The organism is Pseudoxanthomonas sp. F37 (assembly GCF_022965755.1).
Classification (GTDB): Bacteria; Pseudomonadota; Gammaproteobacteria; order Xanthomonadales; family Xanthomonadaceae; genus Pseudoxanthomonas_A.
Genome location: NZ_CP095187.1, coordinates 2,669,144 through 3,114,881, shown reverse-complemented (window position 1 = coordinate 3,114,881; position 445,738 = coordinate 2,669,144). Strand labels below are relative to the sequence as shown.

Annotated in this window: 424 protein-coding genes, 6 tRNA genes and 7 pseudogenes (2 of these 437 cut by a window edge); 283 read left to right on the top strand and 154 right to left on the bottom strand. The window is 68.9% G+C overall.

Annotation, left to right across the window (positions count from 1 at the left end; genetic code table 11):
• Window positions 1–186, top strand: the 3' portion of a protein-coding gene (locus tag MUU77_RS14720) for a bifunctional diguanylate cyclase/phosphodiesterase (RefSeq protein WP_245088380.1). It extends 2,082 nt beyond the left edge of the window; 186 of the gene's 2,268 nt are visible here — the last part of the coding sequence; the start codon falls outside the window, past its left edge; it ends in the stop codon at window positions 184–186.
• A 9-nt stretch (window positions 187–195) separates the two neighbouring features.
• Here MUU77_RS14720 and ybaL read toward each other — a convergent pair whose 3' ends face one another.
• Together ybaL and MUU77_RS14710 are read right to left on the bottom strand one after the other, a co-directional pair.
• Window positions 196–1,884 carry a YbaL family putative K(+) efflux transporter gene (ybaL, locus tag MUU77_RS14715; RefSeq protein ID WP_245088378.1) on the bottom strand — a complete coding sequence of 563 codons (1,689 nt, stop codon included), beginning with the start codon at window positions 1,882–1,884 and terminating at the stop codon, window positions 196–198.
• 159 nt (window positions 1,885–2,043) lie between these two features.
• Window positions 2,044–4,434 carry a TonB-dependent receptor gene (locus MUU77_RS14710; protein ID WP_245088376.1) on the bottom strand — a complete coding sequence of 797 codons (2,391 nt, stop codon included), beginning with the start codon at window positions 4,432–4,434 and terminating at the stop codon, window positions 2,044–2,046.
• Between the two features lie 201 nt (window positions 4,435–4,635).
• Between MUU77_RS14710 and MUU77_RS14705 the strand changes: the two genes are divergently transcribed.
• A complete protein-coding gene (locus MUU77_RS14705; protein WP_245088373.1) occupies window positions 4,636–6,489 on the top strand; it encodes an ABC-F family ATP-binding cassette domain-containing protein in 1,854 nt (617 codons plus the stop codon).
• 225 nt (window positions 6,490–6,714) lie between these two features.
• Here the strand turns inward: MUU77_RS14705 and MUU77_RS14700 are convergent, their stop codons facing one another.
• Entirely contained in the window at window positions 6,715–7,593 is an 879-nt protein-coding gene (locus tag MUU77_RS14700) for a LysR family transcriptional regulator (protein WP_245088370.1), read from the bottom strand.
• 87 nt (window positions 7,594–7,680) lie between these two features.
• Between MUU77_RS14700 and bla the strand changes: the two genes are divergently transcribed.
• The 4 genes from bla to MUU77_RS14680 all read left to right on the top strand — a co-directional run bounded on the left by bla (window position 7,681) and on the right by MUU77_RS14680 (window position 12,162).
• Window positions 7,681–8,577, top strand: a complete 897-nt coding sequence (gene bla, locus MUU77_RS14695) for a class A beta-lactamase (protein ID WP_345779054.1) — start codon at window positions 7,681–7,683, stop codon at window positions 8,575–8,577.
• 80 nt (window positions 8,578–8,657) lie between these two features.
• The gene (locus tag MUU77_RS14690; RefSeq protein WP_245088367.1) at window positions 8,658–8,981 is read left to right on the top strand and encodes a zinc ribbon domain-containing protein; all 324 of its coding nucleotides are present in this window, start codon (window positions 8,658–8,660) and stop codon (window positions 8,979–8,981) included.
• 117 nt (window positions 8,982–9,098) lie between these two features.
• Window positions 9,099–11,534 (top strand): hypothetical protein, encoded by a 2,436-nt coding sequence (locus MUU77_RS14685; RefSeq protein WP_245088364.1) that lies wholly within the window; start codon window positions 9,099–9,101, stop codon window positions 11,532–11,534.
• A gap of 31 nt (window positions 11,535–11,565) precedes the next feature.
• Window positions 11,566–12,162 carry a hypothetical protein gene (locus MUU77_RS14680; protein ID WP_245088361.1) on the top strand — a complete coding sequence of 199 codons (597 nt, stop codon included), beginning with the start codon at window positions 11,566–11,568 and terminating at the stop codon, window positions 12,160–12,162.
• A gap of 15 nt (window positions 12,163–12,177) precedes the next feature.
• On the opposite strand, the gene MUU77_RS14675 is transcribed toward MUU77_RS14680, so the two are convergent.
• Window positions 12,178–13,080 carry a DUF3011 domain-containing protein gene (locus MUU77_RS14675; RefSeq protein ID WP_245088359.1) on the bottom strand — a complete coding sequence of 301 codons (903 nt, stop codon included), beginning with the start codon at window positions 13,078–13,080 and terminating at the stop codon, window positions 12,178–12,180.
• A gap of 164 nt (window positions 13,081–13,244) precedes the next feature.
• Between MUU77_RS14675 and aspS the strand changes: the two genes are divergently transcribed.
• The 3 genes from aspS to MUU77_RS14660 all read left to right on the top strand — a co-directional run bounded on the left by aspS (window position 13,245) and on the right by MUU77_RS14660 (window position 15,944).
• Window positions 13,245–14,993, top strand: coding sequence for an aspartate--tRNA ligase (gene aspS, locus MUU77_RS14670; RefSeq protein WP_245088357.1), 1,749 nt, complete (start codon window positions 13,245–13,247; stop codon window positions 14,991–14,993).
• Between the two features lie 130 nt (window positions 14,994–15,123).
• Window positions 15,124–15,423, top strand: coding sequence for a DNA primase (locus MUU77_RS14665; RefSeq protein ID WP_245088355.1), 300 nt, complete (start codon window positions 15,124–15,126; stop codon window positions 15,421–15,423).
• Between the two features lie 35 nt (window positions 15,424–15,458).
• Window positions 15,459–15,944 (top strand): GNAT family N-acetyltransferase, encoded by a 486-nt coding sequence (locus MUU77_RS14660; RefSeq protein WP_245094528.1) that lies wholly within the window; start codon window positions 15,459–15,461, stop codon window positions 15,942–15,944.
• Window positions 15,945–16,350: 406 nt separating this feature from the next.
• On the opposite strand, the gene MUU77_RS14655 is transcribed toward MUU77_RS14660, so the two are convergent.
• Together MUU77_RS14655 and MUU77_RS14650 are read right to left on the bottom strand one after the other, a co-directional pair.
• Window positions 16,351–17,292 (bottom strand): alpha/beta hydrolase, encoded by a 942-nt coding sequence (locus tag MUU77_RS14655; RefSeq protein WP_245088353.1) that lies wholly within the window; start codon window positions 17,290–17,292, stop codon window positions 16,351–16,353.
• A gap of 36 nt (window positions 17,293–17,328) precedes the next feature.
• A complete protein-coding gene (locus tag MUU77_RS14650) occupies window positions 17,329–17,760 on the bottom strand; it encodes an organic hydroperoxide resistance protein (protein ID WP_245088351.1) in 432 nt (143 codons plus the stop codon).
• A 122-nt stretch (window positions 17,761–17,882) separates the two neighbouring features.
• Between MUU77_RS14650 and MUU77_RS14645 the strand changes: the two genes are divergently transcribed.
• From MUU77_RS14645 to MUU77_RS14545, 21 genes are all read left to right on the top strand, one after another.
• Window positions 17,883–18,710: an AraC family transcriptional regulator gene (locus tag MUU77_RS14645; protein ID WP_245088348.1), complete on the top strand. Its 828-nt coding sequence runs from the start codon at window positions 17,883–17,885 to the stop codon at window positions 18,708–18,710.
• Window positions 18,711–18,752: 42 nt separating this feature from the next.
• Complete coding sequence (locus MUU77_RS14640; protein ID WP_245088345.1) at window positions 18,753–19,391, top strand: alpha/beta fold hydrolase; 639 nt, start codon at window positions 18,753–18,755, stop codon at window positions 19,389–19,391.
• A 56-nt stretch (window positions 19,392–19,447) separates the two neighbouring features.
• Window positions 19,448–20,179: a YebC/PmpR family DNA-binding transcriptional regulator gene (locus tag MUU77_RS14635; protein WP_245088342.1), complete on the top strand. Its 732-nt coding sequence runs from the start codon at window positions 19,448–19,450 to the stop codon at window positions 20,177–20,179.
• A gap of 105 nt (window positions 20,180–20,284) precedes the next feature.
• Entirely contained in the window at window positions 20,285–20,806 is a 522-nt protein-coding gene (gene ruvC, locus MUU77_RS14630) for a crossover junction endodeoxyribonuclease RuvC (RefSeq protein WP_245088339.1), read from the top strand.
• A 139-nt stretch (window positions 20,807–20,945) separates the two neighbouring features.
• Window positions 20,946–21,533: a Holliday junction branch migration protein RuvA gene (gene ruvA / locus MUU77_RS14625; protein ID WP_245088336.1), complete on the top strand. Its 588-nt coding sequence runs from the start codon at window positions 20,946–20,948 to the stop codon at window positions 21,531–21,533.
• Window positions 21,534–21,641: 108 nt separating this feature from the next.
• Window positions 21,642–23,501, top strand: a complete 1,860-nt coding sequence (locus MUU77_RS14620) for a potassium transporter Kup (protein WP_245094526.1) — start codon at window positions 21,642–21,644, stop codon at window positions 23,499–23,501.
• An 86-nt stretch (window positions 23,502–23,587) separates the two neighbouring features.
• On the top strand, window positions 23,588–24,628 hold the full coding sequence (ruvB, locus tag MUU77_RS14615) for a Holliday junction branch migration DNA helicase RuvB (RefSeq protein ID WP_245088334.1): 1,041 nt from the start codon (window positions 23,588–23,590) through the stop codon (window positions 24,626–24,628).
• Between the two features lie 51 nt (window positions 24,629–24,679).
• Window positions 24,680–25,135, top strand: a complete 456-nt coding sequence (gene ybgC, locus MUU77_RS14610) for a tol-pal system-associated acyl-CoA thioesterase (protein WP_245088332.1) — start codon at window positions 24,680–24,682, stop codon at window positions 25,133–25,135.
• Window positions 25,136–25,173: 38 nt separating this feature from the next.
• Window positions 25,174–25,947 (top strand): protein TolQ, encoded by a 774-nt coding sequence (gene tolQ, locus MUU77_RS14605; RefSeq protein ID WP_245088330.1) that lies wholly within the window; start codon window positions 25,174–25,176, stop codon window positions 25,945–25,947.
• A gap of 12 nt (window positions 25,948–25,959) precedes the next feature.
• Window positions 25,960–26,403 (top strand): ExbD/TolR family protein, encoded by a 444-nt coding sequence (locus MUU77_RS14600; protein WP_245088328.1) that lies wholly within the window; start codon window positions 25,960–25,962, stop codon window positions 26,401–26,403.
• The gene (gene tolA, locus MUU77_RS14595) at window positions 26,393–27,436 is read left to right on the top strand and encodes a cell envelope integrity protein TolA (protein WP_245088326.1); all 1,044 of its coding nucleotides are present in this window, start codon (window positions 26,393–26,395) and stop codon (window positions 27,434–27,436) included. Before MUU77_RS14600 ends, tolA begins: the two co-directional genes overlap by 11 nt.
• A gap of 103 nt (window positions 27,437–27,539) precedes the next feature.
• A complete protein-coding gene (tolB, locus tag MUU77_RS14590) occupies window positions 27,540–28,859 on the top strand; it encodes a Tol-Pal system beta propeller repeat protein TolB (RefSeq protein WP_245088324.1) in 1,320 nt (439 codons plus the stop codon).
• Between the two features lie 56 nt (window positions 28,860–28,915).
• Window positions 28,916–29,431: a peptidoglycan-associated lipoprotein Pal gene (gene pal / locus MUU77_RS14585; protein ID WP_245088321.1), complete on the top strand. Its 516-nt coding sequence runs from the start codon at window positions 28,916–28,918 to the stop codon at window positions 29,429–29,431.
• A gap of 15 nt (window positions 29,432–29,446) precedes the next feature.
• A complete protein-coding gene (gene ybgF, locus MUU77_RS14580; protein WP_245088318.1) occupies window positions 29,447–30,277 on the top strand; it encodes a tol-pal system protein YbgF in 831 nt (276 codons plus the stop codon).
• Between the two features lie 61 nt (window positions 30,278–30,338).
• The gene (gene queE, locus MUU77_RS14575) at window positions 30,339–31,022 is read left to right on the top strand and encodes a 7-carboxy-7-deazaguanine synthase QueE (protein ID WP_245088315.1); all 684 of its coding nucleotides are present in this window, start codon (window positions 30,339–30,341) and stop codon (window positions 31,020–31,022) included.
• A gap of 113 nt (window positions 31,023–31,135) precedes the next feature.
• The gene (gene queC / locus MUU77_RS14570; RefSeq protein WP_245088313.1) at window positions 31,136–31,801 is read left to right on the top strand and encodes a 7-cyano-7-deazaguanine synthase QueC; all 666 of its coding nucleotides are present in this window, start codon (window positions 31,136–31,138) and stop codon (window positions 31,799–31,801) included.
• Between the two features lie 73 nt (window positions 31,802–31,874).
• Window positions 31,875–31,950: transfer RNA gene (locus MUU77_RS14565), tRNA-Lys, on the top strand.
• Between the two features lie 64 nt (window positions 31,951–32,014).
• Entirely contained in the window at window positions 32,015–33,127 is a 1,113-nt protein-coding gene (locus MUU77_RS14560) for a PLP-dependent cysteine synthase family protein (RefSeq protein ID WP_245088311.1), read from the top strand.
• Between the two features lie 23 nt (window positions 33,128–33,150).
• Entirely contained in the window at window positions 33,151–35,178 is a 2,028-nt protein-coding gene (locus MUU77_RS14555; protein ID WP_245088308.1) for a M3 family metallopeptidase, read from the top strand.
• Window positions 35,179–35,290: 112 nt separating this feature from the next.
• Window positions 35,291–37,471, top strand: coding sequence for a glycoside hydrolase family 3 N-terminal domain-containing protein (locus MUU77_RS14550; protein WP_245088306.1), 2,181 nt, complete (start codon window positions 35,291–35,293; stop codon window positions 37,469–37,471).
• A gap of 6 nt (window positions 37,472–37,477) precedes the next feature.
• Window positions 37,478–38,650 (top strand): MFS transporter, encoded by a 1,173-nt coding sequence (locus tag MUU77_RS14545; protein ID WP_245088304.1) that lies wholly within the window; start codon window positions 37,478–37,480, stop codon window positions 38,648–38,650.
• 7 nt (window positions 38,651–38,657) lie between these two features.
• Here the strand turns inward: MUU77_RS14545 and MUU77_RS14540 are convergent, their stop codons facing one another.
• From MUU77_RS14540 to MUU77_RS14530, 3 genes are all read right to left on the bottom strand, one after another.
• Window positions 38,658–39,110, bottom strand: coding sequence for a hypothetical protein (locus tag MUU77_RS14540; protein WP_245088302.1), 453 nt, complete (start codon window positions 39,108–39,110; stop codon window positions 38,658–38,660).
• Window positions 39,111–39,209: 99 nt separating this feature from the next.
• A complete protein-coding gene (gene recQ, locus MUU77_RS14535; protein ID WP_245088300.1) occupies window positions 39,210–41,003 on the bottom strand; it encodes a DNA helicase RecQ in 1,794 nt (597 codons plus the stop codon).
• Between the two features lie 1,141 nt (window positions 41,004–42,144).
• Window positions 42,145–42,699, bottom strand: a complete 555-nt coding sequence (locus MUU77_RS14530; protein WP_245088298.1) for a Dps family protein — start codon at window positions 42,697–42,699, stop codon at window positions 42,145–42,147.
• Between the two features lie 89 nt (window positions 42,700–42,788).
• Here MUU77_RS14530 and hrpA point away from each other — a divergent pair, with 89 nt between their 5' ends.
• Window positions 42,789–46,892 carry an ATP-dependent RNA helicase HrpA gene (gene hrpA / locus MUU77_RS14525; RefSeq protein WP_245088296.1) on the top strand — a complete coding sequence of 1,368 codons (4,104 nt, stop codon included), beginning with the start codon at window positions 42,789–42,791 and terminating at the stop codon, window positions 46,890–46,892.
• A gap of 7 nt (window positions 46,893–46,899) precedes the next feature.
• On the opposite strand, the gene MUU77_RS14520 is transcribed toward hrpA, so the two are convergent.
• Window positions 46,900–47,448, bottom strand: coding sequence for a hypothetical protein (locus MUU77_RS14520; RefSeq protein WP_245088294.1), 549 nt, complete (start codon window positions 47,446–47,448; stop codon window positions 46,900–46,902).
• Window positions 47,449–47,519: 71 nt separating this feature from the next.
• Between MUU77_RS14520 and MUU77_RS14515 the strand changes: the two genes are divergently transcribed.
• Together MUU77_RS14515 and MUU77_RS14510 are read left to right on the top strand one after the other, a co-directional pair.
• A complete protein-coding gene (locus tag MUU77_RS14515) occupies window positions 47,520–49,670 on the top strand; it encodes a bifunctional (p)ppGpp synthetase/guanosine-3',5'-bis(diphosphate) 3'-pyrophosphohydrolase (protein WP_245088292.1) in 2,151 nt (716 codons plus the stop codon).
• 161 nt (window positions 49,671–49,831) lie between these two features.
• On the top strand, window positions 49,832–51,274 hold the full coding sequence (locus tag MUU77_RS14510; protein ID WP_345779080.1) for a hypothetical protein: 1,443 nt from the start codon (window positions 49,832–49,834) through the stop codon (window positions 51,272–51,274).
• On the opposite strand, the gene MUU77_RS14505 is transcribed toward MUU77_RS14510, so the two are convergent.
• Window positions 51,271–53,367, bottom strand: a complete 2,097-nt coding sequence (locus MUU77_RS14505; protein ID WP_245088288.1) for a glycosyltransferase — start codon at window positions 53,365–53,367, stop codon at window positions 51,271–51,273. The two genes, MUU77_RS14510 and MUU77_RS14505, sit on opposite strands and share 4 nt — an antisense overlap.
• 95 nt (window positions 53,368–53,462) lie before the next feature.
• Between MUU77_RS14505 and mrcB the strand changes: the two genes are divergently transcribed.
• The 4 genes from mrcB to tsaB all read left to right on the top strand — a co-directional run bounded on the left by mrcB (window position 53,463) and on the right by tsaB (window position 59,354).
• Window positions 53,463–55,880: a penicillin-binding protein 1B gene (gene mrcB, locus MUU77_RS14500; RefSeq protein ID WP_245088286.1), complete on the top strand. Its 2,418-nt coding sequence runs from the start codon at window positions 53,463–53,465 to the stop codon at window positions 55,878–55,880.
• A gap of 2 nt (window positions 55,881–55,882) precedes the next feature.
• Window positions 55,883–56,464 (top strand): hypothetical protein, encoded by a 582-nt coding sequence (locus MUU77_RS14495; RefSeq protein ID WP_245088284.1) that lies wholly within the window; start codon window positions 55,883–55,885, stop codon window positions 56,462–56,464.
• 64 nt (window positions 56,465–56,528) lie between these two features.
• Window positions 56,529–58,571, top strand: coding sequence for an ATP-dependent DNA helicase (locus tag MUU77_RS14490; protein ID WP_245088282.1), 2,043 nt, complete (start codon window positions 56,529–56,531; stop codon window positions 58,569–58,571).
• A 42-nt stretch (window positions 58,572–58,613) separates the two neighbouring features.
• The gene (gene tsaB / locus MUU77_RS14485; protein WP_245088280.1) at window positions 58,614–59,354 is read left to right on the top strand and encodes a tRNA (adenosine(37)-N6)-threonylcarbamoyltransferase complex dimerization subunit type 1 TsaB; all 741 of its coding nucleotides are present in this window, start codon (window positions 58,614–58,616) and stop codon (window positions 59,352–59,354) included.
• A gap of 9 nt (window positions 59,355–59,363) precedes the next feature.
• On the opposite strand, the gene MUU77_RS14480 is transcribed toward tsaB, so the two are convergent.
• Both MUU77_RS14480 and gshB read right to left on the bottom strand, forming a co-directional pair.
• Window positions 59,364–60,239, bottom strand: a complete 876-nt coding sequence (locus tag MUU77_RS14480) for an energy transducer TonB (RefSeq protein WP_245088278.1) — start codon at window positions 60,237–60,239, stop codon at window positions 59,364–59,366.
• 1 nt (window position 60,240) lies between these two features.
• Window positions 60,241–61,185: a glutathione synthase gene (gshB, locus tag MUU77_RS14475; RefSeq protein ID WP_245088276.1), complete on the bottom strand. Its 945-nt coding sequence runs from the start codon at window positions 61,183–61,185 to the stop codon at window positions 60,241–60,243.
• 242 nt (window positions 61,186–61,427) lie between these two features.
• Here gshB and pilG point away from each other — a divergent pair, with 242 nt between their 5' ends.
• The 6 genes from pilG to MUU77_RS14445 all read left to right on the top strand — a co-directional run bounded on the left by pilG (window position 61,428) and on the right by MUU77_RS14445 (window position 72,357).
• Complete coding sequence (gene pilG / locus MUU77_RS14470; protein ID WP_162110591.1) at window positions 61,428–61,829, top strand: twitching motility response regulator PilG; 402 nt, start codon at window positions 61,428–61,430, stop codon at window positions 61,827–61,829.
• 53 nt (window positions 61,830–61,882) lie between these two features.
• Window positions 61,883–62,413, top strand: a complete 531-nt coding sequence (locus tag MUU77_RS14465) for a chemotaxis protein CheW (protein ID WP_245094523.1) — start codon at window positions 61,883–61,885, stop codon at window positions 62,411–62,413.
• 33 nt (window positions 62,414–62,446) lie between these two features.
• Window positions 62,447–64,483, top strand: a complete 2,037-nt coding sequence (locus tag MUU77_RS14460) for a methyl-accepting chemotaxis protein (RefSeq protein ID WP_245088274.1) — start codon at window positions 62,447–62,449, stop codon at window positions 64,481–64,483.
• A gap of 90 nt (window positions 64,484–64,573) precedes the next feature.
• Window positions 64,574–70,651 carry an Hpt domain-containing protein gene (locus MUU77_RS14455; protein ID WP_245088272.1) on the top strand — a complete coding sequence of 2,026 codons (6,078 nt, stop codon included), beginning with the start codon at window positions 64,574–64,576 and terminating at the stop codon, window positions 70,649–70,651.
• Window positions 70,638–71,876 carry a chemotaxis protein CheB gene (locus tag MUU77_RS14450; protein WP_245088270.1) on the top strand — a complete coding sequence of 413 codons (1,239 nt, stop codon included), beginning with the start codon at window positions 70,638–70,640 and terminating at the stop codon, window positions 71,874–71,876. The genes MUU77_RS14455 and MUU77_RS14450 overlap by 14 nt, the downstream gene beginning before the upstream one ends.
• Before the next feature lie 10 nt (window positions 71,877–71,886).
• Window positions 71,887–72,357 (top strand): chemotaxis protein CheW, encoded by a 471-nt coding sequence (locus MUU77_RS14445; protein ID WP_245088269.1) that lies wholly within the window; start codon window positions 71,887–71,889, stop codon window positions 72,355–72,357.
• 209 nt (window positions 72,358–72,566) lie between these two features.
• Here MUU77_RS14445 and MUU77_RS14440 read toward each other — a convergent pair whose 3' ends face one another.
• Together MUU77_RS14440 and bioA are read right to left on the bottom strand one after the other, a co-directional pair.
• Complete coding sequence (locus MUU77_RS14440) at window positions 72,567–73,298, bottom strand: 16S rRNA (uracil(1498)-N(3))-methyltransferase (RefSeq protein ID WP_245088266.1); 732 nt, start codon at window positions 73,296–73,298, stop codon at window positions 72,567–72,569.
• Window positions 73,289–74,662: an adenosylmethionine--8-amino-7-oxononanoate transaminase gene (bioA, locus tag MUU77_RS14435; protein ID WP_245094520.1), complete on the bottom strand. Its 1,374-nt coding sequence runs from the start codon at window positions 74,660–74,662 to the stop codon at window positions 73,289–73,291. Before bioA ends, MUU77_RS14440 begins: the two co-directional genes overlap by 10 nt.
• A 101-nt stretch (window positions 74,663–74,763) precedes the next feature.
• Between bioA and nudE the strand changes: the two genes are divergently transcribed.
• The 5 genes from nudE (at window position 74,764) to MUU77_RS14410 (ending at window position 77,693) form a co-directional block, all read left to right on the top strand.
• Entirely contained in the window at window positions 74,764–75,312 is a 549-nt protein-coding gene (nudE, locus tag MUU77_RS14430; protein WP_185895344.1) for an ADP compounds hydrolase NudE, read from the top strand.
• Window positions 75,309–76,145: a 3'(2'),5'-bisphosphate nucleotidase CysQ gene (gene cysQ, locus MUU77_RS14425; protein ID WP_245088263.1), complete on the top strand. Its 837-nt coding sequence runs from the start codon at window positions 75,309–75,311 to the stop codon at window positions 76,143–76,145. The genes nudE and cysQ overlap by 4 nt, the downstream gene beginning before the upstream one ends.
• Window positions 76,129–76,965: a nucleoside triphosphate pyrophosphohydrolase gene (mazG, locus tag MUU77_RS14420; RefSeq protein ID WP_245088260.1), complete on the top strand. Its 837-nt coding sequence runs from the start codon at window positions 76,129–76,131 to the stop codon at window positions 76,963–76,965. The genes cysQ and mazG overlap by 17 nt, the downstream gene beginning before the upstream one ends.
• An 85-nt stretch (window positions 76,966–77,050) precedes the next feature.
• Window positions 77,051–77,374 carry a YnfA family protein gene (locus tag MUU77_RS14415; protein WP_245088258.1) on the top strand — a complete coding sequence of 108 codons (324 nt, stop codon included), beginning with the start codon at window positions 77,051–77,053 and terminating at the stop codon, window positions 77,372–77,374.
• A gap of 16 nt (window positions 77,375–77,390) precedes the next feature.
• Window positions 77,391–77,693, top strand: coding sequence for a DUF962 domain-containing protein (locus MUU77_RS14410; protein ID WP_245088255.1), 303 nt, complete (start codon window positions 77,391–77,393; stop codon window positions 77,691–77,693).
• A 90-nt stretch (window positions 77,694–77,783) separates the two neighbouring features.
• Here the strand turns inward: MUU77_RS14410 and MUU77_RS14405 are convergent, their stop codons facing one another.
• Window positions 77,784–78,122, bottom strand: coding sequence for a DMT family protein (locus MUU77_RS14405; protein ID WP_245088252.1), 339 nt, complete (start codon window positions 78,120–78,122; stop codon window positions 77,784–77,786).
• A gap of 128 nt (window positions 78,123–78,250) precedes the next feature.
• Between MUU77_RS14405 and MUU77_RS14400 the strand changes: the two genes are divergently transcribed.
• The 9 genes from MUU77_RS14400 to MUU77_RS14360 all read left to right on the top strand — a co-directional run bounded on the left by MUU77_RS14400 (window position 78,251) and on the right by MUU77_RS14360 (window position 87,623).
• Window positions 78,251–78,952 (top strand): response regulator transcription factor, encoded by a 702-nt coding sequence (locus tag MUU77_RS14400; RefSeq protein ID WP_056879702.1) that lies wholly within the window; start codon window positions 78,251–78,253, stop codon window positions 78,950–78,952.
• 49 nt (window positions 78,953–79,001) lie between these two features.
• Window positions 79,002–80,273, top strand: a complete 1,272-nt coding sequence (locus MUU77_RS14395) for a HAMP domain-containing sensor histidine kinase (RefSeq protein WP_245088249.1) — start codon at window positions 79,002–79,004, stop codon at window positions 80,271–80,273.
• A gap of 95 nt (window positions 80,274–80,368) precedes the next feature.
• Entirely contained in the window at window positions 80,369–81,895 is a 1,527-nt protein-coding gene (locus tag MUU77_RS14390; RefSeq protein ID WP_245088245.1) for an efflux RND transporter periplasmic adaptor subunit, read from the top strand.
• Window positions 81,896–81,897: 2 nt separating this feature from the next.
• Complete coding sequence (locus MUU77_RS14385; protein WP_245088242.1) at window positions 81,898–82,644, top strand: ABC transporter ATP-binding protein; 747 nt, start codon at window positions 81,898–81,900, stop codon at window positions 82,642–82,644.
• Window positions 82,645–82,741: 97 nt separating this feature from the next.
• Window positions 82,742–83,983, top strand: coding sequence for an ABC transporter permease (locus tag MUU77_RS14380; RefSeq protein WP_245088239.1), 1,242 nt, complete (start codon window positions 82,742–82,744; stop codon window positions 83,981–83,983).
• Window positions 83,984–84,029: 46 nt separating this feature from the next.
• Window positions 84,030–84,986 carry an isoaspartyl peptidase/L-asparaginase gene (locus tag MUU77_RS14375; protein ID WP_245088236.1) on the top strand — a complete coding sequence of 319 codons (957 nt, stop codon included), beginning with the start codon at window positions 84,030–84,032 and terminating at the stop codon, window positions 84,984–84,986.
• A 27-nt stretch (window positions 84,987–85,013) separates the two neighbouring features.
• The gene (locus tag MUU77_RS14370) at window positions 85,014–85,673 is read left to right on the top strand and encodes a sigma-70 family RNA polymerase sigma factor (RefSeq protein ID WP_245088232.1); all 660 of its coding nucleotides are present in this window, start codon (window positions 85,014–85,016) and stop codon (window positions 85,671–85,673) included.
• Window positions 85,670–86,047, top strand: a complete 378-nt coding sequence (locus tag MUU77_RS14365) for a VOC family protein (RefSeq protein ID WP_245088229.1) — start codon at window positions 85,670–85,672, stop codon at window positions 86,045–86,047. Before MUU77_RS14370 ends, MUU77_RS14365 begins: the two co-directional genes overlap by 4 nt.
• 205 nt (window positions 86,048–86,252) lie before the next feature.
• Window positions 86,253–87,623, top strand: a complete 1,371-nt coding sequence (locus tag MUU77_RS14360; protein WP_245088226.1) for a S8 family peptidase — start codon at window positions 86,253–86,255, stop codon at window positions 87,621–87,623.
• Window positions 87,624–87,682: 59 nt separating this feature from the next.
• Here the strand turns inward: MUU77_RS14360 and MUU77_RS14355 are convergent, their stop codons facing one another.
• Window positions 87,683–88,375, bottom strand: a complete 693-nt coding sequence (locus tag MUU77_RS14355; RefSeq protein ID WP_245094517.1) for an SGNH/GDSL hydrolase family protein — start codon at window positions 88,373–88,375, stop codon at window positions 87,683–87,685.
• A gap of 215 nt (window positions 88,376–88,590) precedes the next feature.
• Here MUU77_RS14355 and MUU77_RS14350 point away from each other — a divergent pair, with 215 nt between their 5' ends.
• The 8 genes from MUU77_RS14350 to MUU77_RS14315 all read left to right on the top strand — a co-directional run bounded on the left by MUU77_RS14350 (window position 88,591) and on the right by MUU77_RS14315 (window position 94,214).
• On the top strand, window positions 88,591–88,971 hold the full coding sequence (locus MUU77_RS14350) for a diacylglycerol kinase (protein WP_245088222.1): 381 nt from the start codon (window positions 88,591–88,593) through the stop codon (window positions 88,969–88,971).
• A 29-nt stretch (window positions 88,972–89,000) separates the two neighbouring features.
• Complete coding sequence (locus MUU77_RS14345; protein WP_245088219.1) at window positions 89,001–89,735, top strand: TerC family protein; 735 nt, start codon at window positions 89,001–89,003, stop codon at window positions 89,733–89,735.
• A gap of 155 nt (window positions 89,736–89,890) precedes the next feature.
• The gene (locus tag MUU77_RS14340) at window positions 89,891–90,532 is read left to right on the top strand and encodes a LemA family protein (protein ID WP_245088217.1); all 642 of its coding nucleotides are present in this window, start codon (window positions 89,891–89,893) and stop codon (window positions 90,530–90,532) included.
• An 18-nt stretch (window positions 90,533–90,550) separates the two neighbouring features.
• On the top strand, window positions 90,551–91,441 hold the full coding sequence (locus MUU77_RS14335; protein WP_245088214.1) for a TPM domain-containing protein: 891 nt from the start codon (window positions 90,551–90,553) through the stop codon (window positions 91,439–91,441).
• Window positions 91,441–91,932, top strand: a complete 492-nt coding sequence (locus tag MUU77_RS14330) for a TPM domain-containing protein (protein WP_245088212.1) — start codon at window positions 91,441–91,443, stop codon at window positions 91,930–91,932. The genes MUU77_RS14335 and MUU77_RS14330 overlap by 1 nt, the downstream gene beginning before the upstream one ends.
• A gap of 81 nt (window positions 91,933–92,013) precedes the next feature.
• A complete protein-coding gene (gene lgt / locus MUU77_RS14325) occupies window positions 92,014–92,892 on the top strand; it encodes a prolipoprotein diacylglyceryl transferase (protein ID WP_245088209.1) in 879 nt (292 codons plus the stop codon).
• 29 nt (window positions 92,893–92,921) lie between these two features.
• A complete protein-coding gene (locus MUU77_RS14320) occupies window positions 92,922–93,716 on the top strand; it encodes a thymidylate synthase (protein WP_245088206.1) in 795 nt (264 codons plus the stop codon).
• Window positions 93,717–93,719: 3 nt separating this feature from the next.
• Window positions 93,720–94,214, top strand: a complete 495-nt coding sequence (locus MUU77_RS14315; protein WP_245088203.1) for a dihydrofolate reductase — start codon at window positions 93,720–93,722, stop codon at window positions 94,212–94,214.
• Between the two features lie 283 nt (window positions 94,215–94,497).
• On the opposite strand, the gene MUU77_RS14310 is transcribed toward MUU77_RS14315, so the two are convergent.
• The 9 genes and pseudogenes from MUU77_RS14310 to MUU77_RS14270 all read right to left on the bottom strand — a co-directional run bounded on the left by MUU77_RS14310 (window position 94,498) and on the right by MUU77_RS14270 (window position 103,942).
• Complete coding sequence (locus tag MUU77_RS14310; protein WP_245088200.1) at window positions 94,498–95,352, bottom strand: symmetrical bis(5'-nucleosyl)-tetraphosphatase; 855 nt, start codon at window positions 95,350–95,352, stop codon at window positions 94,498–94,500.
• A gap of 13 nt (window positions 95,353–95,365) precedes the next feature.
• A complete protein-coding gene (gene apaG / locus MUU77_RS14305; RefSeq protein ID WP_245088196.1) occupies window positions 95,366–95,746 on the bottom strand; it encodes a Co2+/Mg2+ efflux protein ApaG in 381 nt (126 codons plus the stop codon).
• A gap of 54 nt (window positions 95,747–95,800) precedes the next feature.
• Window positions 95,801–96,586 carry a 16S rRNA (adenine(1518)-N(6)/adenine(1519)-N(6))-dimethyltransferase RsmA gene (rsmA, locus tag MUU77_RS14300; RefSeq protein WP_245088193.1) on the bottom strand — a complete coding sequence of 262 codons (786 nt, stop codon included), beginning with the start codon at window positions 96,584–96,586 and terminating at the stop codon, window positions 95,801–95,803.
• 77 nt (window positions 96,587–96,663) lie between these two features.
• Entirely contained in the window at window positions 96,664–97,650 is a 987-nt protein-coding gene (gene pdxA, locus MUU77_RS14295) for a 4-hydroxythreonine-4-phosphate dehydrogenase PdxA (protein ID WP_245088190.1), read from the bottom strand.
• Window positions 97,651–97,669: 19 nt separating this feature from the next.
• Window positions 97,670–98,980 (bottom strand): annotated as a pseudogene (locus tag MUU77_RS14290) (peptidylprolyl isomerase); the annotation flags it as partial.
• Window positions 98,977–101,445, bottom strand: a complete 2,469-nt coding sequence (lptD, locus tag MUU77_RS14285; protein ID WP_245088185.1) for an LPS assembly protein LptD — start codon at window positions 101,443–101,445, stop codon at window positions 98,977–98,979. The pseudogene MUU77_RS14290 and the gene lptD, both read right to left, overlap by 4 nt.
• 126 nt (window positions 101,446–101,571) lie before the next feature.
• Window positions 101,572–102,480, bottom strand: a complete 909-nt coding sequence (locus MUU77_RS14280) for a histone deacetylase family protein (RefSeq protein ID WP_245088182.1) — start codon at window positions 102,478–102,480, stop codon at window positions 101,572–101,574.
• 285 nt (window positions 102,481–102,765) lie between these two features.
• A complete protein-coding gene (locus tag MUU77_RS14275) occupies window positions 102,766–103,323 on the bottom strand; it encodes a cob(I)yrinic acid a,c-diamide adenosyltransferase (RefSeq protein ID WP_245088179.1) in 558 nt (185 codons plus the stop codon).
• A 16-nt stretch (window positions 103,324–103,339) separates the two neighbouring features.
• The gene (locus MUU77_RS14270) at window positions 103,340–103,942 is read right to left on the bottom strand and encodes a hypothetical protein (RefSeq protein ID WP_245088176.1); all 603 of its coding nucleotides are present in this window, start codon (window positions 103,940–103,942) and stop codon (window positions 103,340–103,342) included.
• A gap of 83 nt (window positions 103,943–104,025) precedes the next feature.
• On the opposite strand from MUU77_RS14270, the gene ubiH reads away from it, so the two are divergent.
• From ubiH to MUU77_RS14255, 3 genes are read left to right on the top strand one after another with little or no spacing between them, the layout of a single operon-like run.
• Window positions 104,026–105,234, top strand: coding sequence for a 2-octaprenyl-6-methoxyphenyl hydroxylase (gene ubiH, locus MUU77_RS14265; RefSeq protein ID WP_245088173.1), 1,209 nt, complete (start codon window positions 104,026–104,028; stop codon window positions 105,232–105,234).
• Window positions 105,231–106,418, top strand: a complete 1,188-nt coding sequence (locus MUU77_RS14260; RefSeq protein ID WP_245088170.1) for a UbiH/UbiF family hydroxylase — start codon at window positions 105,231–105,233, stop codon at window positions 106,416–106,418. The genes ubiH and MUU77_RS14260 overlap by 4 nt, the downstream gene beginning before the upstream one ends.
• A 55-nt stretch (window positions 106,419–106,473) precedes the next feature.
• Entirely contained in the window at window positions 106,474–107,601 is a 1,128-nt protein-coding gene (locus tag MUU77_RS14255; RefSeq protein ID WP_245088166.1) for a Gfo/Idh/MocA family oxidoreductase, read from the top strand.
• Window positions 107,602–107,607: 6 nt separating this feature from the next.
• On the opposite strand, the gene MUU77_RS14250 is transcribed toward MUU77_RS14255, so the two are convergent.
• The gene (locus MUU77_RS14250; protein ID WP_245088163.1) at window positions 107,608–108,330 is read right to left on the bottom strand and encodes a hypothetical protein; all 723 of its coding nucleotides are present in this window, start codon (window positions 108,328–108,330) and stop codon (window positions 107,608–107,610) included.
• Window positions 108,331–108,477: 147 nt separating this feature from the next.
• Here MUU77_RS14250 and MUU77_RS14245 point away from each other — a divergent pair, with 147 nt between their 5' ends.
• Window positions 108,478–109,251, top strand: coding sequence for an SGNH/GDSL hydrolase family protein (locus tag MUU77_RS14245; RefSeq protein WP_245088160.1), 774 nt, complete (start codon window positions 108,478–108,480; stop codon window positions 109,249–109,251).
• Window positions 109,252–109,263: 12 nt separating this feature from the next.
• On the opposite strand, the gene MUU77_RS14240 is transcribed toward MUU77_RS14245, so the two are convergent.
• The 5 genes from MUU77_RS14240 to MUU77_RS14220 all read right to left on the bottom strand — a co-directional run bounded on the left by MUU77_RS14240 (window position 109,264) and on the right by MUU77_RS14220 (window position 114,193).
• Window positions 109,264–110,130, bottom strand: a complete 867-nt coding sequence (locus MUU77_RS14240) for an SMP-30/gluconolactonase/LRE family protein (RefSeq protein ID WP_245094514.1) — start codon at window positions 110,128–110,130, stop codon at window positions 109,264–109,266.
• Between the two features lie 107 nt (window positions 110,131–110,237).
• Complete coding sequence (gene rlmM / locus MUU77_RS14235; RefSeq protein ID WP_245088157.1) at window positions 110,238–111,290, bottom strand: 23S rRNA (cytidine(2498)-2'-O)-methyltransferase RlmM; 1,053 nt, start codon at window positions 111,288–111,290, stop codon at window positions 110,238–110,240.
• A gap of 89 nt (window positions 111,291–111,379) precedes the next feature.
• On the bottom strand, window positions 111,380–111,940 hold the full coding sequence (locus tag MUU77_RS14230; protein ID WP_245088154.1) for a nucleoside deaminase: 561 nt from the start codon (window positions 111,938–111,940) through the stop codon (window positions 111,380–111,382).
• Window positions 111,940–112,359, bottom strand: a complete 420-nt coding sequence (locus MUU77_RS14225; RefSeq protein ID WP_245088151.1) for a hypothetical protein — start codon at window positions 112,357–112,359, stop codon at window positions 111,940–111,942. Before MUU77_RS14225 ends, MUU77_RS14230 begins: the two co-directional genes overlap by 1 nt.
• 76 nt (window positions 112,360–112,435) lie before the next feature.
• Window positions 112,436–114,193, bottom strand: coding sequence for a glutamine--tRNA ligase/YqeY domain fusion protein (locus tag MUU77_RS14220; protein ID WP_245088148.1), 1,758 nt, complete (start codon window positions 114,191–114,193; stop codon window positions 112,436–112,438).
• Between the two features lie 93 nt (window positions 114,194–114,286).
• On the opposite strand from MUU77_RS14220, the gene MUU77_RS14215 reads away from it, so the two are divergent.
• Genes MUU77_RS14215 through msrA form a run of 3 tightly spaced genes read left to right on the top strand, consistent with a single transcriptional unit; the run spans window position 114,287 to window position 115,944 of the window.
• Window positions 114,287–114,961, top strand: a complete 675-nt coding sequence (locus tag MUU77_RS14215) for a glutathione S-transferase (protein WP_245088145.1) — start codon at window positions 114,287–114,289, stop codon at window positions 114,959–114,961.
• A gap of 32 nt (window positions 114,962–114,993) precedes the next feature.
• Window positions 114,994–115,263, top strand: coding sequence for a DUF2007 domain-containing protein (locus MUU77_RS14210; RefSeq protein ID WP_245088142.1), 270 nt, complete (start codon window positions 114,994–114,996; stop codon window positions 115,261–115,263).
• A 30-nt stretch (window positions 115,264–115,293) separates the two neighbouring features.
• On the top strand, window positions 115,294–115,944 hold the full coding sequence (gene msrA / locus MUU77_RS14205; RefSeq protein WP_245088139.1) for a peptide-methionine (S)-S-oxide reductase MsrA: 651 nt from the start codon (window positions 115,294–115,296) through the stop codon (window positions 115,942–115,944).
• Window positions 115,945–115,962: 18 nt separating this feature from the next.
• On the opposite strand, the gene MUU77_RS14200 is transcribed toward msrA, so the two are convergent.
• The 7 genes from MUU77_RS14200 to ahpC all read right to left on the bottom strand — a co-directional run bounded on the left by MUU77_RS14200 (window position 115,963) and on the right by ahpC (window position 122,429).
• Window positions 115,963–116,352, bottom strand: coding sequence for a hypothetical protein (locus tag MUU77_RS14200; protein WP_245088137.1), 390 nt, complete (start codon window positions 116,350–116,352; stop codon window positions 115,963–115,965).
• 1 nt (window position 116,353) lies between these two features.
• The gene (locus tag MUU77_RS14195; RefSeq protein WP_245088134.1) at window positions 116,354–117,325 is read right to left on the bottom strand and encodes a CapA family protein; all 972 of its coding nucleotides are present in this window, start codon (window positions 117,323–117,325) and stop codon (window positions 116,354–116,356) included.
• A gap of 65 nt (window positions 117,326–117,390) precedes the next feature.
• Window positions 117,391–118,356 (bottom strand): transaldolase, encoded by a 966-nt coding sequence (locus MUU77_RS14190; RefSeq protein WP_245088131.1) that lies wholly within the window; start codon window positions 118,354–118,356, stop codon window positions 117,391–117,393.
• A gap of 112 nt (window positions 118,357–118,468) precedes the next feature.
• A complete protein-coding gene (gene rnk / locus MUU77_RS14185) occupies window positions 118,469–118,909 on the bottom strand; it encodes a nucleoside diphosphate kinase regulator (RefSeq protein ID WP_245088129.1) in 441 nt (146 codons plus the stop codon).
• A gap of 123 nt (window positions 118,910–119,032) precedes the next feature.
• Entirely contained in the window at window positions 119,033–119,989 is a 957-nt protein-coding gene (gene oxyR, locus MUU77_RS14180) for a DNA-binding transcriptional regulator OxyR (RefSeq protein WP_245088126.1), read from the bottom strand.
• A 56-nt stretch (window positions 119,990–120,045) separates the two neighbouring features.
• Window positions 120,046–121,632, bottom strand: coding sequence for an alkyl hydroperoxide reductase subunit F (ahpF, locus tag MUU77_RS14175; protein WP_245088123.1), 1,587 nt, complete (start codon window positions 121,630–121,632; stop codon window positions 120,046–120,048).
• Window positions 121,633–121,865: 233 nt separating this feature from the next.
• Window positions 121,866–122,429, bottom strand: coding sequence for an alkyl hydroperoxide reductase subunit C (gene ahpC / locus MUU77_RS14170; protein ID WP_245088120.1), 564 nt, complete (start codon window positions 122,427–122,429; stop codon window positions 121,866–121,868).
• A gap of 385 nt (window positions 122,430–122,814) precedes the next feature.
• On the opposite strand from ahpC, the gene prmC reads away from it, so the two are divergent.
• Genes prmC through MUU77_RS14155 form a run of 3 tightly spaced genes read left to right on the top strand, consistent with a single transcriptional unit; the run spans window position 122,815 to window position 124,855 of the window.
• A complete protein-coding gene (gene prmC, locus MUU77_RS14165) occupies window positions 122,815–123,687 on the top strand; it encodes a peptide chain release factor N(5)-glutamine methyltransferase (RefSeq protein WP_245088118.1) in 873 nt (290 codons plus the stop codon).
• Between the two features lie 30 nt (window positions 123,688–123,717).
• The gene (pip, locus tag MUU77_RS14160) at window positions 123,718–124,659 is read left to right on the top strand and encodes a prolyl aminopeptidase (protein ID WP_245088115.1); all 942 of its coding nucleotides are present in this window, start codon (window positions 123,718–123,720) and stop codon (window positions 124,657–124,659) included.
• A gap of 22 nt (window positions 124,660–124,681) precedes the next feature.
• Entirely contained in the window at window positions 124,682–124,855 is a 174-nt protein-coding gene (locus MUU77_RS14155) for a hypothetical protein (protein ID WP_245088112.1), read from the top strand.
• Window positions 124,856–124,862: 7 nt separating this feature from the next.
• Here the strand turns inward: MUU77_RS14155 and MUU77_RS14150 are convergent, their stop codons facing one another.
• The 4 genes from MUU77_RS14150 to MUU77_RS14135 all read right to left on the bottom strand — a co-directional run bounded on the left by MUU77_RS14150 (window position 124,863) and on the right by MUU77_RS14135 (window position 127,931).
• Window positions 124,863–125,294 (bottom strand): hypothetical protein, encoded by a 432-nt coding sequence (locus tag MUU77_RS14150; RefSeq protein WP_245088109.1) that lies wholly within the window; start codon window positions 125,292–125,294, stop codon window positions 124,863–124,865.
• A gap of 535 nt (window positions 125,295–125,829) precedes the next feature.
• Window positions 125,830–126,396 carry an NUDIX hydrolase gene (locus MUU77_RS14145; protein WP_245088106.1) on the bottom strand — a complete coding sequence of 189 codons (567 nt, stop codon included), beginning with the start codon at window positions 126,394–126,396 and terminating at the stop codon, window positions 125,830–125,832.
• A gap of 40 nt (window positions 126,397–126,436) precedes the next feature.
• Window positions 126,437–127,282, bottom strand: a complete 846-nt coding sequence (locus MUU77_RS14140; RefSeq protein WP_245094511.1) for a 5'-3' exonuclease H3TH domain-containing protein — start codon at window positions 127,280–127,282, stop codon at window positions 126,437–126,439.
• A gap of 67 nt (window positions 127,283–127,349) precedes the next feature.
• Window positions 127,350–127,931 carry a nitroreductase gene (locus MUU77_RS14135; protein ID WP_245088103.1) on the bottom strand — a complete coding sequence of 194 codons (582 nt, stop codon included), beginning with the start codon at window positions 127,929–127,931 and terminating at the stop codon, window positions 127,350–127,352.
• Between the two features lie 154 nt (window positions 127,932–128,085).
• On the opposite strand from MUU77_RS14135, the gene MUU77_RS14130 reads away from it, so the two are divergent.
• Together MUU77_RS14130 and MUU77_RS14125 are read left to right on the top strand one after the other, a co-directional pair.
• On the top strand, window positions 128,086–130,377 hold the full coding sequence (locus MUU77_RS14130) for a DUF1631 domain-containing protein (RefSeq protein ID WP_245088100.1): 2,292 nt from the start codon (window positions 128,086–128,088) through the stop codon (window positions 130,375–130,377).
• Between the two features lie 76 nt (window positions 130,378–130,453).
• Entirely contained in the window at window positions 130,454–131,560 is a 1,107-nt protein-coding gene (locus MUU77_RS14125; protein WP_245088097.1) for an NAD(P) transhydrogenase subunit alpha, read from the top strand.
• Window positions 131,561–131,576: 16 nt separating this feature from the next.
• Here the strand turns inward: MUU77_RS14125 and MUU77_RS14120 are convergent, their stop codons facing one another.
• The 3 genes from MUU77_RS14120 to MUU77_RS14110 are packed head-to-tail and all read right to left on the bottom strand — an operon-like array spanning window position 131,577 to window position 132,943.
• Window positions 131,577–132,020, bottom strand: a complete 444-nt coding sequence (locus MUU77_RS14120) for a DUF3106 domain-containing protein (protein ID WP_245088094.1) — start codon at window positions 132,018–132,020, stop codon at window positions 131,577–131,579.
• A 3-nt stretch (window positions 132,021–132,023) separates the two neighbouring features.
• The gene (locus MUU77_RS14115) at window positions 132,024–132,413 is read right to left on the bottom strand and encodes a hypothetical protein (RefSeq protein ID WP_245088091.1); all 390 of its coding nucleotides are present in this window, start codon (window positions 132,411–132,413) and stop codon (window positions 132,024–132,026) included.
• Window positions 132,410–132,943, bottom strand: a complete 534-nt coding sequence (locus MUU77_RS14110) for an RNA polymerase sigma factor (protein WP_245094508.1) — start codon at window positions 132,941–132,943, stop codon at window positions 132,410–132,412. The genes MUU77_RS14115 and MUU77_RS14110 overlap by 4 nt, the downstream gene beginning before the upstream one ends.
• Before the next feature lie 285 nt (window positions 132,944–133,228).
• Here MUU77_RS14110 and MUU77_RS14105 point away from each other — a divergent pair, with 285 nt between their 5' ends.
• Genes MUU77_RS14105 through MUU77_RS14095 form a run of 3 tightly spaced genes read left to right on the top strand, consistent with a single transcriptional unit; the run spans window position 133,229 to window position 135,413 of the window.
• The gene (locus MUU77_RS14105; RefSeq protein ID WP_245088089.1) at window positions 133,229–133,525 is read left to right on the top strand and encodes an NAD(P) transhydrogenase subunit alpha; all 297 of its coding nucleotides are present in this window, start codon (window positions 133,229–133,231) and stop codon (window positions 133,523–133,525) included.
• A 5-nt stretch (window positions 133,526–133,530) separates the two neighbouring features.
• Window positions 133,531–134,028, top strand: coding sequence for a hypothetical protein (locus tag MUU77_RS14100; protein ID WP_245088085.1), 498 nt, complete (start codon window positions 133,531–133,533; stop codon window positions 134,026–134,028).
• Window positions 134,025–135,413: an NAD(P)(+) transhydrogenase (Re/Si-specific) subunit beta gene (locus MUU77_RS14095; RefSeq protein ID WP_245088081.1), complete on the top strand. Its 1,389-nt coding sequence runs from the start codon at window positions 134,025–134,027 to the stop codon at window positions 135,411–135,413. The genes MUU77_RS14100 and MUU77_RS14095 overlap by 4 nt, the downstream gene beginning before the upstream one ends.
• Before the next feature lie 28 nt (window positions 135,414–135,441).
• Here the strand turns inward: MUU77_RS14095 and MUU77_RS14090 are convergent, their stop codons facing one another.
• Both MUU77_RS14090 and MUU77_RS14085 read right to left on the bottom strand, forming a co-directional pair.
• Window positions 135,442–136,332, bottom strand: coding sequence for an AraC family transcriptional regulator (locus MUU77_RS14090; protein ID WP_245088078.1), 891 nt, complete (start codon window positions 136,330–136,332; stop codon window positions 135,442–135,444).
• A gap of 383 nt (window positions 136,333–136,715) precedes the next feature.
• Window positions 136,716–139,652 carry a TonB-dependent receptor gene (locus MUU77_RS14085; RefSeq protein WP_245088075.1) on the bottom strand — a complete coding sequence of 979 codons (2,937 nt, stop codon included), beginning with the start codon at window positions 139,650–139,652 and terminating at the stop codon, window positions 136,716–136,718.
• A gap of 248 nt (window positions 139,653–139,900) precedes the next feature.
• Here MUU77_RS14085 and MUU77_RS14080 point away from each other — a divergent pair, with 248 nt between their 5' ends.
• Window positions 139,901–140,686 carry a DUF1223 domain-containing protein gene (locus MUU77_RS14080; protein ID WP_245088072.1) on the top strand — a complete coding sequence of 262 codons (786 nt, stop codon included), beginning with the start codon at window positions 139,901–139,903 and terminating at the stop codon, window positions 140,684–140,686.
• 24 nt (window positions 140,687–140,710) lie between these two features.
• Here the strand turns inward: MUU77_RS14080 and MUU77_RS14075 are convergent, their stop codons facing one another.
• Both MUU77_RS14075 and MUU77_RS14070 read right to left on the bottom strand, forming a co-directional pair.
• A complete protein-coding gene (locus MUU77_RS14075; protein WP_245088068.1) occupies window positions 140,711–141,199 on the bottom strand; it encodes a hypothetical protein in 489 nt (162 codons plus the stop codon).
• 104 nt (window positions 141,200–141,303) lie between these two features.
• Window positions 141,304–141,792, bottom strand: a complete 489-nt coding sequence (locus tag MUU77_RS14070; protein ID WP_245088065.1) for a hypothetical protein — start codon at window positions 141,790–141,792, stop codon at window positions 141,304–141,306.
• Window positions 141,793–141,903: 111 nt separating this feature from the next.
• Between MUU77_RS14070 and MUU77_RS14065 the strand changes: the two genes are divergently transcribed.
• A complete protein-coding gene (locus MUU77_RS14065) occupies window positions 141,904–143,346 on the top strand; it encodes a PLP-dependent aminotransferase family protein (protein ID WP_245088061.1) in 1,443 nt (480 codons plus the stop codon).
• A 4-nt stretch (window positions 143,347–143,350) separates the two neighbouring features.
• Here MUU77_RS14065 and MUU77_RS14060 read toward each other — a convergent pair whose 3' ends face one another.
• On the bottom strand, window positions 143,351–143,764 hold the full coding sequence (locus MUU77_RS14060) for a hypothetical protein (protein ID WP_245088057.1): 414 nt from the start codon (window positions 143,762–143,764) through the stop codon (window positions 143,351–143,353).
• 109 nt (window positions 143,765–143,873) lie between these two features.
• Here MUU77_RS14060 and sufT point away from each other — a divergent pair, with 109 nt between their 5' ends.
• The 11 genes from sufT to MUU77_RS14005 all read left to right on the top strand — a co-directional run bounded on the left by sufT (window position 143,874) and on the right by MUU77_RS14005 (window position 158,605).
• The gene (gene sufT, locus MUU77_RS14055) at window positions 143,874–144,425 is read left to right on the top strand and encodes a putative Fe-S cluster assembly protein SufT (RefSeq protein WP_185895399.1); all 552 of its coding nucleotides are present in this window, start codon (window positions 143,874–143,876) and stop codon (window positions 144,423–144,425) included.
• Window positions 144,426–144,476: 51 nt separating this feature from the next.
• Window positions 144,477–145,574, top strand: coding sequence for a branched-chain amino acid aminotransferase (locus MUU77_RS14050; protein ID WP_245094505.1), 1,098 nt, complete (start codon window positions 144,477–144,479; stop codon window positions 145,572–145,574).
• A 376-nt stretch (window positions 145,575–145,950) separates the two neighbouring features.
• A complete protein-coding gene (locus MUU77_RS14045; protein ID WP_245088054.1) occupies window positions 145,951–147,744 on the top strand; it encodes a S8 family serine peptidase in 1,794 nt (597 codons plus the stop codon).
• Window positions 147,745–147,998: 254 nt separating this feature from the next.
• Window positions 147,999–149,021, top strand: a complete 1,023-nt coding sequence (locus tag MUU77_RS14040; protein ID WP_245088051.1) for a hypothetical protein — start codon at window positions 147,999–148,001, stop codon at window positions 149,019–149,021.
• Window positions 149,022–149,038: 17 nt separating this feature from the next.
• Window positions 149,039–150,406: a hypothetical protein gene (locus MUU77_RS14035; RefSeq protein WP_245088048.1), complete on the top strand. Its 1,368-nt coding sequence runs from the start codon at window positions 149,039–149,041 to the stop codon at window positions 150,404–150,406.
• A gap of 51 nt (window positions 150,407–150,457) precedes the next feature.
• Complete coding sequence (locus MUU77_RS14030; RefSeq protein WP_245088045.1) at window positions 150,458–151,021, top strand: hypothetical protein; 564 nt, start codon at window positions 150,458–150,460, stop codon at window positions 151,019–151,021.
• Between the two features lie 290 nt (window positions 151,022–151,311).
• Complete coding sequence (locus MUU77_RS14025; RefSeq protein WP_245088042.1) at window positions 151,312–152,079, top strand: alpha/beta hydrolase; 768 nt, start codon at window positions 151,312–151,314, stop codon at window positions 152,077–152,079.
• Between the two features lie 175 nt (window positions 152,080–152,254).
• Window positions 152,255–152,470, top strand: a complete 216-nt coding sequence (locus tag MUU77_RS14020; RefSeq protein ID WP_245088039.1) for a DUF4287 domain-containing protein — start codon at window positions 152,255–152,257, stop codon at window positions 152,468–152,470.
• Between the two features lie 222 nt (window positions 152,471–152,692).
• A complete protein-coding gene (locus MUU77_RS14015) occupies window positions 152,693–156,229 on the top strand; it encodes an ATP-binding protein (protein ID WP_245088036.1) in 3,537 nt (1,178 codons plus the stop codon).
• Entirely contained in the window at window positions 156,222–157,466 is a 1,245-nt protein-coding gene (locus MUU77_RS14010; RefSeq protein WP_245088034.1) for an EAL domain-containing response regulator, read from the top strand. The genes MUU77_RS14015 and MUU77_RS14010 overlap by 8 nt, the downstream gene beginning before the upstream one ends.
• A gap of 11 nt (window positions 157,467–157,477) precedes the next feature.
• Complete coding sequence (locus MUU77_RS14005; RefSeq protein WP_245088032.1) at window positions 157,478–158,605, top strand: response regulator; 1,128 nt, start codon at window positions 157,478–157,480, stop codon at window positions 158,603–158,605.
• A gap of 481 nt (window positions 158,606–159,086) precedes the next feature.
• Here MUU77_RS14005 and MUU77_RS14000 read toward each other — a convergent pair whose 3' ends face one another.
• The gene (locus MUU77_RS14000; RefSeq protein ID WP_245088030.1) at window positions 159,087–159,710 is read right to left on the bottom strand and encodes a hypothetical protein; all 624 of its coding nucleotides are present in this window, start codon (window positions 159,708–159,710) and stop codon (window positions 159,087–159,089) included.
• 542 nt (window positions 159,711–160,252) lie between these two features.
• Between MUU77_RS14000 and MUU77_RS13995 the strand changes: the two genes are divergently transcribed.
• The 5 genes from MUU77_RS13995 to MUU77_RS13975 all read left to right on the top strand — a co-directional run bounded on the left by MUU77_RS13995 (window position 160,253) and on the right by MUU77_RS13975 (window position 165,134).
• Window positions 160,253–160,837 carry a phytanoyl-CoA dioxygenase family protein gene (locus tag MUU77_RS13995; protein ID WP_245088028.1) on the top strand — a complete coding sequence of 195 codons (585 nt, stop codon included), beginning with the start codon at window positions 160,253–160,255 and terminating at the stop codon, window positions 160,835–160,837.
• Window positions 160,838–161,154: 317 nt separating this feature from the next.
• Window positions 161,155–162,033: a TIM barrel protein gene (locus MUU77_RS13990; protein ID WP_245088026.1), complete on the top strand. Its 879-nt coding sequence runs from the start codon at window positions 161,155–161,157 to the stop codon at window positions 162,031–162,033.
• Between the two features lie 25 nt (window positions 162,034–162,058).
• A complete protein-coding gene (locus MUU77_RS13985; RefSeq protein ID WP_245088024.1) occupies window positions 162,059–163,744 on the top strand; it encodes a GMC family oxidoreductase in 1,686 nt (561 codons plus the stop codon).
• Entirely contained in the window at window positions 163,744–164,319 is a 576-nt protein-coding gene (locus MUU77_RS13980) for a gluconate 2-dehydrogenase subunit 3 family protein (RefSeq protein ID WP_245088022.1), read from the top strand. The genes MUU77_RS13985 and MUU77_RS13980 overlap by 1 nt, the downstream gene beginning before the upstream one ends.
• 56 nt (window positions 164,320–164,375) lie before the next feature.
• Complete coding sequence (locus tag MUU77_RS13975; RefSeq protein WP_245088020.1) at window positions 164,376–165,134, top strand: DUF1080 domain-containing protein; 759 nt, start codon at window positions 164,376–164,378, stop codon at window positions 165,132–165,134.
• A gap of 29 nt (window positions 165,135–165,163) precedes the next feature.
• On the opposite strand, the gene MUU77_RS13970 is transcribed toward MUU77_RS13975, so the two are convergent.
• The 5 genes from MUU77_RS13970 to MUU77_RS13950 all read right to left on the bottom strand — a co-directional run bounded on the left by MUU77_RS13970 (window position 165,164) and on the right by MUU77_RS13950 (window position 169,848).
• On the bottom strand, window positions 165,164–165,433 hold the full coding sequence (locus MUU77_RS13970) for a cytochrome c (protein WP_245094502.1): 270 nt from the start codon (window positions 165,431–165,433) through the stop codon (window positions 165,164–165,166).
• A gap of 56 nt (window positions 165,434–165,489) precedes the next feature.
• On the bottom strand, window positions 165,490–166,344 hold the full coding sequence (locus tag MUU77_RS13965; protein ID WP_245088018.1) for a sugar phosphate isomerase/epimerase: 855 nt from the start codon (window positions 166,342–166,344) through the stop codon (window positions 165,490–165,492).
• 61 nt (window positions 166,345–166,405) lie between these two features.
• Window positions 166,406–167,530, bottom strand: coding sequence for a Gfo/Idh/MocA family oxidoreductase (locus tag MUU77_RS13960; protein ID WP_245088016.1), 1,125 nt, complete (start codon window positions 167,528–167,530; stop codon window positions 166,406–166,408).
• 11 nt (window positions 167,531–167,541) lie between these two features.
• Window positions 167,542–168,768, bottom strand: a complete 1,227-nt coding sequence (locus MUU77_RS13955; protein ID WP_245088013.1) for a nucleoside permease — start codon at window positions 168,766–168,768, stop codon at window positions 167,542–167,544.
• A gap of 27 nt (window positions 168,769–168,795) precedes the next feature.
• Window positions 168,796–169,848: a sugar phosphate isomerase/epimerase family protein gene (locus tag MUU77_RS13950; RefSeq protein ID WP_245088010.1), complete on the bottom strand. Its 1,053-nt coding sequence runs from the start codon at window positions 169,846–169,848 to the stop codon at window positions 168,796–168,798.
• A 92-nt stretch (window positions 169,849–169,940) separates the two neighbouring features.
• On the opposite strand from MUU77_RS13950, the gene MUU77_RS13945 reads away from it, so the two are divergent.
• The 3 genes from MUU77_RS13945 to MUU77_RS13935 all read left to right on the top strand — a co-directional run bounded on the left by MUU77_RS13945 (window position 169,941) and on the right by MUU77_RS13935 (window position 172,754).
• Window positions 169,941–170,948: a LacI family DNA-binding transcriptional regulator gene (locus MUU77_RS13945; RefSeq protein ID WP_245088007.1), complete on the top strand. Its 1,008-nt coding sequence runs from the start codon at window positions 169,941–169,943 to the stop codon at window positions 170,946–170,948.
• A gap of 543 nt (window positions 170,949–171,491) precedes the next feature.
• Window positions 171,492–172,181: a hypothetical protein gene (locus MUU77_RS13940; protein ID WP_245088004.1), complete on the top strand. Its 690-nt coding sequence runs from the start codon at window positions 171,492–171,494 to the stop codon at window positions 172,179–172,181.
• Window positions 172,182–172,388: 207 nt separating this feature from the next.
• Complete coding sequence (locus MUU77_RS13935) at window positions 172,389–172,754, top strand: GNAT family N-acetyltransferase (protein WP_245088001.1); 366 nt, start codon at window positions 172,389–172,391, stop codon at window positions 172,752–172,754.
• 128 nt (window positions 172,755–172,882) lie between these two features.
• Here MUU77_RS13935 and MUU77_RS13930 read toward each other — a convergent pair whose 3' ends face one another.
• The 3 genes from MUU77_RS13930 to wrbA form a co-directional block, all read right to left on the bottom strand.
• Window positions 172,883–173,368, bottom strand: coding sequence for an asparaginase domain-containing protein (locus MUU77_RS13930; protein ID WP_192201835.1), 486 nt, complete (start codon window positions 173,366–173,368; stop codon window positions 172,883–172,885).
• An 86-nt stretch (window positions 173,369–173,454) separates the two neighbouring features.
• Complete coding sequence (locus MUU77_RS13925) at window positions 173,455–173,787, bottom strand: DUF2069 domain-containing protein (RefSeq protein WP_245087998.1); 333 nt, start codon at window positions 173,785–173,787, stop codon at window positions 173,455–173,457.
• Window positions 173,787–174,383 carry an NAD(P)H:quinone oxidoreductase gene (gene wrbA, locus MUU77_RS13920; protein ID WP_245087995.1) on the bottom strand — a complete coding sequence of 199 codons (597 nt, stop codon included), beginning with the start codon at window positions 174,381–174,383 and terminating at the stop codon, window positions 173,787–173,789. Before wrbA ends, MUU77_RS13925 begins: the two co-directional genes overlap by 1 nt.
• Window positions 174,384–174,459: 76 nt before the next feature.
• Here wrbA and MUU77_RS13915 point away from each other — a divergent pair, with 76 nt between their 5' ends.
• Genes MUU77_RS13915 through MUU77_RS13905 form a run of 3 tightly spaced genes read left to right on the top strand, consistent with a single transcriptional unit; the run spans window position 174,460 to window position 176,572 of the window.
• Complete coding sequence (locus tag MUU77_RS13915) at window positions 174,460–175,737, top strand: YihY family inner membrane protein (RefSeq protein ID WP_245087992.1); 1,278 nt, start codon at window positions 174,460–174,462, stop codon at window positions 175,735–175,737.
• Window positions 175,734–176,306, top strand: coding sequence for a TlpA disulfide reductase family protein (locus MUU77_RS13910; protein ID WP_245087989.1), 573 nt, complete (start codon window positions 175,734–175,736; stop codon window positions 176,304–176,306). Before MUU77_RS13915 ends, MUU77_RS13910 begins: the two co-directional genes overlap by 4 nt.
• Entirely contained in the window at window positions 176,306–176,572 is a 267-nt protein-coding gene (locus tag MUU77_RS13905) for an acylphosphatase (RefSeq protein ID WP_245087986.1), read from the top strand. Before MUU77_RS13910 ends, MUU77_RS13905 begins: the two co-directional genes overlap by 1 nt.
• Window positions 176,573–176,576: 4 nt before the next feature.
• Here MUU77_RS13905 and MUU77_RS13900 read toward each other — a convergent pair whose 3' ends face one another.
• The 7 genes from MUU77_RS13900 to hemA are packed head-to-tail and all read right to left on the bottom strand — an operon-like array spanning window position 176,577 to window position 181,479.
• Window positions 176,577–176,975 carry a hypothetical protein gene (locus tag MUU77_RS13900; RefSeq protein ID WP_245087983.1) on the bottom strand — a complete coding sequence of 133 codons (399 nt, stop codon included), beginning with the start codon at window positions 176,973–176,975 and terminating at the stop codon, window positions 176,577–176,579.
• A 2-nt stretch (window positions 176,976–176,977) separates the two neighbouring features.
• Window positions 176,978–177,757 carry a polyphosphate kinase 2 gene (ppk2, locus tag MUU77_RS13895; RefSeq protein WP_245087981.1) on the bottom strand — a complete coding sequence of 260 codons (780 nt, stop codon included), beginning with the start codon at window positions 177,755–177,757 and terminating at the stop codon, window positions 176,978–176,980.
• Window positions 177,758–177,785: 28 nt separating this feature from the next.
• Window positions 177,786–178,124 carry a helix-turn-helix domain-containing protein gene (locus MUU77_RS13890; protein WP_245087978.1) on the bottom strand — a complete coding sequence of 113 codons (339 nt, stop codon included), beginning with the start codon at window positions 178,122–178,124 and terminating at the stop codon, window positions 177,786–177,788.
• A 17-nt stretch (window positions 178,125–178,141) separates the two neighbouring features.
• Window positions 178,142–178,660, bottom strand: a complete 519-nt coding sequence (moaB, locus tag MUU77_RS13885; protein ID WP_245087975.1) for a molybdenum cofactor biosynthesis protein B — start codon at window positions 178,658–178,660, stop codon at window positions 178,142–178,144.
• Between the two features lie 26 nt (window positions 178,661–178,686).
• On the bottom strand, window positions 178,687–179,139 hold the full coding sequence (locus MUU77_RS13880) for a GNAT family N-acetyltransferase (protein ID WP_245087972.1): 453 nt from the start codon (window positions 179,137–179,139) through the stop codon (window positions 178,687–178,689).
• Window positions 179,136–180,221 carry a peptide chain release factor 1 gene (prfA, locus tag MUU77_RS13875; protein WP_245087969.1) on the bottom strand — a complete coding sequence of 362 codons (1,086 nt, stop codon included), beginning with the start codon at window positions 180,219–180,221 and terminating at the stop codon, window positions 179,136–179,138. Before prfA ends, MUU77_RS13880 begins: the two co-directional genes overlap by 4 nt.
• Window positions 180,199–181,479 (bottom strand): glutamyl-tRNA reductase, encoded by a 1,281-nt coding sequence (gene hemA / locus MUU77_RS13870; RefSeq protein ID WP_245087965.1) that lies wholly within the window; start codon window positions 181,477–181,479, stop codon window positions 180,199–180,201. The genes prfA and hemA overlap by 23 nt, the downstream gene beginning before the upstream one ends.
• A gap of 66 nt (window positions 181,480–181,545) precedes the next feature.
• Between hemA and MUU77_RS13865 the strand changes: the two genes are divergently transcribed.
• The 54 genes from MUU77_RS13865 to MUU77_RS13600 all read left to right on the top strand — a co-directional run bounded on the left by MUU77_RS13865 (window position 181,546) and on the right by MUU77_RS13600 (window position 224,256).
• Window positions 181,546–183,237: a hypothetical protein gene (locus MUU77_RS13865; RefSeq protein ID WP_245087962.1), complete on the top strand. Its 1,692-nt coding sequence runs from the start codon at window positions 181,546–181,548 to the stop codon at window positions 183,235–183,237.
• Window positions 183,234–183,884, top strand: a complete 651-nt coding sequence (lolB, locus tag MUU77_RS13860) for a lipoprotein insertase outer membrane protein LolB (RefSeq protein ID WP_245087959.1) — start codon at window positions 183,234–183,236, stop codon at window positions 183,882–183,884. Before MUU77_RS13865 ends, lolB begins: the two co-directional genes overlap by 4 nt.
• Window positions 183,885–183,886: 2 nt before the next feature.
• Entirely contained in the window at window positions 183,887–184,771 is an 885-nt protein-coding gene (gene ispE / locus MUU77_RS13855) for a 4-(cytidine 5'-diphospho)-2-C-methyl-D-erythritol kinase (RefSeq protein ID WP_245094500.1), read from the top strand.
• A tRNA-Gln gene (locus MUU77_RS13850) sits at window positions 184,770–184,845 on the top strand. The genes ispE and MUU77_RS13850 overlap by 2 nt, the downstream gene beginning before the upstream one ends.
• 32 nt (window positions 184,846–184,877) lie before the next feature.
• Entirely contained in the window at window positions 184,878–185,837 is a 960-nt protein-coding gene (locus MUU77_RS13845) for a ribose-phosphate diphosphokinase (protein ID WP_055940747.1), read from the top strand.
• 112 nt (window positions 185,838–185,949) lie between these two features.
• Window positions 185,950–186,603, top strand: coding sequence for a 50S ribosomal protein L25/general stress protein Ctc (locus tag MUU77_RS13840; protein WP_245087956.1), 654 nt, complete (start codon window positions 185,950–185,952; stop codon window positions 186,601–186,603).
• 50 nt (window positions 186,604–186,653) lie between these two features.
• Window positions 186,654–187,235 (top strand): aminoacyl-tRNA hydrolase, encoded by a 582-nt coding sequence (gene pth / locus MUU77_RS13835; protein WP_245087953.1) that lies wholly within the window; start codon window positions 186,654–186,656, stop codon window positions 187,233–187,235.
• 75 nt (window positions 187,236–187,310) lie between these two features.
• Entirely contained in the window at window positions 187,311–188,402 is a 1,092-nt protein-coding gene (gene ychF, locus MUU77_RS13830) for a redox-regulated ATPase YchF (protein WP_245087950.1), read from the top strand.
• Window positions 188,403–188,511: 109 nt separating this feature from the next.
• Window positions 188,512–188,597: transfer RNA gene (locus tag MUU77_RS13825), tRNA-Tyr, on the top strand.
• A 39-nt stretch (window positions 188,598–188,636) separates the two neighbouring features.
• Window positions 188,637–188,710 (top strand) — tRNA-Gly (locus MUU77_RS13820).
• A gap of 54 nt (window positions 188,711–188,764) precedes the next feature.
• Window positions 188,765–188,840, top strand: a tRNA-Thr gene (locus MUU77_RS13815).
• Between the two features lie 35 nt (window positions 188,841–188,875).
• Window positions 188,876–190,066 (top strand): elongation factor Tu, encoded by a 1,191-nt coding sequence (gene tuf, locus MUU77_RS13810; protein ID WP_162109794.1) that lies wholly within the window; start codon window positions 188,876–188,878, stop codon window positions 190,064–190,066.
• A 101-nt stretch (window positions 190,067–190,167) separates the two neighbouring features.
• Window positions 190,168–190,243 (top strand) — tRNA-Trp (locus MUU77_RS13805).
• A 62-nt stretch (window positions 190,244–190,305) separates the two neighbouring features.
• Window positions 190,306–190,695, top strand: a complete 390-nt coding sequence (gene secE / locus MUU77_RS13800) for a preprotein translocase subunit SecE (RefSeq protein ID WP_185895428.1) — start codon at window positions 190,306–190,308, stop codon at window positions 190,693–190,695.
• Window positions 190,696–190,708: 13 nt separating this feature from the next.
• Window positions 190,709–191,266 carry a transcription termination/antitermination protein NusG gene (gene nusG / locus MUU77_RS13795; protein ID WP_142126302.1) on the top strand — a complete coding sequence of 186 codons (558 nt, stop codon included), beginning with the start codon at window positions 190,709–190,711 and terminating at the stop codon, window positions 191,264–191,266.
• A 196-nt stretch (window positions 191,267–191,462) separates the two neighbouring features.
• Entirely contained in the window at window positions 191,463–191,891 is a 429-nt protein-coding gene (gene rplK, locus MUU77_RS13790; protein WP_055945202.1) for a 50S ribosomal protein L11, read from the top strand.
• 3 nt (window positions 191,892–191,894) lie between these two features.
• Window positions 191,895–192,593: a 50S ribosomal protein L1 gene (gene rplA / locus MUU77_RS13785; protein ID WP_245087947.1), complete on the top strand. Its 699-nt coding sequence runs from the start codon at window positions 191,895–191,897 to the stop codon at window positions 192,591–192,593.
• Between the two features lie 426 nt (window positions 192,594–193,019).
• Window positions 193,020–193,556, top strand: a complete 537-nt coding sequence (rplJ, locus tag MUU77_RS13780; protein ID WP_245087944.1) for a 50S ribosomal protein L10 — start codon at window positions 193,020–193,022, stop codon at window positions 193,554–193,556.
• A gap of 60 nt (window positions 193,557–193,616) precedes the next feature.
• On the top strand, window positions 193,617–193,988 hold the full coding sequence (gene rplL / locus MUU77_RS13775; protein ID WP_245087940.1) for a 50S ribosomal protein L7/L12: 372 nt from the start codon (window positions 193,617–193,619) through the stop codon (window positions 193,986–193,988).
• Between the two features lie 315 nt (window positions 193,989–194,303).
• Complete coding sequence (gene rpoB / locus MUU77_RS13770) at window positions 194,304–198,455, top strand: DNA-directed RNA polymerase subunit beta (protein ID WP_245087937.1); 4,152 nt, start codon at window positions 194,304–194,306, stop codon at window positions 198,453–198,455.
• 135 nt (window positions 198,456–198,590) lie between these two features.
• Window positions 198,591–202,820, top strand: a complete 4,230-nt coding sequence (gene rpoC / locus MUU77_RS13765) for a DNA-directed RNA polymerase subunit beta' (RefSeq protein ID WP_245087934.1) — start codon at window positions 198,591–198,593, stop codon at window positions 202,818–202,820.
• A gap of 235 nt (window positions 202,821–203,055) precedes the next feature.
• Window positions 203,056–203,430 carry a 30S ribosomal protein S12 gene (rpsL, locus tag MUU77_RS13760; protein ID WP_055945224.1) on the top strand — a complete coding sequence of 125 codons (375 nt, stop codon included), beginning with the start codon at window positions 203,056–203,058 and terminating at the stop codon, window positions 203,428–203,430.
• Between the two features lie 13 nt (window positions 203,431–203,443).
• Window positions 203,444–203,911 (top strand): 30S ribosomal protein S7, encoded by a 468-nt coding sequence (gene rpsG / locus MUU77_RS13755; RefSeq protein ID WP_056879074.1) that lies wholly within the window; start codon window positions 203,444–203,446, stop codon window positions 203,909–203,911.
• Between the two features lie 176 nt (window positions 203,912–204,087).
• Window positions 204,088–206,178 (top strand): elongation factor G, encoded by a 2,091-nt coding sequence (fusA, locus tag MUU77_RS13750; protein WP_245087931.1) that lies wholly within the window; start codon window positions 204,088–204,090, stop codon window positions 206,176–206,178.
• A gap of 100 nt (window positions 206,179–206,278) precedes the next feature.
• A complete protein-coding gene (gene tuf, locus MUU77_RS13745) occupies window positions 206,279–207,469 on the top strand; it encodes an elongation factor Tu (protein WP_162109794.1) in 1,191 nt (396 codons plus the stop codon).
• A gap of 521 nt (window positions 207,470–207,990) precedes the next feature.
• Window positions 207,991–208,302, top strand: a complete 312-nt coding sequence (gene rpsJ / locus MUU77_RS13740; RefSeq protein ID WP_162109793.1) for a 30S ribosomal protein S10 — start codon at window positions 207,991–207,993, stop codon at window positions 208,300–208,302.
• Between the two features lie 11 nt (window positions 208,303–208,313).
• Window positions 208,314–208,967 carry a 50S ribosomal protein L3 gene (rplC, locus tag MUU77_RS13735; RefSeq protein WP_245087928.1) on the top strand — a complete coding sequence of 218 codons (654 nt, stop codon included), beginning with the start codon at window positions 208,314–208,316 and terminating at the stop codon, window positions 208,965–208,967.
• A gap of 11 nt (window positions 208,968–208,978) precedes the next feature.
• A complete protein-coding gene (gene rplD / locus MUU77_RS13730; RefSeq protein ID WP_245087925.1) occupies window positions 208,979–209,584 on the top strand; it encodes a 50S ribosomal protein L4 in 606 nt (201 codons plus the stop codon).
• Window positions 209,581–209,880, top strand: coding sequence for a 50S ribosomal protein L23 (gene rplW, locus MUU77_RS13725; RefSeq protein WP_055941273.1), 300 nt, complete (start codon window positions 209,581–209,583; stop codon window positions 209,878–209,880). Before rplD ends, rplW begins: the two co-directional genes overlap by 4 nt.
• An 11-nt stretch (window positions 209,881–209,891) precedes the next feature.
• Window positions 209,892–210,719 (top strand): 50S ribosomal protein L2, encoded by an 828-nt coding sequence (gene rplB, locus MUU77_RS13720; RefSeq protein ID WP_192310112.1) that lies wholly within the window; start codon window positions 209,892–209,894, stop codon window positions 210,717–210,719.
• A 6-nt stretch (window positions 210,720–210,725) separates the two neighbouring features.
• Window positions 210,726–211,001, top strand: a complete 276-nt coding sequence (rpsS, locus tag MUU77_RS13715; RefSeq protein ID WP_245087922.1) for a 30S ribosomal protein S19 — start codon at window positions 210,726–210,728, stop codon at window positions 210,999–211,001.
• A 12-nt stretch (window positions 211,002–211,013) separates the two neighbouring features.
• Window positions 211,014–211,349 (top strand): 50S ribosomal protein L22, encoded by a 336-nt coding sequence (gene rplV / locus MUU77_RS13710; RefSeq protein ID WP_055943295.1) that lies wholly within the window; start codon window positions 211,014–211,016, stop codon window positions 211,347–211,349.
• 2 nt (window positions 211,350–211,351) lie between these two features.
• Window positions 211,352–212,071, top strand: coding sequence for a 30S ribosomal protein S3 (gene rpsC, locus MUU77_RS13705; RefSeq protein ID WP_056878821.1), 720 nt, complete (start codon window positions 211,352–211,354; stop codon window positions 212,069–212,071).
• A gap of 6 nt (window positions 212,072–212,077) precedes the next feature.
• Window positions 212,078–212,491 (top strand): 50S ribosomal protein L16, encoded by a 414-nt coding sequence (gene rplP, locus MUU77_RS13700; protein ID WP_056878822.1) that lies wholly within the window; start codon window positions 212,078–212,080, stop codon window positions 212,489–212,491.
• Window positions 212,491–212,676 carry a 50S ribosomal protein L29 gene (rpmC, locus tag MUU77_RS13695; RefSeq protein WP_055941284.1) on the top strand — a complete coding sequence of 62 codons (186 nt, stop codon included), beginning with the start codon at window positions 212,491–212,493 and terminating at the stop codon, window positions 212,674–212,676. Before rplP ends, rpmC begins: the two co-directional genes overlap by 1 nt.
• Before the next feature lie 12 nt (window positions 212,677–212,688).
• The gene (gene rpsQ / locus MUU77_RS13690; RefSeq protein ID WP_056878823.1) at window positions 212,689–212,955 is read left to right on the top strand and encodes a 30S ribosomal protein S17; all 267 of its coding nucleotides are present in this window, start codon (window positions 212,689–212,691) and stop codon (window positions 212,953–212,955) included.
• Between the two features lie 15 nt (window positions 212,956–212,970).
• Window positions 212,971–213,339 carry a 50S ribosomal protein L14 gene (gene rplN / locus MUU77_RS13685; protein ID WP_013535986.1) on the top strand — a complete coding sequence of 123 codons (369 nt, stop codon included), beginning with the start codon at window positions 212,971–212,973 and terminating at the stop codon, window positions 213,337–213,339.
• A gap of 15 nt (window positions 213,340–213,354) precedes the next feature.
• Entirely contained in the window at window positions 213,355–213,672 is a 318-nt protein-coding gene (gene rplX, locus MUU77_RS13680; RefSeq protein WP_162109788.1) for a 50S ribosomal protein L24, read from the top strand.
• Between the two features lie 11 nt (window positions 213,673–213,683).
• Window positions 213,684–214,226, top strand: coding sequence for a 50S ribosomal protein L5 (gene rplE, locus MUU77_RS13675; protein WP_055941290.1), 543 nt, complete (start codon window positions 213,684–213,686; stop codon window positions 214,224–214,226).
• A 20-nt stretch (window positions 214,227–214,246) separates the two neighbouring features.
• Complete coding sequence (gene rpsN / locus MUU77_RS13670) at window positions 214,247–214,552, top strand: 30S ribosomal protein S14 (RefSeq protein ID WP_245087919.1); 306 nt, start codon at window positions 214,247–214,249, stop codon at window positions 214,550–214,552.
• Between the two features lie 203 nt (window positions 214,553–214,755).
• Window positions 214,756–215,154, top strand: a complete 399-nt coding sequence (gene rpsH, locus MUU77_RS13665; protein ID WP_162109785.1) for a 30S ribosomal protein S8 — start codon at window positions 214,756–214,758, stop codon at window positions 215,152–215,154.
• Between the two features lie 17 nt (window positions 215,155–215,171).
• Window positions 215,172–215,699 carry a 50S ribosomal protein L6 gene (gene rplF, locus MUU77_RS13660; RefSeq protein WP_245087916.1) on the top strand — a complete coding sequence of 176 codons (528 nt, stop codon included), beginning with the start codon at window positions 215,172–215,174 and terminating at the stop codon, window positions 215,697–215,699.
• A 29-nt stretch (window positions 215,700–215,728) separates the two neighbouring features.
• The gene (gene rplR / locus MUU77_RS13655; RefSeq protein ID WP_245087913.1) at window positions 215,729–216,085 is read left to right on the top strand and encodes a 50S ribosomal protein L18; all 357 of its coding nucleotides are present in this window, start codon (window positions 215,729–215,731) and stop codon (window positions 216,083–216,085) included.
• A gap of 156 nt (window positions 216,086–216,241) precedes the next feature.
• A complete protein-coding gene (gene rpsE, locus MUU77_RS13650; RefSeq protein WP_055941300.1) occupies window positions 216,242–216,784 on the top strand; it encodes a 30S ribosomal protein S5 in 543 nt (180 codons plus the stop codon).
• Window positions 216,777–216,968, top strand: a complete 192-nt coding sequence (gene rpmD / locus MUU77_RS13645; RefSeq protein ID WP_055941302.1) for a 50S ribosomal protein L30 — start codon at window positions 216,777–216,779, stop codon at window positions 216,966–216,968. The genes rpsE and rpmD overlap by 8 nt, the downstream gene beginning before the upstream one ends.
• Entirely contained in the window at window positions 216,968–217,411 is a 444-nt protein-coding gene (gene rplO / locus MUU77_RS13640) for a 50S ribosomal protein L15 (protein ID WP_082563251.1), read from the top strand. The genes rpmD and rplO overlap by 1 nt, the downstream gene beginning before the upstream one ends.
• Before the next feature lie 7 nt (window positions 217,412–217,418).
• Window positions 217,419–218,780, top strand: a complete 1,362-nt coding sequence (secY, locus tag MUU77_RS13635; protein WP_245087910.1) for a preprotein translocase subunit SecY — start codon at window positions 217,419–217,421, stop codon at window positions 218,778–218,780.
• A gap of 343 nt (window positions 218,781–219,123) precedes the next feature.
• On the top strand, window positions 219,124–219,480 hold the full coding sequence (rpsM, locus tag MUU77_RS13630; RefSeq protein ID WP_055943298.1) for a 30S ribosomal protein S13: 357 nt from the start codon (window positions 219,124–219,126) through the stop codon (window positions 219,478–219,480).
• 12 nt (window positions 219,481–219,492) lie between these two features.
• Window positions 219,493–219,885, top strand: a complete 393-nt coding sequence (gene rpsK / locus MUU77_RS13625) for a 30S ribosomal protein S11 (RefSeq protein WP_055941307.1) — start codon at window positions 219,493–219,495, stop codon at window positions 219,883–219,885.
• Window positions 219,886–219,899: 14 nt separating this feature from the next.
• Entirely contained in the window at window positions 219,900–220,529 is a 630-nt protein-coding gene (gene rpsD / locus MUU77_RS13620; protein ID WP_055941309.1) for a 30S ribosomal protein S4, read from the top strand.
• Window positions 220,530–220,579: 50 nt separating this feature from the next.
• Entirely contained in the window at window positions 220,580–221,578 is a 999-nt protein-coding gene (gene rpoA / locus MUU77_RS13615; protein ID WP_185895436.1) for a DNA-directed RNA polymerase subunit alpha, read from the top strand.
• 193 nt (window positions 221,579–221,771) lie between these two features.
• Window positions 221,772–222,146: a 50S ribosomal protein L17 gene (rplQ, locus tag MUU77_RS13610; protein ID WP_245087907.1), complete on the top strand. Its 375-nt coding sequence runs from the start codon at window positions 221,772–221,774 to the stop codon at window positions 222,144–222,146.
• A 148-nt stretch (window positions 222,147–222,294) separates the two neighbouring features.
• Window positions 222,295–222,810: a disulfide bond formation protein B gene (locus tag MUU77_RS13605; RefSeq protein ID WP_245087904.1), complete on the top strand. Its 516-nt coding sequence runs from the start codon at window positions 222,295–222,297 to the stop codon at window positions 222,808–222,810.
• Window positions 222,811–222,861: 51 nt separating this feature from the next.
• Window positions 222,862–224,256 (top strand): 3-deoxy-7-phosphoheptulonate synthase class II, encoded by a 1,395-nt coding sequence (locus MUU77_RS13600; RefSeq protein WP_245087901.1) that lies wholly within the window; start codon window positions 222,862–222,864, stop codon window positions 224,254–224,256.
• A gap of 18 nt (window positions 224,257–224,274) precedes the next feature.
• On the opposite strand, the gene MUU77_RS13595 is transcribed toward MUU77_RS13600, so the two are convergent.
• From MUU77_RS13595 to typA, 4 genes are all read right to left on the bottom strand, one after another.
• Window positions 224,275–227,670, bottom strand: coding sequence for an EAL domain-containing protein (locus MUU77_RS13595; protein ID WP_245087898.1), 3,396 nt, complete (start codon window positions 227,668–227,670; stop codon window positions 224,275–224,277).
• A gap of 222 nt (window positions 227,671–227,892) precedes the next feature.
• Window positions 227,893–229,494, bottom strand: coding sequence for an amidase (locus MUU77_RS13590; RefSeq protein ID WP_245087895.1), 1,602 nt, complete (start codon window positions 229,492–229,494; stop codon window positions 227,893–227,895).
• A gap of 51 nt (window positions 229,495–229,545) precedes the next feature.
• Window positions 229,546–230,016 (bottom strand): DUF2127 domain-containing protein, encoded by a 471-nt coding sequence (locus tag MUU77_RS13585; RefSeq protein WP_245087892.1) that lies wholly within the window; start codon window positions 230,014–230,016, stop codon window positions 229,546–229,548.
• A gap of 14 nt (window positions 230,017–230,030) precedes the next feature.
• Window positions 230,031–231,860 (bottom strand): translational GTPase TypA, encoded by a 1,830-nt coding sequence (gene typA, locus MUU77_RS13580; protein ID WP_245087889.1) that lies wholly within the window; start codon window positions 231,858–231,860, stop codon window positions 230,031–230,033.
• Between the two features lie 382 nt (window positions 231,861–232,242).
• On the opposite strand from typA, the gene MUU77_RS13575 reads away from it, so the two are divergent.
• The 4 genes from MUU77_RS13575 (at window position 232,243) to prpE (ending at window position 237,197) form a co-directional block, all read left to right on the top strand.
• Window positions 232,243–232,740: a peptidylprolyl isomerase gene (locus tag MUU77_RS13575; RefSeq protein WP_245087886.1), complete on the top strand. Its 498-nt coding sequence runs from the start codon at window positions 232,243–232,245 to the stop codon at window positions 232,738–232,740.
• A 139-nt stretch (window positions 232,741–232,879) separates the two neighbouring features.
• Window positions 232,880–234,082 carry a pyridoxal phosphate-dependent aminotransferase gene (locus MUU77_RS13570; protein WP_245087883.1) on the top strand — a complete coding sequence of 401 codons (1,203 nt, stop codon included), beginning with the start codon at window positions 232,880–232,882 and terminating at the stop codon, window positions 234,080–234,082.
• A 78-nt stretch (window positions 234,083–234,160) separates the two neighbouring features.
• Window positions 234,161–235,147: a malate dehydrogenase gene (locus tag MUU77_RS13565; protein WP_245087879.1), complete on the top strand. Its 987-nt coding sequence runs from the start codon at window positions 234,161–234,163 to the stop codon at window positions 235,145–235,147.
• Between the two features lie 148 nt (window positions 235,148–235,295).
• Window positions 235,296–237,197, top strand: a complete 1,902-nt coding sequence (gene prpE / locus MUU77_RS13560) for a propionate--CoA ligase (protein ID WP_245087876.1) — start codon at window positions 235,296–235,298, stop codon at window positions 237,195–237,197.
• A 3-nt stretch (window positions 237,198–237,200) separates the two neighbouring features.
• Here the strand turns inward: prpE and MUU77_RS13555 are convergent, their stop codons facing one another.
• Window positions 237,201–238,598 carry a M14 family zinc carboxypeptidase gene (locus tag MUU77_RS13555; RefSeq protein ID WP_245087874.1) on the bottom strand — a complete coding sequence of 466 codons (1,398 nt, stop codon included), beginning with the start codon at window positions 238,596–238,598 and terminating at the stop codon, window positions 237,201–237,203.
• Window positions 238,599–238,669: 71 nt separating this feature from the next.
• Window positions 238,670–239,887, bottom strand: coding sequence for a citrate synthase family protein (locus MUU77_RS13550; RefSeq protein ID WP_245087871.1), 1,218 nt, complete (start codon window positions 239,885–239,887; stop codon window positions 238,670–238,672).
• Window positions 239,888–240,032: 145 nt separating this feature from the next.
• Here MUU77_RS13550 and prpB point away from each other — a divergent pair, with 145 nt between their 5' ends.
• The 3 genes from prpB to MUU77_RS13535 all read left to right on the top strand — a co-directional run bounded on the left by prpB (window position 240,033) and on the right by MUU77_RS13535 (window position 242,869).
• Window positions 240,033–240,917 carry a methylisocitrate lyase gene (gene prpB, locus MUU77_RS13545; RefSeq protein WP_245087868.1) on the top strand — a complete coding sequence of 295 codons (885 nt, stop codon included), beginning with the start codon at window positions 240,033–240,035 and terminating at the stop codon, window positions 240,915–240,917.
• Window positions 240,918–240,932: 15 nt separating this feature from the next.
• Window positions 240,933–242,087, top strand: a complete 1,155-nt coding sequence (prpC, locus tag MUU77_RS13540; RefSeq protein ID WP_245087865.1) for a 2-methylcitrate synthase — start codon at window positions 240,933–240,935, stop codon at window positions 242,085–242,087.
• A gap of 284 nt (window positions 242,088–242,371) precedes the next feature.
• Entirely contained in the window at window positions 242,372–242,869 is a 498-nt protein-coding gene (locus tag MUU77_RS13535) for a hypothetical protein (protein WP_245087862.1), read from the top strand.
• 16 nt (window positions 242,870–242,885) lie between these two features.
• On the opposite strand, the gene MUU77_RS13530 is transcribed toward MUU77_RS13535, so the two are convergent.
• The 10 genes from MUU77_RS13530 to MUU77_RS13485 form a co-directional block, all read right to left on the bottom strand.
• Window positions 242,886–243,497 (bottom strand): glutathione binding-like protein, encoded by a 612-nt coding sequence (locus MUU77_RS13530; protein WP_245087859.1) that lies wholly within the window; start codon window positions 243,495–243,497, stop codon window positions 242,886–242,888.
• A gap of 229 nt (window positions 243,498–243,726) precedes the next feature.
• On the bottom strand, window positions 243,727–244,182 hold the full coding sequence (locus tag MUU77_RS13525) for a cell wall hydrolase (RefSeq protein ID WP_245087856.1): 456 nt from the start codon (window positions 244,180–244,182) through the stop codon (window positions 243,727–243,729).
• 465 nt (window positions 244,183–244,647) lie between these two features.
• Complete coding sequence (locus MUU77_RS13520; RefSeq protein WP_245087853.1) at window positions 244,648–246,684, bottom strand: NADPH-dependent 2,4-dienoyl-CoA reductase; 2,037 nt, start codon at window positions 246,682–246,684, stop codon at window positions 244,648–244,650.
• Window positions 246,681–247,274 (bottom strand): hypothetical protein, encoded by a 594-nt coding sequence (locus tag MUU77_RS13515; protein ID WP_245087850.1) that lies wholly within the window; start codon window positions 247,272–247,274, stop codon window positions 246,681–246,683. Before MUU77_RS13515 ends, MUU77_RS13520 begins: the two co-directional genes overlap by 4 nt.
• Window positions 247,271–250,699 carry an SbcC/MukB-like Walker B domain-containing protein gene (locus tag MUU77_RS13510; protein WP_245087847.1) on the bottom strand — a complete coding sequence of 1,143 codons (3,429 nt, stop codon included), beginning with the start codon at window positions 250,697–250,699 and terminating at the stop codon, window positions 247,271–247,273. The genes MUU77_RS13515 and MUU77_RS13510 overlap by 4 nt, the downstream gene beginning before the upstream one ends.
• Window positions 250,686–251,327, bottom strand: coding sequence for a DUF4194 domain-containing protein (locus MUU77_RS13505; RefSeq protein ID WP_245087844.1), 642 nt, complete (start codon window positions 251,325–251,327; stop codon window positions 250,686–250,688). The genes MUU77_RS13510 and MUU77_RS13505 overlap by 14 nt, the downstream gene beginning before the upstream one ends.
• On the bottom strand, window positions 251,324–252,769 hold the full coding sequence (locus MUU77_RS13500; RefSeq protein WP_245087841.1) for a Wadjet anti-phage system protein JetA family protein: 1,446 nt from the start codon (window positions 252,767–252,769) through the stop codon (window positions 251,324–251,326). Before MUU77_RS13500 ends, MUU77_RS13505 begins: the two co-directional genes overlap by 4 nt.
• Before the next feature lie 200 nt (window positions 252,770–252,969).
• Window positions 252,970–253,986 (bottom strand): zinc-binding alcohol dehydrogenase family protein, encoded by a 1,017-nt coding sequence (locus MUU77_RS13495; protein ID WP_245087838.1) that lies wholly within the window; start codon window positions 253,984–253,986, stop codon window positions 252,970–252,972.
• The gene (locus tag MUU77_RS13490; RefSeq protein WP_245087835.1) at window positions 253,983–255,047 is read right to left on the bottom strand and encodes an aldo/keto reductase; all 1,065 of its coding nucleotides are present in this window, start codon (window positions 255,045–255,047) and stop codon (window positions 253,983–253,985) included. The genes MUU77_RS13495 and MUU77_RS13490 overlap by 4 nt, the downstream gene beginning before the upstream one ends.
• A 28-nt stretch (window positions 255,048–255,075) precedes the next feature.
• Window positions 255,076–256,296: an MFS transporter gene (locus MUU77_RS13485; protein WP_245087832.1), complete on the bottom strand. Its 1,221-nt coding sequence runs from the start codon at window positions 256,294–256,296 to the stop codon at window positions 255,076–255,078.
• A gap of 98 nt (window positions 256,297–256,394) precedes the next feature.
• On the opposite strand from MUU77_RS13485, the gene MUU77_RS13480 reads away from it, so the two are divergent.
• Complete coding sequence (locus tag MUU77_RS13480) at window positions 256,395–257,315, top strand: LysR family transcriptional regulator (protein ID WP_245087829.1); 921 nt, start codon at window positions 256,395–256,397, stop codon at window positions 257,313–257,315.
• On the opposite strand, the gene MUU77_RS13475 is transcribed toward MUU77_RS13480, so the two are convergent.
• Window positions 257,316–258,059, bottom strand: coding sequence for a class III extradiol ring-cleavage dioxygenase (locus MUU77_RS13475; protein WP_245087827.1), 744 nt, complete (start codon window positions 258,057–258,059; stop codon window positions 257,316–257,318).
• 367 nt (window positions 258,060–258,426) lie between these two features.
• On the opposite strand from MUU77_RS13475, the gene MUU77_RS13470 reads away from it, so the two are divergent.
• The 4 genes and pseudogenes from MUU77_RS13470 to MUU77_RS13455 all read left to right on the top strand — a co-directional run bounded on the left by MUU77_RS13470 (window position 258,427) and on the right by MUU77_RS13455 (window position 261,434).
• Window positions 258,427–259,527 (top strand): OmpA family protein, encoded by a 1,101-nt coding sequence (locus MUU77_RS13470; RefSeq protein WP_245087824.1) that lies wholly within the window; start codon window positions 258,427–258,429, stop codon window positions 259,525–259,527.
• 187 nt (window positions 259,528–259,714) lie between these two features.
• A pseudogene (locus MUU77_RS13465) lies at window positions 259,715–260,219 on the top strand (hypothetical protein).
• Between the two features lie 46 nt (window positions 260,220–260,265).
• On the top strand, window positions 260,266–261,069 hold the full coding sequence (locus MUU77_RS13460; protein WP_245087821.1) for a pseudouridine synthase: 804 nt from the start codon (window positions 260,266–260,268) through the stop codon (window positions 261,067–261,069).
• A gap of 74 nt (window positions 261,070–261,143) precedes the next feature.
• Window positions 261,144–261,434: a hypothetical protein gene (locus MUU77_RS13455; RefSeq protein ID WP_245094709.1), complete on the top strand. Its 291-nt coding sequence runs from the start codon at window positions 261,144–261,146 to the stop codon at window positions 261,432–261,434.
• A gap of 21 nt (window positions 261,435–261,455) precedes the next feature.
• On the opposite strand, the gene kbl is transcribed toward MUU77_RS13455, so the two are convergent.
• Window positions 261,456–262,655 carry a glycine C-acetyltransferase gene (kbl, locus tag MUU77_RS13450; protein WP_245087818.1) on the bottom strand — a complete coding sequence of 400 codons (1,200 nt, stop codon included), beginning with the start codon at window positions 262,653–262,655 and terminating at the stop codon, window positions 261,456–261,458.
• A 183-nt stretch (window positions 262,656–262,838) separates the two neighbouring features.
• Here kbl and MUU77_RS13445 point away from each other — a divergent pair, with 183 nt between their 5' ends.
• From MUU77_RS13445 to MUU77_RS13425, 5 genes are all read left to right on the top strand, one after another.
• Window positions 262,839–263,855: a sulfate ABC transporter substrate-binding protein gene (locus MUU77_RS13445; protein ID WP_245087815.1), complete on the top strand. Its 1,017-nt coding sequence runs from the start codon at window positions 262,839–262,841 to the stop codon at window positions 263,853–263,855.
• A 2-nt stretch (window positions 263,856–263,857) separates the two neighbouring features.
• Window positions 263,858–264,721, top strand: coding sequence for a sulfate ABC transporter permease subunit CysT (gene cysT / locus MUU77_RS13440; RefSeq protein WP_245087812.1), 864 nt, complete (start codon window positions 263,858–263,860; stop codon window positions 264,719–264,721).
• A 1-nt stretch (window position 264,722) separates the two neighbouring features.
• Window positions 264,723–265,685, top strand: a complete 963-nt coding sequence (gene cysW, locus MUU77_RS13435; RefSeq protein ID WP_245087809.1) for a sulfate ABC transporter permease subunit CysW — start codon at window positions 264,723–264,725, stop codon at window positions 265,683–265,685.
• Between the two features lie 9 nt (window positions 265,686–265,694).
• Window positions 265,695–266,753: a sulfate ABC transporter ATP-binding protein gene (locus MUU77_RS13430; protein ID WP_245087806.1), complete on the top strand. Its 1,059-nt coding sequence runs from the start codon at window positions 265,695–265,697 to the stop codon at window positions 266,751–266,753.
• Between the two features lie 189 nt (window positions 266,754–266,942).
• Entirely contained in the window at window positions 266,943–267,689 is a 747-nt protein-coding gene (locus tag MUU77_RS13425) for a TorF family putative porin (RefSeq protein ID WP_245087804.1), read from the top strand.
• 76 nt (window positions 267,690–267,765) lie between these two features.
• Here MUU77_RS13425 and tdh read toward each other — a convergent pair whose 3' ends face one another.
• Window positions 267,766–268,800: an L-threonine 3-dehydrogenase gene (gene tdh, locus MUU77_RS13420; protein WP_245087801.1), complete on the bottom strand. Its 1,035-nt coding sequence runs from the start codon at window positions 268,798–268,800 to the stop codon at window positions 267,766–267,768.
• A gap of 180 nt (window positions 268,801–268,980) precedes the next feature.
• On the opposite strand from tdh, the gene MUU77_RS13415 reads away from it, so the two are divergent.
• The 7 genes from MUU77_RS13415 (at window position 268,981) to MUU77_RS13385 (ending at window position 277,243) form a co-directional block, all read left to right on the top strand.
• Window positions 268,981–271,149 (top strand): S46 family peptidase, encoded by a 2,169-nt coding sequence (locus MUU77_RS13415; protein ID WP_245087798.1) that lies wholly within the window; start codon window positions 268,981–268,983, stop codon window positions 271,147–271,149.
• Window positions 271,150–271,281: 132 nt separating this feature from the next.
• The gene (locus MUU77_RS13410; RefSeq protein WP_245087795.1) at window positions 271,282–271,926 is read left to right on the top strand and encodes a histidine phosphatase family protein; all 645 of its coding nucleotides are present in this window, start codon (window positions 271,282–271,284) and stop codon (window positions 271,924–271,926) included.
• A 17-nt stretch (window positions 271,927–271,943) separates the two neighbouring features.
• Window positions 271,944–273,215, top strand: a complete 1,272-nt coding sequence (folC, locus tag MUU77_RS13405) for a bifunctional tetrahydrofolate synthase/dihydrofolate synthase (protein ID WP_245087793.1) — start codon at window positions 271,944–271,946, stop codon at window positions 273,213–273,215.
• Between the two features lie 67 nt (window positions 273,216–273,282).
• Window positions 273,283–274,281, top strand: a complete 999-nt coding sequence (locus MUU77_RS13400) for an SPOR domain-containing protein (RefSeq protein WP_245087791.1) — start codon at window positions 273,283–273,285, stop codon at window positions 274,279–274,281.
• Window positions 274,282–274,318: 37 nt separating this feature from the next.
• On the top strand, window positions 274,319–274,927 hold the full coding sequence (locus MUU77_RS13395; RefSeq protein WP_245087789.1) for a CvpA family protein: 609 nt from the start codon (window positions 274,319–274,321) through the stop codon (window positions 274,925–274,927).
• Window positions 274,928–274,933: 6 nt separating this feature from the next.
• A complete protein-coding gene (gene purF, locus MUU77_RS13390; RefSeq protein WP_245087787.1) occupies window positions 274,934–276,403 on the top strand; it encodes an amidophosphoribosyltransferase in 1,470 nt (489 codons plus the stop codon).
• A 15-nt stretch (window positions 276,404–276,418) separates the two neighbouring features.
• Entirely contained in the window at window positions 276,419–277,243 is an 825-nt protein-coding gene (locus MUU77_RS13385; RefSeq protein WP_245087785.1) for a ferritin-like domain-containing protein, read from the top strand.
• A gap of 601 nt (window positions 277,244–277,844) precedes the next feature.
• On the opposite strand, the gene lpxH is transcribed toward MUU77_RS13385, so the two are convergent.
• Entirely contained in the window at window positions 277,845–278,585 is a 741-nt protein-coding gene (lpxH, locus tag MUU77_RS13380; RefSeq protein ID WP_245087783.1) for a UDP-2,3-diacylglucosamine diphosphatase, read from the bottom strand.
• A gap of 155 nt (window positions 278,586–278,740) precedes the next feature.
• Between lpxH and gltX the strand changes: the two genes are divergently transcribed.
• Complete coding sequence (gene gltX, locus MUU77_RS13375) at window positions 278,741–280,147, top strand: glutamate--tRNA ligase (protein ID WP_245094497.1); 1,407 nt, start codon at window positions 278,741–278,743, stop codon at window positions 280,145–280,147.
• Between the two features lie 13 nt (window positions 280,148–280,160).
• Complete coding sequence (locus MUU77_RS13370; protein ID WP_055941408.1) at window positions 280,161–280,649, top strand: Fur family transcriptional regulator; 489 nt, start codon at window positions 280,161–280,163, stop codon at window positions 280,647–280,649.
• Window positions 280,650–280,830: 181 nt separating this feature from the next.
• Here the strand turns inward: MUU77_RS13370 and MUU77_RS13365 are convergent, their stop codons facing one another.
• The 3 genes from MUU77_RS13365 to MUU77_RS13355 all read right to left on the bottom strand — a co-directional run bounded on the left by MUU77_RS13365 (window position 280,831) and on the right by MUU77_RS13355 (window position 284,793).
• Entirely contained in the window at window positions 280,831–282,063 is a 1,233-nt protein-coding gene (locus MUU77_RS13365; RefSeq protein ID WP_245087781.1) for an MFS transporter, read from the bottom strand.
• On the bottom strand, window positions 282,060–282,515 hold the full coding sequence (locus tag MUU77_RS13360; RefSeq protein ID WP_245087779.1) for a helix-turn-helix domain-containing protein: 456 nt from the start codon (window positions 282,513–282,515) through the stop codon (window positions 282,060–282,062). Before MUU77_RS13360 ends, MUU77_RS13365 begins: the two co-directional genes overlap by 4 nt.
• A 112-nt stretch (window positions 282,516–282,627) precedes the next feature.
• Entirely contained in the window at window positions 282,628–284,793 is a 2,166-nt protein-coding gene (locus MUU77_RS13355; protein ID WP_245087777.1) for a TonB-dependent receptor, read from the bottom strand.
• A 91-nt stretch (window positions 284,794–284,884) separates the two neighbouring features.
• Here MUU77_RS13355 and MUU77_RS13350 point away from each other — a divergent pair, with 91 nt between their 5' ends.
• Both MUU77_RS13350 and MUU77_RS13345 read left to right on the top strand, forming a co-directional pair.
• Window positions 284,885–285,292, top strand: coding sequence for a MerC domain-containing protein (locus MUU77_RS13350; RefSeq protein WP_245087775.1), 408 nt, complete (start codon window positions 284,885–284,887; stop codon window positions 285,290–285,292).
• A gap of 142 nt (window positions 285,293–285,434) precedes the next feature.
• On the top strand, window positions 285,435–285,611 hold the full coding sequence (locus MUU77_RS13345; RefSeq protein ID WP_185895485.1) for a 30S ribosomal protein THX: 177 nt from the start codon (window positions 285,435–285,437) through the stop codon (window positions 285,609–285,611).
• Between the two features lie 65 nt (window positions 285,612–285,676).
• Here MUU77_RS13345 and hutI read toward each other — a convergent pair whose 3' ends face one another.
• Window positions 285,677–286,903 (bottom strand): imidazolonepropionase, encoded by a 1,227-nt coding sequence (gene hutI, locus MUU77_RS13340; protein WP_245087773.1) that lies wholly within the window; start codon window positions 286,901–286,903, stop codon window positions 285,677–285,679.
• Window position 286,904: 1 nt separating this feature from the next.
• Window positions 286,905–287,096 carry a hypothetical protein gene (locus tag MUU77_RS13335; RefSeq protein ID WP_245087770.1) on the bottom strand — a complete coding sequence of 64 codons (192 nt, stop codon included), beginning with the start codon at window positions 287,094–287,096 and terminating at the stop codon, window positions 286,905–286,907.
• 83 nt (window positions 287,097–287,179) lie between these two features.
• Between MUU77_RS13335 and MUU77_RS13330 the strand changes: the two genes are divergently transcribed.
• The 4 genes from MUU77_RS13330 (at window position 287,180) to MUU77_RS13315 (ending at window position 292,184) form a co-directional block, all read left to right on the top strand.
• Entirely contained in the window at window positions 287,180–288,436 is a 1,257-nt protein-coding gene (locus MUU77_RS13330) for a formimidoylglutamate deiminase (protein ID WP_245087767.1), read from the top strand.
• A 126-nt stretch (window positions 288,437–288,562) separates the two neighbouring features.
• A complete protein-coding gene (locus tag MUU77_RS13325) occupies window positions 288,563–290,206 on the top strand; it encodes a serine hydrolase (RefSeq protein ID WP_245087764.1) in 1,644 nt (547 codons plus the stop codon).
• Window positions 290,207–290,208: 2 nt separating this feature from the next.
• The gene (locus MUU77_RS13320; RefSeq protein ID WP_245087761.1) at window positions 290,209–291,426 is read left to right on the top strand and encodes a histidine kinase; all 1,218 of its coding nucleotides are present in this window, start codon (window positions 290,209–290,211) and stop codon (window positions 291,424–291,426) included.
• Window positions 291,423–292,184: a LytTR family DNA-binding domain-containing protein gene (locus tag MUU77_RS13315; protein ID WP_245087758.1), complete on the top strand. Its 762-nt coding sequence runs from the start codon at window positions 291,423–291,425 to the stop codon at window positions 292,182–292,184. The genes MUU77_RS13320 and MUU77_RS13315 overlap by 4 nt, the downstream gene beginning before the upstream one ends.
• Window positions 292,185–292,190: 6 nt before the next feature.
• Here MUU77_RS13315 and MUU77_RS13310 read toward each other — a convergent pair whose 3' ends face one another.
• The 3 genes from MUU77_RS13310 to MUU77_RS13300 all read right to left on the bottom strand — a co-directional run bounded on the left by MUU77_RS13310 (window position 292,191) and on the right by MUU77_RS13300 (window position 295,582).
• A complete protein-coding gene (locus MUU77_RS13310; protein WP_280640375.1) occupies window positions 292,191–292,700 on the bottom strand; it encodes a methylated-DNA--[protein]-cysteine S-methyltransferase in 510 nt (169 codons plus the stop codon).
• An 82-nt stretch (window positions 292,701–292,782) separates the two neighbouring features.
• Window positions 292,783–294,282, bottom strand: a complete 1,500-nt coding sequence (locus tag MUU77_RS13305; RefSeq protein WP_245087755.1) for a DNA-3-methyladenine glycosylase 2 — start codon at window positions 294,280–294,282, stop codon at window positions 292,783–292,785.
• Window positions 294,283–294,331: 49 nt separating this feature from the next.
• On the bottom strand, window positions 294,332–295,582 hold the full coding sequence (locus MUU77_RS13300) for an ectonucleotide pyrophosphatase/phosphodiesterase (protein WP_245087752.1): 1,251 nt from the start codon (window positions 295,580–295,582) through the stop codon (window positions 294,332–294,334).
• A gap of 119 nt (window positions 295,583–295,701) precedes the next feature.
• Here MUU77_RS13300 and MUU77_RS13295 point away from each other — a divergent pair, with 119 nt between their 5' ends.
• From MUU77_RS13295 to MUU77_RS13285, 3 genes are all read left to right on the top strand, one after another.
• Complete coding sequence (locus tag MUU77_RS13295; protein ID WP_245087749.1) at window positions 295,702–296,037, top strand: hypothetical protein; 336 nt, start codon at window positions 295,702–295,704, stop codon at window positions 296,035–296,037.
• A 20-nt stretch (window positions 296,038–296,057) separates the two neighbouring features.
• On the top strand, window positions 296,058–296,564 hold the full coding sequence (locus tag MUU77_RS13290; protein WP_245087746.1) for a DUF4440 domain-containing protein: 507 nt from the start codon (window positions 296,058–296,060) through the stop codon (window positions 296,562–296,564).
• Window positions 296,565–296,650: 86 nt separating this feature from the next.
• Window positions 296,651–296,983 carry a hypothetical protein gene (locus tag MUU77_RS13285; RefSeq protein ID WP_245087743.1) on the top strand — a complete coding sequence of 111 codons (333 nt, stop codon included), beginning with the start codon at window positions 296,651–296,653 and terminating at the stop codon, window positions 296,981–296,983.
• A gap of 42 nt (window positions 296,984–297,025) precedes the next feature.
• Here the strand turns inward: MUU77_RS13285 and MUU77_RS13280 are convergent.
• Window positions 297,026–297,759: pseudogene (locus MUU77_RS13280) on the bottom strand (ThuA domain-containing protein).
• Between the two features lie 107 nt (window positions 297,760–297,866).
• Between MUU77_RS13280 and hutU the strand changes: the two are divergent.
• The 6 genes from hutU (at window position 297,867) to MUU77_RS13250 (ending at window position 307,784) form a co-directional block, all read left to right on the top strand.
• The gene (gene hutU / locus MUU77_RS13275) at window positions 297,867–299,534 is read left to right on the top strand and encodes a urocanate hydratase (RefSeq protein WP_245087740.1); all 1,668 of its coding nucleotides are present in this window, start codon (window positions 297,867–297,869) and stop codon (window positions 299,532–299,534) included.
• A 173-nt stretch (window positions 299,535–299,707) separates the two neighbouring features.
• Window positions 299,708–300,307 carry a sigma-70 family RNA polymerase sigma factor gene (locus tag MUU77_RS13270; RefSeq protein ID WP_245087737.1) on the top strand — a complete coding sequence of 200 codons (600 nt, stop codon included), beginning with the start codon at window positions 299,708–299,710 and terminating at the stop codon, window positions 300,305–300,307.
• Entirely contained in the window at window positions 300,276–301,286 is a 1,011-nt protein-coding gene (locus MUU77_RS13265; protein ID WP_245087734.1) for a FecR domain-containing protein, read from the top strand. Before MUU77_RS13270 ends, MUU77_RS13265 begins: the two co-directional genes overlap by 32 nt.
• A gap of 91 nt (window positions 301,287–301,377) precedes the next feature.
• Complete coding sequence (locus tag MUU77_RS13260; protein ID WP_245087731.1) at window positions 301,378–304,755, top strand: TonB-dependent receptor; 3,378 nt, start codon at window positions 301,378–301,380, stop codon at window positions 304,753–304,755.
• Window positions 304,756–304,857: 102 nt separating this feature from the next.
• Window positions 304,858–306,447 carry an alkaline phosphatase D family protein gene (locus MUU77_RS13255; protein WP_245087728.1) on the top strand — a complete coding sequence of 530 codons (1,590 nt, stop codon included), beginning with the start codon at window positions 304,858–304,860 and terminating at the stop codon, window positions 306,445–306,447.
• Window positions 306,448–306,557: 110 nt separating this feature from the next.
• On the top strand, window positions 306,558–307,784 hold the full coding sequence (locus MUU77_RS13250) for a hypothetical protein (protein ID WP_245087725.1): 1,227 nt from the start codon (window positions 306,558–306,560) through the stop codon (window positions 307,782–307,784).
• A gap of 87 nt (window positions 307,785–307,871) precedes the next feature.
• Here MUU77_RS13250 and MUU77_RS13245 read toward each other — a convergent pair whose 3' ends face one another.
• From MUU77_RS13245 to MUU77_RS13205, 9 genes are all read right to left on the bottom strand, one after another.
• Window positions 307,872–309,464, bottom strand: a complete 1,593-nt coding sequence (locus MUU77_RS13245; RefSeq protein WP_245087722.1) for an EAL domain-containing protein — start codon at window positions 309,462–309,464, stop codon at window positions 307,872–307,874.
• Window positions 309,465–309,661: 197 nt separating this feature from the next.
• Window positions 309,662–310,198, bottom strand: coding sequence for a lipocalin family protein (locus MUU77_RS13240; protein ID WP_245087719.1), 537 nt, complete (start codon window positions 310,196–310,198; stop codon window positions 309,662–309,664).
• 1 nt (window position 310,199) lies between these two features.
• A complete protein-coding gene (locus MUU77_RS13235) occupies window positions 310,200–311,282 on the bottom strand; it encodes a cyclopropane-fatty-acyl-phospholipid synthase family protein (protein ID WP_245087717.1) in 1,083 nt (360 codons plus the stop codon).
• Entirely contained in the window at window positions 311,279–312,076 is a 798-nt protein-coding gene (locus MUU77_RS13230) for a DUF1295 domain-containing protein (RefSeq protein WP_245087714.1), read from the bottom strand. The genes MUU77_RS13235 and MUU77_RS13230 overlap by 4 nt, the downstream gene beginning before the upstream one ends.
• Window positions 312,073–313,323 carry a cyclopropane-fatty-acyl-phospholipid synthase family protein gene (locus MUU77_RS13225; RefSeq protein ID WP_245087711.1) on the bottom strand — a complete coding sequence of 417 codons (1,251 nt, stop codon included), beginning with the start codon at window positions 313,321–313,323 and terminating at the stop codon, window positions 312,073–312,075. Before MUU77_RS13225 ends, MUU77_RS13230 begins: the two co-directional genes overlap by 4 nt.
• Entirely contained in the window at window positions 313,320–314,096 is a 777-nt protein-coding gene (locus MUU77_RS13220; RefSeq protein ID WP_245087708.1) for a DUF1365 domain-containing protein, read from the bottom strand. Before MUU77_RS13220 ends, MUU77_RS13225 begins: the two co-directional genes overlap by 4 nt.
• On the bottom strand, window positions 314,093–315,376 hold the full coding sequence (locus tag MUU77_RS13215; protein ID WP_245087705.1) for an FAD-dependent oxidoreductase: 1,284 nt from the start codon (window positions 315,374–315,376) through the stop codon (window positions 314,093–314,095). The genes MUU77_RS13220 and MUU77_RS13215 overlap by 4 nt, the downstream gene beginning before the upstream one ends.
• A gap of 2 nt (window positions 315,377–315,378) precedes the next feature.
• Window positions 315,379–316,329, bottom strand: coding sequence for an acyl-CoA desaturase (locus MUU77_RS13210; RefSeq protein WP_245094492.1), 951 nt, complete (start codon window positions 316,327–316,329; stop codon window positions 315,379–315,381).
• 67 nt (window positions 316,330–316,396) lie between these two features.
• Complete coding sequence (locus MUU77_RS13205) at window positions 316,397–317,176, bottom strand: hypothetical protein (RefSeq protein WP_245087701.1); 780 nt, start codon at window positions 317,174–317,176, stop codon at window positions 316,397–316,399.
• A 243-nt stretch (window positions 317,177–317,419) separates the two neighbouring features.
• Here MUU77_RS13205 and MUU77_RS13200 point away from each other — a divergent pair, with 243 nt between their 5' ends.
• Both MUU77_RS13200 and MUU77_RS13195 read left to right on the top strand, forming a co-directional pair.
• A complete protein-coding gene (locus MUU77_RS13200) occupies window positions 317,420–317,944 on the top strand; it encodes a sigma-70 family RNA polymerase sigma factor (protein ID WP_245094488.1) in 525 nt (174 codons plus the stop codon).
• Entirely contained in the window at window positions 317,941–318,609 is a 669-nt protein-coding gene (locus MUU77_RS13195) for a ChrR family anti-sigma-E factor (RefSeq protein WP_245087698.1), read from the top strand. The genes MUU77_RS13200 and MUU77_RS13195 overlap by 4 nt, the downstream gene beginning before the upstream one ends.
• Before the next feature lie 14 nt (window positions 318,610–318,623).
• Here MUU77_RS13195 and MUU77_RS13190 read toward each other — a convergent pair whose 3' ends face one another.
• Window positions 318,624–319,214 (bottom strand): PH domain-containing protein, encoded by a 591-nt coding sequence (locus tag MUU77_RS13190; protein ID WP_245087695.1) that lies wholly within the window; start codon window positions 319,212–319,214, stop codon window positions 318,624–318,626.
• 354 nt (window positions 319,215–319,568) lie between these two features.
• Between MUU77_RS13190 and MUU77_RS13185 the strand changes: the two genes are divergently transcribed.
• The 3 genes and pseudogenes from MUU77_RS13185 to MUU77_RS13175 form a co-directional block, all read left to right on the top strand.
• Entirely contained in the window at window positions 319,569–320,327 is a 759-nt protein-coding gene (locus tag MUU77_RS13185) for a hypothetical protein (RefSeq protein WP_245087692.1), read from the top strand.
• A gap of 139 nt (window positions 320,328–320,466) precedes the next feature.
• Entirely contained in the window at window positions 320,467–321,717 is a 1,251-nt protein-coding gene (locus MUU77_RS13180; RefSeq protein WP_245087689.1) for a putative DNA modification/repair radical SAM protein, read from the top strand.
• Window positions 321,718–321,725: 8 nt separating this feature from the next.
• Window positions 321,726–322,523: pseudogene (locus MUU77_RS13175) on the top strand (TIGR03915 family putative DNA repair protein); the annotation flags it as partial.
• 73 nt (window positions 322,524–322,596) lie between these two features.
• On the opposite strand, the gene MUU77_RS13170 reads toward MUU77_RS13175, so the two are convergent.
• The 5 genes from MUU77_RS13170 to MUU77_RS13150 form a co-directional block, all read right to left on the bottom strand.
• Window positions 322,597–325,188: a TonB-dependent receptor gene (locus tag MUU77_RS13170; RefSeq protein WP_245087686.1), complete on the bottom strand. Its 2,592-nt coding sequence runs from the start codon at window positions 325,186–325,188 to the stop codon at window positions 322,597–322,599.
• 326 nt (window positions 325,189–325,514) lie between these two features.
• Window positions 325,515–325,916, bottom strand: coding sequence for a GFA family protein (locus tag MUU77_RS13165; protein ID WP_245087683.1), 402 nt, complete (start codon window positions 325,914–325,916; stop codon window positions 325,515–325,517).
• A gap of 182 nt (window positions 325,917–326,098) precedes the next feature.
• On the bottom strand, window positions 326,099–326,305 hold the full coding sequence (locus MUU77_RS13160; RefSeq protein WP_245087681.1) for a hypothetical protein: 207 nt from the start codon (window positions 326,303–326,305) through the stop codon (window positions 326,099–326,101).
• Window positions 326,306–326,366: 61 nt separating this feature from the next.
• Window positions 326,367–327,191 (bottom strand): p-hydroxycinnamoyl CoA hydratase/lyase, encoded by an 825-nt coding sequence (locus MUU77_RS13155; RefSeq protein ID WP_305852514.1) that lies wholly within the window; start codon window positions 327,189–327,191, stop codon window positions 326,367–326,369.
• A gap of 40 nt (window positions 327,192–327,231) precedes the next feature.
• Window positions 327,232–328,818 (bottom strand): AMP-binding protein, encoded by a 1,587-nt coding sequence (locus MUU77_RS13150; protein ID WP_245087675.1) that lies wholly within the window; start codon window positions 328,816–328,818, stop codon window positions 327,232–327,234.
• A 300-nt stretch (window positions 328,819–329,118) separates the two neighbouring features.
• Here MUU77_RS13150 and MUU77_RS13145 point away from each other — a divergent pair, with 300 nt between their 5' ends.
• Entirely contained in the window at window positions 329,119–329,919 is an 801-nt protein-coding gene (locus MUU77_RS13145; RefSeq protein WP_245087673.1) for a MarR family winged helix-turn-helix transcriptional regulator, read from the top strand.
• Window positions 329,920–330,120: 201 nt separating this feature from the next.
• Here the strand turns inward: MUU77_RS13145 and MUU77_RS13140 are convergent, their stop codons facing one another.
• Both MUU77_RS13140 and MUU77_RS13135 read right to left on the bottom strand, forming a co-directional pair.
• Window positions 330,121–330,510, bottom strand: coding sequence for a DUF1428 domain-containing protein (locus MUU77_RS13140; protein ID WP_245094470.1), 390 nt, complete (start codon window positions 330,508–330,510; stop codon window positions 330,121–330,123).
• Window positions 330,496–330,858 (bottom strand): annotated as a pseudogene (locus MUU77_RS13135) (DUF1428 domain-containing protein); the annotation flags it as partial. The gene MUU77_RS13140 and the pseudogene MUU77_RS13135, both read right to left, overlap by 15 nt.
• A 140-nt stretch (window positions 330,859–330,998) precedes the next feature.
• Here MUU77_RS13135 and MUU77_RS13130 point away from each other — a divergent pair.
• Window positions 330,999–331,730: a hypothetical protein gene (locus MUU77_RS13130; protein WP_245087670.1), complete on the top strand. Its 732-nt coding sequence runs from the start codon at window positions 330,999–331,001 to the stop codon at window positions 331,728–331,730.
• Here MUU77_RS13130 and MUU77_RS13125 read toward each other — a convergent pair.
• A complete protein-coding gene (locus tag MUU77_RS13125) occupies window positions 331,727–332,830 on the bottom strand; it encodes a DUF1615 domain-containing protein (protein WP_245087668.1) in 1,104 nt (367 codons plus the stop codon). The genes MUU77_RS13130 and MUU77_RS13125 overlap by 4 nt on opposite strands.
• An 81-nt stretch (window positions 332,831–332,911) precedes the next feature.
• Between MUU77_RS13125 and MUU77_RS13120 the strand changes: the two genes are divergently transcribed.
• Window positions 332,912–333,586, top strand: a complete 675-nt coding sequence (locus MUU77_RS13120; RefSeq protein ID WP_245087665.1) for a GNAT family N-acetyltransferase — start codon at window positions 332,912–332,914, stop codon at window positions 333,584–333,586.
• A gap of 4 nt (window positions 333,587–333,590) precedes the next feature.
• Here the strand turns inward: MUU77_RS13120 and MUU77_RS13115 are convergent, their stop codons facing one another.
• Entirely contained in the window at window positions 333,591–334,628 is a 1,038-nt protein-coding gene (locus MUU77_RS13115; RefSeq protein ID WP_245087662.1) for a helix-turn-helix domain-containing protein, read from the bottom strand.
• A 100-nt stretch (window positions 334,629–334,728) separates the two neighbouring features.
• Between MUU77_RS13115 and MUU77_RS13110 the strand changes: the two genes are divergently transcribed.
• Window positions 334,729–335,487, top strand: coding sequence for a sterol desaturase family protein (locus tag MUU77_RS13110; protein ID WP_245087660.1), 759 nt, complete (start codon window positions 334,729–334,731; stop codon window positions 335,485–335,487).
• 67 nt (window positions 335,488–335,554) lie between these two features.
• Window positions 335,555–335,944: an STAS/SEC14 domain-containing protein gene (locus tag MUU77_RS13105; RefSeq protein ID WP_245087657.1), complete on the top strand. Its 390-nt coding sequence runs from the start codon at window positions 335,555–335,557 to the stop codon at window positions 335,942–335,944.
• A 196-nt stretch (window positions 335,945–336,140) separates the two neighbouring features.
• Here the strand turns inward: MUU77_RS13105 and MUU77_RS13100 are convergent, their stop codons facing one another.
• From MUU77_RS13100 to MUU77_RS13070, 7 genes are all read right to left on the bottom strand, one after another.
• A complete protein-coding gene (locus MUU77_RS13100; protein WP_245087653.1) occupies window positions 336,141–336,692 on the bottom strand; it encodes a redoxin domain-containing protein in 552 nt (183 codons plus the stop codon).
• Between the two features lie 61 nt (window positions 336,693–336,753).
• A complete protein-coding gene (locus MUU77_RS13095; RefSeq protein WP_245087650.1) occupies window positions 336,754–337,497 on the bottom strand; it encodes a hypothetical protein in 744 nt (247 codons plus the stop codon).
• Between the two features lie 90 nt (window positions 337,498–337,587).
• Complete coding sequence (locus tag MUU77_RS13090; protein ID WP_245087647.1) at window positions 337,588–338,232, bottom strand: MarR family winged helix-turn-helix transcriptional regulator; 645 nt, start codon at window positions 338,230–338,232, stop codon at window positions 337,588–337,590.
• A 72-nt stretch (window positions 338,233–338,304) separates the two neighbouring features.
• Window positions 338,305–338,838 (bottom strand): hypothetical protein, encoded by a 534-nt coding sequence (locus MUU77_RS13085; protein ID WP_245087643.1) that lies wholly within the window; start codon window positions 338,836–338,838, stop codon window positions 338,305–338,307.
• A gap of 20 nt (window positions 338,839–338,858) precedes the next feature.
• Window positions 338,859–339,365, bottom strand: a complete 507-nt coding sequence (locus MUU77_RS13080) for a hypothetical protein (protein ID WP_245087640.1) — start codon at window positions 339,363–339,365, stop codon at window positions 338,859–338,861.
• Between the two features lie 10 nt (window positions 339,366–339,375).
• Entirely contained in the window at window positions 339,376–340,461 is a 1,086-nt protein-coding gene (locus MUU77_RS13075; RefSeq protein WP_245087638.1) for a hypothetical protein, read from the bottom strand.
• A gap of 139 nt (window positions 340,462–340,600) precedes the next feature.
• Window positions 340,601–341,014 (bottom strand): DoxX family protein, encoded by a 414-nt coding sequence (locus MUU77_RS13070; protein WP_245087636.1) that lies wholly within the window; start codon window positions 341,012–341,014, stop codon window positions 340,601–340,603.
• A gap of 111 nt (window positions 341,015–341,125) precedes the next feature.
• On the opposite strand from MUU77_RS13070, the gene MUU77_RS13065 reads away from it, so the two are divergent.
• The 3 genes from MUU77_RS13065 to MUU77_RS13055 all read left to right on the top strand — a co-directional run bounded on the left by MUU77_RS13065 (window position 341,126) and on the right by MUU77_RS13055 (window position 344,663).
• Complete coding sequence (locus tag MUU77_RS13065) at window positions 341,126–342,016, top strand: LysR family transcriptional regulator (RefSeq protein ID WP_245087632.1); 891 nt, start codon at window positions 341,126–341,128, stop codon at window positions 342,014–342,016.
• A 113-nt stretch (window positions 342,017–342,129) separates the two neighbouring features.
• A complete protein-coding gene (locus MUU77_RS13060) occupies window positions 342,130–343,527 on the top strand; it encodes a DUF1800 domain-containing protein (RefSeq protein WP_245087629.1) in 1,398 nt (465 codons plus the stop codon).
• A 2-nt stretch (window positions 343,528–343,529) separates the two neighbouring features.
• On the top strand, window positions 343,530–344,663 hold the full coding sequence (locus MUU77_RS13055) for a DUF1501 domain-containing protein (protein WP_245087626.1): 1,134 nt from the start codon (window positions 343,530–343,532) through the stop codon (window positions 344,661–344,663).
• A gap of 15 nt (window positions 344,664–344,678) precedes the next feature.
• Here the strand turns inward: MUU77_RS13055 and MUU77_RS13050 are convergent, their stop codons facing one another.
• Together MUU77_RS13050 and MUU77_RS13045 are read right to left on the bottom strand one after the other, a co-directional pair.
• Entirely contained in the window at window positions 344,679–347,855 is a 3,177-nt protein-coding gene (locus tag MUU77_RS13050; RefSeq protein WP_245087623.1) for a GGDEF domain-containing phosphodiesterase, read from the bottom strand.
• A 168-nt stretch (window positions 347,856–348,023) separates the two neighbouring features.
• A complete protein-coding gene (locus MUU77_RS13045; RefSeq protein WP_245094467.1) occupies window positions 348,024–348,980 on the bottom strand; it encodes an alpha/beta hydrolase in 957 nt (318 codons plus the stop codon).
• A 214-nt stretch (window positions 348,981–349,194) separates the two neighbouring features.
• Here MUU77_RS13045 and MUU77_RS13040 point away from each other — a divergent pair, with 214 nt between their 5' ends.
• Together MUU77_RS13040 and MUU77_RS13035 are read left to right on the top strand one after the other, a co-directional pair.
• Window positions 349,195–349,584 (top strand): MAPEG family protein, encoded by a 390-nt coding sequence (locus MUU77_RS13040; protein WP_245087620.1) that lies wholly within the window; start codon window positions 349,195–349,197, stop codon window positions 349,582–349,584.
• Between the two features lie 184 nt (window positions 349,585–349,768).
• Complete coding sequence (locus MUU77_RS13035) at window positions 349,769–350,842, top strand: hypothetical protein (RefSeq protein ID WP_245094464.1); 1,074 nt, start codon at window positions 349,769–349,771, stop codon at window positions 350,840–350,842.
• A gap of 206 nt (window positions 350,843–351,048) precedes the next feature.
• Here the strand turns inward: MUU77_RS13035 and MUU77_RS13030 are convergent, their stop codons facing one another.
• The 3 genes from MUU77_RS13030 to MUU77_RS13020 are packed head-to-tail and all read right to left on the bottom strand — an operon-like array spanning window position 351,049 to window position 352,472.
• On the bottom strand, window positions 351,049–351,273 hold the full coding sequence (locus MUU77_RS13030; protein WP_245087617.1) for an RNA-binding S4 domain-containing protein: 225 nt from the start codon (window positions 351,271–351,273) through the stop codon (window positions 351,049–351,051).
• A 25-nt stretch (window positions 351,274–351,298) separates the two neighbouring features.
• Window positions 351,299–351,943 carry a hypothetical protein gene (locus MUU77_RS13025; RefSeq protein WP_245087615.1) on the bottom strand — a complete coding sequence of 215 codons (645 nt, stop codon included), beginning with the start codon at window positions 351,941–351,943 and terminating at the stop codon, window positions 351,299–351,301.
• Between the two features lie 25 nt (window positions 351,944–351,968).
• Window positions 351,969–352,472, bottom strand: coding sequence for a sigma-70 family RNA polymerase sigma factor (locus tag MUU77_RS13020; protein ID WP_245087612.1), 504 nt, complete (start codon window positions 352,470–352,472; stop codon window positions 351,969–351,971).
• A gap of 189 nt (window positions 352,473–352,661) precedes the next feature.
• Here MUU77_RS13020 and MUU77_RS13015 point away from each other — a divergent pair, with 189 nt between their 5' ends.
• The 6 genes from MUU77_RS13015 (at window position 352,662) to MUU77_RS12990 (ending at window position 361,326) form a co-directional block, all read left to right on the top strand.
• A complete protein-coding gene (locus MUU77_RS13015; RefSeq protein ID WP_245087609.1) occupies window positions 352,662–354,572 on the top strand; it encodes a DEAD/DEAH box helicase in 1,911 nt (636 codons plus the stop codon).
• 134 nt (window positions 354,573–354,706) lie between these two features.
• Entirely contained in the window at window positions 354,707–356,329 is a 1,623-nt protein-coding gene (locus MUU77_RS13010) for a GGDEF domain-containing protein (protein WP_245087606.1), read from the top strand.
• Window positions 356,330–356,447: 118 nt separating this feature from the next.
• The gene (locus MUU77_RS13005) at window positions 356,448–358,865 is read left to right on the top strand and encodes an EAL domain-containing protein (RefSeq protein ID WP_245087603.1); all 2,418 of its coding nucleotides are present in this window, start codon (window positions 356,448–356,450) and stop codon (window positions 358,863–358,865) included.
• A 64-nt stretch (window positions 358,866–358,929) separates the two neighbouring features.
• Entirely contained in the window at window positions 358,930–359,649 is a 720-nt protein-coding gene (locus MUU77_RS13000; protein ID WP_245087600.1) for a pseudouridine synthase, read from the top strand.
• Between the two features lie 90 nt (window positions 359,650–359,739).
• Window positions 359,740–360,810, top strand: coding sequence for a sensor domain-containing diguanylate cyclase (locus tag MUU77_RS12995; protein ID WP_245087597.1), 1,071 nt, complete (start codon window positions 359,740–359,742; stop codon window positions 360,808–360,810).
• A 93-nt stretch (window positions 360,811–360,903) separates the two neighbouring features.
• Complete coding sequence (locus MUU77_RS12990) at window positions 360,904–361,326, top strand: universal stress protein (RefSeq protein ID WP_245087594.1); 423 nt, start codon at window positions 360,904–360,906, stop codon at window positions 361,324–361,326.
• A 10-nt stretch (window positions 361,327–361,336) separates the two neighbouring features.
• Here the strand turns inward: MUU77_RS12990 and MUU77_RS12985 are convergent, their stop codons facing one another.
• Together MUU77_RS12985 and MUU77_RS12980 are read right to left on the bottom strand one after the other, a co-directional pair.
• Window positions 361,337–362,404 (bottom strand): DUF1176 domain-containing protein, encoded by a 1,068-nt coding sequence (locus MUU77_RS12985; RefSeq protein ID WP_245087592.1) that lies wholly within the window; start codon window positions 362,402–362,404, stop codon window positions 361,337–361,339.
• A complete protein-coding gene (locus tag MUU77_RS12980) occupies window positions 362,401–363,348 on the bottom strand; it encodes a DMT family transporter (RefSeq protein ID WP_245087589.1) in 948 nt (315 codons plus the stop codon). Before MUU77_RS12980 ends, MUU77_RS12985 begins: the two co-directional genes overlap by 4 nt.
• Window positions 363,349–363,449: 101 nt before the next feature.
• Between MUU77_RS12980 and MUU77_RS12975 the strand changes: the two genes are divergently transcribed.
• Together MUU77_RS12975 and MUU77_RS12970 are read left to right on the top strand one after the other, a co-directional pair.
• Window positions 363,450–364,094: a Pr6Pr family membrane protein gene (locus tag MUU77_RS12975; RefSeq protein WP_245087587.1), complete on the top strand. Its 645-nt coding sequence runs from the start codon at window positions 363,450–363,452 to the stop codon at window positions 364,092–364,094.
• Between the two features lie 202 nt (window positions 364,095–364,296).
• Window positions 364,297–365,601, top strand: a complete 1,305-nt coding sequence (locus MUU77_RS12970; RefSeq protein WP_245087584.1) for an MFS transporter — start codon at window positions 364,297–364,299, stop codon at window positions 365,599–365,601.
• A gap of 148 nt (window positions 365,602–365,749) precedes the next feature.
• Here the strand turns inward: MUU77_RS12970 and MUU77_RS12965 are convergent, their stop codons facing one another.
• Window positions 365,750–366,568 (bottom strand): DUF72 domain-containing protein, encoded by an 819-nt coding sequence (locus MUU77_RS12965; RefSeq protein WP_245087581.1) that lies wholly within the window; start codon window positions 366,566–366,568, stop codon window positions 365,750–365,752.
• Window positions 366,569–366,638: 70 nt separating this feature from the next.
• On the opposite strand from MUU77_RS12965, the gene rraA reads away from it, so the two are divergent.
• Window positions 366,639–367,115 carry a ribonuclease E activity regulator RraA gene (gene rraA / locus MUU77_RS12960; RefSeq protein ID WP_245087578.1) on the top strand — a complete coding sequence of 159 codons (477 nt, stop codon included), beginning with the start codon at window positions 366,639–366,641 and terminating at the stop codon, window positions 367,113–367,115.
• Between the two features lie 534 nt (window positions 367,116–367,649).
• On the opposite strand, the gene MUU77_RS12955 is transcribed toward rraA, so the two are convergent.
• On the bottom strand, window positions 367,650–369,461 hold the full coding sequence (locus tag MUU77_RS12955; RefSeq protein ID WP_245087575.1) for a DUF885 domain-containing protein: 1,812 nt from the start codon (window positions 369,459–369,461) through the stop codon (window positions 367,650–367,652).
• Window positions 369,462–369,572: 111 nt separating this feature from the next.
• Between MUU77_RS12955 and MUU77_RS12950 the strand changes: the two genes are divergently transcribed.
• Complete coding sequence (locus MUU77_RS12950) at window positions 369,573–369,923, top strand: GFA family protein (protein ID WP_245087572.1); 351 nt, start codon at window positions 369,573–369,575, stop codon at window positions 369,921–369,923.
• A 90-nt stretch (window positions 369,924–370,013) separates the two neighbouring features.
• Window positions 370,014–370,898: a DUF2785 domain-containing protein gene (locus tag MUU77_RS12945; protein ID WP_245087569.1), complete on the top strand. Its 885-nt coding sequence runs from the start codon at window positions 370,014–370,016 to the stop codon at window positions 370,896–370,898.
• A gap of 16 nt (window positions 370,899–370,914) precedes the next feature.
• Here the strand turns inward: MUU77_RS12945 and MUU77_RS12940 are convergent, their stop codons facing one another.
• Window positions 370,915–371,850 (bottom strand): LysR substrate-binding domain-containing protein, encoded by a 936-nt coding sequence (locus MUU77_RS12940; RefSeq protein WP_245087565.1) that lies wholly within the window; start codon window positions 371,848–371,850, stop codon window positions 370,915–370,917.
• Between the two features lie 106 nt (window positions 371,851–371,956).
• Here MUU77_RS12940 and MUU77_RS12935 point away from each other — a divergent pair, with 106 nt between their 5' ends.
• Window positions 371,957–372,853, top strand: a complete 897-nt coding sequence (locus MUU77_RS12935; RefSeq protein ID WP_245087562.1) for a DMT family transporter — start codon at window positions 371,957–371,959, stop codon at window positions 372,851–372,853.
• Between the two features lie 7 nt (window positions 372,854–372,860).
• Here the strand turns inward: MUU77_RS12935 and MUU77_RS12930 are convergent, their stop codons facing one another.
• From MUU77_RS12930 to MUU77_RS12915, 4 genes are all read right to left on the bottom strand, one after another.
• Window positions 372,861–374,258: a DUF2867 domain-containing protein gene (locus MUU77_RS12930; RefSeq protein WP_245087560.1), complete on the bottom strand. Its 1,398-nt coding sequence runs from the start codon at window positions 374,256–374,258 to the stop codon at window positions 372,861–372,863.
• Window positions 374,259–374,274: 16 nt separating this feature from the next.
• Window positions 374,275–374,604, bottom strand: coding sequence for a metalloregulator ArsR/SmtB family transcription factor (locus tag MUU77_RS12925; protein ID WP_093296658.1), 330 nt, complete (start codon window positions 374,602–374,604; stop codon window positions 374,275–374,277).
• Between the two features lie 90 nt (window positions 374,605–374,694).
• The gene (locus MUU77_RS12920; RefSeq protein ID WP_245094461.1) at window positions 374,695–375,480 is read right to left on the bottom strand and encodes a peptidylprolyl isomerase; all 786 of its coding nucleotides are present in this window, start codon (window positions 375,478–375,480) and stop codon (window positions 374,695–374,697) included.
• Between the two features lie 173 nt (window positions 375,481–375,653).
• Window positions 375,654–376,964, bottom strand: coding sequence for an MFS transporter (locus tag MUU77_RS12915; protein ID WP_245087557.1), 1,311 nt, complete (start codon window positions 376,962–376,964; stop codon window positions 375,654–375,656).
• A gap of 149 nt (window positions 376,965–377,113) precedes the next feature.
• Here MUU77_RS12915 and cyoA point away from each other — a divergent pair, with 149 nt between their 5' ends.
• From cyoA to MUU77_RS12860, 11 genes are all read left to right on the top strand, one after another.
• Complete coding sequence (gene cyoA / locus MUU77_RS12910) at window positions 377,114–378,184, top strand: ubiquinol oxidase subunit II (RefSeq protein WP_245094458.1); 1,071 nt, start codon at window positions 377,114–377,116, stop codon at window positions 378,182–378,184.
• 78 nt (window positions 378,185–378,262) lie between these two features.
• On the top strand, window positions 378,263–380,236 hold the full coding sequence (gene cyoB, locus MUU77_RS12905; protein WP_245094455.1) for a cytochrome o ubiquinol oxidase subunit I: 1,974 nt from the start codon (window positions 378,263–378,265) through the stop codon (window positions 380,234–380,236).
• Window positions 380,229–380,861 carry a cytochrome o ubiquinol oxidase subunit III gene (cyoC, locus tag MUU77_RS12900; protein ID WP_245087554.1) on the top strand — a complete coding sequence of 211 codons (633 nt, stop codon included), beginning with the start codon at window positions 380,229–380,231 and terminating at the stop codon, window positions 380,859–380,861. Before cyoB ends, cyoC begins: the two co-directional genes overlap by 8 nt.
• Window positions 380,861–381,265, top strand: a complete 405-nt coding sequence (cyoD, locus tag MUU77_RS12895; RefSeq protein ID WP_245087551.1) for a cytochrome o ubiquinol oxidase subunit IV — start codon at window positions 380,861–380,863, stop codon at window positions 381,263–381,265. The genes cyoC and cyoD overlap by 1 nt, the downstream gene beginning before the upstream one ends.
• 62 nt (window positions 381,266–381,327) lie before the next feature.
• A complete protein-coding gene (locus MUU77_RS12890; RefSeq protein ID WP_245087548.1) occupies window positions 381,328–382,062 on the top strand; it encodes an SURF1 family protein in 735 nt (244 codons plus the stop codon).
• A complete protein-coding gene (locus MUU77_RS12885; protein ID WP_245087545.1) occupies window positions 382,043–383,389 on the top strand; it encodes an ATP-binding protein in 1,347 nt (448 codons plus the stop codon). The genes MUU77_RS12890 and MUU77_RS12885 overlap by 20 nt, the downstream gene beginning before the upstream one ends.
• Window positions 383,373–383,915, top strand: a complete 543-nt coding sequence (locus MUU77_RS12880; protein WP_245087542.1) for a response regulator transcription factor — start codon at window positions 383,373–383,375, stop codon at window positions 383,913–383,915. The genes MUU77_RS12885 and MUU77_RS12880 overlap by 17 nt, the downstream gene beginning before the upstream one ends.
• Before the next feature lie 230 nt (window positions 383,916–384,145).
• Window positions 384,146–384,736: a hypothetical protein gene (locus MUU77_RS12875; protein ID WP_245087539.1), complete on the top strand. Its 591-nt coding sequence runs from the start codon at window positions 384,146–384,148 to the stop codon at window positions 384,734–384,736.
• An 80-nt stretch (window positions 384,737–384,816) separates the two neighbouring features.
• The gene (locus MUU77_RS12870) at window positions 384,817–385,344 is read left to right on the top strand and encodes a DUF2878 domain-containing protein (protein WP_245087536.1); all 528 of its coding nucleotides are present in this window, start codon (window positions 384,817–384,819) and stop codon (window positions 385,342–385,344) included.
• Window positions 385,345–385,490: 146 nt separating this feature from the next.
• Entirely contained in the window at window positions 385,491–385,856 is a 366-nt protein-coding gene (locus tag MUU77_RS12865; protein ID WP_162109843.1) for a PadR family transcriptional regulator, read from the top strand.
• Complete coding sequence (locus tag MUU77_RS12860) at window positions 385,853–386,773, top strand: sensor domain-containing protein (RefSeq protein WP_245087533.1); 921 nt, start codon at window positions 385,853–385,855, stop codon at window positions 386,771–386,773. Before MUU77_RS12865 ends, MUU77_RS12860 begins: the two co-directional genes overlap by 4 nt.
• Before the next feature lie 136 nt (window positions 386,774–386,909).
• Here MUU77_RS12860 and phaZ read toward each other — a convergent pair whose 3' ends face one another.
• Window positions 386,910–388,157: a polyhydroxyalkanoate depolymerase gene (gene phaZ, locus MUU77_RS12855; RefSeq protein ID WP_245087530.1), complete on the bottom strand. Its 1,248-nt coding sequence runs from the start codon at window positions 388,155–388,157 to the stop codon at window positions 386,910–386,912.
• Between the two features lie 80 nt (window positions 388,158–388,237).
• Entirely contained in the window at window positions 388,238–388,846 is a 609-nt protein-coding gene (locus MUU77_RS12850; RefSeq protein WP_245087527.1) for a class I SAM-dependent methyltransferase, read from the bottom strand.
• A gap of 285 nt (window positions 388,847–389,131) precedes the next feature.
• On the opposite strand from MUU77_RS12850, the gene MUU77_RS12845 reads away from it, so the two are divergent.
• Window positions 389,132–389,500, top strand: a complete 369-nt coding sequence (locus MUU77_RS12845; RefSeq protein WP_245094452.1) for a CopD family protein — start codon at window positions 389,132–389,134, stop codon at window positions 389,498–389,500.
• Window positions 389,501–389,683: 183 nt separating this feature from the next.
• Here the strand turns inward: MUU77_RS12845 and MUU77_RS12840 are convergent, their stop codons facing one another.
• Window positions 389,684–390,067: a helix-turn-helix transcriptional regulator gene (locus MUU77_RS12840; protein WP_245087524.1), complete on the bottom strand. Its 384-nt coding sequence runs from the start codon at window positions 390,065–390,067 to the stop codon at window positions 389,684–389,686.
• Between the two features lie 578 nt (window positions 390,068–390,645).
• Here MUU77_RS12840 and MUU77_RS12835 point away from each other — a divergent pair.
• The gene (locus MUU77_RS12835) at window positions 390,646–392,694 is read left to right on the top strand and encodes a peptidase domain-containing ABC transporter (protein ID WP_245094450.1); all 2,049 of its coding nucleotides are present in this window, start codon (window positions 390,646–390,648) and stop codon (window positions 392,692–392,694) included.
• 100 nt (window positions 392,695–392,794) lie between these two features.
• Here MUU77_RS12835 and MUU77_RS12830 read toward each other — a convergent pair whose 3' ends face one another.
• Window positions 392,795–394,489 (bottom strand): alkaline phosphatase, encoded by a 1,695-nt coding sequence (locus tag MUU77_RS12830; protein WP_245087521.1) that lies wholly within the window; start codon window positions 394,487–394,489, stop codon window positions 392,795–392,797.
• A 138-nt stretch (window positions 394,490–394,627) separates the two neighbouring features.
• On the opposite strand from MUU77_RS12830, the gene MUU77_RS12825 reads away from it, so the two are divergent.
• The gene (locus tag MUU77_RS12825) at window positions 394,628–395,905 is read left to right on the top strand and encodes a dicarboxylate/amino acid:cation symporter (RefSeq protein ID WP_245087518.1); all 1,278 of its coding nucleotides are present in this window, start codon (window positions 394,628–394,630) and stop codon (window positions 395,903–395,905) included.
• On the top strand, window positions 395,902–396,339 hold the full coding sequence (locus MUU77_RS12820) for a GNAT family N-acetyltransferase (protein ID WP_245087515.1): 438 nt from the start codon (window positions 395,902–395,904) through the stop codon (window positions 396,337–396,339). Before MUU77_RS12825 ends, MUU77_RS12820 begins: the two co-directional genes overlap by 4 nt.
• Here the strand turns inward: MUU77_RS12820 and MUU77_RS12815 are convergent.
• The 3 genes from MUU77_RS12815 to MUU77_RS12805 all read right to left on the bottom strand — a co-directional run bounded on the left by MUU77_RS12815 (window position 396,336) and on the right by MUU77_RS12805 (window position 398,767).
• On the bottom strand, window positions 396,336–397,205 hold the full coding sequence (locus MUU77_RS12815) for a bile acid:sodium symporter family protein (protein WP_245087513.1): 870 nt from the start codon (window positions 397,203–397,205) through the stop codon (window positions 396,336–396,338). The genes MUU77_RS12820 and MUU77_RS12815 overlap by 4 nt on opposite strands.
• Before the next feature lie 169 nt (window positions 397,206–397,374).
• Complete coding sequence (locus tag MUU77_RS12810) at window positions 397,375–398,109, bottom strand: C40 family peptidase (protein WP_245094447.1); 735 nt, start codon at window positions 398,107–398,109, stop codon at window positions 397,375–397,377.
• Window positions 398,110–398,275: 166 nt separating this feature from the next.
• The gene (locus MUU77_RS12805) at window positions 398,276–398,767 is read right to left on the bottom strand and encodes a C40 family peptidase (RefSeq protein WP_245087510.1); all 492 of its coding nucleotides are present in this window, start codon (window positions 398,765–398,767) and stop codon (window positions 398,276–398,278) included.
• 146 nt (window positions 398,768–398,913) lie between these two features.
• On the opposite strand from MUU77_RS12805, the gene MUU77_RS12800 reads away from it, so the two are divergent.
• From MUU77_RS12800 to MUU77_RS12775, 6 genes are all read left to right on the top strand, one after another.
• Window positions 398,914–399,393, top strand: coding sequence for a peptidylprolyl isomerase (locus MUU77_RS12800; RefSeq protein WP_245087507.1), 480 nt, complete (start codon window positions 398,914–398,916; stop codon window positions 399,391–399,393).
• 110 nt (window positions 399,394–399,503) lie between these two features.
• Window positions 399,504–400,751 (top strand): DUF418 domain-containing protein, encoded by a 1,248-nt coding sequence (locus MUU77_RS12795; RefSeq protein ID WP_245087505.1) that lies wholly within the window; start codon window positions 399,504–399,506, stop codon window positions 400,749–400,751.
• A gap of 19 nt (window positions 400,752–400,770) precedes the next feature.
• The gene (locus MUU77_RS12790; protein WP_245087502.1) at window positions 400,771–402,021 is read left to right on the top strand and encodes an FAD-dependent oxidoreductase; all 1,251 of its coding nucleotides are present in this window, start codon (window positions 400,771–400,773) and stop codon (window positions 402,019–402,021) included.
• Window positions 402,018–403,373 (top strand): glutathione-disulfide reductase, encoded by a 1,356-nt coding sequence (gorA, locus tag MUU77_RS12785; protein WP_245087500.1) that lies wholly within the window; start codon window positions 402,018–402,020, stop codon window positions 403,371–403,373. Before MUU77_RS12790 ends, gorA begins: the two co-directional genes overlap by 4 nt.
• 33 nt (window positions 403,374–403,406) lie before the next feature.
• The gene (gene hutG, locus MUU77_RS12780) at window positions 403,407–404,183 is read left to right on the top strand and encodes an N-formylglutamate deformylase (protein ID WP_245087497.1); all 777 of its coding nucleotides are present in this window, start codon (window positions 403,407–403,409) and stop codon (window positions 404,181–404,183) included.
• A gap of 100 nt (window positions 404,184–404,283) precedes the next feature.
• Window positions 404,284–405,177 (top strand): DMT family transporter, encoded by an 894-nt coding sequence (locus MUU77_RS12775; RefSeq protein ID WP_245094443.1) that lies wholly within the window; start codon window positions 404,284–404,286, stop codon window positions 405,175–405,177.
• Window positions 405,178–405,187: 10 nt separating this feature from the next.
• Here MUU77_RS12775 and MUU77_RS12770 read toward each other — a convergent pair whose 3' ends face one another.
• Together MUU77_RS12770 and parE are read right to left on the bottom strand one after the other, a co-directional pair.
• Window positions 405,188–406,330, bottom strand: coding sequence for a carboxylate-amine ligase (locus MUU77_RS12770; RefSeq protein WP_245087494.1), 1,143 nt, complete (start codon window positions 406,328–406,330; stop codon window positions 405,188–405,190).
• Window positions 406,331–406,411: 81 nt separating this feature from the next.
• Window positions 406,412–408,301, bottom strand: a complete 1,890-nt coding sequence (gene parE, locus MUU77_RS12765; protein ID WP_245087491.1) for a DNA topoisomerase IV subunit B — start codon at window positions 408,299–408,301, stop codon at window positions 406,412–406,414.
• Between the two features lie 302 nt (window positions 408,302–408,603).
• Here parE and MUU77_RS12760 point away from each other — a divergent pair, with 302 nt between their 5' ends.
• From MUU77_RS12760 to MUU77_RS12720, 9 genes are all read left to right on the top strand, one after another.
• Window positions 408,604–408,858, top strand: coding sequence for a hypothetical protein (locus MUU77_RS12760; protein ID WP_245087488.1), 255 nt, complete (start codon window positions 408,604–408,606; stop codon window positions 408,856–408,858).
• A 138-nt stretch (window positions 408,859–408,996) separates the two neighbouring features.
• Window positions 408,997–410,658: a CTP synthase gene (locus MUU77_RS12755; RefSeq protein ID WP_245087485.1), complete on the top strand. Its 1,662-nt coding sequence runs from the start codon at window positions 408,997–408,999 to the stop codon at window positions 410,656–410,658.
• A 103-nt stretch (window positions 410,659–410,761) separates the two neighbouring features.
• The gene (gene kdsA / locus MUU77_RS12750) at window positions 410,762–411,595 is read left to right on the top strand and encodes a 3-deoxy-8-phosphooctulonate synthase (RefSeq protein ID WP_245087483.1); all 834 of its coding nucleotides are present in this window, start codon (window positions 410,762–410,764) and stop codon (window positions 411,593–411,595) included.
• Between the two features lie 17 nt (window positions 411,596–411,612).
• The gene (eno, locus tag MUU77_RS12745; protein ID WP_245087480.1) at window positions 411,613–412,896 is read left to right on the top strand and encodes a phosphopyruvate hydratase; all 1,284 of its coding nucleotides are present in this window, start codon (window positions 411,613–411,615) and stop codon (window positions 412,894–412,896) included.
• 3 nt (window positions 412,897–412,899) lie between these two features.
• A complete protein-coding gene (gene ftsB / locus MUU77_RS12740; RefSeq protein ID WP_245087477.1) occupies window positions 412,900–413,244 on the top strand; it encodes a cell division protein FtsB in 345 nt (114 codons plus the stop codon).
• Window positions 413,241–413,936, top strand: coding sequence for a 2-C-methyl-D-erythritol 4-phosphate cytidylyltransferase (gene ispD / locus MUU77_RS12735; RefSeq protein ID WP_245094440.1), 696 nt, complete (start codon window positions 413,241–413,243; stop codon window positions 413,934–413,936). The genes ftsB and ispD overlap by 4 nt, the downstream gene beginning before the upstream one ends.
• Window positions 413,937–413,953: 17 nt before the next feature.
• A complete protein-coding gene (ispF, locus tag MUU77_RS12730; RefSeq protein WP_245087474.1) occupies window positions 413,954–414,445 on the top strand; it encodes a 2-C-methyl-D-erythritol 2,4-cyclodiphosphate synthase in 492 nt (163 codons plus the stop codon).
• On the top strand, window positions 414,442–415,503 hold the full coding sequence (gene truD / locus MUU77_RS12725; protein WP_245087471.1) for a tRNA pseudouridine(13) synthase TruD: 1,062 nt from the start codon (window positions 414,442–414,444) through the stop codon (window positions 415,501–415,503). Before ispF ends, truD begins: the two co-directional genes overlap by 4 nt.
• Window positions 415,504–415,604: 101 nt before the next feature.
• Window positions 415,605–415,835, top strand: a complete 231-nt coding sequence (locus MUU77_RS12720; RefSeq protein WP_245087468.1) for a hypothetical protein — start codon at window positions 415,605–415,607, stop codon at window positions 415,833–415,835.
• A gap of 7 nt (window positions 415,836–415,842) precedes the next feature.
• Here the strand turns inward: MUU77_RS12720 and MUU77_RS12715 are convergent, their stop codons facing one another.
• A complete protein-coding gene (locus MUU77_RS12715) occupies window positions 415,843–416,388 on the bottom strand; it encodes a Smr/MutS family protein (protein WP_245087465.1) in 546 nt (181 codons plus the stop codon).
• A gap of 89 nt (window positions 416,389–416,477) precedes the next feature.
• Between MUU77_RS12715 and surE the strand changes: the two genes are divergently transcribed.
• The 5 genes from surE to MUU77_RS12690 are packed head-to-tail and all read left to right on the top strand — an operon-like array spanning window position 416,478 to window position 420,269.
• Window positions 416,478–417,257: a 5'/3'-nucleotidase SurE gene (gene surE, locus MUU77_RS12710; protein ID WP_245087463.1), complete on the top strand. Its 780-nt coding sequence runs from the start codon at window positions 416,478–416,480 to the stop codon at window positions 417,255–417,257.
• Entirely contained in the window at window positions 417,254–417,931 is a 678-nt protein-coding gene (locus tag MUU77_RS12705; protein ID WP_245087460.1) for a protein-L-isoaspartate(D-aspartate) O-methyltransferase, read from the top strand. Before surE ends, MUU77_RS12705 begins: the two co-directional genes overlap by 4 nt.
• 4 nt (window positions 417,932–417,935) lie before the next feature.
• Window positions 417,936–418,589 carry an exopolysaccharide biosynthesis protein gene (locus MUU77_RS12700; protein ID WP_245087457.1) on the top strand — a complete coding sequence of 218 codons (654 nt, stop codon included), beginning with the start codon at window positions 417,936–417,938 and terminating at the stop codon, window positions 418,587–418,589.
• Between the two features lie 31 nt (window positions 418,590–418,620).
• Window positions 418,621–419,409 (top strand): peptidoglycan DD-metalloendopeptidase family protein, encoded by a 789-nt coding sequence (locus MUU77_RS12695; protein ID WP_245087454.1) that lies wholly within the window; start codon window positions 418,621–418,623, stop codon window positions 419,407–419,409.
• On the top strand, window positions 419,406–420,269 hold the full coding sequence (locus MUU77_RS12690; protein ID WP_245087451.1) for an endonuclease/exonuclease/phosphatase family protein: 864 nt from the start codon (window positions 419,406–419,408) through the stop codon (window positions 420,267–420,269). Before MUU77_RS12695 ends, MUU77_RS12690 begins: the two co-directional genes overlap by 4 nt.
• Before the next feature lie 34 nt (window positions 420,270–420,303).
• Here the strand turns inward: MUU77_RS12690 and MUU77_RS12685 are convergent, their stop codons facing one another.
• Window positions 420,304–420,681 carry an Mth938-like domain-containing protein gene (locus MUU77_RS12685; protein WP_245087448.1) on the bottom strand — a complete coding sequence of 126 codons (378 nt, stop codon included), beginning with the start codon at window positions 420,679–420,681 and terminating at the stop codon, window positions 420,304–420,306.
• Window positions 420,682–420,703: 22 nt separating this feature from the next.
• Window positions 420,704–421,009, bottom strand: a complete 306-nt coding sequence (yhbY, locus tag MUU77_RS12680) for a ribosome assembly RNA-binding protein YhbY (protein ID WP_245087445.1) — start codon at window positions 421,007–421,009, stop codon at window positions 420,704–420,706.
• 101 nt (window positions 421,010–421,110) lie between these two features.
• On the opposite strand from yhbY, the gene rlmE reads away from it, so the two are divergent.
• From rlmE to MUU77_RS12635, 9 genes are all read left to right on the top strand, one after another.
• Window positions 421,111–421,743 (top strand): 23S rRNA (uridine(2552)-2'-O)-methyltransferase RlmE, encoded by a 633-nt coding sequence (gene rlmE / locus MUU77_RS12675; RefSeq protein WP_185895593.1) that lies wholly within the window; start codon window positions 421,111–421,113, stop codon window positions 421,741–421,743.
• 49 nt (window positions 421,744–421,792) lie between these two features.
• Window positions 421,793–423,721 (top strand): ATP-dependent zinc metalloprotease FtsH, encoded by a 1,929-nt coding sequence (gene ftsH / locus MUU77_RS12670; protein ID WP_185895594.1) that lies wholly within the window; start codon window positions 421,793–421,795, stop codon window positions 423,719–423,721.
• 63 nt (window positions 423,722–423,784) lie between these two features.
• Complete coding sequence (folP, locus tag MUU77_RS12665; protein WP_245087442.1) at window positions 423,785–424,684, top strand: dihydropteroate synthase; 900 nt, start codon at window positions 423,785–423,787, stop codon at window positions 424,682–424,684.
• Between the two features lie 53 nt (window positions 424,685–424,737).
• Window positions 424,738–425,694: a tRNA (adenosine(37)-N6)-dimethylallyltransferase MiaA gene (miaA, locus tag MUU77_RS12660; protein ID WP_245087437.1), complete on the top strand. Its 957-nt coding sequence runs from the start codon at window positions 424,738–424,740 to the stop codon at window positions 425,692–425,694.
• Between the two features lie 166 nt (window positions 425,695–425,860).
• Complete coding sequence (gene hfq / locus MUU77_RS12655) at window positions 425,861–426,139, top strand: RNA chaperone Hfq (RefSeq protein ID WP_245087434.1); 279 nt, start codon at window positions 425,861–425,863, stop codon at window positions 426,137–426,139.
• A gap of 34 nt (window positions 426,140–426,173) precedes the next feature.
• Complete coding sequence (gene hflX, locus MUU77_RS12650; protein ID WP_245087429.1) at window positions 426,174–427,514, top strand: ribosome rescue GTPase HflX; 1,341 nt, start codon at window positions 426,174–426,176, stop codon at window positions 427,512–427,514.
• A 223-nt stretch (window positions 427,515–427,737) separates the two neighbouring features.
• Entirely contained in the window at window positions 427,738–428,850 is a 1,113-nt protein-coding gene (gene hflK / locus MUU77_RS12645; protein ID WP_245087426.1) for an FtsH protease activity modulator HflK, read from the top strand.
• The gene (gene hflC / locus MUU77_RS12640) at window positions 428,847–429,710 is read left to right on the top strand and encodes a protease modulator HflC (RefSeq protein ID WP_245087422.1); all 864 of its coding nucleotides are present in this window, start codon (window positions 428,847–428,849) and stop codon (window positions 429,708–429,710) included. The genes hflK and hflC overlap by 4 nt, the downstream gene beginning before the upstream one ends.
• Window positions 429,711–429,802: 92 nt before the next feature.
• Window positions 429,803–429,988, top strand: a complete 186-nt coding sequence (locus MUU77_RS12635; RefSeq protein WP_245087419.1) for a DUF2065 family protein — start codon at window positions 429,803–429,805, stop codon at window positions 429,986–429,988.
• Window positions 429,989–430,286: 298 nt separating this feature from the next.
• Here the strand turns inward: MUU77_RS12635 and MUU77_RS12630 are convergent.
• Window positions 430,287–430,610, bottom strand: a pseudogene (locus tag MUU77_RS12630) (DUF559 domain-containing protein); the annotation flags it as partial.
• A gap of 465 nt (window positions 430,611–431,075) precedes the next feature.
• On the opposite strand from MUU77_RS12630, the gene MUU77_RS12625 reads away from it, so the two are divergent.
• The 6 genes and pseudogenes from MUU77_RS12625 to MUU77_RS12600 all read left to right on the top strand — a co-directional run bounded on the left by MUU77_RS12625 (window position 431,076) and on the right by MUU77_RS12600 (window position 435,549).
• Entirely contained in the window at window positions 431,076–432,368 is a 1,293-nt protein-coding gene (locus MUU77_RS12625) for an adenylosuccinate synthase (protein ID WP_245087416.1), read from the top strand.
• Between the two features lie 175 nt (window positions 432,369–432,543).
• Window positions 432,544–432,864, top strand: coding sequence for a hypothetical protein (locus tag MUU77_RS12620; protein WP_245087413.1), 321 nt, complete (start codon window positions 432,544–432,546; stop codon window positions 432,862–432,864).
• 222 nt (window positions 432,865–433,086) lie between these two features.
• The gene (locus MUU77_RS12615; protein WP_245087410.1) at window positions 433,087–433,392 is read left to right on the top strand and encodes a hypothetical protein; all 306 of its coding nucleotides are present in this window, start codon (window positions 433,087–433,089) and stop codon (window positions 433,390–433,392) included.
• A 400-nt stretch (window positions 433,393–433,792) separates the two neighbouring features.
• Window positions 433,793–434,191, top strand: a pseudogene (locus tag MUU77_RS12610) (PAS domain-containing protein); the annotation flags it as partial.
• A 33-nt stretch (window positions 434,192–434,224) separates the two neighbouring features.
• The gene (locus MUU77_RS12605; RefSeq protein WP_245094437.1) at window positions 434,225–435,187 is read left to right on the top strand and encodes an HWE histidine kinase domain-containing protein; all 963 of its coding nucleotides are present in this window, start codon (window positions 434,225–434,227) and stop codon (window positions 435,185–435,187) included.
• Window positions 435,184–435,549, top strand: a complete 366-nt coding sequence (locus MUU77_RS12600; RefSeq protein ID WP_245087407.1) for a response regulator — start codon at window positions 435,184–435,186, stop codon at window positions 435,547–435,549. Before MUU77_RS12605 ends, MUU77_RS12600 begins: the two co-directional genes overlap by 4 nt.
• 20 nt (window positions 435,550–435,569) lie before the next feature.
• Here MUU77_RS12600 and MUU77_RS12595 read toward each other — a convergent pair whose 3' ends face one another.
• Window positions 435,570–435,791 (bottom strand): hypothetical protein, encoded by a 222-nt coding sequence (locus MUU77_RS12595; RefSeq protein ID WP_245087404.1) that lies wholly within the window; start codon window positions 435,789–435,791, stop codon window positions 435,570–435,572.
• A gap of 174 nt (window positions 435,792–435,965) precedes the next feature.
• On the opposite strand from MUU77_RS12595, the gene MUU77_RS12590 reads away from it, so the two are divergent.
• The 4 genes from MUU77_RS12590 to MUU77_RS12575 all read left to right on the top strand — a co-directional run bounded on the left by MUU77_RS12590 (window position 435,966) and on the right by MUU77_RS12575 (window position 437,876).
• Window positions 435,966–436,151 carry a hypothetical protein gene (locus MUU77_RS12590; protein WP_245087401.1) on the top strand — a complete coding sequence of 62 codons (186 nt, stop codon included), beginning with the start codon at window positions 435,966–435,968 and terminating at the stop codon, window positions 436,149–436,151.
• Between the two features lie 9 nt (window positions 436,152–436,160).
• Window positions 436,161–436,355, top strand: a complete 195-nt coding sequence (locus MUU77_RS12585) for a hypothetical protein (RefSeq protein ID WP_245087399.1) — start codon at window positions 436,161–436,163, stop codon at window positions 436,353–436,355.
• 32 nt (window positions 436,356–436,387) lie between these two features.
• On the top strand, window positions 436,388–436,672 hold the full coding sequence (locus MUU77_RS12580; RefSeq protein ID WP_245087397.1) for a hypothetical protein: 285 nt from the start codon (window positions 436,388–436,390) through the stop codon (window positions 436,670–436,672).
• A 76-nt stretch (window positions 436,673–436,748) separates the two neighbouring features.
• On the top strand, window positions 436,749–437,876 hold the full coding sequence (locus tag MUU77_RS12575; RefSeq protein ID WP_245094435.1) for a HAMP domain-containing sensor histidine kinase: 1,128 nt from the start codon (window positions 436,749–436,751) through the stop codon (window positions 437,874–437,876).
• Between the two features lie 86 nt (window positions 437,877–437,962).
• On the opposite strand, the gene MUU77_RS12570 is transcribed toward MUU77_RS12575, so the two are convergent.
• Entirely contained in the window at window positions 437,963–438,322 is a 360-nt protein-coding gene (locus MUU77_RS12570; protein WP_245087394.1) for a glycine zipper 2TM domain-containing protein, read from the bottom strand.
• A 211-nt stretch (window positions 438,323–438,533) separates the two neighbouring features.
• Between MUU77_RS12570 and MUU77_RS12565 the strand changes: the two genes are divergently transcribed.
• The 3 genes from MUU77_RS12565 (at window position 438,534) to MUU77_RS12555 (ending at window position 439,704) form a co-directional block, all read left to right on the top strand.
• Window positions 438,534–439,025: a pyridoxamine 5'-phosphate oxidase family protein gene (locus tag MUU77_RS12565; RefSeq protein WP_245087391.1), complete on the top strand. Its 492-nt coding sequence runs from the start codon at window positions 438,534–438,536 to the stop codon at window positions 439,023–439,025.
• Window positions 439,026–439,183: 158 nt separating this feature from the next.
• Window positions 439,184–439,492 carry a hypothetical protein gene (locus MUU77_RS12560; protein WP_245087388.1) on the top strand — a complete coding sequence of 103 codons (309 nt, stop codon included), beginning with the start codon at window positions 439,184–439,186 and terminating at the stop codon, window positions 439,490–439,492.
• Window positions 439,489–439,704 (top strand): hypothetical protein, encoded by a 216-nt coding sequence (locus MUU77_RS12555; RefSeq protein ID WP_245087386.1) that lies wholly within the window; start codon window positions 439,489–439,491, stop codon window positions 439,702–439,704. The genes MUU77_RS12560 and MUU77_RS12555 overlap by 4 nt, the downstream gene beginning before the upstream one ends.
• Before the next feature lie 688 nt (window positions 439,705–440,392).
• Here MUU77_RS12555 and MUU77_RS12550 read toward each other — a convergent pair.
• The 3 genes from MUU77_RS12550 to MUU77_RS12540 form a co-directional block, all read right to left on the bottom strand.
• Entirely contained in the window at window positions 440,393–441,787 is a 1,395-nt protein-coding gene (locus MUU77_RS12550; RefSeq protein WP_245087383.1) for a hypothetical protein, read from the bottom strand.
• A gap of 96 nt (window positions 441,788–441,883) precedes the next feature.
• Window positions 441,884–444,928 carry a TonB-dependent receptor gene (locus tag MUU77_RS12545; RefSeq protein WP_245087380.1) on the bottom strand — a complete coding sequence of 1,015 codons (3,045 nt, stop codon included), beginning with the start codon at window positions 444,926–444,928 and terminating at the stop codon, window positions 441,884–441,886.
• A gap of 124 nt (window positions 444,929–445,052) precedes the next feature.
• Window positions 445,053–445,738, bottom strand: the 3' portion of a protein-coding gene (locus MUU77_RS12540; protein ID WP_245087377.1) for a FecR domain-containing protein. It continues 340 nt past the right edge of the window; the window shows 686 of its 1,026 coding nt (coding positions 341–1,026); its start codon lies beyond the right edge, outside the window; its stop codon occupies window positions 445,053–445,055.

Below are 445,738 nucleotides of genomic sequence, written 5' to 3'. Positions count from 1 at the left end.
TCGGTGGCGGTGGCCAAGGCGTTCGGCGCGGCGACCGTCGCCGAGTTCGTCGAGGACGAAGACACCGAATTCTGCCTGCGCCGCCTGGGCGTGCAGCGCGTGCAGGGCTACCTGTACGGCGCGCCCCGGCCGCTGGCCGAGGTGCTGGCCGACACCGTGGCCGAAGCCGCGGCCTCGGGCCGCTGATCCGCCGGGTCAGCCCGCGGCGCGCTGTGGGCGGTAGGGCGGGGTGGACATCACCATCTCCGCCAGCGAGAACGCCAGTTCGCGCTCGGCCAGCACCGCGCCGTCCGCGCCGTGTTCCAGCAGGTGTTTGACCTCGCCTTCGCTGTGCGCACGCGCCAGCAGGGTCAGCGCGGGATTGATCGCGCGCAGCTTGGCCAGTGCTTCGCCGGCCTCCAGCGGTTGCGGGATGGCCAGCACGGCGATCTTCGCGCGCTCGGGATGCGCTTCGGCCAGCACCCGGTCGGCGGCCGCGCTGCCGCGTATGGCGGGGATGCCGGCGTCGTGCGCGCGCGCCACATGGTCGCCGTTGTCGTCGATGACGATCAGCGGCACGCCGCGGTCGCGCAGCACGCGCGCCAGTTCGCTGCCCACCCGGCCGTAGCCGATGATGATGGCGTGGCCGGTCACGTCCAGCGAAGGGCCCGGCGGCACTTCGGGTTGGTCGGGTACGGGCGCGAGCGCCTCCTGCCGCGTCTGCCAGCGATCCAGCCAGGAGAACAGGAACGGATTGGCGATGATCGACAGCAGCGAGCCGGCCAGGATCAGGTCGCGGCCGTCCGGCGGCAGGATCTTCAGCGACACGCCCAGCGCGGCCAGGATGAAGGAGAACTCGCCGATCTGCGCCAGGCTGACCGAGATGGTCAGGGCGGTGCTGGCGGGGTGCTTGAACGCACGCACGATGAAGAACGCCGCCAGCGACTTGCCCACCACGATGATGCCGAACGTGGCCAGTACCTGCCACGGATGCGCAATCAGGATGGCCGGATTGAACAGCATGCCCACCGAGACGAAGAACAGCACCGCGAAGGCGTCGCGCAACGGCAGTGAATCGTTGGCGGCCTTGTGGCTGAGTTCCGACTCGTTGAGCAGCATGCCGGCGAAGAACGCGCCCAGGGCGAAGGACACGCCGAACAGCGTGGCCGAGCCGAACGCGACGCCCAGCGCGATCGCCAGTACCGACAGGGTGAACAGCTCGCGCGAGCCGGTGGCGGCGATCTTCTCCAGCGTCCACGGGATCGCCCGGCGGCCCACCAGCAGCATGAAGGCCACGAACGCCCCCAGTTTGACCAGCGTCCAGGCGATGGCCACGGCAAAGGTGCCGAAGCTGGCCGGCTTTTCGCCCGACGCTCCGCCGAAGGTGTCGGCCAGCACCGGCAGCATCACCAGTGCCAGCACCATGGCGATGTCCTCCACGATCAGCCAGCCCACCGCGATGCGGCCACGCCGGGTTTCCAGCAGGCGCCGGTCTTCCATGGCGCGCAGCAGCACCACGGTGCTGGCCACCGACAGCGCCAGGCCGAACACGAAGCCGTTGAGCGGCGTCCAGCCCATGCCCCAGGCCAGCGCCCAGCCCAGGCCGGTGGCGACCGCGATCTGCGCGATGGCGCCGGGGATCGCGATCGCCTTGACTTCCAGCAGGTCCTGCAGCGAGAAGTGCAGGCCCACGCCGAACATCAGCAGCATCACGCCCAGTTCGGACAACTGGTTGGCCAGTTCCTGGTCGGCCACGAAGCCGGGCGTGAACGGGCCGACGAAGATGCCGGCGAGCAGGTAACCGACCAGCGGCGACAGGCGCAGCCTGTGCGCGAGCGCGCCCAGCACGAAGGCCAGGGCCAGCCCTACCGCGATAATGTTGATCAGGTCGGTGTCATGGTGCATCGAACGGCGCGGTTCCTCGGCGTGATCGGTCGAGTGTCGCCCATGCGGCGACCATGCCGCAAACCGGCACGGGGGCGCAGGAGGCCGTCGATGGCGCCGCGCAAACGGAAACGCCCCGCGTGGGGCGGGGCGTTCCGTCGTACCGGTGAGGCTTTCGGATTACCAGGAATAGGCAACGCGGCCGTACGCATAGGCGCCATTGAACCCGAACGGACTCTGCGACGGATACGGCAGCTGGCCCGAGGTCGAGGTGGCGTAGATGCTTTCGTCCGGGTACTCGTCCAGCACGTTGTCGCCACCCAGGGTGAACTCCCAACCGCCGGTCTTGTAGCTGAAGGCCAGGTCGAACAGCCACTTCGGGTCGAAGGTCTGGTCCAGGGCCGGGTTCGAATTGCGGATGGTGAACTCGCCGTAGCGCGTGGCGGTGGCGCTGACGCTGAAACCGCCCTTGGTCCAGATGCTGTTGAGGAAGAACTTGTCGCGGGGCGAGCCCACCTCGAACCGGCCCAGTTCAACGCGGCCGAAGCGCAGCGCGGTGGGGTCGATGGCTTCGAGCGCCGCCGGGTTTTCCGCCACGCGATCGATCGAGGTCTTGTTGTAGTTGTAGCCGGTGGTGAAGTCCAGCGTGCTCGCCGCCAGCGCCCATTTGTAGGTTCCGACGATATCGACGCCCTTGGTGGTGGTGTCCAGCGCGTTGGTGAAGTAGCGGCCGCCGGCCACGTCCGGGAACCCGTTGTCGTTGAGCCAGGTGCGCACGGCCGTGCTGGTGAGGTTCTCCGACAACGTGATGCGGTCCTTCACCTTGATCTGGTACGCATCGATGGTGACGTACAGGTTCTCGACCGGCGTCAGTACCAGGCCCAGGCTCAGGTTGTCGGATTTCTCGGCCTTCAGCGGCTCCGCGCCGAGCGCGATGCCGGCCGGGTTGGTCACCCGGAAGGTCACCAGGTCGAACGGAACGCCGCCGATGAAGTTGGTCGAGGTGGTCTGGTAGTACTGCTGCTGCAGCGACGGCGCGTGGAAGCCGGTGGAGGCGGTCGCGCGCAGCGCCACCGCGTCATTGAAGGCGTAACGCCCGGTCAGCTTGCCGGTGGTGGTGTCGCCGAAGTCGCTGTAGTCCTCGTAGCGCACGGCTACGCCCGCCGACAGCTTCTCGGTGATGTCGCCTTCCAGGCCTGCATACAGCGAGATGTTGTTGCGGTCGAAGCTGCCGCTGTCGCTGGGGCGGAATCCGGGAAATACCTGCGCACCGGAGGGTGCGGGCGCGCCACCGATCAACACGCCGCCGTTGATGTAGGAGCCGGGTTCGCCGGCGCCGATGGTGAACTTCTCGCCGCGCCATTCCGCGCCGTAGGACAGGGTGACCGGATAGGCCAGGCCCCAGTCCAGCTGCTTGTTGAAATCGAAGTTGAGCACGTGCTGCTTGAACTCCAGCGCGCCGGCATAGAACTCGGTGGGCGAGGTCGGGCCCAGGCTGCGGTTGAGCGTGTTCTGGATGTCGAACTCCAGCTCGTTGCTGCCGTAGGTATAGCTGATGTCGATGTTGGTGCCGCCCTCGGTATAGGTCTTCAGGCCGCTGGAGACGCTTACGTCGGTGGAGGTGTTGAAGATCTGGGGCAGGAAGCCGTCCGGATAGATCGACGGGATGTTGCGCGAGTCGCCGGCGGGGCGGAAGAAGCCGTTCGAGAGCGTCTCGCGCTTGGTGTACAGGCCATAGGAATAGAAGGTCAGGTAGTCGGTGACGTCGACCTCGCCGTTGTAGAGGAACGAAGCGTTGTCGACCTCGGGATCGCCGTAGCGCTGCACCACCTTGCCGCCCGGAGCGCTGGTGGCCGTCACGGTGCCGAGGAAGGGACGGGCGCGGTCGGTCTGGTCCTGGTGGCCGGCCTGTGCGGCGAAATGCACCTTGCCGCTGCTGCCCAGCTTGAAGCCGGCATCGGCCTGCGCCTGGTACTGGCGGCCGTCGCCGGCGCTGTAGCCGCCGCCGGTCACGCTGACGCTGCCGCCGCTGTCGGCGCTCTTCAGCACGATGTTGATCACGCCGGCGATGGCGTCCGAGCCGTACTGCGCGGAAGCGCCGTCGCGCAGGACTTCCACGCGCTCGATGGCGGAGATCGGAATGGAGTTGAGGTCTACCGGCGAGGAGCTGCGCCCCTGGCTGCCGTTGACGTTGACCAGCGCGCCCGGGTGGTAGCGCTTGCCGTTCACCAGCACCAGCGTGTGGTCCGGTGCGAGGCCGCGCAGCTGCGCAGGACGCATCGCGTCGGTGCCGTCGTTGATCGCCGCGCGCGGAAAGTTCAGCGAAGGCACGGCGCGCGAGAGGGCGGTGGCCAGTTCCACCGTGCCCGTGGATTCGAGGACGTCGGGCGTGATGACGTCGATCGGTGCGGTGGATTCGGCCACCGTGCGGTCCGCTACGCGGGTGCCGGTGACGATCAGGGTGTCGAGGGTCTGTGCCTCGGAAGACGGGCTGGTCTCCTGCGCCTGGGCGATGGGCGCGGCGAGCGCCAGGGCAACGGCGAAGGCGAGTGGCGAGAGCTTGCGGGTCATGGTGGCTCCAACGGGGTGGAAGGACGGCGCAGCGGGTCGATGGTGGCAGGAAAGTTGCCGCTGAAATCACTTTTGTGCGTTGCACCAATGCCTTTGTTACCGCCCCGTTACATGGATGTCAATGGATTCTTAACAGCCGTGTGGCGGCCTGCTACCGATAAACTACGCGGCCGCTTCCCCCAAATCCCCGTAGGTTGTTTCTTGATCGCCCTTCGTAATTTCGCGCTCCGCCGTGGTGAGCGCCTGCTGCTGTCCAACGTCGACCTCACCCTGCATGCGGGTTACCGCGTCGGCGTGGTGGGTCGCAACGGTGCGGGCAAGTCCAGCCTGTTCGCCGCCGTGCAGGGCGAGCTGGAGGCCGACAAGGGCGATCTGGACCTGCCGGGCAAGGTCCGCATCGCCAGCGTGGCGCAGGAAACCCCCTCGCTGCCGGACCCGGCCCTGTCGTTCGTGCTGGGGGGCGACACCGAAGTCGCCGCCGTCCTGCAGGCCGAAGCCCAGGCCAGCGCGCGGGAAGACTGGGAAGCGGTCGCCAATGCCCACCAGAAGATGGCCGAGATCGGCGCGTACGACGCCGAGGCGCGCGCGGGCAAGCTGCTGCATGGCCTGGGTTTCCCGGCGGACACGCATTCGCGGCCGGTTTCGTCGTTCTCGGGCGGCTGGCGCGTGCGCCTGAACCTGGCGCGCGCCCTGATGATGCCCAGCGACCTGCTGCTGCTGGACGAGCCGACCAACCACCTGGACATGGACGCGGTGCTCTGGCTGGAGCAGTGGCTGCTGAAGTATCCGGGCACGCTGCTGCTGATCTCGCACGACCGCGAGTTCCTCGACAACGTCGCCACCCACACCCTGCACCTGCACGGCGGCGGCGCCAAGCTGTATACCGGCGGCTACACCGATTTCGAGCGCCAGCGCGCCGAGCAGCTGCGCCAGCAGCAGATCGCCCACGAGAAGGAGCAGGCCGAGCGCGCGCACCTGCAGAGCTTCATCGACCGCTTCAAGGCCAAGGCCTCGAAGGCGGCGCAGGCACAGAGCCGCATGAAGCGCCTGGCCAAATTGGCCGGCACCGAGGCGGTACGCGCCGAGCGCGAATTCCGCATCGAGTTCGCCGAGCCGGCCAAGCTGCCCTTCTCGCTGATCCGCTTGAACCATGTCCAAGCCGGTTACGGCGGCGACGCGGTGATCCTGCACGATGTGGGCTTCGGCCTGGAGGCGGGTCAGCGCATCGGCCTGCTCGGCCCCAACGGCGCCGGCAAGACCACGCTGGTGAAGACGCTGGTGGGCGAACTGCCGACGATGGCCGGCGACCGCATGGCGCACCCGGACCTGCGCATCGGTTACTTCGCCCAGCACACCGTGGAGTCGCTGCACGAAGGCCAGTCGCCCATGGACCACTTCCGCGACATCTCGCCCGATGCCAGCAACCAGTCGTTCCGCGATTTCCTGGGCAAGTGGAATTTCCCCGGCGACCGCGCGTTCGAGCCGGTGGATGGCTTCTCCGGCGGCGAGCGCGCGCGCCTGGCGCTGGCGCTGATCGCCTGGCAGCAGCCCAACGTGCTGCTGCTGGACGAACCCACCAACCACCTCGACCTGGAAATGCGCGAGGCACTGGCAGAAGCACTCAGCGATTTCGACGGCGCCATCGTGATGGTGTCGCACGACCGCCACCTGATCGGCCTGGTCTGCGACACGTTCTGGCGCGTGGCCGACGGCGTGGTCGAGCCCTTCGCCGGCGACCTGGACGAGTACGCGGCCTGGTTGCGTACGCGCGCCTCTGCGCAGGGCAGCAAGCCGCTGCGCAGCGAACCGGCGCCCGCGCCCAAGCCTGCGCCCGCGCCCGCGAAGAAGGTCAATCCGGTCAAGCTGGCGGCCGCCGAGGCCCGGGTCGCCGAACTGGAGGGCAAGCTGGTCGACGTGGATGCGCGCCTGGCCGAACCGAAGACGTACGCCGACGCCGACCTGGCCGCTCGCCTGGGCCGAGAGCGGGAAGACCTGCAGCAGCAGCTGGCCAAGGCCGAGGAAGCCTGGTCGGCGCTGTACGACGAGGCGTCCTGATCCCTGGAGCGTTCGTCGGGGACAGGGCCCCGCCAATTCCGAAGCCATGCGCACAGGCGTCATGCCGACCCGTTCAACGGTCATCGTTGCACCCGATGGGCAACGCCCCAAGGCCGGCGCCGCGTCGATGCGGATTCGAACACGCGCCCCGCGCCCAAGGGGGGCGCCGGGCCTGCGAAAGCGAGCCGGTCCGCCGGCTCCTTGGCTGGACCGCCGCGGGTATCGTTACAGGAGTGCCTGTCCCTGCAGCCACGCCGCCACGCGCCGCATGGCATCGGATTCCTTGCGTGACCGCAGGCGGGTCAACCAGTAGCGCCCCAGTTCCAGCGTGGTGGCAAAAGGCTGCAGCAGGCCACCGCTGCCCAGTTCGTGCCCGAACATGTCCAGCGGCAGCAGTGCCACGCCCGCGCCGCCTGCTGCGGCGCTGGCCAATGTGATCGAGGAATCGAATACCGGTCCGCGTGCTTCCACCCCCGCGGCCTCGGCGGCGGCCAGCCAGCGCGGCCACTCATCGTTGCGGTACGAGCGCAGCAGGCATGCCCTTGCCAGGTCGCGCGGATGTTCCAGCACCGGCGCCAGCGCCGGGGCACAGACGGCGGAAAACCGGGCCGCCCGCAAGGGGATCCGGGCCTGCCCCGGCCAGTCGCCTTCGCCAAAGCGGATCGCCAGGTCCAAGCCCTCGCCCGCAAGATCGACCAGATTGTTGTGGGTGGAGATGCGCAGTTCGATGTCGGGATGGGCCGCAGAGAAGGCCGGCAGGCGCGGCAGCAGCCAGCCGGTGGCGAACGTCCCCACCACGCCCATCGTCACCACCTGGCGGCTGTGTCCCCCTGCGAACCGGTCCATCGCCAGACCGATGCGCTCGAACGCCTCGTTGATCTGCGGCCACAGCGCCGTGCCCTCCTCGGTCAACGCCACCCCCCGCGGCAACCGCTGGAACAGGGTCACACCCAGACGGGTTTCCAATGCCTTGATCTGGTGGCTCAGCGCGGCCTGGCTGACGCACAACTCGTCCGCTGCCCGCGTCAGATTCTGGTGCCGGGCGGCGGCTTCGAACGCGCGCAGTGCGTTCAGCGGCAAACGGGGCCTGGGTGGGGGAGACATGAGATTCCTTGATGCTTGTGATCCAACTATCGCGCTGGTGACGTCCTGGGCGAGCGGAAACAATAAGGTTTTCTCAAGGAGAGCACGATGATCATGAGGCGGCAGTTCCTGCAGTGGGCTGGAGTAGGGTTGGCTGCGGGCCTGGTCCCGGGCTACTCAAGGGCGTGGGCTGCCGGGGCGCCGGAACCGGCGGAGGCGGGACCGGACTGGGCGATGCTGGAGCGCGCCAGCGGGGGACGGCTGGGCGTGTGCCTGATCGACAGCGGCAGCGGCCGACGCTGGGGGCACCGTCAGGAAGAACGTTTCCCGATGTGCAGTACCTTCAAGTTCCTGCTTGTCGCCGCGGTGCTCCAGCAGGTCGACCAGGGGCGGATGGCCCTGACGCAAAGGGTACCCATCCGTCAGGAGGACATGATTGCGCACGCCCCCGTGACCGAGAAATACGTCGGTCGCGGCTTGAACGTCGGGGAGTTGTGCAGGGCGACCATGATCTGGAGCGACAATCCCGCAGCCAATCTGCTGCTGCCGTTGGTGGGCGATCCAGCCGGTCTGACGGCCTTCCTGCGCGCGACCGGCGACAGCGTCACCCGCAGCGACCGGAACGAGCCGACCTTGAACCTGTTCAGCCCCGACGACCCGCGCGACACGACGACGCCCGCAGCGATGGCCGTCAACCTGCAGCGCCTGGTGCTGGGCACGGTGCTGTCGCCCGCCTCGCGACGAATTCTGGCCCGCTGGCTCATCGACAACCGCACGGGGGGCCACCGCCTGCGCGCCGGCCTGCCCTCCGGGTGGACCGTGGGCGACAAGACGGGCAGCAACGGCACCGACACCACCAACGACATCGCCGTGATCTGGCCCGGCCATGGCCGGGCGCCCTTCCTGCTGGCCAGCTATCTCCAGGGCGCTTCGGTGGACGCCGCGGCCCGCGACGACACGCTGCGGCAGGTCGCGGTACTGGCGGCCGGGCCGATGGCGCGGTGAACGCGCCGTGGCCGTGCAAGCGGTTGAAACGGCGGCCCGTGCCCCCAGAATACGGGCTCCGCGTCAGTCCCGTATCCGCCATGCCCATCTACGCCTTCGAATGCACCCAGTGCGGCCACCATTTCGACCGTCTGCAGAAGCTGTCCGACCCCGACCCCGACACCTGCCCGTCCTGCGGGCAGTCCACGGTGAAGCGGCAGATCACGGCGCCGGCGTTCCGCCTGGCCGGCAGCGGCTGGTACGAGACCGACTTCAAGAAGGATGGCGACAAGAAGCGCAACCTGGCCGATGGCGGCGAGGGTGCCAAGCCCTCCGCAGAGGCCAAGCCCGCCGACTCGGCACCGGCGAAGAGCGAAAGCGCGCCGGCGAAGGTGGACGCCAAGCCGGCACCGTCGGCGTCCTGACCTCGGCGGCTACTCGGCCGCACTCGACGGCCGCACCGCCTGCACGGTAGCCTTTCCGCACGGCCCGCCGGGGCACACGCGCTTCGCGTGTCAGGGCCGTCCAATCAGGAGGGGGCGATGTCGAAGGCAGGGATGGCCATTCTGGCCGCGTGGGTCGTGGGCGCCATGGCGGCCGTGGCGGGTATTGCCGCCATGTCGATACCGGTGCTGCAGAGCGCAGGGCAGGCCGCTCCGCCCGCAGGCGCACTGCCCGTGCGCGGGTCCCAGCCGCTGGTGCCCCCGGCAAAACTGCGCCTGTCCGGTGAAGTGACGCCGCTGGCGGCCGGTGATGTCCTCCAGTCGGTGGAAGTACGTGTCGGCACCGAGTTGATTCCGGTCAGCGTGCAGGGCCGGTACTTCGAGGCCACGCTGTTCCTGACGGATACCGCTCGCATGGCATCCATCGAGGTGCGCTCCACCAAGGGGCGCCAGGCCAGCCTGCTGGGGAGCGTTTCGCGTCTGGCCGCGCTGGGCGGCGGCGATGGCCGGCTGGACGTGCAGGAACATGCCGCCCTGCGGGTTTCGGCCTTTACGACCGCACTCATGCGGCACATCGAATACGCACTGGGAAGGCGGCCGACCACGGACGCGGAGCTGGACCAGACCACCCGTGCCGTTGCACACGATGGGCTGAGCGCGCTTTCCTATGCGCTGAGCAGGATCGCCGCCGGCGAGTTGCCGATGCCTGCGGGATACCAGGACGGATACGCGTTCAGTGCGGATCGCAACGCCTTCAAGGCTTGGCCGCACCTGCCCGAATATCAGGTCTGGTCCGGATACCTGTTCGAACAGGCGTCCGGCTCCCGTGTCGCCAATGTCTCGGAACTGCCTGCGCGCATGCTGATGTTGGGTGGCCTCTCGGTCACCGAGTATCCGAGCTATTCCGGAGCCACGCGCTTGCTGGAGCGCCTTCCCGATGGATCTGTGAATTTCCATGAGGATCAACCGCTGGCCACGCCCAACTACGCGATCAGGGTGGACGAGAGTGGCCAGGTCGTTTTGACCCCCAGGACCGCGGTGGTGCGCCTTTACGAACGCACATCGCCCGATAACGACGTCATGCAGCGCACCTCGCAGGGCCATGTCCTGCGGCGCCTGGCGATCGCGGGTGGCATCAGTGTGTGGGCACTCAGGTCTGACTGGCTCGAGGTCGCAGCGTCTTCGCCCCAGTCGCCCCCGGTATCTGTTACGGAATATCGTGTGCTATCGGCCACCGATCTCGATGCCTGGAAGCGGGCCGACGCGTGGAGATTCACCAGCCTGCAGTTCTCGCTGCCATGGCTGTGCATCGAGCCAGGCCAGATGCTGGCCGGTCGCTTGGCGGTTTGCGGGTATCCCTTGCACAGGTTCGACTTTGAGGGCCTGGGTTTTACGTTCGAGCACGACATGCCGCTGAGTGCTGACGGGGAGCCCATGGTGCCGACGCGTTCGACCCAGTTCGATGTCTCAATCCAGAACCCGAGTCTCCTGACCATCGACAACGGACAGACCGAGACGCAGTTCTGGCGCCTGCAATCGGGAACGGTGGGCAGGGCCGTAGTGCCATCGGTCTTCCTTTCGCGTTCCCTGCAGGGGGACACGCAGGGTGAGACCCTGGTGGGGCTGACGCCGTCATTCATGTACCAGTTCGAAGGCGAGTCGCCTTCGATCATCCAGCCGCTGGGGAACTGGCGTAACGGTTACCAGAAGGCCCAGCCGCCGTCCTACGTGGGGCTGGATGTTTCGGTCACGCTCTCGCGCCTCGCCGACGGCAACAGTGCGTATTCCGTCCAGGGCGACAACGGCAACAGCCTGGAGAATCATCGCTGGAGCATGACGGGATTCGGTATCTACAACATCCGCGCGAGCGCACGGTACCCGGATGGTTCCAGTCGCCAGGTGGAGGCCTGCACATCGTCGGTCATTGCTGCGGGCGCGACCGCGTGCAACGCGCTGGTTCGATATTTCCGTCCCATCACGCTGGCGCGCGGGAGCTACTACGGAGTCGAGGAACGCTATCGGGTCAGCTATCCCGACCCTGACGCACCGGACGGACAACAGAACCGGTTTGCCATCGTCAGGGACTACTCGCGGTTGGGCTTCGAGACCTGCGAGAGCTCCGAGTGCGCATCGGTCTTTCCCAAGATCGCGTCGCAGGCCCCCGCCGTGCCCGGGCCGGGCGTGCAGGTATTCCCACAGCGGGGCACGCGGCTGGGAGACCGGCAACGTGCGGCTGTCCGCTGGATTCCGTGGCTCACGCCGCTCCGCAGCACGTCGATCGAGGAGGAGGAACGCGATGAAAGCTGTCCGTCCTGCGATCGACCGCGTGCCGATCTGTGGGCCGTCGTCCGCGGCGCGACAGCTCCCGTGCCCGACCCTGAAGACAGCAAGGATGCGGACTTGACGCACGACATTCCCGAGTTGGGTGGGGGCGGGAATGCCTCCCCAGGCACCGGGGCCGGCGAACCTGCGCCGGCCGAAGCCGGCACCTCCGTTGGCCTCACCTCGGCCCCGCCTAAAAGCGCTACGAAGTAAGGTGTATCCCGTCCACCAGAAGGGGGTCGCCATGAAGAAGCGCGTCATCGCGTTGGCCACGTTGTGCGTCGCCGGGTGCGCCACGCCACCAGCCTCGCCTGCAGATAGGTTCCTCGCTGCGCTGGCGACCCATTGCGGCAAGGCCTACGCCGGCCGCATCACGGCCAATCAGCCCGCACCGGCCACGCCCGATCCGTTCGAGGGCAAGACGCTGGTCATGCACGTGCGCGGCTGCGACGACCCGGCGCGCGAGATCCGCATTCCCTTCCATGTGGGCGACGACCGCTCGCGTACCTGGGTGCTGACACGCACCGGTACGGGCCTGCGCCTGAAGCACGACCATCGCCATGAAGACGGCAGCCCGGACGCGGTGACCCTGTACGGCGGCGACACGGTGGAAGCCGGCACCGCGCAGCGGCAGGCGTTTCCCGTCGATGCCGGATCGGTGGCGATGTTCAAGCGGGAAGGGCTGAACGCTTCGCTCGACAACACCTGGGCCATGGAACGGGTGCCGGGCAAGACCTTCGTCTACGAACTGAGCCGGCCGAACGGCCGATTGTTCCGGGTGGAATTCGACCTCACCGCGCCGGTGGAACCGCCGCCGGCGCCGTGGGGCGTCGACGATTGAGCCGGTAAGGGTCGCTCAGCGCGGTCCGAAGCGGCCCCGGCAGCCGCGGTCCACCCAGATCTGGTTGCCCGCGTAGCCCCAGCTGTAGCCTTCGCGGCAACTGGTGTTGGACAGCTGTTGCAACAGGATCGGCCGGCCCTGGCGCGGGTCGTAGGCGCAGCTGTGGCGGCGGTTGTTCTCGCTGCTGCAGGTGACCGAGTAGTGGCTGGAGCCGCCGCCACCGCCGCCGATGCGGGGGGCGAATTCGGCGCGGCAGCCGTTGCCGACATACACCTGGCCCCGCTGCGACTGCCAGCTCTGGCCCTCGACGCAGGCGGCGCGGGAGAGCTGCCGGGTCAGGCGCGAATGGCCACTCCACGGTGTGCGGCAGGTACGGCCGCGGCCGTCGGTGCTTTCACAGCGGATCGTCCCGGTGGATCCGCCGGCAGCGGCGAACTCGCCCCGGCACCCCTTCCACACCGTGATCAGGCCGTCCTGCGAGCTCCAGGTCGTGCCCTCTTCGCAGCGGCTGTTGGAGAGCTGCCGCACCAGCCGCGACGGTCCGCGCCACGGCGGCGTGCAGCGCCGGGCGTCACCGCTCTTGCTCTCGCACAGGATGGTTTGTCCAGGGGCCGGAGGGTTCGGGTTCCAGCCGCCGCTGTTGCCGCCCAGCGACTGGGCGATGTCCTGCTTGATACGGCTGAAGGTCCAGTTGGAGCGGTTGACCTGGTCCAGGTAGAACCGCAACTGGTCGTCCGGGATGCGGCGCCCGCGGGACTGTTCGGAATACTCCAGGCTGATGACCCGGGTCTGGTCCTGCACCGAGAGCGTGCGCAGGTTTTCCGGCGCATAGGCCTTGGACGTGATCTGGGCGGAGGCGCTGCCGGCCGCCAAGGCCAGCAACAGTACGAAAACGGACTGCAACAACGGCTTCTTCATGGCGGCACCCTCCTGGAGAGGCGCCAGCATACGCCCGGCCAGTTAAGGCTGTGCAGGGGCGGATCACGGGCCGGAGGGCGGGGGACCGGGTAAACTAGCGGGCTTGACCGGCCCGTCATGGCTGCGGGATGTCCCGGCCCCGGTCCGAACCCAGTGGAGCCCCCATGCGTACCCATTTCTGCGGCCTCGTCGACGAGGCCTTGATCGGCCAGACCGTGACCCTGTGCGGCTGGACCGATGTCGCCCGCAACCTCGGCGGCGTGTGCTTCATCGATCTGCGCGACCACGAAGGCATCGTGCAGGTGACGGTGGATCCGTCCCAGGCCGAGGTGTTCAAGGTCGCCGCGTCGCTGGGCTACGAGGACGTGCTGCAGGTCGAAGGCGTGGTGCGTGCGCGCGAGGCCGTCAACGCCAGGATCCGCACCGGCCAGGTGGAGGTGATCGCCACCCGGATCACCGTGCTCAACAAGGCCGAGCCGTTGCCGTTCCACCACCACGAGAAACCGGGCGAGGACATCCGCCTGAAATACCGCTACCTGGACCTGCGCAGCCCCGACATGCAGCGCAAGCAGCGCACCCGCATCCGCCTGGTGCAGGCGCTGCGCCGCTGGCTGGACGCGCGCGGCTTCCAGGACATCGAGACGCCCATCCTCACCAAGGCCACGCCGGAAGGCGCGCGCGACTTCCTGGTGCCGGCGCGCATGCACCCGGGCGAGTTCTATGCGCTGCCGCAGTCGCCGCAGCTGTTCAAGCAGATCCTGATGGTGGCCGGCTTCGACCGCTACTACCAGATCGCGCGCTGCTTCCGCGATGAGGCCCTGCGTGCCGACCGCCAGCTGGAATTCACCCAGCTCGACATGGAATTCGCCTTCGTGCGCGAGCGCGACGTGCAGGACACCGTCGAAGGCATGATCCGCGACATCTTCGCCGAAGTGATGGATGTGCAGCTGGATGCCCAGTTCCCGCGCATGACCTGGGCCGAGGCGATGCGCCGCTACGGCTCGGACAAGCCGGACCTGCGCATCGACCTGGAACTGGTGGACGTGGCCGAGCTGGTGAAGTCCAGCGAGTTCGGCGTGTTCACCGCCGCCGCCAGCGACCCGGACGGCCGCGTGGCCGCACTGCGCATTCCCGGTGGCGCGTCGCTGAGCCGCAAGCAGATCGACGAGTACGCCGCGCATGCCGCCAAGTACGGCGCCAAGGGCCTGGCCTACATCAAGATCGACGAGGCCGGCGAGATCTCATCGCCGATCCGGAAGTTCTTCGCCGACGAGGCCTTCGCGGCACTGCTCAAGCACGTCGGCGCCGGCAACGGCGACATCGTGTTCTTCGGCGCGGGCGGCTACAACAAGGTCAGCGACTTCATGGGCGCGCTGCGGCTGAAGGCCGGCAAGGACTTCGGCCTGGTGCAGGACGGCTGGAAGCCGCTGTGGGTCACCGACTTCCCGATGTTCGAATGGGACGAGGAAGCGCAGCGCTATGTCGCGCTCCATCATCCCTTCACCGCGCCGGCGGTCGACGACATCGCCGACCTGCGCGCCAACGCGAAGACGGCGGTGTCGCGCGGCTACGACATGGTGCTGAACGGCAATGAGATCGGCGGCGGTTCGATCCGCATCCATCGCCCGGAAATGCAGAGCGCGGTATTCGAACTGCTCGGCATCGGCGCGGAAGAGGCCGAAGCGAAGTTCGGCTTCCTGCTGGATGCGCTGCGCTTCGGCGCGCCCCCGCACGGCGGCATCGCCTTCGGCATCGACCGCATCGCGGCGCTGATGGCCGGCACAGAGTCGATCCGCGACGTCATTCCGTTCCCCAAGACCACCACTGCGCAGTGCCTGATGACCGGCGCGCCGTCGCCCATTCCGGATGAGCAACTGGCGGAAGTGCATATCCAGGTTCGACCGCGGACTTGACCGCTTAGCGGTCAAGCCCCCGTCATTTCGCCTGGGCGAAATGACGGGCCCCGCGCCGTTGCATGCCACAACCCCGCGGCTGACGCCGCGCCCCCTTGACTCAAGGGGGCTTGACATCAAGAGAGCCAAGATGACGGAAGTTGCTTTTTCGCTGGAGTGGGAACGCCTGGGCAATGAGGGCGCCGATGCGGCGCTGGTGACCGAGCGCGCGCGCGTGTTCGGCGGCTGGCTGGTGCGCGTGGGCACGACGCCGGCGGCGATGGCGGTGACGTTCGTGCCGGACGGCCAGGGCCGCTGGGACGGCGAGGACTTCGGCGAAGACGATTACGAAGAAGACGAAGAAGAATACGAAGAGGACGAGGAAGAGGACGAGGATTCCGACGAGGAAGACGAGTCGGAGGAAGGCGACGAGGAAGACGAGGACGCCTGAGCGTGCGGATCCGTCGCGCCACCGTCGATGACGCCATGGTCCTGTCCGACCTGGCGGCGCGCACGTTCACCGAGACCTTCGGCCATCTGTATCCGGCCGAGGATCTGGCGGCGTTCCTCGCCGATGCTTACGACGTGGAAAAGCAGCGGACGATCCTGGCGCATCCGGACTACGCGGTGTGGCTGCTGGAGGACGAGGGCGTGGCCGTGGGTCATGCCGCGGCCGGGCCCTGCGGGTTGCCGCATCCGCAGGTGCGGGCGGGCGATGGCGAGCTGAAGCGCTTGTACGTGCTGGCCTCGCACCAGAACGGCGGATGGGGCGGGAAGTTGTTCGCCGAGGTCGAGCGGTGGTTGTTGCGGGACGGGCCGCGGACGCTGTGGATCGGGGTATGGTCGGAGAATTTCGGCGCGCAGCGGTTCTATCAGCGGCAGGGCTTCGTGCGGGTGGGGGAGTACAAGTTTCCGGTGGGAAAGACGCTGGATGATGAATTCATCCTGCGCCGGGAAGCTTCCTCCGGTTGATCGGTAGGCGCTTCCGCTGGCGGGGCAGATCAAACACCCGTTGGCCCCTGTAGGAGCGCCCCATGGGCGCGATGCTTTCCGGCCAGCCACCTGAAGAGCATCGCGGGCATGGCCCGCTCCTACAACCCATGGGCCCTGTAGGAGCGCCCCATGGGCGCGATGCTTTTCGGCCAGCCACCTGAAGAGCATCGCGGGCATGACCCGCTCCTACAACCCACAACCCATGGGCTTCTGTAGGAGCGCCCCATGGGCGCGATGCTTTCCGGCCAGACACCTCAAAGGCATCGCGGGCATGGCCCGCCCCCACAACCCATGGGCTTCTGTAGGAGCGCCCCTTGGGCGCGATGCGTTCCGGCCAGACACCTGAAGCGCATCGCGGGCATGGCCCGCTCCTACGGCGTGGGGGTTACTTCTGCAGGAAGGTCAGCAGGTCCTGGTTGACGCGGTCCTTGTGGGTGTCCGTCAGGCCGTGCGGTGCGCCGGGGTAGACGATCAGCTGGGCGCCCTTGATCAGGCGGGCCGAAGCCTTGCCGGAGGCGTCGATGGGGACGATCTGGTCGTCGTCGCCGTGGATCACCAGGGTGGGGACGTCGAACTTCTTCAGGTCGGCGCGGAAGTCGGTGGCCGAGAACGCGGCGATAGAGTCGTAGGTGTTCTTGTGGCCGGCCTGCATGCCCTGCGCCCACCAACTGTCGATCAGGCCCTGCGAGACCCTGGCGCCCGGGCGGTTGAAGCCGTAGAACGGGCCCGATGCGATGTCCAGGTAGAGCTGCGAGCGGTTGTCCAGCGATCCCTTGCGGATGCCGTCGAACACTTCGACCGGCAGGCCGCCCGGGTTGTCGGCGGTCTTCAGCATCAGCGGCGGGACGGCGCTGATCAGCACGGCTTTCTTCACCCGGCCGGTGCCGTGGCGGCCGATGTAGCGCGCCACTTCACCGCCACCGGTGGAGAAGCCCACCAGGGTGGCGTCCTTCAGGTCCAGCGTGTTGATCACCGTGGCCAGGTCGTCGGCGTAGTGGTCCATGTCGTTGCCATCCCACGGCTGGCTGGAGCGGCCGTGGCCGCGGCGGTCATGGGCGACCACGCGGTAGCCCTTGGAGGCCAGGAAGATCATCTGCGACTCCCAGCTGTCCGAGGACAGCGGCCAGCCGTGGCTGAAGGTGACGACCGGGCCATCCTTCGGGCCCCAGTCCTTGTAGTACAGCTGCACGCCGTCGGCGGTGGTGATGTAGCTGGCGGTGCGCTCGACGGCGACCGGGACCGTGGCGGGCGCGGGCTGCGCGGCGAAGCTGGCCTGGGTGGCGACGGCCAGTACGGTGGCGGCGAGGGTACGGGCAAGCATGTTCATGGCATGGATTCCTGTGGCGGGGGTGAGGAAGAGGGATCAGTCGGCGGCGATCTGCAGCGTCACGTCGATGTTGCCGCGCGTGGCGTTGGAGTACGGGCAGACGATGTGGGCGGCGTCGACCAGGGCCTGCAACTGCTCGCGGGCGACGCCGGGGGCGGCGATGGTCAGTTCGGCCTGGATGCCGAAGCCGGTGGGGATCTGGCCGATGCCGACCTTGCCGGTGACGGTGGTGGAGGCGGGCAGGGCGACTTTCTGCTTGCCGGCGACGAACTTCAGCGCACCCAGGAAGCAGGCCGAGTAGCCGGCCGCGAACAGCTGTTCCGGGTTGGTGCCGTCGCCGCCGGCACCGCCCAGCTCGCGCGGGGTGGACAGCTTCACGTCCAGCACGCCGTCGGACGAGGTGGCCTGGCCTTCGCGGCCGCCCGTGGCGGTGGCGGTGGCGCTGTAGAGGATCTTTTCGATGGACATGGCGGTATTCCTTGGAGAGGGGGTGGTCCGGGGCGGGTGGCCATCCGGTGAGGTGTACTTTGCGCGCCCTGCCAGTACGCAAGGTGATGTAGAATCCTGAAAACTTGATCAGGAGTGTTTTCATGGTCGACCGGCTCGCCGTCCTGCTGGACCGCTTCTCCGTGAGCGCCCAGGTGTTCCATGCCGGCGCCCTGTGCGGCATCAACACCCTTGAAGCCGAAGCCGGCGCTGGCCAGTTGCACCTGATCCAGCGCGGGCCGCTGGAGGTGTTCCATGGCGCCACGTCGCTGCGCATCGACGAGCCCAGCCTGCTGCTCTACCCGCGTCCGTTGACGCACCGTTTCGCCAGCGACGAAGTGCGCGGGGCCGACATGGCCTGCGCCACCCTGCGCTTCGAGGGCGGGGTGCAGAATCCGATCTGCGCCGCACTGCCGGATGTGGTTTGCCTGCCGCTGGCCGGCCTGCATGGCGCGCAGGACGTGCTGGCCCTGCTGTTCGAGGAGGCTTTCACCCAGCGCTGCGGACGCACGGCGCTGGTGAACCGCCTGTTCGAGGTGGTGATGATCCAGGTGCTGCGTCAGCTGATGGAAACCGGCGAAGTGAAGGGCGGCATGCTGGCCGGGCTTTCCCATCCGCGCTTGCGCAATGCGATCGTCGCCATGCACGAGGCGCCGGCGAAGGACTGGACGCTGGAGGAACTCGCGCGCGTGGCCGGGATGTCGCGGACGGTGTTCGCCTCGACATTCCGCCAGGCCCTGGGCCGCACGCCCGGCCAGTACCTGCAGGGCTGGCGTGTGGGCCTGGCGCAGCAGGCGCTGCGCCACGGCAAGCCGCTCAAGGTGGTCGCATCGGATGTGGGCTACGGCAGCGAGGCCGCGCTGTCGCGCGCCTTCAAGGCGCACAGCGGGCTGTCGCCGCGGGAATGGAAGCGCGCGCATGCGGCGCACTGACCGGACTGGCGGCCTGCGCGGGCTTCCACCACACTCCCGGCCATGACGGCGCTGCCCCCTTCGACACCCCGCGTGCTGCTGGTGCATGGCATCTGGAATGCGAAGTCCTGGCTCACGCCGCTGGCGCGGCGGCTGCGGCATGAAGGCTTCGATGTGGAAACGTTCGGCTACCCCAGCATCCTCGGCGGGCCGGAGCCGGCCATCACCGCGCTGATCGCGCGGCTGGAGGGCGGGCCCCCGGTCCACCTGGTGGGGCACAGCCTGGGCGGGCTGATCGGACTGGAAGCCCTGCGTCGCGCGCCGGGCCTGCCGGTGCAGCGGATGGTCTGCCTGGGCTCGCCGCTGTGCGGCAGCGGCGCGGCGCGCGACCTGGGACGGCGGGCATGGACCGCGCCCCTGCTGGGTCGCAGCGGCACCCTGCTGCAGGCCGGCTGTCCTCCCTGGGAGGGTACGGTGCCGGTGGGGATGGTGGCGGGCAACGTGGCGCGGGGCCTGGGCCGGCTGATCACCCGCTTCCACGGCCAATCCGATGGCACGGTCGCGCTGGAAGAAACCCGCCTGCCGGGGCTGGCCGCGCACTGCGTGGTGCCGGCCAGCCACACCGGACTGGTGTTCTCCACCCATGCGGCACGCCAGGCGGCGCATTTCCTGCGCGAGGGCCGCTTCGACGGCGGGCCGTGACGTCGGTGGAGGGCGCGTATAATCCGCGCCCTTGTCAGAGCACTCCGGAAGTCACCATGGGTAGAGGCCCGTCCATCGAAGCCCGCAAGAACGCCACCGACGCCAAGCGCGGCAAGATCTTCACCAAGATCATCCGCGAGATCGGCGTGGCGGCCCGCGCCGGCGGCGGCGACCCCGCCAACAACCCGCGGCTGCGGGTGGCGGTGGACAAGGGACTGGCGGCGAACATGTCCAAGGACGTGATCGAGCGCGCCATCAAGAAGGCGACCGGCGAACTGGAAGGCGTGGTCTACGAGGAAGTGCGCTACGAAGGCTATGCGCCCGGCGGCGTGGCCGTGATCGTCGACTGCCTGACCGACAACCGCGTGCGCACCGTGGCCGACGTGCGCCATGCCTTCAGCAAGTGCGGCGGCAACATGGGCACCGAAGGCTCGGTGGCCTTCATGTTCAAGCGCCTGGGCGTGCTGAGCTATGCGCCGGGCGCGGACGAAGAAAGGATCACCGAAGCCGCCATCGAAGCCGGCGCCGACGACATCGTGGCGTACCCCGACGACGGCTCGATCGACGTGGTCACCGCGCCGGAGGCCTTCCAGGCCGTCAAGGACGCGATGGAATCCGCCGGCCTGAAGCCGGACCACGCCGAAATCACCTTCCGCGCCGACAACGACATCAGCGTGCAGGGCGACACCGCGCTGCAGGTGAAGAAGCTGCTGGACATGCTGGAAGACCTGGACGATGTCCAGGACGTCTATTCCAACGCCGACCTGGGCGCGGATGTGTATGCCTGAGCGGCGGGAATCGGGAGTCGTGGGTCGGGAATGGTGGAAACGCTGTTTCCGAGTCGTGTCCGACGCACCGGCCATTCCCCATTCCCCATTTCCCATTCCCGCGGCATGACCCGCATCCTCGGCATCGACCCCGGCTCCCAGCGCACCGGCGTCGGCATCATCGATGTCGATGCGGCGGGCAAGGTGAGCCATGTCCATCATGCGCCGCTGGTGCTGCTGGGTGCGGAGGATTTCCCGCAGCGGCTGCGCGTGCTGCTCGATGGCCTGACCGCCGTCATCGCCACCTGGCAGCCGGACGAGGTCGCCATCGAGAAGGTGTTCATGGCGCGCAATCCCGATTCGGCCCTCAAGCTGGGGCAGGCGCGCGGCGCCGCCATCAGTGCGGTGGTGCTGCGCGACCTGCCCGTGCACGAGTACGCGGCCAAGGAAGTGAAGCTGGCCGTCGTCGGCCGCGGCAGCGCCGAGAAGAACCAGATCCAGCACATGGTCGGCATCATGCTCAACCTGCACGGCAGGCTGCAGGCCGATGCCGCCGATGCGCTGGCCGTGGCCATCACCCACGCGCACGTGCGCGCCACGGCCAAGCGTCTGGGCGTGAGTTCGCACCTGGCCTGGAGCAGGAAATGATGGCGGCCGGGAATCGGGAATGGGGCATGGGGCATGGGAAAAGCGCTGAGCCCTTTCCTGTCCCGGTGAGCGGTGGGCCTTCGGCGCCGCTCGATTCTCCCTTCTCCGTTCCCCATTCCCGCGCCCGGAGGGCAATGCAATGATCGGACGTCTTCGCGGCATCCTGGCGTACAAGTCGCCCCCGTGGCTGGTGATCGACGTGGGCGGCGTGGGCTATGAGCTGGAAGCCCCGATGAGCACGCACTACGACCTGCCCGACGTCGGCCGCGAAGTGCTGCTGTTCACCCACTATGCGCAGAAGGAGGACAGCGTGGCGCTGTACGGCTTCCTGCGCGAGGGCGAGCGCCGCCTGTTCCGCGACGTGCAGAAGGTCAGCGGCATCGGCGCGAAGATCGCGCTGGCCGTGCTGTCCGGCGCCAGCGTGGACGAGTTCGCGCGCATGGTGCAGGCCGGCGACATCGCCGCGCTGACGCGCATTCCCGGCATCGGCAAGAAGACCGCAGAGCGGATGGTGGTGGAGCTGCGCGACCGCGCGGCCGACCTGATCGGCACCGGCGTGGGCGGCATCAGCGCCTTGCCGGCCGACCCGCAGTCCGAGGCGACCATCGCGCTGCAGCAGCTGGGCTACAAGCCGGCCGAAGCCACCCGCATGGCGCGCGATGCGACCGCGCCCGGCGACGATGCCGCGACGATCATCCGCAAGGCGCTGCAGTCGGCGCTGCGCTGACCGCCGCCTAGAGCACCCCTTCACTTCCACAGCGCTACCCTTCCGGCCGCCATGTCCACCCCCTCATCTCCCCACGACGCCGGGCAACACGGCCATTCGAAGGCCGGCATGGTCGCCCTGGTGGCGGGCGCCGTCGGCGTGGTGTTCGGCGACATCGGCACCAGTCCGCTGTACACCATCAAGGAAATGTTCCACCCCCACTTCGGCCTGACGCCGGACGCGGACACGGTGCGCGGGCTGCTGTCGCTGGGCTTCTGGTCGCTGCTGCTGGTGGTGACGTTGAAGTACGTCATCGTCATCATGCGCGCCGACAACGACGGCGAGGGCGGCATCATGGCGCTGACCGCGCTGGCGCAGCGCAGCCTGACCAAGGGCTCGCGCCTGAGCTATACGGTGGGCATCCTCGGCATCTTCGGCGCGGCCCTGTTCTTCGGCGACGGCATGATCACGCCGCCCATCACCGTGCTGGGCGCGGTGGAGGGCCTGGAGGTGGTGTCGCCGGTCTTCACCCGATGGGTGGTGCCGATCAGCCTGGTGATCCTGACCGGCCTGTTCGCGTTCCAGCGCTTCGGCACCGCGAAGGTGGGCAAGGCGTTCGGCCCGGTGATGATCACCTGGTTCATCGTGCTGGCCGGCTTCGGCACCTACAACATCGCCCAGAACCCGTCGGTGCTGGCGGCGCTGAATCCGTTCTGGGCTTGGCACTTCTTCGTCACCCACGACTGGCACGCGGTGCTGATCCTGGGTGCGGTGGTGCTGACCGTCACCGGCGGCGAGGCGCTGTACGCCGACATGGGCCACTTCGGCAAGAAGCCCATCCGCTGGGGCTGGTTCGGTTTCGTGCTGCCGGCGCTGGTGCTGAACTACTACGGCCAGGGCGCCGTGCTGCTGCGCCATCCCGAGGCGGTGGCCAACCCGTTCTACATGTCCATCCCGGACTGGGCGCAGATCCCGATGCTGGTGCTGGCCACCACGGCGGCGGCGGTGGCCTCGCAGGCCGTCATCACCGGCGCGTTCTCGGTGACCCGCCAGGCCATCCAGCTGGGTTACCTGCCGCGCCTGCACATCAAGTACACCTCCAAGGACACGATCGGCCAGATCTACGTGCCGTCGGTCAATCTGATGCTGTACCTGGCGGTGGTGGTGCTGGTGCTGAGCTTCCAGAGCTCGGGCGCGCTGGCCACGGCCTACGGCCTGTCGGTCACCGGCACCATGCTGATCGACACCCTGTTGCTGGCGATCGTCGCGTACACGCGCTGGCCCGATTCCCGCCGCTGGGTGTTGCCGCTGTGCGGCGTGTTCCTGGTGATCGACCTGGCCTTCCTGTTCGCCAACGGGGCCAAGCTGGTCACCGGTATCGGCGCGTGGGTGCCGCTGTTCATCGGCATCACCGCCTTCACCATGATGCGGACCTGGCGCCGCGGCCGCGAACTGCTGCATGGCGAGGTGCAGAAGGACGGCATCCGCCTGGATACCTTTCTGCCCGGGCTGATGCTGGCGCCGCCGGCGCGGGTGCCCGGCACCGCGATCTTCCTGACCGCCGACAAGGGCGTGGTACCGCACGCGCTGCTGCACAACCTCAAGCACAACAAGGTGCTGCACGAGCGCAACGTGTTCCTGACGGTGGAAACGCTGACGGTACCGTACGCGCCGAAGAAGAAGCGGCTGAAGATCGAGCCCATCGGCGACGACTTCTACCGGGTGGTGATCAGCTACGGCTTCGCCGAGACGCCGGACGTGCCGCAGGCGCTGATGGGCTCCTGCGACCAGGGCGGCGTGTACTTCGATCCGATGGAAACCACGTACTTCGCCAGCCGCGAGACGGTGGTGGCGCGCCGGCAGGGCGGCATGCCGTTCTGGCGCGACAAGCTGTTCGCGGCCATGCACCGCAACGCCGCGCCCGCGACGGGCTTTTTCCGCATCCCGGGCAACCGCCTGGTCGAACTGGGCGCGCAGGTCGAGATCTAGCGGTGAGTCTGGAGGAGCGGGAAGGGGGAGGGCGCTCCTGCCCACGTCCCGCTCCTCTCCGCTCACTCCTGCTCTACCATAGCGGCATGACCGCCGACCGCATCATCGATTCCTCCGCCACCCGCGAAGACGACGCCATCGAGGCCAGCATCCGGCCCAAACGGCTGGACGAGTACCTGGGCCAGAAGCCGGTGCGCGAGCAGCTGGACATCTACATCCAGGCGGCGAAAGGGCGGGGCGAGGCGCTGGACCATGTGCTGATCTTCGGGCCGCCGGGCCTGGGCAAGACCACCTTGAGCCACGTGATCGCCAACGAGCTGGGCGTGAACCTGCGCGTCACCTCCGGCCCGGTGATCGAAAAGGCCGGCGACCTGGCCGCGCTGCTGACCAACCTGCAGCCGCACGACGTGCTGTTCGTCGACGAGATCCACCGCCTCTCGCCGGTGGTCGAGGAGGTGCTGTATCCGGCGATGGAGGACTTCCAGATCGACATCATGATCGGCGAGGGGCCCGCGGCCCGTTCGATCAAGCTGGACCTGCCGCCGTTCACGCTGATCGGCGCCACCACCCGCGCCGGCCTGCTGACCGCGCCGCTGCGCGACCGTTTCGGCATCGTGCAGCGGCTCGAATTCTATTCGCCCGAGGAACTCACCCGCATCGTGCAGCGTTCGGCGCGCATCCTGGGCATGGACTGCGTGCCGGAGGGCGCCGCCGAGGTCGCGCGCCGCGCGCGCGGCACGCCGCGCATCGCCAACCGCCTGCTGCGGCGCGTGCGCGACTACGCGCAGGTCAAGGCCAGCGGCCACATCGACGTGGACGTGGCGCGCGCGGCCATGCAGATGCTGAAGGTCGACCCCGAGGGCTTCGACGAACTCGACCGCCGCATGCTGCGCACCATCATCGACAGCTTCGATGGCGGACCGGTGGGCGTGGAATCGCTCGCCGCCGCCCTCAGCGAGGAGCGCGGCACGCTGGAGGACGTCATCGAGCCCTACCTGATCCAGCAGGGGTTCCTGATCCGCACCGCCCGCGGCCGCATGGCCACCCGCAAGGCCTACCTGCACCTGGGGCTGACGCCGAAGGGCAGGGTGCCGGACGCGAGCGACGCGCCGGGCGAACTCTTCTGAGCGCCACTGGTTTCAGGTTGGTATGCACCATGCCGTGCGGGAGCGCATGCTTTGACGACTGATTCGAAGACGATCGCCGTGGATGCGGCTCCGTTCATCTTTCCGACACGCGTCTATTGGGAAGATACCGACGCCGGTGGCGTGGTGTACCACGCGCAGTACGTCGCTTTCCTGGAGCGGACCCGCACCGAGTGGTTGCGGGCCCGCGGCTACGCCCAGGAGCAGCTGCGCCAGACCCACGACCTGGTGTTCGCCGTCCGCGCGATGCGCCTGGATTTCCTGCGCCCCGCCCGGCTGGACGATCTGCTGCAGGTCAGCGCGCGTATCCACCAGTGCAAGCGGGCCAGCGTGGTGTTCGCCCAGACCATCGAGCGCGGCGGTGAGGTGTTGCTCACCGCCGAGGTCAAGGTCGCGGCGCTCAGCGCGTCCGGCTTCAGACCCGTTGCGCTGCCCGAGACGTTGTACCAGGAGTTCCGCCGGCTCGAGACCCCGGGCCCCCCGCTTTAACCGACACGCAAGACAATACGAGAATCGAGGAACGACGGATGATCGCAACGCTGCTGGCCTTCCAGGACACCGTGGTGGAGGCGCTGCCGCCGGAAACCGCCGCCGCCGCCGCCCAGGCCACGGCCGAGACCGTGCACAGCGGGATCAACTACATCGACCTGATGCTCAAGGCCAGCCTGCCGGTGAAGCTGATCGTGCTGCTGCTGCTGGCCGGCTCGCTGATCAGCTGGGTGATCATCTTCCGCAAGGCGCGGGTGTTCAAGACCGCCAACCGCGACGCCGACGAGTTCGAGGGCCGGTTCTGGTCCGGCGCCGAACTGCACAAGCTCTATGCCGGCGCCGCCGACCGCAACCGCGTGGTCACCGGGCTTGAAGCGATCTTCGAAGCGGGCTTCCGCGAGTTCACCCGCCTGCGCGACAAGCGCGGCCTGGACGGACGCGCGCAGCTGGAAGGCGCCCAGCGCGCGATGCGGGTGACCTACACGCGTGAGGTCGATCAGCTGGAACGCAACCTGGAGCTGCTCGCCAACATCGGCTCGACCGCGCCGTACGTGGGCCTGGTGGGCACCGTGTTCGGCATCATGGTCACCATGCACGACATGCTCAACAGCGGCGAGCAGGCCGGCATCGCCTCCGTGGCGCCCGGCATTTCCGAAGCGCTGTTCGCCACCGCGATCGGCCTGTTCGTGGCCATCCCGGCGGTGTGGGCCTACAACCGCTTCACCACCCGCGTCGAGCGCCTGTCGGTGCGTTACGAGAGCTTCGCCGAAGAATTCAGTTCCATCCTGCAGCGCCAGAGCTCGGGCGAGTAAGCGGAGCCCACCATGGCCGGAAGCATCTTCCATCGCAAGCGCCGCAAGCTGAAGTCCGAGATCAACGTCGTGCCCTACATCGACGTGATGCTGGTGCTGCTGATCATCTTCATGGTCACCGCGCCGCTGCTGACGCTCAGCGTGGACGTCAAGCTGCCGTCGTCGAATGCGAAGGCGGTCGAAACGCGCAACGAACCCATCATCGTCATCACCTATCCCGATGGCCGCTTCGGCCTGAAGCTGCCCGAGGCCAAGCAGCCGGAGGTGCTGGACGCGGCCGCGCTGGAAGCCAAGGTCGCCGCGATCCGGGGCGAGCAGGGCAACGAGCTGCGCATCATGGTGGCCGCGGAAGGCTCGGCGCCGTACCAGAAGGTGCTGGATGCGATGGACGTGCTCCGTCGCGCCAAGGTCAGCAACGTCAGCCTGATGACCAACGCGGGTGGCAATGCACGCTGACGTCGCCCCGCGCCATCCGGCCCAAGGCGACGAGGGGCTGGGCAGGGCGGTCGCCTGGGCGGTCGGCCTGCACCTGCTGCTGGCCGTGCTGTTGATCGTGTCGCCGCTGCTGACCTGGGACCGCGACCGCCTCAATGCGGCCGGTGCGCCCACGATGGAGGCTACGCTGGACGCGTCGGCCGCCGACCAGCGCGCGGTCGAGCGCGCACTGGACTTCACGCCCGCGCCGCTGCCGGAGCCCGTGGATGAGCCCGCGCCCGAGGACACCGTGCCGCCGCCGCAGCCGATTCCCGAGCCGGCCCCGCAGGATGCGCCGGTCGAGCGCCAGGCCCAGGCGCAGGAACGCATTCCCGTCCCCGACACCACCGAGCAGGACGAAGCGCGGCTGGAGGCGATCTCGCAGGAAAAGGCCCGCCAGGAGCAGGAAGCCAAGCGCCGCCAGGAACAGATCGACCTGACCGAGCGCAAGCGCCAGGAGCAGGCCGAGCAGCAGCGCCGCCTGGCCGCGCAGCAGGAAGAGGACCGGCAGAAACGCATCGCCGCCGAGGCGCAGCAGAAAGCCGAGGCCGAGCGGCAGAAGAAGCTCGAGGACATCCGCCGGCAACGCGCCCAGGCGGCACGCGAGGCGCAGCTGGCCGAGCAGAAGCTGCGCCAGCTGGCCGATGCGCGCGCCCGCCAGGCGGCTGCGTCGGCCAACCAGTCGCAGTACGGCCAGCCCGCGGCCCCGGCCGGCAATGGCGGTACCGACGCGGACCTGCGGGGGCGCTACGCGGCGGCCATCCAGGAAGCGGTATTGAGGCAGTGGACCCGCCCGGAGTCGGTGCCGGTCGGCACGCGCTGCCGGGTGTTGATCACCCAACTGCCGGGCGGCGAGGTGATGAGCGCGAAGGTCCAGCCCGGCTGCGCGATGGACGCCGCCGGCCAGGACTCGGTGGAGCGCGCCGTGCTGAAGGCCCAGCCGCTGCCCTACCGGGGCTACGAATCGGTGTTCGCGCGCACCCTGACGTTGAACTTCGAGGCACGGGACCGCTGACTTCACGCGGCGTTTCCGCGATCTTCGTTCACAATTGTTAAAACATTCACGCGGAGGCTGGTATCCCTGTGCCGCCCCGCCCAACCGCAGAGTTGCCGTGCCCATGATCAAACCGCTGCGCTGGTTCGCCCTCGTCCTCTTCACGCTCCTGCCCGCGCTGGCCTCCGCCCAGCAGCAAGGCCTGGAAATCGACATCATCGGCGGCAACGCCTCCGCCCTGCCCATCACCGTGGTGCCCATGCCCTACCAGGGCACGGCCGCCGCGCCGGCCACCGACGTATCGGCGGTGGTGCGTGCGGACCTGGAGCGCTCCGGGGCGTTCCGGACACTGCCCGTGGCCAGCATCACCGAGCGTCCGACCCGGGGCGGTGAGATCCAGTACCCGACCTGGCGGGCCCTGCGCCAGGACTACCTGGTGGTCGGTCGCGTGGCCGATGCCGGCGACGGCAGCTACCGGGTGGAGTACGAACTGTTCGACGTGGCCAAGCAGGAGCGCATGCTCGGCCTGGCGATGACCGCGCGCGCCAGCGCCATGCGCGACGTGGCCCACCAGATGGCCGACGCCATCTACGAAAAGATCCTCGGCGTGCGCGGCGCGTTCTGGACCCGCATCGCCTATGTGACCGCGGCCGGCACCGGCAAGGCCACGCGCTATGCGCTGATGGTGGCCGATTCGGACGGCTACAACCCGCAGACCGTGGTGCGCTCGGCCGAGCCGCTGCTGTCGCCGTCGTGGAGTCCGGATGGCCGCAAGCTGGCCTATGTCAGCTTCGAAAGCGGCAACTCGGCCATCTATATCCAGGACATCTCCACCGGTGCGCGCGAGAAGGTGGCGGGCTTCCGTGGGATAAACGGTTCCCCCGCGTTCTCGCCGGACGGACGCCAACTGGCGTTGACCCTGTCGCGCAGCGGCAATCCCGAGATCTACGTGATGGACCTGGGCAGCCGCTCGCTGCGCCAGCTGACCAACGCCTCCGCCATCGACACCGAGCCGGTATGGAGCGCGGACGGCGGCACGATCTACTTCACTTCCGACCGCGGTGGCCGCCCGCAGATCTACCGCGTTCCGGCCGCTGGCGGCAGCGCCAGTCGTGTCAGCTTCGAAGGAAGCTACAACGCCACTCCGAAGGTGTCCTTTGATGGGAAGAAAATCGTGATGGTCCAGGGTGCGGGCAACAACTACCGCATCGCCCTGATGGACAGCAGCCTGGGCGGCGCGCGCTGGTCGTCGCTGTCGCCGGGTTCGCTGGACGAATCCCCAAGCTTCGCTCCCAATGCCAGCATGGTGCTGTATGCCGCGCGCGAGGGCGGGCGGGGCGTGCTGTACGCCGTCTCGGCCGATGCGCGCGTACGCCAGCGTCTGGTGGTGGCGAATGCCGACGTGCGCGAACCGGCGTGGTCGCCCTACCGGGCCGCACGTTAAGTTTATGTCTACAATGTAAGCCCCGATCCCCCGTTCCCATGACGCAAGGAATGACCATGAACAACACCACCCGTGTGCTGATGCTGTCCCTGATGTCCGTGGCCGTGCTGGCCGGCTGCAAGAAGGCCGTCAAGCCCGAAGCCCCGGCCGATACCACGACCACCGCGCCCACCACCCCGACCACGCCGACCACGTCGGGCGTGTACGGCCCGAACGACCTGGACACCGACGCCTGCCTGCGCCAGCGCGTGGTGTACTTCGACCTGGACCAGGACGCCCTGAAGCCGGAGTTCCAGGCCATCATGGGTTGCCACGCCAAGTACCTGCGCGACCGTCCGTCCTCGCGCATCACGCTGGAAGGCCATGCAGACGAGCGCGGCAGCCGCGCTTACAACCAGGGTCTGGGCGAGCGCCGCGGCAATGCCGTCAATTCGGCCCTGCAGGCGGCCGGTGGTTCGGCCGGCCAGCTGACCGTGGTCAGCTACGGCGAAGAGCGCCCGGTGTGCACCCAGTCCGACGAGTCCTGCTGGTCGCAGAACCGTCGCGTCGAGATCGTCTACACGGCGAAGTAAGCCGTCGTCGTCACGATGATCGCGAAGAAGTACATGCTGGTTCTCGCGGCGGCCCTGGTGGCCGCCGCTCCCGCCCACGCCCAGCGCGTCAGCCTGGCCGACCGCGTCGCGGCGCTGGAAGCCAAGGCCAACAATCCCCAGCAGAACCTCGACCTGCTCAATCGCATCACCCAGCAGGAAACGGAACTGCGCGAGCTGCGGGCCCAGCTGGAACAGCTGCAGAACGAGAACGAGCAGCTCAAGCAGCGCAACCGCGACCAGTACCTGGACCTGGACGGCCGCCTCAACCGCCTGGAAGGCGGTGCCGCGCCGGTCACTCCCGCGCCTGCCGCGACGCCTCCGCTGAGCGGCGCCCCCGCATCCGGGCCGGCCACCGCGCCGGCTCCCGCCGTGGCGGCTGCCGGCACCGAGCGCCCGCCCAGCGTGCATGGCGACATGGGCGCGATGTCCGCGGCCGGCGACGAGCGTGCCGCTTACAACGTCGCCTTCGACAAGCTCAAGGCCGGTGATTACGCCGACGCCGCGCAGCTGTTCACCAGCTTCCTGCAGCTGTACCCGTCGGGCGTTTACGCGCCGAACGCGCTGTACTGGCTGGGCGAGAGCTACTACGTCACCCAGAATTACGCGCTGGCGGCGGACCAGTTCCGCGCCCTGCTGGCCCAATACCCCACGCACGACAAGGCCGCCGGGGCCCTGCTGAAACTGGGTCTGTGCGACTACGGTCTGGGCCGGCTGCCCGAAGCCGAGCGCACGCTGGCCGACGTCGTCGCCAAGTACCCCGGTACCGACGTCGCCCGCACGGCCGACGATCGCCTGCGCGCGATCCAGCTGGGCCGCCTGCGCTGAGCCCGCTGCGGCCGGCGCCCACGCGGGCTGCCGGGCCTGCAGGGCGTATCATGCGCACCCGATGAACGACGCCGCCCGCCCCAGCGAGATCGTCCAGTCCCCGCTGGAACGCCTCAAGATCACCGAAATCTTCCTTTCCCTGCAGGGGGAGGCGAATGCGGTCGGCTGGCCGACGGTGTTCGTGCGCCTGACCGGCTGCCCCCTGCGCTGCCAGTACTGCGACACCGCCTATGCCTTCCACGGCGGGCAATGGCGGGAAATCGACGACATCGTGGCCGAAGTCGCGCGCCAGGGCGTGCGGCATGTCTGCGTGACCGGCGGCGAACCGCTGTCGCAGAAGCGCTGTCTTTCGTTGCTGCAGAAGCTGTGCGATGCGGGCTTCGACGTGTCGCTGGAAACCTCGGGCGCCATCGACATCGCCGGCGTGGATCCGCGCGTCTCGCGCGTGGTCGACCTGAAGACGCCCGGCTCGCAGGAGATGGCCCGCAACCGGCTGGAGAACATCCCGCTGCTCACCGCGCGCGACCAGGTGAAATTCGTCCTGTGCGGCCGCGGGGATTACGAATGGGCGCGCGCCATGGTGGCCGAGCACCGGCTGGCCGAGCGCTGCGACGTGCTGTTCTCGCCCAGCAAGAGCGAACTCGATCCGCGCGACCTGGCGGACTGGATCGTCGCCGACCGCCTGCCGGTGCGCTTCCAGATGCAGTTGCACAAGCTGCTGTGGAACGATGAGCCGGGGCGTTGAGGCCGTGATGGGTCATTGGTGATTCGTGATTCGGCAGGTCGGTCCTCAACGGCCCGGCGTCGAATCACGAATCACGAATCACGAATCACCCATCACCCATCACGATTACCCGCATGAAAAACGCCGTCGTCCTACTTTCCGGTGGCATGGACTCCGCCGTCGTCGTCGCCATCGCCCGTGCGCAGGGCTTCGCCGTGCACGCGCTCAGCGTGCGCTACGGCCAGCGCCACACTTCCGAACTTGACGCGGCCGCGCGGGTGGCGCAGTCGCTGGGCGCCGTGGCGCACAAGACCGTGCACGTGGACCTGCGCAGCATCGGCGGCTCGGCGCTGACCGACGACATCGACGTGCCCGAGGCCGGCGGCCCCGGCATCCCGGTGACCTACGTGCCCGCGCGCAACACCATCATGCTGTCGGTCGCGCTGGGCTGGGCCGAGGTGCTGGGCGCCAGCGACATCTTCTGCGGCGTCAACGCGGTGGACTACTCGGGGTATCCGGATTGCCGGCCCGAGTTCATCGAGGCGTTCGAGAAGCTCGCCAACCTCGCCACCAAGGCGGGGGTGGAGGGGGCCGGCCTGCGCATCCACGCGCCGCTGCTGCGCCTGAGCAAGGCCGACATCGTGCGCGAAGGGGTGCGCCTGGGCGTCGATTTCGCGCAGACCGTGTCCTGCTACCAGGCCGACGACCAGGGCCGCGCCTGCGGGCACTGCGACGCCTGCCGCCTGCGTGCCGCCGGCTTCGCCGACGCGGGCGTGCCGGACCCCACGCACTACGCGTGAACCGGACGGTTTCGCCCCCTCGCGGACGATGCGCTAGAATGCGCATCCCGGTGCAAGGCCGGGATGCGTTCCCGGGCCGTTAGCTCAGTCGGTAGAGCAGAAGACTTTTAATCTTTTGGTCGAAGGTTCGAATCCTTCACGGCCCACCACGCACATCCCGCCGCCGCGCCATCACCGCGCCGCTTTCGCATCGGCGCACGCAAAGGGGGCGGCGTGACCACGGCAGCACGTGACTGGACGGCGCAGGCGATCCAGCGCATCGAAGCGGACTTCAACCGGTCCGCCGATACCCACCTCATCCCGCTGCCGCTGCCCGGCTTTCCCGGCATCGACGTCTACCTCAAGGACGAATCCAGCCATCCCACCGGCAGCCTGAAGCACCGCCTGGCGCGCTCGCTGTTCCTGTACGCGCTGTCGAACGGATGGCTGCGCGAGGGCGCGCCGGTGATCGAAGCCTCCAGCGGCTCCACCGCCGTGTCCGAAGCCTACTTCGCACGCCTGCTGGGTCTGCCGTTCATCGCCGTCATGCCGTCCTCGACCTCGCCGGACAAGATCGCGGCGATCCAGTTCCAGGGCGGCCGCTGCCACCTGGTCGAGGACCCGGGCGCGATCAATGCCGTGTCGCGGCAACTGGCCTGCGAGACGGGCGGCCATTTCCTGGACCAGTTCACCTACGCCGAACGCGCCACCGACTGGCGGGCGAACAACAACATCGCCGAATCCATCTTCAAGCAGATGGAAGCCGAGCCGCATCCCGTCCCGGCATGGATCGTGTGCAGCCCGGGCACCGGCGGCACCAGCGCCACCCTGGGGCGCTATGTCCGCTACCGCCGGCACCCCACGCGCGTGCTGTGCGCGGATCCGGAGCATTCGGTGTTCTTCGACCAGTACCGGGGTGCCTGCACCGGCTGCGAGGACACGGCGCTGACCTGCGCCCGCGGGTCCGGCATCGAGGGGATCGGGCGCCCGCATTGCGAGCCCAGTTTCATCCCCGCCTGCATCGACGCGATGGTGAAGGTCCCGGATGCGCTCAGCCTGGCCGCCATGCGCCACGTCGGCACCGTGCTGGGCCGGCGCGTCGGCGGCTCCACCGGTACCAACTTCGTCGGCGTGCTGGCCGCTGCCGAGCGCATGCGGGCCGCGGGCCGGTCCGGTTCCATCGTCAGCATCCTGTGCGACAGCGGTGAACGCTACGCGCACAGCTACTACAACCGGGACTGGTATCTGGAGCGCGGCATCCCCATCGTGGAAAGCGACGATGCCGTCGCGAGCGCCGTCGCCGGACGCGGCCTGCCGCCTTTGGCGCAGGCCGACTGGCCCCACTGAATCCCCTTGCACCAGGTGTCCCCATGACCAACCCCCTGCTCGATTTTTCGGGCCTGCCGCGTTTCGACGAGATCCGTGCCGAGCACATCGCGCCGGCCATCGACCACCTGCTGGCCGGGGCGGAAGCGGCGGTCGCCGCCGCGGAGTCGGTCTCGCCGGCGACCTGGGACACCTTCGTGGTGCCCCTTGACGACGCCACCGAACGCCTCGCCCGGGCCTGGAACCAGGTGACCCATCTGGAGGCCGTGGTGAACACGCCCGCCCTGCGCGGCGCCTACAACGCGCAGTTGCCGAAGGTGACGCGCTTCTGGAGCGCGCTGGGCCAGAACCTGGCGTTGTACCGCCAGTACCGCGCCCTGGCCGACGCGCCCGAGGCCGCGCATTACGACGACGCGCGGCGCAAGGTGCTGGAGAACGCATTGCGCGACTTCCGCCTGGGCGGCGCGGAGCTGCCGGATGCGCAGAAGGCGCGCTTCGCCGAGGTGAAGGAAGAACTCGCCGGCCTGTCGGCGAAGTTCTCCCAGAACGTGCTGGATGCCACCGACGAGTACGAATTCTGGATCAAGGACAAGCAGCACCTGGGTGGCCTGCCGGCCGACGTGGTGGCCGCCGCGCGCGCCGCCGCCAAGGCCGACGACGAGCCCGGCTGGAAGTTCACCCTGCAGATGCCGTGCTACCTGCCGGTGCAGGCCTACGCCGACGACCGCGCGCTGCGCGAGACGCTGTACCGGGCCAACGCGGTGCGCGCGTCGGAACTGGGCGGCAACGACGCGCTCGACAACTCCGCGCTGATCGACCGCATCCTGGCGCTGCGCATGGAGCTGGCCGGCATGCTCGGCTTCGAAAGCTACGCGGCCTATTCGCTGGCCACCAAGATGGCCGACACGCCCGACCAGGTGCTGCGCTTCCTGCGCGACCTGGCCGCGCGCGCGAAGCCGCATGCGCAGCGCGACCGCGCCGAACTGGAATCCTTCGCGCGCGAGCACCTGGGGCTGGACACCGTCGAAGCCTGGGACCTGGCCTATGCCAGCGAGAAGCTCAAGCAGGCGCGTTACAGCTTCTCGGCGCAGGAGGTGAAGCAGTACTTCACCGAGCCGGCGGTGCTGAAGGGCCTGTTCGGCGTGATCGGCGACCTGTACGGCCTGCGCGTGGAGCAGGACGCGGCGCCCACCTGGCATCCGGACGTGCGCTTCTACCGGCTGGTGAGCGGCGACGGCACGCTGGTCGGCCAGTTCTACCTGGACCTGTACGCGCGCGAGGGCAAGCGGGGCGGTGCGTGGATGGACGATTGCCGCAACCGGCGGGTGACGGTGCGGGGTACGCAGACACCCATCGTGTACCTGGTGTGCAATTTCGGCAAAGGCGTGGACGGCAGGCCCGCCACCCTCAGCCACAGCGACGTCACCACCCTGTTCCACGAGATGGGGCATGGCCTGCACCAGTTGCTGACGCAGGTCGGCGAGCTGGGCGTGGCCGGCATCAACGGGGTGGAATGGGATGCGGTGGAGCTGCCCAGCCAGTTCATGGAGAACTTCTGCTGGGAATGGGAGCGGGTGCAGGCGATGACGGCGCACGTGGATACGGGCGAACCGTTGCCGCGCGCGCTGTTCGACAGGATGGTCGCGGCGAAGAATTTCCAGAGCGGGATGGCGACGGTCCGGCAGATCGAATTCGGGCTGTTCGACATGCAGCTGCACAGCGGTTTCGATGCGGCCGACGACAGCGTGCTGGCGCTGCTGGAGCGGGTGCGCGCCGAAGTGGCGGTGAACGTGCCGCCGGACTGGAACCGCTTCCCGCACCAGTTCAGCCATATCTTCGCCGGTGGTTACGGGGCCGGCTACTACAGCTACAAATGGGCCGAGGTGCTCAGTGCCGACGCCTACGCGGCGTTCGAGGAGGCGCCGGGCGAGGTCGCGGCCACCGGGGCACGCTTCCGCCGGGAAATCCTGGCGCGGGGAGGCAGCCGCCCCGCGGGGGATAACTTCCGCGCTTTCCGCGGCCGGGAGCCGCGCATCGACGCCCTGCTGCGGCACTCGGGCATGGCGGGCTGAGGCGAGGGGCCAAGCAGGGCGCCGACGCCCTTCCGGTGGGGTTTGACCGTGACTGTAAACGTTTTCATAATGCCGTCTCCGTAACACCCGCGTTCCCGGGAGGATCGCTTACATGCCGCATCAGCGAAGGATCGAGAGCCTGATCGCCGACATGACGCTGGAGGAGAAGATCGGCCAGCTCGGCGCCTTTGCCGATGCCCTGCGGCCGTTCGCCTTCGAGGTCAACCCGGAGACCTTCGCCCGCGATGCCGAGCAGGTACGCGAGCAGATCCGCAGCGGCCGTGTCGGGGCGCTGTTCAACGGCGTGGGTGCGGCCGAAGGCCGCGAGGCGCAACGCATCGCGGTGGAGGAGAGCCGCCTGGGCATCCCGCTGCTGCTGGGTGCGGACGTGATCCACGGCATGCGCACGGTGTTCCCGATCCCGCTGGGCGAAGCGGCCAGTTTCGAACCCGACCTCGCCGAGCGCACCGCGCGCGCCACCGCGAAGGAGGCCACCGCGGCCGGCATCCACTGGACCTTCGCGCCGATGGTGGACATCGCGCGCGACCAGCGCTGGGGCCGTGTGGCCGAAACCTCCGGCGAGGACGTGTACCTGTCCTGCGAGTTCGCCGCCGCGCGCGTGCGCGGTTTCCAGGGCGGGGACCTGACCGCGCCCGATTCGCTGCTGACCACGCCCAAGCACTTCGCCGCCTATGGCGCCATTTCCGCCGGCCTGGACTACAACTTCGTGGACATGGCGCCGCAGACCCTGCGCGACGTGCACCTGCCGCCGTTCAAGGCCGCCCTGGACGCCGGCGCGCTGACCCTGATGAGCTCGTTCAACGACATCAACGGGGTGCCTGCTTCCGCCAACCGCGAACTGCTGACCGACATCCTGCGCGGCGAGTGGAAGTTCGAAGGCTTCGTCGTCTCCGATTACACGTCCGACCTCGAGCTGGTCGCCCACGGCTATGCGGCCGACGAGGCCGACGCGGCGCAGAAGGCGCTGTCGGCCGGCCTGGACATGAGCCTGCAGAGCGGCGTGTACGCCCACCATGTGGCCACGCTGGTGGAGCAGGGCAGGCTGTCGATGGACGAGGTCGACCAGGCGGTGCGCCGCGTGCTGCACGTGAAGGCGGCCGCCGGCCTGTTCGACGACCCCTACCGCTGCCTGGATCCCGCGCGCGAGGCGGACCGGTCGCACATCCCGGCCCACGACGCCCTGGCACGCGACTGCGCGCGCCGGTCCATCGTCCTGCTGAAGAACGAGGGCGACGTGCTGCCGTTGAAGAAGAGCGGCCAGCGCATCGCGCTGATCGGGCCGTTCGCGCAGGACACCGCCAACCTCGGCGGCTGCTGGAACATCTTCGGCGATGCTTCGCGCATGGTGGACCTGGAAACCGGCCTGCGCGCGGCGCTGGACGACCCGTCCGCGCTGGTCGTGGTGCCGGGCAGCGGCATGGAGGACGCGGTCGAGGGTGGCATCGAGGCCGCGGTGGCGGCGGCGCGCGCGGCCGACGTCGTGCTGCTGGCGCTGGGCGAGCCGCACGACTTCTCCGGCGAGGCGCAGTCGCGCACGCAGATCGTGATCCCCGCCGCACAGCAGGCATTGGCCGAGGCCGTCGCCGCGACCGGCACGCCCGTGGTCGTGGTGCTGCGCAACGGCCGCGCGCTGGCGCTGGAGGGCGCGGTCCGCCAGGCGCAGGCGCTGCTGGTCACCTGGTTCCTGGGCACGCAGACCGGCCCGGCCGTGGCCGATGTGGTGTTCGGCGACTACAACCCCTCGGCGCGGCTGCCGGTGAGCTTCCCGCAGGATGCCGGCCAGCAGCCGTACTTCTACAACCATCCCGCCACCGGCCGGCCCAATGTGCCGGGCACGCCGCGCTTCTTCCAGACGCGCTGGCGCGAAGTCGCGCATGCGGCGCTGTATCCGTTCGGCCATGGGCTTTCCTACACGCGTTTCGACTACGGCATGCCGCAGCTGGAGCGCACGCAGCTGGGCTGGGACGACACCCTGACGGTGCGCACGCGCATCACCAACAGCGGCGCACGCGATGGCGAGGAAGTCGTGCAGCTGTACGTGCGCGACCGCATCGCCAGCCGGGTGCGTCCGGTGCGCGAGCTGAAGCGGTTCCGCAAGATCGCGCTGGCTGCCGGGGAATCCCGGGATGTCGAGTTCACCCTGACGCGCGCGGACCTGGCCTTCCACGGCGTGGACAACCGGCTGGCGGCAGAACCCGGCCTGTTCGACCTGTGGGTCGCGCCTTCGGCCACGGCGGGCGAGGCGGTGGCGTTCGAACTGCTCGCGCCCTGATCCGGCATGCCGGCCCCTGAGGATGCGGCCCTGCACGGCCGCGCGGACGCGGACCGCCCCGGCGCGCGCGAGCGCATCGCCACCCGTATCGCCTTCTTCATGGCCGGCTTCGCGGTGTCGGCCTGGGCGCCGCTGATTCCGTTCGCCCGGCGCAAGCTGGCCCTCGACGATGCGCAACTCGGCCTGATGCTGCTCTGCCTGGGCATCGGTTCCGTGCTGATGATGCCGCTGGCCGGCGGACTGGCCGCGCGCTTCGGCTGCCGGCGCACGATCCTCGCCGCGGGCACGGTGATCTGCCTGTGCATGCCGGCACTGATGCTGGCACCCTCGATTCCGGTGCTGGCGGTGGCGTTGGCCGTGTTCGGCGCCAGCCTGGGCGTGCTGGACGTGGTGATGAACCTGCAGGCAGTCATCGTCGAACGCGCCAGCGGGCGCGCGATGATGTCCGGCTTCCATGGCATGTACAGCGTCGGCGGCATCGCCGGCGCCGGCGGCGTGGCGGGTGCGCTGGCCCTGGGTGCGTCGCCGCTGGTCGCGATCACCGGCACGGCGGCGCTGGCGGCACTGCTGCTGGCCACGGCGCGTGGCGGCCTGCTCGCGCAGGGCGGCGAGGGCGACCACCCGGCGTTCGCGCTGCCGCGCGGCCGTGTCCTGCTGGTGGGGGCGGTGTGTTTTGCGATGTTCCTGTCCGAAGGCGCGGTGCTGGACTGGAGTGCGGTCTTCCTGAGTACCGTACGCCATGCGGACCCCGCGACCGCGGGCCTGGGCTATGTGGCCTTCGCGGTGACGATGACGCTGGGCCGTCTGACCGGCGACCGTGTCGTGCAGGCGCTGGGCGCGTTCCGCGTGGTCGTCTGCGGCGCGCTGGTCGCCGCGTCGGGCTTCGCCCTGGTCGTCATGGCCGCCTCGCCGCTGGCCGGCCTGGCGGGCTTCGCCCTGGTCGGCGCGGGGGCGGCGAACGTGGTGCCGGTGATGTTCTCCGCGGCGGGACGGCAGCGCGACATGCCCACCCACCTGGCGGTGGCCGCCGTCACCACGATGGGGTATGCCGGCGTGTTGCTGGGGCCGGCGGCGCTGGGTTTAGTCGCCAGCCTCACCTCGCTGGCGGCGGCGCTGGGCCTGCTCGTCGTGCTGCTGGTGGCGGTGGCCTCGGTCGCGCGTCTGGCGACGCGCGACTGAACCGGGGTCAGGGTCGCGGCGCTGCGCGCATCATCGGCCCGCCGGGGTAGCCGCCATAGGGGCCGTAGGCGCCGCCGGGGCCGTCGTAACGGTCGATGTTGATGTTGAAATTGAGCGTACGCGGCTTGCCTTCGTCGTTGTACGTGGTCTTGCACAGGTTGAGGTTGGCCGCGTTGTAGGTGCTGCGGCCGTGGCCCTTGCTGTAGCCGATGCCGGTGGTGACGCTGCCGGACACGCCATCGCCGTCGTCGTCGCCGTACCAGGCGCAGGGATCGACCGGCGCATCGGTGCGCTGCCCCTTCTGCTGCGCCGGCTGGCGGTCGCCGTACCAGGTGCCGGGCGCGTCGTTGGCGTAGGCGCTGGCGTTGGGCAGGGCCAGATCCAGGGCCTCGGCATCGGACTGGGCCCAGGCGGGCGTCGCTGTCAGCAGGGTGAGCAGGGCGAACGACAACGTCTTCATGCAGGCTTCCTGGAAGCGGCGCGCCGGGCGGGCACCTGCAGGGCACGCTAACAGCCGGGAATTGAATGCCGGCTGATGCGGACGGCGACGCGGCCGAACTCAGCCGGCCGCGCCCAGGGCTTCCAGTACGCGCTCGCCGTAGCGCGCCAGCTTCGCGCCGCCGATGCCGCCCACGCGCGCCAGGTCGTCCAGCGTGGCGGGCTGCTGCTCGGCGATGGTGCGCAGCGTGCTGTCGTGGAAGATGACGTAGGCCGGGACGTTCTGTTCGCGCGCCAGCTGCGCGCGCAGGTCGCGCAGGGCCTGGAAGCGGGGCAGGTCGGCCGCCTCCACGGCCACGCCGCTGCGCGGGCTGCGCTCGCGTTCGCGCCGCTCGCGCTGTTCCTTGCGCAACTGCAGGCGTCGCTCGCCACGCAGCACGGCGCGGCTGCCCTCGGTCAGGCGCAGGCTGCCAAACTCGGCCTCCACTTCCAGCAGGCCGCAGGCCACCAGCTGCCGGAACACGCTGCGCCAGGTGGTGGCGTCCAGGTCCTTGCCGATGCCGTAGGTGGTCAGGTGGTGGTGACCGCACTGGCGGATGCGCTCGCTCTCGCTGCCGCGCAACACGTCGATCACGTGGTTCACGCCGAAGCGCTGGCCGCTGCGGTACACGCAGCTCAGGGCCTTCTGTGCGGCCTCGGTGGCATCCCAGGTTTCGGCGGGACTCAGGCAGTTGTCGCAGTTGCCGCAGTCGTGCGGATACACCTCGCCGAAACCGGCCAGCAGCACCTGCCTCCGGCACTGGGTGGATTCGCAGTAGCCGAGCAGCTGGTCCAGCTTGCGCCGTTCCAGGCGCTTGCGTTCTTCCCCCGCCTCCGACTGCTCGATCATCTGCTTCAGCAGCACCACATCGCCCAGCCCGTAGCACAGCCAGGCTTCGGCCGCCTCGCCATCGCGGCCGGCGCGGCCGGTTTCCTGGTAGTAGCCCTCCATCGACTTGGGCAGGTCCACGTGCGCCACGAAGCGCACGTCCGGCTTGTCGATGCCCATGCCGAAAGCGATCGTCGCCACCATGACGATGCCGTCCTCGCGCAGGAAACGCCGCTGGTGGTGGGCGCGCACCTCGGCATCCAGGCCGGCGTGGTAGGGCAGGGCATTGAAGCCCTGCTCGGCCAGGTAGTCGGCGAACTGCTCCACCCGCTTGCGCGAGAGGCAGTAGACGATGCCGGCCTCGCCCTTGTGCTTGCGCAGCATGTCGCGCAGCTGGTGGCGGGCGTTGTCCTTCTGCACCACGGTGTAGCGGATGTTGGGGCGGTCGAACGAGCTGACGAACTTCTGCGCGTCCACCAGGTTCAGCCGCTCGGCGATCTCGCGCTGGGTGGGCGGGTCGGCGGTGGCGGTCAGGGCGATGCGCGGCACGTCGGGCCAGCGCTCGTGCAGCAGGGCCAGTTCCAGGTACTCGCGGCGGAAATCATGGCCCCAGGCGGAGACGCAGTGGGCTTCGTCGATGGCGAACAGGGCGATGCGGCTGCGCTCCAGCAGCGACAGGAAGCGGCCGGTCAGCAGCCGCTCCGGCGCTACGTACAGCAGGTCCAGGTCGCCACGCAGCAGGGCCTGTTCGACCTGCTGGGCCTCATCCGCCGCGAGCGAGGAATTCAGGAACGCCGCGCGCACGCCCAGCTGGCGCAGGGCATCCACCTGGTCCTGCATCAGCGCGATCAGCGGGGAGACGACGATGCCGGTGCCCTCGCGCAGCAGCGCGGGCACCTGGTAGCACAGCGACTTGCCGGCGCCGGTCGGCATGAGGACCAGGGCATCGTGGCCGGCGGCGAGGTGTTCGACGATGGCCTGCTGATGGCCGCGGAAGGCGCTGTAACCGAAGACGCGCTGCAGTGTTTCGAGGGCGGGGGACGACATGGGCACAGGATACCGCGGCGGGGCCCGGCAGCCGACTTGGCTGGCGTGGGGAGCGGTGGGAAACGGGCGCGCCGCAGGGTAGGAATTCATCCAGGCTTGAGCGGGACGCGATCAAGCCCCTCTTCCTGCGGGAGAGGCGTTGGGGAGAGGTCCAACGAAGTCCGTGTGTTCGTCCTTCATGGCTGCCACCACATCCGCGATGGCGCCCGCTTTGGTGGCCTTGCGAGAGAGGTTTCTGTCTCGGACGCATGGCGCCGCTCGCCGCGGCGGGCGTCCCTTTACCAGCCATACGGCTGTTGAAAAGCACTTCTTTGCCCGTGCAAAGAAAGGAACCAAAGAAACACGCCCCAGGCGGCACGCCCTGCGCTTCGCTCCGGGTCCGCGAGCGGGCCGGGAACTACGTATGGCACATCCCTGTGCCATACGAAAACGCCGTCATCCATGACGGCGCCCTGCGGGTTTTACCCGGCCCACTCGCCGTGCCTAGATGGGGCCCCAAGGCAGGAGCAACAGCACATGCAGATCCCGGGCGCGGGCGCGTTTGCTTTTGCTCCTGGGGCCCCTTAGGTCCGGCAGTCCCGGCGGGTAAAACCCGCAGGGCGGCGCACAAGGATGTGCGCCGTTTTCGGCCGGGGCAGGATGCCCCGTCCGAAAATTCCCGTCGGGACTGCGCACCCGCCGCGCAGCGGCGGGCGGACCGCCGGGGGGTGTTTCTTTTGCTTACTTTTCTTTGCACAAGCAAAGAAAGTAGGGCCCCCGCGGCGAGCGGCGCCATGCCCGCACGCTCAAAGAACCATCCCGCGAGGCCCAAGACCGCACGGCGACAATGCGCATCCGGACACGCCGCATGCGGCGGGCGGACCGCCGGGGTGTGCTTTCTTTGCCTACTTTCTTTGCACAAGCAAAGAAAGAAGGCCCCCGCGGCCAGCGGCGCCATGCCCGCACGCTCAAAGAACCATCCCGCAAGGCCCAAGACCCCACAGCGACAATGCGCATCCGGACACGCCAAGGCCCCACTGAGCAACGGACTCCGTTGCCCCTACCCCAACCCCCCCCACGGGGAGAGGGGGCTTCAAAGGGCCCCGACAGCAAAACGCCCGGACCAGCCGGGCGTCTCGCGCTTCGCTCACTCAGGCCTCGCTTACTGCAGCAGCGAACGCAGCATCCACGCGTACTTCTCGTGCGTCTGCAGGCGCTGGGTCAGCAGGTCCTCGGTCGGCGCATCGTCGGCGTCGTCGGCGATGTCCAGCACCTTGCGCGCGGTGCGGCAGACCGCCTCGTTGCCCACCACCAGCTGGCGGACCATTTCGCGCCAGTCGGCACTGTCGGTCAGGCCCGGCTCTTCCGGGATCGAGGTCAGGTTGACGAATTCGCGGTACGAACCCGGCGCGTTGAAACCCAGCGCGCGGATGCGCTCGGCGATCTCGTCCAGCGCGGTCCACTGCTCGGTGTACTGCGTCTCGAACATCGTATGCAGCGAATTGAACATCGCGCCGGTGATGTTCCAGTGGAAGTTGTGGGTCTTCAGGTACAGCGTGTAGCTGTCGGCCAGGAACCGCGACAGGCCGTCGGCGATCTTCTTGCGCTCGCCGCTGCTGATCCCGATATCGATGTTCGGTGCCGACGGGGCCGAGGCGAGGGGGGCGCCGGCGGGCGCGGCCTTGGTCTTGGCGGGCTTGGTCTTCGGCTTGGCCATGCGGATTCTCCTGAGGGTGGGTTGAGGCGGCACAATAGGCACACTAGAACATGTGGCGTGAGAGAAAAGTTTCAACCGCTTGCCGAAGAATGAACATCCCCCGTGACCCCGCCCCCACCCGTCCCGACCGCGCCGCCCTCGAACAGGGCCGGCGCGCGCTCGACCGCGCGCTGAGCCGCGACCGCGGCCGCCTGCAGGGTCTGTGGTCGCGCTGGCAGGGCAAGCCGGCCGACGCCGGCGTGCGGCAGGCCTTCGAGCAGGCATTGAACGCGTCGATCGCCACCCGCGAGCGCCGCCTGTCGACGGTGCCGGCGGTGACGCTGGACGCGTCCCTGCCGATCGCCCGCGAAGGCGAGCGCATCATCGAGCTGATCCGCCAGCACCAGGTGGTGGTGATCGCCGGCGAGACCGGTTCGGGCAAGACCACCCAGCTGCCCAAGCTGTGCCTGGCCGCCGGGCGCGGCGTGGCCGGCATGATCGGCTGCACCCAGCCGCGCCGGATCGCCGCCCGCGCGGTGGCGCGGCGCGTGGCCGAGGAACTGAAGACCGAGCTGGGCCGTGGCGTGGGCTTCCAGGTGCGGTTCAACGACCAGGTGGGCGAGGACACCCACATCAAGTTCATGACCGATGGCATCCTGCTGGCGGAGATCGCCAGCGACCGCTGGCTGTCGGCCTACGACACGATCATCGTCGACGAAGCGCACGAGCGCAGCCTCAACATCGACTTCCTGCTGGGTTACCTGAAGCAGCTGCTGCGCAAGCGCCGCGACCTGAAGGTCATCGTCACCTCGGCCACCATCGATACCGGACGCTTCGCCCGGCATTTCGACGACGCGCCGGTGATCAGCGTGGAAGGCCGCACCTATCCGGTCGAGGTGCGCTACCGCGCGCTGGAAGGCGAGGGCGGACAGGAAGGCGACCGCACCGTCAACGACGCCATCGTCGGCGCGGTCGATGAGATCACCCGGCTGGATGCGCGCGGCGACGTGCTGGTCTTCCTGCCCGGCGAACGCGAGATCCGCGACGCGCACCAGGCGCTGGAGCGGCGCAAGTACCGCAACACCGAGGTGCTGCCGCTGTACGCGCGCCTGTCCAACCAGGACCAGGACCGCGTGTTCAATCCGGGACCGAACCGGCGCATCGTCCTGGCCACCAACGTGGCCGAGACCTCGCTGACCGTGCCGCGCATCCGCTACGTGGTCGATCCGGGCTTCGCCCGCGTCAAGCGCTACAGCCCGCGCAACAAGCTGGACCGCCTCCACATCGAACCGGTTTCGCAGGCCAGCGCCAACCAGCGCAAGGGCCGTTGCGGGCGCGTGGCCGAAGGCATCTGCTACCGCCTGTACGCCGAGGCCGATTTCCAGGCGCGACCGGAGTTCACCGACCCGGAAATCCGTCGCTCCAGCCTGGCCGGGGTGATCCTGCGCATGCTGCAGTTGGGCCTGGGCCGGATCGAGGACTTTCCGTTCCTGGAAGCGCCGGACGAGCGCGCCATCGCCGATGGCTGGCAGCAGTTGGCCGAGCTGGGCGCGATCGACGGCGAGCGCCGCCTGACCGCCATCGGCAGGCAGATGGCGCGGCTGCCGGTGGACGTGAAGCTGGCCCGTATGCTGGTGGCCGCGCAGGCCGCCGGCTGCCTGCGGCCGATGCTGGTGATCGCCTCCTTCCTGGGGATCCAGGACCCGCGCGAGCGGCCGGCGGACGCGCGCGGCGCGGCGGACACCGCGCACGCGCAGTTCGCCGATGGCCGCTCCGAGTTCGTCGGCGTCCTGCGCCTGTGGGATGCGTATCGGCAGGCCCACGAGGACCTCACCCAGTCCAGGCTGCGCGACTGGTGCGGGCGCCATTTCCTGGGCTTCCTGCGCATGCGCGAGTGGCGCGAGCTGCATCGCCAGCTGCGCCTGCTGTGCGAGGAACTGGGCTGGAAGGAAGAGGACGCCGACGCCTCGATGGCGCCGCTGCTGGACGGCAGTCGCGCGCCGCCGGTCGCGCGCGATGACGCAGCGGCCGCGAAGGCCACGCGTGGCCAGCTGCATCGTGCCGCCAGGCTGGCGCGTGAAGGCAGGACCGAAGCGGCGCCGGTGGCAGCGCGCGTGCAGCCCGAGCCGGCACCCGCCGGGGACGGCTACAGCGAGCGCGTGCGTGCCGGCGCGTACCAGACCCTGCACCGCGCGCTGATCGCCGGCCTGCCCACGCAGGTCGGCCATCGCACGGAGAAAGGCGATTTCCAGGCGCCGCGGCAACGCCGTTTCCTGCCATTCCCGGGCTCGCCGCTGTCCAAGCGGCCGCCGCCGTGGCTGCTGGTGGCCAACCTGCTGGATACCCAGAAGGTGTGGGGCATGACCCTGGCCGCGATCGAACCGGACTGGGTGATCGCCGAGCTGCCGCACCTGCTGCTGCGCAGGCACTTCGATCCGCACTGGTCGCGCGCGCAGGGGCAGGTGTTGGCCTCCGAGCAGATCAGCCTGTTCGGGCTGGTGCTGGCGCCGAAGAAGCCGGTGCACTACGGCCGTATCGCGCCGGGGGAAGCGCACGACATCTTCGTCCGGCAGGGCCTGGTCACGGGAGAGATCAACACGCGCGCCGGCTTCGTGGCCGACAATCTGAAGACGCTGGAGCAGGCCCGCGAGGAAGAAGCCAAGCTGCGCCGGGCCGGCCTGGTCGCCGATGAGGACTGGCAGGCGCGCTGGTATCTGGACCGCGTGCCGTCGGAGATCCATTCCGCGGCCGGCCTGGACGCGTGGTGGAAGGCGCTGCCGGCGGACAAGCGCCGCGCGCTGCACTGGTCGCTGACCGACCTGCTGCCCGGTGAAGGCAGCGAAGAAGACCGCTACCCGAAGTACTTCGCGCTCGGCGACGCGCGCCTGCCGCTGCACTACCGGTTCGAACCCGGCGCGGCCGACGATGGCGTGACGCTGGAGGTGCCGCTGCACCTGCTCAATGCGCTGGATCCGGCACGGCTGTCGTGGCTGGCGCCCGGCTTCGTGGCCGACAAGGCGGCCGGCCTGATCCGCAGCCTGCCCAAGGCGATGCGGCGCAACTACGTACCCGCGCCGGACTTCGGTCGCGCGTTCTTCGAGGCGTTCCCGAAGCCGACCGCCGATGATTTGCGGGGCGAACTGGCGCGTTTCCTGTCGCGGGCCACCGGCGTGGCGGTGGGTGCGATCGATTTCGATGAAACGGCGCTGGAGCCGCACCTGCGCATGAACCTGCGCCTGCGCGAGGACCCGCGCGGCGGTGACGAAGGGCGCGTGCTGGCCGAGTCGCGCGACCTGGACGCGCTGCGTGCCCGCTTCGGCGCGAAGGCCGGGCAGGCCTTCGCCGCACGCGCGGGCCGCGCGATGGCGGCGAGCGGCCTGAGGGACTTCCCGGCACAGGCCATCCCGCACGAAGTGCCGGGCGAAGCCGGCGTGCCGGCCTACCCGGCCCTGCGCGACGAGGGCGATACGGTGGCATTGCAGGTATTCGCCGACCGTGCCGAGGCCGAGGCGTCCCATCCGCACGGCGTGCGCCGCCTGCTCCGGATCGCCCTGGCCGACAAGGTGAAGCAGGCCCGCAAGCAGCTACCCGTGTCGCCCAAGACCGGCCTGCTGTACGCGGCCATCGAATCGCAGGAACGCCTGCGCGGCGACATCGTCGATGCGGCGATGAACGCCGTGCTGGCGGACGTACTGGACACGATCCGCGACCGCGCCGCGTTCGAACAGCGGCGCGAGGAGGCCGGCAGGCGCCTGTTCGGCGAAGCGATGGAAAGGCTGAAGCTGGCCGAGGCCATCCTGTCCGCCGTCGCCGACCTCAAGCCGCAGCTGGAATCGCCGCTGATGGGCTGGGCGCGCGGCAACCTGGACGACCTGCGCGCGCAGCTGGCGGCGCTGGTGCATCCCGGCTTCCTGCGCGATACGCCGGCGGATGCGCTGGCGCAGTTGCCGCGCTACGTGAAGGCGATGCGCCTGCGCGCCGAGCGCGCCGTGCGCGACCCCGCCCGCGACCAGGCCCGCATGCTGGACATCAAGCCCTTCGCCGACGCGCTGGCGCAGGCGGTGGAGGATGGCGTGGCGGAATCGCCCGGCTGGCAGGCCCTGCGCTGGGACCTGGAGGAACTGCGCGTGTCGATGTTCGCCCAGGAGCTGGGCGCGCGCGCCGGCGTGTCGCCGAAAAAGCTCGCGCAGCGCCTGCAGGCGCTGCGCGGCTGAGCGGGCGTCACTTGATGCGGCGCACCTTGGCCGGCGTGTTGTAGCCGTCGATGCGGAAGAACCAGTTGTTGAACAGGCCGGGCTTGATGGTCACGGCGGGGTTGGTCTTGCGTACGCCGCTCAGGCTGGCCGCTTCGATCTGTTCCCATACCTGCCCGTTGGCCAGCGTGTAGCGGTTGCCTTTCGCGAACCCCCTGAACTCGCCGGCCAGCGTGCTCTTGATGGGTTCGTCCGAGCCGAAATCGAAGAAGCCGCGGTTCTCCCGCTCCACCTGCTGGCGCGTATCGGCCTGCGCCTGGGCGACCGCGGTCTGGGTCTCCTGGCGGACCTGTTCCACCGCGCGCGCGGTCTCGGCGCCGACCTTGCGGGTCAGCCATGCGCTGAGTGCCGACAGCTCGGCATCGGACAGCTTGTCCAGGCCGGCGGCCCTGAATTCCTCCGCCGTCATCGAGGCGCGCAGGTCGGCGAACCGCGCGTCGGTCGACGCGTCCTGGGCCAATGCGGCCAGCGGGGCGGTCAGCAACACGAGGGATAGAAACAAGCGGCTCATCTTCATGGTTGTTCCTGCGGTCGACTGGCCGGTAGTGTAGTCATTCCGGCGGCGCTTGGCCGCGGTCCCTTTCCGCCATGGTGCCCCCCGTTCACGACATCGCCACGCTGCTGCAACGGCCCGCGCTGCAAGCGCTGCCGGAGCCGCTGCGGCATTCGCTCGCCGCCGCGTCAATGCAGGACGGCGCCGATGCCGGCATGCCCGATCCGGTGGGCGTGGCCGCGGACACGCTGGATACGCTGGCGGTCCTGTCCGCCGATGGCGACGTGATGCTGGCCGCGCTGCTGTACGCGGTGCCTGCCCTGCAGTCCGCGGTGCGGGGCGGCAAGGACACGTCCGCCGCGCTGGCCGACCTGCGCGAGGGCCAGGCGGCGGCGGCCCAGGTGTGGGCCCTGCACGCCGAGCAGGAACGCAGCGTCAACACCGAAGGCCTGCGCCGGTTGCTGCTGGCGATCGTGCGCGACCTGCGGGTGGTGACGATCCTGCTGGCCCGCCAGCTGGCGCGCATGCGCGCGGCCGGCGCGCTGCCCGAGGCCGAACGCCAGGCGCTGGCGCGGCTCACCCGCGACATCCACGCGCCGCTGGCGAACCGGCTGGGCATCTGGCAGCTGAAGTGGGAACTGGAGGACCTGGCGTTCCGCTACCTCCAGCCCCAGGTCTACAAGCAGATCGCCACCCAGCTGGACGAGAAGCGCACCGGGCGCGAGCGCTACATCGCCGCGGTGATCGCCAGCCTGCAGAAGGCCCTGGCCGAGCACGGCATCCGCGCCGAGATCAGCGGCCGGCCGAAGCACATCTACAGCATCTGGCGGAAGATGCAGCGCAAGCAGGTCGGGTTCGACGAACTCTACGACCTGCGCGCGGTGCGCATCGCGGTGGACGACGTGGCGGCGTGCTATGCGGCGCTGGGCGTGGTGCATGCGCTGTGGGTGCCCATTCCCAGCGAGTTCGACGACTACATCGCCCGGCCCAAGGCCAACGACTACCGCTCGCTGCACACCGCGGTGGTCGGCCCCGAGGGAAGGACGCTGGAAGTGCAGATCCGCACGCACGAGATGCATGCGCAGGCCGAACTGGGCGTGGCCGCGCACTGGAAGTACAAGGAAGGCAAGGGCGGCGGCGACGCGTTCGACCGCAAGATCGCCTGGATGCGCCGCCTGCTGGACGGCAGCGGCGAGGCGGCGGGCGAGGGCACGCTGGCCGGCGACCTGGACGCGGAGCTGGTGGAGGACCGCGTGTACGCGCTGACGCCCAAAGGCGAAGTGGTGGACCTGCCGCGCGGCGGCACGGTACTCGATTTCGCCTACCACGTGCACACCATGGTCGGGCACCGGACGCGCGGGGCGAAGGTCAACGGGCGCATCGTGCCGCTCAACCACGTGCTGCGCAGCGGCGATCGCGTCGAGATCCTGACCTCGAAGGAGCCCGAGCCCCGCCGCGACTGGCTGCTGCCGGCCAACGCTTTCCTCGCCAGTGGGCGCTCGCGCGACAAGGTGCGGGCGTGGTTCCACAAGCTGGACCGCGTGCGCAACCTGCAGGCCGGGCGCGAACTGCTGGAGAAGGAGCTCAAGCGGCTCGGCCTGCACCAGGCCGACCTGGCCGGCGTGGCGAAGAAGTTCCATGCCGACAGCATCGACGATCTCTACATCCAGGTGGCGCTGGGCGATGTCGGGCCGCACCAGGTCGGGCGCGCCCTGCACGAAGAGCAGCGGGCGGCCGCCGAACCCGAAGCCTCCGCGCTGCCCGTGCGGCGTCCGCCACGCAGGGTCGCCGCACCGGGCAAGTCGAAGTTCACCGTGCAGGGCGTGGGCAACCTGCTGGTTCAGCTGGCGCGCTGTTGCCAGCCGGTGCCCGGCGAGCCGATCGCGGGCTATCTGACGCGCGTGCGCGGCGTCACCGTGCACCGCGCCGACTGCGCCTCGTTCGCGCGGCTGGCCGCCGCCAGCCCGCAGCGCGTACTGCCGGTGGAGTGGGGCCAGGCCGGCGGCGGCTACGAGGTCGACGTGCAGGTCACGGCGCTGGACCGCAAATGGCTGCTGAAGGACATCACCACGCTGATCGCCCAGGAAGAAGCCAACGTGCTGGACATCAACAGCCAGGGCAACCGCGCCAGCGGTCGCGTGCATCTGCGCCTGCGCCTGAAGGTGGCCGATTTCGGCCAGCTCTCGACCCTGTTGGGCAAGCTGGATGCGCTGCCGGGCGTGGAAGACGCACGACGTTCAGGCTGAGCCGTTATCCTGCAGGCGTGACCCGCGAAGAGCGCCCCGACACAGGCCGCGATCGCCGCATCGAACCGCGCATCGACTGGACGCGCGCCATCGCGGCGGCGCGCACGCATCGCGCGCCTCCGGTGCCTGCCTGGCGGGACCGGCGGCATTGGCGCTGGGCCCTGCTCATCGCGCTGCTGCTGCTCGTGCTGCTGGTGGTGCTGCGCCGCCCGCTGGCGGATGCGTTGTGGCCCGAAACCCGGATACAGGCCCTGCTCGACCAGGCGGACAGCGCACTGGCCGGCGGGCATCTCGATGCCGCCGACGGCAGCGGTGCGCGCCAACTGTACGAAGCGGCCCAGGCGCTGGATACGGACCGCGGCGAAGCGGCCATGGGCCTGCGGCGCGTGGGCCAGCAGGCCCTGCGCCAGGCAGCCGGCGCGCTGGCGCAGGACCGGTTCGCCGAAGCGCGCGAACGCCTTGCGCTGGCGCGCGAGCTGCAGGTGCCGCGTGCCCAGGCCGATGCGCTGGACGCCCGCCTGCGCGCGCGCGAGGCCGAGCATGCCGGGCTGGACAGCGTGATGCAGGCGGCGGTGAGGGCGCACGCGGCCGGGCGCCTGGTCGGCGATCCGGCGGCCGCGCTGCCGTTGTACCAGCGCGTGTTGGCCCTGCAGCCGGCCCGGCTGGAAGCGCTGGAAGGGCGTGAGGATGCGTTGTCGGACCTGCTGCAGGAGGCAGGCCGCCATCTGCAGCGCAACCAACTGGAACCGGCGGCGTCGCTGATCGCCCAGGCACGGGTCTTCGACCCCGGGCACGTGGACCTGCCGCAGGCGCAGGCTGCGCTCGCCACTGCGCTGGAGACGCGTCGCCGCGCGGCGGCGCGCGATCTGGGGCGCGGTCGCCTGGCGGCGGCGCGGGCGGCATACGATGAGGTGCTGGCGGCCGCGCCCGGCGACGCGGCCGCTCGCCAGGGTCTGGAGCAGGTGGGCGTGGCCTACGCAGTGCGGGCCGAGCGGCATGCCGCGGATTTCCGCTTCGAGCAGGCGCGGCGCGCGCTGGTGGAGGCACGCGAGCTTGCGCCGCAGTCCGCACGCATCGCCCAAGCGGAGCAGGCCGTGGTCCGTGCGGAGCAGGCGCGTGACCGTCCCGGTGCGGCCATGCCGCCCGGCGAGCGCGCGCGCCGCGTGCAGACCTTGCTCGCGGACATGGCAAGCGCCGAAGCCCAGGGCCAGTGGCTCACGCCGCCCGGCGAAAGCGCCTACGACAAGCTGCGCGCCGCCCAGGCGCTGGCACCGGACGCGCCGGAGGTGAAGCGTGCGGCATCGCGGTTGCTGCCGGCCGTGCGCGAATGCTATGAGGCGGAACTGCGCGCGAACCGCATCCGCCGCGCCCAGGCCTGTCTGCAGGCCTGGCAGACGCTGCAGCCGCGCCAGGCCGGCCTTGCCGATGCGCGCCGAAGGTTGGCGGAGAAGTGGATCGCGGTGGGCAGCGAGCGCCTGGGCGCCGGCGACGTGGCGTTTGCGGCGCAGGCGCTGGAAGAGGCGCGCCGTCTGGATGCGGCAGTGTCCGGTCTGGACGACTTCCAGGCGCGCGTGCGGCTCGCGCAGGCACCGCAGGCGCGCTAGAAGAAGATCCGCCGGACCGTGTCGCGTGCGGCATCCATGGAAAAGTGCCTGCGGATGTTCTCGCGACCGTGCGTGGACAGGCGGTTCCAGAGCGAGGCGTCTTCGTACAGGCGCACCACCGCATCGGCGAAGGCCTCGGCGCCTTCCGCGACCAGTACGTCGTGGCCGTCCGCCAGGTGCATGCCCTCCACTGCGCACGGCGTCGCCACCACGGGCTGGCCATGCGCCATGCTCAGGTTCACCTTGCCTTTGACGCCGGCGCCGAAGCGCAGCGGCGCGACCGCCACGCGCGCCCCCTCCATGTAAGGCGCGAGGTCCGGCACGTGGCCATGCACCGTGATGCCGGGAATGTCCTGCAGCGCACGGACCTGCGCGGGAGGCTCGGCGCCGATGCAGTGGAGGCGCACCTCGGGCAGCCGCGCCCGGATGCGGGGAAAGATCTCGCGGCCGAACCAGAGCATGGCATCGGCATTCGGCGGATGGCGGAAGCCGCCCACGAACACCAGGTCCCGGCGTTGCGCGAAAGCTGCGCCGTTGCCGGCGAGTTCGTGCAGGTTGGACAGTACCTCCACGCGGGCGGTCGCCGGCAGCAGCGCGGCCAGCATGTCGCGTTCGACCGGGCTGACGACCAGCGTCGTGTCCGCCCGGCGCATCAGCGCGAGTTCGCGGTCGCGCGTCTTCCCGGCGCTGCGGCGGAGGGCGTCGTCGCCGGCGAGGTCCGCGCCGCGCTGTTCACGGAGGAAATGCAGGTCGACGGTGTCGAACACGACGCGCGCCTGCGGCGCGAAACGGCGCACCAGCGGAATCAGCTCGGCGGCCACGTAATGGCGCGACAGCAGCACCACGTCGAAGCGTGCACCGTGCGCACGCATCCACGAGGCGATGCTGCCGGCGAACGGGGCATGCCAGCTTTCGACGCCAAGCTGCCGCAGGGCCGCCGTGTCCTCCCCTGCATCGCGCAGGTCCGCCGGCAGGAACACCACATGCGCGCCTTCCGCGACCAGCAGGCGCATCAGGTTGGCCATGCGCAATGACGCCGAATCGTGCCGGGGGCGTGGCGTCTCGGTATCGACGACCAGCACCTGCCGTCGGCCGCGCGCCAGCGTCGAGGGCGAGGGCAGGGTGCCCGCTGCCGGTTGCCCGATGAGCGCCCGGGCCCACTTCCGCGCGAACAGGGCGCGGTTGCGCACCTGGTAGGCCTTGATTCCGCTGCCGGTGTCCGTGCCGGCCGTGATGCCTTCCAGGTGCACCACACGCGCCGCCGGCTGGTAGAGCACGCGAAGGCCGCGCGCGCGGACGGCGAAGGCCAGGTCGGTGTCTTCGTAGTAGGCCGGCGCATAGCGCGTGTCGAAGCCGCCGATATCGCGGAAGAGCGCGGTGGGCACGATGATTGCGGCACCCGAGCAGTAGTCGGCATCGCGCACGCTGGCGTAGCGCGGATCGTCGGGCGATTCGAAGCGTCCGTAGTTCCAGGCCGAGCCGTCGTCGAACACCACGCCGCCGGCTTCCTGCAGGCGGCCGTCCGGGTAGACCAGCTGAGCGCCCACAAGACCCGCCTCGGGCCACGCGCCGAACGTGTCCAGCAGCGCGTCGAGCCAGCCCGGCTGCGGGAACGTGTCGTTGTTGAGGAAGACCAGGTAATCGCCGCGCGCCAGCGCGGCCCCGTCGTTGCATGCGGCGATGAACCCTCCGTTGCCGGCGCGCACGTGGTAACGCAGTCCGGCGATGGATGTCATCCAGGCGTGCGTCTGGTCGCTGGATCCGTCGTCCACGACGATGATCTCGCAGGCGACCGACGGTGGATGTCCGGCCAGCGCGCGCAGGCAGCCCAGGGTATGCGCGGCCTGGTTGTAGACGGGGACGACGATGCTGACGCGGGGGGCGTCGCTGGCGGGCACCGCGAACGGGGCGAAGGGCGCCTCGGCCGGCCGGTACAGCGACGCGGGCGGCAACCGGGGGTGCCGCGTGAACTGCCGGCGCACCCGCGCCCAGGTCGCCGCCAGGCCGCGCGTGCGCAGACTGGTCAGGCCTCGACGGACCAGGCCGCGCGTGCGTTCCAGCATGAAGCGCACGTCGGCCCACGTCATCGACATTCCGTTGCAACTCCAGCTGAGCGAAAGGGGAGCGGGCCCGGCGCACCTTCGGCGGCTGCGCTAGACTCGCCCGAATTCCCATTGTCGCATCCCCTGTGGCCCGCAACGACTACGACGACGAAGCGCTGGACGAAGACGACATCGACGACGGCGACGGGCGACCGGCCTGGCGGCAACGCCTGTTCGGTTGGGCACTGGCGGCGGTGGGCCTGGGCCTGGGGTTCCTGATCCCCTACACGCTGTACCTGAACCACCAGGTCACCGAGCGTTTCGGCGAACTGCGCTGGCAGATCCCCACCCGCGTGTACGCGCGTCCCCTCCAGCTGGCGCCCGGGCTGGCGATGGATGCGCAGACGCTGAAGACCGAGCTCGACGCCGCCGCCTACCGCGACGACGGCGCCGGCCAGGCCCCGGGCACCTACGCGCGCGAAGGCGGCCGCTTCACCATCTCCAGCCGCGGCTACATCGACGTGGACGGCCGCGTGGCGCCGCGTCGCATCCAGGTGACGCTGTCCGGCGGACGCGTGGCGGGCGTGCGCGATGTCGCCCGCAAGCAGGCGTTGAAGGCCGCGCGGCTGGACCCGGCGCGCATCGCCACGCTGTATGGGCAGAAGCAGGAAGAGCGCCGCCTGGTGCGCCTGGAAGAAGTGCCGGAGCTGCTGGTCACCGGCCTGCAGGCGGTGGAGGACCGCGACTTCAAGGACCACCATGGCGTGGACCTGTCCGGCATGGTGCGTGCGGCATGGCTGCTGGTGAAATCCGGCGGCGACACCCGCCAGGGCGCCAGTACGCTGACCCAGCAGCTGGCGCGCAGCGGCCTGCTCGGCATCGGCAAGGAGCAGACGCCGACCCGCAAGTTCAACGAGATCCTGTTCGCGCTGATCCTGGAGGCGCGCTACGACAAGCGCACCATCCTGGAGGCGTACTTCAACCAGGTGTACCTGGGCCAGCGCGGCAGCCAGGCCATCCACGGCGTGGCGGCGGGGTCCGAGTTCTGGTTCGGCCGCGACCTGGACAGCCTGACCACCGAACAGGTCGCCCTGCTGATCGGCATGGTCAAGGGGCCGTCGTATTACGACCCTCGCCGCAATCCGCAACGGGCGAAGGAGCGCCGCGACTATGCACTGCTCAAGCTGCACGAAACCGGCCTGATCGACGACGCGGAGTACAAGCGCGCGCTGGCGGCCCCGCTGGGAGTGACCAAGACGCCGGGCATGGCCGCGGCCAACCGCTTCCCGGCCTACGTCGACCTGGTGCGCCGCCAGTTGGCGCGGGACTACCCCGAGAGCGCGCTGCAGGGTGCCGGGCTGACGGTGCTGACCGGCATGTCGCCCTCGGCGCAGGCCTATGCCGAAGCGTCGGTCACGCGCACCATCAAGGCGCTGGAGAACAAGCGCCGGCCGCCGCTGCAGGCCGGCATGGTGGTGACCGACGTGCACGACGGCGACGTGCTGGCCGTGGTCGGCAGCCGCAACGTGTCGGAAGTGGGTTTCAACCGCGCGGTGGAAGCGCAGCGGCCGGTGGGTTCGCTGCTCAAGCCGTTCGTCTACCTGCTGGCGCTGGCGCAGCCCGACCAGTACTCGCTGGCCTCGTGGGTCGACGATTCGCCGGTGACCGTGCAGCTGGGCAAGAACAAGCGCTGGACGCCGGCCAACGCCGACCGCCGCAGCCACGGCACCGTCCGCCTGGTCGACGCGCTGGCGCGGTCGTACAACCAGGCCACGGTGCGGGTGGGCATGAAGGTCGAACCCGACCGGCTGGCGCAGCTGATCCGCGTGCTGGCCGGCATCCAGGCCGAATCCAACCCCGCGCTGATCCTGGGGGCCACCGACCAGAGCCCGTACGCGATGGCGCAGCTGTACCAGTTCCTCGCCTCCGGCGGCGAAATCCAGCCGTTGCACGCCGTACGCGGCGTGCTCGACCCCGATGGCAGGCTGCTCAAGCGCTACGACAAGACGCCGGCACCGGCGCAGGAGGGCGATTCGATCGCCGCCAACCTGATCACGGTCGCCCTGCAGCAGGTGGTGTCCAGCGGCACCGGCCGCCAGCTGATCGGCGATGGTCTGGGGCGCCTGCAGTCGGCCGGCAAGACCGGCACCAGCAACGACGGGCGCGACAGCTGGTACGCGGGCTATACCGGCGACCATCTGGCCGTGGTGTGGATGGGCAACGACCAGAACGAGCAGACCGGACTGTACGGCGGTACCGGCGCCATGCGCGTGTGGTCGGGCCTGTTCGCGCGCCTGCCCAGCGCGCCGTTGAAGGTCTCCGGCAAGGGCCTGGACTGGCAGTGGGTGGTGGGTTCCAACAGCACCGATGCCGGCTGCCCCGGTGCGCGCCAGCTGCCCTTCGTTTCCGGCCATGCGCCGGCCTACGCGGCCTGCGTGGTCGAGCAGCCGCTGATCGAGGGCGAGGAAGCCGACAGCGGCGGCGGCTGGCGCAGCTGGTTCGGCCTGGACCGCAAGGAAGAACCCGCACCGCCCCCCGAAGAGACTCCGCCGCCACGCCCCTGATCATGAAGTTCCCCTTTCCCCTGTTCCTGCTGGCGCTGGCCGGCTGCGCGTCCTCGCCGACGCCCGAAGCCCCCGCCCCCCGCGATCCCATGACCCCCGGCCAGCGCGTGGCGGCCATCCATGCCGCCGCGGGCGACGACGACCGCGAACTGGCCGTGCAACCGCTGCGCGACCCACAGGTGGAGGACCTGCGCGAGCGCGCGCAGCAGGCGCGCGCCGCCGGCGATGCCGCCGCCGCCGGGGACGCGTTGAACCAGGCGCTGCTGCTGGTTCCCGAGGATCCGGCCGTGCTGCAGGAGCGCGCCGAAGTGGCCCTCCTGCAGGGCGATTACGCACGCGCCGAGACGCTGGCCCAGCGTGCCTTCCAGCTGGGCTCGCAGGTGGGACCGCTGTGCCGGATGCACTGGGAGACGGTGCGCCAGGTGCGCCAGCACGAGCTCGCCGTGCTGGCGCCGCTGCCCGCGCGCCACACGCCGGAAGACGCCGCCCGGCACGCCGCGCGCGCGGCCACGATGCAGGCCGCCATCGCCGAGGCGGAAAGCCGCCGCGATGCCTGCACCGTGCCGGTGATCGAGCGCATGTGAGGCGCATGCCGCGCGCGGGGCGACGCGGTACCCTTGTCGCTGCACGCCGCCTTACGTTTCCCTGATGTCCCAGCTAGCCCAGGCCAGCCGCGATGCCCTCAGCGAGGGCGGCGCGCTGGCGGAACGACTCGACGCCTTCGCGCCCCGCGACGCCCAGCAGCGCCTGACGGCGGCGATCGCCGATGCGTTCGACGCCCGCGAGGTGCTGCTGGCCGAGGCCGGCACCGGCACCGGCAAGACCTTCGCCTATCTCGTGCCCGCGCTGCTGTCGGGCCTGAAGACCATCATCTCCACCGGCACGCGGGCGCTGCAGGACCAGCTGTACCACCGCGACCTGCCGCGCGTGCGCGACGCGCTGGGCGTGGCCGGGCTGAAATCCGCGCTGCTGAAGGGCCGCAGCAATTACCTGTGCCGCTACCGCCTGAACCAGGCCAAGGGCGATCCGCAGGCGCTGCGCACCACCTTCACCAGCCGCGAACAGGTGGACCAGTTCCAGCGGATCGTCGCATGGGGAGGGCGCACCCAGTTCGGCGACATGGCCGAACTGGCGTCGCTGCCGGACGACTCGCCGCTGCTGCCGCTGGTCACCTCCACCATCGACAACTGCCTGGGCAGCGAATGCCCGTTCTGGGACGACTGTTTCGTGGTGCAGGCGCGCCAGCGCGCGCAGGCGGCCGATATCGTGGTGGTGAACCACCACCTGTTGCTGGCCGACCTGGCGCTGAAGCAGGAGGGCTTCGGCGAGATCCTGCCGGGCGCACAGGCCTTCGTGATCGACGAGGCCCACCAGTTGCCCGAACTGGCGGCGAACTTCTTCGGCGAAGGCTTCGGCATGCGGCCGTTGCAGGAACTGGCGCGCGACTGCCTGGCCGAGTGCAAGGACGTTGCGGGTGCGCTGTCGGCCCTGCAGCCGCCGGTGCGCGCGCTGGAACAGGCGCTGCGCGAGGCCCGCGCGGCGATGGAGGGCCTGCCCGCGCGGGGCACCCGCGAGCGCCTGCTGGCCAGGCCGGAGGTGGCGGCCGGCTTCGACGCCATCGATCATGCGCTTGCCGACCTGTCCGCCGCGCTGGCGCCGCTGGCGCAGGCATCGCTCGGGCTGGAGGCCTGCGCCGCGCGCGCCACCGAATTCGCCAAGCGGCTGGCGCGCTGGCATGCCTCATCGTCCGGCGCGGGGACCTTCGACGGTCAGCAGGCGCACCCCGACGACGGCGACGTGCTCTGGTACGAACTCACGCCGCGCGCGTTCCGTTGCCAGCGCACGCCACTGGACGTGTCCGGTCCACTGCGCCAGCACCGCGAGCAGTCGCGTGCGGCATGGGTGTTCACCTCGGCCACCCTCGCCGTCGGTGGCCGCTTCGACCATTTCGCCACCCGCCTGGGCCTGGACGACCCGCCGACGCTGCTCCAGCCCAGTCCGTTCGACTGGCCGCAGCAGGCGTTGTGCTACCTGCCTGCCGGCCTGCCGGACCCCAACGCGCCCAGCTTCGGCCAGGCGCTGATCGCGACCGTGCGGCCGGTGCTGGAAGCGTCGCAGGGAAGGGCGTTCCTGCTGTTCGCTTCGCATCGTGCGCTGCGCGAAGCCGCCGAGGCGCTGTGCGGCGGGCCCTGGCCGCTGTTCGTCCAGGGCGAGGCGCCGCGCGGCACCCTGTTGCAGCGGTTCCGCGAATCGGGCAACGGCGTGCTGCTGGGCGCGGCGAGTTTCCGCGAGGGCGTGGACGTGGTCGGCGAGGCGCTGAGCGTGGTGGTGGTGGACAAGCTGCCCTTCGCCGCGCCGGACGACCCGGTGTTCGAGGCGCGTCTGGAGGCGGTGCGTCGCGCCGGCGGCAATCCGTTCCGCGACGAGCAGCTGCCGCAAGCGGTGATCGCCCTGAAACAGGCGGTGGGCCGGCTGATCCGCAGCGAGACCGACCGTGGCGTGCTGGTGCTGTGCGATCCGCGGCTGACCGGCAAGCCCTATGGACGCATCTTCCTGGATTCGCTGCCGCCGTTCGCGCGCACCCAGCGGGTACAGGACGTGCAGGGATTCTTCGGCGCCACGATCAGCGAAGACGAGGTGGCCGCGAAGGCCCCGGCGGCCGACGACTGGTTCGCCGACGCCCGCTTCTGACCCGCACGGGTATCCTTGTCCGATGACTGCCTGCCGACCCGCATGAAGCTGCTCGCCTTCGAAACCGCCACCGAAGCCTGCTCCGTCGCCCTCTACACCGATGGCGAGGTGCGCGAGCGCTTCGAAATCGCACCGCGCCGCCATGCCGAGTTGGCGTTGCCATGGGCCGAACAGCTCTTGGCCGAGGCGGGTATCGCCCGTTCGCAGCTCGATGCGGTGGCGCTCAGCCGCGGGCCCGGCGCCTTCACCGGCGTCCGCCTGGCCATCGCGCTGGCGCAGGGCATCGCCCTGGCGCTGGACCGGCCGCTGTTGCCGGTCTCTACGCTGGCCGTGCTTGCGGCGCAGGTGCCGCCGCCGGCCGCGCTGGCGGGGGAGGGCGGCTGCGATATCGGCGCGCCCCACGCCATCCTTGCCGCGATCGATGCGCGGATGGGCGAGATCTACACCGGCACGTTCGTGCGCCAGGCCGATGGCCTGCAGGCCACCACGGATGAAAGCGTCGTCGCGCCGGCCGACTACCGGCTGCCCGGCGATGCCACCGGCTGGATCGGCCTGGGCACCGGCTTCGCCGCGGCCGGAGGTGCCCTGGCGACGGCGCTGCAGGCGCGCCTGGCCCGCATCGATGCGCAGGCGCTGCCGCATGCCGCCGACCTGGCGCGCCTGGCCGTGGACGCCTGGCATCGCGGGGAAGCCATCGCGCCCGAGCGGGTGGAGCCGGCCTACCTGCGCAACAACGTCGCCCTGACCCTGGAAGAACAGAAAGCCCTGCGCGCCTCGCGCTGAACCGGCCGCCTACTCGTCGCGCACTTCCCCGCCCGGCAGGAAGCGCCAGGTGCGGGTGACGTGCAGGATGTCCACGTTCTCGGACGTCTCGGGCAGGGGCGGGAACGGCGAGGCCAGCTGCACGATGCGCTGCGCGGTGGAATCCAGCAGCGGAACGCCGCTGGACTGGATGATGCGGGTCTGCTCGACGCTGCCGTCGCGACGCACCGCCACGCTGATCACCAGCGTGCCGGCCAGGCGTCTGCGGCGCGCTTCGTCGGGGTAGTTGAGGTTGCCGACGCGCTCGGCGCGGTCGACCCACGCACGCAGATAGTTGGCGTAGACGTATTCCTTGGTGCTGGCCGAGACGAACTTGCGCTTCGGGCGCTTGGCGTACAGCTCGGAACGCAGGTGGTACTCCGCGGCCAGGCGCGCCATCTCGGCATCGCGCTGGACCTTCTGCTCGCCCTGCGGCAGGTCGGGCTGGTCAGGTTGCGGACGGGCTTGGGGCGCGGGCGCGCGCGCCTCGCTGTCGCGGGTGGCGACCACGCGGCTTTCCGGCGGCGGCACCGGCGCGGTGGTCTGCGCCCGCAGCGGCTGCGGCGCCAGGCCGGTGTCGGGCTGGGGGATCCAGCCGGCCTGGCTGTCGCGCGGGCGCTTGGCCTGCTCGCTTTCGCCGCCGCCTTCCTGGTTGGCCGCGGCCAGGAAATCGGCTTCCTTCGGCGTGAGTGGCGTACTGGTCTGGCTGAGGATCACGTCCAGGGTGGGCATCACCGGTGCCGCGTCGTCCAGGGCGAAGCCCACGCCCAGCACCAGCAGGCCATGCACGATCAGCGACAGCGCCAGGGTGGCGCCGAGCCGTTCGTTGGCGCCGATCTTCGGTGGGGTGACGGGGACCGCCGACATCTCAGGCCAGTTTCTTCTCGATCGCGTCGAACAGCAGGCCGGCGATGTTCAGCCCGAACTGCGCATCGAGCTCGCGCACGCAGGTGGGGCTGGTGACGTTGACCTCGGTCAGGTAGTCGCCGATCACGTCCAGGCCGACGAACAGCATGCCGCGCCGTTTCATCTCCGGACCCACCTGGGTGGCGATCCAGCGGTCGCGCTCGCTCAGCGGCCGGCCTTCGCCGCGGCCGCCCGCGGCCAGGTTGCCGCGGAACTCGTCGCCCTGCGGGATCCGCGCCAGCGCATAGTCCACCGGTTCGCCGTCCACCAGCAGCACGCGCTTGTCGCCGTCCTTGATGCCGGGGATGAACCGCTGGGCCAGGGTCAGGCGGCCGTCGCCGACCAGGGTTTCCAGGATGACGTTGGTATTGGGGTCGCCGGCCTTCACCCGGAAGATCGAGCGCCCGCCCATGCCGTCCAGCGGCTTCAGCACCGCCTCGCCGTGCTCGGCCACGAAGGCCTTCAGCGCGGCGGGATCGCGGCTGACCAGGGTCGGGGGGCAGCACTGCGGGAACAGCAGCGCCGCCAGCTTCTCGTTGTAGTCGCGCAGGCCCTGCGGGTCGTTGACGATCAGCGCGCCGGCCTGCTGGGCGATGCCCAGCACATGGGTGTCGTACAGGTACTGGTCGTCGACCGGCGGGTCCTTGCGCATCAGCACCACCTGGCCGGGGCCGAAGGTCAGGGTGCGCGTGTCGCCGAGGGTGAACCAGCCCGCCTTGTCGTCCTTCACCGTCAGCGCCGCCACCTGGGCCTGGGCCACGCCGTCGCGCAGCGACAGCCGTCCGGGGATCACGTACTGCAGGCGGTGGCCGCGCCGCTGGGCTTCCAGCAGCATGGCGAAGGTGGTGTCCTTGGCGATCTTGATGGACCCTATGGGGTCCATGACGACGACGACATCCAATGGCATGGGGGCGGTTCTGCGGGAGACTGCGCGATGGTATCAGGGCATGCCGGCCGGCCGGGCCGACGGGCATGGAACACCCCGTTCGCGCCGTCGCCGCAAACTGAGACGCAGTTCGCACCACGCCGCCCCACGGCCCCGTCCGCCCGGGTGCGGCTTGACAGTGCGCGGCGGGATAGGGGATATAAGCAGCAACGCAGCGGGGCCGGTTCGTCTATGAAGCCACGCGCGCACGGGGAAAACAGGTAATGACGCAGAACGAAGGCCAGGCCGGTGGATTCCACGGCCTACGGGTCATGGTGATCGATGACTCGAAAACCATCCGCCGCACCGCGGAGACCCTGCTCAAGCGGGAGGGTTGCGAAGTGGTGACCGCGACGGACGGGTTCGAGGCCCTGGCCAAGATCGCGGACCAGCAGCCGCAGATCATCTTCGTGGACATCATGATGCCGCGCCTGGATGGCTACCAGACCTGTGCGCTGATCAAGAACAACCAGGTGTTCAAGTCCACGCCGGTCATCATGCTGTCGTCCAAGGACAGCCTGTTCGACAAGGCGCGCGGGCGCATCGTCGGCTCGGAGCAATACCTGACCAAGCCGTTCACGCGCGAGGAACTCCTCGACGCCATCCGCGCCCACGTCAGCACCTGAGGGGCTGGCGGCATGGCGACCATTCGCACTGAGTGCACAGGGGGCGGGCCATGATCCGCACACCGTTCGATACGCTGGCCGAATACGAGCGCCGCAGCCTGGCGCATGCCGTCGCCCAGCCCGCCCGCGAGATCGCGCAGGACCAGTACCGCGGCGTGGGTTACCGCGTGGGCAAGCGCCGGCTGATCTCCAACTTCGGGGAAGTGGTGGAAATCGTGCCGATGCCGCCGGTCACGCCGGTGCCCGGCGCGCAGCCGTGGCTGCTGGGAATCGGCAACCTGCGCGGCAACCTGTTCCCGGTGGTGGACCTGAAGCAGTTCCTGGAGGGCGAGCGCACCGTCCTGCACGAGGGCCAGCGTGTGCTGGTCATGCGCCAGGCCGGCGGCGACGTGGCCCTGACCATCGACGAACTGTACGGCCAGCGCAGCTTCCACGAATCGCAGCAGGTCGAGCCGGGCGACCTGGCCGAAGGCCGCTACGGGCATTTCATCGATCGCGCTTTCGCCAGCGACGATCAGCGGTGGGGGGTGTTTGCGCTGGGCCTGCTGGCGCGCACGCCGGAATTCCGCCAGACCGCGCTCTGAGCGCGACGACAAGAACTATCCAGGGGTTGAACGATGAGCACTGCGACGGATTCTCCTAGCGCCAGCAAGATCGGCAGTTTCGGCAACAGCTTCTGGCTGGCGTTGCTGGCGATCTCGGTGATCGTCTTCGGTGCCAACACGGGCGTGGCCACCTACCAGGGCAGCCGCCTGTCCGGCGCGAGCACCGGCGCGTCGGACATGCGCGTGCTGTCGCAGCAGCTGGCCAACCAGGGCCGCGAGGCGGTGGCCGGCAATGCCGAGGCGTTCAAGGCGTTCAAGGAAACCAAGCAGTCGGTGGAATCGACCGTGTCGGACCTGCAGAGCCGCTTCGGCAGCGAAGGCGCCATCGCCGGCCCGCTGGCCAAGCTGAGCGCCACCTGGGCGCCGCTGGGCAAGAGCGCCGACCAGATCGTCGCCTCCGAGGCCGCGGTGCTGGCACTGGCGGGCAACGCCGACCGCTTCGCCACCCAGGTGCCCAACCTGCAGGCGCAGCTCAACGAAGTGGTGCGCGCCATGTCCGCCGGCGGCGCGCCGTCCTCGCAGATCTACAGCGCGCTGCAGCAGGTGGTGCTGGCCGGCACGATGGCCCGCCGGGTGACGGAAATCCGCGCCGGCGGTGCCGGCGCCGCCACCGCCGGCGACGCGCTGGGCCGCGACGCGGTGCTGTTCGGCCAGGTGCTGGACGGCCTGCGCGACGGCAACCCCGACCTGGGCATCGCGGCGGTGCGCAATGGCGCCGCGCTCACGGCGCTGCAGAACTCGCAGACCCTGTGGACGGCGATGAAGAAGGATCTGGACGCGATCCTGGCCAGCTCGCGCAACCTGTTCGCCGCGCAGGCCGCGGCCACCGCGCTGACCAACGGCTCCGGCCAGATGCTCCAGGACAGCACCAACCTTTTCCAGGCGTTCTCGGCGTTTGGCTCGGTGCGCGACACCCGCCTGTTTCCCAATTTCTGGGTTGGCATCGCCTCGGGCATCGCCTCTCTAGCCTCCATCGTCGGCCTGCTGTGGTCGCTGTACCGCACCCGCCAGCGCGAACAGGAAGTGCGCTACCAGACGCAGGTGGAATACAACAGCCGCAACCAGCAGGCGATCATGCGGCTGCTGGACGAAATCAGCTCGCTGGGTGAAGGCGACCTGACGGTGAAGGCCTCGGTGACCGAGGACATGACCGGTGCCATCGCGGACGCCATCAACTACGCCGTGGACGAACTGCGCAACCTGGTGACCACCATCAACGACACCTCGGTGCAGGTGGCGGCGTCCACCCAGGAAACGCAGGCCACCGCGCTGCAGCTGGCCGAGGCCGCCGGCCACCAGGCCGACCAGATCACCACCGCCTCCGACCGCATCAGCGAGATCGCCACCAGCATCGACCAGGTGTCGAAGAACTCCACCGAATCGGCCGAAGTGGCGCAGCGCTCGGTGCAGATCGCCACCGAGGGCGCCGGCGTGGTGCGCGAGACCATCCGCGGCATGGACCAGATCCGCGACCAGATCCAGGAAACCTCCAAGCGCATCAAGCGCCTGGGCGAGTCCTCGCAGGAAATCGGCTCGGTGGTGGAACTGATCAACGACATTTCCGAGCAGACCAACATCCTGGCGCTCAACGCGGCCGTGCAGGCGGCCTCGGCCGGCGAAGCGGGCCGCGGTTTCGCGGTGGTGGCCGACGAAGTGCAGCGCCTGGCCGAGCGCACGTCGCTGGCGACCCGCCGCATCGAGTCGCTGGTGCAGACCATCCAGGCCGACACCAACGAAGCCGTCAGCTCGATGGAGCAGACCACCGCCGAAGTGGTGTCCGGCGCCCGCTTGGCCGAGGACGCGGGTACCGCGCTGGGCGAGATCGAACGCGTGTCGAACGATCTCAACAACCTCATCAAGAACATCTCCTCCGCCGCCCAGCAGCAGTCCACCGCGGCGTTGGACATCACCCAGACCATGGGCGTGATCCGGCAGATCACCTCGCAGACCTCGCTGGGCGCGGGCCAGACCGCCGAATCGATCGGCCACCTGGCGCAGCTGGCGTCGGACCTGCGCCGTTCGGTCGCCGACTTCAAGCTGCCGGGCTGAGGACGGGACGTACCGCATGAAATTCCTACGCCATCCCGCCCGCCCGCAGCGCGAGGCTGACGGTGCCGCCGTCGCCGCGGGAGCCCCCCGATGAGCGCGCTGCGAGAAGCCATGAGCCACGCCGTGCTCGGCTGGGTGAAGCCCGAGCTGGACGAGACCCTGCGCCTGGTGCGGCAGGAGATCGAGGCCTTCGTCGAGACGCCCGCGGACACCAGCCGCATGCGTTTCTGCGCCGGTTACCTGCACCAGGTGCAGGGCACGCTGCGCATGGTGGAGCTGTATGCCCCGGCGATGGTGGCCGAGGAACTGGAACTGCTGGCCAAGGCGTTGCAGGAAGGCGCCGCGGGGGATCGCGACGAAGCCTGCGCCACGCTGATGCGCGGCGCGGTGCTGCTGCCGGACTACCTGGAGCGCCTGCAGGAAGGCCATCGCGACATTCCCATCGTGCTGCTGCCGCTGCTCAACGAGATCCGCGCGGCGCGCGGCGCGTCGGGGCTCAACGAGAGCATGCTGTTCCCGCCGGGCACGGATGACGTCGCCGCACCCAGCGAGGCCGAGATCGACCACGCGCGCAGCAGTCTGAGCGGACGCAACCGCGAGCTGCTCGACACGGTCGGCAACGCGGTGAAGGAAGAGCTGCTGCGGGTGAAGGATGCGCTGGACCTGCACCTGCGCACCGGCAGCGATGCCGGCGAACTCGAGCCGCAGGTCGCCGAACTGGGCAACGTGGCCGACACGCTGGGCATGATGGGCCTGGGCGTGGCGCGCGACGTGGTGATGCAGCAGCGCGACACGCTGCGCGACGTCGTCGCCGGCAGCCGGCCGGCCGACGAGGGCACGCTGCTGGATGTGGCCGGCGCGCTGCTTTACGTGGATGCGTCGCTGGACGATCAGGTCGCCCGGCTGGGCAGCGCCGGCGATGCCGCGCCGGACCCGAGCACCGCCGAATCCCAGCGCACCGTCGAGGTGCTGGCGCAGGAAGCGATCATCAATTTCGCCGGTGCGCGCGAGCGCTTCGTGGCGTTCATCGAGACCAACTGGGACCACGGCGAACTGGCCGAAGTGCCGCGCCTGCTGGATGAAGTGGCCGGCGCGCTGCGCATGCTCGAACTGGGCCAGGCAGGCGACTACGTGACCGGCGTGCGCCGCTATGTCGGCAGCGAGCTGATCGGCAAGAAGCGCGTGCCCGGCGGACAGCAGCTGGACACCCTGGCCGACGCGATGGCCAGCCTGGAGTACTACCTGGAGGCGCTGCGCGAGCGGCGTCCCAATCGCGAGGACATCCTCGAGATCACCCGCGGCAGCCTGGAGGCGCTGCGCTACTGGCCGCTGCCGCCGGAGGCGCCGGCCGAGCAGGAAGCGGCTGTCATCACCGCACCGGCGGTTGCCGCGACCGAACCCCCTGCGGCACCCGCGATCGAGGCACCGGCCGCGCAGCCCGCAGAGGACACCGCGCCCGCACCGTCCTTCGGCGCGCTGAGCCTGGAGCCGCTCGATACGGCGCCCGTGCTGGGCGACGCGAATCCCTTCGATCCGGTCGGTTTCGAAGAGGCCGCTGCGGACGTCGAAGCCACGACGTTCGTGGTCGAGCTCGAAGAACAGGCGGCTGCGTCGGCGCCGGACGACGCGCCGGTCGAACCCGAGGCGCCTGCGGCGCAGGAAGAGGCCGCTGCGTTCGCCCCGGCCACACCGGTCGAGGCGGAAGAAGACGCGCTGCCGGACCTGCGCCACGAAATCGCGGCCGCGGCCGCCGCGCTGCCGGCGGCGGCGATGGTGGGGGGCTTCGATGCCGACGCCACCGACATCGACGACGAGATCCGGGAAGTCTTCCTGGAGGAATTCGACGAGGAGATCGTCAACCTCCGCCAGCTGCTGCCGGTATGGCGCAGCAACCCGGAAGACCTGGAGCGGCTGCGCCCGATCCGTCGCGTGTTCCACACGCTGAAGGGCAGCGGGCGCCTGGTCGGTGCCAAGACGCTGGGCGAGTTCAGCTGGAAGGTGGAGAACATGCTCAACCGCGTGCTGGACCGCACGCGCGAGCCCAGCCATGCCGTCGAGGCGCTGCTGGAACAGGCCTGCGATGCGCTCCCGCAGCTCAACGCCGCACTGCGCGGCCAGGGCAGCGTGACGGCCGACCTGGCCGGCCTGCAGGGCGTGGCCGACCGCCTGGCCGCCGGCGAAGACGCCTACTACAGCGCCGAAGCCCCGGTGCTGGCGGAGGACGAGGAGTTCGTCGAGCCCGCCTACGTCGCTCCGGTCGCGGAGGACGTGCCGGCCGTGTTCGAGCCGGAAACCGAAGGCACGCCGGCGTCGGTGGACGCGGTGCTGCGCGAGATCCTGGAAACCGAGGTGGACAACCACCTGGACACGGTCGACACCTGGCTGCAGAAGGCGCAGGTGGAGGCCACGCCGGTCAACGAAGAACTGCTGCGCGCCATCCATACGATGAACGGCGCCCTGGCCATGGCCGACGTGCCCGAGATCACCCACGTCACCGGCCCGGCGGAGCAGTACGTCAAGCGCCTGCTGGCCGCCGGTGAGACGCCCACGCCGGAAGGCGTGGCCGCGCTGGCCGATACCGCGCAGGCGATCCGCCGCAGCGTGGCGGCCCTGCAGGCGCCGTCGCCGCGCATCCCCGTGTTCGCCGCGCTGTCCGCGCAACTGGCGGCGCTGGGCGACAGCCTGCCCGACCTGCGCACCGGGGCGCAGATCGTCGACGACACGCGCCAGGGCACCTATGTGGGCCAGACGCCGATCACCGCGCCGGTCGGTCCCTCCGACGTGGAGCTGCTGGCCATGGACCTGTCGGCCTACCTCGATGCCGAGGCGGCCGACGTGGCGGGCGGATTGGCCAACGTGATGGACGCGGAAGGCGCCGCCGAAGTGCCGGCCGATACCGTCGCAGCGGCTCCCGCCGAGGCGGTGGAGACGGTGTCGCGGGAGGACATCCCCGCTGCCGTGCCGCAGGTGCCGTCGCCCGCCGATCAGAGCATCACCTTCTACGACATCGATTACCGCATCCTGCCGCGCACGCAGGTGCAGGACGCCGGCATCGTGGCGCCGCCGGGCGAAGCGGCGCAGCAGGACCTCGCGCCATCGGCGACCGACGAGATGGCCGCCGCCGATGCGGGCGCCGACGCCGCTGCCGATGCAGGCCTGCACGAGGTGGCGCAGACCGATCAGGCCGACGAGGCCGTCCCGCAGCCGGCGGACGAGGCGGAGCATGCCGCGGACGAAACCGGCTTCGTGGCGGACGACGAGGCCCTGCGGGTCGATGCCGATCTGCCCGCCTTCCTCGCCGGGGCCGATGCCGCACCGCGGGCCGGGAGCGCCGGCGACGGAGAGGTGGCCGACGACGCCGCTGCGCAGGACGAGGTCGGCGCAGGGGTGTCCGGAGAGGAGATCGAGACCGGGGCGGGCGAGCCCGTCATGATGGCGGAGACCCCCGACGCTGCCGTCGTCGTCGAAGTCGTCGAAGTCATCGAAGAGACCGCCATCGAAGAGACCGCCGTCGACGGCGACGCCGTCGCGGCCATCGACATGTCTTCGCCCACAGTGGAAGACGTGGCTGTAGCCGAAGCCGAAGCTGATGCCGAAGCCGAAGCCGAAGCCGAAGCCGAAGCCGAAGCACTGCCGATCGTCGACAGCATGGAGGTGGAGGACGCATCCGCCGAACCCTCCGAGCCGATCGAAGTCGTCCGGACCGCCGAAGCCGGCGAAGCGGTGGATGCATCCGCAGCGGAAACTTCCGCAGCGCAGGACGTCGAACCCGTTGCCTCCCTCGAAGCCGAGGAGTCTGCCGTGACCAGTGCGCCCGCCGACATGCCGGAGCCGGAAGAGGCCCTCGACCTGACCGGGCTGGACCTGGATCTGGTCGAGATCTTCATCGAAGAAGGCAACGACCTGCTCGACCACTCCGACGACCTGCTGGCCAGGCTGCGCGAGACGCCGGAAGACCGCGCGCTGGTGATCAGCCTGCAGCGCGACCTGCACACCCTGAAGGGTGGCGCGCGCATGGCCGGCATCCACGCCGTCGGCGACCTAGGCCATGCCATCGAGTCGATGCTGGAATCGATCGCCGGCCAGCGCACCGAGTTGGACCGCCGGGCGATCCAGCTGCTCGAGCGCGGCTTCGACACCCTGCATGCGCAGCTGGCGCGGGTCACCGCGCGTCGCGCCGTGGCCATCCCGGATGGCATGATCGCCGAGTTCAATGCGCGTGCGCGCGGCATCGAACTGCCGGCCGCGCCGGTGGCCGCGGAAGCGGCTCCCGCATCGATCGAGCTGGCGCCGCTGTCGGCCCCGATCGAGACCGAACTGGCTGCGCCCGTCGAGGAGGAGTTCTTCCCGATGGGCCAGCAGGAACAGGTGCGCGTGCGCGCCGACCTGCTGGACCGCCTGGTGAACCATGCCGGCGAGGTCGCCATCTACCGCGCGCGCCTGGAACAGCAGTTGGGTGCATTCCGCGGCGCGATGGCCGAACTGGACCGCACCAACATCCGCCTGCACGACCAGTTGCGTCGCCTGGACCTGGAAACGGAAGCGCAGATCGTGGCGCGCTACCAGCGCGAGCACGACAAGCAGGATCCGACGTTCGACCCGCTGGAACTGGACCGCTTCTCCACCCTGCAGCAGCTCAGCCGTGCGCTGGCCGAATCGGCCGCCGACATCAGCGGCCTGCAGGGCGTGCTGGACGACCTGTCGCGCCAGTACGACAGCCTGCTGCAGCAGCAGTCGCGCGTCAGTTCCGAACTGCAGGACGGCCTGATGCGGGCGCGCATGGTGCCGTTCGAAGGCATCGTGCCGCGCCTGCGCCGCGTGCTGCGCCAGGCGGCCAGCGACACGCAGAAGCAGGTGAACCTGCAGCTGTCCGGTACCCACGGCGAAATGGACCGCAACGTGCTGGAGCGCATGACCGCGCCGCTGGAGCACCTGCTGCGCAACTCCGTGGCCCATGGCCTGGAATCGCCCCAGGCGCGCCGCAAGGCCGGCAAGCCCGAGGAAGGCACCGTGCAGGTCGCGCTGCGCCGGGAAGGGTCGGAAATGGTGCTGGTCGTCTCCGACGACGGCGCCGGCCTGGACCGCCAGGCGATCCGCCGTCGCGCCGAACAGCGCGGGCTGATCCAGCCCGGCGCCGCGTTGGCCGACGCCGACCTGGACCGCCTGATCCTGGAATCCGGCTTCAGCACCTACGACCAGGTCAGCCAGCTGGCCGGCCGCGGCGTGGGCATGGACGTGGTGTACAACGAAGTGCGCCAGCTGGGCGGATCGCTGGATATCACGTCCACGCCGGGCCAGGGCGCCACCTTCACCCTGCGTCTGCCGCAGACGCTGGCGGTCACCCAGGCGGTGTTCGTGCAGATCGGCGAAACGCAGTTCGCGGTGCCGGTGGCGGCGGTCAGTGGTATCGGCCGCATCAGCCATGCCCGGTTCAATGCCGGCGCCGGCGCCTATCACTACGCCGGCGAAGACTATCCGCTGTACAACCTCGGTCATCTGGTGGGCCACGGCCCGGCCAAGGCCGAAGGCCAGGCGCAGGTGCCGCTGCTGCTGGTGCGCGCCGGCGACCTGCGTGCGGCCGTCGCCGTGGACCAGGTGCTGGGCAACCGCGAGATCGTGGTCAAGCCGGTCGGCCCGCAGATCGCCTCCATCCCGGGCATCTACGGCGCCACCATCACCGGCGATGGCAGCGTGGTGGTGATCCTGGACGCCGCCCCGCTGGTGCGCCGCCACCTGGCCCAGCCGGCCCAGCCGACCCAGCCCACGGCGGCCGTCGAACAGCGCCGCGTGCCGCTGGTGATGGTGGTGGACGATTCGCTGACCATGCGCAAGGTGACCAGCCGCGTGCTGGAGCGCCACAACTTCGAGGTCTCGGCCGCGCGCGACGGCGTGGAAGCGCTGGAGAAGCTGGAGGAGCGCGTGCCCGACCTGATGCTGCTGGACATCGAGATGCCGCGCATGGACGGCTACGAGCTGGCCACCGCGATGAAGGCCGATCCCCGCTTCAAGGACGTGCCCATCGTGATGATCACCTCGCGCACCGGCGACAAGCACCGCCAGCGCGCCTTCGACATCGGCGTGCAGCGCTACCTGGGCAAGCCGTACCAGGAGCTGGACCTGATGCGCAACGTGTACGACCTGCTGGGAATCGCCCGTGTCCGTGAGTGAAGCCAAACGCGTCGCCCTGCTGGCGCGCCCGGGCGAGGCGCGCGAGCGCCTGCGCGTGGCGCTGCACGAGGCGGGTGCCGACATCGTGCTGGAAGACGACCCCAACACCCTCGACGCCGATGCCCTGGGCGGCAGTGCGCCGCAGGTGGTGCTGGTGGCGCTGGAACCGGCCATCGAGGACAGCCTGGAGCGCTTCGACAGCGTGCTGCACGACCCCGCGGTCGCGGTCATCTTCGACGAGGCCGATCTGGCCGCCCGCCGGCAGGGCTGGGACGCGCAACGATGGGCGCGGCACCTGGCCGCCAAGCTGCACGGCCACCGCGACGTCCTGCCTCCCGGCCGTGAAGAGGACATGGTCCTGCAGCTGGAGCCCGGTCTGCCGGTGACGCCCGCGCAACTGCACGAAGCCGACGGAATCGCCCTGCACCTGGAGGAGGCGGCCGACCGGGCGCTGGAACTGCCGAGCGACGATTTCGCCTATACCGGAGGCCTGCAGGCGCGCCAGGCCGGGGAACAGGTGGTCGATGCCGACGACTGGCTGCGCACGGCCAGCCAGGAAACGGCGCCGGCCCCGTCTCCGGCCGTACCGCCGCCGCTGCCGGACGCGCCTTCGGCCCCGCCGCCGGTCCCGGCGCCCAAGTTCGACCTGTCCAGCCTGGAACTGGAACCCCTGGACGCCGGCGGTACGTCGGCGGCCGCCCGTGTGCAGGGCGCGGTACTGGTGTTCGCCGGCATCGGCGGCCCCGATGCGGTGCGCAAGCTGCTGGCCGAGCTGCCGGAGGGGTTTCCCAAGCCGGTGCTGGTGCACCTGCGCCTGGATGGTGGCCGCTACGACAACCTGGTCCGGCAGATGGAGCGCGTGGCGCACATGCCGGTGGTGCTGGCCGAGGCCGGCACGCCCGCCGAAGCGGGACACGTCTATGTGCTGCCCGGCGACGTCGTGCCGTTCGTGGATGCCGGCCAGGTGGCGTTCCGCCCCGGCGCGGTGATCCACACGATGATCCCGCAGCTTCCCCCTGCCGACAGTGCGGTATTGCTGCTCAGCGGCAGCGACAGTGCGCTGGTCGATCCGGCGGCGACGCTGGGCACGCAGGGCGCGCTGGTGCTGGGCCAGTCGCAGGAAGGCTGCTACGACCCGGCCGCGCCGCGTGCGCTGGCCGCCCGCGGCGCCGATCTCGGCACGCCCGCGCAACTGGCGCAGCGCCTGACCGACCGCTGGTTCTGAGGAACACACCATGGCCCATTCCAACGATGAGATCCGCGGCGTCCTGATCCAGGCGGGCGAGCACCGCCTGCTGCTGCCCAACGCCACCGTGGCCGAGGTGCTGACCCGCGCACCGGTCGAGCCGATCGCCGGCATGCCCGACTGGCTGCCGGGCCGGATCGACTGGCACGGCTGGCCGGTGCCGCTGGTGGCGTTCGGCCGCCTGAGCGGCAACGCGAACGAACCGGTCGCACTGAACAGCAAGATCGTGGTGCTGAAGGCGTTGAGCGGCGACAAGGACCGTCCGTACTTCGCCCTGCTCACGCCCTCGTTCCCGCGCCTGGTGTCGGTGCCGCGCGACGGCCTGCTGGCCGACGCGACCGAGGAAGCGCTCCCGGTCGGCGTGAAGGTCCGCGTGCTGCTCGGCGACGAAGCCGCCGTGCTGCCGGACCTGGAAGTGGTGGAGACGATGATCGGCGAGGCGCTGGCCCAGGCGGCCTGAGACACACCGGAACCCGCAGGAGCGGCGGATGGCCGCGATGCTTCTCGGTTCCATGGGAAGAGCATAGCGGCCATGGGCCGCTCCTACAGATGCTTTCCTGTGGGGTGGCGGCAAGCCGTAGGCGGGCTTGGTGGACCCGGCACCGCGGGCGCGGACAGATCCTGTGCTGAGTTTGTCAACCCAGCCTGCGAACGCCAGGTGCAGTCGCCCTACAGGTCGCCGAAGCGCGATTGCAGCGCGGCGATGGCGGCCAGGCCGGCGGTTTCCGTGCGCAGGATGCGCGGACCGAGGCGCAGGCCGGTGAACCCTGCCGCCGACAGCGTGTCGCGATCGCGCGGCGACCAGCCGCCCTCCGGACCGATCGCGATCACCACCGCTCCCGTCGTGACCTGCACGGTCGCCAGCGACACGTCGCCGGTGGGGTCGAGCGTCAGGCGCAACGCATCGCCGGCGATGCCGCGCGCGGCGTCGTTGAGCGGGGTCGGCGCGGACAACGCCGGCAGGCGCGCACGGCCGCTCTGTTCGCAGGCCGAGGCGATGACACTGCGCCAGTGCGCCACGCGCTTCTCCGCGCGCTCGGCATCCAGTTTCACCTCGGTGCGTTCGGCCATGACCGGGATCACGGCGGCGACGCCCAGTTCGGTCGCCTTCTGCAGGATCAGGTCCATCTTCTCGCCGCGCGCGACGCCCTGCAGCAGGGTGACCTGCAGCGGCGATTCGGTATGGACCGCGCGCGACGCCTGCAGCTCGACCACCACCTCGCGCTTGCCGATCGACGCGATGCGGCCGTCATGATCCTGGCCGTCGCCGTTGAACAGCACGCAGGCGTCGCCTTCGCGCAGCCGCAGCACGCGGGCCAGGTGGTTGGCCGTCAGTTCGGGCAGGACGACGCGCGCGCCCGCCCGCAGCGGCAGCTCCACGTAACAGCGGGTCAGGCGCATGCGGTGGCTTCCTCGATGGCGTGGCGGGTGACGTCGGCCAGATGCTGCAGGTCGTCGGTCTCCACGCAGTACGGCGGCATCCAGTACAGCACGTCGCCCAGGGGGCGCAGCACGACGCCCCGCGCCAGCGCGGCGCGGTAGGCCTTCAGGCCCACGCGTGCGGCGGCGGGGAAAGGCGTGGCCTTGTTGCCGTCCCGGGTCAGTTCGAACGCCAGCACCATGCCGGCCTGGCGCACGTCGGCCACATGGCGGTGGCTGGCCAGCGGTTCGGCCAGCGCGGCCATCGCGCGCGCGGTGACGCGGTTGCGCGCCAGGATGTCGTCGTCGCGGAAGATGGCCAGCGATGCCAGCGCGGCGGCGCAGGCCAGTGGATTGCCGGTGTAGCTGTGCGAATGCAGGAAGGCGCGTTCGCGCGAATCGTCGAGGAAACCGTCGTAGATGGACTGCGTGGCCAGTACCGCCGCCAACGGCAGGAAGCCGCCGGTCAGGCCCTTCGACAGGCACAGCAGGTCGGGCATCACGCCGCTCTGCTCGCTGGCGAACAGGGTGCCGGTACGGCCGAAACCCACCGCGATCTCGTCGGCGATCAGGAACGCGCCGCTGGCGTCGCAGAGCTCGCGCACCCGCGCCAGGTAGTCCGGATGATGCATGCGCATGCCACCGGCGCACTGCACGCGCGGCTCGACGATCACCGCGCAGATCTCGCCGGCGTGCCGGTCGAGCAGGGCGGCCAGCGCATCGGCGGCGCGCGCGGCGCATGCGGCCGGGGATTCTTCCGGCTGCGCCAGGTAGGCGTCGGGCGACGGCGCGAACAGCGCTTCGGCCAGCAGCGGCGCATACACGCGCCGGTACAGCGGGATGTCGCCCACCGCGAGCGCGCCCAGCGTTTCGCCGTGGTAGCCGTTCTCCAGCGCGACGAACCGGGTCCGGCGGTGCTCGCCGCGGTTGTGGAACCAGTGGAAGGCCATCTTCAGCGCCACTTCCACGCCGGCAGAGCCATTGTCGGCGTAGAACACCTTGGACAGCGGCGCGCGACCGGCCTGCCGCGGCGCCACCGCCAGCAGGCGCTCGGCCAGTTCCACCGCGGGCGCGTGGGTGAAGCCGGCCAGCATCACCTGTTCCAGCGCCCCCGCCTGTGCGGCGATGGCGGCGCCGATGCGCGGCTCGGCGTGGCCGAACAGGTTGGTCCACCAGCTGCTGACCGCGTCCAGGTAGCGGGTGCCGTCATGGCCCACCAGCCAGGCGCCCTCGCCGCGGGCGATCGGCACCAGCGGCAAGGTGTGCGGGTGCTCACGCATCTGGGTGCAGGGATGCCACAGCACCGACAGATCGCGGCTACGCCAGTCCTCCGCCTCTGCTAGCATTCCCACTCGATGATCCTGTTGTCGCATCCCCACATGATATCGGGCTCCGCCCCCTGCCGTCGTCGCGCCCTGCGTGCCGGGCGCGGATGCCGCGCCGCCCGATGAGCCGACTGCCGATCATCCATGGCATCACCCAGCGCACCGACGGGCCCGACCGGCATGTCGAAGAACTGGACCTGGAATTCAGCAACGGCGAGCGCCGTCGCTACCACCGGTTGCGTTCGCAGGGCCATGGCGCCGTGGTCGTGGTGCCGATGCAGGACGAGGACACGGTGCTGCTGGTGCGCGAGTACGCCGCCGGCATGCACCGCTACGAACTGGGCCTGGTGAAGGGCCGCATCGACGCGGGCGAGACGCCGGAACAGGCGGCCGACCGCGAACTGAAGGAAGAGGCCGGCTTCGGCGCGCGCCGCATCGACGTGCTCCGTGCCCTGACCCTGGCGCCCACCTACATGAGCCACCAGTCCTGGCTGGTGGTGGCAAGAGACCTGTACCCCGAGCGCCTGCCGGGGGATGAACCCGAGGAGTTGGAAGTAGTGCCCTGGAAGTTGCAAGACCTCGACCGGCTGATGCTGCGCGAGGATTTTTCGGAAGGCCGTTCGCTGGCGGCGTTGTTCATCGCCCGCGAATGGTTGAAAGAGCGGACATGAGCCGCATGACCGCCGACCTGCACGAAGCCGTCATCGTCATCGCCCGCGAAGCGGGCCAGGCCATCATGGCCGTGTACGAAGGCACCTTCGACGTGCAGCAGAAGACCGACGACAGCCCGCTGACCGCCGCCGACATGGCCGCCCACCAGGTGATCACCGACGGCCTGCGCAGGCTGACCCCGCAGTGGCCCGTCCTGTCGGAGGAAGCGGCCGACATCCCGTGGAGCGAACGCAGCCAGTGGCCGACCTACTGGCTGGTGGATCCGCTGGACGGCACCCGCGAGTTCATCAAGCGCAATGGCGAGTTCACCGTCAACATCGCGCTGATCGAGCAGAACGAACCCATCTTCGGCGTGGTGCACGCGCCGGTGAGCGGCGAAACTTGGCATGCGCGCCAGGGACGCAATGCCTACCGTCGCGTGGGAGACGTGGATACGCCGATCCGCACGCGCTCGCCCGCGACCGGTGCGCTGAAGGTCGCCGCCAGCCGTTCGCACCGCGATGCGCGCACCCAGGCCTTCCTGGATGCGATGGGCGGCATCGAGGAGGTGTCGCTGGGATCGTCGCTGAAGTTCTGCCGCATCGCCGAGGGCGCACTGGACGTCTATCCGCGTTTCGGTCCGACCAGCGAATGGGACACCGCCGCGGCGCAGTGCGTGCTGGAGGCCGCCGGTGGCGCGCTGCTGGCGCCGGATGGCCGCGCGTTCCGCTACAACCGCCGCGAGACGCTGCTCAACGGCGACTTCGTCGCGATGGGCGACATGACGCTGCCGTGGCGCACGTGGCTGGCCCGGGCGCTGGGGGATGAACATGGACATGCCCGCACCGCCTGAAGGCGGCATTGCGCGCCTGCTGGCCATCATGGCGCGCCTGCGCGCCCCCGATGGCGGTTGTCCCTGGGACCTGGAGCAGGATTTCTCGACCATCGCGCCCTACACGATCGAGGAGGCCTACGAAGTCGCCGACGCGATCGACCGTGGCGACCTGCCCGCGCTGAAGGACGAACTGGGGGACCTGCTGCTGCAGGTCGTCTTCCATGCGCGGATGGCGCAGGAGCAGGGCGCCTTCGCGTTCGCCGATGTCGTGGACGCCATCTGCGACAAGATGGTGCGCCGGCACCCGCACGTCTTCGGCCCTTCGACGGACTCGGGACAGGGGGCCTCGTTGGCCGATGCCCAGGCGCAGACGGTCAGCTGGGAAGCGATCAAGGCCGCCGAGCGCAAGGCCGCCGGCGAAGAAGACACGTCCGCGCTGGCCGGCGTGTCGCGCGGACTGCCGGAGTGGCAGCGCGCGGTGAAGCTGCAGTCGCGCGCGGCCCGCGTGGGCTTCGACTGGCCGGATACCGCGCCGGTGATCGACAAGCTGCACGAGGAGATCGACGAAGTGCGCGTCGAGCTCGCCGCCGCGCCTTCGCCCGAACGCGATGCGCGGCTGGAGGACGAGATCGGCGACCTGCTGTTCGTCGCCGCCAACCTCGCGCGTCATGCGAAGGTGGACGTGGGCGGCGCGCTGCGCCGGGCCAACCTGAAGTTCGAACGCCGCTTCCGGGCGATGGAGGCGCTCGCGGCCGCCGAGGGAACCACGATGTCCGCGCTGGGCCTGGACGCGCAGGAAGCGCTGTGGGCGCGGGTGAAGCGGGATGAAGCTCCGTAGGGCCGGGCATGCCCCGCTCCGCGGGCGCGGCGTTCGCTGTCGCCGGTGGTAGACGCAGCGGAGCGGGCTCCGCTCTACTGTGGGCATGAAGACCCTGCTGCTGTTCCTCGTCACCGCGCTGGCCGAGATCGTCGGCTGCTATCTCCCCTACCTGTGGCTGCGCAAGGGCGGCAGCGCCTGGCTGCTGCTGCCGGCCGCGGCCAGCCTGGCGCTGTTCGCATGGCTGCTGACCCTGCACCCCACGGCCTCGGGCCGGGTCTATGCGGCCTATGGCGGCGTCTACATCACCATGGCGATCTTCTGGCTGTGGGCCGTGGACGCGGTGAAGCCCACGCGCTGGGACCTGCTGGGCGCCGGCTTGTGCCTGGCCGGCATGGCGGTGATCATGTTCTCGCCACGCGCTGCCTGACCCTGTGGGAGGGGACATGAGCCGCTTCGCCGGTTTCCGCGAGTTCTATCCGTTCTATCTGGCCGAGCACAGCAACCGCACCTCGCGCCGGCTGCACTTCATCGGCAGCTGCGGCGTGCTGGCCCTGGTGACGCTGGCCGTCGTCGAACGCAATGCCTGGTGGCTGCTCGCCGCGCTGATCTGCGGCTATGGCTTCGCCTGGGTCGGCCACTTCTTCTTCGAGAAGAACCGGCCCGCCACCTTCAAGCACCCGTTCTATTCCTTCGCCGGCGACTGGGTGATGTTCAAGGACATCATTACGGGGAAGATCCGGTTCTGATCCTTTTCTCCCGTAGGAGCGCCCCATGGGCGCGATGCTCTTGGTGCCGTCCCGGAAAAGCATCGCGCCCATGGGGCGCTCCTACGGGGCTCATTCGTAGAACATCAGGAACGCCGCGCCCACGATCAGGGCGAACGCCGCGTAGTGGTTCCACTTCAGCGGCTGGCCCAGGTACCAGGTGCTGAAGCCGGCGAAGACCAGCAGGGTCAGGATCTCCTGGATCGTCTTCAGCTGGACCACCGAATAGACCGCGCTGCCTATCCGGTTGGCCGGCACCATCAGCGAGTACTCGAAGAAGGCGATGCCCCAGCTGGCCAGGATCGCCACGACCAGGGGGGCGGACTTGTACTTCAGGTGGCCGTACCAGGCGAAGGTCATGAAGACGTTGGAGGCCAGCAGCAGGCACAGGGGCAGGACGCGTTCGATCATGGCGGGGCCGTCGGGGAGGGAGGGCGAAGCCTATCCCTACTGCCGCCTGAATGCAGCGGCGGCCTTCACATGGCGTCCACCGGGCTCCGGGTAGTTTCACAAACCTGAAGCCTTTCAAGGGAGCTGTCATGCGACACAGTCAGGAAACCGCAGGTCTGGTGCTGGTGGTGGAAGACAACCGCAACATTTCCGAGATGATCGGGGAATACCTGGAAGGACGCGGGTTCGAGGTCGACTACGCCACCGACGGCCTGGACGGCTACCGCCTGGCGGTGGAGAACAGCTACGACGTGCTGGTGCTGGACCTGATGCTGCCGCGCCTGGACGGCATGGAGGTCTGCAAGCGGCTGCGCAACGAAGCGCGCAAGTCCACGCCGGTGCTGATGCTCACCGCGCGCGACACCCTGGACGACAAGCTGACCGGCCTGAGTTCCGGTGCCGACGACTACCTCACCAAGCCCTTCGCCATCCAGGAGCTGGAGGCCCGCCTGCGGGCGCTGATCCGCCGCGAGCGCCGTCAGGTGGGGGCCGAGGTGCTGAAGGTCGCCGACCTGGTGCTCGACCCGGTCAGCATGCGGGCCACCCGTGGCGGCACCGAGCTGATGCTCTCGCCCATCGGCCTTCGCCTGCTGACCATCCTGATGCGCGAATCGCCGCGCGTGGTGACCCGGCAGGAGATCGAGCGCGAGATCTGGGGCAACGGCCTGCCGGACTCGGACACCCTGCGCAGCCACCTGTACAACCTGCGCAAGGTGATCGACAAGCCGTTCGACAAGCCGCTGCTGCACACCGTGCAGAGCGCCGGCTACCGCATCGCCGACATCGGCTGACCCGGCCGTCGGCGCGCGGCATACTCCGGCTTTCGCCCGACGGATCCCCATGCGCCACGGCCTGCCTCGCAAGCTCAGGATCGCCTTCATCCTGCAGGCCGTCATGGTCAGCCTGGCCATCGTGCTGGGCGTGTACCTGATCTCGGCGGTCATCAAGCACAGCCTGATGAACACCGCGCTGCAGGAGGAAGCCGCGCACTTCTGGGAGCTGTACAGCGCCAGCACCGCGCAACCCCCGCCCAACACGCACAACCTGCGCGGCTACCTGGTGGTGAAGGGACACTCCAACCTGGTACTGCCGGAAAACCTGCGCGAGCTCAGGCCCGGCTTCCACGAGTTGAAGGACGACGACCTGCTGGTGCTGGTGGACGAACAGCCCGCGGGGCGCCTGTACCTGGTGTTCCTGCGCTCGCAGGCCGAACGGCTGGCGTTCTACTTCGGCACGGTGCCGATCATCATGACGCTGGTGGCGATCTACCTGGTGTCGTGGCTCACCTACCGCGCCTCCAAGCGGCTGGTCTCGCCGGTCAGCTGGCTGGCACGCCAGGTGGCCGAGTGGGACCCGCGCCGTCCCGACGTCAGCACCCTGGCCGCCGACCGCCTGCCCAACGACGTGCAGGGCGAGGCGCGGCAACTGGCCTCCGCCCTGCACGGGCTGGCGCAGCGGGTGACCGCACACGTGGCGCGCGAGCGCGATTTCACCCGCGACGCCAGCCACGAGCTGCGCACGCCGCTGACGGTGATCCGCGTGGCCAGCGACATGGCGATGGCCGAGGATTCGCCGCCGCGGGTGGCGCGCGCGCTGCAGCGCATCCAGCGGGCGGGCCGCGACATGGAGGCGGTGATCGACGCCTTCCTCATCCTGGCCCGCGAGGCCGAGGTGGAGCCGCAGAGCGAGGATTTCGACGTGGCCGACATCGTCATGGACGAGGCCGAGAATGCGCGCGCGCTGCTGCTCAACAAGCCGGTGGACCTGGAGGTCACGCTGCATGCGCGCCCGCGCCTGCATGCGCCGCCGCGCGTGTTCCAGGTGGTGGTGAGCAACCTGCTGCGCAACGCCTGTTCCTACACTGACCGCGGCCGGATCGACGTGATTCTGGAGCCGGACCGGGTGATCGTGCGCGATACCGGCATCGGCATGTCGGCCGAATCGATGGTGCGGGTCTTCGAACCCTTCTACCGCGCCGACCCCAACCGCCCGCATGGCAGCGGGCTGGGCCTGTCCATCGTCAGCCGCCTGTGCGACCGGTTCGGCTGGAAGATCGAGCTGGACAGCGAGCTGGGCCGCGGCACCACCGCGACCATCCGCTTCGTTCCGTAATCCATACGGGAACTGACCGGCGCGCGCGGCTGTCAACGCCGCGGCCCCCGGTGCGTTCCCCTCCCCGAATCCCCTCTTCCGAGCCGACTCACTGCATGAGCCAGCCTGCACGTTCCACCCCGCGCAAGAAGTCCATCGCTCCCTCCCTGCTGCTCGGCATCGCCGTGGCTGCCATCCTCGGCGGCGGCGCCTGGTGGTGGACCGCCCGCCAGAGCGGGGCAGCGGAGAGCGCCTACCGCACCGCCACCATCGAGCGCGGCGACATCCGCGTGGCGATCTCGGCCACCGGCACGCTCAGCGCCATTTCCACGGTCACCGTGGGCAGCCAGATATCCGGCCAGGTGACCGACGTGCTGGTCGACTACAACAGCGAGGTCAAGAAGGGCGAGGTGCTGGCGCGCATCGATCCCAGTACCTACGAGGCCCAGATCGAGCAGGGCAATGCGCAGATCGCCAATGCGCAGGCCAGCCTGAAACAGGCGCAAGCCACGCTGGCCAATGCCGAACTGGACTACGCCCGCAAGGCCGACCTGGGCCGGCAGAAGCTGGTCGCGCAGAGCGACGTGGACCTGGCCCGGGCCGCCCGCGACCAGGCGCGCGCGCAAGTCAATGCGGCGCAGGCGTCGATACGCCAGCAGACGGCGTCCACCCAGACCACCCGGGTCAACCTGGACCGCACGGTGATCCGTTCGCCGGTGGATGGCGTGGTGCTGACGCGCACCATCGAGCCGGGGCAGACCGTGGCGGCCAGCCTGCAGGCGCCGGAGCTGTTCACCATCGCCGAGGATCTGTCGAAGATGAAGATCGAGCTGGCCGTGGACGAGGCCGACATCGGCCAGGTCAAGGTGGGGCAGGCGGTGTCGTTCACCGTCGACGCCTTCGCCGACCGCCAGTTCCGCGGGCAGGTGCAGCAGGTGCGGTTGTCGGCCACGACCACCAGTAACGTGGTGACGTACCCGGTGGTGGTCAGCGTGGACAACAGCGACGGCACGCTGCTGCCGGGCCTGACCGTCAATGCCGAGATCGAGGTCAGCAAGCGCGACGACATCCTGAAGGTCTCCAACGCCGCGCTGCGCTACAAGCCGACCGGTGAGGCCGCCAATGCCACCGCCGCCGCGCAGGCGCCGCAAGGCGGCCAGGGCCGCGGCGGCGGCATCGGCGAAGACCTGGCGCGCGTGGCCGGCACGCTGCAGCTCAAGCCCGACCAGCAGGCCGCCTTCGATGCCGCGCTCACGGCATTGCGGGAACGCCAGGCCGCGCGGATGGCGCAGGCGCAGCAGCGCAGCGGCGCCAGCATGTTCGGCGCAGGCCCCCGGCCGGGTGGCAATGCCGGCGGCGGCGGTGGCGCGATGCAGGCGCAGATGCGCCAGCGCATGGCCGAGCGCATGCAGCAGGACTTCGCGCCGTTCCGCGCCACGCTGGACGATACGCAGAAGCAGCGCTGGGATGCCGAGCTGCGCGCCCTGCTGGGCGCCAAGCGTGCGCCCATCTACGCGCTGGTCAACGGCAAGCCGGAGATGGTGCAGGTCCGCATCGGCGCCAGCGACGGCACCAGCACCGAGGTGTCCGGCGCGGTGAAGGAGGGCGATGTGGTGGTCGTGGGCGAGCGCGCGAAGGAATGAACATGCCGTCAGCGATCGCGGGCGAGCGCACGCCGGTCATCCAGACGCACGCGCTGGGCAAGGTCTATTCCGCGGGCACCGAGGCGGAAGTCGTCGCGCTGAAAGGCGTGGACATGCGCGTGGACCGCGGCGACTTCGTCGCCATCATGGGGCCGTCCGGCTCGGGCAAGTCCACCCTGATGAACCTGATCGGATGCCTGGATACGCCCACCGACGGCCGTTACCTGTGCGACGGGATCGATGTGGCCACGCTGGACGCCGAGCAACTGGCGGTCCTGCGCCGCGAGAAGATCGGCTTCGTGTTCCAGGGCTTCCACCTGCTGCCGCGCATGACCGCGCTGGAGAACGTGGCCATGCCGTTGGGGTATGCCCAGGTGCCGCCGGCACAGCGCACCGAACGCGCGCGCCAGGCGCTGGCCGCCGTCGGCCTGGCCGAGCGCGCGGGCCATCGCCCGAACGAGCTGTCCGGTGGCCAGCAACAGCGCGTGGCCATCGCGCGCGCGCTGATCAACCGGCCGCCGATCCTCCTGGCCGACGAACCCACCGGTGCGCTGGACAGCAAGACGGGCGAGGAAATCCTGGCCCTGTTCAAGCGCCTGCGCGACGACGGCCACACCGTCATCCTGATCACCCACGACCCCGAAGTCGCCGCGCACGCCGACCGCATCCTGGTGATGCGCGACGGGGAGCTGCATGAAGAGCCGGCAATCGGGAATCGGGAATCGGGAGTCGGAGAAGCGCACGCATGACCCGTCCTGTTTCCCCGTCGGTGCTGTTCCCTTCCGCGAGGCTTCGCTCTGCGGTTGCGAATCCCGACTCCCGATTCCCTATTCCCGGCCTTTCGTCATGAAATTCTCCGACATCCTGCGCACCGCGCTGCATGCGCTGCGCGGCAACTGGATGCGCAGCGCGCTGACATCGCTGGGCGTCATTATCGGCATCGCCGCCGTCATCGTGATGGTGTCGGTGGGGCAGGGCACGCAGGCCGAGATCGACAAGCTGGTCTCCGGCCTGGGTTCGCAGCGGCTCGACATCAGCCCCGGGGCGGGCCGCGGCCCGGGCGGCGGCGGTGTGCGCATGAGTTCCAGCAGCTTCTTCACCCTCAACGAGGGCGATGTCGATGCGATCCGCAACGAAATCCCGGAAGTGCAGTACGTGGCGGGCGCGCTGCGCGGCAATACCCAGATCGTGTTCGCCGAGAACAATGCGTCCACCAGCTGGCAGGGCGTGCAGTCCGACTTCTTCGACATCAACAGCTGGGTCATCGCCAACGGCGAAGGCTTCGACGCGCAGGACTACTCCAGCGCCGCCAAGGTCGTGATCCTCGGCGAGACGGTGCGGCGCACGCTGTTCGGCGAGGACAGCGGGATCGGCCAGACCGTGCGCCTGGGCCGCGTGCCGTTCACCGTGGTGGGCACGCTGGCGCCGAAGGGGCAGGGCGGCTTCGGCCAGGACCAGGACGATGTGATGATGGTGCCGCTGGAAACCGCGCGCCGCCGGCTGATGGGTTCGATGGGCCTGCCGCCGGGCGCGGTGATGCAGGTGGCCCTGACCGTGGCCGACGCCAAGGACCTCAGCTACGTGCAGGGTGAAGTGGAAGCGCTGCTGCGCCAGCGGCACAGGATCGATCCGGGCGAGGAGGACGACTTCAACGTCCGCAACATTTCCGAGATCGTCGCCACCCGCACGGCCACGACCAAGCTGATGTCGCTGCTGCTCGGCGCGGTGGCCACCATCTCGCTGATCGTCGGCGGCATCGGGATCATGAACATCATGCTGGTATCGGTGACCGAACGCATCCGCGAGATCGGCCTGCGCATGGCGGTGGGGGCGGGGCCGGGCGACGTGCGCCGGCAGTTCCTCGCCGAAGCCATGCTGCTGTCGCTGGGCGGCGGCGTGCTGGGCATCGTGATCGGCGTGGCCGGTGCGCTGCTGGTCGGCCAGTTCAGCGAACTGCCGGTGGCATTGAACGGGCAGGTCGTCGGCCTGGCGGCCGGGTTCTCGATCGCGACCGGCCTGTTCTTTGGCTACTACCCGGCGCGCAAGGCCTCGCAGCTGGACCCCATCGAGGCGCTCCGCTCGCAGTAGCGCGGAGTATGCTGGCACCGTCGGGTCAGGCAGACCGGAGGGCGCCATGAGTACGCATTCGCCGCGCAGGCCGCTCGCGCTGGCCATCCATGGCGGGGCGGGCGTGATCGACATGGCCATGTCGGGCGAGGCGAGCGCCGAGCGCATCCACGCGGACCTGGACCGCGCCCTGGACGCGGGCCACGGCGTGCTGGCCTCGGGCGGCAGCGCGCTGGATGCGGTGGAGGCGTCGGTCTGCGTGCTGGAGGATTCGCCCCACTTCAATGCGGGCCGCGGCGCGGTCTTCACCGCCGACGGGCGCCACGAACTGGATGCCTCGATCATGGACGGGCAGGCGCGGCGCGCCGGCGCGGTCGCCGGCGTGTCCAGCGTACGCAACCCGGTGCGGCTCGCCCGCCGCGTGTTGGAGGACTCGCCCCACGTGTTCCTGATCGGTGCCGGTGCGGAGCAGTTCGCCGACCTGCATCCCGAGATCGAGCGGGTGCCGAACACGTGGTTCTCCACCGAGCCCCGGCGCCTGCAGCTGATCGAGGCGCAGCGCCAGGAGCAGCAGGCATGGCGGGCCAATCCGGACCTGCGTGGCCGCTATTTCGGCACGGTGGGCGCGGTCGCGCTGGACAGTCGCGGGCACCTGGCCGCGGCGACGTCGACCGGCGGCATGACGAACAAGCGCTGGGGGCGCGTGGGCGATTCGCCGCTGATCGGCGCAGGCACCTGGGCTGACGCGCATTGCGCGGTGTCCTGCACCGGCTGGGGCGAGTACTACATCCGGAACGTGGTCGCCCACGACATCGCGGCGCGCGTGGCTTACCGCGGCGACCGGCTGCGCGATGCCGCCGAGGACGTCGTGCTGGGCGAAGTGCCCGCGCACGGCGGCGACGGGGGCGTGATCGCACTGGACCGCGACGGCAACGTGGTGCTGGTCCTCAGTACGCGCGGGATGTACCGGGGCTGGATCCACCCCGACGGCAGCCGCGGCACCGCCATCCATCGGGACGACTGAGTGACGCGCACCGGGGGGCAGGATGCCGTGACGCTGGCGGCCTGGCGCCAGTTGCGGGCGCAGGCCCTGAGCCTGTGCCCGCGCGTGGAAGACGCCGAAGACCTGGTGCAGGAAACACTGCTCGCCGCGTGGGTGGCCGGTCGGCACGACCTTCCATGGCTGTCCGGTGTGCTGCGGCGCCAGGCGGCCTTGTCAGCGCGCGGCGGCGTGCGCCGGCGACATCGCGAGGCCACGTTCTCCCTGCAGGACCAGGACCCTGTCGACCCCGACTGCGCGCCGCCGGATCACCGCGCGGCGCATGCCTGGCTCGCCGCGCTGCCACCCTCGGCACGCCGGCTCGCGCGGCTGGCCCTGCATGGCCTGTCGGCGGACGAGATCCGCTGGATCCTGCGGATCGAACCCACGGCGTTCCGCCAGCGGCTGACGCGCATCCGCCGTGCCCTGGCCCTGCAAACGCCCGACGTGCGGGCCGACAGCCTGGCCCTGGCCTGCCTGCGCGATCCGGCCCGGACCGTCGACCTGCAGTTCGGGCGGGTGCGGCGGGCGCTGAAGGCGGCCATGCGGGTCGGCGTGGGTCTCGGCACGCACGATCCGGACGGCCACCTGGTCCTGATCGATGCGCGCGCTCACACATCGTCTTCCCGCGGCAACCAAGAGAAGGGAATCACACAGGAGGAAGTCCCATGATCAGTCACTGCAAGGTAGGCGCCATCGTCTTCTTCGTCTCCGACCTGGCGCGGTCGGTCGCCTTCTACCGAAACACGCTGGGCCTGCCCGTGCAGGTCGTGGAGGGCCATGACGGTCCGTTCGCCGTCGGCGACGTGGGCGACCTGAGCCTGGTGTTCATTCCGCGCGAGGCGCGCGCGGGCGAATCGCCGGTGGTCGTCTTCAGTCTGGACGGCGGCATCGACGACCACGCTGAAGCGCTGGCCGCGAAGGGTGTGGAGATCGTGGTGCCGGTGAGCGAATCGCCGGACGGCGGACTGTCGCTGGATTTCCTCGACCCGGACGGCAACGTGCTCAGCCTGCACCAACCGGAAGGCGCACCGCGCCGGCGCTGAAGCCTCTGCAGACAGGCTGCCGCATCGCAGCGGAACCGGCCGCTGCGGTGCGAATCGTTCCGATGCCACCGGTGGCATTGTGATCGTGCGCAAGTGCCGCGAAAGTGTGAGTCAAATTCGATGTCTTGGACCGGGATTGCACGCTAGATTCGACCTACTGCGCCGCTCGGCGCGGCAACCACAACACGCGGAGTCGAATCGGTCTATGAAGAAGAATCGCATGGCGGTATGGGTGGGGCTGACGCTGGTGGCCATGGGGGCGGCGCAGGCGGCCAGCGCGGGCGGCAGGCCCGATCTGGTGATCAAGGGCCTGAGGGCGGGGCAGCCGCACGCCAGCGGCGAGTTGCTGGTGAAGTACCGTGATGGCGCCGCAGCCGCGGACCGCCAGGCCGTGGCGCAAGGCCTGGGTGCGCAGAAGCTGGATACGGTGCGCCGCGGCAATGGCCGCACCGGCGAGATCGCACTGCTGAAGCTGCCGGCCAACCTGGACCTGGCCGCGGCCGTGCAGGCGCTCAGCGCCGATCCGGCGGTGGAATACGCCGAGCCCAACTGGACCTACCAGCACCGCGCCGTTTCCAACGACCCCTATGCCACCGACGGTTCGCTGTGGGGCATGTACGGCGATGCCGGCACGCCCGCCAACGCCTACGGTTCGCAGGCATCCGAAGCGTGGGCCGCCGGGCACACCAGCTGCGACAACGTCGTGATCGGCGTGGTCGACGAAGGCATCTACTTCAATCATGAAGACCTGGCTGCGAACATCTGGACCAATCCGTACGACCCGGTCGATGGCGTGGACAACGACGGCAACGGCTACGTCGACGACGTGCGGGGCTGGGACTTCGACGGCAACAGCAACAACATCAACTCCGGCGGCGCCAACGACGACCACGGCACGCACGTGGCCGGCACCATCGCCGGCGTGGGCGGCAACGGCAAGGGCGTGGCCGGCGTGTGCTGGAGCGGCGTGAAGCTGATCAGCGGCAGGTTCCTGGGCCGTCGCGGCGGCACCACCGCCAATGCGATCAAGGCCATCGACTACTTCACCGACCTGAAGACCCGCCATGGGCTGAACATCGTGGCCACCAACAACTCGTGGGGCGGTGGCGGCTTCTCGCAGGCGCTGCAGGACGCGATCACGCGCGCCGGCAACGCGGAGATCCTCTTCATCGCCGCGGCGGGCAACGATGCCTACGACAACGACGTCACCGCGAGTTATCCGTCCAACTATCCGAACGCGAACATCATCGCCGTCGCGTCCACCACCAGCACCGGTGGCCTGTCCAGTTTCTCGCAATGGGGCCGGACCACGGTGGACCTGGGTGCGCCGGGTTCGGGCATCTGGTCGACGGTGCCCAAGTCGTCCAAGGGGCAGCTGGTCTCGTCGTACGCCAGCTACAGCGGTACCTCCATGGCTACCCCGCACGTGACCGGCGCGGCGGCCCTGTACGCGTCCACCCGTCCGGGGTCCACGGCCGCGCAGATCAAGGCGGCGATCCTGGATGCCACCGTGCCGACCACCTCGTTGCAGAACAAGACCGTCACCGGTGGTCGCCTCAACGCCAGCGGTTTCTGACGCGGGCGCTCCGTGGAAGCAAGAAGCCCGGCATCGCCGGGCTTCTTTTTTGCGCGTGCCTACTTCAGGTAGGGCGCGATCTCGCGTTGCCAGATGAGGTAGCCGGCACGGTTCATGTGCAGCCGATCCTCGATGAACAGGCTTTCGTCCGGCTGGCCCGTCGCATCCAGCATGGGCGTGAAGATGTCGATGTAATCCACACCGTATCGCTTGGCTTCGGCCTGGATCAGCGCGTTGGCCTGGCGCTGCGTCGCCAGCAGGTGCGCGCGCGAGGGGCTGGGCTTGGTGCTGATGTAGGCCAGCTTCGTTTTCGGCAGGTCGCGGCGCACGCGCTCGACGAAGGCGATGAAGTCCGCGCGCAGCTGCTGCGGCGTGCGGCCCGCGTTGAGGTCGTTGTCGCCGGCATAGATCAGGACCTGCCGCGGTGCGTACGGCACGATGATGCGGTCGGCATACCAGGTGCTGTCGCGCAGCTCTGATCCGCCGAATCCGCGGTTGATCACCGGCACGCCCGGAAAGTCCTGGGCCAGCGTGTCCCAGAACCGGATCGACGAGCTGCCGATGAACAGCACGCCATGGCGCGGCGGGGGAGACTGCGCGTCGGCAGCCTCGAAACGCCGCATGTCGGCCTCCCAGGCGGGGTTGGAGACCTGTTCGGGGATCCGGGGTGCGCTTTGCGCCGCAACAGGTGTCGCGGCCGCGACCGGGGCCGTCGGCGGGCCGCCGGCGCAGGCGTTCAGCAAGGCCAGCAGTGCGGCGGCGATCAGGGGCGGGCGTACGGAATTCAGGAATGACACGGGGGAGGGGCTCCTTGGACGCGGGCGGGCCCTAGTGGACCAGCCCGTTCTCGGGGATGCAAACCCATGGCGAGGCGGCCGGGGAGCGCCTTGTGGCAAAATCGACACCTTGGCGCGGTGACGGCGCCGGCTCCACCCGACACGTCGCTCCTTCCGCCTCAACCCGCCCCATGGCAGACGAAACCGGACACCTCCCCCGCGGCCCCGGCCGCATCCTGAAAGCCACCGTCTGGTCCCTGCAGGGGCTGCGGGCGGCGTGGATGCACGAATCCTCGTTCCGCCTGGAGGTCTACCTGCTGGTGGTCATGGCGCCGTTGGCCCTGTGGCTGGGGCAGAGCGGCCTGGAACGCGCCCTGATGATCGGCAGCTGCCTGCTGGTGCTGGCGGCCGAACTGCTGAATTCCGCCGTGGAAGCGGTGATCGAACGCTACGGCCCGGAACACCACGAGCTGGCCGGCCGGGCCAAGGACATGGGCTCGGCGGCGGTGTTCGTGTTGATGATGAACGTGCTGCTGTGCTGGGCGCTGATCCTCGCGCCGCGCTATCTGTGAACTCCTGATCCGAACCTAGGTACTCCCCCATGATGGAATTGCTAACCGATCCGCAGGTGTGGATCACGCTGGTCACGCTGAGTGCGATCGAGATCGTGCTGGGCATCGACAATCTGGTCTTCATCTCCATCGCGGTCAGCAAGCTGCCGCCGCACCAGCGCGAAGTGGCGCGCAAGTTCGGCATCGCCGTGGCGTGCATCACCCGCATCATGCTGCTGCTGACGCTGGCCTGGCTGGCCGGCCTGACTACCGACCTGTTCACCCTGTTCGGCCAGGGCATCTCGGTGCGCGACCTGGTGCTGATCCTGGGCGGCGTGTTCCTGCTGGTGAAGGGCACCAAGGAAATCCTGGAGCTGGTGAAGGGCGAGCCCGATTCCGAAGACGTGCATACGCGTCCGGCCGCGTCCTTCGCCGGCGTGATCGCGCAGATCGCGGTGATCGACATCGTGTTCTCGCTGGATTCGGTGATCGCGGCGGTCGGCATGGCCAACCACACGCCGGTGATGGTGGCGGCCATCCTGCTGGCGGTGGCGGTGATGCTGCTGGCGGCGCGCCCGCTGGGCCAGTTCATCGACAACAACCCCACCATCAAGATGCTGGCGCTGGCCTTCATCGTGGCGGTGGGCGCGTACCTGCTGCTGGACGGCTTCGAGATGCATATCCCGAAGGGCTACCTGTACGGCGCGATGGGCTTCTCGGCCGTGGTCGAATGCCTCAACCTGTGGGCCAAGAAGCGCGCCGGCCTGCGCATGCTGCGCGAGTGACCGGCGCCATCTCCGGCACGGCGAAGGGCTCCCTCGGGAGCCCTTCCTTTTTCACGGAAGCCTAACGAAGCGTGGGCGGCTGCAAGCGCGCGCAGCTTGCGCGGTCATGGGCAAGGTGCTGGAATCGGGACGTCCGCCCAAGGGAGTGCCGTGCCATGCGCCAGGTGTCGCGTCTGTGGTTGCTGATCGCGTTGACCGTGCTGTTGTCGGGCTGCGGGTACAACACCATCCAGCAGAAGGACGAAGCGGTGAAAGCCGGCTGGTCGGAAGTGCTGAACCAGTACAAGCGCCGGGCCGACCTGATTCCCAACCTGGTCAAGACCGTGCAGGGCTACGCGCAGCAGGAACGCCAGGTGCTGACCGAGGTGACCAATGCGCGTGCGCGGGTGGGCCAGATCCAGGTGAATGCCGACGATGCCGCTTCGCTGGCGCAGTTCCAGCAGGCACAGGGCGAATTGTCCAGCGCGCTGTCGCGCCTGCTGGTGGTGACCGAGAACTACCCCAACCTGAAATCCGACCAGTCCTTCCGCGACCTGCAGGCGCAGCTGGAAGGCACCGAGAACCGCATCACCGTCGCCCGCGGCCGTTACATCCAGACGGTGCAGGACTACAACACCTATATCCGCCAGTTCCCGCAGGTGGTCACCGCCAAGATCATCGGCGCCAGGGAAAAGCCGAACTTCACCGTCGAGAACGAAGCGGCGATCTCCGAGGCTCCCGCCGTCGACTTCGGCACGCCGCCGCCGGCCGCGCCCCAGGCACCCCCGCCGCCGCCCGCGCCGTCCCCGGACAACTGAGCCGCGGCCATCGCCGCCATGCTGCGCGCGCTGGCATTGAGCCTGCTGCTGGTGGCTGCGCCGGCCTGGGCGCAGTCGCTGGCGGCCATTCCCGCGCTGGATTCGCCGGTGGTCGATACCACCGGCACGCTGGACGCCGCGCAGAAGCAGCAACTCGAGCAGCAGGCGCTGGCGCTGCAGCAGCGCAAGGGCAGCCAGTTGCAGGTGCTGATCGTGCCCAGCACGCAGCCGGAGGATATTTTCGACTACACCCAGCGCGTGTTCGACCAGTGGAAGCCGGGGCGCAAGGGCGTGGACGACGCGGTGATCCTGGTGGTGGCGAAGGACGACCGGCGGGTGCGCATCCACACCGGCTATGGCCTGGAAGGCGCGATTCCCGACGCCGTGGCCAACCGTGTCATCCAGGAATACCTGGTGCCGAAGTTCCGTGCCGGCGACTACGCCGGTGGCGTCACCGACGCCACGGCCGTGCTGGTGAAGCTGATCGAGGGTGAATCCCTGCCGGCGCCGGTCAGTACGCACCGCTCGACGACAGGCGACGGCTCCGGCGGCGACTGGCTCTTCGCGCTGTTCGCGGCTTTCATCGTGGCGACCCTGGTGCGCGGCATGTTCGGCCGTGCGCCGGCCGGGCTGCGCGGCCTGTTCACCGGTGGCGCCGCGGCGGGCGTGGCGCTGCTGTTGTCGTCGTTGATCCCGGCCGGCATCGCGGGCGTCTTCGGCCTGCTGTACGGCCTGGCCTCGGTGTCGACACGGGGCGCCTACGCCCGCCATCGCGATTGGGGTGGCTGGGGCGGTGGCGGCGGAGGCTGGGGCGGCGGCGGGTTCGGAGGCGGGGGAGGCTTCGGGGGAGGTGGCTGGAGCGGGGGTGGCGGCATGTCGGGGGGCGGTGGCGCCTCCGGGAGCTGGTGATGCGCCTGTTGCGCCATCTGTTCGCTCGCTCCTCGCGCCGGCTGTTCCCGGAGGACAGCCTGCACCGCATCACCGAGGCCATCGCGGCCGGCGAACGCCTGCACCGCGGCGAGGTGATGTTCGCGGTGGAAACCAACCTGCCGCCGGGCGCGGTGCTGGCGGGGATGCAGGCCCGCGAGCGTGCGCACGAGGTCTTCGTCCGCCTGCGTACCTGGGACACCGAAGCCAACAACGGCGTGCTGATCTACCTGTTGCTGGCCGACCACCGCATCGAGATCGTCGCCGACCGCGGACTGGACGGCCGGGTCAGCGATGCGCAATGGCGCGAGGTCTGCGCGTTGATCGAGACCGGGATGCGCGAGGGCCAGGCCGAGCAGGCCGTGCTGGAGGGCATTGCGGCCGCCTCGGCGCTGCTGGCCCGGCATTTCCCGCAACAGGCCGGCCAGGTCGACGAGGACGAGTTGCCCAATCGTCCGCGGCTGCTGGATTGAGCGGCCGGGACTGCGCGCGGTCATCCACGTGCGGGCGAGGTGGGGCAGAATAGGCGCTCCCCACCGGCCACGCCGAGGCGCATGATCTACCTCCACCAGATCGATCCGATCATCTTTTCGCTGGGGCCGGTCAAGCTGCACTGGTACGGCCTGATGTACCTGCTGGCCTTCGTCGTGGCCTGGTGGCTGGGGCGCAGCCGCGCGTCGCAGGGACGCCTGCCGGGCGTCGATGCCGACGCATTCTCCGACCTGATGTTCTACGCCATGCTCGGCGTGGTGCTGGGCGGGCGCATCGGTTACGTGCTGTTCTACGGGTTCGGCACCTTCCTGGACAACCCGCTGTCGATCTTCAAGGTGTGGGAAGGCGGCATGAGCTTCCATGGCGGACTGCTCGGCGTGATGGCCGCGGCGCTGTGGTGGTCGCGCAGGCACCGGCTGCATTTCTTCGACACGATGGATTTCGTGGCGCCGCTGGCCGCGCCGGGACTGGGCTTCGGGCGCCTGGGCAACTTCATCGGTGCGGAATTGTGGGGCAAGTACACCCAGGCCGGGTGGGGCGTGATCTTCCCGACCGATCCAGCGCTGCGCGGCCTCGACGCCGCCCAGTTGCAGGCGCAGTACGCCGCGGGCGCGCTGGACCCGTTCGCCCGGCATCCTTCGCAGCTGTACCAGGCCTTTCTCGAAGGCCTGGTGATGTTCGTCGTGCTGTGGACGGTTTCACGCAGGCCGCGGCCGCGTTACCTGGTCTCGGGGTTGTTCGCGCTGATGTACGGCGTGTTCCGCTTCCTGATGGAATTCGTCCGGGTGCCGGACGAAGGCCACTACGTGGCCTGGGGCTGGCTGACCAAGGGCCAGATCCTCAGCGTGCCGCTGGTGCTGCTGGGCCTGTACCTGCTGTGGCTGTCGCGCCGCGCGCCCACGCTGCAGCCCGCCGCTGCCGCGCCGGCCACCGGCAAGTAAATCCCGAAGCATTCCGCCGGAGACCAGGCATGAAGCAATACCTCGACCTGCTGCGCCACGTGCTGGAGCATGGCAGCGAGAAGTCCGACCGCACCGGCACCGGCACGCGCAGCGTGTTCGGCTGGCAGATGCGCTTCGACTTGAACGAAGGCTTCCCGCTGGTCACCACCAAGAAGCTGCATCTGCGCTCGATCATCCACGAACTGCTGTGGTTCCTGAAGGGCGAGACCAACATCGCTTACCTGAAGGACAACAAGGTCAGCATCTGGGACGAGTGGGCCGACGCGAACGGCGAACTGGGCCCCGTGTACGGCAAGCAGTGGCGCAGCTGGGAAGGCGCCGACGGCAGGACTGTCGACCAGATGCAATGGCTGGTCGACGAGATCAAGCGCAATCCCGATTCGCGCCGGCTGGTGATCAGCGCCTGGAACGTGGCCGAGCTGCCGAAGATGGCGCTGATGCCCTGCCACTCGCTGTTCCAGTTCTACGTGGTGGACGGCAAGCTGAGCTGCCAGCTGTACCAGCGCAGCGGCGACATCTTCCTCGGCGTGCCGTTCAACATCGCCAGCTATGCGTTGCTGACCCACATGGTGGCGCAGGCCACGGGCCTGGGCGTCGGCGATTTCGTGCATACGCTGGGCGACGCGCACCTGTATTCCAACCACTACGACCAGGCACGCGAGCAGTTGTCGCGCCAACCGCGCGCGCTGCCCAGGCTGCACCTCAATCCCGAAGTGACCGACCTGTTCGGCTTCACCTTCGACGACATCCAGATACACGGCTACGATCCGCATCCGGCGATCAAGGCGCCGGTGGCGGTCTAGCGGATGCGCATTTCGCTGGTCGCCGCGCTGGACCGCCATCGCGCCATCGGCCGCGACAACGACCTGCCGTGGCGTCTGCCCGACGACCTGAAGCGCTTCAAGGCGCTGACGCTGGGCAAACCCGTGCTGATGGGGCGCAGGACGGCCGAGTCGCTGGGTCGCGCGCTTCCCGGTCGGCTCAACCTGGTGCTGACCCGCAGCGGCACCGTGCCGTTCGAGGGCATGCGGGCCGTTGCGTCCGTGGACGAAGCGCTCGGGATTGCGGAAACGCAGGGTGCGGAGGAGCTGTGCGTGATCGGTGGCGGCGAGGTGTATGCGCTCACCCTGGGCCGCGCCGACATGCTGCACCTGACCGAGGTCGATACGGTGGTGGAGGATGCGCACGCGTTCTTCCCCGTCTTCGATCCGGCGGTATGGCGCGAAATCACACGCGAGCCGCATCCCACCGACGCCAGGCATGCGCTGGCCTTCGACTTCGTCGAGTACCACCGTCGCTGAAAGGCCCCATCGGTAGACTGGGATGAAGCGAAGCGCCATCCCGGCACTCGCGGGGCCTGACACTTTCCGCGGAGCTGGGTTTGGCAACCCAGCCTACGGGGGTCGTAGGCTGGGATGGAGCGAAGCGCAATCCCAGCACTCGCGGGGCCTGACACCTTCCGTGGAGCTGGGTTTGGCAACCCAGCCTACGGGGCTGACACATTGCGTGGAGCTGGGTTTGGCAACCCAGCCTACGAGGGGCCGTAGGCTGGGATGGAGCGAAGCGCAATCCCAGCCCTTCCCATCAGTCCTTCGGCAATTCGCCTTTGGGCGGCGGTGGCACGTCGCGTCCGGCCACCTGGACGAGTCGAATATCGTCGGTGTCCAACTGCAGGGCGGTGAGCTTGCCGCCCCACACGGCGCCGGTGTCGATGGCATGCACGCCATGGCCGATCATCAGGCCGAGCGTGGACCAGTGACCGCAGACGATCTTCAGGTCGCGCTCGGCGCGGCCCGGGACTTCGTACCAGGGATACAGGCCCTGCGCCTGTCGGCCCGGTGCGCCCTTCTCCTCGATGGCCATGCGTCCGCGCGGGGTGCAGTAACGCATGCGGGTGAGGACGTTGATGATGGCGCGCGAACGGTCGTGGCCGGACAGGTGCGGCGCCCAGTTCGGCTTGTCGCCGTACATGTTGCGGAACAGCTTGCGGTAGCCGTTGCCGTGCAGCTGCGCCTCGACTTCGCGGGCGTGCTTCTCGGCCAGCGTGGTGGTCCACTTCGGCGCCAGGCCGGCATGCACCATCATCCAGCCCAGGTCGCGGTCCACGTGCAGCAGCTTCTGCAGGCGCAGCCAGTCCAGCAGCGTGCGCGCGTCGTCGGCCAGCACCACGCGCTGCAGGTCCGGATTGACCTTGCGCTGCTCCTCCGGCGAGCGCTCGCCGATGGCGAGCAGGGACAGGTCGTGGTTGCCCAGTACCACCACGCTGTGTTCGCGCAGCGAATGCACCAGGCGCAGGGTTTCCAGCGACTGTCCGCCGCGGTTCACCAGGTCGCCGCAGAACCACAGGCGGTCCTGCGCGGGGTCGAAGCGGATCTTTTCCAGCAGCCGCTGCGTGGCGTCGTAGCAGCCCTGCAGGTCGCCGATGGCCCAGACACTCATCGCGCGCCGGGCCTCAGTGCAGGGTCCGCGGGACGGACAGGGTGAAGGCGGCGATGGGGGCGTCGAAACGGGTGCCGTCGTCGGCGAGCATGTCGTAGCGTCCCTGCATGGTGCCCAGCGCGGTTTCGAGGATGGCACCGGAGGTGTAGCGGAAATCCTCGCCCGGCCTCAGCCAGGGCTGTTCGCCCACCACGCCTTCGCCGTGCACTTCCTGCACCTTGCCATTGGCGTCGGTGATCACCCAGTGGCGGCGCAGCAGCTGCGCGGGCACGCGGCCGCGATTGTGGATGCGGATGGTGTACGCGAACACATAGCGCCCGTCCTCCGGCGCGGACTGATCGTCCAGGAAGCGCGTGGCGACGTCGACGTCGATGGCGTAGTCGGATGAATCCATGCGTTCAGTGTATGCAATGGCACGTCAAAGCGGAAACAAGGCCGCTCCCAGCACTCAAGATGCATCGGGCTGGTTGGCCAGACGGATGAAGTCGCCGACCGGTACCTGTTCCGCGCGCAGGTCGGGGCGCAGCCCCGCCGCTTCGATCTGCTCCACGCTGCAGGTGCCGGACAGCGCATTGCGCAATGTCTTGCGGCGCTGGCCGAAAGCGGCACGCACCACGTCCGCGAAGCGGCGGTGGTCGTGGATGCCCACCTGGTCCGCCGCGCGCGGCACCAGCCGCGCCACGGCCGAATCCACCTTCGGCGGCGGACGGAACGCGCCGGGGGGCACCACGAACAGGCTGTCCACGCGGCAGTAGGCCTGCAGCATCACGCTGAGCCGGCCGTAGACCTTGCTGCCGGGTTCGGCGGCCATGCGGTCCACGACCTCCTTCTGCAGCATGAAGACCATGTCGCGGATGGACGAGGCGTGCTCGATGGCATGGAACAGGATGGGCGAGGACAGGTTGTAGGGCAGGTTGCCGACCAGGCGCAGCCTGTCTTCGCCCGCCAGTTTGCCGAAATCCACGTCCAGCACGTCCTTGTGGATGATGGTGAGCCGGCCCACCCCTTCGGCGGCCTCCATCAGCGGCGTGATGAGGTCGCGGTCGAATTCGATGGCGGTCAGTTCGCCATGCCTGCGCAGCAGCGGGAAAGTGATGGCGCCCTGGCCCGGCCCGATCTCGACCAGGCGGTCGCCCGGCTGGGGATTGACCGCCATGACGATCTTGTCGATGTAGGTGCGATCGGTCAGGAAGTGCTGGCCGAGGGACTTCTTGGGGGGAGCCTTGAAGGACATGGGGAGAGGAGTGAGTGTGGAGAAGTGAGAAGTGAGTGGGTAGCCAGGGGAACAGAGGTGGGAGATCTGCTCACACCTCACTTCTCCCCGCTCACTCCTCGCGTTGACGCCATGCGCGCACAGGTGGCGACGGCGGCGAACAGGCTGGACGGGTCGGCGATGCCCTTGCCGGCCAGCTCCAGCGCGGTGCCGTGGTCGACGGCCACGCGGGGGTAGGGCAGGCCCAGGGTCAGGTTCACGGCCTGCTCGAACCCGCTGTACTTGAGCACCGGCAGTCCCTGGTCGTGGTACATCGCCACCACCGCGTCGAAGCCGCGCAGCTTCTGCGGCAGGAAGGCGGTGTCGGCGGGCAGCGGACCGACCAGCTCCAGTCCATCCGCCCGCAGCGCGTGCAGCACCGGTTCGATGACCTCGATCTCCTCCCGTCCCAGGTGGCCGGCTTCGCCCGCGTGCGGATTCAGCCCGAGGACCGCGATGACCGGATGGGGAATGCCGAAGTCCGCACGCAGCGCCTGGTGGGTGATGCGCAGCGCTTCCTCCAGCTTGGGCGCCGTGATGGCGTCCGCCACATCGCGCAGCGGCAGGTGCGTGGTGACCAGTGCGACGCGGACGATCGCGTTGGCGAGCATCATCACCACCGGGCGGCCCGCGTGCCCGGCCAGCAGTTCGGTGGTGCCGGTGTAGGCGATGCCCCCGGCATTGATCGCGGCCTTGTGCACGGGGCCGGTGACCAGGCCATCGAGCTCGCCGCTCAGGCAGGCGGCGGCCGCGCGCGTGAGCGCTTCGATGACGGCAGGCGCATTGCGCGGATCGGTGTGGCCGAACTCACCGGCCGCCGCATTGGGCACCGGCCGCAGGCGCAGGTCGCCCGGGCGCGAGGCGACCGCGTGCTCGTCGAGCAGCCGGAGCGGGAGTGCCAGCGCATCCGCCGCCGCCGACAGGGTGGCCGGGTCGCCGAAGGCCAGCAGGGAGCAGTCCTGACGCGGCTGTTGCGCCAGCCGCACGCACAACTCGGGACCGATGCCGGCCGGCTCGCCCGGTACCAGCGCCAGCCGGGGCGCCATCTCAGCCGCCCGGCGTGGCCTCTGCGCGGTCGCCGGTGCGGAAGCTGACGTACGCCTCGCCACGCAGCTCCTGCAGGAAGCGGTTGTATTCGTCCTCGGCCTTGCGGCGGCCGATGGTCTCGCGGATCTGGGCGCGGCGGTTCTGGTCGGTCACGTCGGTCTGGCGGCTGCCGACGCGCTGGACGATGTGCCAGCCCGCGTCGGTGCGGAACGGGGCGCTGACCTGGCCATCCTGCAGGCCGGTGACCTGCTGGCCGAAGGCCGGGCCGAAGGCATCGGCCGGGAACCAGCCCAGGTCGCCGCCGTCGTCGCGGCTGTTGGCGTCTTCGGTGGACTCCTTGGCCACCTCGACGAAGTCGGCGCCGCCGGCGATGCGTGCGCGCAGGGTGTCGATCTTGGCCTTGGCCGCGGCGACATCCTGGGTCGGGGTGACGCGCACCAGGATGTGGCGCGCGTTGTACTCGGTGACCGAGCGCTTCTCCGTCTGCGCGGCATCGCGCACTTCCACCAGCTTCAGCAGTTGGAAGCCGCTGGGGCCGCGCAGCGGGCCCACCACCTGGCCGGGATTCATGCCCTTGAGCATCTCCACGAACGCCGTGGGGATCTCGTCGACGCTGCGCCAGCCCAGGTCGCCGCCTTCCAGCGCGTTGGGGCTGTCGGAATAGCGCACCGCGGCCGCGGAGAAGTCCAGTTCGCCCTTGTCGACCAGCGCCTTCACGCCATCGATCTTGCTCTTGCCGGTGCTGATCTGCTCGGCGCTGGCGCCGTCGGGCACCGCCACCAGGATGTGGGCCAGGCGGTACTGCACGCCACTGGCGGCCTGCGCCGCGATGGCCGCGTCCACTTCGCCCTCGCTCACCTGCACGCGCGACTGCGCATAGCTCTGGCGCAGGCGCTGGATGGTGATCTCGTCGCGCAGCGAGCTGCGGAACTCGTCGAAGGACATGCCATCGGCCTCGAGGCGCTGGCGCAGGCCGTCCGGCGTGGTGCCGTTCTGCTGGGCCACCGCGTTGACGGCGTTGGTCAGTTCGGCGTCGCCGATGCGGATGCCGCTCTCGGTGGCGCGGGCCACCTGCAGCTTGACCAGCACCAGGCGCTCCAGCACCTGCCGTTCCAGCACCGCGCGCGGCGGCAGCTGGCCCGGCTGGTTGGCGTACTGGGCCAGTACGTTCTGCACGGCGCGGTCCATCTCGCTCTGCAGCACCACGTCCTCGTTGACGACGGCGGCGATGCGGTCCAGCGGCTGCAGCGTCTGCGCCATCGCCGGCATGGCGATGGTCGAGAGGGCCAGCAGGCCGGCAATCAGGAAGCGGGGAAACGGCTTGGTCATGGAATCGGATCCGGATCGTAGGAAGTATCGTCCGGTCGCTGCGCGATATTGCTAGGCGGGACGAGATAGAGGTCGTCTCGGTAGTAACCGAGGATAGCACGGCGCAGGGTGCGCTCCGTGTCCTGGCCTGCCGAGCCCAGGCCCTTGAGGACGAACTCGACCTGGAAGCCGGTGTTCATTTCGCCCTCGCGGTTGCGCACGTAGCGGCGCACCAGCGCGCGTACGGCCAGGCAGCAGCTGTCCCACTGCACGCCGGCCACGCCTTCCAGCAGGCCGGGCTCCTGGTCGGTGGCGGCATCGCGGTAGAACGAGTGGTAGTAGCGGCCCACCACGCTCCAGGCGGGGGTGACCGGATAGAGGAAGGAGAAGTCGGCCTGTTCCAGCAGGTCGCGGCGCCGGCGGTAGGTGATGTTCACCACGCCGTCGTCGGGCAGCAGGTAGCGCGCACGGACGCTGGCCAGGTCCTCGCGGCGGAACTTGGGGTCCCACTGGTAGGACGCGCCGATGGTCCAGCGGTCGGTCGGCGCGTAGTTGGCGTCCACCACCCAGGCCGACTTGCCCTTTTCGAGTGGAGTTTCCGCGGACGAATAGGTGACGCGGCTGTCTTCGAAGTAGCGGATCTGGCCGATGCTGGCCGACAACCGCTCCAGACCGTCCTTCTGCCTCAGCAGGCGGGTGGACAGCGCCAGGGTCAGCTGGTTGGCGTCGGTCTGGCGGTCGGGACCGGTGTAGCGGTTGTCGCGGAACAACTGGCCGTAGCTGAAGTTGAACGGGCGGGTGTCGAAGATCGGCAGGCCGTCCTGCTCGCGGTAGGGGGCATTCAGATAGAACAGCCGCGGTTCCAGGGTCTGCAGGAAACGGTCGCCCTTGATCTCGGTTTCGCGGTCGAAGTACACGCCCGCATCCAGCGAGCCGATCGGCAGGCTGCGGCTGGGGGAGCGGTCGTAGAACTCGGCGATCATCGCCGGCGTGACCTGGTTGGCGGGGACGCCGTAGGCGGTGCGCGCCTGGCTGATGGCCAGATCCTGAGCCAGATCTGCATCAAGCCGGTACTCGGTGTGCCGGTACGCGAGGGTGGGCGTGACATACCACGCCGCGCCCTGCAGCGGGAACGAGATGGTGGGCTTGATGTCGATGCGGCTGCCGCCGGGCTTCTCATCGTGCTGGAAGCGAACCGCTTCCGCGTGGCCCCCCACGGTGAACCATCGGTTCACGGGCTGGTTCCAGTTGAGATAGGTGCGCGGCAGGCGGTTGTAGGGCAGCGAGGCCTCGCTGCTCAGGTAGTCCGCGAGCTGCCAATGATCGGCCATCAGTCCGGCCGACCAGTACTGCCCCGCGCCGTAGACACCCGCCGTGCTGGTGACCGAGGAGTACGCCTGGCCATACAGCGAATTGCCGAAGTCCTCCTGGTAACGGGCGTCGCTCAGCCAGATCAGGTTGGCGCGCGCCTGCCAGTTGCGGCTGAAGCGGTGGTTGCCCTGGAAGGAGAAGAAGCCGCGGCCGTCGTCGGGATCGGGGTTGTTCGGGTTGAGGGGGTCGTAGTCCTCCTCGCTCATGCGGTCGCGGACCAGGTCGTCCTTGTTCATCCAGGTGCCCTGGATCTCGCCGCGTCCCTTCTCGTACAGGTAGCGGAACTCCGCGCCCATCTGGAACCCGCGCTCGCTCATGTAGCGCGGCTCCAGCGTCGCGTCGTAGTTCGGCGCCAGGTTGAGGTAGATCGGCTGCTTCCAGTCGAAGCCGTTGCGGCCGGACAGGCCGACGGCCGGGTACAGCAGGCCGGTGTGGCGCTGGTCGTCGATGGGGAACTTCAGGTACGGCACGTACAGCACCGGTACCTTGCCCAGCCGGATCGTCGCGCCCCGCGCAACGCCCCAGCCGTCGTCGGTGTTGATGTCGATGCGCCGCGAGCGCAGCTCCCAGCGGCGGTCCTCGGGATCGCAGGTGGAGTACGTGGAATGCAGCAGGCTGCCTTCCGGCCCCTTCATGTCGATGCGGTCGGCGCCGCCGTTGCCGCGACGGGACACCAGCTGATAGCGCACGTTGTCGATCTGGTGCGCGTCGGCAGCCTGGTCGCCCCGCGCGCTGTCGGCCACCAGGCGGATGCCGGCGTCCTGGTAGCGGATGTGGCCGTCGGCGACGTAGGTGTCCTTCTCCTGATCGTACTTCAGGTTGTCCGCGCCCAGGAACTGGTCGCCCCGCGTGAGGACGACTTCGCCGGTGTACTGGGGATTGGCCTCGGTGCCGGACAGTTGGTCGCCCTCGATCGAGGTGGGTTGTTCCGCCCGCTGCTCGCGCGTGGCCTGGGCGTTGCCGCCCGTTGCGGGCTGCGGCGCCTCGTTGAAGACAGGGATTGCGTCCTGGATGGGACACAGCGCCCAGCTTTCAGGCTTCTCATCGTCGGCCAGCGCAGGCAGGCACAGGGCGATGCTGAGGGGTAACGGGAGCAGGCGGAGGGCAGGGCGCACGCGTTACTGGGCTCGCTGTCGGACGAAAAACGGCCGTTAGCTTGCCCCATCCCATGCATGCGGGCAATGAAGGCCCCCGGACGATGTCGGGCGGGGTTCAGCGACCGGTGGGCGGCCCCGTCCGGCTCAGCGCAACGCGTCCACGTGGGCCACGGCGCACTCGCGCAGGGCGTCCAGGTCGTAGCCGCCTTCGAGCATGGACACGATCCTGCCGCCGGCGTGCCGTTCGGCCACGCTGCGCAACTGCCTGGTCAGCCAGCCGAAGTCCTCGGTCTCCAGCATCAGGTCCGCCAGCGGGTCGCGCATGTGCGCGTCGAACCCGGCCGAGATCAGCAGCAGCTGCGGCTTGAAGTCGTCCAGTGCCGGCAGCAGTTCGTCCGCCCAGGTGTTCTGGAAGCGGAAGCCCCCGCTGCCCGGCGGCAGCAGGGCATTGAACACATTGCCCACGCCGCGCTCATAGGGCGCGCCGCTGTTCGGATAGATGCCTGATTCGTGGCTGCTGAAATAGGCCACGCGCGGGTCGTTGTAGAAGATGGCCTGGGTGCCGTTGCCGTGGTGCACGTCGAAGTCGACGACGGCCACGCGCTCCAGCCCGTGCCTGTCGAGGGCATAGGCGGCCGCCACGGCGATGTTGTTGAACAGGCAGAACCCCATGGCCGCCGTGCCGGTCGCATGGTGGCCGGGCGGGCGTACCGCGCAGAAGGCCGCGCGGTCCTCGCCGTTCAACACCGCATCCACCGCCGCCACGCCGGCCCCCGCCGCCCGCAGCGCCGCCGCGCGGGAGGCCGGGCACATCACCGTATCCGGGTCGAGCATGCGGTAGCCGGCCACGTCGGCCTCCAGCACCTCGTGCACCAGCGCGTCGTCGTGCACCCGCCGCAGGTCGCCCAGCTTCACGATGGGCGCTTCGCGCCAGTCGGCATCGCCGTGCTGCCCGCGCAGCGCCTCCAGGACCACTTCCAGCCGTGCCGGCCGCTCCGGGTGCTCGGGGCCCGGATCGTGCAGGAGACAGGCGGGGTGGGTGTAGATGATCAAGAGGCCGCGGTTGTCCGGGAAAGGGCGCGAACGGTCCCTCCACGAAGGGAGGCGCGCCCCATTCTAAGCGCGCCCTCGAAGCGACGGGCATTCGACCTTTCGGGGGCAGCGACCATCGAGACGCATCACCCGGGTCACGCCCCCTCCGGCAACGCCCGCAGATCCGTAGGAGCGCCCCATGGGCGCGATGCTGTTCCTGGCCGATCAGGCAAAAAAGTATCGCGGGCATGGCCCGCGCCTACAACACCCAGGCATCCAGCAGGAGCGTGCCAGGGGGGCAACGACTCAGGAATGGCGCCGTTCGTGCTTCCACAGCACTTCGCCCTGGCCGTCGGCGCGGGCCAGCACCCGGGCCAGGACGAACAGCAGGTCGGACAGCCGGTTGAGGTAGCGGATCGCTTCCGGGCGCACGGCGTCATGGCGGGCCAGGGTGACCGTCTCGCGCTCGGCCCGGCGCACGATGGTGCGGGCCAGGTGGCAGCGCGAGGCCGCCTCGCCACCGGCCGGCAGGATGAAATCCTTCAGCGGCGGCAGGTCGTCGTTGTAGTGGTCCAGCTGCCGCTCCAGCGCATCGACATCGTCGCCGGTGATGGCGGCGTGGCCGGGGATGCAGAGCTCTCCCCCCAGGTCGAACAGCTGGTGCTGCACGGTGGTCAGCAGGGCGCGGATGTCGTCCGCCACGCCGGGCACGGCCAGCAGCACCCCGATGGCCGAATTGGCTTCGTCCACCGTGCCGTAGGCGGTGACGCGCGCGGAGTCCTTGCCCACGCGCGTGCCGTCGCCCAGACCGGTGCTGCCGTCGTCGCCGGTGCGGGTATAGATCTTCGAGAGGCGGTTGCCCATCGCGGTGCCGGTCCGGTCAGCCGGCGGTACGCCCGTGCGGCCGGGCCAGGCGCACGACCTGGCCGACCATCACGTGCACGATGACCGCCAGGCCCACGTAGATCGATGCCACGCGCAGGTAGGGCAGGTACCAGTCGCTGAAATTCTTCCACCAGCCCGCGACTGTGGGCTCGCTGACGACCGGGCTCAGCCAGTAGAAGCTGCCCTGGCTGAGCAGATGGCAGACGGTCACCGAGACCAGCAGGCTGCCGCCCAGCAGGGCCAGCGTGCGGCCGTGGTGCGCGGACTGGTAGCGGCGCAGCAGCGCGCCGCCGGCCCACAGGGCGCCGTAGGCCGGCAGCAGGAACCAGTACGCCGGCGACACGCAGTAGTGCGTCCAGAAGTTCATGCCCTGGCCACTGATGACCACGTAATCCACCGCGACCGCCGCCGCCATGAACAGCGGGAACGCCCAGCGCGACCAGCCGCGCAGGTAGTAGCCGCCGATGAAGAACGCGGCCCAGCTGGCATCGGGCAGCGGGCCGAGATGGCCGAACGTGGTGGGCAGGTGCAGGCGGGTGAGGACCAGCAGGGCGGCGACCAGCGCCATCACGAGGGCGCGTTGCGAAGTGGTGTTCATCAGGCACGGTTCCGGAGACTCAGCCCCGCATTCTACCGGAGCCGGCCGGCCGGGGGCCGCAGGGCGGGCGCTATCATGTGGGCATGACAGATCGGCATGACGTAGTGATCGTGGGCGGCGGGCTGGTGGGTGCCAGTCTGGCCATCGCCCTGGAGCGCCAGGGCATGGACGTGGGCCTGGTGGAGGCGGCGCCTGCCGGGCAGATGCCGGCGGTGTTCGACCAGCGCAACCTCAGTTTCGCGGCGGCGACGGTCAATGCGCTGACCGCGCTGGGCGTGATGCAGCAACTGCGCACGCCTGCCGGACCGATCCGCCGCATCCACATCAGCCGGCAGGGAGATTTCGGCCGGGTCCGGCTGGATGCGCAGGACTACGGCCGCGCCACGTTCGGCCAGGTGGTGGTGGCGCGCGACTTCGGCGAGGCGCTGGAGGCCCGGCTGGGTGGCCTGTCGCGGCTGACCCGGTATCGGCCGGCACGTTTCGTCGGCTTCGCCCCGGACGAAGCAGGCCACCGCGCGCTGCGGATCGCCGATGCCGAGGGCGAGCGCACATTGCATGCCCGCCTGGTGGTGGCCGCCGACGGCACCCGCAGCGCCGTGCGCGAAGCGCTGGGCATCGGCGTGGGCGAGCACGACTACGGCCAGACCCTGTTCGTCGCCCGGGTGCGCGCCACGCAGGCGCCGGACGGCACCGCGTACGAACGCCTGGGCGACGACGGCCCCACCGCGCTGCTCCCGCGTGGCGACCGCCACTGGGGCGTCGTGCACGGCGTGGCGCGCGAGCAGGCCGGGGCGGTCGCCGCTCTGGACGAAGCGGCATGGCGGGCGCGCCTGCAGCATGCGGTCGGCTGGCGCATCGGTCGGCTGGTCGCCAGCGGCGAGCGCAGCGCGTATCCCATCGCCCGCGTCGTCGCGCAACGGCTGGTCGCCGACCGCGCGGTGGTGCTGGGCAATGCGGCGCAGACGATCCATCCGATCGGCGCGCAGGGCTTCAACCTGGGCCTGCGCGATGCCCTGACGCTGGCCGAGGAGATCGCGCGCCGCGACGATCCGGGCGACGCCGCCAGCCTGGCCGCCTATGCGGCGCGGCGGCGCGAGGACCGCGAACGCACGCTCGCGTTCTCCGACGGCCTGGCGCGCCTGACGGCCAACCCGTCGCCGCTGCTGAAGCCGCTGCGCAGCGCAGGCCTGGTGGCCATGGAGGCGCAACCCTCGCTGCAGGCGTTCCTGGTGGGCGGCGCGATGGGCTTCCGTGGCGACGTACCGGCACTCTGCCGGGGAGAGGCGGCATGAAGCGGCGCGGACAGATCGACGTGGCCGTCGTCGGCGGCGGCGTGGTGGGGGCGGCCTGTGCGCTGGTGCTGGCGCGCGAGGGGCTGGAGGTGATGCTGGTCGAAGGCCGCGAGCCGCCGCGCTGGTCGCCGTCGCACCCGGACCTGCGCGTGTATGCCTTCGCGCCCGACAACGCGGCGCTGCTCGACGCGGCCGGCGTATGGGACGCCGTGCGCGCTGCGCGCGCGCAGCCGTATCGGCGCATGCGCGTCTGGGACGCGGCGGGCGGCGACGAATTGCGCTTCGATGCCGATGCGCTGGGGCGCACGCAACTGGGCTGGATCGTCGAGAACGCGCTGCTGGTGGACCGGCTGTGGGCCGCGCTGCCGGCGGCCGGCGTGCAGGTGCGCTGCCCGGCGCGCGTGGAGGCGATGGAGCAGGACGCGGGCGGCGTGACGCTGCGGCTGGACGATGGCACGCGCGTCGATGCGCGGCTGGCGGTGGCTGCCGACGGCGGCGATTCCACGCTGCGGCGCCTGGCCGGGCTGGAGGTTGCCGCGCACGATTACGCCCAGCGTGGCGTGGTGGCGTTCGTGCGCACCGGGGAGCCGCACGAGGACACCGCCTGGCAACGCTTCCTGCCGAGCGGTCCGCTGGCATTCCTCCCGTTCGCGGACGGGCTCAGTTCCATCGTCTGGACGCTGCCCGACGCGGAGGCCGAGCGCGTGCTGGCGCTCGATGAAACCCTCTTCAGCCGGGAGCTGACGCAGGCCATGGGCGGTCAGCGCGGCGACGTGACCCTGGCCTCTGCGCGCGCCGCGTTTCCGTTGAGGCGCCAGCTGGCCAGGGACTATGTCGCCGGGCGGGTGATCGTCGCGGGCGATGCCGCGCACGTGGTGCATCCGCTGGCGGGGCAGGGCGTCAACCTCGGCCTGCGCGACGTCGCGGCCTTGCGCGACGGCCTCCGCGCCGCCACCGCCAAGCGCACCGACTGGGATGCGCCGCACCGGCTGGAGCGCTGGGCGCGCCAGCGCCGCAGCGAGAATGCGGCCGCGGCCCATGCCTTCGAAGGCATCAACCGTCTGTTCTCCAACGACCAGATGCACCTGACCCTGCTGCGTGGGCCGTTGCTGGGGCTGGCCGGCAAGCTGCCACCCTTGGTGGACTTCTTCTGGCGCCACGCGGCGGGCCAGCGCGGGCGTTGACGACATCGGCTGCAGGCATGCGGTAGCCTCGGGATTCCCCCACGAGGTTGCCGCGATGAACGACGACGCTTCTCCCGTGCACGATCCCGCCCGCCGGCGCCTGCTGGGCGCCCTGGGGGCCGCCGGCCTGGCAGGCGTGATGCCACGCGTGCAGGCCAAGCGCTTGCGGCCGCTGGGCGTCGCCCTGGTCGGCCTGGGCTACTACAGCCGCGACCTGCTGGCGCCCGCCCTGCAGGCCACCCAGCACTGCCGCCTGGCCGGCATCGTCACCGGCACGCCGGCGAAGGCGGCGGAGTGGCAGCGGCGATACGGCATCCCCGATCGCAACGTCTACGACTACGCCGGCTTCGACCGCATCGCCGACAACACGGACATCGACGTGGTCTACGTCGTGCTGCCCAACCATCTGCACAAGCCGTTCACCCTGCGTGCGGCCGCCGCGGGCAAGCACGTGTGGTGCGAGAAGCCGATGGCGATGGATGCGGCCGAAGCGCACGCGATGATCGACGCCTGCCGGCGGCACCGCGTGCAGCTGGCGATCGGCTACCGCATGCAGCACGAACCCAACACGCAGGCGGTGATGGCGCTGGCGGAGTCCCGGCCCTTCGGCCGCCTCAGGCATATTCGCGCCGAGGCCGGTTTCCACGGGTTCGAGGGCGCCAGCGGCGACAACTGGCGCCTGGATCCGGAGCGCGGTGGCGGCGCGATGTACGACATGGGCGTCTACGCACTCAATGCCGCGCGCTACACCACCGGTGCCGAGCCGGTCGCGGTCACCGCGACCTCGTCGGTGGAACGTCCGGAGATCTTCCGCGGCGTCGACGAGACGATGCGCTTCCGCCTGGAGTTCCCGGATGGCGTCATCGCCGACGGCGTCACCAGCTTCGGCCGCAACCTCAACCTGCTGCGCGCCGAGTGCGAGCAAGGCTGGTACGAACTGTCGCCGTTCCAGGCGTACGAAGGCGTGCGTGGCCAGGCCAGCGACGGGCGCCGCTTCGATGCGATGATCGGCGCCACGCCCGCGCAGCAGGCGCGGCAGATGGATGCCGATGCGCTGGCCATCATGGAACGTCGTCCGCCGCGCGTGCCCGGCGAGGAGGGCTGGCGCGACATGCTTGCCCTGGATGCGATCTTTGCGTCCGCGCGCGCTGGCGGCAGGCGGGTGGAGATCGCAGCCCCTTGAATCCGGTCAGCCGGGGATGAACGGGAACACGATCTTCAGCAGGCCCTTCAGCCCGCCTTCGGCGGTACTCGTGACGGCTTTCGCGCCCAGGCTGTTGAGTGCGTTGCGCGCGTCCTGCCAGCGCAGCCGGGTGATGTCCTTCTTCAGCAGGTCGGCCACTTCTTCGGCCGTGGGGGTCAGCTTCTTCAGTTCCGCCACGACGGCCGCAGGATCCGTCTGCAGGTAGCCCCAGCGCTCGGCGATGGCCAGCAGGGTGTCGAAACGCACCGCGACGACCTCGCGGTTGCGCTCGTACACCGGCAGCGCGCCCACGTCGAGGATGGCCTGTTCGAACTGCTGGTGGTCGTCCGGATGCTCGATGCGGATGGCGAGGAAGCCGTCCTTGCGGCTGCGTTCGCTGACATGCTTCGCGCCGGCCTTCAGGTTGGCCTCGGTCAGCACGGTCGCCACGATCCGCTGCAGGGCCGCGTCGCGTTCTTCCGGCACCAGTGCCCGCCAGCGGGCATAGCCGTCGCGACGCAGCGCCTTGACCTTGGCCGGCGTCACGCGCAGCTTGCCGGCGACGGTGAAGTTGGATTCGTCGCGGCCGATGGCGCCATCGCGTTCCAGCAGGACGAAGATCAGCAACTCCAGGTCGCGCTTGGTCAGCGACTGGAAGCCCTGCAGCAGGGTCAGGCGCAGGAACTCGTTGCCGAAGCCGGCGGGGTCCTTGAGAGAGAGGGGATTCATGACGCTCCTTCGCTGTCGGGCCACTATGTCCTGGCCGGATTGCAGGGACTGAGACTAACCCATCGCATGCCATGGGTGCCGGCGCGACAGGTGCTGCGCGGCGCAGGATCGCGTAGGGTACGCCAGCCCCACCCACCGGATTCCCCCATGCTGCTCGTACGCTGCGCCCTGTTGCTCGTTCCCTTGCTGGCTACCACCGGCGCCCGGGCCCAGACGCAGGCGCCCGCGGTGGATCCGGATTACATCGCCCCGGCGGCATCGCTGCCGCCCGAGCGCGTGCAGGGGCTGCAGCAGCGCCTGCTCGACTGGCCGGGCCTGGCGCGCTATCGGGAAGACAACGCGCGCCTGCCCGCGCACGAAGCGGGCCGCGTGGTGTTCTACGGGGATTCCATCACCGACGGCTGGGGGCGCGTGGCGGACACGACGTTCTTCCCGGGCAAGCCGTACGTCAACCGCGGCATCTCCGGGCAGACGACTGCGCAAATGCTGGTGCGCTTGCGCCAGGACGTGATCGCGCTGCACCCGGAGGTGGTGGTGATCCTGGCCGGAACCAACGACATCGCCGGGAATACGGGACCAGCCACGCAGCGCATGATCGAGGACAACCTGCGCTCGATGGTGCAGCTGGCGCAGGCCAACGGCATCCGCGTGGTGCTGGCCTCCGTGCTGCCCGCCAGCGCCTATCCCTGGCGCCCGGGTTACCGGCCGGCCGAGCCGATCAGGGCGCTGAACCGGTGGATCGAGGCCTACGCGCGCGAGTCGGGGGCCGTGCATCTGGACTACCACCGCGCCATGGCCAACGCCGAAGGCGGGCTGGATGCCCGGCTGGCCGCGGACGGTGTGCATCCCACGCCGGCCGGCTACGCGGTGATGGCGCCGCTGGCCCAGCAGGCCATCGAGGACGCGCTGGGCCGCAAGTGAGCCGCCGCGGCGTCACTGCCCGGTTTCGCGCCCGGGCAGTTCCACACGGAAGGCTTCGATGGCGCCACGGTCCTGCAGGGTGACGAACAGCGTGCGCCCGTCGGGACCGCCGAAGGCGACATTCGTCGGCTTGCGTCCCTTGAGCCTCACTTCGCGCAGCAGCTCGCCCTGCGGGGACACCACCGCCACCGTGCCGGCCCCGTACCGGGCGATGTAGAGATTGCCCCGCACGTCGGTGCGCATGCCGTCCAGGCCATGGTCGGGAAAGGCGATCAGCAGGCGCTTGCCGGACAGCTCGCCGCTGGCGTCCAGGTCGTAGGCCCACACGCGCCGCTGCACGCTTTCGTTGACGTACAGCACGTCGCCCCGGGGGCCGACCTCCACGCCGTTGGTGGTGCCCATGCCGGTTTCCAGCAGGGCGGCCCTCCCGTAGGGCAGGATCCGCCACAGCTGGCCGGTGCCCGTGCGCCAGTCCGGGTCGCTGGCGTAGAACATCCCGTTCGGCGCGAAGGCGAGGTCGTTGGGCTGGTGCGCGCCGGACAGGGTGGCGAACACGCCCACCGAGCGGTCGCGCGGATCGATGCGAAGGATCCGGTGGCCGGTGTAGTCGGCCACGTACATGAAGCCGTCGGCATCGAAGCGGATGCCGTTGCCGGTGCTGCCTTCCGGCAGCGTGATGAAACGTTCCGCGCGTGCCCTGCCACCCGCATCGAAGGTCACCCGCCCGATGCCGCCGCGGCCCAGGCCCACCGCATACAGCGCACCGTCCGGGCCGAAGGCCGGGCCCTCGATGCCTTCACCGAACACGCCGTCGCCGACGACATCGTGCGCGACGTACAGCGCTTCGGCCGCCGCGCCGGCGCCGGCGGGCGCGTCCATGTGGGCGCAGCCGGCCAGCAGCGCGGCAAGCAACACCGCCGCCATGCGTATGGAGCCAGGTGACGTCATCCGTTTCCCCCCGGTGGCATGCAGTGGGTCTGTGCGTGTCAGCCCGGCGTGGCGAACACGGTGATCTCTTCGCGGTCGTGGTACAGCTGGCGCGCGCGGATCTCCAGCGGCCTGCCGGCCTGGTCCGCGAACAGGTCCAGGCACAGCCTGGTCTCGTCCCAGCGCTTCTTCATCGGCAACTTGAGGTTGAACACGGCGTGCCGGCACCAGCCCTCGCGGAACCACTGCGCCATGCGCTCGGCGACGCGCCGTGGCTGTTCGACCATGTCGCAGACCATCCAGTCCAGCGGTTGCGGGGGCTTCCAGTGGAAGCCGTCTGCGCGAAGGTGCTCGACCAGGCCCGTGGCCAGCACGTGCTCGCGCAAGGGGCCGTTGTCGACGCTGGTCACGCGCAGGTGGTGGCGGGTGAGCACCCAGGTCCAGCCGCCGGGTGCGGCGCCCAGGTCGGCGGCGGTCATGCCGGGCTTCAACAGTGCCTCGCGCTGGCGCTCGTCCAGCAGCGACAGGAAGGCTTCTTCCAGCTTCAGCGCCGAGCGCGATGGCGCATCCGGCAGCAGCTTCAGGCGCGGGATGCCGAGCGGCCACGGCGCGCTGTCGCGGGCATCGGCCACGCACAGGAACAGGTGGTCGCCCTGCACGAACACCACGTGCAGGCGCGGCAGGCGCGCATCGTCCTTTTCGGTGAGGAATCCGGCCTTGCGCAGCGCCGGACGCAGCGCGTTGCCGAAACTGCGCGCCAGTCCCGCCAGCGGCTTGGCGCTGTCCGAGTCCGGATGCTCCACCCACAGGTCGCCATAGCGTCCGCCGCCGGCCAGGGCGGCGAGAATGGGCGTGATGCGGTCCCTGGGGTCGATGCCGCGCAGCTCGGCCAGCAGCCGCAGTTTCTGCCGCGCGAAGATCAGCTGGCGCCAGGGCAGGGCGCGGTCCAGCGCCTGCGCTTGCTCGCACACGAACACCACATGGCCATCGTTGCGCTGCGCGCGCGCGTAGCCGGCGAACCCGGCCAGCGCGGCGCGCTCGGTCAGTTCGGCGGCAAGTTCGGGTTCGAATCCCTGGCGGCAATAGGCCAGCAGGCCGGTCGTCGATGACATGGCGCGGTCGCGTGAAGCGGATGGCTGCGGCTCCTGCCGCGCCCACAGGGTACAGGAGAAGCCGGGTGCAGGGCTTCCCCGCGCCCGGCTCAATACGTGTCGCCGCCCGATTCGCCGTAGTGGCGCAGCACGGCGCGCGCGTCGTCGCGACGCAGGTCGCGCACCACCTCGATGCCACGCCGGTTGAGCTCCCCGATCCAGTCGGCCGGCAACGGGCCTTCGTCGAACTCGGTCAGCTCCATCACGTCCTCGGCACGCGCGCCGATCAGCAGCCGGTCGATGCCCGCCCACACGGTGGCGCCGTAGCACTGGCAGCACGGCTGCGAGGACGTGGCCAGGACCACCGGCGCCATGCGTTCGTTGAGCCGCGGCGTCTGCAGGCGCTGCTGCGCCAGCATGTAGGCCATGGTCTCGGCGTGCGCCAGCGAGCAGGTGTGCGGCATCACCCGGTTCACCCCGAGGCTGAGGACGCGATGGTCCGGTCCGAACACCACCGCGCCGAACGGTCCACCGGAGTTCGCCTCGACGTTGCGGCGCGACAGCTCGATGGCCAGGGCGACCTTGTCCTCGTCGCTCGCGTACGTCGCCGCGGGATCGACCAGGTCGTGGGTCCAGGCGGGCAGGGTCAGGTGGATCTGTTGGTAGAGCATCAGCGGGCAGGCAATGTCGAAGGAGGAGGGGCGGATTCGCAGCGGCCACTGACGCACTGGCAGGCGGTCACCTCGGCGAAACCGCAGACGCTCATGCGGCCGCTGGCGGCGCATTGCGCCTGCACGCCCTGCGGGTCGGTGGGGCTGTCCTTGTTGACGCAGGCGGGCATCGCGCCGCAGCAGTTGCCCACGTTCTTCACCGCGCAGTCGGCGCTGGTCCTGCAGGCGTAGTCCACGGTGACGGCGCCGGCTTCGCGCGCGGGCAGGTTGCCGCCGGTCGGCTTGGGCGGCGGCGTCGATGCGGGGGGCGGGTCGGCGGCCACGCCGTCGGAGGAAGCCGGCGCCGCGCAGCCCGACAGCGCGAACAGCAACAGGCAGGACAGCAGGGCAGGCCACAGATGCAGTGCGATGCGGGGCATGGCGGACTCCTTCCTCGGTGGTGGTGCGCGCCAGCCTGCCTTTCGCCGCTTCAAGACGCGGTGAAAGGCGCCGGCATCAGGCCCGGGTCGCCCAGGTGTCGCGCAGGGTGACGCTGCGGTTGAACACCGGACGTTGCGGCGTGTGGTCGTAGCGGTCGGCCACGAAGTAGCCGGTACGCTCGAACTGGAACGACTGCTCGGGTGCCGCGCTGGCGGCCGCCGGCTCCACGTAGCCGGTGACCGTGCGCCGCGAGTCCGGGTTCATGTAGTCGCGGTAGGTCTTGCCTTCCGATTCGTCATCGGGGTTCGGTACGGTGAACAGGCGGTCGTACAGGCGGATTTCCGCCGCGACGGCGTGGGTGGCGCTGACCCAGTGGATGGTGCCCTTGATCTTGCGTTCGGCGCCGGCCATGCCCGGGCGCGATTCCGGGTCCAGCCAGCCGCGCAGTTCGATGATGTCGCCGGCCTGGTTCTTGACCACTTCATCGCAGCGCACGATGCCGGCGCCGCGCAGGCGCACTTCGCCACCGGTGGTCAGGCGCTTGAAGCCCTTAGGCGGCACTTCCTCGAAATCCTCGCGCTCGATCCACAGCTCGCGCGAGAACGGCACGCTGCGCTGGCCGAAGGACTCGTCCTTGGGGTGGTTCGGGAACGTCAGTGTTTCCTCGTGGCCTTCGGGCAGGTTGGCCAGCACCAGCTTCACCGGGTCGATCACGGCCATGCGGCGCGGCGCGGCCGCATCCAGGTCCTCGCGCAGCGCGCCTTCCAGGATGCCGATGTCCAGCAGCGAGTTCTGCTTGCTGATGCCCACGCGGTCCACCATCAGGCGCAGCGCGGCCGGCGTGTAGCCGCGGCGGCGGATGCCCTGCAGCGTGGGCATGCGCGGATCGTCCCAGCCGTCGACCAGGTGGTCGTTGACCATCGCCAGCAGCTTGCGCTTGCTCATCACCAGGTAGTTGAAGTTCAGGCGCGAGAACTCGATCTGGCGCGGCTTGCTGGCCTCCTTCGGCAGGCCCTTGGCCAGCAGCGGCGCGATCAGCTCCGGGCAGCCGGCCAGGTCCACCTTGTCCACGCACCAGTCGTACAGCGGCCGGTGGTCCTCGAACTCCAGCGTGCACAGCGAATGGGTGATGCCTTCCACCGCGTCGCTCAGCGAATGCGCGTAGTCGTACATCGGATAGATCGGCCAGTCGTTGCCGGTATTCTGGTGCTCGACGTGCTTGATGCGGTACAGCGCGGGATCGCGCAGGTTGATGTTGCCGCTGGCCATGTCGATCTTCGCGCGCAGCGTGCGCGCGCCATCCGGGAACTCGCCCGCGCGCATGCGGCGGAACAGGTCCAGGTTCTCTTCCACGCTGCGGCCACGGTACGGCGAGTCGCGGCCGGGCTCGGTCAGGGTGCCGCGGTACGCACGCACCTCGTCCGCGCTCAGGTCGCAGACGAAGGCATCGCCCTGGCGGATCAGTTTCTCGGCGGCCAGGTACAGCACCTCGAAATAGTCCGAGGCGTGGCGCAGGTCGTGCCAGTCGAAGCCCAGCCAGCGCACGTCGTCCTGGATGGCGCGCACGTACTCGGGGTCTTCCTTGGCGGGGTTGGTGTCGTCCAGGCGCAGGTTGCAGACGCCCCCGAACTCGGCGGCAATGCCGAAGTCCAGGCAGATGGCCTTGGCGTGGCCGATGTGCAGGTATCCGTTGGGCTCGGGCGGGAAACGCGTCTTCACCGCGGCGTGGCGGCCGCTGGCCAGGTCCTCGCGCACGATCTGGCGGATGAAGTCCCGCTTTTCGGGGGCGGCATCGTCCGGAAGGGCGGCAGGATGGGCGGCGTCGTTGGACATCGGGAAGGCGGCAGGCTCGGGAAAACGCAAGTTTAGCCCGTCCGGCGCCCGGGCTGGTCTATCCTGAACGGCCCTCGCGCCTCGGTCCCGCCCATGAGCCTTCCCGTCCTGGTCATCGGCAACAAGAACTACTCGTCCTGGTCGCTGCGCCCCTGGCTGCTGCTCAGCCATTTCGGCGTGGCCTTCGAGGAAGTCCGCCTGCCGCTGGATACCCCGCAGTTCGCCGCGGAAGTCGGGCGCCATTCTCCTACCGGCAAGGTGCCCGCCCTGCGCGATGGCGATGTGCATGTCTGGGATTCGCTGGCGATCTGCGAATACGCCAACGAGCGCTGGCTGGACGGCCAGGGCTGGCCGCGCGACCGCGCTGCGCGTGCGGTCGCGCGCGCAGCGGCGGCGGAGATGCATTCGGGGTTCGCGGCCCTGCGCACGCAGCTGCCGATGAACAGCCGGCGCACGCCGGATGCCTACCGCTGGGACGCCGCTGCGCAGCGCGACATCGACCGCATCCAGGCGCTGTGGCGCGCGCTGCGCGCGGCGCATGGCGGGGGTGGGGCGTTCCTGTTCGGCGGATTCGGCATTGTCGATGCGATGTACGCGCCGGTGGCGGTGCGCTTCGCGGGTTATGGCGTGGACGTGGACGAGACGGCGCACCGTTACATGCAGGCGCTGTTCGCGCTGCCGGCGATGCAGGCATGGCGCGCCGCGGCGGCGATCGAGCCTGAATCGGTGCCGGCCACGGAGGCCTTGCGCACGCCCTTGCCCGGCTGAGCGGGTGTAGGCTGGCCTTGGAGGATGCATCCATGCGCGTGGTCTATCTGGCCGACAACCTGTTCGACGCCCATCTGGTGAAGCACGCACTGGAGCAAGCGGAGGTCCCGGCCTTCGTGTTCGGCGAGTCGCTGCTGGGCGGCATGGGCGAACTGCCGCTGTTCGGCGTGCTGCGCGTCTGCGTACCGGACACGGCGTTCCCGCAGGCGCAGGACGTGGTGCAGGGTCTGGGGCTGGAATCCGGCGGCGAAGGCCCCATCTTGGAAGGCGACGACGAAGGCCTGGGCATCCTGCCGGCCTGATCCGCTTTCCCCCGACACACGAGGTTGGCCATGCTGGGTATCGGAGCCTACAAGCAGCGCATGCCGCGCGCGGAAGACATGCTGCCGGGACGCAGCACGCCGTTGCCGCTGCACAACATCCACTTCGTCAACGGACGCCCGCTGCGCGATGCGTTCGACGGCCTGCAGCAGGTCGAGTTCGGCCTGGGCTGCTTCTGGGGCGCGGAACGCAAGTTCTGGACGCTGCCCGGCGTGTACACCACGGCGGTCGGCTATGCCGGCGGCGGTACCCCGAATGCCACCTACGAAGAGGTCTGCTCGGGCCAGACCGGCCACAACGAAGTGGTGCGCGTGGTGTACGACCCCGCGCAGGTGTCGTTCGAGCGACTGCTGCAGGTGTTCTGGGAAAGTCACGACCCCACCCAGGGCATGCGCCAGGGCAACGACGTGGGCACCCAGTACCGCTCCGGCATCTATTGCCACACGCCGGAACAGCGTGCCGCGGCCGAAGCCAGCCTGGAGGCCTACCAGCACACGCTGCGCGCCGCCGGCTACGGCGACATCACCACCGAAATCGTCCATCCGGCGCCGCCGTTCTACTACGCCGAGGACTACCACCAGCAGTATCTGGCCAAGAATCCGAATGGCTATTGCGGGCTGGGCGGCACCGGCGTGAGCTGTCCCATCGGGCTGGGCGTCTGATCCCACGCCCGGCCGGCTTCACGGCAGGTGTTCGCACCAGTACTGCAGTTCGCTGCTCTTGGTGGGTTCGTAGACGGCATGGAAGCCGGTGAAACCGCGTCCTTCCTGCGTTCCGGCGAACGGGGGCGAATGCGTGGCCGCATGGATCAGCACGGGCTGGCCGGTGGCCATGCCGTAGACATACACCTTGACGGCCTTGCCGGTGGTGGCGCGGTCCACGTAGACCGGCTTGAACTCGAAGTAGCGCCCGATCTTGCTGCCGGTGGCCCGGTACGGATCGTCGGTCGGCGCCGCGTCGACGGTGAAGTGCTCGCCCCCGTAGATGATGTGGCAGCGCACGCTGGCGGCCTGGGCCTGCATGGCCAGCGGCGCCAGGGCGAGGAGGGTCAGCACGCGCCTTGCCTTCATGTCATTCGCCCGAGCATTGGTTGACGGCCTTGCGGTCGGGGCTGGCGCAGGGACTGCGGGCGCTCGGGTCCGGATGCGGCACGCCGTTGGCGTCGAGCCTCGCCACGTGCGTGCGCCAGTCCAGCACGCCGGTGCGGTCCACCCTGGCCGACAGCACCCAGCCGGTGGTCGTCGCCGGCGTGTCGAATCCGTTGAACAGGAAGTTGCCCAGGCTGTAGATGATGGGCTTGCCGCGGTAGTACTCGGCGCCCTGGGTGACGTGCGGATGGCCCCCCACCACCAGGTCGGCGCCGGCGTCGATCATCCGCCGGGCCAAGGCGCGCAAGCGCGGACTGGGGTCGGGTTCGTCCTCCCAGCCCCAATGCATGAAGGGGATGACGATGTCCGCGCGATGCACGCGCCGCGCGGCGACGATGTCCTCGATCACGTCGTCGTCCTCGCCGCTCCAGGCCACGCCGGGCCGGCTGGCATCGGCTTCGAAGGAGCGGGGCTTGAATTCCACATAGCCCAGCAGCGCGATGCGCACGCCGTTGCGCTCGACGATCCAGGGCGCATGCGCTGCGGTGGCGTCGCGACCGCCGCCGAAATAGGGCAGGCCGGCCCTGTCCATCAGTTCCAGCTGCTCGGCGAATGCGGCCTTGCCGAAATCGCCGGAGTGGTTGTTGGCCAGCGACACGGCGTCGAAATGCCGCTTCAGGACCGGCAGCGTGCGTGGATCGGCGCGGAACGTGTACGGTTTTCCTTCCGCCGTGCCCGTGGTCGCGACCACGCACTCCAGATTGCCTATCCGCACGTCGTGCGAGGACAGCAGCGAGGCGAAGGGCTGGAAGGGGTCCTCGCCGCGTGCGATCAGCTGGCCGGGCGTTTCCGCCACCATGATGTCGCCGACGAAGATCAGGCGGGCATCGCCCGATGACGCATGGGCCATCGGGGATGCGGCGAGGAGGGCGGACGACAGCAGGAGGGCGCGCATGCGCCCGATCATCCCGTGTCCCGCGCGCGGGCGCCAGCCCCGTCCGCGCCGGGAAGGGGGTGGCGTCAGGCGGACAGCTTCTCGCGGACGGTGGCGCGCAGCGCGGCCAGGTCCTTGGCGAAGGTCTCGATGCCGGTGGCCAGCTTTTCCTTCGCCATCGGGTCGGCCTGCAGCGCGGCGCCGAAGCTGTCCGCGGTGACCGCCTGGGCGTTCACCGGCTGCGCTTCGATGGGCGACAGCCTGCGCGGCAGCGGACCACGGTCCTGGTCCAGCGTCTCCAGCAGGTCCGGCGAAATCGTCAGGCGGTCGCAACCGGCCAGCGCCTCGATCTGCGCGGTGGAGCGGAACGAAGCGCCCATCACCACCGTCGGCGAGCCGCGGCGCTTGAACTCGGCGTACACGCCGCGCACGAACACCACGCCCGGATCCTCGTCGATGTGCGCCGGGGCCTGCCCGTTGGCCACGTACCAGTCCAGGATGCGGCCCACGAACGGCGAGATCAGGAATGCGCCGGCCTCGGCGCAGGCGATGGCCTGGGTGGGGTTGAAGATCAGGGTGAGATTGCAGTCGATGCCTTCGGCCTGCAGCTGGCGCGCGGCCTCCACGCCCTCCCAGGTGGATGCGACCTTGATGAGGATGCGCTCGCGGTCGATGCCGTGGTCGGCATACATCTGCACGAACTTGCGCGCCTTGGCGATGGTGGCGCCGGTGTCGTAGGCCTGGTCGGCGTCCACCTCGGTGGAGACGCGGCCGGGAATCAGGCCGGCCAGCCTGGCGCCCACGCCGACGGTCAGGCGGTCCACGACCTCGTCCACCAGCCCGCCGCCGCCGCCCTGCGCACGCGCCCAGGCCAGCTGCTCTTCGATCAGGTCCGCATACACCGGCAGGTCCAGCGCCTTCTTCACCAGGGTGGGATTGGTGGTGCAGTCCACCGGCTTGAGGCGCTTGATGGCGTCGTAATCGCCGGTGTCGGCGACGACCACGGACAGGTCGCGGAGCTGCTGCAGCTTGGAGGGGGCGGTGTCGGTCATGGGCGGTCGATGGGGTGGGGGAATCGGGGCGACAAGTATGCCCTGTCCCGCAGGGGCGGGCCGGCTGCGGGAGCGTACTTTTCGTGGATTGAGGCGATAACGCGGCCGCGGATCAGCGGTGCAGGTCGCCGCTGGCTTCGGGCTGGTAGTCGATCGCGGTGACCCGCAGGCGCAACGGCCGGTTGCCGGACGCCTGCCAGTCGATCGTCTGCCCCACCGACAGCCCCAGCAGCGCGCTGCCGACCGGCGCCAGCACGGAGACCTGTCCGGTCTCGACGTTCGCTTCGTGGGGGTATACCAGGGTGAGGCGGTGGTGTTCGCCGGTGAGTTCGTCTTCGCACTCGACGCGCGAATGCATCGTCACCACGTTGCCGGGCATGTCCTCCGGCGTGCGCACGTCGGCGCGGTTCAGTTCGTCCATCAGCGCCAGCGCGGCAGGGTGCCGGCGCAGCACGGGGGTGTCCAGCAGGGCTTCCAGGCGGGACAGGTCGCGGCTGGAGACGACGAGCGGGGGCAGCGACGGCGGCAGGCCGCTGGTGCGGGTGTTGTTCATGGGCAAATTCTCTGCAGTTCTGGAGGTTTTGGGATCGCGCAAAAGGAAACGGGCGGCGCGTCGCCGCGCCGCCCATCGGAGTCCTGTTTTGCGTGCCTACCGTAGCCCGGAAGGCGGCAGGGTTCAAGCCGCCTGCGGAGGCGTCGGCGCAGGCGCGGCGAGGTCGGCGGTTGGCGCGTCCGGCTGGAACAGCGCAGGCGGCAGTTCGCGGAACACCTGGGCGAGCTGCTGCAGGAATCCGCTCATCGCCGAACTCTTGCGCCACACCATGGCGATACGGCGGCTGGGGTGCGAATCGCTGAAGCCGAGCAGGTGGATGTTCTGCGAGTGCGCCACGGGCGGCTTCACCGCCAGCGTCGGCAGCAGGGTGATGCCCACGTCCGCCGCCACCATCTGGCGCAGCGTTTCCAGGCTGGTGGCACGGAACTCGGATTTCTCGTTGGCGCCGGACAGGCGGCATACGTCCAGCGCCTGTTCGCGCAGGCAATGGCCGTCTTCCAGCAGCAGCAGTTGCTGTTGCGACAACTCGGCCAGCGTCAGCGACCCACGCTGCGCCAGCGGATGCGATTCGGGCACGGCCAGCACGAAGGGCTCCTCGAACAGGAATTCCGTGTGCAGCTGGTCGTCCGTCACCGGCAACGCCAGCAGGCCGGCATCCAGCCTGCCCTCGCGCAGCCGCGACAGCAGCACATCGCTCTTCTCCTCGACCAGCAGCAGTTCCAGGTGCGGGAAGCGCGCGCGGATGCGCGGCACCACGTGCGGCAGCAGGTACGGGCCCAGGGTCGGGAACAGGCCCAGCCGCACCGTGCCGGCTTCGGGGTCCTGGCTGCGGCGGGCGGCTTCCTTCATCTGCTCCACCTCGGCCACGATGCGGCGCGCGCGATCGGCGGCATCGCGGCCGGCGGGCGTCAGCATGACCTTGCGCGGCGCGCGCTCCACCAGCGGCACGCCCAGTTCGTCCTCCAGCTTCTTGATCTGGGTGGAAAGCGTGGGCTGGCTGACATAGCACGCGGCGGCGGCGCGCCCGAAATGCTTGTGGTCGGCCAGGGCCACCAGGTACTTCAGGTCGCGCAGATTCATCGGAAGCCTCCTTCAAGGAGCGCGGAGCGGCGCGGGCGCACCGCCCGCGCGATGCATCATGCCGCCACGGCGTCCGCGGTTTCCACCGGGGCGGAACTGCGGATCAGGTGGTCGAACGCGCTGAGTGCGGCCTTGGAGCCCTCGCCCATGGCGATCACGATCTGCTTGTACGGCACGGTGGTCGCATCGCCGGCGGCGAACACGCCCGGCACGCTGGTCTGGCCGCGGTCGTCGATGATGATCTCACCGCGCGGGCTCAGTTCCACCACGCCCTTCAGCCACTCGGTGTTGGGCAGCAGGCCGATCTGCACGAAGATGCCCTCCAGTTCCACGCGATGCGTATCGCCGCCCACGCGGTCCTTGTAGACCAGTCCGGTGACCTTGCCGCCGTCGCCCAGCACCTCGGTGGTCTGGGCGCTGGTGATCACGCGCACGTTGGGCAGGCTGTGCAGCTTGCGCTGCAGCACCTCGTCGGCGCGCAGTTTGCCGTCGAACTCGATCAGGGTGACCTGGGCCACGATGCCGGCCAGGTCGATGGCCGCCTCCACGCCGGAATTGCCGCCGCCGATCACCGCCACGCGCTTGCCCTTGAACAGCGGGCCGTCGCAGTGCGGACAGTAGGCCACGCCCTTGTTGCGGTATTCGCTCTCGCCCGGCACGTTCATCTGCCGCCAGCGCGCGCCGGTGGACAGGACAACGGTCTTGGACTTCAGCGATGCGCCGTTGGCCAGGTGGATCTCGACCAGGCCATCGGCGCCTGCCGGTACCAGCTTCTCCGCGCGCTGCAGGTTCATCACGTCGACCTGGTAGTCCTTGACGTGCTGTTCCAGCGCCGCGGCCAGCTTCGGGCCTTCGGTGTACGGCACGGAGATGAAGTTCTCGATGGCCATCGTGTCCAGCACCTGGCCGCCGAAGCGCTCGGCCGCCACGCCGGTGCGGATGCCCTTGCGCGCGGCGTAGATCGCGGCCGCCGCGCCGGCGGGGCCGCCACCGACGACCAGCACGTCGTACGGCGCCTTGGCCTTGATCTTCTCGGCCTCGCGCTTGCCTGCATTTGTGTCCAGCCTGGCGACGATCTCTTCCACGCCCATGCGGCCGGCACCGAACACCTGTCCGTTGAGGAAGATGGTCGGCACCGACATCACTTCGCGCTGCTCGACTTCCTGCTGGAACAGCGCGCCGTCGATGGCGACGTGCTGGATGGCCGGGTTCAGTACCGCCATCAGGTTCAGCGCCTGCACCACGTCCGGGCAGTTCTGGCACGACAGCGAGAAATAGGTTTCGAAGCGGTATTCGCCGTCCAGCGAGCGGATCTGTTCGATCACGTCCTGGGCCAGCTTGGACGGATGGCCTCCGACCTGCAGCAGCGCCAGCACCAGCGAAGTGAATTCGTGGCCCATCGGCAGGCCGGCGAAGGCCAGATGGATGTCGTGGCCCGGCGAGGTCAGCGAGAACGAGGGCGTGCGTTCGCCGCCGCGCTGCTCGGTGACGCTGATCCTGTCCGACACCTCCTTCAGGTCGCTCAGCAGGGACTGCAGCTCCGCGGAGGCGTCGCTGTCGTCCAGGTGCGCGGTGATGTGGATGGGGCGCACGGCCTTTTCGAGGTAGGCCTTCAGCTGCGTCTTCAGATTGGCGTCCAGCATGGCGAACGTCTCCGTGGAGGAATCGGGGGATGGGTCAGGCGTTTGCAGGAGCGGCATGCGCCGGGGGAGGGAGCCGGCCAGGGAGGAGGAACCGGCAAGCGGCACATGCCGCTGCTGCAAACGTCCGTCGGGGGGCCGACCTCCGGGCGCGTGGCCCGGAGGTGGCAGGGTGCGGATGGCACGGTATCGCGGTGGCGCATCCACGCCGGGATGCGCCGGTGCTGCGGTGAGGCTTAGATCTTGCCGACCAGGTCCAGCGACGGCGCGATGGTCTTGGCGCCTTCCTTCCACTTGGCCGGGCAGACCTGGCCGGGGTTGGCGGCGGTGAACTGCGCGGCCTTCAGCTTGCGCAGGGTTTCCGACACGTCACGGGCGATCTCGTTGCTGTGGATCTCGGCGGTCTTGATGACGCCTTCGGGGTTGATGACGAAGGTGCCGCGCAGGGCCAGGCCTTCTTCTTCGATGTGCACGCCGAAGGCGCGGGTCAGCTGGTGGGTCGGGTCGCCGACCAGCGGGAACTGGGCCTTGCCCACCGCCGGGGAGGTTTCGTGCCACACCTTGTGCGAGAAGTGCGTGTCGGTGGTGACGATGTAGACCTCGGCGCCGGCCTTCTGGAACTCGGCGTAGTTGGCGGCGGCGTCCTCCACTTCGGTCGGGCAGTTGAAGGTGAAGGCGGCCGGCATGAAGATCAGGACCGACCACTTGCCCTTCAGGGTGCCGTCGGTGACTTCGACGAATTCGCCGTTGTGGAACGCAGTGGCCTTGAACGGCTGGACCGGGGTGTTGATCAGGGACATCGGAGATCCTCGTGTGGAGTGGGATGGGTGTGGTGAAGCGATGGCGCAATGGTAGGCAGGGTCTATTGATATCTCAAATCGATTGATGGAATTGGATCAATAGAACATGACTATCGATCAGTGAGGAGGTGCGCGTCGATGCGGTGAAGCCATGCCTCGACGCTCAACCTGTGGCCCAACCTGCTGTTTTTCAAGCGATTAGCGTTCCAGGCCATGCCGGACGACCGGGGGAGACCGACACGCCAGGCCCGAGGCGGTCGCGTGGCCAAGGTCCTCGCCAGCAGCATGTCCACGCCACGGGCGCCCCGCGCCATTGAGCACCCCGATGGTGCGGCGCGGCGATACGGGGGCGTCGGTGACGCCTGCGGCCGGTACCATGCCTGCGATGACCGCCCACCTGCCCACCGCCCGCATCGACTCTGCCCTGCGCGCCGCCGCGACACGCCTGCCGGGGCCGGAGGCGCGCCACGAGGCGGAACACCTGCTGCTGCATGCGTTAGGGCGCGACCGCGCCTGGCTGTTCGCGCACGGCGACGCGGGCCTGACGCAGGCCGAGGCGGCAGCGTTCGAAGCCCTGCTGAAGCGCCGCTTGGCCGGGGAGCCGGTGGCCTACCTGACCGGCCATCGGGGCTTCTGGACCCTGGACCTGAAGGTGTCGCCCGCCACGCTGATTCCCCGTCCGGAGACCGAACGCCTGGTCGAGCTGGCGCTGGAGCGCCTGCCTCCAGACAGACCCGTGCGTATCGCCGACCTGGGCACCGGCAGCGGCGCGATCGCGCTGGCGCTGGCGAGCGAGCGGCCACAGGCATGGGTGGTGGCCACCGATGCGAGCGCGGAGGCCCTGGCCGTCGCGCGAGCCAATGCCCTGGCCAACGACCTGGCCCACGTGGACTTCCGCCAGGGCCATTGGTGGACGCCGCTGGCGGGCCAGCGCTTCCACCTGGTCGCCAGCAATCCGCCCTATATCGCCGATGGCGACGCGCACCTTGCACGGGGCGACCTGCGCTTCGAGCCGGCGACGGCCCTGGCGTCCGGTACGGACGGCCTGGATGCCATCCGCGAGATCATCGGCGGGGCGCCGGACTTCCTCCTCCCCGGCGGCTGGCTGCTGCTGGAGCATGGCTGGGACCAGGGCGCCGCCATCCGCGCCCTGATGGCGCAGGCGGACTTCGTGGATGTGGCGACGGAAGTCGACCTGGAGGCGCGCGACCGCGTGACCCTGGGACGGCTGGCGCAAGTGCAGGACGCGAGCCGCTAGACTGTCGCTTTCATCCAGGACGGGCCGCCCATGCGCACGCTGTACCCCGATATCGAACCCTTCGACACCGGCACGCTGAAGGTCGATGACCGCCACACGCTGTACTACGAGCAGTGCGGCAATCCGCAGGGCAAGCCCGTGGTGCTGCTGCACGGCGGGCCGGGCGCGGGATGCAGCCCGAAGATGCGGCGCTTCCACGATCCGGCCAGGTACCGCATCGTGCTGTTCGACCAACGCGGCTCCGGCCGCTCCACACCGCATGCCGACCTGGTGGACAACACCACCTGGGACCTGGTGGCGGACATCGAGAAGCTGCGCCAGGCGCTGGGCATCGACCGCTGGCAGGTGTTCGGCGGCAGCTGGGGCTCCACGCTGGCGCTGGCCTATGCCGAAACCCATCCGCAGCGCGTCACCGAACTGGTGCTGCGCGGCATCTTCATGCTGCGCCGCTGGGAACTGGAGTGGTTCTACCAGGAGGGCGCCAGCCGGCTGTTCCCGGACGCCTGGGAGCACTACATCACCGCGATCCCGCCGGTGGAGCGCCACGACCTGATCTCGGCCTTCCACCGCCGCCTGACCTCCGAGGACAAGGCCACGCGCCTGGCCGCCGCCAAGGCGTGGAGCGTGTGGGAAGGCGCCACCAGCTTCCTGCACGTGGACGCCGACTTCGTCAGCGGCCACGAAGAGCCCGAGTTCGCGCTGGCCTTCGCGCGGATCGAGAACCACTACTTCGTCAACGGCGGCTTCTTCGAAGTGGAAGACCAACTGCTGCGGGACGCACCGCGCATCGCCGATATCCCGGGTGTCATCGTGCACGGTCGCTACGACGTGGTATGCCCGATCGCCAACGCGTGGGAGCTGCACAAGGCCTGGCCGAAGGCGAAGCTGGAGATCACCCCGGCGTCGGGCCATTCGGCGTTCGAAGCCGAGAACATCGACGCCCTGGTGCGCGCGACGGACGCGTTTGCCTGACGCCTGCGCACCGCCGAAGGGCATGGCCCTGGGTCGATCGCGTGCCACCGCCTCCGCCCTCGACCCGCGCATGGGTACCGTGCACCGCACGTTCCCGGCACCGCAAAGCCACGGCATGACGCGGCGTCATGGTGCCGTGGCGGCCGCGTGGTTGTGGCAGCGCGCACCCGCCTTCTTCGACCGGCGCCTGCGCTGAGCGGGCCCTACGGCGACGCGCGCTCCGGCGCGGCCACGTCGACCTGCATGCGGCGGTAGACGCGCTGCAGGCGCGCGCTGCCCCCGGGCAGGCGATCGCCCTCGATGGTGATGTCGATGCGCAGCGCGCCGGAGGCCGCATCGGGCAGCGCGTAACGGTACGTCGCGCGGCGCCCGTCGGGGATATCCAACTGCAGCGTCAGCCGGCCGCCGTCATCGCGCAGCGTCGCGCGCGTGCCGTCGGCGAAATCGAGCGTGCCCGACAACGGCACGATCACCACCTCGCTGCCGTCCGAGGTCCCGAACACCACCGCTTCGCGCATCCGTTGCAGCACCAGCACGGCATCCTCCGGTGCGGCGAAGGCGCCTTGCGTGGGCAGCAGGCCCTTCAAGCTGGGACGGCCACCGCCGGGACGGGCGCCTCCCGGGGGAGGGCCCATGGGCCTGCCTCCCGCACCGCCGGGCGGCGGGCCCATGGAGCCGTCGCCACGGCCGGAAGGCGGTCCGCCGGCACCACCCGGGCCGCCGCGTCCTGGGCCTGGACCCCGCTTGGGGCGCGCATCCACGGGCATGGCCCGCTCGGCCTCCTGCAGCAGTTGCAGGTTCGTCTCCACGTCGGGTTGCCACTCACCGGAGGGGTCCTGCGGGGTGGCCTGAGCCAGCACAGGCAGGACGGTGGCGATCAGGGCCGCCAGAAGGCAGGTAGTCGGACGCACGTCGGAAGCTCATGAGGGGATCGCACGCGGAACGTTCCGGGCGGCGGCGGGATGACGCGCGCGCGGGTGTCGTTGCCCGGCATTCAGGCGGGAACCGGGGTGCGTGTCCGGTGCGCGCGTGCGCAGGCGAACGCGATGCTGGAGTTCTCCGGGGCCTTCGGCAAAGCCGCCACGCCGCATCGTGAAACCGTGGCCCTGCGCCGCGCGGGCGCCGGCGTCGGGCGTCCGGCCGGTTACGCGGTCAGGGCCTGCTGATCCGTCACCGGCGCGGCGTGCCGTCCAGGTTGTGGTCGATCATCCACAGGCCCGCCCAGAGCTTGGCGTCCAGTTGGTAGCCTTCGGCCATCTTCTGCGCCAGCCACGCGGCGGCGCGTGCGCGGGGAATGGCGTGCACGGTGATGTCCTCGTCGCCATCGCCGCCGCCTTCGCCCACCTTGCGCAGGCCGGTCGCGCGGACGAAGGCGATCTTCTCGCTGCTGCTCCCGGACGAAGTGGGACCGATCAGCAGCACTTCCGCGTGAGCGGCCGTCCAGCCCGTCTCTTCCTCCAGTTCGCGGATCGCGGACACTTCGATGGATTCGCCGGCATGGATGTCGCCGACCAGGCCGGCCGGCATTTCGATGGTGCGCGCCTGCAGCGGCACCCTGTACTGCTCGACGAACAGCACGTTGTCTTCCGGCGTCACCGCCACGATGATCGCCGCCAGGCCCCCCGCATGCACGCGCTCCACGTATTCCCACGTGCCGCGCACCATCATGCGTTGGTATTTGCCCTGCCAGACCACTTCGGCGGGCGTGTTTGGCTTGTCGTCGTCGCGTCGGTCCATGCGTCGATGCTATCGGGTGCGGGTGACGTTTTACAGACGATCAGTAAGCCGGATCGTCCAGCCCCGCCACCGCCCGCAGCCGGCGCCGCGTCATCGGGCCCAGCCGCAGCGCATCGGACAGGCCTGCCAGCATGTCGCCGTCGGCCGGGCCGCGTGCGTGGCCGTGGGCGACATCGCCCAGGGGGGCGTCCAGTGCGATGGTGGTCAGTTGCCGCCAGAGCAGGGCGTGTTCGCGCTGTTCGCGCAGGCGCAGGGCCAGGGTGGCGGCGCCGCGCAGGCGCAGGAAGGCGACTTCGTCCACGCGGGCAAGCAGGGTGTCGAGATCGCCGAAGTGCGCCAGCAGGACGGCCGCGGACTTCGCGCCGATGCCGCTGACGCCGGGGATGTTGTCCACGGCATCGCCCGTCAGGGCCAGGTAGTCGGCGATCTGCCGCGCCTCCACGCCATGCCGCGCCTTCACGCCGGCCATGCCCCAGCGCTGGCCGCGCGCGAAATCCCATTGCTCGTCGTGTTCGCCGAGCAATTGCGAGAGATCCTTGTCGGCCGACACGATGACGCCGCGGAACGCATCCGGGCGCGCGGCATGCAGCGCGCTGCCGATCAGGTCGTCGGCTTCGTATTCGCCATGCGCCAGCACGCTCAGCCCCAGCGCGGCGCACAGCGCCTTGCAGTGGGTGAACTGGCGGCGCAGCGCTTCCGGAGCGGGGTCGCGGTTGGCCTTGTAGGCCGGATACAGGCGGTTGCGGAAGCAACTGTCCAGCGCTTCGTCGAAGGCGATGGCGATGTGCGCGGGACGCTCCTTCTCCAGCAGTTCCAGCAGGAAGCGCGCGAAGCCGTGCACCGCGTTGGTGGGCCAACCATCGGCATCCTGGAACTCGTCCGGCATCGAATGCCAGGCGCGGAACACGTACAGGCTGGCGTCGACCAGATAGAGCGGCCGCCCGGGAAACGCCTCAGTCACCGGGCGTCCAGTCCGTGAGCAGCAGGGCCGGATCGGGGCGCTCGCGTTCCGGCGCTTCCATTTTCGGCGTGCCGATATGGATGAAGCCGACAATGCGCTCGTCAGCCGACAGGCCGAGCGTGGCCGCGACCGCGTCGTCGTAGGCCATCCAGCCGGTCAGCCATTGCGCGCCGAAGCCCAGCGCCTGCGCGGCCTGCAGCAGGGCGAAGCAGACGCTGCCGGCGGTCAGCAACTGCTCCTGCTCGGGCACCTTGTGTCCCGGCGTGAGCCGCGCCACCACGGTGATCACCACCGGCGCATGGGCGAAGCGCGCGCGGTCCTTCTCGATGACGGCAGCGGCCGCGTCGGGCTGCAGATGCAAGGTGCGTGCCGCAAGCAGGTCGCCCAGCGCATGGCGGGCCGCTCCCTGCAGGCGGATGAAGCGGAACGGCACCAGCTTGCCGTGGTCCGGCACGCGCACGGCCGAGGCCAGCATGCGCAGCAGCGTGGCGTGGTCCGGGCCGGGCTCGCCGAGTTGCCGGGACGGCACCGAGCGGCGTGTGTCGAGGATGGGCAGGGGATCGGTAAGCGACATGCGTCAAGTTTACCGTGTCACATCTTGTTGCATGGCACTAAAATGCCGAGAGCATCACGGTTGCCCGTGCGGCGGATTTCCTACGATGTCATGGCGGATCCCCGGTCCGCATCCCCCGAACGCCTTTCGCCCTCTCCGGGCGGAGACCCTGCGCATGTCGAACGTCTTCAATATCGCGGACCGCCCCGGGCGCGACACGCGCCTGCTCGATCAGGCGCGCGACGCGGCGGTCCCGCCGCTGGTGGATGCCTTCGCCATGGCGCTGGGCCGGTTCGACGACGCCCTGTTCGACCGCGCCGAGCGCGCGGGCCCTTCGCAGATGGCGTTCCTGGATGCCATGCGCGAACTGCGCCGCCGCCGCGAGGACATCGTGGTGCGCTTCCGCGCCCACCTGCAGCGCGCCTGGAAGGCCCTGCAGGAAGGACAGCCGATGTCGATGGAGACGGCCTTCGCGCACGGTGCGGACGACACCCTGACCCTGGTGACCGACCAGGAGCTGGAATCCCGGCTGGCGGTGCGCAACCTGGCCAGCGTCATCCAGCGCGACTGCAAACCGGTGCTCGCGCGGCTGGACCGCCGGCTCGGCTGGATCGCCGGCGACGTGGCGCTGGACAACGACTTCAATCCCATCGGCCCCGAGCACATCGGCGTGGCGGTCCATCAGGCCTTCTCGGGCTGCGACCTGGCCCCCGAGGTCAGGCTGGTGGTGATCAAGCTGTGCGAACGCGACCTGGTTCCGGCGATCGCCCGGATCTACGCGGCACTCGACCAGCGGCTGGGGGGAGCCACCGCCCCGGATCAGGCACGACGCGCGCCCCGGCCCGAGGCCACGCGCGAACTGGAGGACCTGATCGCCGACGAGGAGCCGGGTGCGCCGGCCTGGGCGGCGCGCTTCCTCAACCGCATGGCCGGCGTGAACCGTGGCCTGCAGGCCGCACATGCCGGCGCGCAGGCCCCCGGCTTCGGCGAGGCCCCGCCCGGCTACGCCGCCGCGCCGGGTGCGCAGAGCGTGCTGCTGGAAGCGCTGCACCACCTGCTGCAGGAGTCGCGCCGCGGCCGTGACGTGCAGGACGAGGCGCCGCGCCCGGCGCATCCGCAGCGCGACCTGTCGCAGCGCGAGATGCTGTCGGTGCTGTCGCTGCTGCAGAGCGCGCCCAGCGCCACGCTGCGCGCCGCCATCGGCGATACCGGCGAATCGCTGTCGCAGCGCCTGAAGAACGAAGTGCTCAGCAGCGCGATGCAGCTGGGCGTGGACCCCGCCACGGCACGCCTGGCGCCGGTCGACGAAGATGCCATCGACCTGGTCGGCATGCTGTTCGACGTGATGCTGGACGAGCGCGACCTGGAGGGTCGTCCACGCGAACTGATCGGCCGCCTGGTGGTGCCGTTCGTCAAGGTGGCGCTGCTGGACCGTCGCATGTTCGTGCAGAAGACCCATCCTGCGCGCCGGCTGTTGAACGTGCTGGCCGAGGCCTGCGAGGGCAACAACGGCGAGAGCGCCGCCGAGCGCACGCTGTTGACCAAGGTCGAGGAGGTCATCGACCGCCTGGTGGCCGAGTTCAACGAGAACCTGGCGATCTTCCTGACGCTGGAAGAGGAGTTCCGCGCGTTCCTGGAGCAGCACCGTCGCCGCATCGAGATCGCCGAGCGCCGTGCCGCCGAGATCCAGCGCGGCCAGGAGCGCCTGGAAGCCGCGCGCACGCGCATGGCCGCCGAGCTGGACGAGCGCTTGGCCGACCGCCGCGTGCCGCAGGCGATCGAGGATTTCCTGCGCCAGCCGTGGGCCCACCACGTCACCATGACGGTGCTGCGCGAGGGCGAGGAGGGCGAGGGCCTGCGCGAATCGCTGGCGCTGGCCGACGGTCTGCTGGAAGAACTGACCGAAGCGCAGCGTCATGTGATCGGCAAGCCGTGGCTGCAGGCCTGGCGGCCTGCGCTGCTGAAGGTGTTCGCCAGTGTCGGCCTGAACCAGGATGCCGCCGGCGGGGCCGTCGACGCGCTGCACGACACGCTGCAGGCCGTGGCCGCGGCGCGTCCGGACCTGGAAAAGGCACTGCCGGAACTGCCCCAGGTGGTGCTGCCCAAGCCGGCCGTGGACGAAGAAGCCACGCCCATCCAACTGGTCGGCGGCGCCGACACGCTCGATTTCGACCACAGCGATGCGGACCACTTCCGCGGCCTGCCCATCGGCACGTGGCTGGATTTCATCGACAAGGACAACAAGGTCCAGGCCGGCAAGCTGTCCTGGGTCAGCCCGATCTCCTCGCGCCTGCTGTTCGTCAACCGGCGCGGCGTGCGCTTCTGCGTGGCCTCGCCGGAGGAACTGGCGGCCATGGTGCGGCTGGGCCGCCTGCGCACGCACCAGAGCGAGGACGCGTTCGACAGCGCGATGCAGGGCGTGATCGAACGCCTCGAGCCCGCGCCCTCGGCGGGCATCCCTTCCTGATCGCGGCAGGCGTCCGCGCGGCCCCGCCGCGCTCTGTTAGCATCGCCGCAGCGATGACCTAACGACGAGGGGCGCCATGGCGGTCGAAGTTCGGGTACTGAAGGAAACCGCGCCCGGCGAGCGCCGGGTGGCCGCCACGCCGGAGACGGTGAAGAAGCTGATCGCCGCCGGTGCGCGCGTCGTCGTCGAGCGTGGCGCGGGCGCAGGGGCCGGCTTCATCGATCAGGCCTACACCGATGCCGGTGCCGCCGTGGACGGTGGCGAAGGGCGTGCGCAGGCCGATGTCCTGCTCTGCGTGCAGTCGCCTCCCGCCGAAGCGATCGCCGGCTTCAAGGCGGGCGCCACGCTGGTCGGCGTGCTCCAGCCCACCGCCGACCCCGCGCGCGCCGAGGCGCTGCAGGCACGCGGCCTGCAGAATTTCCCGCTGGAACGGCTGCCGCGCACCACGCGCGCGCAGGCGATGGACGTGCTGAGTTCGCAGGCGGGCATGGCCGGCTACAAGGCGGTGCTGATCGCGGCGCAGCTTGCCCCGCGCTTCTTCCCCATGCTGACCACGGCCGCCGGCACCATCCGGCCGTCCAAGGTGCTGATCGTCGGCGCGGGCGTGGCCGGGCTGCAGGGCGTGGCCACGGCCAAGCGCCTGGGGGCGCAGGTGGAAGGTTTCGACGTGCGACCGGAAACGCGCGAGCAGATCGAGTCGCTGGGCGGCAGGTTCCTGGACCTGGGCGTCAGTGCGGCCGGCGAGGGCGGCTACGCGCGCGCGCTGACCGACGACGAACGCGCCCTGCAGCAGCAGCGCCTGGCCGATCACCTGAAGGGCATCGACGTGGTGGTGTGCACCGCGGCGGTCCCCGGCCGGCCGGCCCCGCGGATCATCACCGCGGCGATGGTGGCGGGCATGAGGCCGGGCAGCGTCATCGTGGACCTGGCGGCGGAAACCGGCGGCAACTGCGAGCTCACCCGCCCCGGCGAGACCTACGACGTACAGGGCGTGACCATCGCCGGGCCGCTGAACCTGGCCAGCCTGGGTGCGGTGCACGCCAGCGAGATGTACGCCCGCAACGTGCTCAACTTCGTGTCCCTGTTCGTCAGGGACGGCGCGCTGCAGTTCGACTGGAACGACGAGCTGCTGGCCAGGACGGTGTGGCCGGAACGCTCCGACGCACCGGCGCAGGCGGCCTGACGCGGGCGTAACCGGATCAGCGTTCTGCCGGCGGCGGCGGTCGCCGCCGCGGCGCGTGCTCCTGCATCCATGCCTCGCGCTGCTCGGGCGTCATCTTCTTCCACTGGTCGCGCAGCGCGGTGCGCTGCTCGGGCGTGAGTCCCTTCATCCGCCCGTAAAGCGCGCGGGCCTGCCGGCGCTGCTCCGGGCTCATGCCCTCGAAGCGCTTCATGCCGTGGCGCGCCTGTGCGCGCTGTTCGGGCGACATGGCCTGCCAGCGTCGCGCGCGCTCCATCATGCGCGGACGGTCCTCGGGTTCGCGGTTCCAGCGGTCGCGCAGGGGGGCGATCAACGCTTCGCGTTGCTGCGGCGTCAACTGTTCCCAGGCGGGCAAGGGCGCAGGCGGCGGCGACTGGGCCAATGCCTGGGCGGACGCGAGCAGCAGGCCGAGGAAGAGCAGGCGGGCGGTACGGGATGTCATGGGTCACTCCATCGCAAGGGGCTGCGCCTCGGCGGAAGCCAGCCACAGGTACAGGTCGGGGTCTTCTTCCAGCGTGCCGGCCGCGGTTTCGTCCAGCGCATCGCCATTGTTCGCGGCCAGCGGTGCGGTCGTGGTCGCGCCGGGGGAGGTGGCGGTGGGCGCCTGCGGCAGGAACTGCAGGCCCACGCCCACCGCCAGCACGGCGGTGAACGCGGTCGCGGCGATCCATCGCCACGGGCGCGCGCCGCCGGAAGCCGGCGCGGCGCGCCGGGCTTCATGGCGGGCGGCGCGCAGGCGCGCCAGGGTCTGTGGCGACATCTGCGCCAGTGACGCGCGATGCAGGTTGCGGGCCTGCGCGTCGAAGTCGCGGTCGCCATCGGTACGGGGGGTCATCGGAATTCCTCCAGTTGCTTCTGCAGGGCGTCTCGCGCACGGGACAGGTGGGTCTTCACCGATCCCTCCGAGCAGCCCATGACGCGAGCGGTGTCCGCCACGTCCAGTTCTTCCAGCACGCGCAGCGTGAAGGCTTCGCGCTGGCGTGCCGGCAGCGCGCGCAGCGCCTGCACCAGGTGCGCATAGGCCTCGCGCTGGTCGTGCGCCTGCGCGGGTCCCGCGCCCAGGTCGGGCGCCCAGTCCACCGGGCCTTCCTCACCGCGGTCGCCGGTAGGCAGCAGCCAGCGCAGCCGGAAGCTGGCACGGCGCTGCAGATCCACGATGCGCCGCCGCAGGATGCTCCAGAACAGCGGGGTCCATTCGCCGGCGGGGCGGTCCGCATAGGCCAGCATCTTCATCATCGCGTCCTGCACCGCGTCCAGCGCATCCTCGCGATGACGCAGCCCGGCCTCGGCGAAACGGAACGCCCGTGGGCCGATGTCGGCCAGGAACAGCTCCAGCGTCGCCACCGGTGCGGGCGGGGACGCCATGTCCGGCGACGGGAGAGGGGCGGTGCTCACCAACACAGCTTAGCGGCCCGTGCCGTGAATCAGGCGCGACCCGCCGGCCGGGCGCGGCGGCAGGCCATCGGCGGGGACGGGTCGGACGGGTACGGCATGATCGTTCTCCCTCGAGGTCGTGGGAGGGAACGCGCCACGCGGCGGGAGGTTGACAGGCCGCCGCCGCGGTCCCCGCGGGTTCAGGTACGGTTATGATGCGGACACGCCCCGCCCTGCTGCGGCGGCGCCGACAACGTGGACAGGATGGGGGAGCGGATGAGCGACGGGTTCGTGGCGCTGTACATCTTCATGCTGGCGGCCATCGCCGGCCACGTGATCATTTCGCGGGTGCCGGTGATCCTGCACACGCCGCTGATGTCGGGCTCCAACTTCATCCACGGCATCGTGCTGATCGGCGCGATGGTGGTGCTGGGCCATGCCGACACGGCGCTGGAGAAGGCCATCGGCTTCATCGCCGTGCTGCTGGGCGCCGGCAACGCCGCCGGCGGTTACGTGGTCACCGAGCGCATGCTGGAGATGTTCAAGAGCAGCAAGCCCGCAGGTGGCAAGTGACCCGCATGCCGATCGCCCAAGCGCCTGCGCGCGCCAGCGCGCGCGACATCTTCCAGTGGTTGAGCTACCTGCAGTACCCCGCCATGCTGGCGGCGATGGCCTACGCGGTGAAGTCCGGATGGGCCGTGTCGGCCGTCGGGTCCGCAGGCTGGCCGCCCGTCTTCGACGACTGGAACTACGTGCTGCTGTATGCGGGCATCGGCATCGGCCTGTCCTCGCTGCAGGATCCCACGCGCACCCAGAACGAGATGTCCCGCCGGGTCTGGCGGGATCCGCGCAAGGGCCGCTGGATGCTGTTGCTGCTGTCCTCCTACACGCTGGCCTCGATGATGGCCGGGCTGGTCGGCGCGTACCTGGCCGACACGACGGCGGTGAACCAGTTGTCGTTGGGCCTGGTCGCGTTCGGCCTGGGCATGGTGGGCCTGCTCAAGACCGCCATCGAAATGCGTGAACACCATCGGTCGGACAAGCGACCCGCGCCGTCGGAAGGGAGCCGTGCATGAGTGCGTTGACGCTGGTGAAGCTGAGCTATTTCGTGGCCGCCACGCTGTTCCTGCTGGGCCTGCAGCGCATGGCCAGCCCCAAGACCGCGCGCAGCGGCATCCAGTGGGCCGGCGCAGGCATGCTGATCGCCACCTTCGCCACGTTCTTCCTGCCGGGCCTGCACAATATCGGCCTGATGGTCGCGGCCATCGTGATCGGCGTGGGCCTGAACTGGGTGTGGGGCAAGAAGGTCGCCATCACCGACATGCCGCAGATGGTGGCGCTGTTCAACGGCATGGGCGGCGGTTCCGCCGCGGCCATCGGTGCGGTGGAACTGGTGCGGTATTCGGCCGGCGAGCCGGCGCCGCCGGCGTTCACCCTTTCGCTCGCCGTCATCGGCGCGCTGATCGGCGCCGTCTCGCTGACCGGTTCGGTGATCGCCTGGGCCAAGCTGGACGGGCGCATGGACAAGCGCTACACCTTCCCGGGCCAGCAGTGGTTCAACGCGCTGGTGGCGCTGGCCGCCATCGCCTGCGGCGTGATGGCGCTGGCCACGCTGGCCATGCCGTGGATCATCGCCTTCTTCGTGCTGGCGCTGGCGCTGGGCGTGTTGATGACGCTGCCCATCGGCGGCGCCGACATGCCGGTGGTGATCTCGCTGTACAACGCGTTCACCGGACTGGCCGTGGCCTTTGAAGGCTACGTGCTGGGCAACGAGGCGCTGATCATCGCCGGCACCATGGTGGGCGCGGCCGGCATGCTGCTGACGCGCCTCATGGCCAAGGCGATGAACCGCAGGATCAGCAACGTGCTGTTCTCCAACTTCGGCGGCGGCAGCGCGGCCATGCAGGAGATCGGCGGATCGATGAAGCCCATCGAGGCCGCCGACGTGGCCGCCATGATGGCCTACGCCGAGCGCGTGGTGATCGTGCCCGGCTACGGCCTGGCGGTGGCGCAGGCGCAGCACAAGATCTGGGAACTGACCCAGAAGCTGATGGAACGCGGGGTGAAGGTGAAGTTCGCCATCCACCCGGTCGCCGGCCGCATGCCGGGGCACATGAACGTGCTGCTGGCCGAAGCCGGCGTGCCCTACGACCTGATCGCCGACATGGACGACATCAACCCCGAGTTCGCCAATACCGACGTGTCGCTGGTGATCGGCGCCAACGACGTGGTGAACCCGGTGGCGAAGACCGATCCGGCCTCGCCGATCTACGGCATGCCGATCCTCGATGTGGTGAACAGCAAGAACACCATCGTCATCAAGCGCGGCAAGGGCACCGGCTTCGCCGGCATCGAGAATGCCCTGTTCTACGCCGACAACACCCGCATGCTGTACGGCGACGGCTCGGAGATGGCGAACGCGCTGGTCAGCGAACTGAAGGCGCTGGACGGCGGGCACTGAGCCCGCCGGTCCGCGCGCGCCGTGACCTTCAGGCGGCCGCGGGCTGACGCACTTCGTCGCCGTCCTCCTGGCGCAGGCGACGGACTTCCGAGGTGGTGCGGCCGAAGGCGTTCTTGAACGCGCGGCAGAAGGCGCTCTGGCTCTCGAATCCCAGCATCCCGGTGATCTCGCAGATCGGCAGGCCGGTACCGCTGACCATGTCCCAGGCCTGGCGCTCGCGCAGGCGCGCGGCGTACTCGGTGGGTGTTTCCCCGAACACGCTGCGGTAGATGCGGATGAGGTGGCAGGGCGAGTAGTTCGCCATCCCCGACAGCGCGTCCAGGTCCAGCCGCACGTCGGGGTTGCATTCGATCGCATGGCGCACGCGCAGCAGGCGCAGCAGCGTCTGCTGCCGCCGTGCCAGGGTGCGGCCGTTGCAGCGGGCCAGGCAGGCCTGCAGGTCGGGCTGCAGGTCGGCCAGCGCCGAATGCAGGGCTTCCAGCAGCGTGGCGGGATCGCCCGGCGCGCGCGCATCGCCGGCGTGCCCGTCGCGGGCTATCCGCGCCAGCAGGCCCGCCGCGTCGCGGCTGGCGCGGCCGCGCCAGGGCAGCAGCCCGGTCGCCGGCTCGCGGGTCTGCGCCATGCGTTCCCATGCGGCCGCGGGCGCGCACAGCGCGAGCCATCCGCGCGGACCGAGTGCGCGGCAGCGCAGCGGGCCGTCACGCCACACCTGCATGTGGCGTGCGGGCAGGGTCCAGTGGCCGCCGGTCGCGGACAGCGCCAGCGGGCCGTGCAGCGGCCACCACAGCGACATCCATCCGGCGGGTGCGTCCACCTGGATGCCGCGTCCGCGCGCGTGCAGGACGTGGAAGGCATCGCCGGGGAGTCGGGACAGATCCAGGCTGTCGCCGAACCGCAGGCTGTAGTGGAGTGTGCGCATCGTATTGGCCCTCTGCATGCATGCGCTGGAGGCACGGCATCAAGGCCACTCTAGGCGCCATTCGCGCGGCGTTTGAGGGCCAATCCGCTGCCCTGCGCAGGGGCCAATGCGTCGCTCGAAGTGCCTTCTTGCCGGCCGCATAAAAAGACGCCCGGCCAGGCCGGGCATGTCCAGGTGAGGGGCCGAGCGTTCCTCTACCGGGAACTGGCGCCCGCTCTGGCCGGGAGAGAGACGACGGCGCGGAGGACCCCTCCAGCATCGCGCCACGCATGCAGGCCCGTGGTGCCAGCGCAGCGCCGGGCATGGACCGCGTGCGCGCGATGGATGTGCACCCCCTGCGGTTCCCGCGTCCGGCCCGTGGCGGGTCCGGACGCGGGCGCTGCTCAGAAGCGCTGCAGGTATTTCATGTAAAGGAAGCGGCCGATGTCGTACTGGCCGTGGTAGGAGACGTTGGCGCTGGGCTGGCTGTAGAACTGCGGGCCCTCGCGGTCGAACACGTTGTTGGCGCCCACCGAGATCGTTGCGTCCCACGGCGCCGTCCAGCGGAACTCGATGTCGTTGAACGTGATCGAGCCGCGTTTGTGTACCGCACGCGACTGCGCCGGGTTGGCGGCGACGAAGCCGGGGTCGCTGCACTCCTCGGGGAACAGCGCCGCGGACAGGCAGGTCTCCTTCTGCGAGGAGTAGTAGCGCGCACCCCAGGTCGCGCCGAAGCTGCCGAAGGTCCACGTGAGGTTGGCGTTGGAGCGGACGCGGAACGTGCCGATGAAGCCCGGCGAGGTCGCGTAACCGACCAGCTGCTGCGGCAGGGTGGCGGGGTTGGTGTCGGTCTTGATCTCGTCGCGCGCGGTGTAGGTGGTCTGCCAGACCAGCCGGAAATCGCCCGCCGCTTCCGTGGCAAGGCGGTAGCTCAGGTCCAGGTCGTAGCCCTCCGTTTCGCGGTAACCGGCGTTGATGCCGTTGAAGGTCAGGTTGTTGACGAAGCCGAGCACCGGGTCGCGGGTGAAGGCGGCGCAGCGTGCGGCATCGTTCTGGATGTAGCAGTCGTTGAGCATCTGGGTGGGCGTGTCCGCCACGATGGTGTCCTCGATACGGATGTTCCACCAGTCCAGGCTGACGTTCAGGCCGCTGGCGAATCCCGGGCTCCACACCACGCCCAGCGTCTTCGATTCGGACGATTCCGGCAGCAGGTCCGGGTTGGAGCCGTTGAAGAACGCCACCGGCGTCTGCGAGTTGGGCGATCCGGCCGGGACGAAGCCCTGTGCGAGCTGGCGGTAGGTGTCGGCGTTGGCGATGTCCTGGGCGCAGCGCGCGCGGACCGACGCATTGCCGGCCGATGCCCCGAACAGCGTGTCGCAGGGGTCGGTGAAGAAGCTGAAGGTCTGCGAACCCCCGCCGTACAGGTCGTTGATGGTCGGTGCGCGGAAGCCTTCGGCATAGGTGCCGCGCACGAGCACCGAGTCGACCGGCTTCCACTTGAAGCCGACCTTGCTGTTGGTGGTATCGCCGAAGGTGTCGTAGTCCGAATAGCGCGTGGCCACGCTGAAGCTCAGTTCCTCCGCGCCGGGCAGGTCGGCCAGCAGCGGGATGGAGAGCTCGGCATTCAGCTCGTCCACGCGATAGCCGCCGCGGGTGGGACCTGCGGACAGGGTGGTGGAGTTGCCGGTCACCGCCATCGCGTCAGGAATGAAACGGCCGGATTCCTTGCGGCTTTCCACGCCCACGGCGAACCCCAGCTCGCCGCCGGGCAGCGCGAAGAGCGAGCCCGACAGATTGGCGGTGAAGGCTTCGGTCTCGGTTTCGCCGGTCGAGTTCAACGTCTGGAACAGGAAGTCGATCAGCGCCTGGTTGTCGGTCAGGCCGCCGTCGCCGGCGCGGCCGAAGGGGATGAAGGGGTTCCAGGCCACGCAATCGGTCAGCGGGATGGGGCTGGTGGGCGTGCCGCATTGCACCTGGCCGTTGGCGTTGAGGAACGACGGGCCCACCGCCTGCGCCACGCGGGCCAGGTTGAGGTTGCCGTAGTTCTCCTGCTGGACCTTGTTGTTGTTGTACAGATAGTTCACGTCCCAGTCGTAGTACCGTCCGCCCGCCTGAAAGCTGCCCTCCAGGCCCGCGGTGAAGCGCCAGGTGGTGGAGGTGGGCTTGTCCACGCGCGGGATCTCCCACGTGCGGCGGGCGAAGTTGACGGCGGTCGGCGCGGCGTAGCCGTGGTGCGTGCCGACCGGGTTGTAGTAGCTGTCGGCCGACATCATCAGGCCGAACGATGCGCTCTGGAACGGATAGCCCGCAATCTGCCGTGCCGCTTCGCGCTGGCTGTAGAGCATGCTGCCGCGCAGGCGGATGTCCTCGTTGAGGTCGAAGCGGCCATCGACGAACAGCGAGCGGCTCTCCAGCGGCGTGCGCAGGTGGGTCTGCTGGTTGGGGTTGCTCTTGTCGGCGGTGGAGCCGGCCGGATCGGCCGCGCTGGTGCCGGTATTGGTGTTGAGCGCGTGGAAGTTGCCGATGTCGCGCCAGTCGGCGCCGGCGTCGAGCACGCGGTTGCCGCCGAGGGCCGCGGGCAGATTGATGACGCCCCACTGGCTCACCGTCGTCCAGCCGCGGGTGGGATGCCACTGGCCCTGCGGGTAGGCCGAGTACGGCCGGTCGGCGGCCATGACCTCCTCTTCCTTGCGGTACTCCACCGCCGTGGTCAGCGAGCCGCGGTCGCCGTTGAAACCCAGCACGAAGTCGGCGCGGGTGATCTCGCCGTCGCCCTCGTCGTACTGGCCGTGGTAGAGCTGCGCCTGCGCGCCCTCCACGCCGGAGCGGGTGATGATGTTGACCACGCCGGCGATGGCGTCGGAGCCGTAGATCGAGGAGGCGCCGTCCTTGAGCACCTCGATGCGTTCGACGGCGGCGGTCGGGATCAGCGAGATGTCCTGCAGGCCGCTGGTACTGGCGCCGATGCGCTGGCCGTTCACCAGCACCAGCGTGCGCACCGTGCCGAGGTTGCGCATGTCGATGAACTGGCCGCCCACGTTCTCGCCGGCCGACAGCGGCATGGCACGGCTGATCGCCGGCGCACCGGTGGCGGAGATGTTCTGCAGGATGTCGGCGATGGACTGGAAGCCCTGGCGCTCGATGTCGTCCCGGCTGATGGTCAGCACCGGCGCGGCGCTCTCCATGTCGACCTGGCGGATGCGGCTGCCGGTGACCTCGATGCGGTCCAGGGTGGTGGGGTCCTGCGCGCTGTCCTGGGCGGCCGCGGCGCCGGCGTACATTGCGGTGGCGGCGAGTGCCACGCGGATGGCCTCGCGCAGTGGGCTGTGCTGCAACGTCATGGGAAGGCTCCGTGATGGGTGGAAGGCGCCCGCGCTGGCTCGGCGGGCTTCGGTCAGCATCACGAGTTCTTAACCCCGGGATTGCGCGCACCACGACGAAAACGATATGCGCGGCTTGATCATCCGGACCGGTGCGTGCGTGCAGTGCGTGCAGCCCTATCCGGGGCCACGGCTTGCGCAGTGCCTGCACATCGCGCAGGGGCGCGTGCCGCTAGCGTCGTGTCTTCCATCCACGCCTGGGAGCCGCCATGGTGCGCAATGCATTGCGGGCCGCCTGCTGGATCGCGGGCATCGCCATGTGCATGGACGCCGATGCTGCGTGTTCGATGGCGAGCGGAAGCGGGCGCGTCCCCCTGGTCGAGTTGTACACCGCCGAAGGCTGCAGCGAGTGCCCGGCGGCGGACCGGTGGCTGTCGTCGCTGGCGCGCCGGCCGCCCGGCCAACGGCCCGTGCTGCTGGCGCTGCACGTGGACTACTGGGACGACATCGGCTGGCCCGACCCGTTCGCCGCGCCGCTGCATGGCCGGCGACAGCAGGCGCGTGTCCTGCTCGCCGGCAGGCGCGTGGTGGTGACGCCGCAGGTGATGGTGGGCCGGCACGTGCTGGTCGACTGGCGCGACGCGGACGCTTTCCCGGCGCTGCTGGCCGCCGAGCGGTCCTCGCCGCCGGGGATTGGTCTTTCACTGGACGTCACGCGCGAACGGGGAGCACTGCGGGTGACCATCGGCGCACGCACGCAGGGTGCGGCCCGCTCGCACCCGTTGCTGTGGCTGGCCCTGTATCAGGATGGGCTGGGCAGCCGGGTAACGGCCGGCGAGAACGCCGGCAGGATGCTGCGGCACGATCGCGTGGCAAGGCACCTGCAGGGGCCGTGGGAAGTCCGCGGCGACACGCACCGGGGCGAGGTCCGCGTGCCGCTGCCCGAAGGTGCGGATGTCCACGCGATGGGCCTGGTGTTGTTCGCCGAGTCGTCCATGACGGGTGAAGGACTGCAGGCGATGGAACTGCCGCTGTCGGCGTGCGGGCCGGAATGAACGCGCACGCCCGCGTTCGCGCCTTCAGGGATGCGATGCCCTGCGCAGCACGTGCGCGGCCGCGAGTGCGCAGGGCGTGCCCACCAGGGCCATGTGCGCGGCCAGGTGCGCCAGCTGGCTCCATTGCCACGCAGGCCATTGCCCGTTGCCTGCGGCGGACAGCGGCACCACCACGTAGGTCATCGCCAGGTAGAGCGCTGCGCCGTACAGCGGTCCGAACAGCCACGGGCGCCGGGCCAATGCGGGCCAGGCGCGTGCCGCCCGATACCAGGTCCACGCCATCGCCAGCACGATGCCGTAGTGCGACAGCGCGCCGAGTGCCGCGGCAGGCGCACCGGCCGCGTAGGCCTCGCGCCCAAGCCACCCCGAGGCGATGGAGTGCAGGATGCGCACCGGCGCCACGCCCTGGGCACCCCAGAAGGCGAAGGCGTACAGCAGGTCGAGCGAGCCCGCGACGGCGGTGGCCAGCAGCAGCGTGGCGGCCCCGGTGGGGCGGAAACCGGAAGGTGTCATGTGCATGCGTGCGGTGACCTCGGGGCTGCGATTGGACGCAGGGCGTGCGCGCATTCACAGATCCAATTGCGCCGCCGCCGCACGGGGCCATGCCGGCGCGAACGTCAGCGGCGCAGCACGCGTCCGCACGCCCAGGCGATCGGCACGCCGATCAGGCCGGCGTACGCCAGCAGGCATACCAGCACCCAGTCGGGTCGGGATGGCGAGCCGCCCTCCACCGCCAGCAAAGGGACGGCCACATGGAACACCGCAACGTACATCGACGCGCCGAACAGGGCGCCGGCGCGCAACGGATACCGGCGCAGCCCGGCATGGCGCCGGAACGCGGCCAGGTACAGATGCGCCAGCAGCCAGACCAGCGCCATGTAGGCCAGCCCCCCCAGCAGGGCCGTGGAGGCACCGCCCTCGTAGGCGGCACGGCCGAGGAACCAGGCAGCGATGGACTGAAGGATGCGCAGCGGTTGCACGCCCTCGGCCGCCCAGAACAGGACCGCCACGCCGAGGTCCAGCACCGCGCCGGTGACCGCCGCGAGCAGCAGCCAGGGCGTCCGCAGATGAGGGCGTTCGAGCCCGTGGGCGAGCAGGACGGGCATGGCGGGGCACCTCCGGGAAGGGAATTGGCCCTATCAACGCGCTTGGAAGTGGCACTATCAAGGTCCAATTCCATCGATTGGAATAGGGCCAATCCACCCACGGAGGTCCTCGTGCACGTGAACATGGACGGCCAGGGGCCGCTGCATGCCCAGCTGACCCGGGCGCTCAAGGCGGCCCTGTTCGCCGGCCGTCTGGGCGCGGGCGGGCGGCTTCCGGCCACGCGCCAGTTGGCGCGCGAGCTGGGCCTGTCGCGCAACACCGTATTGGCCGCCTACGAACAACTGCGGGCGGAAGGCTTCGTCCGCGGGCAGGTGGGATCGGGCAGTTTCGTCACCCCGCCGGTCAAGGCCGAGGCACCGCCGTCGCCGGCCCAGGTCGAGCGCCCCCCGCAGTCCGCCTTCGCCCGCCGCGGCCGCCGTTTCCACGACCACGCCAACATGCCGGGACGGGCCACGCCCGGCATGCGTTACGCCTTCTCCTACGGCGTGCCGTATGCGAACCCCGCGCTCACCACCGCCTGGGCGCGCGAGCTGGGCCGCGCCGCCGCCTACACGCCGCCCAACTACCCGATGACCCAGGGCCTGCCGGCACTGCGCGAAGCGGTGTGCGACTACCTGGCGCGCCGCCGCGGCGTGCAGGCCACCCCCGCGGACGTGCTCATCGTCGCCGGTACCCAGCAGGCCATGGCGCTGACCGCACGCGTGCTGCTGGACGTGGGCGAGAGCGCCGCGCTGGAGGAACCGCATTACACGGCGATGCGCGAAGTGCTGCAGATCCACGGCGCGCAGGTGGATGCCGTGGAAGTCGACGGGCACGGCCTGCGCCTGGACCGCTTGCCTGCGCCGCCGCCCAAGCTGGTATGCGTGACGCCGTCGCACCAGTTTCCCTCCGGCGTGGTGATGTCGCTGGAGCGCCGGCTGGAACTGCTGGCCTACGCGCGCCGGCACGACAGCTGGATCTTCGAGGACGACTACGACGGCGAATTCCGCTACGACGCCCAGCCGTTGGCCGCGCTGCGCTCGCTGGACCGCGACGGCCGGGTGGTCTACGTGGGCACGTTCTCCAAGGCGCTGTTCCCCTCGCTGCGGCTGGGTTATCTGGTGATGCCGCCCGGCCTGCAGCGCGATTACCTCAACGCCAAATGGCAGGACGACTTCGGCAGTTCCGCCATCGAGCAGGCCGCGCTGGCCAACTTCATGGCCCATGGCGGCTTCGAGCGCCACCTGCGCCGCGCCGGGCGCGCGCTGCTCGAGCGCCGCGGCGCGCTGCTGGCCGCATTGTCGCGGGAACTGGGCGATGCGCTGCATGTGGCCGACTCGCGCGCCGGCATGCACCTGGTCGCGTGGCTGCGCAGGGCCGACCCGGCACAGGGGAACGCGTTGATCCTCGCCGCGCGCGAGAAGGGGCTGGACCTGTACTCCATCGCGCCGTACTACCAGCGTCCTCCCTCGCAGGCCGGGCTGCTGATGGGGTTCGCCAGTCTGTCGGTGGCCGAGATCGAACAGGCGGTGCAGGTGTTCGCCGGTTGCATGCGCGAACGGGGACTGGCCTGAGCGGTCAGCGTGCGCCCCACGCGGCGACCGCCGGGGCGAGCGCCAGCGCGATCCAGTCCAGCGGCGTGCTGGCCAGCGTCAGCAGCGTCCATGCGTGGTGCACGCCCAGCCTGGCGGCCGAATCCCAGGGCGTGAGGCCCAGCGCGAAGCCCAGCTGCGCGGCCACGATGCCCCACAGGGCGGCCACGCAGATCATCGGCGTGGCCAGCAGGGCCAGCCATGTCCGTGCCGGACCACGCGGCATGCCCGCCAGCCGCAGCATCACCACCACGTCCGCCGCGACCAGCAGCGCCATCCAGCCCGACTGCCGCTGCAGGTAGAGGGCCAGGGTCACCCATACCAGGACCACGCCGGCACCGCCGAGCAGCAACATCAGGGGGACCAGCCAACGGGAAGGGCGACGCGTCGCGGGGGGCATGGGAACTCCGTCAGGGCCGCCAAGGATAAGGCTTCGACCCGGTTCCCGGGGGTGGGGGCTACAATAGGCCGTCTTGCAGCGCCCCACGCGCGTCCCCATCTGGTCCGGCATGTATTCCCGCAGCAGCGAACCCGTCCAATTCTCCCGCGATTGCGCGGCCGTGCTGGTGCCACAGGGCGAACTCGTCACCCTGCCGGCAGGCAGTTACGGCTACATCACCCAGGCGCTCGGCGGCAGCTACACCGTCTTCGTGGAAGGCAACCTGTTCCGCATCGCCGGCAAGGACGGCGACGCCATCGGCAAGGAACCCACCGAACCGCTGTCGCTACCCGAGAACGCCAGCGACGACGAGGTCGAGGCGCTGGTCTGGAACCAGCTGCGTACCTGCTTCGATCCGGAAATCCCCTTCAATATCGTCGACCTCGGCCTGGTGTACGAAGCCAACCTCAGCACCCGCGAGGACGGCCAGCGCGGCGTCGAGGTGAAGATGACGCTGACCGCGCCGGGCTGCGGCATGGGCGAGATCCTGGTCGACGACGTGCGCAGCAAGCTGGAAATGATCCCCACCGTGGCCGAGGCCGATGTCGAACTGGTGTTCGACCCGCCGTGGGGCCGCCACATGATGTCCGAAGCCGCCAAGCTGGAAACCGGCATGCTCTGAGCCCACGGCTCGCCCTCAGCAGAACCCGTCAGGAAGGAAGAGATGAACGTGATGAACGCCGCCCCGTTGACCTACCGCGTGACCCGCAACGAGAAGGCCCGCACAGCCGCCGAGCGCGACGCCATCCTCGCCAACCCCGGTTTCGGCCTGCACTTCACCGACCACATGGTCGAGATCACCTGGGACAAGGCGCAGGGCTGGCACGATGCGCAGGTACGCGCCTACGGCCCGCTGTCGCTGGACCCCGCCGCCTCCGTGCTGCATTACGGCCAGGAGATCTTCGAAGGCATCAAGGCCTACCGCCATGCCGACGGTTCCATCTGGACCTTCCGTCCCGACGCCAACGGTGCGCGCCTGCAGCGCTCGGCCGCGCGCCTGGCGCTGCCGCAGCTGCCGGTGTCCGAGTTCGTCGAATCGCTGCGCCAGCTGGTCGCCGTCGATGGCGACTGGGTGCCGTCGGCGCCGGAGACCAGCCTGTACTTCCGTCCCTTCATGATCGCCACCGAGGCCTTCCTCGGCGTGCGCGCCGCGCAGAAGGCGGGCTATTACGTCATCGCCAGCCCGGCCGGCGCGTACTTCGCCAAGGGCGTGGCGCCGGTGTCGATCTGGCTGTCCGAAGACTATGCGCGCGCCGCCAAGGGCGGTACCGGCGCAGCCAAGTGCGGCGGCAACTACGCGGCCTCGCTGCTGCCGCAGCAGGAGGCGCAGGCGCAGGGCTGCTCGCAGGTGCTGTTCCTCGATCCGGTGGAGGGCAAGTACCTGGAAGAACTCGGCGGCATGAACGTGTTCCTGGTCTACAAGGACGGCCGCATCGTCACCCCGGCACTGTCGGGCAGCATCCTGGAAGGCATCACCCGCGACAGCATCCTGCAGATCGCGCGCGACCGCGGCCATGCGGTGGAAGAGCGCAAGGTCTCCATCGACGAATGGAAGCAGGGCGTCGCCTCGGGCGACATCGCCGAAGTCTTCGCCTGCGGCACCGCCGCGGTCATCACCCCGATCGGCCAGCTGAAGGGCAAGGGTTTCGAGGTGGGCGATCCCAACGCACCGGCAGGCGAGGTGACGATGGGCATCCGCAAGGAACTGACCGACATCCAGTATGGCCGCCTGCCGGATCGCCATGGCTGGTTGGTGAAGCTGCGCGACTGATCCGCGCGCAATCGCCGCACAAAAAAAGCCCGCCTCGCGCGGGCTTTTTTTGCGCACGAAAACGACGCGCGCACGAATAAAAAATTCGCGCTTTTCACGCGTGCAGCACGTAAATGAATCTACGAAGCGGTGTCCACCGGTAGCTTCCACTTCATGCGTGTATCCCAGTGATTACGTTTGAAACATGATGCGAGGAAGTGTGGCTTTCATCGCTGATTCATGTGGCCGCGCTCCGCTAGCGTCGTCGTACGCCCTGCATTGCACGGCGTGTCGCCCGGTCGAACGCGGCAGTCCGCTACGCCTCCCGTGCCAGTCTCCGCGCCCCCGACCGGGCTCTTGCCGCATTCGCGGCTTTCAACCTTTGAGGGAGAGTCTGATGTCTGGAATTGCAAAGCGTGGTTCGCGTGTGCGCCTGCTGTGCCTGTCCTCGGCCGTGCTGGCGTCGCTGTACGCGTTGCCGGCGATGGCCGGCCGAGTGGACATGAGCGGCCTGCAGGCGGAAGAACCGGCCGGCTACGACCGCTTCATCGTGAAGTACCGCGACGGCAGCGCCGAGCGCAGCGACGCGGCGCAGCTGCAGCGCTCGCTCAGCACGGCCGCCAGCACCGGCGTCGCCAAGCGCGGCGGCCGCGCGCTGGGCCTGCAGAAGCTGCGCCGGCTGGCGGCGGGCGGCGCGGATGTCGTGCGCGCCGACCGCAAGCTGGACCGGGTGGAAGCCGAATCGCTGATGCGCCAGCTGGCCGCCGATCCCGACGTCGAATACGTGGAAGTGGACCAGCGCATGTACGCGGTGCTGACGCCCAACGACACGCGCTTCTCCGAACAGTGGGGCTTCGGCACCACGGCGGCGGGCATCAACGTGCAACCGGCGTGGGACAAGTCCACCGGTGCGGGCGTGGTGGTGGCGGTCATCGACACCGGCATCACCAACCATGCCGACCTCAACGCCAACATCCTGCCGGGCTACGACTTCATCAGCGACACGTTCGTCTCGCGCGACGGCAACGGCCGCGACTCCAACCCCAACGACGAAGGCGACTGGAACCCGGTGGCGGGCGAGTGCTACAGCGGTTCGCCGGTGACCAACTCCAGCTGGCACGGCACCCACGTGGCCGGCACGGTGGCGGCGGTGACCAACAACGGCAGCGGCGTGGCCGGCACCGCGTTCGGCGCCAAGGTGGTGCCGGTGCGCGTGCTGGGCCGCTGCGGCGGCTACACCTCGGACATCGCTGACGCGATCACCTGGGCCTCCGGCGGCACGGTCAGCGGCGTACCCGCCAACGCCAACCCCGCCGAAGTGATCAACATGTCGCTGGGCGGCGGCGGCACCTGTTCCAGCACCTACCAGACCGCGATCAACGGCGCCGTGGGCCGCGGTACCACGGTGGTGGTGGCGGCCGGCAACAGCAACACCAACGTGTCCAGTTCGGTTCCGGCCAACTGCCCCAACGTCATCGCCGTGGCGGCGACGACTTCGGCCGGTTCGCGCGCCAGCTTCTCCAACTACGGCACCGGCATCGACATCTCCGCGCCGGGCGCCAGCATCCTGTCCACGCTCAACACCGGCACCACCACGCCGGGCAGCGCCAGCTATGCCTCGTACAACGGCACTTCGATGGCGGCGCCGCACGTGGCCGGCGTGGTCGCGCTGATGCAGGCCGCGGCCGACTCGCCGCTGACGCCGGCCGAGGTGGAAAGCACGCTGAAGAGCACGGCGCGCCCGTTGCCCGGCAGCTGCTCGGGCGGTTGCGGCGCGGGTATCGCCAACGCCGACGGTGCGGTGACGGCCGTGCAGGGCGGCGGTCCCGATCCGGACCCGGGCACGCAGACCTACACCAACGGCACCGATGTCAGCATTCCGGACAACAACAGCACCGGCGTGACCAGCACCATCGCCGTCTCGGGACGTACCGGCAATGCGCCCAGCAACGCGCAGGTGGCGGTGAACATCGTGCACACCTACATCGGCGACCTGATCGTGGACCTGATCGCGCCCGATGGTTCGGTGTACGTGCTGCATAACCGCAGCGGCGGCAGCGCCGACAACATCAACCAGACCTACACGGTCAACCTGTCCAGCGAAGCCCTCAACGGCAGCTGGAGCCTGCGCGCCCGCGATCGCGCCAGCATCGACACCGGCTACATCAACAGCTGGAGCATCACCTTCTGAGGATCGCCCCGCGGGGACGCACAGGGAGGTGCAGGAAGAACCCCGGCCTTGGCCGGGGTTTTTTCTTGTTGCCACGATGTAGTCGCATGTGAGTTTTTCTCGTCGATCTCTCCAGGATGCAGGCGTCCACCATTGAATGCCCTGAAAAGGATGAATTTCGCGAATGAAGAGTATGGATAGGGTGCGGCGCGCGCTGTCTCAGCTCGCCCCGCTTCAATGATCTGGAAGTCTGGTTGGCCAACAGGAGGTTGCCCGTGCGCGGAAAGTTGTTTGTGAGCCTCGCAGTACTCACAGTCAGCAACGCCTGCAGTTCTGCAGCCGACCATCTTCGTGGTGCGGAATCGCCGACCTCCGTGCCGCTCTTCTCGGAGAACCCGCCGCCCCCGCACAAGACACCCACCCCGTGGGTTCCTTACGCGGTGGAAAGGAGCATGGGTGCGGAACGATGTCCGGAAGATCCAGAGGACGACAGCGGCATGACGAGATTGGGGGGGGTCAACAGGGCATGTTTCGGATTGCTCCCGCGCCATCTTGCTGAGGTCCTCGCCGCAATTCCGGAAGAGCACATCTTCGTTCCCCTGAACGTCCGAACCGAGTCTGCGCGCAGGCCTCAACCCTACGCCGCATTGCCGGGCCGGGGTGCGGGCCCGGACTTCATCGCCAATGTCGACATTCTGGAAGGCATACTGCTGCGCTCGTTCGAGGGAAATGATCCATCGGACAGTGTCTATCTGGTGATAGGTCCGTTCAACTGTATCGATGATCAGCCGGACGTGGCGCCAGAAGGCGAATATGTCGTCAATGTACCTGCGTGTCGGTCGGCACATGCCGAAACGCGCATATACAAGTGGTCGTCGGCCGGACGATTGTTGGACGTCACCCAGGAGTACCTCGCGGCACCCGCGCTGACTTCGTCCGAGCAAGTACTGACCGCGCCATTCCGGCCGTATCTGGATACTCAGAAACTTGCGCGCGTTCCTGTTTTGCGATGGACGATAAACCTGAGGGATGCCTCGCATCCTGGGCGTGCACGAGACCACGGCCATGATCCAGTCCCCATGCCTGACTGGGTCTCCGATAGCCGGCGATTCGGGGATCGGTTGCATCTCGGGTTCGCGGTCTGGAACGGGCGCGACTTCGAGCGGCGGCAGCGAGTCCCTGCAAGTCTGTGGCCCCAGTCCTTCTGCGATCCGCTGCGACCGGACATGAGGTGCGGCAAGGACGGTCAAGCGCAGGACGGACGCCAAGATCCGTTCGTGGACGAGGACATCCAATAGCCAAGGAGGCCAGAACGATGACCAACCCCTATCGTACCGATGTAACGGACATCGACATCCGTGTCGCCGCGGATCGAGTGATTGCACAGATGCGCCAAGGCCAACCCGATCGGGCATTGCAACTGCTTGAAATCGAAAGGGCGGGAGAGCGCAGGGTCGTGCAGGAGGCATTGGATCGGTATGTGTCCGTTGGTGCACGCGAACAGATTGATGAGATTCATCAGTCCGATCGGTTGCGGTCGCCGGAACTGGTCCCCGTACTCGAGCGTTTGCGGCGGGCCGGGCAGCCCCCCAGGGTCCCGGACTACAACGGTCGTGAGATCGACCAGCCCAATGAACTGGTTGGCCTGACCAATGCGCAGAAGTTTGACGTCTATGCCAGCATCGTGGAGGCGCGAGGAAGCCAGGCGGCGAAGGATGCATTGCAGAACGAGGAGAGTGTGTTGCTTGGGCTGCGCAGGGAAACATCCACGCTGGCCTCCATGGGTGATCGTGACTCGCGCGGGACGGGGGTCTATGACGACCATATCGTCGTGCTTCGAAAGCAGGCGAATGGCGAGCGGCACGTGTTCATCGCCGATCGCGCGAGCACCGAGCCGACCGCACAGTATGACGAACGTGCAGAACCTGGTCCGCGCCGCGAGCACACGCCATACGCCAATGTGGCATGGCGGCGAAGCGAGGGCGAGGACGTTAACCGGGATGGCATCAGTGATATGGGCAGACTGGCCGATGGGACCATCGAGATGGCGCATGCCGACCATCCGAATCCGCGGTTGGCCATGACAACTGGTGCATTCAGACCTTCAGTCGAGCAGATGAGGCCGCCGCGAGACGCACATCGCGTGCAGCGTGACAGCAATGGAGATGGCTGGTTCACCCAGAACGATATCAACGGCGTGCAGGACCTGAATACAAGCTTCAAGATTCATAGTGGCTCCCGGGCGAATACCGATTCGGCCGGTTGCCAGACGATCCACCCAGAGGACTATCTGGCTTTCAACAATGCGGCCCGGGCCAATCCCCAACAAACCCGTTGGCAGTACGTCCTCACGTCGACAGAGGGCGGCTTGCTTCATGGCGTCAACCGGGGTGATGAGCGAGGGAATGAGCCACGGGAGCGGCAACCCCACCAGAGGCCTGAGGCTCCGGCTGAGCACGGGCAACGCCAACGTCCGCCCCAGGCGGGTTATCTGAGCGATCAAGCAGTGGTTGACTACCTTGCGGCGATCCGGTCAGGTGATGCCGCCTCGGCTGATCGAGTGGTCACCGAGTTTGCGCGCTCCGCCGAAGGCCGGCACATGGAAGCACAGGGAAACCAATGGCTCGCCCAGCACCAGGCGGCCGAGCAGGCCCTCGCGCAGGACCGGCAGACGGCGCGCTAGCCCATCACCGGGACATCGCATCCACACGGAAGTCGAGAACAAGGAGTTGTCATGGAAGACCTCAACGCTGTCCCCGCCACCGCGACGCCAGCCGAGGCCATCAAGGCGCTGATGATGCTGCGCGCCGAAATGGTCCAGCGTGAGACGCGCATGAGGGCGACGATCATCGAACACGTGCAGTCGTTGCGGCAGGAGGCAGGCCAGTTCCGCCGCGACCTGGCGGCTATCGTGGAGGGGGCCGGCGCGCGGATCGCGCAGGATGCCCGCGAAGCGGTTGCTCCCGTGGCCGCCGAGTACGGCCACGCCGTATCGGCCACGTCCGCGCAGGTGCGCGGTATGGGCAGGACGGTATGGCTATGGCTCGCCGTCACCGGCACGACCCTGCTGCTGGTGCTGTTGGTGGCCTGGATGGTGCTGGGCTACTACCGCCGCGAACTGGCCGTCACAAAGGACGAACTGCAACGCTACGAAGACGCCGTGCCGGTCGTGCAGGCCTTCTACGCTTCCGATGCGGTGATATGCGGGGGTGTCGTCTGCACCCACGCCGATCCCGGTGGAATGCGTACCGGTGACAAAGGGCAGTACCGTGCGGCAAGGCGCAGGGGAACACCCTGAGGACGCCCGCGCGTCTGCGGATGAGGAGCGCGCGGCGCGAGGTGCAGGAAGAACTCCGGCGCTGGCCCGGGATCTTCTCCGTGCGGCGCCAAGCGTGGCGAACGCGTGGCGAACGCGGGGCAGGCATGCGGTCCGGCCGGTGGGTGACCGACCGGTGGGAGATGGGGTGGAGGAGGATCGCACGATTGGTCAAGTTTACCGGACGTTAGGTGGCCCATAGTCCTGGCGTGCGCCGCACAGTAGCCCTGCCGGCCGACGGCCGCACACCCACCCCTGCCAAGGACACGTCCATGTTCAAGCTGATCCCCGTTCTGCTCGCGGCCGCCCTGGCCGCCCCCTTTTCACCCGCTGCACAGGCCGGCGACGCCGTGCGGAATGTCGTACTGGTGCATGGCGCCTTTGCCGACGGGGCCGGCTGGCGCCCGGTCTACGACGACCTGACCGCGCGCGGTTACCGCGTCTCGATCGTGCAGAATCCGCTGACCTCGCTCGCCGACGACGTGCAGGCCACCCGCCGCGTGCTGGACCGCCAGGACGGGCCCGCCATCCTGGTGGGGCATTCCTGGGGCGGCACGGTCATCACCCAGGCCGGCGTGCACGACAAGGTGGCCGGCCTGGTATACGTGTCCGCGCTGGCGCCGGACGCCGGCGAAACCACGGCCCAGCAGTACACCGGCTTCGCGCCCACGCCCGAGTTCGTGATCGACACCTCCGGCGATGGCTTCGGCTTCATCCGTCCGGACAAGTTCAAGGCCGGCTTCGCCCACGACACCACCGATGCCGATGCCGCCTTCCTGCGCGACTCGCAGGTGCCCATCAACATGTCCGCGTTCGGCACCGTGCTGACGAACGCGGCCTGGCGCAGCAAACCCAGCTGGGCGGTGATCGCCACCGAAGACAAGGCCTTCGACCAGGCCATGCTCATCCACATGGCCGAACGCATCAACGCGCGCATCACCAAGGTGTCCGCCAGCCACGCGGTCTTCATGACCCAGCCCAAGGTGGTCGCCGACACGATTGACCGTGCAGCCCGGGACGCGGGCCGGGCCAGCGAATAATCGATGTCCGGTCCGAAGCGGCCCCGCGATGCGGGGCCGTGCGGCGCGTGCGCGGGCGCAGACCGCGTGCCGGCGTCATGTCGATCCGATGCCTGCTGCTTCGTCGGACAGGCAAGGGCGGGGCAAGCGTGCCAGCCCGTCGACCGCGGCTCCACCCCATCACGAGGAACGATGCATGACGACGAACGAGAAGGCGAAAGGCCCGGCTTCCTACTTCCCCTCCATCGAGAAGCAGTACGGCAAGCCGGTGGAACACTGGTTCACGGTGTTGGACGCCCTGGGCGAGCGCAAGCACATGGAGCAGGTGGCCGTGCTGAAGACCGACCACAAGATGGGCCACGGCCATGCGAACGCGCTGGTGGCGTATCACCGGGCCAAGCGCGGGACATAGGCGGGCACGCCCGATGGGGGCATGGCCTAAAGCATCAGGGATGCAGGCCGATGATGAGTGGCGCGGACCTCCCCTGACCGCCTGCGGGTTTTCATGCTGCTCATCATTCAGATCGCTTTGCGATGCGCGTCACATTTCAAGGCGACTCATCACACTCCGCTACCGTCTGAAGCCACAGGCTTGCTTCCACGCTAGTTCATGGACGCGGCGGCGACATCACTCATGGCACTGCACCAGGATCTGGCACGCGCGGCGCTGGACGCTCTGCCCCACCCGGCCTGCATCGTGGGCGCGTCCGGCACCTTGCTGTTCGCCAATCAGGCGTGGAAGCAGGCCTCGCACGGCGCGGGCATCGATCCGGGCGCCGTCGCCGAGGGCGCCGACTACCTGCTGGTCTGCAAGCGCGCTGCTGCCTCCGGCGACCCGTACGCGCGCAAGTTCGTCGAGCTGTTCGCCGAGGTGGTGCAGGCGGGCTCGGGCGGCTTCCAGCTGGAATACCCCTGCGATACCCCCGACCGGCCACGCTGGTTCGTCGCACGCGCGTCCTGTTTCACGTCCGGCGCGGGCACGGCGGCACCGCATGTGCTGGTCGTGCACGAAGACATCACCGCGCAGAAGCTGGCGCAGCGACAGGCCGACGAGGTGTCCGCCCTGGCGCGCTTCGCCAGCCGGATGGTCCGGTTCGGCGGGTGGCAGTACGACGTGCGCGCACGCCAGATCACCTGGTCGGGCCAGGTGGCCGAAATCCATGGCATGCCCGAGGGCACCCACCCGACGCCCGAGCAGGCGGTGCAGTTCATCGCCCCGGAATGGCGCAACCACCTGATCCAAGCCTTCGCCTCGTGCGAGATGGATGGCACCCCCATCGACGAGGAGTTCGAGATCATCTCGGCCATCGGCGAGCGCATCTGGGTGCGCTGCGTGGGAACGGCCGAGCGGGACGCCGCGGGCAACGTGGCGTACATCCGCGGCGCCTTCCTGGATTCCTCGGCGCGCTACCGCGCCGAGCAGCAGATGGCCAACGTGGCGGCCCGGCTGACCAACACCCTGGAGAGCATCACCGACGCGTTCTTCCAGCTGGACCGCAACTTCGCCTTCCGCTACGTGAACCGCCAGGCCGAACGGCTGCTGCACGAGCATCGAGGGAAGCTGCTCGGCTACAACATCTGGGATGCGTTTCCGGAAGCCGTGGGAAGCGAGTTCCAGGCGCAGTACGAAGAAGCCGTGCGGACCGATACGGCCCGCGAATTCGTCGCTTTCTACCCACCGCTCCAGGCGTGGTTCGAAGTGCGCGCCTACCCGCACGAGGGCGAGCTGTCGGTCTACTTCCGGGACATCACCGCACGCCGTGCGGCGCAGATCGCCCTGGAGAACAGCGAACAGAGCCTTCGCCTGGCCCTGCGGGCCGCCGGCCTGGGGACCTGGAGCTGGAACAGGGAGCAGCGCCGGATCGTCTGGTCGGACCGGTGCGCCGAGATGTTCGGGGTGGCGCCCACGGGTTCCATCGGCTATCTGGAATTCCTGGAGCGGATACACGCCGACGAGCGGGAGGCCAAGGACAGGGAACTGCGCCACGTCCTGCAGGCCGAGCAGGAATTCCGCGTGGAGGTGAGGGTGCCCGCCACGTCCGGCGACGTGCGCTGGGTGTCGATCATCGGGAGGATGTTCCCCTCCGACGGCGAGCATGCCGGGTCGATGCAGGGCGTTGCCCTGGACATCAGCGACCAGAAGCTGGCCGAGCGCGAACTGCGCACGCTCAACGAAGACCTGGAGCGGATCGTCGCGCAGCGCACGGCGGAGCTGCAGGCGGCCAAGCAACAGGCCGAATCCGCCAGCCGGGCCAAATCCGCGTTCCTGGCCTCGATGAGCCATGAGATACGCACGCCCATGAACGGCGTGCTGGGCATGGTGGAGGTGCTTTCCCGAAGCGAGCTGGGCAGCCGGCAGAACGATGCGTTGAAGACGATCCACGAATCGGCCACCAACCTGCTGCGGCTGATCGACGACATCCTGGATTTCTCGAAGATCGAGGCCGGCCGGCTGGAGATCGTGCGCCAGCCCACGGCGCTCGAGCCGCTTGCCGAGTCCGTCTGCGAGACCCTCAATGCCGAGGCGGTCGCCAAGGGCGTGGACGTCAACCTCTACATCTCCCCGGGCCTGCCCGAGACGGTGCTGGCCGATCCGGTGAGGATGAGGCAGGTCTTCTTCAATCTGCTGGGCAATGCGATCAAGTTCAGCGGCAGTCGCGCCAAGCGCGGGCGCGTGAGGTTCGCGATAGAGGAAGACCGCGACGACAACGGCTGGCTGCTGGTCACCGTGGCCGACAACGGGATAGGCATTTCCGCGGAAAACATGGACCGCCTGTTCCATGTGTTCACCCAGGCCGAGGCTTCCACCACGCGCCGGTTCGGCGGCACCGGTCTGGGGCTGGCCATCTGCAAGCAACTGGTCGACCTGATGGGCGGATCCATCTGGGCCACCAGCCAGCTGGACGTGGGATCGACGTTCTACGCGCGCATTCCGGTCTCGGGCGTGAGCCAGTCGCCCTCGTTGAACCTCAGGCTGGACGGCCTGGAGGTGCTGGTGACGCAGAGCGCGGTGTACGACGCCGACGATGTCTGCTCGTACCTGCGCTACGCGGGCGCGAGCGCCCGCCAGGTCCCCAGCCTGGAGCTGGCGGCCAAGGTGCTTGCGTCCCACCCCGATGCGCTGCTCCTGCACGGCGCGGACTACAAGGCCCGGGGCTGGTTGATGCTGCCGCCCTGCATGGATGGGGTCGCCGGCGTGGCCCGGCTGGTGGTCACGCGCGGACGCAGGCGTTCGCCGCGGCGGATAGACGACGGCACCGTGGTGCTGGATGCCTCCATCCTGAGGCAGCGCGCCCTCCTGTCCGCGGTGTGCCTCAGCGCGGGCATCGGATTCGACTGGCCGCTCGCGCCCCCCGGGGCCGACAAACCCGCGCCGGGCGCGGCCGCCAGCGCCCCCGCGCAGCGTGGGCGCGTGCTCGTGGTCGAGGACGACATCACCAACCAGAAGGTCATCCTGCGGCAGCTCGAACTGCTCGGGTACGTGGCCGATGTGGCCGGGGACGGCCTGGAGGCCCTGGCGCTGCTGGAGCAGCGGCGGTATGCCATCGTCATCACCGACCTGCACATGCCCAACATGGACGGCTACACGCTGATCGGCCACCTCAAGGCCGATGCCCGGCACCGCGATATCCCGGTGATCGTGCTGACGGCGAACGCCATCCGTACGGAGGCGACCACGGTCGATCTGAAGGCGGACGAATACCTGGTCAAGCCGACCACCCTGACGTCGCTGCAGGAGTCCCTGACGCGCCTGACCTCGGTCCACAGCGACAGCGCCCCGGCGGCGGCCGCCGTCCCGGCAGGCGCCGAAAGGCTGGACCTGTCCGTCCTGGAGCAACTGGTGGGCCGCGACAAGTCCGTGCATGCCGAGCTCCTGTCGGCCTTCGGGGAGTCGCTGCGCCAGGCCACGTTCGACCTGCAGAGCGCAAGCCTGAGGGACGACGTCACCACGATCGCGGGCATCGCCCATCGGCTGAAGTCGTCCTCCCGCGCGGTCGGCGCCTTGCCCTTCGCGGAAATCTGCTCCGAGCTGGAGCGCGCCGCCCTTGTCGCCGATGGTCCGCTCAGCCAGGAGGTACTGGTGATGCTGCTCAGCGAAGCGGTGGGGCTGCTGGACGAAACCACGCAGGCGGTCAAGAGACTGGAAGAGAGAGGAGAAACCGATGGATAAGGAGGTTCCCATGGAAATCGTGGTGGTCGACGACGACCGCATCACCCTTCGCGTGGTCGAGATGCAGCTGAGGAACCTGGGGCTGCGTGCGCAGGGCATCGAGGCGATCCGTGTCTACGACGATGCCGCCAGCGCGCTGGAGTCCCTGGCCCAGACCCATGATCGGGTCGCCGTGGTGGTGTGCGACCTGCAGATGCCGGGAATGGATGGCGTGGAGTTCATCCGGAACATCGCCTCGCTGGGCTATTCGGGCGGGCTGCTGCTGTTCTCCGCGGAGGAGACGGCCATCGTGGCGTCGGCCCGGGAGCTGGCGATGGCGCACGGGCTGTGCGTAGGCCCCGCGCTGCACAAGCCGGTCTATCCCAATGAGCTGGAGCTGGCGCTGCGCGAAGTCCTTCGCATGTCCGCCGCATCGGCTTCCACGCGCAAGCCTCTGGAACTGTACGAGTCCGAGCTCGACCAGGTGGCGGTGGAGAACGTCGAACCCTGGTACCAGCCCAAGATCGACCTCAGGACCCTGCAGATCGTCGGCTTCGAGGCGCTCGCGCGCTGGCGGAGCCAGACGCACGGGATATTGACGCCGGGCAACCTGGCCACGACGCAGCGCTATGCCGCCCACATGAAGGAGGTGTCCAGCACGCTGCTGATCACCGCCATCTCCGATCTCGCCGAATGGACGGGGCGCGGCCATCCCTGGACGGTGTCCGTCAACGTCACCGCCGAACTGCTGGCCGACATCAGGCTTACCGAGTCCATCGTGGCGCTGGCCTTGCGCTTCCAGGCGCCGCTGGAGAACCTCACCCTGGAGATCACCGAACAGGAGGCGTTCGTGCAGCCGAGCGCCCAGCTGGACACCGCCAACCGCTTGAGGCTGCGGAAGATCTCGCTGTCCATCGACGACTTCGGCACCGGCCACTCCTCGCTCGCCAATCTGCGCGACCTGCCGTTCGACGAACTCAAGATCGACCGCAGCTTCGTCGCCGGCGCGGCCAGGAACGAGCGTGGCCGCAAGATCCTGCAATCCACCCTGGCACTGGCCACGGACCTGGGCATGACCACGGTGGCCGAAGGCGTGGAGACGGAAGAGGAGTTCCACTTGGTGCGCGAGCTGGGCGCAGCCCAGGCGCAGGGGTACTACTTCTCTCCCGCACTGCCCATCGACGAGGTGCTTCCGTGGACGCGTGCGTGGGATGGCCCCGCGCGGCTGCGCGGCGCGGGCGGGGCACGCGGGGACTGAGCCGGATGAACGTGGATTCCAAACCCGGCGACAGCCTGCATGCGGCCCGCGTGCTGGTGGTCTGCGATTCGGGTTCCGACCGTCGCCTGTTGGCCGAGATGATCATGCAGCAGGTCGCGCTCGAGGTGGCCACCTCGAACATCGAGGCCGCCTACCAGCAGGCCGAGGCCATCAAGCCGAGCGTGCTGGTGCTGGCGTTCCATGAGCTCGACGAGGCGGAGAGCTGGTACCTGGGACTGTTCCGGGCATCGGCGCAGCTGGCTTCGCTCCGGCACAAGGCGATCGTCCTGTGCAAGCGCGCCGACGCCGTGCGCGCCTTCCAGCTGTGCAAGGACAAGCGCTTCGACGACTATGTGGTCTTCTGGCCGATCAGCGACGACCCCCGCCGGCTGGGCATGGCGGTCATCGCCGCGGTGCGCGCCCTGCAGGAATCGAGTGCGTGGAACTCGCGCTTTTCCGGCATCGCGGCCAACGCCCGCCACATGGCGCAGCTGGAGCAGACCGTTCTGGACACCCTGGCCGCCGGCGACAAGGCCATGGGCGATGTCTCGCGCAGGCTGCACGGTGCCGGCGACGGCATGCAGGCGCTCGTCGAAGGACTGTCCGGCATGCTGCCCGCGCCGTCCTACGACGCCGCACGCGCGCTGCTGGTGCAGGTGCGCGAGTGCGGGGACATGACGGAAGTGGCGGAGTGGGCGACGGCGCTGAAGGCGCATCTGGAAAGCCATCTAGGCCATGCCCGTGCCATTTCCGCGCAGACCCGGCATGTGGAGCCCGAGGTGCTGGTGGTCGACGACGACGAATTCCAGCACCGCATGATCGGCCACCTGCTGGCCGACGCGGGGTTGCGGCTGAGCTATGCCAAGAGCGCGTCGGAGGCCATCCTGCTGCTCAGGGGCTGGCGGCCGGATCTGATCATGGTGGATTTCGGGCTTCCCGACACGGACGGGATCGAGCTGATACGGATCGTGAAGGCGAACAGCGAACTGGCTGGGGTCCCCATCATCCTGATCACCGGCAACAGCACGCGCGAGGTGGCGGTGGAGAGCATCAAGCTGGGGGCCGTGGACTTCATGGTGAAGCCGTTCGACCGCAACCGCCTGCTTTCCAGCATCAAGAAGCACATCGCGATGGCCTGAGGGGTGCCGCCTCGGCGGATGTTCCGGCACGCTGTGGGGAGCGCATCGATGCCTTTTGCAGGGCGGTTCGAGGGAGCAAGCGGCATCGGTTCGATATCGTGGCGCGGAGGGTGTCGCGGGATCAGCCGTGGGCGGTCTGGAGGCGTGCCTGAGAGGGCGACTGGGGCGTGCGTTTTGGGTGTGGTCGGATTCCTGGCGGCAAGATGGCCGCCTCCGAACTGGAGCGGACATGGTCTGCATCAGGGCCTCAGTTTTCTGCCCTAAACGCGAGACATGATCCCGGCAAACGGCTCAAACCGCCTGCAGATCACGGCCTTCTTGTTGACGCTCGGCCGGCGCAACGCATCCAGTGCTCCGAGCTAGGGAGCGGCAGACCCTGGGCGGTGGTTGTGTCAGGAGCGAGCAGGTCGAGCGTCTGCAGGCGATAGGCCGTCGCGGATCTGCCGAGCGCCATGGCCGGAAATTCCGGCGCGATAGAGAGTCACCTCCGTTCTGCTCGATCAGCCATGCAGCCTGATTTCAGGCTCGCAACAAGCATGATCCCTTCTTTTCTAGGGGGGAACTTCCAGCTCTCCACAGTGCGTCTCGCGGGAAAATCACACGCCAAGCCGTCTCCGGCTGCAGAACGCAAAACTGAGTGGATTCTGGGAGTGCCAGATGGCAGCACATAGAATTGAATCTTTACAGCATGCGCCAAGTCGTCGCCACTCAGAGGCTGCATCTTTGCATTTAGTGGCTTAGGCGCAGGGCGGGTGGAATCGAGAATTTCCGTCAGGAGAAGTGTGGGGCCATCTCCCCAGGACATCTTTCCAGTATGCTTCTCGACGCTAATGGGGTTAGCTTCAAGATGCGCCGCAGTCCCCGTTCTGACAGGAATATCCCAGTTGGAGCCCCGACTCTTGGCTGGATAGACGGAGCCGCAGCCCGCTATGTACTTCTCGCAATACTGCCTCGCTAATACCAGGGCTTGCGGCTCGGAAATGCCGGCGCTCAAATTCAGCTCTCCGAGATCATTGGAGATATCTTCCGCCTTGGTTACGATGTTTTGAGCATGCGTTATCAGCGGAAATAGAAATAGAACGGCGGCAACTATGGGTCTATTCATGGTCCGAGTTCTCGATTGCGTGTGAGTCGGTGAAATGATGCTCGCATTCATTTCGAAGAAGGCGTAACCCTGGCCGTCTGAAGAGTCACAGGTATGTGGTATGAAATACGGAGGGGAAGCTCAAACTCTCCTCGTATTGGATTTTCAGCGAATCTCACGTCATTGCCAATCATATCCATTGACGACACGTTGTCCCCGTAGCCAAGCGTATGGCCAAGCTCATGAGCAAGCATTATTGGTAAGGTGACTCTCTGCATCCCCGCTGTAGTAGGTAGTTCCGCGGAATAGCAAAGCTAATTCTCGACCTCTTGCTTTCGGCAAGCGCCAGCGAGTTTCCGCTCCTGGCCGCAAGCTGACGAACTCGCCCGAATGACTATCGCATAGCGATACCTGAAGCTGACGCGGTTCGTCCGAAGAGCGTTGCCGGCCTGGGCTAGTATCGTGCAATGAGAAACGACGCATCAGCGGCCTTCACTTCAAGCGGATTCGTTCGCTTGGGAGGCTTTCATCCCAGGGCGAGGGTCGAGCCGATCAGACGAGCCGTGCTTGAGAAGCTCAAGCAGGTATACCGCGGCAGGGGACTTCCCCGGTCGCTACGTTCGTTGCCGGCGTTCCAGCAGATCGGAGCGCTGTCCAGGTCGATGGAGGTGCCGGGGTTGCATGCCGCGCTCATGACCCGCGAACTGAGTGCGATCGTTGCCGGTCTTGGAGGGCGCAGCCCCAGCAATGTCCAGGCGACGCAGCTGCTTCTGTCGCCGCCTCAGCAGGGCGCATGGACGCTGCAAGGCCTCAATTGGCATGTGGATGTGGCCGCTGATGCGCGTGGCCCCGTTCCTGGTGTGCAGGCGTTCTTTCTCATCGACGATGTCGCCCCGCATGGCGGCGCGACTCTCGCGCTCGCCGGCTCTCACCGGCCTGAAGTGGATGGGCCTGCGTTGCGGCGGATGCTCAGGATGTCGACGCACCTGCAACAGGATCTGGACAGGATTGGCATGGGGATCGTCGAGATGGCGGGGCGCGCAGGCGATGTGTTCCTGATGGATATGCGCTTGCTGCACACGCCGTCGGTCAATGCCACCCGAAGCGCAAGAATCATGGCCACCACGCGTTGCCTGATGAACGATTAGGGTGTCCCGATCATTGCATGGGCGCATGCCGAAGCGGCCGGATGTCCGCTGTTGACCGGCCCGCGCAACGCTCGGATCGTTGTGCCATGCAGCATAAGAAGGCGTGCCGGAGTCTTGCATCGCGGTGTTCGGCTGATTTATGGTGCAATCGATTGCATCAAGGCGAATCCTTGGAACTTTGTGCGGTTGGGAGGCCGGCACATGGATGGATGTCTATCCGATCAGGCCGACAGGGCGCGGTTCGTCCGGCGCAGCCTTGTGAGGGCGGCAACGTCCCGGATGCGGCTTGCGAGCGCAGGCTTGCGGTGGCCGGCTCCATGAGCGCGCCAGGTGCGGGGTTCACCCGCAGGGATACGCTGCGTGCCGCCGTGCTGGGCAGCATTGGGCTGGCCAGTACCGGGCTGATCGCTGGCGCTGGCGCAGCGGCGCCGCTCAAAGGCTCGCTCAAACACTCCGTCGCCCGCTGGACGTTCCCGAAGCTGTCCATCGCACAGCTGTGCCAGACCGTGAAGGACGTGGGATTTTCCGCCATCGATCTGGTCGGCCCGCAGGACTGGCCCACGCTGAAAGCGCACGGCGTGTTCAGCTCGATGTGCAACGGCGCGGAGCTCGGCCTGGACAAGGGCTTCGCCGCTGCCGAGTTCCACGACCGGCTGGTCGAGCGCTACACCCGCCACATCGACCTGGTCGCCGACGCCGGGTACCGCAACCTCATCTGCTTCTCCGGCAATCGCAACGGCATGGATCCGGAGGAGGGCCTGGCCAACGCCGAAGCCGGCCTGAAACGGGTCCTGGGCCATGCGGAGAAGCGCGGCGTCATGCTGGTCATGGAACTGCTGAACTCGAAGGTGGATCACCCCGACTATCTGTGCGACCGCTCCGACTGGGGCGTGGCGCTGTGCCAGCGGCTGGGCTCCGGGCATTTCGGCCTGCTCTACGACATCTACCACATGCAGATCATGGAAGGCGATGTGATCGCCACGATCCGCAAGCACCACGCGTTCTTCAGGCATTACCACACCGCGGGCGTGCCCGGCCGGCACGAGATCGGCGCGGACCAGGAACTCAACTATCCCGCCATCTGCCGCGCCATCCGCGACACGGGCTTCGACGGTTACGTGGCGCAGGAGTTCGTGCCCACCGCCGCCGATCCCATCGCCTCGCTGCGCGAGGCCGTGCGCCTGTGCGACATCTGAATCCGATATCCACCAGGGGAATCCCATGGCAGACAATCACTACGACGCCATCGTCGTCGGCTCGGGCATCAGCGGCGGTTGGGCGGCCAAGGAGCTGACCGAGAAAGGCCTCAAGGTCCTCATGCTGGAGCGTGGCCGCAACATCGAGCACGTCAAGGGCTACGTGAACGCGATGAAGGAGTCGTGGGATTTCCCGCACCGCAATCATCCCACCCAGGAGATGCGGGCCAGGTTCCCGGTCCGCGTGCGCGACGGCGGCCTGGGCGAGAACACGCTGGACATGTGGGCGAACGAGCAGGATTGCCCCTACACGGAAACCAAGCGCTTCGACTGGTACCGCGGCTACCACGTCGGCGGCCGATCGCTGCTGTGGGGCCGGCAGAGCTATCGCCTGTCGGACCTGGACTTCGAGGCGAACCTCAAAGAGGGCATCGCCACCGACTGGCCGATCCGCTATGCCGACATCGCGCCCTGGTACGACCACGTCGAACGGTTCGCCGGCATCGCCGGTACGCGTGAGGGGCTGGACGTGCTGCCCGATGGCGAATTCCTGCCGCCCATTCCCTTGAACATCGTCGAGAAGGACGTGGCCGCGCGGATCAAGCAGGCCTTCGGCGGCACGCGCCACCTCATCCACTCGCGTACCGCCAACATCACCCAGCCCAGGCCCGAGCAGGGCCGGGTGAACTGCCAGTACCGCAACAAGTGCATCCTGGGCTGTCCGTTCGGCGCGTACTTTTCCACCCAGTCGGCCACGCTGCCGGCGGCGATGAAGACGGGCAACCTGACGCTGCGGCCGTTCTCCATCGTCAAGGAGGTGCTGTACGACAAGGACCGCAAGCGCGCGCGCGGGGTGGAGATCATCGATGCCGAGAACGGCCAGACCTACGCGTACACGGCCAAGGTGGTCTTCCTCAATGCGTCCTCGTTCAATTCCACCTGGCTGCTGATGAACTCGGCCACCGATGTCTGGGAAGGCGGCCTGGGTTCCTCCTCGGGCGAGCTGGGCCACAATGTCATGGACCATCATTTCCGCGTCGGTGCCTCGGGGCGCGTCGAGGGCTACGAGGACAAGTACTACTCCGGCCGCCGTCCGTGCGGTTTCTACATCCCGCGCTTCCGCAACGTCGGCAGCGACAAGCGCGCCTACGCGCGCGGCTTCGGCTATCAGGGCGGCGCCAGCCGCGCCGGGTGGTCGCGCGAAATCGCCGAGCTCAATATCGGGGCGGAACTGAAGCAGGCGTTGACCCAGCCGGGCGAGTGGCATATCGGCATGACCGGGTTCGGCGAGATGCTGCCGTATCACGACAACCGCATCAGCCTGGACCCCGCGCGCAAGGACAAGTGGGGCCTGCCGGTGCTGGCGATGGACGTGTCCATGCGCGAGAACGAGCGGGCCATGCGCAAGGACATGGGCGCCGATGCCGCGGAGATGCTGGAGGCCGCGGGCATCAGGGACGTGCGGGTGCATGACGATGACTACGCGCCGGGCATGGGCATCCACGAAATGGGCACCGCGCGGATGGGGCGGGACCGCAAGTCCTCGGTACTGAACATGCACAACCAGGTGTGGGATGCGCCCAACGTCTACGTGACCGATGGCGCCTGCATGACTTCCAGCGCCTGCGTGAATCCGTCGCTGACCTACATGGCGTTGACGGCGCGCGCGGCGGACCACGCGGTGCGTGAACTCAAGGCGGGGAATCTGTGATGGAACGTCGCGAACTGCTGAAGATGATCGCCGCCGCCACCGGCGCGGCCATGATCGGCCTGCCGGCATTCACCCGCGCGCAGGCGCCGGTTGCCGGCGCCGCGAGCGCTTTTTCCGAAGCCGATGTGGCGCTGCTGGACGAGGTGGCCGATACCATCCTGCCGCGGACCAGCACGCCGGGGGCCAAGGATGCGGGCGCGGGCGCGTTCATGGCCCGGTACGTGGCCGATTGCTACACGCCGCAGAACCAGGCGATCTTCCGCGACGGTCTGGCCGATCTGGACCGGCGTGGCGGGCAACGGTTCCTCGCGCTGTCGCCGGATGCGCGCAGCGCCCTGCTGCGCACGCTGGATGCCGAAGCCAGGGCGGGGCTGGCGACCACCGCGAAGGAAGGCGGTGTGGACCCGGGGCCGCTGGCGCCGCACTACTTCACCATGCTCAAGCAGCTGGCGATCTTCAGTTTCTTCACCTCGCGCCCGGGTGCGACCGAAGCGCTGCGGTACGTGCCGGTGCCCGGCCGCTACGACGGCGACCTGGCCTACACGCCGGGCACGCCGGCCTGGGCCACCGAATGAGCGGCCTGCACCGTCCGTCCGCGCCCCGCATGCTCACGAGAACGCCCATGACCCCGATGCCCCGACCCCTCCTGATGGCGACCTGCCTGCTGGCCCCTTGGGGGCTGGCCGCGGCGCCCGCGATCGCGCAGGCCACCGCCGACCCGCAGCGCGATCCCGCCAGGACCGAAGTCTGGAAGCCGGTCCCGGCGATGGTCGCCACGCCCCGCGACGCCGCGCCCTCCGATGCCGTGGTGCTGTTCGACGGCAAGGACCTGTCGGCGTGGGACGGCGAGCAGGGCGGCCAGGCGCGCTGGGCGGTGGCCGACGGCGCATTCACGGTGGTGCCGGGCAGCAAGGGCATCCGCACGAAGCGGCGCTTCTGCGATATCCAGTTGCATGTGGAATGGCGCACGCCTGCCGAGACCCGGGGTTTGGAGGGGCAGCAGCGCGGCAACAGCGGCATCTTCCTGCAGGAGGTCTACGAACTGCAGGTGCTCGACAGCTACGACAACCCCACCTATCCCAACGGGCAGGCGGCATCGATCTACAAGCAGGCCATTCCGCTGGTGAACGCCTCGCGCGCACCGGGCCAATGGCAGGTCTACGACATCATCTGGAAGGCGCCGCGCTTCTCCGACGGCGGCGGCCTGGTCTCCCCGGCGCGCATCACGGTGCTGCACAACGGTGTGCTGGTGCAGAACGATACGGTCGTGTCGGGCAAGACCGAATACATCGGCGCGCCCTCGTATCCGCCCCACGGCTGCGCCCCGATCTACCTGCAGGACCACGACGCCAGGGTCAGCTTCCGCAACGTCTGGGTGCGCGAACTCTGATCGGCTGCGCGGCCGCTGTCCGGTCCCGCCTACTGCTGGAGGAAGGCGACCAGGTCGTCGATCTCCTTTTCCGAGAGCTGGCTGAAGGGCGGCATCAGCCCGCCGCCGTTCACGATCTTCTCCCTGATCTGCTTTTCGTCCAGCCGCTTGCCCACGTCAGTGAGGGCAGGGAAGGTGCCCGGAATGCCGGCACGTTCCGCGCCGTGGCAGGCCGAACACTGGGTGGCGTAGAGCCGGGCACCGGCCGCCGCATCCCGCGGGCCTGCCGAGAGCGCCGGGACCGCGACGGAGGCGGCCATCACGACAGACAGGCCGGCCAGCATGACGGATTTCACCATGGGGGTCGCTCCGGTATTCAGCGCACTGCGTCCGCAGGCAGGTGCTTGTTGAGATAGTCCGCGCCGGCTTTCACCACCGCCGCGGGATCGCGCGGTTGATCGTGCTCGACAATGAACCATTGCACGCCCGCGGCCCTGGCGGCGGGAAGGATCGATGCCCAGTCCAGCACGCCCTGGCCGACAGCGGCGAAGCCGCCCTCGTCCTGCGCCTGGCCCTGGGCGGCATTGTCCTTGGCGTGGACCGCGAACAGGCGCCCGCGGAACTTGCCCAGCATCGCCGCCGGGTCCAGCCCGGCGCGCGCCACCCAGGCCAGATCCAGTTCCGTTTTCAATCCGGGGCCGGCCGCTTCGAACAGCAGCTCCAGTCCCGTCCTGCCGGCGAAATCCACCAGTTCGAAGTCGTGGTTGTGGTAGGCCAGGGTCATGCCCCTGGCTTGCAGCCGTTCCGAGATGCCGGCCAGTTCCTCGCCCAGGGCCGTCCAGCCGGCCGCGTCGGTCGGCCGCTCCTGTTCGCCCAGATAGGGCACCACCAGCACGGTGTTGCCGATGGCCTGTTGGAAGGCGACCACGCCGTCCAGGTCCGCGCGCAGGTCCGCCAACTGCACATGGCTGGAGATCACCCTGATCGAATACGTGTCCAGCAACCGCTTCAGTTCGCTGGCGCTGACGTTCTGCGTGCCGACGGTTTCCACCGCCCGCACGCCGGCATCGTGCACGATCTTCAGTTGTTCATCGAGCGAGGCCACGTGGCGCAGGGTGTACATCTGCACGGCGACGGGCTGGGCCGGCGTGGCGTCCCTGGCGAAGCCGGGCAGGGAGGACAGGAACAGCAGCGTGGCGGTGGCGGTTCTTCGCAAGGGCGTGATGCTCATGGTGTGCTCGGAGTCCGGAGATCTGCGTGGGGGAAGGCAAAGCCGGTCATGGCCGCTTCGATCAGGGAATGCGCGTCCAGGCGCGCGACCTGGCCGAGGCGATGACGCGATCGACGATGAGCGCCGAACGCCGCCCGTCCTCGAACGTCGGCAGTCCTTCGGGCCGTTCGGCGAGGATGGCGCGGTAGGTGTCGGCGACGAAGGCGTCGAAACAGTGGCCATAGCCCTGCGCGTGGCCGGGCGGCAGCACCGACAGCCGGCGCTGTTCGGCGCTTCCCGCGCCCGGACCTCGCACGAAGATCTCCTCGCGCTGGTCGGGCAGGCCGATCCAGAGCCGTTCGCTGTCTTCCTGATCGAAGGCCACGCTGGCCTGCGCGCCGTCGATCTCGAACCACAGGCGGTTGCGGCGTCCGGCCGACACCTGGCTGACGGTCAACGAGGCCAGCGTGCCGTTGCCGGTCTTGAACAGCGCCGCGGCCACGTCTTCGCTGGATACCGGTTGCATCGCGCCGCCCGCCGCGGGCGTTGCGAAACTCAGCCCGGTGGCGGCGGCGCGTTGCGCGATCACCGTTTCGAAGGCCGCGCTGACGTCCACGAAACGTTCGCCGCTGACCCATTCCACCAGGTCGCACCAGTGCGAGCCGATGTCGGCGAAGACGCGCGACGCGCCGCCCAGTGCCGGATCCACGCGCCAGTTGTTGCTGGCCGGGTCCAGCAGCCAGTCCTGCAGGTAGCTGCCATGGATGAGCCGCAGCGGCCCCAGGTCGCCGCGAGCGATCCGCGCGCGCGCTTCGCGGACGACCGGGTGATAGCGGTAGACGAACGGCACCGTCGCCACCAGGCCGGCCGAGGCCGCCAGCGCGGAGAGCGCTTCGGCATCGTGCAGGGTGGTGGCGAGCGGCTTCTCGCAGATCACATGCTTGCCGGCTTCCAGTGCGGCCTGCGCCATCGCGCGGTGCAGGTGGTTGGGGGTGCACACATGCACCACCTGCACCTGCGGGTCGGCGAGGGCTTCGCCGATGTCGCGATAGGCGCGCGGCACATCCCACGCTTCCGCCACTTCTGCGCCACGTTCCGGCGATGACGCACTGACGCCACGCACGACCGCGCCGGCCAGCAAGGCCGCGCGCCGATGCACGGCGCCGATCATTCCGGTGCCGACGATGGCCACCCCGAGCTTGCCCATGCGACGGCCCCTCAACTGGCGGACGAGGTGGAGGGCGCAGCGGCGGACACCGGCCGCTCGCGGAACAGCAGCAGGAAGGCCACCAGCACGACGAAGGCCACGGCCGCGGGGAACAGCCAGATCTTCTGCCAGTCCGGGCCCGCCGCCGTGGTGTAGTGCTCGACGACCGCACCGGACAGGAAGGTACCGATCAGCATGCCCACGCCATAGGTGGCCAGCGTGATGAACCCTTGCGCGCTGCTGCGTACGGCCGGGCCCGCGTGGGCGTCGGTGTAGATCTGGCCGGTGACGAAGAAGAAGTCGTAGCAGATGCCGTGCAGCACGATGCCGACGACCAGCAGCGCGAACCCGCCGCCGGCGTCGCCATAGGCGAACATCCCGTAGCGCACCACCCACGCCGCCATGCCGATCGCCAGCATGGTCTTGACCCCCAGCCGGGCGAACAGGAAGGGCATGGCCAGCATCAGCAGCACTTCGGACACCTGGCCCAGGGACTGCAGGCCGGCCGCACCGCGCACACCCAGGTCGTTGAGGTATGGGTTGGTGAAGTTGTAGTAGAACGACAGCGGCACGCAGATGGCGATGGAGGCCAGGAAGAACACCAGGTACGAGCGCGACTTCAGCAGGCGCAACGCGTCCAGGCCCAGGATCTGGCCCAGCGAAGCGTTGCGCTGCTGCGCCAGCGGTGGCGTGTGCGGCAGGGTGAACGCGTACAGCCCCAGCATCAGCGAGGCCGCCGCGGCCATGCGGAAGGTGAGCTCCAGGCGGTGCGCCTGTTCCCAGCCCAGCCAGCCGATCAGCACGCCGGCGACGATCCAGCCGATGCTGCCCGCGACCCGCACGGGCGGGAACTGTTTTTCCGGCGACTGCATGTGCCGCATCGCCACGCTGTTCGCCAGCGCCAGCGTCGGCATGAACAACAGCATGTAGGCCATCACGTAAGCAGCGAATGCGTCGAAGCTCGTCGCCGTGGACGCGAACCACATCAGCACCGCCCCGGCCAGGTGCAGCACCGCCAGGATGCGTTGCGCGGCGAAGTAGCGGTCGGCGATCAGTCCGACCAGGAACGGCGCGACGATGGCGCCGATGGACTGGCTGAGGAAGGCGGTGGCGACCTGGCTTGCGCTGGCCTTCAGCGGGCCCTGCACCAGATACGTGCCCAGGGTGACGAACCACGCCCCCCAGATGAAGAACTGCAGGAACATCATCGCGCTCAGGCGCGACATAGCGAACGTCATGACTTCCCCTCCCAGGTCGGTGTCCGGTCAGATCCCCAGCATGCGGCGCAGTGTTTCCCGGCTCGCGCCGCTGTCGGCGAAATCGTCGAAGGCGCGCCCGGTCACGCGGATCAGATGGTCGCGGATGAAGGCGGCGCCTTCGCGCGCGCCGTCTTCCGGATGCTTCAGGCAGCACTCCCATTCCAGTACTGCCCAGCCGGGGAAATCGTACTGCGCCAACTTCGAGAAGATCGCTTTGAAATCGATCTGGCCATCGCCCAGCGAGCGGAAGCGGCCGGGACGGTCGATCCAGTTCTCGTAGCCGCCATAGACGCCGCTGCGCGCACTGGCGCGGTACTCGGCGTCCTTCACGTGGAAGATGCCGATGCGCTCGTGGTAGCGGTCGATGAAGCCCAGATAGTCCATCTGCTGCAGCAGCAGGTGGCTGGGGTCGTAGAGGATCTTGGCGCGCGGATGGTGGTCCACCGCGTCGAGGAACCGTTCGAAGGTCGCACCGTCGTGCAGGTCTTCGCCGGGATGGATCTCGTAGCAGAGGTCGACGCCGTGGGCATCGAAGGTGTCCAGGATGGGACGCCAGCGGCGTCCGAGTTCGGCGAAGGCCTCTTCCACCAGGCCCGGCGGCCGCTGCGGCCAGGGGTAGAAATAAGGCCAGGCCAATGCACCCGAGAACGTCGCATGCGCGGTCAGTCCCAGGCGCTGGCTGGCCTGCGCGGCCATGGCCATCTGTTCGACCGCCCACGCCTGCCGGGCAGAAGGATCGCCGCGCTTCTCCGGCGGGGCGAACCCGTCGAACAGGCTGTCGTACGCGGGATGGACGGCGACCAGCTGGCCCTGCAGGTGGGTGGACAGTTCGGTGATGCGCAGGCCGTGCCGGTCCAGCATGCCGGCGATATCGTCGCAGTACGCCTGGCTCTGTGCCGCCTGCGCCAGGTCGAAGACATGGGGCGCGCTGGTGGGCACTTGTACGCCAGAATAGCCCAGCCCGGCCGCCCATTCGGCCAAGGTATCCAACCGATCGAAGGGAGGCTTGTCACCGATGAATTGCGCCAGGAACAGCGCGGGACCCTTGAGTGTCTTCACGGCGATCGGCCCTGATGCAATCGATTGCACGATCCTAGCATGGGGTCCGGCGCAAAGGCGTTGTGCAGCGCATCGGAGACGCCGGGGCTGACATGGCGACGATCTACGACATCGCTCGACACGTGGGCGTCTCGGCAGGGACGGTGTCCCGCGCGCTCTCGCGCCCGGAGAAGGTGCTGCCGGCCACGCGCGAGCGCATCCAGCAGGCGGCGGCCGCACTGGGCTATGTCCCCAACACGATAGCCCGGACGCTCAAGACGCAGCGCAGCGGGAAGATCCTGGTGACCGTGCCGGACATCGCCAATCCCTTCTTCGCAAAGATCCTGCAGGGTGCGGAAGAAACCGCGCAGGCCGCCGACTACGCCGTGCTCCTGGGCGATACCCAGCACCAGCCCGATCGCGAAGAGCGCTACGTGCAGATGCTTCGCCGCAACGAGGCCGATGGCCTGATCGTCCTGGGACATCGGCTGCCGCCGACGGCGCGCGAGATCGTCCAGCAGTTGGGCCCGCGCGCGCCGGTGGTCAATGGCTGCGAGTTCGATCCGGCGTTGGGCATTCCCAGTGTCCATATCGACAACGCCGCCGCCGCGCGCGCCGCGATGGAACACCTGTACGGACTGGGGCATCAGCGCATCGCGGTAGTCGGTGGCCCGCCCGACAATCCCCTGCATCGGCAACGACTGGAAGGGGCGAAGGCGGCCGCCAGGGCGCGCGGCCGCCTGCGCCAGTTGATACTCGCGCCGGGCGACTTCTCGGTGGAGTCCGGCTACGCGGCGGCCAGGCAGCTGCTGGCGCAGGGCACCGGCGCCCCGACCGCGGCCTTCTGCTTCAGCGACCAGATGGCGTTGGGGGTACTGGCCGCCTGCAGGGACCTCGGCCTCGGCGTGCCGCATGACGTCTCGGTCATCGGCTTCGACGACCTGGCCTCATCCCGTTACCTCAACCCGCCCTTGACCACCATCAGCCAACCCATGCGCGAAATCGGCATTCGCGCCGTGAAGCTCTTGCTCGCCATCATCGACGGCATGGACGTGCAGCACCGGCAGACCTTGGATTTTGCTCTGATGCTGCGTGGGTCCACCGCGGAACGCGTGGGGTAGGCGAGGGCTGCGCCTTCTGTGCCGAAAGGGTGGGTTCCATGGTGTGGGGCGCTGCTCACCTCACTCCGGCTACCGCCAACGTGATGCGTGTGCATCGCGGATGGTCAGGGATGTTTATCGAGGGCAGGGGGGCACCTCCCGGCCCGGAGCGGACGTTCTTCAATGTTACGCTGCGGTTTTCCGAGCGCGCTCCGGTCAGTCCGCTGTGTCCGGTTATACATCCACTAGTTTGCCGGACTCAGCCCCCTAAGATCGAGGTTGAAAGGGTATAGCCGGCCATACGGGGGCTATAGACAAGTCGTATAACCGGACCCGGTGTGCAGCTGACTCCGGCTCAGGCACAGTGCCAGCATGCACCGACGTTACCAAGCAGGCCTTTGACACTTCCCACTGCACTTGCACGACAGACAATGGTAGCCGGCCAACCATCTACTGCACTCAATCCGGACTCCGTAGTTGCAGTGGCTGAAGCCTGCCGATCCAGTGCTTAGAAGCAGAGTGCTCGCGAGAGTGCTCTGCTGAATAATTCGCAAAGGAACACGCATGAAGACCATGAACATCGCTATCGTTGCAGTCGCTATTGCCGCCGCCTTGGGAATAGGGGTGATCGGCCTCCACGATGGAAAGTCGGCCGAAGAGAATGCTGAGGCGAGCCGCAACAAGGCAGACGGAGAAGATGTCAGTGTCGGTGGAGCTACGAAAGCTTCCCAGGCCCGCGCGTCCGGCGACAACTCTGACCCGTCCAGCGCTGCATCCGGGACGCCGCAACTTGTGGCCGCCCAGCATGCCAACAGCGAGAGTTCCGAAGGCAATCTTCGTGGGCCCGCAATAATGAGTGCGGAGAACGCCAAGCGCGCAGCACTGGTGAACGGAAAGCTGCGGGCTGCAGATGCGGAGTTCTCGGATCTAATGGAGATTCTCGAGAAGGAAGGCCGAGACGAGGCATGGGCCCAGCAGATGGAAAACAGCTTTGACGTGGCTCTTCGAAGCCACGGCCCGGGCTACTCTGGACTTGAGGTAGACAAAGTCCGGTGCGGAAGATCGGTTTGCGTTATGTCCGCCGTGGTGAGGGCGGGGACCAGTCCCACCTCTCCCAATGCTGATTGGTCAGGATTGATCTCGAATGCGTTTGGAGAGCCTTGGTTCGGACAGAACTTCATGGACACACGGACAACACTTGCTCCAGATGATAAAGGCATGATCTTCATATCGGTGTTTGAAAGAAAGCGCTAGATAGGCATCGGGTCGATCTGAAACAGCAACTCCTGGAGCAGCTATGACGGGTCGAACGTTCTCAGCTCCGTGCCGGGTCGGCTGCGCGGCGATTCAGCTCGGGACAGGTATCCTGCGCCCCCGCCTCCGGCCTCTTTCCCCCCGCCCACGCCGCGACACGGCCCGGGGTGACCGGGTGTTCGGCCATCGCAGCCAAGTGGATCCTCATTGAAAGCAACCCCTCTCCAATGGAAAACAGACTGGTGCTTCGAGAAGAGCCAGCAGCGGCGGCACTATGTCATTGAGCCATGGCTCGATGGCCGTCGCGTAGGTCGCGCCCATGGGTGGTTCGAGTCGGGCGAACGCTTTGTGCTGGAGAAGATCGAAATCGATTCGAGACAGCGCTCCCGCGGCTATGGCAGCACGGTGATTGAACAGCTGCGACAGAAGGCGCGTGACGAGGGGTGTCGCGAGCTGGTGATCAACAATGTGCGCTCCAGCAACCACAGGGCCATCTCGCTCTATGAGGCCCTGGGTGCGAAGGCCGTTCCGCTGTCGTCAAGCCTCTGCGCCTTTGCCATTTCGCCGCCGTAGGTCGCCTCCGCAGCAGGGTCGGAGCAGGTTTTCAGGAGCACGCGCCGGAGAACGATTCCCTCTCCCGTGAAAGCACAAGGCCCGCATCAGCGGGCCTTGTCGTCACCGAGCATGGAAGCCTTCCGGCCTCACACCGCCTCGAACCGGTTCGCCGCCACGTTCTTCCTGACCTTGGCCGGGTCCCAGATCCGCCCGTTCATGGCGATGTACACGCCCGCCGGCAGCGACTGCACGGCGCCGATGGCGCAGCCGATGTTGAACTCCGCGTCCGAGCCGCGGAAGCGCGCCGGGCTGAGGGCGCCGGTCATCACGATGGTCTTGTCCGGGATGGAGGCCAGCACATGGCCGGTCTGCACCATGCTGTCGGTGCCGTGCGTGACCAGCACATGCTTCGTCGGCTGCGCCGCGATGGTCGCGCGGATCAGCTCGCGGTCCTCGTCGGTGATGTGCAGCGAGTCCTTGCGCAGGATGGGGATGACCGTGAAGCGGAACGTCACGCCCAACTCGCGCAGGATCATGCCGATCTGCGGATCGCCGATCTGGTAGTCGGACTTGTCGTCGAAGTAGATCTTGTCGATCGTGCCACCGGTGGTGACGATCAGCAGCTCGTCCATCTCAAGGCTCCTGCCGGCGCCTCGGGCGCCAGCGTTGAATGCGGTCGTAGGCGGCGATTATCGCCGCAACCGCAGGCAGGCGCGCATCACCGCTTCCTGCCGAACCGCTTGGCGAAGGCCGGCCAGCTGGTGGCCAGCACGATACCGACCGACAGCACGATGCCGGCCCAGGCGAAACCGGCCTCCGCCGGCCGCGACCACGCCACCATCACCGCATGCGCGAACCAGAACAGCGCCAGCACCCCGGACCAGAACGCCGCACTGCGCCGGCGCGCCATCACGCCGATCATCAGCAGCACCGGCGGCAGGCAGAACACCAGCAGCACCGCCGTGTAATGGCGGTCGCCGAAGAACCAGACCGCATACAGCACCGCCAGCAGCTGCAGCAGGCCGGCCAGGACCAGGCGCGAACGTTCCATCAGCGCACCCCCAGCCGGCGCGCGATGTCGGCCACGCGCCGGCCCAGCGCCCGCGCCAGCGCGGCCTCCTCGTCGCTGGGTTGCGGATCGTCCTCGCCGCCGGCCACGTGGCTGGCGCCGTAGGGCGTGCCGCCGGTGCGCGTGGTGCTCAGCTGCGGCTCGGTGAAGGGAATGCCGACGATCACGCAGCCATGGTGCAGCAGCGGCACCTGCATCGACAGCAGGGTGGATTCCTGCCCACCGTGCTGGGTGGCGGTGGAGGTGAACACCGCCGCCGGCTTGCCCACCAGCGTGCCGCTGGCCCATTCCGCACCCAGGCCGTCGATGAAGTGCTTCACCGGCGCGGCCATGTTGCCGAAGCGGGTGGGGCTGCCCAGCACCAGGCCCGCACAGTCGGCCAGGTCCTGCTTGTCCACGTACGGGGCGCCGTCCTCGGGTACGGGCGGTGCCGCCTGCTGGGTCACCGCGGCCACCGGCGGCACGCTGCGCAGGCGCGCGGACATCCCCTCGACTTCGCCCACGCCGCGCGCGATCTGCCGCGCCAGCCTGGCCACGGAACCGCCGCGGCTGTAGTAGAGCACCAGGATCTCGGGCATGGGCCGTCTTCGTCGTTCGGGGAGCGCCTAGTATCGGCGATGTCGCCTCCATGACGCATCGGTTACCCTTCCGCCCATGGAGCCCCTGGACTCGTTGAACCGCTGGACCGAACGCGTGCGCGACCGTGCGCGCATGGGCACGTTCTTCCGTTTCCTGGCCAAGCGCTTCCTCGACGACCGCCTGTTCCAGGCCGCAGGCTCGCTGGCCTACACCACGCTGTTCGCGCTGGTGCCGCTGGCGATGGTGGTGTTCGGGGTGTTGTCGGCGTTCTCCACGTTCCAGGAGTGGAGCGACCAGTTGCGCGACTACATCTTCGCCAACTTCCTGCCGGGCGCGGCGGCCAGCCTGAAGACGAAGCTGGACGGCTTCCTGGACAACACCGGCAAGCTGACGGCGGTGGGCGTGATCGCGCTGGTGGTATCGCTGCTGATCACCCTCAACAGCATCGAAGCCACCTTCAACCGCATCTGGCGCGTGCGCAGTGCACGGCCGAAGCTGTCGCGCTTCCTGGTGTACTGGACGGTGCTGACGCTGGGCGCACTGATGGCCGCCGCCTCGCTGGCGCTGTCGGCGCGCTTCTACGCGCTGCCGGTGTTCGCCACCAGCGGCGGCAGGTGGCTGCAGACGCTGTCGCTGAGCCTGGCGCCGGTGCTGATCGAACTGGCCGCCATCGTGGTGATCTACCGCGTGGTGCCGCACCGGACCATCAAGTGGCGCTACGCCGTGGCCGGTGCGCTGCTGGCCACGGTGCTGCTGGAACTGGCCAAGTGGGGCCTGGGCGCCTACCTGGGCAGCTTCAACACCTACCAGAAGATCTATGGCGCAGTGGCGGCCGCGCCCATCCTGCTGCTGTGGATCTTCCTGTGCTGGGTGGCGGTGCTGCTGGGCGCATCGCTGGCGTCGGGCATGGCGGCGTTCCGCTACCAGCCGGTCGCGCTGCGCCTGCCGCTGGGCTACGAAATCTATGGCCTGCTGCGCATGCTGGGGCGCTTTGCGCAGGCGCGCGCCCAGGGCAAGGGACTGCACAGCGACCAGATCCTGGCGATGGAGCCGATGCTGACCGATTCGCTGATCCAGCAGATCCTGGGCCAACTTGCCGAGATCAACCTGCTGCGCCGCGACGAGGAAGGCGAATGGCTGCTGGCGCGCGACCTGGACGACCTGACCCTGTGCGACCTGTACGAGGCCTGCCAGCTGCGCATTCCCGTCGCCGAAGCGCACCTTCCCTTCCACGACGATGCGCTGGGATGCGCGGCGCGGCGCGCGCTGGACGAGCTGCGCGTGCCCTTGCGCGAACTGCTGAAGAAGCGCGTCAGCGATCTGTACGTCGAATCCTCCCAGGAGCCTGCATGAAGTCCATTCCCTCCCTGTCGCTGGCCGTGGTCCTGTCGCTGGCGGCGTGCAATGCCGGCTCGGCACCGTCCGAAGCCTCGCAGCCCGCCATCGAAGCGCATGTGCAGGCGGTCGATCCCGCCTCGACGGCGCATGCCGATCGCACGGCCGAGATCCCCGCGCTGGAAGTGCAGACGCTGGACGGCGCCGCGTACTCGCTGGCCGCGCGGCGCGGCCGATGGGTGGTGGTCAACTTCTGGGCCACCTGGTGCGCGCCGTGCCTGAAGGAGATGCCCGACCTGTCGGCGCTGGACAAGGACAATGCGCATATCGAGGTGATCGGCCTGGCTTACGAGGAAATCGAAGCGGACGAACTGAAAGCGTTCCTGGAGGAGCGTCCGGTCGTCTATCCGATCGCGATCCTCGATGTGTACAACCCCCCCGCGGACTTCGCCACGCCGCGCGGTCTGCCGCTGACCTACCTGATCGCGCCGGACGGCAGGGTGGCCAAGCAGTTCCTCGGTCCGGTGACGGGCAAGCAGATCGAAGCGGCCATCGCCGCGGCGGGCGGGCCGAAGGCCGGGGCCTGATGCCCGCCGCGCGCTTCCTGGTCGCCGGCAAGGTGCAGGGCGTGTTCTTCCGCGCCTCCACGCGCGAGCGCGCGCTGGATTTGGGCTTGCGTGGCCGGGCCACCAATCTTGCCGACGGCGGCGTGGAAGTGATCGCCGAAGGCCAGGCCGCCGCACTGGATGCGCTGGAAGCGTGGCTTCAGCACGGGCCACCCGCTGCGTGCGTCGGCTCGGTCGTGCGCCAGGCGTGGACGGGACCGGTGAACGACGGCTTCGTCACCGGCTGAGGCTTCACTCCCCCGCTTCGTGCAGTCGCAGCGCGCGGGCGGTCTGGGCCTCGTCCAGCGGCGGCGGTCGCGCGATCACCGCCTGCCTGGGTTCCTTCCAGCCGGGGATCTTGCGTGCGCCGGCCTGGATGCCCTTGGCGGCCAGGCCGGCGAGCACCGGCACGATGCCGCCGTTCTTGCCCAACTGTTCAAGGCTGGGCGGTTCGCGCCAGTCGCGCTCGAACGTGCCCGGCTCGACCTCGATGGGGTTGCGGAAGCGGTACAGGTCCACGACTTCCTCCGGCTCGGGCCGGACGGTCAGCGTTTCCAGGGTGGTCGCCGACGGGTCTTCCGTATCCGCCGGGTCCTGCGCCAGCGCAGGCGCTGCCGCCAGCCACACCGCGGCCATGAAGGGCAGGCGCATCGTCAGCCGCCGCGCTGCGGCTTGATCGGCTTGAGCACGCCGTAGCGTTCCTTGTGCAGCTTGCCGCGCAGCGGCGGCAGGCCCAGCGGTTCCACCGGCACGCGGGTGTCGGGCAGGCGGTCCAGCAGGTCGCGGATCAGGGTGAGGCGACCGACGCGCTGGTCGTTGAAGTCCACCAGCGTCCACGGGGCGTGCGCGGTGTGGGTGGCCTCCAGCATGGCTTCGCGCGCGGCCGTGTAGTCGGCGTACTTCTCGCGCGCCTTCAGGTCGATCGGCGACAGCTTCCAGCTTTTCAGCGGTTCGTCCGCACGCTCGGCGAAGCGCTCCTCCTGCAGGGCCTGGTCCACGCACAGCCAGTACTTGAACAGGAGGATGCCGTCGTCGGTGATGCCGCGTTCGAACACCGGCGCCTGCTGCAGGAAGCGCTGGTACTGCTCGTCGGTGCAGTAGCCCATGACCTTCTCGACGCCGGCGCGGTTGTACCAGCTGCGGTCGAACAGCACGATCTCGCCCGCTGCCGGCAGGTGCGCGATGTAGCGCTGGAAATACCATTGCGTGGCTTCGCGTTCGCCCGGCTTGGGCAACGCCACCACGCGGCACTGGCGCGGGTTGAGGTGTTCGGTGATCGCGCCGATGGCGCCGCCCTTGCCGGCGGTGTCGCGGCCTTCCACCACCACCACGATGCGCGCACCGCAGTGCGAGGCCCAGCGGGCCATCGCCGCCAGTTCCAGCTGCAGCGGTTTCAGGCGGGCTTCGTAGTCCTTGCGCTTGAGCGGCTTCATCGCGTCGTCCTGTGCGGCGGAGAGGGGTTCAGCGTTTGCGGCGCGCGGCCTGGCCGGCCATGCCGCGCGCGACTTCCAGCAGCGCGCCCTGCTGGCGGGTGTTGAGGGCGCGGTAGGCGGCCAGCAGGCCGTGCTCGCCCTGCGTGCGCGCCGGGTCCAGCGTGGAGGCCAGTTCCGACAGCAAGGCGCCGGCCGGCACGCCGAACGCTCGGGCCAGGGCGTTGAGCTGCTCGCTGCCGGGCATCTTCTCGCCTGCCAGCCAGGCCTTGACGGTGGATACGCCGGCCCGCGGGATGGCGGCGGCCAGGTCGGCGGCGGTCAGGCCGCTGGCCTTGGTGAGCAGACGCAGGGTGGCATCGAGCGACATGGGGGGGCTCTCCTGGCTCATTCCTTCAGGCGGGGACGCAGCGTGGCCAGATTGCAGGGCCGCGTGCGCGCATCCAGCTGCGCGCGGATGATCCTCTCCCATGCCGTGCGGCAGGCCGAGGTGGAGCCGGGCAGGCAGAACAGGAAGGTCTGGTTGGCCAGCCCGGCGAAGGCGCGCGACTGCAGCGACGAGGTGCCGATCTCTTCGAAGCTGATCTGCCGGAACAGCTCGCCGAAGCCCGGCATTTCCTTGTCCAGCAACGGCAGCAGCGCTTCGGGCGTGGAATCGCGGCCGGTGAAGCCGGTGCCGCCGGTCACCAGGATGCCGTCCACGGCCGGATCGGCGATCCACTGCGAGACCTGCGCACGCAGGCGGTAGCGGTCGTCGGGCAGCAGGGCGCGGGCATGCAGCTGGTGGCCTTCGCTGGCGAGCGCTTCGGCCAGGTAGTCGCCGGAACGGTCTTCGGCCAGGGTGCGGCTGTCCGAAACGGTCAGCACGCAGAGGTGCAACGGGATAAGGTCGTCGGCATGGCTCATGCCGCGCAGCGTAGCGCAATCGTGCGTCAGCGGAGCGGCAGTCGGTAGCGCAGTGTGCCGTCGTACAGCGTCCAGCCCATGTCGCGGTACAGGGCCTGCGCGGCGTGGTTGTCGTGGTCGGTTTCCAGTTCCAGCCGCAACGCGCCGTCGTCGCGGGCGAAGTCGGCGGCGGCCGACAGCAGGGCGCGCGCCACCCCCAGCCGGCGCGCTTCGGGCACCACCAGCAGGTCGTTGAGGATCCACGTGCGCGCGGCACTGACGGACGATAACGCAGGGTAGAGCTGGACGAAGCCGACGGCCTGCTCGTCGCGCCAGGCCAGCAGGACCACCGATTCGTCGCGCTCCATCCTGGCCCGGATGAAATCGCGCGCCAGCGTCGGATCGCCCGGCTGGCCGTAGAACATCCGGTACAGGTCGAACAGGTGCGCCACCACGTCCAGGTGGTTCAGGCCCGCGCGGCGGACAATGAGAGGTGTCATGCGGACTCCGTCAGGCGGGCCAGCTCATCGGCCAGATGCTCGCGGGCGAGGCGGTCGATCAGTGCGTCCAGGTCGCCCTGGATGACATTGGGCAGATCGTACAGGGTAAGCCCTTCCACGCGGTGGTCGGTGATGCGGCCCTGCGGGAAGTTGTAGGTGCGGATGCGCTGGCTGCGATCGCCGCTGCCCACCTGCAGTTTGCGCGATTGGGCCTGCGCGGCCTGCTGCCGGCTGCGCTCGGCGTCCAGCAGCTGCGCCTTCAGCCGCTTCATCGCCTTGTCGCGGTTGGCGTGCTGGCTGCGCTCGGTCTGGCACTCCACCACCACGCCGGTGGGCACGTGGGTGATGCGGATGGCCGATTCGGTCTTGTTGACGTGCTGGCCGCCAGCGCCGGAGGAGCGGAAGGTGTCGACCTTCAGGTCGGCCGGGTTGATGACGATCTCGTCCACCTCGTCCACGTCCGGGATGATCGCCACGGTGGCGGCCGAGGTGTGGATGCGGCCCTGCGATTCGGTTTCCGGCACGCGCTGCACGCGGTGGGTGCCCGACTCGAACTTCAGCTTCGAGTACGCGCCGCGGCCGACGATGCGGGCGACGATTTCCTTGTAGCCGCCGTGCTCGCCGGGGCTGTCGGATTCGACCTCCACCTTCCAGCCCTGGCGTTCGGCATAGCGTGCGTACATCCGGAACAGGTCGCCGGCAAAGATGGCGGCCTCGTCGCCGCCGGTGCCCGCGCGCACTTCCAGGAACAGGTTGCCCTCGTCGCGGCTGTCCTTGGGCAGCAGCAACAGCATCAGTTCTTCGTCCAGCCGCGCCAGGCGCTGTTGCGCGGCGGCGATCTCCTCGTCGGCCAGTTCGGCCAGTTCGGGGTCGTCGCGCATCGCCTGCGCCGCGGTCAGGTCGGCCCGCGCGCGCTTTTCCTCCGCCATCGCGGTGGCCAGCGGTTCCAGTTGGGCGAACTCGCGCGAGAACGCGCGGAAACGGTCGCCGTCGCCGATCACGTCCGGGTCGGCGAGCAGGCGTTCGAGTTCTTCCCGGCGTTCGGCCAGCGCTTCCAGCTTACGGCGCAGCGTTGGCGTCATCGTCTTTCTTCAGGTGGGAATAGGGCGGCTGAGCCGGGAACAGGCGGTCGGCGGCGCGGGCCAGGTCGGCGTCGCCGTTCAGCGCGGCCTCGCGCAGGGCGGCCGTCGGCGGGTGCAGCAGCCGGTTGGTCAGGGTGTGGGCCAGGAAGTCCAGCACCTGCTCCGGTTCGCGCCCGTTGGCCAGTTGCTGGCGCGCCTTGGCCAGCACGTCCTCGCGCGCGGCGTCGCCCAGGGCGCGCAGGCGCTTGAGCGGCTCGGTGCGTGCGCCGGCGCGCAGGCTTTCCATGAACCGGCCCACCTGCACGTCGATGATGGCCTCGGCCGCATCGGCGGCTTCGCGCCGGCTGCGCCGGTTGTCCTCGACCGCACGCTCCAGGTCGTCGACGGTGTACAGGTAGGCGTCGCGCAGGTCCGCCACGGAGGCGTCGATATCGCGCGGCACGGCCAGGTCGAACAGCAGCATCGGCTTGTGCCTGCGCGCGGCGAGCGCAGCCGCGACCTGGGCGTGGCGCACCACCGGCTCGCGCGCGGCGGTGGCGGAAAACACCACGTCGGCTTCGGCCAGGTGACGGTCCAGTTCGGCCAGCGGCAGGGCGTAGCCGCCGTGGCGGCTGGCCAGTTCCTGCGCATGCGCCAGCGTGCGGTTGGCCACCAGCAGGCGGCGCACGCGTCCTTCGCTGAGATGCTTGGCCGCCAGTTCGATGGTTTCGCCGGCGCCGACCAGCAGCACCGTGGATTCGCTGAGGCGGGCGAAGGAGTTCTGCGCCAGGCGCACCGCCGTGGAGGCGACCGAGACCGGGTTCGCGCCGACCCGCGTATCGGTGCGCGCACGCTTGGCCACGGCGAAGGTCTGCTGGAACAGCCGGTCCAGGCGGTTGCCGAGCGCGCCGTGTTCACGGGCCGTCGCCCAGGCGTCCTTCACCTGGCCCAGGATCTGCGGTTCGCCCAGCACCATCGAATCCAGGCCGGTGGCCACCCGGAACAGGTGGCGCACCGCGTCGGCGTCGCGATGCCGGTACAGATAGCCTTCCAGGCCTTCGGCATGGGTGGCCAGCCAGCTGGACAGCACGTCGCCATCCTCGGCCACCGCATAGAGTTCGGTGCGGTTGCAGGTCGACAGCAGCGCGGCCTCGGCCACGTCCGGCAACGCGCGCAGCGAGGACAACGCGTGCGGCACCGTGCCGGCGTCGAACGCCACCCGTTCGCGCAGGTCGACCGGCGCGGTCTGGTGGTTCAATCCGAGGACCCACAACGTCATCGTTCAGGTGCTTGCAGTAAGCTGCTGGCTCATCAGGGCCGCCATTTTACGGCCCACGTGAGTTTCATGCCCGAAATGATTCGTACCCGTCTGGCGATGCTGGCGCTGGTGGCCCTGGCGCCGGCGGCGCTGGCCGCGCCTTCCGTGCGCCCCGTCGAGCCGAAGGACGATGCGCTGACCACCGTCATGGCCGGCGAGTTCGCCCTGCAGGCCGGCCAGTTGCCCGACGCCGCGCGCTGGTACCTGGATGCGGCCCGGCGGGACGACGATGCCGGCCTGGCCGAGCGCGCCACGCGTATCGCCCTGCTGGCGAAGGACGATGCGCGCGCCGCCGAGGCGCTGAAGCTGTGGCGGGCCAGGTCGCCGCGCACGCTGGCCCTGCGTGGCGCCGAGGCCACGCTGGCCCTGCGCCAGGGACAGGGCCGCCAGGCCCGTCGGGAGCTGGCCGGACTGATGCAGGACCCGGACGAGCTGGGCTGGCGGTATGCGCTCACCGCACTGGCCAGCGGGGGCAAGGATCCGGAGCTGGCGCCGCGCCTGTTGCGTGAACTGGTCGACCGGGGCGCCATCCCCGACACCCTGCAGGCGTGGCTGGCCTTCACCGGCCTGGCCCAGCAGATGGACCAGCCCGTGCTGGCCGAGCGCATGGTGGGCGAGGTGGTGCAGCGCTTTTCCGGCGAGCCGCAGGTGGCGCTGCTGCAGGCCAGCCAGCTGCAGCAGGCCGGCCGCAAGGAAGAAGCGAAAACGGTGCTGGACGGCCTGCTGCCGAAGGCGGCAGGCGATGCCGCGCTGCGCCTGAAGCTGGCGGAAGAGTACGACCGGCTGGGCGACCCGGCCGCGGCGTCGCGGGCGATGGGGCAGGGCCCGCAGGACACGCTGACCTACGGCCTGCGGGCGCAGCTGCTGGCCAAGGCCGACGACAAACAGGCGCTGGATGCGCTGTACGAAGAGCTGAAACAAGCGTCCACCGGCAAGGATCCCGCGACAGCCTACAGCCCGGAACGGCGCCTGCTGCTGGGCCAGATGGCCGAGTTCCTGGAACGGCGCGAAGAGGCGCTGGCGTGGTACCGCAGCGTCCCGGCCGGCGAACAGCGCGCCGAAGCGCGCCTGCGGGCGATCAAGACGCTGTTCGACCTGGGGCGCAAGGACGAAGCCTTCGCCGAGGCGCGGCGGCTCCAGGCCGATGCCGGGGTCGGCGACGGGACACGCCGCGACGCCTATCTGATGGAGGCCGAACTGCGCCACGAGGACCAGCAGGACGCGGGCGAACTGGAGGTCTTCGCGCGCGGGCTGGCGGCCTATCCCGACGACCTGGCGCTGCTGTATTCGCGCGGCCTGGCGTGGGAGCGCCGCGACCGCATCGACCATGCCGAAGCCGATTTCCGCCGGATCCTGGTCATCGAGCCGGACAACGTGGCCGCCCTCAATGCATTGGGCTATACGCTGGCCGACCGCACCACACGCTACCAGGAAGCGCTGGAGCTGATCGATCGGGCGCGCGCCGCCGCGCCGGACGACGCCGCGATCATCGACAGCTACGGCTGGGTCCTCTATCGGCTGGGTCGCAACGCCGAGGCGTTGGTGGAGTTGCGGCGGGCCTTCACCCTGCAGAAGGACGCCGAGATCGCCGCGCATGTCGCAGAGGTGCTGTGGGTGATGGGACAGAAGGACGAGGCGCGCCGGTTCTTCGAGGAGGCGCGCAAGATCGATCCCGACAACCGCTCGCTGCAGCGGGCGCTGGAGAAGACGGGCGCATGAAGGTTTCAGGACTGCTGTGGACGGGGCTGGTGGCCCTGTCGCTGGCCGGCTGCGCCACGCGGGGGCCGACCGTGGCATCGCCCGTCCTGCGCGATCCCGAGGCGCTGGCCGCCGCGCAGGCGGCGCAGGCCACCCGCGCGGCATGGCTGGCTGCGCAGGCGGACTGGTCGTTCTCCGGGCGGGTCGCCGTCAGCGCCAACGGCAAGGGGGGCAGCGGCCGCATCGACTGGGAGCAGACCGACGCCCGCTACCGGGTCGCGCTCAGTGCGCCGGTCACCCGCCAGAGCTGGCGGCTGGCCGGCGACCTGCAGACCGGCGCAGGCCGCCTGGAGGGGCTGGAGGGCGGAACCCGCGAGGGCGGCAACGCGGCGGACCTGCTGCGGCAGGCCACCGGCTGGGACATCCCCGTGGCCTCGATGGTGCATTGGGCGCGTGGCCTGGCCGACCCGGCCGCGGGGGTGGAGGGGCTGGAGTACGACACCCAGGGCCGCCTGCGCGCCCTGTCGCAGCATGGCTGGCGGGTCGACTACCTGGACTGGTTTCCGGCCGAGGGCGCACGGCCCGACCTGCCGCGCCGGGTGGAGGCGCGGCGCGAGGGCGCCGCGGTGAAGCTCGCCGTCGACCAGTGGCAGATGGCGCCGCAGTGAGCCTGTTTCCTCCTGAAGCGGGCTGGTCGGCGTGGCCGGCCCCCGCAAAGCTCAACCTCACGTTGCAGATCACCGGCCGGCGGGCCGATGGCTACCACCTGCTGCAGACGGTGTTCCGCCTGCTGGCATGGGGCGACCGCATTCATCTGCGCCCCCGTTCCGACGGGACGATCCGGCGGGTCGGAACCTCCGCTCCCGGCGTGGCCGAGGCGGACGACCTGGTCATCAAGGCGGCCAAACTTCTGCAAAAAGAGGCCAAATTTGACCAAGGTGCAGATATCGGCGTCGAAAAGCGCATTTCGGCCGGCGGCGGCTTCGGTGGCGGATCGTCCGATGCCGCGACGGTGCTGGTGGCGCTGGATCATGTGTGGGGCTGCGGGCTGGGCCCGGACCGGCTGGCGTCGCTGGGCCTGCAGCTCGGCGCGGACGTGCCGGTCTTCGTGCGTGGCCAGAACGCCTGGGCGGAAGGGGTGGGCGAGGTCCTGACCCCGCTGGCCCTGCCCCCGGCGTGGTACCTGCTGGTCGATCCGGGCGTCCACGTGCCCACCGCGGCGCTGTTCGCCTCCCCCGATTTGACGCGTGATGCTGCACCCGCGAAAATATCCGACTTCGTTTCGGGATCACTGCTCGGCAACGCGTTCGAGCCGGTCGTGCGTCGCCGGGAGCCTGCCATCGAGGCGGTCTTCCAGGCCCTTTCGCGCGTCGGTACGCCACGCTTGACCGGTTCCGGCGGCGGCTGCTTCGTGGAGTTCGCCGACCGGGCCGCCGCCGAGGCCGCGTTGGCGCTCCTGCCGGCCGGGCTGCATGCCTGGGTGGTGGAGGGCGCGGCGCGCTCGCCGCTGCTGGATGCGCTGGCGCAGTTCCGCGGAACGGAGAAACACGCCTAGGGGCGTCGCCAAGTGGTTAAGGCACCGGGTTTTGATCCCGGCATTCGTAGGTTCGAATCCTTCCGCCCCTGCCAATCCAGTCCAGCCGCATCCGCCGAGACGACCCATGCAAGACGAACGTAACCTGCTTGTGTTCTCCGGCAACGCCAACAAGCCGTTGGCCAACAGCATCTGCCGCGAACTGGGCGTGCGTCCCGGCAAGGCGCTGGTGTCCCGGTTCTCCGATGGCGAAGTGCAGGTGGAGATCCAGGAGAACGTCCGCCGGCAGGAAGTGTTCGTCGTGCAGCCGACCTGCGCGCCGAGCGCCGAGAACCTGGTGGAACTGCTGGTGCTGATCGACGCGCTCAAGCGCGCATCGGCCAGCAGCGTCACCGCGGTGGTGCCGTACTTCGGCTACGCCCGCCAGGATCGCCGCATGCGCTCCTCGCGCGTGCCGATCACGGCCAAGGTGGCGGCGAAGATGTTCGGCGCGGTTAGCGCCGACCGCGTGCTGACGGTCGACCTGCATGCGGATCAGATCCAGGGCTTCTTCGATATCCCGGTGGACAACGTGTACGCCTCCCCGCTGCTGCTGGCCGACATCTGGCGCGCCTACGGCACGGAGAACCTGCTGGTCGTGTCGCCCGACGTCGGCGGCGTGGTGCGTGCCCGCGCGGTCGCCAAGCGCCTGGACGACGCCGACCTGGCGATCATCGACAAGCGCCGCCCGCGCGCCAACGTGGCCACGGTGATGAACATCATCGGCGACGTGGAAGGCAAGGACTGCGTGCTGGTGGACGACATCGTCGACACCGCCGGCACCCTCTGCGCCGCGGCGGCGGCGCTGAAGCAGCACGGCGCCAACAAGGTGGCGGCGTACTGCACCCATCCCGTGCTCTCGGGCCCGGCGGTGGACAACCTGAACAACTCGGTGCTCGACGAACTCGTCGTGACCGACACCATCCCGCTCTCGCCGCAGGCGCAGGGCTGCAGCAAGATCCGCCAGCTGTCGGTGGCGGAACTGCTGGCGGAAACGATCCGCCGCATCGCCTTCGGCGAATCGGTCAGTTCGCTGTACGTGGATTGAGTCTCCGCCGCGCGCCGGCTCATCGGGGCGTGGCTTTCCGGGTTCATCTGGTCGCGGATGAGCCTTCATCGGATCGCCCGAGGCGATCCAACAACCTGGGTAGTGAAGAAACATGGCAAACACGCATGAAATCAAGGTGCAGCGCCGCGAGGACGAGGGTAAGGGTGCGAGCCGCCGCCTCCGTCACGCCGGCCAGGTGCCCGCCATCGTCTACGGTGGCGAACTCAATCCGGTCAGCATCCAGCTGAACCACAACGAGGTCTGGCTCGCCAGCCAGAACGACTGGTTCTACTCGTCCATCCTGGACCTGAGCCTCAATGGCGACATCCAGAAGGTGCTGCTGCGTGACATGCAGCGCCACCCGTTCAAGCAGCAGATCATGCACCTGGACTTCCAGCGCGTGAACGAGAACGAGACGCTGCGCACCGCGGTGCCGCTGCACTTCCTCAACGAGGACAAGTCGCCGGCCGGCAAGTCTGCCGAGGTCGTGGTCACCCATGAGCTGAACGAAGTCGTCGTCGAGTGCCTGCCGAAGGACCTGCCGGAGTTCATCGAGATCGACCTGGCCGACCTGGCCATCGGCGCGGTGGTCCACCTGTCCGACATCAAGCTGCCGGCCGGTGTGGTGATTCCCGAGCTGAAGCTGGGCAAGGAACACGACGTCGCCGTCGTGATCGCCAAGCACGGCAAGGAAGAGACCGAGGAAGCTCCGGCGGAGTCGGCCGAAGTGCCGGCGGCCAAGGTCGCCAAGAAGGACGACAAGTAATCGCGTGAGCCTTCGCCCGCTCCGGCGGGCGAGGGTGCGCGATGCGTCCCATGGCAGGCCTGCGCCTCATCGTCGGACTGGGTAATCCTGGTGCCGAACATGCCCGAACCCGGCATAACGCCGGGTTCCATTTTGTCGACGCCCTGGCGGAGCGGCAGGGTGAGCGCTTTGGCCTGGACAGCAAGCTGTTCGGCGAGACCGCCAAGGTCGTCGTGGCCGGGCAGCCGGTGTGGTTGCTGAAGCCGGCCACCTACATGAACCTGAGCGGCAAGTCGGTCGCGGCGGCGCTGCGGTTCTGGAAGATCGCCCCGGAAGAGGCGCTGCTGGCGCATGATGAGCTGGATCTGGCGCCCGGCGTGGCCAGGCTGAAGTTCGACGGCGGCCATGGCGGCCAGAACGGGCTGCGCGACACCATCCAGCACCTGGGCCATGGCAAGTTCCACCGCCTGCGCATCGGCATCGGCCATCCCGGCCACAAGGACCGGGTGACCAGCTGGGTGCTGGGCAGGCCGGGCAAGGACGACGAGGCCCTGATCGCGCGGGCCATCGACGACGCCCTGGACGTGCTGCCACTGGCGGTGGCCGGCAATTTCATGGATGCGATGACGCGGTTGCATACGCCGAGGGAATAGGGAATGGGGAATGGGGAATCGGGAGCTTTGCTTCCCCATTCCCCATTCCCGATTCTCCATTCACGGATTCCAGACATGGGCATCAAATGCGGCATCGTCGGCCTGCCGAACGTCGGCAAGTCGACCCTGTTCAACGCGCTGACCAAGGCGGGCATCGCCGCGGCCAACTTCCCGTTCTGCACCATCGAGCCCAACGTGGGCGTGGTGCCGGTGCCGGACCCGCGCCTGAACCAGCTGGCCGAGATCATCAACCCGCAGAAGGTCATTCCGACCGCGGTGGAGTTCGTCGACATCGCCGGCCTGGTGGCGGGCGCGGCCAGCGGCGAGGGCCTGGGCAACAAGTTCCTGGCCCACATCCGCGAGGTCGATGCCATCACCCACGTGGTGCGCTGCTTCGAGAACGACGACGTCATCCACGTCAACAACCGGATCGATCCGATCTCGGACATCGACACCATCGACACCGAGCTGGCGCTGGCCGACCTGGAGAGCGTGGAGAAGGCGCTCAACCGTGCCGAGCGCTCGGCCAAGGCGGGGGAGAAGGACGCCATCGCCCGCAAGCCCGTGCTGCAGAAGCTGCAGGCCGGCCTGAACGACGGCAAGCCGGGTCGCGCGCTGGGGCTGGACGAAGAGGAGAGGGCGTTGGTCCGCGACCTGTTCCTGCTGACCCTCAAGCCGGTCATGTACGTGGCCAACGTGCTGGAGGACGGTTTCGAGAACAACCCGCACCTGGACGCCGTGCGTGCCCGCGCCGCGGCCGAGGGCGCCCAGGTGGTGCCGGTGTCGGCCGCCATCGAGGAAGAGCTGTCCCAGTTGGACGACGCCGACCGTGACGCCTTCCTGGCCGACCTGGGGCTGGACGAGCCGGGCCTGAACCGGGTGATCCGGGCCGCCTACGCCCTGCTGGGCCTGCAGACCTATTTCACCGCCGGCGTGAAGGAAGTCCGCGCCTGGACCGTCCGGGCGGGGTCCACCGCGCCGCAGGCGGCGGCGGTGATCCATACCGATTTCGAAAAGGGCTTCATCCGCGCCGAAACCATCGCCTTCGACGACTTCATCAAGTACCGGGGCGAGGCGGGAGCCCGCGACGCCGGCCGCCTGCGGCTGGAGGGCAAGGAGTATCGGGTCCAGGAGGGCGACGTCCTGCACTTCCGGTTCAACGTCTGAGAAAAAAATGTGTCGGGCGCGTTGACAGACGCATCCGCACACGCCAAAATCTCGGGCTGTTTCACCCTGGTTTGATTTGGCCGCCAGGCCTGGTCAGTCCGGTGATCCCGGAGGGATACCCAAGCGGCCAACGGGGGCAGACTGTAAATCTGCTGGCTTACGCCTTCGGTGGTTCGAATCCACCTCCCTCCACCAGCTTTCCGTTGTTGTTTCGAGTTGTAGTGGTCTCCCGGTGCGGGAGTAGTTCAATGGTAGAACTGTAGCCTTCCAAGCTACTAGTGCGGGTTCGATTCCCGTCTCCCGCTCCACTGAACGCCCGTGCAGGGTCTGCGGCAAGTCCAGGCAACACAAACAGGTTTCACGCTCACGTAGCTCAGTCGGTAGAGCACCTCCTTGGTAAGGAGGAGGTCGATGGTTCGATTCCATTCGTGAGCACCACTTCCCATTGACGATTCACGCGAGAACTAGCAGCCATGGCAAAGGGTAAATTCGAACGCACCAAGCCGCACGTGAACGTGGGCACGATTGGCCACGTTGACCACGGCAAGACGACGCTGACGGCGGCGCTGACGAAGATCGGCGCGGAGCGTTTCGGTGGCGAGTTCAAGGCGTACGACGCGATCGACGCGGCGCCGGAAGAGAAGGCGCGCGGCATCACGATTTCGACGGCGCACGTGGAATACGAATCGGCCACGCGCCACTACGCGCACGTGGACTGCCCGGGCCACGCCGACTACGTGAAGAACATGATCACCGGTGCGGCGCAGATGGACGGTGCGATCCTGGTGTGCTCGGCCGCCGACGGCCCGATGCCGCAGACGCGCGAGCACATCCTGCTGTCGCGCCAGGTGGGCGTGCCGTACATCGTCGTGTTCCTGAACAAGGCCGACATGGTGGACGACGCCGAGCTGCTGGAGCTGGTGGAGATGGAAGTCCGCGAACTGCTGAGCAAGTACGAGTTCCCGGGCGACGACACCCCGATCATCTCGGGCTCGGCCCGTCTGGCGCTGGAAGGCGACCAGAGCGAGATCGGCGTGCCGGCGATCCTGAAGCTGGTGGATGCGCTGGACACCTGGATCCCGACCCCGGAGCGCGACGTCGACAAGCCGTTCCTGATGCCGGTGGAAGACGTGTTCTCGATCTCCGGCCGCGGCACGGTGGTGACCGGTCGTATCGAGCGCGGCATCATCAAGGTGGGCGACGAAATCGAAATCGTGGGTATCCGTCCGACCCAGAAGACCACGGTCACGGGCGTGGAGATGTTCCGCAAGCTGCTGGACCAGGGCCAGGCGGGCGACAACGCCGGTCTGCTGCTGCGCGGCACCAAGCGTGACGACGTGGAGCGCGGCCAGGTGCTGGCCAAGCCGGGTTCGATCACCCCGCACACCGAGTTCGAAGCCGAAGTGTACGTGCTGAGCAAGGACGAGGGCGGCCGTCACACCCCGTTCTTCAAGGGCTACCGTCCGCAGTTCTACTTCCGCACCACCGACATCACCGGTGCGGTGCAGCTGCCGGAAGGCGTGGAGATGGTGATGCCGGGCGACAACGTGAAGATGGTGGTCACGCTGATCAACCCGGTGGCGATGGACGAAGGCCTGCGTTTTGCGATCCGCGAGGGCGGCCGCACGGTCGGCGCCGGCGTGGTGGCCAAGATCATCAAGTAAGGCCCCTGCGGTCCCGGCGACGGGTTCGCCGGACAGCGCGAAGGGCGGGCCGGAACCTCGGTCCGCCTTCGCCGTCTAAGGGAAGGTTGTAGCAAATCGATACGCCAGTAGCTCAATTGGCAGAGCAGCGGTCTCCAAAACCGCAGGTTGGGGGTTCGAGTCCCTCCTGGCGTGCCACTTCCTTCCCCGCGGAGTCCGGGTCTACCGCGCTCCCCTCGAGCTAAAGAGCGACAACTGACTTGAACAGCAAGGTCGAACAATCCAAAGCCGGCACGCCTGCGGCCGACATCGCCAAGTACGTCCTTGCGCTTGCGCTGGTCGTGGGTGGCCTGGTCGCGTGGTGGTGGTTCAACGGACAATGGGCCACGCCGCTGCGTTCGCTGGCGGTGGTCGCGGGCCTGGTGCTGGGCGCGCTGGTGTTCCTGCAGACCGGCAAGGGGCGCGATACCCGCGAATTCCTCGCCGAGTCGCGTTTCGAACTGCGCAAGGTGGTGTGGCCCACGCGCGAGGAAGCCACCCGGACCACCTGGGTGGTCATCGTGGTGGTGATCGTGCTCAGCCTGATCCTGGCCGGTTTCGACTTCGCCATCCAGGCGTTGATCGAGTGGTTCCTGAATTTTGGCCGTTGAGGAGAGTCGCTCAGTGAAGCGCTGGTATGTCGTCCATGCTTATTCCGGCTTCGAGAAGTCGGTGGCGCAGGCATTGCGCGACCGCATCGTCCGCGACGGCATGCAGGAGAAGTTCGGCGATGTGCTGGTCCCGACCGAGGAGGTCGTGGAGATGCGCTCCGGCCAGAAGCGTCGTTCCGAGCGCAAGTTCTTCCCGGGTTACGTGCTGGTCCAGATCGAAACCCATGACGAGGGTGGCATCCCGCGCATGGACAACGAAAGCTGGCACCTGGTGAAGGACACGTCCAAGGTGCTGGGCTTCATCGGCGGCACCGCCGACCGTCCGCTGCCGATCCGCGACGAGGAGGCGGCCGCCATCCTCGACCGGGTGCAGGAAGGCGTCGAGAAGCCCAGGCCCAAGGTCTTGTTCGAGCCGGGCGAGATGGTCCGCGTCACCGACGGTCCGTTCAACGACTTCAACGGCGTGGTCGAGGAAGTCAACTACGAGAAGAGCCGCCTGCGCGTGGCGGTGCTGATTTTCGGCCGCTCCACCCCGGTGGAGCTGGAGTTCGGCCAGGTCGAGAAGGCCTGAGCCGGCGGCGGGGCCGCCTGGGCGGTCCTGCCAAAAGCCTGATATACTGCGCGGCTCCCTGAACGGCTGAGCCGGCAGGGGCCATGGCCGCCTTCGGGCGGCCGTCGGCGCGTTCGAGATACGCGATGCCGGGACGCGTGATTTTCCCGGTCCGATGGGGAGCCTTCACAGGCGCTAGCACCCGGAGAGTACTCACATGGCAAAGAAAGTTGTCGGTTACATCAAGCTGCAGGTGAAGGCCGGTCAGGCCAACCCCTCGCCGCCGGTCGGTCCCGCGCTGGGCCAGCGCGGCCTGAACATCATGGAATTCTGCAAGGCGTTCAACGCCGCCACGCAGAAGCTGGAGCCGGGCCTGCCGATTCCGGTGGTCATCACGGCCTATTCCGACCGTACCTTCACCTTCATCACGAAGACGCCTCCTGCGTCGATCCTGCTGAAGAAGGCCGTCGGCATTACGTCCGGCTCCAAGCGCCCGAACACCGAGAAGGTGGGCAAGGTCACCCGCAAGCAGCTCGAGGACATCGCCAAGGCGAAGGAGCCCGACCTGACCGCGGCCGACCTGGATGCAGCGGTGCGCACGATCGCGGGTTCTGCCCGCTCCATGGGCCTGACGGTGGAGGGTTAAGAGATGGCACAGAACAAGCGACAGAAGGCCATCCTGGCCGCCGTGACCCCCGGCAAGGCGTACGCCATTGACGAGGCCCTGAAGATCGTCAAGACCGCGGTCAAGGCCAAGTTCGTCGAGTCCGTCGACGTGGCCGTGCGCCTGGGCGTGGATGCCAAGAAGTCCGACCAGCAGGTGCGCGGTTCCACCGTGCTGCCGGCCGGTACCGGCAAGTCGGTCCGCGTGGCGGTGTTCGCCCCGGCCGGCGCCAAGGCCGACGAAGCCGCCGCCGCGGGCGCCGAAGCTGTCGGCATGGACGACCTGGCCGAGAAGATGCTGGCCGGCGACATCAACTACGACGTGGTCATCGCCACGCCGGACGCGATGCGCGTGGTCGGCAAGCTGGGTACGGTCCTGGGTCCGCGCGGCCTGATGCCGAACCCGAAGGTCGGCACCGTGTCGCCGAACCCGGCCGAGGCGGTGAAGAACGCCAAGTCGGGCCAGGTGCGCTACCGCACCGACAAGGCCGGCATCATCCACTGCACCATCGGCAAGGCCAGCTTCGACGACGAAGCGCTGAAGTCGAACCTGCAGGCGCTGCTGGTCGACCTGGTGAAGGCCAAGCCGGCCACCTCGAAGGGCCAGTACCTGCAGAAGATCTCGGTCAGCTCGACCATGGGCCCCGGCGTCACCGTCGACCAGTCCTCGCTGTCCCTGAAGTAAGCAACAAGCAGGAACGAGAGGAGAGGAGTGAGGAGCGAGTAGAAGCGGCACTGCCAAGGCCCACTCGTTGCTCCTTCCTCGATAATCGTTCCCCACCTTTTGAGGGCAGTCGCCCAAGCCGGCAGACCGGCGCAAGCGACAGCCGTCAAAGACCGCAGGTGCGGTCAGCGCGCAACGACGACGGGCAGGGAAGCTCGTGCTGGCAGGGAATCGCCGTCGTGGCTAGCGGGACCGCTTAATCCATTCCCCCGGGAATGCGCCCGCGCAGATGGTGCCGCCTTCTGGAAGTTTTCTGGAGCACGACCGCAGGGTCGCCAGTCAGACAGGCCACCGACGGGACCTCCGTGTCCCCGGTATCCACGGAAGGGTGCCGTCCAGGACCGCAAGCGGCAGGAGTCGCGAGCGGAGTCAATAAGTGAGGAGTGTATGGCTCTCAATCTGTCCCAGAAGCAAGAAGTAGTCGCCGAGCTGGCAGACGTCGCCGCCAAGGCGCACTCCCTGGTCGCCGCCGAATACGCAGGCACCACGGTCAGTCAGATGACCGCGATGCGCAAGAAGGCCCGCGAGACCGGCGTGTACTTGAAGGTTGTCAAAAACACGCTGGCCGTGCGTGCCGTGGCCGGTACCGAATTCGAGGTTGTCCAGGACAAGCTCGTCGGTCCGCTGCTGTATGCGTTTTCGACCGAGGAACCCGGCGCTGCCGGTCGCCTGATCAAGGAATTCGCCAAGGGTAACGACAAGCTGCAGCCGAAGGTCGTCTCCGTGGGTGGCCAGCTGTATCCGGCCAGCCATGTGGAAGTCCTGGCGTCGCTGCCGACCCGCGAACAGGCGCTGGCCATGCTGGCCCGTGTCCTGGCCGAACCGGCCTCGATGTTTGCCCGCGCCGTCAAGGCCGTGGCCGACAAGCAGGGTGGTGGCGAAGCGCCGGCGGAAGCCGCCGCCGAAGCCCCGGCCGAAGCCTGATCCGACGTCTTCTACGGTTCTACGAACCCTAATCCCAGATAATTTCCAAAGGTAAACACAATGTCCCTTTCCAACGAGCAGATCGTCGACGCCATCGCCGGCAAGACCCTGATGGAAGTGATGGAGCTGGTCAAGGCCATCGAAGAGAAGTTCGGCGTCTCCGCCGCCGCCCCGGTCGTCGCCGCTGCCGGTCCGGCCGCCGCCGCCGCCCCGGTCGAAGAGCAGACCGAGTTCACCATCGTCCTGAAGGACGCCGGTGCGAAGAAGGTCGACGTCATCAAGGCCGTCCGCGCCATCACGGGCCTGGGCCTGAAGGAAGCCAAGGACCTCACCGAGGCCGGCGGCGTCCTGAAGGAAGGCGTGTCGAAGGAAGACGCCGACAAGTTCAAGAAGGACCTCGAAGCCGCTGGTGCGAGCGTCGAAGTCAAGTAAGCCGTATCCGTCGCCGGTCCACTCAGGCGACAACCCGAGGCCGGGGGCGAAAGCCCCTGGCCTTCGGTCGTTTCAACGGGAAGAGGGAATAGGGAATAGGGAATCGCACGAGCGCAGGGCCATTCTCCGCCCGCTGGCGATTCTCCATTCCCTATTCCCGATTCCCGTCCAAGCGAGTTTGTAGTTGGAAGTAGCAGCAGAGGGCGTGCTGGTGCCGGCAATACCAGCGACTTCCAACTGAAAATTCCCCCGTTCGAAAGAATGTCCCCCGTGCGGTCGCGGACGCGCGCCCCACGCTGCCAAAGGCACAGTCACATGACGACATATTCGTTCACCGAAAAGAAGCGCATCCGCAAGGACTTCGGCAAGCAGCGCTCCATCCTCGAAGTCCCGTTCCTGCTGGCCATCCAGGTCGACTCCTACCGCGAATTCCTGCAGGAGCACACCGATCCGACCAAGCGCGAGGACCGTGGCCTGCACGCCGCGCTGAAGTCGGTCTTCCCGATCGCCAGCTACAGCGGCAACGCCGCGCTGGAGTACGTCGGCTACAAGCTGGGCGAGCCGGTGTTCGACGAGCGCGAGTGCCGCAACCGCGGCCTGAGCTACGGCGCCCCGCTGCGCGTGACCGTGCGCCTGGTGATCTACGACCGCGAGTCGTCCACCAAGGCCATCAAGTACGTGAAGGAACAGGAGGTCTACCTGGGCGAAATCCCGCTGATGACCGACAACGGCACCTTCATCGTCAACGGCACCGAGCGCGTCATCGTCTCGCAGCTGCACCGTTCGCCCGGCGTGTTCTTCGACCACGACCGCGGCAAGACCCACAGCTCGGGCAAGCTGCTGTACAGCGCGCGCATCATTCCCTACCGCGGCTCCTGGCTGGACTTCGAGTTCGACCCGAAGGACGCGCTGTTCACGCGTATCGACCGCCGCCGCAAGCTGCCGGTCTCGATCCTGCTGCGCGCGCTGGGCTACTCCAACGAGGAGATGCTCAACGAGTTCTTCGACGTCAACACCTTCCACATCCTGCCCGAAGGCGTGCAGCTGGAACTGGTCGCCGAGCGCCTGCGCGGCGAGACGCTGAACTTCGACCTGGCCGATGGCGACAAGGTCATCGTGGAAGCCGGCAAGCGCATCACCGCGCGCCACGTGAAGCAGCTTGAGCAGTCGGGCATCGCCGCGCTGGCCGTGCCGGACGAATACCTGGTGGGCCGCATCCTGTCGCACGACGTGATCGATGCCGGCACCGGCGAACTGCTGGCCGCCGCCAACGACGAGATCACCGACGACCAGCTGGCCAAGTTCCGCAAGGCCGGCGTGGACGCCGTGGGCACGCTGTGGGTCAACGACCTGGACCGCGGTCCCTACCTGTCCAACACCCTGCGCATCGATCCGACCAAGACCCAGCTGGAAGCGCTGGTCGAGATCTACCGCATGATGCGCCCGGGCGAGCCGCCGACCAAGGACGCCGCGCAGAACCTGTTCCACAACCTGTTCTTCACCTTCGAGCGCTACGACCTGTCCAACGTCGGCCGCATGAAGTTCAACCGCCGCGTGGGCCGCAAGGAAACCACCGGCGAAGCCGTGCTGTACGACAAGAAGTACTTCGGCGCGCGCAACGATGAAGAAGCCAAGCGCCTGGTCGCCAGCCTGGGCGAGACCTCGGACATCCTGGACGTGATCAAGGTCCTGACCGAGATCCGCAACGGCCGCGGTACCGTGGACGACATCGACCACCTGGGCAACCGCCGCGTGCGTTCGGTCGGCGAAATGGCCGAGAACGTGTTCCGCGTGGGCCTGGTCCGCGTCGAGCGCGCGGTGAAGGAGCGCCTGTCGATGGCCGAGTCCGAAGGCCTGACGCCGCAGGAGCTGATCAACGCCAAGCCGGTGGCCGCCGCGATCAAGGAGTTCTTCGGTTCCTCGCAGCTGTCCCAGTTCATGGACCAGAACAACCCGCTGTCGGAAGTCACCCACAAGCGCCGCGTCTCGGCCCTCGGCCCGGGCGGCCTGACCCGCGAGCGCGCCGGCTTCGAAGTGCGCGACGTGCACCCGACCCATTACGGCCGCGTCTGCACCATCGAGACGCCGGAAGGCCCGAACATCGGCCTGATCAATTCGCTGGCCGTGTACGCGCGCACCAACAGCTACGGCTTCCTCGAGACGCCGTACCGCAAGGTGGTGGACGGCGTGATCACCGACGAGATCGAGTACCTGTCGGCGATCGAGGAGAACGAGTACGTCATCGCGCAGGCCAACGCCCTGCACGACGCCAAGAGCCGCCTGACCGAACAGTTCGTGCCGTGCCGTTTCCAGGGCGAATCGCTGCTGAAGCCGCCGAGCGAAGTGGACTACATGGACGTCTCGCCCATGCAGACCGTGTCGGTCGCCGCGGCGCTGGTGCCGTTCCTGGAGCACGACGACGCCAACCGCGCGCTGATGGGCGCCAACATGCAGCGCCAGGCCGTGCCGACGCTGCGTGCGCAGAAGCCGCTGGTCGGCACCGGCATCGAGCGCGCCGTGGCGCGCGACTCCGGCGTGACCGTGAACGCCCGCCGCGGCGGCGTGGTCGAGCAGATCGACGCCGGTCGCATCGTGGTCAAGGTCAACGAAGTCGAGATCTCCGGCGAAACCGATGCCGGCGTCGACATCTACTCGCTGATCAAGTACACGCGCTCCAACCAGAACACCTGCATCAACCAGCGTCCGCTGGTGAACGTGGGTGACGTGGTCGCGCGCGGCGACGTGCTGGCCGACGGTCCCTCGACCGACATCGGCGAGCTGGCGCTGGGCCAGAACATGCTGATCGCGTTCATGCCGTGGAACGGCTACAACTTCGAAGACTCCATCCTGCTCTCCGAGCGCGTGGTGGAAGAGGATCGCTACACCACGATCCACATCGAAGAACTGACCTGCGTCGCGCGCGACACCAAGCTGGGCCCGGAGGAAATCTCCGCCGACATCCCGAACGTCTCCGAGCAGGCGCTGAACCGCCTCGACGAGAGCGGCGTGGTGTACATCGGCGCCGAGGTGCGCGCCGGCGACATCATGGTCGGCAAGGTCACGCCGAAGGGCGAAAGCCAGCTGACCCCGGAAGAGAAGCTGCTGCGCGCGATCTTCGGCGAGAAGGCTTCCGACGTGAAGGACAGCTCGCTGCGCGTGCCGCCGGGCATGGACGGCACCGTCATCGACGTGCAGGTCTTCACCCGCGACGGCATCGAGAAGGACAAGCGCGCGCGCCAGATCGAAGAGAACGAGATCAAGCGCGTCAAGAAGGACTTCGACGACCAGTTCCGCATCCTGGAAGGCGCCATCTACGCCCGCCTGCGTTCGCAGCTGGTCGGCAAGGTCGCCAACGGCGGTCCGGCCGGGCTGAAGAAGGGCGACGCGATCACCGACGCGTACCTGGACGGCCTGAAGAAGTCCGAGTGGTTCACCCTGCGCATGAAGGACGACGACGCCTCCGACGCCATCGAACGCGCCCAGATGCAGATCCAGGCGCACGAGAAGGAGTTCGAGCGTCGCTTCGCCGACAAGCGCGGCAAGATCACCGCCGGCGACGACCTCGCCCCGGGCGTGCTGAAGATGGTCAAGGTCTACCTGGCCGTGAAGCGCCGCATCCAGCCGGGCGACAAGATGGCCGGCCGCCACGGCAACAAGGGTGTCGTGTCGACGATCGTGCCCGTCGAGGACATGCCGTACATGGCCACCGGCGAGACCGTGGACATCGTGCTGAACCCGCTGGGCGTGCCCTCGCGCATGAACATCGGCCAGGTGCTGGAAGTCCACCTGGGCTGGGCCGCGAAGGGACTGGGCAAGAAGATCCAGGACATGCTGGACGCCCAGGCCAAGGTCGCCGACCTGCGCAAGTTCCTGACCCAGATCTACAACCACGACCAGAAGCTGGGCGAGGACCGCGTGGACCTGGACCAGTTCAGCGATGCCGAACTGATCGCGCTGGCCAAGAACCTGACCGACGGCGTGCCGATGGCCACCCCGGTGTTCGACGGCGCGGCGGAAACCGAGATCAAGCACATGCTCGAACTCGCGGACCTGCCGATCAGCGGCCAGACCCAGCTGTACGACGGCCGCACCGGCGAGGCGTTCGACCGCCACACCACGGTCGGCTACATGCACATGCTGAAGCTGAACCACCTGGTGGACGACAAGATGCACGCGCGTTCGACCGGTCCGTACTCGCTCGTCACCCAGCAGCCGCTGGGCGGCAAGGCGCAGTTCGGCGGCCAGCGCTTCGGTGAAATGGAAGTCTGGGCGCTGGAAGCCTACGGCGCGGCGCACACCCTGCAGGAAATGCTGACGGTCAAGTCGGACGACGTGCAGGGCCGCAACCAGATGTACAAGAACATCGTCGATGGTGCCCACGAGATGGTCGCGGGCATGCCGGAATCCTTCAACGTGCTGGTGAAGGAAATCCGCTCGCTCGCCATCAACATGGAACTGGAAGATTAAGGGCAGGGAATGGGGAATCGGGAATAGGGAATCGCAGGCGCGACAGCAGACTGCGAATCACCGAACTCCCGGCTCCCCGCTTCCGACTATTCCCCCCGTCCTATTCCCGATTCCCGTCTCCAACGGAGAAACAAAATGAAAGACCTGCTCAACCTCTTCAACCAGCAGCGCCAGACGCTGGACTTCGACGCGATCAAGATCGCGCTGGCCTCGCCGGACCTGATCCGTTCGTGGTCCTTCGGCGAAGTGAAGAAGCCGGAAACCATCAACTACCGCACGTTCAAGCCCGAACGCGACGGCCTGTTCTGCTCGGCGATCTTCGGGCCGATCAAGGACTACGAGTGCCTGTGCGGCAAGTACAAGCGCATGAAGCACCGCGGCGTGGTCTGCGAGAAGTGCGGCACGGAAGTGACGCTGGCCAAGGTGCGCCGCGAGCGCATGGGCCACATCGACCTGGCCAGCCCGGTCGCGCACATCTGGTTCCTGAAGTCGCTGCCGTCGCGCATCGGCCTGATGCTGGACATGACCCTGCGCGACATCGAGCGCGTGCTGTACTTCGAAGCCTACGTCGTCACCGAGCCGGGCCTGACCTCGCTCGAGCGCCGCCAGCTGCTGACCGAAGAGCAGTTCATGCAGGCGCGCCAGGAGCATGGCGACGATTTCGACGCCGCCATGGGCGCCGAAGCCGTCTACGACCTGCTGCGCACCATCGACCTGCAGGCCGAAATGGTGAACCTGCGCGAGGAGATCGCCAGCACCAACTCCGAGACCAAGCTCAAGCGCCTCACCAAGCGCATCAAGCTGATCGAGGCGTTCCTGGAATCGGGCAACCGTCCGGAATGGATGGTCATGACCGTGCTGCCCGTGCTGCCGCCGGACCTGCGTCCGCTGGTGCCGCTGGATGGCGGCCGCTTCGCGACGTCCGACCTGAACGACCTGTACCGCCGCGTCATCAACCGCAACAACCGCCTGCGCCGCCTGCTCGAGCTCAACGCCCCCGACATCATCGTGCGCAACGAGAAGCGCATGCTGCAGGAGTCGGTGGACGCCCTGATGGACAACGGCCGCCGCGGCCGCGCCATCACCGGCACCAACAAGCGCCCGCTCAAGTCGCTGGCCGACATGATCAAGGGCAAGCAGGGCCGTTTCCGCCAGAACCTGCTGGGCAAGCGCGTCGACTACTCCGGCCGTTCGGTCATCGTGGTCGGCCCGACCCTGCGCCTGCACGAGTGCGGCCTGCCGAAGAAGATGGCGCTGGAGCTGTTCAAGCCGTTCGTGTTCGCCAAGCTGCAGCGTCGTGGCCTGGCCACCACCATCAAGGCCGCCAAGAAGCTGGTCGAGCGCGAAGAAGCCGACGTCTGGGATATCCTGGAAGAGGTCATCCGCGAACATCCGGTGCTGCTGAACCGCGCGCCGACCCTGCACCGCCTGGGCATCCAGGCGTTCGAGCCGGTGCTGATCGAAGGCAAGGCCATCCAGCTGCACCCGCTGGTCTGCACCGCGTTCAACGCCGACTTCGACGGTGACCAGATGGCCGTCCACGTGCCGCTGTCGCTGGAAGCCCAGCTGGAAGCGCGCGCGCTGATGATGTCCTCCAACAACATCCTGTCGCCGGCCAACGGCGAGCCGATCATCGTGCCGTCGCAGGACGTCGTGCTGGGCCTGTACTACATGACCCGCGCGCTGGAGAACAAGAAGGGCGAGGGCATGGCGTTCGCCAACATCGCCGAGGTCAAGCGCGCCTACGACAACCGCGCCGTCGAGCTGCACGCCAAGGTCAAGGTCCGCATCAGCGGCACCGTGATCGACGAGGACGGCGGCCGCAGCCAGCAGACCAGCATCGTGGACACCACGATCGGTCGCGCCCTGCTGGCCGAGATCCTGCCCGAAGGTCTGCCGTTCGCTCTGGTCAACACCGAGCTTAACAAGAAGGCCATCAGCCGCCTGATCAACTCCAGCTACCGCATGCTGGGCCTGAAGGACACCGTGGTGTTCGCCGACAAGCTGATGTACACCGGCTTCGCGTACGCCACGCGCGCCGGCGTCTCCATCGGCATCGACGACATGCTGATCCCGGCCGAGAAGAAGGGCATCCTGGGCGAGGCCGAACAGGAAGTGCTGGAGATCCAGGAGCAGTACCAGAGCGGCCTGGTCACCGCCGGCGAGCGCTACAACAAGGTGGTCGACATCTGGTCGCGCACCAACGAGCGCATCGCCAAGGCGATGATGGACACCATCGGCACCGACAAGGTGAAGAACGCCAAGGGCGAGACCATCAACGAGAAGTCGATGAACTCGCTGTACATCATGGCCGACTCCGGCGCCCGTGGCAGCCAGGCGCAGATCCGCCAGCTGGCCGGCATGCGCGGCCTGATGGCCCGTCCCGACGGTTCGATCATCGAGACGCCCATCAAGGCGAACTTCCGCGAAGGCCTGAACGTGCAGGAGTACTTCAACTCCACCCACGGTGCCCGCAAGGGCCTGGCCGATACGGCGCTGAAGACCGCCAACTCCGGTTACCTGACCCGTCGCCTGGTCGATGTGGCGCAGGACGTGGTGATCACCGAGGTCGACTGCGGCACGCAGGAAGGCCTCACCATGACCCCGATCGTGGAAGGCGGCGACGTGGTCGAGCCGCTGCGCGACCGCGTGCTGGGCCGCATCGTGGCCGAGGACGTGTTCCTGCCCGGCAACGACGAGGACCCCATCGTCACCCGCAACACGCTGCTGGACGAAGCCTGGGTGCAGAAGCTGGAAGATGCCGGCGTGCAGTCCCTGAAGGTGCGTTCCACCATCACCTGCGAATCCGACTTCGGCGTGTGCGCGCATTGCTACGGCCGCGACCTGGCCCGTGGCCACATCGTCAACATCGGCGAAGCGGTCGGCGTCATCGCCGCGCAGTCGATCGGCGAGCCCGGCACCCAGCTGACCATGCGTACGTTCCACATCGGTGGCGCGGCCTCGCGTGCGGCGGCGGTGGACAACATCACCGTCAAGACCACCGGCTCGATCAAGTTCAACAACCTGAAGTTCGTCGAACACGCGAACGGCAGCCTGGTCGCGGTGTCGCGTTCGGGCGAACTGTCGGTGCTCGACGGCCATGGCCGCGAGCGCGAGCGCTACAAGCTGCCCTATGGCGCCACCATCAACGTCAAGGACGGCGACCAGATCACCGCTGGCCAGGCCGTGGCGAACTGGGATCCGCACAACCACCCGATCGTGTCGGAAGTGGCCGGTTTCGTGCGCTTCGTCGACTTCGTGGACGGCGTCACCGTCATCGAGAAGACCGACGAACTGACCGGCCTGGCCTCGCGCGAGATCACCGATCCCAAGCGTCGCGGCTCGCAGGGCAAGGACCTGCGCCCGATCGTCCGCATCGTGGACAAGGACGGCAAGGACCTGAGCATCCCGGGCACCGACCTGCCGGCGCAGTACCTGCTGCCGCCGCGCTCCATCGTCAACCTGCAGGACGGCGCGCCCGTCGGCGTGGGCGACGTGGTCACCAAGGTGCCGCAGGAAGCGTCCAAGACCCGCGACATCACCGGCGGTCTGCCGCGCGTGGCCGACCTGTTCGAAGCCCGCAAGCCGAAGGACCCGGCTATCCTGGCCGAGCGTTCCGGCATCATCAGCTTCGGCAAGGACACCAAGGGCAAGCAGCGCCTGATCATCAAGGACACCGATGGTTCCGAGCACGAGGAGCTGATTCCGAAGTTCCGCCAGATCATCGTGTTCGAAGGCGAACACGTGGCCAAGGGCGAAACCATCGTGGACGGCGAGCCCAGCCCGCAGGACATCCTGCGCCTGCTGGGCGTCGAGCCGCTGGCGGCCTACCTGGTGAAGGAGATCCAGGACGTGTACCGCCTGCAGGGCGTGAAGATCAACGACAAGCACATCGAGGTGATCACCCGCCAGATGCTGCGCAAGGTCGAGATCACCGATGCCGGCAACAGCAAGTTCCTGGCCGGCGAGCAGGTCGAGAAGCAGCGCGTGATCGAGGAGAACGCCAAGCTGGCCGCACGCAACGAGCTGCCGGCCAAGTACGACCCCGTGCTGCTGGGCATCACCAAGGCCTCGCTGGCCACCGAGTCGTTCATCTCGGCGGCGTCGTTCCAGGAGACCACCCGCGTGCTGACCGAGGCGGCCGTCCGCGGCACCCGCGACACTCTGCGTGGCCTGAAGGAGAACGTCATCGTCGGTCGCCTGATCCCGGCCGGTACCGGCCTGGCGTACCACAACCAGCGCCGCCGCAACGCCTCCGGCCTGACCGAAGCCGAGGTCGACGCCCTGTCCGGCGTCGTCAGCGAGCCGGTCGCCCCGGCGGCCGTGGCGTCTGACGAGGCCGGCGAGGAGTCCAGCGCCAGCTAAATCCGTACCACCCGACGGCCCCCGGGCCGTCCCAGACCACGAAAAGAGGCGCAGGACGCGCCTCGTTTTCGGCCCAGGAAGGGCGGGATCGCAGTCAGTTGGCAGGCACCCACCCCCGTCGCGTTGACGGTAGGGCGGGTGGCCGGCTATACTTTTCCGTCTAGGTGGGCCGTCTTGCGGCCTGCCTTCGTTTTCATGTCAAACAAGGCTCCGGCCTTCACACGAAGAATCCACTATGGCAACCGTCAATCAGCTGGTCCGCAAGCCGCGGCAGGCCCCCACGTACAAGAGCCAGTCGCCCGCGCTGGACAACTGCCCGCAGCGTCGCGGCGTGTGCACCCGTGTCTATACGACCACCCCGAAGAAGCCGAACTCGGCCCTGCGCAAGGTCGCCAAGGTGCGCCTGACCAACCAGGAAGAGATCATCAGCTACATCGGCGGTGAAGGCCACAACCTGCAGGAGCACTCGGTGGTGCTCGTGCGCGGCGGTCGTGTGAAGGACCTGCCGGGCGTGCGTTACCACACCGTGCGCGGCTCGCTGGACGCCTCGGGCGTCGCCAAGCGCCGCCAGGGCCGTTCCAAGTACGGCGCCAAGCGTCCCAAGGCTTAAGGAATAAACGAACATGTCGCGCAAAGGCTCTGCCCCCCAACGTGAAATCCTGCCGGACCCCAAGCACGGCAGCCAGACGATCGCCCGCTTCATCAACATGGTGATGCTGAGCGGCAAGAAGTCCGTCGCCGAGAAGATCGTCTACGGCGCCATGGATGTGATCGGCGAGAAGAACCCGAACGCCCTGGAACTGGTCGAGAAGGCGCTCGACAACGTCTCTCCGGCCGTCGAGGTGAAGTCCCGCCGCGTCGGCGGCGCCACCTACCAGGTGCCGGTCGAAGTGCGTTCCTCGCGCCGCATGGCGCTGGCGATGCGCTGGCTGATCGAGTCCGCCCGCAAGCGCGGCGAGAACTCGATGCCGCGCAAGCTGGCCGCCGAACTGCTGGATGCCTCCGAGAACCGCGGTGGCGCCATCAAGAAGCGTGAAGAGACCCATCGCATGGCGGAAGCGAACAAGGCGTTCGCGCACTACCGCTGGTAACGGCCTGCGGGCCCTTGCGATCAAGGGCCCCCGGCACCATCTAGGTGCCCCTGGGACGCGCTCCAGCGTCCCGATCCCGAAGGCCGCCGAAAGGCGGCATTCGGCCATCTGAAGATCCGCCCTCCACGGAAGGCCACGGCATCCCGCCGGCCCTCCATCAGAAAAGAGAGACTGTCGTGGCTCGCACCACTCCCATCGAGCGTTACCGCAATTTCGGCATCATGGCGCACATCGACGCCGGCAAGACCACCACGTCCGAGCGCATCCTGTTCTACACCGGCGTCAGCCACAAGATCGGTGAAGTGCACGACGGTGCCGCGACCATGGACTGGATGGAGCAGGAGCAGGAGCGCGGCATCACCATCACGTCCGCCGCCACCACGGCGTTCTGGACGGGCATGGACAAGTCCCTGCCGCAGCACCGCTTCAACATCATCGACACCCCCGGGCACGTGGACTTCACCATCGAAGTCGAGCGCTCGCTGCGCGTGCTCGATGGCGCGGTGTTCGTGCTGTGCGCCGTCGGCGGCGTGCAGCCGCAGTCCGAGACCGTGTGGCGCCAGGCCAACAAGTACGCCGTGCCGCGCCTCGCCTTCGTCAACAAGATGGACCGTACCGGCGCCAACTTCGACAAGGTGGTCGACCAGCTGAAGACGCGCCTGGGTGCGTACCCGGTGCCGATGCAGGTGCCGGTCGGCGCCGAGGACGGCTTCGAGGGCGTGATCGACCTGCTGAAGATGAAGTACATCCACTGGGATGTCGCCTCGCAGGGCACCAAGTTCGAATACCGCGACATCCCGGCCGAGCTGGCCGAGCGCGCGGCGACCGACCGTGCCTTCATGGTCGAGGCCGCGGCCGAGGCCAGCGAAGAGCTGATGGACAAGTACCTCAACGAAGGCGACCTGTCCGAGGCCGAGATCATCGCCGGCCTGCGCGAGCGCACCCTGAAGGTCGAGGTGATCCCGGTTTACTGCGGCAGCGCGTTCAAGAACAAGGGCGTGCAGGCCATGCTGGACGGCGTGATCCAGCTGCTGCCCTCGCCGACCGATCGTCCGCCGGTGCAGGGCATCGACGAGAACGAGAAGGAAGACAGCCGCAAGGCGGGCGACAACGAGCCGTTCTCGGCGCTGGCGTTCAAGATCATGACGGATCCGTTCGTGGGTTCGCTGACGTTCTTCCGCGTCTACTCGGGCGTGCTCAATTCGGGCGACCAGGTCTACAACCCGGTCAAGTCGAAGAAGGAGCGCGTGGGCCGCATCCTGCAGATGCACTCCAACCAGCGCGACGAGATCAAGGAAGTGCGCGCCGGCGACATCGCCGCGGCGGTGGGCCTGAAGGACGTCACCACCGGCGACACGCTGTGCTCGCAGGACCACATCATCACCCTGGAGCGCATGGTGTTCCCGGAGCCCGTCATCTCGATGGCGGTGGAGCCGAAGACCAAGTCCGACCAGGAGAAGATGGGCCTGGCCCTGGGCCGGCTGGCGCAGGAAGACCCTTCGTTCCGCGTGCGCACCGACGAGGAATCCGGCCAGACCATCATCTCCGGCATGGGCGAGCTGCACCTGGAAATCATCGTTGACCGCATGAAGCGCGAATTCAACGTGGAAGCCAACGTGGGCAAGCCGCAGGTGGCCTACCGCGAGACCATCCGCAAGGCCGTCAAGCAGGAAGGCAAGTTCGTGCGCCAGTCGGGCGGTCGCGGCCAGTACGGCCACATCGTCATCGAAATGTCGCCGGTCGAGCGCGGCGTGGGCTTCTCGTACGAGAGCGCCATCGTCGGCGGCGTCGTGCCGAAGGAATACGTCGCCGCGGCGGGCAAGGGCATCGAAGACGCCATGAAGAGCGGCCCGCTGGCCGGCTTCCCGGTCGTCGACATCGCCATCAAGGCCGTCGACGGTTCGTTCCATGACGTGGACTCCAACGAAATGGCGTTCAAGGTCGCCGGCTCGATGGCGTTCAAGGAAGCCTTCAGCAAGGCGCAGCCGGTGCTGCTGGAGCCGATGATGAAGGTCGAAATCGTCACCCCGGAAGACTATCTGGGCGACGTGATGGGCGACGTCAGCCGTCGTCGCGGCATCCTGCAGGGCCAGGACGACAGTCCGTCCGGCAAGGTGATCAACGCGATGGTGCCGCTGGGCGAAATGTTCGGCTACGCCACCACGCTGCGCTCGATGTCGCAGGGCCGCGCCACGTTCTCGATGGAATTCGACCATTACGCGGAAGCGCCGGCCAACATCGCCGACGCGGTCGTCAAGAAGAACTAAATGACGTGATGGGTGGTCCGGGATCCGTGATTCGCAAGAGCACGGGTCCCGCATCAAGCCAGTCACGAATCACGAATCACGAATCGCAGAGGTAAAGACAATGGCAAAGGGTAAATTCGAACGCACCAAGCCGCACGTGAACGTGGGCACGATTGGCCACGTTGACCACGGCAAGACGACGCTGACGGCGGCGCTGACGAAGATCGGCGCGGAGCGTTTCGGTGGCGAGTTCAAGGCGTACGACGCGATCGACGCGGCGCCGGAAGAGAAGGCGCGCGGCATCACGATTTCGACGGCGCACGTGGAATACGAATCGGCCACGCGCCACTACGCGCACGTGGACTGCCCGGGCCACGCCGACTACGTGAAGAACATGATCACCGGTGCGGCGCAGATGGACGGTGCGATCCTGGTGTGCTCGGCCGCCGACGGCCCGATGCCGCAGACGCGCGAGCACATCCTGCTGTCGCGCCAGGTGGGCGTGCCGTACATCGTCGTGTTCCTGAACAAGGCCGACATGGTGGACGACGCCGAGCTGCTGGAGCTGGTGGAGATGGAAGTCCGCGAACTGCTGAGCAAGTACGAGTTCCCGGGCGACGACACCCCGATCATCTCGGGCTCGGCCCGTCTGGCGCTGGAAGGCGACCAGAGCGAGATCGGCGTGCCGGCGATCCTGAAGCTGGTGGATGCGCTGGACACCTGGATCCCGACCCCGGAGCGCGACGTCGACAAGCCGTTCCTGATGCCGGTGGAAGACGTGTTCTCGATCTCCGGCCGCGGCACGGTGGTGACCGGTCGTATCGAGCGCGGCATCATCAAGGTGGGCGACGAAATCGAAATCGTGGGTATCCGTCCGACCCAGAAGACCACGGTCACGGGCGTGGAGATGTTCCGCAAGCTGCTGGACCAGGGCCAGGCGGGCGACAACGCCGGTCTGCTGCTGCGCGGCACCAAGCGTGACGACGTGGAGCGCGGCCAGGTGCTGGCCAAGCCGGGTTCGATCACCCCGCACACCGAGTTCGAAGCCGAAGTGTACGTGCTGAGCAAGGACGAGGGCGGCCGTCACACCCCGTTCTTCAAGGGCTACCGTCCGCAGTTCTACTTCCGCACCACCGACATCACCGGTGCGGTGCAGCTGCCGGAAGGCGTGGAGATGGTGATGCCGGGCGACAACGTGAAGATGGTGGTCACGCTGATCAACCCGGTGGCGATGGACGAAGGCCTGCGTTTTGCGATCCGCGAGGGCGGCCGCACGGTCGGCGCCGGCGTGGTGGCCAAGATCATCAAGTAAGGCCCTGAGCCGGGCGGGCCTTGCCCGCCCGACTTCGTCGGGCCGTCATTCCCGCGCGGGCGGGGATCCATGGCCTGATCGCAGTGTCACGGGTCGCAGGCGCAGGGCGCTTGCCACCCCGGCAACAGCCGGCTACAATGCCGGCCCCCGAATGGCGACCCGCTATTCAGGATCGCAATATCCGCCGGCGCCCCCTGGGAGGAGGCCGGCCTACCGCGAAAAGAGGTGCAGGAAGCGCCTCGTGTTCGCCAGACACGGAGTGTCGCGTGCCATCCTGCAGGCTTCGGCCGGGCAGGGCGCCCTGGTGGTTGACGGGGTGTGTCACGCGTCCTATACTTTCATGTCTGGGCGGGCCGGTTTACCGGCCTGCCTTGTTTTTCAGGAAGAATCCCCAGCCGGTTCAGGTGCTTTCCGCTCGTGGAGTCCTCGCGGGCGGTGGGGAAATGGATCAGCTCGGACTAACCGGGGCAAGGCATCCCAGAGGCCGCGCCCGTCGCTCTTTAACGAAGGAAATTTCCGTCATGGCGGACCAAAAGATCCGAATCCGGCTCAAGGCGTACGATCATCGTCTGATCGACCGCTCGGCCAGCGAGATCGTTGAAACGGCCAAGCGGACCGGCGCGCAGGTGCGCGGCCCGATCCCGCTGCCGACCAAGATCGAGCGTTTCACCATCCTGGTGTCCCCGCACGTCGACAAGGACGCGCGCGACCAGTATGAGACCCGCACGCACAAGCGCGTGCTCGACATCGTCGACCCCAACGACAAGACCGTGGACGCGCTGATGAAGCTCGAGCTCGCGGCTGGCGTCGACGTGCAGATCAAGCTGACCTGAGGCACACGACCATGACCGCGAAGAAATATTCGTTGGGTCTCGTCGGCCGCAAGGCCGGCATGACCCGCGTGTTCACCGAAGATGGCAAGTCCATTCCGGTGACGCTGATCGAAGCAACCCCGAACCGCATCACCCAGATCAAGACCCCGGAAACCGACGGCTACAGTGCCGTGCAGGTCGCCGTGGGCACCCGTCGCGCCTCGCTCGTCACCAAGCCGGTGGCCGGCCACCTGGCCAAGGCCAAGGTCGAAGCCGGTCGTGGCCTGTGGGAGCTGCGCGTGGAAGCCGACAAGCTGGGCGACTTCACCGTCGGCGGCGAGATCAAGGCCGACATCTTCGAAGTCGGCCAGATCGTCGACGTCCAGGGCGTCACCAAGGGCAAGGGCTTCCAGGGCACCATCAAGCGCTGGAACTTCCGCATGGGCGACGCCACCCACGGCAACTCGCTGTCGCATCGCGCGCCGGGTTCGCTGGGTCAGCGCCAGACGCCGGGTCGCGTGTTCCCGGGCAAGAAGATGTCCGGCCACATGGGTGCCGTGCAGCAGAGCACGCAGAACCTGGAAGTCGTCCGCGTGGACGCCGAGCGCGGCCTGATCGCCGTCCGCGGCGCCGTGCCGGGTGCGCCGGGTGGCGACGTGATCGTGCGTCCGGCGAGCAAGGGTTGAGGAGAACGACCATGGAACTAGCCATTACAGGTAGCGCCAACAAGCTGTCGGTCTCCGACGACGTGTTCGGCCGCGAATTCAGCGAGGATCTGGTCCACCAGGTCGTCGTTGCCTACCGCAACGCCGGTCGTGCCGGCACCAAGGCGCAGAAGACCCGCGCCGAGGTGAACGGCACCACCAAGAAGTCCAAGAAGCAGAAGGGCGGCGGCGCCCGTCACGGCGCCCTGACCGCGCCGATCTTCGTCGGCGGCGGCGTGACCTTCGCGGCCAAGCCGCGCAGCTTCTCGCAGAAGGTGAACCGCAAGATGTACCGCGCGGCCATCAGCTCGATCCTGTCGGAGCTGAACCGCCAGAACCGCCTGAAGGTCGTGGAAGCGTTCGATGTGGACGCCGCCAAGACCAGCGCCCTGATCGAAAAGCTGAAGGGCCTGGATCTGGGCAAGCGCCCGCTGATCGTCACCGAGGATGCTTCCGAGCACCTGTACCTGTCCGCCCGCAATCTTCCCTACGTGGAAGTGCGCGACGTGCAGGGCCTGGATCCGGCGGCGCTGGTCGGTGCCGACTCCGTGCTGATCACGGCCGACGCCATCAAGAAGATCGAGGAGTGGCTGGCATGATCAGCAACGAAAAGATTTTTGCCGTGCTGCGTGCTCCGCGCGTCTCCGAGAAGACCGTGCGCCTGCAGGAACTCTCCAACCAATACGTCTTCGAAGTCTCGAACGATGCCACCAAGGCCGATGTCAAGGCCGCGGTCGAGCAGCTGTTCGACGTCAAGGTCGAGACGGTCAACGTGGTGAACGTGAAGGGCAAGAACAAGTCCTTCCGCAACCGCGCCGGCCGCCGCGGCGACTGGCGCAAGGCGTACGTGCGTCTGGCCGATGGTCAGGCCATCGACGTGTCGGCCAAGGCCTGAGGTAGACCCACATGCCATTGATGAAATTCAAGCCCACCTCCCCCGGTCGCCGTTCGGCGGTCCGCGTGGTGACGCCCGACCTGCACAAGGGTGCCCCGCATGCTGCGCTGCTCGAGAAGCAGAGCAAGTCCGGCGGTCGCAACCACCACGGTCGCATCACCACCCGTCATATCGGCGGTGGCCACAAGCAGCATTACCGCATCATCGACTTCAAGCGCGACAAGGAAGGCATCCCGGCGCGCGTGGAGCGGATCGAATACGATCCCAACCGCACCGCGCACATCGCGCTGCTGTGCTACGTCGATGGCGAGCGCCGTTACATCATCGCCCCCAAGGGCCTGAAGGCCGGTGACCAGGTCATCGCCGGCAGCGACGCGCCGATCAAGGCCGGCAATACGCTGCCGCTGCGCAACATCCCGGTCGGTACGACGATCCACGGCATCGAGCTGAAGCCGGGCAAGGGCGCGCAGATCGCCCGCGCCGCCGGCGCCGCCGTGCAGCTGGTCGCCCGCGAGCAGGGTTTCGCCACGCTGCGCCTCCGCTCCGGCGAGATGCGCAAGGTGCAGGTCGAGTGCCGCGCCACGGTGGGCGAAGTCGGCAACGACGAGCACAGCCTGGAGAAGCTGGGCAAGGCCGGCGCCAAGCGCTGGCGCGGTGTCAAGCCGACCGTCCGCGGCGCGGCCATGAACCCCGTCGACCACCCGCATGGTGGTGGTGAGGCCAAGGCCGGCCAGGGCAACCCGCACCCGGTCACCCCGTGGGGTGTTCCGACCAAGGGTTACAAGACGCGCAAGAACAAGCGCACGCAGCAATTCATCGTCCGCGATCGTAGGGGCTAATCGACCATGGCACGTTCACTCAAGAAGGGCCCGTTCGTCGATCATCACCTCGTCAAGAAGGTGGAATCCGCGGGCGGCAGCAAGAAGCCGATCAAGACCTGGTCGCGCCGTTCGATGATCCTGCCGGAAATGGTGGGCTTCACGATCGCCATCCACAATGGCAAGAACCACGTTCCGGTGCTGGTCAACGAGAACATGGTCGGCCACAAGCTCGGCGAGTTTGCCGTCACCCGTACCTTCAAGGGTCACGGTGGCGACAAGAAAGCCGGCGGCAAGAAGTAAGGAGAGATGACCATGGAAGCGAAAGCCATCCTGCGCACCGCGCGCATCTCCCCCCAGAAGGCCCGCCTGGTCGCTGACCAGGTGCGCGGGCTGCCGGCCGAGCGCGCCGTCAACCTGCTGAAGTTCTCGGACAAGAAGGCGGCCCACCTGATCAAGAAGGTCGTGGAGTCCGCCATCGCCAACGCCGAGAACAACCAGGGCGCCGACGTCGACGAGCTGAAGGTCAAGACCATCATGGTCGACGAAGGTCCGATGCTGAAGCGTTTCATGGCCCGCGCCAAGGGCCGTGGCACCCGCATTCTGAAGCGCACCAGCCACATCACCGTGGTCGTGGGCGAGGGCAAATAAGTATGGGTCACAAAGTTCATCCGACCGGTATCCGCCTGGGCATCGCCAAGGACTGGAATTCCAAGTGGTTCGCCAACAAGCGCGACTACGCCGACTATCTGGCCGCGGACCTCAAGGTGCGCGAGATGCTTCGCAAGAAGCTGGCCCAGGCCGGCATTTCCAAGATCCTGATCGAGCGTCCGGCCAAGACCGCCCGCGTGACCATCCACACCGCCCGCCCGGGCGTGGTGATCGGCAAGCGCGGTGAGGACATCGAGAAGCTGCGCAAGGAAGTGAGCGACCTGATGGGCGTCCCGGCGCACATCAACGTCACCGAAGTGCGCAAGCCCGAGCTGGACGCCCAGCTGGTGGCCGAATCGATCGCGCAGCAGCTGGAGCGCCGCATCATGTTCCGCCGCGCCATGAAGCGCGCCGTGGGCAATGCGATGCGCCTGGGTGCCCTGGGCATCAAGGTCAACGTGGCCGGCCGCCTCAACGGTGCGGAAATCGCCCGCTCCGAGTGGTACCGCGAAGGCCGTGTGCCGCTGCACACGCTGCGTGCCGACATCGATTACGGTTTTGCCGAGGCGAAGACCACCTACGGCATCATCGGCATCAAGGTGTGGGTCTACAAGGGCGAAATCTTCGATTTCAGCCAGGTGGGTCAGGAGAAGCAGGACGACGCGCGCCCCGAGCGCAGCGAGCGTCCTTCGCGCCCGGCTCGTGACCGCGACGCGAGGTAATCAGTCATGTTGCAACCCAAGCGAACCAAATACCGCAAGATGCACAAGGGCCGGAACGAAGGCCTGAGCTGGAACGGCAACCTCGTCAGTTTCGGCGAGTACGGCCTGAAGGCCACGGCGCACGGTCAGCTGACCGCGCGCCAGATCGAGGCGGCCCGCCGCTCGATCAGCCGCTACGTCAAGCGCGGCGGCAAGATGTGGATCCGTGTGTTCCCCGACAAGCCGATCACCAAGAAGCCCATCGAAGTCCGAATGGGTTCGGGCAAGGGCAACGTCGAGTACTGGGTCGCGCAGATCCAGCCGGGCCGCATGATCTATGAAATCGAAGGCGTCAGCGAGGACATCGCGCGCGAGGCGTTCCGCCTGGCCGCGGCCAAGCTGTCGGTCACCACCACTTTCGTGACCCGGACGGTGCGCTAATGGAACTCAAGCAACTCCGCGAGAAATCGGCTGACGAGCTGAAGGCCCACCTGACCGAGCTGCGCAAGGAGCAGTTCTCCCTGCGCATGCAGAAGGTGACCGGCCAGCTGCCGAAGACGCATGAAACCCGCCGGGTCCGCCGCGAGATCGCTCGCGTCAAGACCCTGCTGGGCAGCCAGAAGTAAGGAGCGACCAAGATGAGCGATAACAAAGACAAAGCGCAACGCACCATCGAAGGCCGCGTCGTCAGCAACAAGATGGACAAGACGGTCACCGTCCTGGTGGAGCGTCAGGTCAAGCACGCCCTGTACGGCAAGTACATCAAGCGTTCCACCAAGCTGCACGCGCACGACGCGGACAACAGCTGCAAGGAAGGCGACGTGGTGCGCGTGACCGAGATCGCCCCGATGTCCAAGACCAAGAACTGGCGTGTGGTGGAAATCATCACCCGCGCGGCTGAATAAGAGGAGATCTGAATCATGATCCAGATGCAGAGCTACCTTGACGCGGCCGACAACTCCGGCGCCAAGGAACTGATGTGCATCAAGGTGCTGGGCGGCTCCAAGCGCCGTTACGCCGGCATCGGCGACATCATCAAGGTGACCGTCAAGGACGCCATTCCGCGCGGCAAGGTCAAGAAGGGCGAAGTCTACGACGCCGTGGTCGTGCGCACCCGCAAGGGCGTCCGTCGCCCCGACGGTTCGCTGATCCGCTTCGACGGCAACGCCGCCGTGCTGCTCAACAACAAGCAGGAGCCGATCGGCACCCGCATCTTCGGGCCCGTGACCCGCGAGCTGCGTTCCGAGAAGTTCATGAAGATCGTTTCGCTCGCTCCTGAAGTGCTGTGAGCGGAGGACATAGAAATGGCTAACCGTATCAAGAAGGGCGACCAGGTCGTCGTCATCACCGGCAAGGACAAGGGCAAGAAGGGCGACGTTGTGCGCGTGGACGGCGACCGCGTGGTCGTGTCCAACGTGAATGTCGTCAAGCGCCACACCAAGCCGAACCCGCAGGCCGGCATCGCGGGTGGCGTGGTGGAGAGCGAGCGCTCGATCCACATTTCCAATGTCGCGCTGTTCAACCCGGCGACGGGCAAGGGCGAGCGTATCGGTTTCAAGGTGCTGGAGGATGGACGCAAACTGCGCGTGTTCCGCTCCAGCGGTGAGGCGCTCGACGCCTGAGGAATGAGGACATGACCACCCGTCTCGAAAAAATCTACAAGGAAGAAGTGGCGCCGGCTCTGATGAAGAAGTTCGGCTACACCAATCCGATGGAAGTGCCGAAGATCACCAAGATCACCATCAACATGGGTGTGGGTGAAGCGGCGACCAACAAGAAGATCCTGGAAAACGCCGTGGCCGACCTGGCCAAGATCACCGGCCAGAAGCCGATCACGACCAAGTCCCGCGTGTCGGTGGCTTCGTTCAAGATCCGCGACGGTTGGCCGATCGGCTGCAAGGTGACCCTGCGTCGCGCCAAGATGTACGAGTTCCTGGACCGCCTGATCAGCATCTCGCTGCCGCGCGTCCGCGACTTCCGTGGCGTGTCCGGCCGTTCGTTCGACGGTCGCGGCAACTACAACATGGGCGTGAAGGAACAGATCATCTTCCCGGAAATCGACTTCGACGCCGTCGACGCGATCCGCGGCATGGATATCGCCATCACCACGACCGCCAAGAACGACGCCGAAGCCAAGGCGCTGCTCGAAGCGTTCAAGTTCCCGTTCCGCAACTGATTCGCTAGGAAGAAGACATCATGGCAAAGACCTCGATGGTCAACCGCGACATCAAGCGGGAAAAGCTGGCCAAGCAGTACGCCGCCAAGCGTGACGCGCTGAAGAAGATCATCTCCAGCCAGAGCGCTTCGTACGAAGAAAAGGCCGAAGCGGTCGTCAAGCTGCAGAAGCTGCCGCGCGACTCCTCGCCGAGCCGCCAGCGCAACCGCTGCGAGCTGTCCGGCCGTTCGCGTGGCGTGTACCGCAAGTTCGGCCTGGGCCGCAACATGCTGCGCAAGGCCACCATGAACGGTGACGTGCCCGGCCTGCGCAAGGCCAGCTGGTAAAAGGAGCCAGGGGCGCCCTCCGGGGCCTCCTGTGGTTTCAAGGACAAGTCCGGCACATGCCGGACTTGTTGTTGTACAATGTTCGGCTCCCGCGGCAAGGCCGGGGGAGGGTCGGGGAACCGGCCGCCCGCCTGGGGGTTTCCAGGGACAACACGAGATTTTCGCGAAAGCGGATATCGGTGCTACTCATAAGGCAGACTCTAATGAGCATGACTGATCCCATCGCCGACATGCTGGTGCGCATTCGCAATGCCGCCGCTGTGGGCAAGCCGACGGTGAAGATGCCGTCCTCCAAGATCAAGACTTCGATCGCCAACGTGCTGAAGGCCGAAGGCTACATCGGCGACGTCCGCGTGACGAAGACCGAAAACAACAAGGCCGAGCTGGAAATCGTCCTGAAGTACTTCGAAGGCAAGCCGGTCATCGAGAAGCTGAGCCGCGTGTCCCGTTCGGGCCTGCGCCAGTACCGCGGCAAGGCCGAGCTGCCCAAGGTCCTGGGTGGCCTGGGTGTCGCCATCATCTCCACTTCCAAGGGCATCATGACCGATGCGCAGGCCCGTGCGGCCGGCGTGGGTGGTGAAGTCCTGTGCTTCGTGGCCTAAGCGAAGGAGCCCAGAACATGTCCCGCGTAGCCAAGAAGCCGATCAATCTCCCCAAGGGCGTCGAACTGAGTGCCCAGGGTGAAACCCTCAACGTCAAGGGCCCGAAGGGCACCCTGTCCATCGCCAAGCCGGCCGGCGTCGACGTGAACGTCGACAACGGCGTGGCCAACCTGTCGCCCGCCACCCCGGCCGACGACGCCATCACCGGCACCATCCGCGCCATCCTGGCCAACATGGTCAAGGGCGTGTCGGAAGGCTTCGAGCGCAAGCTCGAGCTGGTGGGCGTGGGCTACCGCGCCGCGATGCAGGGCAAGGACCTGAACCTGTCGCTGGGTTTCTCGCATCCGATCCTGTTCAAGACGCCGGAAGGCATCACCATCGCCACCCCGACCCAGACCGAAATCCTGGTGCAGGGCGCCGACAAGCAGCGCGTGGGTGAAGTCGCCGCCAAGATCCGCGGTTTCCGTCCGCCGGAGCCCTACAAGGGCAAGGGCGTGAAGTACTCCGACGAAACCATCATCCGCAAGGAAGCGAAGAAGGCCTAACCAGGCCTTCGGCTTCGAGGAACCAGATCATGAGCATCAAGAACACCGCCCGCCTGCGTCGCGCCAAGTCGACCCGCGCACACATCCGCGAACTCGGCGTGCCGCGCCTGTCGGTGCTGCGCACCGGCCAGCACATCTACGCCCAGCTGTTCACCGCCGATGGCGCCAAGGTCATCGCCTCCGCCAACACCCTGCAGGCCGACGTCAAGGACGGCCTGAAGAACGGCAAGAACAGCGATGCCGCCGCCCGCGTGGGCCAGGTCATCGCCGAGCGCGCCAAGGCGGCGGGCATCGAGAAGGTCGCCTTCGACCGTTCCGGCTACCGTTACCATGGCCGCATCAAGGCCCTGGCCGACGCGGCCCGCGAAGGCGGCCTGCAGTTCTAATCCTGGCGGGCATGGGGGCGACCCCAAGCCTCGTCCCGCCGGCGCGGGTTGCGCCGGGCGCGGTCGCTCTTCTGCAGCGGCCGTTGCGTCACCGCTCCACACCACAACCATAAGCGGCCAAGCCGTACATACCTCATCAACCAAGGAACTCAAGCAATGGCAGAAGAACGTCAGCCGCGGGGTCGTGATCGCGACCGCAACCGCGAAGAGAAAGTCGACGACGGCATGATCGAGAAGCTGGTCGCGGTCAACCGCGTCAGCAAGACCGTCAAGGGCGGCCGCCAGTTCACCTTCACCGCACTGACGGTGGTGGGCGATGGCAACGGCAAGATCGGTTTCGGTTACGGCAAGGCGCGCGAAGTGCCGGTCGCCATCCAGAAGTCGATGGAATATGCCCGCAAGGGCATGCTGAATGTCGACCTGAATAACGGCACCCTGTGGCACCCGGTCAAGGCCGGCCACGGTGCGGCGCGCGTGTTCATGCAGCCGGCGTCGGAAGGTACGGGCGTGATCGCCGGCGGCGCCATGCGCGCCGTGCTGGAAGCGGTGGGCGTGAAGAACGTGCTGGCCAAGGCCGTCGGTTCGCGCAACCCGATCAACCTGGTCCGCGCCACGCTGAAGGGCCTGAGCGACATGCAGTCGCCGACCCGCATCGCGGCCAAGCGCGGCAAGAAGGTGGAGGAACTCCTCAATGGCTAACGAGTCCAACAAGACCGTCAAGGTGCGCCTGGTGCGCGGCCTGCGTGGTTCCCAGTCGCGTCACCGCCTGTCGGTGAAGGCGCTGGGCCTGAACAAGCTCAACGACGTGCGTGAACTGAAGGACAGCCCGCAGGTGCGCGGCCTGATCGCCAAGGTCCACTACCTCGTCAAGGTCGAGGAGTAATCAACATGCGTCTCAACACACTGAAGCCCGCCGACGGCGCCCGTACCGAACGCACCCGCGTCGGTCGCGGTATCGGTTCCGGCCTGGGCAAGACCGCGGGCCGTGGCCACAAGGGCTCGTTCGCGCGCGCCGGCAAGGGCAAGATCAAGGCGAAGTTCGAAGGCGGCCAGATGCCGCTGATCAAGCGTCTGCCGAAGGTCGGCTTCCGCTCCAAGCTGAAGCTGGATTGCGCCGAAGTGCTGTCCTACCAGCTGGAGAAGCTGGAAGCCGGCGAGATCGACTTCGCCGCGCTGCGTGCCGCCAAGCTGGTGCCCAGCACCGCCAAGCGCGCCAAGATCGTCAAGAAGGGCGAACTGACCAAGAAGTTCGTGCTGAAGGGCGTGGCCGCCACGGCCGGTGCCAAGGCCGCCATCGAGGCTGCCGGCGGCAGCGTGCAGGAGTAACGGACGCATGGCGCAGGGTAATGCCGCCGGTGCGCTGGCAGGCGCGGGCAAGTTCACCGAACTCCGCCAGCGCCTGCTGTTCGTGCTGGGTGCGCTGATCGTCTACCGGATCGGCTGCTTCATCCCGGTCCCGGGCGTCAATCCCGATGCCATGCTTGCGATGATGCAGGCGCAGGGCGGCGGCATCGTGGACATGTTCAACATGTTCTCGGGCGGCGCCCTGCACCGTTTCAGCATCTTCGCGCTGAACGTCATGCCCTACATCTCGGCGTCGATCGTGATGCAGCTGGGCGTGCACATCTTCCCCAGCCTCAAGGCGTTGCAGAAGGAAGGCGAGTCCGGCCGGCGCAAGATCACCCAGTACTCGCGCATCGGCGCCGTGCTGCTGGCGGTCGTGCAGGGCGGCAGCATCGCCACCGCGCTGCAGAACCAGGTCGCGCCGGGCGGCATGCCGGTGGTGTACGCGCCGGGCATGGGCTTCGTGCTGACCGCGGTGGTGGCACTGACCGCGGGCACCATCTTCCTGATGTGGCTGGGCGAGCAGGTGACGGAGCGCGGCATCGGCAACGGCGTCTCGCTGATCATCTTCGCCGGCATCGTGGCCGGCCTGCCGGGTGCGGTCATCCAGACGGTGGGCGCGTTCCGTGACGGCACGCTGAGCTTCATCTCGCTGCTGGTCATCGCGCTGGTGGTGCTGGGCTTCACGTTCCTGGTCGTGTTCGTGGAGCGCGGGCAGCGCCGGATCACGGTGAACTACGCTCGCCGCCAGGGCGGCCGCAATGCGTACATGAACCAGACCTCGTTCCTGCCGCTCAAGCTCAACATGGCTGGTGTCATCCCGCCGATCTTCGCGTCCAGCATCCTGGCCTTCCCGGCCACGCTGGCGATGTGGTCCGGCGAGAACAGTGGCGCCACCACCTGGCTGCAGCGCATCTCCAATGCGCTGGCCCCGGGCGAGCCGCTGCACATGATCGTGTTCGCGGCGATGATCATCGGCTTCGCGTTCTTCTACACGGCGCTGGTGTTCAACTCGCAGGAAACCGCCGAGAACCTGAAGAAGTCGGGCGCGCTGATCCCGGGCATCCGCCCCGGCAAGGCCACCGCCGACTACGTGGACGGCGTGCTGACCCGGCTGACGGCGATCGGTTCGCTGTACCTGGTGGCGGTCTGCCTGCTGCCGGAAGTCATGCGCACCCAGCTGGGCACCTCGTTCTATTTCGGCGGCACCTCGCTGCTGATCGTGGTGGTGGTGGTGATGGACTTCATCGCGCAGATCCAGGCGCACCTGATGTCCCACCAGTACGAGAGCCTGCTGAAGAAGGCCAACCTGAAGGGTGGTTCGCGGGGCGGCCTTGCCCCCCGCGGCTGAGGTATAATCGCGGGCTTCCCGCACCAGTCCGGCCCTCATGGCCGGCTGACTTAGATGGGCGGCCCCCGCAGCGATCCGGTGCGGGGGTGCGAACCGGCCAGTCCCTGCGCCAGAGTAGCGCGGGCGGGACGGGGCAGGGGGGAACCCCGGTCCCGCACCAGGCAGGTTCCGGCGCCGGAGCATGGGCACACTCCCCATGCCGGTCCGCCGCCGGCTTCGGCCGGCTCGGGCTTCCCGTAAGCACCGGATCTTGCTACAATTTCCAGTTCACTCCGCCTGTCTGCGCGAATCCCGCCCGGGATGACCGTACACGGGCCAATACTCACAGTTGGAGAACCGCGTCATGGCGCGTATTGCAGGTGTCAACCTGCCTGCCCAGAAGCATGTCTGGGTCGGTTTGCAAAGCATCTACGGCATCGGCCGTACCCGTTCCAAGAAGGTCTGCGAAGCCGCCGGCGTCGCCTCGACCACGAAGATCCGCGACCTGTCGGAGCCGGAAGTCGAGCGCCTGCGCGCCGAAGTCGGCAAGTACGTGGTCGAAGGCGACCTGCGCCGTGAAGTCGGCATCGCCATCAAGCGCCTGATGGACCTGGGCTGCTACCGCGGTCTGCGCCACCGTCGCGGCCTGCCGCTGCGTGGCCAGCGCACCCGCACCAACGCCCGTACCCGCAAGGGTCCGCGCAAAGCCATCAAGAAGTAAGGGGCGACCATCATGGCCAAGCCAGCTGCTGCCAAAGTCAAGAAGAAGATCAAGCGCGTCATCACCGACGGCGTCGCCCACGTCCACGCTTCTTTCAACAACACCATCGTCACCATCACCGACCGCCAGGGCAATGCGCTTTCCTGGGCGACCTCGGGTGGTGCCGGTTTCCGCGGTTCCCGCAAGTCCACGCCGTTCGCGGCCCAGGTCGCCGCCGAGAAGGCCGGCCGTGCCGCACTGGACTACGGCGTGAAGTCGCTGGAAGTCCGCATCAAGGGCCCGGGTCCGGGTCGCGAGTCGGCCGTGCGTTCGTTGAACAACGTGGGCTACAAGATCACCAACATCATCGACGTGACGCCGATCCCGCACAACGGGTGCCGTCCGCCGAAAAAGCGTCGCGTCTAAGGGGGCGATAAGAAATGGCTCGTTATATCGGTCCTACCTGTAAGCTCGCGCGCCGCGAAGGCGCCGACCTGTCGCTCAAGAGCCCGGCCCGTGCGCTGGACTCCAAGTGCAAGCTGGAGCAGAAGCCCGGCCAGCATGGCGCCACCGCCCGCAAGGGCAAGCTGTCCGACTACGCCACCCAGCTGCGCGAGAAGCAGAAGGTCAAGCGTATCTACGGCCTGCTGGAGCGCCAGTTCCGCAACTACTACAAGAAGGCCTCGACCAAGAAGGGCAACACCGGCGAGAACCTGCTGCAGCTGTTGGAAACCCGCCTGGACAACGTCATCTACCGCATGGGCTTCGCCGTGACCCGCCCGGCCGCGCGCCAGCTGGTCTCGCACCGCGGCGTGCTGGTCAACGGCAAGCCGGTCAACCTGCCGTCGTACCAGGTCAAGGCCGGTGACGCGATCGCGCTGTCGGAGAAGGCCCAGAAGCAGCTCCGCGTGCAGGAGTCGCTGACCGTCGCCGAGCAGCTCGACCTGAACCCGTCGTGGGTCGAAGTCGATGCGAAGAAGTTCAGCGGCGTGTTCAAGGCGGTTCCGGCGCGTTCGGACCTGCCCGCCGACATCAACGAAGCGCTGATCGTCGAGTTGTACTCGAAGTAATTCATTCACGCACCCCCGGGCGACCGGGGGACCGCAGGAGACAAAGCAACATGACGGGTATTACTCAGCAAGTGCTGCGCCCCCGCGGCCCGCAGATCGAGCGCCTGACCGGCAACCGTGCGAAGGTGGTCATCGAACCGCTGGAGCGTGGTTACGGCCATACGCTCGGCAATGCGTTGCGCCGTGTGCTGCTGTCGTCGATCCCCGGCTTCGCGATCACCGAAGTCGAGATCGATGGCGTGCTGCATGAATACAGCACCATCGAAGGCATGCAGGAAGACGTGCTGGAAGTGCTGTTGAACCTGAAGGATGTGGCCATCCGCATCCATTCCGGCGACTCGTCCACGCTGAGCCTGGCCAAGCAGGGCCCGGGCGTGGTGACCGCTGGCGACATCAAGACCGACCACAACGTCGAGATCCTGAATCCGGAACTGGTCATCTGCAACCTGACCAAGGACACGGCGTTGAACATGCGCCTGAAGATCGAGCGCGGTTTCGGCTACCAGCCGGCCGCCGCCCGCCGCCGTCCGGACGAGGAAACCCGCGCGATCGGCCGCCTGGTGCTGGATGCGTCGTTCTCGCCGGTCCGCCGCGTGGCGTACGCGGTGGAGTCCGCGCGCGTCGAGCAGCGCACCGACCTGGACAAGCTGGTCCTGGACATCGAGACCAACGGCACGATCGATGCCGAGGAAGCCGTGCGCACCGCCGCCGACATCCTCAGCGACCAGCTGTCGGTGTTCGGTGACTTCACGCACCGCGACCGCGGCGCGCCGAAGCAGGCCGCCAGCGGCGTGGATCCGGTGCTGCTGCGCCCGATCGACGACCTGGAGCTGACGGTGCGTTCGGCCAACTGCCTGAAGGCCGAGAGCATCTACTACATCGGCGACCTCATCCAGAAGACGGAAGTCGAACTGCTCAAGACCCCGAACCTCGGCAAGAAGTCGCTGACCGAGATCAAGGAAGTGCTGGCGCAGCGCGGCCTGTCGCTGGGCATGAAGCTGGAGAACTGGCCGCCGGCCGGCGTCGCCCAGCACGGCATGCTCGGCTGATGATGTGATGCGCAACTCCCGCGCCCGCGCGGGAGTTGCGCTGTTTCAAACGCGACACCCATGCCGACGGACCTGAAGGTCTGCGGCGCTCCGGTCAGGGATGGCCGGTCCGGACCACCCGCAGTCCACTGTTCCAGCGCCTGGATGGCGACAGCGAAATCCAACGTCCCACCCTTCATCAGGAATCCAACCCATGCGCCACCAGAAAGCCGGTCGCAAGTTCAACCGCACCAGCGCCCATCGCGAAGCGATGTTCCGCAACATGGCCGCCTCGCTCATCAAGCACGGCCTGATCAAGACCACCCTGCCGAAGGCCAAGGAACTGCGCCGCGTCGCGGAACCGCTGATCACCCTGGGCAAGGTCGACGGCGTGGCCAACCGCCGCCTGGCGTTCGCCCGCCTGCGCGACAAGGAAGCCGTCGGTACCCTGTTCACCACGCTGGGCCCGCGCTACCAGTCGCGTCCCGGTGGCTACCTGCGCATCCTGAAGTGCGGCTTCCGCGCCGGCGACAACGCGCCGATGGCGTACGTCGAGCTGGTCGACCGTCCGGAAGCGGCGGCCGAGTAAGCCCCGCGCCACCGCACGACCCCAGAAACCCCGGCCGACGCCGGGGTTTCTGCTTTCCGGGGCGGGAGGACGCGGCGAAGCGCCGCAGGGTGACGTCGGGGCCGCCCCGCATGGATAATGCGGGCAAGACCCCAGGCTACCGGTGCCAATGAATCCTCTTCGCTGGAGTTTCCGCGCGCAGTGCTTCCTGGGCTTCGCGATCTGCGCGGGCCTGTTGGGCTATGCCCTTTACATGCAGTTCGTGCAGCAGCTGGAACCCTGTCCGTTCTGCATCTTCCAGCGGCTGGCCTTCGCCGCGACCGGTGTGTTGTTCCTGCTCGGCGCATTGCACGGACCACGCCGGCCGGGCGGACGCAGGGTGTATGGCGTGCTGGCGTTCCTCGGCGCGGCGACCGGCATCGGCATCGCGGGCAGGCACGTGTGGGTACAGCTGTACCCGCCGCTGATGCCGAGCTGCGGGCCGGGCTGGGATTACATGATCGAGACCAACACCTGGTTGGGCGTGGTGCAGAAGGTGCTGACCGCCAAGGGCGACTGCAGCACCATCGACTGGAGCTTCCTGGGCCTGACCATGCCGATGTGGAGCCTGGTGTGGTTCGTGTTTTTGGCGGTCTGGGCGCTCTGGATCGGTTTCCGCGCCCGCAGGACCTCGACCTTCCGCTGATTTGACGCGGCGCACCAATCTGGCACGATGGTGGGCCCCCAGGAGTCCACCATGAATCCCTCCGACCGCAACCTGCGCGCCGTCACGCTGCCACCCCACTGGGCGCCGGAGAGCTGGCGTTCGCGGCCCGCGGTGCAGATGCCCACGTACCCGGATACGGCCGCGCTGGAGTCCGCGCTGGGCGAACTGCGGCAGCTGCCGCCCCTGGTCACGTCGTGGGAGATCTTCTCGCTGAAGAAGCAGCTGGCCGAGGCGCAGGAAGGCAAGCGCTTCCTGCTGCAGGGCGGCGACTGTGCCGAGAGCTTCAGCGACTGCGAGTCCGGACTGATCTCGAACCGGCTGAAGGTGCTGTTGCAGATGAGCCTGGTGCTGGTGCACGGCCTGCGCCTGCCCGTGGTGCGGGTGGGGCGTTTCGCCGGCCAGTACGCCAAACCGCGCTCGGCGGACACGGAGACGCGCGACGGCGTTACCCTGCCCAGCTATCGGGGCGACCTGGTCAATGCGCCCGAGTTCACGCCCGAAGCCCGCGTGCCCGACCCGCGGCGCATGATCAAGGCGCACGCGCGCTCGGCGATGACGATGAATTTCGTGCGTGCGCTGATCGACGGCGGCTTCGCGGACCTGCACCACCCCGAATACTGGAACCTCAACTGGGTGGGCTATTCGCCGCTGGCGAACGAGTACCAGCACATGGTCACCTCGATCGGCGATGCGGTGAGGTTCATGGAGACGCTGTCGGGCTCCGAGGTGCACAACCTCAACCGGATCGACTTCTACACCTCGCACGAAGCGCTGCTGCTGCCGTACGAGGAAGCGCTGACGCGCGAGGTTCCCCGCCAGTGGGGCTGGTTCAATCTCAGTACGCATTATCCGTGGATCGGCATGCGCACCGCGGCGGTGGACGGCGCTCACGTGGAGTACCTGCGCGGCGTGCGCAATCCCATCGCCATCAAGGTGGGAGCCTCGGTCACGCCGGACCAGTTGCTGCGCCTGATCGACGTGCTGAACCCCGAGGACGAAGCGGGGCGCCTGACCTTCATCCATCGCATGGGCGCCGCGCAGATCGCGGAGAAGCTGCCTCCGCTGCTGGATGCGGTCCGTCGCGACGGTCGCCGCGTGTTGTGGGTCTGCGACCCGATGCACGGCAACACCGAAAGCACCAGCAACGGGTTCAAGACCCGCCGTTTCGACAACGTGCGCGGGGAAGTCGAGCAATCGTTCGACCTGCACGCGGCGGCCGGTACGCGCCTGGGCGGCGTGCACCTGGAACTGACGGGCGAGGACGTCACCGAATGCACCGGTGGCGCGCGGGAACTGACCGACGCGGACCTGGAGCGCGCCTATCGCTCGACGGTCGATCCGCGGCTGAACTACGAGCAGTCGCTGGAGATCGCGATGTGCATCGTGCGCAAGCAGAACCAGCTGGCCGCACCGGCCACGCGTTGACGGCGGCGCCGGCCGGCGTCACGAGCCGCGCGCGTGCGCGGCTGATGCGGCCGGTGGGAGGTGCCAGGTCTTCCCGCGCGCATACAGGCGCGCGAACTCCGCGGCCGGCAGCGGCAGGCTGAAGTAGTTGCCCTGCAGTTCGTCGCAACCGTTGGCGACCAGCCAGGCCGCCTGCGCGGCCGTTTCCACGCCCTCGGCGATCGTGCGGCATTGCAGCTGCGCCGCCAGGCCGATGATGGCGCGGGTGATGGCGGCCTGGTTCGGCTCGCCGACGTCGCGCACGAACGTCTGGTCGATCTTGAGCACGTTGAAGCCGTAGTTGCCCAGGTAGCTGAGGCTGGAAAAGCCGGTACCGAAGTCGTCGATGGCGATGCGCACGCCCAGGGCCTTCAGGGCGCGCAGCGTGCGGTCGGTCCGTTGCACGTCGCGCATCAGCGTGGTCTCGGTGACTTCCAGTTCCAGGAACTCGGCGGGCAGCCCGCTGTCCTGCAGCGCTTCCACCACCGTCGCGACCAGGTCGTCGGTGTCGAAGTTGGCGGCGGCGATGTTGACCGACACCCGGATCGGCGGCAGTCCCGCCTGCTGCCAGATGCGGTTCTGCCTGCATGCGGCGTGGATGGCCCACTGGTCGATGTCGACGATCAGGCGCGTCTCTTCGGCGATGGGCAGGAATTCGCCCGGCAGCACCAGGCGGTCGCCGCGCTGCCAGCGCGCCAGCCCCTCGACGCCGACGATCCGCCCGCTCAGGCTGTCGATCTGCGGCTGGTAGTGCAGGGTCAGGTCGCCGTTGCGCAGGCTGCGGCGCAGGCTGTTCTCCAGTTCGATGCGCGCGTCCACGCTGGACGCCAGCTCGCGCGTGTAGAAGCGGCTGGCGTTGCGGCCGTTGCGCTTGGCCAGGTACATGGCGGCGTCGGCACGCATCATCAGCGTGCCGGCATCGTAGCCGTCGTCGGGGAACAGGCTGATGCCGATGCTGAAGGCCTGGTGCAGTTCGTGCGAGGCCACCGTGTACGGCGTGCCGCACAGGGCGAGCAGGCGGTCGGCCACCTGCAGCACGCCCTCGCGCGTCACCACGTTGGGCAGCAGCACCACGAATTCGTCGCCGCCGGTGCGGTAGACCGTGCCCAGATTGCCGACGTTGCGTTGCAGGCGGCGCGCCACCTGCTGCAGCAGTTCGTCCCCGGTGTGGTGGCCCAGCGCATCGTTGACGTGCTTGAACAGGTCCAGGTCGAGGAACAGCACGGCGATGCCATTGCCGTGGTTGGTGGCATGGGTGATGGCCTGGCCCAGGCGTTCGTTGAGCTGGAGGCGGTTGGGCAGGCCGGTCAGCGCATCGTGGTGGGCCAGGAAGGTCATGCGCGAGCTCAATGCGCGCGACTCGGTGATGTCGCGCAGCACCATCACCGTGCCCACCAGGCGATCCTCGCGGTCGTGGATGGACGACAGCGAGCGCTCCACCAGCAGGTGCGAACCGTCCTTGCGCTGCAGCCGCAGGTCGCCCGGCTGGCCGGCCGAGTGCGAAACCTCGTCATCATCCTGCGCCTGCACCCTCGCCAGCGGCGCGACGCGGTCCAGCGCCTCGCCCAGTGCCTGCTCCAGGCTCCAGCCGCACAGCGCCTCCGCCGCGGGATTCAGGTAGGTCACCCGCCCATCGGTGTCGACGGTGATGACGGCTTCGCGGATGGAGGTCAGCGTGACTTCGGCCAGTTCGTTCGCCTCATGCAGCGCATGTTCCAGGCGGGCTTTCTCGGTGATGTCGATCGCCATGACGAACAATCCGCCGATCCTGCCGGCGTCGTCGATGTCGGGCGTGTAGAAGCTGTGCAGGCTGCGCACGCCGTCCGCCGTGGCGAAGCTGCTCTCGAACTCGCCCTCGCGCCCCTGCAGGGCCGCTTCGATCTGCGGCAATCGGCGCAGGTAGGCCTCCTCGCCGAACAGCTCGCGCATGTGCTGACCCGCCTGCGGCCTGACGCGCCAGCGGATCTGTTCGACGAACGCGCGGTTGTGGAAGACCAGCCGGTGTTGGACGTCGAACTGTGCGATCAGCGCGGGCAGGCGGTCGGTGACGCGCTTGAGGTGATCGCGCGCCAGCGCCAGCTCGCGATGGGTGCGACGCTGCTCGCTGACATCATTGCCCATCAGGTACCAGCCGGCGATCCGACGGCCCGGCTCGACGTCGGGTACGAGGTACAGGTGGACGGCACGCGGGGGCTGCCCGAGTTCGGCGTCCCAGGCGATCCACCGGTCCGGCGTGCAGTCGCGCATGGACTGCTTGAGCGAGGCCAGGAACGCGGGCGCGTCCGCGTGCACGTCGTCCACGTGCCGCTCGCGCCATTCCTCGTCCGTGCCCGACCATTCCCGGCAGGCACGGTTGGCGAAGCCGTAACGCCCGTCGGCATCGACGTAGGCGATCAGGGCCGGCAGATGGTCGGCGACCGCGTCCAGCAGGGCGCGGCTGCGGTGCTCGGTGCGGGCCAGGTTGCGCAGCAACAGGAACAGCAACCCTCCCAGGCCGATGCCGGCGAGCGTCAGCGAGACGATGGTCGTCAGCCCGGACAGGGCATCGCGCAGGGGCGGGGACTGCAGGACGAGCAGCCATTCGCTGCCCAGCAGGCGCATGTTGCGCTGGGCCGTGAACGCCGGCCGCCAGCCCTGGCCGTGGCGATCCTGCAGTGCGCGGATCTGGAAGATCGGTTCGTCGCCGAAGTCGCGCGCGAGCAGTTGCAGGTCGAACTCCTCGCCGGCGTTCCCGCCGATGGCATCCTCCATGACCCGCTCCCAGCCGAAGCCGGCCGTGGCGAACCCGCGCAGCAGGCGCCGCCGCGCCTCCACGCCGCCGCGCGCCGCGACCGGATCGGCGTATACCGGTGCGTACAGCAGGAAGCCTGGCAGGCCGGTGCTGCCGCGGGAGGCATCGCCCAGCGCGACCAGCGGCGCGGCGGCCAGTTCGCCGCTGTCGCGCGCGGACTCGATGGCGCCCCGGCGCACCGTTTCCGCCATGACGTCCTTCCCCAGCAGGGGACGCATGCCCGGGGCATCCGGATACAGCAGGTCCACCACCACGTATTCGCTGCGTTCGCCCGCGGGATGGATGGCGAACGCATCCCCGTAGCGCGCGCGCTGGGAGGCCAGGTAGGCGTCGCGCTCGTCGCGGCGCACATGGCGCGCGTACCCGAGCCCGTGCACGCCGGCGTGGCGGGTGGGCACCTGCAGCTTCTCGACGAACGCGTAGAAGCTGTCCTGCTCGATATCCTGGCGGCCTTCCAGCACCGCCGCGGCCGCGCGCACGGTGTCCTCGTAGGCGTTCATGTGGGTGGCGATGGCGGTGGCGATGGCGTCGGCGCGGGCGTCGAACCGGGCGCGCGCATGGTCGCGCGCCTGCCGCCAGGCGGTGGCGCCGGCCCACAGCGACAACAGGCAGGCAGCGACCAGTACGCCCCACGCAAGCGAATTCAGGTTCCGTTGACGTCGTCGCGCCGTGGAAACCGATCCACTCAGCGCACGCAGTTCCGATGCCCGGTCCGCGCCTGACTCCACGCGTGCGATCCCCGCTTGCTGGTTGCCGGTCATGACGCCACGAACGCGCCGCGGCTGCAAGCGCCGCGGCCCGCAGAGTGCGGACCCGTCGTCATCGTCTCAGCGCCGCGGGGTACGTGGCGGCAGCGTCGGCCAGTACTCGGGCGGCTTGCGTGCCCGCGTCCGCTGCTCGTAGTCGTAGCCAAGGGCGATAAGCCGGGCTTCGCTCCATGCCGGTCCCATGAAGACGATGCCCAGCGGCAGCCCGTCGCTGTGGCCCGCCGGCACGGTGAGGCTGGGGTAGCCGGCGACGGCGGCCGCGCCGTAGCCGGCTCCCGGGAAGTGGTCGCCGGCCTTGTGGTCGGTCAGCCAGGCGGGACCGGTGGTGGGGGCGATCAGGACGTCCAGCTGCTGCGCCTTCAGTGCGGCGTCGATGCCCTCGGGCCCGGCCAGCCGCCGTGCGCGGCTGCGGGCGGCGATGTAGGCCGATTCGCCCAGTCCGCCCTTGGCATTGGCCCGTTCGAACAGATCCTGGCCGAAATGCGGCATCTCCGACAGACGGTATTGTTCGTTGTAGCCGATCAACTGCGTCAGCGTGGTCAGCGGGGCGTTGCGCTCGGCGAGGTAGCGCTCCAGGCCATGCTTGAACTCGTACAGCAGCAGTTCCAGCTCGTCGGCGCTCCACTGGCCATCGGTGGGGATCTCCGCATCCACCACGATCGCGCCCGCTTCGCGCATCACCTGGATGGCGCCTTCCAGCGCCGCTGCCGCGTCGGGGTGGATGGCCGCCTTGCTGCGCAGCACGCCGATGCGGGCGCCCTTGAGTGCTCCCGGCGTCAGGCGGGCACCGTAGTCCAGGGTGGTGTTCCAGGCCGCATTGGTGGTGGCGGCGTCGGCCGGGTCCCGCCCCGCCAGCACGCCCAGCAGCAGCGCGGCATCGGCGACGGTGCGGGTGATGGGGCCTGCCGTGTCCTGGCTGTGCGAGATCGGCAGGATGCCCTGCCGGCTGACCAGGCCCACGGTGGGCTTCAGGCCGACCACCCCATTGATCGCCGCCGGGCACAGGATGCTGCCGTCGGTCTCGGTGCCCACGCTGACGGCCGCCAGGTTGGCGGATACCGCCACCGCGCTGCCCGAGCTGGAGCCGCAGGGGTTGCGGTCCAGTGCGTAGGGATTGCGCGTCTGTCCGCCGCGTCCGCTCCAGCCCGAGGTCGAATGCGACGAACGGAAGTTGGCCCATTCGCTCAGGTTGGCCTTGCCCAGGATCACCGCACCGGCCTCGCGCAGGCGCCGCACCAGGAACGCGTCCTGGCCGGGCCGGAAATCCTTCAGCGCCAGCGAGCCGGCGGAGGTGGCCATGGGCACGGCGTCGATGTTGTCCTTCAGCAGCACCGGGATGCCGTGCAGCGGGCCGCGCACCGCATTGGCGCGGCGTTCCACGTCGCGCAGCGCCGCTTCCTTCAGCGCGTCGGGGTTCAGTTCTATGACGGCGTTGAGTTGCGGCCCGGCCTTGTCGACGGCGGCGATCCGATCCAGGTAGGCCTGCGTCAGCCGCCGGCTGTCCAGTTCCCCGGCCTGCATGCGCGCCTGCAGGTCGGCGATGTCGAGCTCGGCGTAGCTGAAGTCGGTCGGCGCCGCCGGAGCCGTCGCACCGGGGGGCGTCGCCGGCTGGCAGGCAGCCAGGGCGAACATCAGGCCAAGCGGCAGCCACGATCTGCGCATGCGGACACCTGTGCGGAGTTGCGGCAGGCTACGCAGCCGCGACCCCGTGCGTCAAATCCGCCTGCGCCGGCGGATGTCGCGCCAGAGCACCCAGACGATCGCCAGGTTGACGATGAGCAGGGCCCAGGTATGCCAGCCCGGGTGGTGGTACAGCGCGTACACGTCCAGCGGCAGGTAGGCGGCGGAGCCGATGCAGCCCAGCCATGAGGCCCAAGCGCGCGCGCGCCACAGCCCCCAGGCTTCCAGCAGGCGCATGCCGGCGTACACCGCGATGACCAGCACCGCCACATGGACCGACTCGGGATTGATGCGTTCCATCCACTGGCTGATCGCGCCAGGGCCGGCATCGGGGATGAAGCGCGTCACCACGGCCTGCACGGCATCGCGCAGGCGGTGCGGGCCGACGGCCAGCAGGCCGGCGGCGAAGGCCAGGGCCAGCACGCCCTTGGCGCCCTCGAACAGGGCGATGGCGTGCAGGCCGGGATGCGCCTTGGGGTCCGGGTTGTAGGCGGCGTCTTCCAAGGCGCGGGCGGCGGTCAGGCCGCGCGCGAGGCGCGCTTGCGGTCGCTCTCGGTCAGCAGCTTCTTGCGCAGGCGGATTTCCTTCGGCGTGATCTCCACCAGTTCGTCGTCGTCGATGAAGTCCAGCGCCTGCTCCAGCGAGAACTTGATCGCCGGGGTCAGCTGGATGGCGTCGTCCTTGCCCGAGGCGCGCATGTTGGTCAGCGGCTTGGTCTTGATGGCGTTGACGGTCAGGTCGTTGTCCTTGGAGTGAATGCCGACCAGCTGGCCTTCGTACACGTTGTCGCCTTCGGCGGCGAACAGCTTGCCGCGCTCCTGCAGCGGGCCCAGCGCGTACGCCGGCGTGGCGCCCGGCGCATTGGCGATCATCACGCCGTTCAGGCGCTTGGCGATGGCGCCCTGTTCCTTCGGGCCGTAGTGGTCGAACACGTGGAACAGCAGGCCCGAACCCTGGGTCAGCGTCTTGAATTCGTTCTGGAAGCCGATCAGGCCACGCGCCGGGATTTCATAGTCCAGGCGCACGCGGCCCTTGCCGTCGGGCTCCATGTTCTTCAGCTGGCCCTTGCGGGTGCCCAGCTTCTCCATCACGCCGCCCTGGTGGGCTTCCTCCACGTCGACGACGAGCTGCTCGATCGGTTCCATCAGCTGGCCGTCGATCTCCTTGATGATGACCTCAGGGCGCGACACGGCCAGCTCGTATCCCTCGCGGCGCATGTTCTCGATCAGGACCGACAGGTGCAGCTCGCCGCGGCCGGAGACCAGGAACTTGTCGGCGTCTTCCAGCTGTTCGACCTTCAGCGCCACGTTGTGCACGGTCTCGCGCTCCAGGCGCTCCTTCAGCTGGCGGCTGGTCAGGAACTTGCCGCCGGACAGGTCCTTGTGGCCGGCGAACGGCGAGTTGTTCACCTGGAAGGTCATGCTGATGGTCGGCTCGTCCACCGTCAGCGCCGGCAGGGCCTCGGGAACGTCCAGCGCGCAGACCGTGTCGGAAATCGTCAGGTCCTGGATGCCGGAAATGGCCACGATGTCGCCGGCCTCGGCGGTTTCCTGCTCGATGCGCTCCAGGCCCAGGAAGCCCAGCACCTGCAGGACCTTGCCCTGGCGCTTCTTGCCTTCGCGGTCGATCACGGCCACCGGCATGTTCTTCTTCAGCGTGCCGCGCTGGATGCGGCCGATGCCGATGACGCCGACGAAGTTGTTGTAGTCCAGCTGGCTGATGCGCATCTGGAAGGCGCCTTCCGGGTCGACGTCGGGCTTGGGCGCGTGCTGCATGATGGCTTCGTACAGCGGGGTCATGTCGCCGGAGCGGGCCTCCGGGTCCAGGCTGGCGTAGCCGTTAAGCGCCGAGGCGTAGACGATCGGGAAATCCATCTGTTCGGCGGTGGCGCCCAGGCGGTCGAACAGGTCCCACACCTGCTCGACGACCCACTCCGGGCGCGCGCCCGGGCGGTCGATCTTGTTCACCACCACGATCGGCTTGAAGCCCATCGCGAAGGCCTTCTGGGTGACGAAGCGGGTCTGCGGCATGGGGCCGTCCATCGCATCGACCAGGATCAGCACCGTATCCACCATCGACAGCACGCGCTCGACCTCGCCGCCGAAGTCGGCGTGCCCGGGGGTGTCGACGATGTTGATGCGGTTCTCGCGCCAGGTGATGGCGGTGTTCTTGGCCAGGATGGTGATGCCGCGCTCTTTTTCCTGGTCGTTGCTGTCCATCACGCGTTCGGCCAGCACGGTGCGCTCGGAGAGGGTGCCGGACTGCTTCAGCAGCTGGTCGACGAGGGTGGTCTTGCCATGGTCGACGTGCGCGACGATCGCGATATTGCGGAGGTTTTGGATGGACATGGATTCTGGGATCGGAAAAACGCACCCGGATACCCCCTTCGAAGGGGCAGGGCGCGAGGACGGGGAGGAAAGAAGGCGGCGTATTATAGCGGGCTATCGAGCCCTAAGCACCTGATTTGCCGGAGAACACTGAACGAACGCCGCCGCCGCCGGCCTTCCCTTGAAATCGCGGGCTGGCGCCGTGATCTCGCAGAGAGCGGAGCCTGCGTCCTGGGCTTGGGCCTGTCGCCGCTCCACCACGCCCTGGCCAGCGGGTGGGGCGCGCGCCTGGCCCTGCCGTGATCTTCGCGGCCGGCCCCATGTCGGGGCCGGGCCGCACCTGGGCGGCCATGCCGGCGCGGCAGGCCCCCGTTTCCTTTTTTTCACCCTGGAGAAGCACCCCATGAGTCAGCTGACCGCCACCTTCGACACCTCGCGTGGCCCCATCAAGATCGAGCTGTATCCCGACAAGGCGCCGCTGACGGTGGCCAATTTCGTCAACCTGGCCAAGCGTGGCTTCTACGACGGCCTGAACTTCCACCGCGTGATCCCGGACTTCATGATCCAGGGCGGCTGCCCGGAAGGCTCCGGCCGCGGCGGCCCGGGTTACCGGTTCGAGGACGAGACCACCAACGGCGTGCGCCACGAGCGCGGCGTGCTGTCCATGGCCAATGCCGGCCCGAACACCAACGGCAGCCAGTTCTTCATCACCCACGTGCCCACGCCGTGGCTGGATGGCAAGCACACCGTGTTCGGCAAGGTCACCGAAGGCCTGGACGTGGTCGATGCCGTGAAGCAGGGCGACCTGATCAACAAGGTGACGATCGATGGCGAGGCCGAGGCCGTGCTGGCCGCCAAGGCCGAGCGCGTGGCCGAGTGGAACCGCTTCCTGAGCGCCTGATCCCGGGCTCGGTCCGGGCGGCGGCACCCGCCGCCTTGGACCTTTGGCGCATCCGGGCGCGGCGGGAGGCCGTGATACCATTTTGCGCCGCAAAAAGACGGCGGCGACCCTCCCTGACCTTTCCTCGCGAGGTTGTGCAATGCCCCTGCTTGCCCGGCGCATCGGTCGCGCCAAGCCCAGTGCGATCATGGCGGTGGCCGAGAAGGCCAAGAAGCTGAAGGCCGAAGGCCGCGACATCATCAGTTTCTCGATCGGCGTTCCCAATTTCCTGCCCGGCGACCACGTGTACCAGGCCGCGCGCGACGCGCTGGCGAAGGACTCCGGCCAGTACGGCAGCAACCGCGGCACCGACGCGCTGCTGGACGCGTTCCTGCAGCACATCCAGGCGCTGGGCCTGACCGGCTACACGCGCGCCAACGTGTCCACCGGCATCGGGGCCAAGCACATCCTGTACAACCTGGCCGAGTCGCTGCTGGATGAAGGCGACGCCATCGTCTACCCCTCGCCGTACTGGACCACCTACGCCGACATCGCCGACATCGTCAACGCCAAGGCGGTGCCGCTGCCGTGCCCGGCCGGCCAGGACTACAAGCTGACGCCGGCGCAGCTGGACCAGGCGCTGGCGACGCACAAGCCCAAGGTCTTCCTGTTCAACAACCCGTCCAACCCGACGGGCATGGTCTACGCGCGCGAGGAAGTCGCCGCGCTGGCCGACGTACTGGTGAAGCATCCGGATACCTGGATCATCACCGACGACATCTACAACCGCATGCTGTTCGACGGGCTGGTCTACACCAACTTCGTGCAGGCGCGGCCGGAGCTGCGCGATCGCACGGTGTTCGTCGATTCGCTGTCCAAGACCTACGGCATGCCGGGCTGGCGCGTGGGTTTCATGGCCGGCCCCGAGGTGGTCGCCCAGGCGTTGACCACGATGAACTCCAACCACATCACCAACGTGCCGGAAGTCGTCACCGCCGCGGCGATCGCCGCGCTGACCGGTCCGCAGGACGTGCCCGCCGCCAAGAACGCCGAATTCCAGGCCAAGCGCGACCAGGTGCTGGCCGCCATGAATGCCATTCCCGGCGTGGTGTGCCCGCGTCCGCAGGGCGCCTTCTACGTGTTCCCCGACATCAGCTGCGCGTTCGGCAAGTCGCACGACGGCGTGAAGATCGAAAACGACGTCGACTTCTGCAATGCGCTGCTCGACGCCAAGGGCGTGGCCTGCGTGCCCGGTTCGGCGTTCGGCGAGCCGCGCGCTTTGCGCATCAGCTATACCTGCCCGACGCCGCAACTGGCGCCGGGCCTGCAACGCTTCCAGGAATTCTTTGCCGAGTTGAAGTAACCGTTGCGTGGGCCTTGGCCCACCCTTTCCCCACGCGGCGGGCTGGGCCCGCCCTACGTAACCCCGAGGATCCGCACCATGAAAACCCCCGTCCGTGTTGCCGTCACCGGCGCTGCTGGCCAGATCGGCTATGCGCTGCTGTTCCGCATCGCCTCCGGCGAAATGCTGGGCAAGGACCAGCCGGTCATCCTGCAACTGCTGGAGCTGCCGCTGGAGAAGGCCCAGGCCGCGCTGAAGGGCGTGATCATGGAGCTGGAAGACTGCGCGTTCCCGCTGCTGGCCGGCATCGTCGGCACCGACGATCCGGAAGTCGCGTTCAAGGACGCCGACGTGGCCCTGCTGGTCGGCGCGCGTCCGCGCGGCCCGGGCATGGAGCGCAAGGACCTGCTGCTGGAGAACGCCAAGATCTTCACCGCCCAGGGCGCGGCGCTGAACAAGGTCGCCAGCCGCAACGTCAAGGTGCTGGTGGTCGGCAACCCGGCCAACACCAATGCCTACATCGCGATGAAGTCCGCGCCGGACCTGCCGTCGAAGAACTTCACCGCCATGCTGCGCCTGGACCACAACCGCGCGCTGTCGCAACTGGCCAACAAGGCCGGCGTGGCCGTGGGCGACATCGAGAAGCTGGTCGTGTGGGGCAACCACAGCCCGACCATGTACCCGGACTACCGCTTCGCCACCGTCAACGGCCAGTCGCTGAAGGACAAGATCGGCGACGCCGACTGGAACGCCAACACCTTCATCCCGCAGGTCGGCAAGCGCGGCGCCGCGATCATCGAGGCACGTGGCCTGTCCTCGGCCGCGTCCGCCGCCAATGCGGCCATCGACCACGTGCGCGACTGGGTACTGGGCAGCAACGGCAAGTGGGTGACGATGGGCATTCCGTCCGACGGCAGCTACGGCATCCCGGAAGGCGTGATGTTCGGTTTCGCCGTCACCACCGAGAACGGCGAGTACACGATGGTCAGGGACCTGCCGATCGACGACTTCAGCCAGGCCGCCATCGACAAGACCCTGGGCGAACTGGAAGAAGAGCGCAGCGGCGTGGCGCACCTGCTGGGTTGATCGGCAGCTGTGGCGACACGAAAACGCCGGGCCCGCGCCCGGCGTTTTCTTTTGGGTGCGACGGACTGTCCCATGCGACCAAGGTAGGAAGGTGGCCGCGACGGGGCAGGTCTATGCTGGTCCCGGCTGTCGGATCTGGGAGGATCGCATGGCATACGAAGACGTCTACCGGCGCTCGATCGAGCAGCCCGAGGCCTTCTGGGGCGAGGAGGCGAAGGCCATCCACTGGCATGTGCCGCCGCAGCAGGTGCTGGACTATTCCAATCCCCCGTTCCGCCGCTGGTTCGTCGGCGGGCAGACCAATCTCTGCTACAACGCGGTGGATCGCCACCTCGCCGAACGCGGCGATCAACTGGCGCTGGTGGCGGTGTCCACCGAAACCGATGTCACCCGCGAACTGACCTACCGGGACCTCCACCGCGAAGTGAACGCCTTCGCCGCGGTGCTGAAGAAACTCGATGTCGGCCGCGGCGACCGCGTGGTCATCTACATGCCCAACATGGCCGAGGCCGTGTTCGCGATGCTGGCCTGCGCGCGCATCGGCGCGGTGCATTCGGTCGTGTTCGGCGGCTTCGCCGCGCACAACCTGGCGCTGCGCATCGACGACGCGCAACCCAAGTTGCTGATCGCCGCCGATGCGGGAAGCCGCGGCGGCAAGGTCATCCCGTACAAGCCGCTGGTGGACGAAGCCTGCGCGAAGGCCGCCACCCCGCCGGCCAGGGTGCTGATCGTCTCGCGCGGGCTGGATGCGGCCGAACCGAAGGTGGCGGGCCGCGACGAAGACTACGCCGCGCTGCGCGCCGAGGTGGGCGATGCCGACGTGCCGGTGGAATGGCTCGAATCGAACGAGCCCAGCTATCTGCTCTACACCTCCGGCACCACGGGCAAGCCCAAGGGCGTGCAGCGGGATGTCGGCGGCTATGCCGTTGCCATGGCGCTGTCGATGCGCACGGTGTTCGACGTGGGCCCCGGGCAGGTGATGTTCTCCACCTCGGACGTCGGCTGGGCGGTCGGGCATTCCTACAACGTGTACGGGCCGCTGATCGTCGGCGCGACCTCGGTGCTCTACGAGGGTCTGCCCACCCATCCCGATGCGGGCATCTGGTGGGCGCTGTGCGAACAGTACGGCGTGCGCACGATGTTCTCCTCGCCGACGGCGGTGCGCGTGCTGAAGAAGCACGATATCGACTTCATCAAGCGCCACGACCTGTCCGAGCTGAAATACCTGTTCCTGGCGGGCGAGCCGCTGGACGAGCCCACTGCGCACTGGATCACCGATGCCCTGGGCAAGCCGGTGATCGACAACTACTGGCAGACCGAGACGGGCTGGCCGGCGCTGACCCTGCTGCCGGGCCTGGACATGAAACCGGTGCGGTTCGGTTCGCCCGGCTTCCCGAACCTCGGCTACAGGATGAAGGTGATCGACGAGGGCACCGGCGAGGAGGTCGGCCCCGGCAGGAAAGGTGTGCTGGTGATGCAGCCACCGCTGCCGCCGGGTTGCATGACGACGATCTGGAACGACGATGCGCGGTTCCTTTCCAGCTACTTCAGCCATTTCAAGGAACTGCTGTACAGCTCGCTGGACTGGGCGATCCGCGACGAGGACGGTTACACCTTCATCCTTGGCCGCACCGACGATGTCATCAACGTGGCCGGCCATCGCCTGGGCACGCGCGAGATCGAGGAGTCGGTGTCCGGCTTCCCGGCAGTCGCGGAGGCGGCCGTGATCGGCGTGGCGGACGAACTGAAGGGGCAGGTGCCGGTGGTGTTCGCCACGCTGCGCCAGGCGACCGACGAACCGCACGAACGCGTGCGCGCGGCCGACGGCATGCGCCGCACGGTGGAGCAGAGCCTGGGCGCGGTCGCGCGCCCGGCGCGCGTCTACATCGTCAATGCGCTGCCGAAGACGCGCTCCGGCAAGCTGCTGCGGCGCTCGCTGCAGGCGCTGGCGCAGGGTGCGGACCCCGGCGACCTGTCGACGCTCGACGATCCCAACGCGCTGGAGGAAGTGAAGCGCGCGCTGCGGCGCGGCCCCGAAGTCGGCGGCTGAAGATCAGCGTGCCGGTGGCGAGGGCGCCGCCGGATCCACGCTGCCGTCCAGCGTCCACACCACGTCGCGGCCCTGCGGATCGCGGCTCAGCACGAAGCGCGCGCTCGCCCCGGGCGTCAGAGGCAGCGGCGCGCGCGGGTCTTCATCGGCATCGTCGTTGGCGTCGATCACCGTGCGTTCGCCCGCGTGTCCGGGGATGGGCACGACGAACAGTCCGCGCGCGTCGATGCTGCGGCGCGCTTTCCTGTTGCCCAGATCGCCCACGTCGGCGACGGCGCCCTCGGCCTCCGTCAGCGGGTTGCGGAAGTTGACCAGCACATCCGCCCTCGCCGGCGGACGGCCGGGCGCGGACAGCGTGCCGCCGCGCACCAGCAGGTCCGGCCACACATCGCCGTTCTCGGGCAGCTCTCTGTAGAGCGCGGGCGACACGCCCGCATGGCTGCCGGAGGCGATGCTGTCCAGCGCCGCCGCCAGGCCGAGGAAATACAGCTTGCGCAGGCGCTGCTTCTGCACGTCGCCCTCGATGCCGCCGGCTTCGATCAGCACCGTGCTGGTGCCCCATTGCGTGGTGAGATCGCCGAAGGCGCGCGGATCGAAGGTCTCGTCCCAGCGGGCGATGTGGCCGGCCAGGTAGGGTTCCAGTGCGGTGCGGACGACGCCCGCCACTTCGATGGCGCGCGTGCGCACGTGGTTGACGTCGGCGGCGTGGTTGTACGGTGGCGACAACAGTGCGATGGCGGTGCCGCGGCCGGAATCGCCGGCGCGGTAGCCCACGCGCTGGTCGTGCAGGTTGAAGCCGTACATCGGCTTCACCTTGTCGTACAGCGCCTTCAACGTGCGCGCCTCCGGCGTGGCCAGCATGCGGGCGTCGCGGTTGAGGTCGATGCCCTGCGCATTGCGGCGCTGGAAACGTGCGGCGCCATCCGGATTGACGATGGGGAAGAAGTGCAGGGTGGTGTTGGCGCGCAACGCCTTCACCCGTGCATCGTCGGGATGTTCGCCCAGGAAGCGGAACAGGTCCGCCAATACCATCGTCGCCGTGCTCTCGTCGCCATGCATCTGCGACCACAGCAGCACGGTCCTGTTTCCCTCACCCCAGCGGACATGCCGCAAGGGACGGTCTTCCACGCTGCGGCCGATCTCTTCGACCCGGAAGCCGTGCGCCTGCGTCAGCAGCGGTGTGGCCACCGACCACCAGTGCTCCGCCGTGAACGTGCGGTCCTCCAGCCCGGGCGCGCGCAGTTCGGCGTCGTACAGCGCATCGATCGCGGGCAGCCACGCGGGCGGCGGCGGGACCGGCGCCGAGGCGCCGGCGGGCGGATGCGGGTTGTCGGCATTCCGGGCGATGGTGGTGGGCGTCATCATCGTCAGCAGCAGGCACAGGAGGAGGGTGGGGCGCATTGCGGGCGACACGGTGAGCGGATGGTCGCAGGGTCCCTGCATGGGCCGGCGATGTCAAACCCGTGCAGGCATCATGCGGGCGGCGTGATGCCCGTGTAGCGGGCGCGCGGGCGGATCAGGCGGCCCTGCGCCTGCTGTTCCAGTGCATGCGCCAGCCAGCCGGCCAGGCGGCCTGCCGCGAACATCACCAGCGCCGGCGTTGCCGGCAGCCGGTTGAGGCGGCAGATCGCCGCCAGCATGAAATCGATGTTCGGTCGCAGGCCGCTGATGTCTTCGGTGGCGGCGATCAGCGTTTCCAGCGCGGCCATTTCGCGCTGGCCCGCGTGGCGCTCGCGTGCGCGTGCCAGCAGCTCGGCGCCGCGCGGATCGCCCTGCGGATACAGCGCGTGGCCGAAGCCGGGCAGGTCGTCGCCACGTTGCCAGCGCTCGCTGATGAAACGGCGCGCATTGCCGGCTTCACGGGCGTCGGCGATGAGCGCATACGCGCGTGCCGTCGCGCCGCCGTGGCGCGGTCCGGACAGGGCCGCCAGGCCGCTGCAGACGGTGGCGTGCAGGTGCGCGCCGGTGGAGGCGACCACGCGCGCGGCGAACGCCGAGACATTCAGTTCGTGGTCCGCGCAGACCACCAGTGCGGCGCGCACCAGGTCGGCGAACCCGCCGTCGGCCGGATGCCAGGCCTGCGCGAGCACGCGATGTACCGGCGCAGCGGAGGGTGGCTGTGCGACCAGCAGCGCCGCGTTGTGACGCAGCAGCCCCGCGGCGATCTCGTGGCGCACGCGCGGTGATGAGTTGAACGAGTGGCGCACGTCCAACGCCAGCAGCGGGATGGCCGCCATGGCGCGTTCCAGCGGCGGCAGCGCGGCATCGGCGGCGAGCGGCGCGACCACGGCCGGCCACCGGGCCGGCGAGGGTGCGGCGAAGGGATCCTCATCGCCGCAGTCCCAGAGTTGCCGGGCGACGTCCTCCAGGGTGGCGCCGTCGTGGACCATGCCGATCGCCGAACGGCCGCGGTAGTACGGGCCATCCGGGCGGATCAGGGAGATCTGCGTCTCCAGTACCGGCAGGCCCCGGTCCAGGCTCTGCGCCGCGCCGCGGGCCGCGCCACGCCCCACCTGTTTGCGCTGGGCCAGCCGCTCCACGTCCTGGCGCAGGTAGAGGCGGCTGCGGTGGTCCTTGCCGGGGCGCGACTCCAGCAGGCCGCGGCTGACGTAGGCGTACAGCGTGGCCTGGCTGATGCCCAGCAGTCGGCAGGTATCGCGGGCGGACAGCAGGTCGGTCGCGGAGGCCATACGGAAATATTGATTCGTTCGATCAAGATTGATCAACCCTGCGGATGGTGCCAGATTCGCGTCCCGAAGAGGGGCGTATCCTTCGCGCACCTCCGGTCCCGGCCAGGCGCCGGGCACGCTCGCTGACCGAGAGGAGTTAGTCGCAATGAGCAGTCCATCCGCCGGCGCGAAGTTCCGCGCCGCGCTCGCCGCCGAATCGCCGCTGCAGGTGATCGGCGCCATCAACGCCAACCACGCCCTGCTGGCCAGGCGCGCCGGCTACCGGGCGATCTACCTGTCCGGCGGCGGCGTCGCCGCCGGGTCGCTGGGGCTGCCGGACCTGGGCATCAACACGCTGGAAGACGTGCTGATCGACGTGCGCCGCATCACCGATGTCTGCGACCTGCCGCTGATGGTCGACATCGACACCGGCTTCGGCCCCAGCGCGTTCAACATCGAGCGCACGGTGAAGTCGCTGATCAAGGCCGGCGCCGCCGCCTGCCACATCGAGGACCAGGTGGGCGCCAAGCGCTGCGGCCATCGCCCGGGCAAGGAAATCGTGTCGGCCGGCGAGATGACCGACCGCGTGAAGGCGGCCGCCGATGCGAAGACAGACGCGGACTTCTTCCTGATCGCGCGCACCGACGCCATCCAGGTGGAGGGCGTGGACGCCGCCATCGAGCGCGCCATCGCCTGCGTCGAGGCCGGCGCCGACGGCATCTTCGCCGAGGCCGCCTACGACCTGCCCACCTACCGGCGCTTCGTCGATGCGGTGAAGGTGCCGGTGCTGGCCAACATCACCGAGTTCGGCAAGACGCCGCTGTTCACCCGCGAGGAGCTGGCTTCGGTGGGCGTGGCGATCCAGCTGTATCCGCTGTCGGCGTTCCGCGCGATGAACAAGGCCGCCGAGAACGTGTACGAAGCGATCCGCCGCGACGGCCACCAGAAGAACGTGGTCGACACCATGCAGACGCGCGAGGAGCTGTACGACCGCATCGGTTACCACGCCTTCGAGCAGAAGCTCGATACCCTGTTTTCCGCAAAGAAGTGACGTAGGGAGTCCATCATGAGCGAAACCACACCCGCGCCCGGCTTCAAGCCCAAGAAGTCCGTCGCCCTGTCCGGCACCGCCGCCGGCAACACCGCACTGTGCACCGTCGGCCGCAGCGGCAACGACCTGCACTACCGCGGCTACGACATCCTCGACATCGCCACGACCAGCGAGTTCGAGGAGATCGCCCACCTGCTGGTGCATGGCAAGCTGCCCAATCGCGCCGAGCTGGCCGCCTACAAGGCCAAGCTGAAGGCGCTGCGCGGCATCCCGGCCGCGGTGAAGGCCGCGCTGGAGGAACTGCCGCCGTCCGCGCACCCGATGGACGTGATGCGCACCGGCGTGTCGGTGCTGGGCTGCCTGTCGCCGGAGAAGGACGACCACAACCATCCCGGTGCGCGCGACATCGCCGACAAGCTGATGGCCTGCCTCGGCTCGATGCTGCTGTACTGGTACCACTGGAGCCACAACGGCCGCGCCATCGACGTGGAAACCGACGACGACTCCATCGGCGGCCACTTCCTGCACCTGCTGCATGGCGAGAAGCCACGCCAGTCCTGGGTGCGTGCCATGCACACCTCGCTGATCCTGTACGCCGAGCACGAGTTCAACGCGTCCACGTTCGCCTGCCGCGTCATCGCCGGCACCGGCAGCGACATGTACTCGGCCATCGCCGGCGGCATCGGCGCGCTGCGCGGGCCCAAGCACGGCGGCGCGAACGAAGTGGCCTTCGAGGTGCAGAAGCGCTACGAGACGCCGGACGAGGCCGAGGCCGACATCAAGGCGCGCGTGGAACGCAAGGAAGTGGTGATCGGCTTCGGCCATCCGGTGTACACGGTGGGCGATCCGCGCAACCAGGTGATCAAGCAGGTGGCGAAGGACCTGTCGGCCGAGCAGTCGAACATGAAGATGTACGCCATCGCCGAGCGGCTGGAGTCGGTGATGTGGGACATCAAGAAGATGTTCCCCAACCTGGACTGGTTCAGCGCGGTCAGCTACCACATGATGGGCGTGCCGACGGCGATGTTCACCCCGTTGTTCGTGATCGCGCGTACCAGCGGCTGGAGCGCGCACGTCATCGAGCAGCGCATCGACGGCAAGATCATCCGCCCCAGCGCCAATTACACGGGGCCCGAGGATCTGGAATTCGTTCCGCTGGACCGGCGCTGATCGAACCCGCATGGCACCCGCTTCCGCTCTCCCCCCGCAGGCGGGGGAGGGCAGCGGGTGAGCGCGTTTTCCGCGCCGGCCCCGAACACCTCGCCTTCGTGCCGGCCGGCCAGCGCCGAGGTCCGCGCCGCCGTCCCGCGGGGCCGTTTCGACCAAGGTCGGGCGGCCCCGTGTCGTTTGTGTGACCCGCGTGGCAGCGGGGGAGGGTCGGGCCGGGGTACTACTGGCGGACGGGGAACGCCGTAGCCGTGGGAGGGGCCCACCGCGCGGCGTGGGGGGATGCCATGCAGACCAGGTGGTGCAAGACCGAGGCCGGACGGAACGAGATGCAGCAGCGCTCGCGCAAGCTGCCGGCGGGGCTGCGTTCGATCCTGTTGCTGGTCGATGGCCAGCGCAGCGACGACGAACTGCAGGCGATGATGAGCGGCCTGCATGCGCCCGCCGACGCGCTGGCCCAACTGGCCGCGGACGGCCTGATAGAACGCCGCTCCGGTGCGGCCTGGATGCTGGCGGCGGTGACCGCCCCGCGGGCGGGCGAGGGCGCGACGGTGGCGCCGATGACCTCCGCCGAGCGCTACAACCTGCTGTATTCGCGCATCACCGACGACATCCGCGCGCACATCGGCCTGAAGGGTTACTTCCTGCAGCTGAAGGTCGAGCGCTGCGCCAGCGCGGACGACCTGGAAGCATTGCTGCCCGACATCGCCACCGCGATGACGAAGGCGCGCGACCACACCTTCGCCACGCGCTGGCTGGACGAGGTGCGCGCCTCACTGGCGTAGGGCGCGCAGCGCGGCGTCAGGCCAGGCCTTCTGCCCTGAGCGCGGCCTGCACGCCGGCATCGGCTTCCATCCGCTGCCTGAAGGCGGCCACGTTCGGCAGGTCCGACAGGTCCACGCCGGTGCGCTCGGCCCAGCGCAGGGTGATGTAGAAGTAGGGGTCGGCGAAGCTGCGGAAGCCGGCCAGCCAGTCGCGGCCTTCCAGCTGCTTCTCGGCGGTTTCGTACATGCCGCGCAGACGCCGGCGCGCCGCATCCTTCACCGCATCGAATTGCGCTTCGTCGCCGATGAAGCGCGCCGGCCCGAACAGCGGATGGAAGGCCGGGTGCAGGTCCGAATTGACGAAGGAAAGCCAGCGCGCCGCCTGCGCGCGCTGCTGTGGCGAACCGTCGCCGGCCAGCTGCGCTTGCGGATGGCGGTCGGCGATGTAGCCCATGATCGCGGCGTTCTGGGTCAGCACGAAGTCGCCGTCGACGAGGGCCGGCACCGCACCGGTGGGATTGATCGCCAGGTACGCCGGCTCCTTCATCTCGGTGGCCGTCATCACCTGCACGTCGAACGGCTGGCCCGTCCACTGCAGCGCGATGTGGTCGGCGGTCGAGCACGCGCCGGGCTTGGTGTAGAGCTTCATGGTGTCCCCTTGGGAAAAAAGAAAGGCCCGCGATTATCGCGGGCCTTGAATGTTCGCGGCGTCATGCGCGCTGCAACGGATCGTGTTGCATACGAACGACAAGTATCGCGGCGGCCCGACCCTCACCCCTTCCCCTCTCCCGGGAGGAGAGGGGAGTAGGTGCCATGCGGGTTCGGCTTCGTTGGTCAGGCCGCTGCGTGGAGCGCCCTGCAATCGGAAGCGTTGGTTTCTAGGATCGGGGCTTGAGCTTCTGCACGCGCAGGAAGGTGTGATCGCCGATCGTCGCCACGTGGTACGCGTTGCGCCAGCTGGGGCTGGCGATCTGATGCGCCATGAAGTGGCTGGCGCCCGGCACGATCTCCTTGCGCTGTCCGGGCGGCAGGGCCCAGTTGCGCTCGGCGTTGAGCGCCACGCTGACCGACTTGGCCCAGGCGTCGGGATTCCTGAGGCGGGTGTTCGGGCCGACGATGGTGGGGGCGAACTGCTTGCGGGCGGTGACCACGGAGCAGACGGAGTCGCCCCACAGGCCGCTGTCGCGGCGGCGCAGGGCCACTTCGGCGACGGCCTGCTGGCCGCGCAGGGTCTGGTCGCGGGCTTCCAGGTAAACGGTGGTGCTGAGGCAAAGCGAATCGGCGGCCGGCTGCGGCAACATCTGCGACAGCCATAGGATCCAGGCCAGTTTCATGGGAACTCCTTGCTCCGTCTTTCCCGCGCCCCTGCCTCTCCCGATACGCAGGGAAGGACATCGATGGGACGCGGCTAGGGCGTTATGGGGAGGCAGCCTTCACACGGGCTGCCCGGGGACCGGCAAGGCCTGACCCAAGGGGGTCCGGGCGCCGGGCTCAGCCCGCCTGAACTGGGCGGCGGGCCGGAAAGTGCGCGCAAGGTAGGGGGGGCGTCCCAACTTGGCCTGAACGGGGCGGGTTGACGCGGGGGGCACAAGTCTGGCTGGAACTGTGAGCAGCGTCGCACCCGCAACGCCCGCCCCGGGGTGCGGCAGGCGCGAAATCCCCCTGACGGTCAGGCCCATCCCTCTGTAGGAGCGCCCCATGGGCGCGATGCTTTTCACGCGCTCGGAGCCACGGCATCGCGCCCATGGGGCGCTCCTACAGAGCGTTGCGTCGCCGGGGTGCCCGGCCGGCTGGGGGCCTTAGAGACTTGCCGCCAGCCGGCTGCCTTGGTCGATGGCGCGCTTGGCATCCAGTTCGGCGGCCACGTCGGCACCGCCGATCAGGTGGGGCGTCCTGCCTGCCGCGATGAGGTCGGGCTGCAGGTCGCGGCGCGGTTCCTGGCCGGCGCAGACCACCACGTGGTCGACCGGCAGCAGATGCTCCGCCCCGCCCACCTTGATGCGCAGGCCGGCGTCGTCCACGCCCAGGTATTCCACGCCGCCCAGCATCTTCACCTGCTTGGCCTTCAGCGTGGCCCGGTGCACCCAGCCGCTGGTCTTGCCCAGGCGCGCGCCGGGCTTGCCGGGGCTGCGCTGCAGCAGCCAGACCTCGCGGGCCGGCGGCTCGGGCTGGGGCTTCACCAGGCTGCCGCGGGCCTCGAAGGCCGGGTCCACGCCCCATTCGGCCATCCAGCGCGCCGGGTCCAGCGAAGGCGAATGGCCTTCGTGGGTCAGGTATTCGGCCACGTCGAAGCCGATGCCGCCCGCGCCGATCAGCGCCGCGCGGGCGCCTACCTTCACCCGGCCCGACAGCACATCCACGTAGCTGACCACCTTGGCGTGGTCGGCACCGGGAAACGCCACCCTGCGCGGCGTGATGCCGGTGGCCAGCACGACCTCGTCGAAGCCGGCCAGATCGGCTGCGGTCACCGGCGTGGACAGCTTCACGTCCACGCGCGTCTCCTCCAGCCGGTGGCGGAAGTAGCGCAGCGTCTCGTGGAATTCCTCCTTGCCCGGAATCCGCTTGGCGTAGTTGAACTGCCCGCCGATCTCGGCGGCCGCGTCGAACAGGGTCACCCGGTGGCCGCGCTCGGCGGCGACCGTCGCGCAGGCCAGGCCGGCAGGACCGGCGCCGACCACGGCGATGGTCTTCGCGGTGAACGTCTTCTTGTAGAGCAGGTCGGTTTCGTGGCAGGCGCGCGGATTGACCAGGCAGCTGGCCAGCTTGTTCTCGAACACGTGGTCCAGGCAGGCCTGGTTGCAGGCGATGCAGGTGTTGATGGCCTGCGGCGTGCCGGCGCGGGCCTTGGCCGCCCACTGCGGATCGGCCAGCAACGGGCGCGCCAGCGACACCATGTCGGCCTTGCCGGCGGCCAGGATGCCTTCGGCGACGTCGGGCATGTTGATGCGGTTGGTCGCCACCAGCGGCACGCGCACGTGCGGCTTGAGCTTGGCGGTCACGTCCACGAACGCCGCGCGCGGCACCGAGGTGACGATGGTCGGTACGCGCGCCTCGTGCCAGCCGATGCCGGAATTGATGATCGTCGCACCGGCGGCTTCCACGGCCCTGGCCTGCTGGACGATCTCGCTCCACTGGTTGCCGTCCTCCACCAGGTCCAGCAGCGACAGGCGGTAGATGATGATGAAGTCCGGGCCCACGGCCTCGCGCACGCGCCGCACGATCTCCACCGCGAAACGCATGCGCTTCTCCGGCGTGCCGCCCCAGGCGTCGTTGCGCTTGTTGGTGCGCGGCGCGGTGAATTCGTTGATGAAGTAGCCTTCCGAACCCATGATCTCCACGCCGTCGTAGCCGGCGTCGCGCGCCAGCTTCGCGGCGTTGGCGTAGGCGCCGATCTGGCGTTCGATGCCCCGCGCCGACAGCGCGCGCGGAGTGAAGGGATTGATCGGTGCCTTGATCTTCGACGGCGCCACCGTCAGCGGGTGGTAGCCGTAGCGGCCGGCGTGCAGCAGCTGGGCGCAGATCTTGGCGCCGTGTTCGTGCACGGCCCGGGTCACGAACTTGTGCGGCCGGGCCTCCCACGGCCAGGACAGCTTGCCGCCGAACGGCTTCAGCCAGCCCACCAGGTTGGGCGAGAAGCCGCCGGTGACGATCAGGCCCACGCCGCCGGCCGCGCGCTCGGCGAAGTACGCGGCCAGGCGCGGGAAATCCCGCGCCCGGTCTTCCAGTCCCGTGTGCATCGAGCCCATCAGCACGCGGTTGCGGAGCGTGGTGAAGCCCAGGTCCAGTGGCGTGAACAGGTGGGGATAGGGCGGGGATTCGGTGGCGGTCGACGTCATGCGGGCGGTGGATACGCTTGCGTATGGAAGGGCGCACGATGCCGCGAATCGTGGGGGCACGCAAGCGCCCGCATGCGCGGAGGTGGGGTCATGGTGCGGGGGAGTCGTGGGGCAGTTCGGCGGGCAGGGCTTCCTGTTCCAGGCACAGCGGATGCGAGTGCAGTCCGGCGGCGATGCCGTCCCAGCCGGCGCGCTCGGCCCATGGCGCCAAGGGCGGCAGCCTCCGGCACGTATACCCCGGGTAGCTCCGCGCGCGCGAGTGCCACCCGGGCGGCTTCGCGGACGCGGCCTTCCAGCAAGGGCACGCCCAGGTGGCCGTCCAGTGCGTCGAGATCGACCACGGTGAGCCGCAGCAGGCGGTCGCCGTCGCCGCGATGGCGGTCGCGCTGCACGGCGATCGCGCCGGCGCGCTCGGCCAGGGCCACCTGCGCGTGGAAGGTCTCGCGTTCGGCCAGGGTGCGCAGCGACAGGTAAGCGCGCGCACTGGCTTCGGTGATCATCGGCAGCGAGGCGGCAGTGGCATCGCCGCGCAGCCGGGCGCGTTCGCCCTTGCGCAGCAGCCGCTCCAGCACGCGCCGGGCGTCGCTCACGCCGGCGCCTGCTGCCTTTCGATGCGGGCGGTCTCCTCGGCCAGCAGTTCCGGATGCAGGTCGAACTGGTCGGACAGCAGCAGGGCGCGTGCCGCCGCCTGCACCTCGATGCGCTCGGCCTGCAGCAGGTCGCCATCGCGGAACAGTTCGATGTAGCTGTCCAGCACGCCGCTCAACGTGCCCTGCGCGGTATCCGGCGCGGCCAGCACCAGCTGCAGGCCCAGCGAGCGCAGGTAGTTGGTGGTGGCGCGTGCGTTCTGCGCGTCGATCTTGTCGCCGAATTCGTCCAGCAGGATCAGTCCCATGCCGCCCGGATGCGCCTCGCTCTTGCCGTAGGCCGCCGCCAGCGCGGCGCCTGCGATCACGTACAGCGGCGCGCGGTGCTCGCCGCCGGAGCCCGAGCGCATGCGCTCGCTGAGCGTGCCGATCACGTTGTCGTCCTGGCGGATCTGCACTTCGAAGCGGAAGAAGCGGCGATAGTCGTCCAGCGGCGAGGTGGCGGTACGCGCCGCGGCACCGTCCTCGATCAGCTCGCGGAACGCCGCCGGTACTTCCCCGACCGTACCGAACAGCGTGTCCTCGCCACCGGCATCCACGGCGCGCCGGATGAAGCGTTCCAGCTCGCGGAACTCGGGGACCACTTCGTAATGGAACTGGTAGCGCTCGTTGTTGGAGAAGGGCGGGCTGCTGCGCAGGGTGCGGTTGAGCGTGGCGATCTGCTGGCGCAGGCGGATGAAGTTGTCGTTGAGCGCGGCGGCGACGCCGGCGCGGAAAGTGTCCACGGCGGTGTCGTAGGCCTGGCGCGCCTCGCCTTCGTAGCGCACCAGGTCGGTGTCGCGCAGCTGGGTCAGTTCGCGTCGCAGCAGCGCCAGCGCCGGTCGCCAGGCGTTGGCGTCGAGGTCCACCTCCAGGCTGTGGTCGCGTGCGTACTGGGCCAGCGCGCTCCAGGCTTCCGGCAGCAGCTTGGCGAGCTGCCGGTCGCTCTCCTCGGCGCGTCGCTCGCAGGTGGCGCCGCGCTCCTCCAGCGACTCGAGCTTCGCGTCCAGCTCGTCGCGGTGCCGTTCGATCAGGTTGGGATCGACATCGGGGTCCTTGAAGGCCTCCACGGCGCGCCGCGCCACCCGTTCCTCCTGTTCGCGCAGGCCGGCGAGCAGGCGGCGGCTGCGGTCCAGGTCGGCGACGGCGACCGCTTCCTGCCCGACCAGGGCGTCGGTACGCGTCTCGCACTCGCCCAGTTGCGCGGCGAGCGCGCGCACCGCCTCGGACAGGCGCAGCAGGTCGGGGTCCAGCGCGGCGAGGCGGCTTTCCTGCGCGGTGCGGTAGCGTCCTGCGACCTGGCGGTGCTCGATCGCGCGCTCGTGCAGCGCCTGCGCCACCGCATCGGCATCGGCCAGCCGCGCCAGGCTGCGCTGGCTGTCGTCGGCGCGGCGCAGCAGGGGCTCGATCTCGCGCACGTCGCGTTCGGCCTTTTCGATCTCTTCGTGCAGCACCCGCAGGCGGGCCCGGTTGTCGGACGCGCCGATGCGCAGCTCGCCCGCGGCGGGCAGGCGCAGGCGCTCGATGCTGCCGCCACGCGCCAGCAGGCCGTCGCGGGTCAGGCCGTGGCGACTGCGCACCAGTTCGGCTTCGGTCTCCACGCAGCGGAGCTCGCCCAGCTGCCGGCGCAGGAATGCCAGTGCGTCGGCATTCATGCCCTCCAGCAGCGCGGCGACGCTGCCGGCCGTGGCTTCCTTGCCGCGCCCATCGCGCGCCTGGCTGGACAGGGCCAGTTTCACGCCATAGACCGAGCGCCCGCCGGACAGGCTGCGATACAGCTTGACCGCGCGCTCTTCGTCGGCGGCGGGAATCAGCAGCGCCTCGACGTTGCTGCGCAGGTATGCCTCGATGGCGGGCTGCCATGCGGCATCGGCGACCCGCACCAGATCGCAGACCGGGCGGGCATCGATGCCTGCCTCGCGCAGGTAGCTCATCAGGCGCACGGTATCGGCGTGCAGTTCCGCCTGGCCGGCGGCCAGGCGCTTCTGGTTCTGCCGCGCGGCCAGCAGGGCATCGCGTGCCTTGTCGTGGGCGGCATGCAACTGGCGGGCGTGCTGGTCGACCTGTTCGCGCAGCGGCGTGGCCGCGCGGAGTGCCTGGCGCGCACGCGCGAACAGGTCTTCCGGCGTCCACGGCAAGGCCTCCCCGTCCGCCAGCGCCGACAGCGCCGCGTGCCAGGCCTCCCATTCGGCGGATGCGGCATCCACGGCGCCCGTCCCGGCGCCGGCGAGGGCGAGCGCGTCGAGCTGGCGGAACGTGTCGCGCACGAAGCCGATCTCGCGCAACAGTTCCTTGTTCAACTGGGCCAGGCGTTCGCGGTCGCGGCCGGCCAGTTCGTCCAGCTGCGCCTGTTCGCCATAGCCGCTGCTTCCCTGCAGGCGGGCGTTGGCGCGCGCCTGCTCATCGCGCAGCGTGTCGCGCTCGGCGCGCGCATCGACCAGGCGGCGGCGGGTGTCCGCCAGTGCGTCCTCCGCCGTGGTGACTGCGCCTTCGGCCCGTTCCAGTTGTTCGCCGTACAGGTCCCGCGCGTATTCGGCGGCCAGGGCACGGTAGGAAGCGGCACGCACGGCCTGGGTGGCGATGCGGTCGTACTGCCGCTCGACGCCTTCGGCGGCCTCGATGCGCTGGCGCACCTGTTCGATGCGGTCGCGGATCTGGCGGAAGCTTTCCAGCAGGGCGCGGAAGCGGGCGATATCGGTGGGGCGGTCCTCGGCGACCAGCGTGCGCACGAACAGGTCCACATCCTCCACGCGCTGCAGGTTGAGTGCGTTGAGGAAGGCCTTGCGGTAGGCGTTGATGTCGGGATTGGCGGTGGGCGAGGCGCGCAGGCGCAGCAGCAGGTCCTTGACGAAGCGCTCGGCCACGGTGTGCAGCTCGGGCGCACCGCCGGCCGCCTTGCAGCGGCGCAGCGCCATCTCGCGGAAGGTCGGCCAGGCCAGCGGCAGTTCCTTGCCCTTGACCTGTTCCACGTGGTCGGCCAGGTCCAGCGCCACGCCCGGCAGCAGGTACAGCCCATGCAACCGGTGGTCGGGCTCGTCCACCGAGGCGCCCAGCGCGATGCCGGCGGTCAGGACCTGGCCGGTATCGGTATCGCGGAACACCAGCGAGATGTAGGTGGTGGCGGTGCGCCGCTTGCGTCCTTCCTCGCCGCTGCGGAACACGCCCAGGCAGTAGTCGCGGATGGTGCGGGCACGATGGCTGCCGCCGGCCTGCGCGTTGAAGCGGATGCGACTGCGGTCGCCGCCCAGCAGCACGATCTGCAGCGCATCCAGCAGCGCACTCTTGCCCGCGCCATTGGGCGCGATGATGGCGCTGGTGGCGTCCAGTTCCAGGGTCTGCGCCTCGAACAGGAAGAACTGCACCAGGTGCACGCGCTCAAGCAGCTGCATCGCCGTCCTCCATGACGTCGTCGTTGTCGGCCGCGTCGGCACCGTCGTCGCGGTTGTGCTGGTCGAGCCGTTGCAGCCACTGTTCGCCGACGATCTCGACGATGGCGGGCCGCACATGCAGGTGGAACGGCTGGGGATCGTCCGGTTCCGACTCCACCAGCCGGCACGTGCCCCAGCGTTTCAGCGTGCGGGCCAGTTCGCGCAGGGTGCCGACATCGGGCATCGGCCGGCCCGCCAGGGCCTGGTAGGCCTCCTGCAACTCGGGCAGTTCCACGGTGACCACGCCCTCGTCCTCCACCATGCCCTGCCGCATCGCTTCGTCGTAGCGCTGCCGCAGCACCAGCAGCAACAGCGTTTCGGCCAGGGTCACGGGCACGCCCTCGGCGTGGGCGGGCAGCGCCACCACGTAGCGGTAGTGGGGGTTGCGTTCCAGGCGGATGCCGAGCGGCGCCAGCGCGGCGATGAAATCGTCGAAGTGGTCCTCCACCAGGTGGTAGGCCAGGCGCGTGCTGCGGTCGCCTGCGTACAGCACCTGCTCCACCACCAGCCGGTAGGCGGCGCGTTCGAAGTCCTGCACGGCGTAGACGCCGTTGGAGAGTTGGCTGAGCGTGTTCCAGCTGCGTTTCATGCGGTTTTCCGTGAGGGCGTACCGATGCGGCGCACGACGAAGCGTGGCGCGCGCAGGTAGCCGTTGTCGTCGTGGCCGCCGGCGTCGAGCAGTTCGACCCGGTAGCCGCGCAGCAGGCGGCCCAGCGGATCTTCGCGCCGCAGGCCGCCTGTGCGATGGCTGCGCAGCGCCAGCGTGAGCAGGGTCTGGTAGGCGCGCAGGTCCTCGATGCTGGCGATGGAGAACGCGGCCGATTCGACGGCGTCCACCGTCTCCAGGTGCGGGCCGACGTAGCGCGCCATGTCCTCGGCGGTGACCAGGCGTGCGCGCTTCATGCGCCGCAGCAGGCTGAGCCGGGCCAGCTGTTCCGGCGTCGGCGGCTGGGTGGCGTTGGCGCTGCGCGGGATGGGTTGCGGCTTCTGCCGGGGCGGGCGCAGGCGGCCGGCGTCCATCAGCGCGCCCGGCGCCACCGGCAGGCGCAGCGCGCCCTCCGGTGCGTGCTGCACGCCACGGCAGGCGCGGCGCAGCAGGATGTCCAGCTTGTCGGGCGCGCGCAGGCGATAGTCGAGGAAGGCGAGTGCGCGCCGGTTGGCCTGGCGGATGTCCTCGTCCAGCCGGCCCAGGTATTCGTCGATGCGGTCCAGTTCGCGCAATCGCCGCAGGCTGCGCGCGAAGCGCTGGCTGCCGCGCTCGGCGTCGCCGCCGCCCACATGCTCGCGGTACCACGCCAGCAGCGCCGTGCGACGCTCGCCGGTCTCGATCTGCTGCGCCATCGACAGGATCGCGCTGCGCCGCGCCAGCGGATGATCGCCCTTGTGCAGTTCGGCGTAGTCGCCGATGAAGAACTCGCCGACGTAGCGCTCGAACCACTGGCGCGCGAACTGCGCCGTGGATTCGGCCTTGCTCAGTTCCGGCATCAGGTCGCGCACCTGCAGGCTCATCGATGACAGCGACACCAGCAGCCGCCGCGCCTGGTCGGCGGCCTCGTCCAGGGCGTCGCCGGCGGCCTTGCCTTCGGCCACCTGCTGCAACTGGTGCTCGATCGAACGCATCTTCGCCGAGACGAAGGTCGGGCCATGCTCGGCGAACTCGGCCAGCAGCGAGAGGAACTGGTGCACCACCGGCGGCATGGTGACCATCTCGCGCGCGCCGACGCGTTCCTGCCGCAGCCATCCCGCGCCGCGGAAGCGCTCGTAGATGTTGTTCACCCTGACCGGCAGCGGCGTGTCCGGGGTGTCGCCGTCCTCGTCCTCCCAGGGGTCGTCGGCCAGCAGGTAGCGCTCCAGCGCCGCGGTGATCTCGCGGCGCTGGAACCCCATGCTGGGCGGTACCGGCGCATCGGGCCCGAAGAACTCGTCGAACAGTCGGTACAGCAGCAGCCAGTAGTGTTCCCGGTTGGGCGATGCCAGGGGGCCGAACAGGCCGCTGGGCAGCAACGGAAACAGGGCGGGCGCCTGCGTCATGGCCGCGCGCTCCGCCGCGGAGGACTGGTATTGCGATGTGGCGGGCGCGGCAGCGCCGGGAGAAGGGGCATGGCGGGGTCGGAAAGGCGGTCGGATCGCGCCGGAGCGCGCTGCGGCCAGCCACGATATCGCAAGTCGCCGGGACGCCGGTAGCCGTTGCCGCCCGTCTGCCGGCGCCGTTCCGCCCTGCCGGTCCGGGCCTACCAGCCGGCGAGCACCAGCTTGCCGATGGTGGTGCCGGATTCCAGCCGGCGGTGCGCTTCGCGCAGGTTCGCGGCATTGATCGGCGACAGCGTGCCGGTCAGCGTGCCGCGCACGTCGCCGGCGTCGATCAGGTCCGCCACGCGGTCCAGCAGTGCGCCCTGTTCGCCCATGTCGGCGGTACGGAAGCGCGGGCGCGCGAACATCATTTCCCAGTGGATGCCGATGCTCTTGGCCTTGTAGGGATCGCCGATGCGCAATTCGCCGCGCGGCTCGACGATCAGGCCGACGTGGCCCAGTGGCGCCAGCAGGTCGCCCAGCTCGGTCCAGTAGCGGTCGGTGTCGGCCAGGTTCAGGGCAGCGTCGATGCTGTCCAAGCCCCGTGCCTTCAGTTGCGGACCCAGCGGCTGGCGATGGTCGATCACATGGTCCGCCCCCAGCGACATGCACCAGTCGATGGTCTCCTGCCGCGAAGCGGTGGCGACGACAGTGAAGCCGGCGCGCTTGGCCAGCTGGATCGCGATTGAGCCCACGCCGCCCGCGCCGCCGATCACCAGCAGCGATTTGCCCTGGCCGCCGTGCTCGGGCGAGTAGGGCATGCGGTGGAACAGCAGTTCCCACGCCGTGATGGTGGTCAGCGGCAAGGCGGCGGCCTGCGCGAAGTCCAGCGACGCGGGCTTGCGGCCGACGATGCGTTCATCGACCAGTTGGAACTGCGCATTGCTGCCGGGGCGGGTGATGTCGCCCGCGTAGTAGACCGCGTCGCCGGGCTTGAAGCGCGTCACGGCCCCGCCGACGGCTTCCACCACGCCGGCGGCGTCGTAGCCGAGCACCTTGGGCTGCGCCTCGATCTGCGGCTTCGGCGCGCGCACCTTCGTGTCGACGGGGTTCACCGACACGGCTTCCACGCGCACCAGCAGGTCATGGCCGGTGGCAGCAGGGGTCTGGATGTCGACATCCAGCAGCGATTGCGGATCGTCGATGGGCAGGTAGCGGGTCAGGGCGACGGCTTTCATGGGGCGGCTCCGGCGGACGGGGGAAAGACCTGGACGGGCAGCGGGCTGCGTTCGGAAAAATGGCCGCGCCAGTAGGGATAGTAGGGATACGGTGCCTCCACCGCGCTGGCGGCGTCCAGGCGCGCGATCTGGTCGGCCGACAGCTGCCAGCCGATGGCACCCAGGTTCTGTCGCAGCTGTTCCTCGTTGCGCGCGCCGATCAGGACGGTGGAGACGGTGGGGCGCTGCAGCAACCAGTTGATGGCGATCTGCGGCACCGATCTGCCGGTTTCCCCGGCGACGGCATCCAGCGCGTCGATGATGCGGAACAGGCGCTCCTGCGCCACCGGCGGCCCCACGTCGGCGGTGTCGTGCAGCCGGCTGGTGGCCGGCAGCGGTTGCCCGCGTCGCAGCTTGCCGGTCAGCCGGCCCCAACCCAGCGGACTCCACACCACCGCCCCTATGCCCTGGTCGATGGCCAGCGGCATCAGTTCCCACTCGTAGTCGCGGCCGGCCAGCGAATAGTAGGTCTGGTGGGCGACGTAGCGGGTGTAGCCGTAGCGTTCGGCAACGCCGAGCGATTTCATCAGCTGCCAGCCGGCGTAGTTGGACACGCCCAGGTAACGCACCTTGCCGGCGCGGACCAGGCCATCGAGGGTGGACAGGGTTTCCTCGACCGGTGTCAGCGCGTCGAAAGCGTGCAGCTGCAGCAGGTCGAGATAGTCGGTGCCCAGCCGCGCAAGCGAGGCATCCACCGCCTTCAGCAGGCGGAAGCGCGAGGCGCCGGCATCGTTGGGGCCTTCGCCCAGGCGCAGGCCGGTCTTGCTGGACAGGATGACCTGGTCGCGCCGCCCATGCAGGGCCGCGCCCAGGATCGATTCGGATGCCCCGTCCGAATAGACATCGGCGGTGTCGAAGAAGGTCAGGCCCGCGTCCAGGCTGATGTCGATCATGCGGCGCGCCTGCGCGGTATCGGTATTGCCCCAGGCGCCGAACAGCGGCCCCTTGCCGCCGAAGGTGCCGGCGCCGAAGCCGAGTGCAGAGACCTTCAGGCCTGAACGGCCGAGCAAACGGGTTTCCATGGAGACTCCTCAAGCAAAGGAAGGGGGATCAGGCGCATCCGTCGGCGTGCAATGCCCGGGCGATGGGTGCTGGACGGGTGGCCTGTCGACGCTGCAGCGCCAGTGCCCACAGGGCGATGGCGAACGCGCAGGCCGGTACCAGTGCGGCGACCCACGGCAGTGCCGACAAACCCAGGCCCTGCGAGATGACCGCACCGCCCAGCCAGGCGCCGAACGCATTGCCCAGGTTGAAGGCGCCGATGTTCAGGCTGGACGCCAGGCTCTGCGCGTCGCTGGCCTTCTGCAGCACCCACAGCTGCAGCGGCGAGACGGTCGCGAACGCGGCAGCGCCCAGCAGGCCGGTGAAGACGACCATCGCCCAGCGGCTGTGCAGTGCGAAGCCCATCGCGCCCATCACCAGTGCCAGCAGCGCCAACGAGCCGAGCAGGGCCGTGGGCAGGCGGCGGTCGGCGCAGCGTCCTCCCACCAGGTTGCCGATGATCATGCCGACGCCGAACACCAGCAGGACCGGCGAGACGGCCGCGTCGGCCAAGCCCGTCACCTGGGTCAGCAACGGCTGGATGTAGGTGTAGACGGTGAACATGCCACCGAAACCCAGCACGGTCATCAGCAGGCCCAGCACTACCTGGGGACGCGTGACCACGCGCAGTTCGTCGCGGAACGACAGTGGCACGGGCGCACTGCGGTCGGCCGGGACCAGGGCGGCGATGATCACGGTGGCGAACACGCCGATCGCGGTGACGGCCCAGAATGTCGCGCGCCAGCCGTACTCCAGGCCCAGCCAGGCGCCGGCCGGCACGCCGAGCAGCGTGGCCACGGTCAGGCCGGTGAACATGATGGAGATGGCCGAGGCCCTGCGGTCTTCACTGACCAGGCCGGTGGCGACCACCGCGCCGACGCCGAAGAACGTGCCGTGCGCCAGCGAGGTGATCACACGGGCCATCATCAGCAGCGCGTAGTTCGGCGCGAGCGCACAGGCCAGGTTGCCCAGCGTGAACACGATCATCAGCGCCACCAGCACGGCCTTGCGCGGCATGCGGTTGGTCGCGGCGGTCAGCAGCGGGGCGCCGACGAACACCCCAAGCGCGTACCCGGAGATCAGCAGGCCCGCGGCGGCGATGGAGACATCGAGGTCGGCGGCGACCTGCATCAGCAGGCCCATGATGACGAATTCGGTGGTGCCGATGCCGAACGCGCCGGCCGTCAGCGCGTACAGGCCCAGCGGCAGCCGGGAGGAGGAGGGGGGCATGGTGGTAAGGGGAAGGGGAACAGGGCGCGCAGCTTGCGCCTTCCTTTCATGATGGGAAACGGCGAATATGCCGAATCACTATCAATGGATTGTTGATAATGGACCGTGTCGGTGACCTGGCCCTGTTCCTGCGCGTGCTCGATCTGGGGTCGATCACGGCGGCAGCCCACAGTCTGGACCTTTCGGTCGCCGTGGCCAGCCAGCGTCTGAAACGGCTGGAGAAGGAACTGGGCGTGCGCCTGTTGCACCGGACCACCCGCCGGTTGCACCCCACGCCGGAAGGGGCCGCGCTCGCCGAGCAGGGACGGGTGCTGGTGGAGGAGCTGGAAGCACTGGGCACCGGCCTGCGCGAAGCGGCGCGCGAGGTCGCCGGCACCCTGCGCATGACGATGTCCGCCTCGTTCGGACGCCAGTACGTCTCGCCGCTGCTGCCGGCCTTCCTTGCCCGCCACCCGAAGCTGCGCCTCAGCATCCACTTGAGCGACAACGTGGTGGACCTGGTCAGCGAGGGCTTCGACTTGGCCATCCGCATCGGTGCGCTGGACGACTCGCGCCTGGTCGCGCGGCGGATCGCACCCAACCGCCGGGTGCTGTGCGCCTCGCCCGACTACCTGCGCCGGCGTGGCCGGCCGCGCCTGCCCGAAGACCTCGCCCACCATGACTGCCTGCTGCTGTTCGGCAGCGGCGGCCGCCAGGACGTGTGGCGCATGGGAACACCGGCGGGCGGCGAAGTCGCCGTGCGCGTGCAGGGACGTCTGGAGAGCAACTTCGGCGAGGTGCTGCGCGATGCGTCGCTGGCGGGCGAGGGCATCGTGATCCATTCACTGTGGCACGTCGCGGACGATCTGCGTGCCGGCCGGCTGGAGGTCGTGCTGCCGGACTACCCGCTCGCCACCACCGCGATCAGCGCGGTGATGCCGCAGCGTCGCCTGGTGCCGCCGCGCGTGCGGGCCTTCACCGATTTCCTGATCGAACAGTTCGGCGACGACCCGCCGTGGGAGCATGGGCTCCCGCAGTGATCAGGCGGCGTCGAAGGCGAAAGCGTCCAGGGCCAGGCCACCCATTTCCACGTCGTGGTGGAGCAGCCGTCCCTTGGCGCCCGCACCGCCTGCGCCCAGTGCCACGTACAGCGGGAACAGGTGTTCCGTCGTCGGATGGTTGCGCTGGGCCTCGGGCAGGGCCGTCCAGTCCAGCGCGCCCGCGATGTCGCCCGCCAGCAGCCGATCACGCAGGGCATCGGTGAACGAAGCCACCCAGGCATAGGGCGCTGCGTGCGCGTGCTGCCAGTCCAGGGCGCGCAGGTTGTGCGAAAACCCGCCGGACCCCACCACCAGCACGCCTTGCCCGCGCAGGGGCGCCAGCGCGTACCCCAGCCGGTAATGCCACTCGGCGGTCTGTGCCGGATTGACCGACAGTGCGATCACCGGGATTGCGGCGTCCGGATACATGCGCCGGAGCGGTACCCAGACGCCATGGTCCAGCCCATGATGCCCATCCACCTGGGCGGGGAAGCCGGCATCGCGCAGATGCGCCGCGATGTCCTCCGCCAGCCCGGGAGCGCCCGACGCCGGGTACCGGATCCGGTAGAGCGCTTCGGGGAACCCGCCGAAATCGTGGATCGTATCCGGCGAAGGCGTGGCGGTGACGGTAGGCCGCGCGTGGATGAAATGGGCCGATGCCACCACGATGGCACGCGGGCGTGGCCAGCGTTTTCCCAACTGGTCCAGGAAGCGGCCGGTAGGGGAGTCCTCGACCGCCAGCATGGGCGAGCCATGCGAAACGAAGAGGCTGGGAAGCGGGGAGGCAGGCGTCGGGTCCATCGCTACAGCATGCGGTCCGCGGACGCGCCCACCAAGGCGTGTGCGTGGATCGAAGCGTCACCAGAATGTGACTTGAAAGGCGGTAAGGCCGCGATCCGCACGAATCCGTGCCAGTTCGCGGTAAGAGTGTTAACCTTTCCCAACTTGTTATGGTACCGTTAACACAGTCTTCACGTACGCCCGCATAATCTGTTCAGCAAGGCGACCGGTGCCTGTCGCCTCGAATAACAACTAGAAGTGCCGGAACCCGCGTCACCACGAAGCCCTTCGGTTTCTCACAACTGAACTTTTACAAGGAAAGGAGCTGCAAATGAACAAGAAGATTCTCTGCGCCGCGCTGCTCGGCGGCCTGAGCCTCGCGAACACCGCGATGGCGCAGGAATTCGACGACCGTTGGTACCTGACCGGCTCCGCAGGCTGGAACCAGCAGGATTCCGACCGTCGTACCGAAGACACCCAGTTCCTGACCTTGGGCCTTGGCAAGTTCATCAGCCCGAACTGGTCGCTGGACGGCGAACTGAACTACCAGAACCCGAACTTCGACTTCAACAGCGACCTGAACTGGAGCCAGTACGGCATCTCGCTGGACCTGCGTCGCCATTTCATCCAGGAAGGCCGCGGCTGGAACCCGTACGTCGTGGCGGGTCTGGGCATGCAGCGCTCGGAAGAAGAGTACGTGATCAACAGCCCGGACTCCCCGGCGCAGCGTCGTGACAACAACCTGGCCGCCAAGCTGGGCGTGGGCCTGCAGACCACCTTCGACAAGCGCGTCGCCGTGCGCGCCGAAGTGGCCTACCGTGCCGACTTCGACGACCAGAGCTACACCGCCGAAGGTGGCATCCATCAGCAGGAAGAGAGCTGGTTCGGCGACGTGCTGGCCTCGGTCGGCGTCGTGATCCCGCTGGGCCCGAAGGCCGAAGCCGCTGCCCCGCCGCCGCCGCCGGCTGCGCCGAGCTGCGCCGACCTGGATGACGACGGCGACGGCGTCAACAACTGCGACGACAAGTGCCCCGGTTCGCAGGCTGGCCAGACCATCGGTCCGGACGGCTGCCCGGTGCAGGTTTCGATCGACCTGAAGGGCGTGAACTTCGACTTCGACAAGTCGACGCTGCGTCCGGACGCGGTCGCGATCCTGAGCGAAGCCGCCGAGATCCTGAAGCGCTACCCCGACCTGCGCGTCGAAGTGGCCGGCCACACCGACCTGTGCGGTGCGGACGCCTACAACCAGTCGCTGTCGCAGCGTCGTGCGCAGGCCGTGTACGACTACCTGACCAGCAACGGCGTCGATGCCTCGCGTCTGGTGGGCCCGATCGGTTACGGCGAGAGCCGTCCGCTGGAGCCGACCGCGCAGACCCTGCCGGGCTGCAAGAGCGAGCGCAACCGTCGTACGGAACTGAACGTCCAGAACTGATCGGACGCTCACTGCGGTGCTGGAAGCCCGGCCTCGCGCCGGGCTTCTTTTTTGGAGCGCTTCGCGCGCCTTGCGTGATCGAGCGCCGCCTTTGCGCATCGCTGCGTGCGTGGCGGTGCATTTCCTTGCCATGCCCCGGTGCCCTGCCTACACTCGCGGCACTTGGAAGAGATTCAGGAGTCGCCCGATGCGCCGTCACGTCCTCGCCAGCCTGCTGTGCATCGCCGCTGTTCCCGCGGCCTACGCCGCACCGGATTGCGCGAGCGGGCTGGTGCCGGCACCGTTGAAGGCGCCGGCCACGGTGATCGCGCCGGTCGCCCCCCGAATTCACGGCCACCGCGACGCAGCTGGGTGCGCCTTCGGGCGTGCTGGCCTCGCATGCGTTCGATGAGGCCCAGTCGGTCGACCGCGTGCTGTTGCGCCTGCGCATCGAAGGCTGCCGCAACGTGGCCAAGGCCCTGCCCGCGCCGACCGGTGCGCCGGCCGCCGCCGTCGCCAACAGTCCGGCGGCCTACCAGCCCAAGACGGCACACGACAATACGCCGTGGCGCTTCGACATGAGCCAGAACGGCAAGCGCATGACCGCCGACGAGTTCGATGCCTGGATGAAGTCGCGCGGCGTCCGCGTGGTCAAGGCGCCGGGCGCACCGGCCCCCGCCCCGGCACCGGCCGAGCCGGCGAAGAAGAACTGATCCCTCGACGGCCGGAATACCGGCCGTTTCTTCCTGCATTGACGCAATGCCTGCGCCGCGCCCGCCCCGTGATCCGCGCGCATCGTCGCGCACGCGTGCATCTGTGCGCGATCGGGCGCAACCGGGCGTGCGGCATGGACTGGCCCGCGTGTTGTCCAAGCAGGGCGTATGCTCGCGCACCGAAGCGGCGCGCTGGATCGTGCAAGGGCGGGTATCGGTGGACGGGCGCATCGTGCGCGATCCGGAGTTTCCCGTCATCGCAGGTCGCGCCGTGGTGCGCGTGGATGGCCACGAGCCCGCGGTCGCGCCCCGCCACTACCTGATGCTCAACAAGCCGCGCGGCCTGGTCACGACGACCCGGGACGAACAGGGGCGCGATACGGTCTACCGATGCCTGGACGGCGCCGGCCTGCCATGGCTCGCGCCGGTCGGGCGGCTGGACAAGGCCAGCGAGGGGCTGCTGTTGTTCACCAACGATCCGGAATGGGCCGCGCGCGTCACCGACCCGGCCCAGGGTCCGGACAAGACCTATCACGTGCAGATCGACCGCGTGCCGGATGCATCGCTGCTGGACGCGCTGCGGACGGGCGTGGAGGTGGATGGCGAACACCTTTCGGCGCGCCATGCGCGCCTGCTGCGTTCGGGCGAACGCAATGCGTGGCTGGAGATCGTGCTGGACGAGGGGCGCAACCGGCAGATCCGGCGACTGCTCGAGGCCTTCGATGTCGGCGTGCTGCGGCTGGTGCGGGTGGCGATCGGCGCCATCGAACTGGGCACGCTCGCCAAGGGCGCCTGGCGCCTGCTCGATGCGCATGAGCGCGACCAACTCGCCCCGACAGGCGGGCGCTGATTGCGCGACCACCGTCCGGGTTCGGCGCGCGTCATCTGCCTACACTCGCTCTCGCCACACCATCGGGGAAAGACATGTTGAACCTGACCGCGCGCCCGGCGGCGCGTTACGCCCTGCTGCTTGCCTTCGGACTGCTGGCGGGGTGCGCCAGCCATGCGCCGGGCACCGCCGCCAGGAGCGCGCCCAAGGACGCCGTCGTCACCGTCGCACCAGGGCCGCATGGCCATCGCTTCGACATGCAACAGAACGGCCGCAAGATGACGGCCGAGGAGTTCGACGCCTGGATGAAGGCGCGCGGCATCCGCGTGGCCAAGGGCGCGCCGGCGCGGCCGAAAGCATCGTCGACCGGCAAGCGCGCCCGCTGAAGCGCGGACGCGCCCGTCCCGTCAGGCTGCCAGCACGCCCAGTTCGCGTCCGATGCGGATGAACGCGTCGATGGCGCGGTCAAGGTGCTCGCGCGTATGCGCGGCGCTCATCTGCGTGCGGATGCGCGCCTGGCCCTTGGGCACCACGGGGAAGAAGAAGCCGATCGCGTAGATGCCTTCTTCCAGCAGGCGTTCGGCGAAGCGCTGCGCCAGCGGCGCGTCGTACAGCATCACCGGACTGATCGGGTGCACGCCCGGCTTGATGTCGAAGCCGGCCGTCGTCATGCGCTCGCGGAAGTAGGCGGTGTTCTCGCGCAGCCGCTCGCGCAGCTCGCCGGCCGAGGACAGCATCTCGAAGGCCTTGATGCCGGCGGCCACCACATGCGGCGGCAGCGAGTTCGAGAACAGGTACGGGCGCGAGCGCTGGCGCAGCAGCTCGACGACTTCCTTGCGCGCCGTGGTGAAGCCGCCCAGCGCGCCCCCCATCGCCTTGCCCAGCGTACCGGTGAAGATGTCGATCCGGTCCATCACGCCTTTGACTTCGGCTGAGCCGCGGCCGGTCGCGCCGAGGAAGCCGGTGGCGTGGCATTCGTCGATGTGTACCAGGGCGTCGTACTTCTTCGCCAGCGCGGTGATCTCGTCCAGCGGCGCGATGAAGCCGTCCATCGAGAACACGCCGTCGGTGGTGATCAGCTTGGTCCTGCAGCCGGCCGCATCGGCGGCCTGCAACTGGGCTTCCAGGTCGGCCATGTTGCAGTTGGCGTAGCGGAAGCGCTTAGCCTTGCACAGCCGCACGCCGTCGATGATCGAGGCATGGTTCAGCGCGTCGGAGATGATGGCGTCGTCCTCGCCCAGCAACGGCTCGAACAGGCCGCCGTTGGCGTCGAAGCAGGCGGCGTAGAGGAGGGTGTCCTCGGTGCCGAAGAAGTCGGCGATCGTCTTCTCCAACTGCTTGTGCAGGTCCTGGGTGCCGCAGATGAAGCGCACCGACGCCATGCCGAAGCCGTGCGTGTCCAGGGCATCCTTCGCCGCCTGGATGATGTCCGGGTGGTCGGCCAGGCCCAGGTAGTTGTTGGCGCAGAAATTCAGGACCGTGCGCCCGTCTTCCAGGGTGATCTCGGCCGACTGGGGGCTGGTGATGATGCGTTCGGACTTGAACAAGCCCTGGGCGCGGATCTCGTCCAGGGTGGCGGCGTAGTGGGCAGTCAGCGGATTGGACATGGGGCAGGGACGAAAGGGGCAGGCCGCCATTCTACCCGCGCCCCGCGATCGCCCCGGTCGCGTCATGCGGTTACGGCATAAGCGGACGTCTTTTCGTCATTTCCCTGCGGGAATGTGCGCACGCAGCATCGCGTTTCCGGCCCGGCAGTCCCGGGTCCCGATCGCCACCCCCCCGGATGCTGCATGAAGAGATCCCTCTCGCACCGCGCACGCGCTGTCCTGCTTGGATGCGGCCTGGCATGGGCGTCTGCCGCGCTGGCCCGGGACATCACCCTGCTGAACGTGTCGTATGACCCGACGCGCGAGTTCTACCGCGAGTTCAACGCCGCCTTCGCCGCCGACTGGCAGAAGACCCGGGGCCAGAAGGTCGGCATCGAGACCTCGCACGGCGGTTCCGGCAAGCAGGCCCGCTCGGTCATCGACGGTCTCGAGGCCGATGTGATGACCCTGGCGCTGGCCTACGACATCGACTCGATCTCCCGGCGCGCCAAGCTGCTCCCGGCGAACTGGCAATCGCGCCTGCCCGAGAACAGCGCGCCGTACACCTCGACCATCGTGTTCCTGGTGCGCAAGGGCAACCCGAAGAAGATCCGCGACTGGCACGACCTGGTGAAGCCGGGCATCTCGGTCATCACGCCCAATCCGAAGACCTCGGGCGGCGCGCGCTGGAACTACCTCGCCGCATGGGCCTACGGCCTGAAGATCTTCAAGGGAGACGAAGCCAGGACGCGCAACTTCGTGCGGGCCCTGTTCCGCAACGTACCGGTGCTGGATACGGGCGCCCGCGGCTCCACCACCACCTTCGTCCAGCGCGGCATCGGCGACGTGCTGCTGGCGTGGGAAAACGAGGCCTTCCTGTCGATCGAGGAACTGGGGCCGGACAAGTTCGACATCGTCGTGCCGTCCCTGTCGATCCTGGCCGAGCCGCCGGTCACACTGGTGGACCGCAACGTGGACAAGCATGGCACCCGTGAGGTCGCGCAGGCCTACCTGAAGTACCTGTACTCGCCGACCGGGCAGCGGCTCGCGGCCAAGCACTACTACCGTCCGCGCTATCCGCAGTACGCCGCGCCCCAGGATGTCGCCCGCTTCCCGAAACTTGAGTTGGTGACCATCAACGGCGTTTTCGGTTCGTGGGCGAAGGCGCAGGCCACGCATTTCGCCGACGGCGGCGTGTTCGACCAGATCCAGGCGAAATAGCCATGGCGGTGGCGGCGCCCACGTTGCCGGGACGGACGCGCACGCGGCGCATCATTCCCGGGTTCGGCCTCAGCCTCGGCTATACGCTGCTGTGGCTGGGCCTGATCGTGCTGATTCCGCTGGCAGGCGTGTTCTTCAAGGCGAGCGGCCTGGGCCTGGCGGGCCTGTGGTCGATCTGGACCGAGCCGCGCGTGCTCGCCGCCTTGCGCGTCAGTTTCGCCACCGCGCTGGCGGCGGCCGCCTTCAATGCGGTGATGGGTACGCTGGTGGCGTGGGTGTTCGTGCGCTACCGCTTCCCGGGCAAGCGCGTGTTCGACGCCATGATCGACCTGCCGTTCGCGCTGCCGACCGCGGTGGCCGGCATCGCGCTGACGGCGCTGTACGGACCGACCGGTTGGCTCGGCCAATGGCTGGAAGCGGCGGGCATCAAGGTGGCCTATACGCCGCTGGGCATCACGGTGGCGCTGGTCTTCATCGGCCTGCCGTTCGTGGTGCGCGTGGTGCAGCCGGTGCTGGCGGAAGTCGAAACAGAGCTGGAGGAAGCGGCGGCGACGCTGGGTGCCAGCCGTTGGCAGACCGTGCGGCACGTGGTGCTGCCGGCCCTGTGGCCGGCCGTGCTCGCGGGCTTCGCGCTGGCGTTCGCACGCGGCGTGGGCGAGTACGGCTCGGTGATCTTCATCGCCGGCAACCTGCCCGGCGTGTCCGAGATCGCACCGCTGCTGATCACCATCAAGCTGGAAGAGTTCGACTACCAAGGCGCCACCGCCATCGCCGCCGCAATGCTGTTGTTGTCCTTCGCGCTGTTGCTGGTGATCAACACGCTGCAGGCCCGGTTGCAGCGCACCGGCAAGCGGGCAGGAGGCTGACATGGGCGACGCCCTTTCGGCCGTGATCGCCTTGCCACCGGAGTCCGTATCCGTGAAGCCCCGCGCATCCGCTCCGCCGCGTCGCCATGCCGCCACCAGCGAGCCCGCCTGGGTACGGGTGCTGCTGGTCCTCGGTGCATTGGGCTTCCTGCTCGCGTTCCTGCTGTTGCCGTTGGCGTTGGTGTTCGTGGAAGCGCTGCGCGGCGGATGGGGCGCCTTCCTCGCCGCGGTCAGCGAGGCCGATGCGCTGGCCGCGGTGGAGCTGACGCTGCTGGTCACCGGCATGGTCGTGCCGCTCAACCTGGTGTTCGGCGTGGCGGCGGCCTGGGCGGTCAGCAAGCATGAGTTCCGCGGCAAGCGCTGGCTGGTGACGCTGATCGACCTGCCGTTCGCCGTGTCGCCCGTGGTCGCCGGCCTGATCTACGTGCTGATCTTCGGTGCGCAAGGCTGGGCCTATGCACTGGTGGACGAGGGCTGGCGCCTGTCGTTGCCCCTGCTGGGCCCATGGCACCTGCAACTGCCGAAGATCATCTTCGCGCTGCCGGGCATCGTGCTGGCGACGACTTTCGTGACGTTCCCCTTCATCGCGCGCGAGCTGATGCCGCTGATGGAGCAGCAAGGCACCGACGAAGAACTCGCCGCACTGAGCCTGGGCGCAAATGGATGGCAGACGTTCTGGCGGGTGACCCTGCCGAACATCCGGTGGGCGCTGCTGTACGGCGTACTGCTGTGCAGCGCCCGCGCCCTCGGCGAATTCGGTGCGGTCTCCGTGGTGTCGGGCCATATCCGCGGCCGCACCAACACGCTGCCGCTGCATGTGGAGATCCTCTACAACGAGTACGCCTACAGCGCCGCCTTCGCGGCGGCCTCGCTGCTGGCGCTCACCGCGCTGCTGACGCTGGGGCTGAAGACCTGGCTCGAATGGCGGCACGGCGAAGCGCTGGCGGCCAACCATCGGCACTGAGACGACGCCATGAGCATCAAGATCGAGCACCTGCAGAAGCGGTTCGGTACGTTCACTGCGCTGGACGATGTCACCCTCGAGATCCGCCCGGGCGAACTGCTGGCGCTGCTGGGTCCCTCCGGTTCCGGCAAGACCACGCTGTTGCGCGTGATCGCGGGCCTGGAACAGGCCGATGGCGGGCGCGTGCTGTTCGAGGGCGAGGACGCCACCTCGCTGAGCGTCCAGGCCCGGCGCGCGGGCTTCGTCTTCCAGCACTACGCGCTGTTCCGCCACCTGACGGTCGACGAGAACATCGCCTTCGGCTTGCGCGTGCGGCGTGGCAAGCAGCGCCTGGCCGATGCGGCGATCCGCGCCCGCGTGGCCGAACTGCTCTCGCTGGTGCAACTCGATGGACTGGGCGGACGCTATCCGGCCCAGTTGTCGGGGGGGCAACGCCAGCGCGTGGCGCTCGCCCGTGCCCTGGCCATCGAGCCGCGCGTGCTGTTGCTGGACGAACCGTTCGGCGCACTCGACGCGCAGGTGCGCCGCGACCTGCGCCGATGGCTGCGTGAACTGCACGACCGCACCGGCCTGACCACGGTCTTCGTTACCCACGACCAGGAAGAGGCGCTGGAACTGGCGGATCGCGTCGCCATCCTCCATCGTGGCCGCATCGAGCAACTGGGCAGTCCTGCGGACGCCTACGACGCCCCTGCGTCGCCCTTCGTCTATTCCTTCGTCGGCGCCGTGAACCGATTGCCGGCGCGTTGGGAATCCGGCGCCCTGCATGCGGCAGGCTTGCCGCTGGCGGTGCGGGACGCGTGCGGGCAGGGCCGGGCCGAGGTGTTCGTGCGCCCGGAAGACCTGCGCCTGGTCGATGACGGGACCGGCTGGCCGGCGACGATCATCGGCGCGCAGCGCAACGGGCCGCGGCTGCGGTTGCGCGCGCGGCTGGAAGTGGGGGACGAAGTGGAGATCGAGCTGCCCTCGGACCATGAGGGCGCCGCCACGGGCCTCGGCCAGGCGATTCGTTTGGCACCAAAACGGTACGGCTGGTTTCCCCTGAATGGTGAAACGGCACCAGTGTGATGCGGCCTAAGCTGCTGAATTAATTAGAAAAGAAACCAATTTTCCGCTCGTCCGGCGGGGGCTTGACGTGAGTGATTGCTGCGTCGCACTATCCAAGCGCAGTTAAAAAATAGTGAAGTGGTGATGACGGTCGTACGACGTTCCACGCGCTTCGCCTGCCCCACGATCACTCGACCAAGGAGAATCCGGATGAAGCCCGTCAAGCTCGCTACCGCCCTCGCCACCGCCCTGCTGCTTTCGCTGCCGATGTCCGCCTTCGCCCAGGAGGCCGAGGAAGAAGCATCCTCGCCCTTCAGTGCGACCTTTGCGGTGACGTCGGACTACGTGTTCCGCGGCGTCTCCCAGACCGACAACGAACCGGCGTTCCAGGCGGGCGCGAGTTACTCCGCGCCGTTCGGCCTGTATGCCGGCGTGTGGGCGTCGAACGTGGACTTCGGCGACGGCGGTCCCGACTATGAAGTCGACTACTTCGTCGGCTGGAACAAGGACCTCAGCGATGCCTGGAATCTCGATCTCGGCGTGACCCGCTACACCTATGAAGGGTCTTCCGCCGGCTACGGCGACATCGACTACAACGAGTACATCGCCAAGGTCACGTGGAGCGGTCCGGTGACTGTGGCCGGTACGCTGGCCTACGCCGACGACTACAGCAACAGCGGGGCCGAGGAAACCTACGCTGGTGTTTCGGCGAGCTACGACATCGGCGAGTCCGGTTTCTCGGTGGGCGCTTCGACCGGCTATACCTCCATCGACGCCGGCAGCGACGGGCGCGCCGATTTCTACGATGGCGCCATCACCGTGTCGAAGGGCTTCGGTCCGGCGACCGCGACGCTGGGCTATTACGACACGTTCGGCTCGGACGCCTCCGAACTGCGCCGTGGCTCCGACATCTACAAGCCCGGCCTGGTGTTCACGATCGCGGTCGCGGTGCCCTGATACGGCGCTCGATGCGCAGCACAGGAAAGGGCGCCGCAAGGCGCCCTTTTTTTTTTTCACCGTTGCCGCGAAGGCCTCAGTTCCAGCTCAACACCACCTTGCCGGCCTTGCCCTGTTCCATCAGGTCGAAGCCCTTCTGGAAGTCGTCGATGGGCAGCTGGTGGGTCAGCACCTTGCCCAGCGGGAAACCGCTCAGCACCAGCTGGGTCATCTTGTACCAGGTCTCGTACATCCTGCGGCCGTAGATGCCCTGCACGGTGAGGCCCTTGAAGATGATGCGGTCCCAGTCCACGCCGGCGCCCTTGGGCAGGATGCCGAGCAGGGCGATCTTGCCGCCGTGGTACATGCAGTCCAGCATGTCGTTGAAGGCGCGCGGATTGCCGCTCATCTCCAGGCCCACGTCGAAGCCTTCCATGTGCAGGTCGGCCATCACGTCCTTGAGCGACTGGTTGGCCACGTTGACCACGCGGGTCGCGCCCATGTCGGCGGCCAGCTTCAGGCGGAAGTCGTTGACGTCGGTGACCACCACGTTGCGCGCGCCGATGTGCTTGCAGATGCCGGCGGCGATGATGCCGATGGGGCCTGCACCGGTGATCAGCACGTCCTCGCCGACCACGTCGAATTCCAGCGCGCAGTGCGCCGCGTTGCCGTAAGGGTCGAAGAACGCCGCCAGTTCGCTGGGGATCTGGTCCGGGATGGGCCACAGGTTGCTGGCCGGCATCACCATGTATTCGGCGAAAGCGCCGTTGACGTTCACCCCGATGCCGACGGTATTCGGGCACAGGTGCTGGCGGCCGCCACGGCAGTTGCGGCAGTGGCCGCAGACGATGTGGCCTTCGGCCGACACGCGCTGGCCCACGTCGTAGCCGGTCACCGCGGAGCCGAGCTGCGCGATGCGTCCCACGAACTCGTGGCCGATGGTCAGCCCGGGCTTGATGGTGCGCTGGCTCCACTCGTCCCACAGGTAGATGTGCAGGTCGGTGCCGCAGATGGCGGTCTTCTCCAGCTTGATCAGCACTTCGTTCGGGCCGGGCTGCGGGACGGGGAGTTCCTCCATCCAGATGCCCTTGCCGGCTTCGCGCTTGACCAGCGCCTTCATCGTCTGTGCCATCGGACGTCGATCCAAGTAAAGAGGGCGCGGATTATACGCCCCGGCCCGGAGCGGCCCTGTTGCAGGGCGCCTTGACAGCCCGGGATGGCATGGGGCGCGGGCGGGCAGGACGAAAGTCATGGGCGGCCGCGGTGACAGGTTCATTACAATCGGGACTTTCCTGTCCGTCACGGGGTTTCCATGCGTCCGAACCTGCTCGCCGCCGCCATCGCGGTCCCGCTGTCCCTGTTCGCCACCCAGGCCGCCCTGGCGGGCGAGGGCATGTGGGTACCGCAGCAACTGCCCGAGATCGCCGGGCCGCTGAAGAAGGCCGGCCTGAAGCTGTCGCCGCAGCAGATCTCCGACCTGACCGGCGACCCGATGGGCGCGGTCGTCGCCCTGGGCGGCTGCACCGCCAGCTTCGTGTCGCCCAACGGTCTGGTGGTCACCAACCACCACTGCGCCTATGGCGCCATCCAGCTGAACTCCACGGCCGAGAACAACCTCATCAAGAACGGCTTCAACGCGTCCACGACCGGCGACGAGGTCAGCGCGGGCCCGAACGCGCGCGTGTTCGTGCTGGACGAGATCACCGACGTGACGAAGGAGGCGAAGGCGGCCATCGCCTCCGCCGGCGACGATGCGCTGGCGCGCACCAAAGCGCTGGAGGCCTTCGAGAAGAAGCTGATCGCCGACTGCGAGGCCGAGGCCGGTTTCCGTTGCCGCCTGTACAGCTTCTCCGGTGGCAATACCTATCGCCTCTTCAAGAACCTGGAGATCAAGGACGTCCGCCTGGCGTACGCGCCTCCGGGCAGTGTCGGCAAGTTCGGCGGCGACATCGACAACTGGATGTGGCCGCGCCACACCGGCGACTTCGCGTTCTACCGCGCCTACGTGGGCAAGGACGGCAAGCCGGCTGCGTTCTCCAAGGACAACGTGCCGTACCAGCCGAAGCACTGGCTGAAATTCGCCGACCAGCCGCTGGGCGCGGGGGATTTCGTCATGGTGGCCGGTTATCCGGGTTCGACCAACCGCTACGCGCTGGCGGCCGAGTTCGACAACACCGCGCAGTGGACCTATCCGACCATCGCGCGCCACTACAAGAACCAGATCGCGATGGTGCAGGCCGCCGGCAAGCAGGATGCCGACATCCAGGTGAAGTACGCCGCCACGATGGCCGGCTGGAACAACACCAGCAAGAACTACGACGGCCAGCTTGAGGGCTTCAAGCGCATCGACGCCGCCGGCCAGAAGCGGCGCGAGGAGGCCGCCGTGCTGGGCTGGCTGAAGGGGCAGGGCGCCCAGGGCCAGCCGGCGCTGGACGCGCATGCCAAACTGCTCGACCTGCTGGAGCAGAGCAAGGCCACGCGCGATCGCGACCTGACCCTGGCGCTGTTCAACAACACCGCGATGCTGGGGGCCGCCACGCAGCTGTACCGCCTGTCGATCGAACGCGAGAAGCCCAATGCCGAACGCGAATCCGGCTACCAGGACCGCGACCTGCCGGCCATCGAAGGCGGCCTGAAGCAACTCGAGCGCCGCTACGTCGCGGCGATGGACCGCCAGTTGCAGGAGTACTGGCTGAACGAATACATCAAGCTGCCCGCCAATCAGCGCGTGGCCGCCCTCGATACCTGGCTGGGCGGCAACGACGCCGCGGCGGTGAAGCGCGCGCTCGACCGGCTGGCCGGTACCCGGCTCGGCAGCACGGAGGAACGGCTGAAGTGGTTCGCCGCCGACCGCAAGGCGTTCGAGGCCAGCAGCGATCCGGCCATCCAGTACGCGGTGGCGGTGATGCCCACGCTGCTCAAGCTGGAGCAGGAGCGCAAGACGCGTGCCGGCGAGAACCTGGCCGCGCGCCCGCTCTACCTGCAGGCGCTGGCCGACTACAAGAAGAGCCAGGGCGAGTTCGTCTACCCCGATGCCAACCTGTCGCTGCGCATCACCTTCGGCAACGTGATGGGCTACGCGCCGAAGGATGGCGTGGAGTACACCCCGTTCACCACGCTGGAAGGCGTGGTGGCCAAGGAAACCGGACAGGACCCGTTCGATTCGCCCAAGGCGCTGCTCGACGCCGTGGCCGCCAAGCGTTATGGCGGCCTGGAGGACAAGCGCATCGGGTCGGTGCCGGTGAACTACCTGTCCGACCTGGACATCACCGGCGGCAACTCCGGTTCGCCCGTGCTCGATGCGCACGGCAAGCTGGTGGGCCTGGCCTTCGACGGCAACTGGGAATCGGTCAGCTCCAACTGGGTGTTCGATCCGAAGATGACCCGGATGATCGCCGTCGATGGCCGCTACCTGCGCTGGATCATGCAGGAGGTCTATCCGGCGCCGCAGCTGCTGAAGGAAATGAACGTCGGCAAATGAGCGGTCGCCAATTGGTCTGATGGCCCGCGGGCCGTCGGCGAAGACCGGACGGGAGCGGTTATCATCCGCTCCCGTCTTCGTTTCCGGCGTATGGAAGCCACGCCGGCCCACCTCCAACGGACATCACCACGCATGCGCATCCTGCTTGCCCGCCACGGCGAAACGCCCTGGAACGCCGAAGGCCGCTACCAGGGCCAGATCGACATCCCGCTTTCGCCGGTCGGCGAGGGTCAGGCGACTGCGCTGGGCCAGCGCCTCAAGGATGTGCGCATCGACCGCGCGGTGGCGTCGCCGCTGTCGCGTGCGCAGCTGACGGCGCGGCTGGCCCTGGGCGACGCGCGTGCCGACATGCTGCAGACCGATGCCGACCTGCAGGAGATCGCCCACGGCGAATGGGAAGGGCTGTTGGCCAGCGAGATCCAGCAGAAGGACCCGGCCCGCCTGCTGGCCTGGCGGGAGGAGCCCGAAAACGTGCTGATGCCGGGCGGCGAATCGCTGCGCCAGGTGCTGGACCGTTCCTGGCGCGGCCTGGCGCGTGCAACGGAAGGCCTGGGCGAGGACGACACGTTGCTGGTGGTCGCCCACGACGCCGTCAACCGCGTCCTGCTGTGCCGCATCCTGGGCCTGCCGATCGCCCGGCTGTGGACGTTCCGCCAGGCGCCCACCACGCTCAACCTGCTGGAAGGTCCCTCGGTGGAGCAACTGGAAGTCGTGCGCCTGAACGACTGCGCGCACCACACCCCGTTCTTCGGCGAAGCCAAGCACCGGGCGCTGTAACGCCGTCGAGGGCCCGCATGGCGCTTACCGATCTTCCGCAGTGGCTGGCCTACATCGAGCAGCAGCACCCCAAGTCCATCGACATGGGCCTGGAGCGCGTGCGCGATGTCGCCGCGCGGATGGCGCTGGGCAGGCCGGCCGTGCGCGTGATCACCGTCGGCGGCACCAACGGCAAGGGCTCCACCGTGGCCTTCATCGAGGCCATCGCGCGCGCCGCGGGCTGGAAGGTGGGCGCCTACACCTCGCCGCACCTGCTGCGCTACAACGAACGCGTGCGCATCAATGGCGCCGAAGCCGATGACGCGTCGCTGGTGGCGGCGTTCGAAGCGGTCGAAGCCGCGCGCGGCGACACGCCGCTGACGTATTTCGAATTCGGCACGTTGGCCGCGCTGTGGCTTTTCGAACGCGCGGGCCTGGACCTGGCGGTGCTGGAAGTCGGCCTGGGAGGACGGCTGGATGCCGTGAACCTGGTCGATGCCGATGTGGCCGTGATCACCACGGTCGATATCGACCACACCGACTGGCTGGGTGCGGACCGCGAGGTCATCGGCGCCGAGAAGGCCGGTATCGCCCGTGCCTGGAAGCCGCTGGTGCTGGGGGAAGTGGACTCGCCTTCCAGCGTGCTGCGCCATGCCTACGCCATCGGCGCGAACGCGCTCAGGCTGGGCAGCGACTTCTTCCACGAGCCCATCGACAGTGGTCACTGGCGCTGGCGTGAAGTCGGCGCGGAACTGGTGTTGCCGATGCCCGTGCTGTCGGCCCCGGCCCAACGGGCGAACGCTGCCAGCGCGATCGCCGCATTGCGCGCGCTGCCGGGCGAGGCGATTCCCGACGAGGCCTTCGCGCAGGGCGTGGCCCGTGCCACGCTCCCGGGGCGCTTGCAACGCGTGTCGCAGGGCCAGGTGGACGTGGTGCTCGACGTCGGCCACAACCCGCAGGCGGCACGCGAGTTGGCCGCGTGGCTGCAGGCGCATCCTGCCGCGGGCCAGACGCATGTCGTGTTCGCGGCGCTGGCCGACAAGGACGTGAGGTCCGTCGTGGACGCGTTCGCGGGCATGCCATTGCAATGGCATCTGGCGGGGCTGGATGCGGGGCCGCGGGCGCAGTCCGCCGATCAGCTCGCCGCCCGGCTCGAGGGAACCGTCGCCGCGCGGGCGGCCCGCCATCGGCGCGTGGAAGACGCCTTGGCGGCCGCATTGGCCGCTGCGCGTGACGGCGACCGCGTGCTGGTGTTCGGTTCGTTCCTTGCCGTGGCCGCCGCGCTGCAGGCGCTGCATTCAGGTCGATGACGGGGAGCGGCGGGAGCCGCGCCGTATAATCGCCGCGGCATTCCCGCCGCCTCTGCCCTGGACCTGGATGGATACCGCCCTGAAACAGCGCCTGATCGGCGCCGTCGTGCTGGTCGCGCTGGCCGTCATCTTCCTTCCCATGCTGGTCAAGGGACCGGCACCCGACAGTGGCGTGTCCGACGTGCCGCTCGAGGTGCCCGCTGCGCCCGGTGGCGAATACGAAACGCGCGAGTTGCCCCTGGTCACGCCCGGCAGTGCGCCGGCCAAGGGCGCGGTCGGACTGGACGGTCAGGGGGCTGCGCCTGCTGCCGAACCGGCGCCCGCCGAAGGCGCGCTGCAGCCGCCGGCGACAGCAGGCGGCGATTTCGCCGTCAGCTTCGGCGCCTATGCCACCCAGGCCGATGCGGACGCCGTATTGGCCCGCGTGAAGCAGGCCAGGCTGCCCGGCTTCGTCGAACCCGCCACCATCAACGGCAAGCCGGCATTCCGCGTGCGGGTCGGACCGTACGCGGATCGTGCGCAGGCCGAGGCGGCGCGGCTGGATGCGATCAAGGTGCGCGGCGACGTCAACGCGCAGGTGGTCACGCTGGACGCGGCGGCACCCGCTGGCACGCCCGTGCCGGCACCGGCGCCCTCCATCGCGACCGCCACGCCGTCCACGCCGGCCGTGACCACCCAGGCGCTCCCGCCCGAGCCGGCCAAGCCGGTGACCAGGCCCGCGCCCACCGAAACCAAGCCGGTCGCCGCCGAGACGAAGCCGGCCACCCCGGTCACCCGGCCTGCCGCGCCCGCCCCCAAACCGGCAGCGCCGTCCACGCCCGCCGCCTCCGGCGTGGGCTATGCCGTGCAACTGGGTGCGTTCTCCAATGCGGGTGATGCGAATGCCCTGCGCGACCGGGTGCGCGCCGCCGGCTTCAGCGCCTTCGTCGAGCAGGTGCGCACCGACAAGGGCACGCTCAGCCGCGTGCGCGTGGGACCGGTGGCCGACCGTGCCGAGGCCGATCGCCTGAAGACCCAGGTGGCCGCGAAGGTCGGCATCGACGGCATGGTGCGTCCGCACCCTTGATGCCGGCCCCCGTCGCCGTGGCCGGAGGGCGTGCCGCGTGAGTGCGCTCGATCTGACCCTGCTCGCCATCATCGGCGTCTCGACGCTGTTCGGGCTGATGCGCGGCTTCATCGGGGCGCTCGCTTCGGTCCTGGCCTGGTTGCTGGCCGGGTGGGTGGCGTTCCACTACGGCGGCGAAGTCGCCGCCTGGCTTTCCGATGACGGTCCGCCGGGATCGGCCGACCTGCTGGGCGGCTACGCGCTCAGCTTCGTCGTGGTCATGGTGGTGGTGGGCGTGACGGGCTGGCTGGTGCGCAAGATGGTCACCTCGGTCGGGCTGTCGGGCGTGGACCGGATGCTGGGCCTGGTGCTCGGACTGGCGCGTGGTGCGCTCATCGCCTGCGTCGTACTGTTGCTGGCGGCCTTCACCGATCTGCCGCGTGAACCTGAATGGAAACGTTCCTCCGTCGTGCCGGTGCTGCTGCCGGGCGCGCAGTGGCTTTCACGCGGGTTGCCGGAATGGACCGTGCAGGAACTGGACTTTGGCAACGGCGTTCCGGCGGGCGATAATGCGCGCCTGCACCCCTTGCCCCTGCCGCTGGACGAATCCGGCGCCCCGCAGGAGCGCGTCCCCCCTGCAGCTTCGCCCGAGTCGAAACCGGAGTAGGTCACCATGTGCGGCATCGTCGGAATCGTCGGCAACCAGAACGTTGCCGGCCAGCTTTATGACGGGCTGACCGTCCTCCAGCACCGCGGCCAGGACGCCGCCGGCATCGCCACCGCCGACGGCACGCGCCTGCGCGTGCACAAGGACAACGGGCTGGTGCGGGACGTGTTCAACGCCAAGGCCATGAGCGTGCTGGAAGGGCGCGTGGGCATCGCCCACTGCCGCTATCCCACCGCCGGTTCCGAAGGCATGGACGAAGCGCAGCCGTTCTACGTGAACTCGCCGTACGGCATCGCGCTGGCGCACAACGGCAACCTGATCAACACCGATGCGCTGCGCCAGGACGTGTTCGCGCAGGACCGCCGCAACATCAACACCGACTCGGACAGCGAAGTGCTGCTGAACGTGTTCGCCCACGAACTGGACCTGCAGCGCACGCTCAGTCCCGAGACCGCCATCCGCGCCGTGGCCGGCGTGCATCGGCGCGTGAAGGGTGGCTATGCCGTCGTCAGCGTGGTGCTGGGCCTGGGCCTGGTGGCGTTCCGCGATCCGCACGGCATCCGTCCGCTGGTGCTGGGCAAGCGCGAACACAGCGAAGGCACCGAGTACATCGTCGCCTCCGAATCCGCAGCGCTGGACATCCTGGGCTTCACCCGCATGCGCGACGTGCAGCCGGGCGAGGCCATCGTCATCACCGCGCGGGGCGAACTGTTCAGCGAGACCGTCGCCGAGCCGCAGGAGCATGCGCCCTGCATCTTCGAGTACGTGTACTTCGCGCGTCCGGACTCGATGATCGACAACGTCTCGGTGCACAAGGCGCGCATGCGCATGGGCGTGAAGCTGGGCGAGAAGATCCTGCGCCTGCGTCCGGACCACGACATCGACACCATCATCCCCATCCCGGACACCTCGCGCGACGCGGCCCTGGAAATCTCCAACGTGCTGGGCGTGAAGTACCGGGAAGGCTTCATCAAGAACCGCTACGTGGGCCGCACGTTCATCATGCCGGGGCAGGGCGAGCGGGTGAAGTCGGTGCGCCGCAAGCTGAACCCGATCAACCTGGAATTCCGCAACCGCGTGGTGCTGCTGGTGGACGACTCCATCGTGCGCGGCACCACCTCCAAGCAGATCGTGCAGATGGCGCGCGATGCCGGTGCGCGCAAGGTCTACCTGGCCAGCGCCGCGCCGCCGGTGCGCCACCCCAACATCTACGGCATCGACATGCCGGCGGCCGACGAACTGGTGGCGCACGGTCGCAGCGTGGAAGAGATCGAGAAACTGCTCGGCTGCGACTGGCTGATCTACCAGGACCTGGAAGACCTGGAGGCCGCCGTGCGCGAGGGCAACCCGAACCTGCCGCGCTTCGATTCGTCCTGCTTCGACGGCCAGTACGTCACCGGCATCGAGCCCGGTTATTTCGAGCGCATCGAGCAGATGCGCTCGGACGAGGCCAAGCGCAAGCGCCGCGTCGGCTGATCCGGCAGGCACCGCATGGCCACGCTGTTCGAGGCCGCGCGCGCCTGCCTGGCGGCGGCCGATGTGGATGAGAAGGTCGGACTGACCCGGCGCTATGCGGACGCGTTCCGGCGCGGCGAACTGCAGGCTCCCGACGATGCGCCGGCACCGGATCCGATCCGCATGCCCGGTCGCCCGGCGAAGCCGGCGCTGGTGCACCCGCGCGACCTGCCCCGCCGCGGACTGGGCAGCGTGCAGGGCCGCGCCGCCTTCATCCACGCCATCGCGCACATCGAGCTCAACGCCATCGATCTGGCGTGGGATGCGGTGTACCGCTTCCGCGGGCTGCCGACGGCGTTCTACGCCGACTGGGTGCAGGTGGCGCACGACGAATCGCGCCATTTCGTGCTGCTGCGCGACCGCCTGCGCGAACTCGGCCACGACTACGGCGACTTCGACGCGCACAACGGCCTGTGGGAAATGACCGAGAAGACCGCGCACGATGGCCTGGCGCGGATGGCGCTGGTGCCGCGCGTGCTGGAAGCGCGTGGGCTGGACGTGACGCCCGGCATGATCGTGAAGCTGCGCGAGCTGGGCGACGAGGCCACCGTCGCGATCCTGGACCTCATCCTCCGCGAGGAAGTCGCGCACGTGGCGGCGGGTTCGCGCTGGTACCGGTGGTACTGCGAGCGGCGCGGCGTCGAGCCGCGCGCGCGTTTCCGCGAGTTGCTGAAGCAATATGCCGGCGGCTACCTGCACGGCCCGTTCAACATCCAGGCGCGGCTGTTGGCCGGCTTCGACGAGGACGAGCTGGCCGCCCTGGAAGCCCCCCAGCCCGCCCCCTTGCCGCCAGCGCCGTAGGAGCGGGCCATGCCCGCGATGCTCTCGCCCACCCGCGCGCAAAAGCATCGCGCCCATGGGGCGCTCCTACAGCGCTTCCAGAGCTTTTCCAGCATGAAGAGCCCACGGGCTGCACCCTCGCCACCAGCGTTGTAGGAGCGGGCCATGCCCGCGATGCTCTTGCCCACCCGCGCGCAAAGCATCGCGCCCATGGGACGCTCCTACAGCGTTTCCAGAGCTTTTCCAGCATGAAGAGCCCACGGGCCGCCCCTCGCCACCGGCGCTGTAGGAGCGGGCCATGCCCGCGATGCTCTCGCCCACCCGCGCGCAAAGCATCGCGCCCATGGGGCGCTCCTACAGCGCTTCCAGAGCTTTTCCTGCACGAAGAGCCCACGGGCCGCCCCCCCGCCGCCGACGTTGTAGGAGCGCCCCATGCCCGCGATGCTCTTTGCCCACCCGTGCGCAAAGCATCGCGCCCATGGGGCGCTCCTACAGCGCTTCCAGAGCTTTTCCGGCACGAAGAGCCCACGGGCCGCCCCCTCGCCACCAGCGTTGTAGGAGCGGGCCATGCCCGCGATGCTCTTGCTCACCCGCGCGCAAAGCATCGCGCCCATGGGCGCTCCTAGCGGAGCTGTTCCAGCGCCATCCCATCGGGCTCCACGCGCAACACCGAGCCCTGTTCGTACCAGTCGCCCAGCACGATGCGGCGGCAGGCGCGACCACCGACAGAGAGATCGTGGATCGCAGGGCGGTGGGTATGGCCGTGGATCAGCGTGTCGATGCCGAACCGGGCCAGCGTGGCGTCCACGGTCTCCGGCGCAACGTCGGTCAAGGTTTCGAACTGCGCCTTGTCGTCCCGCTTCAGGCCGCCCTGGTGCGCGGCGCTGGCGGCGCGTGCCTGGGCCGCGAAGGCCAGCCGTGCGGCCAGCGGCTGCGCCAGGAACTGTGCCTGCCAGGCCGGTTGGCGTGTCTGCGCGCGGAAAGCCTGGTAGGCCGTGTCGCTGGTGCACAGCAGATCGCCGTGCATCAGGATCGCCGGCCTGCCGTACAGCATGACCACCGCGGGGTCCGGCAGGATGCGCATGCCGGCGCGCCGGGCGAAGGTTTCGCCCAGCAGGAAATCGCGGTTGCCGCGGATGAAGAACACCGGTACGCCGGCATCGGCCACCTCGCGGATGCGGGCCGCGACATAGGCACCGGTCTCGGAGGGGTCGTCATCGCCCACCCAGGCCTCGAACAGGTCGCCGAGGATGTACAGCGCGTCGGCTGCCATGGCCTGGCGCTGCATGAACGCACCGAACAGTTCGGTCACGGCCGGCCGCTCGGCGTCCAGATGCAGGTCGGAGATGAAAAGCGTGGTCATGCACTGATTCTAAGCCCTCTCCACCGGGCTTCCTCCATCGACAGACCGTCCTGGCGACTCGCCGGGCGGGCGCAGCGTGGGGCGTTCGGGCCGGGGAGCGCGGCAGAACCGTCGCGGCGCGGTAAAATTGCGGGATTCCGCACATGAGCTTCCCCATGGCCTGCCGTACCCGTTTCGCTCCCAGTCCCACCGGTTACCTGCACATCGGCGGCGCCCGCACGGCGCTGTACTGCTGGCTGGAAGCGCGCCATCGCGGCGGCGAGTTCATCCTGCGCATCGAGGACACCGACCGCGAGCGCAGCACCCAGGCCGCCATCGACGCGATCCTGGAGGCGATGGACTGGCTGGGCCTGGGCTATGACGAAGGCCCGGTCTACCAGACCCATCGCGTCGAGCGCTACCGCGAGGTGGCCGAACAGCTGGTCGCCGACGGCAAGGCCTACTACGCCTACGAGACGCGCGAGGAACTGGACGCCATGCGCGAGGCGGCGATGGCCAAGCAGGAGAAGCCGCGCTACAACGGCGCCGCACGCGAGCAGGGCCTGCCGTACCGCGACGACCCCAACCGCGTCATCCGTTTCAAGAATCCGCTGGACGGCGTGGTTGCCTTCGACGATCTGATCAAGGGCCGCATCGAGATCGCCAACAGCGAGCTGGACGACATGGTGATCTTCCGTCCGGACGGCTACCCCACGTACAACTTCGCCGTGGTGGTGGACGACTGGGACATGGGCATCACCGAGGTGATCCGCGGCGACGACCACATCAACAACACCCCGCGCCAGATCAACATCTACGAAGCGCTGGGCGCGCCGGTGCCCAAGTTCGCGCACATGCCGATGATCCTGGACGAGCAGGGCGCCAAGCTGTCCAAGCGCACCGGTGCGGCCGACGTGATGCAGTACAAGGACGCGGGCTACCTGCCGCACGCGCTGATCAACTACCTGGCGCGGCTGGGCTGGTCGTACGGCGACCAGGAACTGTTCACGCGGCAGGAACTGATCGACCTGTTCGAGGTGAAGGACGTGAACTCCAAGGCCGCGCGCCTGGACATGGCCAAGCTCGGCTGGGTGAACCAGCACTACCTGAAGACGGACGCGCCCGCGGACGTCGCGCCGCACCTGGTCTACCAGCTGCAGAAGCTGGGCGTGGACCTGTCCACCGGCCCGGCACCGGCCGACGTGGTGGTCGCCCTGCGCGACCGCGTGCAGACGCTGAAGGAAATGGCGGAAAAGGCGTTGGTCTGGTACCGGCCGCTGGCCGTGTACGACGATGCCGCGGTGGCCAAGCATCTGGGGGCCGCCGCCCATGCGCCGTTGGCCCAGGCCCGCGAGCAGCTGGCCGCGCTGGCGGACTGGACGGCCGAAAGCGTGTCGGCGGCGCTGCACCAGGCCGCGACGGCGCTGGAACTGGGCATGGGCAAGGTGGCGCAGCCGCTGCGCGTGGCCATCACCGGCACCCAGGTCAGCCCCGACATTTCGCATACCGTCTATCTGGCCGGTCGTGAGGAAGCCTTGAAACGCATCGACGCCGCACTCATCAAATGCGGTACGTCCGCCTGAATCCGGATCGCTTATGAGCAACGCCCACGCCTGCACCGACCCGCACCACCACGTCCACGACGCCCAGGCGTTCGTGGCGGCGGTGGAGCATGCGTGCCAGGAGCGTGGCCTGCGGCTGACGCCGATCCGCGCGCGCGTGCTGCAGCTGATCGCCGAAGCCGGCAAGCCGGTGAAGGCGTACGAACTGCTGGAGTGGGTGCGTGCCACCAAGGGCGTCGGCGCCGACGCACCGCCGACGGTGTATCGCGCGCTGGACTTCCTGATGGCCAACGGTTTCGTGCACAAGCTGGAATCGGTGAACGCCTTCGTCGCCTGCCATCACCCCAACAGCGCGCAACACTCGGTGCCGTTCCTCATCTGCGACCGTTGCCACAGTGCGGTGGAGCTGGAAGACCGCGACGTGGTGGCCGCCCTGGATGCGCGCGCCAAGGCGCTGGGTTTCCAGCCGCAGGCGCAGACGCTGGAAGTGCATGGGTTGTGCGCGCGCTGCGCGGCGGCGTGAGGGTTGAGCTGTTGTAGGAGCGACGTGAGTCGCGACCGCAGACCTGCAGCGCATTGAATCCTTGTCGCGCGCGGGGGATGGCGCCATCGCCCGACGGTGTGCGAAGCCGGTTTGGATATCTAGCGACGGACGCCTTGTGGTCGCGACTTGCGTCGCTCCTGCAGTCGCATCGACATGCTTCTCAGGCCGCTGCCGCTACCGCCCTCGGTGAGCGCTCCCGGATCGGCAGGTTCGCCGCCGCTGCGACCAAGGCCAACGCCATGTCGACGTACCACATCCACGTGTAGTCGCCGAAGCGTTCCAGCGCCAGGCCGCCCAACCATGCACCGAAGAAGCCGCCGATCTGGTGCGACAGCAAGGTCAGTCCGAACAGCGTACCCAGGTAGCGCGGACCGAACAGCTTGCCGACCAGGCCCGCCGTCGGCGGCACCGTCGCCAGCCAGGTGAAACCCAGCGCGGCCGCAAAGACGTAGAACGTCAGCGGTGTCGGCGGTGCCATCAGGTAGAGCGCGATCATCACCGCGCGGCTGGCGTACATCGCCGCGAGTATCCATTTCATGCGCATCCGCTGGCCCAGCGCGCCCGCGACCAGGCTGCCGGCCACGTTGAACAGGCCGATCAGCGCGATCGATACGGCCGATACGCTGGGCGACAGGCCGCACAGGGCGATTTCGCCGGGCAGGTGGGTCACCAGGAACGCGATGTGCACACCGCAGGTGAAGAAGCCCAGGTGCAGCATCCAGTAGCTGCGGTCGCGCAGGGCCACCGCGAGCTGTCGCTTCAGCGTGATGTCGCCGATGGCGGTCGCGGTGTGGGGGGCGGCCACGGGCGTGGCCTTCCTCCGCAGCGGAAGCGCCAGCGGGATCGCCAGCAGCGAGGCGACCGCCAGCGCGTACATCGCGCTGGCCCAGCCCGCGAACGCGATGACGGCCTGCACCAGCGGCGCGAATACGAACTGCCCCAGCGAGCCGCCCGCATTGATGAAGCCGGCGGCGAACGAGCGTTTTTCCGGCGCCAGCTGCTGGGCGGTGGCGCCGATCAGGATGGAGAAGCTGCCGGCACCCGCGCCCGCGGCCGTCAGCACGCCGAGCGTGAACATCAGCCCCCAGGGCGAGGTCAGGTGCGGCGTGAGCGCAAGCCCCAACGCCAGCAGCAGCGCGCCGAGCACCAGCACGCCGGTCGAGCCGCGCTTGTCGGCGATGGCGCCGAACACGGGCTGCACGGCGCCCCAGGTGAACTGGCCGATCGCCAACGCGAAGCTGATGGCCGCGATGCCGATGCCGGTGTCCCGGTGGATCGGCGCAACGAACAGGCCCGTCGTCTGGCGCGCGCCCATGGTGATCATCAACGTCGCCGCAGCGGTGAGCAGCAGGCCCCAGTGCATGCGCGGCGGCGTGGTGCTGGCCGCGTTCATGCGGCGTGCCCCAGATGGTGCCGCAGCAGCTCGTCCAGGTGGTCCAGGTCGCGGTGCAGCCGGGCGATGCCGGCCTCGCCCAGCATCGTGTCGATGGCCGCCTGCGCGCGCCGCCACCGGGGTCTGGCCGCGGCCAGCCGGTCGCGGCCCGACGCCGTCACCGTGACCATGCGCTGGCGCGCGTCGCGCCCGCGGACGGCTTCCACCAGGCCGGCTTCCACCAGGGGCGACAGATTGCGGGTAAGCGTGGTGCGGTCCATGCCCAGTTCGTCGGCCAACTCACCCAGCACGCGCGGTTCGCGCTCGCTGCGGCGCAGGATGGAGTACTGGTTGAGGCTCAGGCCGACCGGGGCGAGTTCATGGTCGTACACCTGCGTCATCCGGCGGCTGGCGCGGCGCAGACGGAAGCAGGTGCACGGGCTGGGCGTGGAGGGGCCGGGTGGCGGCGTCATCGAAGTCGCAGGGGAGGGGAGTGAGGCCATTATGTGTATATGCACATAATGGCCGTCAAGAAGGGCGGCTGCCTTGCCGGCCAGCCGCCCGGGGGAGAGACGCGGCGCTGGATCAGAAGTAGGCGCGGATGCCGAAGGCCACGCCGCGGCCCGGCAGCGGCGCGTAGTCGCGCAGCAGCGAGGTATGCGGCCGGGCTTCCTCGTCGGTCAGGTTGCTGCCGTCCAGGAACACCTCCCAGCTGGAGGCCGGGCGGTCCCAGCGGTAGGCCACGTGCGCGTCGACCAGCGTGTAGCCGTCGCTGGGCTCCTCGTTCTGCGCCACGTCGTCCTGCTTGCTGTAGCGCACCGCGCCCAGCGAGGCGCGCCAGCCGCCCAGCGACCAGCCCAGGTCCGCACCGACGCGCATCGGCGAGATGCGGGGCAGGTAGCCGCCCTGCGCGATGTCGACCTCGTAGCCATGCGTGTGGTCGCCGTGCGGCACCTCGAAGGCCACGGTGCGCAGGCCGCTGCCATCCAGCTCCGCACGCACGTAATCGCCGTACAGGCGCAGGTCCCAGGCGCCGGCGGCGGTGTCGGCCAACTGGATCTTCGCTTCGGCCTCGGCGCCGGTGAAGGTGGCGTCGTCCTGCGTCCACAGGCGCACCGGATAGCCTTCTTCTTCCACGCCGGTATCGGTGAGGTAGATGAAGTCCTTGAACCGGGTCTGGTAGACGGCCAGCTTCAGGTCGACGCGGTCGGTGTGCCAGTGCGCACCGATCTCGGCGCGCACGCCCTTTTCCGTATCCAGCGATGCATCGCCGATCTCGATGGACTGGGTGGCCACGTGAGTGCCGCCGGCGAACAGTTCCTCGTTGGTCGGCGCGCGCTCGGACCGGTCCAGCCCGAAGCGCAGGTCGAAGCCGTCGCTCAGGCGCCAGATGGCGGCGGCCGACAGGTTGACCGCACTGAAATCGGTGGCCGCGCGGTCATCGGGCTTCAGCTTGACCTGGTCGTAGCGACCGCCCAGCTCCAGCTTCCAGGGGCCGAAATCCTTCTCCTGCACCACGAACAGGCCCAGCGTGTCGGTGACGGTGGACGGCACGAACGCCTCTTCGCCCACCGCGCTGAAATCGGTGCTGCCGAACTGCAGGCCGAAGGCGCCGCGCCAGCCGTTCCACGTCTTCTGCACCGCTTCCAGGCGGGCGTCGTAGCCCTCGTTGCTGAAGCGCGTGCCCACTTCGCCGCCTTCCAGCTCCACATGTTCGTAGTCGTTCCAGGCGGCGCGCAGGTTGATGCTCTGCAGGAACGAGACCGGTTCGTAGACGCCGGCCTTCATGTCGAAGCGGTTCTGCGTCATGTCGATGCGCACGGCGCCTTCCTCGTGCGCTTCGTCATCGTGGTCGGCTTCGCCATCGTGGTCGTGGTCTTCCTCGCCATGCACGTGGGCGCCGGCGGGGATGCCGTAGTTGCTGCGGTAGGTGCTGGCGGCCAGGCCGAAGTAGCCGCGATCGCCCAGATAGGTCGCGCCGACCGCGCCCGCGCGGGTCTTCACCGAACTGTTCGGCAGGGTGCCGTCGGGCTGCGGCTCCTCTTCGTGCTCCTCGCCTTCTTCGTGGTCGTGGAGGATGGCGACGCCGGGGATGTCGTAGTCGTCGGTGTCGCGGACCAGGCCGTCGACATGCAGCACCCAGTTCCCGCTTACGCCGTCCAGGCGGAACATGCCGGTGCGCTCGTCGTTGACGGTGTTGCCGCGCACCTCGGCGCGGCCGCTCAGCGGCTGGTCGGGAATGGATTCGGCCAGGCGTCCGTCGACCACGTTGACCGCGCCACCGATGGCGCCGCTGCCGAACAGCAGGGTGGCCGGTCCCTTCAGGACCTCGATCTGGTCGGCGAGGAAGGGCTCGATGCTGACCGCGTGGTCGGCGCTGACGGTGGAGGCATCCATCGAACCGATGCCGCCGGACAGCACCTGCACGCGCGGGCCTTCCTGGCCGCGGATGATCGGGCGGCCGACGCCCGTGCCGAAGTAGGTGGTCTGCACGCCCGGCAGCTTGGCGACGGTCTCGCCGAGGGTGCCGGCCTTGGCCTTGTCCAGGTCTTCGCCGTACAGCACGTCCACCGGGGTGGCGACGGACTCCGCATTGCCCTTCAGCGGCGAAGCAGTCACCACCACGGCCTCCAGGTCCTTGGTCTTGGAGTCGCTGGCGGTCTCGGCGAAGGCGGCAGGCGAGGCCAAGGCCAGGGCCAGGGCCAGGGCGGTGGCGAGCAGGCAGGGGGCGGGGCGGCGGGGGGAGAGCATGGGCACGGATTCACTCATGTGGGGGTAACGAATGATGTTATATTATACCAATAGCAACAATATAACCCTCCCGAAAGTCATACTTGCCGCCATGAAGCCTTCGTTCCGCCACCTGCTCGATCGTCTGGGCGCCGCCGGCTCCCTGGTCTGCGCGCTGCACTGCGCCCTTGTGCCGTTGGCGTTGGCGCTGGCGCCGTCGCTGGGCCTGTCGCTGTGGCTGGGGGAAAGCCTGGAGGAGATCTTCGTGGTGTTCGTCACGGTGCTGGGCGCCTTCAGCCTGATCTGGGGCTACCGCCGGCACCGCGTGTTCCGCGCGCTGGGCATGCTGCTGGCGGGCCTGGCGGCGCTGTGGGTGGGGGTGCTGTATCCGCCGCTGCATGCCTCGGTGGTGCCGCATGCCATCGTGATGACCGTGGGCGGCACGCTGGTGGGCCTGGCCCATCTGCTGAACCTGCGCCTGAATCATTGGCACGTCCACGACGCCAGCTGCGCACACTAGGCCCTTCCTCCAGGACCGGCGGCGGGCCCGGAGGGGCCCGCTGTGGTAGGCTTTGCGGCCTCGCGCGCGGCGCCCCCGAGCTGTGGATGCCCGCGCATCGCCCCGTCCAGGGCGGACTTTTCAATGAATCAGGAGAACAAAGATGGGCAAGGGTGATCGCAAGACGGCCAAGGGCAAGCGCTATTCGTCCAGCTACGGCAATGCGCGCAAGCACGCCGTGGCCAAGGCCGGCGTGGCGGCTACCGCCACCGCCAAGAAGTCGGTGGTGAAGGCGCCGGCGAAGAAGGCCGTGGCCAAGAAGGCTGTCGCCAAGGCGTGACGCCATGCGCACCGGCACGGCCGGTTGCGACAGGAAACCCCGGCCATCGCCGGGGTTTTCGTTTTCTAGGCGGCGACGATGACACGGCCGCCGACATGGACGGCCGACACCAGGTCGCCCCCCAGCCAGTAGGCCAGCTGTGCCGGTTGGCCGATGCGCCAGCGCACGAAGTCCGCTCGCTGTCCGGCCGCAAGACGCCCCCTGTCGGCCAGGCCCAGCGCCCGGGCCGCGTGCACGGTGGCGCCGCGCAGCGCCTCCTCCGGCGTCAGACGGAAATGGGTGCAGGCCAGCGACATGGCCAGCCGCAGCGACTGCAGGGGCGAGGTGCCGGGATTGCAGTCGGTGGCCACCGCCATCGGCACGCCCTGCGCGCGGAACGCCTCCAGCGGCGGCAGTCGGGTCTCGCGCAGCACGTGGAAGGCGCCGGGCAGCAGCACGGCGACGCTGCCGGAGCGCTTCAACGCCGCCACGCCAGCCTCCGAGGTGTACTCGACATGGTCCGCGGACAGGCCATCGAAGCCGGCCACCAGCGCCGCGCCGCCGCCGTCGCTCAGCTGGTCGGCATGCAGTTTCACCGGCAGGCCGAGCGCGCGGGCGGTTCCGAACACGCGCTGCGTCTGCCCGGCCGTGAATCCGATGCGCTCGCAGAACGCATCCACCGCATCCACCAGGCCCTCCGCGTGCAGGGCGGGCAGCCAGCGGCACACGGCATCGATGTAGTCGTCTGCGCGTCCGGCGAACTCCGGCGGCAGTGCATGCGCGCCCAGGAAGGTGGTACGGACCGCGATGCCGAGCGCATCGCCGATCCGGCGCGCCACGCGCAGCATCTTGCGCTCGTTGTCCAGGTCCAGCCCGTAGCCGGACTTGATCTCCAGCGTGGTCACGCCGTCGTCGCGCAGCGCGCGTGCGCGCGGCAGCGATTGCGCCAACAGCTCGTCTTCGCTGGCGGCGCGGGTGGCGCGCACGGTCGAGACGATGCCGCCGCCGCCGCGTGCGATGTCTTCGTAGCTTGCCCCCTGCAGGCGCTGCTCGAACTCACCGGCGCGGTCGCCGCCGAACACCACGTGGGTGTGGCAGTCGACCAGGCCGGGCGTCACCCATTCGCCCTGCGCGTCCACGATGTCATCGGCCAGCGACGCGGGGGGCGCCGGCAGGTCCGCACGGTGGCCCGCGAAGACGAGCACGCCGTCGCGCCAGCCCAGCGCGCCGTCTTCGATCGCGCCATAGCCCGCATCGCCGGCCAGGGTGACCAGGCGTGCGTTGACCAGCAGGCCGTCCCAGCGCGTGTCCACGTCAGTCGCCCCCGCCGCCATCGCCCGCATCGGACGCGCACCCGCCATCGCCGTGCGTGGCGGGCACGGGGTCGGTCGCGCTTTCGCCCGCACCCTCGGCGGCACGGCCCGCATTTTTCTTCGCCTGCAGCGCGATGAAGACCACCATCAGCGCGATGGCGACGGCGACCAGTGAAAGGACGATGGCAAGCATGGAGGTGGGCGACCTGCGCGGGCGTGTCTTGGCGTGGGTGACGCGGTAGCCTAACGCACCCCGTCGCCGCCGCAAGCACCGCCATGCCGAACACCGATCCCCTTGCTGGCCAGATCGTCGCCACCGACGCCGGCTGGCGCGTGCCGGGCATCGCCAACCTGCATTCGCACGCCTTCCAGCGGGCCATGGCGGGACTGGCCGAGCACCAGACCCACCCGGAAGACAGCTTCTGGACCTGGCGCGAGATCATGTACCGCTTCGCCGCGCGGATGACGCCGGAGAGCACCTACGCGGTGGCGGCGCAGCTGTACGCCGAAATGCTGGAAGCCGGCTACACGCATGTGTGCGAGTTCCACTACGTGCACCATCGGCCCGACGGCACGCCGTACGAAGACCCCGCGGCCATGTCCAGGGCGCTGGTGGCCGCCGCCCGCGATACCGGCATCCGCATGACCCTGCTGCCGGTGCTGTACATGACAGGCGGCTTCGATGGTCGCGCGCTGTCGGCGCGCCAGCAGCGCTTCGGCCACGATGTGGACGGATTCCTCCGCCTGCTCGACACCCTGCGCCCGCTACAGGATGAATCGCTGCGCGTGGGCTGCGCGTTCCACAGCCTGCGGGCCGTGCCGGAAGCGGCGATGCGCCAGGTGCTGGTGGCACTGCCGGCCGAGGCGCCCGTGCATATCCACATCGCCGAGCAGGTGGGCGAGGTGCAGGATTGCCTGGCGCTGCGCAACGCGCGCCCGGTGGAGTGGCTGTTGCGCGAGTTCGCTGTCGACCGGCGCTGGACGCTGGTGCATGCCACCCACCTGACGGACGAGGAAACGCGCGGCGTCGCCGCCAGTGGCGCCACCGTCGCGATCTGCCCCACGACGGAAGCGAACCTCGGCGACGGCCTGTTCCCGCTGCGCGACTACCTGCAGGCGGGCGGACGCTGGGGCATCGGTTCGGATTCGCATGTCTCCGTGTCGCCGGTGGAGGAACTGCGCTGGCTGGAGTACGGCCAGCGACTGGTCACACGCCATCGCAACATCGCGGTGCTGCCGGGCTCGCCCCGGGTGGGCCGCACCCTGCTGGCAGGGGTGCTGGACAGCGCCGGAGATGCCACCGGCCCCGCGCCGGATCCGCAGGACGCCGTCTGGCTGGATGCGGACGCCCCGGTGCTGGCCGGTGCCACCCCGGAGGACCTGGTGGACCGCTGGCTGTTCGCAGGCAACCGGCGGCTGGTCCGATCGGTCCGGGTAAGCGGCCGCGACAAGGTGGTGGATGGACGCCATGTCGACCATGAGGCCATCGCGCGCCGTTACGGCGCGACGGTGCGCCGGTTGCTGGAGGACTGACGCATGCCGCGGCGGCCATCGTCCGGATCGCCGGGTTCGTCGTTACCGGCGGCCCGCCCGTCGCAGACCCGCACGCGTGGCGACCTCCTTCGACAGCATGGCGACCGACCCCTCAGGAGCACCGCCATGGCCTACGCCCATTCGCTCGCCATCACCCTGGCCGCTGCCGGCCTTACCGTCTTCACGCCCGCCCATGCGATGACCGACCAGGCCCTGGCCGGCACGGTGAAGCAACGCCTGCAGGGCGACCGCACCGGTGCCTGCATGGCGGTGGCGGTCGTGGAGGCCGGCACGGTCGCCCGCACCTACCAGTGCGCGGATCCTAAGGAGACGTCGCGCATCGGGCCCGACAGCGCGTTCGAGATCGGCTCGGTCAGCAAGACCATGACGGCGGCGCTGTTGGCCGACCTGATCGCGCAGGGCAAGGGTTCGCTGGACGATCCGCTGTCGGCCTGGCTCCCGCAGGGCACGAAGCTGCCCGACTACCAGGGCAAGCCCATCCTGCTGCGCCACATCGTCACCCACACCTCCGGCCTGCCGGCGCTGCCCTCGCGCATGGGCGCGGCCGACATGACCGATCCGTACGCGAAACTGGACGAAACGGCACTGCTCGCCTCGCTGGGCGATGTCACGCTCACCGCGGCGCCGGGCACGAAGTCCGAGTATTCCAACTTCGCCTCGATGGTGCTGTCGTACGCTGTCGCCCGCCGCGCGGGCACCGACCTGGAAACCCTGCTGAAGCAGCGGTTGTTCGCGCCGCTGGGCATGCGCCATGCCTACGTCAACGCGGCGCCGGACGGCGTGCGCGCGGCGGTGGGCCATACGCCGAACGCGCGCGCCACGCCGGCCTGGCATTTCCAGACCAATCTCGCCGGCGTGGGCGGCGTGCGCGCGACCCTCGATGACATGGTGCGCTACGTGCAGGGCCAACTGGGGGGCGGGGCCACGTCCATTTCGGCGGCGCTGCAGCGCTCGCAGCAGCAGGTATCGGATTCGCCGCCGATGGCGATGAACTGGATGCTGATGCCCGTGGGCGGGCGTACGGTGCACGTGCACGAGGGGGGTACCGGCGGCTTCTCCTCGTTCGTATCCTTCGACATCGAGAAGCAGCGTGGCGTGGTGATCCTGTCCGACACCACCTGGAATTCGATCGGCAGCCTGGGGTCCCTGGGTCTGCACCTGGTCGATGCCAGCTTTCCGCTGGGCGCGCCGCGGCATGAAGCCAGGCCGGACGGCACGCTGCTGGATGCGTTGGCAGGCGAATACGAGCTCGCGGGCGGCATGAAGATGGCGCTGCGCCGACAGGGCGACGCCCTGGAGATCCAGCCGGCCGGTCAGGGCGCGTATGCGATGGGCTACGACAGTGCGGGCGATTTCTATCCGCGCGAATTCGATGCCGTGCTGCGCCCGCGGCGCACGGCGGAAGGCCAGTCCTTCACCTGGATGCAGATGGGCGCCGCGCTGCCGGCCAAGCGCATCGATGCCGCCGCGTCGCAGCCGGCGATGAAGCCCGACGCCGCTGCCCTGCGCGACTATGAGGGCGATTACCCGCTCATGCCCGCGTTCTCGCTCGCCGTGAAGGCGCAGGGCGACACCCTGACCATCCAGGGCACCGGCCAGCCCGCGTTGCCCGTGCAGGCGGTGGAGCGCGATGTCTTCGTGATGGATGCCGTGGGCGCGGAGATCCGCTTCGAGCGCGATGCGGCCGGCAAGGTGGTCGCGCTGACGCTGAAGCAGGCGGGCCAGCAGCTGCGCGGAGAAAGGAAGTAAGCATGGAGCGGACCTACCCGCTGCGGCAGAAGCTGCCGGCCGAAGTACTGGTGGGTGGGAACGCGGTATGGAGCCGCTACCGCCAGTATCCGGTGTTCGGCCTGCGCTGGCTGATGGGCCGCAGCCTGCTGTTCTGCAGCGTGATCGCGGTGGTCGCCGCGTTCATCGGCACGGGCACCGGCGTGGCCCTGCAGGACCCCGGCATCGCGATCAGGGTCGGCATCACCCAGTTCATCGCCTTCAGCCTGATGGCGACGCTGGGCCCGGCTCTGGCCACGGCAGTGCGCCATCGCGGCTGGCCGGTCGCGTGGGAGCGCAAGGCCGTGGTGGTGGCCGTGCTGGCCGGCATGGTGCTCAGCTTCTTCGTCGACCGGGTGGCTTCGTCGTACATCGACCAACTGGTCAAACCGGAATTGGCCGCCGCCGGCCTGGCCGTCAAGCCACCGGTGCTCTCACCGGTGGTGAAGGCGATCGGACTGGCCATCAATGTGGCGGCGCTGGTGGTGATCTACGGTCTGTTCGGTGGCGGCCTGGCCCTGCGCGCGTACTTCAGTGAACATCGCCGCTGGGACGAGCACCACCATGTGCGCGAACTGAGCGCCCTGGAAAGCCGCGTGCATGAGGCGGACCTGCGCCTGGGGGTGCTGCAGGCGCAGGTGGAGCCGCATTTCCTGTTCAACACGCTGGCATCGGTCCGTGCACTGGTGCGGCAGGATCCGGCCCAGGCCGAAGCGACCCTGGATGCGCTGGTCGATTTCCTGCGCGCCACCATCCCCAAGCTGCGCGACGACCGCGGCCTGCACGCCACGCTCGGCCAGCAGCTCGACCTCTGCAGCAGCTACCTGGCACTGATGCGGGTGCGCATGGGGGGACGCCTGGACTACGCGGTGCGCGCCGACGAGGTGCTGCGTGCGGCGCCGTTTCCGCCGTCGCTGCTGATCACGCTGGTGGAGAATGCGATCAAGCACGGCATCGAACCACGGCCCGGTCCGGGGCGCATCGAGGTGGAAGCGGCGCGCGATGGCGACACCCTGCGCGTGCAGGTGCGCGACGATGGCGCCGGTCTTCAGCCTGGCCTGAGCACCGGCATGGGCCTGGCGAACGTGCGCGAACAACTGGCGGCACGCTACGGTGCGCGCGCGGCCTTCGTCCTGTCGCCGGCCGCCGAGGGTCGTGGCGTCTGCGCGGAGATCCGCGTGCCGCTGGGGCCTGCCGCATGAATGTCGTCACCGCCCTGATCGCCGAGGACGAGGCGCCGCAGCGGCGCGCGCTGCAGCAGCAGTTGCGCACGGCATGGCCGGAGCTGGAGCTGGTGGCCGTCTGTGAGGACGGACTCTCGGCGCTGGACGCCGTCACCCGGCATCGTCCGCGCGTGGCCTTCCTCGACATCCGCATGCCGGGCGTCAGCGGGCTGGACGTCGCCCGGCAGGTGGTGGCGCAGGGTGGGCTGGTCGTGTTCACCACGGCGTACGAGGACTACGCCATCCGCGCCTTCGAGGCGGGTGCGGCGGACTACCTGCTGAAGCCGGTGCAGGACGCGCGGCTGGCGCAGGCGGTGGAGCGCATGCGGGCGCGCCTGGCCGAGGCGCGCGTACCGGACATGCGCTCGCTGATCGACGACCTGGAGGCGCGCCTGCGGCCGCAGGGCGACCGCCTGATCCGCTGGATCACCGCCAGCGTCGGCGACAGCGTGCGCATGATCGCCATCGACGAGGTGCTGTTCTTCCAGGCGCAGGACAAGTACGTGCGCGTGGTGACCGCCGATGATGAAGCCATCATCCGCATGTCGTTGAAAGAACTGCTTGGCGGCCTGGATCCGGACGTGTTCTGGCAGGTGCATCGCGGGGTGCTGGTGCGCGTGCAGGCCATCGACCGCGTGCGCAAGGACGAACTGGGCCGCCACCAGCTCAGCGTGAAGGGGCGCAAGGACGTGCTGCCGGTCAGCGGCGCGTTCCAGCAGCGCTTCCGCGGGATGTGACCGCGCTCAGCCGAACAGGTCGCGGGACTTCGGCAGGGCGCCTTCCAGTTCCAGCAGGAACTGCTTGGTCGGCAGGCCGCCGCCGAACCCCGTCAGCGCACCGTCCGCGCCTATCACGCGGTGGCAGGGCAACACGATGGGCAACGGATTGCGCCCGTTCGCCGCGCCCACCGCACGCATGGCGGTGGGCCTGCCGACGCGCTGGGCCAGCTGCGCATAGCTGATCGTTTCGCCGTAGCCGATCCCTGCGAGCGTCATCCACACGGTGCGCTGGAAGTCGGTGCCGCGCGGTGCCAGGGGCAGGTCGAACACGCACCGCCTGGCGGCGAAGTAGTCGTCCAGCTGGCGCGCCGCCAGGTCGAGTACGCGATGATCGCCCGGTGTCCAACCCTCACGGTCTGCCGGATGGCGGTTGCGCGGGAATTCGATGGCATGCAGGCCCGCGTCCGTCGCGGCGAGGGTGAGTGTGCCCACGGGGCTGTCGAATTCGCGGTAGAGGATCATGGTGGGGAGCATAAGAGCGTTCGATGTAGGAGCGACATGAGTCGCGACCGCAAGAATGAAATGCTGTTGCGACCCGAAGTATCCCGGTCGCGACTCACGTCGCTCCCACAGAAGGCATTGCCTTCTGCGCCGGCATACTGCCCTTCCACACATGGATCACCGCATAGGCACGCCAGGGCCGCCAGGCCTCCGCGCGCGCGGTCAGCGCCTTGGCCGTCATCCGCGTGCCGTCGGTGGGCACGGCCTTCTGCAGCACCAGGTCGTCGGCGGGGAACGCATCCGGATGGCCGAGCGCGCGCAGCGCCATGTAGTGCGCCGTCCACGGGCCGATGCCGGGCAGGGCGACCCAGCGCGCGGTGAAATCCTCCAGCGTGCGCTCGGGCCGGAAGTCGACGCGGCCATCGAGTAGTGCGCGCGACAGCCCGCGGATCGTCTCGGCCCGCGCACGGGTCAGGCCGATCTCGGTCAGGTCGGCATCCACCAGCGTTTCCGGTGCCGGGAACAGATGCGTCAGTCCCTCGAACGGGATCGCCAGCGGTGTTCCATGCCGCTGCGCCAGGCGCGCCGTCAGCGTGCGCGCGGCGGCCACGCTGACCTGCTGGCCGATCACCGCACGCACCGCGATCTCGAAACCGTCCCAACCGCTGGGCAGGCGCAGGCCCGGCCGCGCATCCAGCAAGGGGCGCAGGCGGTCGTCGTGGCCCAGCGCCGCGGCAACCGCCTGCGGATCGGCATCCAGGTCGAACATGCGCCGCAGGCGGTTGACGATCTGCAGCAGGTCCGCCGCCGCACCCCCGTGCAGTTCCAGCTTCAGCGCATGCGTGTCTTCGTCCCAGGCGCTGACCCGCAGCCAGCCTGGCGTATCCGGCGTGCCGATCACGCGCCGATAGCTCACCTCGTCGACGACTTCGACGCTCGGCAGTGCGCGCCCGCGCAGGAAATCGAGCATGGCGCCAAAATCGTACGGCGGCCGGTAGCCCAGGCGCAGCGTCATCGCGTCGCGGGCGACCGGCAGTTCGCGCTTGCGCAGGTCGCGCGGCGCCATCCGGTATTCGGCGCGGAAGGCCGTGTTGAAGCGGGTCAGGCTGCCGAAGCCCGCCGCCAGCGCCACCTGGGTGACCGGCAGCGTGGTCTCGGTCAGCAACTGCTTGGCGAACAGCAGGCGGCGGGTGCCGTGCACCTGGGCCGGCGTGGCGCCCAGCCGGTCGCTGAACAGCCGGCGCAGGTGCCGTTCGCCCAGGCCCACGCGCTGCGCCAGGTCCGACAACGGCGCGTCGACCAGTGCGCCCTGGTCGATCAACGTGAGTGCGCGCGCCACCACTTCGTCGCCCCGGCGCCAGGTGCCGTCACCGGGGGCGAGTTCCGGCCGGCAGCGCAGGCAGGGGCGGAAGCCCGCGGCCTCTGCGGCCGCCGCGTGGCGGTAGTAGACGATGTTGCGGGGCTTGGGCGCGGGCGCCGGGCATACGGGGCGGCAGTAGATCCGTGTGCTGGTGACCGCGGTGAAGAACAGTCCGTCGAAGCGTGCGTCGCGGCTCAGCCGCGCCTGTTCGCAGACGTGGCGGTCGGGCAGGGCGCTGGCATCGGTCGGGAGCATGGACGCAGGCTAGCACCGCATCCACGCGCCGACTCACCGTTTCCGGACATCAATGCGCCGGTGCCGTCCGCGGCATGAGCACCGGCTTGAAGGTATCCGCGGTTCCGTCGTTGCGTGCGGGCGCCAGGCCCAGCAGTTCCGCCAGCAGCGGATACACGTCGACGTTGTCGAAGGCCGGCAGCGTGGCGCCCCGACGGAAGCTGGGGCCGGCGGCGATGAACACCGCCCGCATCGACGGCAATGCGTTGTCGTAGCCATGCGAACCGCGGTTCAACTGCGCCCGCGGTGTACGGCGCAACTGCGCCGCCGGCAATCCGTTCCAGCCCTCGTCGAACTGGCAGACGATCGCCGGGACGCGCGGATGCGTGCCGTAATGCCAGCGTGCGGGCAGATCCTGCTTGCGCCAGCACTGGTAATGGTCGTGGCGACCCAGCAGTCGCTGTTCGACGTCGGCCTCGTGGCCTGGGCGCGGATTGAAGCCGATCACCTGGCCGGTGCTCACCGCTTCGGCCTGCTCGATCGTCGCCATGTCCTCCAGCGCGATGTACTGTTCCGGCCGCACCGGCGCCATGCCGTGGTCGGATACCACCACCACGTCGGTCGTCGCGCGCAGGCCACGCGCCTCCAGTGTCTGCACGATGCGGCCCACGGCGGCGTCGACTTCGCGGATCGCCGCCTGCGTTTCGGGCGCGTCCGGACCCTTGTCGTGGCCGACGTTGTCCACGCGCTCGAAATACAGCGCGGCCAGGCTCGGGCGTGTGGCCGTGGGTTCGATCAGCCAGCCCGCGACCTGATCGGCGCGGTCGGCTGCGCTGACCTCGGGCGAGTAGGGCACCCAGCGCGTGGGCCGCCGGCCGCCGATGGGCGCCGCGTTGCCGGGCCAGGCCCAGATGGCCGTACGCAGGCCGGCTTTCTCTGCCGTGTTCCAGATCGGTTCGCCCTGCCACCAGCGCGCATCCGCTCCCGCGGCCTTGTCGGCCACCCGGAAGCCGCCGACGGCCTGGTCATGCATGCTGTTGTGGATGATCCCATGGCGATCGGGCCGCAATCCTGTCACCAGGGTGAAGTGATTGGGGAAGGTCAGCACCGGGTAGGAGGGGTTCATCCAGGCGGCCCGCACGCCCTCGGCCGCCAGGGCGTCCAGGTGCGGGGTGTTGCCATGCTGCAAGGCGCGGGCGGGGAGGCCGTCGATGGAGATCAGCACGACGCTGTGCGGCGTGCGCGACGGCCGGGTGTCGGGCCGGGAGTTGCATCCGCCCAGGAACAGGGCCAATGCCAGCAACAGAAGCGTCGATCGCAAGGCGGGGTTGAGGATCGTGGGTCAGTCCTGAGTATCGCACGGGCATGTGACCGGTTCAGGCGGTTGACACCCCTCCCGCCGGCCCCGATGCTGCGCGCAGGAACCCACGAGGAGGCCGTATGAGCAAGACATGGAAAGCGTTGCTGGCTGTCGCGTTGCTGTCCCCGGTCATGGCGACGGCTTATACGCTGGGTGACGTGAAGTCGCCCCCCGGGACCGATGTGGCGGGTGACAAGCCCCGCCCTCGCCTCAAGATCGTGGTGAACGAACCCGAGTTGCAGAAGCGGCGACCCGCCCGGATCGTTTACGTCAACGGTGCGTCCACTGGCGATGGCCGCGGCGGCCAAGAGGGAGAATGCGTCCAGAGCACCGGGTCGCGGCTGATCTGGCGCGACAAGGCGGATCAGCGCTGCGCCAACCGTATGCCGGGTCAGGTTTTCGTCGTGACCCATTGAGCAGGGCCAACGTGCTCCCTGTGTCGCGCGCCCTTGTCGTGATGCTGGCCGTTGCGGCGGCGCAAGCCGCCGCGGCGCCGGCCGAAGACGCCGGCGCCCGTTGCCAGGTCTGGCAGCGCGAGCTCAGCTTCGCCCGATCCGTCGCCGACCACGACGCCGTGGCCTTTGCCGAGCACCTGCATCCCCAGGCCGCGTTCGGCGTAAGCCGGACACCCACGCGCGGGCGCGACGCCATCACCCGCGAGTGGACGCCGCTCATCCAGGGTACGACGCTGAAGCTCAGCTGGTACCCCGCCGTGGTGACCCTGGGCGGCGATGGCCGCACGGCGTATTCCAGCGGGCCGGCGCTGTACGAAGATCCCAACACCGGGGAAAGCCGCATCGGCCGCTTCGGCTCGGTCTGGTACCGGGGCGACGATGGCGTGTGGCGCGTCCTGTTCGACGACGGCGTGTCGCCGCAGAAGGCCGATGCGGCGGCCATCCAGCGCTTCCACGAGGGCCGCAGGGCGCAGTGTCCGGCCGAATGAGGAGCCGCTGAACGCAGGTCGGAAGCCTGCGACGCGGGCGCGCACCGGCGCGTACCGTGTTGACCAAGCCCTCCCGGAGCCTCCCCATGAAGCCTCTGCCTCTTCTGGCCTTCGCCGCCTGCCTGATGGCGGCCACCGCGCAGGCCCAGTCCCCCGCACCCACGCAGCAGGCCGTGCCGGTCGCGGACCCGCCGGCGGATGTCGCCGCGTCGGCCGCCATGCCGTCGAAGAGCGAGGACCAGCCGCGCCTGTCCGAGGCCCGCTGCATCCGGCAGACCGGCAGCCGCATCCGCCAGCGCGATGCCAGGACCGCGTGCAACGGCCAGCCCGGGCGCTCCTACTCGAAGGACGATCTGGACCGCACGGGTCAGCCAAGCCTGGCCGAGGCCTTGCGTACCCTGGACCCCTCGATTCGTTGAGGATGGCTGTCGCTGCTTCCGGGCGTGCGGATGGCCAAGGGGTCAGCAGTCGTCCGAACGCCCCGCGGCGTAGCGCAGGCCGCCCCGCAACTGGGCGATGAAGTGCGGGTCGGCGTACACCGCCGCATCGTGCCCCAGCCCGCTGTACCAGCCGCGACCGCCATCGAACGCATGGCACCAGGCGATGGGGTGGTCGGCGCCCATCGTGCCGCCTTCGTATGACCGCTCGTCCACCGTGGCGATCACCCGCACCTGTCCGCGTGGATGGGTGCGGTAGTTGTACAACTCGTCGGTGATCGGCCAGCGCGTGCCCACCGGCTTGCCATCGCGTTCCGGCTGCACGTGCGTGGACTGCAGGCCCGGCGGATGGTTCCTGAAGTACGCGCCCACCAGCCGGCCATACCATGGCCAGTCGTACTCCGTGTCCGCTGCCGCATGCAGGCCGATGAAGCCGCCCCCCGGCGCACGAAGCCTTCCATCGCCGTCTGCTGCGCTTCATCCAGCACGTCGCCCGTGGTGCTCGCGAACACCACCGCGCGATAGCGCGCCAGATTGGCCGGACTGAACGCCTGCGCATCCTCGGTGTGGTCCAGCCCCATGCCTTCGTCGGCGGCCAGGCGCCGTAGCGCTTCCACGGCGGCCGGAATGGCGTCATGGCGGAAGCCCGCGGTCTTGGTGAACACCAGGATGCGGTCGGGTGGGGCGGCCGGCACGGACGCGGCGGACAGCAGGCCAGCCACCAGGAGGGCCGGGAAAGCGGGGCGGAGGACGTTCATGGCGCGATTCTGCCATGCACGCCTTCGCGCACTGCAACATCGCCGCGGCTCGCGCAGGGTGGGGCCTCCCGTCGATAATGGCCGCATCCCTGCATCTGGAACCTGTCATGTCCGATCCCCGCCACGACGCTTCCCGCGTCATCCGCGCCCCGCGCGGCAACACGCTGGCCTGCAAGTCCTGGCTCAGCGAGGCGCCGTACCGGATGCTGCAGAACAACCTGGACGCGGAAGTGGCCGAAGACCCGACCTCGCTGGTGGTGTACGGCGGTATCGGCCGCGCCGCGCGCGACTGGGCCTGCTACGACGCCATCCTGGAATCGCTGCGCGAACTCGACGACAGCCAAACCCTGCTGGTGCAGTCCGGCAAGCCGGTCGGCATCTTTCCCACCCATCCCGATGCGCCGCGCGTGCTGATCGCCAATTCCAACCTGGTGCCGCACTGGGCCACGTGGGAACACTTCAACGAACTCGATAGAAAGGGCCTCATGATGTACGGCCAGATGACGGCCGGCTCGTGGATCTACATCGGCAGCCAGGGCATCGTGCAGGGCACCTACGAGACCTTCGTCGAGATGGGGCGCCAGCACTACGGCGGCGACCTGGCCGGCAAGTGGATCCTCACCGCCGGCCTCGGCGGGATGGGCGGCGCGCAGCCGCTGGCGGCGGCGCTGGCCGGCGCCAGTTCGCTCAACATCGAATGCCGCCAGTCCAGCATCGACATGCGCCTGCGCACGCGCTACGTGGACGAGCAGGCCGCCGACCTCGACGACGCCCTGGCGCGCATCGCCAAGTACACCGCGGCCGGCCAGGCCAAGTCCATCGCACTGCTCGGCAACGCCGCGGAGATCCTGCCGGAACTGGTGAAGCGCGGCGTGCGTCCGGATGCCGTCACCGACCAGACCAGCGCGCACGACCCCGTGCACGGCTACCTGCCCATCGGCTGGACGGTGGAACAGTGGCTGGCCGAACAGAAGGCCGAACCCGAGCGCGTGCGCGATACGGCCAAGCAGTCCATGCGCGTGCATGTCGAGGCGATGCTGGCGTTCCAGAAGATGGGCGTGCCGACCTTCGACTACGGCAACAACATCCGCCAGATGGCGTTCGACCAGGGCCTGAAGAACGCGTTCGATTTCCCCGGCTTCGTACCGGCCTATGTGCGCCCGCTGTTCTGCCGCGGCGTGGGCCCGTTCCGTTGGGTCGCCCTGAGCGGCGACCCGGAAGACATCTACAGGACCGATGCCAAGGTCAAGGAACTGATCCCCGACGATGCGCACCTGCACCGCTGGCTGGACATGGCGCGCGAGCGCATCAGTTTCCAGGGCCTGCCGGCGCGCATCTGCTGGGTCGGCCTGGGCCTGCGCCACAAGCTGGGCCTGGCGTTCAACGAGATGGTGCGCAAGGGCGAACTGAAGGCGCCAGTGGTGATCGGCCGCGACCACCTCGATTCGGGCAGCGTGGCCTCGCCCAACCGCGAGACCGAAGCGATGAAGGACGGCAGCGACGCGGTCAGCGACTGGCCCTTGCTCAACGCGATGCTCAACGTCGCCGGCGGCGCCACCTGGGTGTCGCTGCACCACGGCGGTGGCGTGGGCATGGGCTACTCGCAGCATTCGGGCGTGGTCATCGTGTGCGACGGCACGGAGGAAGCCGACAAGCGCATCGCCCGCGTGCTGTGGAACGATCCGGGCACCGGCGTCATGCGCCATGCCGATGCCGGCTACGACATCGCCGTGCAGTGCGCGAAGGAGCAGGGATTGAAGTTGCCGATGGTGTGAACCATCGCCTGTCGTGGTCGCAGGCGGCCCGTCACGGCAGGCCGTCCTTCGGGTGCGGCACACCGTCATATCCGCGTCATCCCCGCTGCCCAGAATGAACCGGTCGTGCCTGCTCTCCCCCAAGGCACGCTCGGGGAACCGTCTTGCCGCTCCAACCCCAGGTCGAACAGGCCGTGCCCGACGATGCCGGGCGCGCGCATTGGTTCGCGGTCAATATCCTGCCCCACGAGGCGTCCCTGCGGCGCTGGCTGACACGGCTGCGGGTGCAGGAGCCGGACGCATTGGACATCATCCAGGAAAGTTACGCCCTGCTCCTGGAACGCGAGCGGCTGGACGACATCCTCAATCCGCGCGCCTATCTGTTCCAGGTGGCGCACTCGCTGATGTTGCGCAACATCCGTCGCGCGCGGATCGTGCCGATCCTGGCGATCGAGGAACTGGGGAACGTCGAACTGGCCGACAAGGCGGCCACGCCCGAACGCGACGCCATGGGCCGGGACGATCTGCGCCAGCTGGCCGACCTGATCGCGGGCATGCCCGGACAGGCCCGCCAGGCCTTCGTCCTGCGCCGCATCCATGCGCTGCCCCAGCGGGAGATCGCCCAGCGCATGGGGATTTCCGAGAACACCGTCGAGAAACACATCGCGCGGGGCATCCGATGGCTGGGCGAGCGGCTGGGCGATGGCGGAAACGGGGTGCCCCATGTCTCCCAGGGAAGTGGTCGGGACACCAGGAGGACCTATGGACGGTCGCGAAACCAGTCAGGCGATTGAGCGGAAGGCCGCGCAGTGGGTCGCGCGCATGGATCGCGGGCCGCTCGATGGCCGGCAACAGGAGGAGCTGCAGCGCTGGCTGAGCGGCGATGCGCGCAGGCGCGGCGCGTTCATCCGTGCGCAGGCCTTGTGGCACCGCCCCGACGTCATCGCCAACGCGACGCTCCCGCCGGAGCTGTGCCGGCAGGAGCCGGCGCGCGGGCCTGCCAGCCCGCGCGGGATTCATCGCCCGCATCGCGCACCGCGGCGCGCCGCGCCGGCGGTGCGTCGAGGGCTCGCTGCGCTGGCGGCGTCGATCCTGCTGTTCGTGCTGGTGGTCGCCAGCATGCCGATGCCGGTGGCCTACGCGACCGCGAAGGGAGAGATGCGCCGGGTCCCGCTGGCCGATGGTTCGACGCTCACCCTCAACACCGAAAGCCGCGTCGATGTGTATGAAGAGGAGCGCCGCCTGCGCGTGAGGGTCCGCAGCGGTGAGGTGTTCGTGGAAGCGTCCGGAAGTGGCGAGCCCCTGCTGGTGGAGATCGAAGGACTGCGACTGCGTGCGGGCGCTGCCGCCTTCGTGGTGCGCAAACTCGATGGCCAGCCGGCCCAGGTCGTCGTGCAGGACGGCGAAGTGGGCCTGCCTGCGCCCGAAGGAGCCGTGAACGCACTGGCGGCGCACCAGCGTGGATCGTGGAAGACGGCGTCCGGCCGCATCGAGGTGGCATCGCTGTCGGCGGACCAGATGCAGCGCGAGTTGGCGTGGCGCGAGGGCAAGCTCGCTTTCCACGGCGAGCGCCTGGCCGAAGCGGCCGAAGCCTTCGCGCGTTACAGCGATGTCCGTATCGTCATTCCCGACCCGCGCCTGGCGAATGCGTCCATCACCGGCCTGTTCGCCGCCAACAATCCGGCAGGGTTCAGTCGCGCGGTGGCGGACGTGTTCGGCGCAGACGTGCGGCAGGAAACCAGCCGCGAGATCGTCATCGTTCCGGAAGATTAAATTTTCATGACGCATGGCGGAAGCCGGGCCATGGCGTCTCAAGCATTGGAGGTCCGCAATTCCTGCGGCCAACAATGCGAGTGTTCGCCCGATGATTCGCTGCAAGAAGCTCCTGCTGGCCACCGCCGTCGCGATAGCGCTGGCGTCCGCGCCGCCTGCCATGGCGCAACGGCGCCCGTTCAATGTCCCCACGCAGCCGGCAGTAACCGGTATCCCGGAGTTCGCGCGCCAGGCGCAGCTGCAGATCATCGCGCCCGCGGATGCGCTCGATGGGGTCAATACGCAGGCGGTGGTGGGCGAAGGCGATGCGCGGCAGACGTTGCGTGCCTTGTTGCGCGATACCGGCCTGGAGGTCAAGTCCGACGACGGTCGCGTGATCCTGTTGCAGCCCTCGCGTTCCGGCGAGCCGGGCATGGGAAGCGGAACGGTGCTCGGCAGCGTGCTGGATCCGGCGACGGGCGGCTATCTCCGGGATGCCGTCGTGCGCATCACCAGCCGTGCCGGCACCCGCGTGGTCCATTCGGGCGAGCGGGGCGAATTCCAGCTCACCGGCGTGCTGGCCGGCACGGTGGAGGTGACGGTGAGCTACACCGGCTTCCACGAGGAGCGTCGCACCATCGAGCTGGAGCCGGACGAACGCGAGCGCCTGGAGTTCCAGTTGCGCAGCACGTCGGTGGAGGCGGGCAACGCCGGCGCGCGTACGCTGGATTCGCTGCAGGTGGTCGGGGTGCGCGAGGGCGATGCCAGGGCCATCATGGAGCAGCGTGCCGCCATGAACATCACCAACACGCTGTCGGCCGACAGCTTCGGCGAGATCGGCGACGGCAACCCGGGCGAGTTCCTCAAGTACATGCCCGGTGTGGATTTCGACGTGGTGGCCGACGATGCGCCGCGCAACATCAGCCTGCGCGGTTTGCCGGCCAAGTACACGGGCGTGACGCTCAACGGCGTCAGTCTTCCCGGGATAGACGCCAACTCGTCCAGCTCGCGCACCTTCAGCTTCGAACAGAGCGCGCTGGCGGGCGTGGACTCGATCAGCATCAACAAGACGACGTCCGCGGACATGGATGCGAACGCGCCGGCAGGCACCATCGACATCCGGACCAGGAAGGCGTTCGACGCCAAGGGGCGGCGGGTCGTCGTGTCCCTCGGCGGCACCACGCATTCCGGCCTGTGGGACAGCAGGAACACCGGGTGGATGGAAGGCGGTTACGACACCAAGTGGCTGCCCAGCAGCTCCATCACCTATTCGGACGTATTCTTCGACAAGCGCCTCGGCATCGCGGCCGGCATCAGCAGCATCACCAACCTGGTGGAACAGGCGCAGATCACGGCCGGCCGCAACTACGTGGCCACGGCCACCAGTCCCTATCCCTACGCGGTGACGTCGATCGCCGCGTCGGGCTACGACCGCGAATACAACCGGCGTGTCGCGTCCTTCAATGCGGACTTCAAGGCGACCGACACGCTGATCCTGTCGCTCTCGGCCAACCTGAGCCGCGGCGACATCGATCCCAACACCATCACGCCCACCTTCACCAATGGCCGCGCGACCACCGCCAATCCGCATGAAGGCGACCCCTCGCTGGACTGGACCACGCGCTATCCCGCCAGCACCAACACATTGGCGTTGAACCACAGCTACACCTACAAGGTCGGCTACTCGCGCAACTTCGTGCCCAGCTTCGTCTGGCAGAACGAGAACCTGAAAGTGGATGGCAACCTGTTCTCCGCCACGTCCACCAGCCGGTACGACTCGGTCAAGAAGGGACAGGTCTCCAATCTGCTGAATACCCTGAGCGCGCGCGGCAACTACAGCGCCTCGCGCAGCGACTGGATGCATCAGGACTGGCAGATCCAGCAGATCGACGGCATCGACTGGGCCAGCCCCGACGCCTTCACGCTGGGGTCGTATGCCGGCGCGCTCGGTGCATCCACCCGGCCGTCCATCCGCACCACCAGCGGCAGTTCGGCCGAGCTGGACTACCGGGGCGGTGCGCTCAACGTCGAGTTCTACCAGGACATCGGCCGCATTCCGGTCACCTGGAAGACCGGCGTCAAGGCCACCCGTGCCGGCTACGAGTTCGGCAACACCTCCGACGCCAACATCTGGACCTACAACGGCCCGTTGAGCAACGCCGAGTTCCTGCGCGCCGTGCAGAGCCGGAACGTATGGCATGGCGGCGAGAGCGGCATGGACATCCGGACCTTGAGCGGCGGCGACGTATACCTCTACAGCCTGGCCAGGATCCACCAGATGATGCAGGCCAATCCCGAGCAGTGGATACGCAGCGAGACGCCCGCGCAGTGGTACAACGCCCATATCGCGAACGTGAACGAGCTGGACGAACGGATCACCTCGCTCTATTTCATGGGAACCGCGGATTTCACCGAGCGGCTGAAGGGCCAGGCCGGCCTGCGCTGGGAGCGGACCCGTGAGATCGGCCACGACTTCGACCCGCTCAGCCCCGAGCAGGTGCGCGCCGCCGGCTATGCGGTGTCCGCGGCCACGGGCCGGGCCGCCACGGTCGAGGGCCTGAAGTACCAGTACTTGACCAACCCGCGGAAGCAGACCGAGGGCCGCTACGACGATTTCTTTCCCAGCGCGTCGCTCAAGTACAGCGTGACCGACAGCCTGGATATCCATGCAGGCTACAGCAAGACCATCATGCGTCCGGAGGTCGGCGACCTGGCCGGCGTGTGGTCCATCGCCTACGGCACCGAAGACGGGAACGTGCTCAGCGCGCCCAATGCCAGCCTGAAGCCGGAGTACTCGGACAACTTCTCCCTGCGCGCGACGCAGTACTTCGAGCCGGTCGGGCTGGTGGCGTTCGGCGTGTTCCACAACCGCATCAAGGACCTGATCGATACGGCCACGCTGACGCCGGAGGAGTTCGGCTACGACGGCGACGAGCCCGTCGACCTGGTCAGCACCGCGACCAACAGCGCGGCGGACATCACCGTCAACGGCTACGAGTTCGAGTTCAACCACGCCATGGACTACCTGCCGGGTCCATTGAGCGGGCTGACCCTGCGCGGGCATTTCACCAACACCCACCCGTCGAAGAAGCTCTCGCGCGTGGCCCAGCAGGTGGCGGGCCTGGGCTTCGGCTGGAAGTACGGCCCCATACGCCTGAACCTCAACAGCGTGTGGAGCGACGAGAAGGATCGCGGCCCGACCAGCGCGGTGACCGTGAACAACGGCAACGGCGCCTATTCGGTCGTCCAGGAACAGCCCTTCGACGACTACCTGGAGGTGAACCTGTCCGGCAGTTACACCCTCATTCCCAAGACCCGCGACAACTGGCTGGGGCTGGAGGTGTACTTCAGCGCCAACAACCTGTTCGACCAGAACCGCCACACCGTCTATTCCAACGGTCCGGTCGGACTGGGGGCGGGCGGCCACCACAGCCAGATCTACATCACCAGCGGCCGTCGCGCATCGCTCGGCATCCGGGCGCGCTTCTAGGCCTCCGATGGCCACAGGCGTGCATGCCGCGGGTGCGGGTTGCCTGCGGCAGGGCGCCGCGCCATGCCTCGTCTCCACTTCCGGACAACAGACCCATCCCCCATGTCTACCCGATTCGATCGCCGCACCTTCCTGCAGGCCGCCGGCCGCCTGGCCATGTTCGCGGGCCTGGGCCAGGCCGCGCGCGTGTGGGCTTCCGCGCCCTTTCCCGCGTACCCGTTCCTGCTGGGCGTCGCATCAGGCGATCCGGCGCCGGATGGCTTCGTGATCTGGACGCGCCTGGCGCCGCGGCCGCTGGACGAACACGCCGGCATGCCCATGCTCACGGTTCCCGTGCGCTGGGAAGTCGCCGAGGACGAGGCCTTTGCCACGGTCGTGCGCCGGGGAGAAGCCCTGGCACGCCCCGAGCTTGGCCACAGCATCCATGTGGAAGTGCAGGGGCTGCGGCCACGGCGTCCCTACTGGTACCGCTTCCACGTGGCAGGACAGCCGCCCAGTCCCGTGGGAACGGTGCGTACCGCACCCGCGGCAGGGGATGGGCCGCAGCGCGTCCGCATCGGCGTGGCCGGTTGCCAGCACCACGAAGCCGGGCTGTTCACCGCCTACCGCCACCTGAGCCAGGAACAGGACCTGGATGCGGTGTTCCACTACGGCGACTACATCTACGAGGGGGCGGGCAAGGAGGGCGCGCTGTCCCTTGTCGACAACAGTGGCAGGCGCGTGGACCGCAGGCATGCGGGCGGCGAGATCTACACGCTGGACGACTACCGCCGGCGTTACGCGCAGTACAAGCACGATCCCGACCTGCAGGCCGCCCACGCCGCCACCGCCTTCCTGTCCACCTGGGACGACCACGAGTTCGACAACAACTGGGCCGCTGCGCTCGACCAGGACGGCACGCCTCCCGAAGTCTTCGCACTGCGGAAATTCGCCGCCATGCAGGCCTGGTACGAGAACATGCCGGTGCGGCGCGCGCTGTTTCCCTCACCGCAGGCCGGCATCACGCTGTATCGGCGGCTGGACTATGGCCGGACGCTGAGGGTGCATCTGCTCGACACCCGGCAGTACCGCAGCAAGCAGCGGTGCGAGCGGGGAATGACCCGGCCCTGCCGCACCGATGCCTTGGCCGGAGCGGAGCACATGCTGGGCAGTGCGCAGGAACAGTGGCTGGGCGCCGGCCTGGACAGCGACACGCGCTGGCATCTGCTGGCGCAGCAGGTGATGGTGATGCCCTACGCCTATCCGGACAGCCGGAAATCCGGACCCACCAACACCGACTCCTGGAGCGGCTATCCGGCGGCGCGCGCGCGCCTGGTGGACACCCTGCGGGAAAGAAGGCTGGGCAATGTCGTGGTCGCGACCGGCGACGTGCACAAGCATCATGCCGGCGTGATCCCCTCCGTGGAAGGCGATCCGCTCAGCACGCCGGTGGCGACCGAGTTCGTCACCACCTCCATCGCCTCCGGAGGCGATGGCAGCGATATTCCCCCCGGCTGGGAACACGTTCCCTCGCAGAATCCCCACACCCACCTGCTCAACGATCGCCGTGGCTACCAGGTTTTCGACATCGGTCCCCGGCTGTGGCGTACCGAGGTGGTCGGCGTGGACAAGGTGTCGGCCCCCGGAGGGACGAAGACCGTGATCGCCCGCCTGGCGGTGGAACATGGCAAGCCGGGCATCCAGCGCGCATGACCGCCATGATCGAACGCCGCGGCCGCTTCCGGAGTCCAGGCCCGTCGCCCGGCAGGTCATGCGGGCCGCGGGGTCGGACGAAGAGGTGCGCGGCGTGCCTGCTTTCGCCGGTGGCGTTCCTGCTGGCGCTTTCCCTGCGGGCCGGTCCTGGTCCTGAGGCCGCGCCGGGCGGGACACTGCCGGCATGGCGCGAAGGCGAACTGGACATCCACCACATCAACACCGGACGCGGTGAGGCCCAACTCCTGATCCTGCCCGATGGCAGCAGCGTGCTGGTGGACATGAGCGGCAGGACGAACGAGCAGGCGCCGTTCTCGCTGCCCACCCGGCCGGACGCATCCCGCGCGCCGGGAGAGTGGGTGGCACGCTACGTCAGGCGCGTAGTGCCCGGGAAAGCGAAGGGGCTGGACTATGCGGTCATCAGCCATTTCCACGGCGACCACATGGGCACGATCGACGCCGATTCCCCGCTATCGGTCAAGGGCTATCGGCTCAGCGGCATCACCCAGGTCGCCGAGTCCGTGCCGATCGCCAAGGTCATCGACCGCGGATGGCCGGGCTACGACTACCCGGCGCCGCTCCATGGCACGACCATGGACAACTATCGCCGGTTCCTCGATTGGCAGGTGCGGAACCGCGGCATGAAGGTGGAAAGGTTCCAGCCGGGCCGCAAGGACCAGATCGTGCCGGTGCACGACGCCGAGGCCTATCCCGGTTTCGAGATCCGCAATCTCTATGCGAACGGCGTACTCTGGGCGGGCGAGGGAGAGACCGTGCGCGCGCTTTTCCCCTCGGCGGAGCGGATGGCCGGGCAAGGCGCGCCGGGCGAGAACAAGCTGAGCATCGCCTTCCGCGTGCGTTACGGTGGGTTCGACTACTACACCGGCGGCGATCTCTCCTCTGTGGACGAAGAAATCGCGTTCGCTCCCGCAGCGTGGAAGAACGTCGAGCCCGAGGTGGCGCGTGCCTGCGGGCCGGTCGATGCCATGAAGGCCAACCATCACGGCAGCTGGGATGCCAACAGCATCCCCTTCCTGGCGGCATTGCAGCCGCGGGTGATCGTCATCGCCGCGCGCGCCGACGGTCATCCCGCGGTGAACGCCTACAAGCGGATGACCTCGCAGGCCGTCTGGCCCGGACAGCGCGACATCTTCATCACCCACCTGTCGGATGCGACCGCGAAGACGACCTACGGCGCGAACGCGGCGGCCAGTACGCAGGGCCATGTCGTCATCCGGGTGGAGAAGGGAGGCGCGCACTACCGGGTGTTCGTGCTGGACGATGCCGACGAGGCGATGAAGATCAAGGCGGTGTCCGGCCCCTATGCGTCCCGATGAGCGGCGAGGCAGCCTCGGCCGCCCGCATCGGAAGGCGCAACCGTTCTTCCTCCTTCCGTGGGAGTGGCGCAGCGACCGTCCGTCCCGTCAATCCGGTGCGGGAGCAGCCTTGTCCCGCCGTGCCAGTTGCTCTTCCAGTTCCACCTGCCGCGAAATGTCGGTGAACACGCCGAACCAGCTGCGGGTACCGTCAGGTGCTGTCCGCGGCGTGGCGCGGCTGGAGACCCAGCGCCAGCGGTCGTCGAACCAGCGCAGGCGGAAGCGGGTCTCGAAGGTGTCGCGGGTGTGCACCGCGGCCAGCCATTCGGCGCGCACGCGCACGCGGTCGTTCTCTTCCATGCGCGCGTACCAGGCCGCCATGCGCGCTTCCATCGAGCAGCCTTCCGGCTCCTGCGGGGTCGGGCTGATGTAGGTGAGGGTGCCGGCGGCATCGCTGACCCACAGCACGTTGGGGCCCAGTTCCACCACGGCGCGATAGGTCGCTTCGCGGGCGCGCATCTCGTCCTCTGCGCGCTTGCGTTCGGTGATGTCGATGGTCACCACCGAGACGCCGATGGGCTGCGCGGTCTCGTCGGTGACGCGCGCACCGACCACCAGGAACGTCTCGTCCCGTCCCGGGAAGCGGAACTCGATGCTGGGGATGTCGCCGCTGTCCAGGATACGGCGCGAGGCGCGCACGACCCACGCTGCGATGTCGGGCGTGTAGACCTGCTCGACGTGCGCGCCGACGATCTCGCACAAGGGCCGGCCCACCATGCGCGCGAACTGCGCGTTCGCCGCCGCGTAGCGCATGTCCAGATCGAGGAAGGCCAAGCCCACCGGTGCACTGTTGTAGAGCGAGGACAGTTGGTGCTGGCGCAGGTAGGGCGACAGCGGCTGCGATGCGGGCGAGGCGGCGTGCACGGGCGCCGTGGCCAGCAGCTGCGCCACCGCCTCGCCCGGCATGGGCCGGCCGGTCAGCCAGCCCTGCGCGTAATCGCAGCCCAGCTCGCGCAGCACGTCCGCCTGCGCTTCGGTCTCCACCCACTCGGCCACCACCGGCACGTCCAGGCTGTGGCCCAGGCCGATGATGGCCGAGACCACCTTGCGGCTCTCGCGGTCGGTGGTCAGGCGCTGGATCAGGCTGCCATCGATCTTCAGTTCGTCGAAGCCGAAGCGGCTCAGCCGCACCATGCTGGAAAATCCGGTGCCGAAGTCGTCCAGGGCCACGCGGATGCCGTGCGATTTCAGATAGCCGAAGGCCCGCTCGGCCGCGGGTTCGTCCTCGACCAGCTCGTCCTCGGTCATCTCGATGCAGATGCGGTCCAGCGGGAACGACGATTCGGCCATCGCCTCCAGCAGCAGGCGCACCGCCGGTGCGTCCTGCAGCAGCGACGGCGGCACGTTGAACGCCAGGCAGAAGCGGCCTGGCCACGCGCTGGCCTCTGCGCAGGCGCGGCGCACCAGATTCAGCGTCAGCAGCGGCAGCAGCGAAGCCTGCAGCGCGATGGGAATGAAATCCTTCGGCGGCACGGCGCCGAAGTCGGGATCGTGCCAGCGCGCCAGCACTTCCAACCCGTGGATGGCCCGGGTCCGCAGGCACACGATGGGCTGGTAGGCGGGGAAGATCTTTTCGTGGCACACCGCGTCGGCGATACGCTGGCGCAGCGCGTCGGCAGTGTGGAACGGTGGCGTCGCCATGCAGCCCCCCTGTGCAGCTTGCCCGACCCCCGGCGTCGTCGAATCCCTTCCCCACGGCATCGGCGGGGGGAGGCGCGACTTGAGGCGTCGGACCGCGGCGCGGTGGCCGCTGCGGTCCGGCCACATTAGCGCCTGCGGAAGGGCGCAGGAAGCGCGCGCTGACCGGTGGCCCAGTAAGCCTGATTACACAGTTGAGGTTACGGTGCGTGCGGCACGCGCCGGATCTTCGACACGTCGTAGCCCAATGCCTGGATCTGCCGGATCCGTGCCTCGTAGTCGGCCTCGGATATCCGCGGCGTGCGCGCCATCAGCCACACATAGTCGCGCTTGCTGCGTCCCACGATCGTCTGCTGGTAGTCGGCGTCCACGTACGCGATGACGTACTCGGCCTGGATCGGCCAGACGAACTGCATGCCCCACACCGCGCCGCCCGAGCCCGGGGTGACCGTGCCGACCGGATGCATCGTTTTCTCCGGTCCGTCCAGCGCCCCCTTGCGGAAGCGGAACGTGGTCCGGATGCGGCCGTCGGGCAGCTTGGCGTACGACTCCACGGCGGCGTAGGCTTCGCGCTCGGGGAACGAGGGGATGTGCGCGATCACGTACCAGTCGCCCATGAAGCGGTCCACGTCCACCGGTGCGGCCGTGGGGATGGACGGCTTGACGTTGCCGGAGCGGCAGGCGGCGGTGCTGGTGGCGACCATCAGCGCGAGCAGCACGAAGGGCAGGGTACGCATGTCAGTGCTCCCGCGCCGGGCGCTGGAAGCGATAGTGGGCCACCAGCCATTCCTGCCCGTCGCGATAGCCGAACAGCTCGGCGCAGGCCATCCAGAACATCCGCCAGCGCTGGTTCCACAACGGCGCCGCATCGCCGTAGGCGGCGCGCAGCACGGCCATCACCTCGTCGCGGCGCGCATCGTGGTTGGCCAGCCAGTGGTTGGCGGTGCGCTGGTAGTGCGTGCCGTCCAGCAGCCAGCGTTCCTGCAGGTGCAGGTGGTCCTGGAAGAACAGCAGCAGGTCGGCCGACGGCATCATGCCGCCGGTGAAGAAATGCCGGCCCATCCAGTTGTCCTCGCCCTGCGTTTCGAACGGGTACATCAGATGGCGGTGGACGAAGATGTGCACGAACAGTGCCCCGCCCGGACGCAGTGCGTCATGGATGCGGCGCATCAGCGCGGCGTGGTTGCTGACGTGTTCGAACATCTCCACCGACACGCAGCGGTCGAAGGCCTGCGGTTCGAGCTGCAGCTGGTTCACGTCGCAGGTGATGATGCGCACGTTGCGCAGGCCGCGCTCGGCGCAGCGCGCCTCGATGAACGTGCGCTGGGAGTGCGAGTTGGAGACCGCGGTGATGCGCGCATTCGGGTAGCGCTGGGCCATCCACAGCGTCAGCGAGCCCCAGCCGCAGCCCAGCTCCAGGATGTCCTGGCCGTCGGCCAGTGCGGCGCGCTCGCCGTACAGTGCCAGCATCGCGTCCTCGGCCTGGTCCAGCGTCTCCGCGCCGGTGGGGTAATAACAGCTGCTGTACTTGAGCCGGTGGCCCAGGCAGCGCAGGAAGAATTCCGCCGGCAGTTCGTAATGCTGCCGATTGGCGGCGTCGGTATGCACGGCCAGCGCGCCCTGGCGCAATGCGCGCAGGCGCTGCGCCAGCAGCGCCGACTGCGCCTGCTGCCCGCCCGCACTCTCGTCGCGCAGCCGCTGCGCGCACAGCCGGCGGATGCCGGCGCGGATCAGCGCATCGGGCAACAGGCCGCGTTCGGCCAGGCCCAGCAGGCCGGGGGCGGCCCGGTCGGCGGCCAGTTCTTCCACCATCGCGTTCATCGTGTCGCCTCCTTGGTGGCGGGTTTGGGAAACCAGGGGAACAGCATCGGCGTGGTGCGCTGGTATTCGCGGTACTCCTCGCCGCGGGTGCGCAGCGCCTGCGCCTCGGTATAGGGAATGCCGCTGATCCAGCGCAGGAACACGTACATCACCACCGGCCCGCACCACGACAGCCACGCCCAGGGCGAACCGATGGCCAGCACGACGTAGGCGAACCAGTGCAGCCATTCGAAGAAGTAGTTGGGGTGGCGCGAGTACCGCCACAGCCCATCGCGGCACGTCTTTCCACGGTGGGCGGGATCGGCGCGGAAGCGTGCCAGCTGGCGGTCGGCGATCGCTTCGCCGACTACGCTGCCCGCCCAGATCGCCACCGCCAGCACGATCCAGGGCCACGCCGTGTCCACGGGGCTGCGTGCGGCCGCGGCGAACGGCAGGGCGAACAGCACCACCAGCAGCGCCTGCGCCATGAAGAACAGGAAAAACTTGCCCTGGTGGCCCCGCCAGTGCTCGCGCAGGTAGCGGTAACGGCCGTCTTCCGGCTCGCTGCGCACCCGGTGCCACAGGTGCAGCGCCAGCCGTGCGCCCCACGCGCCGCCCAGCACGGCCAGGGTGGCGCGCGCCTGCCAGGCGCCGTCGCCCAGCACGGCCAGCAGCACCGCGCTGCCACCCACGCAGGCCGACCACAGCACGTCGACGATGCCCGCATTCTTGTGGCGCCGCTGCCACAGCCAGCCCAGGGTCATCACCGCGGCGGCCACCAGGGCCACCCAGCCGAGGGAGTGCGACAGGCTCATGCGGCCCCCGGCGGGCGGCCCGGGCGGGCCATCAGCAGGTGGGACACGCCGATGGACCGCTCCAGGAAGCCGCCTTCGCAATAGGCCAGGTAGAACTCCCACAGACGGATGAAGCGCTCGTCGAAGCCCTGCGCGCGTACGTCGGCCAGTCGTGTCAAGAAACGGCGCCGCCAGGCCCGCAGCGTGTACGCGTAGGACAGGCCGAAGTCCTCCTGGTGCACGACCTGCAGGTCGCTGGCGCGGGTCTTTGCGCCGTACATGGCGTTGAGCGAGGGGATGAAGCTGCCGGGGAAGACGAAACGCTTGATGTAGTCCACCGAGTCGCGCGCCTGCACGTAGCGATGGTCCTCGATGGTGATGGCCTGCAGCAACGCCTGGCCGCCCGGCCGCAGCAGGCTGCCCAGCTTGCCGAAGAACGTGTCCAGGTACTGCGCGCCGATCGCCTCGATCATCTCGATGGACACCAGCTTGTCGTACTGCCCCTGCAGGTCGCGGTAGTCCTGCAGCAGCAGGGTCACCCGGTCCTGCAGCCCGGCGTCCGCGACCCGCTGGCTGGCCAGCGCATGCTGCTCGCGCGAAATCGTGGTGGTGGTGACGTGGGCGCCGTAGTGGCGCGCCGCGTGCAGGGCGAAGCCTCCCCAGCCGGTGCCGATCTCGATCACCCGGTCGTCGGGCGACAGCGCCAGCTTGCGGCACACGGCATCCAGCTTGCGATACGAGGCCGTTTCCAGGTCGTCGTCCGGGGAAGCGAACATCGCCGAGGAGTACATCAGGTCCGGGGACAGGAACAGCTTGAAGAAGTCGTTGCCCAGGTCGTAGTGCGCCGCGATGTTGCGGCGGCTGCCTTCGCGCGTGTTGCGTCGCAGCGCATGCCAGCTGCGCAGCGCCCAGCCCCCCAGCCGCGCCAGGCCGCTTTCCATGCCGTCCAGCAGCTCGCGGTTGCGCACCAGCAGGCGCACCAGGCCGACCAGGTCGTCGCATCGCCACTGGCCGGCGATGTAGGCCTCGCCCGCGCCCACGCTGCCCTGTGCGGCGACGGCGCGGTAGAACGCCGGATCGTCGATCCACAGGTGCACGGCGGGCAACGCGTCCCGGCCGGTGCGGCCGAAGCGGTGTTCGCCCAGCGCGTCGCGGACCACCAGCATGCCGTGGTCCAGCGCATCCAGGCGCGCCAGCAGCTGCGAGCGCAGCAGGCGATCGAGCGCCCCGTAGGAGGAAACGGCAGTGACGTCGGCGATCTCGTTCATGGGGTCTCGCGGGCAAGGGAAGGATGGTCGTGGACGGGCGTGCGCTTCAGCCACAGCCGCAGCGCCTGCCAGTGGATGCCGGTCATCACCTGCGCCGTCATCAGCGGGTAGCGCCACAGCACGCGCGCCAGTGAACGGCCGTCCAGCGGCCGGCGCAGCAGGGTGAGGGTGGCGTCGAAGGCGCGCCGTCCTTCGCGGTCGACCTGCATGTGCACGCGCAGCGCGTCCTCGGGCAGGGTGAAGCGCCAGCGGTAGGCGCAGTCCATCGGCAGGAACGGCGACACATGGAACACCTTGTCGAAGCCCCATTCCCAGCCGTCGCCGTACGGCGCGCCGTCGCGCACCGGCAGCACGTAGCTGTGCCGCTCGCGCCAGGGCGTGTTGGTGATCTCGGCCAGCACGGCGTCCAGGGTGGTGCCGTCCGGCTGGAAGCAGTAGTAGAAGCTGACCGGGTTGAACACGTAGCCGCCGTAGCGCAGGTGCGTCAGCAGGCGGACCGGGCCTTGCGGACGATGGCCCACCGCGCGCTCCACGCGGTCGCGCACGGCCTCGGCCAGCGGCCGGTCGTGCGGCACCAGGTAATCGCTGCGACGGAATTCGGCCAGGTTGCGGCGGTCCACCGACCACAGCCAGCGGCGGTCGAACACGGTATCGATTTCGTCCAGGTCCAGGTAGAGCTGCGCCATGCGGTAGCGGAACGCATGCGGGCGCGGCGAATGCCGGCGGTGCCGCACCCAGCCCTCGTACACGGCGCTTGCCAGGGGGGCGTTCACGCGCCCACCGCCTCGATGGCACCCGGCGCGGGCGCGCCGACGGGCAATGCGGCGATGGCATCGACCACCTCGCGCGCACTGCGGATGCCGTCCTCGTGGAAGCCCCAGCCCCAGTAGGCGCCCGCGAACCACGTGCGCCGGTGCCCCTGGATCTCCTGCCGGCGCCGCTGCGCGGCGACCATGGCGTGGTCGTAGACCGGATGCCGGTAGTGCATGCGGCGGAGGATGCGGGCCGGGTCGATGGCATGGCTGCGGTTGAGCGTGACCACGAACGGCTCGGGCGAGTCCAGGCCCTGCAGCAGGTTCATGCAGTAACTGACCGTGCACGGCGCCGACGGGTCGCGCGGCACGTGCGCGTTCCATGCGGCCCAGGCCTTGCGGCGCTGCGGCAGCAGGCGCGCGTCGGTGTGCAGCACGGTGTCGTTGGACTGGTAACGGATCGCGCCGAGGACGCCGCGCTCGCGTTCGTCGGCGTCGTGCAGCAGCCGCAGCGCATCGTCGCTGTGGCAGGCCATCACCACCTGGTCGAAGCGTTCGCGGCCGTGCAGCGTATCGAGTTCGACACCATCGGCATCGCGCCGTACCGCCAGCACGGGCGTGGACAACCGCTCCTGCACGCGCCAGCGACGGCGCAGCGCCTGCACGTACGTCGCCGAGCCGCCGGTCACCACCCGCCACGGCGGGCGGGTGCCCAGCGTCAGCATGTGGTGGTTGGCCATGAACTGCACCAGGTAGCGCGCCGGGAACGCCAGGATGCCCTGCGGCGGCGACGACCACAGCGCGGACGCCATCGGCACCAGGTGCTCGTCGCGAAAGGCCTCGCCATAGCCGCCGGCCCGCAGATAGTCGCCCAGCGTCGGACCGGTATCGTCGCCTGCCAGCAGCGCCGGCGCTTCCCGGTAGAAGCGCGCCAGGTCGCGCAGCATGCCCCAGAAGCGCGGCGACACCAGGTTGCGTCGCTGGCAGAACAGCGTGTCCAGCGAGGTCGCGTTGTACTCCAGGCCGCTGCGCTCGCTGTGCACGGAGAAACTCATCGTGGTCGGCTGCGATGCCACGCCGAGTTCGTCGAACAGTCCGCACAGCAGCGGGTAGTGGTCCGGGTTGAACACGATGAAGCCGCTGTCGATGCGGTACTGGCGGCCGGCCTGTTCGACGGTGTGGGTATGCGTGTGTCCGCCCAGGTAGTCGTTGGCTTCGAACAGCACCACCTCGTGCCGCGGCGACAGCCACCACGCCGAGGCCAGGCCTGCGATGCCGGATCCGATGACCGCGATGCGCATGTTCAGCGCCTCGCCTTGGCCAGCACCCACGCGGGCACGGGCTTGAGGTCGCGCACCAGCCCGAGCAGCGCCAGCGCGCGCAGGCCGTACCAGGTCAGGTCGATTTCCCACCAGCGGAAGCCCTGGCGCGCGGTGCCCGGGAAGAAGTGATGGTTGTTGTGCCAGCCCTCGCCGAAGGTCAGCAGGGCCAGCCAGAGATTGTTGCGGCTGTCGTCGCGCGTGTCGAAGCGGCGGCGGCCGAAACGGTGCGCCAGCGAATTGATGGTGACCGTGGCATGGAACAGCACCACGGTGGAGATGAAGAAGCCCCACACCAGCATCTGCGGACCGTCGGTCCCCAACTGCGGGGACGTGCGTTTCAGCAGCGCGCCAAGGCCGTACAGGGCGGCGGCCAGCAGCGCCGGCACCACCGTGTCGTAGCGGTCCAGCCAGCGCAGCTCCGGGTAGCGCGCCAGGTCGGGGATGCGCGCCCAGTCCGTGCGGAAGCCTTCCCGGGTCAGGAACCAGCCCGCATGGCTCCACCAGAATCCGCGCTGGTTAGGCGAATGCGGATCGGCGGCGGTGTCCGCGTGGCGGTGGTGGTTGCGATGGTGCGCGGCCCACCACAGCGGTCCGCGCTGCACGCTGGAGGCGCCGATCAGCGCGAACACGAACTGCAGCACGCGCGAGGTGCGGAACGTGCGGTGCGAGAAGTAGCGGTGGTAGAAGCCGGTGATGGCGAACATCCGCACCGCGTACAGCGCCACCGCCACGGCCACCGCGATGGGCGACACCCCCACCCAGAGCACGGCGACGCATGCCAGGTGCAGGCCGATGAAAGGCACCACGCGCAGCCAGTCGATGCGGTCCGGCGGTCCGCTGTCGTCGCCGTGGGCCTGGGTGTCGAACCACCGGCGCAGGATGGACACGGCATGGTGGACCGGCGTGGAGGGGGAGGAATCGCTGGCCGGCATCGCGGAGGTCTCGGTTGCGTCGTCCATCACTACGGCGCGGCGCGGGTATTGGATGCGTGAAGGCTGCTCAACCCCGGCACTGCCGCACCAGCGGCGTCGCCAGTGCGGCCTGGAGCGCGCGCGCATCGGCGGGCGCGGCCGGCTGCGGGAACACGATGCGCACGTCCTGGTGGCGGCCTTCGTCATCGCGGATGGTCGCGATGCCGGCGAACTCCAGCAGGCGCTGGTCCTGACTGGCGTACGTCAGCTGCATCGTCGGTGCGACGAAGGCATACCAGCGGTCCAGCTTCATCGACAGGCGCTGGGCCGGCACGCCGTTCCAGCGCACGGCGGGGCCGGGGTCCAGCCTGACCGGCACGAACGCGAAGCGGCTGGGCAACAGGAAGGGCTGGGTGACCTCGCGCCCCGCCCGCAGCGCGTCCCAGTGCTGGCGCACGCTGGCATCGAAACCCGCGTCGATGACGGCGCCGGGCGGCGTCGCCAGGGCGCGCTCCTGCGGACGGGCGGCGCCGGCTTCCCTGACGTAGACCACGCGCCCACCGGGGCCGGTCCGTACGCCCTCGCGATAGCCGTCGCGCGCATCTTCGAAGTCGAAGTCGGGCGCCTGCGCGGCAGGCCGTTCGATCACGGTCTTGCGGGCGAACGCGCGCCCGTCGGGGCAGCGGTAGAGCACCAGGCGCCGCGCCACCCCGTCCTGGCGGTAGCGCCAGTGGGACTCGCGGTAGATCACCGCATCGCCCTTGCGGGCGTAGGCGACGGCTTCCTGGCGGAGGACATCGGTACCGGCGAAGGCGGGCGGCGTCGTCGACAGCAGCACGGCCAGCAAGCGCAAGGTTGGGCGGGGCATGGGCGGCTCCGGGCGGCAGGAGCCCCCTGTACGCAGGCGGGCGTCCCGCGGATGCATCCGGCGGCGCGCGGGGCGCTGCATCCGAACCCCGGTCATCTTCGTAGAGACCGTCATCACGCACGCCCCGGGACCTGGCATACCATGCCCACCGACTTCACAAGGAGACCGCCGCCCCTTCGGGCCGCACCCCCGGTGTCCACGCCAACGCCCCTCACGCGCGACGCCCACGACTGGACGGCCGACATGCTGGCGGTGGCGCGCGCGCGCGACCGTGCCGCGTTCATGCGCCTGTACGACCACTTCATGCCGCGCCTGTGCCTGTACCTGCGCGGCCTGGGCAGCCCCGAAGCCGTGGCCGAGGAACTGGCCCAGGAAGCCCTGCTGCGCCTGTGGCAGCGCGCCACCATGTACGACCCGCAGCAGGGTGCGGTCTCCACCTGGCTGTTCCGGATCGGGCGCAACCTGCACATCGACCGCATCCGCCGCGAGCCGGGCTGGGTACAGATGCTCGAGGAAGCCGCGCCCGCCAGCGACGAGGAACTGGCGCGACCGTTCACCTCGGCCGAGGACTACGCCGAGCACGTGCACCTGCAGCGCCGCATCGAAGACCTGCCGGCCGTGCAGGCGCGGCTGATGCGCATGTCCTACTTCGAAGCCAAGAGCCACCAGGAAATCGCCGACGAGCTGCAGATGCCGCTGGGTACGGTGAAGTCGCACCTGCGGCGCGCGTTCCTGCGCCTGCAGGGCCAAGTACGAGGTCAGCCGTGAACCCGCACCATCATCTCGACCCCTCCACCGTGGTCAGCTACGCGGCCGGCGCGCTGGCCGTGGAGATGGCCGTCGTGGCCGCCACCCATCTGGAGACCTGCGCGCACTGCCGCGCGCGCGTGGACGAGGCCGAACGCATCGGCGGCCAGCTGGTGGAGCACCAGCAGCCGGCGCTGTCGTCGTCCCGCCTGGCCGACCTGCGTGCCTGCATGCTGGAACAGCTGGACGCACCGCTGCCGCCGGCCCCCATCGCGGCCGCCCGGGGCGCGCCCTACGAGGACGACGACCGCCTGCCCACCCCCCTGCACCCGTACTTCGGCGCGTCGTACCGCGCGCTGAAGTGGCGCTGGATGGCGCCGGGCGTGCACTGCATCCGCGCAGCGGGCACCCGCAGCGGCACCCTGCTGATGCTGAAGATCGGCCCCGGCCGCAGCATGCCGGTGCACAGCCACGGCGGCACCGAGCTGACCCAGGTGCTGCGCGGCGCCTACCACGATGCGCTGGGCCAGTTCGCGCCCGGCGACATCGCCGATCTCGACAGCGGCGTCGAGCACCAGCCGGTGACCGTGCCCGGCACCGCCTGCATCTGCGTGTCCGCGCTGGACGCGCCGCTGCGGTTCCCGGGCTGGCTGGCGCAACGGCTGCAACCGCTGTTCAAGCTGTAGCGGGCCAGCGCCGTTCAGACGGCGCCGTGGCGGGCGCGCATCATGGCGGCGATCTCGTCCAGGCGCATGCGGACGGCCTCCAGCGTCTCGTGCGGCGTATCCGCATTGGCGTGCGGCATCGCGCGCTGCATCCGCAAGCGCTCGCGACGGGCGAGGATCTCGTCGCGCAGCGCATGCGCGTGGACGATGCCGACCAGTTGCATGCTGTGCGCCTGGCCCGGACTCTGGCCGGCGGTCTCCACGCGCAGGATGCTCAGATGGTAGAGCCGCAGGATGGGCCCTTCGATGAAGGTCACGTCCTGGATGTTCTCCAGCGGGATGGTCTTCTCCACCCGGAACAGGATGCCCTTGCGGAACTGCAGCGTGCGGTCGTCCAGCGTGCAGCCCAGCCGGTCGAAGTAGTGCCGCGCCCACCATTGCCCCGGCCCCAGCACCCATACCAGGATCAGCGGTGCACCGAAGAGGGAGAGCAGCAGGTACCAGGCCACCATCGCCACCAGGTAAGGCCGGATCAGCGGATTGAAGGTGGCGTGCAGGGGCGGGGTCTCGGAAAGGGTGGGGATGTGGGCACGGTCGCCTCCTGTCGGGGTGCGCGATTCTTGCATGCCTTCGCCCGGCCGCGGGTCGCGCGCGCCCGGCGTCCCGGCGCAGGAATGCGCCGGGTTTCATCGCGCACCTCGCGGCTGCACCGTGCTGCCCTGTCGGAAGCGCAGCGCACGTGGCCCTGATCGCCACCCGTCATGCGGCGCGATACGCGCATGCGCAATGTCCCGCTTCCACGCATGCCTGTTAATGCACGTCGATGGCGCGTGAAAACACTGCGTGTGTTGTGTTTTCCGCATCCGGTTGAATCCAGGCGGCGCGATGTCGCGTAGGGAAAACGCCGCGTGCATGTCGCCGCGGAACTCCACCCATCACCTCTGGATACCATCACCATGAACACAAGGCTGGCTGGCTTGATGCTGTTTGCCGTTTCCGCTCCGGCGTTTGCGGCAGGCCCGGAACAAGGCAAGTTCTCGATGTCGCTGTTCGGTGGCGCGGACACGCCCATCAGCGGCGACGTGCATGACGGCGCGGTGGCGCCCGTGCCCGACCTGGGGCCGCTGAATCCCGACCTGGCCGGCGTCAGCGCCGAGTTGCGCATCCAGCCGCGCAGCCATGAGGACATCTACGACCAGGCTTTCACCTACGGTCTGGAGTTCTCCTACGGGCTGAGCGATCGCGCCGAGGTTTTCGGCCAGGTGCGCCGCACCGAAGCCGACCCGGGCACGGTGCGCGTCGGCGTCGCTTTCGTGCCGGCGCTCAATACCGAGCTTCCGGTCTACGGCACCTTCAGCGATTACAAGGCGCTCAGCCTGGAAGCCGGCTACCGCTACTACTTCATGCAGCCCGGTTCGGCGCGTCCGTTCGTCGCCGGCCGCCTGGGCGCCACCCAGACCGACGACATCCGCGCGACGTTCGAGATACCCGATGCCGCCATCACCATCGCCAACGCGCCGTTCACCGAGAAGAAGTGGGCGGCCACCGCCGGCGTGGACGTGGGCGTGCTGATCCCGGTCAGCGAGGCCTTCAGCATCACTGCGCAGGCCGGCGTGCGCTATGTCGCCGACCTGGAGGGCGACGACAGCGCCATCGGCGGGCTGGGATTGGGATCCATCAACGACACGGGCAAGCGCGTCTCGGTGCCGATCTCCATCGCGGCGCGCTTCGACTTCTGAACGCGTCGCCCACCGCCTCGCGGCTTCGCGGACAGGATGCGTCGCATCCTGTCCGCAAGTGGCCGGCATGCGGCCCCGGCTCCAGGCGCATGTCGCAGCGTCGCAGTCCGTGCACGGGGTCGCTCGCTAGAATCCGGCCATGCAACTGAAAGACAAGCTGGCGATCCTGGCCGATGCGGCCAAGTACGATGCCTCGTGCGCGTCCAGCGGCGCGGGCAAGCGGCATTCGCTGGGCAAGGGCGGCATCGGCAGTACCGAGGGGATGGGCATCTGCCATTCGTACACGCCGGACGGGCGCTGCGTATCCCTGCTGAAGATCCTGCTGACCAATTTCTGCATCTACGACTGCGCATACTGCGTCAACCGCGTCTCCAGCAACGTGCCGCGCGCGCGCTTCGCCACCGCCGAGGTGGTGCGGCTGACGCTGGAGTTCTACAAGCGCAACTACATCGAAGGCCTGTTCCTCTCCAGCGGCATCATCCGCAACGGCGACTACACCATGGAACAGCTGGTGGAGGTGGCGCGCAGCCTGCGCGAGGACCATCGCTTCGCCGGCTACATCCACCTCAAGACCATTCCCGAGGCCTCCCCCGAACTGCTCGCTGCCGCAGGACGCTACGCCGACCGTCTGAGCATCAACGTGGAACTGCCCACCGAGGCGGGCCTGAAGCGGCTGGCGCCGCAGAAGGATGCGCCGGGCATCCGCGCCGCCATGGGCGAGCTGCACACGCGGATCCTGGCGGCGAAGCCGACGAAACAGGAGTCGCAGCCCAAACGCCGGCGCCCGCCGAAATTCGCCCCGGCCGGCCAGAGCACGCAGATGATCGTGGGCGCCGACGCCGCCGACGACCGTGCCATCCTGGTGAGCAGCGACGCGCTGTACCGTCAGTTCCGCATGCGCCGCGTGTATTACTCCGCCTTCAGCCCCATCCCCGACGCCTCCACCCAGCTGCCGTTGCGCGCACCGCCGCTGCTGCGCGAGCACCGCCTCTACCAGGCCGATTGGCTGCTGCGCTTCTATGGATTCGAGGTGAAGGAAATCGTCGAGGACGTCCCGGGGCAGGGCGGCATGCTGGACCTGGACATCGATCCCAAACTGGCATGGGCGCTGCGCCATCCGGACCGCTTCCCGGTGGACATCAATACGGCGCCGCGCGAGATGCTGCTGCGCGTGCCCGGGCTGGGCGCACGCAACGTCCAGCGCATCGTGGATTCGCGCCGGCAGGGCAAGCTGCGCGTGGCCGACCTTGCCCGCCTGCGTGCGCCGCTGCAGAAGCTGCTGCCCTTCGTCGTACTGCTGGACCATCATCCGCGCCAGCGGCTGGACGATCCGGCACGCCTGCGCCGCGACCTGGCGCCGGCACCGCGCCAGGCCGATCTGTTCGGGTGAGGTGCGCGATGTTCCGCGCCACCGTCATGCCGGCCTGGGACCTGGACGCCTGGCGCGCGCAGGCGCGCCACGCCTGGGAGGCCGGGCTGCCGCCGGAGGCCGTGGAATGGCAGGCGGATGGGCAGGGCGAACTGCTCGCCAGCGCGACCGTCGCCGACCAGCCGGTCCGTCGGCGGGGGCTGTCCGTGCCGGCGGACTTCATGGCGCTGGCCGCCGCCGTGCTCTGCCATCGCGATGCCGGCCGGCACGCGTTGCTGTACCGGTTGCTGTGGCGCATCGGCAACGGCGAGCGCGCGCTGCTGGATCGCGCCACCGATGCCGATGTGCATCGCGCGACGCGCTGGGCACAGGCCGTCCGTCGCGATACGCACAAGATGAAGGCGTTCGTCCGATTCCGCCAGGTCGAAGGCCGAGACGACGCTTACATCGCCTGGTTCGAACCGGACCACTACATCGTCGATCGCGTGGCGCCGTTCTTCATGCGCCGCTTCGCCGGGATGCGCTGGGCCATTCTCACGCCCTACCGCAGCGTGCAGTGGGATGGCGGGCAGCTGTGGGCGGGCGAGGGCGCCAGGCGTTCGGACGCCCCGGCCGACGATGCGGAGGATGCGCTGTGGCGCACCTACTACGCCAGCATCTTCAACCCCGCGCGCCTCAATACGCGGATGATGCGGCAGGAGATGCCGCAGAAGTACTGGAAGCATCTGCCCGAAACCCACCTGCTGCCGGAGCTGGTCCGCGAGGCCGGCCGGCGCGTGCGCGACATGGACGAGCGCGAGGCGCAGGGGCCGCGGCGGCGCATTCCCGGACGCCCGCGCACGCCCGGGTGAATCCGGATGCCGTGCCGGTGCCCGACGTCGGGGCACCGGCATGCGGCGATCAGAACTTCCAGCCCACGCGGGCGTAGTAGAAACCCCCGTTGAAGCCATAGGGCGAGTGCACCGGGTAGGCCGCACCGGCGACCGCCGCGCCCCAGGGATTGTCGTCCGGGGTTTCGTCGAACAGGTTCTGTGCGCCGACGTTGACGTACAGACCGGAAGCGAACGTCCAGCCGACTTCGGCATCCACGATGACCGTGCTGTCCTCGTAGATCGGCAGGCCACCGTCTTCCACGGTGATCGCGCCGCTGTCCAGGTGGTCCTCGTACCAGGAGCCGTAGTAGCCCAGGCGGAGGTTGGCGTGGAAGACCTCCCGCTTGTGGTTGACGCTGAAGTAGCCCTTGGTCTTCGGCAGCGATTCCTCGATCTTGTAGACGCGGGCCTCGTCGATGAAGTCCGGGTCGTAGCGGTCGACCTCGGTCTTGTTCCAGTTCGCCGCGAGCGAATAGGTGGTCGTGCCGCCGAAGTGGTCCGTCTCCACGCTGGCCACCAGGTCGACGCCGGTCGTGGTGGTATCGAAGGCGTTGCCGAAGTAGGTGACCGAACTCAACGACGCGGCTTCCGGATTGCCGGAGTCGACCAGGGCGTCGCGCTCTTCGGGCGTCAGCGCGAAGCTGGTGCTGAGTGCGATGCGGTCTTCCACCTCGATGCGGTAGCCGTCCAGCGTGACCAGCCAGTCGCCGCTGCTCCACACCATGCCCAGGGAGAGGTTCTTCGACTCTTCCGGGGTCAGCGGGCGGGAGCCTTTCAGGATGGCGATGGGATTGGTGGGCGGCAGCGTGGCGATGTCCTCCAGCACGCTGCCGTTGAACGCCGTGCTGATCTGGCTGATGTTCGCCTGCCCGGGCGTGGGCGCGCGGAAGCCCGTGTTGTAGGCGCCGCGCAGGGCGAAGGTGTCGGAGACGTCGAAACGCGCCGTCAGCTTGCCGTTGGTGGTGCTGCCGAAGTCATCGAAGTCCTCGTGGCGGATCGCGGCGGCCAGCAACCACTGCTCGGTGAACTGCGCTTCCATGTCGAGGTAGACGGCCCAGTTCTTGCGGTCCCATTCACCGGCGGTGCGCGGGTTGAAGCCGTTGAAGCCGTTCGAGCCCAGCGCGAAGCCTTGTTCGGTCAGCGGACCGATGCCGGTCGAAGCCGCATCGCCGGCCTTCACTTCGAAGCTTTCCTCCCGCCACTCCGCGCCGGCCGACAGACGCACCGGCTGCGCCGTGAACGATGTCTCGATGTCACGACCGACGTCGAAGTTCACGCCTTTCTCGGTCTGGGTGTTGCCGCCGGGACTGAAGCGCAGGCCCGCGGGCTGCGCCGCGCCCAGCGAGGCGTTGACCGTGTTGTAGATGACGAAGTCGATGTCGTTGCGGCCGTAGGTGACGCTGGCATCCCAGTGCCAGGCATTGCCCCAGGTGCCCTTCACGCCGCCGACCACGGACATGTCTTCCAGGCTGCCACCGAAGCGGGGCGTGAAGCCCCCGGGCAGGGTGGAGAGGAAAGTGAAGCAGTTCGAAGGCAGGGCCGCGACCGCGGCGCTCACGGTGCTATACGGAATCAGGTTGCCGGCGCCGTCGCGCAGGGCGATGGTCGGGCAACCCCCGGCGCCGGTGGTGTCGCCGATCAGCAGCGTCGCCCCGCCGTCGTTGGAGTAGACGCCCGAGCGCGCGGTCGGGTCGCGGAAGTAGAAGCCGCCATCGACTTCGCGCTGGGCGTAGTTGCCGAACAGGTACACGTCCACGCTGTCGCCGCTGATACCGAGGTTGGCGACGAACTTCAGGTCATCGTCGACCTTCGGCGAGCCCCAGATCTGCGCCGGCACCGGCACGCCCGGATACCCGGCGGCGATCGCCGCGGCGGCGTCGTTGCGCTGCACGCTGCGCGAGGTGTCGTCCGCCTGGCGCCATTCGGCGGTCAGCGTCGCATAGCCGCGCGCCGTGAGCGGCAGACCGATCTGCGCGGAGTACTGGGTAGTGAAGCCGTCGCCTTCGTAATACTGGCCGGCGAAGGCTTCGAATGCCCCGCCTTCGCTGATCTTCTTCAAGCCGAAGTTGATGACGCCGGCGATGGCATCGGAACCGTACTGCGCGGCCGCGCCATCACGCAGCACTTCCACCTGTTCCAGCGCGAGCGACGGGAAGACGGAAAGATCGGGGCCCTGCGAGCCGTCGGACAGGCCGTGGCCGAGGAAGGTGATCACCGCCGAACGGTGGAAGCGCTTGCCGTTGACCAGCACCAGCGTGTTGTCCGGTGGCAGTCCGCGCAGGTTGGCCGGACGGATCAGGCTGGCCGCGTCGTCGATCGGGATGGTGCTGACATTGAAGGAGGGCACCAGCACGCGCAGCTGGTCGAGCGCGTCGGTGGAACCCTGGTTGCGGAATTCCTCCGCGCCGATGATGTCGATCGGCACGGCCGAAGAGGAAACACTGCGCGGTTGGCCGCGGCTGCCGAGCACCGACACGGTGTCCAGTGTCGTCGCTTCTTCGGTGGCGGTGGGTGTGGGCGGGGGCGGTGTCTCCGTGGTTTGCGCGGCGGCGGTACCGCTGCCGAACAGCATGGCCGCCAGGCCCCATTTCACGGCGGACGCCAACGGCGCCCGGGTCATTCGTACGTACGGTTCCGCTGTCTTGCCCATGTGTCGCGCCCCTGAACGAAGTGTGGTGGTGGAGGCCCTCTGTCCGGTGTCGCGATGACGCATCGCGGCACGGCGTCTGCACCATAGGGGCCGGGAATCCACACGAAGTGCGGCGCGTGTCACACGACGAATCACAGAAGCACGAAAGTAACCTTCGTTATTCGATACGCTTCGCGCGCCGCGCACAGCCGTGGTGCGGATTTTCACGTCGTCTTCGCATGACGAACCATTTGCGTGCTAACGCCGCGGCTATCCACGCCGCGCGTTCGACAATGTGAAGGAGGGGGCCGCCTTTCTCAGGGTTGACGGGGGAACGCCTGCAGCGCCGGGTCGATGACCGCCCAAGCCGGCGCCGAGTCGGTCCAGATGACGGTGGTCGGCGCGATGCCGGTGGCATCGTCGAGCGTGCCGGCCCGGATCACCATGCGTTCGGTGTTCTCGCGCGCCTGGCTGAACATCGGCGTGCCGCAGCGCGGGCAGAACGAGCGCCGCATGTGGTTGCCGCTCTCGGCAACGCTCTCCCAGCCACTCAGTCCGCCCTCCACCTGCACGGCCGCGCGCGGTACCAGCAGGTTCACCGCGGCGTTGCCGGTGGTCCAGTACTGGCAGTCGCGGCACCAGCACAGTCGCACGGCAAAGGGCTCCGCGCTCAGCGTGTAACGCACCGCGCCGCAGCGGCATCGGCCTGTCCGGGTCATCTTCCATCTCCGTGCCGGGAGGCGGATACCGTAACGGTCCGCTGGCTCCAGCGGAAGCGGCGCCAGGTTGAACGGGTTGAAGACGGTATCGCGGAACGCTCGCTACGCGGGGTGCACGGCGTTCCCTGTGCGCGTCCATGCCGGGCACGAAAGCCGGATGCTGTCCGCTATCGCCGCGGTCACTACGTGCAGATCGCGGCCTGCAGAAGGCCACGCATGGCATCGCCGAAAGGCGGGTGCATCATGTGTTCCGCTTCCGCCATCCTGCTCTGGTGATAGACCGCGCGCGGATACGAGAAGGTCAGGAAATCGAACTTGCCGTGATAGGCGCCCATGCCGGAATGGCCGACGCCGCCGAAGGGCAGGCCTTCCGCGGTGACATGGCTCATGCAGTTCCTCCGCGGGGTCGAGGATCAGGGTCGGAGGATCCACCCAGTGGGCCGGCGGTGTTCAGCGGTTGCGTTTGTAGGCGCCGAGCCCCGGCTGGTAGGTCTTGTCGTCGAGGAACTGCTTCAGCCCCTCGTCGCGTCCCTTGGTCTTGTCGAGAAACAGCATCTGCTCCAGCTTGGCGTAGATGTAGTCGTCGGCGAGGTCCCACGGCAGGTCGCGCACGCGCTTGTAGGTGTCCTTGGCGGCCTTCAGGGTGACAGGGTTCTTTTCCAGCAGGCTGGCGCAGATCGCGCGGACCCGGGTTTCCAGGTCCGCAAGCGGCACGGCCTCGTTGACCAGGCCCATTTCCGCGGCCTTGCGTCCGCCGAAAAGTTCGCCGGTCATGATGTAGTAGAGAGCGTCGCGGTGGCGCATCACCTCGGCGACCGCGCGGGTGACGTTGCCGCCCGGCAGGATGCCCCAGTTGATTTCGGACAGGCCGAAATTCGCTTCCTCGGCAGCGATGGCGAGATCGCAGGAAACCAGCGGCGTGAAGGCGCCGCCGAAGCACCAGCCGTTGACCATGGCGATCGTCGGCTTCTCGAAATACATCAGCCGGCTCCACCAGCCGCCGGACTGGCGCCGCGCCTTCAACGTGGCGTCGCGTGGCTTGCCGTCGTTTTCGCGGAAGTATTCCTTCAGATCCATGCCGGCCGACCAGGATGCGCCGGCGCCGCGCAGGACCAGGACGCCGCAGCGCTCGTCCCCTTCGAGCTCGTCGAGCACTTCGAGCATCCGGGCGTTCAGGGCCGGGTTCATCGCATTGCGCTTCTCCGGGCGGTTGAGGGTCACGAAGGCGATGCCGTTGTCGAATTCGACAAGGACAAGGGATTTCATTTCAGTCATTGGGGCACTCCATGGGTTTCGAGTGAAAGGCCGGGGCGCTTCACGAAGGGTTCCGTTGCAGGGTCTGGTCGGGATGGAAATGGCGCAGAAGATGCTTCTGCACCTTGCCGGAGGCGGTGCGGGGAATGGTGTCGACAAGGAGGATGCGGGCCGGGCGCTTGAAGGCGGCGAGCCGTGCCGCGCAATGACCGGCGATCTCTTCGCCGGTTGCCGTCGCGCCGGGCCGCAGCACGACATGGGCGATGCCGCATTCGCCCCAGCGGCTGTCGGGAACGCCGACCACCGCGGCGTCGAGCACGTCCGGATGGGTGGCGAGCGCCGCTTCGATTTCGGCGGGGTAGACATTCTCGCCGCCGCTGATATACATGTCCTTCAGCCGTTCGACGATGCTGTAGAAGCCGTTTGGCCCGCGTCGGCCGAGATCGCCGGTGCGGTACCAGCCGTCGGTGAAGGCGGCAGCGGTTTCCTGCGGCTTGTTCCAGTAGCCGGGCGTCACCGACGGCCCGCGCAGCCAGAATTCGCCGATCTCGCCCTCCTTCACTTCGCGACCCTCATCGTCGACGATGCGGATGTCGAGCAACGGCGCGGGAAGGCCGACGCTGCCGGGATTGTCCTCGACCGCGCGCCGGTCGATCGGCACATGCAGCGCCGTTCCCGCCTCGCTCATGCCGTAACCGTTGACCAGGGCAACGCCGTCGGCGAGATAGCTCTCGGTCAGCGCCTGGGTGAGCGGCGCGCCACCCACGATGAAGGCGCGAAGCCCGGCGAGCGCTGCGGCGCTATAGGTGGGATCGTCGCGCAACGCGAGCGCGATCTGCGGCACCGCGAAGTAATGGGTAATGGCAAGCTGCGGATCGGCAAGCGCTGCCAGCGTCCTGGCCGGGGTGAAGCGGTCGGAGATGACGAGCCTGCCGCCCAGCATCAAGGTGGTGCGCGCGACCGCGATCAGCCCGATCGTGTGGAAGAACGGCAGGTCGCACAGGGCGACCGAGCCGGGGCCGATCTCTCCGGCGAAGGAAAAATTGAGGGCGGCGAAGAAGGCGTTGCGACGGGTGATGATGACGCCCTTCGGCTGCCCCGTCGTACCCGACGTGTAAAGCAGGACGCAGGCCGCGTCGGCGTCGGCGGGCACCGGTCCGACCGGGACGCCCGCCTCGATCCGCGCGGCCAGGCCGTCCCGACCCTCCGCGGTGGATAGCGTCGTCATCTGCGGGACGGCGCCCGCGATGCTTTCCGCGGTTGCCGCAAATTCCTCGTCGTGGACCAGGAGCGCGGGCGCGCAATCGGCAAGGATCGGCCGAAGCTCGGTGGCGTTGAGGCGCCAGTTGAGTGGCACGTACACGGCGCCGGCGCGCTGGCAGGCGAAGGCGAGCACTAACGAGTCCATGGCGTTGCGCGCCAGCATGGCGACACGTGCGCCGTCCTGCCGTGGCCCGAGCAACGCCTGCAGGAAGCCCGCGCAGCGGGCGACGCGGGCATCGAGCGCGGCGTAGGTGAGCTGCCTGCCGGTGGCGATCTCGAACAGGGCCGGACGATCCGGCGCGACGCGGGCGCGGTAAAGGATCGGATCGTCCTTCACCAGTCCGCAATCCACCGGTGAAGCCATGCCGGAAAAGAACGGGGCCATTCTCTCCTCCCATGCCTGCCGCCCTTCCGCGACAGGCAGCAAATTGTATGCAACACATACTAATATTTTCTGGACGGAATGCAAGGGCCTCTGCAGCAGAACCGACGGTCGGATGAGCGCGGGAAAATATGGCCGGCCGCCACGACACGGATATCGACCAAACGACGGATTCCGAGGGTCCTGAGGCTTGGCGAGGCGGGCACTGCCCCCGCGATTGCCTGTTCAGGTGTTACCTTTGAGAGGAGACGCCATGAGCCGGGTGATGGAAGAAGCGGTCGAGCGATGAAGGGTGCGGCGCGGGTGCTGGAGATCATCCAGGACAGGACGACGGCCCGGGCCAGCCGGCCGTTGGACATGCCGCGCTCCAGGCGCGGGCCGGAGAATGTGCTGCGCGCCACGCCCGGGGATGTGCGCGAGCAGCACCAGCGGCAGCCCGAAGGGCTGGAGGCGTACGGCGAGGCGAAGCGGGAGCCGCGCGCGAGAAGATGTGGCGTGCCCTGCCGGGCAACGACGAGGCCTGGGGGTCACGATCCAGCAGGGCTTGCGGGCGGACCGGACCGCTGCGCCGCCGAAGGTGAGGCCCGGACGGGCCGAACCGACCAAGGTCTTGAAGGAACGATGGATACAAAACCACACCAGAACCATATCGAGAGTGCAGACGCTGCCGCGCCGGGGCTCGACGTCGGCCGGCTAGGCGGTCTGCTGGGGTTCCACCTGCGCATGGCGCATGTCGCGGTCTATCGCGATTTTGCCGAGACCATGGCCGAACTGGGTCTGACGCAGAAGCAACTGGCGGTGATGGAGTTGCTCGAGGGCAATCCCGGCTCGTCGCAGATCGATCTGGCCAACACGCTCGGTACCGACCGGGCAACGATGATGGCCCTGGTCAATCGACTGGCATCCCGGGACCTGATCGAGCGCCAGCCCTCCGTGGCAGACCGCCGGCGCCAGGAACTTCATCTGACGAAGGCAGGAACAGCGATCCTCGCGCAGGCGCGCAAGCTTATCGACCAGCATGAACAACGTTTCACCGCCCTTTTCGGAAGGGAGGAAATGGACGCGCTGCTGCTGGCATTGAAACGCATCTACACGGGGCACTGAAACCTGCATCGTTTTTCCGATGTCCCGGTTGCGGCCCGAGGTCCTGATCGACAAGCGTTCGGACGCCCAGCGCGGCTTGTCGACCGCCATGGGCCCGCACGCACCGGGCCGAGCCCTCCGGTTTCGCAGGCCATCGCCGTTCTCCCGGTGCATGCTGATACATCCAGCGCAGGGCGTGACGGGCGATGGCGCTTGCGAACCCTAGCCGCGCAGTTCCACCACCGGGGTGAATCCACCGAACACCATGCGCTGGCCGTCGAACGGCATCGGCGGATTGTCCTTGTTGGAAGGGTCCATGCGCGGGTCTTCCATCATCTTCCGCATGCCGGCATCGCGCGTGGCCTTGTCCGGCCATTCCACCCACGAGAACGCGACGGTCTCGTCGTCCCTGGCCTCCACCGCGCGGAAGAAATCCGTCTGTTTGCCGCGCGGCACGTCGTCGCCCCAGCCTTCGATGATGCGGGTGGCGCCGAAGCCCATGAAGAGGGTGTCGAAGGTGGTGGCGTAGTCGGTGAACGCCGCCTTGCCCCCGGTCGGCGCGGCGAGGATGAAGCCGTCCACGTAAGACGAGGGCGTGGCGCCGTCGCCCAGTTCCAGCGTCGGCACGAAACCGCCGTAGATCAGGCGCTTGCCGTCGAACGGCATGGGATTGTTCTCCGGCGACATGCGCGGGTCGTCCATCATCTTCTTCATGCCCGCGTCGCGCGTGGCCTTGTCGGGCCATTCGATCCACGAAAACACCACGCTCTCCTCGGGCGAGGCCTGCACGGCGCGGCGGAAGTCGGTGACCTTGCCGTCCGGCACGTCGTCGCCCCAGCACTCGACCACGCGGGTGGCGCCCTGTTCGATGAACACGGGGTCGCCCAGGCTGGCGTGGTCGATGAACTTCTGCTTGTTGGCGGTGGGCACCGCGGCCACGAAACCGTCGATGTACGGCATGGGGAAACCTCCGGAAGCACGGCGCCGGGATGGCGCCTTCCTGAACGCGACGAACGGGCGAGGCGGAATTCGACAGGCGGTTGGCCGGTGCCTGCCGGCCGGGGCGTTCAACCTGCCACGATCAGGACGAAGGTGGCGTGATGGCGGTTTCTGCAACGGGCGCGGCAGTGCGCCGGCCGGGCCCATGGGGCATCGGCAGCGGCGTATGGATGTGGGCTCTGCTGGCCCTGGTGGGTGTGGGCTTCTGGAAGACCTATTTCAGCAGGCTGGACTTGGCCGATGCGGTCACCCACCTGCATGCCGGCCTGATGCTGGCCTGGATGGCGATGCTGCTGGTGCAGCCCTGGCTGATCCGCACGCGGCGCACGGCGCTGCACCGGCAGGTGGGCCAGTTCTCCTACGGCGTGATGCCCGGCGTGCTGCTGACGGCGCTGTGGCTGTCGCAGTTGCGCATGGCGGCCGCCCCGCCGGAGATGTTCGGCCTGCAGTCGATGCTGCTGTACCTGGGCACCGCCGCGTCGCTGATGCTGGCGCTGTTCTGGGGCCTGGCCATCGTCCATCGCCGCGAGCCGGCGCTGCACGCGCGCTACATGGTCGCCACTGCGCTGGTGATGATCGATCCCGCGGCCGCCCGCCTGATGCTGGCGCTGCTGCCCGAGGGGGCGCGCTTCAATCCCTCCTGGGGAGGCTATGCGGTGACGTTCGCGATACTGGCGGTGTTGATCTGGTTCGACCGCGCCGCACCGCGCGGACGCGGCGTCTTCCGCTTCGTCGCCGTGGTGTTCGCGCTGAACTTCGTGCTGATGCACGTGGTGCCGGGCACGGCCACGTGGCAGGCCTATGCCCGTTGGTGGGCGGGCCTGGGCGGCTAGCGCTGCAGGCAGCGCCGGTAGCGCTCATCCACGCGGGTGGCGAACCAGGCCGTGGTCAGCTCGCGGGTGATCTTCGGGCTCTCCAGCGCGATCCCGGGTATCACCGCACGCGGCAGCGGCCTGCCGGCGCGGGCCTCGGCCAGCGCATACAGCCGGCCGTAGAGCGCGGTGTCGTCGAAATCGAGGCGGTTGCCGCGCTGCAGGGCTTCGCGGATCGCGCGCTCATCCATGCGCAGCTGGCCGGCCAGGCTGCGCACGGCGCGTTCGGTCTGCCCGGGCTCATCCATCGGGGCGCCCGGGTCGAGCAGGTCGCCATCGAGCGCCAGGGTCACGCCGGCCGCGATGCCCACCGCACTCTGGAATGCGGCATTGCGGCTGGCGTACCAGCCGGCGTTGTAGTCGGCGAAGCGGTGCACCTTGCGGGTGTACGGCGTCCGGTAGCCCAACAGATGGGCGATGCCGAAGTACAGGCCGCCGCGCCGGGTGAAGACCTCGTCGCGGATGCTGCCCTCGACCGGATACGGGTAGTGCGAGGCATTGGCTTCGGCGAACGGGATGCTCACCTGCATGGGCCCGCCGGTCTGCACGGGGTTGTAGTCGGCGAACAGCCGCCTGCCCAGGGGTACGCTGCCGATCATGTCTTCGTAGATGTCGCTGAGGTCGCGCTCGGTGCGCACGTCGCGCAGGCGGTCGGCGTAGCGGCGGCCGTCGGGCGAACGTATCGCCAGCGCCGCGTCGACCATGAACGCCGGTACGTGCAGTGCGGCCGCACGCCGGTCGATCTCTGCGCGCGCGATCTTCGGCAGGTTGGCGACCGCCGGGTTGGCGACGTAGCCGGATTCCTGCTCGATGATGGCCAGCACCGAGCAGATGTTTTCGCGGGTGGGTTCGATGCGCTGCGCGGCGAAGGCGGTCTGGATGTCGGCCGCCCAGCGCTCGCGCTCGGCCACCTTCGCCGGCATGCGCCGCACGATTTCGCTGCGCGTGTCCGCCGGAGGGCGCGTGGGAGCGGGCGGGGCGGTGACGCAGCCGGCCAGCAGCAGGACGCATGCCAGGGTCGCGGCGCGGCGCAGGAAGCGGAAGGCGGGCGATGTCGTCATGCGCGCAGCATACGGAGCGCCCCCGTCGGATGCACCGGGGGCCCTTCGTGGATAATCCTGATTCCTGCCGCGTGCACGCCGATGACGACGCCCCTCGACAACCCGTTCTGGTCCGCCCTGGCTTCGATCCACGCCGGCATCGCCCTGCGCGCCGGCGACGTGGCGCGCTATCCGGCCGACCATGCGCCCTTCCTGGGCGTGGCCCATGCGGGGGTGCACGTGGGCGATGCGCTCGGACGCCTGGTGGCGCCGGGGGAGTCGGTGTACCTGCTCGGGGTGGTCCCCGCGCTGCCGGCAGGATGGCAGCTGCAGGCCTTCCGGCCGCTCGCGCAGATGGTCTGCGACGCGCCGCTGGCGCCGGTGGAGGGCCCGGAGATCGCGCCGCTGGGCGAGGCGCAGCGCGCCGACGTGCTGGCGCTGACCGCCCGGGTGTATCCGCACTATTTCCGCACGCGGACCATGGACATGGGGCGCTACTTCGGCATCTACCGCGATGGCCGCCTGGCCGCGATGATCGGTGAGCGGCTCGGCGACGACGGCCACCGCGAGATGAGCGCCATCTGCACGCATCCGGACTTCAACGGCCATGGCTACGCGCGGCGCCTCACCGCCTGGCTGAGCAACGACACCCTGGCGCACGGGCGGCAGCCGTTCCTGCACGTCAGCTACGAAAACGTGCGGGCGAAGGCGTTGTACGAGCGGCTGGGATACCGCGTGCGGCGCGACATCGGTTTCTGGTCGTTGCGCCGCGCCTGATCGGCTAGCGCGTACCTGCTTCCTGCAGCATCCGCCGCATGCCGCCGAAGCGCCGACGGTACTGGGCGGGCGACAGGCCCACCTTGCGACGGAACAACCGGCTGAAGTAGGCCGCGTCCTCGTAGCCCACGGCCTGGGCGATGGCTTCGACGGCATCGTCGCCGGCTTCCAACTGCTGCTTGGCTTCCTCCAGGCGCAGCGTGTGCACGTATTCCAGCGGCGACAGTCCGGTGGCCTGCTGGAAGCGGCGCGCGAACGTGCGCTCGGCCAGGCCGCTGGCCTGCAGCATGCCGGCGACGGGCGAGGGCGTGTCGTAGTGCTGCGCGATCCACACCTGCGCCTGCGAGACGGCCGCGTCGGACGTCGTCCGCGTGCGCGCCAGGCTCGCGAACGGCTGTTGACCGGTCTGGTGCCAGTCGATCAGGAACACGCGCGCGGTCTGCATGGCGCATTCGATCCCGGCCACGCGCGCGATCAGGTAAAGCGACAGGTCGTGCCAGCTGGAACCGCCGCCGCCCATCACCAGCCGCTGGTCGGGGCCGGCGCTGACGACCACGCGCTGCGGGTGCACGCGCACGTTGGGGTGGCGCGCGGCGAGCGCGTCGCAATACGCCCAGTGCGTGGTGGCGTCGTGGCCATCGAGCAGCCCGGTTTCGGCCAACAGCATGGCGCCGGTGCAGGCCGCGGCGATCACGCTGCCGCGCGCGTGGCAGTCGCGCAGCCAGCGCGCTTCCTCTTCGTAGCCGTGCAGAACGATGTCGCCGGGATAGATCGCCAGGTCGGGAATGCAGATGTAGTCGGGCGCGGGCAGGTCGCGCAGGGCGGCCTGGGGGGTGACGACGATGTCGTTGACGACGTTCAGCGGGGTGGTGTCGCGCGCCACGATCAGCGGATGGAAGACCGATTCGCCCGGGGGCAGGCCGATCATCGCGGGCCAGTCGCGACCGGCCGAGTGGAACAGGTCGTACATGCCGTACAGCACCGAGGCGGCGGCGCCGTGGGTGGCGAGCAGGGCGATGGTGGGGCGTTCGCGGCGCGGCATGACGGAAATGTCAGGTTGGCGGCGGAAATGGCTGCGGTGGCACGGCGCGAGGGCCCGTATCGTGCCGCCTCCCCCGTAGTAGACCAGAGCCGTTACCGCCATGCCAACGCCCCTCGAACTGCTTCTCCATCCGCTGTCCTTCGCCTTCTTCGGCATGTACGCCATGCTGATGCTGTGGGAGGCGATCGCCCCCGCGCGCACCCTGCCGCGCATCGCCCGCTGGCGCACGCGGGGCGTGCTGGCGGCGGTGTTCTACTTCCTGCTGTCCTCGTACCTGCCCATGCTGTGGACCCGGTTCCTGCTGCCGCTGCAGCTGTTCGACCTCAGCCATCTGGCGTGGCCGGCCGGTGGGCTGGTGGGTCTGCTGGTCTACCAGGCCTGCGCGTATGCGTGGCATCGCGCCATCCACGGCAACGACTGGCTGTGGCGCTTCGGCCACCAGCTGCACCACAGCACCGAGCGGCTGGATACCTTCAGCGCGTTCTGGTTCAGCCCGCTGGACACGTTGGGCTGGACGGCCGTGGGCAGCCTGGCCCTGACGGTGATCGTCGGCCTCAGTCCGGAAGCCACCACGGCGGCGCTGCTGGCGGCCACGCTGCTGGCCATGCTGACCCATACCAACGTGCGCACGCCACGCTGGCTGGGCTGGTTCGTCGAGCGGCCGGAAATGCATTCCTGGCACCATGCGCGAGGGCTGCACCGGCACAACTACTCCGAACTTCCGGTATTCGACCTGTTGTTCGGCACCTTCCACAATCCGCGCGAGTTCGCGCCGCGGACGGGCTTCCACGAGGGTGGTTCTTCGCGCGTCATCGAGATGGTGATGGGGCGCGACGTGGCCCGCGATCCAGCTTCGTGAAGCCTTGTTGACACCCTGGTGCGCGGCGGCGGCTATGGTCGCCGCTTCCGCATGAGGGAGTGGACGCATGATCGAAATCCTGGCCAGCCTGCCGCACGTCGCCGCCTACCGTTTCACCGGCCAGTTGACGGGCGAGGACTATGACGCCTGCATCGCGGACCTGGAGGCGCGGTTGGCGCGGTTCCCGCGCATCGCCGTGCTCAGCGACCTGAGCGACCTGCAGGGCATTTCGCTGGAAGCCGTCGGCAAGGACCTGCGCTATGCGGCCTCCAAGCTGGGCGAGCTTGGCCGTTTCGCGCGCGCAGCCCTGGTCACCGACAAGCGCTGGCTGGTGGCGGCCACCGGGGTCGCGGCGCACCTGCTGCCGCACACCGACCTGCGCACGTTCGCGCAGGATGAGCAGGGGCTGGCGCTTGCCTGGGCGGAGGAGTTGGACCCGCACGCCCCGTCGCCCTGATCCGCTAGGGGAACAAGGCGCCGCCGAGCACCGCCAGCGTCATCCCCAGGCCCATGAAGCCCAGGCGGTGGAGCAGCGTGAAGGGCACGGGAGCGGGTGAGCGGGGCATGGTGCTATCCAACCGTGAGTGGCGCGAACGCACCGTGAAGCCCCTGTGTCCATTCGAACGCCGCCGACGGACGGGACCGGCCAAGGGTCAGGCGGGCAGGGCGCAGCCCTCGGGCCCGCAGCCCGGCACGGTGTCCTGGGCCCGCGGCGACGCCCGCGCACTGCCCTGCGCCTCCAGCACCAGCGCCGCGGCCTGCGCGCCCAGCACCAGATCGCCGACCTGGCCGAAGTGCTGGTGGCGGATACGGCCTTGGGCGTCGATCAGCACCAGGGTCGGCGTGCCGCGCATGGCGTAGGCCGCCATGGTCTGCGGGATGCCGCCCTGCCCGCCGGGTCGGTCCACGCCGACCGGGAACGGGATGCGGTACTCGTGCAGGAAGGCTTCCAGCGCCAGCGGCGTCATCGCCGCGTGGTGCTCGAACACGGTGTGCAGTCCGACCACGGCCACCTGCTCCGCGGGGAACGTCGCGTGCACGCGCGCGGCCTGCGGCAGGCCGTGCGACACACAGCCGGGGCACAGCATCTGGAAGGCTTCCAGCACGATGACCTTGCCGCGGAGTGCGTCCAGCGAAAGCGGACGGGAGGTGTTGAACCAGCGGTCCACCTGCCACGGTGGCGCCGGGCGATCGAGGGTGTTCATGGAGATTGTCTCCGGGGGCGCGCGGCCGGTCCGGCATGGACCGGCCGCGCCGGGAGCCGGTTTACTGGTTGGGCTTGCCGGGCAGGCTGAGGTTGCCGGAGGCGACCTTGAACACGTCCACCACGCACAGCAGCGGCGCATGCACGCTGGCGTTGACGCGCAGGCCCGCGGTGACACCGTCGAAGCCGCCAGCGGTGACCACGCCGATATCGTCGAACGGCACCTTCACTTCCACCGTCCCGGCATTGAGCGTCGGGCTCCAGCCCGGGCTGTCGAGCAGGATCGGGAAGCCGGGCCAGGTCTTGGGCAGGCGCGGCTTGCTGCCTTCGGGAATGTCGACCACGCCCAGCGCGCCGGGACCGCAGGCGTCGTTCGGCTTCAGCACGACCCAATGGCTGTGCCAGAGGTTGCCGTCGTTGTCGCGCCTGCCGTCGCCGTTCTCGTCGTACAGCGGCGTGTCGTCGAAATCCGGATGCGCGGTGACCGCCATCGCCAGGATGCCGGCGCCCTTCTCGAAACCGACCTCGTAGGGATCCAGGGTGGTCGGCCACACGTAGGAGAACACGTCGCTGCCGGCCAGCTTGCCGGTGGCGGCAGGCGTGCTCTTGCCGGCCTTGCCGGACACGGCCATGTGGAACGTGGCGATGTTCCTGTCGGTGGTGATCCTGGTATGGACGATGTCGAAATCGGCGGTCACCGCCTTGTTGGCGGCAGACGGGATGCCGCCGTCGTGGGCGTGCACGCCGCCGATGGCCAGCGCGAGTGCGGCGGCCAACGCGAAACGTCGGGGGGTGTTCTGGCGCATAATGAAGTTCCTCTTGCTTGCTCTCGTAGGTGGGTGGGAGGTACCGGGCGGCGTCCGATTGCAGTCGGGCGCCGTCCTTCTTCTTTCCGCCTAGGGCGGAGTCTGTTGGCGGAAGCGAAGGACGCTTCCGCGGCGGATGTCGTCGTCGGCGGGCCGCTGCTCGGCACAGTCCACCCGTAGTTCAGCGTCGCCGAACGGCTTGTCGACGAACGCGCAGACGTGTGGGGCATCGCGCCGGCCCGAGGCGAACGGCCGGAAGAATTCGCAGCCCAGGCAGGTCCGCAGGCCGGTGGCCAGGCCCTGCTCCTGCGCTTCATTGACCAGCAGCTGGGTGACGCGCAGCAATGCGCCGAGATCGGCTTCGCCCAGCGCCTCGACCAGCGGGCCCATGCCCCGGTCCGGGCGCTGCAACTGTACCGCCATGCGCGATCCGGCCGCGGTCAGTCGTACGCGCGCGGCGCGCGCATCGACGGGGTCGGGCGTGCGGCGGATCCACCGCTTGCCTTCCATCGCCTTCAACGATTCGCTGAGACTGGCCGGCGACACGCCCAGGCGTGCGGCGATCTGCCGCGCGCGCATGCCGTCCGCCGTGCCTTCGAGCATGCTCAGGACGGCCGATTGGGTCGGCGGCAGCGAAGGCGTGCCGTCCTGCCGCCAGGATTGCGCACGCACCAGGTGGGCGAGCTGTTCCAGGCCCCGCGTGGCCTGCCTGCGTTGGAAGGACGGATCGTTCATGTCAATAAGTTAGGAGTCCTAACTATATAAGTCAACGGCCGTTCGTCGGCGCGGGAGGGCCGGCCCGTTCCCTCACCAATGCATCATCGGCAGGGGGTCCAGCGGATGCCGCCACAGCCGCCGCAGCGTCAGGGCCGCCAGGCGCCGGTGGAAGCCCGCATTGGGGAAGGCGGCGATGACCTCGCGCACCGCGGCGCGCGGCAGGCCGAAACGGCGCAGGCCGCGACTGACATCGACCCAGTCCGCGCGCCGGAACGTTTCCACGCTGGCGCGTGTTCCCGGCGGCGTCTGCCGGACCTTGTGGTGCGCATCGATCATCGCGTCGACGTCGTCGCACCAGTCGGTGCGGCCGGAGGTCTGCAGGTGGGCCCTCGCCAGTTCGCGCGACGGGGGCAGGTAGTCGAACGTGCCGGCCGTCCAGATGCCCAGGTCGTGGAAGGCCACGGCGATGCTCAGCTTCTCCAGCGCCTCCGCATCGCCCGGCGCCAACAGCCAGTAGAAGTTCGCCACCCGGTACGCATGGTGGCGGTACCCGATGGCGTCTTCGCCCAATGACGCCGCGTGCGCTTCGAGCAGTCCGTCCAGCGTGGGCAGCGCGGTCAGCATGGCCACCGCGTCCGGCCGGCTCAGGTGGCAGGCTGGGCCAGCGCCGTACGTGCGCGGCGCAGCGCGCGCACCTGCAGCACCATGCCGATCAGGAACACCATCAAGGTGCCGCCCACGAGCTTCTGCAGCAGCGGATCCTGCGGCCCGGACACCAGCGGCGCGCCGATCGGCACGCGCGTCAGCGTTTCGGTGAAACCGGGAATGAAATGGAAGTACACGGTCAGGGTGAACGCCAAGGCGGAGGCGACGTGCCGCCACGATCCGGGCACGGCGTTGCGCCCCAGCAGCACGGCCGCCGCCAGCACGACCAGCGTCAGCACGGTCAGGCCATGCGCTTCGCTGAGCCTGCCGGTGCGCATCAGGAAGAAGCTGGTCAGGCAGGTCGCGACGGTGAACCAGGTATACGCCTTGCCCAGCGGGGTCGCGTAGCGGATGTCGTGGTAGCGCAGCAGCGCGTACAGGCCGCCGAACAGCGAGACCAGGCTGATGGCGGTATGCAACCAACCGAACGGCGTGACGTTGAGCATGGCATGTTCCTCAGGGGGCAGGGGCGGGCGGCTCGGGAAGCTCGAACTGCATGAGGTTCCAGCGGGTGATGTCCTCTTCCCACTCGTCGCCGGTCGCGGCGCTGAGCGGAAGGGCGAGGTTGGCGACGATCATGCGGCGCCCCTGCACGGCGCTGGCCGCAGGAAACAGCAGGCCGCGCGGTGCGCCCTGCGCGTCCACGCCGGCGAAGTCGCCGGCGCGATGGCGCACGCGACCTCGCTCGTCCAGCGCCACCAGCGTATCGATCTGGTTGGCCGACACCCACAGCAGGCCGGCGTGGAAGAGCAGGCCGTCGGCACCGTACACGCCGTCGGCCAGCACGCCGATGGCGCCGTCCGGCATCGGCTTGCGCAGCACGCGGCCGTCGCCGGCGTTGTTGATGTAGAGGATGGATTGGTCGGCGTTGAAGGCCATGCCGTTCGCGCCGAACGGCAATGCGCCGGTCGTCGCCAGCAGCGGATCGCGCGCGAACAGCTCCACCTTGCACGGACGGCAGGTCGCTGCGTTCGCGATGCGGTAGACCGCGCCCTGGAACGAGTCGGAGACGTACAGCGTGCCGGCGCGGTCGAACACCAGGCCGTTGATCGCCGGAAAACCCTGCGACCCGAACGTGATCGTGTCCTGGCTGCCATCGGGATTGTCGATGCGCCGGGCCGGCGGCGCCGCCGGCGACAGGGCCGCGAAGGCGGCGACATCCTCGACCGCGCTGTCCGCATCGAATCGTGCGGGCAGGCGCTGCAGTTTCGACGCGCCGAAGTTCAGCACGTAGACGTGGCCGTCGTGGAAGGCCACGCCGGTCAGTGGCGTGGGTCCGAAGCGGCGCTGCGCCAGCACGCGGCCGTCGGCGGCCAAGCGCAGCAGCTGGTTGTTGCGTGCCGACGCCGGTGCGCGCGCGTCGAAGGTGCCGACGTAGAGCTCGCCGGTCGCGGGGTCCACGTCCAGGCTTTCCGGATGCCGCACGTCGGCGGGCAGGGTGGCGAACGGCGCCACCGGGAGGCGACCGGTATCCGCGGCGACGGCGGGTCCGGCGATCGACAGGACGGCGATGCCGAGGGCGAGCAGAGGGCGGCGGCGCATGCGGGGACTCCGCGAAGGGGCAGGGCGCACGCTGGCATGCCGCTTCCGGGCAGGCTTGTACCCGCGTGCGGGCAAGCGCCGGACGCGCGGAACGCCGGCAGGCGCCGGCGTTCCGGGCGATGCGTGGAGCGGACCGGCGTCAGCGGTTGTCGATGCTCCAGCCGCCGGCGCCGCGGGCGGCCAGGGTGATGAAGCCGCCGGCCAGGGCGAAGTTCTTCAGGAACATGATCTGCTGGATCTGGTCGCCCAGCTGGCTGTGGAACAGCACCGCGCTGGCGATCGAGAACACCGCCAGCAGGCCGGCGACCACGCGGGTCCTGTAGCCGACGACGATGGCCAGGCCGCCCAGCACTTCCAGCGCGATGACCAGCGGCAGCAGCGCGCCGGGGACGCCGACCGATTCCATGTAGCCGGCGGTGCCGGCGTAAGCGGCCAGTTTGCCCAGGCCGGAGATGATGAAGAGGGAGGCCAGCAGGCTGCGGCCGGCGAGGTCGGCGGCGCCACGCAGGGCGGAAACGCGGGGGGTGGTCGGGGTGACGGTAACGGTGGACATGGTGGACTCCGGGAATGGGTGGGTACAGCGGGTACGGTGCGCAGGTTAGGCCGTGGCGACCCATCGCGGAAGCCTATATATTCCGATGATATCCATCGTCAGGAGCGATATATGCTCGACGCCGTCACGCTCGACCAGCTCCGCACCTTCATCGCTGCCGCCGAGCAGGGCAGCTTTTCCGCCGCGGGCCGCAAGCTGCGCCGCGCGCAGTCGGTGGTCAGCCAGACGCTGGCCAACCTTGAACTGCAGCTGGGTGTCGGCCTGTTCGACCGCAGCGCCCGCTACCCGCAACTGACCGAGGCCGGCCGACTGCTGCTGGTCGAAGCGCGCGCGGTCGCCGAACACATGGACACCTTCAAGGCGCGCGCCCGCAGCGTGGCCGAAGGACTCGAGCCCGAACTTTCGGTCGCCGTGGACGTGATGTTCCCCATGGAGGCGCTGACGCGCGCCGCCACCCACAGCCGCGCGGCGTTTCCGCACACGCCGCTGCGGTTGTACGTGGAGGTGCTGGGGGGCGTGATCCAGCCGGTGCTGGAGGGCACGTGCCGCATCGGCGTGGTGGGCTCGCTGCCGGACCTGCCCGCCGACCTGGTGGCGGAACCGCTGCTGGCGGTGCCCTTCGTCACGGTCGCGGCGCCCACGCACGCGATGGCCGCGCAGCGCGGCACCGTGCCGGTGAAGACCGCGGCCAGGCATGTGCAACTGGTGCTCACCGACCGCACGCCGCTGACGGCCGGTCGCGATTTCGCGGTGCTCTCGCCGCTCACCTGGCGCCTGGCCGACCTGGGTGCGAAGCACGCCTTCCTGCGTGCGGGCCTGGGCTGGGGCCACATGCCGCTGCACATCGTCGAAGAGGATCTCGCCGCCGGACGCCTGAAGCGCCTGCGCATCGCCGATGCGGATCCGCGCTATGCGCAGATGCCGATGCGTGCGGTATGGCGCAAGGACACGCCGCCCGGACCGGCCGGACGCGTCTTCCTGGCGCAGCTGCGCGCGGATTGATCCGGCGTGTTCATGCCGATGAAGCCACGTCGACATCGCTGACCACGCGGCGCAGCTGTCAACCCCGGCGCAGGCCGCGCGTTGCCAGGAACATCGCCCCACGGGATGGCGTGATGATCCGACGCGAAACCACCAGCGCCGCCAACCGCTTCGGCCTGGGCGCACGGCCCGGCACCCTGGCGCAGGTCGACGACCCGCGCGCGTGGCTGCTGGCGCAGCTCGATGCCCCCGCCGCGCCGCGCGCGACGCTGCCGACCAGCGCGGATTACCTGCGGCAGGAGTACGACTACCTGCGCGACCGGCGTGCCGCGCGCGAGCGCGAGGGTGACGGCCGGGGCGGCGCGGCGATGGGATTCCGCCAGCGCTTCGCACGGCTGCAGCTGGGTGAACTCGGTTGGCGCTACCGGCAGGCGGTGGCCACCGAGCATGACTTCATCGAACGGCTGGTGCGGTTCTGGTCGAACCACTTCGCCGTGTCCGCCGACAAGCGCGCCGCAGCGCTGTATGCGGCGCCGATGGAGCGCGAGGCGATCCGCCCGCACGTGACCGGCACGTTCGCCGACCTGCTGCTCGCGGTAGAACGGCATCCGGCGATGCTGCGTTACCTCGACAACGTCCGCTCGGTGGGCGAGCAGTCGCGGCTGGCCCAGCGCCAGCGGCGCCGCATGGACGACAAGGCGCCACGGCGCGCGGGTCTCAACGAAAACCTCGCACGCGAGATCCTGGAACTGCATACGCTGGGCGTGGACGGCGGTTACGTGCAGGACGATGTGCGCGAACTGGCGCGCGCCATCACCGGCTGGAGCGTGGCGTCGGCGCGCGACCTGGACGCGGACGGCGCCACGACGTTCCGCTTCCGCGCCAACGCGCATGAAGCGGGTACGCGCAGGGTGCTCGGAAAGCGCTATGCGTCCGAGGGCGAAGCGCAAGGCCGCGCCATCCTGCGCGACCTTGCGGCGCACCCGGCCACCGCGCGCCACGTCTGCGGCAAGCTGGCGCGGCATTTCGTGAGCGATACGCCACCGCGCGCCCTGGTGGAACGCATGGCGTCGGCATGGGAGCGCAGCGGCGGCGCCTTGCGCGCCGTGTACGCGGCGATGGTCGGCAGTCCCGAGGCCTGGGCCGAAGACGCCCGCAAGCTGAAGACGCCGGACGACTTCGTGGTGTCGGCCTTGCGCAGCACCGCCACGCTGCCGAGCGAACAACCGCGCGCGCTGGTGGGGTTGCTCGGCCGGCTCGGACATCCCCCCTTCACGCCGCGTTCGCCGGCCGGCTTCGCCGACGATGCGGCGGAATGGAGCGGCGCCGACGCGGTGTGGAAGCGGATCCAGGCGGCGCAGACGCTGGCCGAAAGCGCGACGGGCACGGCACCGGATCCGCTGCGGACCGCGGGCGATGTCTTCGGTCCGCACCTGGACGCAGGGACGGCGCTGGCCCTGCGCCGAGCGGAATCGCCGCGCGAAGGGCTGGCGTTGCTGTTCGCCAGTCCCGTCTTCCAGTGGAGGAGCTGATCGTGAAACTGACCCGACGCCATTTCCTTGCCGCCGGCGGTGCCGCTACCACGCTGGGCCTTTGGCCACGCCTGGCGCGCCCGGCGGAGGCGCAGGACACACGCCTGCTGGTCGTGCTGCTGCGCGGCGGCCTTGATGGCCTGCATGCCGTCACGCCGGTTGGCGATCCCGCGATCGCACGCTTGCGTGGCGGCCTGCCGGTGGAGGGCCCGCGCGCGCTCGATGCCGACTTCGCGCTGCATCCGGCCCTGGCCTTCAGCCACCAGCTCCATGCGCGGCGCGAGTGGTTGCCGGTGCTCGCGGTCGCGCCGCCGTACCGCCAGCGCTCGCACTTCGAAGCGCAGGACAACCTTGAAAGCGGCACGCCCGCCGGTGGCGGCGTGGCGACCGGCTGGCTCAACCGCTGCGTCGCCGCGCTGCCGTCCTCGCGCGCGCTGTCGGTCAGCACGGTGATGCCGCTGATCCTGCGCGGCGCGGGCGATGCGACGACGTGGTCGCCGCCGTTGCCCGAGGACGTCAATCCGATCCTGCTGCAACGCCTCCGGACGCTGTACGCCGCCGATGCGCAGCTCGCGCATCCGTTCGAACAGGCCGTCGCGGCGCAGGGCATGCAGGCCGTCGGCAACGTGGCGCGGCTGCCGCAGGCGATGGCGGCGGCGGCGCGTTTCATGGCCGCGCCGGACGGACCGCGCATCGGTTTCGTCGAGAACGCCGGCTGGGATACGCATGCGCAGCAAGGGCCCGTACTGGCGCGCAAGCTGGCCGAACTGGACCAGGGCCTGCGCCAGTTCCACGACGGCGTTGGCGCGCTGTGGTCGCGCACGGTGGTGATGGTGGTCACCGAGTTCGGGCGCACCGTCGCGGTCAACGGCACGGGCGGTACCGACCATGGCACCGGTACCGTGGCGATGCTGGCCGGCGGCGCCGTGGCGGGTGGCCGCATCGCCGGCGACTGGCCCGGGGTGGCACCGGCGCAGCTCAACGAAGGCCGTGACCTGCGCGCGACCACCGACCTGCGCAGCGTGTTCAAGGGCGTGCTCGGCGACCACCTGGGCATCGCGACGTCGACGCTGGACGCGCGGGTGTTCCCGGACAGCCAGGGCGTGCGCGCGATGGCGGGATTGCTGCGCGGCTGATGCCGCGCCGGATCGTCAGATCATCGCCTGCCGCAGCTGGCCGCGGGCGAGGGCGGTGGCCTCGTCGACTTCCATCGGACGGCCGAAGAAATAGCCCTGCATCTCGTCGCAGCGCATCTGCTGCAATGCGCTCATCTGCTCGGCCGTCTCCACCCCTTCGGCGATGGTGCGCAGGCCCATTTCGTGGGCCAGCACCAGGATCGTGCGGGCGATGGCGCGGTCGGTGCTGTCCTCCGCGGCGATGCCGTCCACGAAGCTGCGGTCGATCTTGATGACGTCCAGCGGCAGGCGCTGCAGGTAGGACATGCTGGAATAGCCGGTGCCGAAGTCGTCCAGCGCCAGGCGTACGCCGAGCTCATGCAGCGACTGCAGGATCCGCTGCGCGGCGCCCATGTCCTCCACCAGCACGCTCTCGGTCAGTTCCAGGGTCAGCGCATCGGCCGGCAGCGCGTGCCGCTGCAGGCAGTCCGCGATCCACGGCGCCAGCGTCGGCTGGCCCAGCTGGCTGGGCGACAGGTTGACCGCCATGCACAGCGTACGCAGGCCCATCGCCCGCCAGCGGGCCAGCTGCTGGCAGGCCTGTTCCAGCACGAAGTGGCCGATGTCCTCCATCAGGCCGGCGCTTTCGGCCAGCGGGATGAAGACCGAAGGCGGGACCTCGCCCCATGCCGGGTGGCGCCAGCGCGCCAGCGCCTCGAAGCCGATCAGTTGCAGGCTGTCGCCGGCCACCACGGGCTGGTATGCCAGGCGCAGCTGGCCGCGGGCCACGGCCTCGCGCAGGGCGGTGACGCGGCTCAGGCGATCGTTGGCATCCTGCTGCGCGCCGGCCGACGGCAGCCGCACCTGGTTGCGTCCGGCGCGCTTGGCCAGGTGGCGCGCGTCGTCCGCGCTGCGGAGCAGGCTCTGCAGGTCGATGCCATGTTCCGGCGCATGGGCCAGGCCGATGCTGGCGGTGACGGTGAACGAGGGGTGGGTGGAGTACAGCGCGATCGGCTGTCCCACCGCGCGCCGGATCTCTTCCGCCCAGCGGCTGAGCTGGTCGATGTCGGTATCGGCGAAGTGCACCAGGAAGCCTTCGCCGCCATACCGGTACACGCGGCCCTGTGCGCCGACCGCGCCTGAGATGCGCTGGCCCATGCGGCGCAGCACTTCGTCGCCGCCGTCGTGTCCGAACGAATCGTTGACCATGCCGAACCCGTCCAGGTCGACGATGGCCAGCCCATGCCCGGACGGCGCCTGCATGCCGATCTGCTCGGTGATCAGGGGCGCCTGCGCCGAGAATCGCGGCAGGCCGGTGGCGCTGTCCATCGCGGCCGCATCGTTGAGCCGCCGCTGCGCATCGAGCCGGCGTTCGGTTTCGGTCAGCAGCGAGCGCGCCGTTTCCGCGGCCTCGGCGGAGCGGCGCCGCGACAGGTCGAGCAGGAACAGCACGAAGGCGATCAGCAGGCCGCTGCTCAGGCCGCCGACGACGAGCGCGCGCGGCAGCGCGAACGAGGTCAGCGAGGGCGGCGCCCACAACGAGAGCTCCACCTCGTGGCCGGGCAGGGCGACGGTCTGCACGGACAGCGGCTCGCCGAACGTCTGGCCCTGTTCCACCGTCGCCATGCCCTCGGCGGTCGCGCGTACCGGGCGGTCGGAGAACACCGCCTTGTTGAGCGTCATGACGAAGCCGTCCAGCGCGATGAAGGCCTGCGTGCGCCGCCCGGCTTCGTCCACCGTCAGCCACCAGCCGCCCGGCACCGGTTGCAGCAGGCCTTCGTCGGCGACAGGCAGCGGCGGCGAAGGCGCGGCAGGCGCGTCGAACCCCGGTTCGACCCAGCGGAACTCGCCCGCATCGCCCACGCTGCGCACCACCCGGAACGCGGCGAACGCGCGGACCATGTCGGCGACATGGCGGTCGAACAGCGCTTCCGCCAGCTCGGGGCGCGCGGCCACCAGCGACGACGACAATTGCCGCAGCGCGCCGCGGCGCAGTTCCACGCCGCGCAGGAACGTGGCCGATGCGCTCGCGGTCTGGGTTTCCATCACCCGGCGCGCCATCGCATCGCGGTCCGCGCCAGCGGCCAGCCAGAACATGCCGCCCAACGCCAGCGCGGCGGCCATCGGCAACACGCCGAAGAGACGCTCGCGCAGGGAGTTCTCGCCCGCGACCGCCAGCGCCAGGCCCATCGCGACCAGCTGCGCCGTCGCGGTCAGCGAAATCTGGTAGACCGACAGGCCTTCGCGCGGATACGGCAGCTGGAACAGCAGGCCCAGCGCCGCCATGCCCGCCACCGAGGCCATCGCGATGCCCAGCCCGCGCACCAGGCCCCAGCGCACGTTCTCCCAGCGCTGCAGCGCCTGCGGCAACAGGGCCACGCCCACCCACGCGGTCAGTACGCCGTAGTCGGTATAGCCGCCGATCAGCGGCGTGCTGGCGCGGGGCAGCCATCCCAGCCGGTGCAGCAGGGCGTTGAGCGGGGTGGTGACCTGGCCCAGTGTCTGCAGCAGCGTGAGCAGCAGGGGTACCGCCACGATGGCCATCAGCAGCCAGGCGGCACGGTCGCGGTCGCGCTGGCGCAGCAGCAGGGCCAGCGCCAGCAGGGCGACGGCCAGCGTCGAGACGGGGCGCATGGGCGGATAGTCCACCCCCATCCTGCCCACCAGGCTGCCGGGCACGTGCCAGCCCACCAGGGCCAGCACCGCGAACGCCAGCACGAAGGCGATCAGTTCGGCACTGGTGTCCAGGGTCTGTCCCGCCCGCAGCGACGGCGTGTACACCAGCAGGAAGATCGCAAGCGCCGAAAGCGCGAGCGACCAGCCGATATCCGCTGGCGGGGCATGGGGCTGCAATGCGCCCAGGACCGGCTGCACGGCGAGCAGCAGGAGCGCCGCCGCCGACACGCGCATCACGAATTCGGGCCAGTACCCCCGCCACAGGCGGGCCCAGGCGATGACCGCCGCGGCCGCCAGCAGCAGGCACGTGCCCAGGCCGTGGAACTGCCACAGATGCAGGACGAACAGCAGCGACAGCAGGCCCGCCACCGCGCCGCGCACCTGGCGGTGTTCGCTGCGCCAGGTGGCGATGGCCACCAGCACGCCCACCAGCGGCACGCTCTCGTCGACGAAGTGGCCGCTGCCCATGTTCGCCAGCATGAAGCCGGCCGCCATCACCCATGCCAGCGCGGCCGCGAAACGCTGTGCCCAGTGCACGGGCCGCCATAGGTCCTGGTGTATCGCCAATGCCATCCCCTGCGGGGCCGACACCCCGTGCCCCTGTGATACCCAAATCGCCGCCGCCCCGCAAGCATGGGCGGCGCAATCGGTGAACAGGACGGGCAGAACCGGCGCGCCTTCACGCGCGCCGGCGGCGGGCGGACATCACCCCCTGACGAACGCCAGCATGTCGACGTTGAGCTTGTCCTTGTGGGTGTCGGTGATGCCGTGCGGGGCGCCCGGATAGACCACCAGCTGGCTGTCCTTCACCAGCTTGGCCGACGCGCGCGCCGCGGCGTCGATCGGCACCACCTGGTCGTCGTCGCCATGGATGATGATCGTGGGCACGTCGAACTTCTTCAGGTCCTCGGTGAAATCGGTCTCGGAGAACGCCTTGATGCTGTCGTAGGTGTTCTTGTGTCCGCCCATCATGCCCTGCAGCCACCACGCGTCGATGACACCCTGCGACGGCTTCGCGCCCGGGCGGTTGTAGCCGAAGAACGGGCCGCTGGGGATGTCCTTGAACAGCTGCGCGCGATTGGCCAGCAGGCCGGCGCGGATGCCGTCGAACACGTCGATGGGCAGGCCGCCCGGATTGGCGTCGGTCTTCAGCATCAGCGGCGGCACCGCCGAGACCAGGCCGGCCTTCTTCACCCGCTTCGTGCCATGGCGGCCGATGTAGCGCGCCACTTCGCCGCCGCCGGTGGAGAAGCCGAACATCGAGATGTCCTTCAGGTCCAGGTGTTCGATCAGCTGCGCCAGGTCATCGGCGTAGTGGTCCATGTCGTTGCCGTCCCACGGCTGGCTGGAACGCCCGTGGCCGCGACGGTCGTGCGCGATCACGCGGCAGCCGTTCGCGGCCAGGTGGTACATCTGCGACTCCCAGCTGTCGGCATTCAGGGGCCAGCCGTGGCTGAGGGTGACGACCGGGCCGTCCTTCGGGCCCCAGTCCTTGAAGTAGATCTGTACGTCGTCTTTGGTGGTGAACAGGCCCATGGCGGTTCTCTCTACGGTGGAGGAAGGGGGAGGGGGCGGCGCTGCGGCGGGGGCCGGCGGGTCGGTACGCTCGCAGGCGGACAGCGGCAGGAGGGCGGCGCCGGCAAGGGTGGCGCCCGCCAGCATCAGCTGCCGTCGTTGCAGGTCGATGTCGCGGGGGATATCCGGCATGAGGAGGATCCGGGAGGGTGGGACGGCGCCCACCTTCCCATCCCCGTTCATGCATCGATTGCACCGGCGTGCGCAGATGCGCCGCCAAGCCCGTGGCGCGTGAGCGCACGCAGGGAAACGCTGGCGCGCTGGTGCGCTAGAGTCCGCGGACCTTCATGGGAGCGCTGTCATGCCGATCGAACTGAAGATGCTGGCCTGGTCCGTGGCCCTGGGCCTGGTGCACGTGCTGCTCGGCGCGGCGCTGACCACGCACCAGCGTGGGCTGCGCTGGAACGTGGGCGCGCGCGATGCGGTGCTGCCGCCGCTCACCGGCGCGGCCGCGCGGGTGGACCGGGCGCTGCGCAACTTCCTGGAGACCTTCCCGTTCTTCGCCGCGGCCGTGCTGGCGGTCGCCGTACTGGAGCGGGGCGATGCCGGCACCGCGCTGGGCGCGCAGTGCTACTTCTGGGCGCGCCTGGCGTATGTGCCACTGTATGCGGCCGGGGTGCCGTACCTGCGCACGGGGGTGTGGGGCGTGTCGTTGTGGGGCCTGCTGCAGCTGCTGTGGGCGCTGCTGTGACCGCGCAGGACGCAGGTTCATCGCCGGGCAGGCCTGGGGCACCGGATTGACACTAGACTAGGCGTGAACCCCCTCAGACCCGTGCGCGTACGCACGGGCGTTGTGCGACCGAACGATGCTGTCCCGTCTTTCCCCCCTGACATCGGTGGTACTGCTGGCCCTGCTGGCGTTGGCCGGCTGCCGCATGGACGCCCCCGACGTGGCGCCCGACGCGTTGGCGCAGGCGCCGGTGGAGCCGCCGCAGGACACGCCCGCGCAGCAGGCCGAGCGCGGTGACGGCGCGGTCTCCAGCGGGCCCGTTCCCACCGGTGCCCGCGGCGAGGACAGGGCATTGCCGACCGATTGGCCGACCGCACGGGTCACCTCCGGCACCGCACAGGTCAGCTGCCAGGCCGACTACACCACCGAGGAGGGCGACGGCGTACCGCTGGAGTCGCTGGCCTTCTTCAGCGTGGTGGACGCGCTGTCGCCGTGCCAGAAGGGCGGCGTGCTGCGCCTGCGCTACCAGGGCAAGATCGCCGCCGATTTCACCGACCTGGTCACGCGCGTGGCCGACATCGCCGACCGCATGGGCATCCACAAGCGCATCCTGGACCTGGATTCGGCCGGCGGCCAGGTGGAGGACGCCATCCGTGCCGGCGACGCCATCGGCGCCAACGGCTGGACCATCTGGGTGCGCGAAGGCTCGATCTGCCACAGCGCGTGCGTGTTCGTGCTGGGGGCCGGCGACAACCGGATGATCTCCGGCAAGGTGGGCGTGCACCGCATCATCCGCATGAGTTCCACCGCCACCACGCGCAGCGAGCTGAACGAAGAACTGCGCGGCGTCTACGACCGGGTGAAGGACTACCTGTCGCGCAACGGCGTGGCCGTGGCGGTGGCCGACCTGATGATGACGGTGCCCAACCGCCGGCTGCGCCTGCTCGACAAGGACGAACTGCAGGAGTACGGCCTGGATGGCACCAACGCGGCGCAGGACGACCTGGACCGCCTGCAGTTGATGCGCCGTTGCGGCGAGGACTTCGTGCTGCGCCGCGACGCCTTCATGCGCAGCTTCGACAGCGAGTGCAAGACCGCCGGCACCGGGCTGGACGAAATGCAGGCCTGCGGCCTGGCGCTGCGCGAGCAGTTCCGCTTCCCCGACGCGAAATGCCCGGCCGACAGCCCGCTGTCGGAGTTCGACCGCATGGCCGATGTGGAAGCCGCACCGGAGGACGCCGCGGGTGCGTCTCCATCCGAGGCGGGCTCCGCCCCCTGAGCCGAGGCCGTGTAGCGGACGCATCACGTGGGCGATGCTTTTTCACTCGAGCGCCAGGCAAAAAGGCGCGGCGCCCGGCCTTCGTGTGAATAGTGCGGAGCTTTCGCCTCACGCGTCAGGCCAGGGCCTCGGCGCCGAGTCTTTGTGCGAGTAGCGCCGACTACGTGCGTCGCCTGGGGCGCCCTGCACGGAAGCCCGCGACCGGTTCAGCGGTCGGCGGCCAGCACCCGTATCTCGGCATCGCCGACGCGGACGATCTGGCCGGCCCGGATCTTCGCCGTCTTGCGCAGTTCCACCGCGCCATCCACCGTAACTTCGCCGCTGGCGACGATGGCCTTGCCCTGGCCGCCGCTGTCGGCCAGGCCGACCAGTTTCAGCAACTGGTTAAGTTCCACGTGGTCGCGGTCCAGGTCGAAGTCGAGGGTGTGCATGCGGGCAGTGTAAGGCAGGGCAGGCTCACTCGCGCTCGAAGCGTGCGATCTCGTCCAGCTGCGCACGTGCGCGGCGGATGCCCTGGCTTTCTTCCCAGCCGGTGGCCGTCGGTGGCCGGCGAGCGCGCCGCCAGTGGAGGACGCCCACCGTGCCCAGGAAGCCGGCGATGCCCAGCAGCAGGCTGCAGGTGATCCACGCCGGCGTGCCGGCCGCGGGATCCACAGCGCCCAAGCCAGCGAAGCCCACCACCACCAGCACCCACATGACCCACCAGGGCGCGCCGCAGACGGTCGCGTTGAGCGCATGGAAGCGCCGCAGCAAGGCGAACCGCTTCTGGATCTTCAGCACCGGCGCGGTGTAGTCCATGGTGCCGATCAGGCCCATGGTGATGAACGCCATCACCATCGTGACCACACCGAACGCATGCAGCGCGATGCCCGCGGCGAACAGGCCCGGCACATCCGTGTTGCGTCCCCAGCAGGCCACGCCCAACACCAGCAGGCCGATGCCCAGCACCGCCTGCAGCGCCTGGCCCCAGAACAGCGGCCGCACGCTGGCGCGCACCCGGTCCAGCTTGCGGTCGCGCAGCAGCTGCCACTGGATGGCTTCCTGCCGCTCCAGGCGATCGCCCAGCACCTGCCAGGCGGCTTTGAGTTCGTCGAGTTCCATGAGGAGTTTCCTGTAACGGGTGCGGTCAGAGTTCGGTGCGGACGCGTTGCTTCAGCCGGCTGATCTTGGTGGCGACATTGGTCTCGCTCAGGCCCAGCACGTCGGCCATCTCGCGGTAACTGCGGTCTTCCAGGTAGAGCAGCAGCAGGGCGCGGTCGAGCGGGGGTTGCGCGTGGATGAAGCGGTGCAGCAGGTCCACCTGCTGGCGCGCCTCGTGGTCGTGGGCATGCGGATCGGCGACCTGGCCGTGGTGGTCGCCGAAGGGCTCCGGCTGCACGCCGCGGGTCCGGCCGCGCACATACGAGATGGCCACGTTCAGCGCGATCCGGTACATCCACGTGGCGGCCGGGCGCTGCGGGTCGTAGCCGGGCCAGGCGCGCCACAGCTGGGTGGCGATCTCCTGCATCAGGTCGTCGCGGTCGTCCGGGTGCCAGGCGTAGGTGCCGGCCACCTTGGCGACGATGCCGCGATGGGCCTGCAGCAGGGCCTGGAAGCCCGCGCGGGCGTCCGTGTCCGTGGGAGAAGTCATGGCGAGCGTCGTTTCCATTCCGGCACCGGGTCGATTGTGCGGTCAGGAGGTGATTCGCCGCCGTGGCGGAAAAATCACGCCACTGCCGGCAGAATGCCGGCCCTGGTCTGCTGCAGCGCGACAGGAGCCCCCCGAAGGCGCACAATATGCGGCTCGGCGTGCGGCTCCGCGACGCCCCGGAGTCTCCGCATGTCTACCGAATCCCCCTCGTCCGCCCCCTTGCTGTTCGCCGATCTGGGCCTGTCCGCGCCGGTCATGGCCGCCGTCACCGCGGTGGGGTACGAAAGCCCGTCGCCCATCCAGGCGGCCACCATTCCCGCCATGCTGGCCGGCCGCGACGTGCTGGGCACGGCCCAGACCGGTACCGGCAAGACCGCCGCGTTCGCCCTGCCGGTGCTGTCGAACATCAGTCTGAATGCCGAGCGCCCGCAGGCGCTGGTGCTGGCGCCCACGCGCGAGCTGGCCATCCAGGTGGCCGAGGCGTTCCAGAAGTACGCGGCGAAGATCCCGGGCTTCCACGTGCTGCCGATCTATGGCGGCCAGAGCTACTACCCGCAGCTGCAGGCGCTGAAGCGCGGCGTGCATGTCGTCGTCGGCACCCCCGGCCGCGTGATCGACCACCTCGAGCGCGGTTCGCTGGACCTGTCCGGCCTGACCACGCTGGTGCTGGACGAAGCCGATGAAATGCTGCGCATGGGGTTCATCGACGATGTCGAGACCGTGCTGAAGAAGACCCCGGAAACCCGCCAGGTGGCGCTGTTCTCGGCGACCATGCCGCCGGCGATCCGGCGCATCGCGCAGACCTACCTGAAGCAGCCGGTGGAAGTCACCATCGCGGCCAAGACCACCACCTCGGCCAACATCCGCCAGCGCTACTGGTGGGTCAGCGGCATGCACAAGCTGGATGCGCTGACCCGGATCCTGGAGGTGGAGCCGTTCGACGGCATGATCGTCTTCGCCCGCACCAAGGCGGCCACCGAAGAACTGGCCGACAAGCTGCAAGCGCGCGGACTGGCGGCCGCCGCGATCAACGGCGACATGCAGCAGGCGGCGCGCGAGAAGACCATCCAGCAGCTCAAGGACGGCAAGCTGGACATCCTGGTGGCCACCGACGTGGCCGCGCGCGGCCTGGACGTGGAGCGGATCAGCCACGTGCTGAACTACGACATCCCGTACGACACCGAAAGCTATGTGCACCGCATCGGCCGCACCGGCCGTGCCGGTCGCGCGGGCGACGCCATTCTCTTCGTCACCCCGCGCGAGAAGGGCATGCTGCGCGCGATCGAGCGCGCCACCCGGCAGCCGATCGAAGAGATGCAGCTGCCCAGCGTGGAAGCGGTGAACGACCGCCGTGTCGAGAAGTTCCTGGCGCGCATCACCGATACCCTGGCCTCCGGCAAGGCAGGCGAGTTCCGCGCGCTGATCGAGCGCTACGAGCGCGAGCAGAACGTGCCGGCGGTGGACATCGCCGCCGCGCTGGCGCAGCTGGTGCAGGGCGACACCCCGTTGCTGCTGTCGCAGGAGCGCACGCCGCGCGAGGCGCGCCCGGCGCGCAGCGAGACCTACGGCAATGCGCCCCGCCGCGAGCGCGAGGAGCGCCCGCGCCGCGACGACAGCCACGGCGAGCGTCCGGCCCGCGCTTCCGACAAGCCCGAGCGTTCGAAGATCGAACGCCCCGACACCGACCGTCCGCGTGCCGACAAGCCGCCGCGCACCGACAAGCCGGAGGTGGGCATGGAGACCTACCGCATCGAAGTGGGCCACATGCACGGGGTGAAGCCGGCCAACATCGTGGGCGCCATCGCCAACGAGGCCGGGCTGGAAAGCCGCTATATCGGCCGCATCGACATCCAGCACGACCACACCACGCTGGACCTGCCCGAGGGCATGCCGCGCGAGGTGCTGATGCACCTGAAGAAGGTCTGGGTGTCCGGCCAGCAGCTGCGCATCCACAAGCCGGGCGAGGGGGGCGGTGAGGCGCCGCCGCGCCGCTTCGGCGGGCCGGGCGCCGGCAAGGGCAAGCCGCGGGGCGACAGGCCGTTCGGCGCCGGCAAGCCGGGCCCCAGGCCGCACCGCAAGGGCCCCCCGCGCGAGGGGTGACGGCCGGCCGGCGCGGGGGTGCCGGCAGGTGGCATGGAGTTTGCATTTCGTAGACGCAAGCCAGCGCACCGGGTGTCGGGAAGCGGCGACGTACCGGAGTGTTCGTGAGGGGATGGGGCAGGCAACGAGGCGCGATGGCGGGGTGGCTGATGCTGCTCTGCGCCTGGCCGTGCGTGGCCGCGGCCACGCCGCAGGCCGGCCGCGACTATCTGGTCACCGGCGCCCCCACGTCCGAACAGGCCCCACAGCGTCACTGTACGCCCGCCATGCAGGCGCAGCTGACCGAACGGGTGGAGATCCCGGCACCGCCCGGCGGCTGGTCGGGTGCGCCGCAGGCGGTCAACGTGTTCAACATCTTCGCCGGTGAAGTCCGCGTGCACCACGGCGATCGCGAAGTCTGCGGACGCATGCACGATGCACGCACGCGCGATTCCCGCTTCCGCGCGGGCGTCGGCATGGTGGTGGTGCCGCCGGCGGGCAACCGCGAGCCCATTGAGATCGCCTGGGCCACGCCGCTGAAGGCCGGCTGGATCCCCACCGTGCGGATCGGCGCGCCCAGCCCGGTCCAGCAGTTCGACACCGCGCGGCTGCTGGTGCGCACGGCCTGCATGGCCATCGCCATCGCGCTGGCGTTCATGGCGCTGATGGGTTTCTTGAGCACGCGCGACCGCGTCTTCCTGGGCTACACGCTGCTGTGCACGCTCACCGTGCTGGGCCAGGCCGTGCTCAGCGGCCTGAGCGGTTATCCGGAACCCTGGCTGCCGATCGGCGACCAGGAATCGCGCTGGCTGGTCGTGCTTTCGTGCCTGGGCCTGCCCGTGCTGCTGTACGTGTTGTGGCTGTTGACCGGTGCCGCGCGTGCATGGCGGACGGCGGGCCGCTGGCTGGCCCGCGCGACGGCGGCGTTCTGCGCCACGGCGTTGCTGGCGGTGGGGTTGCCGCAGGGTGCGCTGTCGCGGCTGGCCATGGGCATGGATGCCGGGTTCGCGGTGGGCTGCATGGCCATCCTCGTCCTGAGCCTGGCCGGCCTGCGCCGCCGCCGCGGGGACGCACTGGCCGCGATCGCCGCCGTGCTGCCGTTCCTGGCGATGACGCTCATGGACATGGCCGACAGCCGGGTCCTGATCGAATACCGGGTGGAAGCCATCCAGCTTTCGATCACGTGGTTCCTGACCGTCAGCGCCTACGTGCTGAACCTGCGCCTGGGCCAGTTGCGGCGCCAGCGCGACGAGATGCGCGCGCTGGCCGACACCGATGAACTGACCGGCCTGCCCAACCGTCGTGCCGGCCTGAAGCGCCTGGAGCAGCACATGGGCGAGGCCCGTGCCGACGGCGGACTGCTGGCGGTCGGCTTCCTCGACATCGACCTGTTCAAGCGCATCAACGATGTGCATGGCCATGCGGCCGGCGACCGCGTGCTGGTGGCCGTGGCGGCCACGCTGACCTCGGCGGTGCGCGATCCTGCCGACGTCATCCGCATGGGAGGCGAGGAATTCCTGGTGCTGCTGCCCGGGATCGGCGGGGCGACGGCGCGGGCGCGCCTCGACGCGATGCGGACCGGGGTGGGGGCCGCCGGTGCCGCCCTCGGCATCGAAGGCCTGACGGTCACCGCCAGCATCGGCCTGGCCAGCCTGGCCCCCGACGACGCCGATGCGGCTTCGCTGCTGCGGCGCGCCGACGAGGCCATGTACCGGGCCAAGCGCGCCGGCCGTGACCGGGTGGTGGATGCCGGTGCCCTGTCCGACGGCGAAGGATGAGGCGCGGCCATCGGTCCGCAGCCAGGCCCTGGGCCTCAAGTGCGGCGCGGGCGGGCCGTTGAACGACGGTGGAGCCCTGCGGAGGCCTGGCCTCCGCAGGGACCGACAGGAGCCATTTGTGACGCATACGGACGCCGCCACGACCGACGCAGCCGGGCAACCGCCGGACGACCGCAGCCTGCGGAGGCTGCCGGCCCGCGTGGCGGCGCTCATCGCCCTGTCGGCGCTGGGGGCACTGCTGATCGCCGCGATATTGGAGACGCAGGCGGGCGCTACGGCCTACATCGTGGGCGAGGGCCACTGGTCCAAGGCGCAACAGCGTGCCGTGCACAGCCTTTACCGCTATGCCGGCCACGGCGACCCGGCGGACCTGGCCGACGCACGGGCGGCGCTGCGCGTTCCGCTGGGCGACCGGGCCGGCCGCCAGGCCCTGGAGCGCCAGCCGGTGGACCTCGCGATGGCGCGCGCGGGATTCCTGCAGGGCGGCAATGCGCCGCAGGACATCGAGCGCCTGGTCTGGATGTACCGCCTGCTGCACGATGCCCCGTACTTCCGCGAATCGGTGCGCCTGTGGCGGGAGGCCGAGGCCGAGATCGACCAGTTGGTCGTGCTGGCCGATACGCTGGAAGCCCATCGGGCGCGGCGCGTGCCCGATGAGGCCAGCGTGCTCGCCTACAAGCGGCAGCTCACCGCCATCGATGCGCGCCTGCGGCCGAAGGAACTGGCCTTCTCGCGCTCGCTGGCCGAGGGCGCGCACTTCCTGCGGCGCATGCTGCTGGCGCTCAGTGCGGCAGCCTTCGTCCTGCTGTGTGCTTACGCCCTGCATGTGATGCGCAGCACCCTGAGGCGCGTGCGCGACACGGAAAGCGAGTTCCGTCTGGCCTTCCACCAGTCGATGGTCGGCATGCTCAAGCTGGATCGCCATGGACGCTTCACCCAGGCCAACGAAGCGCTGGCGCGGATCCTCGGCATGTCGCTGCCTGAGCTGCGGACGCAGCGTCTGGCCGATGTGCTCCACGCTGACGACCTGCCCGTGGACGAGCGCGGCGCCATCGACTGGGTGCGGTTGCAGGAACCGGGCGAACGCCGCCTGCTGCGCCGCGATGGCACGGTGCGCTGGGTGCGCTGGAGCGCCTCGCTGGTCGGCGCGCGCGGTGGACGCGGCGAGCAGCTGTTCGCGCTGGCCGAGGACGTATCGGAAGCGCACGAACTGGCCTGCGAGATCGCCCACCAGGCCAGCCATGATGAGCTCACCGGCCTGATCAACCGCCGCGAGATCGCGCGCAGGCTGGACGGCGCGCTGGAAACCGCACGAGGCGGCGGCCAGCGGCATGCGCTGTGCTTCGTCGACCTGGACCAGTTCAAGCTGGTCAACGACACCTGCGGTCACGAGGCCGGCGACCGTTACCTGTGCCATTTCGCCGCCCGCCTGGCGGCGCAGCTGCGCCGCGGGGACTGGCTGGGCCGGTTGGGGGGCGACGAATTCGCCGTGCTGCTGCACGACACCACGCTGGACGAAGCGGAAACCGCGATGGTGCGCGTGCATGCGGCATTGGCCGAACAGGCATTCCGGTGGAACGGGCGCGGGTTCGGCCTGAACTGCTGCGTCGGCGTTGTCGAGATCAACGACCAGGCGATCGATGCCGACGGGCTGCTGAGGGCGGCCGATGCCGCGTGCTACGTGGCCAAGGACGAGGGACGCAACCGCATCCGCTGCTACCGCGATGCGGACCCCGGCCTGGCGCGTCGCCGCCAAGACCTGGAATGGGTGGCGCACACGCAGCTGGCGATCGCCGAAGACCGGCTGGTGCTGTACGCGCAACGGATCGTGCCGCTCGAGGGTCCGCCGCACCTGCAGTACGAGGTGCTGGTCCGCCTGCGCGACCGCGAGGGGGGACTGCATGCGCCGGGCGTGTTCCTGCCGGCCATGGAACGTTACGGCCAGGGCATGGCGGTCGACCGTTTCGTCCTGATGGCCGTGTGCCGGCATTTCTCGCGCAATCCGGGCCGGCCGACCAGCGTGGAGCTCTGCCACGTCAACGTCTCCGCCCAATCCGTCGCGGACCCGGCCTTCCTGGAGTATGCAGGCGCGCTGCTGGACCGCCATCCCGGCGTGGCGGCACGGCTGTGCTTCGAGATCACCGAAACCGCGGTGATCGCCAACCTCGACGACGCCTGCCGCTTCATCGAGGCCATGCGGGTCCGCGGGTGCCGGATCGCGCTGGATGATTTCGGCAGCGGCCTGTCCTCGTTCGCTTATCTGAAGCGGCTGCCGGTGGACATCCTGAAGATCGATGGCGCGTTCGTCCGCGACCTGGCACACGGCGGATCGGACCTGGCGCTGGTGCGTTCGATGAGCCAGATGGGGCAGGCACTGGGCAAGGTCACCATCGCCGAGTGGGTGGAGAGCGAAGGGGTGATGGCCCAGCTGCGCGAGGTGGGTATCGGCTGCGTGCAGGGCTACGCGGTGCATGTACCATGCCCACTGGACGAACTGGTCGGCGCGTGGGACAGCGCCTGCACCGGCCCGGTCTGATGCCGGCCACGGCCACGGCCACGGCCACGGCCACGGCGCCGCGGCGATGCCGGATAATGGCGGCATGACCACCCGCCTGAACAAGTTCATCGCCGAAACCGGCTTCTGCTCACGCCGCGAAGCCGACCGCCTGCTGGCCGAGCGGCGCGTCACCGTCAACGGCACGATCGCCGGCACCGGCGCGGTGGTGGGCGAGGGCGACGAGGTCCTGGTCGACGGCCAGCCACTGAAGATGCGCGCGGTGAAGGCCGGCAAGCGCCGGCATGTGTACATCGCCCTGAACAAACCCGTCGGCATCACCTGCACCACCGAGTCCTCGGTGAAGGACAACATCGTCGACTTCATCGGCCACGAGCAGCGCATCTTCCCGATCGGGCGGCTGGACAAGGATTCGGAAGGCCTGATCCTGCTGACCAGCAATGGCGACATCGTCAACCAGATCCTGCGCGCCGAGAACCGCCACGAGAAGGAATACCTGGTGGCGGTGAACAAGCCCGTCACCGACGAATTCCTGCGTGGGATGGCGCGCGGCGTGCGCGTGCACGGGCAGATGACGCTGCCGTGCAGGACCAGCCGCATCGCCAAGTTCGGCTTCCGCATCACCCTGACCCAGGGCCTGAACCGGCAGATCCGCCTGATGGCCGCGGCGTTCGACTACCGCGTCACCCAGCTGCGGCGCGTACGCATAGACAACGTGAAGCTGGGCGACCTGAAGCTGGGCCGCTGGCGCAACCTCACCGACCAGGAACTGCGCGGCCTGCTGCCGCAGCAGGAAAGCTGGTGACGCGATAGCGTGACCGGGGTCGCGGCGCGGCGTGCGCCTGCGGGGCGGGATGGCGGCATACTGCGCGCATCCCGTCCTGCTGCCGTTGGCATGAGCCCACCGCCCAAGCCCGACAACGAAGAAGCACGCCTGGCGGCCCTGCGCAGCTTCGACATCCTGGACAGCGCGCCGCAGCAGGGCTTCGACGATCTGGTCCGCATCGCGGCCGGCATCTGCGGCGTGCCGATGGCGGCGGTCACGCTGATCGATCGCGACCGCCAGTGGTTCAAGGCGCAGGTGGGGATCGAGCACCCCGATCCGTCGCGCGAATCGTCGTTCTGCGCCCATGCGATCCTGACGCCGGATGCCACCCTGGTGGTGCCCGACGCCACCCGCGACGTACGCTTCGCCGACAACCCCCTGGTCACCGCGGACAACGGAATCCGCTTCTATGCCGGGGCTCCCCTGCTCACGCGCGACGGCTTTGCGCTGGGGGCATTGTGCGTGGTCGACGACCAGCCGCGCGACCTCGCGCCGTTCCAGCGCGAGGCGCTGGAGGCGTTGTCGCGCCAGGTCACCCAATTGCTCGAACTGCGTCGCGTCAGCCGCGAGCTGGGGCACCAGCTGCGCGAACGCGCCTGGTACGAGCAGCAGATGCGGCTCTACCAGGAACAGTTGGAACAGCAGAACGCCGACCTGTCCGAGCAGACCCGGACCGATCCGCTGACCGGGCTGCCCAACCGCCGGGCGTTCGCCGCCGCGCTGGAGAGTGCGATGACGAGAATCGCCGGGACCGGGGGACCGCTCGCGGTCGCAGTGCTGGACGTGGACCACTTCAAGACGATCAACGACGTCCACGGACACGACGAAGGCGACCGGGTGCTGGTGGCGCTGGCCGACATGCTGAGGTCGCAGGCGGCGGGGCGCGGTCTGGCCGCGCGCCACGGCGGGGAGGAGTTCGTCATCCTGATGCCCGGCGCCACGCGGGAGGAAGCCCGCCTGCAGTGCGAGTTCATGCGCCAGAGCGTGGGCCTGCTGCCGATCGGCCTGCCGGTCTCGGTCAGCATCGGCGTGGCGTCGCACCGGCGCGGGGACACCGCGGAGGCCCTGTTCCGCCGTGCCGACCAGGCCCTGTACGAGGCCAAGCGCAGCGGGCGCGACCGGGTGGCCGCCGCGGACTGAGTTGATCGCGATCAATGCGCGCTGCGGCGCATTGACGCATGCTGTTCACATGGGCGGCGCATCGGGCGGCCGCCATGCACGGGAAGCACGACGATGAAGATCCTGTTGGCGGTGGATGGAAGCGAGATCGGTCTGGCTGCGGTCCGCCATCTGGTGGAACTCAGCAAGTCGCTGGCGCAAACGCCGGCCGTGACCCTGCTGTACGTCGATCCGCCGTTGCTGCGCTCGGTGGCGCTGGAACTGGGCAGCGATGGCGTGGAGCGCTACCACGCCGAGAACGGCGCCTATGCCATGAAGAAGGCGCGCACGGTGCTGAAACGCGCGCAGATCCCGTTCGCCGAAAAGGTCGTGGTGGGCGAGCCGGCCGAAAGCATCGTCAAGCAGGCCAAGTCGGGCAAGGCGGAACTGATCGTGATGGGTACGCACGGCCGGGGCGCGCTGAAGCAGCTGCTGGTCGGCTCGGTGGCGCTGAAGGTCATCGCGACCAGTCCGGTGCCGGTGGTCGTCGCGCGCTGATCGGCGCGGCTCAATCGCCGCGGGTACGCCACAGGATGGGCCAGTCGCCGGGGTTTCCGCCGCGGCACCGCCCCAGGCTGTTGTAGCGCTGCAGGCGGAAGTCCTGGCCGTCGAATGCCCAGGCAGCGCTTTCGCCACAGTCGGCAAGCCCACGCCCCTTGGCGAAGTGCGACAGCTGGCCCTGTCCGAACCCGACGCTGGTGAACGCCTCGATCACCCGCGGCGCGCCCTCGTCCTGCACGGGTACCGTCAAGCGGATGCGGCGCGGCGCGCCGGTGCCATCGCGGCGCACGCGGAACAGCAGGCTGGAGGACTGGTAGGCGCCGCGCCAGCACTCCAGCGCGACCAGCGCCTCATCCTCGTCCAGGGCGTGCGCTTCGTCGTAGGCGGTGCCGGATTCGACGAAGCAGTCCTCGCGCCGTGTTTCATCCGCCGCCTGCAGGCGCACCCGCGCCACCAGGCGGCGTGCCTGGGCTTCGTCCAGCGGTGCCGCCACCACGGCGCGGGTCGGCGGCGGCGCGGCAGGCGCCGCAGGCACGCGCGCGGCCGGCAGCGGACCGCGCCTGAGCAGGGCGGTCATGGTGCCCAGCCTTCCCTGGGTTTCGTCGATCAGCAGCAGGGCCGCGGACAGGCCGGCGAGCGACGCCGTGGGAGCGTCCTCGTCCATGCCTGCACGCAACTGCGTGCCATTGCGGACCGCATCGAGGAAGGCGCGCACCTGCGCAGCATCGCGCCCGATGGACTGCACCCCGTCCTCGGTGCTCGTTGCAGGCCGCAGCAGGGCCGCGGCGGCGAACGGCTGACCGTCCAGGCGCAGGTCGCGTGCGGCTACCGGCGTTTCCGATTCCAGCGAAAGCACCGGTTCGCCCGCGGGACCCGCGTCGACCACCAGCCGCAGGATGAGCTGCGGATACGCATCTTGCATGCCGATCGCTTCGCAGCGTGCGGTATTGTCGCAGGCCACCACGCAGTCCTTGATCTCGCGGTATACCGGCGTGGCCGCCGAGGCGGCGGGCGCCATCGCCAGCGCGAGGAGGGCCGCGCCGAAGGCCAGGGTGGGGGAACGCAGGTTCTTCATTCGACGATGTTCTTGGCTTCCGATGTGCCCAGCACTTCCGGATGCTCGATGCGTTTCGGGCGCTGCGTCAGCGGATGCAGGAACACCGCCGCCAGGATGATGCCAACGCCCAGGTAGAACAGCGGCGTGAGCTCCCGCTGCTCGCCCAGCAGCACGATGGCCAGCACGATGGCGTAGACGGGCTCCAGATTGGTGACCAGCTGCACGCCGTAAGCGCTCAGGTGCTTCAGCGCCACCAGCGACAGGGCGAACGGCAGCAGCGTGCAGGCCAGCGACAGCACGACCAGCAGCACGCCGTCCTTCAACCCCGGCAGCACGAACAGGTCGCCGGCGAAGGCCGGGAACAGCACCGGCATCAGCGGCGCCAGCGCGGTCAGCAGCAGGGTGCCGGCGCCCAGTTCCAGGCCGGTGATGGTCAGCGGCTCGCCATGGTCGATCAGGCGCTTGTTGAGCGGGCCGAACAGCGCCACCAGCAACGCCGACAGCGCGCCGACCAGCACGCCCAGCCGCATGCCGTCGGGAATGCCGCCCACCACCAGCGCCACGCCGGGCAACACCGCGATGCCGAACAGCAACTCCCGCCACGAGAACGGACGGCGCGTCAGCCAGGGCTCGATCACCGAAGTGAACGCCGGCGCCAGGGCGATGCAGGTCACCGCGACCGAGGCATTGGACAGCTTGATGGCGCCGTAGAAGGTCAGCCAGTGCAGGGCGACGATCAGGCCGATGCCGCAGTACGCCAGCACCAGTTTCACCGGCATCGCGCGCAGGCCGCGCCAGACGCGTGGCAGCAGCGCCAGCGCGGCGACCACGATCAGCATGCGCCACCACACCAGCGGCAACGCGGACAGGCTGATCAGCTTGCCCAGGATGGGGGTGAAGCCCCACAGCAGCACGCACAGGTGGATCTGCAGCTGGGCCTTGGCGGTGGGAGTCATGGACATGCGCGCATTGTCGCCGAAGCGCTGCGTGGCTGGCGACCGGACCCCTCCCGACCGGCGTCCGGCCGTGGCAAGCTGGCAGGACCGGGGACCGAGGATGTCCAATGCCGCCCGCACCGCGTGCCGTCCCATCCCGCGTCTGCGCCGCACTCGTGGGCCTGCTGTCGCTGGCCGCGCTGGTCCTGCAGTACGTGCTGATCCTGCAGCTGACCCGCGACAACGTCGGCATGATGCTGGGCACCGTGCGGTTCTTCAGCTACTTCACCATCCTCAGCAACATCGCGGTGATGCTGGTCGCGTGCACGGCAGCGGCGGGGTGGCCGGGATGCTTCGCGCAGGCCCGCGTGCGCGGCGCAGTCGCGCTCTACATCGGCGTCACCGGCAGCATCTATTTCGTCATCCTGCGCCACCTGTGGCAGCCGCAGGGCGCGCAATGGTGGGCCGATACCGGCCTGCACTATGCGGTGCCGCTGGTGTATGGGGCGTGGTGGCTGGTCTGCACACCGCATGGAACGCTGCGCTGGCGCGACGTCGCGGGGTGGCTGCTGTTCCCGCTGGGTTACGTCGTCTGGGTGTTCCTGCGCGGCGCGTGGGTGGGCGAGTACCCGTACCCCTTCATCGACGTGCGCCAGCTGGGCTGGGCGCGGGTCGGTGTCAACGCGCTGGGTGTGATGGGTATCTTCGTCGCGCTGGGATGGGTTGTCGTGGGGCTGGACCGTGTCCTTGGTCGGCGTAGAAGTCCCCTGTAGGAGCGATGTCAGTCGCGACCGCGAACCTACCGGTCACGAAAGGCTTTGCCGCTTACAGCGCCTAGAGTCGCCGGCTGCCCTGGCGGGCCCGGTGTACGGTCGCGACTGACATCGCTCCTACAGTAGACCAGGGCGCTGGACGCGCCCCGTGCGGCATGCCATGTTCGCGCGCCACGCCCGTGTCGACACTCAGGACTTCAGCATGACCGCCGCCGACGCATCGCAGCCGATCCCGCGACCCTTCGACCGCCGCGATGCGAAGACGCTCGGCCTGTCGGCGCTGGGAGGTGCGCTGGAGTTCTACGACTTCGTCGTCTTCGTGTTCTTCGCCAAGGTACTCGGCGCCCTGTTCTTTCCGCCCGGCACGGCGCCATGGCTGGCGCAGCTGCAGGTCTACGGCATCTTCGCCGCCGGCTATGTGGCGCGTCCGCTGGGCGGCATCGTGATGGCGCATTTCGGCGACAGGCTTGGACGCAAGCGCATGTTCACGCTCAGCGTGTTCCTGATGTCGGTGCCCACGCTGCTGATCGGCCTGCTGCCGACGCATGCGCAGGTCGGCGCACTCGCGCCGCTGCTGTTGCTGGCGATGCGGATGGTGCAGGGCGTTGCGGTCGGTGGCGAAGTGCCGGGAGCCTGGGTGTTCGTCGCCGAACACGTGCCGCGCAGCCGCGTGGGCATCGCCTGCGCCACGCTGACCGCGGGACTGACCGCCGGCATCCTGATCGGTTCGCTTCTGGCCGCATGGATCAATGCCCACTACAGCGCCGCGGAGGTGCAGGCCTGGGTGTGGCGCGTGCCGTTCCTGCTGGGTGGTGTATTCGGCTTCATCGCCGTGTGGCTGCGGCGCTGGCTGGAGGAGACGCCGGTGTTCGTCGAGATGCGTGAGCGGAAACGGCTCTCGCGCCGGCTGCCGGTGAAGCAGGTGCTGGCCGCGCACCGGCCGGCGGTGATCCTGTCGATGCTGGCGTCGTGGCAGCTGACCGCGGCGATAGTGGTGGTCGTGTTGCTGACGCCGACCCTGGTGCAGACCAGTTTCGGTATCGACGCGGCCAAGGCTTTCCGCGGCAACAGCCTGGCGACGCTGGCGCTGGTGTTCGGTTGCCTGGCGGCGGGGTGGGCGGTGGACAGGTTCGGCGTGGGTCGTGCGCTGTTGGCGGGTTCGCTGGGGCTGGGCGCTGCCGCCTACGCGCTGTACGCCGCCCTCGCGGCGGGCCATGAGGCGCAGTTCGTGGCGTGGTACACCCTGGCAGGCTTCTGCTGCGGGGTAGTCGGGGTGACGCCGGCGCTGATGGTGGCCGCGTTCCCGCCCGAGGTCAGGTTCTCGGGGCTGTCGTTCTCGTACAACATGGCCTACGCCGTATTCGGCGGCCTGACGCCGCCGATGATCGCCTGGCTGTCGAACGCATGGGGCCCGTTGGCGCCTGCGCACTACGTGGCGTTCACCTGTCTGGTCGGTATCGGCGTGGCGCTGCGGTGGCTCAGGCGGCCCTTGAACACGCCTATGTAGGCGCGCTCCATGGGCGCGATGCTCCTGCCCATGTTGCCTGTTCCGTCAAAAGCATCGCGCTTATGGGGCGCTCCTACGGGCGGCGTACGAGATCCATCCCATGGGGCGCGCCTACGGGCGGCGTATGAGTTCCATCCCATGGGCGTTGCTACAGGCGGCGGATGAGCTCCATCGCCGCCGCGGGGTTGCGTTCCTTCGCGCTGCTGATGAAGTACACGAACACGTCGCGCCGGGGCAGGGCCGGCGCCGGCTCGCCCACGTGCGGCAGCCCGGCGATGTCTTCGCCGCGCGCCCACGCGCGTGCGCGGTCGGCCCATTGCGCCAGCTCCTGTGGCGGATATCCGGTCTCGATCGGCTGTGAGCGCATCAGGCGTGCGTAGACGAAATCCGCGGTGAGGTCGGCGAAGGAAGGGTGTTCGGTGGAATCGGTGTAGACCGTGGCGACCTGGTGGCGACGCGCGAGTTCGATGAAGTCCGCGTCGACAGCGGCCGGGTCGCGGACCTCCAGCGCATGCCGCAGCGGCCGGCCCCCGGTGTCGCGTGGCAGCAACGTCAGGAAGGCCTCCAGTTCTTCCCCATCGACCCGCCGGCCCGCCTCGAACTGCCAGACCAGCGGGCCCAGTTTAGGGCCGAGCTCGGCGATGCCGCCGACGAAATCCTCGACCTGGGCGCGCGTGGATGCCAGCGAGCGCGACTGCATGATCCGCTTCGGTGCCTTCGCGGAGAACATGAACCCGTCCGGGGTCTGGTCCCGCCAGCTGGCGTAGGTCGCCGGCTTCTGCGCGCCGTAGTAGGTGCCGTTGATCTCGATGGCGGTCAGGTGGCGGCTGGCGTATTCCAGCTCGCGCCGTTGCACCAGGCCGGCCGGGTAGAAGTTGTTGCGCCACGGCGCGAACGTCCAGCCGCCGATGCCGACGCGGATCCCGTCGCTGGCGTTGGGTGGGGGAGAAGCGAAGAGGTCGTCCATGCGCGAAGCATAGCCCGCTGTGCGTCGCGTCCGCGTTACCATGCGGTCAACCCGCGCCCTCGGAGAGCCCATGTCCTGGACCACGCCCGACCTGTGCGACCAGCACCCCGAGGTGCTGGTGGCCGAACCCGTGTTCCGCAGCTACGGCGGGCGCGTCGCCTTCGCCGGGCCGGCGGTGACGGTGAAGTGCTTCGAGGACAACTCGCGCGTGCGCGAACTGGCCGCCACGCCAGGCCAGGGCCGGGTGATGGTGGTCGATGGCGGTGGCTCGCTGCGGCGTGCGCTGCTGGGCGACCAGATCGCCGCCAATGCCGTGAAGAACGGATGGTCCGGCTTCCTGGTCTTCGGCTGCGTGCGCGATGTCGACGCGCTGGCGGCGCTGCCGCTCGGCGTGCAGGCGCTGGCCTCGCACCCGATGAAGACCGAGAAGCGCGGCTTGGGCGAGGTGGACATGCCGGTGGCGTTCGCCGGCCTGTCGCTCGTGCCGGGCGACTGGATCTATGCCGACGCGAACGGCGTGATCGCGGCGAAAACCCCGCTTCTGTAGGAGCGCCCCTGGGCGCGATGCTCTTCGATCGATGAAGCAAAGGCATCGCGGGCATGGCCCGCTCCTACAAGGGCGTTGTGCCGACGCGAACGGCGTGATCGTGGCGAAAGCCGTGCCGATGCGAACGGCGCGAGCGCGAGGAGACCCCCGCTTCTGTAGGAGCGCCCCATGGGCGCGATGCTCTTCGATCGATGAAGCAAAGGCATCGCGGGCATGGCCCGCTCCTACAAGGGCGCCGTGCCGACGCTAACGGCGCGAGCGCGACGAGACCCCCGCTTCTGTAGGAGCGCCCCATGGGCGCGATGCTCTTCGATCGATGAAGCAAAGGCATCGCGGGCATGGCCCGCTCCTACAAGGGCGCTGTGCCGATGCGAACGCCGTGATCGTGGCGAAAGCCGTGCCGGCGCGAACGGCGCGAGCGCGAGGAGACCCCAGCGTCTGTAGGAGCGCCCCCTGGGCGCGATGCTCTTCGTTCGATGAAGCAAAGGCATCGCGGGCAGGGCCCGCTCCTACAAGGACGCGGTGCCGCCGACCTTAGTTGATCGGCTCGTCCAGCATCAGCTGGCGGACGAAGCGCACCGGCGGCGCGCCGTACGACAGCACCTGGTCGTGGTAGGCCTTCAGGTTGAACTGCGCGCCCAGCTTGGCTTCGGCGGCCTTGCGCATGTCGAAGTGCTCCTGCACGCCCACGAAGTACGTCGGCAGCTGCGCCGAGGTCAGCTGCGCGCGCGTCCACTTGCCGGCAGCCTCGCGCTCCTGCTGGAAGGTCTGGCGCACCATCAGGTCCATCGCCTGCTCGCGCGTCCAGCCATCCACCTGCACGCCCTGGTCGAGGATCGCATTGGCGATCGTGCGCAGGTAGAACTTCATCTGCACCAGACGGAACAGAGGATCGTTGTCCAGGTAGCCGGCGTCGGCCATCATCTTCTCGGTGTACACCGCCCAGCCCTCGGCGAACATGCCCGAGCGCAGCACGGCGCGCAGGGTCGACGGGAACTTGGCCGAGTGCCAGCCTTCCAGGTAATGGCCGGGCGTGCCTTCGTGGATGCTCAGCAGGTGGATCATCCGGCTGTTGTATTCGCGCAGGAACGAGTCGACCTGCTTCTGGTCCCACTCGTCAGGGATCGGCGAGACGGCGTAGAAGGTCTTCAGGTGCTTGTCCAGCGGGCCGGGCGAGTCGCAGTAGGCCACCGCCACGCCGCGCTGGAATTCGGGCATCTCGATGATTTCCACCGGCGCGTCCGGCAGGGTGACCAGATCGTGCTTGCGGACGAACTCGGTGGCCTGCGCCAGTGCGGCTTCGGCATCCGGCACCACCTTGTCGCGCGCGGGGCGCTCGGCATAGGCCAGTTCCAGCGCGGCTTCGATGGCCTTCTGCTGTTCGTCGGCGCTGGGCGTCTCGGGCAGGGCGGGCGCACCTGGCTTGTCCTTCAGCACGGTGCGGGCGATGCCGTACATCTCCTCGCGCACGCGCTTGAGCTCGCCCTCGGCGCGCTGCTTGATGTCGGCGCGCGACAGCGAGGAGAGCAGGGCGAACTGCAGCTTCTGGTCGTACAGCGCCTGGCCGATGCGGAAATCGCCCTTCGCGTTCGGCACCAGCGTCTTGTCCAGCCAGGCCTGGTGCTCGGCCACGGCCTTCTTCAGCGCGTCGATGGCGGCCTGCGCCTGTGCGCGGTCGGCCTCGGGCAGGTCCTTGAGGTTCGGGGTGATGAAGGTGTCGACGATGCTGAGGATGCCGGCGTTCTGCCTGGCCACGGTTTCGGCGTGCACCTTGGGCACGCGCGCCGGGTCCAGGTTCTCGCGCGCCTGCGCCAGCAGTGCCGGGATCTTCTGCATGCGCGCGGTGGCGGACTTCAGGCGCTCCGGCAGGGGTGCGAACTCGCGCGCCATCAGGCCGTAGATCGCGCCGCCGGCGACGTTGTTGTAGACCTGCGGATCCCATGCCCAGCTCTGCAGGGTTTCGGCGGTCCAGATGTCGTACTGCAGCTGGTTGCGCAGGATGGCGGCGTCCACCTGGTTCTCGCGCGACAGCGCGGCGGTATCGGTGGCGTCCAGTTCGGCCAGGATCTTCCTGCTGAACTCAAGGCCCTTCTGGCGGCCGGCCGCGCTCAGGTCGTCGAGCTCGCCGTCGTACTTGTGCTCGCCGATCTGGGTGGCGCTGACGGGCGAGAGCTGCAGCCAGCCCTCCAGGGCGCGTCGGGAGAGGTCGGCGAAGGCGGCATCGGCCTTGGCGGTGTCGGCCGTGACGGCCGCCGTCCCGGAGGCCGGGGCGGCGGTGGGAGCTTCGCCCTTCTGGCAGGCGGTCATGGAGGCCAGCAGGGCGGCGGCGAGCAGTGTCTTGCGCATGGGAGTCCTGTTGCGGTGCGGCGAAAGCGGAATGCACAGAATAGGCCGAAGGTCATGCCTGTACCCGTGCCATTCGATATACGCTTGGGCGGTCCACCGGAGGAACCTGACATGAAGCATGAGGGAAGCTGCCATTGCGGACGCATCGCCTTCGAGGTCGAGGGCGACATCGCGGAGGTCGTCGACTGCAACTGCTCGCTGTGCCGACGGCGCGGCGGACTGCTGTGGTTCGCCCCGCGCGAGGCGCTGGTGTTGAAGACGCCCGAAGGGGACCTGTCGACCTACACGTTCAACAAGCACCACATCCAGCACCATTTCTGTGCCCGTTGCGGGATTGCGCCGTATGGCGAGGCCGCGCACCCCAAGACTGGTGCGCAGATGGTCGCCGTCAACGTGCGCTGCCTGCCCGATGTGGACCTTGCCGCATTGAAGGTCATTCCTTTCGATGGCGCCAGCGCCTGACCATGGGAACGGGGTAGTTCGTCTGCGCTGTCCTCTGCGGTGCCGCTGGCTGTCCGCTGGACGGGCGAGGCAACGATCGAGGAGATGACGATGCGTTCAAGGGCATGGCTGGCGTGGGCGGGCGTGGTTCTGTCGTGGTCGGCGCAGGCGGCGTGTCCGCCCGAGGGCACCGATCCGGCGTCGCTGCAGTTGCTGCGCGAGCAGAAATTCGCCGTCACCGACCACGTGCGCGCCACCCTGGTGGCGGGGCTGCCGGCATGCCTGGCCCATCCCGATCCCGCCTTGCGCGATGGTGTGGCCTACGAAGGCCTGAGCACCTGGCTGCGCGCGGGCCAGTTGGATGCGGAGCAGCGCCGCGCCCTGCGCGATCACCTGTATGCGATGCTCGGCCAAGAAGACCCCGCGGGATTCGGTCCGCCCTTCGCCGCCCTCGTATTGTCCGAGGTGGCGCGCACGGACCGCATCGCCCCCTGGATGTCGGCCGAGGAACGCGCCGACATGGTCGCGCGCGCTGCTGCCTACCTGGCGTCGGTCCGCGACTATCGCGGTTTCGACGCGGTAGAGGGGTGGCGGCATGGCGTCGCGCATGGGGCCGACTGGTTGCTTCAGTTGGTGCTCAACGAACAGGTGGACCGGGCGCAGGTGGAAGTGCTCCTGCAGGCCGTGGCGGAACAGGCGGTACCGGAAAACGCGCATGCCTATGTCTTCGGCGAGCCGGGGCGATTGGCGCGGCCGGTGCTGTACGCCGCCAGACGCGGGCTGCTGGACGAGGCGGCGTGGACGCGCTGGTTCGCTGCGTTGCCACCCCGGCTCGGCGTTGCGGAGCAGGCGTATGCCGACAGCGCATGGCTGGCGCGCCGGCACGACCTGATGGCGTTCCTGATGAGTCTCCATCTGGAGGCCGACCAGTCCGGCGACCCCCAGATCCGCGCGCTGAAGCCGATGGTGGTGCAGGCACTGAAGGCCGTGCCCTGACGGATCGCGAGCGGGATCAACCGCCGCGCCGCCCCAGAAAGTCGTCCGGCATCGGTGGCAGCGGGGTGCGCTCGTCGCGCGCCTCTTCCTTCAGCCAGTCGATGAACGCCTGCGCCGCGGCGCTGGGGGGTTTGTGTGCCGGGTGCACGGCGTAGTACGCGAAGCGGGCCTTCAGCGCAGGGCCCGGCAGGCGCACCAGTTCGTAGCGCTGCAGGTAGGGCTGGGCGACATGCCGGCGTGCCAGCGCCGCGCCGACGCCATAGACCGCGGCACGCATCGCATCGGTGCTGTCGTTGAAGCTGTGCATCGCCGGCAGGCGCAGGCCACGCACGCCCGCTGCGCGGAACCAGTCGCGCCACCCCTGCAGCGCCAGGTCCGTCACCAGAGGGAGCCGGGCGATCTGGCGGGGTTCCAGTACGGCGTCGATGCCGGGCAGGGCGGGCGAGGCGACCGGGAACAGTTCATCGTCCATCAGGTGGTGCGCGGTCAGGCCCGCCCAGTGCCCGGGCCCGTGACGGATGCCCAGCTCCGGCCCCTCGTCGTCGAACCGGGTCAGTGCGATGCCGGTGTCCACGTGCAGGCGGATGTGCGGGTGGCGGGCGCAGAAGCGCGGCAGCCGCGGCAGCAGCCAGCAGTAGGCGAGCGAATGCAGCGTGGTGATGCGCAGCGTGGTGGTCTTGCCGGCCAGCTTCAGGTGCGAGGCCACGGCATCGATGTCGCCCAGCGCCGCATTGGCGGCATCGGCCAGTTGCCTGCCTTCCAGGGTCAGCTTCACCCCGCGCGCGTGGCGCTGGAACAGGACCACGCCCAACAGCGCCTCCAGCTTGCGCACGTGGTGGCTGACGGCACTCGCCGTGAGGTGCAGTTCGTCGGCCGCGTGGGCGAAGTTCTGGTGGCGTGCGGCGGCGGCGAAAACGCCGAGGGCGGGCAGCAGGGCGGGGCGCAGGCTCATGGTCGCTCCAGACACAAGCAGGATTTGTGGCTTGCCCGCATGGTACGCGCTTGTGCGGGTCGCGGGTTCGGCCAGAATGGGCGCCGACACGAATGAGGGTGCGGCAATGGCACAGGCGACGACAACCGTGGACCCCCTCCCGCAAGTGGCCGGGCGCGACTGGCGCACGCCGCTGGAACTGCTGGCGCTGGGCGCGATCTGGGGCAGCTCGTTCCTCTTCATGCGCATCGCGGCGAATCCGTTCGGGCCGTTCGCATTGGTCGAAGTGCGGCTGGCGCTGGGCGCGCTGGTCCTGCTGCCGTTCCTGTGGCGCGAGCGTGCGCACTTCCGCGCCGGCATGTGGCCGCGCCTTGCGATGATCGGTGCGGTCAATTCGGCCATTCCGTTCCTGCTGTTCGCGTGGGCGGCGCAACGGTCGCCCGCCGCGATCGGTGCGATCTGCAACGCGATGACCGTGCTGTTCGCCGCGCTGGTGGGCTTCCTGTTCTTCGGCCAGAAGATCGGCACGCGCCGCTCGTTCGCGCTGCTTGTCGGTTTCGTCGGCGTGGTGGTGCTGGCGACCAGCAAGGCCGGTGGCTTGAGCGTGGGCGGCGCGGTGGTGGCCGGTTCCACGGCGGCATTGCTGTATGGCGTCGGCGTCAACCTGGTGCGCAGGCACCTGGCCGGCATTCCACCCGCCGCCGCGGCCGCGGCCACGCTCGGCTGTGCGGCGCTGCTGGTGCTGCCGTTCGCGGCGACGCATTGGCCGACGGCCCGCATCGCACCCGGTGCGTGGGGCGCCGCCATCGCCATCGGCGTGGTCTGCACGGGCTATGCGTTCCTGCTGTATTACCGGTTGATCCAGCGCATCGGCCCGGCGCGCGCGTCGACGGTGACCTACCTGGTGCCGCTGTTCGGGGCCGGATTCGCGTGGGCCTTCCTCGGCGAGCCGGTGACGCTGGCGATGCTCGCCGCCGGTGCGCTGATCCTGGGCAGCGTGGCCGCCAGCCAGCGCGCCGCGTGAGCGGGCGTCAGGCGAACAGCCCCTGCGCCAGCGACAGCGGTGCGTGCCGCTGCACCGCGCCCTCCACCGCCGTCCGCAGCATCGCCGGCGCGATGTAGGCATGGTGCACACCGCTGATCGCGGCCATGTACGCGCGCCCGAAGACATTGGCGCACCGCACGCGGGTGCCCAGCGTGATCTCCACGCCGGTATCGGTGATCTGCACCCCCACGCAGGAACGGAACGCCAGATGGCGATCATCCGCGCCCAGGATCACCTGTGCGCGTTGCCCGTCGGCATCGATCCGCTGCGACAGCACCGGATAGCGGCCGGCGAACAGTGGCCCGTCGTCCGTCGACAGTAGCGACGACACCGGGCAGCCCAGCGGCGAGGTGCGCAGCCGCAGCGGGCGCACCAGCGCGTTCCGCAATCGCATCAGCTGGGTAACGCCGGCGGGGCGGGACTGCAGGAAGCCTTCCAGTACGTCCGCCATCAGGGCCGATGCGGTCGCGTTCGTCGTGCCTTGCAGGCGCAGGCTGAAGGTGTCCTGATGATGGAATCCCGGCAGTTGCTCCAGGAGGAGCGATCCGGAGGGCGGGGACGGCAGCGCTTTCACCGGCGACGCACGGCCTTCGACGAAGCCGATCTCGGCGTACCAGCCGGCCAGGCGGGAGCGCAGTCGCCCGGCACGCGCGCGCAGCGAGGTGCAGAGATGTTGCTGCCAGCTGTCCGGCGGCGCATGCAGGGCAAGCCGAACGGTCGGGACGCGCTCCACATGCGCGGGATGCGCGGCCAGCCACGCCTGCACGGAAGGCGGCAGCGTTTCCGTCAGCGTGGCGATGTTCGCCTCGCCAGCGAACACCTGGTCCTGCAAGGCACCGCGTGGCAGCCCACCGAGTTCGTCCGTGTGGCACGACAGCGCGAACAGTACCGGATGCGGGCTGCCCGCCTGCAGCGGCGCGAACTGGTGCCAGGTGCCGCCGCCGAAGCGCACGCTGAAAAGCGCATCGGGGGGCAGATCGACATGGTGGAGCGCGGCGGCGAAATGCGCGGGATCGCGTGCGATCTGTTGGTCCGATGCCGTCGAGAAGCGCAGGCGCGCGCCGCCACTGCCGGTCACCGCGGTGAAAGTGCGATGTCCTGCGTGACGATGGAAAGGATGGCCCATGGCTCCGACGGTGAAGGTGTACAGCGCGCTGCGTTCGCCCGCATCGAAATCCGGTGCGGCGATGCGCACCGATGGTTCGTCCAGTGCATCCACGAAGCCGGGATGCGCGCGCTGCAGCGCGCCGGTGTCCGCGTGCAGGCGATCGCCCGCGCCCGGCCCGAGTTGCGCCAGCAACACCACTTCCACGGGTAGCCCGCCCGAGTACGAACGGATGCGGGCGGTGGGGAAACCCGGGACGACGTCGGCATGGCGATGCATGGAGGCTCCTCGAGGATCAGCGGGGCTTGGGTGTCGCGGTCTTGCGCGCGCGTGCCTTGGCTTCGCGCTTCAGCGGCCCGGCGGTGGGGCAGACCTCGAAGGCGAAGCCGGTCAGCGTGTTGACCAGGTTGTCGGGCGCCAGGCGGTAGAAGACGAACTGCCCCCGCTTGTCACTGCTGACCAGTCCGGCGGCTTCCAGCACGGACAGGTGCCGCGAGATGGCCGGTGCGCTCATGTCGAAGCGCGCAGCGATCTCGCCAGCGGTGAGTTCCTGCGCGGACAGGTAGGCGAGGATTTCGCGACGCGGGCGCGAGGCCAGGGCGTCGAAGATGCGGTCGACCGTCATGTGGATTTAGATAATTAACGTATTTGCTAAATATCTAAGTGCAAGGTACGGCTGTCAAGCGCCGTCCGTCGGGAAGGCGCTTGCGGGGACTCAGCGGCTTGGGGGCGTGCGCACCGGCAACGGCACGTTGCACAGGTCGATATGGCCGGCCGGCCGCACGTACCAGCCGTCGCGGCGGTTGCGGCGCGCCTCGGTGGCGGCCGTGAAGGTCCTGGAATCGGTGCGCAGCACCTGCAGCGGCGTGCGCTCGGATTCGGGCACGTCGCTGGCCAGGCGGATGGCGGTGATCGGCGTGCGCTCGGCGGCGTTCTCGTAGAAGCCCATGGGCTCGGGGCCGCGCCGGATCGCGCTGAGCAGTTCCATGCCCTTCACCACGCGCCCGACCAGGGTGATGTTGCGGTCCAGCTGCCGCGGCGACTGCCCGGTGACCACGTACAGCTCGCTGCCATTGCTGCTGTCGGGCGGCCCGCCACGGCCCGCGCCGAGCGCGCCGTAGCAGTGCGCCAGCCAGACTTCGTTCGCCTTCGGATCGCGTCCTGCCGGGAAGCCATCGACGAAGCCGACTTCGGGCGCCCAGCCATCCACGTCCGGCAGGCGGGTGAAGGACACGCCGTCACCGGTGCGTGCGAATTCCGCCGGCAGCTTGGTTTTCGCCTTGCCCAGCGGTTTCGCCTTCGCCGCGTCTTCCGCGTCGGCATCGCCGAACTGCACCACGAAGTTGTCCTGCGAGCGATAGATGGCCAGCCCGTTCCAGAAGCCTTCGCGCGCCAGCGTGCGGATGTTGGCCACGTGCTCGGGCGCGAAGGCCGGCGCCAGCTCGATCACCACGCGTCCGCCGGGCACGTCCATGTACAGCGTGTTGGCCGGGTCGAGCATGCGCCAGTCGGCATCGGGCGAGGCGTCCAGGATCTCCTTGGCGCTGGGATACGTCGGCGGCTCGGCCGCGTGCGCAGTGGGCAGGGCGAACAGGCAGGCGAGCAGCAAGGGCGTCAGGCGCATGGACATTCCGGGGCTTGGGATGCCCGGATTGTAGTGCGACTGCGCCGTCGTCAGCTCTTGTAGTTCATGGCCCGGTTGATGCCCAGGGCGACCAGCGTGCCCAGCGCGCCGGACAGCAGGTAGGCGCCCAGCCACGCCAGTCCGAAGTTGGCGCACAGGCCCAGTGCGACCAGCGGGGCGAAGGCGGCGCCGATCAGCCACGCCAGGTCGGAGGTGAGCGCGGCCCCGGTGTAGCGGTAGCGCCGGCCGAAATTGGCGGTGACCGCGCCGGCGGCCTGGCCGTAGGACAGGCCCAGCAGCGCGAACCCCACCAGGATGAAGGCGCCCTGGCCGACCGCGCCGCCTTCCATCAGCGTGGGCGCGAACCCGCTGAACATGGCGATGCCCACGGCCAAAGCGCCCAGCGTGCGCGCCCGGCCGAAGCGGTCGGCGATCACGCCCGAGGCCACGATGGCGCCGGCGGCGATGAACGCGCCGAAGATCTGCACCAGCAGGAAGCTGACGATGGACTGCTGCGAATACAGCAGGATCCAAGACAGCGGGAAGATGGTGACGATGTGGAACAGCGCATAGCTGGCCAGCGCCGCGAACGCGCCGATCACCACATGGCGTCCCTTGGCCCGGAACAGCTCGCGCACCGGCGTGGGTTCCAGTTCCAGTTCGCCCATGCGGTGCTGGTATTCCTCGGCCACCACGATGCGCAGGCGGGCGAACAGCGCCACCACGTTGATGGCGAACGCGACGAAGAACGGATAGCGCCAGCCCCACGACAGCAGGTCGGCCGGCTCCAGGCTGGCATACAGGAAGGCGAACACGCCCGCGGCCACGATGAATCCCACCGGTGCGCCCAACTGTCCCAGCATGGCGTACCAGCCGCGCCGGTCCTTGGGTGCATTCAATGCCAGCAGCGAGGGCAGGCCGTCCCACGAGCCGCCCATCGCCAGGCCCTGCAGCACGCGGAACAGGGCGAGCAGCACGATGGCCGTGCCGCCGAGCGTACCGTAGCCGGGAAGGAAGGCGATGCCCGCGGTCGCCGTGCCCAGCAGGAACAGGCTGATGGTCAGCTTGACGCCGCGGCCCCAGCGCGCCTGCAGGGCCATGAACAGCACGGTGCCCAGCGGACGCGCGACGAACGCCAGGGCGAACAGCGCGAAAGACCACAGCGTGCCCTGCAGGCGGTCCATGAACGGAAAGAACACCGCCGGGAACACCAGCGCGGAGGCGATGCCGAAGACGAAGAAGTCGAAGTATTCCGACGCGCGCCCGATCACCACGCCGACGGCGATTTCGCCCGGGGCGACATCGGCATCGGCCTTGGTGCCATGGTCGTGGGTGGAGCGGGTGGGGCTGAGGGTCGACATCGCGCAGGGGCCGCCGGGCCGGACAGGGGAGGGGGCGACCATAGACTGGCAGACCGGGCGCGCATCCGCGATAGGACAAAACGTCCAATACTCCCGGAAAGCGGGGCGCACTACATTGATCTGGATCAATCGGCAGACCCCCCATGCCCATGTCCTTCGTGCGCAGACTCCTGCAGGCCGCCGTGGCGATGTCCGCCGCGTCCATGCTGTCGGGATGCAACCTGCTGGTCCTGAACCCGGCCGGCGACATCGCGGCCCGCCAGGGCCATCTGATCATCGTGGCCACCGCGCTGATGCTCATCGTCATCGTGCCGGTGATCGCGCTGACGTTCTGGTTCGCCTGGCGCTACCGCGCCGCGAACACGCGCGCCACCTACAAGCCGGACTGGGACCACTCCACCCAGCTGGAGCTGGTGATCTGGGGCGTGCCGCTGCTCATCATCATCGCGCTGGGCGCGGTCACCTGGATCGGTACCCACCTGCTCGACCCGTACCGCCCGCTGGGGCGCATCGGCGAGGGACGGCCCGTGCCGGCCCACGTCAGGCCGCTGGAAGTGCAGGTGGTCGCGCTGGACTGGAAGTGGCTGTTCGTCTACCCGGAGTACGGCGTCGCCTCGGTCAACCAGATGGCCGCGCCGGTCGACCGTCCCATCACCTTCCGCCTCACCTCGTCGTCCACGATGAATGCGTTCTACGTGCCGGCGCTGGCGGGCATGATCTACACGATGCCGGCGATGGAGACCAAGCTGCACGCGGTCATCAACAAGGAAGGCGAGTACGAGGGCTTCTCTTCCCACTACAGCGGCGAGGGCTTCTCGCACATGCGCTTCCGCTTCCATGCATTGTCCGGTCAAGGCTTCGACCGCTGGATCGGCGAAGCCCGGACGCAAGGCAAGGCACTGACCCGCGCCGAGTACCTGCAGCTGGAAGTGCCCAGTTCACGCGAGCCGGCGCGCCTGTACGCGTCGGTCGATCCGGGGCTGTTCGATGCGGTGGTCAACCGCTGCGTGGACACCGACCGCCTGTGCATGGACCAGATGATGGCCTACGACGCCCTGGGCGGGCGCGGCCTGGATGGCAGCGATGCGTTGCAGCGGCCGCGCCGCGGCAACCTCGCCGCCGGTCCGTTCGTCCGTGCCGACCTCTGCACGGTCGAGACGGCGCAGGCGGCGGACCGCCTGTCTCCCGTTCCCACCGCCGGCGGCCTGAAGGCGCCCTGACGCGCCCGGCCGCCGCATTCCTGGATTCACCGGACCAGCAAGATGGCTTTCGATACCAGCACCGTCACGCATTCCCCGATCACCGGTCGCCTGGCCTGGGATGCGATTCCCATGCTGCACGACCCGATCATCGCCGCGACCTTCGTCGGCACCTGCATCGGCGGCCTTGCGCTGGTGGCGGTGATCACCAGGTACCGGCTGTGGGGCTGGCTGTGGCGCGAGTGGTTCACCAGCATCGACCACAAGAAGATCGGCATCATGTACATGGTGCTGGGCCTGGTGATGCTGCTGCGCGGCTTCGCCGACGCCATCATGATGCGCCTGCACCAGGCGATGGCCTTCGGCGACAACATGGGTTACCTGCCGCCGCACCACTACGACCAGATCTTCACCGCCCACGGCGTGATCATGATCTTCTTCGTGGCCATGCCGCTGGTCACCGGCCTGATGAACTACCTGGTGCCGCTGCAGATCGGCGCCCGCGACGTGGCGTTCCCGTTCCTCAACAACTTCAGCTTCTGGATGACCACCGCCGGCGCGGTGCTGGTGATGCTGTCGCTGTTCCTGGGCGAGTTCTCCACCTCGGGCTGGCTGGCGCTGTCCAACCTGGGCAACCAGGACCCCGGGGTGGGGCTGGACTACTACATCTGGGCGCTGCAGATCGCCGGCGTAGGCACATTGTTGTCCGGCGTCAACCTGCTGGTGACCATCCTGAAGATGCGCGCGCCGGGCATGGGCATGATGAAGATGCCGGTGTTCACCTGGACGGCGCTGTGCACCAACGTGCTGATCGTGGTGTCGTTCCCGGTGCTGACCGCCGTGCTCGTGCTGATGACGCTGGACCGCTACGTGGGCACCAACTTCTTCACCACCGATCTTGGCGGCAACGCCATGCTGTACGTCAACCTGATCTGGATCTGGGGCCATCCCGAGGTCTACATCCTCATCCTGCCGCTGTTCGGCGTGTTCTCGGAGATCGTCTCCACGTACTCGGGCAAGCGCCTGTTCGGCTACTCGTCGATGGTCTATGCCACGGTCTGCATCACCGTGCTGTCCTACCTGGTGTGGCTGCACCACTTCTTCACCATGGGGTCGGGCGCCAGCGTCAACTCGTTCTTCGGCATCACCACGATGATCATCTCGATCCCGACGGGCGCGAAGATCTTCAACTGGCTGTTCACCATGTACCGCGGCCGCATCCGCTTCGAGGTGCCCATGCTGTGGACGATGGGCTTCATGGTGACCTTCGTGATCGGCGGCATGACCGGCGTGCTGCTGGCGGTGCCGCCGGCGGATTTCGTGCTGCACAACTCGCTGTTCCTGGTCGCCCATTTCCACAACGTCATCATCGGCGGTGTGGTGTTCGGCCTGTTCGCAGCGATGACGCACTGGTTCCCCAAGGCGTTCGGCTTCAGGCTGGACGACTTCTGGGGCAAGGTGTCGTTCTGGTTCTGGCTGGCCGGCTACTGGTTCGCGTTCACGCCGCTGTACGTGCTGGGCCTGATGGGCGTGACCCGCCGCATGAGCCACTTCGAGGATCCGTCGCTGCAGATCTGGTTCCAGATCGCGGCCTTCGGCGCGGTGCTGGTGGCCATCGGCATCGCCGCGTTCCTGTACTGCATCTACATCAGCTTCCGCCGCCGCGAGCAGCTGCGCGACCACACCGGCGACCCGTGGGGCGGCCGCACGCTGGAGTGGTCCACGTCCTCGCCGCCGCCGGACTACAACTTCGCCTTCACGCCGGTGGTGCACGACACCGATGCCTGGACGGACATGAAGCAGCGCGGGTTCGAGCGTCCGAAGAGCGGCTTCAAGGCCATCCATATGCCGCGCAACACCGGTGCCGGCGTGGTCCTGTCGGCACTGAGCGCCCTGTGCGGCTTTGCCCTGATCTGGCATGTCTGGTGGCTGGCGGGTGTTTCGTTGCTGGCGACGATCGCCTATGCGATCTGGCACAGCTTCGACCGTGATCGCGACTACTACATTCCCGCCGACCAGGTCGCCAGGGTCGAACAGGCGCGCACCGCGCAATTGGAGCAGGTCCATGTCTGAGTCCATCGCCCTGACCCGAGCCGACGGTTCGCCGGTGTTCCTGGACACCGAAGGCAGGCATCACCCGGAGAACGGCACGCTGCTGGGATTCTGGATCTACCTGCTCAGCGACCTGATGATCTTCGGCTGCCTGTTCGCCACGTTCGGGGTGTTCTCGGGCAGCTACGCCGCGGGCCCGTCCGGCCGCGACCTGTTCCTGCCCAACCTGCACCTGATCGCGGTCAACACCGGCATCCTGCTGGTCTCCTCGATCACCTACGGCCTGGCGATGCTGGCCATGCTCAAGCGCAACGTGCGCGCCACGATCGGCTGGCTGCTGGTCACCGGCCTGCTGGGCCTGGCCTTCCTGTCGATCGAGGTCTACGAGTTCCACCACCTCATCCACATCGGCGCGGGCCCGCAGCGCAGCGCGTTCCTGTCGGCGTTCTTCACCCTGGTGGGCACGCATGGCCTGCACGTGCTGTTCGGCGTCATCTGGCTGGTCGTCCTGTGCGTACAGGTGCGCAGGTGGGGCCTCACCCGCACCACCACGCGCCGCATCGCCTGCCTGTCGATGTTCTGGCACTTCCTGGACGTCGTGTGGATCGGCGTCTTCACCTTCGTCTACCTGATGGGCGCGCAGTGATGAGCAACCCTTCCACCCATTCCGAGCACGACGAGGATTTCCTCGAGGACGGCATTCCGCACGCCAGCGTGAAGGAGTACGTGACCGGCTTCGTGTTGTCGGTCGTGCTGACCGCGGTCCCGTTCTGGCTGGTGATGGCCAAGGTGCTGCCCACGCCGGCCGTCACCACGCTGGTGATCCTGGCCTTCGCCATGGTCCAGGTGGTGGTGCACATGGTCTTCTTCCTGCACATGAACCCGAAGTCGGAAGGCGGCTGGAACCTGTTCGCGCTCATCTTCACCGCCGTGCTGCTGGTGATCGTGCTGGCCGGCACGCTATGGGTCATGCACAACATGAACACCCACATGATGCCCGGAGCGCACGACATGCATCGGATGCGGGACGCGGTCCAGAGCCTGCCGTGACCGTGCCTGCCGCCGCTGCGGCATCCGGCGCGCCGCGTACGGCACGGAGGTGGGGGCGGTTCGTGTTCGTTGCACTGCTGGCGGTCGCCTGTGCCGGCTTCGTCGCGCTGGGGCTGTGGCAGCTGCAGCGGATGGCGTGGAAGCACGACCTGATCGCCCGCGTCGAGGCGCGCGTGCATGCGGCCGCCGTCCCGGCACCGACGCGTGCGCGATGGCCAGCCGTCAGCGAGGCCGCCGATGGCTACCGGCGTGTCCGGGTGGCCGGACATTTCCTGCGGGACCGGCAGGCGCGCACGCAGGCCGTCACCGAGCTTGGCGGCGGATTCTGGGTGATGCAGGCGCTGCGGACCGAGGAGGGCGACCATGTACTGGTGAACCGTGGGTTCGTGCCGCCCGGTGGAACCGTCGCGCCGGCGCCCGAGGGCAGGGTGGTGGTGGAAGGCCTGCTGCGTACCAGCGAGCCCGGTGGCGGCTTCCTGCGCCGCAACCTGCCTGACCAGAACCGCTGGTACTCGCGCGATGTCGCCGCGATCGCGCGCAGGCTGGGTCTTCCGGCCGCCCACGTCGCCCCCTTCTTCATCGATGCCGAGGCCGAGCCGGGCTTGCGCGGCTGGCCGCGCGGCGGCATGACGGTGGTGAAGTTCCGCGATCCGCACCTGTCCTACGCGCTGACCTGGTTCGGCATGGCGCTGCTGGCGCTGGTGGCCGCCGGTGTCCTGGTCGCGTCCGAGCGCCGCTTGCGCGATGATCGGCGCCGACGCTCCTCCCCGGACCCGCATGTACTTCCGCCAGGCTGAATCCGCCGGTGATCCCGCACCGCCGGTCGCGCGTTCGACCGGCTCGCATGACCGTGCCGGCCTGCGCAACATGCAGCAGCTGATCCAGCTGCGCTGGATCGCGGTGGTGGGGCAGGTGGCGACCATCCTGGTGGTGCAGTACGGACTGGGCGTGGCGCTGCCGCTGGAGCCGATGTCCGCCGTGCTGGCCGGGCTGGTGCTGTTCAATCTGGCCAGCCAGGCATGGTGGCGCCGCCGCGCGCAGGTTTCGCATGCGGCGCTGCTGGTCGGCCTGCTGGTGGACGTGGCCTCGCTCACCGTCCAGCTGTACCTGTCCGGCGGCATCGGCAATCCCTTCGTCTTCCTGTTCCTGCTGCAGGTGGTGCTGGGAACGGTGCTGCTGCGTTCGCCGTGGAGCTGGGCGATCGCCGCGGCGGCGGCGCTGTGCGTGACGGGACTGGCCGTGGTGCCCGCGCCCCTCAAGCTCGTCGTCGAGCCGGCGCACGGACTGGCCGACCACTACGTGCAGGGGCTGCTGGTCTGCTTCCTGCTGATCGCCGGCCTGCTGGTGGTGTTCATCACCCGCATCGGCGGCATCCTGCGCGAACGCGACGCACGCTTGGCCGAGCTGCGCCAGCGGGCGGTCGAGGAGGAACACATCGTGCGGATCGGCCTGCTGGCGTCCGGTGCCGCGCACGAACTGGGCACGCCGCTGTCCACGCTGTCGGTGATCCTGGGGGACTGGCAGCACCTGCCCACCATGGCCTCCGATGGCGAACTGCACAACGACGTGCTGGAAATGCAGGCGCAGGTGGCGCGCTGCAAGTCCATCGTCACCAACATCCTGATGGCCGCCGGCGAGACCCGCGCCGAAGCGCCCACCGAAACCACGCTGCACGCGCTGTTCGACGAACTGGCGCATGAATGGGAACTGGCACGGAATCCGCCGCGCTTCGACTACCGCAACCAGAGTGCCCCCGACCCGCGTATCGTCACCGATGCCGGCCTTCGGCAGATGGTGTTCAACGTGCTGGACAACGCGCTGGAAGCCTCACCCGACTGGGTCGCCCTGGAGGTGCGCTGCGAGGACGACGCCGTGGTGGTGGAGGTGGCAGACGCCGGGCCCGGGTTCGAGCCGGGCATCCTGCAGCGGCTGGGCACGCCCTACAACAGCAGCAAGGGCCGGCCGGGCGGCGGCTTGGGCCTGTTCCTGTCGGTCAACGTGGCCCGCACGCTGGGTGGCCGGCTGCAGGCGGAGAACCGCCCCCAGGGCGGCGCGCTGGTGAGGGTGACGCTGCCGCTGGCGGCGATCGCCATAGAGGACCGGGATGATGACGACCAAGAATGAGCGCCGGTTGTTGATCGTCGAGGACGACGCGGCCTTCGCCCGCACGCTGGTGCGCTCGTTCGAGCGGCGCGGCTACCAGGTGCGCCATCTCGCCGGCGAGGAGGGCATGGCGGCGTTGCTGGACGAATTCGCGCCCACGCATGCGGTGGTGGACCTGAAACTGGCCAACGGCGCGTCAGGCCTGTCCAGCGTCAAGCATCTGCACGACGCCGATCCGGCGATGGTGATCGTGGTGCTGACCGGTTACGCCAGCATCGCCACGGCGGTGGAGGCGATCAAGCTGGGCGCGCGCCACTACCTGGCCAAGCCATCCAACACCGACGACATCGAGGCGGCGTTCCAGCGCGCCGTGGGCGATGCGGATGTCGAACTGACCGCGCGCACCACCTCGATCAAGACGCTGGAGTGGGAGCACATCCACGAAGCCCTCGCGGCCAGCGACTTCAACATTTCCGAGGCCGCGCGCCGGCTGGGACTGCACCGGCGCACGCTGGCGCGCAAGCTCGAGAAGCGCCGGGTCAAGTAGGCGCCAACGCGACGCCTCCTCGGCGCCGCCGCCGCACTCCATCCCATCCGACGGGCCGCCCGTCGGCCCGTTTCCCCGCGCCGATGCGGTTCTGCATCCAGGTTCCGCCTGCCCGCGTAGGCCCTCCCGTCCTGCGTCGCACGCGCCGCAGGGCGCCAGAAGCGTGCGTCACCGCGCGTGCCCGTGTTGAAGGTATTTCCCCTGAGCCCTTATTCACAGGAACAGACACCATGAAAACGCTTCGATTCCCGGCGCTGCTGCTGGCCGCTGCGCTGCCGTTCGCCGCCTCCGCCGCACCCACGGTCAACACGCTCGGCGGCGACACGCGCGTGCAGCTGTCCGGCGACCTGACCGGCGCGCTGACTTCGCTCGGCGTCTCCGTGAAAGCCTCGTATCCGGCCCGGCTTCGCGGTGCGAACGCCTCGTTCCCCATTCCCGGCGGCGAGCTGGACCTGGGCACCCTGAAAGGCGAGGTGGACCATGCGGGCGGCCTGACGCTGCGCGCCGGTGCCACCGAGGTCAACCTGAGCAGCTACACCATCGACACGACCGGCGCCGCACCGGTGCTGACCGGACTGGTGAAGGTCAACGACAGTGTGCTGGGCCGGCTGCCATTGTTCGACATCACGCTGCTCAGCGCGCCGGTGGTGCGCGGACGGCATGCACGTGCCGGTTCCGTGCAACTGGACAACGTGCGGCTGACGCTCAATGACGAAGCGGCCGTGGCATTGAACGCGGTCTTCAACGTGTCCGCATTCCAGGCCGGCTTGCCGGTAGGCACCGCCCGCGTGCAGACCTACTTCTACGAGCCGGCACCTTGAGCCATGACATGCGCCGGGAGAGCCGGGGGGCGTCGCCCCCCGGTCTTTCCGCATTCGGAATCCGGAAGGCGGCATGGCGCATGCTATTCAATGTGGCCGGCAACCAGATCGTGTGGTTCATCGCGGTGATCGCCGCCGGACGGGGCAATGCATGGCCCGGCGTGCTGGCCGCGGCGGTGTTCGTCGCCGTGCATGTGGCGTGGTCGCCGCGTCGCGGCGACGAGCTGAAGCTGGTGGCGCTGGCCGTGGCGTGCGGACTGGTGGTGGACGGCGTGGCCGCGGCGCAGGGCTGGGTGACGTACCGGGCCCCGATGGCCGGCGGTGGGGTGGCGCCCGCCTGGATCCTGGCGCTCTGGGCCTCGCTGGCGGTCACCCTCAACGGCGCGATGCGCAGCCTGCAGGCGCGGTGGTGGGCGGGGGCGCTGCTGGGCGGCATCGGCGGTCCCCTGGCGTATCTGGCGGCCGCGCGCGGTTGGGGAGCCGCCGAGTTCGCCGCGCCCGCCTGGCGGGCATGGGCATGGCTGGCGATCGGCTGGGCCATCGCCCTGCCGGGATTGCTTGCGGCCGCGCGGTGGCAGGCGCGGCACCGTCAGCACGGTTCGCGTTGACGGATCGGCGGGTCGCCGCGGCGCGGCCGGCTGCCATCGGCGGGCAGGGCTGACGCCCGGCACGGTGACTACTGGCACATTCGCTATATCAAAGTTCGCAATAGCATCGTCTCCAACCTAGCGGGTGCGCCGCGAAGGGGGGAGCCATGAGTGAACCCGATATCCATCTGAAGAAGTTCCAGAAGGAGCTGAGCGCCGGCACCGTGTCGCTGGCGCTGCTGGCGGTGCTGGCCCGCGCGGGCGAGCCGTTGTACGGCTACCTGATCGCCAAGCAGCTGGAGCGTGTCGGCGACGGCGTGCTCAGCGGCAAGCAGAGTGCCCTGTACCCGGTCCTCCGCAACCTGGAGGGCGGCGGCCTGCTGGACAGCTTCGTCGAGCCGTCGGTCGCGGGCCCGCCACGCCGTTACTACCGCATCACCGAGGCGGGGCGACAGACCCTGCAGTCCTGGGCCGCCGCCTGGCGCGCCACCCGCGATTCCGTCGATTCCGTGCTTGAGGGGATTCCTGCATGAACACCACCACCGACCCGGGCAGCCGCCTGCCCACCACGATTCCCGAATACCTGGAGCAGCTGCGCGCCGCGCTTGCGGGGGCGGACAAGGCGATGATCCAGGATGCCCTGTACGACGCCGAGGAATACCTGCGCTCGGAACTGGCGGAGAACCCCGGCAAGTCCGAAGCCGAGGTGATCGCCTCGGTCGCCGGCAGCTACGGTGCGCCGGAGGAAGTGGCCGACATCTACCGCGAGACCGAGGTCACCGTCGCCAAGGCCTTGCGTCCGCCGGTTCCCCCCAAGCGCAAGTCGCTGCCGGGACGGTTCTTCGGGGTGGCCGCCGATGCGCGCACCTACGGTGCGCTGTTCTACATGCTGTTGTCGCTGGCCACCGGTACGTTCTACTTCACCTGGGTGGTGACCGGCGCCAGCCTGTCGGCCGGCCTGCTCATCCTGATCGTCGGCATCCCGCTGCTGCTGCTGTTCCTGATGTCGGTGCGCCTGCTGTCGCTGGTGGAAGGGCGCGTGGTGGAAGTGCTGCTGGGCGAACGCATGCCGCGCCGTCCGCTGTATACGCAGCGCGACAAGCCGTGGACGACGCGCCTGAAGGAGCTGTTCACCGACGGCCGCACCTGGACGGCGATGCTGTACCTGCTGCTGATGCATCCGCTGGGGGTCCTGTACTTCTCGGTGGCCATCACGCTGCTGGCCGTATCGCTGGGCTTCATCGCGGCGCCGGTGGCCTACTTCCTGCCATTCGACTATGTGCTGAACTTCGGCGACTGGAACATGGCCACTGACGCGCCCTGGATGCTGCCGGTCCTGTCCGTCGCCGGCTTCCTCCTGCTCTTCGTCACCCTGCACCTGGCGCGCCTGGTCGGCCGTTTCCACGGCTGGCTGGCCAAGCACCTGCTGGTGCGCACGCCGGTGGTGTGAGTGGTCGAATGGGGGCGCGAGGTGGGTCGCGAACAAAAAAAAGGCCGCCCGTGAGGGCGGCCTTTCCTGTGCCGGCAAGGAGGCGCCGGTCCTTCAAGCGCTTCGCGACTGACGTCGCTCCCCACCAAGCAACGCGTCAGCCGGCGTACTTGGCGATGAAATCGCGCACCTGCGGGTAGACCTTCTCGCGCCAGCGGCGGCCGCTGAAGATGCCGTAATGGCCCGCGCCCTCGACGGTCAGGTGCTTGTGATGCGGCTTGGGAATGCCGGTGCACAGGTCGTGTGCGGCAGCGGTCTGGCCCTGGCCGGAAATGTCGTCCAGTTCGCCTTCGATGCTCATCAGGGCGGTCTTCCGGATCGCAGCCGGCTTCACCAGCTCTCCGTTGACCTTCCACATGCCGCGCGGCAGCAGGAATTCCTGGAACACGGTGCGGATGGTGTCCAGGTAATACTCGGCCGGCATGTCCAGCACGGCGTTGTACTCGTCGTAGAACCTGCGGTGCGATTCGGCGTCCTGCAGGTCGCCCTTCACCAGGTCGCTGTAGAAGTCCCAGTGCGACATGAAGTGGCGGCTGGGATTCATTGCGATGAAGCCGGCGTGCTGCAGGAAGCCGGGATACACGCGGCGGCCTTCGCCCGGGTAGGGCATCGGCACCGTATGGATGACGTTGTGCTCGAACCAAGAAAGGGGATTGCGCGTGGCCAGGCCGTTGACTTCGGTGGGGCTGCGGCGCGCATCGATCGGGCCGCCCATCATCACCAGCGAACGCGGCGTGGCTTCGCCGCGCGCGGCCATCAGCGACACGGCGGCCAGCACCGGCACGGTGGGCTGGCAGACGCTGATCACATGCAGCTTCTCGGCGCCGATATGGCGGATGAACTCCTCCACGTAGGCCACGTAGTCGTCCAGGCCGAAGGCGCCTTCGGAAGCCGGCACCATGCGCGCGTCCACCCAGTCGGTCACGTACACCTTGTGGTTGCGCAGCAGGGTATGCACGGTGTCGCGCAGCAGGGTGGCGTGATGGCCCGACAACGGCGCCACCACCAGCACCACCGGGTCGTCCTTCAGCAACGAGATGGTGTCGGCATCGTCGGTGTAGCGCTTGAAGCGCAGCAGCCGGCAGAACGGCTTCTTCAGCGATTCCAGCTCCACCACGGGCACGGTGCGGCCATGCGCCTCGACTTCGCGGATCTCCCACGCCGGCTTTTCGTAGTCCTTGCCGATGCGGTGGACGAGCTCGTTGCCCGCCGCGATGCGTTCGGCGCCGGGCAGGTTGGACAGCCAACTGGTGGGAGCGGAGAAGATGCGCGCGTTCGCTTCGGCCATGTAGGCCAGCGGCGCCATCCATGCGCGTCCGAGTTCGTGCAGTTGGTACAGGGTCATGGCAATCCGGAATCCCGATTTTGGTGCATGGTGCTGCGCCGCAGCATACCGCAAAGGGTGAGCCGCCGCCCGTGGCCTGTTCAGGTTATCGGCCGATAGTCCGCCGCCTCCAGCACGGCCACATCGCCGGCCAGGCGTGGCCCCAGCCAGCAGTGGTTGCCGATGGACTGCAAGCCTGCGCCGTTGAAGGCCTGCCGGTACCAGGCCGCCTTGCGCGGCTGGAAGCCTTCATGGTCGCCTTCGAAGTCGTCCTCCTTGGCGAAGGTTTCAAGGAAGGCCACACCGCCGCACAGTTCCGCCAGCCCGGACAGGCCGCGCTTCAGTTCGCGGGTGGGCACGTAATGCAGGACATCCGAGCAGACCAGCAGGTCGACGGGTTCGCAGGGGCGCAGGTACTGGAAGTCCTCGAAGCGCGCGTAGTGCAGGTTGCGCGTGCGCCCGAAGCGGCGGATCGCGTACTCGCTGCTGTCGAAGCCCAGGTACTGCAGCTTCGGTCGCAGCTTCAGCAGCGGTGTGCGCCAGGCGCCTTCGCCGCAGCCGATGTCGAGCACGGTGCGGATGGGGCGCTCCAGATGGTACTCGGCCACGGCGACGGCCAGCGCGACCTTGCGCGCGAGCCGTGGCGCGCCGCCGATGTCGCCGTCGCGGTACCAGCGCTGGAAGTAGTCGGCGTCGTAATGCTTGGTCATTGAAATGCGCGGGAAGTGGAAGAAAGCGCCTGGTCGTCGCCCCGGCGCAAGCCGGGGCCCATGTTGCCGTTGCATCCGCGGGTGAGCATGCGCAGCGGCGGAATGGAGCGGGTTCCAGCTTACGCTGGAACGACGGCAAGCTGGCATGCTGGACGTTGGACAGTCCTTGCGACAGTAGCGGAGAATCCCGCATCACCCTTCCAAGCGACGGAGTCGGCCAGCGTGGACCAAGCCAGCCTTTACCTGTGGGTCAAGACCTTCCACCTCGTCTTCGTCATCGCCTGGATGGCGACGGTGTTCTACCTGCCGCGCATCCTGGTCAACCTGGCCGAGACCTCCGGGCAGGCCGACGTCCAGGCGCGCCTGCAACTGATGGGGCGCCGCCTGTACGGTTTCGGCCACAACATGTTCGGCATCGCGGTGATCCTGGGCGGCGTGCTGTGGTTCTACTTCGGCATCAGCGGCGGCTGGCTGCATGCCAAGCTGACGCTGGTCGCGCTGATGCTGGTGCACTTCATCGTCACCGGCCGCTGGCTGAAGGGCGTGGCCAAGGGCAAGTCGCTGCCGTCGCCCACCGCGCTGCGCTGGTTCAACGAACTGCCGCTGTTGGGGCTGATCGTGGTGGTGTGGCTGGTGTTGGCCAAGCCGTTCTGAATTAGACCCGTCAGCGCGATGGGGTCCCGGCGCGTTGCGACGCGCGCACCATCGCGGAGTCTCTTTCCTGGGCGGGACGCGGTGTTGGCCAAGCCGTTCCGAGGCTGGCCCATTCCCGGGACCCAGCGGTCGTATCGATATCGCGCGAATACGCGATCCAAGATTCGTCGCCTTGTGCCGTGGTCAGCGCGATCGAGCGCCACGGCGCGCGGCGCGTGGGGTCATGGCTTCGCAATGCAGTACGACTTCCAGCCGGGCATGCTCGGTCATGCGCCGGAACGCGGCCAACAGGCGCCGCTCGTACTCGTCATGGACCCTCCCGCCTTCGACAGCAGGGGCCTCGTCACTGCCGCCATGATCGAGGGGGCCGCGGCCGGTGGCCAGCCATTCGAAGTTGACGCGGGTCAGCTGGGCGATGTGGGCCAGTCGCGCGGAAGCAGGCAAAACGCCGTCCGCGCCTTCCCAGTTGGCCACCGCGCTGCGGGTGACCCCAAGGTTCAAGGCCAGGGCCTCCTGGGAAAGTCCGGCACGCTGGCGGGCTATCCGGATGCGCATGGACAGCTTCATGTGTCGCGTTACTCGTTTCGCCGTGGGTCTCCACGCTAGCCTGCCTGATTGCGGGACGCAATTAACATTTCCGCGTCAGCGATATTGACGCTCACTTGTACAGTCTGGCTGACGTGTGCGTGCAAGCGACTGATACGAAAAGGCCGACTAAATGTGACTGTCAGCAGGACTGACGCGCGACGCTGAGGCGCGTGTTGCTCGCGGCGGCATGGCTGCGACAGGATGGCGTTGAAGGCGGGCGCAAGGCGTATTGCCCATGCGCCCTGGCTCCAGAAGAAGTCGATGCCTGTCGCACTCAAGGACGCCCTATCGCAATGACGCAACCGCGGTTCCGCCCGGAAATTCTGGAAGCCAAGCGCGGCAGCTGGCTGGACGGCATGCATCTCGCCGGCACAACTGGAACAGGAGCGGGCGCAGACAACGGCCCGCGGTGCGCGGATGGTCAAAGCGCCGGTGACCGGGGTGGTGACACCGCAAGTGGCCAAACCCGGCAAGCGGTGCAAGCAGGGCAGCCAAGGAATCGCCGAGTGTGCCTCGGCCCATCTGAGGCCGCCGAATGCGGCCTCAGCTGTTTAGCTATGGTGGCGAGTGCTTGGGGAGCGGGGGTCGAGCTTCCTGAGCTTCGTCGTCGTTTTTCCATGTCTCTCAAGGGCGCCAAGCTCAACCAGCTGATCCATATCGCCCAACAACTCGGTTTCTCCACCCGTCCGCTGCGGCTGGACATGGAAGATCTGGGCAAGCTCAAACTGCCCTGCATCCTGCACTGGGATCTCAACCACTTCGTTGTATTGGCGAAGGTAGGCACGTCGAAAGTCACCATCCTCGACCCTGCGGTGGGCGAACGAATGCTCTCGTTCGCCGAAGTCTCCGATCACTTCACCGGCGTGGCGCTGGAGCTGACGCCTACCGCCGAGTTCAAGCCGCAAAAGGCGGTGCCAACCGTGAGGGCGCGCCAGCTCACGGGCCCGGTGCGAGGCCTGTGGCGCGCACTGGCGCAGATCCTGCTGCTGTCCGCGGCGCTTCAGGTTTTCGTGGTGCTGGCGCCGTTCTACATGCAGTGGGTGGTGGACCAGGTGCTGGTCTCTGCGGATCGCGACCTGCTGACGGTGCTCGGGCTCGGCTTCGGACTGGCGCTGGTCCTGCAGATCGGCATCAGCCTGCTGCGCGGCTGGTCCGTGGTCTACCTGTCGTCGCGGTTGGGCCTGCAGTGGATGGGCAACGTGTTCGCCCACCTTCTGAAGCTTCCACTGGATTACTTCGAGAAGCGCCATCTAGGCGATATCACCTCGCGCATGTCGTCGGTGCAGGCCATTCAGCGCACGCTGACCACCAGCTTCGTCGAGGCCCTCATCGATGGCCTGATGGCGGTGGTCACCCTGGGGCTGATGCTGTTCTACAGCTGGAAGCTGGCGCTGGTGACGTTGCTGGCCGTCATCCTGTATCTGGGCATCCGGGCCATCGCGTATCGGCCCGTCCGCGACCGCACCGAGCAGCAACTGGTCGCCGGCGCCAAGCAGCAGACCCACCTGCTGGAGTCGCTGCGCGGCATGCAGAGCCTGAAAGTGGCGGGCGAGGAGTCGCAGCGCCGTAGCACCTACGATAATCTGATGCACGATACCGTCGACCAGGAGGTCAGGCTGGCGCGCATGGGATTGGGCTTCAATAGTGCAAGCCAGCTGGTGTTTGGCATCGAGCGCATTGCGGTGATCTGGATCGGCGCCACGCTGGCGCTGCAGAGCGTGTTCTCGGTCGGCATGCTGATCGCCTATCTGGCCTACAAGGACCAGTTCGCCGGTCGCATGGCGGCCCTGATCGATCGGTGGGTCGAGTTCCGCATGCTGCGCCTGCATGGCGAACGCCTGGCCGATATCGTGCTGACGCCGCCGGAAGAGCAGGCCGCTCAACCCGAGTCGTTACCGCCGGCCAGTACACGGATCGAGGTGGAGAACCTCTCGTTCCGCTATGGCGACGGCGAGCCGTGGGTGCTGAAAGACTGCAATTTCACCATCGAGGCCGGGGACTCGGTGGCGATCATCGGCGCCTCGGGCTGTGGCAAGACCACGCTGGTCAAGCTGCTGCTCGGTCTGCTGCCGCCCACGGAAGGCGTCATCCGGGTGGGCGGGCACGACCTGCACAGGATCGGGCCGCGCAATGTCCGCACCCTCGTGGGCGCCGTCATGCAGGACGACCAATTGTTCGCCGGCAGCGTGGCCGACAACATCAGCTTCTTCGATCCGGAGATGGACCAGGCCCGCATCGAACATGCGGCGCGACTGGCGGCGGTCCACGACGAGATCGCCTTCATGCCGATGGGCTACCACAGCCTGATTGGCGACATGGGCAGTTCGCTGTCGGGCGGACAGAAGCAGCGGGTGATCCTGGCCCGGGCGCTTTATCGCAATCCCAAGCTGCTGTTTCTGGACGAGGCCACCAGCCATCTGGACGTGATGAAGGAGCGGTTGGTCAACGATGCGGTCAAGGCCCTGAGCCTGACCAAGGTGATCATCGCCCATCGTCCCGAAACCATCGCCAGTGCCGACCGCGTGCTGGTGATGGAGCAGGGGCGCATAGTCCGGGAGATCAGGCCGCAGCAGCCAGCAACGGAGCCGGTTGCCGTACCGGCGTGACTCATAGGGGCGCCCCATGCGCGCGGTGAGTTTGTGGTTGTTCGCCCGAAGAGCATCGCGCCCATGGGGCGCTCCTACGGAAGCAGGATGATCCTGGGGGTCACTTCTGTTCGAAATCCCCGATCTTCGGCAGCTCCACCGGTACGCCGTTCGCGTCGCAGGTGCCTGCGGCGCACAGGCGTGCGCGCAGTTTCGGTGCGGCCTGCACGATGACGTGGTAGATGGTGTTCTGCTCCAGCGTGCCGCGGAAGGCGTCGCTGCCAGGGCCGGTCGCCCAGATGCCCACGTCTTCGCCGCCGTGCGACTCGGACTTCAACGGCACCAGGGCCTCCTGCAGGTAATCGGGATGCTCGGTGTCGACGTGGCTCAGGTCCGGACGGCCTTCGGCCGGCTCAACGCTGCTGGGCGCATGCAGGAAGGTCTTGGGGCCTGCGGGCTGCCGGTTGCTGGCGCCGGTGTAGCCGGGGCCGTTGGCGTACGTCAGCGTGGTGAAGGTCAGGCCGGTCTGGTCGCGCGCGAGGTCGCCGGGCGTGTCGTCTTCGCCGCCCTGGCCGCGCACCTTGCCGAGGATGGGGTTGCCGCGTACCGGGTAGCCGACGAAGTTCAGCGTATGCGAGTGGTCCGCCGTCACGACGATCAGCGTATCGTCGCGCGAGGTCGCTTCCACGGCGGCCCGCACCGCGTCCGACATCGCGACGGTCTCGTCGAGCGCGCGATACGCATTGCCGTAGTGGTTGGCGTGGTCGATGCGCGCGCCTTCGACCAGCAGCACGAAGCCGTCGCCATTGCGCGACAGGGTGCGGATCGCGGCACGGGTCAGTTCGGCCAGCGAGGGTTCCCCGCGGTCGTCCTTGCGGCGGTCGTGTTCGAACTGCATGTGGTCGTACTCGAACAGGCCCAGCAGTTGCGGCGCATCGGCCGCGGCCTTCAGCTGCTGCGTGTTGGTGACGTAAGCGCCCTGCGGGTGCGCCTGTTGCCATTCGGCGACCAGGTTGCGCCCGTCCAGGCGCTGGCCGACCTTGTCGTCCTCTTCCGGATCGCGCGCGTCGACCGGCAGGAACTCGCCCCGTCCGCCGCCCAGCGCGACGGTGGGGCCGCGGCCGAAACGCGCGGCGGCCAGCAACTGCTGCGCGATGTCCTTGCAGCCGGCCTCGGTGGCTTCAGGCGGCAGGTCGGTGTCGTTCTCCCAGTCGCGGTGCGATACGTGGGCGTAGGTCGCGGCGGGCGTGGCATGGGTGATGCGTGCGGTGGTGACGATGCCCGTGGCCAGGCCGGCGCTGTCGGCCAGCGTGAGCCAGCTGAGCAGGTCCTTGCTGCCGTCGGGCGTGCATTCGCCCTTGCGGCCGGCCGACACGCCGATGGCGCCCATGTGCGACTTCACGCCCGTGGCGATGGCCGTCATGGTGCCGGCCGAGTCCGGCGTCTGCGAATCGGTGTTGTAGGTCTTGCTGAAGGCGGTGTGCGGGAAGCGCTCCCAGCTCAGCAGGTTCTCCTCGCCCGGCATGCCCTTGCGCTGGCCTTCGAAGATGCGCGCGGCGGCCACCGTGGTCAGGCTCATGCCGTCGCCGAGGAAGACGATGACGTTCTTCGCCTTGCCCTGCATGGCCCCGTTCGCGGCGGCCTTCGCCGCACCGCTCCGGTACCACCACTGCGGACTTTCGCCTTGGGGATGCGCGACCGCTGGAACGTCGACGTGCGTTGCCGGAGAGGAGGAGGGCGCGGTGCTGGCGCAGCCGGCCAGGGCGGTGAGCAGGGTCATGCCGGCGAGCGGCGATACGAAAGAACGCGGGAGCATGGTGAACCGGAAGGGGACGGACGCGCCATTATGCCGTCCGTGCAGTGTCCTGTTCATGACACCCGGCATTCCGTGCGCAGGGTCGCGGGGTGGCAGACCTTGGGCTAAGGTGTCGCGTCCACTTGGTGAGTCGTCCGGATGAAGCTGGTCTCGGCCTGGTTGAGGATCCCGTTCTGGCAGCGCGTCGTCGCCGGCTTCGTGCTGGGCGCACTGGCGGGCTGGCTGATGGGGCCGGCCGCTGGCGTGTGGCTAAAGCCGCTGGGCGACCTCTATGTCACGCTGATCAAGATGATCGCGGTGCCGCTGGTGTTCTTCGCGGTGATCAATGCCGTGTCCAGCCTGCATGGGCAGAAGTCGGTGGCGGCGCTGGGAGGGCGCACGTTCCTGTGGTTTGCCGTGACGGCGGCGCTGGCGGTCTGCGTGGGCCTGTCCGTGGGCTGGGTCTTGCAGCCGGGCAAGGGCCTGACCGGCTTGATGATGGCGCCGGATTACCAGGTGCGCGAGGTGCCCACGCCGGTGCAGGTGCTGCTGGACATCGTGCCGGCCAATCCGTTCAAGGCGCTCACCGAGGGCAAGATCCTGCAGGTGATCTTCTTCGCCGGCCTGCTCGGTTTTGCGCTGGTCAAGCTGGGCGAGCGCAGCGCCGGCCTGCGCAAGCTGGCCGGCGAGGCCAGCGACACCATGGTGCAGGTCACCCGCTTCGTGCTGGAGATGACGCCGATCGGCACGTTCGGTCTGATCGGCAGCCTGGTCGGCACCTATGGATTCGAGAAGCTGCTGCCGCTGGGCAGCTACATCGGCGCGCTCTACCTGGCCTGCGCGCTGCACATCATCGTGGTGTACGGCAGCCTGCTGCTGGCGCACGGGCTCAATCCGTGGAAGTTCTTCCGCGGCGCCGCACCGGGCATGCAGGTCGCGTTCGTCAGTTCGTCCAGCTTCGCCTCGATGCCGGCCGCGCTGCGCAGCGTCACCCACAACCTGGGCGTGGACAAGGACTACGCGGCGTTCGCCGTGCCATTGGGCGCCAGCATCAAGATGGACGGCTGCGGCGCGATCTATCCGGCGCTGACGTCGATCTTCGTGGCCCAGTACTTCGGGCTGGACCTGTCGGTGAACCAGTACTTCGTCATCCTGCTGGCCTCGGTGCTGGGCAGCTTCGGCACGGCTGGCGTGCCGGGCACGGCCACGGTGATGGTCACCCTGGTACTGAGCGCCGCCAACCTGCCGCTGGAAGGCATCGGCCTGCTGGTGGCGATCGACCGGGTCCTGGACATGATGCGCACCATGACCAACGTGACCGGCCAGATGCTGGTGCCGGTGCTGGTGGCGAAGGAGACCGGACTGCTGGACAGGGAGACCTACGACTCGGGGTCTACCAACGTGGGTCTGGCGGATGACGCCGCGCCAACGTCATGAGTGATGCCGGGGCGATCGAACTGATCGGGTCGTTCCCCGATGCGCCCACCTATCGGCGGCTCCGCGCCGAGACCGGCTTGTCGCCGAAGTCGCAAGAAGCCGCCGAGCGGGGGCTTGCGAACACGCTGTACGGCGTCAGCCTGCTGAAGGCCGGTGAGGTGATCGGCATGGGGCGGGTGGTCGGCGATGGCGGCACCGTGTTCGTCGTCGTGGACATCGCCGTGCAACGCGACCATCAGGGGCAGGGACTGGGCAAACGCATCATGGCAGCGCTGGATGCATGGTTGCGCGCGAACGCGCCGCCGTCGGCGTACATCATGCTGGTCGCCGACGGAGAGGCCCGGCACCTCTATGCGCAGTTCGGCTTCGCCGACACGGCGCCCGCGTCCATCAGCATGGCCTATGTGGCGCGCGGTTCCGACTCGGGCAGTTAGCCGTTGGCCTCGCGCCCGCCGCGCGACACCCACCAGGCGAACACCGCCGCGGTGACGAACATCAGCAGGCTGTAGACCGCCGCCGGTACTGAGATGGTCGCGTCCTCCAGCACGTTGAGCGCGATGAAGATGGCCAGCGTGCCGTTGTGGATGCCGATCTCCATGGCGATGGCGATGGCCTGCTTCTTCGGCAGGCGCAGCGCCAGCGGCGCGGCGTAGCCGGCGCCCATGCTGGCCAGGTTGAACAGCAGGCAGGCCAGGCCGACAAGGGCGAAGTAGGCGGTCAGGGTCTTCCACTCCTGCGCTACCGCTGCGGCCACCAGCAACGCCAGCACCAGCACCGACAGCAGGCGGATGGGCTTTTCGGTGCGCGCCGCGAACCCGGCGGCGCGGGCGCGGATGACCATGCCGATGGCGACGGGCAGCAGGATGATGGCGGCCACTTCGACCACCTTCTTCGTCGGCGGCGGCACGTACTGGCCGGCGCCCAGGAAGTACTCCAGCGACAGGTTGAGGATCACCGGCAGCGTCAGCAGGCAGAGCAGGCTGTTGATCGCGGTCAGGGTGATGTTCAGCGCCACGTCGCCGCGCGCGAGGTGGCTGTAGATGTTGGCGGTCGCGCCGCCGGGCGAAGCGGCCAGCAGCATCAGGCCGACGGCGAGTTCGGCTGGCAGGCCGAAGCCCAGTGCCAGCCCGAACGCGGCCCAGGGCAGCACCAGCGTCTGCAGGGCCAGTCCGATCAGCACCGCGCGCGGATAGCGCGCGACGCGGCGGAAATCCTCCAGCGTCAGTCCCAGCCCCAGCCCCAGCATGATGATGCCCAGGGCCAACGGCAACAGCAGGTTGGTCAGCAGTGAAGCCTGCATCGCGTGCGACTCCCTTTCGGCGCGAAAAGACAGCGGGCGCGCGGTGTCGGCGCGCCGGCCGAGGATGGCGGCAGGGCGGCCTGTGGCGCAAGCTGCGCTGCACCGTGGCGGCAGAATGAAAAAGGCCGCGCATGGCGGCCTTCATCGTGTCGCGGAAAACGTGCGGGGCTTACATCGCCACGCGACGGCCACTGAGATAGCGGTTGGCCCAGTAGCCGGTCAGCAGGCTGTCCACGCGCACGTCCTTGCCGCGGCTGGGCGAATGCAGGAAACGCCCTTCGCCCACGTAGATACCGACATGGTTCACGCGGCCCTTCAGTCCGAAGAACACCAGGTCGCCCTGGCGCAGTTCTTCGCGTGCCGCGACCAGTTCGGCGTCGGCCTTGCTGGCCATGTCGCGGGACACGCGCGGCAGTTCGATGCCCAGTGCGGTGCGGAACACGTAACCGACCAGTCCGCTGCAGTCGAAACCGCTGTCGGGGGAGGTGCCGCCCCAGCGGTAGGGCGTACCCATCAGGGCCAGCGCACGCTGCAGCACGGCCTGGACCTTGCCGCCCTGCTGTTCCTGAGCCACCACGCCTTCCTTGCTCAGGTCATAGGCGGCCAGCAGCTTGCTGATGTCGCCGGCCACCATCGCCGAACGGTCGACCAGCGGCAGCGTATCGCTGGCGGCCAGGCGCGGAAGCAGGGCGGACAGGGTGGCGGTGGCGGCCTCGGCGGCCTTTTCCTTGACGCTGGCGGTCACCGACTTGGCAGGTGTCGCGGCAGGCGCTTCGACCACATCGGCACTGGCGGCCGCGGCAACGGTGGCATCGGCCGGCACTGGCGCGCTCTGGGCGGCGACCGTGGAAGCGGCGACGCAGAGCGACAGGCTGAGGAGGATACGGGTAACCCCCCGCGGGATGCGGTGGGTGGCGGCTGGCAGGCCTGTCGGCAGGTCGTCGGTCGTCACGCGCGGATGGGTTTCACAGGATGGTCACGATGATGCCGGCTGATCGGACCGATTTGGTTCATAAATCGTTATTTATTCGTTAAACGTGAACGTCCGCTGTCACAGAGTTGACCGATTCCTAACGAAGCACGCGTTTCGCGCCGGTGTAGTGGTCCCGCCAGTAGGGGCCATCCAGATGGTCCAGCCGGACCGTGCCGCCGGTGCTGGGGGCGTGGACGAAGCGGCCTTCGCCTACGTAGATGCCCACGTGGGTGACGTTGCCGCGGCTGCCGAAGAACACCAGGTCGGCCGGCGCCAGCCGGCGCGGCTCGATCTTCGGACCCTGCACCTGGGCCAGTTCCCGCGAGGTGCGCGGCAGGCGCACGTCCAGCATGTCCCGGTACACGTAGGTCACCAGGCCGCTGCAGTCGAAGCCCGACTCCGGTGTGTTGCCGCCGTACCGGTAAGGGGTGCCCACCAGGCCGATGGCCCGCATCAGCACCGAGGTGGCGGCGGCGGGATCGTCGGCCTGCACCGCCGGCCAGTCGCGCTGGCTCGGCGGCGCGGTCCTGTGCGCCTGCGGCTTGGAGCCGCCGCATCCGGCCAATGCCAGCAGGGCGCCGCAGACCATGGCCGCGGCCCACCGGTGAAGTGGCGCGGGCGCGGGCAAGCCGGGATAATGTCGGACCTTCATCGCGGCGCATCTTCGCCGCATTCCCCGGCGGCCGACAAGCCGCCCCCGTCCTGCCGGCCGGCAGGCCCCGCCCAGAGTCCCGCATGAAAATCGCAAAAGACAGCGTCGTCCGTTTCCACTACACCGTGTCCGAAGTCGGCCAGGAGCCGATCGAGAGTTCGAAGGACCGTGAGCCGCTGGCCATCATGATCGGCCACGGCAACATCATCCCGGGCCTGGAGAACGCCATGCAGGACCGCCAGGCCGGCGACAGCTTCGGCGTGGACGTGGCTGCGGCCGATGCCTATGGCGAGCGCCGCGACGGCCTGACCCAGCGGGTGCCGAAGAAGCACTTCGGCAACCAGCGCCTGGTGCCGGGCCAGCAGGTGGTGCTGCAGACCAACTTCGGTCCGCGCGCCGTGACCATCCAGAAGGTTGGCATGAGCGTGGTGGACGTGGACCTCAACCACCCGATGGCGGGCAAGGACCTGCACTTCGACGTGGAGATCGTCGACGTGCGCGAGGCCAGCGCCGAAGAGATCGAGCACGGCCACGTGCATGGCGAGGGTGGTCATCACCACTGAGCCACGCAAGCGTCGTACCCGGAACGGCCCGCGAAAGCGGGCCGTTCCTTTTGGCATGCAGGAAGAGGCGGGCGGCGTGGTCTAATCCCGGTATCGAACAGGGGAAGGGAATGACGGCAACGATCAAGGGGAACCTGTCACCGATCGCGGTGACCGAACGCATCGAGGCGATGGACGTGCTGCGCGGTTTCGCGCTGCTGGGCATCCTGTTGATGAACCTGGAAGGCTTCGTCGGGCCGGTAATGGCGTCCGCCAGCGGCGTGGATCCGGCGCTGACCGGTGCCGACCGCTTCGTCGACCTGCTGGTCTACGTGCTGGTGCAGGGCAAGTTCTACACGCTGTTCTCGCTGCTGTTCGGCATGGGGTTCGCCGTGATGTCGCAGCGCGCCGAGCAGGCGGGCCGTCCGTTCGCGGGCACCTACTGGCGGCGCGGGCTGGTGCTGCTGGCGATCGGCGTGCTGCATGCGGTCTTCATCTGGGCCGGCGACATCCTGATGATGTACGCGCTGTGCTCGTTCCTGCTGCTTGCGTTCCGGCCGCTGCCCTGTCGCTGGTACCCCTGGCTGGGCCTGGCGGCGTACGCCGCGCCGATCGCCTTCATGTACCTGATGGGCGCCATGGGGTCGCTGCTGGCCGGCACCGAGGCCTGGGACAAGGCGATGGGCCAGATCGGCGCGCAGATGCAGGCGCTGATCGAAAGCGAACGCGCGGCCTACGGCGGCGGCAGCTATGCCGACGCCACGTGGCAGCGCCTCAAGAGCACCGGCATGGCGCTGAGCAACATCACCATGTTCGGTTTCATCGCCTTCGGGCTGTTCCTGCTGGGGGCCTGGTTCGTGCGCAGCGGCGCCATCGCGCGGCCACGGGAGTTCGGCCGTCTCTACGGGCTGCTGCGCTGGGGCGCCTTGCCGCTCGGCCTGCTGGCGATGCTGGGCTCGCTGGCGCTGTCGCCGACGATGGACTTCGCCACCTTCAACCTGCGGCTGTCCACCGCCTTCGCGCTGCAGATGACGGCCAACCTGCTGATGTGCCTGGGCTATGTGGCGTGGATCCTGCGGGCTCTGCAGTCGCCGGCGTTCGAACGGGCGCTGTCGGTGCTGGCGCCCGCCGGCCGCATGGCCCTGACCAATTACCTGATGCAGTCGCTGGTGTGCACGTGGATCTTCTACGGCTACGGCCTGGGGTATTTCGAGCAGTTGCCGCGCGCATGGCATCCGTTGTTCGCACTGGCGCTGTTCGCAGGGCAGGTGCTGCTCAGCCATGCCTGGCTGTCGCGCTTCCGGTTCGGCCCGATGGAATGGCTGTGGCGGTCGCTGACCTACGCGTCGCCGCAGCCGATGCGGCTGCGGGCGCCATGATTGGGAATACACTGTCGGAGTGAATCCCCCCCACGACGACGTCCTCATCATCGGCGGCGGCGCCATCGGCCTAGCGACCGCGCTGGCCCTGCTCGAAGCCGGCCGCAGCGTGCGCATCCTGGATGCCGGCGCCGTCGGTGGCGGTGCCTCGCACGGCAACTGCGGCACCATCACCCCCAGCCATGCACCACCACTGGCGGCCCCCGGCGTGGTGGCGCAGGCGCTGCGCTGGATGTTCACCCCCGATGCGCCCCTCTACATCAAGCCCCGCGTCGATCCGGCGCTGTGGTACTGGCTGCTGCGCTTCGCCGCCCGCTGTAATCCGCGCGACTGGCGGCAGAGCACGCAGGCGCGCGCGGCGCTGCTCAACGATGCGCGTGCCCGGCTGGCCGACTGGGTCGGCCGCTACGGCCTGCAGTGCGAATTCGAGGAAGAGGGCCTGGACTACGTCTTCCGCGACCCGCGCAAGTTCCAGCAGTACGTGGACGAGAGCGTGCTGCTGAAGGAGTTCGGCATCGCCACGGAGGTCTTCGGCGGCGCCGACTACGAACGGGAAGAGCCGGCCATGCTGCCCGGCGTGGCCGGTGCCATCCGGTTCCCCGGCGACGCACGGCTGCGCCCGGACCGCTATGTGGCCGAACTCGCGCGCGTGGTGCGCGAGCGCGGCGGCCTGATCGAGCCGCAGTGCCGGGTCGATCGACTGGAGTCCATGCCCGATGGCGTTCGCCTGGCGACGTCGCGGGGCGAATTCAGGGGGCGCGATGCGGTGATCGCGCTGGGCGCGTGGACGCCCGCATTCGCGCGCCGGCTGGGCATCCGTGCCCCGATCCAGCCCGGCAAGGGGTACTCGATCACCTATTCGCGTCCTGCGCTCGTGCCGCGCCATCCGATGGTGCTGAAGGACCGCTCGGTCTGCGTGACGGTCTGGGGCAGCGGCTTCCGTCTGGGCAGCACGATGGAATTCTCCGGCCATGACGACACGCTCAACGCGACGCGCCTGGCGGCGTTGGAGCGGGGCGCGCGCGAGTTCCTGCGCGAGCCGGTCGGCGCCGAGGTGCACGAGCGCTGGTGCGGGTGGCGACCGATGACCTGGGACGACCTGCCTCTGCTCGGGCGCGCGCCGGGACAGCGCAAGGTCTGGATCGCGGCCGGCCACGGCATGCTGGGCATCAGCATGAGCACCGCCACCGGGCAACTGATGGCCGACCTGATGACGGGCCGCCCGCCGGCCTTCGATCCTTCGCCCTACCGACCGGAGCGCTTCGCATGACGCCGCAGGACTTCGACCTGATCGTGATCGGCGGCGGCTCCGGCGGACTGGCGGGCGCTTTCCGCGCGGCGTCCCAGGGCGCGCGCGTGGCCCTGCTGGAGCCCGGGGAACTGGGCGGCACCTGCGTCAATGTCGGCTGCGTGCCGAAGAAAGCGATGTGGCTGGCGGCCGAACTCTCGCAGAAGATCGCGATGGCCGCGTCGCTGGGTTTCGACACGCCATCGCCGACGCTGGACTGGAAGGAGTTCATCGTCCATCGCCAGCGCTACATCGCGGGCATCCATGGCAGCTATCGCAAGCGGCTGGACGAAAGCGGCGTGGTGCTGATGCCCTGCCATGGACGGTTGCTGGATGCGCGCACCGTGGTGAACGCCGACGGGGTGCCCCTGCGTGCGGAGCACCTGCTGATCGCCACCGGCGGGCGGCCCTCGCGACCGGCGATCCCGGGCGCGATGCTGGGGCAGGTATCCGACGACTTCTTCAGCCTGTGCGCGGCGCCGCGGCGCGTGGCCATCGTCGGTGGCGGGTACGTGGCGGTGGAACTGGCCGGCGTGCTGCAGGCCCTGGGCAGCCAGGTGGAACTGTTCGTGCGCGGTCCGCGGCTGCTGGAGGGCTTCGATGCTCAGATCACCGCCGAACTGGCCGATGACATGCGGCAACACGGCGTGCACCTGCATTTCGGTCATGCGGTGGCGGCGCTGGAGGAGGCGCCCCACGGCGGCGTGATCGTGCTGGCGGAGGACGGTACGCGCAGCCAGCGCTTCGACAGCCTGATCTTCGCGACCGGCCGCGTGCCCAATACCGGCGGCATGGGTCTGGAAGAGGCGGGCGTGGCCATCGATGCGCGCGGCTTCGTGCAGGTCGATGCGTGGCAGGACACGAACATGCCCGGGATCCACGCGGTGGGCGATGTCACCGGCCAGGCCGCGCTGACGCCGGTCGCCATCGCGGCGGCACGGCGCCTGATGGACAGGCTGTTCGGCGGTCAGGCCGAAGCCCGCCTGGACTACCGCGACATCGCCACCGTCGTCTTCTCGCATCCGCCGGCAGGCAAGGTGGGGCAGACCGAAGACGAAGCCCGCGCCGAGCATGGCGACAACGTGAAGACCTACGCCACGCGGTTCCGCCCCATGCTGCACGCACTGGCCGACTCGCCGCAGCGCAGTCTGTTCAAGCTGGTATGCGTGGGCGAGGAGCAGCGCGTGGTGGGCCTCCACCTGCTGGGTGAAGGTGCCGACGAAATGCTGCAGGGGTTCGCGGTGGCGGTGAAGAAGGGCATCACGCTCGCCGACCTGCACGACACCGTGGCCATCCATCCCACCAGCGCCGAGGAGGTGGTGCTGATGCGCTGAGTCGCGGGACGGGTGCGGCGATACAATGCCGCCATGGACACCTACCTGCTGCACCAGGGCACCACGCCGCTGTTCATCAGCCTGCCGCACAACGGCACGCGCGTGCCCGACGACATCGCCGCGCGCCTGACGCCCGAGGCGCGGCGCGTGCCGGACACCGACTGGCATGTCGCGGAGCTGTATGGCTTCGCGCGCGCGCTGGGCGCTTCGCTCATCGTGCCGGTGCATTCGCGCTATGTGGTCGACCTGAACCGGCCCCAGGACGATGTCTCGCTCTATCCCGGTCAGAACACCACCGGCCTGTGCCCTACCGTGCGTTTCAGCGGCGATCCGGTGTACCTGCCGGGCCAGGGGCCTACGCCGGACGAGATCGCCGCCCGCGTCGACACCTACTGGCGGCCCTACCACCAGGCCCTGCAGCGTGAACTCGCACGCATCCGCGGCGTGCACGGACGTGCGGTGCTGTGGGAGGGCCATTCGATCCGCAGCCAAGTGCCGTTCCTGTTCGAAGGACGGCTGCCGGACTTCAACCTGGGTACCGCGGGCGGTGCCAGCTGCTCGCCTGCGTTGCAACAGGCGCTGGAGGCGGTCCTTGCGTCGCAGTCGGATTACAGTTTCGTGGTCAACGGTCGGTTCCGCGGCGGCTACATCACCCGGCACTACGCCGATCCGTCCAACCAGGTGCAGGCCGTCCAGCTTGAGCTGGCGCAGCTCACCTACATGGACGAGGACAGCTTCGACTATCTGCCCGGACGCGCAGCGCCGACCCAGGCGCTGATCCGGCGCCTGCTGGAATGCACGCTGGCATGACCGCGCGCCGATGAGCCGGCCGGGCGCGGAGGACGAACTGGCCCAGCCGCTGGACGTGGCGCCCGCCGAAGCGGTGGACGCGCCGTCCACCCATCCCGCAATGCGCGCGGTCAGCCGGTCCGGCCTGGCCCTGGCCGCGCTGGGCGCTATCGCATTCTCGGGCAAGGCGATCATCGTCAAGCTCGGCTACCGCTATGGCGCCGATGCGGTCACGCTGCTGGCGCTGCGGATGCTGGTGGCGTTCCCGTTCTTCCTGGCGATGGGCGCATGGGCCGCACGCCGCGGTGCGCCCCTGTCCGCGGCGGACCGCTGGCGCATCCTGTCGCTCGGCTTCCTCGGCTACTACCTCGCCAGCTTCCTGGACTTCGCGGGGCTGGCCTACATCACGGCCACGCTGGAGCGGCTGATCCTGTATCTCACCCCGACCCTGGTGGCGCTGATCGGCTGGCTGGCGTTCGGCCGCCGTATCACCTGTCGGCAGGCACTCGCGCTGCTGGTCAGTTATGCGGGCGTGGCCCTGGCGTTCGGCCACGACCTGCAGGCGGGCGGCGACGACATCATGCTCGGTGGCGTCCTGGTGTTCGGCAGCGCGCTGGCGTACGCGGTGTACCTGGTGGGCAGCGGCGAGCTGGTCGCGCGGGTGGGCGCGGTGCGCCTGACCGCCTACGCCAGCAGCGTGGCCTGCGTGCTGTGCCTGCTGCAGTTCGCGCTGCTGCGGCCGCTGGACGCGCTGGCGCTGCCGTGGCAGGTGCATGCGCTGTCGCTGGTGAACGGAACGCTGTGCACCGTGCTGCCGGTGCTGGCGGTGATGATGGCGGTGGCGCGGATCGGCTCCACGCTGGCAGCGCAGGTCGGCATGATCGGCCCCGTTTCGACCATCGTGCTGAGCCTGCTGCTGCTGGGCGAACCGATGGGGCCGTGGCAGGTGGCCGGCACGGTGCTGGTGATGGCGGGGGTGTTCGTGGTGTCGCAGCAGAAGACCGTGGCCCGATGATCCCGCGCATCTACGTGGGGGCGCTCGCATCGGCGAGCCAATGCACCACATGCGCCAGCGCGGCGGCATGGCTGTCGCCGGCGTCCCTCCGCTCCCGGTAGCGCCGCAGTTGCGCGTGGGCGCTGGTGCCCTCATCCAGGATGCGCCACACGCGCTCGACCTGCCGGGCGCAACCGAGTGCGCGGATGTCGTCGTCCAGCGCCTGCAGCGTGTTCTCGAGCATCTCGCGCACCGCCACCAGGCGACGGCTGCCCAGATCGATCAGGCCGGCATCGAACCCGTGGCGCTGCGCCCGCCACAGGTTTTCCGCGACGATCGCCTGGTCGCCCGCATGCAGGTCGGCGTACAGCTGTGGCCTGCGCTCGAGGTGCCGCACCAGGCAACGGTAGAGCTGTGCGATGGCCAGTGCGTCGCACAGGTCGGTGCAGGCGTCGGTGACGCGCAGCTCGAGGGTGGGAAAGGCCAGCGACGGCCGCAACGCCCACCACAGGAAGCTCGCGTCCTGGATCGCGCGTCCATCGGTCATGCGCTGCACATACTGGTCGTATTCGGTCTGGTGGCGGAACAGCGGCGGCAATCCGGTGCGCGGGATCTCCTGGTAGGCGGTCTGCCGGTAGCCCATCAGGCCGGTGGCATGCCCCATCCAGAAGGGGGATGAGGTACTCAGCGCCAGCAACAGCGGCAGGAACGGTTGCATGCGCGCCATCAGCGCCACGCGCTGGCCGGGGTCGGCCGGCTGCACGTGCACGTGCAGGCCGCACAGCAGGTTGCGTTGCCCCAGCATCTGCAGTTCGCCCATCACCTGGTCGTAATGCGGCTTGTCGGTGCTGAGCTGGCCGCGCCACTGCGCGGACGGGTGCGTGCCGGCCGCCAGGATCCCCAGCCCATGGCGATGGGCGATGCCGGTGACGGTGCGGCGAAGCGTACGCAGGTCCTGTTCGGCGGCGTGCGGATCGTCGTGCACGCCGGTCTGGACTTCCACCTGGGTCTGCAGCATCTCGCTGCCGAAGCGTTCGCCCAGGGCTTGGCGGCAGTCGGCAAAGAAGCGGCGCGGCATGTGCCGCAGCCGGCGCCCGTTCCGGCGCACGAGGAAGTACTCCTCCTCCAGGCCGAAGGTGTAAGCGTGTTGATCCAGTACGGACGTCGAAGCCATGCCGGGGTTATCGCACCGGCGGGGTGAACGCCATGTTCAATGACGGCGGGAGGTTCCCGCCGTCAAGGGATCGCCGCAGAATCAGACCTCGAGCGAGGCCAGGTCGCCCTTGGTCTCCAGCCACGTCTTGCGATCGCCCGCGCGCTTCTTCGCCAGCAGCATGTCCATGAGTCCGCGCGTCTGCAGGTCGTCGTCGACCGTCAGCTGCACCAGCCGGCGCGTATCGGGATGGATGGTGGATTCGCGCAACTGCGCGGGGTTCATTTCGCCCAGGCCCTTGAAGCGGGTGACGTTGACCGCGCCGCGGATCTTCTCGCGTTCGATCTTCTCCAGCAGCAGACGCTTCTCTTCCTCGTCCAGCGCGTAGAACACCTGCTTGCCCACGTCCACGCGGAACAGCGGCGGCATCGCCACGAACACGTGGCCGGCGGCGACCAGCGCGGGGAAGTGGCGCAGGAACAGCGCGCTCAGCAGCGTGGCGATGTGCAGGCCGTCGGAGTCGGCATCGGCCAGGATCACCACCTTGCCGTAACGCAGGCCGCTGATGTCGTCCTTGCCCGGGTCGCAGCCGATCGCCACGGCCAGGTCGTGCACTTCCTGCGATGCCAGCACGCTGCCGGACGCGACTTCCCAGGTGTTCAGGATCTTGCCGCGCAGCGGCAGGATGGCCTGGAAATCCTTGTCGCGCGCCTGTTTGGCCGAGCCGCCGGCCGAGTCGCCTTCCACCAGGAACAGTTCGGTGCGCGACAGGTCCTGGCTGATGCAGTCGGCCAGCTTGCCGGGCAGGGCGGGGCCCTGGGTGACCTTCTTGCGAACGATCTGCTTCTCGGTCTTCAGGCGGGCGCTGGCGCGCTCGATGGCGATCTGCGCGATCCTCTCGCCCAGGTCCACGTGCTGGTTCAGCCACAGGCTGAAGGCGTCGTGCGCCGCGCCCTCGATGAAGCCGGCGGCCTGGCGTGAGGACAGGCGTTCCTTGGTCTGGCCGCTGAACTGCGGGTCGGTCATCTTCAGCGAAAGCACGAAGGTCACGCGGTCCCACACGTCTTCGGGCGCCAGTTTCACGCCGCGCGGCAGCAGGTTGCGGAAGTCGCAGAACTCGCGCAGCGCATCGGTCAGGCCGCTGCGCAGGCCGTTGACGTGGGTGCCGTGCTGCGCGGTCGGGATCAGGTTGACGTAGCTTTCCTGGACCAGTTCGCCTTCGGGCACCCAGGCCACGGCCCAGTCGACGACTTCGCTGTCCTTCTTCAGTTGGCCGACGAAGAGCTCCGGCGGCAGCAGTTCGCGGCCGGCCATCTCGCCCTTGAGGTAGTCGCGCAGGCCGTCCTCGTAGTGCCAGCTGTCGCGCTCGCCGGTGGCCTCGTCGAACAGGGTGACGTTCAGGCCCGGGCACAGCACCGCCTTGGCGCGCAGCAGGTGCCGCAGGGCGCGCACGTTGAACCTGGGCGTATCGAAGTACTTCGGATCGGCCCAGAACCGCACGCGCGTGCCGGTGTTCTTCTTGCCCACGCTGCCCACCACTTCCAGCGGCGTGGCGCGGTCGCCATCGCGGAAGGTGATGCGGTGTTCGCTGCCGTCGCGCTTGATGTGCACTTCCACCAGGGTGGACAGCGCATTCACCACGCTCACGCCCACGCCATGCAGGCCGCCGGAAAAGGTGTAGTTCTTGTTGCTGAACTTGCCGCCGGCATGCAGCCGCGTGAGGATCAGTTCGACACCGGGAATCTTCTCCTCGGGGTGGATGTCCACCGGCATGCCGCGGCCGTCATCGCTGACTTCGCAGCTGCCGTCCTTGTACAGGGTGACCTCGATGCTGCCGGCATGGCCGGCCAGCGCCTCGTCCACCGCGTTGTCGATGACTTCCTGCGCCAGGTGGTTGGGGCGCGAGGTGTCGGTGTACATGCCGGGCCGGCGCTTGACCGGGTCAAGGCCGGAAAGGACTTCGATGTCTGCGGCGTTGTAACGACTGCTCATGGGGTTTGCGGTGTCTCGGCGGGGCTGTGCGGCGCCCGGCAGGGCGGGGCGGGTGTGCGGATTGTAGTGATAGTCGGCGGGGAAACTCCCGCCTGTCCCAAGGTCACGCCTGGGGGCGCACGCAGCGGGGGAAACGCGTTCGACATCCTCTGTCGGGGCCGTAGGGGTGCGGCAGTGTGCCGCCTGCCCCGGATTTTCGCCATGTTCAGTCGCACGGACTGAAACTGCGCGGGTGGACAGGGATGCCCTTGGGATCGCCGCCCGGCGCCCCCAGATTTCCGTCATCCACGAGGAGCCCTGCCATGAAGTCCCGCAACCTGTTGCTGCTGTCCGCCGCCGCCGTAGGCGTGCTGTTCGCGTTCCAGGCGTTCGCCCAGTCCAAGACCGCGACCGACGCCGACAAGCCCAAGCAGGACCAGTCCCAGACCAGTGATCCTTCCGATCCGGAAGCCAAGGCGCGCCGTCGCGCGGCCAACGAGGCCGCCGCCAAGCAGCGCAAGGCCGCCGAGGGCCAGCAGAAGAAGGCCGGCGAGGAAAAAGAAGAGCGCAAGCCCTGATCCAGGCTGTCCCGGAAACCTTTGCAGCGCAAGGGTTTCGCGGCGCATCGACGCCTCAGGACGCCCCGCTTCGGCGGGGCGTCGCGCTTCCGGGCGACACCTGTTGCCTGTAGACTATGGCTTTCCGGAGCCCCGCCCATGACTCCCCTGATTTTCGTTACCGGCGGCGTTGTGTCCTCGCTAGGCAAGGGCATCGCCGCCGCTTCGCTTGCGTCCATCCTCGAAGCGCGTGGCCTGAAGGTCACGATGATGAAGCTGGACCCCTACATCAACGTCGACCCGGGCACCATGAGCCCGTTCCAGCACGGTGAGGTGTACGTCACCGACGACGGCGCCGAGACCGACCTGGACCTGGGCCACTACGAGCGCTTCGTGCGCACGCGCCTGAGCCGCAAGAACTCCATCACCACCGGCCGGATCTACGAGAACGTGATCCGCAAGGAGCGCCGTGGCGACTACCTGGGCGCCACCGTCCAGGTGATCCCGCACATCACCGACGAGATCCGCCGCTGCATCGACGAGGCCACCGAAGGCTTCGATGTGGCGCTGGTGGAGATCGGCGGCACGGTGGGCGACATCGAGTCGCTGCCGTTCCTGGAGGCGATCCGCCAGATCCGCACCGAGCGGGGCCCCGAGAAGGCGCTCTTCATGCACCTGACGCTGGTGCCGTACGTCGCCGCCGCCGGCGAGTTGAAGACCAAGCCCACCCAGCACTCGGTGAAGGAACTGCGCTCCATCGGCATCCAGCCCGATGTGCTGCTGTGCCGGTCCGAGCAGCCGATCCCCGATTCCGAGCGCCGCAAGATCTCGCTGTTCACCAACGTGCCCGAGCGCGCCGTCATCAGCGTGCCGGACGTGGACGTGCTGTACCGCATCCCGATGGGCCTGCACGGCCAGGGCCTGGACGAGATCGTGCTGCGCCAGTTCCGCATCGACAATGCGAAGGCCGCCGACCTGTCCGAGTGGGAAGCCGCGGTCGACGCCACGCTCAATCCGCTGGACGAAGTGACCATCGCCGTCGTCGGCAAGTACGTCGACCACCAGGACGCCTACAAGTCCGTGGGCGAGGCCCTCAAGCACGGCGGGCTGCGCCAGCGCACGCGGGTGAACCTGAAGTGGATCGAGGCCCAGGACCTGGAAGGTACCGACATGGCCCTGCTGCAGGGCGTGGACGGCATCCTGGTGCCGGGCGGCTTCGGCGACCGCGGCTTCGAAGGCAAGGTGCTGACCTCGCGCTTCGCGCGCGAGCACAAGGTGCCGTACTTCGGCATCTGCTACGGCATGCAGGCGGCCGTGGTCGACTATGCCCGCCACGTGGCGGGCCTGGCCGACGCCAACAGCACCGAGAACGACAAGCAGTCGCCGCATCCGGTCATCGGCCTGATCACCGAGTGGCGCACCGCCGCCGGCGAGATCGAGAAGCGCGACGAACGTTCCGACCTGGGCGGCACCATGCGCCTGGGCCTGCAGGAGCAGCGCCTGAAGCCCGGCACGCTGGCGCGCGAGCTGTACGGCAAGGACGTGGTGGCCGAGCGCCATCGCCATCGTTACGAATTCAACAACCGCTACCGCACGCAGCTGGAAGACGCCGGCCTGGTCATCGCCGCCAAGTCGATGGACGATCTGCTGGTGGAAATGGTTGAACTGCCGCGCACCGTGCATCCGTGGTTCCTGGCCTGCCAGGCGCATCCGGAATTCCTGTCCACGCCGCGCGACGGGCATCCGCTGTTCGTCGGCTTCATCCGCGCCGCGCGCGAAAAGAAGGCCGGCGGCAAGCTGTTGAAGGAAGCGCGGGCTTGAAGCAGGGACGAGTGAAGAGGAACGCGCGACGAGCGCAGCCGCGTGCCCCCTCTCGTTCCTCGTTTCTCCCGTCTCGTTCCTCTCTACTTGAAGCGAGTAAGTCATGAAACTTTGCGGATTCGACGTCGGCCTGGACCAGCCCCTGTTCCTGATCGCCGGCCCCTGCGTGATCGAGTCGATGCAGCTGCAGATCGACGTCGCCGGCCGCCTGAAGGAAATCACCGGCCGGCTGGGGATGAACTTCATCTTCAAGTCCAGCTTCGACAAGGCCAATCGCACGTCCGGCACCAGTTTCCGCGGCCCGGGCATGGAAGAGGGCCTGAAGGTGCTGGATGCGGTGAAGAAGCAGGTCGGCGTGCCGGTACTGACCGACGTGCACGAGTACACCCCGATGGACGAGGTCGCCGCCGTCGTCGACGTGCTGCAGACGCCGGCCTTCCTCGTGCGCCAGACCGACTTCATCAGGAAGGTCTGCTCGGCCGGCAGGCCGGTCAACATCAAGAAGGGCCAGTTCCTCTCGCCGTGGGACATGAAGCCCGTGGTCGAGAAGGCCAAGTCCACCGGCAACCAGGACATCCTGGTCTGCGAGCGCGGCGCGTCGTTCGGCTACAACAACCTGGTCAGCGACATGCGCTCGCTGAGCGTGATGCGCGACACCGGCTGCCCGGTGGTGTTCGATGCGACGCATTCGGTGCAGCTGCCGGGCGGGCAGGGCAGCAGCTCGGGCGGCCAGCGCGAGTTCGTGCCGGTGCTGGCGCGCGCGGCCGTCGCCGTGGGCGTGGCGGGCCTGTTCGCCGAAACCCACCCGGACCCGGCCAAGGCGCTGTCCGATGGCCCCAACGCGTGGCCGCTGGACAAGATGGAAGCGCTGCTGGAAACGTTGCTGGCGCTGGACACCATCACCAAGAAGAACGGCTTCCTCGAATCCACTCTCTGAGCTGAGCAGACGACACGATGACCAACATCGCCAAGATCCACGCCCGCGAAATCCTCGACTCCCGCGGCAATCCCACCCTCGAAGCCGAGGTCACGCTGGAAGACGGCTCCTTCGGCCGCGCCATGGTGCCGTCCGGCGCCTCGACCGGCACCAAGGAAGCCGTGGAGCTGCGCGACGGCGACAAGACCCGCTACCTGGGCAAGGGCGTGCGCAAGGCGGTGGAAAACGTCAACGGCCCCATCGCGAACGCGCTGCACGGGTTCGACGCCACCGACCAGGAAGGCCTGGACCGTCGCCTGATCGACCTGGACGGCACCGAGAACAAGGGCCGCCTGGGCGCCAACGCGCTGCTGGGCGTGTCGCTGGCCAACGCGCATGCGGTGGCGGCCTCGAAGAAGCAGCCGCTGTGGCAGTACCTGGCCACCGGCGAGGTCACCCTGCCGGTGCCGATGATGAACATCATCAACGGCGGTGCGCACGCCGACAACAACGTGGACTTCCAGGAGTTCATGGTGCTGCCGGTCGGCTTCGACTCGTTCGCCGAGTCGCTGCGCGCCGGCACCGAGATCTTCCACTCGCTGAAGTCGGTGCTGAAGGGCCACGGGCTGAGCACGGCGGTCGGCGACGAGGGCGGTTTCGCACCGGACTTCCGCAGCAACGTGGAAGCGCTGGACACCATCCTGGAAGCCATCGGCAAGGCCGGGTACACCGCGGGCGAGGACGTGCTGCTGGGCCTGGACGTGGCCTCCAGCGAATTCTTCGACAACGGCAAGTACCACCTGGTGGGCGAGAACAAGCGCCTGACCAGCGAGCAGTTCGTCGATTTCCTGGCCGATTGGGCCGCGCAGTACCCCATCATCACCATCGAGGACGGCCTGGCCGAGGACGACTGGACGGGCTGGAAGCTGCTGACCGAGCGGATCGGCAAGAAGGTGCAGCTGGTGGGCGACGACCTGTTCGTCACCAACCCGAAGATCTTCAAGGAAGGCATCGAGTCCGGCACCGCCAATGCGATCCTGATCAAGGTCAACCAGATCGGCACGCTGAGCGAAACCCTGGAAGCGATCGCGATGGCGCACCACGCGGGCTATGCGGCGATCGTGTCGCACCGTTCCGGCGAAACCGAGGACACTACCATCGCCGACATCGCGGTGGCCACCACCGCCACCCAGATCAAGACCGGCTCGCTGTGCCGCAGCGACCGCGTGGCCAAGTACAACCAGCTGCTGCGCATCGAAGAGGCGCTGGGCGGCAAGGCCCGCTACGCCGGCCGCAACGCCTTCGTGTCGCTGAAGAAGTAATCCATGCGCAAGGCGCCCTGGCTCCTGCTGGTGCTCGTGCTGCTGCTGGGATGGCTGCAGTACAGGTTCTGGTTCGGCGTGGGCAGTTCGGGCCAGGTCGTCGCGCTGGAACAGCAGGTCGCGGCGCAGAAGCGCGAGAACGCGGGCCTGCAGGAGCGCAACGACGCGCTCGCCGCCGAAGTCGAGGACCTCAAGTCCGGCGAATCGGCAGTGGAGGAACGCGCACGCAGCGAACTGGGCATGATCAAGCCCGGCGAGACGTTCTATCGCGTGGTCGAGCCGGCGGCGTCCGCGCCGGCGTCGGGGGATGCGGCGCCCGCCGAGGCGGACGAAGAGGCTGCGCCCTGATGGCCGGTGTCTGGGCGGTGGTTCCTGCCGCCGGTCGTGGTGCCCGCTTCGGGGGCGAATTGCCCAAGCAGTACCGGGTCGTGCGCGATCGCCCGCTGATCGCCTGGGCGCTGCAGGCGCTGTTGGCCCATGACGCGGTGGAAGGCGTGGTGGTGCCGCTGTCGGAGAACGATCCGGACTGGCCGGGCTGGACCGAGTACGAGGGGCGACCGTTGATCGTCTGCACGGGCGGGGCGACCCGGGCGGCGTCCGTGCTGGCCGGTCTGCAGGCATTGCCGCCCAGCGTGCGCGCGGACGATTTCGTGCTGGTCCACGACGCGGCCCGCCCGAACCTGGGACGGGACGACCTTGCCCAGTTGCTGGAGCGCGGCCGGAACGATCCCGTTGGCGCGATCCTGGCCGCGCCCGTGCGCGACACCCTCAAGCGCGCGGGCGACGATGGCGGGATAGACGGCACCGAGCCGCGCGAGCGCCTGTGGCGTGCCTTCACCCCGCAGCTGTTCCGCCGCCTGCAACTGACCCGCGCGCTGGAAGCCGCCACGGCCGAAGGCATCGAAGTCACCGACGAGGCCATGGCGATGGAGCGGTTGGGCCTGCGTCCGTTGCTGGTCGAAGGCGCGGAAAGCAACTTCAAGATCACCACGCGTGCGGACCTCGAACGGTTCGAGTTCGAGCTTTCGCGCCGCACCTGACCCCGCACGGTATCGCCATGTCCGACACCTTGAACATCCGCATCGGCCAGGGCTTCGACGTCCACGCCTTCGGCGACGGCGACCACCTGATGCTGGGCGGCGTGCGCGTACCGCACGAGCGCGGCGTACAGGCGCACAGCGATGGCGACGTGGTGCTGCATGCGTTGTGCGACGCCATGCTGGGCGCGCTGGCGCTGGGCGACATCGGCCGGCATTTCCCGCCCTCCGACGATCGCTGGAAGGGTGCCGACAGCCGTGCGTTCGTGCGGCATTGCGATGCGCTGCTGCGCGAACGCGGCTGGCGCGTCGGCAATGCGGACGTCACCGTCGTCTGCGAACGTCCCAAGGTGGGCCCGCACGCGGATGCCATGCGGGCCCGCGTGGCCGAAGACCTGGGCATCGGGGTGGACGCCGTCAGCATCAAGGCCACGACCAGCGAGACGCTGGGCTTCACCGGCCGCGGCGAGGGCATTGCGGCGCAGGCCGTGGTGCTGCTGGTGAAGGCGTGAGCGAGCCGCTGCCGCGCGCGTTCGGCGCGCCGGTGCTCACCGCGCGGTTCCGTTGCGCGCCCGAGGACTTCTTCGTCGAGGAACTGGCGGGCTTCGAGCCCTCGGGCGAAGGCGAACATCTGCTGCTGACGGTGGAGAAGCGCGGCATGAACACCGCCTTCGCCGCCAAGCGCATCGCCGCCTGGGCGGGCATCGCCGAGATGGGCGTGGGCTACGCGGGCCTGAAGGATCGCCATGCCGTCACTCGCCAGCGTTTCAGTGTGCACCTGCCGCACAAGGTGGCGCCGGATCTGGCGGGCCTGGCGTCGGACGACCTTGAGGTCGTTGCGGCTTCATGGCATTCGCGCAAGCTGCCGCGGGGAGCGTTGGCCGGCAATCGCTTCGAACTGATCCTGCGTGAGGTGGCCGGTGACCGGGCCGCCATCGAAGCGCGGCTCGGCGAGATTGCCGCGCATGGCCTGCCCAACTGGTTCGGCGAGCAGCGCTTCGGCCGCGATGGCGGCAACGTGGCGGCCGCGCTGGCGATGTTCGCCGGCCGCCGGGTGCGCCGCGAGCAGCGCTCGCTGCTGCTCTCGGCCGCGCGCTCGGAACTTTTCAACCGCGTGCTGACGGCCCGCCTGGCCGACGGCAGCTGGAATCGCGGTCTGGAAGGCGAGGTCTGGATGCTGGCGGGCAGCCGCAGCGTGTTCGGTCCCGAGCCCTGGAGCGGGACACTGGCGCAGCGCCTGGCGGATTTCGACATCCATCCCACCGGTCCCTTGTGGGGACAGGGCGCCTCCCGCGCGGAAGCGGCGGCCCGCCACTGCGAGGAGGCCGCGTTGCAGGCCGACGATGCCCAAGCGCTGAAGGCCGGCCTGGAGCTGGAAGGGCTGCGCCAGGAACGCCGTGCGTTGCGGCTCCGTCCCGAAGGACTGGCGTGGGAGTGGCCTGCGTCGTCGGTGCTGCGCGTGGCCTTTGCGTTGCCGCCGGGCAGTTATGCGACGGCGGTGCTGCACGAACTGGGCGAGGTATCGGAGGCGCCGCGACCCGGCTCCGACCGTTCGTCGGAAGGCCGTTGAGGGGACTGGAAGCCTGCAGCAGCAGGCGTATAAGCCGAAGGTGAGCCGGAGGCCCCACTCCGGTGGGATGCTGCATCCACTCGAACCGACGGGAGGTCACCATGAAACGTTTCAGCCTGGTGTGCGCAACCCTGTTCCTGGCCGCATTGTCGGCAGGCTGTGCCAGCACGCAGAGCGCGATGCGCGATGCGCCGCTGATGCAGCGCGAAACCCAGATCGACCAGGTCTACGTGGCCTACGTCGACAGCGTGGCCAAGCAACGCGGCACGCGCGTGGTCTGGGTTAACCCGCCGAAGCGGACCGTCGTCAAGCCCATCGCCTCGACGAACTGACGCCCACCTAACGGCGTCGCGCCAACAGCACCAGCACCGCACCGGTGCCGCCCTGGGCCGGCGGCGCCGAATGGAACGCCAGCACGTCCGCGCGCTGGCGCAGCAGGCGGTCGACCAGGTTCTTGATCACCGGCGCGCCCGCGTCCGAGCGCTGGCCCTTGCCATGGATGATGCGGACGCAGCCGTATTCGTGCAGGACGGCCTCGGCCAGGAAACCCCGCAGCAGGCTTTCGGCCTGCACGGCCGTGGCGCCGTGCAGGTCGAGTTCGTCCTGCACCGCGAACTGGCCCCGCTTCAACCTCTGGAATGCGCGTGCGGGCAGTGCCTCGCGGCGATGACTGAGCGTGTCGCCCGCCGCCAGCGGCTCGAGCGCATCCAGTCCCCGCTGGAATTCGCTGCGCGCATCCAGGTCGTCGCGCTCGGCCATGCGCGCGCGGGGCCGGGGCGGTGCCTTGCGCGGGGGCGCCGGCGCGTCTTCCAGACGGCGCACCTGGCCGATGGCGTCGCGGAACAGTGCAGCGTCGTCGTCGTCGGGTGGATCGGGTCGGGCCATGCCGCCAGCGTAGCCGCATCGTCCTGCGACGCAAGCGCGGGAAGCATCGGCGCGGTTCCGGTATCATGGGCCCGTCCCCGAGGAAACCCATGCGCGTACTGGTCAGCAACGACGACGGCGTCGACGCCCCCGGCATCCGAATCCTGGCAGAAGGCCTGCGCAGCGCGGGCCATGAAGTGTATGTGGTCGCACCCGACCGCGACCGCTCGGGCGCCAGCAACTCGCTGACGCTGGATCTGCCCATCCGGCTCAAGCGCATCGATCACTACACCTGCAGCGTCGCCGGCACGCCCACCGACTGCGTGCACCTGGCGCTGACCGGGATGCTGGAGTTCGAACCGGACATCGTGGTCTCGGGCATCAACAACACCGCCAACATGGGCGACGATGTCATCTATTCCGGCACCGTGTCGGCCGCGATGGAAGGGCGTTTCCTGGGCCTGCCGGCCGTGGCGGTGTCGCTGGCCACCAAGAACCACGATGCCAAGCACTACGAAACCGCGGCGCGCGCCGCCGTGGAGATCGTGGCGCGGCTGAAAGCCGATCCGCTGCCGGCCGATACCATCCTCAACGTCAACGTGCCCGACCTGGCCTGGGCCGATGTGCGCGGCTTTGAGGTTACGCGCCTGGGCAACCGTCACCGCTCCGAGCCGTGCGTGCCGCAGCCGGATCCGCGTGGCCGCACCGTGTACTGGATCGGTCCGGCAGGACGCGAGCAGGACGCGGGCCCGGGGACCGACTTCCATGCCGTGCGCATGGGGTACATCTCCATCACGCCCATCCACGTGGACCTGACCCGCTACCAAGCGCTGGAGAAAGTGGCCGGCTGGGTCGGCGGGCTCACCGCCGCGCTGGAGGCGTCGGCGTGACCCCGCGATTGCGCCTGCAGCCCGAAGCGGTGGGCATGGGCATGACCTCGCAGCGCGTGCGCGACCGCCTGGTCGAGCGCCTGCGCGAGTCCGGCATCGTCGACGAGCGCGTGCTCAATGCCGTCCGCACGCTGCCGCGCCATCTGTTCGTGGACGAGGCGCTGGCCACGCGCGCCTACGAGGACACGGCGCTGCCGATCGGCCACAGCCAGACCATTTCCCAGCCGTGGGTGGTCGCGCGGATGACCGAGGTGCTGCTGGAGAATGCGCCGAAGAAAGTGCTGGAGATCGGCACCGGCTCCGGCTACCAGGCCGCGGTCCTGGCCCTCCTGGGCCTGGAGGTCTACACCGTGGAGCGGATCGGCGACCTGCTGCGCCAGGCCCGCAAACGCCTGCGCCAGTTGGGCCTGAACGTGCGCAGCAAGCACGACGACGGCCGTATCGGCTGGGCCGAGCACGGCCCCTACGACGGCATCATCGTGACCGCCGCGGCGCCGGCGCTGGTGCCGGTGCTGGTGGAGCAACTGGCGGTGGGCGGGCAACTGGTGGCGCCGGTCGGCGGCAGCGGTTCGCAATCGCTGGTGCGGCTGGTGAAGCGCGAGGACGGCAGCGTGGAAGAGACCACGCTGGCGCCCGTGGTGTTCGTGCCGCTGCTGTCGGGCACGCTGGACTGAGCGCATGACCGACGCACCGCATACGGAATCCGCCGAGCCGGCCGCTTCGCTGGGCCAGCAACTGGCCGACATCATCGAACGCCTGCCACCCGACGCCTTGAGCCTGGGCGAACTGCTGGATGTCTTCAGCGATGAAGGCCTGCTGCTGCTGACCATCCTGCTGACGCTGGTGTTCCTGATCCCGGTGTCGATTCCGGGCGTGAGCACGGTGTTCGGCGCGGCCATCCTGCTGGTCGGCGTCAGCCGCCTGGTCGACCGGCCGCTGTGGCTGCCGCAGCGGGTCAAGCACAAGGCCCTGCCGGCCGACCGCCTGCGCCCGGGCCTGACCGCCGGCCTGGTCTGGGTGCGGCGCATGGAGAAGATCAGCCGTCCGCACCGGCTGCGGCTCTTCGTCGACGGGCCGGGGCAGGGAGTGATCAACAACCTGGCCTTCATCCTGGCCGCCCTGCTGCTGATGGCGCCCTTCGGATTCGTGCCATTCAGCAACACCCTGCCAGCCTTGGCGCTGCTGTTGTACGCCATCGGCTTCATCCAGCGCGATGGTGGCGCGATCCTGCTGGGCCATCTGGCCAACATCGGCACGATCGTCTATTTCAGCGTGCTGATCGGGGGCGGTGGCGTGGCCGTACGCGAACTGTTCCAGCGGCTGACCGGCTGAGAACGCGCCCAGTGAGGAAACGAACCGACGCATGACAACGACGCTCCGCTCCGCCCGCCGCATCTCCTCCGTCCTCCTGATGGGCCTGGTCGTCGCGCTGCTGGGCGCCTGCTCGACCACCGTGGTGCGCGAGCCGTCCGCATCGTCCGCCACGCGCAAGCCCTCGCAGGGCAAGCCGGGCGCGACCGTGCGCGTGCAGCGCGGCGACACCCTGTACGGCATCGCCTTCCGCAACGGCGTGGACGTCAACGATCTGGCCCGCTGGAACGGGCTGGGAGCGCCTTACACGATCTACCCGGGGCAGACGCTCAAGCTGTATCCGGGCAGCGGCAGCCGGCCGGCGACGACGCCCCCGCGCTCCACCGCCGGCACCACGACGCGGCCCACGCCGCCACCGGCGCCGGTCACCCGGCCCGCGCCGACACCGGCACCGGCACCGGCGAGCAGCGGGTTTGCATGGCGGTGGCCCGCGGAAGGCCATCTGATCGGGCGGTTCGTCGGCGGCGATGCGACCAAGCAGGGCATCGATATCGCCGGCAGCAGCGGGCAGGCGGTGCGTGCGGCGGCCGATGGCGTGGTGGTGTACTCCGGTGCGGGCCTGGTCGGCTACGGCGAGCTGATCATCATCAAGCACAGCGAGCAGTGGTTGTCCGCCTACGGCCACAACCGCAAGCGCCTGGTCAACGAAGGCCAGAACGTCAAGGCGGGCCAGCAGATCGCCGAAATGGGCAGCACCGGTGCCGCGCGCGAGATGCTGCACTTCGAGATCCGCCACAACGGCAAGCCGGTGGATCCGCTGCAGTACCTGCCGGCGCGATGAACCTGGCGCGCCGCGCCGCATGGGCCGTCGTGCTCGGTGCGGCGCTGTGTTCGCCGGCGGGCTGCGCATCGAAGGTCGTGGCTCCGCCGGACCCGGCGACGACCCTGGACGTGGTCACGCTCAATCTCTGGCACGACAAGCAGGACTGGCCTCGCCGCCAGGACCTGATCGTCGCCGGGCTCCGCGACCGCGCACCCCAGGTGGTCCTGCTGCAGGAGGTCCTGCAGGATGCGGCGCTGCCCAACCAGGCGCAGGTCCTCGCGTCCCGGCTCGGTTATGAATACCGCTTCTTTTCCGCCGATGCGCCCGCCCAGACGCGCCGCTACGGCAACGCGATCCTGGTCCGGGGCGTCATAGAGGCCTCCGGCGAGGCGAAGCTGGCGCCGCTGGACGACTTCCGGACCGCGGGATGGGTGCGCACCCGCGTGCGCGGCCGGCCCGTGAACGTGTACGTCACCCACCTGCATCACCGGCCCGAAGGCGGCGCGATCCGTGCCGAACAGATCGCGTGCCTGCGGGCGTTGATCGACGGCACGGCAGGCGACGTGCCGTCGATCGTCGGCGGCGATTTCAACACCCGCGCCGACGCACCGGAGCTGGCGGCGTTGCGTGACCGGTTCGTCGACGCCTACGCGCAGGCGCACGCCGGGGCAGACGCCGACACGCCCGTGCACACCACGCTCAATCCCCACCTGGGCCACCCGTTCGTGCGGATCGACCATGTCTTCGTCCAGCCGGATGCCTTCGGCGTGGAAGACGCGCGGATCATCCTCGACCAGGCCGACGCCACGGGCGCCTGGCCGTCCGATCACTACGGCGTCCGGGTGCGGCTGGTGCTGAGCGACCCTGCGCGCCGCTGATTCCGCGGGGCGGGGGCGCGTCCCGGTGACCTGATCAGCCCGGTGCCAGCAGGAAACCCGCGACCACGCGCCTGGACTCGCCGGCCAGCACGTTGAAGGTGCGTGCGGCCGCGGCGTTGGTCATCACTTCCAGGCCCACGCCCTGGCGAAGGCAGGCCGCCATCGCCGCGGCGGGCGGGAAGACCTGGCGCTCGCCCGTGCCGAGCAGGACCACCTCGGGCTGCAACGCCAGCAGGGGCGCCAGATCGTCGGCGGTGAGCGCCGCGCTGTCCCGGACCGGCCAGTTCTCGACCAGTTGCTGCGGGGACAGGATGAAGCTGTCGGTGAGGGTGAGGTCGTTCACCCGTGCGTGCCGGCCGTCGGCGGAGCGCAGGGTGAAGGCGTAGTCGGGCAGTTCGTGGCTCAGCTGCATGACGGGGGCCTGTAGCGGAGGATCAGCCGCGCGGCAGCACGATGTGCCGGCGCTCCTTGCTGGGGCGATACAGCACGGCGGTATGGCCGATGCGCTGCACCAGGGCCGCGTCGGCCTGCTCGGCCAGCTGGTCGATCATCGCATCGCGCGCCTGGCGGTCTTCGCCCGCCACCTTCACCTTGACCAGTTCGTGCTGTTCCAGCACCGCGTCCAACTCGGCGATGAAGGCCGGGGTGAGGCCTTTGTTGCCGATCTGCAGCAGGGCTTTCAGGTCATGGGCCTGGCCGCGCAGGAAACGGGTCTGGGCGGCGGTCAGGGCAACAGGCATGCGGCACGGTACGGGTCGGAAAGGGCGATCAGGGTATCATGGCGGCCCCCACGAACGGCTCCGGCGGCTCCCGTCGCAGCGTGCCCGGAGACCTTGCCGACATGGCCACCCGCAGCAAGAGCAGCCAGCGCTGGCTGAAGGAACACTTCTCCGATCCTTACGTGAAGAAGGCCCAGGCCGAGGGCCTGCGCTCGCGCGCGGCCTACAAGCTGGAAGAGCTGCTGGAGCGCGACCGCCTGCTCAAGCCGGGCATGGTGGTGGTGGACCTGGGCGCGGCGCCGGGAGGCTGGTCGCAGTTCGTCCGCCAGGCGATGGGCGACCACGGCCGGGTCGTGGCGATGGACATCCTGGACATGCCGCCGTTGGCGGGCGTGGAGTTCCTTCACGGTGATTTCAGGGACGACAGCGTCCTATCGCAGCTTGAAGCCCTGCTGGACGGTGCGCCCGTGGACCTTGTGCTGTCCGACATGGCCCCCAATAAGAGTGGTGTGGACGCGGTCGACCAGCCGCGGGCGATGTACCTGGCGGAGCTGGCCATGGACTTCGCCGACCGGCACCTGAAGCCGGGCGGCGCCTTCCTGATCAAGCTGTTCCAGGGCACCGGGTTCGACGACTACATCCGCGAGCTCCGCCGCCGCTATGACAAGGTGGCGATCCGCAAGCCGGATGCCTCCCGCAAGCGCTCCCCCGAGGTGTACGCCCTGGGGCAGGGCAAGCGGATCCAGATCAAGTAAGGTGACGTAAAGTGCGTATTACGAAAGAGGAACGCCGGAGCCGATGAGGATGAACGACCTGACCAAGAATCTGCTGCTGTGGGTAGTCGTCGCCGTCGTGCTGATGGTGGTCTTCCAGAGCTTCTCGCCCAAGGGCGGCGCCACCGCGACCGGTGGCCCGATCACGTATTCCGAATTCCTGCGCGAGGTCGAGTCCGGCCGCGTGGCCTCGGTGAAGTTCACCAACGAGAGCAACCTGGCCACCAACGCCATCGCCTTCAAGCGCAAGGACAGCTCCACCGGCACCGTGTACGGCCCGCAGGACGACAAGCTGGTCGACACGCTGCTGGACAAGAACGTCACCATCGACCGCGAGCAGCCGGAAAGCGGCATCTCGCTGGTGGCCATCCTGCTGAACTTCCTGCCGGTGCTGCTGATCATCGGTTTCTGGATCTTCATCATGCGCCAGATGCAGGGCGGCGGCGGCGGCGCCAAGGGCGCCATGTCCTTCGGTAAGTCGCGCGCCAAGCTGCAGGGCGAGGACCAGGTGAAGGTCACCTTCGCCGACGTCGCCGGCTGCGACGAGGCCAAGGAGGAAGTCGGCGAACTGGTCGAGTTCCTGCGCGACCCCGGCAAGTTCCAGAAGCTGGGCGGCAAGATCCCGCGCGGCGTGCTGATGGTCGGCCAGCCCGGTACCGGCAAGACGCTGCTGGCCAAGGCCATCGCCGGCGAAGCCAAGGTGCCGTTCTTCAGCATCTCCGGTTCTGACTTCGTCGAGATGTTCGTGGGCGTGGGCGCCAGCCGCGTGCGCGACATGTTCGAGCAGGCCAAGAAGCATGCCCCCTGCATCATCTTCATCGACGAGATCGACGCCGTCGGCCGCCATCGCGGTGCCGGCCTGGGCGGCGGCCACGACGAGCGCGAGCAGACCCTGAACCAGCTGCTGGTGGAGATGGACGGTTTCGAGGGCGGCGAAGGCGTCATCGTGATCGCGGCCACCAACCGTCCCGACGTGCTGGACCCGGCGCTGCTGCGTCCGGGCCGCTTCGACCGCCAGGTGGTGGTGGGCCTGCCCGACGTGAAGGGCCGCGAACAGATCCTGCGCGTGCACATGCGCAAGCTGCCGCTGGCCGACGACGTGGAGCCGATGGTGATCGCCCGCGGCACGCCGGGCTTCAGCGGCGCGGACCTGGCCAACCTGTGCAACGAGGCGGCGCTGTTCGCCGCGCGCGAGAACGCCAAGGACGTCCGCATGGACCACTTCGACCGCGCTCGCGACAAGATCCTGATGGGCGCCGAGCGCCGTTCGATGGCGATGAGCGAGGAGGAGAAGACGCTCACCGCCTACCACGAGGCCGGCCATGCCATCGTCGGCCGCGTGGTGCCCGAGCACGACCCGGTCTACAAGGTCACCATCATCCCGCGGGGCCGTGCGCTGGGCGTGACCATGTACCTGCCCGAGGGCGACAAGTACTCGCTCAACCGCGTGGCCATCGAATCCCAGCTGTGCTCGCTGTATGGCGGCCGCGTGGCCGAAGAGCTGATCTTCGGCGCCGACAAGGTCACCACCGGTGCATCCAACGACATCGAGCGCGCCACCAAGATGGCCCGCAACATGGTCACCAAGTGGGGCCTGAGCGACGAAATGGGCCCGATCGCCTACGGCGAGGAAGAGGACGAGGTGTTCCTGGGCCGCTCGGTCACCCAGCACAAGAACGTCTCCAACGAGACCGCGCGCCGCATCGACGAGGTAGTGCGCGCCATCCTGGACCGCGCCTATGCGCGCACCAAGACCATCCTCACCGAGAACCTGGACAAGCTGCACACGATGTCCCACCTGCTGCTGCAGTACGAGACCATCGACGCGCCGCAGATCGACGCCATCATGGAAGGCCGCGAGCCGCCGCCGCCGATGGGCTGGAACAAGGCGGGCAAGGACGACGACAAGCCCGAGTCCCGCCCGCTGCCGCCGATCGGTGGCCCGGCCGCGCAGACCTGAGCGCGTTGCCAGCATGACGATGAAAGGCCAGACTCGCGTCTGGCCTTTCTTTTTTTCCCGCCCATGTTCGACACCTCGCCCCAGCTCGACTGCGCCGGCCGCATCCTCAGGCTCGACCGCCCGCTGGTCATGGGCATCGTCAACGTCACTCCGGACTCGTTCTCCGACGGTGGCGCGCACGACACCACCGATGCCGCCGTCGCGCATGCGCTGAGGCTGGTGGAGGAGGGTGCCGACCTGCTCGACATCGGCGGCGAATCCACGCGTCCCGGTGCCGCGGAGGTGGAAACGGAGGAAGAACTCCGCCGCGTACTGCCGGTGATCGGACGACTGGCGGCGCAGGTGGTCGTGCCGATCAGCATCGACACCTCCAAGCCCGAGGTGATGCGCGCCGCGGTGCAGGCGGGCGCCGGGATGATCAACGATGTCTACGGCCTGCGCCGCGAGGGTGCGCTCGATGCCGCCGCCGCGCTCGGCGTCCCCGTCGTGCTGATGCACATGCAGGGCGAACCGCGTTCGATGCAGGCCGCACCGCAGTACGACGACGTGGTGGGCCAGGTGCACCGCTTCTTGGCCGAGCGCATCTTCGCCGCCGAAATGGCCGGCATTCCGAAGCAGCGCATCGTCGTCGATCCGGGGTTCGGTTTCGGCAAGGACACCGCACACAACCTGCAGCTGCTGGCGCAGTTCGGGCGCTTCGTCGAGCTGGGCGTGCCGGTGCTGGCGGGGTTGTCGCGCAAGCGCAGCATCGGCGAACTGACCGGTCGCGACGTACCGGCGGACCGCGTGGCCGGATCGGTGGCGGCGCACCTGATCGCCGCCCAGCGTGGCGCCGCGATCGTGCGCGTGCACGACGTGGCCGCCACCGTCGACGCATTGAAAGTCTGGAATGCCGTCGCCGCCGTGCCCGCGCCACGCCAGGCCACGTCCGCGCCGACGATCCGCTGGCCCGACGACGACTGACCGGGGCCGGCGTTCCGCCGGCCAGCGCCGCGGCCGGATGCGACAATGCGCGGATGTCGCTCGACCCCCGCCCTTCCGCCATCGCCATCATGGGCCCCACCGCCTCGGGCAAGACGGCGTTCGCGCTGGAGGTGGCCGAGCGCTTCAACGGCGAAATCGTCAGCGTCGATTCCGCGCTGGTCTACCGCGGCCTGGACATCGGCGCCGCCAAGCCCAGCGCGGACGAACGCGCGCGCGTGCCGCACCACCTGCTGGACGTGCGCGAGCCCTGGCAGGTCTACTCCGCCGCCGACTTCGCCCACCACGCGCGCCGGGCGATGGACGACATCGCCGCGCGCGGCCGTCTGCCGGTGCTGGCCGGCGGCACCGGGCTCTACTTCCAGGCGCTGCTCGAAGGGCTGGCCGCTCTGCCGCCGGCCGATGCCGCGCTGCGCGACCGGATCACCGCGCGGGCGCAACAGGCCGGCTGGCCCGCCCTGCATGCCGAGCTGGCGCAGGTCGATCCGGAGGCCGCCGCCCGCATCCATGCCACCGACCCGCAGCGCATCCAGCGCGCGCTGGAAGTGTTCCACCTGACCGGCACGCCGATCAGCCAATGGCAACGTACGGCGCGGCGCGAACGGCTGCCGTTCCGCGTGCTGAAGCTGGTGCTGGCGCCGGCCGACCGCACCGTGCTGCACGCGCGCATCGCCCAGCGCTTCGATCTGATGCTGACGCAGGGTTTCCTGGACGAAGTCCGCGCACTGCGCGCGCTGCCCGGGATGCAGGCAGTGGCCGCGCCGCTGGACCTGCCGGCGGTGCGTGCCGTGGGCTACCGACAGGCCTGGGAATTCCTGGACGGGCAGGGCGATGCCCAGGACTTCCGCGAACGCGCCATCGCCGCCACCCGCCAGCTGGCCAAGCGCCAGCTCACCTGGCTGCGCGGCGAGCTGGATGCCCGCTGGTTCGATCCGGCCACCGACGCAGGACGGCTGGCCCAGGCCCTGGCCCTGTTCCTGCCGCGCGGCTGAGCCTGCCGGCGCCAGCAATGGCCGAACTGGGACCGGATGCCGGACTTGGCGGCGCCCGCGAGGGCCGATGTTGTGTAACATCGGGTCTCCGGAGCGGCTGGGGAGCCGTTTGCCGCGCCGGGTTCAGCACCATACCTACTATAAGAACGCAAGGCGGGAGTACGTCATGTCCAAGGGGCAATCCCTGCAGGATCCTTTCCTGAATGCACTGCGGCGCGAGCGCGTCCCGGTGTCGGTCTACCTGGTGAACGGCATCAAGCTGCAGGGCACCATCGAATCCTTCGACCAGTTCGTGGTCCTGTTGCGCAACACGGTCAGCCAGATGGTCTACAAGCACGCCATCTCCACGGTGGTGCCGGCCCGCAACGTGCGCGTGGGCCCCGGTGGCGGCTACGTGCAGCAGGGCGAGGACGGGGCGGAAGGCGGCGGCGACGAAACCGCGTGATAATGCGTGCCTCGCTTGAAGAGGCACGACCCCATTGTTTGAAAGATCCCGCAAGGGCGAGCATGCGCTGCTGATCCAGCCGCATGCCGGCGGCCGTCCGGACGACGGCCTTACCGAGGAATTCAGCGACCTGGCGCGCTCGGCCGGCGCCAGCATCGCCGCGCTGCTGACCGCGCGCATCGACCGTCCCAATCCCTCCACGCTGATCGGCAGCGGCAAGCTGGAGGAAGTGAAGGCGGCCGCCGACGCGACCGGCGCCGACCTGGTGCTGGTCAACTTCCCGCTCTCGCCCGGCCAGGAGCGCAACCTGGAGAAGATCCTGCAGCGCCGCGTGCTGGACCGCACCGGGCTGATCCTGGACATCTTCGCCCAGCGCGCGCGCAGCCACGAAGGCAAGCTGCAGGTGGAGCTGGCCCAGCTGCGCCACATGGCCACCCGCCTGGTGCGCGGCTGGACCCACCTGGAGCGCCAGCGCGGCGGTTCCATCGGCCTGCGCGGCCCCGGCGAGACGCAGCTGGAAACCGACCGCCGCCTGCTGCAGAAGCGCGTCGAGCAGCTGCAGAAGCGGCTGGAGAAGGTGGAAGTGCAGCGCACCCAGATGCGCCGCGCCCGCGTGCGCAGCGAACTGCCGCGCGTGGCCCTGGTGGGCTACACCAACGCCGGCAAGTCCACGCTGTTCAACGCGCTGACCGGCGCCGAGGCCTACGCGGCCGACCAGCTGTTCGCCACGCTGGACCCCACCGTGCGCCGCATCGACCTGCCTGGCGGCGCGGTGGTGCTGGCCGATACGGTCGGCTTCGTGCGCGACCTGCCGCACGAACTGGTCGCCGCGTTCCGCTCCACCCTGAGCGAAGCGCGCGAGGCGGACCTGCTGCTGCACGTCATCGACGCCGCCGATCCGCACCGCGAGGAACGCATCGCCCAGGTCGACGAGGTGCTGCAGGAGATCGGCGCCGGCGACCTGCCGCAGATGCTGGTGTTCAACAAGATCGACCGTATCGAGGGCGCCGCCCCGCGCCACGACCAGCCCGACCCCGGCGTGGACGCCGGCGATGCGCCCAGCGCCGGCATGGGCCGCGAGCGCGTGTGGATTTCCGCCCGCGACGGGCAGGGCATCGACCTGCTGAAGGGCGCACTGGCGCAGCGGCTGGGCTTCCAGCGCGTGCGCGGCGAACTGCACCTGCCCGCGCATTCGGCGCGGTTGCGCGCGCGCCTGCACGCGCTGGGCGCGGTGCTGGCCGAGGACTTCGAGGAATCCGGCTGGCGCGTCACCGTCGACCTGGCCCTGGCCGACGCCCAGCGCCTGGCCTCGCAGGCCGGCGGGCATCCGCTGGAGACGCTGCTGCCCAAGGCCGCGCAGGAAGACTGGCAGTAGGCGTGCCTGCATCGGTTTGGGTGGCAGCGGCGTAAGTCGTCCATGGCGGTCCATGGGAGCCGGGCCGGATACAAGGCCCTTCGCGGCTTGCGTCGCTCCCACAGGAGCCAGGGCCGCGCCCCATGACCTCCCGGCCTTGCCTGCCGGCCGGGGCGCCCCTATCTAGTAGAATCGAAACCTGCGCCGGCCCCGTGCCGTGCGAATCCTTCACGATGGAGTGGGCATGGCCTGGAACACCCCCGGCAGCAGCAGCGGCGGATCTGGCAACAACGGCAACCGGAACAACAGCTGGAAGCCGCGCAACCGGCAGGGCGGCGGCATCGGCGAGGTGGTCGAACGCCTGCGCGGCCTGTTCGGCGGCGCCGGTGGCGGCGGCAACCCGTTGCGCTGGGTCCTGCTGGGCATCGGCATCCTGGTGCTGTTCTCCAGCTTCCAGCTGATCGGCGAACAGCAGCGCGGCGTGGTGCTGCGCTTCGGCCAGTACAACCGCACCATGCAGCCGGGCCCGAACTTCAAGTTCCCCTGGCCCATCGAAAGCGTCACCAAGGTCAACGCCACCGAGGTGCGCACCTTCAGCAACAGCCTGCCGGTGCTGACCCGCGACGAGAACATCATCACCGTCTCGTTCAACGTGCAGTACCGCGTGGGCGATCCGCAGAAGTTCCTGTTCGGCACCACCGACGCCACCCGCGTGCTGGAACAGACCGCGCAGAGCGCCGTGCGCGAAGTGATCGGCCGCTCCAACCTGGACGCCGCGCTGAACGCGCGCGGCCCGCTGTCGGCGGCCGCGTCCACCGCGCTGCAGGCCTCGCTGGAGGCCTACCGCACCGGCCTGGTGGTCACCGAACTGAGCCTGCAGGACGCGCGCCCGCCGGAAGAGGTCAAGCCCGCCTTCGACGAGGTCAACAGCGCCCAGCAGATGAACGAGCGCCTGGTCAACGAAGCCCGCGCCTATGCCGCCCGCATCGTGCCCGAGGCCCGCGGCCAGGCCCAGCGCGTGCGCACCGTGGCCGAAGGCTACAAGACCGCCGCCATCGCCAAGGCCACCGGTGATGCCACCCGCTTCAGCCTGCTGCTGGACGAGTACCGCAACGCGCCGGAAGTCACCCGCAAGCGCCTGTGGCTGGATACCGTCCAGCAGGTGCTGGCCGACAACCGCAAGGTGGTCGGTGGCGACAGCCGCCAGCTGATCTACGTGCCGATGGGCGACGCGCCGGCTCCGGCCGCGCCCGCCGGCGCCATTCCCGCCGAGGTCGTGATGCCGCAGGTCGAAAGCACCCCGTCCGGTGCGCGCAGCTCCGTGCGCACTCCCCGCCGCGAGGAGGCCCAGCCATGAGGACCTCCCTGATCGTCGGCATCGCCGTGGCCGTCCTGCTGGGCCTGATGGGCTCGGTGTTCGTGGTCCGCGAAGGGCAGGTGGGCCTGGTGCTCAACCTGGGCCGCGTGGCCCGCAGCGAGATCGGCCCCGGCCTGCACTTCAAGTGGCCGCTGGTGGAATCGGCGCGCGTGTTCGACCAGCGCTTCACCGCCAACGAGTTCCCGCCGGAGCGCTCGCTCACCTCCGAGCGCAAGGACGTCAGCGTCGACTTCATCGCCATCGGCTTCATCGTCAACGCGGCGGACTTCTACCGCGCCACCGGCGGCAACCAGGAAACCGCCACCGACCGCCTGGCACCAATCATCAAGGAATCGCTGCGCAACGAGATCAACTCGCGCACGCTGACCCAGCTGGTGTCCGGCAACCGCAACGAGCTGATCGAGAAGCAGCTGCCGGGCATCAACGCCGGCGCCAAGACCCTGGGCATGCAGATCGTCGACATCCGCTTCAAGCAGATCGACCTGCCCACCGACAGCGAAGTGATCGGCCAGGTCTACGACCGCATGCGCGCCGAACGCCGCCAGGTGGCCAGCGCGCTGCGCGCCGAGGGCGAGGAACAGGCCCGCATCGTGCGCGCGCAGGCCGACCGCGACCAGACCGTGCTGGTGGCCGAGGCCGAACGCGACGCGCAGAAGCTGCGCGGCGAAGGCGATGCCGAAGCCGCCCGCATCTACGGCGCCGCCGCCAACCGCGATCCGGCCTTCTACGCCTTCCAGCGCAGCCTGGAGGCCTACCGCGCCTCGTTCGCCGATGGCCAGGGCGTGATCGTGCTGGACAAGGACGACCCCTTCCTGCAGTACATGAAGAGCGACCGCTGAGCCCTTCCACCGGCCGCCCCAGGGCGGCCGGTTCCGTTTGGCCCTCCGTCTTACATCGCCCCGCGCCTGGTCGCCGGGCCGGGATCCCGCCCATGTCCGAACTCTGGTCCGCCCTGTGCCTGGTCGCCATCCTGGAAGGCCTGGTGCTGTTCGCCATCCCCGCCGGCTGGAAGCGCGCCGTGCTGCAACTGCTGCAGATGTCCGACGGCCAGGTCCGCGCGGTCGGCGGCTTCATCCTGATCTTCGGGCTGACCCTGCTGTGGGCGGTGAAGCACTGAGTGCAGCGGGCCTCTGTCGTCCCATCCGAGCGGGTACGGCGCAGGCTATTCGGGCACCCGACCCGGCCGGGCGAAGCAGGCCCGGCGTTCCGACGATCACGCGGTATGCCGTGCAAGCAGATCGTCGTCATCCCCGTTCGCAGGGAGAAGGGAAAGCGCGGGCGCGTGCCTGGTCCGTTCCAATGTCCTGAGCACGCGAGATCCCATGTCTGGTTCCTTCTCCCCGCTCGGCGGGGAGAAGGTGCCCGAAGAGCCTGCCCCGTACTTGATACGGGGGCGGATGAGGGGCGAGCGCGGTGGCGATTGCGGCCAGTACCGCCGCCGTGTCGCGCAGCGCGTCATCATTCCAGAACCTCAGCACCCGGAACCCCTGCGCTTCGAGGAAGCTCGTACGCATGTCGTCGTGACGCTGCTGCGTCAGGTGCTGGCTGCCATCCAGCTCCACCACCAGCATTGCTTCCACGCAAGCGAAGTCCGCGAAGTACGGCCCGATCCTGTGCTGCCGCCGGAACTTGCACCCCAGCAGGCGCCGGTCACGCAGGCGCTGCCACAGTGCGCGTTCGGCTTCGGTCTGCTCGCGTCGAAGCCGTCTTTCGCGGCCATGATTCCTTTTTCCGCGCATGGTGTCCTCCGTCGCATGGAGGACAGCGTGAAGCTCGGCGCGTCCGTCATGCCATCGGAAAGTTCTTCGTTGGCTGATCGGAAAGCGCCCCTCATCCGCCCTCCGGGCACCTTCTCCCCGCTCCGCAGGGAGAAGGGGAAGACCGGGGCCGGGGCACCTGGCGTTTCCTTCTCCCCGCCTGCGGGGAGAAGGTGCCCGGAGGGCGGATGAGGGGCCGCTCTTTGCGCGATTCCTGAACCCGCAGCACCGCCCTCCGCCAGGGTAGCCCCCGCCCCCCTAAACCCGGATAATGCACAAAAGCCGGACGGGCCCCCTGCGTGGGATGCCCGCCGGCTTTTTCCGTGTCTGGGCCCGGCGTGGCGGGCGGCTCCCCGATGGAGTCCGCCGGCATCGGTAACGCGGCGGCCCCGCACGACCCCTTCCGGTGGCCCCGATGGCCGCCCACCAATCGAGGAGTTACCCGTCATGGGTCAGTCAGTCGTCGTTCTCGGCGCCCAGTGGGGCGATGAAGGCAAGGGCAAGATCGTCGATCTGCTCACCGAAGAGATCGGAGCCGTCGTCCGTTTCCAGGGCGGCCACAACGCCGGCCACACGCTGGTCATCGGGGGCAAGAAGACCGTCCTGCACCTGATTCCCTCCGGCATCCTGCGCCCCGACGCGCTGTGCCTGATCGGCAACGGCGTGGTGCTGTCGCCGGCCGCGCTGATCAAGGAAATCGACGAACTGGAATCGGCCGGCGTGGAAGTGCGCTCGCGCCTGAAGATCTCCCCGGCCACGCCGCTGATCATGCCGTACCACATCGCCCTGGATCAGGCCCGCGAGAAGGCCGCCGGCGGCAAGGCCATCGGCACCACCGGCCGCGGCATCGGCCCGGCGTACGAGGACAAGGTGGCGCGCCGCGGCATCCGCGTGGCCGACCTGCATTACCCCAAGCAGCTGGAAGAGCTGCTGCGCACGGCGCTGGACTACCACAACTTCGTGCTGACCAAGTACCTGGGCGTGGAAGCGGTCGATTTCCAGAAGACCTACGACGAAGCGCTGGCCTTCGGCGAGTACGTGCAGCCCATGAAGTCCGACGTGGCCGGCATCCTGCACGACCTGCGCAAGCAGGGTAAGCGGGTGCTGTTCGAGGGCGCGCAGGGCGCGCTGCTGGACATCGACCACGGCACCTATCCCTACGTCACCAGTTCCAACACCACCGTCGGCGGTGCGTTCGCCGGCACCGGCGTGGGCGCGGACGCCATCGACTACGTGCTGGGCATCTGCAAGGCCTACGCCACGCGCGTGGGCGGCGGTCCGTTCCCCACCGAGCTGGACGATGAAGTGGGGCAGGGCATCCGCGATCGCGGCCAGGAATACGGCGCCTCCACCGGCCGTCCGCGCCGCTGCGGCTGGATGGACATCGTGGCGCTGAAGCGCGCGGTGGCCATCAACGGCATCTCCGGCCTGTGCATCACCAAGCTGGACGTGCTGGACGGCATGGAGAAGCTGAAGATCTGTATCGCCTACGAATACCGCGGCAAGCGTACCGAGTACGCGCCGCTGGACGCCGGCGGTTGGGAAGAGTGCACGCCGGTGTACCTGGAGTTCCCGGGCTGGGACGAGAACACCCACGGCATCACCGAATGGGACAAGCTGCCGCCGGCCGCGCGTGCCTATCTGCGCGCGCTGGAAGAGCTGTCCGGCTGCCCGCTGGCCATCGTCAGCACCGGCCCCGACCGTGACCACACCATGGTGCTGCAGGACCCGTTCGCGTAATCCGCCCTCGTCCCGGCGAACGCCGGGACCCAGCGACTGGAAAGCCCCGCCAACGCGGGGCTTTTTCATGCCCGCGGCAGATTCCGGCACACGTCTTGCAGGGTGATCACCACCCTCAATAGCGGCCGTCCGTGGCCGTTAGAAGCACCGTGACACCGTACTGGTTGGAGTTCCCATGCACCGCAACGCCGCCCACGCCTCCGTCATCACCGGTCCTTGGCAGAGTTCCGCGCCCACCGCGGCTACGCCACGCAGGCCCGAGCGCCGCAAGGCCGCGCCCCTGCAGAACGCCGATGCGCTGCGCGCCGGTCTGACGCCGGCGCAGTTGGTGACGCTGGAAGCGCTGGAGATCTTCCAGTGGCGCCTGGCCTTCGTGCGCCGTCCGCTGTTCCAGGCGCCCATCCCGGTGCTGTTCGACCGCGACTACACGCGCCACGTGGTCATCCAGGAAGACGGCACCCTGGACGAAAGCCAGTCCCTGGTCCTGCGCGCCTGAGGCGCGCCATATCGTGCTGTTCCTTCCCCCCGTCTTGCGGGGAGAAGGTGCCCAACGGGCGGATGAGGGGCAGAGCGCGATGCCAGCCGCTCCCCTGAACACATCCCCCACACCCTAGCACCACCCTCACGTTTCCTTGAACCCGGCCGATACAAGGTAGGGCACCTGCCGTCGTCGACGGCGGGCTGCTTTCGTTCCCTGCCATCAGGAGTCCCCCGCCGGATGACGGATCCGCACCGCCCGCGCGACACCCCCGGTCCGGACACGCCGGGCGCCGCCCCCCGTACCCCCGAGCGCCGCACCGGCGCGCCCAAGATGGACAACGCCACGCTGCTGGCCGGCCTGACGCCGGAGCAGCAGGCCACCATCCACACCATGGAAACCTTCCACTGGCGCCTGAAGTTCGTCCGCCGCCCCCTCTTCAAGACCCCCATCCCCGTGCTGTTCAACCGCGAAGGCGACCGCTACGTGGTGGTCAAGGAGGACGGGACGATCGATGAGAACCCGGCGTTGAAGTTGAGGGATTGAGGGGATTCAACGCACACGTGAGACGCCGCTCCGCTGCCGGCATGTCGCCGGGAACGTAGCGCAACAAGACGGACGGGCGGATGCGCGCGCTGGGGCGCGCAGTCGCGAGCGGTGGCGATGCTGCATGTTCAACCATGCTGTGCAATGAGGACTGCAGCCCTTGGCGGTTGATCTTTTCGGCGACGGATAGTCATGTCGGCGCCGCTCTCCAGATCGACATGGAAGCGCATCCCGCACTCCCTCGATTGCGGACATGAGCATGGTGTGTCGGGAAGCTTCCTGAACAGCAGCCCCCGCACGCACCTTCCCCCCTGCCATGTTTCACAGGTCGCCCACGCCGGCCGGCGATAAGGTGAGGCATCGCCATCGGAACCACGACGCCCTCATGGACCGCTCCTTGATGGCAGGCGGTGCGCACGCCCCGGCGGAGCAGCGCGTCCGCCTGTACGAAACCCTCCTGCAGACCACCCCCGACCTGGTCTACATGTGGGACCTGCAGCACCGCTTCACCTATGCCAACGCCGCCCTGCTGGCCATGTGGGGCAAGACCTGGGACGAAGCCATCGGCAAGAACTGCCTGGAGCTGGGCTACGAACCCTGGCACGCCGCCATGCACGACCGCGAGATCGAACAGGTCATCGCCACCCGCCAGCCCGTGCGCGGCGACGTTCCGTTCAACGGCACCAATGGCCGACGCATCTACGACTACCTGCTGGTGCCCGTCATCGGCCCCGATGGCGAAGTGGAAGCCGTCGCCGGCACCACCCGCGACGTCACCGAACGCAAGAAGCACGAAGAAGCACGCCGCCGCAGCGAAGAACGGCTGGCCGCCATGGTCGACGCCACCACCGACCTGGTCTACCGCACCAACCGCGACTGGAGCGAAGTGGACATCGTGGGCGGCAGCCTGCTGCTGGGCCGGCACGGCTCGCTCACCCCCGCCTGGCTGGAAGTGCTGGTGCACCCCGACGACCGCGAGCTGGTGGCCGACGCCATCGCCCGCGCGCGCGCCAGCCAGAGCACCTTCAGCGCCGAACACCGCATCCGCAACGAAGCCGGCGGCTGGTCGTGGATCTCCTCGCGCGCCGTGCCCATCGGTCCCATCGGCGGCGAGGTGACCGAATGGTTCGGCGCCGCCACCGACATCACCGCGCGCAGGCAGCACGAAGAACACCAGCGCCTGCTGCTCAACGAACTCAACCACCGGGTCAAGAACACCCTGGCCATCGTCCAGTCCATCGCCGTGCAGACCCTGCGCAACGGCAACGGCAACGGCAACGAAAACGACATCGGCCTGGCGTGCGAACGCTTCCAGGCGCGCCTGCATGCGCTGGCACAGGCGCACGACGTGCTGACCCGCCAGCACTGGGAACACGCCCCGCTGCACGACATCGTGCGCACCGCCATCGCCCCGTGCCTGCAGGACGACGGCCAGCGCTTCGACATCCAGGGCCCGCCGATGGAACTGGCCCCGCAACGCGCGCTGGCGCTGTCGATGGCCCTGCACGAGCTGTGCACCAACGCGATGAAGTACGGCGCGCTGTCGGTGGCGCAGGGGCGCGTGCGCATCCATTGGACCTCCGAGCCGCTGGATGGCCGGCGCAGCCTGATCCTGCACTGGCAGGAGATGGACGGTCCGCCGGTGGCCGCGCCGGCGCGCCGCGGCTACGGCTCGCGCCTGATCGAGCGCGGCCTGCGCTACGACCTGGGCGGCGACGTGGCGCTGGATTTCCAACCCGCCGGCGTGCACTGCCGCATCACCGCCCCCATGCCCGACCTAGGAGTGGCCGCATGACGACCAACCCCGCACCGCGCGTCTTCATCGTGGAAGACGAATCCATGCTGGTGATGCTGCTGGAAGACCTGCTGCCCACGCTGGGCTACGCCGTGGTCGGCAGCGCCGCCTCGGTGGACCAGGCGCTGGCCGCGCTCGACCAGGCCGAGGCGGACCTGGCGGTGATCGACGTGAACCTGGCAGGCGAACCCTCGTTCCCGGTGGCCGACGCGCTGCGTGCGCGCGGCGTGCCGTTCCTGTTCACCACCGGTTACGGCCAGCAGGGCCTGCCGGCACGTTTCGCCGATGCCGCGGTGCTGGCCAAACCATTCCGCCGCCAGGACATCCAGGACGCGCTGGCAGGACTGCACCCGGCGGCCTGATGCCGGCCGGCGGCGCGCCGTCAGTCCGCGCCCGCCTCGCCGTGCACGTAGTTCACGCCCAGCCGCCGCGACAGCGCATGCAGGCGGCGCAATGCCGACGAACGCAGGTGCATGGGCGCGTGGTCGTACACCTGCGTCCACAGCCCGCGCAGGAAGGCATGCGGGTCGCCGATGTCGGCACCGCTCATCACCAGCATTTCGGCGTCGGACAGACGCGCTTCGATACGTTCCTGGCACAGCATGGAGCCGATGGTGCGGGGGCGCGCGTCAACGCGCCGTGCGCATGGCGTGCCAGCGTTCAGCCCCGCGTCGTCCTGCGTCGCATCGTGACTGGGCGCTGAAACGCCGCCCGCGGCCGTCACGGATCGCCAACGTTTCCGCGGCCACGCTGGACGCCCGCAAGCGAGGAGCCCGCCATGGTCCGCACCCCCCGGGACGCCACGCCCGTGGCACCCAATCCGATGGAAGAACAGCGCCGTCCCGATGGCGACATCGTGCCCGGCGAATCGACCGGCAAGCGCACGCACGAGGCGCGCAACGATCCCGAAGCCGCACCCGGCGCGAAGGACGGACAGCCGCGTCGCCATCCCCCGCAGATCTGAGGACACCGCATGACCCCCCTCGACAAACCGCTTCGACGCGAACTGATGCTGGGCGAGCAGGCCTACACGCTCACCCTGGATCCCACCGGCCTGAAGCTGGTGCCGAAAGGGCGCCGCAACGGCGTGGAGATCCGCTGGGCGGACCTGGTGTCCGGCGATGCCGCGCTGGCCGCCGCCCTGCAGGCCTCCACGGAGCGCGGCTAGCCGCGCCGCCGCAGGCGCGCAGGAGCATCGACATGACGAACATTCCCGCCATCACCGCGCACGGCACCCCGAAGCCGTCCCCACCCGGCACGCCGACGCCGCCGGGCCGTCCCACGCCGCCCGGCACGCCGTCCGCACCCGGCAAGCCCAGCCCGCCTGGCACGCCCAGCGATCCACAGCATCCGCCGCCCCCGGACCGCCCCCCGATGCCACGCGATCCGGGCGATCCGTACGACGTACCGGAGGGCCCCGATCCGCCGCCACAGACGCAGGTCCACATCGACGATCCGCGCGACCCGCGCAGCCTCACCGATTGACGTGCGACCGCGCATTCCATCACAGGGGGAAACCATCACCGACCACACGACGCAGAAGGAACAACAGGACGTGCTTATGCGACTCGCGGATTTCATCCAGGCCAACATGCAACGCATCCTCGACGATGCGGTGGACTTCGCCATCACCCAGGCGCCCAGCGGCGCGCAGTTGGACATGAAGCGCCTGCGCAACGACATTCCGCTCATCCTGCGCGACATCGTGGCCGACCTGCGCACGCCGCAGAGCCAGGCGCAGCAGCACGCCAAGTCGCTCGGCCAGGCCCCGCCGAACGACGGGCCGGAGTCGGCCGCCACCAGCCACGGGCGCAGCCGCGCCGACGACGGCTTCGGGGTGAACCAGATGATCGCCGAGTACCGCGCGCTGCGCGCCTCGGTGCTGCGGCTGTGGGCGGCCGACCAGGCCCTGGCCAGCGGTTCGGTCGAGGACATGATCCGCTTCAACGAAGCCATCGACCAGGCCGTGGCCGAATCGCTGCTGGAGTTCTCGCGCACGGTGGAGTCGTGGCGCAATGTCTTCCTGGGCGCGCTGGGGCACGATCTGCGCGGTCCGCTGACGGCCGTGGTGGGCACCGCGGAATTCCTGGCCGACAGCGCGAAGGGCTCGCCGCATGCGGTGCAGGCCGAGCGTATCCTCAGCGGTGGCCTGCAGCTGAGCCGGCTGGTGGACGGCCTGCTGGACTACAGCAAGAGCACACTGGGCGCGGGCATGCAGCTGCAGCGCACGGCCTGCGACCTAGGCGTGGCGATCGCCGAGGAGGTGGAGCTGCTGCGTACCACGCTGGGGGATGTCCCCATCACCCTGCACGTTCAGGGCGACACCTGCGGCCGTTTCGACGACGCGCGCCTGCGCGAAGCCGTACACAACCTGGTGACCAATGCCGTCAAGTACGGCGACGAGGGCGGGGAGATCCGCGTCACCGTGGACGGCGATGCCGATCGCGCCTGCATCGCGGTGAGCAACGCGGGCGATCCGCTGTCCACCGAGGCCTTGAACGCATTGTTCGACCCGCTGCGCCGCGGGTCGAAGGCGGCCAGCCGCGGCGAGTACGCCAGCCTGGGGTTGGGCCTGTTCATCGTGCGCGAGATCGCCACGGCACATGGCGGCGAGGTGACGGCGCGCGTGGAAGCGGGGCGCACGATCTTCGTCATCACCCTGCCGCAGGCGATCGCCCGCGCAGCCTAGCGCGTGTGGATGTTAGGGGAATTACCAAAAAAAAAAGGGGCGCCTGTGGCCGTCGCCGCAGGCGCCCCCGGGGGAAACGCGGTATTTCAGCGATACACGCGTTCGCAGCGACGTTCGACGATGCGGTCGCCCTTGGTTTCCTGGCTGTCGCCCTGCACCTTGCGACCGATCGCGCCGCCGGCCACGGCGCCGCCGACGGTCGCCACCTTCTTGCCGTTGCCGCTGCCCACCTGGTTGCCCAGCAGGCCCCCGATCACCGCGCCTATGGCGGTGCCGGCCACGCGGTTGGGGTCGCGGCTGTTCTGTCTGACTTCCACGTTCTTGCAGACCACCCGGCTGCCGTCGTCGAAGCGGCGGCCCTCGTCCTGCGGACCATAGGTCTGCGCCGCCGCGGCCGACATCACCGACATCAGGCCGACGGACAGCAGATAGCGCGGGATATTCATGACCTGTCTCCTGTGGGGAATCGCAGGCGCAGGCTGCGCGCGTCCTCGCGAATGCGTGGTGAAAGCCGGGCGCCGCCATTCATGCGCCGGTACGCCCACCGTGACGTGGGCGCGACAAACATGACGCGGGGCTGACGCCGGCCGCATGCCTTGACGGCGGCGCGACGCCGCATCGCCTAGCGTGACGCCATCCACGACGAGGAGCGCGCCCATGCATACGCCGGAAGAACTGGAAAAGAAGCTGTGGAAGGCCATCAAGTCCGATCGCACGCTGATGCTGGGCCTGGACGGCGCCGAAGACGGTCACACCCGGCCGATGACCGCACTGCTGGAGCACGAAGGCCGCGGCCCGCTGTGGATCTTCACCGCCACCGACAACGTGCTGGCCCAGCGCACGCACACGCCGCAGCGTGCTATCGCCACGTTCGCATCGATGGGCCACGACATCTTCGCCAGCCTGCAGGGTGCGCTGGTGCGCGACGACGACCGCGCGGTGATCGACCGCCTGTGGAACCCCTTCGTCGCCGCCTGGTACGAAGGCGGCAAAGACGATCCCAAGCTGGCCCTGCTGCGCTTCGATGCCGAGCATGCGGAGATCTGGCTCAACGAGCAGAGCCTGCTGGCCGGGGTGAAGATGCTGCTGGGCGTGGACCCGAAGGAGGACTACCACGACAAGGTCGCCGAGGTGAACCTGCGCGGCTGAGGGCACGGGTAGGCCGGAAGTCATGCCTTCCCCAACCGCGCCTGACTCCGGGCTGGCGCGATGGCCGGCCTGCGCGCCGACCCGCGTGATCAGGAGAAGAACCGACGTGCCGGAACAGGGGCCAGGCCGCGGTGATCACGTACCGGATGCCACGCCCCATGCTGCTGTACTCGCAAACCCACCTGCACAACCTGCTGGACCGCCTGGAAACCAGCGACGCCCGCACCACCGGCCAGCTCGAAGCCCTCACCGTGTGGGTGGCGGCGCTGGTGCAGAGCCACCCCGACGGCGAACGCCTGCGCGCCACCGCGCAGGCGCTGTCCGCGCGCAATCCCTTCCGCGCGCTGTGCCAGTACCAGGAAGAAGTCGCCGCCTACGACGCGACGTTCTGCCAGTTGCAGTCGCTGGCATCGCTGGCCGAAACGCCACTCCCCCGCGCGCGCCTGGCCCCGCCGCCCAACGTATGAAGCGTGTTTCCCCGGATGCCGGCCGTCGCCGCATCCTGAAGATGCGTCGCCACTGCGAGGGCAGCGTGCCTGGGCGCGCGCCCCTGTCCACCGCCAGCCTGCTGGCCATGGCGGCCATGGCGCTGGGCCCGGTGACCGCACCCGACGCCACGCGCGTGGCGGTGCAACCGCTGTCGTCGCTGCACCTGCCGGTGGACGAAGGCGACGCGTAAGGCACGGCGGCGCGAACGGAATGCGCGTGCGGCTTCATGCATCGCGCGCGCCCCTCATCCGGCCTTCGGCCACCTTCTCCCCGCCGGGCGGGGAGAAGGTGCGTCGGAAGCATCACGTCTGTCGGCTCATCTCCCGATACGGACGGCGACCCACTGCCTCCCTCTCCCCGCCTTGCGGGGAGAGGGTGCCAAGGGCGACGGAGCCAGGGCGGTGACGCGGTAGGAGTACGGCCAACGCCGCAAACGTAATGCGCGGGCGCTCCATGCATCGCGCTCGCCCCTCATCCGGCCCCGTATCAGGTACGGGGCAGGCGCTTCGGCCACCTTCTCCCCGCCCGGCGGGAGAAGGCGCGTTCGCTGTCGATCTGCCTCCCTCTCCCCGCGTGGGGACAGGGCGTTACCGGGGGGCAGCGATTCGTCGCAAAGAAAGAGGGTACCGCGCCAGCGATCCTCGACGGGGACGCACTTGCAGCCAAGCTGGACGAAGCTAGGGCTTCGCACAACGGTACCCATGTGGTCGCCGTGGCTGTTCACCTGGATCCGGATGGCCGCTGCTGCGGCCCCGACCACGCGTGCAGTGTGGCGGGGCGTTCGCAAAGGCCGTGTCAACGCCCGCTGCCCACGCGCGGAAAACTGGGGGGTCGGTCACATGCGGCCGTGAATCGGTGCTGTCTCGTCGCGTGTGGCATCACCGCGACGCATCACCGGCGCGCTCGGCCTCCACGAAGACCGGATTGGAATGGAACCACAGGTCCTGCCACGGGTCTTCGCCCGGCACGTCGGCCTGCGGCGTGGCTTCGTGCGTGTTGCTGCCGCGTGCGCGCACGAAGGCGCCCTGCGCGGGCACCGGCAACGTCCATGTGGCGATGCGCCAGGCGCCTTCGCTGCGCCAGGCGTCGGCGTTGACCTGGTACGTCTGCATCACCGGGGAACCGTCGGGGCCGGGCGATCCGACGATCAGCGTCATCTGTTCCAGGGCCGGGTGTTGGCCGTGGTGGTTGGGGGTGGAAGGCTGCCGCACCCGCAGTTCGATCCGCATGGGGGCGCCGGCGGGCACGCGCAGTGTCTGGCCCAGGGTGGCTGCGGGCGCGCGCCCGTCGGCGCCGCGCACGGTCAGTTCCAGCGCGTCGATCAGGTCGCCGGTGACGGCGAACATGCGGCCCTCGCGCAGGCCCTGGAGGATGTCGCCGGCCTCGCGCCGTGCCCACACGTAGGTCTTGCTGTATTCGCCAGGATCGTAGTCGCGTCCGCCATCGCGCAGGTTGTGGTGCGAGTCGGAGGTGGCGGTGATCCAGAAGCGGCGCCCTTCGGCCAGCAGCGCATCCCACACGCCGCCCACCTGCGTGGTCATCTGGTCGAAACCGCCGAACGTCGGCGCAGCGCTGTTGCGGTACAGGCCGCGCTCGCTGCGGATCGCCTGGTGGCCGGGCGCGCCTTCCATGCCCACCAGCACGCGCGGTGCGGCGTCGTGCCAGGCGCGCAGTTCGGCCGGGTCCACGTCGCCCCACCGGCCCACGCCGGTGGCGGTGCGCGAGGGGTGGTTGACGAACACCAGTGGCGGTGCGGGCAGGGCGCGCATGTGCGCCAATGCATCGAGCATGGTCTGCGCGTCGTCGCGCTGCACACCGTCCACCGGCTCGTTGCGGCTGAAGCGGCGCTCGATCTCGACCAGTTCGTCGCGCTCATGCGGGCCCGGGGCGATGATCAGCGAGGCATGTTCGGCAGCGGGTACGTCGAATTCCATGCCGTTGAACTGGATCAGCGCGGGCACGTCGCGGCGTGCCTGCTGCAGTGCGGGCCAGGCATGGTCGCCGGTCACGGCCGAATGGCCGGGCCCGCCGTGGTCGGTGTGCACCATCCAGCTGAGGCCGAACGCCAGCGCCTGCCGCGCGTTGCGGCTGCGGGTGTAGGGCGAATCGCCGCCGCGGATGGGCGTGGGCGGTGAGGTGCTGCGGTCCCAGTCCACGCTCCACTCGCTGTGCACGTGGTGGTCGCCGGCCTGCCAGCTCCGGCCGGCATGGGGACCGGTGGCGCAGGCGCACAGCAGGAGGGCGGACAGCGCCGGCAGAAGGAGGGAACGCATGGAAGTATCTCGCAAGGCACGCTGCCGCCGCGGCAGGCGGCGGCAGCGCAGGAAGAAGGAGCGCGCCGCGGGCGGAGGCCGGCGGCGCGCCGTGGCTCAGAAGTCCGCGCGCAGGCCCAGGCTGATGCGGCGGCCGGATTTCTCGTACATGGTCGGGAACGACGGATCCATGGTGTAGCCGCTGGTCTCCTCGTCCGTCATGTTGATGCCCTTCAGGCTGAGCTTCAGGTGGTCGCTGATGCGGTAGCCGATCGAGACGTCCAGCTGGCCGTACGCGTCGCGCCAGATCGGGTACATGTTGTAGCCGATCGATTCCACGTACTCGTCCTTGTGGTTGTACGACACGCGGGCGTCGAAGCGCGCGTTCTCGTAGTAGGCGGTGAAGTTCCAGCTCTTCTCGGCCAGGCCCGGCATGGGCGTACGGATGCCCAGGCTGGATTCGCCGGCCAGCGAGCTGTCCAGCATGGTGTAGTTGGCATTGATGCCGAAGCCGTCCAGGGACGCATGCAGCGCGGACAGCGGCAGGTTGGCGACCAGTTCGATGCCGTCCACGTCGTACGAGCCCTTGGCGTTCACCGGCTGGTACACATCGAAGTCGTAGTAGCCGTTGAGCGTGCCGTTGGCGTTGTAGACGGCCACGTCCTCCACCACGCCGGTCAGCGCGCTCACCACCACGCCGTCGATGCGCTTGCGGAAGTACGACGCCGCCAGCAGGCCGCCGTTGTCCAGGTACTTCTCCAGGCCGACCTCCCACTGCTTGGCATAGGTGGGCTTCAGGTCCGGGTTGCCGTCGGTGAAGCGGAACGAACTCCAGCTGGCGGTGCGCTTGTAGGCCACGTCGGTCAGCGACGGGCGGATCAGCGTCTCCGAGCCGGCGGCGCGCAGCAGCAGGCCATCGGCCAGTTCGGCGCTCAGGTTGAAGCTGGGCAGCACGTCGGTGTAGCCGCCGTCCTTGGACACCGGCGTGTCGGTATAGCCGGTGCTGCCGTCCGGGTTCTGCACCGGGTGGTAGCCGAAGGAAACCACCTGGGTGTCCACGTAGCGCGCACCGGCGTTCACCGTCACCGGCACGCGGCCCACGGTGAAGTCCAGGTTGGCCATCGCGTACAGGGCGGCGACCTCTTCGTCCACGCGGTAGTACTGGGCGTCGTCGAACGGGGTGGAGAAACCGGGGTAGCGGAAGTAGCCGCGGGCGAAGTCGTTGGACACCTGCTGCCAGTCCAGGTCCTTCACGCTGTAGGCGCCGCCGGGCACGATGTCGCCGATCCACTGCAGCGGACTGTCGGCCAGGGTGCGGGTGTTGACCCAGGAGGTGTCGCCGGGGCCGGGGCCGGTGATCTTCAGCTCGCCGTAGCGGCGTTCCTTGCTGCGGTCGGTGTAGCGGCCGCCGAACTGCACGCTGCGCAACGCGGGCAGGAACGGCAGCTGTAGCGTGCGCGTCACGTCCAGCTTGGCGGCGTACTTGTCGTCGTCGATCTTCTCCAGCGTGGTCTCGTAGGCCTCGAACAGGTAGCGCGAGGGGGAGTTGTACATGTCGAAGCCGGCGGAGCTGGCGCTGGGAATGGTCTCGCCGCTGCGGCCGGTCCAGCGCGTGCGCGAGGGCGCGTAGGCCACGTGCTTGAGGTTGGAATAATCCAGGGTCTTCTCGGCGCCGGAATAGCCGGCCATGGCCGCCACGGTCCAGGCATCGTTCTTCCAGTCCAGCGCCAGGCTGTACTGGCCGTAGTCGGTCTGGTTGATGCGTTCCTTGCTGAGGAACTCGTGCTGGGTGGCGGTGTAGGACACGTCGCGCAGCACCAGCATGCCGTACTCGGACAGGGTGGTGTCGTCGTACCCGTGGATGGTTTCCAGCGTGCTGCGGCTGGAGGCCGAATAGGCGGCCGCGTCGTACTCGTCCTCGGTGGTGTCGTAACCGCCCAGCATGGCGTCGAAGGTCAGGCTGAAGGTGTTGCCGGGCTTGTACTGCAGCGAGGCGGTGGCGCCCCATTTGTCCTGGTCGTTGAGGTAGACGCGGTCGCCCACCTTGTCCTGGAACACGATCAGATTGCTCTCGGCGGTGTCGGTGCGGTCGTCGATCGTCCAGCCGGTATCGCGCTCGATCACCGCTTCGGCCTGCGATCCGCGCGTGCCGGACGCGCCCAGGAAGCGCGACATCGGGCGGAAATTGATGCCGGACGTGGAATCGGTGCGGTTGGTGCGCTCGGCATGCGCGAACGACACCAGCGCGCCCCAGTCGCCCCAGGTGTCGCTGGCCAGGAAGGCGAACTTGGGATCGGTCTCTTCCGAGATGGAGTTGTAGGCGCCCTCGGCCGAGGCCACCAGCATGCGGCCGCTGTAGTCGAACGGTCGCGCGGTGGAGATCCGCACCGAGCCGGCGATGCCGCCTTCCTCGTCGGCGGCGGTCGGCGACTTCTGCACCGTCACCTGCTGGATGATCTCCGAGGCGAACAGGTCGAACTCGACATCGCGCCCGCCGCTGCCGGAGGCGGTGGCCAGGTCGTTGATGGAAACGTGGGTGTACTCGGAGGGCAGGCCGCGCACGTTGACCTTGCTGCCCATGCCCTTGCTGCGCTCGATGGTCACGCCGGGCATGCGCTGCAGCGCTTCGGCCAGGTTCTGCTCGGGAAAGTCGGCCACGTCGGTGGCGACGATGGAATCGGAGAAGCCGATGTTGTAGCGCTTGATGTCCACCGCCTGTTCCAGGCTGCGGCTGTAGCTGCCCACCACGGTGACGCTTTCCAGTTCCTGCGCATCCACCGCCTGCGCGTGCGGCTGCGACACGGGCGCCGCGGCGGCCGGCGCTGGCGCCGGCGCGGACGACGGGGCCGGCGATGCGGGCGTGGCGGCTTCCAGGGTGACGGTGCTGGCGTTGAGGTAGCGGTAACGCAGGCCGGTGCCCTGCAACAGCTGCGCCAGGGCCTGCTCGGAAGACAGGCCGGCGGGCACGGCGCGCGTGCGTGGATTGCCTGCCTGCGCGGTGTAGACGAACTGCAGGCCGGTCTGGCGCGAGAGCGCGTTGAGCGCGGTGTCGAGCGACTGCGCCGGGATGGCGTCGGTGGCGACGTTCGCCTGCTGGGCGGCCACCGTGCCGGTGGTGGCGTGCAGGGCGAGGGCGATGGAAAGAGCGAGGAGTCGGCGCATCGTGGAATCCGGGTGGTGTGTGGGGTGGTGGCGCGCTTGCCGCACGCGCTCACCCCAGCTACGAGTCCGGACGAAGCGGGTCGGGCACCGCTTTCACCGTGAATTTTTTCTTACAGCGGCGGATTCAGCGCGCCCCGTGCACGGGCGCGCTGCGCGAGCGCACGCGGATTTCGCGCGCGTCGGCGCTCACCGCGAGCGCGGGTTGCTCGGCCAGGAACGCGCGCAGCGAGGCCACGTCGTCCGCGCGCAGGTTGCCGGTCAGGCGCAGCGCGCCGGCTTGGAGGTCGTCCACGCGCAGGCGCACGGTGTTCATGCGGTTGAAGCGGTCGGCGATCTCGCGCAGGGGTTCGTCGCGGAACACGACGCGCCGCTGCCACCATGCCGTCATGGCGGCGACATCTTCGCGCACCACACTCACCTGGCCGCTGGCATGGGCCACGCGCGCGGATTGTCCGGCCCTCAGGTCGGCCAGCAGCCGGCCGCTGCCGCCGCGGTCGATCACGTGGATGCGCCCCTCGGCCACCCCGAAGCGCGCCTGGTCGCGCTGCAGCGACACGTCGAAGGTGGTGCCGATGTCGCGCACTTCCAGGCCGGCGGCCTGCACGGTGAACGGGCGGCGGTCGTCGGCGACGATGAAACTGGCCTGGCCGCGCGCCAGTTCGACGCGGCGGCGCAGCAGGCCGACGGTCGCGGTGGCGTGGCTCTCGGCATTGAGGTGCATCACCGTGCCATCGTCCAGCGTGACCACCCGTGGCGCACCATGCGCGGCGGTGTACTGGCGCGTGACGGGCAGCGCGGCATGCACGCCGG

Excerpts from the sequence above, each read along its gene's own strand:
- MUU77_RS14085 (WP_245088075.1), bottom strand. The coding sequence starts at position 139,652 with ATGACGTTGCAGCACAGCCCACTGCGCGAGGCCATCCGCGTGGCACTC.
- rplA (WP_245087947.1), top strand. The coding sequence starts at position 191,895 with ATGGCACAGAACAAGCGACAGAAGGCCATCCTGGCCGCCGTGACCCCC.
- rpmD (WP_055941302.1), top strand. The coding sequence starts at position 216,777 with ATGGCTAACGAGTCCAACAAGACCGTCAAGGTGCGCCTGGTGCGCGGC.
- ychF (WP_245087950.1), top strand. The coding sequence starts at position 187,311 with ATGGGCATCAAATGCGGCATCGTCGGCCTGCCGAACGTCGGCAAGTCG.
- tsaB (WP_245088280.1), top strand. The coding sequence starts at position 58,614 with ATGAAGCTGCTCGCCTTCGAAACCGCCACCGAAGCCTGCTCCGTCGCC.
- MUU77_RS14320 (WP_245088206.1), top strand. The coding sequence starts at position 92,922 with ATGAAGCAATACCTCGACCTGCTGCGCCACGTGCTGGAGCATGGCAGC.
- cyoA (WP_245094458.1), top strand. The coding sequence starts at position 377,114 with ATGTCCTTCGTGCGCAGACTCCTGCAGGCCGCCGTGGCGATGTCCGCC.
- MUU77_RS13325 (WP_245087764.1), top strand. The coding sequence starts at position 288,563 with ATGGCCTACGCCCATTCGCTCGCCATCACCCTGGCCGCTGCCGGCCTT.
- MUU77_RS14095 (WP_245088081.1), top strand. The coding sequence starts at position 134,025 with ATGAGTGCGTTGACGCTGGTGAAGCTGAGCTATTTCGTGGCCGCCACG.
- MUU77_RS14035 (WP_245088048.1), top strand. The coding sequence starts at position 149,039 with ATGACCAACCCCTATCGTACCGATGTAACGGACATCGACATCCGTGTC.
- MUU77_RS13845 (WP_055940747.1), top strand. The coding sequence starts at position 184,878 with ATGCAAGACGAACGTAACCTGCTTGTGTTCTCCGGCAACGCCAACAAG.
- miaA (WP_245087437.1), top strand. The coding sequence starts at position 424,738 with ATGTCGCTCGACCCCCGCCCTTCCGCCATCGCCATCATGGGCCCCACC.
- MUU77_RS14190 (WP_245088131.1), bottom strand. The coding sequence starts at position 118,356 with ATGACCGACACCGCCCCCTCCAAGCTGCAGCAGCTCCGCGACCTGTCC.
- MUU77_RS12975 (WP_245087587.1), top strand. The coding sequence starts at position 363,450 with ATGCCGCCCGCACCGCGTGCCGTCCCATCCCGCGTCTGCGCCGCACTC.
- rplC (WP_245087928.1), top strand. The coding sequence starts at position 208,314 with ATGACCGCGAAGAAATATTCGTTGGGTCTCGTCGGCCGCAAGGCCGGC.
- MUU77_RS13160 (WP_245087681.1), bottom strand. The coding sequence starts at position 326,305 with ATGAGCCATGTCACCGCGGAAGGCCTGCCCTTCGGCGGCGTCGGCCAT.
- MUU77_RS12825 (WP_245087518.1), top strand. The coding sequence starts at position 394,628 with ATGAAGCTGGTCTCGGCCTGGTTGAGGATCCCGTTCTGGCAGCGCGTC.
- MUU77_RS12965 (WP_245087581.1), bottom strand. The coding sequence starts at position 366,568 with ATGGACGACCTCTTCGCTTCTCCCCCACCCAACGCCAGCGACGGGATC.
- MUU77_RS13110 (WP_245087660.1), top strand. The coding sequence starts at position 334,729 with ATGCCAACGCCCCTCGAACTGCTTCTCCATCCGCTGTCCTTCGCCTTC.
- rpsS (WP_245087922.1), top strand. The coding sequence starts at position 210,726 with ATGGCACGTTCACTCAAGAAGGGCCCGTTCGTCGATCATCACCTCGTC.
- MUU77_RS13100 (WP_245087653.1), bottom strand. The coding sequence starts at position 336,692 with ATGAACACCCTCGATCGCCCGGCGCCACCGTGGCAGGTGGACCGCTGG.
- MUU77_RS12980 (WP_245087589.1), bottom strand. The coding sequence starts at position 363,348 with ATGTCCATGACTCCCACCGCCAAGGCCCAGCTGCAGATCCACCTGTGC.
- MUU77_RS13955 (WP_245088013.1), bottom strand. The coding sequence starts at position 168,768 with ATGACGTTCGCTATGTCGCGCCTGAGCGCGATGATGTTCCTGCAGTTC.
- MUU77_RS13115 (WP_245087662.1), bottom strand. The coding sequence starts at position 334,628 with ATGCCGCGCCGCGAACGCCCCACCATCGCCCTGCTCGCCACCCACGGC.
- MUU77_RS13060 (WP_245087629.1), top strand. The coding sequence starts at position 342,130 with ATGATCCGACGCGAAACCACCAGCGCCGCCAACCGCTTCGGCCTGGGC.
- ybaL (WP_245088378.1), bottom strand. The coding sequence starts at position 1,884 with ATGCACCATGACACCGACCTGATCAACATTATCGCGGTAGGGCTGGCC.
- prfA (WP_245087969.1), bottom strand. The coding sequence starts at position 180,221 with ATGACGCCAACGCTGCGCCGTAAGCTGGAAGCGCTGGCCGAACGCCGG.
- MUU77_RS14490 (WP_245088282.1), top strand. The coding sequence starts at position 56,529 with ATGTCCCAGCTAGCCCAGGCCAGCCGCGATGCCCTCAGCGAGGGCGGC.
- MUU77_RS14225 (WP_245088151.1), bottom strand. The coding sequence starts at position 112,359 with ATGCCCCGCATCGCACTGCATCTGTGGCCTGCCCTGCTGTCCTGCCTG.
- MUU77_RS12625 (WP_245087416.1), top strand. The coding sequence starts at position 431,076 with ATGGGTCAGTCAGTCGTCGTTCTCGGCGCCCAGTGGGGCGATGAAGGC.
- MUU77_RS12930 (WP_245087560.1), bottom strand. The coding sequence starts at position 374,258 with ATGCATCGCCATGCCGACGTCGTCCCGGGTTTCCCCACCGCCCGCATC.
- MUU77_RS13200 (WP_245094488.1), top strand. The coding sequence starts at position 317,420 with ATGCTGGCGGTGGCGCGCGCGCGCGACCGTGCCGCGTTCATGCGCCTG.
- hemA (WP_245087965.1), bottom strand. The coding sequence starts at position 181,479 with ATGACGTTGTGGGTCCTCGGATTGAACCACCAGACCGCGCCGGTCGAC.
- MUU77_RS14530 (WP_245088298.1), bottom strand. The coding sequence starts at position 42,699 with ATGGCCAAGCCGAAGACCAAGCCCGCCAAGACCAAGGCCGCGCCCGCC.
- MUU77_RS13510 (WP_245087847.1), bottom strand. The coding sequence starts at position 250,699 with ATGCAGCTGCTTGAGCGCGTGCACCTGGTGCAGTTCTTCCTGTTCGAG.
- MUU77_RS13255 (WP_245087728.1), top strand. The coding sequence starts at position 304,858 with ATGTCTACCCGATTCGATCGCCGCACCTTCCTGCAGGCCGCCGGCCGC.
- mazG (WP_245088260.1), top strand. The coding sequence starts at position 76,129 with ATGCCCGCACCGCCTGAAGGCGGCATTGCGCGCCTGCTGGCCATCATG.
- MUU77_RS13565 (WP_245087879.1), top strand. The coding sequence starts at position 234,161 with ATGAAAACCCCCGTCCGTGTTGCCGTCACCGGCGCTGCTGGCCAGATC.
- rplE (WP_055941290.1), top strand. The coding sequence starts at position 213,684 with ATGACCACCCGTCTCGAAAAAATCTACAAGGAAGAAGTGGCGCCGGCT.
- MUU77_RS14100 (WP_245088085.1), top strand. The coding sequence starts at position 133,531 with ATGCCGATCGCCCAAGCGCCTGCGCGCGCCAGCGCGCGCGACATCTTC.
- MUU77_RS12620 (WP_245087413.1), top strand. The coding sequence starts at position 432,544 with ATGCACCGCAACGCCGCCCACGCCTCCGTCATCACCGGTCCTTGGCAG.
- MUU77_RS13470 (WP_245087824.1), top strand. The coding sequence starts at position 258,427 with ATGAACAAGAAGATTCTCTGCGCCGCGCTGCTCGGCGGCCTGAGCCTC.
- MUU77_RS13385 (WP_245087785.1), top strand. The coding sequence starts at position 276,419 with ATGGCCACGCTGTTCGAGGCCGCGCGCGCCTGCCTGGCGGCGGCCGAT.
- MUU77_RS14520 (WP_245088294.1), bottom strand. The coding sequence starts at position 47,448 with ATGAAGATGAGCCGCTTGTTTCTATCCCTCGTGTTGCTGACCGCCCCG.
- MUU77_RS14640 (WP_245088345.1), top strand. The coding sequence starts at position 18,753 with ATGACGGCGCTGCCCCCTTCGACACCCCGCGTGCTGCTGGTGCATGGC.
- MUU77_RS13190 (WP_245087695.1), bottom strand. The coding sequence starts at position 319,214 with ATGCAAGAATCGCGCACCCCGACAGGAGGCGACCGTGCCCACATCCCC.
- MUU77_RS12885 (WP_245087545.1), top strand. The coding sequence starts at position 382,043 with ATGTACTTCCGCCAGGCTGAATCCGCCGGTGATCCCGCACCGCCGGTC.
- MUU77_RS13880 (WP_245087972.1), bottom strand. The coding sequence starts at position 179,139 with ATGACACCTCTCATTGTCCGCCGCGCGGGCCTGAACCACCTGGACGTG.
- MUU77_RS12875 (WP_245087539.1), top strand. The coding sequence starts at position 384,146 with ATGAAAACGCTTCGATTCCCGGCGCTGCTGCTGGCCGCTGCGCTGCCG.
- MUU77_RS13485 (WP_245087832.1), bottom strand. The coding sequence starts at position 256,296 with ATGCCCCCCTCCTCCTCCCGGCTGCCGCTGGGCCTGTACGCGCTGACG.
- MUU77_RS12865 (WP_162109843.1), top strand. The coding sequence starts at position 385,491 with ATGAGTGAACCCGATATCCATCTGAAGAAGTTCCAGAAGGAGCTGAGC.
- cyoC (WP_245087554.1), top strand. The coding sequence starts at position 380,229 with ATGTCTGAGTCCATCGCCCTGACCCGAGCCGACGGTTCGCCGGTGTTC.
- MUU77_RS12815 (WP_245087513.1), bottom strand. The coding sequence starts at position 397,205 with ATGCAGGCTTCACTGCTGACCAACCTGCTGTTGCCGTTGGCCCTGGGC.
- folC (WP_245087793.1), top strand. The coding sequence starts at position 271,944 with ATGGCGCTTACCGATCTTCCGCAGTGGCTGGCCTACATCGAGCAGCAG.
- MUU77_RS13575 (WP_245087886.1), top strand. The coding sequence starts at position 232,243 with ATGAGTCAGCTGACCGCCACCTTCGACACCTCGCGTGGCCCCATCAAG.
- MUU77_RS12585 (WP_245087399.1), top strand. The coding sequence starts at position 436,161 with ATGACCCCCCTCGACAAACCGCTTCGACGCGAACTGATGCTGGGCGAG.
- MUU77_RS14105 (WP_245088089.1), top strand. The coding sequence starts at position 133,229 with ATGAGCGACGGGTTCGTGGCGCTGTACATCTTCATGCTGGCGGCCATC.
- MUU77_RS13910 (WP_245087989.1), top strand. The coding sequence starts at position 175,734 with ATGAAGTCCATTCCCTCCCTGTCGCTGGCCGTGGTCCTGTCGCTGGCG.
- MUU77_RS14020 (WP_245088039.1), top strand. The coding sequence starts at position 152,255 with ATGACGACGAACGAGAAGGCGAAAGGCCCGGCTTCCTACTTCCCCTCC.
- purF (WP_245087787.1), top strand. The coding sequence starts at position 274,934 with ATGTGCGGCATCGTCGGAATCGTCGGCAACCAGAACGTTGCCGGCCAG.
- rnk (WP_245088129.1), bottom strand. The coding sequence starts at position 118,909 with ATGAACAACACCCGCACCAGCGGCCTGCCGCCGTCGCTGCCCCCGCTC.
- lgt (WP_245088209.1), top strand. The coding sequence starts at position 92,014 with ATGATCTACCTCCACCAGATCGATCCGATCATCTTTTCGCTGGGGCCG.
- rplW (WP_055941273.1), top strand. The coding sequence starts at position 209,581 with ATGATCAGCAACGAAAAGATTTTTGCCGTGCTGCGTGCTCCGCGCGTC.
- MUU77_RS12805 (WP_245087510.1), bottom strand. The coding sequence starts at position 398,767 with ATGGTCTGCGGCGCCCTGCTGGCATTGGCCGGATGCGGCGGCTCCAAG.
- MUU77_RS13265 (WP_245087734.1), top strand. The coding sequence starts at position 300,276 with ATGGACGGTCGCGAAACCAGTCAGGCGATTGAGCGGAAGGCCGCGCAG.
- gshB (WP_245088276.1), bottom strand. The coding sequence starts at position 61,185 with ATGCCATTGGATGTCGTCGTCGTCATGGACCCCATAGGGTCCATCAAG.
- MUU77_RS13330 (WP_245087767.1), top strand. The coding sequence starts at position 287,180 with ATGCCGAACACCGATCCCCTTGCTGGCCAGATCGTCGCCACCGACGCC.
- MUU77_RS12820 (WP_245087515.1), top strand. The coding sequence starts at position 395,902 with ATGAGTGATGCCGGGGCGATCGAACTGATCGGGTCGTTCCCCGATGCG.
- MUU77_RS14210 (WP_245088142.1), top strand. The coding sequence starts at position 114,994 with ATGCGCGTGGTCTATCTGGCCGACAACCTGTTCGACGCCCATCTGGTG.
- MUU77_RS14375 (WP_245088236.1), top strand. The coding sequence starts at position 84,030 with ATGAGTACGCATTCGCCGCGCAGGCCGCTCGCGCTGGCCATCCATGGC.
- MUU77_RS14120 (WP_245088094.1), bottom strand. The coding sequence starts at position 132,020 with ATGACATCCCGTACCGCCCGCCTGCTCTTCCTCGGCCTGCTGCTCGCG.
- MUU77_RS14415 (WP_245088258.1), top strand. The coding sequence starts at position 77,051 with ATGAAGACCCTGCTGCTGTTCCTCGTCACCGCGCTGGCCGAGATCGTC.
- rpmC (WP_055941284.1), top strand. The coding sequence starts at position 212,491 with ATGGAACTCAAGCAACTCCGCGAGAAATCGGCTGACGAGCTGAAGGCC.
- rplJ (WP_245087944.1), top strand. The coding sequence starts at position 193,020 with ATGGCTCTCAATCTGTCCCAGAAGCAAGAAGTAGTCGCCGAGCTGGCA.
- MUU77_RS14675 (WP_245088359.1), bottom strand. The coding sequence starts at position 13,080 with ATGAAGAAGCCGTTGTTGCAGTCCGTTTTCGTACTGTTGCTGGCCTTG.
- MUU77_RS14215 (WP_245088145.1), top strand. The coding sequence starts at position 114,287 with ATGAGCCTTCCCGTCCTGGTCATCGGCAACAAGAACTACTCGTCCTGG.
- rpoB (WP_245087937.1), top strand. The coding sequence starts at position 194,304 with ATGACGACATATTCGTTCACCGAAAAGAAGCGCATCCGCAAGGACTTC.
- MUU77_RS14390 (WP_245088245.1), top strand. The coding sequence starts at position 80,369 with ATGAGCCAGCCTGCACGTTCCACCCCGCGCAAGAAGTCCATCGCTCCC.
- gorA (WP_245087500.1), top strand. The coding sequence starts at position 402,018 with ATGACGCCGCAGGACTTCGACCTGATCGTGATCGGCGGCGGCTCCGGC.
- tolQ (WP_245088330.1), top strand. The coding sequence starts at position 25,174 with ATGATCGCAACGCTGCTGGCCTTCCAGGACACCGTGGTGGAGGCGCTG.
- ftsH (WP_185895594.1), top strand. The coding sequence starts at position 421,793 with ATGAACGACCTGACCAAGAATCTGCTGCTGTGGGTAGTCGTCGCCGTC.
- MUU77_RS13315 (WP_245087758.1), top strand. The coding sequence starts at position 291,423 with ATGAATGTCGTCACCGCCCTGATCGCCGAGGACGAGGCGCCGCAGCGG.
- typA (WP_245087889.1), bottom strand. The coding sequence starts at position 231,860 with ATGTCCATCCAAAACCTCCGCAATATCGCGATCGTCGCGCACGTCGAC.
- rplB (WP_192310112.1), top strand. The coding sequence starts at position 209,892 with ATGCCATTGATGAAATTCAAGCCCACCTCCCCCGGTCGCCGTTCGGCG.
- MUU77_RS13460 (WP_245087821.1), top strand. The coding sequence starts at position 260,266 with ATGCCTGCGCCGCGCCCGCCCCGTGATCCGCGCGCATCGTCGCGCACG.
- rpsD (WP_055941309.1), top strand. The coding sequence starts at position 219,900 with ATGGCTCGTTATATCGGTCCTACCTGTAAGCTCGCGCGCCGCGAAGGC.
- MUU77_RS14050 (WP_245094505.1), top strand. The coding sequence starts at position 144,477 with ATGAACGCCGCCCCGTTGACCTACCGCGTGACCCGCAACGAGAAGGCC.
- MUU77_RS12990 (WP_245087594.1), top strand. The coding sequence starts at position 360,904 with ATGAAGATCCTGTTGGCGGTGGATGGAAGCGAGATCGGTCTGGCTGCG.
- MUU77_RS14315 (WP_245088203.1), top strand. The coding sequence starts at position 93,720 with ATGCGCATTTCGCTGGTCGCCGCGCTGGACCGCCATCGCGCCATCGGC.
- MUU77_RS14495 (WP_245088284.1), top strand. The coding sequence starts at position 55,883 with ATGAAGTTCCCCTTTCCCCTGTTCCTGCTGGCGCTGGCCGGCTGCGCG.
- MUU77_RS14250 (WP_245088163.1), bottom strand. The coding sequence starts at position 108,330 with ATGAATCCCCTCTCTCTCAAGGACCCCGCCGGCTTCGGCAACGAGTTC.
- MUU77_RS13350 (WP_245087775.1), top strand. The coding sequence starts at position 284,885 with ATGAAGCCTTCGTTCCGCCACCTGCTCGATCGTCTGGGCGCCGCCGGC.
- MUU77_RS14115 (WP_245088091.1), bottom strand. The coding sequence starts at position 132,413 with ATGACCCCCCGTACCGATGGCGACCGCGACTTCGACGCGCAGGCCCGC.
- MUU77_RS13985 (WP_245088024.1), top strand. The coding sequence starts at position 162,059 with ATGGCAGACAATCACTACGACGCCATCGTCGTCGGCTCGGGCATCAGC.
- MUU77_RS13245 (WP_245087722.1), bottom strand. The coding sequence starts at position 309,464 with ATGGCGACGCCACCGTTCCACACTGCCGACGCGCTGCGCCAGCGTATC.
- MUU77_RS12755 (WP_245087485.1), top strand. The coding sequence starts at position 408,997 with ATGACTCCCCTGATTTTCGTTACCGGCGGCGTTGTGTCCTCGCTAGGC.
- MUU77_RS12565 (WP_245087391.1), top strand. The coding sequence starts at position 438,534 with ATGCATACGCCGGAAGAACTGGAAAAGAAGCTGTGGAAGGCCATCAAG.
- MUU77_RS13425 (WP_245087804.1), top strand. The coding sequence starts at position 266,943 with ATGAAGCCCGTCAAGCTCGCTACCGCCCTCGCCACCGCCCTGCTGCTT.
- MUU77_RS14395 (WP_245088249.1), top strand. The coding sequence starts at position 79,002 with ATGCGCCACGGCCTGCCTCGCAAGCTCAGGATCGCCTTCATCCTGCAG.
- MUU77_RS14070 (WP_245088065.1), bottom strand. The coding sequence starts at position 141,792 with ATGCCCGTCCTGCTCGCCCACGGGCTCGAACGCCCTCATCTGCGGACG.
- MUU77_RS13415 (WP_245087798.1), top strand. The coding sequence starts at position 268,981 with ATGCGTCCGAACCTGCTCGCCGCCGCCATCGCGGTCCCGCTGTCCCTG.
- MUU77_RS14620 (WP_245094526.1), top strand. The coding sequence starts at position 21,642 with ATGGTCGCCCTGGTGGCGGGCGCCGTCGGCGTGGTGTTCGGCGACATC.
- pilG (WP_162110591.1), top strand. The coding sequence starts at position 61,428 with ATGACGCAGAACGAAGGCCAGGCCGGTGGATTCCACGGCCTACGGGTC.
- MUU77_RS12835 (WP_245094450.1), top strand. The coding sequence starts at position 390,646 with ATGGTGGCGAGTGCTTGGGGAGCGGGGGTCGAGCTTCCTGAGCTTCGT.
- rpsM (WP_055943298.1), top strand. The coding sequence starts at position 219,124 with ATGGCGCGTATTGCAGGTGTCAACCTGCCTGCCCAGAAGCATGTCTGG.
- MUU77_RS13210 (WP_245094492.1), bottom strand. The coding sequence starts at position 316,329 with ATGCCGGCCAGCGATTCCTCCCCCTCCACGCCGGTCCACCATGCCGTG.
- MUU77_RS13025 (WP_245087615.1), bottom strand. The coding sequence starts at position 351,943 with ATGGAACTCGACGAACTCAAAGCCGCCTGGCAGGTGCTGGGCGATCGC.
- MUU77_RS13600 (WP_245087901.1), top strand. The coding sequence starts at position 222,862 with ATGAATCCCTCCGACCGCAACCTGCGCGCCGTCACGCTGCCACCCCAC.
- MUU77_RS14690 (WP_245088367.1), top strand. The coding sequence starts at position 8,658 with ATGCCCATCTACGCCTTCGAATGCACCCAGTGCGGCCACCATTTCGAC.
- rpsG (WP_056879074.1), top strand. The coding sequence starts at position 203,444 with ATGTCGCGCAAAGGCTCTGCCCCCCAACGTGAAATCCTGCCGGACCCC.
- MUU77_RS13475 (WP_245087827.1), bottom strand. The coding sequence starts at position 258,059 with ATGCTGGCGGTCGAGGACTCCCCTACCGGCCGCTTCCTGGACCAGTTG.
- rpoC (WP_245087934.1), top strand. The coding sequence starts at position 198,591 with ATGAAAGACCTGCTCAACCTCTTCAACCAGCAGCGCCAGACGCTGGAC.
- ubiH (WP_245088173.1), top strand. The coding sequence starts at position 104,026 with ATGACAGATCGGCATGACGTAGTGATCGTGGGCGGCGGGCTGGTGGGT.
- MUU77_RS12580 (WP_245087397.1), top strand. The coding sequence starts at position 436,388 with ATGACGAACATTCCCGCCATCACCGCGCACGGCACCCCGAAGCCGTCC.
- MUU77_RS14545 (WP_245088304.1), top strand. The coding sequence starts at position 37,478 with ATGCCGGCCCCTGAGGATGCGGCCCTGCACGGCCGCGCGGACGCGGAC.
- hutU (WP_245087740.1), top strand. The coding sequence starts at position 297,867 with ATGTCCGATCCCCGCCACGACGCTTCCCGCGTCATCCGCGCCCCGCGC.
- MUU77_RS13015 (WP_245087609.1), top strand. The coding sequence starts at position 352,662 with ATGTCTACCGAATCCCCCTCGTCCGCCCCCTTGCTGTTCGCCGATCTG.
- MUU77_RS14365 (WP_245088229.1), top strand. The coding sequence starts at position 85,670 with ATGATCAGTCACTGCAAGGTAGGCGCCATCGTCTTCTTCGTCTCCGAC.
- tdh (WP_245087801.1), bottom strand. The coding sequence starts at position 268,800 with ATGGCACAGACGATGAAGGCGCTGGTCAAGCGCGAAGCCGGCAAGGGC.
- MUU77_RS14080 (WP_245088072.1), top strand. The coding sequence starts at position 139,901 with ATGGTGCGCAATGCATTGCGGGCCGCCTGCTGGATCGCGGGCATCGCC.
- MUU77_RS13080 (WP_245087640.1), bottom strand. The coding sequence starts at position 339,365 with ATGCTCAACGTCACGCCGTTCGGTTGGTTGCATACCGCCATCAGCCTG.
- MUU77_RS14130 (WP_245088100.1), top strand. The coding sequence starts at position 128,086 with ATGTCGAACGTCTTCAATATCGCGGACCGCCCCGGGCGCGACACGCGC.
- rplQ (WP_245087907.1), top strand. The coding sequence starts at position 221,772 with ATGCGCCACCAGAAAGCCGGTCGCAAGTTCAACCGCACCAGCGCCCAT.
- MUU77_RS13230 (WP_245087714.1), bottom strand. The coding sequence starts at position 312,076 with ATGAGCCTGTCGCACTCCCTCGGCTGGGTGGCCCTGGTGGCCGCCGCG.
- rplD (WP_245087925.1), top strand. The coding sequence starts at position 208,979 with ATGGAACTAGCCATTACAGGTAGCGCCAACAAGCTGTCGGTCTCCGAC.
- MUU77_RS14245 (WP_245088160.1), top strand. The coding sequence starts at position 108,478 with ATGCTGCTCGTACGCTGCGCCCTGTTGCTCGTTCCCTTGCTGGCTACC.
- rplX (WP_162109788.1), top strand. The coding sequence starts at position 213,355 with ATGGCTAACCGTATCAAGAAGGGCGACCAGGTCGTCGTCATCACCGGC.
- MUU77_RS12695 (WP_245087454.1), top strand. The coding sequence starts at position 418,621 with ATGACAACGACGCTCCGCTCCGCCCGCCGCATCTCCTCCGTCCTCCTG.
- MUU77_RS14660 (WP_245094528.1), top strand. The coding sequence starts at position 15,459 with ATGGTCCTGTCCGACCTGGCGGCGCGCACGTTCACCGAGACCTTCGGC.
- MUU77_RS12605 (WP_245094437.1), top strand. The coding sequence starts at position 434,225 with ATGGTCGACGCCACCACCGACCTGGTCTACCGCACCAACCGCGACTGG.
- MUU77_RS14400 (WP_056879702.1), top strand. The coding sequence starts at position 78,251 with ATGCGACACAGTCAGGAAACCGCAGGTCTGGTGCTGGTGGTGGAAGAC.
- MUU77_RS14445 (WP_245088269.1), top strand. The coding sequence starts at position 71,887 with ATGGCCCATTCCAACGATGAGATCCGCGGCGTCCTGATCCAGGCGGGC.
- MUU77_RS14310 (WP_245088200.1), bottom strand. The coding sequence starts at position 95,352 with ATGAGTGTCTGGGCCATCGGCGACCTGCAGGGCTGCTACGACGCCACG.
- MUU77_RS13990 (WP_245088026.1), top strand. The coding sequence starts at position 161,155 with ATGAGCGCGCCAGGTGCGGGGTTCACCCGCAGGGATACGCTGCGTGCC.
- MUU77_RS12945 (WP_245087569.1), top strand. The coding sequence starts at position 370,014 with ATGCGTTCAAGGGCATGGCTGGCGTGGGCGGGCGTGGTTCTGTCGTGG.
- MUU77_RS12550 (WP_245087383.1), bottom strand. The coding sequence starts at position 441,787 with ATGCGTTCCCTCCTTCTGCCGGCGCTGTCCGCCCTCCTGCTGTGCGCC.
- MUU77_RS13495 (WP_245087838.1), bottom strand. The coding sequence starts at position 253,986 with ATGAAAGCCGTCGCCCTGACCCGCTACCTGCCCATCGACGATCCGCAA.
- MUU77_RS14700 (WP_245088370.1), bottom strand. The coding sequence starts at position 7,593 with ATGTCTCCCCCACCCAGGCCCCGTTTGCCGCTGAACGCACTGCGCGCG.
- MUU77_RS14505 (WP_245088288.1), bottom strand. The coding sequence starts at position 53,367 with ATGTCGATGACGTGGGCCGACGTGCGCTTCATGCTGGAACGCACGCGC.
- lolB (WP_245087959.1), top strand. The coding sequence starts at position 183,234 with ATGAAGGTTTCAGGACTGCTGTGGACGGGGCTGGTGGCCCTGTCGCTG.
- MUU77_RS13305 (WP_245087755.1), bottom strand. The coding sequence starts at position 294,282 with ATGCTCCCGACCGATGCCAGCGCCCTGCCCGACCGCCACGTCTGCGAA.
- oxyR (WP_245088126.1), bottom strand. The coding sequence starts at position 119,989 with ATGAATCTGCGCGACCTGAAGTACCTGGTGGCCCTGGCCGACCACAAG.
- MUU77_RS13975 (WP_245088020.1), top strand. The coding sequence starts at position 164,376 with ATGCCCCGACCCCTCCTGATGGCGACCTGCCTGCTGGCCCCTTGGGGG.
- ruvB (WP_245088334.1), top strand. The coding sequence starts at position 23,588 with ATGACCGCCGACCGCATCATCGATTCCTCCGCCACCCGCGAAGACGAC.
- MUU77_RS13550 (WP_245087871.1), bottom strand. The coding sequence starts at position 239,887 with ATGGCCTCCGCGACCGACCTGCTGTCCGCCCGCGATACCTGCCGACTG.
- MUU77_RS12850 (WP_245087527.1), bottom strand. The coding sequence starts at position 388,846 with ATGACCAAGCATTACGACGCCGACTACTTCCAGCGCTGGTACCGCGAC.
- prmC (WP_245088118.1), top strand. The coding sequence starts at position 122,815 with ATGACCGCCCACCTGCCCACCGCCCGCATCGACTCTGCCCTGCGCGCC.
- cysW (WP_245087809.1), top strand. The coding sequence starts at position 264,723 with ATGGGCGACGCCCTTTCGGCCGTGATCGCCTTGCCACCGGAGTCCGTA.
- pip (WP_245088115.1), top strand. The coding sequence starts at position 123,718 with ATGCGCACGCTGTACCCCGATATCGAACCCTTCGACACCGGCACGCTG.
- ruvC (WP_245088339.1), top strand. The coding sequence starts at position 20,285 with ATGACCCGCATCCTCGGCATCGACCCCGGCTCCCAGCGCACCGGCGTC.
- MUU77_RS14060 (WP_245088057.1), bottom strand. The coding sequence starts at position 143,764 with ATGCCCCCCGCGACGCGTCGCCCTTCCCGTTGGCTGGTCCCCCTGATG.
- MUU77_RS13915 (WP_245087992.1), top strand. The coding sequence starts at position 174,460 with ATGGAGCCCCTGGACTCGTTGAACCGCTGGACCGAACGCGTGCGCGAC.
- rpsH (WP_162109785.1), top strand. The coding sequence starts at position 214,756 with ATGAGCATGACTGATCCCATCGCCGACATGCTGGTGCGCATTCGCAAT.
- MUU77_RS13345 (WP_185895485.1), top strand. The coding sequence starts at position 285,435 with ATGGGCAAGGGTGATCGCAAGACGGCCAAGGGCAAGCGCTATTCGTCC.
- MUU77_RS12920 (WP_245094461.1), bottom strand. The coding sequence starts at position 375,480 with ATGCTCGACCCGGCCAACACGCTGTACATGGACGTGCCCGGCGGACGC.
- MUU77_RS12985 (WP_245087592.1), bottom strand. The coding sequence starts at position 362,404 with ATGAAGAACCTGCGTTCCCCCACCCTGGCCTTCGGCGCGGCCCTCCTC.
- MUU77_RS13890 (WP_245087978.1), bottom strand. The coding sequence starts at position 178,124 with ATGTCGCTCGATGCCACCCTGCGTCTGCTCACCAAGGCCAGCGGCCTG.
- rplN (WP_013535986.1), top strand. The coding sequence starts at position 212,971 with ATGATCCAGATGCAGAGCTACCTTGACGCGGCCGACAACTCCGGCGCC.
- MUU77_RS12615 (WP_245087410.1), top strand. The coding sequence starts at position 433,087 with ATGACGGATCCGCACCGCCCGCGCGACACCCCCGGTCCGGACACGCCG.
- MUU77_RS12685 (WP_245087448.1), bottom strand. The coding sequence starts at position 420,681 with ATGCAGCTGAGCCACGAACTGCCCGACTACGCCTTCACCCTGCGCTCC.
- MUU77_RS13020 (WP_245087612.1), bottom strand. The coding sequence starts at position 352,472 with ATGACTTCTCCCACGGACACGGACGCCCGCGCGGGCTTCCAGGCCCTG.
- ppk2 (WP_245087981.1), bottom strand. The coding sequence starts at position 177,757 with ATGAAGCCGCTCAAGCGCAAGGACTACGAAGCCCGCCTGAAACCGCTG.
- MUU77_RS13605 (WP_245087904.1), top strand. The coding sequence starts at position 222,295 with ATGAATCCTCTTCGCTGGAGTTTCCGCGCGCAGTGCTTCCTGGGCTTC.
- MUU77_RS14145 (WP_245088106.1), bottom strand. The coding sequence starts at position 126,396 with ATGGACCGACGCGACGACGACAAGCCAAACACGCCCGCCGAAGTGGTC.
- MUU77_RS14385 (WP_245088242.1), top strand. The coding sequence starts at position 81,898 with ATGCCGTCAGCGATCGCGGGCGAGCGCACGCCGGTCATCCAGACGCAC.
- MUU77_RS12560 (WP_245087388.1), top strand. The coding sequence starts at position 439,184 with ATGCTGCTGTACTCGCAAACCCACCTGCACAACCTGCTGGACCGCCTG.
- MUU77_RS14455 (WP_245088272.1), top strand. The coding sequence starts at position 64,574 with ATGAGCGCGCTGCGAGAAGCCATGAGCCACGCCGTGCTCGGCTGGGTG.
- prpB (WP_245087868.1), top strand. The coding sequence starts at position 240,033 with ATGAGCAGTCCATCCGCCGGCGCGAAGTTCCGCGCCGCGCTCGCCGCC.
- MUU77_RS13570 (WP_245087883.1), top strand. The coding sequence starts at position 232,880 with ATGCCCCTGCTTGCCCGGCGCATCGGTCGCGCCAAGCCCAGTGCGATC.
- MUU77_RS14345 (WP_245088219.1), top strand. The coding sequence starts at position 89,001 with ATGATGGAATTGCTAACCGATCCGCAGGTGTGGATCACGCTGGTCACG.
- rpsL (WP_055945224.1), top strand. The coding sequence starts at position 203,056 with ATGGCAACCGTCAATCAGCTGGTCCGCAAGCCGCGGCAGGCCCCCACG.
- MUU77_RS13370 (WP_055941408.1), top strand. The coding sequence starts at position 280,161 with ATGAGCAACGCCCACGCCTGCACCGACCCGCACCACCACGTCCACGAC.
- MUU77_RS13430 (WP_245087806.1), top strand. The coding sequence starts at position 265,695 with ATGAGCATCAAGATCGAGCACCTGCAGAAGCGGTTCGGTACGTTCACT.
- hflC (WP_245087422.1), top strand. The coding sequence starts at position 428,847 with ATGAGGACCTCCCTGATCGTCGGCATCGCCGTGGCCGTCCTGCTGGGC.
- MUU77_RS14270 (WP_245088176.1), bottom strand. The coding sequence starts at position 103,942 with ATGAACACCACTTCGCAACGCGCCCTCGTGATGGCGCTGGTCGCCGCC.
- MUU77_RS13260 (WP_245087731.1), top strand. The coding sequence starts at position 301,378 with ATGATTCGCTGCAAGAAGCTCCTGCTGGCCACCGCCGTCGCGATAGCG.
- MUU77_RS14515 (WP_245088292.1), top strand. The coding sequence starts at position 47,520 with ATGGTGCCCCCCGTTCACGACATCGCCACGCTGCTGCAACGGCCCGCG.
- MUU77_RS13400 (WP_245087791.1), top strand. The coding sequence starts at position 273,283 with ATGGATACCGCCCTGAAACAGCGCCTGATCGGCGCCGTCGTGCTGGTC.
- queE (WP_245088315.1), top strand. The coding sequence starts at position 30,339 with ATGAACGACGCCGCCCGCCCCAGCGAGATCGTCCAGTCCCCGCTGGAA.
- MUU77_RS14230 (WP_245088154.1), bottom strand. The coding sequence starts at position 111,940 with ATGCTCTACCAACAGATCCACCTGACCCTGCCCGCCTGGACCCACGAC.
- rpsQ (WP_056878823.1), top strand. The coding sequence starts at position 212,689 with ATGAGCGATAACAAAGACAAAGCGCAACGCACCATCGAAGGCCGCGTC.
- MUU77_RS12955 (WP_245087575.1), bottom strand. The coding sequence starts at position 369,461 with ATGCGCAAGACACTGCTCGCCGCCGCCCTGCTGGCCTCCATGACCGCC.
- MUU77_RS12545 (WP_245087380.1), bottom strand. The coding sequence starts at position 444,928 with ATGCGCCGACTCCTCGCTCTTTCCATCGCCCTCGCCCTGCACGCCACC.
- MUU77_RS13205 (WP_245087701.1), bottom strand. The coding sequence starts at position 317,176 with ATGCCCCGCCCAACCTTGCGCTTGCTGGCCGTGCTGCTGTCGACGACG.
- tuf (WP_162109794.1), top strand. The coding sequence starts at position 188,876 with ATGGCAAAGGGTAAATTCGAACGCACCAAGCCGCACGTGAACGTGGGC.
- MUU77_RS13165 (WP_245087683.1), bottom strand. The coding sequence starts at position 325,916 with ATGACCCGGACAGGCCGATGCCGCTGCGGCGCGGTGCGTTACACGCTG.
- MUU77_RS12940 (WP_245087565.1), bottom strand. The coding sequence starts at position 371,850 with ATGAGCCTGCGCCCCGCCCTGCTGCCCGCCCTCGGCGTTTTCGCCGCC.
- MUU77_RS14335 (WP_245088214.1), top strand. The coding sequence starts at position 90,551 with ATGCTGCGCGCGCTGGCATTGAGCCTGCTGCTGGTGGCTGCGCCGGCC.
- MUU77_RS14135 (WP_245088103.1), bottom strand. The coding sequence starts at position 127,931 with ATGTCGCTTACCGATCCCCTGCCCATCCTCGACACACGCCGCTCGGTG.
- MUU77_RS13075 (WP_245087638.1), bottom strand. The coding sequence starts at position 340,461 with ATGCGCCGCCGCCCTCTGCTCGCCCTCGGCATCGCCGTCCTGTCGATC.
- MUU77_RS14200 (WP_245088137.1), bottom strand. The coding sequence starts at position 116,352 with ATGAAGGCAAGGCGCGTGCTGACCCTCCTCGCCCTGGCGCCGCTGGCC.
- MUU77_RS14260 (WP_245088170.1), top strand. The coding sequence starts at position 105,231 with ATGAAGCGGCGCGGACAGATCGACGTGGCCGTCGTCGGCGGCGGCGTG.
- MUU77_RS12595 (WP_245087404.1), bottom strand. The coding sequence starts at position 435,791 with ATGCTGTGCCAGGAACGTATCGAAGCGCGTCTGTCCGACGCCGAAATG.
- MUU77_RS14710 (WP_245088376.1), bottom strand. The coding sequence starts at position 4,434 with ATGACCCGCAAGCTCTCGCCACTCGCCTTCGCCGTTGCCCTGGCGCTC.
- MUU77_RS13965 (WP_245088018.1), bottom strand. The coding sequence starts at position 166,344 with ATGAGCATCACGCCCTTGCGAAGAACCGCCACCGCCACGCTGCTGTTC.
- bla (WP_345779054.1), top strand. The coding sequence starts at position 7,681 with ATGATCATGAGGCGGCAGTTCCTGCAGTGGGCTGGAGTAGGGTTGGCT.
- MUU77_RS13840 (WP_245087956.1), top strand. The coding sequence starts at position 185,950 with ATGGCAAACACGCATGAAATCAAGGTGCAGCGCCGCGAGGACGAGGGT.
- queC (WP_245088313.1), top strand. The coding sequence starts at position 31,136 with ATGAAAAACGCCGTCGTCCTACTTTCCGGTGGCATGGACTCCGCCGTC.
- MUU77_RS13040 (WP_245087620.1), top strand. The coding sequence starts at position 349,195 with ATGCCGATCGAACTGAAGATGCTGGCCTGGTCCGTGGCCCTGGGCCTG.
- rplF (WP_245087916.1), top strand. The coding sequence starts at position 215,172 with ATGTCCCGCGTAGCCAAGAAGCCGATCAATCTCCCCAAGGGCGTCGAA.
- tolB (WP_245088324.1), top strand. The coding sequence starts at position 27,540 with ATGATCAAACCGCTGCGCTGGTTCGCCCTCGTCCTCTTCACGCTCCTG.
- MUU77_RS13960 (WP_245088016.1), bottom strand. The coding sequence starts at position 167,530 with ATGGGCAAGCTCGGGGTGGCCATCGTCGGCACCGGAATGATCGGCGCC.
- cysT (WP_245087812.1), top strand. The coding sequence starts at position 263,858 with ATGGCGGTGGCGGCGCCCACGTTGCCGGGACGGACGCGCACGCGGCGC.
- MUU77_RS13170 (WP_245087686.1), bottom strand. The coding sequence starts at position 325,188 with ATGACCCGGGCGCCGTTGGCGTCCGCCGTGAAATGGGGCCTGGCGGCC.
- MUU77_RS13365 (WP_245087781.1), bottom strand. The coding sequence starts at position 282,063 with ATGAACGCGGCCAGCACCACGCCGCCGCGCATGCACTGGGGCCTGCTG.
- MUU77_RS14010 (WP_245088034.1), top strand. The coding sequence starts at position 156,222 with ATGGATAAGGAGGTTCCCATGGAAATCGTGGTGGTCGACGACGACCGC.
- tolA (WP_245088326.1), top strand. The coding sequence starts at position 26,393 with ATGCACGCTGACGTCGCCCCGCGCCATCCGGCCCAAGGCGACGAGGGG.
- MUU77_RS14015 (WP_245088036.1), top strand. The coding sequence starts at position 152,693 with ATGGCACTGCACCAGGATCTGGCACGCGCGGCGCTGGACGCTCTGCCC.
- MUU77_RS13905 (WP_245087986.1), top strand. The coding sequence starts at position 176,306 with ATGCCCGCCGCGCGCTTCCTGGTCGCCGGCAAGGTGCAGGGCGTGTTC.
- MUU77_RS12715 (WP_245087465.1), bottom strand. The coding sequence starts at position 416,388 with ATGGCCCGACCCGATCCACCCGACGACGACGACGCTGCACTGTTCCGC.
- MUU77_RS14540 (WP_245088302.1), bottom strand. The coding sequence starts at position 39,110 with ATGAAGACGTTGTCGTTCGCCCTGCTCACCCTGCTGACAGCGACGCCC.
- ybgF (WP_245088318.1), top strand. The coding sequence starts at position 29,447 with ATGATCGCGAAGAAGTACATGCTGGTTCTCGCGGCGGCCCTGGTGGCC.
- MUU77_RS14255 (WP_245088166.1), top strand. The coding sequence starts at position 106,474 with ATGAACGACGACGCTTCTCCCGTGCACGATCCCGCCCGCCGGCGCCTG.
- MUU77_RS14340 (WP_245088217.1), top strand. The coding sequence starts at position 89,891 with ATGCGCCAGGTGTCGCGTCTGTGGTTGCTGATCGCGTTGACCGTGCTG.
- prpC (WP_245087865.1), top strand. The coding sequence starts at position 240,933 with ATGAGCGAAACCACACCCGCGCCCGGCTTCAAGCCCAAGAAGTCCGTC.
- MUU77_RS14155 (WP_245088112.1), top strand. The coding sequence starts at position 124,682 with ATGGCCCTGGGTCGATCGCGTGCCACCGCCTCCGCCCTCGACCCGCGC.
- MUU77_RS12775 (WP_245094443.1), top strand. The coding sequence starts at position 404,284 with ATGCGCGCGGTCAGCCGGTCCGGCCTGGCCCTGGCCGCGCTGGGCGCT.
- MUU77_RS12720 (WP_245087468.1), top strand. The coding sequence starts at position 415,605 with ATGAAACGTTTCAGCCTGGTGTGCGCAACCCTGTTCCTGGCCGCATTG.
- phaZ (WP_245087530.1), bottom strand. The coding sequence starts at position 388,157 with ATGACCCTGTACCAACTGCACGAACTCGGACGCGCATGGATGGCGCCG.
- MUU77_RS14555 (WP_245088308.1), top strand. The coding sequence starts at position 33,151 with ATGACCAACCCCCTGCTCGATTTTTCGGGCCTGCCGCGTTTCGACGAG.
- rpsK (WP_055941307.1), top strand. The coding sequence starts at position 219,493 with ATGGCCAAGCCAGCTGCTGCCAAAGTCAAGAAGAAGATCAAGCGCGTC.
- MUU77_RS13225 (WP_245087711.1), bottom strand. The coding sequence starts at position 313,323 with ATGAACGAGATCGCCGACGTCACTGCCGTTTCCTCCTACGGGGCGCTC.
- MUU77_RS12770 (WP_245087494.1), bottom strand. The coding sequence starts at position 406,330 with ATGGCTTCGACGTCCGTACTGGATCAACACGCTTACACCTTCGGCCTG.
- MUU77_RS14110 (WP_245094508.1), bottom strand. The coding sequence starts at position 132,943 with ATGGCGTCCCCGCCCGCACCGGTGGCGACGCTGGAGCTGTTCCTGGCC.
- hflK (WP_245087426.1), top strand. The coding sequence starts at position 427,738 with ATGGCCTGGAACACCCCCGGCAGCAGCAGCGGCGGATCTGGCAACAAC.
- MUU77_RS13180 (WP_245087689.1), top strand. The coding sequence starts at position 320,467 with ATGCAACTGAAAGACAAGCTGGCGATCCTGGCCGATGCGGCCAAGTAC.
- cyoD (WP_245087551.1), top strand. The coding sequence starts at position 380,861 with ATGAGCAACCCTTCCACCCATTCCGAGCACGACGAGGATTTCCTCGAG.
- MUU77_RS13125 (WP_245087668.1), bottom strand. The coding sequence starts at position 332,830 with ATGACGACATCGCCCGCCTTCCGCTTCCTGCGCCGCGCCGCGACCCTG.
- MUU77_RS13500 (WP_245087841.1), bottom strand. The coding sequence starts at position 252,769 with ATGACGCAGGCGCCCGCCCTGTTTCCGTTGCTGCCCAGCGGCCTGTTC.
- MUU77_RS12840 (WP_245087524.1), bottom strand. The coding sequence starts at position 390,067 with ATGAAGCTGTCCATGCGCATCCGGATAGCCCGCCAGCGTGCCGGACTT.
- sufT (WP_185895399.1), top strand. The coding sequence starts at position 143,874 with ATGTATTCCCGCAGCAGCGAACCCGTCCAATTCTCCCGCGATTGCGCG.
- kbl (WP_245087818.1), bottom strand. The coding sequence starts at position 262,655 with ATGTCCAATCCGCTGACTGCCCACTACGCCGCCACCCTGGACGAGATC.
- lpxH (WP_245087783.1), bottom strand. The coding sequence starts at position 278,585 with ATGACCACGCTTTTCATCTCCGACCTGCATCTGGACGCCGAGCGGCCG.
- MUU77_RS12795 (WP_245087505.1), top strand. The coding sequence starts at position 399,504 with ATGACGGCAACGATCAAGGGGAACCTGTCACCGATCGCGGTGACCGAA.
- rplP (WP_056878822.1), top strand. The coding sequence starts at position 212,078 with ATGTTGCAACCCAAGCGAACCAAATACCGCAAGATGCACAAGGGCCGG.
- pal (WP_245088321.1), top strand. The coding sequence starts at position 28,916 with ATGAACAACACCACCCGTGTGCTGATGCTGTCCCTGATGTCCGTGGCC.
- MUU77_RS12925 (WP_093296658.1), bottom strand. The coding sequence starts at position 374,604 with ATGACGGTCGACCGCATCTTCGACGCCCTGGCCTCGCGCCCGCGTCGC.
- MUU77_RS14405 (WP_245088252.1), bottom strand. The coding sequence starts at position 78,122 with ATGATCGAACGCGTCCTGCCCCTGTGCCTGCTGCTGGCCTCCAACGTC.
- MUU77_RS12555 (WP_245087386.1), top strand. The coding sequence starts at position 439,489 with ATGAAGCGTGTTTCCCCGGATGCCGGCCGTCGCCGCATCCTGAAGATG.
- ahpC (WP_245088120.1), bottom strand. The coding sequence starts at position 122,429 with ATGTCCCTGATCAACACCCCGGTCCAGCCGTTCAAGGCCACTGCGTTC.
- MUU77_RS14685 (WP_245088364.1), top strand. The coding sequence starts at position 9,099 with ATGTCGAAGGCAGGGATGGCCATTCTGGCCGCGTGGGTCGTGGGCGCC.
- rlmE (WP_185895593.1), top strand. The coding sequence starts at position 421,111 with ATGGCCACCCGCAGCAAGAGCAGCCAGCGCTGGCTGAAGGAACACTTC.
- MUU77_RS13070 (WP_245087636.1), bottom strand. The coding sequence starts at position 341,014 with ATGTCCACCGTTACCGTCACCCCGACCACCCCCCGCGTTTCCGCCCTG.
- hfq (WP_245087434.1), top strand. The coding sequence starts at position 425,861 with ATGTCCAAGGGGCAATCCCTGCAGGATCCTTTCCTGAATGCACTGCGG.
- MUU77_RS13930 (WP_192201835.1), bottom strand. The coding sequence starts at position 173,368 with ATGGACGAGCTGCTGATCGTCACCACCGGTGGCACGATCGACAAGATC.
- MUU77_RS13980 (WP_245088022.1), top strand. The coding sequence starts at position 163,744 with ATGGAACGTCGCGAACTGCTGAAGATGATCGCCGCCGCCACCGGCGCG.
- MUU77_RS14275 (WP_245088179.1), bottom strand. The coding sequence starts at position 103,323 with ATGGGCAACCGCCTCTCGAAGATCTATACCCGCACCGGCGACGACGGC.
- MUU77_RS14380 (WP_245088239.1), top strand. The coding sequence starts at position 82,742 with ATGAAATTCTCCGACATCCTGCGCACCGCGCTGCATGCGCTGCGCGGC.
- MUU77_RS13320 (WP_245087761.1), top strand. The coding sequence starts at position 290,209 with ATGGAGCGGACCTACCCGCTGCGGCAGAAGCTGCCGGCCGAAGTACTG.
- apaG (WP_245088196.1), bottom strand. The coding sequence starts at position 95,746 with ATGGATTCATCCGACTACGCCATCGACGTCGACGTCGCCACGCGCTTC.
- MUU77_RS14410 (WP_245088255.1), top strand. The coding sequence starts at position 77,391 with ATGAGCCGCTTCGCCGGTTTCCGCGAGTTCTATCCGTTCTATCTGGCC.
- MUU77_RS14090 (WP_245088078.1), bottom strand. The coding sequence starts at position 136,332 with ATGCGCACACTCCACTACAGCCTGCGGTTCGGCGACAGCCTGGATCTG.
- MUU77_RS13525 (WP_245087856.1), bottom strand. The coding sequence starts at position 244,182 with ATGAAACTGGCCTGGATCCTATGGCTGTCGCAGATGTTGCCGCAGCCG.
- MUU77_RS13310 (WP_280640375.1), bottom strand. The coding sequence starts at position 292,700 with ATGCTCCCCACCATGATCCTCTACCGCGAATTCGACAGCCCCGTGGGC.
- ftsB (WP_245087477.1), top strand. The coding sequence starts at position 412,900 with ATGCGCAAGGCGCCCTGGCTCCTGCTGGTGCTCGTGCTGCTGCTGGGA.
- cysQ (WP_245088263.1), top strand. The coding sequence starts at position 75,309 with ATGAGCCGCATGACCGCCGACCTGCACGAAGCCGTCATCGTCATCGCC.
- MUU77_RS13105 (WP_245087657.1), top strand. The coding sequence starts at position 335,555 with ATGATCGAAATCCTGGCCAGCCTGCCGCACGTCGCCGCCTACCGTTTC.
- MUU77_RS14330 (WP_245088212.1), top strand. The coding sequence starts at position 91,441 with ATGCGCCTGTTGCGCCATCTGTTCGCTCGCTCCTCGCGCCGGCTGTTC.
- ruvA (WP_245088336.1), top strand. The coding sequence starts at position 20,946 with ATGATCGGACGTCTTCGCGGCATCCTGGCGTACAAGTCGCCCCCGTGG.
- MUU77_RS13970 (WP_245094502.1), bottom strand. The coding sequence starts at position 165,433 with ATGGCCGCCTCCGTCGCGGTCCCGGCGCTCTCGGCAGGCCCGCGGGAT.
- MUU77_RS13285 (WP_245087743.1), top strand. The coding sequence starts at position 296,651 with ATGAAGCCTCTGCCTCTTCTGGCCTTCGCCGCCTGCCTGATGGCGGCC.
- MUU77_RS14650 (WP_245088351.1), bottom strand. The coding sequence starts at position 17,760 with ATGTCCATCGAAAAGATCCTCTACAGCGCCACCGCCACCGCCACGGGC.
- MUU77_RS13240 (WP_245087719.1), bottom strand. The coding sequence starts at position 310,198 with ATGCGTACCCTGCCCTTCGTGCTGCTCGCGCTGATGGTCGCCACCAGC.
- MUU77_RS13520 (WP_245087853.1), bottom strand. The coding sequence starts at position 246,684 with ATGACGTCGACCGCCACCGAATCCCCGCCCTATCCCCACCTGTTCACG.
- MUU77_RS14680 (WP_245088361.1), top strand. The coding sequence starts at position 11,566 with ATGAAGAAGCGCGTCATCGCGTTGGCCACGTTGTGCGTCGCCGGGTGC.
- MUU77_RS12860 (WP_245087533.1), top strand. The coding sequence starts at position 385,853 with ATGAACACCACCACCGACCCGGGCAGCCGCCTGCCCACCACGATTCCC.
- MUU77_RS12950 (WP_245087572.1), top strand. The coding sequence starts at position 369,573 with ATGAAGCATGAGGGAAGCTGCCATTGCGGACGCATCGCCTTCGAGGTC.
- MUU77_RS14025 (WP_245088042.1), top strand. The coding sequence starts at position 151,312 with ATGTTCAAGCTGATCCCCGTTCTGCTCGCGGCCGCCCTGGCCGCCCCC.
- aspS (WP_245088357.1), top strand. The coding sequence starts at position 13,245 with ATGCGTACCCATTTCTGCGGCCTCGTCGACGAGGCCTTGATCGGCCAG.
- MUU77_RS14220 (WP_245088148.1), bottom strand. The coding sequence starts at position 114,193 with ATGTCCAACGACGCCGCCCATCCTGCCGCCCTTCCGGACGATGCCGCC.
- MUU77_RS14460 (WP_245088274.1), top strand. The coding sequence starts at position 62,447 with ATGAGCACTGCGACGGATTCTCCTAGCGCCAGCAAGATCGGCAGTTTC.
- ispF (WP_245087474.1), top strand. The coding sequence starts at position 413,954 with ATGTCCGACACCTTGAACATCCGCATCGGCCAGGGCTTCGACGTCCAC.
- wrbA (WP_245087995.1), bottom strand. The coding sequence starts at position 174,383 with ATGCCCGAGATCCTGGTGCTCTACTACAGCCGCGGCGGTTCCGTGGCC.
- MUU77_RS14350 (WP_245088222.1), top strand. The coding sequence starts at position 88,591 with ATGGCAGACGAAACCGGACACCTCCCCCGCGGCCCCGGCCGCATCCTG.
- MUU77_RS14440 (WP_245088266.1), bottom strand. The coding sequence starts at position 73,298 with ATGCGCCTGACCCGCTGTTACGTGGAGCTGCCGCTGCGGGCGGGCGCG.
- MUU77_RS13555 (WP_245087874.1), bottom strand. The coding sequence starts at position 238,598 with ATGCGCCCCACCCTCCTCCTGTGCCTGCTGCTGACGATGATGACGCCC.
- folP (WP_245087442.1), top strand. The coding sequence starts at position 423,785 with ATGTTCGACACCTCGCCCCAGCTCGACTGCGCCGGCCGCATCCTCAGG.
- MUU77_RS12995 (WP_245087597.1), top strand. The coding sequence starts at position 359,740 with ATGAGCCCACCGCCCAAGCCCGACAACGAAGAAGCACGCCTGGCGGCC.
- MUU77_RS14645 (WP_245088348.1), top strand. The coding sequence starts at position 17,883 with ATGGTCGACCGGCTCGCCGTCCTGCTGGACCGCTTCTCCGTGAGCGCC.
- MUU77_RS12760 (WP_245087488.1), top strand. The coding sequence starts at position 408,604 with ATGAAGTCCCGCAACCTGTTGCTGCTGTCCGCCGCCGCCGTAGGCGTG.
- MUU77_RS14635 (WP_245088342.1), top strand. The coding sequence starts at position 19,448 with ATGGGTAGAGGCCCGTCCATCGAAGCCCGCAAGAACGCCACCGACGCC.
- MUU77_RS14140 (WP_245094511.1), bottom strand. The coding sequence starts at position 127,282 with ATGCCGGACGAGTTCCAGGATGCCGATGGTTGGCCCACCAACGCGGTG.
- MUU77_RS13490 (WP_245087835.1), bottom strand. The coding sequence starts at position 255,047 with ATGGAAACCCGTTTGCTCGGCCGTTCAGGCCTGAAGGTCTCTGCACTC.
- nudE (WP_185895344.1), top strand. The coding sequence starts at position 74,764 with ATGAGCCGACTGCCGATCATCCATGGCATCACCCAGCGCACCGACGGG.
- rpsJ (WP_162109793.1), top strand. The coding sequence starts at position 207,991 with ATGGCGGACCAAAAGATCCGAATCCGGCTCAAGGCGTACGATCATCGT.
- MUU77_RS14000 (WP_245088030.1), bottom strand. The coding sequence starts at position 159,710 with ATGAATAGACCCATAGTTGCCGCCGTTCTATTTCTATTTCCGCTGATA.
- MUU77_RS13155 (WP_305852514.1), bottom strand. The coding sequence starts at position 327,191 with ATGACTGAAATGAAATCCCTTGTCCTTGTCGAATTCGACAACGGCATC.
- rraA (WP_245087578.1), top strand. The coding sequence starts at position 366,639 with ATGTCCTGGACCACGCCCGACCTGTGCGACCAGCACCCCGAGGTGCTG.
- MUU77_RS13865 (WP_245087962.1), top strand. The coding sequence starts at position 181,546 with ATGCCCGAAATGATTCGTACCCGTCTGGCGATGCTGGCGCTGGTGGCC.
- MUU77_RS14550 (WP_245088306.1), top strand. The coding sequence starts at position 35,291 with ATGCCGCATCAGCGAAGGATCGAGAGCCTGATCGCCGACATGACGCTG.
- ahpF (WP_245088123.1), bottom strand. The coding sequence starts at position 121,632 with ATGCTGGACGCCAATCTGAAGACGCAGCTGAAGGCCTACCTCGAAAAG.
- MUU77_RS13360 (WP_245087779.1), bottom strand. The coding sequence starts at position 282,515 with ATGACGCCGCCACCCGGCCCCTCCACGCCCAGCCCGTGCACCTGCTTC.
- pth (WP_245087953.1), top strand. The coding sequence starts at position 186,654 with ATGGCAGGCCTGCGCCTCATCGTCGGACTGGGTAATCCTGGTGCCGAA.
- rplL (WP_245087940.1), top strand. The coding sequence starts at position 193,617 with ATGTCCCTTTCCAACGAGCAGATCGTCGACGCCATCGCCGGCAAGACC.
- rplV (WP_055943295.1), top strand. The coding sequence starts at position 211,014 with ATGGAAGCGAAAGCCATCCTGCGCACCGCGCGCATCTCCCCCCAGAAG.
- MUU77_RS13900 (WP_245087983.1), bottom strand. The coding sequence starts at position 176,975 with ATGCGCCTGCCCTTCATGGCCGCGGTGTGGCTGGCGGCAGCGCCTGCG.
- MUU77_RS12570 (WP_245087394.1), bottom strand. The coding sequence starts at position 438,322 with ATGAATATCCCGCGCTATCTGCTGTCCGTCGGCCTGATGTCGGTGATG.
- MUU77_RS14075 (WP_245088068.1), bottom strand. The coding sequence starts at position 141,199 with ATGACACCTTCCGGTTTCCGCCCCACCGGGGCCGCCACGCTGCTGCTG.
- rplK (WP_055945202.1), top strand. The coding sequence starts at position 191,463 with ATGGCAAAGAAAGTTGTCGGTTACATCAAGCTGCAGGTGAAGGCCGGT.
- gltX (WP_245094497.1), top strand. The coding sequence starts at position 278,741 with ATGGCCTGCCGTACCCGTTTCGCTCCCAGTCCCACCGGTTACCTGCAC.
- surE (WP_245087463.1), top strand. The coding sequence starts at position 416,478 with ATGCGCGTACTGGTCAGCAACGACGACGGCGTCGACGCCCCCGGCATC.
- kdsA (WP_245087483.1), top strand. The coding sequence starts at position 410,762 with ATGAAACTTTGCGGATTCGACGTCGGCCTGGACCAGCCCCTGTTCCTG.
- recQ (WP_245088300.1), bottom strand. The coding sequence starts at position 41,003 with ATGTCGTCCCCCGCCCTCGAAACACTGCAGCGCGTCTTCGGTTACAGC.
- MUU77_RS13925 (WP_245087998.1), bottom strand. The coding sequence starts at position 173,787 with ATGGAACGTTCGCGCCTGGTCCTGGCCGGCCTGCTGCAGCTGCTGGCG.
- MUU77_RS13530 (WP_245087859.1), bottom strand. The coding sequence starts at position 243,497 with ATGAAGCTCTACACCAAGCCCGGCGCGTGCTCGACCGCCGACCACATC.
- MUU77_RS12590 (WP_245087401.1), top strand. The coding sequence starts at position 435,966 with ATGGTCCGCACCCCCCGGGACGCCACGCCCGTGGCACCCAATCCGATG.
- MUU77_RS13185 (WP_245087692.1), top strand. The coding sequence starts at position 319,569 with ATGCTGTTTGCCGTTTCCGCTCCGGCGTTTGCGGCAGGCCCGGAACAA.
- MUU77_RS12690 (WP_245087451.1), top strand. The coding sequence starts at position 419,406 with ATGAACCTGGCGCGCCGCGCCGCATGGGCCGTCGTGCTCGGTGCGGCG.
- MUU77_RS12635 (WP_245087419.1), top strand. The coding sequence starts at position 429,803 with ATGTCCGAACTCTGGTCCGCCCTGTGCCTGGTCGCCATCCTGGAAGGC.
- moaB (WP_245087975.1), bottom strand. The coding sequence starts at position 178,660 with ATGAGCCATGCCGACGACCTTATCCCGTTGCACCTCTGCGTGCTGACC.
- rsmA (WP_245088193.1), bottom strand. The coding sequence starts at position 96,586 with ATGTCCTTCAAGGCTCCCCCCAAGAAGTCCCTCGGCCAGCACTTCCTG.
- rpsE (WP_055941300.1), top strand. The coding sequence starts at position 216,242 with ATGGCAGAAGAACGTCAGCCGCGGGGTCGTGATCGCGACCGCAACCGC.
- MUU77_RS14195 (WP_245088134.1), bottom strand. The coding sequence starts at position 117,325 with ATGCGCGCCCTCCTGCTGTCGTCCGCCCTCCTCGCCGCATCCCCGATG.
- hutG (WP_245087497.1), top strand. The coding sequence starts at position 403,407 with ATGGACACCTACCTGCTGCACCAGGGCACCACGCCGCTGTTCATCAGC.
- parE (WP_245087491.1), bottom strand. The coding sequence starts at position 408,301 with ATGAGCAGTCGTTACAACGCCGCAGACATCGAAGTCCTTTCCGGCCTT.
- MUU77_RS13535 (WP_245087862.1), top strand. The coding sequence starts at position 242,372 with ATGCAGACCAGGTGGTGCAAGACCGAGGCCGGACGGAACGAGATGCAG.
- MUU77_RS13030 (WP_245087617.1), bottom strand. The coding sequence starts at position 351,273 with ATGCACACCCTCGACTTCGACCTGGACCGCGACCACGTGGAACTTAAC.
- MUU77_RS12870 (WP_245087536.1), top strand. The coding sequence starts at position 384,817 with ATGCTATTCAATGTGGCCGGCAACCAGATCGTGTGGTTCATCGCGGTG.
- bioA (WP_245094520.1), bottom strand. The coding sequence starts at position 74,662 with ATGCTAGCAGAGGCGGAGGACTGGCGTAGCCGCGATCTGTCGGTGCTG.
- MUU77_RS13410 (WP_245087795.1), top strand. The coding sequence starts at position 271,282 with ATGCGCATCCTGCTTGCCCGCCACGGCGAAACGCCCTGGAACGCCGAA.
- rlmM (WP_245088157.1), bottom strand. The coding sequence starts at position 111,290 with ATGTCATCGACGACCGGCCTGCTGGCCTATTGCCGCCAGGGATTCGAA.
- MUU77_RS13130 (WP_245087670.1), top strand. The coding sequence starts at position 330,999 with ATGGCGGTTTCTGCAACGGGCGCGGCAGTGCGCCGGCCGGGCCCATGG.
- MUU77_RS13295 (WP_245087749.1), top strand. The coding sequence starts at position 295,702 with ATGAGCAAGACATGGAAAGCGTTGCTGGCTGTCGCGTTGCTGTCCCCG.
- MUU77_RS13010 (WP_245087606.1), top strand. The coding sequence starts at position 354,707 with ATGGCGGGGTGGCTGATGCTGCTCTGCGCCTGGCCGTGCGTGGCCGCG.
- MUU77_RS12935 (WP_245087562.1), top strand. The coding sequence starts at position 371,957 with ATGGCACAGGCGACGACAACCGTGGACCCCCTCCCGCAAGTGGCCGGG.
- yhbY (WP_245087445.1), bottom strand. The coding sequence starts at position 421,009 with ATGCCTGTTGCCCTGACCGCCGCCCAGACCCGTTTCCTGCGCGGCCAG.
- MUU77_RS13085 (WP_245087643.1), bottom strand. The coding sequence starts at position 338,838 with ATGCTGACCGCGCTGCCCACGCTGGACGGACTGCTCGAAGCGCACGCG.
- hrpA (WP_245088296.1), top strand. The coding sequence starts at position 42,789 with ATGAACATCCCCCGTGACCCCGCCCCCACCCGTCCCGACCGCGCCGCC.
- MUU77_RS13945 (WP_245088007.1), top strand. The coding sequence starts at position 169,941 with ATGGCGACGATCTACGACATCGCTCGACACGTGGGCGTCTCGGCAGGG.
- MUU77_RS13480 (WP_245087829.1), top strand. The coding sequence starts at position 256,395 with ATGGACCGTGTCGGTGACCTGGCCCTGTTCCTGCGCGTGCTCGATCTG.
- MUU77_RS13445 (WP_245087815.1), top strand. The coding sequence starts at position 262,839 with ATGAAGAGATCCCTCTCGCACCGCGCACGCGCTGTCCTGCTTGGATGC.
- MUU77_RS13235 (WP_245087717.1), bottom strand. The coding sequence starts at position 311,282 with ATGAACGCGATGGTGGAAGAACTGGCCGCCGACCGGGCCGCCCCCGGC.
- MUU77_RS14360 (WP_245088226.1), top strand. The coding sequence starts at position 86,253 with ATGAAGAAGAATCGCATGGCGGTATGGGTGGGGCTGACGCTGGTGGCC.
- MUU77_RS13045 (WP_245094467.1), bottom strand. The coding sequence starts at position 348,980 with ATGCTGGCGGGCGCCACCCTTGCCGGCGCCGCCCTCCTGCCGCTGTCC.
- MUU77_RS14600 (WP_245088328.1), top strand. The coding sequence starts at position 25,960 with ATGGCCGGAAGCATCTTCCATCGCAAGCGCCGCAAGCTGAAGTCCGAG.
- rplR (WP_245087913.1), top strand. The coding sequence starts at position 215,729 with ATGAGCATCAAGAACACCGCCCGCCTGCGTCGCGCCAAGTCGACCCGC.
- MUU77_RS13505 (WP_245087844.1), bottom strand. The coding sequence starts at position 251,327 with ATGAAACGCAGCTGGAACACGCTCAGCCAACTCTCCAACGGCGTCTAC.
- rpoA (WP_185895436.1), top strand. The coding sequence starts at position 220,580 with ATGACGGGTATTACTCAGCAAGTGCTGCGCCCCCGCGGCCCGCAGATC.
- eno (WP_245087480.1), top strand. The coding sequence starts at position 411,613 with ATGACCAACATCGCCAAGATCCACGCCCGCGAAATCCTCGACTCCCGC.
- MUU77_RS13355 (WP_245087777.1), bottom strand. The coding sequence starts at position 284,793 with ATGCTCTCCCCCCGCCGCCCCGCCCCCTGCCTGCTCGCCACCGCCCTG.
- MUU77_RS12915 (WP_245087557.1), bottom strand. The coding sequence starts at position 376,964 with ATGTCGACCCTCAGCCCCACCCGCTCCACCCACGACCATGGCACCAAG.
- tuf (WP_162109794.1), top strand. The coding sequence starts at position 206,279 with ATGGCAAAGGGTAAATTCGAACGCACCAAGCCGCACGTGAACGTGGGC.
- MUU77_RS13215 (WP_245087705.1), bottom strand. The coding sequence starts at position 315,376 with ATGCGCATCGCGGTCATCGGATCCGGCATCGCAGGCCTGGCCTCGGCG.
- MUU77_RS12845 (WP_245094452.1), top strand. The coding sequence starts at position 389,132 with ATGGCGACGGTGTTCTACCTGCCGCGCATCCTGGTCAACCTGGCCGAG.
- MUU77_RS12700 (WP_245087457.1), top strand. The coding sequence starts at position 417,936 with ATGACCGACGCACCGCATACGGAATCCGCCGAGCCGGCCGCTTCGCTG.
- MUU77_RS12800 (WP_245087507.1), top strand. The coding sequence starts at position 398,914 with ATGAAAATCGCAAAAGACAGCGTCGTCCGTTTCCACTACACCGTGTCC.
- rpsC (WP_056878821.1), top strand. The coding sequence starts at position 211,352 with ATGGGTCACAAAGTTCATCCGACCGGTATCCGCCTGGGCATCGCCAAG.
- MUU77_RS12970 (WP_245087584.1), top strand. The coding sequence starts at position 364,297 with ATGACCGCCGCCGACGCATCGCAGCCGATCCCGCGACCCTTCGACCGC.
- rpsN (WP_245087919.1), top strand. The coding sequence starts at position 214,247 with ATGGCAAAGACCTCGATGGTCAACCGCGACATCAAGCGGGAAAAGCTG.
- pdxA (WP_245088190.1), bottom strand. The coding sequence starts at position 97,650 with ATGGCGCCCCGGCTGGCGCTGGTACCGGGCGAGCCGGCCGGCATCGGT.
- secY (WP_245087910.1), top strand. The coding sequence starts at position 217,419 with ATGGCGCAGGGTAATGCCGCCGGTGCGCTGGCAGGCGCGGGCAAGTTC.
- MUU77_RS14480 (WP_245088278.1), bottom strand. The coding sequence starts at position 60,239 with ATGTCGGCGGTCCCCGTCACCCCACCGAAGATCGGCGCCAACGAACGG.
- MUU77_RS13590 (WP_245087895.1), bottom strand. The coding sequence starts at position 229,494 with ATGCGCAGATCGTGGCTGCCGCTTGGCCTGATGTTCGCCCTGGCTGCC.
- MUU77_RS13940 (WP_245088004.1), top strand. The coding sequence starts at position 171,492 with ATGAAGACCATGAACATCGCTATCGTTGCAGTCGCTATTGCCGCCGCC.
- MUU77_RS12830 (WP_245087521.1), bottom strand. The coding sequence starts at position 394,489 with ATGCTCCCGCGTTCTTTCGTATCGCCGCTCGCCGGCATGACCCTGCTC.
- MUU77_RS13335 (WP_245087770.1), bottom strand. The coding sequence starts at position 287,096 with ATGCTTGCCATCGTCCTTTCACTGGTCGCCGTCGCCATCGCGCTGATG.
- MUU77_RS14030 (WP_245088045.1), top strand. The coding sequence starts at position 150,458 with ATGGAAGACCTCAACGCTGTCCCCGCCACCGCGACGCCAGCCGAGGCC.
- MUU77_RS13095 (WP_245087650.1), bottom strand. The coding sequence starts at position 337,497 with ATGCGCCAGAACACCCCCCGACGTTTCGCGTTGGCCGCCGCACTCGCG.
- msrA (WP_245088139.1), top strand. The coding sequence starts at position 115,294 with ATGCTGGGTATCGGAGCCTACAAGCAGCGCATGCCGCGCGCGGAAGAC.
- MUU77_RS13090 (WP_245087647.1), bottom strand. The coding sequence starts at position 338,232 with ATGAACGATCCGTCCTTCCAACGCAGGCAGGCCACGCGGGGCCTGGAA.
- MUU77_RS13035 (WP_245094464.1), top strand. The coding sequence starts at position 349,769 with ATGGACGCCCCCGACGTGGCGCCCGACGCGTTGGCGCAGGCGCCGGTG.
- prpE (WP_245087876.1), top strand. The coding sequence starts at position 235,296 with ATGGCATACGAAGACGTCTACCGGCGCTCGATCGAGCAGCCCGAGGCC.
- MUU77_RS12575 (WP_245094435.1), top strand. The coding sequence starts at position 436,749 with ATGCGACTCGCGGATTTCATCCAGGCCAACATGCAACGCATCCTCGAC.
- MUU77_RS14655 (WP_245088353.1), bottom strand. The coding sequence starts at position 17,292 with ATGAACATGCTTGCCCGTACCCTCGCCGCCACCGTACTGGCCGTCGCC.
- MUU77_RS14240 (WP_245094514.1), bottom strand. The coding sequence starts at position 110,130 with ATGGACGCGCCCGCCGGCGCCGGCGCGGCGGCCGAAGCGCTGTACGTC.
- MUU77_RS14150 (WP_245088109.1), bottom strand. The coding sequence starts at position 125,294 with ATGGGCCCTCCCCCGGGAGGCGCCCGTCCCGGCGGTGGCCGTCCCAGC.
- MUU77_RS13120 (WP_245087665.1), top strand. The coding sequence starts at position 332,912 with ATGACGACGCCCCTCGACAACCCGTTCTGGTCCGCCCTGGCTTCGATC.
- MUU77_RS14665 (WP_245088355.1), top strand. The coding sequence starts at position 15,124 with ATGACGGAAGTTGCTTTTTCGCTGGAGTGGGAACGCCTGGGCAATGAG.
- MUU77_RS13455 (WP_245094709.1), top strand. The coding sequence starts at position 261,144 with ATGTTGAACCTGACCGCGCGCCCGGCGGCGCGTTACGCCCTGCTGCTT.
- MUU77_RS12600 (WP_245087407.1), top strand. The coding sequence starts at position 435,184 with ATGACGACCAACCCCGCACCGCGCGTCTTCATCGTGGAAGACGAATCC.
- MUU77_RS12880 (WP_245087542.1), top strand. The coding sequence starts at position 383,373 with ATGACGACCAAGAATGAGCGCCGGTTGTTGATCGTCGAGGACGACGCG.
- MUU77_RS13150 (WP_245087675.1), bottom strand. The coding sequence starts at position 328,818 with ATGGCCCCGTTCTTTTCCGGCATGGCTTCACCGGTGGATTGCGGACTG.
- MUU77_RS14045 (WP_245088054.1), top strand. The coding sequence starts at position 145,951 with ATGTCTGGAATTGCAAAGCGTGGTTCGCGTGTGCGCCTGCTGTGCCTG.
- MUU77_RS13065 (WP_245087632.1), top strand. The coding sequence starts at position 341,126 with ATGCTCGACGCCGTCACGCTCGACCAGCTCCGCACCTTCATCGCTGCC.
- MUU77_RS14125 (WP_245088097.1), top strand. The coding sequence starts at position 130,454 with ATGGCGGTCGAAGTTCGGGTACTGAAGGAAACCGCGCCCGGCGAGCGC.
- MUU77_RS13000 (WP_245087600.1), top strand. The coding sequence starts at position 358,930 with ATGACCACCCGCCTGAACAAGTTCATCGCCGAAACCGGCTTCTGCTCA.